This is a genomic window from Rhodovulum marinum (genome assembly GCF_004343075.1).
Lineage (GTDB): Bacteria > Pseudomonadota > Alphaproteobacteria > Rhodobacterales > Rhodobacteraceae > Rhodovulum > Rhodovulum marinum.
Genome location: NZ_SLXP01000001.1, coordinates 116,474 through 563,439, shown reverse-complemented (window position 1 = coordinate 563,439; position 446,966 = coordinate 116,474). Strand labels below are relative to the sequence as shown.

Annotated in this window: 426 protein-coding genes, 3 tRNA genes, 1 other RNA gene, 1 pseudogene and 3 riboswitches (1 of these 434 cut by a window edge); of the genes and pseudogenes, 222 read left to right on the top strand and 209 right to left on the bottom strand. The window is 68.0% G+C overall.

The window, feature by feature from the left end:
- A protein-coding gene (lysA, locus tag EV662_RS02765; protein WP_132460587.1) for a diaminopimelate decarboxylase crosses the window boundary here: on the top strand, positions 1–651 show its 3' portion. The gene continues 615 nt to the left of window position 1, outside the view; the window shows 651 of its 1,266 coding nt (coding positions 616–1,266); its start codon lies beyond the left edge, outside the window; it ends in the stop codon at positions 649–651.
- A gap of 35 nt (positions 652–686) precedes the next feature.
- The gene (locus tag EV662_RS02760) at positions 687–3,287 is read left to right on the top strand and encodes a TIGR02302 family protein (protein ID WP_132460586.1); all 2,601 of its coding nucleotides are present in this window, start codon (positions 687–689) and stop codon (positions 3,285–3,287) included.
- Positions 3,288–3,470: 183 nt separating this feature from the next.
- Here the strand turns inward: EV662_RS02760 and EV662_RS02755 are convergent, their stop codons facing one another.
- Entirely contained in the window at positions 3,471–4,286 is an 816-nt protein-coding gene (locus tag EV662_RS02755) for a zinc-ribbon domain-containing protein (protein ID WP_132460585.1), read from the bottom strand.
- Positions 4,287–4,449: 163 nt separating this feature from the next.
- On the opposite strand from EV662_RS02755, the gene EV662_RS02750 reads away from it, so the two are divergent.
- From EV662_RS02750 to EV662_RS02740, 3 genes are read left to right on the top strand one after another with little or no spacing between them, the layout of a single operon-like run.
- Positions 4,450–5,127: a cell division ATP-binding protein FtsE gene (locus tag EV662_RS02750; protein ID WP_132460584.1), complete on the top strand. Its 678-nt coding sequence runs from the start codon at positions 4,450–4,452 to the stop codon at positions 5,125–5,127.
- Positions 5,124–6,026, top strand: a complete 903-nt coding sequence (locus tag EV662_RS02745) for a cell division protein FtsX (RefSeq protein ID WP_243695745.1) — start codon at positions 5,124–5,126, stop codon at positions 6,024–6,026. The genes EV662_RS02750 and EV662_RS02745 overlap by 4 nt, the downstream gene beginning before the upstream one ends.
- A 1-nt stretch (position 6,027) precedes the next feature.
- Complete coding sequence (locus EV662_RS02740; protein WP_132460583.1) at positions 6,028–6,762, top strand: lysophospholipid acyltransferase family protein; 735 nt, start codon at positions 6,028–6,030, stop codon at positions 6,760–6,762.
- Between the two features lie 46 nt (positions 6,763–6,808).
- Here EV662_RS02740 and EV662_RS02735 read toward each other — a convergent pair whose 3' ends face one another.
- From EV662_RS02735 to EV662_RS02720, 4 genes are all read right to left on the bottom strand, one after another.
- Complete coding sequence (locus tag EV662_RS02735; RefSeq protein ID WP_132460582.1) at positions 6,809–7,240, bottom strand: hypothetical protein; 432 nt, start codon at positions 7,238–7,240, stop codon at positions 6,809–6,811.
- A gap of 135 nt (positions 7,241–7,375) precedes the next feature.
- Complete coding sequence (locus EV662_RS02730; protein ID WP_132460581.1) at positions 7,376–8,335, bottom strand: acetyl-CoA carboxylase carboxyltransferase subunit alpha; 960 nt, start codon at positions 8,333–8,335, stop codon at positions 7,376–7,378.
- A 140-nt stretch (positions 8,336–8,475) separates the two neighbouring features.
- Complete coding sequence (gene cysK, locus EV662_RS02725; RefSeq protein ID WP_132460580.1) at positions 8,476–9,558, bottom strand: cysteine synthase A; 1,083 nt, start codon at positions 9,556–9,558, stop codon at positions 8,476–8,478.
- A 226-nt stretch (positions 9,559–9,784) separates the two neighbouring features.
- Positions 9,785–10,744, bottom strand: a complete 960-nt coding sequence (locus EV662_RS02720) for an L-malyl-CoA/beta-methylmalyl-CoA lyase (protein ID WP_132460579.1) — start codon at positions 10,742–10,744, stop codon at positions 9,785–9,787.
- A 294-nt stretch (positions 10,745–11,038) separates the two neighbouring features.
- Here EV662_RS02720 and dgcN point away from each other — a divergent pair, with 294 nt between their 5' ends.
- The 3 genes from dgcN to EV662_RS02705 are packed head-to-tail and all read left to right on the top strand — an operon-like array spanning position 11,039 to position 13,902.
- Complete coding sequence (dgcN, locus tag EV662_RS02715) at positions 11,039–12,040, top strand: N-acetyltransferase DgcN (protein ID WP_132460578.1); 1,002 nt, start codon at positions 11,039–11,041, stop codon at positions 12,038–12,040.
- Positions 12,041–12,049: 9 nt separating this feature from the next.
- Entirely contained in the window at positions 12,050–13,015 is a 966-nt protein-coding gene (dgcA, locus tag EV662_RS02710) for an N-acetyl-D-Glu racemase DgcA (RefSeq protein ID WP_132460577.1), read from the top strand.
- A gap of 26 nt (positions 13,016–13,041) precedes the next feature.
- Positions 13,042–13,902 (top strand): D-amino-acid transaminase, encoded by an 861-nt coding sequence (locus EV662_RS02705; protein WP_132460576.1) that lies wholly within the window; start codon positions 13,042–13,044, stop codon positions 13,900–13,902.
- Between the two features lie 68 nt (positions 13,903–13,970).
- Here EV662_RS02705 and EV662_RS02700 read toward each other — a convergent pair whose 3' ends face one another.
- The 3 genes from EV662_RS02700 to EV662_RS02690 form a co-directional block, all read right to left on the bottom strand.
- The gene (locus EV662_RS02700) at positions 13,971–15,617 is read right to left on the bottom strand and encodes a SulP family inorganic anion transporter (protein WP_132460575.1); all 1,647 of its coding nucleotides are present in this window, start codon (positions 15,615–15,617) and stop codon (positions 13,971–13,973) included.
- Between the two features lie 138 nt (positions 15,618–15,755).
- Complete coding sequence (locus EV662_RS02695) at positions 15,756–16,073, bottom strand: DUF1244 domain-containing protein (protein WP_132460574.1); 318 nt, start codon at positions 16,071–16,073, stop codon at positions 15,756–15,758.
- Between the two features lie 15 nt (positions 16,074–16,088).
- A complete protein-coding gene (locus EV662_RS02690; protein ID WP_132460687.1) occupies positions 16,089–16,829 on the bottom strand; it encodes an N-formylglutamate amidohydrolase in 741 nt (246 codons plus the stop codon).
- Positions 16,830–16,968: 139 nt separating this feature from the next.
- Here EV662_RS02690 and pyk point away from each other — a divergent pair, with 139 nt between their 5' ends.
- Both pyk and EV662_RS02680 read left to right on the top strand, forming a co-directional pair.
- The gene (pyk, locus tag EV662_RS02685; RefSeq protein WP_132460573.1) at positions 16,969–18,414 is read left to right on the top strand and encodes a pyruvate kinase; all 1,446 of its coding nucleotides are present in this window, start codon (positions 16,969–16,971) and stop codon (positions 18,412–18,414) included.
- Positions 18,415–18,446: 32 nt separating this feature from the next.
- Complete coding sequence (locus EV662_RS02680; RefSeq protein ID WP_132460572.1) at positions 18,447–18,671, top strand: hypothetical protein; 225 nt, start codon at positions 18,447–18,449, stop codon at positions 18,669–18,671.
- A gap of 50 nt (positions 18,672–18,721) precedes the next feature.
- Here the strand turns inward: EV662_RS02680 and EV662_RS02675 are convergent, their stop codons facing one another.
- Both EV662_RS02675 and EV662_RS02670 read right to left on the bottom strand, forming a co-directional pair.
- Positions 18,722–19,099, bottom strand: coding sequence for a NifB/NifX family molybdenum-iron cluster-binding protein (locus EV662_RS02675; protein ID WP_132460571.1), 378 nt, complete (start codon positions 19,097–19,099; stop codon positions 18,722–18,724).
- Between the two features lie 16 nt (positions 19,100–19,115).
- Positions 19,116–19,454 carry a vWA domain-containing protein gene (locus EV662_RS02670; RefSeq protein ID WP_132460570.1) on the bottom strand — a complete coding sequence of 113 codons (339 nt, stop codon included), beginning with the start codon at positions 19,452–19,454 and terminating at the stop codon, positions 19,116–19,118.
- Between the two features lie 329 nt (positions 19,455–19,783).
- On the opposite strand from EV662_RS02670, the gene rpmI reads away from it, so the two are divergent.
- The 3 genes and pseudogenes from rpmI to EV662_RS20070 all read left to right on the top strand — a co-directional run.
- Positions 19,784–19,984, top strand: a complete 201-nt coding sequence (rpmI, locus tag EV662_RS02665; RefSeq protein ID WP_132460569.1) for a 50S ribosomal protein L35 — start codon at positions 19,784–19,786, stop codon at positions 19,982–19,984.
- A 13-nt stretch (positions 19,985–19,997) separates the two neighbouring features.
- Positions 19,998–20,360: a 50S ribosomal protein L20 gene (gene rplT, locus EV662_RS02660; RefSeq protein ID WP_132460568.1), complete on the top strand. Its 363-nt coding sequence runs from the start codon at positions 19,998–20,000 to the stop codon at positions 20,358–20,360.
- A 174-nt stretch (positions 20,361–20,534) separates the two neighbouring features.
- A pseudogene (locus tag EV662_RS20070) lies at positions 20,535–21,356 on the top strand (Hint domain-containing protein); the annotation flags it as partial.
- A gap of 167 nt (positions 21,357–21,523) precedes the next feature.
- Here the strand turns inward: EV662_RS20070 and EV662_RS02650 are convergent.
- Positions 21,524–22,144, bottom strand: coding sequence for a nitrogen fixation protein NifQ (locus EV662_RS02650; RefSeq protein WP_132460566.1), 621 nt, complete (start codon positions 22,142–22,144; stop codon positions 21,524–21,526).
- A 286-nt stretch (positions 22,145–22,430) separates the two neighbouring features.
- Here EV662_RS02650 and pheS point away from each other — a divergent pair, with 286 nt between their 5' ends.
- From pheS to EV662_RS02620, 6 genes are all read left to right on the top strand, one after another.
- Entirely contained in the window at positions 22,431–23,504 is a 1,074-nt protein-coding gene (gene pheS, locus EV662_RS02645) for a phenylalanine--tRNA ligase subunit alpha (protein ID WP_132460565.1), read from the top strand.
- A 285-nt stretch (positions 23,505–23,789) separates the two neighbouring features.
- On the top strand, positions 23,790–24,149 hold the full coding sequence (locus tag EV662_RS02640; RefSeq protein WP_207903577.1) for a hypothetical protein: 360 nt from the start codon (positions 23,790–23,792) through the stop codon (positions 24,147–24,149).
- A gap of 202 nt (positions 24,150–24,351) precedes the next feature.
- A complete protein-coding gene (locus tag EV662_RS02635) occupies positions 24,352–24,636 on the top strand; it encodes a YrhK family protein (RefSeq protein ID WP_132460563.1) in 285 nt (94 codons plus the stop codon).
- 68 nt (positions 24,637–24,704) lie between these two features.
- Positions 24,705–27,104, top strand: a complete 2,400-nt coding sequence (pheT, locus tag EV662_RS02630; protein WP_132460562.1) for a phenylalanine--tRNA ligase subunit beta — start codon at positions 24,705–24,707, stop codon at positions 27,102–27,104.
- 24 nt (positions 27,105–27,128) lie between these two features.
- A complete protein-coding gene (locus tag EV662_RS02625; protein ID WP_132460561.1) occupies positions 27,129–27,782 on the top strand; it encodes a phosphoribosyltransferase in 654 nt (217 codons plus the stop codon).
- A gap of 10 nt (positions 27,783–27,792) precedes the next feature.
- Positions 27,793–28,242, top strand: a complete 450-nt coding sequence (locus EV662_RS02620; protein WP_132460560.1) for a YtoQ family protein — start codon at positions 27,793–27,795, stop codon at positions 28,240–28,242.
- 70 nt (positions 28,243–28,312) lie between these two features.
- On the opposite strand, the gene EV662_RS02615 is transcribed toward EV662_RS02620, so the two are convergent.
- Positions 28,313–28,747, bottom strand: a complete 435-nt coding sequence (locus tag EV662_RS02615) for a BLUF domain-containing protein (protein ID WP_165915492.1) — start codon at positions 28,745–28,747, stop codon at positions 28,313–28,315.
- A gap of 140 nt (positions 28,748–28,887) precedes the next feature.
- Positions 28,888–29,589, bottom strand: a complete 702-nt coding sequence (locus tag EV662_RS02610; RefSeq protein ID WP_132460558.1) for a glutathione S-transferase N-terminal domain-containing protein — start codon at positions 29,587–29,589, stop codon at positions 28,888–28,890.
- A gap of 148 nt (positions 29,590–29,737) precedes the next feature.
- On the opposite strand from EV662_RS02610, the gene mscL reads away from it, so the two are divergent.
- Positions 29,738–30,136 (top strand): large-conductance mechanosensitive channel protein MscL, encoded by a 399-nt coding sequence (mscL, locus tag EV662_RS02605; protein WP_132460557.1) that lies wholly within the window; start codon positions 29,738–29,740, stop codon positions 30,134–30,136.
- A gap of 34 nt (positions 30,137–30,170) precedes the next feature.
- Here the strand turns inward: mscL and ald are convergent, their stop codons facing one another.
- Positions 30,171–31,289, bottom strand: coding sequence for an alanine dehydrogenase (gene ald / locus EV662_RS02600; RefSeq protein WP_132460556.1), 1,119 nt, complete (start codon positions 31,287–31,289; stop codon positions 30,171–30,173).
- A 137-nt stretch (positions 31,290–31,426) separates the two neighbouring features.
- Between ald and EV662_RS02595 the strand changes: the two genes are divergently transcribed.
- Both EV662_RS02595 and EV662_RS02590 read left to right on the top strand, forming a co-directional pair.
- Positions 31,427–31,885 (top strand): Lrp/AsnC family transcriptional regulator, encoded by a 459-nt coding sequence (locus EV662_RS02595; protein ID WP_132460555.1) that lies wholly within the window; start codon positions 31,427–31,429, stop codon positions 31,883–31,885.
- A 24-nt stretch (positions 31,886–31,909) separates the two neighbouring features.
- On the top strand, positions 31,910–32,560 hold the full coding sequence (locus tag EV662_RS02590; protein ID WP_132460554.1) for a class II aldolase/adducin family protein: 651 nt from the start codon (positions 31,910–31,912) through the stop codon (positions 32,558–32,560).
- A 60-nt stretch (positions 32,561–32,620) separates the two neighbouring features.
- On the opposite strand, the gene EV662_RS02585 is transcribed toward EV662_RS02590, so the two are convergent.
- Positions 32,621–32,926: a hypothetical protein gene (locus EV662_RS02585; RefSeq protein ID WP_132460553.1), complete on the bottom strand. Its 306-nt coding sequence runs from the start codon at positions 32,924–32,926 to the stop codon at positions 32,621–32,623.
- 208 nt (positions 32,927–33,134) lie between these two features.
- Positions 33,135–33,341 (bottom strand): 30S ribosomal protein S21, encoded by a 207-nt coding sequence (gene rpsU, locus EV662_RS02580; protein WP_005614280.1) that lies wholly within the window; start codon positions 33,339–33,341, stop codon positions 33,135–33,137.
- Between the two features lie 111 nt (positions 33,342–33,452).
- Here rpsU and EV662_RS02575 point away from each other — a divergent pair, with 111 nt between their 5' ends.
- The 3 genes from EV662_RS02575 (at position 33,453) to EV662_RS02565 (ending at position 35,920) form a co-directional block, all read left to right on the top strand.
- Complete coding sequence (locus EV662_RS02575; protein WP_207903576.1) at positions 33,453–34,160, top strand: COQ9 family protein; 708 nt, start codon at positions 33,453–33,455, stop codon at positions 34,158–34,160.
- Between the two features lie 2 nt (positions 34,161–34,162).
- Entirely contained in the window at positions 34,163–35,152 is a 990-nt protein-coding gene (locus tag EV662_RS02570) for an NAD(P)H-quinone oxidoreductase (RefSeq protein WP_132460552.1), read from the top strand.
- Positions 35,153–35,269: 117 nt separating this feature from the next.
- Positions 35,270–35,920 carry a VPLPA-CTERM sorting domain-containing protein gene (locus EV662_RS02565; protein WP_132460551.1) on the top strand — a complete coding sequence of 217 codons (651 nt, stop codon included), beginning with the start codon at positions 35,270–35,272 and terminating at the stop codon, positions 35,918–35,920.
- Positions 35,921–36,123: 203 nt separating this feature from the next.
- Here EV662_RS02565 and EV662_RS02560 read toward each other — a convergent pair whose 3' ends face one another.
- A complete protein-coding gene (locus EV662_RS02560) occupies positions 36,124–36,753 on the bottom strand; it encodes a ribonuclease T2 family protein (RefSeq protein WP_132460550.1) in 630 nt (209 codons plus the stop codon).
- 132 nt (positions 36,754–36,885) lie between these two features.
- Here EV662_RS02560 and EV662_RS02555 point away from each other — a divergent pair, with 132 nt between their 5' ends.
- A complete protein-coding gene (locus EV662_RS02555; RefSeq protein WP_132460549.1) occupies positions 36,886–37,644 on the top strand; it encodes a DUF1013 domain-containing protein in 759 nt (252 codons plus the stop codon).
- Between the two features lie 21 nt (positions 37,645–37,665).
- On the opposite strand, the gene EV662_RS02550 is transcribed toward EV662_RS02555, so the two are convergent.
- Positions 37,666–38,919: a glycosyltransferase family 87 protein gene (locus tag EV662_RS02550; RefSeq protein WP_165915491.1), complete on the bottom strand. Its 1,254-nt coding sequence runs from the start codon at positions 38,917–38,919 to the stop codon at positions 37,666–37,668.
- 73 nt (positions 38,920–38,992) lie between these two features.
- Positions 38,993–39,499 (bottom strand): c-type cytochrome, encoded by a 507-nt coding sequence (locus EV662_RS02545; protein ID WP_132460547.1) that lies wholly within the window; start codon positions 39,497–39,499, stop codon positions 38,993–38,995.
- A gap of 109 nt (positions 39,500–39,608) precedes the next feature.
- On the opposite strand from EV662_RS02545, the gene EV662_RS02540 reads away from it, so the two are divergent.
- Positions 39,609–40,442 (top strand): prephenate dehydratase, encoded by an 834-nt coding sequence (locus tag EV662_RS02540; protein ID WP_132460546.1) that lies wholly within the window; start codon positions 39,609–39,611, stop codon positions 40,440–40,442.
- Positions 40,443–40,463: 21 nt separating this feature from the next.
- On the opposite strand, the gene EV662_RS02535 is transcribed toward EV662_RS02540, so the two are convergent.
- Both EV662_RS02535 and nudC read right to left on the bottom strand, forming a co-directional pair.
- Positions 40,464–40,937, bottom strand: coding sequence for an SRPBCC family protein (locus EV662_RS02535; RefSeq protein WP_132460545.1), 474 nt, complete (start codon positions 40,935–40,937; stop codon positions 40,464–40,466).
- A 39-nt stretch (positions 40,938–40,976) separates the two neighbouring features.
- Complete coding sequence (gene nudC / locus EV662_RS02530) at positions 40,977–41,936, bottom strand: NAD(+) diphosphatase (RefSeq protein ID WP_132460544.1); 960 nt, start codon at positions 41,934–41,936, stop codon at positions 40,977–40,979.
- A 188-nt stretch (positions 41,937–42,124) separates the two neighbouring features.
- Between nudC and EV662_RS02525 the strand changes: the two genes are divergently transcribed.
- The 9 genes from EV662_RS02525 to EV662_RS02485 all read left to right on the top strand — a co-directional run bounded on the left by EV662_RS02525 (position 42,125) and on the right by EV662_RS02485 (position 53,042).
- A complete protein-coding gene (locus EV662_RS02525) occupies positions 42,125–44,104 on the top strand; it encodes a bifunctional 2',3'-cyclic-nucleotide 2'-phosphodiesterase/3'-nucleotidase (RefSeq protein WP_132460543.1) in 1,980 nt (659 codons plus the stop codon).
- A 66-nt stretch (positions 44,105–44,170) separates the two neighbouring features.
- An RNA gene (ffs, locus tag EV662_RS02520) (signal recognition particle sRNA small type) lies at positions 44,171–44,267 on the top strand.
- Between the two features lie 200 nt (positions 44,268–44,467).
- The gene (locus EV662_RS02515; protein WP_132460542.1) at positions 44,468–46,225 is read left to right on the top strand and encodes a DNA polymerase III subunit gamma/tau; all 1,758 of its coding nucleotides are present in this window, start codon (positions 44,468–44,470) and stop codon (positions 46,223–46,225) included.
- 17 nt (positions 46,226–46,242) lie between these two features.
- Entirely contained in the window at positions 46,243–46,587 is a 345-nt protein-coding gene (locus EV662_RS02510; RefSeq protein WP_132460541.1) for a YbaB/EbfC family nucleoid-associated protein, read from the top strand.
- A gap of 3 nt (positions 46,588–46,590) precedes the next feature.
- Complete coding sequence (recR, locus tag EV662_RS02505) at positions 46,591–47,190, top strand: recombination mediator RecR (RefSeq protein WP_132460540.1); 600 nt, start codon at positions 46,591–46,593, stop codon at positions 47,188–47,190.
- Positions 47,191–47,303: 113 nt separating this feature from the next.
- Entirely contained in the window at positions 47,304–49,208 is a 1,905-nt protein-coding gene (locus EV662_RS02500; protein ID WP_132460539.1) for an extracellular solute-binding protein, read from the top strand.
- Positions 49,209–49,224: 16 nt separating this feature from the next.
- Positions 49,225–50,307, top strand: a complete 1,083-nt coding sequence (locus EV662_RS02495) for a microcin C ABC transporter permease YejB (protein WP_132460538.1) — start codon at positions 49,225–49,227, stop codon at positions 50,305–50,307.
- Between the two features lie 3 nt (positions 50,308–50,310).
- Positions 50,311–51,420, top strand: coding sequence for an ABC transporter permease (locus EV662_RS02490; RefSeq protein ID WP_132460537.1), 1,110 nt, complete (start codon positions 50,311–50,313; stop codon positions 51,418–51,420).
- Complete coding sequence (locus tag EV662_RS02485; RefSeq protein WP_132460536.1) at positions 51,417–53,042, top strand: ABC transporter ATP-binding protein; 1,626 nt, start codon at positions 51,417–51,419, stop codon at positions 53,040–53,042. The genes EV662_RS02490 and EV662_RS02485 overlap by 4 nt, the downstream gene beginning before the upstream one ends.
- A gap of 118 nt (positions 53,043–53,160) precedes the next feature.
- Here the strand turns inward: EV662_RS02485 and hemN are convergent, their stop codons facing one another.
- On the bottom strand, positions 53,161–54,516 hold the full coding sequence (hemN, locus tag EV662_RS02480; protein WP_132460535.1) for an oxygen-independent coproporphyrinogen III oxidase: 1,356 nt from the start codon (positions 54,514–54,516) through the stop codon (positions 53,161–53,163).
- Between the two features lie 62 nt (positions 54,517–54,578).
- Here hemN and fnrL point away from each other — a divergent pair, with 62 nt between their 5' ends.
- Complete coding sequence (gene fnrL / locus EV662_RS02475) at positions 54,579–55,325, top strand: transcriptional regulator FnrL (RefSeq protein ID WP_132460534.1); 747 nt, start codon at positions 54,579–54,581, stop codon at positions 55,323–55,325.
- Between the two features lie 47 nt (positions 55,326–55,372).
- Here the strand turns inward: fnrL and EV662_RS02470 are convergent, their stop codons facing one another.
- Entirely contained in the window at positions 55,373–56,212 is an 840-nt protein-coding gene (locus EV662_RS02470) for a universal stress protein (RefSeq protein ID WP_132460533.1), read from the bottom strand.
- Between the two features lie 213 nt (positions 56,213–56,425).
- Here EV662_RS02470 and ccoN point away from each other — a divergent pair, with 213 nt between their 5' ends.
- From ccoN to ccoS, 8 genes are all read left to right on the top strand, one after another.
- Entirely contained in the window at positions 56,426–58,024 is a 1,599-nt protein-coding gene (gene ccoN, locus EV662_RS02465; protein WP_132460532.1) for a cytochrome-c oxidase, cbb3-type subunit I, read from the top strand.
- Between the two features lie 11 nt (positions 58,025–58,035).
- Entirely contained in the window at positions 58,036–58,764 is a 729-nt protein-coding gene (gene ccoO / locus EV662_RS02460) for a cytochrome-c oxidase, cbb3-type subunit II (protein ID WP_132460531.1), read from the top strand.
- Between the two features lie 13 nt (positions 58,765–58,777).
- Positions 58,778–58,987 (top strand): cbb3-type cytochrome c oxidase subunit 3, encoded by a 210-nt coding sequence (locus EV662_RS02455; protein ID WP_132460530.1) that lies wholly within the window; start codon positions 58,778–58,780, stop codon positions 58,985–58,987.
- On the top strand, positions 58,984–59,865 hold the full coding sequence (gene ccoP / locus EV662_RS02450; protein WP_132460529.1) for a cytochrome-c oxidase, cbb3-type subunit III: 882 nt from the start codon (positions 58,984–58,986) through the stop codon (positions 59,863–59,865). Before EV662_RS02455 ends, ccoP begins: the two co-directional genes overlap by 4 nt.
- Before the next feature lie 363 nt (positions 59,866–60,228).
- Entirely contained in the window at positions 60,229–61,662 is a 1,434-nt protein-coding gene (gene ccoG / locus EV662_RS02445; protein ID WP_132460528.1) for a cytochrome c oxidase accessory protein CcoG, read from the top strand.
- Positions 61,659–62,123 carry a FixH family protein gene (locus EV662_RS02440; protein ID WP_132460527.1) on the top strand — a complete coding sequence of 155 codons (465 nt, stop codon included), beginning with the start codon at positions 61,659–61,661 and terminating at the stop codon, positions 62,121–62,123. The genes ccoG and EV662_RS02440 overlap by 4 nt, the downstream gene beginning before the upstream one ends.
- A 5-nt stretch (positions 62,124–62,128) precedes the next feature.
- Positions 62,129–64,321, top strand: a complete 2,193-nt coding sequence (locus EV662_RS02435) for a heavy metal translocating P-type ATPase (protein WP_132460526.1) — start codon at positions 62,129–62,131, stop codon at positions 64,319–64,321.
- A 5-nt stretch (positions 64,322–64,326) separates the two neighbouring features.
- Positions 64,327–64,485 (top strand): cbb3-type cytochrome oxidase assembly protein CcoS, encoded by a 159-nt coding sequence (gene ccoS, locus EV662_RS02430; RefSeq protein ID WP_132460525.1) that lies wholly within the window; start codon positions 64,327–64,329, stop codon positions 64,483–64,485.
- Between the two features lie 75 nt (positions 64,486–64,560).
- Here ccoS and EV662_RS02425 read toward each other — a convergent pair whose 3' ends face one another.
- Together EV662_RS02425 and EV662_RS02420 are read right to left on the bottom strand one after the other, a co-directional pair.
- Positions 64,561–65,961, bottom strand: coding sequence for a D-alanyl-D-alanine carboxypeptidase family protein (locus EV662_RS02425; RefSeq protein ID WP_243695744.1), 1,401 nt, complete (start codon positions 65,959–65,961; stop codon positions 64,561–64,563).
- 247 nt (positions 65,962–66,208) lie between these two features.
- Positions 66,209–66,910 carry an HAD family hydrolase gene (locus EV662_RS02420; RefSeq protein WP_132460523.1) on the bottom strand — a complete coding sequence of 234 codons (702 nt, stop codon included), beginning with the start codon at positions 66,908–66,910 and terminating at the stop codon, positions 66,209–66,211.
- 124 nt (positions 66,911–67,034) lie between these two features.
- On the opposite strand from EV662_RS02420, the gene clpS reads away from it, so the two are divergent.
- The 3 genes from clpS to EV662_RS02405 are packed head-to-tail and all read left to right on the top strand — an operon-like array spanning position 67,035 to position 69,232.
- Positions 67,035–67,355 (top strand): ATP-dependent Clp protease adapter ClpS, encoded by a 321-nt coding sequence (gene clpS, locus EV662_RS02415; protein ID WP_132460685.1) that lies wholly within the window; start codon positions 67,035–67,037, stop codon positions 67,353–67,355.
- A 16-nt stretch (positions 67,356–67,371) separates the two neighbouring features.
- A complete protein-coding gene (locus EV662_RS02410) occupies positions 67,372–68,382 on the top strand; it encodes a class I SAM-dependent methyltransferase (protein ID WP_132460522.1) in 1,011 nt (336 codons plus the stop codon).
- Between the two features lie 40 nt (positions 68,383–68,422).
- Positions 68,423–69,232, top strand: a complete 810-nt coding sequence (locus EV662_RS02405; RefSeq protein WP_132460521.1) for an SDR family NAD(P)-dependent oxidoreductase — start codon at positions 68,423–68,425, stop codon at positions 69,230–69,232.
- Between the two features lie 69 nt (positions 69,233–69,301).
- On the opposite strand, the gene EV662_RS02400 is transcribed toward EV662_RS02405, so the two are convergent.
- A complete protein-coding gene (locus EV662_RS02400) occupies positions 69,302–69,694 on the bottom strand; it encodes a hypothetical protein (protein ID WP_132460520.1) in 393 nt (130 codons plus the stop codon).
- Between the two features lie 121 nt (positions 69,695–69,815).
- Between EV662_RS02400 and hemF the strand changes: the two genes are divergently transcribed.
- A complete protein-coding gene (gene hemF / locus EV662_RS02395; protein WP_132460519.1) occupies positions 69,816–70,709 on the top strand; it encodes an oxygen-dependent coproporphyrinogen oxidase in 894 nt (297 codons plus the stop codon).
- 25 nt (positions 70,710–70,734) lie between these two features.
- On the opposite strand, the gene EV662_RS02390 is transcribed toward hemF, so the two are convergent.
- The 3 genes from EV662_RS02390 to hemE all read right to left on the bottom strand — a co-directional run bounded on the left by EV662_RS02390 (position 70,735) and on the right by hemE (position 73,615).
- Positions 70,735–71,286 (bottom strand): transglutaminase-like cysteine peptidase, encoded by a 552-nt coding sequence (locus EV662_RS02390; protein ID WP_165915489.1) that lies wholly within the window; start codon positions 71,284–71,286, stop codon positions 70,735–70,737.
- A gap of 540 nt (positions 71,287–71,826) precedes the next feature.
- On the bottom strand, positions 71,827–72,357 hold the full coding sequence (locus tag EV662_RS19710) for a hypothetical protein (protein WP_207903575.1): 531 nt from the start codon (positions 72,355–72,357) through the stop codon (positions 71,827–71,829).
- Between the two features lie 226 nt (positions 72,358–72,583).
- Positions 72,584–73,615, bottom strand: coding sequence for a uroporphyrinogen decarboxylase (gene hemE, locus EV662_RS02380; protein WP_132460517.1), 1,032 nt, complete (start codon positions 73,613–73,615; stop codon positions 72,584–72,586).
- Positions 73,616–73,719: 104 nt separating this feature from the next.
- Here hemE and hemC point away from each other — a divergent pair, with 104 nt between their 5' ends.
- Positions 73,720–74,670: a hydroxymethylbilane synthase gene (hemC, locus tag EV662_RS02375; protein WP_132460516.1), complete on the top strand. Its 951-nt coding sequence runs from the start codon at positions 73,720–73,722 to the stop codon at positions 74,668–74,670.
- Between the two features lie 20 nt (positions 74,671–74,690).
- Here the strand turns inward: hemC and EV662_RS02370 are convergent, their stop codons facing one another.
- Positions 74,691–74,930: a hypothetical protein gene (locus EV662_RS02370; protein ID WP_132460515.1), complete on the bottom strand. Its 240-nt coding sequence runs from the start codon at positions 74,928–74,930 to the stop codon at positions 74,691–74,693.
- A gap of 111 nt (positions 74,931–75,041) precedes the next feature.
- Between EV662_RS02370 and EV662_RS02365 the strand changes: the two genes are divergently transcribed.
- Complete coding sequence (locus EV662_RS02365) at positions 75,042–77,078, top strand: NADH:flavin oxidoreductase (protein ID WP_132460514.1); 2,037 nt, start codon at positions 75,042–75,044, stop codon at positions 77,076–77,078.
- A 126-nt stretch (positions 77,079–77,204) separates the two neighbouring features.
- Here the strand turns inward: EV662_RS02365 and EV662_RS02360 are convergent, their stop codons facing one another.
- On the bottom strand, positions 77,205–77,825 hold the full coding sequence (locus EV662_RS02360) for an arylesterase (protein WP_425056984.1): 621 nt from the start codon (positions 77,823–77,825) through the stop codon (positions 77,205–77,207).
- An 82-nt stretch (positions 77,826–77,907) separates the two neighbouring features.
- Between EV662_RS02360 and EV662_RS02355 the strand changes: the two genes are divergently transcribed.
- Positions 77,908–78,603, top strand: a complete 696-nt coding sequence (locus EV662_RS02355; RefSeq protein ID WP_132460512.1) for an ABC transporter ATP-binding protein — start codon at positions 77,908–77,910, stop codon at positions 78,601–78,603.
- Entirely contained in the window at positions 78,600–81,122 is a 2,523-nt protein-coding gene (locus EV662_RS02350; protein ID WP_132460511.1) for an ABC transporter permease, read from the top strand. The genes EV662_RS02355 and EV662_RS02350 overlap by 4 nt, the downstream gene beginning before the upstream one ends.
- Before the next feature lie 88 nt (positions 81,123–81,210).
- Here EV662_RS02350 and EV662_RS02345 read toward each other — a convergent pair whose 3' ends face one another.
- Entirely contained in the window at positions 81,211–82,680 is a 1,470-nt protein-coding gene (locus tag EV662_RS02345) for an ABC transporter substrate-binding protein (protein ID WP_132460510.1), read from the bottom strand.
- A gap of 153 nt (positions 82,681–82,833) precedes the next feature.
- Here EV662_RS02345 and panB point away from each other — a divergent pair, with 153 nt between their 5' ends.
- Both panB and panC read left to right on the top strand, forming a co-directional pair.
- A complete protein-coding gene (gene panB, locus EV662_RS02340) occupies positions 82,834–83,652 on the top strand; it encodes a 3-methyl-2-oxobutanoate hydroxymethyltransferase (protein ID WP_132460509.1) in 819 nt (272 codons plus the stop codon).
- Positions 83,649–84,500, top strand: coding sequence for a pantoate--beta-alanine ligase (gene panC / locus EV662_RS02335; RefSeq protein WP_132460508.1), 852 nt, complete (start codon positions 83,649–83,651; stop codon positions 84,498–84,500). The genes panB and panC overlap by 4 nt, the downstream gene beginning before the upstream one ends.
- Before the next feature lie 310 nt (positions 84,501–84,810).
- Here panC and EV662_RS02330 read toward each other — a convergent pair whose 3' ends face one another.
- Positions 84,811–86,097, bottom strand: coding sequence for an acetylornithine deacetylase/succinyl-diaminopimelate desuccinylase family protein (locus EV662_RS02330; protein WP_132460507.1), 1,287 nt, complete (start codon positions 86,095–86,097; stop codon positions 84,811–84,813).
- Positions 86,098–86,254: 157 nt separating this feature from the next.
- On the opposite strand from EV662_RS02330, the gene EV662_RS02325 reads away from it, so the two are divergent.
- Positions 86,255–86,521, top strand: coding sequence for a hypothetical protein (locus tag EV662_RS02325; protein ID WP_132460506.1), 267 nt, complete (start codon positions 86,255–86,257; stop codon positions 86,519–86,521).
- Positions 86,522–86,528: 7 nt separating this feature from the next.
- Positions 86,529–87,161, top strand: coding sequence for a DUF1523 family protein (locus tag EV662_RS02320; protein WP_132460505.1), 633 nt, complete (start codon positions 86,529–86,531; stop codon positions 87,159–87,161).
- 2 nt (positions 87,162–87,163) lie between these two features.
- Here EV662_RS02320 and EV662_RS02315 read toward each other — a convergent pair whose 3' ends face one another.
- The 4 genes from EV662_RS02315 to EV662_RS02300 form a co-directional block, all read right to left on the bottom strand.
- Complete coding sequence (locus tag EV662_RS02315) at positions 87,164–89,527, bottom strand: aldehyde dehydrogenase family protein (RefSeq protein ID WP_132460504.1); 2,364 nt, start codon at positions 89,525–89,527, stop codon at positions 87,164–87,166.
- The gene (locus tag EV662_RS02310; RefSeq protein ID WP_132460503.1) at positions 89,524–89,754 is read right to left on the bottom strand and encodes a hypothetical protein; all 231 of its coding nucleotides are present in this window, start codon (positions 89,752–89,754) and stop codon (positions 89,524–89,526) included. Before EV662_RS02310 ends, EV662_RS02315 begins: the two co-directional genes overlap by 4 nt.
- A gap of 30 nt (positions 89,755–89,784) precedes the next feature.
- A complete protein-coding gene (deoC, locus tag EV662_RS02305; protein ID WP_425056983.1) occupies positions 89,785–90,708 on the bottom strand; it encodes a deoxyribose-phosphate aldolase in 924 nt (307 codons plus the stop codon).
- Positions 90,709–90,876: 168 nt separating this feature from the next.
- On the bottom strand, positions 90,877–91,260 hold the full coding sequence (locus EV662_RS02300; protein ID WP_132460501.1) for a hypothetical protein: 384 nt from the start codon (positions 91,258–91,260) through the stop codon (positions 90,877–90,879).
- Between the two features lie 554 nt (positions 91,261–91,814).
- On the opposite strand from EV662_RS02300, the gene EV662_RS02295 reads away from it, so the two are divergent.
- A complete protein-coding gene (locus EV662_RS02295; protein WP_132460500.1) occupies positions 91,815–92,792 on the top strand; it encodes an efflux RND transporter periplasmic adaptor subunit in 978 nt (325 codons plus the stop codon).
- Entirely contained in the window at positions 92,785–96,009 is a 3,225-nt protein-coding gene (locus EV662_RS02290) for an efflux RND transporter permease subunit (RefSeq protein ID WP_132460499.1), read from the top strand. Before EV662_RS02295 ends, EV662_RS02290 begins: the two co-directional genes overlap by 8 nt.
- Positions 96,010–96,173: 164 nt before the next feature.
- Here EV662_RS02290 and EV662_RS02285 read toward each other — a convergent pair whose 3' ends face one another.
- The 9 genes from EV662_RS02285 to urtA form a co-directional block, all read right to left on the bottom strand.
- Positions 96,174–97,313 carry an ABC transporter permease gene (locus EV662_RS02285; protein ID WP_132460498.1) on the bottom strand — a complete coding sequence of 380 codons (1,140 nt, stop codon included), beginning with the start codon at positions 97,311–97,313 and terminating at the stop codon, positions 96,174–96,176.
- Positions 97,310–98,227 carry an ABC transporter ATP-binding protein gene (locus tag EV662_RS02280; RefSeq protein ID WP_132460497.1) on the bottom strand — a complete coding sequence of 306 codons (918 nt, stop codon included), beginning with the start codon at positions 98,225–98,227 and terminating at the stop codon, positions 97,310–97,312. Before EV662_RS02280 ends, EV662_RS02285 begins: the two co-directional genes overlap by 4 nt.
- A complete protein-coding gene (locus EV662_RS02275; RefSeq protein WP_207903573.1) occupies positions 98,224–99,177 on the bottom strand; it encodes an HlyD family secretion protein in 954 nt (317 codons plus the stop codon). The genes EV662_RS02280 and EV662_RS02275 overlap by 4 nt, the downstream gene beginning before the upstream one ends.
- Positions 99,174–99,812 (bottom strand): CerR family C-terminal domain-containing protein, encoded by a 639-nt coding sequence (locus tag EV662_RS02270; protein ID WP_132460496.1) that lies wholly within the window; start codon positions 99,810–99,812, stop codon positions 99,174–99,176. The genes EV662_RS02275 and EV662_RS02270 overlap by 4 nt, the downstream gene beginning before the upstream one ends.
- Before the next feature lie 360 nt (positions 99,813–100,172).
- Positions 100,173–100,868: an urea ABC transporter ATP-binding subunit UrtE gene (gene urtE / locus EV662_RS02265; RefSeq protein ID WP_132460495.1), complete on the bottom strand. Its 696-nt coding sequence runs from the start codon at positions 100,866–100,868 to the stop codon at positions 100,173–100,175.
- 3 nt (positions 100,869–100,871) lie between these two features.
- Entirely contained in the window at positions 100,872–101,612 is a 741-nt protein-coding gene (gene urtD / locus EV662_RS02260) for an urea ABC transporter ATP-binding protein UrtD (protein WP_132460494.1), read from the bottom strand.
- On the bottom strand, positions 101,609–102,841 hold the full coding sequence (gene urtC, locus EV662_RS02255) for an urea ABC transporter permease subunit UrtC (RefSeq protein ID WP_132460493.1): 1,233 nt from the start codon (positions 102,839–102,841) through the stop codon (positions 101,609–101,611). Before urtC ends, urtD begins: the two co-directional genes overlap by 4 nt.
- Positions 102,842–102,844: 3 nt before the next feature.
- Positions 102,845–104,800: an urea ABC transporter permease subunit UrtB gene (urtB, locus tag EV662_RS02250; RefSeq protein WP_132460492.1), complete on the bottom strand. Its 1,956-nt coding sequence runs from the start codon at positions 104,798–104,800 to the stop codon at positions 102,845–102,847.
- A gap of 55 nt (positions 104,801–104,855) precedes the next feature.
- On the bottom strand, positions 104,856–106,136 hold the full coding sequence (gene urtA / locus EV662_RS02245; protein WP_132460491.1) for an urea ABC transporter substrate-binding protein: 1,281 nt from the start codon (positions 106,134–106,136) through the stop codon (positions 104,856–104,858).
- Between the two features lie 460 nt (positions 106,137–106,596).
- Between urtA and EV662_RS02240 the strand changes: the two genes are divergently transcribed.
- From EV662_RS02240 to EV662_RS02185, 12 genes are all read left to right on the top strand, one after another.
- The gene (locus EV662_RS02240) at positions 106,597–107,364 is read left to right on the top strand and encodes an urease accessory protein UreD (RefSeq protein ID WP_341799050.1); all 768 of its coding nucleotides are present in this window, start codon (positions 106,597–106,599) and stop codon (positions 107,362–107,364) included.
- Position 107,365: 1 nt separating this feature from the next.
- Complete coding sequence (locus EV662_RS02235; protein WP_132460490.1) at positions 107,366–107,668, top strand: urease subunit gamma; 303 nt, start codon at positions 107,366–107,368, stop codon at positions 107,666–107,668.
- 24 nt (positions 107,669–107,692) lie between these two features.
- The gene (locus EV662_RS02230; protein ID WP_132460489.1) at positions 107,693–108,268 is read left to right on the top strand and encodes a HupE/UreJ family protein; all 576 of its coding nucleotides are present in this window, start codon (positions 107,693–107,695) and stop codon (positions 108,266–108,268) included.
- A gap of 11 nt (positions 108,269–108,279) precedes the next feature.
- A complete protein-coding gene (locus EV662_RS02225) occupies positions 108,280–108,585 on the top strand; it encodes an urease subunit beta (RefSeq protein ID WP_132460488.1) in 306 nt (101 codons plus the stop codon).
- Between the two features lie 28 nt (positions 108,586–108,613).
- Positions 108,614–109,090, top strand: a complete 477-nt coding sequence (locus tag EV662_RS02220; protein WP_132460487.1) for a hypothetical protein — start codon at positions 108,614–108,616, stop codon at positions 109,088–109,090.
- Entirely contained in the window at positions 109,087–109,455 is a 369-nt protein-coding gene (locus tag EV662_RS02215) for a lysozyme inhibitor LprI family protein (protein ID WP_132460486.1), read from the top strand. Before EV662_RS02220 ends, EV662_RS02215 begins: the two co-directional genes overlap by 4 nt.
- Positions 109,456–109,468: 13 nt before the next feature.
- Positions 109,469–111,178, top strand: coding sequence for an urease subunit alpha (gene ureC / locus EV662_RS02210; RefSeq protein ID WP_132460485.1), 1,710 nt, complete (start codon positions 109,469–109,471; stop codon positions 111,176–111,178).
- A 146-nt stretch (positions 111,179–111,324) separates the two neighbouring features.
- A complete protein-coding gene (locus tag EV662_RS02205) occupies positions 111,325–111,549 on the top strand; it encodes a DUF1127 domain-containing protein (protein ID WP_243695742.1) in 225 nt (74 codons plus the stop codon).
- Positions 111,550–111,574: 25 nt separating this feature from the next.
- Positions 111,575–112,105 carry an urease accessory protein UreE gene (gene ureE / locus EV662_RS02200; protein WP_132460484.1) on the top strand — a complete coding sequence of 177 codons (531 nt, stop codon included), beginning with the start codon at positions 111,575–111,577 and terminating at the stop codon, positions 112,103–112,105.
- Positions 112,095–112,742 (top strand): urease accessory protein UreF, encoded by a 648-nt coding sequence (locus EV662_RS02195; RefSeq protein WP_132460483.1) that lies wholly within the window; start codon positions 112,095–112,097, stop codon positions 112,740–112,742. The genes ureE and EV662_RS02195 overlap by 11 nt, the downstream gene beginning before the upstream one ends.
- Complete coding sequence (gene ureG / locus EV662_RS02190; RefSeq protein WP_132460482.1) at positions 112,739–113,362, top strand: urease accessory protein UreG; 624 nt, start codon at positions 112,739–112,741, stop codon at positions 113,360–113,362. Before EV662_RS02195 ends, ureG begins: the two co-directional genes overlap by 4 nt.
- A 144-nt stretch (positions 113,363–113,506) precedes the next feature.
- Entirely contained in the window at positions 113,507–115,306 is a 1,800-nt protein-coding gene (locus EV662_RS02185; RefSeq protein WP_132460481.1) for an NAD(P)/FAD-dependent oxidoreductase, read from the top strand.
- Between the two features lie 125 nt (positions 115,307–115,431).
- On the opposite strand, the gene EV662_RS02180 is transcribed toward EV662_RS02185, so the two are convergent.
- The 5 genes from EV662_RS02180 to EV662_RS02160 form a co-directional block, all read right to left on the bottom strand.
- Positions 115,432–118,536, bottom strand: a complete 3,105-nt coding sequence (locus tag EV662_RS02180; RefSeq protein ID WP_132460480.1) for an efflux RND transporter permease subunit — start codon at positions 118,534–118,536, stop codon at positions 115,432–115,434.
- A 10-nt stretch (positions 118,537–118,546) separates the two neighbouring features.
- On the bottom strand, positions 118,547–119,695 hold the full coding sequence (locus EV662_RS02175) for an efflux RND transporter periplasmic adaptor subunit (protein ID WP_132460479.1): 1,149 nt from the start codon (positions 119,693–119,695) through the stop codon (positions 118,547–118,549).
- Positions 119,696–119,815: 120 nt separating this feature from the next.
- Positions 119,816–120,331, bottom strand: a complete 516-nt coding sequence (locus EV662_RS02170; protein WP_132460478.1) for a DUF2478 domain-containing protein — start codon at positions 120,329–120,331, stop codon at positions 119,816–119,818.
- A 107-nt stretch (positions 120,332–120,438) separates the two neighbouring features.
- Entirely contained in the window at positions 120,439–121,140 is a 702-nt protein-coding gene (locus tag EV662_RS02165) for a GntR family transcriptional regulator (protein WP_207903572.1), read from the bottom strand.
- A gap of 9 nt (positions 121,141–121,149) precedes the next feature.
- Positions 121,150–124,062 (bottom strand): FAD-binding and (Fe-S)-binding domain-containing protein, encoded by a 2,913-nt coding sequence (locus tag EV662_RS02160; RefSeq protein WP_243695741.1) that lies wholly within the window; start codon positions 124,060–124,062, stop codon positions 121,150–121,152.
- Between the two features lie 151 nt (positions 124,063–124,213).
- Between EV662_RS02160 and EV662_RS02155 the strand changes: the two genes are divergently transcribed.
- The 7 genes from EV662_RS02155 to EV662_RS02125 all read left to right on the top strand — a co-directional run bounded on the left by EV662_RS02155 (position 124,214) and on the right by EV662_RS02125 (position 131,280).
- On the top strand, positions 124,214–125,401 hold the full coding sequence (locus EV662_RS02155) for a pyridoxal-phosphate-dependent aminotransferase family protein (RefSeq protein ID WP_132460477.1): 1,188 nt from the start codon (positions 124,214–124,216) through the stop codon (positions 125,399–125,401).
- Positions 125,402–125,497: 96 nt separating this feature from the next.
- A complete protein-coding gene (locus tag EV662_RS02150; protein ID WP_132460476.1) occupies positions 125,498–126,478 on the top strand; it encodes a TRAP transporter substrate-binding protein in 981 nt (326 codons plus the stop codon).
- A 124-nt stretch (positions 126,479–126,602) separates the two neighbouring features.
- Positions 126,603–127,172, top strand: coding sequence for a TRAP transporter small permease (locus tag EV662_RS02145; RefSeq protein WP_132460475.1), 570 nt, complete (start codon positions 126,603–126,605; stop codon positions 127,170–127,172).
- Entirely contained in the window at positions 127,172–128,452 is a 1,281-nt protein-coding gene (locus EV662_RS02140; protein WP_132460474.1) for a TRAP transporter large permease, read from the top strand. Before EV662_RS02145 ends, EV662_RS02140 begins: the two co-directional genes overlap by 1 nt.
- Complete coding sequence (locus EV662_RS02135; protein WP_132460473.1) at positions 128,449–129,225, top strand: enoyl-CoA hydratase/isomerase family protein; 777 nt, start codon at positions 128,449–128,451, stop codon at positions 129,223–129,225. The genes EV662_RS02140 and EV662_RS02135 overlap by 4 nt, the downstream gene beginning before the upstream one ends.
- On the top strand, positions 129,222–130,481 hold the full coding sequence (locus EV662_RS02130; protein WP_132460472.1) for a CaiB/BaiF CoA transferase family protein: 1,260 nt from the start codon (positions 129,222–129,224) through the stop codon (positions 130,479–130,481). Before EV662_RS02135 ends, EV662_RS02130 begins: the two co-directional genes overlap by 4 nt.
- A gap of 46 nt (positions 130,482–130,527) precedes the next feature.
- Entirely contained in the window at positions 130,528–131,280 is a 753-nt protein-coding gene (locus tag EV662_RS02125) for a fumarylacetoacetate hydrolase family protein (protein ID WP_132460471.1), read from the top strand.
- A gap of 57 nt (positions 131,281–131,337) precedes the next feature.
- Here the strand turns inward: EV662_RS02125 and thiC are convergent, their stop codons facing one another.
- Together thiC and EV662_RS02115 are read right to left on the bottom strand one after the other, a co-directional pair.
- Entirely contained in the window at positions 131,338–133,134 is a 1,797-nt protein-coding gene (gene thiC / locus EV662_RS02120; protein ID WP_132460470.1) for a phosphomethylpyrimidine synthase ThiC, read from the bottom strand.
- An 87-nt stretch (positions 133,135–133,221) separates the two neighbouring features.
- Positions 133,222–133,344, bottom strand: a riboswitch (TPP riboswitch).
- A gap of 212 nt (positions 133,345–133,556) precedes the next feature.
- Positions 133,557–134,213, bottom strand: a complete 657-nt coding sequence (locus tag EV662_RS02115) for a GntR family transcriptional regulator (protein ID WP_132460469.1) — start codon at positions 134,211–134,213, stop codon at positions 133,557–133,559.
- A 134-nt stretch (positions 134,214–134,347) separates the two neighbouring features.
- Here EV662_RS02115 and dctP (EV662_RS02110) point away from each other — a divergent pair, with 134 nt between their 5' ends.
- The 5 genes from dctP (EV662_RS02110) to EV662_RS02090 all read left to right on the top strand — a co-directional run bounded on the left by dctP (EV662_RS02110) (position 134,348) and on the right by EV662_RS02090 (position 140,037).
- The gene (gene dctP, locus EV662_RS02110; RefSeq protein WP_132460468.1) at positions 134,348–135,334 is read left to right on the top strand and encodes a TRAP transporter substrate-binding protein DctP; all 987 of its coding nucleotides are present in this window, start codon (positions 134,348–134,350) and stop codon (positions 135,332–135,334) included.
- Positions 135,335–135,396: 62 nt separating this feature from the next.
- Complete coding sequence (locus EV662_RS02105) at positions 135,397–135,942, top strand: TRAP transporter small permease (protein WP_132460467.1); 546 nt, start codon at positions 135,397–135,399, stop codon at positions 135,940–135,942.
- Entirely contained in the window at positions 135,942–137,258 is a 1,317-nt protein-coding gene (locus EV662_RS02100) for a TRAP transporter large permease (protein WP_132460466.1), read from the top strand. The genes EV662_RS02105 and EV662_RS02100 overlap by 1 nt, the downstream gene beginning before the upstream one ends.
- Positions 137,255–138,502, top strand: coding sequence for a malonyl-CoA decarboxylase (locus EV662_RS02095; protein ID WP_132460465.1), 1,248 nt, complete (start codon positions 137,255–137,257; stop codon positions 138,500–138,502). Before EV662_RS02100 ends, EV662_RS02095 begins: the two co-directional genes overlap by 4 nt.
- An 11-nt stretch (positions 138,503–138,513) precedes the next feature.
- Positions 138,514–140,037: a malonate--CoA ligase gene (locus tag EV662_RS02090; RefSeq protein ID WP_132460464.1), complete on the top strand. Its 1,524-nt coding sequence runs from the start codon at positions 138,514–138,516 to the stop codon at positions 140,035–140,037.
- Positions 140,038–140,335: 298 nt separating this feature from the next.
- On the opposite strand, the gene EV662_RS02085 is transcribed toward EV662_RS02090, so the two are convergent.
- The 9 genes from EV662_RS02085 to EV662_RS02045 all read right to left on the bottom strand — a co-directional run bounded on the left by EV662_RS02085 (position 140,336) and on the right by EV662_RS02045 (position 149,855).
- The gene (locus EV662_RS02085) at positions 140,336–140,701 is read right to left on the bottom strand and encodes a hypothetical protein (protein WP_132460463.1); all 366 of its coding nucleotides are present in this window, start codon (positions 140,699–140,701) and stop codon (positions 140,336–140,338) included.
- A gap of 57 nt (positions 140,702–140,758) precedes the next feature.
- A complete protein-coding gene (locus EV662_RS02080) occupies positions 140,759–141,079 on the bottom strand; it encodes a hypothetical protein (RefSeq protein ID WP_132460462.1) in 321 nt (106 codons plus the stop codon).
- A 226-nt stretch (positions 141,080–141,305) separates the two neighbouring features.
- Positions 141,306–141,731, bottom strand: a complete 426-nt coding sequence (locus tag EV662_RS02075; protein ID WP_132460461.1) for a hypothetical protein — start codon at positions 141,729–141,731, stop codon at positions 141,306–141,308.
- A gap of 139 nt (positions 141,732–141,870) precedes the next feature.
- On the bottom strand, positions 141,871–143,076 hold the full coding sequence (locus EV662_RS02070; RefSeq protein WP_132460460.1) for an NAD(P)/FAD-dependent oxidoreductase: 1,206 nt from the start codon (positions 143,074–143,076) through the stop codon (positions 141,871–141,873).
- The gene (locus EV662_RS02065; RefSeq protein WP_132460459.1) at positions 143,073–143,891 is read right to left on the bottom strand and encodes an NAD-dependent epimerase/dehydratase family protein; all 819 of its coding nucleotides are present in this window, start codon (positions 143,889–143,891) and stop codon (positions 143,073–143,075) included. The genes EV662_RS02070 and EV662_RS02065 overlap by 4 nt, the downstream gene beginning before the upstream one ends.
- A complete protein-coding gene (locus tag EV662_RS02060; protein WP_132460458.1) occupies positions 143,888–145,507 on the bottom strand; it encodes a hydantoinase B/oxoprolinase family protein in 1,620 nt (539 codons plus the stop codon). Before EV662_RS02060 ends, EV662_RS02065 begins: the two co-directional genes overlap by 4 nt.
- Before the next feature lie 3 nt (positions 145,508–145,510).
- A complete protein-coding gene (locus EV662_RS02055) occupies positions 145,511–147,586 on the bottom strand; it encodes a hydantoinase/oxoprolinase family protein (protein WP_132460457.1) in 2,076 nt (691 codons plus the stop codon).
- A 95-nt stretch (positions 147,587–147,681) separates the two neighbouring features.
- Positions 147,682–148,923: a lytic murein transglycosylase gene (locus EV662_RS02050; RefSeq protein ID WP_132460456.1), complete on the bottom strand. Its 1,242-nt coding sequence runs from the start codon at positions 148,921–148,923 to the stop codon at positions 147,682–147,684.
- 68 nt (positions 148,924–148,991) lie between these two features.
- Entirely contained in the window at positions 148,992–149,855 is an 864-nt protein-coding gene (locus EV662_RS02045; protein WP_132460455.1) for a MurR/RpiR family transcriptional regulator, read from the bottom strand.
- Positions 149,856–150,019: 164 nt separating this feature from the next.
- Between EV662_RS02045 and EV662_RS02040 the strand changes: the two genes are divergently transcribed.
- The 5 genes from EV662_RS02040 to EV662_RS02020 all read left to right on the top strand — a co-directional run bounded on the left by EV662_RS02040 (position 150,020) and on the right by EV662_RS02020 (position 155,117).
- Positions 150,020–150,511 (top strand): TRAP transporter small permease, encoded by a 492-nt coding sequence (locus tag EV662_RS02040; RefSeq protein ID WP_243695740.1) that lies wholly within the window; start codon positions 150,020–150,022, stop codon positions 150,509–150,511.
- Entirely contained in the window at positions 150,511–151,794 is a 1,284-nt protein-coding gene (locus tag EV662_RS02035; RefSeq protein WP_132460453.1) for a TRAP transporter large permease, read from the top strand. The genes EV662_RS02040 and EV662_RS02035 overlap by 1 nt, the downstream gene beginning before the upstream one ends.
- Positions 151,795–151,828: 34 nt before the next feature.
- Positions 151,829–152,866 (top strand): TRAP transporter substrate-binding protein, encoded by a 1,038-nt coding sequence (locus tag EV662_RS02030; RefSeq protein ID WP_132460452.1) that lies wholly within the window; start codon positions 151,829–151,831, stop codon positions 152,864–152,866.
- Positions 152,867–152,943: 77 nt separating this feature from the next.
- The gene (locus EV662_RS02025) at positions 152,944–154,206 is read left to right on the top strand and encodes a diaminopropionate ammonia-lyase (protein WP_132460451.1); all 1,263 of its coding nucleotides are present in this window, start codon (positions 152,944–152,946) and stop codon (positions 154,204–154,206) included.
- Positions 154,203–155,117 carry an N-carbamoyl-D-amino-acid hydrolase gene (locus EV662_RS02020; protein WP_132460450.1) on the top strand — a complete coding sequence of 305 codons (915 nt, stop codon included), beginning with the start codon at positions 154,203–154,205 and terminating at the stop codon, positions 155,115–155,117. The genes EV662_RS02025 and EV662_RS02020 overlap by 4 nt, the downstream gene beginning before the upstream one ends.
- Positions 155,118–155,220: 103 nt before the next feature.
- On the opposite strand, the gene EV662_RS02015 is transcribed toward EV662_RS02020, so the two are convergent.
- Both EV662_RS02015 and amrS read right to left on the bottom strand, forming a co-directional pair.
- Complete coding sequence (locus tag EV662_RS02015) at positions 155,221–156,417, bottom strand: alpha-D-ribose 1-methylphosphonate 5-triphosphate diphosphatase (protein ID WP_132460449.1); 1,197 nt, start codon at positions 156,415–156,417, stop codon at positions 155,221–155,223.
- Positions 156,418–156,532: 115 nt separating this feature from the next.
- On the bottom strand, positions 156,533–157,600 hold the full coding sequence (gene amrS / locus EV662_RS02010) for an AmmeMemoRadiSam system radical SAM enzyme (RefSeq protein WP_132460448.1): 1,068 nt from the start codon (positions 157,598–157,600) through the stop codon (positions 156,533–156,535).
- Positions 157,601–157,693: 93 nt separating this feature from the next.
- Here amrS and amrA point away from each other — a divergent pair, with 93 nt between their 5' ends.
- Positions 157,694–159,055: an AmmeMemoRadiSam system protein A gene (amrA, locus tag EV662_RS02005; protein ID WP_132460447.1), complete on the top strand. Its 1,362-nt coding sequence runs from the start codon at positions 157,694–157,696 to the stop codon at positions 159,053–159,055.
- A 242-nt stretch (positions 159,056–159,297) separates the two neighbouring features.
- Here the strand turns inward: amrA and EV662_RS01995 are convergent, their stop codons facing one another.
- Entirely contained in the window at positions 159,298–160,284 is a 987-nt protein-coding gene (locus EV662_RS01995; protein ID WP_132460446.1) for an NAD(P)H-binding protein, read from the bottom strand.
- 153 nt (positions 160,285–160,437) lie between these two features.
- Here EV662_RS01995 and EV662_RS01990 point away from each other — a divergent pair, with 153 nt between their 5' ends.
- From EV662_RS01990 to hisD, 6 genes are all read left to right on the top strand, one after another.
- Entirely contained in the window at positions 160,438–161,208 is a 771-nt protein-coding gene (locus tag EV662_RS01990) for an SDR family NAD(P)-dependent oxidoreductase (RefSeq protein ID WP_243695739.1), read from the top strand.
- A gap of 154 nt (positions 161,209–161,362) precedes the next feature.
- Entirely contained in the window at positions 161,363–162,493 is a 1,131-nt protein-coding gene (locus EV662_RS01985; RefSeq protein ID WP_132460444.1) for an ABC transporter ATP-binding protein, read from the top strand.
- Positions 162,490–163,575 carry an ABC transporter substrate-binding protein gene (locus EV662_RS01980; protein WP_132460443.1) on the top strand — a complete coding sequence of 362 codons (1,086 nt, stop codon included), beginning with the start codon at positions 162,490–162,492 and terminating at the stop codon, positions 163,573–163,575. Before EV662_RS01985 ends, EV662_RS01980 begins: the two co-directional genes overlap by 4 nt.
- A gap of 58 nt (positions 163,576–163,633) precedes the next feature.
- Positions 163,634–164,560, top strand: a complete 927-nt coding sequence (locus EV662_RS01975; RefSeq protein ID WP_243695738.1) for an ABC transporter permease — start codon at positions 163,634–163,636, stop codon at positions 164,558–164,560.
- The gene (locus tag EV662_RS01970; protein WP_132460441.1) at positions 164,557–165,357 is read left to right on the top strand and encodes an ABC transporter permease; all 801 of its coding nucleotides are present in this window, start codon (positions 164,557–164,559) and stop codon (positions 165,355–165,357) included. Before EV662_RS01975 ends, EV662_RS01970 begins: the two co-directional genes overlap by 4 nt.
- 13 nt (positions 165,358–165,370) lie before the next feature.
- A complete protein-coding gene (hisD, locus tag EV662_RS01965) occupies positions 165,371–166,702 on the top strand; it encodes a histidinol dehydrogenase (RefSeq protein ID WP_132460440.1) in 1,332 nt (443 codons plus the stop codon).
- A gap of 6 nt (positions 166,703–166,708) precedes the next feature.
- Here the strand turns inward: hisD and EV662_RS01960 are convergent, their stop codons facing one another.
- From EV662_RS01960 to EV662_RS01940, 5 genes are all read right to left on the bottom strand, one after another.
- Positions 166,709–168,862, bottom strand: a complete 2,154-nt coding sequence (locus tag EV662_RS01960) for a malate synthase G (protein ID WP_132460439.1) — start codon at positions 168,860–168,862, stop codon at positions 166,709–166,711.
- A 71-nt stretch (positions 168,863–168,933) separates the two neighbouring features.
- Entirely contained in the window at positions 168,934–170,541 is a 1,608-nt protein-coding gene (locus tag EV662_RS01955; RefSeq protein WP_132460438.1) for an ABC transporter ATP-binding protein, read from the bottom strand.
- Between the two features lies 1 nt (position 170,542).
- A complete protein-coding gene (locus EV662_RS01950) occupies positions 170,543–171,649 on the bottom strand; it encodes an ABC transporter permease (protein WP_132460437.1) in 1,107 nt (368 codons plus the stop codon).
- Entirely contained in the window at positions 171,642–172,559 is a 918-nt protein-coding gene (gene oppB / locus EV662_RS01945) for an oligopeptide ABC transporter permease OppB (RefSeq protein ID WP_132460436.1), read from the bottom strand. The genes EV662_RS01950 and oppB overlap by 8 nt, the downstream gene beginning before the upstream one ends.
- A 63-nt stretch (positions 172,560–172,622) precedes the next feature.
- Positions 172,623–174,209 (bottom strand): peptide ABC transporter substrate-binding protein, encoded by a 1,587-nt coding sequence (locus tag EV662_RS01940; RefSeq protein WP_132460435.1) that lies wholly within the window; start codon positions 174,207–174,209, stop codon positions 172,623–172,625.
- A 246-nt stretch (positions 174,210–174,455) separates the two neighbouring features.
- Between EV662_RS01940 and EV662_RS01935 the strand changes: the two genes are divergently transcribed.
- From EV662_RS01935 to EV662_RS01925, 3 genes are all read left to right on the top strand, one after another.
- Positions 174,456–176,969: a cation:proton antiporter gene (locus EV662_RS01935; RefSeq protein ID WP_132460434.1), complete on the top strand. Its 2,514-nt coding sequence runs from the start codon at positions 174,456–174,458 to the stop codon at positions 176,967–176,969.
- 156 nt (positions 176,970–177,125) lie between these two features.
- Positions 177,126–179,030 (top strand): monovalent cation:proton antiporter-2 (CPA2) family protein, encoded by a 1,905-nt coding sequence (locus tag EV662_RS01930; RefSeq protein ID WP_132460433.1) that lies wholly within the window; start codon positions 177,126–177,128, stop codon positions 179,028–179,030.
- Positions 179,031–179,080: 50 nt separating this feature from the next.
- Entirely contained in the window at positions 179,081–180,286 is a 1,206-nt protein-coding gene (locus tag EV662_RS01925) for a glycosyltransferase (RefSeq protein ID WP_132460432.1), read from the top strand.
- 10 nt (positions 180,287–180,296) lie between these two features.
- Here EV662_RS01925 and EV662_RS19810 read toward each other — a convergent pair whose 3' ends face one another.
- Complete coding sequence (locus EV662_RS19810) at positions 180,297–185,162, bottom strand: Hint domain-containing protein (RefSeq protein ID WP_132460431.1); 4,866 nt, start codon at positions 185,160–185,162, stop codon at positions 180,297–180,299.
- 286 nt (positions 185,163–185,448) lie between these two features.
- Positions 185,449–186,411 (bottom strand): hydrogen peroxide-inducible genes activator, encoded by a 963-nt coding sequence (locus EV662_RS01915; protein WP_243695737.1) that lies wholly within the window; start codon positions 186,409–186,411, stop codon positions 185,449–185,451.
- A gap of 116 nt (positions 186,412–186,527) precedes the next feature.
- Between EV662_RS01915 and EV662_RS01910 the strand changes: the two genes are divergently transcribed.
- Together EV662_RS01910 and EV662_RS01905 are read left to right on the top strand one after the other, a co-directional pair.
- The gene (locus tag EV662_RS01910) at positions 186,528–186,767 is read left to right on the top strand and encodes a YdcH family protein (protein WP_132460430.1); all 240 of its coding nucleotides are present in this window, start codon (positions 186,528–186,530) and stop codon (positions 186,765–186,767) included.
- An 83-nt stretch (positions 186,768–186,850) separates the two neighbouring features.
- Positions 186,851–187,033 (top strand): hypothetical protein, encoded by a 183-nt coding sequence (locus tag EV662_RS01905; protein ID WP_132460429.1) that lies wholly within the window; start codon positions 186,851–186,853, stop codon positions 187,031–187,033.
- Here the strand turns inward: EV662_RS01905 and ggt are convergent.
- On the bottom strand, positions 187,030–188,820 hold the full coding sequence (ggt, locus tag EV662_RS01900) for a gamma-glutamyltransferase (RefSeq protein WP_132460428.1): 1,791 nt from the start codon (positions 188,818–188,820) through the stop codon (positions 187,030–187,032). The genes EV662_RS01905 and ggt overlap by 4 nt on opposite strands.
- A gap of 180 nt (positions 188,821–189,000) precedes the next feature.
- Between ggt and EV662_RS01895 the strand changes: the two genes are divergently transcribed.
- The 4 genes from EV662_RS01895 to EV662_RS01880 all read left to right on the top strand — a co-directional run bounded on the left by EV662_RS01895 (position 189,001) and on the right by EV662_RS01880 (position 191,954).
- Positions 189,001–189,291 (top strand): ribbon-helix-helix domain-containing protein, encoded by a 291-nt coding sequence (locus EV662_RS01895; RefSeq protein WP_132460427.1) that lies wholly within the window; start codon positions 189,001–189,003, stop codon positions 189,289–189,291.
- A gap of 95 nt (positions 189,292–189,386) precedes the next feature.
- Positions 189,387–189,782 carry a VOC family protein gene (locus EV662_RS01890; protein ID WP_132460426.1) on the top strand — a complete coding sequence of 132 codons (396 nt, stop codon included), beginning with the start codon at positions 189,387–189,389 and terminating at the stop codon, positions 189,780–189,782.
- A gap of 53 nt (positions 189,783–189,835) precedes the next feature.
- Positions 189,836–190,360: a Twin-arginine translocation pathway signal gene (locus tag EV662_RS01885; protein ID WP_132460425.1), complete on the top strand. Its 525-nt coding sequence runs from the start codon at positions 189,836–189,838 to the stop codon at positions 190,358–190,360.
- 22 nt (positions 190,361–190,382) lie between these two features.
- Positions 190,383–191,954, top strand: coding sequence for a GMC family oxidoreductase (locus tag EV662_RS01880; RefSeq protein ID WP_132460424.1), 1,572 nt, complete (start codon positions 190,383–190,385; stop codon positions 191,952–191,954).
- 122 nt (positions 191,955–192,076) lie between these two features.
- Here EV662_RS01880 and EV662_RS01875 read toward each other — a convergent pair whose 3' ends face one another.
- Positions 192,077–192,556 carry an Lrp/AsnC family transcriptional regulator gene (locus tag EV662_RS01875; protein ID WP_132460423.1) on the bottom strand — a complete coding sequence of 160 codons (480 nt, stop codon included), beginning with the start codon at positions 192,554–192,556 and terminating at the stop codon, positions 192,077–192,079.
- A gap of 163 nt (positions 192,557–192,719) precedes the next feature.
- Here EV662_RS01875 and EV662_RS01870 point away from each other — a divergent pair, with 163 nt between their 5' ends.
- Positions 192,720–196,316 (top strand): hydantoinase B/oxoprolinase family protein, encoded by a 3,597-nt coding sequence (locus EV662_RS01870; RefSeq protein WP_132460422.1) that lies wholly within the window; start codon positions 192,720–192,722, stop codon positions 196,314–196,316.
- On the opposite strand, the gene bhcR is transcribed toward EV662_RS01870, so the two are convergent.
- Positions 196,313–197,128, bottom strand: coding sequence for an HTH-type transcriptional regulator BhcR (gene bhcR, locus EV662_RS01865; RefSeq protein ID WP_132460421.1), 816 nt, complete (start codon positions 197,126–197,128; stop codon positions 196,313–196,315). The genes EV662_RS01870 and bhcR overlap by 4 nt on opposite strands.
- Before the next feature lie 186 nt (positions 197,129–197,314).
- On the opposite strand from bhcR, the gene bhcA reads away from it, so the two are divergent.
- The 4 genes from bhcA (at position 197,315) to bhcD (ending at position 201,802) form a co-directional block, all read left to right on the top strand.
- Positions 197,315–198,493, top strand: coding sequence for an L-aspartate--glyoxylate aminotransferase BhcA (gene bhcA, locus EV662_RS01860; RefSeq protein ID WP_132460420.1), 1,179 nt, complete (start codon positions 197,315–197,317; stop codon positions 198,491–198,493).
- A gap of 7 nt (positions 198,494–198,500) precedes the next feature.
- Positions 198,501–199,472: a beta-hydroxyaspartate dehydratase BhcB gene (gene bhcB, locus EV662_RS01855; protein WP_132460419.1), complete on the top strand. Its 972-nt coding sequence runs from the start codon at positions 198,501–198,503 to the stop codon at positions 199,470–199,472.
- A 15-nt stretch (positions 199,473–199,487) separates the two neighbouring features.
- Positions 199,488–200,651, top strand: coding sequence for a 3-hydroxy-D-aspartate aldolase BhcC (bhcC, locus tag EV662_RS01850; protein ID WP_132460418.1), 1,164 nt, complete (start codon positions 199,488–199,490; stop codon positions 200,649–200,651).
- 185 nt (positions 200,652–200,836) lie between these two features.
- Positions 200,837–201,802 (top strand): iminosuccinate reductase BhcD, encoded by a 966-nt coding sequence (bhcD, locus tag EV662_RS01845; RefSeq protein WP_132460417.1) that lies wholly within the window; start codon positions 200,837–200,839, stop codon positions 201,800–201,802.
- A 100-nt stretch (positions 201,803–201,902) separates the two neighbouring features.
- On the opposite strand, the gene EV662_RS01840 is transcribed toward bhcD, so the two are convergent.
- Complete coding sequence (locus EV662_RS01840) at positions 201,903–202,895, bottom strand: zinc ABC transporter substrate-binding protein (protein WP_132460416.1); 993 nt, start codon at positions 202,893–202,895, stop codon at positions 201,903–201,905.
- Between the two features lie 78 nt (positions 202,896–202,973).
- Here EV662_RS01840 and EV662_RS01835 point away from each other — a divergent pair, with 78 nt between their 5' ends.
- The 4 genes from EV662_RS01835 to EV662_RS01820 are packed head-to-tail and all read left to right on the top strand — an operon-like array spanning position 202,974 to position 205,607.
- Complete coding sequence (locus tag EV662_RS01835; RefSeq protein ID WP_132460415.1) at positions 202,974–203,462, top strand: Fur family transcriptional regulator; 489 nt, start codon at positions 202,974–202,976, stop codon at positions 203,460–203,462.
- A complete protein-coding gene (locus tag EV662_RS01830; protein ID WP_132460414.1) occupies positions 203,459–204,247 on the top strand; it encodes a metal ABC transporter ATP-binding protein in 789 nt (262 codons plus the stop codon). The genes EV662_RS01835 and EV662_RS01830 overlap by 4 nt, the downstream gene beginning before the upstream one ends.
- On the top strand, positions 204,237–205,022 hold the full coding sequence (locus EV662_RS01825) for a metal ABC transporter permease (protein ID WP_132460413.1): 786 nt from the start codon (positions 204,237–204,239) through the stop codon (positions 205,020–205,022). The genes EV662_RS01830 and EV662_RS01825 overlap by 11 nt, the downstream gene beginning before the upstream one ends.
- Before the next feature lie 48 nt (positions 205,023–205,070).
- Positions 205,071–205,607: a histidine phosphatase family protein gene (locus tag EV662_RS01820; protein WP_132460412.1), complete on the top strand. Its 537-nt coding sequence runs from the start codon at positions 205,071–205,073 to the stop codon at positions 205,605–205,607.
- Between the two features lie 64 nt (positions 205,608–205,671).
- On the opposite strand, the gene EV662_RS01815 is transcribed toward EV662_RS01820, so the two are convergent.
- The 7 genes from EV662_RS01815 to EV662_RS01785 all read right to left on the bottom strand — a co-directional run bounded on the left by EV662_RS01815 (position 205,672) and on the right by EV662_RS01785 (position 213,696).
- Positions 205,672–206,661, bottom strand: coding sequence for an SLAC1 anion channel family protein (locus tag EV662_RS01815; protein WP_132460411.1), 990 nt, complete (start codon positions 206,659–206,661; stop codon positions 205,672–205,674).
- Between the two features lie 19 nt (positions 206,662–206,680).
- A complete protein-coding gene (locus EV662_RS01810; RefSeq protein ID WP_132460410.1) occupies positions 206,681–207,040 on the bottom strand; it encodes a DUF5368 domain-containing protein in 360 nt (119 codons plus the stop codon).
- 13 nt (positions 207,041–207,053) lie between these two features.
- Positions 207,054–208,376 carry an NAD(P)/FAD-dependent oxidoreductase gene (locus EV662_RS01805; protein ID WP_132460409.1) on the bottom strand — a complete coding sequence of 441 codons (1,323 nt, stop codon included), beginning with the start codon at positions 208,374–208,376 and terminating at the stop codon, positions 207,054–207,056.
- A 161-nt stretch (positions 208,377–208,537) separates the two neighbouring features.
- The gene (locus tag EV662_RS01800; RefSeq protein ID WP_132460408.1) at positions 208,538–209,290 is read right to left on the bottom strand and encodes a phosphoadenylyl-sulfate reductase; all 753 of its coding nucleotides are present in this window, start codon (positions 209,288–209,290) and stop codon (positions 208,538–208,540) included.
- A gap of 105 nt (positions 209,291–209,395) precedes the next feature.
- A complete protein-coding gene (locus tag EV662_RS01795; protein ID WP_132460407.1) occupies positions 209,396–210,616 on the bottom strand; it encodes an efflux RND transporter periplasmic adaptor subunit in 1,221 nt (406 codons plus the stop codon).
- 4 nt (positions 210,617–210,620) lie between these two features.
- Positions 210,621–212,984 carry an ABC transporter permease gene (locus EV662_RS01790; protein WP_132460406.1) on the bottom strand — a complete coding sequence of 788 codons (2,364 nt, stop codon included), beginning with the start codon at positions 212,982–212,984 and terminating at the stop codon, positions 210,621–210,623.
- A gap of 4 nt (positions 212,985–212,988) precedes the next feature.
- On the bottom strand, positions 212,989–213,696 hold the full coding sequence (locus EV662_RS01785) for an ABC transporter ATP-binding protein (RefSeq protein WP_132460405.1): 708 nt from the start codon (positions 213,694–213,696) through the stop codon (positions 212,989–212,991).
- 123 nt (positions 213,697–213,819) lie between these two features.
- Between EV662_RS01785 and EV662_RS01780 the strand changes: the two genes are divergently transcribed.
- Together EV662_RS01780 and EV662_RS01775 are read left to right on the top strand one after the other, a co-directional pair.
- On the top strand, positions 213,820–214,599 hold the full coding sequence (locus EV662_RS01780) for an HAD-IIB family hydrolase (protein WP_132460404.1): 780 nt from the start codon (positions 213,820–213,822) through the stop codon (positions 214,597–214,599).
- Positions 214,600–214,617: 18 nt separating this feature from the next.
- A complete protein-coding gene (locus EV662_RS01775; protein WP_132460403.1) occupies positions 214,618–215,838 on the top strand; it encodes a glycosyltransferase family protein in 1,221 nt (406 codons plus the stop codon).
- A 110-nt stretch (positions 215,839–215,948) separates the two neighbouring features.
- Here EV662_RS01775 and EV662_RS01770 read toward each other — a convergent pair whose 3' ends face one another.
- Positions 215,949–217,754: a methyl-accepting chemotaxis protein gene (locus EV662_RS01770; protein ID WP_132460402.1), complete on the bottom strand. Its 1,806-nt coding sequence runs from the start codon at positions 217,752–217,754 to the stop codon at positions 215,949–215,951.
- A 134-nt stretch (positions 217,755–217,888) separates the two neighbouring features.
- On the bottom strand, positions 217,889–219,997 hold the full coding sequence (locus tag EV662_RS01765; protein WP_207903571.1) for a hypothetical protein: 2,109 nt from the start codon (positions 219,995–219,997) through the stop codon (positions 217,889–217,891).
- A gap of 209 nt (positions 219,998–220,206) precedes the next feature.
- Here EV662_RS01765 and EV662_RS01760 point away from each other — a divergent pair, with 209 nt between their 5' ends.
- On the top strand, positions 220,207–220,500 hold the full coding sequence (locus tag EV662_RS01760) for a c-type cytochrome (RefSeq protein WP_132460401.1): 294 nt from the start codon (positions 220,207–220,209) through the stop codon (positions 220,498–220,500).
- Positions 220,501–220,512: 12 nt separating this feature from the next.
- Here EV662_RS01760 and EV662_RS01755 read toward each other — a convergent pair whose 3' ends face one another.
- The 3 genes from EV662_RS01755 to EV662_RS01745 form a co-directional block, all read right to left on the bottom strand.
- A complete protein-coding gene (locus EV662_RS01755) occupies positions 220,513–222,258 on the bottom strand; it encodes a sugar phosphorylase (protein WP_132460400.1) in 1,746 nt (581 codons plus the stop codon).
- Positions 222,259–222,387: 129 nt separating this feature from the next.
- Positions 222,388–223,587: a glycerate kinase type-2 family protein gene (locus EV662_RS01750; RefSeq protein ID WP_132460677.1), complete on the bottom strand. Its 1,200-nt coding sequence runs from the start codon at positions 223,585–223,587 to the stop codon at positions 222,388–222,390.
- 145 nt (positions 223,588–223,732) lie between these two features.
- A complete protein-coding gene (locus tag EV662_RS01745) occupies positions 223,733–224,176 on the bottom strand; it encodes an RrF2 family transcriptional regulator (RefSeq protein WP_132460399.1) in 444 nt (147 codons plus the stop codon).
- Between the two features lie 140 nt (positions 224,177–224,316).
- On the opposite strand from EV662_RS01745, the gene cydD reads away from it, so the two are divergent.
- The 5 genes from cydD (at position 224,317) to cydX (ending at position 230,710) form a co-directional block, all read left to right on the top strand.
- Entirely contained in the window at positions 224,317–226,020 is a 1,704-nt protein-coding gene (cydD, locus tag EV662_RS01740; protein WP_243695736.1) for a thiol reductant ABC exporter subunit CydD, read from the top strand.
- A complete protein-coding gene (locus EV662_RS01735) occupies positions 226,017–227,678 on the top strand; it encodes an amino acid ABC transporter ATP-binding/permease protein (RefSeq protein ID WP_243695735.1) in 1,662 nt (553 codons plus the stop codon). The genes cydD and EV662_RS01735 overlap by 4 nt, the downstream gene beginning before the upstream one ends.
- A gap of 135 nt (positions 227,679–227,813) precedes the next feature.
- On the top strand, positions 227,814–229,415 hold the full coding sequence (locus tag EV662_RS01730; protein WP_132460398.1) for a cytochrome ubiquinol oxidase subunit I: 1,602 nt from the start codon (positions 227,814–227,816) through the stop codon (positions 229,413–229,415).
- A gap of 5 nt (positions 229,416–229,420) precedes the next feature.
- Positions 229,421–230,572 (top strand): cytochrome d ubiquinol oxidase subunit II, encoded by a 1,152-nt coding sequence (gene cydB / locus EV662_RS01725; protein ID WP_132460397.1) that lies wholly within the window; start codon positions 229,421–229,423, stop codon positions 230,570–230,572.
- 15 nt (positions 230,573–230,587) lie between these two features.
- Positions 230,588–230,710, top strand: a complete 123-nt coding sequence (gene cydX, locus EV662_RS01720) for a cytochrome bd-I oxidase subunit CydX (RefSeq protein WP_132460396.1) — start codon at positions 230,588–230,590, stop codon at positions 230,708–230,710.
- Between the two features lie 83 nt (positions 230,711–230,793).
- On the opposite strand, the gene EV662_RS01715 is transcribed toward cydX, so the two are convergent.
- From EV662_RS01715 to EV662_RS01615, 21 genes are all read right to left on the bottom strand, one after another.
- Positions 230,794–231,486, bottom strand: a complete 693-nt coding sequence (locus tag EV662_RS01715; protein WP_132460395.1) for an ABC transporter ATP-binding protein — start codon at positions 231,484–231,486, stop codon at positions 230,794–230,796.
- On the bottom strand, positions 231,483–232,238 hold the full coding sequence (locus EV662_RS01710) for an ABC transporter ATP-binding protein (protein ID WP_132460394.1): 756 nt from the start codon (positions 232,236–232,238) through the stop codon (positions 231,483–231,485). Before EV662_RS01710 ends, EV662_RS01715 begins: the two co-directional genes overlap by 4 nt.
- Positions 232,231–233,214 carry a branched-chain amino acid ABC transporter permease gene (locus EV662_RS01705; RefSeq protein WP_132460393.1) on the bottom strand — a complete coding sequence of 328 codons (984 nt, stop codon included), beginning with the start codon at positions 233,212–233,214 and terminating at the stop codon, positions 232,231–232,233. The genes EV662_RS01710 and EV662_RS01705 overlap by 8 nt, the downstream gene beginning before the upstream one ends.
- Before the next feature lies 1 nt (position 233,215).
- The gene (locus tag EV662_RS01700; RefSeq protein WP_425056988.1) at positions 233,216–234,124 is read right to left on the bottom strand and encodes a branched-chain amino acid ABC transporter permease; all 909 of its coding nucleotides are present in this window, start codon (positions 234,122–234,124) and stop codon (positions 233,216–233,218) included.
- Between the two features lie 58 nt (positions 234,125–234,182).
- Entirely contained in the window at positions 234,183–235,322 is a 1,140-nt protein-coding gene (locus EV662_RS01695; protein WP_132460391.1) for an ABC transporter substrate-binding protein, read from the bottom strand.
- A gap of 114 nt (positions 235,323–235,436) precedes the next feature.
- Complete coding sequence (locus EV662_RS01690; protein ID WP_132460390.1) at positions 235,437–236,813, bottom strand: hypothetical protein; 1,377 nt, start codon at positions 236,811–236,813, stop codon at positions 235,437–235,439.
- On the bottom strand, positions 236,810–237,505 hold the full coding sequence (locus tag EV662_RS01685; RefSeq protein WP_243695753.1) for an FkbM family methyltransferase: 696 nt from the start codon (positions 237,503–237,505) through the stop codon (positions 236,810–236,812). Before EV662_RS01685 ends, EV662_RS01690 begins: the two co-directional genes overlap by 4 nt.
- Positions 237,498–239,066: a class I SAM-dependent methyltransferase gene (locus tag EV662_RS01680; protein WP_132460388.1), complete on the bottom strand. Its 1,569-nt coding sequence runs from the start codon at positions 239,064–239,066 to the stop codon at positions 237,498–237,500. Before EV662_RS01680 ends, EV662_RS01685 begins: the two co-directional genes overlap by 8 nt.
- Positions 239,067–239,147: 81 nt before the next feature.
- Positions 239,148–241,397 carry a glycosyltransferase family 2 protein gene (locus EV662_RS01675; protein WP_132460387.1) on the bottom strand — a complete coding sequence of 750 codons (2,250 nt, stop codon included), beginning with the start codon at positions 241,395–241,397 and terminating at the stop codon, positions 239,148–239,150.
- 192 nt (positions 241,398–241,589) lie between these two features.
- On the bottom strand, positions 241,590–242,651 hold the full coding sequence (locus EV662_RS01670) for a glycosyltransferase family 2 protein (RefSeq protein WP_132460386.1): 1,062 nt from the start codon (positions 242,649–242,651) through the stop codon (positions 241,590–241,592).
- A 51-nt stretch (positions 242,652–242,702) separates the two neighbouring features.
- Positions 242,703–244,145, bottom strand: coding sequence for a cobyric acid synthase (locus EV662_RS01665; RefSeq protein WP_132460674.1), 1,443 nt, complete (start codon positions 244,143–244,145; stop codon positions 242,703–242,705).
- A 103-nt stretch (positions 244,146–244,248) separates the two neighbouring features.
- A complete protein-coding gene (locus EV662_RS01660; protein ID WP_132460385.1) occupies positions 244,249–245,082 on the bottom strand; it encodes an ABC transporter substrate-binding protein in 834 nt (277 codons plus the stop codon).
- Positions 245,069–246,871 (bottom strand): TonB-dependent receptor plug domain-containing protein, encoded by a 1,803-nt coding sequence (locus EV662_RS01655; RefSeq protein ID WP_132460384.1) that lies wholly within the window; start codon positions 246,869–246,871, stop codon positions 245,069–245,071. Before EV662_RS01655 ends, EV662_RS01660 begins: the two co-directional genes overlap by 14 nt.
- A gap of 144 nt (positions 246,872–247,015) precedes the next feature.
- Positions 247,016–247,227: riboswitch (cobalamin riboswitch) on the bottom strand.
- A 63-nt stretch (positions 247,228–247,290) separates the two neighbouring features.
- On the bottom strand, positions 247,291–248,049 hold the full coding sequence (locus tag EV662_RS01650; protein WP_132460383.1) for a hypothetical protein: 759 nt from the start codon (positions 248,047–248,049) through the stop codon (positions 247,291–247,293).
- Position 248,050: 1 nt separating this feature from the next.
- Positions 248,051–248,470, bottom strand: coding sequence for a hypothetical protein (locus EV662_RS01645; RefSeq protein ID WP_132460382.1), 420 nt, complete (start codon positions 248,468–248,470; stop codon positions 248,051–248,053).
- A 106-nt stretch (positions 248,471–248,576) separates the two neighbouring features.
- On the bottom strand, positions 248,577–249,533 hold the full coding sequence (locus EV662_RS01640; protein WP_132460381.1) for a dynamin family protein: 957 nt from the start codon (positions 249,531–249,533) through the stop codon (positions 248,577–248,579).
- 26 nt (positions 249,534–249,559) lie between these two features.
- Positions 249,560–251,632, bottom strand: a complete 2,073-nt coding sequence (locus EV662_RS01635; protein ID WP_132460380.1) for a dynamin family protein — start codon at positions 251,630–251,632, stop codon at positions 249,560–249,562.
- A 153-nt stretch (positions 251,633–251,785) separates the two neighbouring features.
- Positions 251,786–252,928, bottom strand: coding sequence for a hypothetical protein (locus EV662_RS01630; RefSeq protein ID WP_132460379.1), 1,143 nt, complete (start codon positions 252,926–252,928; stop codon positions 251,786–251,788).
- The gene (locus tag EV662_RS01625; protein ID WP_132460378.1) at positions 252,925–253,881 is read right to left on the bottom strand and encodes a PP2C family protein-serine/threonine phosphatase; all 957 of its coding nucleotides are present in this window, start codon (positions 253,879–253,881) and stop codon (positions 252,925–252,927) included. The genes EV662_RS01630 and EV662_RS01625 overlap by 4 nt, the downstream gene beginning before the upstream one ends.
- Complete coding sequence (locus EV662_RS19685) at positions 253,865–254,875, bottom strand: FHA domain-containing protein (RefSeq protein WP_243695734.1); 1,011 nt, start codon at positions 254,873–254,875, stop codon at positions 253,865–253,867. Before EV662_RS19685 ends, EV662_RS01625 begins: the two co-directional genes overlap by 17 nt.
- Before the next feature lie 49 nt (positions 254,876–254,924).
- Positions 254,925–256,232: a serine/threonine-protein kinase gene (locus EV662_RS01615; RefSeq protein WP_165915486.1), complete on the bottom strand. Its 1,308-nt coding sequence runs from the start codon at positions 256,230–256,232 to the stop codon at positions 254,925–254,927.
- A 393-nt stretch (positions 256,233–256,625) separates the two neighbouring features.
- Between EV662_RS01615 and EV662_RS01610 the strand changes: the two genes are divergently transcribed.
- The gene (locus EV662_RS01610; RefSeq protein ID WP_243695733.1) at positions 256,626–257,366 is read left to right on the top strand and encodes an endonuclease/exonuclease/phosphatase family protein; all 741 of its coding nucleotides are present in this window, start codon (positions 256,626–256,628) and stop codon (positions 257,364–257,366) included.
- Between the two features lie 43 nt (positions 257,367–257,409).
- Positions 257,410–258,831, top strand: a complete 1,422-nt coding sequence (gene cls, locus EV662_RS01605) for a cardiolipin synthase (protein ID WP_207903570.1) — start codon at positions 257,410–257,412, stop codon at positions 258,829–258,831.
- Positions 258,832–258,981: 150 nt separating this feature from the next.
- Here cls and EV662_RS01600 read toward each other — a convergent pair whose 3' ends face one another.
- From EV662_RS01600 to EV662_RS01575, 6 genes are all read right to left on the bottom strand, one after another.
- Positions 258,982–260,289: an amidohydrolase family protein gene (locus tag EV662_RS01600; protein ID WP_132460375.1), complete on the bottom strand. Its 1,308-nt coding sequence runs from the start codon at positions 260,287–260,289 to the stop codon at positions 258,982–258,984.
- A 1-nt stretch (position 260,290) separates the two neighbouring features.
- A complete protein-coding gene (locus tag EV662_RS01595) occupies positions 260,291–261,235 on the bottom strand; it encodes an ABC transporter permease (RefSeq protein WP_132460374.1) in 945 nt (314 codons plus the stop codon).
- Entirely contained in the window at positions 261,235–262,281 is a 1,047-nt protein-coding gene (locus EV662_RS01590; protein WP_132460373.1) for an ABC transporter permease, read from the bottom strand. The genes EV662_RS01595 and EV662_RS01590 overlap by 1 nt, the downstream gene beginning before the upstream one ends.
- Positions 262,271–263,797, bottom strand: coding sequence for an ABC transporter ATP-binding protein (locus EV662_RS01585; protein ID WP_132460372.1), 1,527 nt, complete (start codon positions 263,795–263,797; stop codon positions 262,271–262,273). Before EV662_RS01585 ends, EV662_RS01590 begins: the two co-directional genes overlap by 11 nt.
- Entirely contained in the window at positions 263,797–264,828 is a 1,032-nt protein-coding gene (locus EV662_RS01580) for a BMP family protein (RefSeq protein WP_132460371.1), read from the bottom strand. The genes EV662_RS01585 and EV662_RS01580 overlap by 1 nt, the downstream gene beginning before the upstream one ends.
- Before the next feature lie 141 nt (positions 264,829–264,969).
- Positions 264,970–265,671: an aspartate/glutamate racemase family protein gene (locus tag EV662_RS01575; protein ID WP_132460370.1), complete on the bottom strand. Its 702-nt coding sequence runs from the start codon at positions 265,669–265,671 to the stop codon at positions 264,970–264,972.
- An 85-nt stretch (positions 265,672–265,756) separates the two neighbouring features.
- On the opposite strand from EV662_RS01575, the gene EV662_RS01570 reads away from it, so the two are divergent.
- The 6 genes from EV662_RS01570 (at position 265,757) to EV662_RS01545 (ending at position 271,593) form a co-directional block, all read left to right on the top strand.
- Positions 265,757–266,992 (top strand): NAD(P)/FAD-dependent oxidoreductase, encoded by a 1,236-nt coding sequence (locus tag EV662_RS01570; protein WP_132460369.1) that lies wholly within the window; start codon positions 265,757–265,759, stop codon positions 266,990–266,992.
- Between the two features lie 41 nt (positions 266,993–267,033).
- Positions 267,034–268,008, top strand: a complete 975-nt coding sequence (locus tag EV662_RS01565) for a TRAP transporter substrate-binding protein (protein WP_132460368.1) — start codon at positions 267,034–267,036, stop codon at positions 268,006–268,008.
- Between the two features lie 63 nt (positions 268,009–268,071).
- On the top strand, positions 268,072–268,602 hold the full coding sequence (locus EV662_RS01560; RefSeq protein WP_132460367.1) for a TRAP transporter small permease: 531 nt from the start codon (positions 268,072–268,074) through the stop codon (positions 268,600–268,602).
- Positions 268,603–268,606: 4 nt separating this feature from the next.
- Positions 268,607–269,920 carry a TRAP transporter large permease gene (locus tag EV662_RS01555; protein ID WP_132460366.1) on the top strand — a complete coding sequence of 438 codons (1,314 nt, stop codon included), beginning with the start codon at positions 268,607–268,609 and terminating at the stop codon, positions 269,918–269,920.
- Between the two features lie 9 nt (positions 269,921–269,929).
- The gene (locus EV662_RS01550) at positions 269,930–270,673 is read left to right on the top strand and encodes a sulfite exporter TauE/SafE family protein (RefSeq protein ID WP_132460365.1); all 744 of its coding nucleotides are present in this window, start codon (positions 269,930–269,932) and stop codon (positions 270,671–270,673) included.
- The gene (locus EV662_RS01545; protein ID WP_132460364.1) at positions 270,670–271,593 is read left to right on the top strand and encodes a hypothetical protein; all 924 of its coding nucleotides are present in this window, start codon (positions 270,670–270,672) and stop codon (positions 271,591–271,593) included. The genes EV662_RS01550 and EV662_RS01545 overlap by 4 nt, the downstream gene beginning before the upstream one ends.
- 59 nt (positions 271,594–271,652) lie before the next feature.
- Here the strand turns inward: EV662_RS01545 and EV662_RS01540 are convergent, their stop codons facing one another.
- Positions 271,653–272,588, bottom strand: a complete 936-nt coding sequence (locus EV662_RS01540; protein WP_243695732.1) for a LysR substrate-binding domain-containing protein — start codon at positions 272,586–272,588, stop codon at positions 271,653–271,655.
- 103 nt (positions 272,589–272,691) lie between these two features.
- On the opposite strand from EV662_RS01540, the gene EV662_RS01535 reads away from it, so the two are divergent.
- From EV662_RS01535 to EV662_RS01500, 8 genes are all read left to right on the top strand, one after another.
- On the top strand, positions 272,692–273,165 hold the full coding sequence (locus EV662_RS01535; RefSeq protein WP_132460363.1) for a TRAP transporter small permease: 474 nt from the start codon (positions 272,692–272,694) through the stop codon (positions 273,163–273,165).
- Positions 273,162–274,460 carry a TRAP transporter large permease gene (locus EV662_RS01530; protein ID WP_132460362.1) on the top strand — a complete coding sequence of 433 codons (1,299 nt, stop codon included), beginning with the start codon at positions 273,162–273,164 and terminating at the stop codon, positions 274,458–274,460. The genes EV662_RS01535 and EV662_RS01530 overlap by 4 nt, the downstream gene beginning before the upstream one ends.
- A 31-nt stretch (positions 274,461–274,491) precedes the next feature.
- Positions 274,492–275,484, top strand: coding sequence for a TRAP transporter substrate-binding protein DctP (dctP, locus tag EV662_RS01525; protein ID WP_132460361.1), 993 nt, complete (start codon positions 274,492–274,494; stop codon positions 275,482–275,484).
- Positions 275,485–275,550: 66 nt separating this feature from the next.
- Positions 275,551–276,645, top strand: coding sequence for an NAD(P)/FAD-dependent oxidoreductase (locus EV662_RS01520; RefSeq protein ID WP_132460360.1), 1,095 nt, complete (start codon positions 275,551–275,553; stop codon positions 276,643–276,645).
- The gene (locus EV662_RS01515; RefSeq protein WP_132460359.1) at positions 276,620–276,925 is read left to right on the top strand and encodes a (2Fe-2S)-binding protein; all 306 of its coding nucleotides are present in this window, start codon (positions 276,620–276,622) and stop codon (positions 276,923–276,925) included. The genes EV662_RS01520 and EV662_RS01515 overlap by 26 nt, the downstream gene beginning before the upstream one ends.
- On the top strand, positions 276,918–278,312 hold the full coding sequence (locus EV662_RS01510; RefSeq protein ID WP_132460358.1) for an FAD/NAD(P)-dependent oxidoreductase: 1,395 nt from the start codon (positions 276,918–276,920) through the stop codon (positions 278,310–278,312). Before EV662_RS01515 ends, EV662_RS01510 begins: the two co-directional genes overlap by 8 nt.
- The gene (locus EV662_RS01505) at positions 278,309–278,653 is read left to right on the top strand and encodes a RidA family protein (protein ID WP_132460357.1); all 345 of its coding nucleotides are present in this window, start codon (positions 278,309–278,311) and stop codon (positions 278,651–278,653) included. The genes EV662_RS01510 and EV662_RS01505 overlap by 4 nt, the downstream gene beginning before the upstream one ends.
- A 148-nt stretch (positions 278,654–278,801) precedes the next feature.
- Complete coding sequence (locus EV662_RS01500) at positions 278,802–279,605, top strand: glycosyl hydrolase (RefSeq protein ID WP_243695731.1); 804 nt, start codon at positions 278,802–278,804, stop codon at positions 279,603–279,605.
- Between the two features lie 31 nt (positions 279,606–279,636).
- On the opposite strand, the gene EV662_RS01495 is transcribed toward EV662_RS01500, so the two are convergent.
- From EV662_RS01495 to EV662_RS20000, 5 genes are all read right to left on the bottom strand, one after another.
- Positions 279,637–280,761 carry a THUMP domain-containing class I SAM-dependent RNA methyltransferase gene (locus EV662_RS01495; protein WP_132460355.1) on the bottom strand — a complete coding sequence of 375 codons (1,125 nt, stop codon included), beginning with the start codon at positions 280,759–280,761 and terminating at the stop codon, positions 279,637–279,639.
- Between the two features lie 88 nt (positions 280,762–280,849).
- Positions 280,850–282,193 carry a nucleotide sugar dehydrogenase gene (locus EV662_RS01490; RefSeq protein WP_132460354.1) on the bottom strand — a complete coding sequence of 448 codons (1,344 nt, stop codon included), beginning with the start codon at positions 282,191–282,193 and terminating at the stop codon, positions 280,850–280,852.
- Between the two features lie 325 nt (positions 282,194–282,518).
- Entirely contained in the window at positions 282,519–284,108 is a 1,590-nt protein-coding gene (locus EV662_RS01485) for a glycosyltransferase (RefSeq protein ID WP_132460353.1), read from the bottom strand.
- Complete coding sequence (locus EV662_RS01480) at positions 284,098–285,219, bottom strand: hypothetical protein (RefSeq protein WP_132460352.1); 1,122 nt, start codon at positions 285,217–285,219, stop codon at positions 284,098–284,100. The genes EV662_RS01485 and EV662_RS01480 overlap by 11 nt, the downstream gene beginning before the upstream one ends.
- Positions 285,220–285,427: 208 nt before the next feature.
- On the bottom strand, positions 285,428–286,738 hold the full coding sequence (locus EV662_RS20000) for a calcium-binding protein (RefSeq protein ID WP_165915485.1): 1,311 nt from the start codon (positions 286,736–286,738) through the stop codon (positions 285,428–285,430).
- A 333-nt stretch (positions 286,739–287,071) separates the two neighbouring features.
- Here EV662_RS20000 and EV662_RS01470 point away from each other — a divergent pair, with 333 nt between their 5' ends.
- From EV662_RS01470 to EV662_RS01460, 3 genes are all read left to right on the top strand, one after another.
- The gene (locus EV662_RS01470) at positions 287,072–290,425 is read left to right on the top strand and encodes a CHAT domain-containing protein (protein ID WP_132460350.1); all 3,354 of its coding nucleotides are present in this window, start codon (positions 287,072–287,074) and stop codon (positions 290,423–290,425) included.
- Positions 290,422–290,892: a hypothetical protein gene (locus EV662_RS01465; RefSeq protein ID WP_132460349.1), complete on the top strand. Its 471-nt coding sequence runs from the start codon at positions 290,422–290,424 to the stop codon at positions 290,890–290,892. The genes EV662_RS01470 and EV662_RS01465 overlap by 4 nt, the downstream gene beginning before the upstream one ends.
- Before the next feature lie 74 nt (positions 290,893–290,966).
- Positions 290,967–291,437 (top strand): GNAT family N-acetyltransferase, encoded by a 471-nt coding sequence (locus EV662_RS01460; RefSeq protein ID WP_132460348.1) that lies wholly within the window; start codon positions 290,967–290,969, stop codon positions 291,435–291,437.
- A 210-nt stretch (positions 291,438–291,647) separates the two neighbouring features.
- Here the strand turns inward: EV662_RS01460 and EV662_RS01455 are convergent, their stop codons facing one another.
- Positions 291,648–292,094: an NUDIX domain-containing protein gene (locus tag EV662_RS01455; protein WP_132460347.1), complete on the bottom strand. Its 447-nt coding sequence runs from the start codon at positions 292,092–292,094 to the stop codon at positions 291,648–291,650.
- Between the two features lie 78 nt (positions 292,095–292,172).
- Between EV662_RS01455 and EV662_RS01450 the strand changes: the two genes are divergently transcribed.
- The gene (locus tag EV662_RS01450) at positions 292,173–292,895 is read left to right on the top strand and encodes an esterase/lipase family protein (RefSeq protein WP_132460346.1); all 723 of its coding nucleotides are present in this window, start codon (positions 292,173–292,175) and stop codon (positions 292,893–292,895) included.
- Here the strand turns inward: EV662_RS01450 and EV662_RS01445 are convergent.
- From EV662_RS01445 to EV662_RS01435, 3 genes are read right to left on the bottom strand one after another with little or no spacing between them, the layout of a single operon-like run.
- The gene (locus EV662_RS01445) at positions 292,887–293,966 is read right to left on the bottom strand and encodes a 5-(carboxyamino)imidazole ribonucleotide synthase (RefSeq protein WP_132460345.1); all 1,080 of its coding nucleotides are present in this window, start codon (positions 293,964–293,966) and stop codon (positions 292,887–292,889) included. The genes EV662_RS01450 and EV662_RS01445 overlap by 9 nt on opposite strands.
- Positions 293,959–294,447, bottom strand: coding sequence for a 5-(carboxyamino)imidazole ribonucleotide mutase (gene purE / locus EV662_RS01440; protein WP_132460344.1), 489 nt, complete (start codon positions 294,445–294,447; stop codon positions 293,959–293,961). The genes EV662_RS01445 and purE overlap by 8 nt, the downstream gene beginning before the upstream one ends.
- Before the next feature lie 46 nt (positions 294,448–294,493).
- Entirely contained in the window at positions 294,494–294,712 is a 219-nt protein-coding gene (locus tag EV662_RS01435) for a YdcH family protein (RefSeq protein ID WP_132460343.1), read from the bottom strand.
- Positions 294,713–294,883: 171 nt separating this feature from the next.
- Between EV662_RS01435 and EV662_RS01430 the strand changes: the two genes are divergently transcribed.
- Together EV662_RS01430 and EV662_RS01425 are read left to right on the top strand one after the other, a co-directional pair.
- Entirely contained in the window at positions 294,884–295,297 is a 414-nt protein-coding gene (locus tag EV662_RS01430) for an Hsp20 family protein (RefSeq protein WP_132460342.1), read from the top strand.
- Between the two features lie 20 nt (positions 295,298–295,317).
- Positions 295,318–295,545 (top strand): DUF1150 family protein, encoded by a 228-nt coding sequence (locus EV662_RS01425; protein ID WP_132460341.1) that lies wholly within the window; start codon positions 295,318–295,320, stop codon positions 295,543–295,545.
- Positions 295,546–295,701: 156 nt separating this feature from the next.
- Here the strand turns inward: EV662_RS01425 and EV662_RS01420 are convergent, their stop codons facing one another.
- Entirely contained in the window at positions 295,702–297,411 is a 1,710-nt protein-coding gene (locus tag EV662_RS01420) for a bifunctional sulfate adenylyltransferase/adenylylsulfate kinase (protein ID WP_132460340.1), read from the bottom strand.
- Between the two features lie 202 nt (positions 297,412–297,613).
- Positions 297,614–298,618 (bottom strand): thioredoxin-disulfide reductase, encoded by a 1,005-nt coding sequence (trxB, locus tag EV662_RS01415; RefSeq protein WP_132460339.1) that lies wholly within the window; start codon positions 298,616–298,618, stop codon positions 297,614–297,616.
- 202 nt (positions 298,619–298,820) lie between these two features.
- Between trxB and EV662_RS01410 the strand changes: the two genes are divergently transcribed.
- The gene (locus EV662_RS01410) at positions 298,821–299,321 is read left to right on the top strand and encodes an Lrp/AsnC family transcriptional regulator (RefSeq protein WP_132460338.1); all 501 of its coding nucleotides are present in this window, start codon (positions 298,821–298,823) and stop codon (positions 299,319–299,321) included.
- 19 nt (positions 299,322–299,340) lie between these two features.
- Here EV662_RS01410 and EV662_RS01405 read toward each other — a convergent pair whose 3' ends face one another.
- Both EV662_RS01405 and EV662_RS01400 read right to left on the bottom strand, forming a co-directional pair.
- Positions 299,341–300,117 (bottom strand): Hint domain-containing protein, encoded by a 777-nt coding sequence (locus EV662_RS01405; RefSeq protein ID WP_132460337.1) that lies wholly within the window; start codon positions 300,115–300,117, stop codon positions 299,341–299,343.
- Positions 300,118–300,333: 216 nt separating this feature from the next.
- Positions 300,334–301,062, bottom strand: coding sequence for a hypothetical protein (locus tag EV662_RS01400; RefSeq protein ID WP_132460336.1), 729 nt, complete (start codon positions 301,060–301,062; stop codon positions 300,334–300,336).
- A 237-nt stretch (positions 301,063–301,299) separates the two neighbouring features.
- Here EV662_RS01400 and parA point away from each other — a divergent pair, with 237 nt between their 5' ends.
- The 4 genes from parA (at position 301,300) to EV662_RS01380 (ending at position 303,183) form a co-directional block, all read left to right on the top strand.
- The gene (gene parA, locus EV662_RS01395) at positions 301,300–301,932 is read left to right on the top strand and encodes a ParA family partition ATPase (protein WP_132460335.1); all 633 of its coding nucleotides are present in this window, start codon (positions 301,300–301,302) and stop codon (positions 301,930–301,932) included.
- 64 nt (positions 301,933–301,996) lie between these two features.
- The gene (locus tag EV662_RS01390; RefSeq protein ID WP_132460334.1) at positions 301,997–302,404 is read left to right on the top strand and encodes a universal stress protein; all 408 of its coding nucleotides are present in this window, start codon (positions 301,997–301,999) and stop codon (positions 302,402–302,404) included.
- Positions 302,405–302,435: 31 nt separating this feature from the next.
- Complete coding sequence (locus tag EV662_RS01385; protein WP_132460333.1) at positions 302,436–302,756, top strand: antibiotic biosynthesis monooxygenase family protein; 321 nt, start codon at positions 302,436–302,438, stop codon at positions 302,754–302,756.
- Between the two features lie 34 nt (positions 302,757–302,790).
- Complete coding sequence (locus EV662_RS01380; RefSeq protein WP_165915484.1) at positions 302,791–303,183, top strand: hypothetical protein; 393 nt, start codon at positions 302,791–302,793, stop codon at positions 303,181–303,183.
- Here EV662_RS01380 and EV662_RS01375 read toward each other — a convergent pair.
- From EV662_RS01375 to EV662_RS01365, 3 genes are all read right to left on the bottom strand, one after another.
- On the bottom strand, positions 303,161–303,625 hold the full coding sequence (locus EV662_RS01375; RefSeq protein WP_132460332.1) for a YdcF family protein: 465 nt from the start codon (positions 303,623–303,625) through the stop codon (positions 303,161–303,163). The two genes, EV662_RS01380 and EV662_RS01375, sit on opposite strands and share 23 nt — an antisense overlap.
- Positions 303,626–303,742: 117 nt before the next feature.
- Positions 303,743–304,252: a hypothetical protein gene (locus EV662_RS01370; protein ID WP_132460331.1), complete on the bottom strand. Its 510-nt coding sequence runs from the start codon at positions 304,250–304,252 to the stop codon at positions 303,743–303,745.
- Between the two features lie 229 nt (positions 304,253–304,481).
- Positions 304,482–304,829 (bottom strand): hypothetical protein, encoded by a 348-nt coding sequence (locus EV662_RS01365; RefSeq protein WP_132460330.1) that lies wholly within the window; start codon positions 304,827–304,829, stop codon positions 304,482–304,484.
- A gap of 589 nt (positions 304,830–305,418) precedes the next feature.
- Between EV662_RS01365 and EV662_RS01360 the strand changes: the two genes are divergently transcribed.
- Positions 305,419–305,871: a hypothetical protein gene (locus tag EV662_RS01360; RefSeq protein ID WP_132460329.1), complete on the top strand. Its 453-nt coding sequence runs from the start codon at positions 305,419–305,421 to the stop codon at positions 305,869–305,871.
- Between the two features lie 335 nt (positions 305,872–306,206).
- On the opposite strand, the gene uvrB is transcribed toward EV662_RS01360, so the two are convergent.
- Positions 306,207–308,390 carry an excinuclease ABC subunit UvrB gene (gene uvrB, locus EV662_RS01355; protein ID WP_132460328.1) on the bottom strand — a complete coding sequence of 728 codons (2,184 nt, stop codon included), beginning with the start codon at positions 308,388–308,390 and terminating at the stop codon, positions 306,207–306,209.
- 166 nt (positions 308,391–308,556) lie between these two features.
- Here uvrB and EV662_RS01350 point away from each other — a divergent pair, with 166 nt between their 5' ends.
- The 5 genes from EV662_RS01350 to EV662_RS01330 all read left to right on the top strand — a co-directional run bounded on the left by EV662_RS01350 (position 308,557) and on the right by EV662_RS01330 (position 312,337).
- A complete protein-coding gene (locus tag EV662_RS01350) occupies positions 308,557–308,868 on the top strand; it encodes an ETC complex I subunit (protein ID WP_132460327.1) in 312 nt (103 codons plus the stop codon).
- A gap of 285 nt (positions 308,869–309,153) precedes the next feature.
- A tRNA-Arg gene (locus EV662_RS01345) sits at positions 309,154–309,230 on the top strand.
- 212 nt (positions 309,231–309,442) lie between these two features.
- Positions 309,443–310,447, top strand: a complete 1,005-nt coding sequence (locus EV662_RS01340) for a DctP family TRAP transporter solute-binding subunit (protein WP_132460326.1) — start codon at positions 309,443–309,445, stop codon at positions 310,445–310,447.
- 71 nt (positions 310,448–310,518) lie between these two features.
- Positions 310,519–311,010: a TRAP transporter small permease gene (locus tag EV662_RS01335; RefSeq protein WP_132460325.1), complete on the top strand. Its 492-nt coding sequence runs from the start codon at positions 310,519–310,521 to the stop codon at positions 311,008–311,010.
- Positions 311,003–312,337, top strand: a complete 1,335-nt coding sequence (locus EV662_RS01330; protein WP_132460324.1) for a TRAP transporter large permease — start codon at positions 311,003–311,005, stop codon at positions 312,335–312,337. Before EV662_RS01335 ends, EV662_RS01330 begins: the two co-directional genes overlap by 8 nt.
- Before the next feature lie 39 nt (positions 312,338–312,376).
- Here the strand turns inward: EV662_RS01330 and EV662_RS01325 are convergent, their stop codons facing one another.
- The 3 genes from EV662_RS01325 to EV662_RS01315 form a co-directional block, all read right to left on the bottom strand.
- Positions 312,377–314,704, bottom strand: a complete 2,328-nt coding sequence (locus EV662_RS01325) for a hypothetical protein (RefSeq protein ID WP_132460323.1) — start codon at positions 314,702–314,704, stop codon at positions 312,377–312,379.
- Positions 314,705–314,891: 187 nt separating this feature from the next.
- The gene (locus tag EV662_RS01320; protein ID WP_243695730.1) at positions 314,892–315,524 is read right to left on the bottom strand and encodes a cytochrome b/b6 domain-containing protein; all 633 of its coding nucleotides are present in this window, start codon (positions 315,522–315,524) and stop codon (positions 314,892–314,894) included.
- Positions 315,524–315,823, bottom strand: a complete 300-nt coding sequence (locus EV662_RS01315; protein ID WP_132460322.1) for a PepSY domain-containing protein — start codon at positions 315,821–315,823, stop codon at positions 315,524–315,526. Before EV662_RS01315 ends, EV662_RS01320 begins: the two co-directional genes overlap by 1 nt.
- 136 nt (positions 315,824–315,959) lie before the next feature.
- Between EV662_RS01315 and EV662_RS01310 the strand changes: the two genes are divergently transcribed.
- Genes EV662_RS01310 through EV662_RS01300 form a run of 3 tightly spaced genes read left to right on the top strand, consistent with a single transcriptional unit; the run spans position 315,960 to position 318,288 of the window.
- Positions 315,960–316,280, top strand: a complete 321-nt coding sequence (locus EV662_RS01310) for a PepSY domain-containing protein (RefSeq protein ID WP_132460321.1) — start codon at positions 315,960–315,962, stop codon at positions 316,278–316,280.
- Positions 316,280–316,951 carry a response regulator transcription factor gene (locus EV662_RS01305; RefSeq protein ID WP_132460320.1) on the top strand — a complete coding sequence of 224 codons (672 nt, stop codon included), beginning with the start codon at positions 316,280–316,282 and terminating at the stop codon, positions 316,949–316,951. The genes EV662_RS01310 and EV662_RS01305 overlap by 1 nt, the downstream gene beginning before the upstream one ends.
- Complete coding sequence (locus tag EV662_RS01300) at positions 316,948–318,288, top strand: sensor histidine kinase (protein WP_132460319.1); 1,341 nt, start codon at positions 316,948–316,950, stop codon at positions 318,286–318,288. The genes EV662_RS01305 and EV662_RS01300 overlap by 4 nt, the downstream gene beginning before the upstream one ends.
- On the opposite strand, the gene EV662_RS01295 is transcribed toward EV662_RS01300, so the two are convergent.
- Genes EV662_RS01295 through EV662_RS01230 form a run of 14 tightly spaced genes read right to left on the bottom strand, consistent with a single transcriptional unit; the run spans position 318,285 to position 330,821 of the window.
- The gene (locus tag EV662_RS01295; RefSeq protein ID WP_132460318.1) at positions 318,285–319,367 is read right to left on the bottom strand and encodes a Zn-dependent alcohol dehydrogenase; all 1,083 of its coding nucleotides are present in this window, start codon (positions 319,365–319,367) and stop codon (positions 318,285–318,287) included. The genes EV662_RS01300 and EV662_RS01295 overlap by 4 nt on opposite strands.
- Positions 319,368–319,385: 18 nt before the next feature.
- Positions 319,386–320,606, bottom strand: coding sequence for a TCR/Tet family MFS transporter (locus EV662_RS01290; protein ID WP_132460317.1), 1,221 nt, complete (start codon positions 320,604–320,606; stop codon positions 319,386–319,388).
- Positions 320,607–320,658: 52 nt separating this feature from the next.
- Positions 320,659–321,984: a class-II fumarase/aspartase family protein gene (locus tag EV662_RS01285; RefSeq protein ID WP_132460316.1), complete on the bottom strand. Its 1,326-nt coding sequence runs from the start codon at positions 321,982–321,984 to the stop codon at positions 320,659–320,661.
- On the bottom strand, positions 321,984–322,814 hold the full coding sequence (locus EV662_RS01280; protein WP_132460315.1) for a 3-oxoadipate:acetyl-CoA acetyltransferase: 831 nt from the start codon (positions 322,812–322,814) through the stop codon (positions 321,984–321,986). Before EV662_RS01280 ends, EV662_RS01285 begins: the two co-directional genes overlap by 1 nt.
- Entirely contained in the window at positions 322,811–323,518 is a 708-nt protein-coding gene (locus EV662_RS01275) for an alpha/beta fold hydrolase (RefSeq protein ID WP_132460314.1), read from the bottom strand. The genes EV662_RS01280 and EV662_RS01275 overlap by 4 nt, the downstream gene beginning before the upstream one ends.
- A complete protein-coding gene (pcaG, locus tag EV662_RS01270; RefSeq protein WP_132460313.1) occupies positions 323,518–324,126 on the bottom strand; it encodes a protocatechuate 3,4-dioxygenase subunit alpha in 609 nt (202 codons plus the stop codon). The genes EV662_RS01275 and pcaG overlap by 1 nt, the downstream gene beginning before the upstream one ends.
- Positions 324,126–324,842 (bottom strand): protocatechuate 3,4-dioxygenase subunit beta, encoded by a 717-nt coding sequence (gene pcaH / locus EV662_RS01265; RefSeq protein ID WP_132460312.1) that lies wholly within the window; start codon positions 324,840–324,842, stop codon positions 324,126–324,128. Before pcaH ends, pcaG begins: the two co-directional genes overlap by 1 nt.
- Complete coding sequence (gene pcaC / locus EV662_RS01260) at positions 324,835–325,218, bottom strand: 4-carboxymuconolactone decarboxylase (protein ID WP_132460311.1); 384 nt, start codon at positions 325,216–325,218, stop codon at positions 324,835–324,837. The genes pcaH and pcaC overlap by 8 nt, the downstream gene beginning before the upstream one ends.
- Entirely contained in the window at positions 325,211–325,999 is a 789-nt protein-coding gene (gene pcaD, locus EV662_RS01255; RefSeq protein ID WP_132460310.1) for a 3-oxoadipate enol-lactonase, read from the bottom strand. Before pcaD ends, pcaC begins: the two co-directional genes overlap by 8 nt.
- 10 nt (positions 326,000–326,009) lie before the next feature.
- The gene (pobA, locus tag EV662_RS01250; protein ID WP_132460309.1) at positions 326,010–327,179 is read right to left on the bottom strand and encodes a 4-hydroxybenzoate 3-monooxygenase; all 1,170 of its coding nucleotides are present in this window, start codon (positions 327,177–327,179) and stop codon (positions 326,010–326,012) included.
- 48 nt (positions 327,180–327,227) lie between these two features.
- On the bottom strand, positions 327,228–328,346 hold the full coding sequence (locus EV662_RS01245) for an endonuclease/exonuclease/phosphatase family protein (protein WP_132460308.1): 1,119 nt from the start codon (positions 328,344–328,346) through the stop codon (positions 327,228–327,230).
- Positions 328,343–329,314, bottom strand: coding sequence for a threonine ammonia-lyase (locus EV662_RS01240; protein ID WP_132460307.1), 972 nt, complete (start codon positions 329,312–329,314; stop codon positions 328,343–328,345). The genes EV662_RS01245 and EV662_RS01240 overlap by 4 nt, the downstream gene beginning before the upstream one ends.
- Positions 329,311–330,135, bottom strand: a complete 825-nt coding sequence (locus tag EV662_RS01235) for an alpha/beta fold hydrolase (protein ID WP_132460306.1) — start codon at positions 330,133–330,135, stop codon at positions 329,311–329,313. The genes EV662_RS01240 and EV662_RS01235 overlap by 4 nt, the downstream gene beginning before the upstream one ends.
- Positions 330,132–330,821 carry a haloacid dehalogenase type II gene (locus tag EV662_RS01230; RefSeq protein ID WP_132460305.1) on the bottom strand — a complete coding sequence of 230 codons (690 nt, stop codon included), beginning with the start codon at positions 330,819–330,821 and terminating at the stop codon, positions 330,132–330,134. Before EV662_RS01230 ends, EV662_RS01235 begins: the two co-directional genes overlap by 4 nt.
- A 112-nt stretch (positions 330,822–330,933) precedes the next feature.
- Between EV662_RS01230 and EV662_RS01225 the strand changes: the two genes are divergently transcribed.
- From EV662_RS01225 to EV662_RS01215, 3 genes are all read left to right on the top strand, one after another.
- On the top strand, positions 330,934–331,314 hold the full coding sequence (locus tag EV662_RS01225) for a VOC family protein (RefSeq protein WP_132460304.1): 381 nt from the start codon (positions 330,934–330,936) through the stop codon (positions 331,312–331,314).
- A gap of 115 nt (positions 331,315–331,429) precedes the next feature.
- Positions 331,430–331,858: an FKBP-type peptidyl-prolyl cis-trans isomerase gene (locus tag EV662_RS01220; RefSeq protein WP_132460303.1), complete on the top strand. Its 429-nt coding sequence runs from the start codon at positions 331,430–331,432 to the stop codon at positions 331,856–331,858.
- 67 nt (positions 331,859–331,925) lie between these two features.
- Positions 331,926–332,519 (top strand): hypothetical protein, encoded by a 594-nt coding sequence (locus EV662_RS01215; protein WP_132460302.1) that lies wholly within the window; start codon positions 331,926–331,928, stop codon positions 332,517–332,519.
- Between the two features lie 247 nt (positions 332,520–332,766).
- On the opposite strand, the gene EV662_RS01210 is transcribed toward EV662_RS01215, so the two are convergent.
- Entirely contained in the window at positions 332,767–333,960 is a 1,194-nt protein-coding gene (locus tag EV662_RS01210) for a DUF4238 domain-containing protein (protein WP_165915481.1), read from the bottom strand.
- A gap of 427 nt (positions 333,961–334,387) precedes the next feature.
- Positions 334,388–334,957: a gamma-glutamylcyclotransferase family protein gene (locus EV662_RS01205; RefSeq protein WP_132460300.1), complete on the bottom strand. Its 570-nt coding sequence runs from the start codon at positions 334,955–334,957 to the stop codon at positions 334,388–334,390.
- 73 nt (positions 334,958–335,030) lie between these two features.
- Positions 335,031–335,122: riboswitch (glycine riboswitch) on the top strand.
- A 153-nt stretch (positions 335,123–335,275) separates the two neighbouring features.
- Here EV662_RS01205 and gcvT point away from each other — a divergent pair.
- From gcvT to gcvP, 3 genes are read left to right on the top strand one after another with little or no spacing between them, the layout of a single operon-like run.
- Positions 335,276–336,406, top strand: coding sequence for a glycine cleavage system aminomethyltransferase GcvT (gene gcvT, locus EV662_RS01200; protein WP_132460299.1), 1,131 nt, complete (start codon positions 335,276–335,278; stop codon positions 336,404–336,406).
- Between the two features lie 11 nt (positions 336,407–336,417).
- On the top strand, positions 336,418–336,777 hold the full coding sequence (gcvH, locus tag EV662_RS01195) for a glycine cleavage system protein GcvH (protein WP_132460298.1): 360 nt from the start codon (positions 336,418–336,420) through the stop codon (positions 336,775–336,777).
- Between the two features lie 12 nt (positions 336,778–336,789).
- Positions 336,790–339,639: an aminomethyl-transferring glycine dehydrogenase gene (gene gcvP, locus EV662_RS01190; RefSeq protein ID WP_132460297.1), complete on the top strand. Its 2,850-nt coding sequence runs from the start codon at positions 336,790–336,792 to the stop codon at positions 339,637–339,639.
- 186 nt (positions 339,640–339,825) lie between these two features.
- Here gcvP and EV662_RS01185 read toward each other — a convergent pair whose 3' ends face one another.
- A complete protein-coding gene (locus EV662_RS01185; RefSeq protein WP_132460296.1) occupies positions 339,826–341,058 on the bottom strand; it encodes a DUF2254 domain-containing protein in 1,233 nt (410 codons plus the stop codon).
- A gap of 32 nt (positions 341,059–341,090) precedes the next feature.
- Complete coding sequence (locus tag EV662_RS01180; RefSeq protein ID WP_132460295.1) at positions 341,091–341,330, bottom strand: hypothetical protein; 240 nt, start codon at positions 341,328–341,330, stop codon at positions 341,091–341,093.
- 77 nt (positions 341,331–341,407) lie between these two features.
- Here EV662_RS01180 and trxC point away from each other — a divergent pair, with 77 nt between their 5' ends.
- Both trxC and EV662_RS01170 read left to right on the top strand, forming a co-directional pair.
- Positions 341,408–341,854 (top strand): thioredoxin TrxC, encoded by a 447-nt coding sequence (gene trxC, locus EV662_RS01175; protein WP_132460294.1) that lies wholly within the window; start codon positions 341,408–341,410, stop codon positions 341,852–341,854.
- 35 nt (positions 341,855–341,889) lie between these two features.
- Positions 341,890–341,965: transfer RNA gene (locus EV662_RS01170), tRNA-Ala, on the top strand.
- 605 nt (positions 341,966–342,570) lie between these two features.
- Here the strand turns inward: EV662_RS01170 and EV662_RS01165 are convergent.
- Positions 342,571–344,538, bottom strand: coding sequence for a TonB-dependent receptor plug domain-containing protein (locus tag EV662_RS01165; RefSeq protein WP_132460293.1), 1,968 nt, complete (start codon positions 344,536–344,538; stop codon positions 342,571–342,573).
- 229 nt (positions 344,539–344,767) lie between these two features.
- Between EV662_RS01165 and EV662_RS01160 the strand changes: the two genes are divergently transcribed.
- The 8 genes from EV662_RS01160 to tolA are packed head-to-tail and all read left to right on the top strand — an operon-like array spanning position 344,768 to position 350,802.
- Positions 344,768–345,823, top strand: coding sequence for a hemin-degrading factor (locus EV662_RS01160; protein ID WP_132460292.1), 1,056 nt, complete (start codon positions 344,768–344,770; stop codon positions 345,821–345,823).
- A complete protein-coding gene (locus EV662_RS01155; RefSeq protein ID WP_132460291.1) occupies positions 345,820–346,644 on the top strand; it encodes a heme/hemin ABC transporter substrate-binding protein in 825 nt (274 codons plus the stop codon). The genes EV662_RS01160 and EV662_RS01155 overlap by 4 nt, the downstream gene beginning before the upstream one ends.
- Positions 346,645–346,648: 4 nt before the next feature.
- A complete protein-coding gene (locus EV662_RS01150; RefSeq protein WP_132460290.1) occupies positions 346,649–347,710 on the top strand; it encodes a FecCD family ABC transporter permease in 1,062 nt (353 codons plus the stop codon).
- A 3-nt stretch (positions 347,711–347,713) separates the two neighbouring features.
- Entirely contained in the window at positions 347,714–348,502 is a 789-nt protein-coding gene (locus EV662_RS01145) for a heme ABC transporter ATP-binding protein (protein ID WP_132460289.1), read from the top strand.
- Between the two features lie 11 nt (positions 348,503–348,513).
- Positions 348,514–349,182, top strand: a complete 669-nt coding sequence (locus EV662_RS01140; protein WP_243695729.1) for a MotA/TolQ/ExbB proton channel family protein — start codon at positions 348,514–348,516, stop codon at positions 349,180–349,182.
- Positions 349,179–349,562 (top strand): ExbD/TolR family protein, encoded by a 384-nt coding sequence (locus EV662_RS01135; protein ID WP_132460287.1) that lies wholly within the window; start codon positions 349,179–349,181, stop codon positions 349,560–349,562. Before EV662_RS01140 ends, EV662_RS01135 begins: the two co-directional genes overlap by 4 nt.
- A gap of 3 nt (positions 349,563–349,565) precedes the next feature.
- Positions 349,566–349,946, top strand: a complete 381-nt coding sequence (locus EV662_RS01130) for a biopolymer transporter ExbD (protein WP_132460286.1) — start codon at positions 349,566–349,568, stop codon at positions 349,944–349,946.
- Positions 349,947–349,950: 4 nt separating this feature from the next.
- Entirely contained in the window at positions 349,951–350,802 is an 852-nt protein-coding gene (gene tolA, locus EV662_RS01125) for a cell envelope integrity protein TolA (RefSeq protein WP_132460285.1), read from the top strand.
- A 104-nt stretch (positions 350,803–350,906) separates the two neighbouring features.
- Here the strand turns inward: tolA and hemP are convergent, their stop codons facing one another.
- The 3 genes from hemP to EV662_RS19680 all read right to left on the bottom strand — a co-directional run bounded on the left by hemP (position 350,907) and on the right by EV662_RS19680 (position 351,892).
- The gene (hemP, locus tag EV662_RS01120; protein WP_132460284.1) at positions 350,907–351,053 is read right to left on the bottom strand and encodes a hemin uptake protein HemP; all 147 of its coding nucleotides are present in this window, start codon (positions 351,051–351,053) and stop codon (positions 350,907–350,909) included.
- Positions 351,050–351,211: a hypothetical protein gene (locus tag EV662_RS19370; protein ID WP_165915480.1), complete on the bottom strand. Its 162-nt coding sequence runs from the start codon at positions 351,209–351,211 to the stop codon at positions 351,050–351,052. The genes hemP and EV662_RS19370 overlap by 4 nt, the downstream gene beginning before the upstream one ends.
- A 180-nt stretch (positions 351,212–351,391) precedes the next feature.
- Positions 351,392–351,892, bottom strand: a complete 501-nt coding sequence (locus EV662_RS19680) for a hypothetical protein (protein ID WP_207903569.1) — start codon at positions 351,890–351,892, stop codon at positions 351,392–351,394.
- 462 nt (positions 351,893–352,354) lie between these two features.
- Here EV662_RS19680 and EV662_RS01110 point away from each other — a divergent pair, with 462 nt between their 5' ends.
- Complete coding sequence (locus EV662_RS01110; protein ID WP_132460283.1) at positions 352,355–354,769, top strand: ATP-binding protein; 2,415 nt, start codon at positions 352,355–352,357, stop codon at positions 354,767–354,769.
- Positions 354,770–354,853: 84 nt separating this feature from the next.
- On the opposite strand, the gene EV662_RS01105 is transcribed toward EV662_RS01110, so the two are convergent.
- From EV662_RS01105 to EV662_RS01060, 10 genes are read right to left on the bottom strand one after another with little or no spacing between them, the layout of a single operon-like run.
- Positions 354,854–355,441 (bottom strand): hypothetical protein, encoded by a 588-nt coding sequence (locus tag EV662_RS01105; protein WP_132460282.1) that lies wholly within the window; start codon positions 355,439–355,441, stop codon positions 354,854–354,856.
- Positions 355,442–355,465: 24 nt separating this feature from the next.
- Complete coding sequence (locus EV662_RS01100) at positions 355,466–355,834, bottom strand: response regulator (RefSeq protein ID WP_132460281.1); 369 nt, start codon at positions 355,832–355,834, stop codon at positions 355,466–355,468.
- Positions 355,835–355,860: 26 nt separating this feature from the next.
- Complete coding sequence (locus EV662_RS01095) at positions 355,861–356,124, bottom strand: hypothetical protein (RefSeq protein WP_132460280.1); 264 nt, start codon at positions 356,122–356,124, stop codon at positions 355,861–355,863.
- Positions 356,112–358,409, bottom strand: coding sequence for a chemotaxis protein CheA (locus EV662_RS01090; protein WP_165915479.1), 2,298 nt, complete (start codon positions 358,407–358,409; stop codon positions 356,112–356,114). The genes EV662_RS01095 and EV662_RS01090 overlap by 13 nt, the downstream gene beginning before the upstream one ends.
- On the bottom strand, positions 358,402–358,800 hold the full coding sequence (locus EV662_RS01085; RefSeq protein ID WP_132460278.1) for a response regulator: 399 nt from the start codon (positions 358,798–358,800) through the stop codon (positions 358,402–358,404). Before EV662_RS01085 ends, EV662_RS01090 begins: the two co-directional genes overlap by 8 nt.
- A gap of 1 nt (position 358,801) precedes the next feature.
- A complete protein-coding gene (locus tag EV662_RS01080) occupies positions 358,802–359,671 on the bottom strand; it encodes a CheR family methyltransferase (RefSeq protein ID WP_132460277.1) in 870 nt (289 codons plus the stop codon).
- The gene (locus tag EV662_RS01075; protein ID WP_132460276.1) at positions 359,661–360,293 is read right to left on the bottom strand and encodes a HEAT repeat domain-containing protein; all 633 of its coding nucleotides are present in this window, start codon (positions 360,291–360,293) and stop codon (positions 359,661–359,663) included. The genes EV662_RS01080 and EV662_RS01075 overlap by 11 nt, the downstream gene beginning before the upstream one ends.
- Before the next feature lie 14 nt (positions 360,294–360,307).
- Positions 360,308–361,393, bottom strand: coding sequence for a chemotaxis-specific protein-glutamate methyltransferase CheB (cheB, locus tag EV662_RS01070; protein WP_132460275.1), 1,086 nt, complete (start codon positions 361,391–361,393; stop codon positions 360,308–360,310).
- Positions 361,394–361,430: 37 nt separating this feature from the next.
- Positions 361,431–363,026, bottom strand: coding sequence for a chemotaxis protein CheW (locus EV662_RS01065; RefSeq protein ID WP_132460274.1), 1,596 nt, complete (start codon positions 363,024–363,026; stop codon positions 361,431–361,433).
- A gap of 21 nt (positions 363,027–363,047) precedes the next feature.
- Positions 363,048–365,024: a methyl-accepting chemotaxis protein gene (locus EV662_RS01060; protein ID WP_207903567.1), complete on the bottom strand. Its 1,977-nt coding sequence runs from the start codon at positions 365,022–365,024 to the stop codon at positions 363,048–363,050.
- 74 nt (positions 365,025–365,098) lie between these two features.
- On the opposite strand from EV662_RS01060, the gene EV662_RS01055 reads away from it, so the two are divergent.
- Positions 365,099–366,136, top strand: coding sequence for a methyl-accepting chemotaxis protein (locus tag EV662_RS01055; protein WP_207903566.1), 1,038 nt, complete (start codon positions 365,099–365,101; stop codon positions 366,134–366,136).
- A 172-nt stretch (positions 366,137–366,308) separates the two neighbouring features.
- Positions 366,309–366,602, top strand: a complete 294-nt coding sequence (locus EV662_RS01050) for a hypothetical protein (protein ID WP_132460272.1) — start codon at positions 366,309–366,311, stop codon at positions 366,600–366,602.
- A gap of 19 nt (positions 366,603–366,621) precedes the next feature.
- Here EV662_RS01050 and EV662_RS01045 read toward each other — a convergent pair whose 3' ends face one another.
- Positions 366,622–367,281, bottom strand: coding sequence for a L,D-transpeptidase (locus EV662_RS01045; RefSeq protein WP_132460271.1), 660 nt, complete (start codon positions 367,279–367,281; stop codon positions 366,622–366,624).
- Positions 367,282–367,410: 129 nt separating this feature from the next.
- Positions 367,411–368,049 carry a helix-turn-helix transcriptional regulator gene (locus tag EV662_RS01040; RefSeq protein ID WP_132460270.1) on the bottom strand — a complete coding sequence of 213 codons (639 nt, stop codon included), beginning with the start codon at positions 368,047–368,049 and terminating at the stop codon, positions 367,411–367,413.
- A 94-nt stretch (positions 368,050–368,143) separates the two neighbouring features.
- Between EV662_RS01040 and EV662_RS19365 the strand changes: the two genes are divergently transcribed.
- The 4 genes from EV662_RS19365 (at position 368,144) to EV662_RS01025 (ending at position 372,053) form a co-directional block, all read left to right on the top strand.
- Complete coding sequence (locus EV662_RS19365; protein WP_165915478.1) at positions 368,144–368,365, top strand: hypothetical protein; 222 nt, start codon at positions 368,144–368,146, stop codon at positions 368,363–368,365.
- Positions 368,365–368,994: an acyl-homoserine-lactone synthase gene (locus EV662_RS01035; protein ID WP_165915477.1), complete on the top strand. Its 630-nt coding sequence runs from the start codon at positions 368,365–368,367 to the stop codon at positions 368,992–368,994. Before EV662_RS19365 ends, EV662_RS01035 begins: the two co-directional genes overlap by 1 nt.
- A 116-nt stretch (positions 368,995–369,110) precedes the next feature.
- Entirely contained in the window at positions 369,111–369,488 is a 378-nt protein-coding gene (locus tag EV662_RS01030) for a helix-turn-helix domain-containing protein (protein ID WP_132460268.1), read from the top strand.
- A gap of 231 nt (positions 369,489–369,719) precedes the next feature.
- Complete coding sequence (locus EV662_RS01025) at positions 369,720–372,053, top strand: methyl-accepting chemotaxis protein (RefSeq protein ID WP_132460267.1); 2,334 nt, start codon at positions 369,720–369,722, stop codon at positions 372,051–372,053.
- A gap of 77 nt (positions 372,054–372,130) precedes the next feature.
- Here EV662_RS01025 and EV662_RS01020 read toward each other — a convergent pair whose 3' ends face one another.
- The 4 genes from EV662_RS01020 to EV662_RS01005 all read right to left on the bottom strand — a co-directional run bounded on the left by EV662_RS01020 (position 372,131) and on the right by EV662_RS01005 (position 375,452).
- Positions 372,131–373,489: a TRAP transporter large permease gene (locus tag EV662_RS01020; RefSeq protein ID WP_132460266.1), complete on the bottom strand. Its 1,359-nt coding sequence runs from the start codon at positions 373,487–373,489 to the stop codon at positions 372,131–372,133.
- Complete coding sequence (locus tag EV662_RS01015) at positions 373,482–374,003, bottom strand: TRAP transporter small permease (protein ID WP_132460265.1); 522 nt, start codon at positions 374,001–374,003, stop codon at positions 373,482–373,484. The genes EV662_RS01020 and EV662_RS01015 overlap by 8 nt, the downstream gene beginning before the upstream one ends.
- Positions 374,003–375,040 carry a TRAP transporter substrate-binding protein gene (locus tag EV662_RS01010; RefSeq protein WP_132460264.1) on the bottom strand — a complete coding sequence of 346 codons (1,038 nt, stop codon included), beginning with the start codon at positions 375,038–375,040 and terminating at the stop codon, positions 374,003–374,005. The genes EV662_RS01015 and EV662_RS01010 overlap by 1 nt, the downstream gene beginning before the upstream one ends.
- A gap of 205 nt (positions 375,041–375,245) precedes the next feature.
- The gene (locus EV662_RS01005; RefSeq protein ID WP_132460263.1) at positions 375,246–375,452 is read right to left on the bottom strand and encodes a cold-shock protein; all 207 of its coding nucleotides are present in this window, start codon (positions 375,450–375,452) and stop codon (positions 375,246–375,248) included.
- Between the two features lie 305 nt (positions 375,453–375,757).
- On the opposite strand from EV662_RS01005, the gene EV662_RS01000 reads away from it, so the two are divergent.
- Entirely contained in the window at positions 375,758–376,171 is a 414-nt protein-coding gene (locus tag EV662_RS01000) for a BrnA antitoxin family protein (RefSeq protein ID WP_132460262.1), read from the top strand.
- A gap of 19 nt (positions 376,172–376,190) precedes the next feature.
- Here the strand turns inward: EV662_RS01000 and EV662_RS00995 are convergent, their stop codons facing one another.
- The 5 genes from EV662_RS00995 to EV662_RS00975 all read right to left on the bottom strand — a co-directional run bounded on the left by EV662_RS00995 (position 376,191) and on the right by EV662_RS00975 (position 380,902).
- The gene (locus EV662_RS00995; RefSeq protein WP_132460261.1) at positions 376,191–376,679 is read right to left on the bottom strand and encodes a hypothetical protein; all 489 of its coding nucleotides are present in this window, start codon (positions 376,677–376,679) and stop codon (positions 376,191–376,193) included.
- A gap of 45 nt (positions 376,680–376,724) precedes the next feature.
- A protein-coding gene (locus EV662_RS00990; protein WP_132460235.1) for an IS5 family transposase occupies positions 376,725–377,482 on the bottom strand; the annotation gives its coding sequence in 2 pieces (ribosomal slippage) (positions 376,725–377,158 and positions 377,158–377,482; 759 coding nt in all).
- Between the two features lie 28 nt (positions 377,483–377,510).
- On the bottom strand, positions 377,511–378,086 hold the full coding sequence (locus tag EV662_RS00985; RefSeq protein ID WP_132460260.1) for a hypothetical protein: 576 nt from the start codon (positions 378,084–378,086) through the stop codon (positions 377,511–377,513).
- A 179-nt stretch (positions 378,087–378,265) separates the two neighbouring features.
- Entirely contained in the window at positions 378,266–379,921 is a 1,656-nt protein-coding gene (gene ettA, locus EV662_RS00980; RefSeq protein WP_132460259.1) for an energy-dependent translational throttle protein EttA, read from the bottom strand.
- Positions 379,922–380,110: 189 nt separating this feature from the next.
- Positions 380,111–380,902 carry a hypothetical protein gene (locus tag EV662_RS00975; protein ID WP_207903564.1) on the bottom strand — a complete coding sequence of 264 codons (792 nt, stop codon included), beginning with the start codon at positions 380,900–380,902 and terminating at the stop codon, positions 380,111–380,113.
- A 191-nt stretch (positions 380,903–381,093) separates the two neighbouring features.
- Between EV662_RS00975 and EV662_RS00970 the strand changes: the two genes are divergently transcribed.
- Both EV662_RS00970 and dacB read left to right on the top strand, forming a co-directional pair.
- Positions 381,094–381,702, top strand: coding sequence for a nicotinate-nucleotide adenylyltransferase (locus EV662_RS00970; protein ID WP_132460667.1), 609 nt, complete (start codon positions 381,094–381,096; stop codon positions 381,700–381,702).
- 55 nt (positions 381,703–381,757) lie between these two features.
- Entirely contained in the window at positions 381,758–383,248 is a 1,491-nt protein-coding gene (gene dacB / locus EV662_RS00965) for a D-alanyl-D-alanine carboxypeptidase/D-alanyl-D-alanine endopeptidase (protein WP_132460258.1), read from the top strand.
- Here dacB and EV662_RS19360 read toward each other — a convergent pair.
- Positions 383,239–383,676, bottom strand: coding sequence for a hypothetical protein (locus EV662_RS19360; RefSeq protein WP_165915476.1), 438 nt, complete (start codon positions 383,674–383,676; stop codon positions 383,239–383,241). The genes dacB and EV662_RS19360 overlap by 10 nt on opposite strands.
- A 1-nt stretch (position 383,677) precedes the next feature.
- Between EV662_RS19360 and EV662_RS19355 the strand changes: the two genes are divergently transcribed.
- A complete protein-coding gene (locus EV662_RS19355) occupies positions 383,678–384,133 on the top strand; it encodes a VPLPA-CTERM sorting domain-containing protein (RefSeq protein WP_165915475.1) in 456 nt (151 codons plus the stop codon).
- Between the two features lie 178 nt (positions 384,134–384,311).
- Here the strand turns inward: EV662_RS19355 and EV662_RS00955 are convergent, their stop codons facing one another.
- The gene (locus tag EV662_RS00955) at positions 384,312–384,680 is read right to left on the bottom strand and encodes an inorganic pyrophosphatase (RefSeq protein ID WP_132460256.1); all 369 of its coding nucleotides are present in this window, start codon (positions 384,678–384,680) and stop codon (positions 384,312–384,314) included.
- Entirely contained in the window at positions 384,680–385,099 is a 420-nt protein-coding gene (locus EV662_RS00950) for a tellurite resistance TerB family protein (protein ID WP_132460255.1), read from the bottom strand. The genes EV662_RS00955 and EV662_RS00950 overlap by 1 nt, the downstream gene beginning before the upstream one ends.
- A 115-nt stretch (positions 385,100–385,214) precedes the next feature.
- On the opposite strand from EV662_RS00950, the gene EV662_RS00945 reads away from it, so the two are divergent.
- Positions 385,215–386,786: a lysine--tRNA ligase gene (locus EV662_RS00945; protein WP_132460254.1), complete on the top strand. Its 1,572-nt coding sequence runs from the start codon at positions 385,215–385,217 to the stop codon at positions 386,784–386,786.
- A 170-nt stretch (positions 386,787–386,956) separates the two neighbouring features.
- The gene (locus tag EV662_RS00940) at positions 386,957–387,256 is read left to right on the top strand and encodes a hypothetical protein (protein WP_132460253.1); all 300 of its coding nucleotides are present in this window, start codon (positions 386,957–386,959) and stop codon (positions 387,254–387,256) included.
- A 12-nt stretch (positions 387,257–387,268) separates the two neighbouring features.
- On the opposite strand, the gene EV662_RS00935 is transcribed toward EV662_RS00940, so the two are convergent.
- Entirely contained in the window at positions 387,269–388,156 is an 888-nt protein-coding gene (locus tag EV662_RS00935; protein ID WP_132460252.1) for a CHAD domain-containing protein, read from the bottom strand.
- Between the two features lie 93 nt (positions 388,157–388,249).
- Between EV662_RS00935 and EV662_RS00930 the strand changes: the two genes are divergently transcribed.
- Positions 388,250–388,657 (top strand): DUF4864 domain-containing protein, encoded by a 408-nt coding sequence (locus EV662_RS00930; RefSeq protein WP_132460251.1) that lies wholly within the window; start codon positions 388,250–388,252, stop codon positions 388,655–388,657.
- Positions 388,658–388,739: 82 nt separating this feature from the next.
- Here EV662_RS00930 and EV662_RS00925 read toward each other — a convergent pair whose 3' ends face one another.
- Positions 388,740–389,225 carry a HugZ family pyridoxamine 5'-phosphate oxidase gene (locus EV662_RS00925; protein WP_132460250.1) on the bottom strand — a complete coding sequence of 162 codons (486 nt, stop codon included), beginning with the start codon at positions 389,223–389,225 and terminating at the stop codon, positions 388,740–388,742.
- A 106-nt stretch (positions 389,226–389,331) separates the two neighbouring features.
- Between EV662_RS00925 and EV662_RS00920 the strand changes: the two genes are divergently transcribed.
- Positions 389,332–389,928, top strand: a complete 597-nt coding sequence (locus EV662_RS00920; protein WP_132460249.1) for a rhodanese-like domain-containing protein — start codon at positions 389,332–389,334, stop codon at positions 389,926–389,928.
- A gap of 307 nt (positions 389,929–390,235) precedes the next feature.
- Here EV662_RS00920 and pgeF read toward each other — a convergent pair whose 3' ends face one another.
- Genes pgeF through lgt form a run of 3 tightly spaced genes read right to left on the bottom strand, consistent with a single transcriptional unit; the run spans position 390,236 to position 392,942 of the window.
- Positions 390,236–390,991, bottom strand: a complete 756-nt coding sequence (pgeF, locus tag EV662_RS00915) for a peptidoglycan editing factor PgeF (RefSeq protein ID WP_132460248.1) — start codon at positions 390,989–390,991, stop codon at positions 390,236–390,238.
- The gene (locus EV662_RS00910; RefSeq protein ID WP_132460247.1) at positions 390,988–392,058 is read right to left on the bottom strand and encodes a class I SAM-dependent methyltransferase; all 1,071 of its coding nucleotides are present in this window, start codon (positions 392,056–392,058) and stop codon (positions 390,988–390,990) included. The genes pgeF and EV662_RS00910 overlap by 4 nt, the downstream gene beginning before the upstream one ends.
- Positions 392,055–392,942 carry a prolipoprotein diacylglyceryl transferase gene (gene lgt, locus EV662_RS00905; protein ID WP_132460246.1) on the bottom strand — a complete coding sequence of 296 codons (888 nt, stop codon included), beginning with the start codon at positions 392,940–392,942 and terminating at the stop codon, positions 392,055–392,057. The genes EV662_RS00910 and lgt overlap by 4 nt, the downstream gene beginning before the upstream one ends.
- A gap of 98 nt (positions 392,943–393,040) precedes the next feature.
- Between lgt and EV662_RS00900 the strand changes: the two genes are divergently transcribed.
- The 7 genes from EV662_RS00900 (at position 393,041) to EV662_RS00870 (ending at position 398,886) form a co-directional block, all read left to right on the top strand.
- Complete coding sequence (locus EV662_RS00900; RefSeq protein WP_132460245.1) at positions 393,041–393,280, top strand: accessory factor UbiK family protein; 240 nt, start codon at positions 393,041–393,043, stop codon at positions 393,278–393,280.
- A 741-nt stretch (positions 393,281–394,021) separates the two neighbouring features.
- Positions 394,022–394,525 carry a type III secretion system chaperone family protein gene (locus EV662_RS00895; protein WP_132460244.1) on the top strand — a complete coding sequence of 168 codons (504 nt, stop codon included), beginning with the start codon at positions 394,022–394,024 and terminating at the stop codon, positions 394,523–394,525.
- 31 nt (positions 394,526–394,556) lie between these two features.
- Entirely contained in the window at positions 394,557–395,378 is an 822-nt protein-coding gene (gene proC / locus EV662_RS00890) for a pyrroline-5-carboxylate reductase (RefSeq protein WP_132460243.1), read from the top strand.
- Positions 395,375–395,713 carry a tRNA-binding protein gene (locus EV662_RS00885; protein ID WP_132460242.1) on the top strand — a complete coding sequence of 113 codons (339 nt, stop codon included), beginning with the start codon at positions 395,375–395,377 and terminating at the stop codon, positions 395,711–395,713. The genes proC and EV662_RS00885 overlap by 4 nt, the downstream gene beginning before the upstream one ends.
- Positions 395,713–396,666: a 2-hydroxyacid dehydrogenase gene (locus EV662_RS00880; protein ID WP_132460241.1), complete on the top strand. Its 954-nt coding sequence runs from the start codon at positions 395,713–395,715 to the stop codon at positions 396,664–396,666. Before EV662_RS00885 ends, EV662_RS00880 begins: the two co-directional genes overlap by 1 nt.
- A 302-nt stretch (positions 396,667–396,968) precedes the next feature.
- The gene (locus EV662_RS00875) at positions 396,969–398,216 is read left to right on the top strand and encodes a lipoprotein-releasing ABC transporter permease subunit (RefSeq protein WP_207903578.1); all 1,248 of its coding nucleotides are present in this window, start codon (positions 396,969–396,971) and stop codon (positions 398,214–398,216) included.
- Positions 398,209–398,886, top strand: coding sequence for an ABC transporter ATP-binding protein (locus EV662_RS00870; protein WP_132460239.1), 678 nt, complete (start codon positions 398,209–398,211; stop codon positions 398,884–398,886). The genes EV662_RS00875 and EV662_RS00870 overlap by 8 nt, the downstream gene beginning before the upstream one ends.
- Before the next feature lie 12 nt (positions 398,887–398,898).
- Here EV662_RS00870 and EV662_RS00865 read toward each other — a convergent pair whose 3' ends face one another.
- Positions 398,899–399,855, bottom strand: coding sequence for a hypothetical protein (locus EV662_RS00865; RefSeq protein WP_132460238.1), 957 nt, complete (start codon positions 399,853–399,855; stop codon positions 398,899–398,901).
- Positions 399,856–399,970: 115 nt separating this feature from the next.
- Here EV662_RS00865 and EV662_RS00860 point away from each other — a divergent pair, with 115 nt between their 5' ends.
- Positions 399,971–400,363 carry a c-type cytochrome gene (locus tag EV662_RS00860; protein ID WP_132460237.1) on the top strand — a complete coding sequence of 131 codons (393 nt, stop codon included), beginning with the start codon at positions 399,971–399,973 and terminating at the stop codon, positions 400,361–400,363.
- Here the strand turns inward: EV662_RS00860 and EV662_RS00855 are convergent.
- The 5 genes from EV662_RS00855 to parE form a co-directional block, all read right to left on the bottom strand.
- Positions 400,360–401,061 carry a DUF5765 domain-containing protein gene (locus EV662_RS00855; RefSeq protein ID WP_132460236.1) on the bottom strand — a complete coding sequence of 234 codons (702 nt, stop codon included), beginning with the start codon at positions 401,059–401,061 and terminating at the stop codon, positions 400,360–400,362. The two genes, EV662_RS00860 and EV662_RS00855, sit on opposite strands and share 4 nt — an antisense overlap.
- A 68-nt stretch (positions 401,062–401,129) precedes the next feature.
- Complete coding sequence (locus EV662_RS00850; RefSeq protein WP_132460666.1) at positions 401,130–401,834, bottom strand: DUF1194 domain-containing protein; 705 nt, start codon at positions 401,832–401,834, stop codon at positions 401,130–401,132.
- Positions 401,835–402,070: 236 nt separating this feature from the next.
- A protein-coding gene (locus EV662_RS00845) for an IS5 family transposase (RefSeq protein ID WP_132460235.1) occupies positions 402,071–402,828 on the bottom strand; the annotation gives its coding sequence in 2 pieces (ribosomal slippage) (positions 402,071–402,504 and positions 402,504–402,828; 759 coding nt in all).
- A gap of 28 nt (positions 402,829–402,856) precedes the next feature.
- The gene (locus EV662_RS20080) at positions 402,857–403,066 is read right to left on the bottom strand and encodes a DUF5343 domain-containing protein (RefSeq protein ID WP_165915474.1); all 210 of its coding nucleotides are present in this window, start codon (positions 403,064–403,066) and stop codon (positions 402,857–402,859) included.
- A 17-nt stretch (positions 403,067–403,083) separates the two neighbouring features.
- Complete coding sequence (gene parE / locus EV662_RS00840) at positions 403,084–405,048, bottom strand: DNA topoisomerase IV subunit B (RefSeq protein WP_132460234.1); 1,965 nt, start codon at positions 405,046–405,048, stop codon at positions 403,084–403,086.
- A 170-nt stretch (positions 405,049–405,218) separates the two neighbouring features.
- Between parE and ppk2 the strand changes: the two genes are divergently transcribed.
- Positions 405,219–406,187 (top strand): polyphosphate kinase 2, encoded by a 969-nt coding sequence (gene ppk2 / locus EV662_RS00835; RefSeq protein WP_132460233.1) that lies wholly within the window; start codon positions 405,219–405,221, stop codon positions 406,185–406,187.
- A gap of 406 nt (positions 406,188–406,593) precedes the next feature.
- Here ppk2 and EV662_RS00830 read toward each other — a convergent pair whose 3' ends face one another.
- A complete protein-coding gene (locus tag EV662_RS00830; protein ID WP_165915473.1) occupies positions 406,594–407,376 on the bottom strand; it encodes a redoxin domain-containing protein in 783 nt (260 codons plus the stop codon).
- A 237-nt stretch (positions 407,377–407,613) separates the two neighbouring features.
- Here EV662_RS00830 and EV662_RS00825 point away from each other — a divergent pair, with 237 nt between their 5' ends.
- Positions 407,614–408,975, top strand: coding sequence for an MATE family efflux transporter (locus EV662_RS00825; RefSeq protein ID WP_132460231.1), 1,362 nt, complete (start codon positions 407,614–407,616; stop codon positions 408,973–408,975).
- A gap of 51 nt (positions 408,976–409,026) precedes the next feature.
- Here EV662_RS00825 and EV662_RS00820 read toward each other — a convergent pair whose 3' ends face one another.
- A complete protein-coding gene (locus tag EV662_RS00820; protein ID WP_132460230.1) occupies positions 409,027–409,629 on the bottom strand; it encodes a GcrA family cell cycle regulator in 603 nt (200 codons plus the stop codon).
- A gap of 145 nt (positions 409,630–409,774) precedes the next feature.
- Here EV662_RS00820 and EV662_RS00815 point away from each other — a divergent pair, with 145 nt between their 5' ends.
- Together EV662_RS00815 and EV662_RS00810 are read left to right on the top strand one after the other, a co-directional pair.
- Positions 409,775–410,602 carry an ABC transporter permease gene (locus EV662_RS00815; RefSeq protein ID WP_243695728.1) on the top strand — a complete coding sequence of 276 codons (828 nt, stop codon included), beginning with the start codon at positions 409,775–409,777 and terminating at the stop codon, positions 410,600–410,602.
- A gap of 67 nt (positions 410,603–410,669) precedes the next feature.
- Complete coding sequence (locus EV662_RS00810) at positions 410,670–411,599, top strand: hypothetical protein (RefSeq protein ID WP_132460229.1); 930 nt, start codon at positions 410,670–410,672, stop codon at positions 411,597–411,599.
- On the opposite strand, the gene trpA is transcribed toward EV662_RS00810, so the two are convergent.
- Entirely contained in the window at positions 411,596–412,387 is a 792-nt protein-coding gene (gene trpA, locus EV662_RS00805; RefSeq protein ID WP_132460228.1) for a tryptophan synthase subunit alpha, read from the bottom strand. The genes EV662_RS00810 and trpA overlap by 4 nt on opposite strands.
- A gap of 175 nt (positions 412,388–412,562) precedes the next feature.
- On the opposite strand from trpA, the gene ychF reads away from it, so the two are divergent.
- Entirely contained in the window at positions 412,563–413,660 is a 1,098-nt protein-coding gene (gene ychF, locus EV662_RS00800) for a redox-regulated ATPase YchF (protein WP_132460227.1), read from the top strand.
- Between the two features lie 271 nt (positions 413,661–413,931).
- Here the strand turns inward: ychF and EV662_RS00795 are convergent, their stop codons facing one another.
- Positions 413,932–414,408: a hypothetical protein gene (locus tag EV662_RS00795; protein ID WP_132460226.1), complete on the bottom strand. Its 477-nt coding sequence runs from the start codon at positions 414,406–414,408 to the stop codon at positions 413,932–413,934.
- 265 nt (positions 414,409–414,673) lie between these two features.
- Positions 414,674–414,747 (bottom strand) — tRNA-Cys (locus EV662_RS00790).
- A gap of 156 nt (positions 414,748–414,903) precedes the next feature.
- Here EV662_RS00790 and EV662_RS00785 point away from each other — a divergent pair.
- The 3 genes from EV662_RS00785 (at position 414,904) to EV662_RS00775 (ending at position 417,742) form a co-directional block, all read left to right on the top strand.
- Positions 414,904–415,557 (top strand): protein-L-isoaspartate O-methyltransferase family protein, encoded by a 654-nt coding sequence (locus EV662_RS00785; protein ID WP_132460225.1) that lies wholly within the window; start codon positions 414,904–414,906, stop codon positions 415,555–415,557.
- 65 nt (positions 415,558–415,622) lie between these two features.
- Positions 415,623–417,002, top strand: a complete 1,380-nt coding sequence (locus EV662_RS00780; protein WP_132460224.1) for a TolC family outer membrane protein — start codon at positions 415,623–415,625, stop codon at positions 417,000–417,002.
- A 68-nt stretch (positions 417,003–417,070) separates the two neighbouring features.
- Complete coding sequence (locus tag EV662_RS00775) at positions 417,071–417,742, top strand: hypothetical protein (protein ID WP_132460223.1); 672 nt, start codon at positions 417,071–417,073, stop codon at positions 417,740–417,742.
- Between the two features lie 88 nt (positions 417,743–417,830).
- On the opposite strand, the gene EV662_RS00770 is transcribed toward EV662_RS00775, so the two are convergent.
- On the bottom strand, positions 417,831–418,157 hold the full coding sequence (locus EV662_RS00770) for a DUF6280 family protein (protein ID WP_132460222.1): 327 nt from the start codon (positions 418,155–418,157) through the stop codon (positions 417,831–417,833).
- Positions 418,158–418,373: 216 nt separating this feature from the next.
- Between EV662_RS00770 and efp the strand changes: the two genes are divergently transcribed.
- Positions 418,374–418,937 (top strand): elongation factor P, encoded by a 564-nt coding sequence (gene efp, locus EV662_RS00765; protein WP_132460221.1) that lies wholly within the window; start codon positions 418,374–418,376, stop codon positions 418,935–418,937.
- A 53-nt stretch (positions 418,938–418,990) separates the two neighbouring features.
- On the opposite strand, the gene EV662_RS00760 is transcribed toward efp, so the two are convergent.
- Genes EV662_RS00760 through EV662_RS00745 form a run of 4 tightly spaced genes read right to left on the bottom strand, consistent with a single transcriptional unit; the run spans position 418,991 to position 423,029 of the window.
- Positions 418,991–419,791, bottom strand: coding sequence for a fructosamine kinase family protein (locus EV662_RS00760; RefSeq protein WP_132460220.1), 801 nt, complete (start codon positions 419,789–419,791; stop codon positions 418,991–418,993).
- The gene (gene ygfZ, locus EV662_RS00755) at positions 419,784–420,542 is read right to left on the bottom strand and encodes a CAF17-like 4Fe-4S cluster assembly/insertion protein YgfZ (RefSeq protein ID WP_132460219.1); all 759 of its coding nucleotides are present in this window, start codon (positions 420,540–420,542) and stop codon (positions 419,784–419,786) included. The genes EV662_RS00760 and ygfZ overlap by 8 nt, the downstream gene beginning before the upstream one ends.
- Before the next feature lie 42 nt (positions 420,543–420,584).
- The gene (locus tag EV662_RS00750) at positions 420,585–422,336 is read right to left on the bottom strand and encodes an ABC transporter ATP-binding protein (RefSeq protein ID WP_132460218.1); all 1,752 of its coding nucleotides are present in this window, start codon (positions 422,334–422,336) and stop codon (positions 420,585–420,587) included.
- Positions 422,337–422,339: 3 nt separating this feature from the next.
- Positions 422,340–423,029, bottom strand: a complete 690-nt coding sequence (locus EV662_RS00745; RefSeq protein ID WP_132460217.1) for a phosphatase domain-containing protein — start codon at positions 423,027–423,029, stop codon at positions 422,340–422,342.
- A gap of 122 nt (positions 423,030–423,151) precedes the next feature.
- On the opposite strand from EV662_RS00745, the gene EV662_RS00740 reads away from it, so the two are divergent.
- Complete coding sequence (locus EV662_RS00740) at positions 423,152–424,351, top strand: pyridoxal-phosphate-dependent aminotransferase family protein (RefSeq protein ID WP_132460216.1); 1,200 nt, start codon at positions 423,152–423,154, stop codon at positions 424,349–424,351.
- 120 nt (positions 424,352–424,471) lie between these two features.
- Here EV662_RS00740 and EV662_RS00735 read toward each other — a convergent pair whose 3' ends face one another.
- Positions 424,472–426,253: an SLC13 family permease gene (locus tag EV662_RS00735; protein WP_132460215.1), complete on the bottom strand. Its 1,782-nt coding sequence runs from the start codon at positions 426,251–426,253 to the stop codon at positions 424,472–424,474.
- A gap of 137 nt (positions 426,254–426,390) precedes the next feature.
- Between EV662_RS00735 and EV662_RS00730 the strand changes: the two genes are divergently transcribed.
- Entirely contained in the window at positions 426,391–427,131 is a 741-nt protein-coding gene (locus EV662_RS00730) for a YebC/PmpR family DNA-binding transcriptional regulator (protein ID WP_132460214.1), read from the top strand.
- A gap of 15 nt (positions 427,132–427,146) precedes the next feature.
- Here the strand turns inward: EV662_RS00730 and EV662_RS00725 are convergent, their stop codons facing one another.
- Positions 427,147–428,574 carry a GGDEF domain-containing protein gene (locus EV662_RS00725; RefSeq protein WP_132460213.1) on the bottom strand — a complete coding sequence of 476 codons (1,428 nt, stop codon included), beginning with the start codon at positions 428,572–428,574 and terminating at the stop codon, positions 427,147–427,149.
- 173 nt (positions 428,575–428,747) lie between these two features.
- On the opposite strand from EV662_RS00725, the gene EV662_RS00720 reads away from it, so the two are divergent.
- The gene (locus EV662_RS00720; protein WP_243695727.1) at positions 428,748–429,665 is read left to right on the top strand and encodes a DMT family transporter; all 918 of its coding nucleotides are present in this window, start codon (positions 428,748–428,750) and stop codon (positions 429,663–429,665) included.
- A gap of 161 nt (positions 429,666–429,826) precedes the next feature.
- Positions 429,827–430,072: an HP1242/YdcH family protein gene (locus EV662_RS00715; RefSeq protein WP_132460211.1), complete on the top strand. Its 246-nt coding sequence runs from the start codon at positions 429,827–429,829 to the stop codon at positions 430,070–430,072.
- A 22-nt stretch (positions 430,073–430,094) separates the two neighbouring features.
- Here EV662_RS00715 and EV662_RS00710 read toward each other — a convergent pair whose 3' ends face one another.
- The 3 genes from EV662_RS00710 to EV662_RS00700 form a co-directional block, all read right to left on the bottom strand.
- On the bottom strand, positions 430,095–430,574 hold the full coding sequence (locus EV662_RS00710) for an SRPBCC family protein (RefSeq protein WP_132460210.1): 480 nt from the start codon (positions 430,572–430,574) through the stop codon (positions 430,095–430,097).
- A 59-nt stretch (positions 430,575–430,633) separates the two neighbouring features.
- The gene (locus tag EV662_RS00705) at positions 430,634–432,037 is read right to left on the bottom strand and encodes a helix-turn-helix domain-containing protein (protein WP_132460209.1); all 1,404 of its coding nucleotides are present in this window, start codon (positions 432,035–432,037) and stop codon (positions 430,634–430,636) included.
- 77 nt (positions 432,038–432,114) lie between these two features.
- Positions 432,115–433,362 (bottom strand): multidrug effflux MFS transporter, encoded by a 1,248-nt coding sequence (locus EV662_RS00700; protein ID WP_132460208.1) that lies wholly within the window; start codon positions 433,360–433,362, stop codon positions 432,115–432,117.
- Positions 433,363–433,728: 366 nt separating this feature from the next.
- Between EV662_RS00700 and EV662_RS00695 the strand changes: the two genes are divergently transcribed.
- The 8 genes from EV662_RS00695 (at position 433,729) to EV662_RS00665 (ending at position 441,120) form a co-directional block, all read left to right on the top strand.
- On the top strand, positions 433,729–435,261 hold the full coding sequence (locus tag EV662_RS00695; RefSeq protein ID WP_132460207.1) for an acyl-CoA carboxylase subunit beta: 1,533 nt from the start codon (positions 433,729–433,731) through the stop codon (positions 435,259–435,261).
- A 51-nt stretch (positions 435,262–435,312) separates the two neighbouring features.
- Positions 435,313–435,708, top strand: a complete 396-nt coding sequence (locus EV662_RS00690) for a RidA family protein (RefSeq protein ID WP_207903563.1) — start codon at positions 435,313–435,315, stop codon at positions 435,706–435,708.
- Positions 435,705–436,100: a DUF6497 family protein gene (locus tag EV662_RS00685; protein WP_243695726.1), complete on the top strand. Its 396-nt coding sequence runs from the start codon at positions 435,705–435,707 to the stop codon at positions 436,098–436,100. The genes EV662_RS00690 and EV662_RS00685 overlap by 4 nt, the downstream gene beginning before the upstream one ends.
- Before the next feature lie 199 nt (positions 436,101–436,299).
- Positions 436,300–436,431 (top strand): hypothetical protein, encoded by a 132-nt coding sequence (locus tag EV662_RS19995; protein ID WP_279533228.1) that lies wholly within the window; start codon positions 436,300–436,302, stop codon positions 436,429–436,431.
- 69 nt (positions 436,432–436,500) lie between these two features.
- Positions 436,501–436,863: a hypothetical protein gene (locus tag EV662_RS00680; protein WP_132460206.1), complete on the top strand. Its 363-nt coding sequence runs from the start codon at positions 436,501–436,503 to the stop codon at positions 436,861–436,863.
- Positions 436,864–437,188: 325 nt separating this feature from the next.
- Positions 437,189–437,392: a hypothetical protein gene (locus EV662_RS19345; RefSeq protein WP_165915472.1), complete on the top strand. Its 204-nt coding sequence runs from the start codon at positions 437,189–437,191 to the stop codon at positions 437,390–437,392.
- Between the two features lie 132 nt (positions 437,393–437,524).
- Positions 437,525–439,525 carry an acetyl-CoA carboxylase biotin carboxylase subunit gene (locus EV662_RS00670; protein ID WP_132460204.1) on the top strand — a complete coding sequence of 667 codons (2,001 nt, stop codon included), beginning with the start codon at positions 437,525–437,527 and terminating at the stop codon, positions 439,523–439,525.
- Positions 439,522–441,120 carry a hypothetical protein gene (locus EV662_RS00665; RefSeq protein ID WP_132460203.1) on the top strand — a complete coding sequence of 533 codons (1,599 nt, stop codon included), beginning with the start codon at positions 439,522–439,524 and terminating at the stop codon, positions 441,118–441,120. Before EV662_RS00670 ends, EV662_RS00665 begins: the two co-directional genes overlap by 4 nt.
- Positions 441,121–441,124: 4 nt before the next feature.
- Here EV662_RS00665 and EV662_RS00660 read toward each other — a convergent pair whose 3' ends face one another.
- Complete coding sequence (locus EV662_RS00660; RefSeq protein WP_132460202.1) at positions 441,125–441,598, bottom strand: DUF4174 domain-containing protein; 474 nt, start codon at positions 441,596–441,598, stop codon at positions 441,125–441,127.
- A gap of 99 nt (positions 441,599–441,697) precedes the next feature.
- On the opposite strand from EV662_RS00660, the gene scpA reads away from it, so the two are divergent.
- The 5 genes from scpA to EV662_RS00635 all read left to right on the top strand — a co-directional run bounded on the left by scpA (position 441,698) and on the right by EV662_RS00635 (position 446,843).
- Positions 441,698–443,830, top strand: coding sequence for a methylmalonyl-CoA mutase (scpA, locus tag EV662_RS00655; protein WP_132460201.1), 2,133 nt, complete (start codon positions 441,698–441,700; stop codon positions 443,828–443,830).
- Between the two features lie 144 nt (positions 443,831–443,974).
- Complete coding sequence (locus tag EV662_RS00650) at positions 443,975–444,592, top strand: VOC family protein (protein WP_132460200.1); 618 nt, start codon at positions 443,975–443,977, stop codon at positions 444,590–444,592.
- Positions 444,589–445,110: a GNAT family N-acetyltransferase gene (locus EV662_RS00645; protein ID WP_132460199.1), complete on the top strand. Its 522-nt coding sequence runs from the start codon at positions 444,589–444,591 to the stop codon at positions 445,108–445,110. The genes EV662_RS00650 and EV662_RS00645 overlap by 4 nt, the downstream gene beginning before the upstream one ends.
- Positions 445,111–445,120: 10 nt before the next feature.
- The gene (locus EV662_RS00640) at positions 445,121–445,804 is read left to right on the top strand and encodes a molecular chaperone DjiA (RefSeq protein ID WP_132460198.1); all 684 of its coding nucleotides are present in this window, start codon (positions 445,121–445,123) and stop codon (positions 445,802–445,804) included.
- 7 nt (positions 445,805–445,811) lie between these two features.
- Positions 445,812–446,843, top strand: coding sequence for an endonuclease/exonuclease/phosphatase family protein (locus tag EV662_RS00635; protein ID WP_132460197.1), 1,032 nt, complete (start codon positions 445,812–445,814; stop codon positions 446,841–446,843).
- Positions 446,844–446,966 lie beyond the last annotated feature (123 nt).

Genomic DNA, 446,966 nt, shown 5'->3' with positions numbered 1-446,966 from the left:
TCGCTGGAGCCGTTCGAGTTGGCCTATGCCAAGGTGGCCGAGTTGACGCGGGCGCTGCGCGCGGACGGCCATTCGATCACGCGGCTCGACCTTGGGGGGGGGCTGGGTATCCCCTACGAGAGATCCAACGCCGCACCGCCCCTGCCGCTGGAATACGGCGCGATGGTGCGCCGCGTGGTGGGCGACCTGGGCTGCGAGATCGAGATCGAGCCGGGCCGCCTGATCGCGGGCAACGCGGGCATCCTGGTGTCGCAGGTGATCTATGTGAAAGAGGGCGAGGGGCGGAACTTCCTGATCCTCGATGCCGCGATGAACGACCTCGTCCGGCCCGCTATGTATGCCGCCCATCACGACATCGTCCCCGTGATCGAGCCCGCGCCCGGCGTCGAGCAGGGCGCCTATGACGTGGTGGGCCCGGTCTGCGAAAGCGGCGATACCTTCGCCAAAAGCCGGATGTTGCCGCCGCTGGCCGAGGGCGACCTGGTCGCCTTCCGCTCGGCCGGGGCCTATGGCGCGGTGATGGCGTCGGAATACAACATGCGCCCTCTGGTCCCCGAGGTTCTGGTCAGCGGCGATCACGTCGCCGTCATTCGCGAACGGCCGTCCTTTGACGAGATGATAAACCGAGATACCATTCCCGAGTGGCTTTGACCGGCACTTCGGCCGGTCCGCCACGGGATGGGAGCATGACCGACCGGACCCCGAGTGTCGAAACAGCCCTGAAAGCGTTGCGCTGGCCGCTGCGTCTGACGCGGGCCGGGATGGTGGCAGAACGCCTGACCTTGGCCTTCTGGCCGCTGTTCAGCCTGCTGCTGAGCGTGGCCGCCTTGCTGGCCTTTGGCGTGCACGAGATGGTGCCGCACGGCTGGGTGCTGGGGGGGCTTGCGGTGTCGGGGCTGGCCACGGTTGTGGCGCTTGGTCTGGGGATCCGCGCCTTTCGCTGGCCATGCCGGGCCGAGGCGCTGGACCGGTTGGACCGCACCTTGCCGGGGCGTCCCATCGCGGCGCTGGGCGATATCCAGGCGGTCGGGGCGGGCGATTCGGCCTCGGAGGCGGTCTGGCGTGCCCATGTCATCCGCATGGCCGAGCGCGCCCGCGCCGCGAAAGCGGTCAAGCCTGACCTGCGGGTGGCCGCGCGCGACCCCTATGCGCTGCGCTATGTGGCGCTGACGGCATTTACCGTGGCGTTGGTCTTCGGGTCGCTCTGGCGGGCGGCCACGGTCACGGACCTGGCCGGGGCCGGGGGCGCCGCACTCGCGGCTGGGCCGTCCTGGGAAGGCTGGGTCGAGCCGCCGGCCTATACCGCCAAGCCCAGCCTTTACCTGAACGACATCGACGCGGGCCCTTTGACCGTTCCCCATGGCAGCCGCCTGACCTTGCGGCTTTATGGCGAAGTGGGCGCGCTGGACGTGCGCGAGACGGTCTCGGGGCGCCCGATTCCCGAGGCCGGCCCCGAGGGCGCCGATGCCATGGCGCAGAGCTTCGAGGTGGTCCGCCCCGGCGAGCTGGCCATCGAGGGACCCGGCGGGCGCATTTGGCAGATCGTTCTTACGCCGGACCGGGCGCCCGAGATCGCGTTGGACGGGCCGCTTTCCGTCGAGGCGAATGGCCAGATGAGCCAGCCGTTCGTTGCCGAGGACGATTACGGCGTGGTGGCGGGGCGGGCGACGATCACGCTGGACGCGGCAACCGTCGACCGGCGGTTTGGGCTCGTTGCCGAACCCGACCCGCGCGAGCCGCTGGTTCTGGACCTGCCGATGACGATCACGGGCGACCGCCGCGATTTCGGCGAGACGCTGATCGAGAACCTGTCGCAGCACCCTTGGGCGGGGCTGCCGGTTCAGATGGTTCTGAGTGCCGAGGACGCATTGGGCCAGCAGGGCGCAAGCGCACCCGAGACGATGGTGCTTCCCGGTCGGCGTTTCTTTGATCCCTTGGCGCGCGCGGTGATCGAACAGCGTCGCGACCTTCTTTGGACCCGCGACAACGGCGCCCGCGTGGCCCGCCTGTTGCGTGCCGTCAGCCACCGCCCCGACGAGGTTTTCCGCGACGAGGGCGCCTATCTGCAGCTTCGCGTCGCGATCCGCCGACTGGAGGCAGGCGTCGCGGCGGGTCTGACCCCCGAGACCCAGGACGAGATCGCCGCCGCATTGTGGGACATCGCCGTTCTGATCGAGGAGGGCGACCTGTCGGATGCCGCCGAACGCCTGCGCCGCGCGCAGGAGCGGTTGGCCGAGGCGATGAAGAACGGCGCCAGCGACGAGGAAATCGCCGAGCTGATGCAGGAATTGCGCGAGGCGATGCAGGACTACATGCGCCAGTTGGCGCAGCAGCAACAGCAGGACGGCCAGCAGCAGGCGCAGAACCAGCAGGACATGCAGGAGATCACCGGCGACCAGTTGGAACAGATGCTGGAGCAGCTGCAACAACTGATGGAAGAAGGCCGCATGGCCGAGGCGCAGCAGCTGTTGGAAATGCTGCGCCAGATGATGGAGAACATGCAGATCACCCAGGGCCAGGGCGGTCAGCAAACCCCGGGCCAGCAGGCGATGGAGGGCCTGGCCGAGACCCTGCGCGAACAGCAGGGCCTGAGCGACGAGGCGTTCCGCAACTTGCAGGACCAGTTCAACCCAGGTCAGCAGGGCCAGCAAGGGCAACAAGGCCAGCAAGGGCAACAGGGCCAGCAAGGTCAGGGGCAAGGTCAGGGCCAGCAAGGCCAGCAATTCGGCCAGGGTCAGGGCCAAGGACAGGGCCAGCAACCCGGCACGCAGGGCCGCGAGGGCGACCTGGGTCAGGAACTGGCAGACCGCCAGCGGGCGCTGCAGCGTGAACTGGAACGCCAGCAGCAGGGGCTTCCCGGCCTTGGCGGATCGCCAGAGGGCGAGGCGGCGCGCGATGCGCTGGACCGTGCGGGCCGGGCGATGGGCGAAGCCGAAGAGGCGTTGCGGGGCGATGATCTGGCCGGTGCGCTGGACAGTCAGGCCGAGGCCATGGAGGCCCTGCGCGAAGGCATGCGCAACCTGGGCGAGGCGCTGGCCCAGAACCAGCAGAACCCGGGTCAGCAGGGCGAGGGCATGGGCCAGGCCCAAGCCGGCGACCGCCGCGATCCGCTGGGCCGCGAGCAAGGCGCGATGGGCCGGGTCGGCACGGACGAAGAAATGCTTCAGGGCGAAGATGTTTATGGCCGCGCGCGCGAATTGCTGGATGAAATCCGCCGCCGTTCGGGCGAACAGGAACGGCCTGATATCGAGCTGGATTACCTGCGCCGGTTGCTTGACAGGTTCTGAACCGGGCCCGGAGAAGGCGGCCCTTGGGCGGATGCGCCGACTATGGCGTTTGCGCCGATGAGAGTTCCGCCGAAAAGAATGAACGGACCCGTCTCGCGATCACCCTTGAGCGTCGGTGTAGCGCGTCATGCCCGGGTTGCCGGGATGAATGGGGCAGTGGCGAAAAGTGCGGCCTTACGGCGATCAGTCGCCGTTGCCCTCCAGGGCCCGCGTCGCTCCCTCCAGCGCCTGCGGCACCGCCGTGTTCAGCCAGACCCTTACGCCGTCGATGAGGTCCGTATAGGTGGCCATCGGTGTTTCGAGCGCGGGATGAAGACTGGCAATGTTCGGCGCCATCAGGTAGGCCGCAAGTGCCGCCGTCGCGGCCAGCACGACGATGCCGAACCCCCGCCGGAACGCGCTGCGTTCCTGTGCGTCCTGTTCCTCGGCGGTGACGATGCTGTCGGCGCCGCGGTCGGAACTGGCATTCAGCGTCGAGTTGATCTCTTCGATATCGGGCAGCAGGTCGCGCCGGGGCATGGCGGTTGCGCTGGCGCCTTGGGCCGGCGCGGGCTCGGCCGCGTCGGGGGCGGGCGGTGGGGTCGTCGCGCTGTCGAGACCGAGATCGGGTTGGCTTGAAAAGGTCTCGGTGGTCGCTTCCTGTTCGCGGGCGCGCTGTTCGCGCTCGGCCTCTTCCTTGAGGATGTTCAGCACCGAGGCATCCAGCGCCCGCCTGGGGGTGGCTGCCGGGGGGGGAGATTCAACCGCCGCATCCCCCGGGTCGGCATCGCCGCCGTTATCCGGGTCGGGTTCAGAAACGCCCGGGGTTTCCTCGTGCCAACCGACATTTTCGGGCTCGGGTGTGTGGGGGGCGGAGGCGGATTCTTCGGTTGCGGTGCCGTCGGGGTGCTGGAACCACGTATGGCCGCAATTGGAACACTGGACATCGCGCCCGTCGTCCGGGATGACCGCGTCATCCACTTCGTACTGGGCGTCGCAATTCGGGCATGTCAGTCGCATTCCGCACCCTGCCTCGACCCGTTTCCGGGCACGGGCCCTGCCTGTTGTTTTGCCGATGTTGTATCAGGGCTGTGGAAAATTCAAAGCCTTTGAGGCCGCATCCGATTGAAACCGGGCCGGGCCTCGGGCAATACGGAAGCCGGTTGAGCGGCGGAGCGGCCTTGTGATCGAGCTGGAAGACGTGTCCCACAGCTATGGCGGCGGCGAGCTTCTCTCCGGTATCTCGCTGAAGCTGGAACCGGGGTCGTTCCACTTCCTGACCGGGCCTTCAGGGGCGGGCAAGTCCACCCTGCTGAAGCTGTGCTATGCCGAACTGACGCCCAGCCGGGGCCGTGTGCGCCTATTTGGCGCAGAGCTTGGCGGCATGGACCGCGACGCGGTTGCGCGCACCCGGCGCCGGATCGGAGTGGTGCACCAGGATTGCCAGTTCCTCGACCATCTGCCGCTGTCCGAAAACATCAGCCTGCCGCTGCTGGCGGCCGGTCGCGATGTCGCGGCTGAAGCGGGGAACCTGAAGGAACTGATGGCCTGGGTCGGGCTGGAGGCGCAGGCCGGGTCGTTGCCGCCGCAGCTGTCGGGGGGCGAACGTCAGCGCGCCGCGCTGGCCCGCGCGGTCATCATGGCCCCCGATGTGATCCTGGCCGACGAACCCACGGGCAATGTCGACTGGGAAATGTCGCTGCGGATCCTGCAATTGCTGATCGAGCTGAACCGAATGGGCAAGGCGATCCTGGTGGCAACACATGACCTGAACCTGATCCGCGCGGCCAAGGCCCATGTCGCCGCGCGCGTTCTGCGGATCAAGGGTCGGCAACTTCTGCTGGCGGGGGCGGACCTTTGAGGCGCCTGCCGGCCCTCGGGGACGCCTTCGCGGGCGATCCGGGCGCGGATCGTATCGTGCCGCCTTCGGGGTTCACGGCGCGGCTGACCCAGTTCACCGCGGCGGCCATGGCGTTCCTTGCGGTCTTCGCGCTGGCGTTGTCGCTGGCCGCCGGGCGGTTGGCCGACCACTGGGGCGAGGCGCTGGCGCGGACCGCGACGGTGCGCATCTCGGCGCCCGAGGGGCAGATGGCAACCCAGACCGATGCCGTGCTTGCGGTGCTGGCGACCACGCCCGGTATCGCCGGCGCCCGGTTGATCCCCGAGGACGAGCAGCGCGCCTTGCTTGCGCCCTGGTTCGGCCCGGACCTGCCGGTCGAGAGCCTGCCGTTGCCGCGCCTGGTCGAAATCACGGAAACCGCCGAGGGCATGGATGCCGAGGCGCTGCGGCTGCGGCTGTCCGGCGAGGCGCCGGGCGCGGTGCTGGACGATCACACCCGCTGGCGCCGGCCGCTGGTCGAGGCGGCGGGGCGGCTGCGCCTGCTGGGCTGGCTGTCGATCGGGCTGATCGGGGCGACGATGGCGGCGATGATCGCGCTGTCGGCCAACGCAGCACTCGCCGCCAATGCGCGGGTGATCGAGGTGCTGCGCCTGGTGGGCGCGCGCGATACATTCATCGCGCGCGCCTTCGTGCGCCGGTTCACCCGCCGGGCGTTGGAAGGCGCGGCGATCGGAACCGCCGCGGGAATGGTGGCGGTTGCGGTTCTGCCGGGGGATGGGGCCGGGCCGGGTGTCTTGACCGGGTTGGGCTTTCGCGGGCTGGACTGGCTGTTACCGCTTGCTTTGCCTCTGATTGCTGCGGGCGTGGCCTTTGGGGCCACGCGGCTGACGGCGATGCGCGTGCTGAAAGGGATCACGTGAGATGCGTTACATCGTCCAATACCTGCGATCGTTGATATTCGTCGGGCAGATGTACCTGGCGATGCCGGTCTTCGGCCTGATCTACACGATCCCGGCGCTGATCTCGAGGGCCTGGGCGTTTCATGCCGTCCACCACTACGCCCGCTGGGTCCGCTGGACCGCGCGCTGGATGGTGGGGCTGCGCTCCGAGGTGCGCGGAGAGCCGCCCTCGGGCGAGGTGCTGATCGCCTCCAAGCACCAGTCGTTCTTCGATATCATCATCCTTGTCAGCGTCGTGCCGCGGCCGCGGTTCATCATGAAGAAGTCGCTGAAATGGGCGCCGATCCTGGGGTGGTACGCGATGCGGATCGGCTGCGTGCCGGTGGACCGGGGCAAGCGCGGCCAAGCCATCGCGGCGATGGTCGACGGGGTGGCGAATGGCAGGCAGGAGCCGGGCCAACTGATCATCTATCCCCAGGGCACGCGTGTCGCGCCCGGCGCGACCCGTCCCTACAAGGTGGGTGCAGGGGTGCTTTACCAGCAGTTCGGCCATGATTGTGTGCCGGCGGCAACCAATGTGGGCGTGTTCTGGCCGCGCACCGGCATCTACCGAAAGCCGGGGCTAGCGGTGGTCGAATTCCTGCCGACAATCCCGGCGGGTAAACCCCTGGGCGCCTTCATGGGTGAGTTGGAACAGGTCGTCGAAGGCGCCTCGAACCGGTTGATGGCCGAGGCTGGGTTCCACAAGCGGGACTAAGCGCGCAGCCCGGCACCAGGCCGCGCCGCGCAATGCGCTCTGGCCGTTACTCGGCGGCGGTGGCGTGTGCCGCGGTCGGGATGTCCAAGCGCGGCCGCAGCTTGCGCACCGGGCGCGGCGTGTCGGATTTCGGCACGCGGCGCGGCCGCACCGTGACCTCGACCGGTTCGCTTTCAAGCCGTGCCAGTGACTGATGGTGCTGAAGCTGCAGCATCATCTGTTGCATCTGGCGCATCAGGTCGCGTTCGGGACCGCGGCTGCGCCGGAACACCAGCACCTCGCGGGCACGCGTCCGGGCGAACGGCCAGCGGCCCACCCGGCTGGACATGATTTCGGCGCCGACGAAATCCCAGCCGCCCGCGCCCATCTCGTTCATGATTTCGGTCAACGCGGCGGAAAAGGCCTCATCGCTTGTCAGCCCGCCGAAACGGCCAACGCGTGCCGGTGCCGGAATCGCAGTGAACTCGTAATTCTGCATCGCAAAAACAACCCCCAAAACCCGGCCCCATGAAACACGGATGCCGGCACCGCCTGCAAGGTGCCTTGGGGCGAAATGCCGGCAATACTGTGTCCACAATATGGCAACGGCCGGCCGTGGGCGGCCGGGGGGGCCTCAGGCGGCCAGGCCCTTGGACCCCATTTCGAGGAATTTCCGCCGCCGCTCGGCAATGAGTACGGCGCGGTCCTTGGCCGACAGTTCCTTCAGCATCACGCGAAGATTTCGGCCCACCGCCTCGATGGTTTCGTCGCGCCCCCGCTGGGCGCCGCCCAGGGGTTCGGCGATGATCCGGTCGATCACGCCCAGTTTCAGCAGGTCCTGCGCGGTCAGCCGCAATGCCTCGGCCGCCTCGCGCATCTTCTCGGCATCCTTCCACAGGATCGAGGCACAGCCCTCGGGCGAGATCACCGAGTAGACCGAGTGTTCCAGCATCGCGATGCGGTTCGCCGTGGCGAAGGCCACCGCGCCGCCCGATCCGCCCTCTCCGATGATGACACTGAGCAGGGGCACGCCGATCTGCAGGCATTTCTCGGTCGATCGGGCGATCGCCTCGCTTTGCCCGCGCTGTTCGGCCCCCTTGCCGGGATAGGCGCCGGGCGTGTCGACCAGGGTGATCACCGGCAGCCCGAAACGGTCGGCCATGTCCATCAGGCGCACCGCCTTGCGATAGCCCTCGGGGCGGGCCATGCCGAAATTCCGTTCCAGCCGGGTCTTGGTGTCGAAGCCCTTTTCGTGGCCGATCACCACCACCGGCTGGTCGTCGAACCGCGCCAGGCCGCCCATCACCGCTTCGTCCTCGGCAAAGTTCCGGTCGCCGGCCAACGGCGTGTATTCGGTGAACAGCGCCTCGATGTAGTCCTTGCAATGGGGCCGGTCGGGGTGGCGGGCGACCTGGCATTTCCGCCAGGGCGTCAGGGTCTTGTAAAGTTCCTGCAGCATCGCCGCCGCCTTGCGGTCCAGCGCGGCGGCCTCTTGTTCGACGTCCATCTCGGGGTTGGCCCGGGCCATCGCCCGGAGTTCTTCGGCCTTGCCCTCGATCTCGGCCAGCGGCTTTTCGAATTCGAGATAGTTCATTCCCGGGCTCCTTGCTGCTGGGCGCGTATATGACGCCCGCCTGCGCGATTTGCAACGGCGCCGGCGGGGGCGGGCCTGTCCTCGCCGCCGCAGGCCCCGGCACCTTGGCCGGGGCGGAATGGCGCAGGGTGGGCGCTGTCCTAGCCCAGCCGATACCCCGGGGTAGAGGCCGAGATCGCCCGTTCCTCGTCGTCCATCTCTTCGGGGACGCCGTCGAACAGCGGGGTCGAAAGATACCGTTCGCCGGTGTCGGGCAGCATGCACAGGATCACCGATCCCGGCTCGGCCCGTTCCGCGACCTGCACCGCCACGGCAAAGCTGGATCCGCCTGAAACACCGGTCAGGATGCCTTCCCTACGCGCCAATTCCCGTGCCCACCGGATGCCGTCCGGGCCAGCCACAGGGATAAGCTCGTCGTAATAGCCCTTGTCCAGCGTTTCCTGCAGCACCAGCGGGATGAAGTCCGGGGTCCAGCCCTGGATCGGGTGCGGCTCGAAGGCGGGATGGCTTTCGTCGGGCTCGCCTTGAGCGTTGCGTTTCTGGGCATGGCCCGAGGCAATGAGCTGGGCATTGACCGGTTCGCTCAGGACGATCTTCGTCTCGGGCCGTTCCTTGCGCAGCACCCGGCCGATGCCGGTCACCGTGCCGCCCGTGCCATAGCCCGTCACGACGTAGTCCAGCCGCTGCCCGTCGAAATCGGAAAGGATTTCCCGCGCGGTCGTTGCCTCGTGGATGTCGGCATTGGCCGTGGTCTCGAACTGGTGGGCCAGGAACCAGCCGTTCGCGGCGGCCAGTTCCTGCGCCTTCTTCACCATGCCCATCGCCTTGTCCGCCTTGGGTGTCAGGACGACCTTGGCGCCCAGCATCCGCATCAGCTTGCGCCGTTCGACCGAGAAGCTCTCGGCCATGGTGATCACCAGCGGATAGCCTTTCTGCGCGCAGACCATGGCCAGCCCGATGCCGGTGTTTCCGCTCGTCGCCTCGACCACGGTCTGGCCGGGTTTCAGCCGTCCCTCGCGTTCCGCCGCCTCGATGATGTTCACCGCCAGACGGTCCTTGACCGAGGCGCCGGGGTTGAACGCCTCGGCCTTGACGTAGATCGTCACATCCTTCGGCCCGAGGTTGTTGATCCGGATCGCGGGCGTGTCCCCGATCGTGTCCAGCACGCTGTCGAAAAGCCGCCCGCGCCCGGCGGTCGTTCGGATGCTGTTCTGCTCGGCCATGATCGTCTCTCTTTCCCTGTTGGGCCGCGGTCCGACCCGCTGTGAATCGCGCGGGACAATAGCAGATCGGGGCGTGAGCGCACGGGGCGCGACCAAGCGTGGCCCAGTTAGGAATGCTGTCGGCCCGACGGTCATCGCGGGGGAATGGACGTTCCGTGCGCGCCCGCCGAAATGAAAACGGGGCCCGCCGGGGCCCCGTTTCTTGGGTTCGCGTTCCGGTCGCGCATCACTGCGCGGCGATCATCTCGGCCTGTTTCACGATCACCTCGGCCTGCTTGATCGAGGCGATGTCCACAAGGCGCCCCTTGTAGACGGTCGCGCCCGCACCCTCGGACTTGGCCTTTTCCATCGCGGCCAGGATCTCGCGCGCCTCGGTCACGGCCTCTTCGGAGGGGGTGAACACCTCGTTGGCCAGCGCCACCTGTTTCGGGTGGATCGCCCATTTGCCCACCATGCCCAGCGTGGCCGAGCGGCGCGCCTGCGCATAGAAGCCCTCGTCATCCGAGAAATCGCCGAACGGCCCGTCCACGGGCAGCACGCCATGGGTGCGGCAGGCGGCGACGATGGCAGCCTGCGCCCAGTGCCACGGGTCCGACCAGTATTTCGCGCCCTCGCGGTGCATGTAGTAGTTTTCCTGCGTGCCGCCGATGCCGGTGGTCTGCATCCCCATCGAGGCCGCGAAATCGGCCGCGCCCAGCGACATTGCCTGAAGCCGGGGCGAGGCCGCGGCGATCTCTTCGACATGGCTGATGCCGGCCGCCGATTCGATGATGACCTCGAAGCCCAGCCGCTTCTTCCGCCCCATCGCCTGTTCGATGGAACTGACCAGCGCGTCCACGGCATAGATGTCGGCCGCACAGCCGACCTTGGGGATCATGATCTGGTCCAGCCGCTCGGACGCCTGTTCCAGCAGGTCGACCACGTCGCGATACCAGAAGCCCGAATCAAGCCCGTTGATCCGCACGCTGAGGGTCTTGTTGCCCCAGTCGATACCGCCGATCGCCTCGATCACGTTCTTGCGGGCCTGCGCCTTGTCGTCGGGGGCGACCGAATCCTCGAGGTCGAGGTTGATCACGTCCGCCGCGCTGGCGGCCATCTTTTCGAAGATCTGCGGGCGCGACCCCGGGCCGAACAGCTGGCAGCGGTTCGGTCGGGCGACGGGGGTGGGCTGGATGCGAAAGCTCATGGGCGGTCTCCTTGAAAGGATGTGTCCGATGGATCGGCCTTGGGGATAGAATCTTGCGCGTCCGGCGGCAAGTGATTTCGCCGCAGCGCAGCAACAGAAGCCGTGATTCGTCCGAGATACGCTGTGCCGCGCGATGCTTTCAACGTTACAGTCCGATTTGGTGCAATAAATTCACTTAATTATGAGACAAAGACGAAGATTATTCACGCTGCGCATGCGCTGTCCGCCAAGATCGGCAGGACATCCCCAGGCCCGACGCTAGGCTCTGGCTCAACAAATCGAGGATGCGCCGCGATGATCGAAACCCCCTATCTGCTGTTCCTGGGCGATGCGCCCGACCCGCTGGCCGCGAAGGTGGCCCAAGGCATCAAGGACTGGCGCCCCGAGAATGCGCTGGGCCAGTTCCGCATGGAGGGCTGCAAGGCGGATCTGCGTCTGCCCGACATGACATTGGAAGAGGCGAGGGCGGCGGGGGCGAAAACCCTGGTGATCGGGGTGGCCAACCGTGGCGGTGTCATCAGCCCGGCGTGGAAAAAGGTGCTGGTGAACGCGCTGGAAGAGGGGTTCGACCTGGCCAGCGGTTTGCACAACCTCTTGCGCGACGAACCCGACCTGGTGGCGGTGGCCGAAGCGACGGGCCGGGCCCTGCACGATGTGCGCGTCCCCGAGGTGAAGTATCCCATCGCCAACGGCAAGCGGCGGACCGGCAAGCGCTGTCTCGCCGTGGGGACCGATTGTTCGGTCGGCAAGATGTATACCGCGCTTGCGATGGATCGCGAGATGCAGGCGCGTGGCATGAAGGCCACGTTCCGCCCCACCGGGCAGACCGGGATCCTGATCACCGGCGACGGCGTGCCGCTGGACGCGGTGGTCGCCGATTTCATGGCCGGCGCGGTCGAATGGCTGACGCCCGACAACGACCCCGACCACTGGGACCTGATCGAGGGGCAGGGCAGCCTGTTCCACGTTTCCTATTCCGGCGTGACCCTGGCGCTGATTCATGGCGGGCAACCGGATGCGCTGATCCTGTCCCACGAACCGACGCGGCCGCACATGCGGGGTCTGCCCGACTACGCGCTGCCTTCGCTGGAGGCGCTGCGCGACCTGTCGCTGACGGTCGCCCGCGTGGCGAACCCGGATGTTCAGGTGGTCGGCGTTTCAGTGAACACCGCGGCGATGGACGAGGACGCGGCGATGGCCTGTCTTGCCGAGATCGAGGCACGGATGGGGCTGCCGACGGTCGACCCGTTCCGGCAGGGCGCGGGACGTCTGGTGGATGCGCTGGCGGCGGTCTAGTCTGGCGTCATGGAAATCACCGTCACCCCCGAAAGTTTTCGCCTGAAAGAGGCATTCACCATTTCCCGCGGCTCGCGCACCGAGGCGCGGGTGCTGACCGTGCGACTCATGGCCAACGGCGCGGCCTGCTGGGGCGAATGCGTGCCCTACGCCCGCTACGGCGAAACGGTCGAGAGCGTCACCGCCCAGATCGAGGGCTTGCCGGACAAGGTATCCCGCGCGGACCTGCAGGCGCTTTTGCCCGCGGGGGCAGCGCGCAACGCCGTCGATTGCGCGCTGTGGGATCTTGCGGCCAAGCGGGCGGACAGGCGGGTTTGGCAATTGGCCGGTTTGCCCAAGCCCAAGCCCGTGGTCACCGCATACACGCTGTCGCTGGACACGCCCGAGAACATGCGCGCGGCGGCGGCGAAACACGCCCATCGCCCGCTGCTCAAGATCAAGCTGGGGACGCCCGACGACATGCCGCGGCTGGAGGCAGTGCGCGAGGGGGCGCCGAAATCCCGGTTGATCGTCGATGCAAACGAGGGCTGGACCGCCGAGATTTATGCCGAGCTTGCCCCCCACCTGGTCCGTCTCGGGGTGGACCTGGTCGAACAGCCGCTGCCGGCCGATGCCGACGACATGCTGGCCGAGATCGAACGCCCCCTGCCGGTCTGCGCGGACGAATCCTGTCACGACCGCGCCTCGCTGCCCGCGCTCAAGGGCAAGTATGACATGGTCAACATAAAGCTGGACAAGACCGGCGGGCTGACCGAAGCGCTGGCGTTGAAAAAGGCGGCGAAAGCCCAGGGGTTCGGCATCATGGTGGGCTGCATGGTGGGATCGAGTCTGGCCATGGCGCCCGCGGTGCTGGTCGCGCAGGGCGCGGCGGTCACGGATCTTGACGCGCCGCTGCTTCTGGCCGAAGACCGCCCCAACCCGCTGCGCTATGACGCGGCTGGCGTGCACCCGCCCGCGGCCCTGCTCTGGGGCTAGCGCCCGAGAAGGAAAGGACCATCGCGATGAGCCGCACCGTCTATGTCAACGGCGCCTATGTCCCCGAGGAAGAGGCCCGGGTTTCGGTTTTCGACCGCGGCTTCCTGTTCGCCGACGGGGTCTATGAGGTGACCAGCGTTCTGGATGGCAAGCTGCTGGATTTCCACGGCCATGCCGCACGGCTGGAGCGGTCGCTCAGGGAGCTGGACATGGCGTCGCCGGTCACGATGGACGAGTTGCTGGCGATCCATCGCGAACTGGTGGAACGCAACGGCGTCACGGAAGGGATGGTCTATCTGCAGATCACCCGGGGTGCCGCGGCCGATCGCGACTTCGTCTTTCCCGACCCTGACAAGACGCCCTCGACGCTGGTGCTGTTCACCCAGTCCAAGGGCCTGATCGACAGCGCCGCGGCGCGGACGGGTATTCGCGTGATCTCGATCGACGACATCCGCTGGGGCCGGCGCGACATCAAGACGGTGCAGTTGCTTTACCCGTCCATGGGCAAGATGATGGCCAAGAAGGCCGGTGCCGATGACGCGTGGATGGTCGAGGATGGCGTGGTGACCGAGGGGACCTCGAACAACGCCTATATCGTGAAAGGCAACAAGATCATCACCCGCCACCTGGGCACCGAGATCCTGCACGGGATCACGCGGGCGGCGGTGCTTAAATTCGCGCGCGAGTCCCAGATGGAAATCGAGGAACGGCCCTTCACCATCGAAGAAGCCAAGGCCGCAGACGAGGCTTTTGTCACCTCGGCCTCGACTTTCGTGACGCCGGTGGTTGCCATCGACGGCGTTTCGCTGGGCGACGGCACGCCGGGCGCCGTGGCGCGGCGGTTGCGGGAAATCTATATCGACGAAAGCCGCAAGGCGGCGATCTAGCCCGGGTCCGGTCAAGGCGCGCGGCGATTGTTTTTCCGGCGCATCCGCTGCCTGACGAAATCGCGCGCTTAGACCGGTCCCATCTCTCGCGCCTGCGCCGTGTCCGGCGCCGTGGCCGTTTCGGACGGCAGGCCCGCGGCGCGCAGCATTTGCAGGTGCTGCGGGCGCGGCGCGGCCAGCGTGACCGCCATGCCCAGCCCCAGCGCCTTGCGGATGAACCCGGTCAGGCTGTGCGCGCCCGTCATGTCCAGCAACGGCACGTCTGCGAGATCGAGGATCAGGTGCCGGGGGCGTGCCACGATCCTGTCCAGCACGCTTTCGATCACCGGGGCCGAGCCGAAGAAATACGCCCCCGTCAGCCGCAGCACGACGGTCTGGCGCGTCTCGCCGCGGTCTTCGGGGCGGGGGGCGGTGTCGGCCTCGTCCAGCATCGCGTCGACCCCGCTCATCTGCGCCATGCGATGCAGGAAGACCAGGGCGCCCAGTGCCAGGCCCAGGATGATCGCCTCGGTCAGGTCGCGCAGAACGGTTGTAACCAGCGTCGCGATCAGAACCACTGCCTCGGCCCGCGCGGTGCGGGCCAGTGTCACGATGGCCTTGATGTCGATCATGTGCAGCGCGACCGAGACCAGCACGCCGGCCAGCGCTGCCAACGGGATCGCGCTGGCGAGGGGGGCCAGCAGCAGCACGATGGCCAGCAGCGCCAGCGCGTGGATCATCCCAGCAGCCGGGCCGTGCGCCCCGGCCCGCACGTTGGTCGCGGTCCGCGCGATTGTCCCGGTCACGCAGAACCCGCCAAAGCACGCCGCGCCCATGTTGGCGATGCCTTGCCCGATCAGTTCCGCGTTCGAGCGATGCCGCCGCCCGGTCATCGAGTCCGCCACCACCGCCGACAAGAGCGACTCGATGGCGCCCAAAAGCGTGAAGGCCAGCGCGTCCGGCAGCACGGCCTGTACCTTCTCCAGCGAGAAATCCGGAAGGGCAGGCGCGGGCAACCCCTGTGCGATGCCGCCATAGGCCGACCCGATGGTCGGCACGTCGAGGCCCAACAGCCACACGGTGAACCCCGCCAGCGCGATCGCGGCCAGCATGCCCGGGAAGCGTGGCGCATAGCGGCGCTGTGCGAGGATCAGGCCGAAGGTGCCGATCCCCAGGGCCAGGTTCAGCGGGCTTAGGGTGGGCAGCGCGGCCCACAGCACGGGCAGTTTTTCCAGGAACGGCCCCGGTTCCGCCCCGTCGAGTGTCAGCCCCAGGAAGGGGCGCATCTGGCTGGCCAGGATGATCGCGCCGATCCCGGCGGTAAAGCCCACGGTCACCGGGTAGGGGATATATTTCACGAACCCGCCCAGCCGCAGCGCCCCCAGGGCGAGCAGCATCACCCCCGACAGGAAGGTGGCCAGCATCAGCCCGTCCAGCCCGTGGCGTTGAACGGTGGCCATGACCAGCACGATGAAGGCGCCGGCCGGGCCGCCGATCTGGTAGCGGCTGCCGCCGAGAAGCGAAACGAGGAACCCGCCGATAATGGCTGTGATCAGCCCGCGGTCGGGCGGCACGCCCGAGGCGATGGCGATGGCCAGCGACAGCGGCAGGGCGACCACGGCCACGGTCAGCCCCGCCACGATGTCGGCACGGAAGGCGCGCAAGCCGTAGCCTTCGGCAAGAACGGTCAGGATCTTCGGCGTGAACTGGACCAAAGGCGTTTGGGCGGGCGTCATGGCGCTTTCACCGGGTAATGGGCGAACGGACTCGCCCTGCTGGCGGGCGGCCGCTGACGGGCCGCGTGGCGTGGTCGAGTCGCGCCGCACTCTACTCTCATTCCGCGCCGGAGCGAGAGGGCATTCCGGCGCGCCCCGTTACCCCTTGTGCTGGCCCACGTTCTCGGCGAAGGCCGTGTCGAAGGCGGCCTGCTTCTCGGGGCTGGCCTCGGTCTGGTGCGCGGCCTTCCAGTCGTCATAGGGCATTCCGTAGAACGCCTCGCGCGCGGCCTCTTTCGACATCTCGATGCCGTGCTCGGCGGCAGCTTCCTGCATCCAGCGCGACAGGCAGTTGCGGCAGAACCCGGCCAGGTTCATCAGGTCGATGTTCTGAACGTCCGGCCGGTCGTCCATCAGGTGCTGGCGCAGCCTGCGGAAGGCCGCTGCCTCGATCTCGGTGCGGGTCGCGTCATCCATGTTTTCCCCTCCCATCTACAGGCCGGTTTCGGCCAGCGCCTCCTCCAGGATCGGTGCCAGCCGGTCGGCCCAGGCGTCCTGGTCCTCTTTGGTCGCGATCACGTCGTTGCGTAGCTCGATCAGCACGTTGGGCACGCCATGCGCGATGGCGTGGCGGTCGACAGCGTCACCGGGCAGGTGGCCGCCATAGGGCTCGTTCTCGCCCACGCACAGGTCGGGTTCGCGCCGAAGCCGGTCGATCAGCGGCCGCGCCAGCCGGTCGTCGGCGGCATGCAGGATGCCGATCTGCCAGGGCCGGTCGCCGCGGCCGTTCAGCCGGGGCGTGAAGCTGTGGACCGACACGAACACGGTGTCCGGCCGCCGCGTCACAAGCCGCGCCAGTTCCGCGTCATAGGGCCGCCAGAAGGCATCCAATCGGCGTTCGATCTCGGCATCGTCAATGCCGCGATTGGCCGGGATCACCGTCCCGTCATACAGCCGCATCACCAGTGTCGGGTCGTCCGCGCCGCGGTTCGGGTCGATCACCAGCCGCGAGAAGCGCGTCATGGTCAACGGCGCGTTCAGCACCTGGGCCAGCCGCTGCGCGACGCCCGCCGCGCCGGGATCCCACGCGATGTGGCGGGCCATGTCCTCGGGGGCGATGCCGAGATCCCCGCCGTTCACCGAGACGGGCACGAGGTTGGTGGCGTGATCGCAGGTGACGAGCCAGCGGGACGTGCGCCCCGCCTCGATCGTCTCGAACGGCCGATAGGTCATCTGGGTGTCATCTTTCACGGTAACATCCCTATAGGACAGACGCGACCCAAGCGCCAGTTGTCACCTCGCCGGGTTTCGTCCTAAAGAGGAGCGGCCGGCGCCATTCGGGCAAGCCGCGCCAGACAACAGATGAGGCAGGATGAGACGCCTTCGCAACCTCAAGATAGTGGCCACCCTCGGCCCCGCGTCCGACGATTACGACATGATCCGCAAGCTGTTCGAGGCGGGGGCCGACGTCTTTCGCCTGAACATGAGCCATGGCAGCCACGACGAGATCGCCCGCCGGCATGCGATCATTCGCCAGATCGAGAACGATACCGGCCGGCCGATCGCGATCCTTGCCGACCTGCAGGGCCCCAAGCTGCGCTGCGGGGTTTTCGCCAATGGCGCGGCCGAACTTGAGGATGGCCAGGATTTCCGTCTCGACCTCGACCCGGCACCGGGCGAGGCGCATCGCGTGCAACTGCCCCACAAGGAAATCTTTGCCGCGCTGGAACCCGGCTCGACCCTTCTGGTCAACGACGGCAAGATCCGGTTGAAGGTCAAGGAATGCGGCCCCGATTTCGCGAACTGCGAAGTGGTCGTCGGAGGCACGATTTCGAACCGGAAGGGCGTGAACGTGCCCGACGTCGTGCTGCCGGTGGCGGCGCTGTCGGACAAGGACAGGCGCGATCTCGATTTCGTGCTGGATCTCGGCATCGACTGGGTGGCGCTGAGTTTCGTGCAGCGCCCCGAGGACGTGACCGAGGCGCGTGGCATCGTCGGCGACCGCGCCGCGATCCTGTCCAAGATCGAGAAACCCGCGGCGGTGAAATGCTTTGACGAGATCCTTGCCGTTTCGGACGGGATCATGGTCGCGCGCGGTGACCTGGGCGTGGAAATCCCGGTTCAGAATGTGCCGCCGATCCAAAAACGCCTGGTCCGCGCCTGCCGGGCGGCGGCCAAGCCGGTGATCGTGGCCACCCAAATGCTGGAGAGCATGATCGAAAGCCCCGTGCCGACCCGGGCCGAGGTGTCCGACGTCGCCACCGCAATCTACGAGGGCGCCGATGCGGTGATGCTGTCGGCGGAATCGGCGGCCGGACAATACCCGATCGAGGCCGTCACCACGATGGACAACGTCGCCATCGAGGTCGAGAGCGATCCGGTCTACCGCGACATCATCGAGGCCAGCCGCCAGGCGCATCGCTCCACGGTGGCAGACGGTATCGTCGCCGCCGCGCGCGAGATCGCCGAAACCGCCGAGATCAAGGCGATCTGCTGCTTCACCGAGTCGGGCACGACCGCGCTCAAGACCGCGCGCGAACGGCCGCGCGTGCCGATCCTGGCGTTGACGCCCTATGCCGCGACGGGGCGGCGGCTGTGCCTGTCCTGGGGCATCAACTGTTTCTTCAATGACAAGGTCGAGCGGTTCAAGATGGCCGTTGTCAGCGCGGCGCGGGCCGCGCGCGAGGGCGGCTATGGCGATGGCGAGGACCGGATCATCGTGATCGCGGGCCTGCCGTTCAACATCCCCGGTTCGACCAACATCCTGCGCGTGGCGCCCTGCGAGGAAAGATTGATTTTCAACGTCGAGCCCGAATAATGGCCTGAAACCAATCCAACCGGAGGCCGTCGATGCAGGCCGACCTGTTTCTCGTCATCGGCGTGGTCGTGGGAATACTTGCCGTACCGGCGCTATTGTCGGCCTTTACCCATGGCCATGCGCCACGGGCGGCGGCGATCATGGTGCTGATCTCGGGCGGGTTGATCGCCACCGCCGTGTCGCGAAATCCCGCGGGCTACACGGTCGAGGACGTCCCGAAGGTGTTTTCCAGGGTCATCAATCGCTACGTAAACTAGCGCCCCCGGGGGGGGCGGTGCCGGCCCCCCGGGGATGTCGGACACCGATCCTAATGGTCGCAGCACCCGGCGTCATCGTGGTCATGATCGTGATCGTGCGGCGCAGCGGGGGCCAGGCAGCCGTCGACGAAGGCGCGCGCGGCTAGGGCCGGATCGGTTTCCGCGGTCGCGACCGCCACGATCCCCCGGGCGGCCATGCGACGGGAAAATCCGGCACCGACACTCGCCGCGATGATCGCTTCCATGTGGTACAGCGGGTGATCCCCCTCGCCGTGGAAATCGTGCAGCGCCATGCCCTTGGGCAGGTCGATCCGGTCGATTTCGCGGGCGGGTTGGCCGGGTTGCGCCTCGTAGACAAGGAAGCGCCGGGTCTTGCCCACATGGGGGGTCACGGTGCGAAAATTCTGGCTGGCAACGGCAATGCGCATGGTTGGGGTCCCTGGGTCAATGGTAATCGTCGGCATCACGCCCGCGCAGGAGCGTCCGTCCGGAGGTTTGCTGTAACATGCCATCGGCCACGACGACGATGTGGCGGGGCTTGTCGCGCGACAGCATGGAATCGAAGGCGGCGCGTTCGCTGGTCCATCGTGGCGCGCCCTTGGCGATCATGTCCGTCTGTCCGGAATCCGGGCGCGTGGCCTGTTTCATCATGCGGTCCTGCCGTCGTTCGGTCTCGATGTTCGGGCAAGGCGTGGTGTGCAACGGGGGTGGCGTGTTGAACGCGGTCCGGCAATGACGCGCGGTTCCGCCGATGCAAAGGCCGAGGACGAATTTTCCGAACATGGGCCAGTCCTTTGGACAAGGGGGGCGCGCGGGGTAGGAACGGGCACCCGGCGATCTGGTCTCGCCGGACGTGTCGGTGGTGACGCCACAGAACACCGGCGCGGCAGGGCGGTCTGTGACTTCATCACCTAACCCGATTATTTTTATCAGAAAAGGGGTGCGCGAAATATGCGGCACCTTTTGGCGGTCGTCTAGACCATGGCGCGCGAGACGTGGGCCTTTCCCCTTGCCAGCCGCGCCCGAGGCCCCTATACGCACACCCTCTACCCGCGTGGCCGGCCCCAGAGGCATGCCGAGTCGCGCAGAAACCGCCCGAAAAGGAGACGGAAATGCCCAAGATGAAGACCAAGTCGAGCGCCAAGAAGCGCTTCAAGGTGACCGGGACGGGCAGGGTTCTGTCCGCCCAGGCCGGCAAGCGGCACGGCATGATCAAGCGGCACAAGAAATTCATCCGCAACGCGCGCGGGACCACGACGCTTTCGGCTCCGGACGAAAAGCTCGCCAAGTCCTACATGCCCTACGACCGCTAAGGAGGCCTGAACCATGTCCCGAGTCAAAGGTGGCACGACCACCCACGCCCGTCACAAGAAGGTCATCAAGGCCGCGAAGGGTTATTATGGCCGCCGCAAGAACGCGTTCCGCACCGCGACCCAGGCCGTCGACAAAGCCAACCAGTACGCGACGCGCGACCGCAAGCAGCGCAAGCGTAACTTCCGCGCGCTGTGGATCCAGCGGATCAACGCGGCCGTCCGGGCCCATGACGAGGCGCTGACCTATTCGCGCTTCATCAACGGTCTGTCCAACGCCGGGATCGAGGTGGACCGCAAGGTCCTGGCCGATCTGGCCGTGAACGAACCCGAGGCGTTCGGCGCGATCGTCGAAAAGGCCAAGGCTGCGCTGGCCTGAGCCAAGGCGATGTCGATTTGCGAACCCCCGCCGGCTTTGCCGAGCGGGGGTTTTCTGTGGCGACGTGCAAGTTCTGGCAACGCAGGTCGTTAAGCCTGTTTTAAAGGGCAATGCACGATTCTGGCCTGACACGCCGCGCCGGCCGGGGTGCGTGTGGGACTGGGGCCGTTCGCGATGCCGACGATCTACCTTTGGGAAAAGAGCGACATCACCTCGATCGGCCCCGACGTCTTCTCTGACACACAGGATGCGAATGGCGGTGCGGTCGGAAACTCGACCTTCTCGATCGGCGCCGGGTCCGTCCCGGTGGCAGCCGAGATCACCGACGACGACACGTTTTTCGCCGACGGCGACGCGTCGGGCCAGACCCTTGCCGCCCCGGTTGCCGTCAACGGCGCGACGTTTCCGGCCGGCACGGCGATCAAGGTCGATTACGCCTATATCGTGCGCCCGGCCGGATCGACCGACCCCGCCGACGAGATCACGGTTTATGGCGTCAAGATCGGCAATCACATCGAGGCCGCGGTTTCTGATGCCGAAATCATGCCGGGCGTTACCTACGAGGTCGTCTCGATCGACTCGAACCAGCCCGCAATCGCCTATTCCGATCTGTATGTGTGCTTTGCCGAAGGCACGCGCATCCTGACCGGGGGTGGTGAATCGCGGATCGAGGCTTTGCGGCCCGGCGACCCGGTCCTGACCGCCGATCACGGGATGCAACCGCTGCTGTGGGTCGGGTGCCGGCGGGTACGGGCCGAGGGAGCGGCTGCTCCGGTGGTCTTCGCACCCGGGGCGCTTGGGAACCGGCACAGGCTGTGCCTGTCGCCGCAACACCGGGTTCTGACGCTCTGCGGCGGGCGCGAGGTGCTGGTGGCGGCCAAGGCCTTTGTCGGGCTGCCCGGCGTTACGGTCCAAGCGGGTGGGGTGGTTACGTATTTTCACCTTCTGTTTGCGCGTCACGAGATCCTTTTCGCCGAGGGCGCCCTTGCGGAAAGCCTGAACCCGGGTTCAGAGGCGTGGAAACGCATGACCCCCGCAACGCGCGCTTGGCTCGAGGCATTGTGCCCGCAATTGGCAGCGGGGCCGCTGGACCCGGCGCGCCCGATCATGGGGCCGTCGGCCTGGCGGCGGGCGCAGGGACTGGGTCAGATGGTTCCCGTCGATCAAGCGGGGCCGGCGGCGGTAAGCCCGTTGCGCACCCGTGCCAGCCGGGCTTCGCCGGTTTCCTCGCCGAAACACATCTCGAAATCGCCGCAGGCGCTGCAGGAGGGCGCTGCGCAGAGAACGAAGCCTTCTTCCTCGCAAATCTTGCGGTAGAAGAACCGTTTCCACTTCATGTTGGCGGTGTTCTGCCGGGCCAGTGGCGCGAAATGGCGATCCAGCAGAGCCGACAACTCGTTCCGGTTCCGCAGGCCAAGGTCCTGCCACAGGTGGTCGGGTTCCATCGCGCGGCGCGCCACCATCGCGGCAAGCGGCCGGCCAAGCAGGCTTGGACCGCTGGCGTGATCTTCCAGCAGATTGCGCACCGAATCCTGTTCGATCTCGGCTGTGGGAAGGTCTTGGTCGGCCATCGCCGCCAGCCCTTCGCGACAGGCCGGGAACATCCCCTCGGCCAGCCGATCCAGTGCCCCGCGATCCAGCCCGGAATGGGCACAAACCCTTCCAGCGGTACCGCCCTCTCCTATGGCCAGCGCCAGGATCGAGGCCAGCACATGCGCATCGAACGGATCGGCCCCCGGCGCGGCGCCGGCGATCAGCCAGCGATAGGCCTCGTCTTCGGTCATGGCCAGCGCTCCTTTCGTGCAAGGGGCGGAGGCGGGGCCGGTCGTCCCCACGGGCCGAGGCCGCCCGCAATCCGCCACTTGCCCCCTCATCCTGCGGCCTTGCGCGCCCTGGTCAACGCCGTGCCCGCCAGCCCGCGCGATGCAACACGCCGCCGCCCGGTTTTTCGGCAGCCGCGCGGACCTCTGCCGCCTTGACCGGCAGGGGCCGCATCGCCTGCGCCCGCATTTGCAATCGCGGGCCCCTGTGCTATCGACGCCGCCGAATGCCAGCGAAGGGGCCCCCGGGATGGACGATCTGAGGCAGAAATATCTCGACGCGATCGCAGCTGCCGCCGACGAGGCAGCGTTGGAAGAATTGCGCGTCACCGCGGTCGGCAAGAAGGGCGAGATCAGCCTGAAAATGCGCGAGCTGGGCAAGATGACCCCCGAGGAACGGCAGGTCATGGGCCCCAGGCTGAACGCGCTGAAAGACGAGATCAATTCCGCGCTGTCCGCCCGCAAGGCCGCCCTTGCCGATGCCGCGCTGAACGAACGTCTGCGTGCCGAATGGCTCGACGTCACGCTGCCCGGACGCCCGCGCCCCCGCGGCACGATCCACCCCGTGTCCCAGGTCACCGAAGAGATCACCGCCATCTTCGCCGACATGGGCTTTGCCGTGGCCGAGGGGCCGCAGATCGAAAGCGACTGGTTCAATTTCGACGCGCTGAACATCCCGCCCGAACACCCCGCCCGGCAGGAACACGACACCTTCTTCATGGCGCGCGCGGACGGCGACGACCGCCCGCCGCATGTGCTGCGCACCCACACCTCGCCCGTGCAGATCCGCGCGATGCAGGCCCAGGGCGCGCCGATCCGGGTGATCGCGCCGGGCCGGGTCTATCGTTGCGACTACGACCAGACCCACACGCCGATGTTCCACCAGGTCGAGGGGCTGGCCATCGACCGCGACATTTCCATGGCCAACCTGAAATGGGTGCTCGAGGAATTCTGTCGCGCCTTCTTCGAGGTCGACGGCGTCGAACTCCGCTTCCGCGCCTCGCACTTCCCCTTCACCGAACCCTCCGCCGAGGTCGACATCCGCTGTTCCTGGACCGGCGGCACGCTCAAGATCGGCGAGGGCGACGACTGGATGGAGATCCTCGGCTCCGGCATGGTCCACCCCAAGGTGCTGGCCGCCGGCGGCATCGACCCCGAAGAATGGCAGGGCTTCGCCTTCGGCATGGGCATCGACCGCCTGGCCATGCTGAAATACGGCATCCCCGACCTGCGGGCATTCTTCGATTCAGACCTGCGCTGGCTGAGGCACTACGGCTTCAGCGCGCTGGACAGGCCGACCCTGCATGGGGGGTTGAGTGGGTGAATGTAGTTCTTGTATCGTCGGCGCTTTTTGGTCTCGTGATCTGCGGCTTCGGAATTGCGATATACACTCGCCTTTTCGTCAGATGCCAAGAGCGCGCAGAGTATTCCAGCCTCAGGCAGAGACTGGAGTTATATTCCCTGATGTTGGGGCTGGAAAATAAATATATAAGGCGCACAATGCTCTCTACTGGGCAGCATACAATTTTGCTTGGAATTTTAAAAAAAAACTGAGGCTAAAAATGCAGTACTTCTTGCCTTCGTAGTCTTCGTGCTTACTGCGCTTTTGATGCAGGTGCCGACACTCGGGGACGTTAACTCGCTATCGAACTTGTTAGCCTACTGCGCTATAGGGGCATTGTCTGGAGTTCTGCTGTCACGCGTGGATGGAGTAAGTCATATAGGTCAATCAAGCTTTAAAGCACTTCCTGACGGAAGCGCGCTTGAAGCGAAGCTGGATAGCGCCGAGGCCATGCAGAAAGACCTAATGAAGAATCTTATAAAGAAAGAGAGTGCATTTCACGCGGGGTTATCCGCCTTGGTTTTGATTGTTTTTCTAATGGCGTCAAGTTTTGCGCTTTCCGCCGATTATCCTGAAATAAAAAAGTGGAATGATATCTTTGTTGGGCATAGCGCGGCAAGCGGCTAGCAAGCGTAGGGTGGGTATAACCCACCACTTGGCCGAACGCGCTCACAGGCAGCACCCGTAGGGTGGGTGAAACCCACCACCCCGCAAGAACCCGCAATGGTGGGTTGGCACCCACCCTACGTTTTCACAACGCCCGGCCCATGGTGAACCGATCCCCGCCTGATACGTTGGCCCAGCACACCGGCCAGAGGGGATGCCCAGGATGCAGCTTTTCCAGCACCAGAACCGCGAACGCAACGCCGAGACCCGGCGCGTCTATGCCGCCTACGAGATCGCCCATACCGCCGTCGATTTCGCCGCCGCGCTGTGCTTTCTCGTCGGCTCGGTGCTGTTCTTCTGGCAATCCCTCGAAACCCCCGCGATCTGGCTGTTCGTCATCGGCTCGGGGTTCTTCTTCCTCAAGCCCTCGATCCGCCTCGCGCGCGAGATACGGCTGTGGCGGATGGGCCGGGTCGACACGCTGGCGGCGCGCGCGGAACAGGAGTAGGCCCCTTTCCCCGCGCCCCCCTTTGGGCTAGAGACAGGCCCGACCCGCGACCCAAAGGCGTGACGCAGATGAAATTCACCCTCTCCTGGCTGAAGGACCACCTCGACACCGAGGCGTCCCTCGACGACATCCTCTACGCGCTGACCGACCTGGGGCTGGAGGTCGAGGGCGTCGAGAACCCCGCGAAGAAGCTTGAGGAATTCACCATCGGCCGCGTCCTCAAGGCCGAGAAGCACCCCGATGCCGACCGCCTGCGCGTCTGCCAGGTGGCGACCGCGCTGGGCGAACAGCAGATCATCTGCGGCGCCCCCAATGCGCGCGAGGGGATCACCGTCGTGGTGGCGCATCCCGGCACCTATATCCCCGGCATCGACACGATCATCCAGGTCGGCAAGATCCGCGGGATCGAAAGCCATGGCATGATGTGTTCCGAACGCGAGATGGAACTTTCGGACGAGCACGACGGCATCATCGAGTTGCCGAGCGGCGAGGTCGGGCAGAAATTCACCGACTGGCTGGCCGAGAACGACCCGGCCAAGGTCGATCCCGTCATCGAGATCGCGATCACGCCCAACCGCCCCGACGCGCTGGGCGTGCGCGGCATCGCGCGCGACCTGGCCGCGCGCGGCGTCGGCAGGCTGAAACCGCAGGCGGTGGACCCCGTGCCCGGCGCCTTCCCGTGCCCCATCGGCGTGACCATCGACCCGGCGCTCAAGGACAAGGGCGCGCCCCATTTCACCGGCCGCCTGATCCGCGGGGTGAAGAACGGCCCCAGCCCGCAATGGCTTCAGGACCGGCTGAGGGCGATCGGCCTGCGCCCGATCTCGGCGCTGGTCGATATCACCAACTTCTTCACCTATGACCAGAACCGCCCGCTGCACGTCTTCGATGCGGATGTGGTCAAAGGGGGCCTGCGCATCCACCCGGCCGAGGGGAATGAAACCCTGCTGGCGCTGGATGAAAAGGAATACAACTTCGCCCAAGGCATGATGGTGATCTCCGACGAGTCCGGCCCCGAAAGCATCGCCGGCATCATGGGCGGCGAGCATACCGGCGTGACCGAGGGCACGGTGAACGTCTTCCTGGAAAGCGCCTTTTGGGACCCGATCACCATCGCCACCACGGGCCGCGCGCTGAAGATCAATTCCGACGCGCGCTACCGTTTCGAACGCGGCGTCGACCCGGCCTATACCCTGCCGGGGCTGGAAGCCGCGACGCGGATGATCCTGGACCTGTGCGGGGGCGAGCCGTCCGAGGTGGCGGCCGATGGCGCGCCGCTTGAAATGGACCGCGCCTTCCGCCTCGATACCGACCGCGTGGCGCGGCTGGTGGGCATGGATATTCCGGCGGAGGAGCAGCGCGCGACGCTGACCGCGCTGGGCTTCCGGCTGGAGGGCGACACGGCCCACGTGCCCTCCTGGCGCCCCGACGTTCAGGGCGAGGCGGACCTTGTCGAGGAGGTCGCCCGCGTCGCCTCGCTGACGAAACTGGAAGGCAAGCGCCTGCCCCGGTCGCATGTCGGCGTGCCTACCGGCATCCTGACGCCGATGCAGAAACGCGAGGCCGCGGCCCGGCGCACCTGCGCGGCCCTGGGTTACAACGAATGCGTCACCTATTCCTTCATTGACCAGGGTTCGGCGGCGCTGTTCGGGGGCGGCGATGACGCGACCGCGCTGGAGAATCCGATTTCCAGCGAGATGAGCCACATGCGGCCCGCGCTGCTTCCGGGTCTGTTGCAGGCCGCCGCGCGCAACCAGGCCCGCGGCTTTGCCGATCTGGCGCTGTTCGAGGTGGGGCCTGCCTTTCACGGGGCCGAGCCGGGCGAACAGCACCTGCTGGTCTCGGGCCTTCTGGTCGGGCACACCGCGCCGCGCGATCCCTTCGGATCGCGCCGTCCGGTCGATGTCTACGACGCCAAGGCCGATTGCGAGGCGGTGCTGGCGGCCATCGGGGCCCCGGCCAAGGCGCAGATCCTGCGCGGCGCGGCCGATCACTGGCACCCGGGCCGGCATGGCATGATCTGCCTCGGTCCGAAAAAGGTGTTGGCCGTGTTCGGAGAGCTGCACCCCAAGGTTCTGCGCGAGATGGATGTGAAGGGCCCTGCCATGGCCTTTACCGTCTGGCTGGAAGAGGCACCGATGCCGCGCAAGAAGGGGGCGACCCGCGATGCGCTGGGGGTGTCCGACTTGCAGGCGGTGGAACGCGATTTCGCCTTCGTACTGGATGCCGACACACCTGCGCTGAACGTGGTCAACGCCGCTGCCGGGGCCGACAAGGCGTTGATTGAAGAGGTGCGCGTTTTCGACGAATTCGTCGGCGGCAGCCTGGGCGAGGGCAAGAAATCGCTGGCCATCACGGTGCGCATGCAGCCGATGGACCGCACGCTGACCGACGAGGAAATCGAGGCGGTCGGCAAGAAGATCGTCGAGAAGGTCCAAAAGGCGACGGGCGGCACGCTCAGGGGCTAGTGCCCGTCCAGGGGGGAACGCGCGATGTTCGATAACCGCGAGGAGGCCGGACGCAGGCTGGCCGAGAAGGTCGCCGCCGCAGACCCCGAAAATCCGGTGGTCCTGGCGCTGCCGCGCGGCGGTGTGCCGGTGGCGATTCCCGTGGCACAGGCGCTGGGCGCGCCGCTGGACCTGGCCTTCGTGCGCAAGATCGGCATGCCCGGCAATCCCGAACTGGCGGCCGGGGCCGTGGTCGACGGCCAGGCGCGGGAAGTCGTGTTCAACGAAGATCTGTTGCGCCAGACCGGTCTGACCCATGCCGATTTTACGGCCCAGGTGGAGCAAAAGCTGACCGAGATCGAGGCGCGGCGCACGGCCTATCTGGGCGACCGCCAGCCCCAGAAGATCGCCGGCCGCACAGCCATCGTCGTCGATGACGGTATCGCCACGGGGGCTACCGTGCGCGCCGTGCTGCAGGCGCTGAGGAAACGCGGGCCGCTTGAGGTCTGGCTTGCCGTTCCGGTCGGCCCGCAGGAGGCGATCTGGCAGATGCGGGGCATGACCGACCGGCTGGTCTTTCTCGAGGCGCCGCGCGACTTCCGGGCTGTGGGCGCTCATTACAAGCAATTCGATCAGGTCGAGGATGACGAGGTGATGCGCCTGCTGCGCGCCGCCTGGGATTCCGAGGACAAGCGATAGGGAGGGAAGGATGACGCTGAAGGTTTACCTGTCTGGTGAGATCCACACCGATTGGCGCGAGCAGATCATCGAGGGAGCAAAGGGGCTGGATGTGGCCTTCGACAGCCCGGTTACGGATCATGCCGCCAGCGACGATTGCGGCGTGGCGATCCTGGGGGCCGAGGACAACAAGTTCTGGCACGATCACAAGGGGGCGATGGTCAACGCGATCCGCACCCGCAAGGGGATTGCGGACGCAGACATCGTGGTGGTGCGCTTTGGCGAGAAATACAAACAGTGGAACGCGGCCTTCGACGCGGGCTATGCCGCGGCGTTGGGCAAGTCGCTGATCGTCCTGCACGGCCCCGAGCATGCTCACGCGCTGAAAGAAGTCGACGCCGCCGCGTTGGCCGTGGCCGAGCGGCCCGAGCAGGTCGTCCAGATCCTGCGCTATGTGCTGACCGGGGCATTGCCGGGCTGAGGCCCGGCGCGCGGGCGACGCGGCGAAACCGGATCCGCGTTGCCGGTGGCGTGCGGCACACGCGGCCGCGTTACTCGACGCGTTGGATTTCTAAGTCGTGCTGTTGGCCGGCATGGGCAGCAAAGGCTTGGATCAGGGGCAGGGGATCGATATCGGGTTGGGGCTCCAACCACGACCTTTCGGCCAAAATACCGTCGGTCGGAAGGTTTTCCTCGGGAATTTGGCCCATGTCCCAGTCGGGAAAAAACCGTGTGTCCAGCGTGCCTTCTGCAAGGAGCAAGAAATCCTTGTGGCGGCGGTCCTTCTGAATCCGGGCGACTTTGCGTGTCAGCGGTCCGCGCGGGCCTTCGAGATATTGCAGAAAGCAGCCACGCTCCATGTGCAGAAAGCCGGTCAGCCCCTCCTTCGGGTTGTTTCGCACGCTTTCGGCGAGGATCCCGATGATGGTCTTGTCGTCGAAACCTCGCCGCGCGGTGCTTCGGTACAGGATGAAGGACAGTTCCAATGCCGTGCCTCTCGTCCGGTCTGCTGGCATGGTTCCTATCGCATGGCGTTTCTTAAAAAGCCGTTCATTCGCGACGGCAGCTCACGGCCTTCGCCCCCAGAAGCCTTGGCGAGGACGTAGGGAGTGCCGTCCGCCTTCCATCACTCTCGCGGCGGTTGCGCCAGGCCCCGCTGCACGGCATCGCGTGCCAGGAACCGGTCGAGATAGGCGGGCAGGTTGCGGAATTCGTCCCAGCCGACGATCTCGCGCGCCTCGTAGCCCACAAGAACGGTTCGCAGCCAGGGTGCGATGGCGATGTCGGCGATGGAGTACTCGCCACAGACCCAGTCGCGCCCGTCCAGCCGCTGGTCCAGCACCCGCATCAACCGCACGGACTCGCCGACATAACGTTCGCGCGGGCGCGGATCCTCGATCTCCGAGCCCTTGAATTTGACGAAGAACCCCATTTGCCCGAACATCGGCCCCACGCCGCCCATCTGGAACATCAGCCACTGCAGCACCTCGTAGCGGACGCGCGGCGCGGCTGGCAGGAGCTGGCCGGTCTTCTCGGCCAGGTAGATCAGGATTGCCCCGCTTTCGAAAAGCGGCATCGGTTCGCCGCCCGGCCCGTCGGGGTCGATGATCGCGGGAATCTTGTTGTTGGGGTTCAGCGCAAGGAAGCCTTCGTCGAACTGGTCATCTTCCAGGATCGAGACCCGGTGTGCGTCATAGGGCAGGCCGGTTTCTTCCAGCATGATCGACACCTTTACCCCGTTCGGCGTGGGGAAGGAATAAAGCTGGATCGCGCCCGGCGTGCGCGGCGGCCAGCGTTTTGTAACCGGGTGAACAATATCCATGGTCATGCCGTCCCTGTCCGCAGGAAATCGCCGTCCTTCTGGGGGCTGGGCCAAGAAAATGCAACACCGCTCGCCGGCGCCGCGCTAGGGTGGGGTTACCGTCGTTTTCCCGGCGGAACAGGGACCGGAAACACGAATTTCAATTGGAGAAAGCATGCTGAAAGAATTTCGCGACTTCATTGCCCGCGGCAATGTCATGGACATGGCCGTCGGCATCATCATCGGCGCCGCCTTCACGGCCATCGTCACCTCGCTGGTCGACGACCTGATCAACCCGATCATCGGGTTGTTCCTGGGTGGTGTGGATTTCTCGGGGATGGGCATTCGTATCGGCGAGGGCGAGAATGCCGGTGTCTTCGCCTATGGCAACTTCATCACCGCGCTGATCAATTTCCTGATCATCGCGTGGGTGGTCTTCCTGTTGGTCAAGATGGTCAACAAGGTCAAGGACATGGCCATGAGAGAGCAGGAAAAGCCCGCCGAGGCGCCCGCTGGCCCCTCGCAAGAGGAACTGCTGATGGAGATCCGCGACGCGCTCCAGGCGCGCGGCTGATCCGCAGGAAAGGGGGCGCCCGTTGCCGGGCGCCCTATTCCCTGAGCGCGAGATGCGGCGACAGAACGTCGATCCCCTGCGCGCGCCCCACGGCATAGTAGGTCAGGTGACCCGCATGGGTGTTCAGCCCCGCCAGAAGGTGCGGGTCGTCCTCGCAGGCCTGCCGCCAGCCCTTGTTCGCCAGCGCCAGCAGGAAGGGCATCGTCGCGTTGCCCAGCGCGATGGTCGAGGTCCGCGGCACCGCGCCGGGCATGTTCGCCACGCAGTAATGCACGATCCCGTCCACGTCGTAGGTCGGGGCGTCATGGGTGGTGGGCTTCGAAGTCTCGAAACAGCCGCCCTGGTCGATGGCGACGTCCACCAGCACCGCGCCGGGTTTCATGCCGGACAGGTCGTTCCGGCGCACCAGCTTGGGTGTTTCGGCGCCGGGGATCAACACCGCCCCCACCACCATGTCGGCATGGCCCAGCACCTCGGACAGCGCGCCCGCCGAGGAATAGCGCGTGCGGAACGTGGTGCCGAACACGTCGTCGAGATAACGCAGCCGCGGCAGCGACCGGTCCAGGACCGTCACCTCGGCCCCCATCCCCGCGGCGATCCGGGCCGCGTGCGTGCCGACCACGCCGCCGCCGATCACCACCACCTCGGCCGGGCCCACGCCCGGCACACCGCCCATCAGCGTGCCGCGCCCGCCATTGGCCTTTTGCAGCGCCCAGGCCCCCATCTGCGCGGCCAGGCGCCCGGCCACCTCGGACATCGGCGCCAGAAGCGGCAAGCCGCCAGCCGCATCGGTCACGGTTTCATAGGCAATCGCGGTCACGCCGCTGTCCAGAAGGTCGCGGGTCTGCTCGGGGTCGGGGGCAAGGTGCAGATAGGTGAACAGCACCTGCCCCTCGCGCAGGCGCTTGCGTTCGGCCGCTTGCGGTTCCTTGACCTTCACGATCATCTCGGCCCGCTCGAACACCTCTTCGGCACTGTCCACCAGAACCGCGCCTGCCGCCGTGTAATCGTCATCGGCGAAGCCCGCCCCCAGCCCGGCGCCCGCCTCCACCAGCACCTCGTGGCCATGGGCCACCGCCTCGCGGACGGCATTGGGCGTCAGCCCCACCCGGTATTCCTGCGGCTTGATCTCCTTGGGGCAGCCAATACGCATGTCTCTCTCCCTCCCTGAATGGCGACAGGATGCCGCGGATCGTGGGGGATTGCATTGAATTCCGCCCCCTCGTGCCCGTGTCTTTCCGACAGGAATGTGCAAGGATTGGGCCGGACTTCGAAGGAATCGGCGACTTGATGGACCTTGACGACACGGACCGGCGCCTGTTGCGCGTGCTGCAGAAACAGGGGCGCATTTCCAATGCCGAACTCAGCGAGCGGGTGAACCTCTCGCCCTCGGCCTGTCACCGCCGCGTGGCGCGATTGGAACGCGCGGGGGTCATCCGTGACTACGTGGCCCTGCTCGATCCGCGAAAGATGGCCCGGCCCACCACCGTCTTTGTCGAAATCACGCTATCGGGGCAGGCCGACGAGGTACTGGAGGCCTTTGAAAAGGCCGTGGCACGGGTGCCGGACGTTCTGGAATGCCACCTTATGGCGGGGACCGCCGATTACCTGCTCAAGGTCGTGGCCGAGGACAGCGAGGATTTCGCCCGCATCCACCGGCAATACCTGACCCGGCTGCCCGGCGTGACGCGGATGCAATCCTCGTTTGCGCTGAGAACGGTGTTCAAGACCACCGCCCTGCCGGTATAGCAGGCACAAAGAACGGAGGCCGGTATGGGCGAAGAGCAAGACAAGCGCGCGGCGATCGTGGCCGCCTGCCTGAAGATGAACGCCGTGGGGCTGAACCAGGGCAGTTCGGGCAATATCAGCGTGCGCCATGGCGACGGGCTTCTGATCACGCCCAGCTCAATCCCCTACGAGGAGATGACGCCCGAGGATATCGTGTTCCTCGCGATGGACGGTACGCCCCACGGAGGCCGCAAGCCTTCCTCCGAATGGCGCTTTCACCGGGACATTCTGCGGGCCCGGGCCGATCTGGGGGCGGTGGTGCATGCCCATGCGCCGTTCTGCACGACGCTTGCGATCATGCACATGGAGATTCCGGCGGTGCATTATATGGTCGCCGCGGCGGGCGGCGAGAACATCCGCTGCGCGCCCTATGAAACCTTCGGCACGCAGGCGCTGTCGGATCGCGTTCTGAAGGCGATGGAGGGACGCAAGGCCTGCCTGATGGCCCATCACGGGATGATCGCGGCCGAGGCAACCCTGGACAAGGCGATGTGGCTGGCCATCGAGGTCGAGGCGCTGGCCCGCCAGTACCACGGCGCGTTGCTTCTGGGCGATCCGCCCGTGCTGGACGAGGCGCAGCTGGCAGAGGCGGTGGCGCAATTCACCGCAGGATATGGGCAGGCCGAAAGGAGCTGAGCGTCCGTTCCCGCAGCGCCTTGGCCGGTTCACCATGCGGAGAGCCGTACGAGACGCGTGTCATGCCATGTTCTGGCGCGCCACGCGGGCCGAGACCTCTTGCAGCCCATGCACGAGGAATATGCCCATGATGCCGTGGTAGACGATCATGCCGCCCAGCACGTGCAGCATGTTCACCCAGCCCCAGGCGAAGGCGGTGGCCACCGTGACGCCCAGCGCAGCCACGGCCGAAACCGCCAGCGCCAGCAGCATCGCGCGCCCGTTCACTCCCAGCCTGCGGGCAACGATGTCGCGGCGTTCAAGGCCGGCCGCGCCAAGCAGCAGGGTCAGGGACAGGCCGAAATAGATGGTCAGCAGCAGGAACACCGCCCGACTCCTTTCTTGTCTTGTCTTGTCTTGACGTGTCGCGGTGCGGTCCACCGCTGAAACCAGATTAGCCCGCGGGACGGGGATCGGCAATCCGGCGATGGGCTGCGCCGGGCGGATTACGCCGCCCCACAAACAACAAACCCCCGGGCAAAGCCGCGGGGGTCGTCGCACCGGGGCCGAAGCCCCCGTTCGCATGTCGACGGGCTTACAGAAGCCCTTCGCGCTGTGCTTTCTTGCGCGCCAGCTTCCGGGCGCGGCGAATGGCCTCGGCCTTCTCGCGCGCCTTCTTCTCGGACGGTTTCTCGAAATGCTGCTTCAGCTTCATTTCGCGGAACACGCCCTCACGCTGAAGTTTCTTCTTCAGCGCTCGAAGCGCCTGGTCGACATTGTTGTCGCGAACGCTCACCTGCATGTGGTTGTCACCACCTTTCCTGTTAGAGTTGCCATTTTCAGCAGGAAGTGGCCGTATAGCAAAGCCTCGCTAACTTGTCTATAGACCGAGCCGACACCAGGAGGGCCCCATATGACCGACACGCCGACCGGGATGGACCAGATCACCGAACAGCTGCTGGATGCGGCCATGATGCATGTGCCCTTTGACGGGTGGAGCGAGGCCGCCTTCCGGGCAGCGATCGCCGATTCGGGCGTCGAACCGCAGATGGCCCGCGCTGCCTGTCCGCGCGGGGCGGTCGACCTGGCCGCCGCCTATCACAGACGTGGCGATGACGAGATGGTGCGGCGGTTGCATGCGGTCGATCTGTCCGAAATGCGGATTCGCGACAAGGTGGCCCTGGCGGTCCGTTACCGGATCGAGGCGGTGGACGACAAGGAAGTGGTCCGCCGCGGCGCGACGCTGTTTGCGCTGCCGCAATACGCCGCCGATGGTTCGCGGCTGGTCTGGGGCACGGCCGACCGGATCTGGACGGCGCTGGGCGATTCCTCGGATGATGTGAACTGGTACACCAAGCGGGCCTCGCTTGCGGCGGTCTATGGCGCAACCGTCCTGTATTGGCTGGGCGACGAGACGCCGGGCGACCAGGCTACCTGGGAATTCCTCGACCGCCGGATCGAGAACGTCATGCAGTTCGAGAAGGCAAAGGCGCAGGTCGGCAAAAGCTGGCTGCTGAAGCCGCTTCTCTTCGGGCCGAACCTGATCGCCAGCCAGATCAAGCCGCCGCATGCCCGCCCGCGGTTCCGCATGCCGGGTTCGCTGACCCCGCGGACGGAGTGACCATGACCCTTCCCGCCACGATGCGCGCCGTCGAAATCACCGAGGCCGGCGGGCCCGACGTCTTGCGCACCACCGAGCGCCCGGTGCCCCAGCCCGGCGCGGGCGAGATCCTGATCCGGCTGGCCTATGCGGGTGTGAATCGGCCAGATGCGCTCCAGCGTGCCGGGCTTTACGCGCCGCCGTCCTGGGCGTCGGACCTGCCCGGTCTGGAAGGTGCGGGCGAGGTGGTGGCGATCGGTCCAGACGTGTCGGGCATCGCGGTGGGGGATCAGGTCTGTGCGCTGCTGCCCGGGGGTGGCTATGCCGATTACGTGGTGACGCCCGCGGCGCACGCGCTGCCCGTCCCCGAAGGCCTGAGCCTGAAAGAGGCCGCCTGTCTGCCCGAGACGTTTTTCACCGTCTGGTCGAACGCGTTCATGCGCGGGGGGCTGGTTTCGGGCGAACGCTTCCTTGTCCACGGTGGGTCCTCCGGTATCGGTACCACCGCCATACAACTTGCCGCTGTGTTCGGGGCGCGGGTATTCGCAACCGCCGGGAGCCCCGAGAAATGCGCCGCCTGCGCGGCGTTGGGCGCCGAACGTGCGATCAACTATCGCGAAGAGGATTTCGTCGAGGTTTTGCGCGGCGAGGGCGGTGCGAACCTGATCCTGGACATGGTCGGGGGCGATTACCTGCCGAAGAACGTCAAGGCGCTGGCCGACGAGGGGCGGCTGGTGCAGATCGCGTTTTTGAAAGGCCCCAAGGTCGAGTTGAATTTCGCCCAGGTGATGATGCGGCGACTGACGATCACCGGATCCACCCTGCGCCCGCAATCGGACCTTGCAAAGGCCCGGATCGCCGAAGATTTGCGGCAGAAGGTCTGGCCGCTGATCGCCGCGGGCCGCGTCCGCCCGGTGATGGACAGCGAGTTCCCGCTGGAGGACGCCGCCGCTGCGCACGCGCGGATGGAATCGAGCGCCCACGTTGGAAAGATCGTGCTGAAAGTGGCCTGATCGGCCGGCCCTGCGAAACGCTTTGTTTCCCGCATCGGGCTGGCCATGTTTCCGCCACAGAATTACCTTGATCTGGACGGTTGCGCGTTGCGGCCGGGTTTTTGAACGGTATTTCGGGTGGCGAAGATGCGTATTTTGGGGTTGGCCGGCTTGGCCCTTGTCGGCTCGCTTTCGGCGGCTTCGGCCACGACCATGCAGCTTGACTATGTCGGGCAGGAAAAAGGCGCGGCAGGCACCTATTTCCGATTTGACGGAACGGATATGGCCGCAAGCGCGGGCGAATTCACCTTCGACGTCGCCGGCACGGGGCAGCAACTGCTGGCATGGTGCGTGGACATCGCGCACCGTCTGATCCAGACGCCCACGCCTTACGCGTCCGCGCCGGATCTGTTCGGCCCGCAGATTGTCGACAATCTTGACCGGCTGTTCACCCAGCATTACGCCGACGTGACCGACGCGGTCAGTTCGGCGGCGTTCCAGGTTGCGATCTGGGAACTGGTCTACGATAGCGCGGATATCAGCCTTTCGTCGGGCATGTTCTCGCTGCGCGACCGGACGCCCGACAGCGTCGAGACGATGGCCGCGGAATTTCTGAATCTCGATGCAAGTGCTGGTGGTTATCGGCTGAGTTTTCTGCGCTCAGAGGCAGGCCCGGTTCCGAGCCAGAACCTTGTGAGCGTCGCGCCAGTACCCTTGCCGGCCTCGGCTGTGCTGATGCTGGCCGGCCTTGCGATGCTGGGATCTGCGCGGCGCCGCGGCGGGGCCTGACGGCTGCGGCTGCGCAAAACGCCGCCACCCGGACAGGACCAAGGGCGTATTTTGGGGGAAATCGCCCGACGGTCCGCGGGGTAGGCGGAAGGCCCCGCCCATTTCGGGCGGGGCCGACGAATTCTTGGGATGGCGGGACTGACGCCTTGATCAACGATCCTGCCGGGGTTTTCCCGGTGGTTCGGTCACGGCGGATCGTTGGGTCAGCGCATGGCTTCCATCAGCGCATCCCGCTGTTCGCAGTCGTTCACGACGTCGGCGCCGCAGAGCCGCGGTTTCAGTTCGCGTGTCAGGCACAGCCGCACCTCCTGGATGCGCCCGGCCTTGCAGGTGACGGTCACCATGTCGGGCCGCCAGTCCGGGTTCGCCTGCAGGAACGCCTCTTCGACGACGGCCGCGGGCAGGCGGACATCGTCGGGCAACTGGCGAAACACCTCGGGCCGGTTCACCGCCTGGTAGGCGCGCCGTGACAGGGTGTAATACTCCTCGGCCGACAATCCCGAGCAGCGACCATGCTTGTTCCACTGGTGCCATGCGGCGCCGGAACTGCCCATGATATCGGCCATCTCGCCGGTTTCCGCGCGCGAGGGGTTGCGTTCCTCTGTGGCGCAATAGCTTGGCCAGCCGCGTTCGTATTGCGGCCAGAGCCCGTGCAAGACCCAGCCATGGCCGCTGTCGTCCGCGCATTGCGGGCTGCCGCGGCGGTCTCCTTCAAGGGCGCACCAGGTCGGTGACCAGCTGAGCGACAACACGTAATAGTCGAACACGCCGGCGGCCTCACCCTCGGCGCGGGTGAAGGTTGCGGTCAGAATCAGCAGGACAAGCCAGCGCATTTTCTCTTTTCTCCTGGCGCGTGGCCGACTATATACACGCTCAACCTCCCCGAAAACGAGGATCCGCGCCACCCCGGCGCAGCCGTTTTCCCGGCTGGGGAGCCTGTTGTTTGTTCGAGAGGAGTTGAACCCATGAACAAGCCGATCATGGCAAAGGCGACCGCTGTCTGGCTGGTAGACAACACCACGCTGACATTCAAGCAGATCGCCGATTTTTGCGGCATGCACGAACTCGAGGTGCAGGGCATCGCCGATGGCGACGTTGCCGCGGGGGTCAAGGGCTTCGATCCGGTCGCGAACAACCAGCTTGATCCGGTCGAGATCGAGAAGGGCGAGGCCGATCCGCTGTATCGTCTGAAGTTGAAGTTCAACCCCGCCGCCGTGGGCGAAGAAAAGCGCCGCGGCCCGCGCTATACGCCGTTGTCCAAACGGCAGGACCGCCCGGCCGCGATCCTGTGGCTGGTCAAGTTCCACCCGGAACTGTCGGATGGCCAGATCTCCAAGCTGGTCGGTACGACCAAGCCGACGATCCAGTCGATCCGCGAGCGGACGCATTGGAACATTTCGAACATCCAGCCGATCGACCCGGTGGCGCTTGGCCTGTGCAAGCAGACCGAACTGGATGCCGCCGTGCAGAAGGCCGCGAAGAAGAAGGCCGCCGAGGGCGTGCTGATGACGGATGACGAGCGGCGCAAGCTGGTGTCGACCGAGCAGTCGCTGGGGATGGACCCAGAGCCGCGCATGCCTACGGCGATCTCGGGGCTCGAGACATTCACCCTGTCGGGCAGTGACGACGACGACAAGGAAGACCCGGTGCCCGACGCGGACAGCTTCTTCAACCTGCCCGACAGTGATGACGAGGACGACGATGAGGACGAAACGGGCCGCTAACCCGTGTGGCGCGGCACCCCGTCAGGGGCGCCCGCCAAGTGCGCGCCGCGCCAGAACGGCCATGAGTGCCAGCAAGGGCAGGACGCCGGGGGCGATGACAAAATCCACTGGCAGAGCCCCCAGAGGCAGGGCGGCGATGAACACGGTCAGCATGGTGGCCCTTTCGAAGGGCAAGAGCCCGGTGCGTTCGATCTCGCGCCAGAGAATCAGCATCGGCAGGACCAGGATTGTCCAGTCGTAAAGAAAGTTGTGTGGCGCGGCTGGGATGGCGGCCGATACGGTGAATGCAAACACCATCGGTCTTGGCGCCCCTGCCCGAACCATGGCCACGATGGCAATGGCAACGCCTGCCATGAAGGCAAGCTGTACAAGGCGGGCCAGTTCGGGGCCGCTGCCAAACCCAAGCAATAAGGCGTTCGGCGAGGCGATGCGCGCCATCTGGAACGTGCCTGCGGTGCCGTGAAACTGGGCCAAACGTTGAAGGTTCTCGACGAAAAACGCCTCCCAGGGCGCAGGCCCATAGGCCAGCAAGGACAGGCCGACAAGCGCGGCGACCGTCAAGGTCGCCGCCGCAAAGGCCCGCCATTCGCCCAACGCCAGCAATAGCACCGGGAACAGGATCGCAAGGTGCGGCTTGTAGCACAGGCAACCGAGGGCAAGGCCAGCGATTGCCGGTCGGGCAAAAAGCGTGCGGTAGGCCCAGATCATCAGTGCCGCAGTCAGAAAACCGTTCTGCCCGTCGAACAGGTTGTAGAAAACCGGGGCGGAGGCTGCGATCGCCCAAGCCTCGTCCCGGTGATGGATCAGCGGCCGCACGGCAAGGGCGAACAGACCCGCCATTACAGCGATCCAGACCGTCAAGGCGCCGAAATAGGGCAGATGCGCCAAGGGTTCGAGCGGCAGAAAGAACACCGGCGGATAATACCAGCCAAGGACATCCTCCATGCCGGGCAGGATGGTCGAATAGACCTCTTGCAACTGCTGCGGATCATAGGCGTTGGCAGCTAGGCCATCGGCAGCCATCCTGCCTGCGGCGTGGAAAGCGATGAAATCGCCTCCGGGGTTGGCGACCCCTGACAGCGGTTGTGCGAACCAGTAGCCAATGGTCAGCACCGCGGAAATGACGTAGCCAAGGACGATGATGCGGGGATAGGTGCGCAGCCTGTCCTGGGTCAAAAACGCCAAATCGACACTCGCCTGAAAGACTGCCCGCTGACAAGAAATTGCGCGTAGCGGGCCATGCAAGTCAACCGCGGGCAACCCGGCGGGCAGCACGATCCGGTTTATGGCCGTCCAGCCGGCGCGTCTTCATTCGGCCGCACCGCACATGAAAGACACCACCCGGGGCTTACATCCCGATGGATTGAAGATAGGCGATGACGGCTGCGCGGTCCTCTGCATCATCAAGGCCCGCATAGGTCATCGCCGTGCCGGGCGCAAACTCCCTGGGATTGGTGATGAAAGCGTCGATCCGTTCGGGCGTCCATTCGCCATCCAGCCCGGCGAAGGCGTCGGAATAGCTGAACGAGTCGACCGAGCCGACCGGGCGGCCGACCACGTTGTAAAGCGATGGCCCGACCATGTTCACACCCTCTTCTACCCGGTGGCAGGCACGGCATTCCTTGAAAACACGTTCGCCCGCTGTCGGGTCGGCGGCGGCCAGCAACTCTGCGAAGCTCAATTCTTCGGCGGGTTCGGCGGATTGGTCATCCTCATTCTCCAGCACCACATAGGCAGGCTCGTCGAGACCGCGATTGGTAAACAGGCCGCCGCCGGCCAGGTTCATGACGAAGAAAATCGCCAGGGCGATGCAGATCGCCGCGACGAATTTGAAAAAGCCCAAGATGGCCGACATCCCGCGTTCCCATATGTTCCCGGCTCTTTCCTATGCGCTTCAACTTGTTCATTGCAAGGTTTATTACCCCCGGATGACCAGCTAGTCCGGACAAGGAGCGGCCGCCCTCATGACCCAACGCATCGCCTTCCAGGGAGAGCCGGGCGCCTATTCGCACCAGGCGTGCCGCGACGCCCGCCCCGAGATGGAGGCGCTGCCCTGCCGCACCTTCGAGGACGTGATCGAGGCGGTCAGAACCGGAGACGCGGCGTTGGCTATGCTGCCGGTCGAGAATTCGACCTATGGGCGTGTGGCCGACATTCACCAGCTTTTGCCGCATTCCGGGCTGCACATCGTCAACGAGGCCTTCGTGCGGGTGCATATCAACCTGCTGGGGGTGCCGGGCACGCGGCTTGACGAGGTCACGCATGCGATGAGCCACACGGTGCTTTTGGGTCAGTGCCGCGAGTTCCTGCGGATCCATGGCATCCACCGGGTGACAGGGGCCGATACCGCCGGATCGGCCCAGCATGTGGCCGAACTGGGCGATCGAAGCCTTGCGGCTCTGGCCGGTGATCTTGCCGCCGAGATTTACGGCCTGGACGTGCTGGCCCGCCATATCGAGGATCACGACAAGAATACGACCCGTTTCCTTTTGATGGCCAGCCAACCCGACTGGACGCGCCGGGGCGAGTTGGGGATGATGACGACCTTCGTGTTCCAGGTCCGCAACATCCCGGCGGCGCTGTACAAGGCGATGGGGGGATTTGCGACGAACGGGGTGAACATGACCAAGCTGGAAAGCTACATGGTCGACGGCTCGTTTACCGCGACGCAGTTCTATGCCGATATCGAAGGCCACCCCGACGATCCGCATGTCAAACGCGCGCTTGAGGAACTGGATTATTTCACCTCGCACATGGAGATCCTCGGCGTTTATCCGGCGGACCGCAAGCGGCACTAGAACGGCGTTTCGTCCGGTGATCTAGGTGTTCGGGGGGGTGTACGTCCCGGATTCGAGATCTCGGGCAAAGCGGGTCAGTCCCGACTTGAAACGCTGGGACATCCTTGTCTTGGCCAGGCGCAGGGTTTGCAGGAACATGCGCGCCGGGATCGTTTGCGGCCGCAGGTCAATCGCGACGGCCATGCGCGTCCGGCGCGGCGAAAGCCGTACCAGGTCGACTGTGCTGATTCCGGTCAGGCCGCTGACAGTCGATTCCACGACGATGTTCTCGGGCGGCAGAAATCCCGTCAGTTCGGTCCGAAGGGCGCGGCGTTTGCCGCGAAAGGTGAACTCGGCGGCCCAGATCATGCCGGGCCCCGGTGCGGCCAGCGTGTCGATGCGGGATATCTCGGCACCGCGGCGCAGCGCCGCGCGCTCCATCCGGTCGAAATCCGAAAGGACCTCGAAGACGTCTTCGATGGCAAGGTCGATATCTTCGCGTGCCGAGAATTTCATTGCACCGGGATCACTCTGCCTTCCTCGTCCGATCTTGCGTCAATCGAGCCGGTCCGCAAGCCACAATCTGAGAAGGAAATGCGCGATGGCCCCGCGACGCCCCGGCAAAAGGTCGGAACGCTCGCCGGCGAAGGCGGCCAGAAGGTCGTCGCGCGAGGTCCAGCGTGCGGCTTCCAGTTCGGTGGGGTCGAGCGTGATATCGCAACTGGTCGCCACACCGCGGCAACCGATCATCAGCGAAGCGGGAAAGGGCCAGGGCTGGCTGGCCAGGTATTCGACCGGGCCGACCGCGATCCCGGCTTCCTCGGCGACCTCGCGGCGGACTGCGGCTTCGATGGTTTCGCCGGGCTCCACGAACCCCGCGAGCAAGGAGAACATGCCCTCGGGCCAGCCGGGCGATCGGCCCAGAAGCACCGAGTTTCCATGCGTGATCAGCATGATGACCACCGGGTCGGTGCGCGGAAAGTGGTGGCGTCCGCAGGCGGGGCAGTTGCGCTGCCAGCCGGCCTGGGCGATGTCGCTTTCATTCCCGCACCGGGCGCAGAAGCGGTGGGTGGCGTGCCAGCCGAGGAGGGCCTTTGCGGTGGCCGCGAGTTCTGCCTCGAGCGGGGTAAGCCGTGTCATTTCGCGGCGCAGTTCGGCAAAGATGTGGGTGTTGGGCAGTGCGGGGTGGTGTTGTTCAGAGGGGTCGGCGAATGCGCCAAGCGTGTCGGGCAGCGCGTCTGGATCCCAGTCCGACAGATCGACCGCGAAATGCGCCGCTCCATCCGAAAATCCCAGGAACACCGCGTTTTCGTTGCGTCCGGCCAGAATGGCATGTCCCGGTGCGACCCATCCCAGGCCTTCGGGGCAGACCAGTGGTTTGCCGCGCCACACGGGCAGAATGCGCGTGCCGTCCCGGGCGGCCAGCCCCGCCAGCCGCGACGCGTCGCCGCGCAGATGCGCGGCCCGGTCAAGCCCGCCAGTACCGCCGAAAGTCACCCGTTCCGCCAGCCGCATGCACAATCTCCCCGTTCCGACCGTGCCTGCCATGCCACGGGCAAGCGAACAAGGAAAGGAAACTCGCCTTAAGCGCGAATTCGCTCTCGCGTTCTAACCTTTCAGCGGTTACCGTAGGATACCCGTAAAGGTGGTAGTCCGGTCACGGTTCCACGGTCCAGCTTCGGGCGAGACCCGGGAACGTGCGGATGATCCACCCGCCGAAATGCGACCTCAACCGCCGCGCCATCCTGGCCGGCACTTCTGCGGGGGCGACGTTGATCGCGCTGCATCACTTTTCTACCCGGGCGGCCGCGAACCAGGCGCATTTGCGCCTGATGGAAACGACCGATCTGCACGTTCACATCTATCCCTACGACTATTATTCCGACCGGCCGGTGGACACCGTTGGGCTTGCCCGCACGGCCGCGCATATAGGGGAAATCCGCGCCGAGGCGACGAATTCACTGTTGTTCGACAACGGCGATTTTCTTCAGGGCAATCCGATGGGCGACTATATCGCCTATGAGCGCGGTATGAATGTCGGGGACATGCACCCGATCATCCAGGCGATGAACGCGGTTGGGTTCGACGCCTCGACACTGGGAAATCACGAATTCAACTATGGGCTCGATTTCGTTCTGAATTCCATCGCGGGGGCCGATTTCCCCGTGATTTCGGCCAATATCGTCTGCCGCCTTGGGGCCGAGCCGACCGAGGACACGCCGCTTGTGACGCCCTACGTGATCCTCGAACGGATGCTGACCGACGGCGCGGGCTTGGCCCATCCGATCCGGGTGGGGGTGATCGGTTTCGTGCCGCCGCAGGTCATGACCTGGGACCGTCGCCACCTGGAGGGCAAGGTCGCGGCCCGCGACATCGTCGAGACGGCGCGCGCCTGGGTGCCGGTGATGAAGGACGAAGGCGCGGATATCATCGTGGCACTTAACCATTCCGGGATCGGCGAGATCGCCCATGTCGATGGCCAGGAAAACGCCAGCATCCCGCTTGCCGCTGTCGACGGGATCGACGTCGTGATGACCGGCCATCAGCATTTGTCCTTCCCGGGCCCCGCCTTTGCGGGGATTGCGGGCGTGGATGCCAAAAAGGGAACGATACACGGCAAGCCGGCGGTGATGGGCGGGTTCTGGGGGTCTCACCTGGGGGTGATCGACCTTTTGCTGGAATATGATGGCGCGCGCTGGCGGATCGCGCGCCACGAAAGCGAACTGCGCCCGATTTCGCGCCGGAACGAGGACCGCACGGTGACACCGTTGGTCGAAAGCGAGCGTTACGTGCTGGATTCGGTGGAGAAGGAACACAAGGAAACGTTGTCCTATATCCGCCGCGCGGTGGGCCGGACCTCGGCCCCGCTGTACAGCTATTTCGCGCTGGTGGCCGATGATCCTTCGGTTCAGATCGTTGCGAACGCGCAGCTTTGGTATGTCGCCGAGATGCTTAAGGGTACCCCCTACGAGGGTCTGCCGCTGCTTTCGGCGGCTGCCCCGTTCAAGGCGGGTGGCCGATCGGGGCCGGAATATTACACCGACGTGCCGGCCGGCGACATCGCGATCAAGCATGTGGCCGACCTGTACCTGTACCCGAACACGGTGCGCGCGGTACGCGTCACCGGCGCCGAGTTGAAAGGTTGGCTTGAACGTTCGGCGGGTATGTTCAACCGGATCGTGCCGGGTGGCCGTGATCAGGTTCTGCTGAATCCCGACTTCCCGAGCTACAATTTCGATGTGATCGACGGTGTGACCTACCGCATCGACCTGTCCCAGCCGTCGCGGTTCGACCCCAAGGGCAAGCTTCTCGATCCATCGGCGACCCGGATCGTGGAACTGGCCTGGAGGGGCAAGCCGGTGGCCGACGACATGGAATTCGTGATCGCGACGAACAATTACCGCGCGGGCGGTGGCGGAGAGTTTCCCGGCGCTACGGGTGACACGATCATCCTGCAGGCCCCCGACACCAACCGCGACGTGATCGTGCGATACATCGCCGAGCAGGGGACCATCGACCCCACCGCCGACAACAACTGGCGCTTTGCGCCGATGCCCGGAACGACCGTGCTGTTCGATAGCGGGCCGCGAGCCATCGAATATGTCGACCAGATGACCGCGCTGGATATCGAGCCCGCCGGTGACGGGCCGGACGGGTTCATCCGGTTCCGCATAAGGCTGTAGACTGCGGTCTGCCCGCCGCGGTTGCGATCCTTGCGAATCCATGCTGCGGGCCTTATGTATCACGTCGAGAGGTTGGCGCGGGCGAGCGCCTCGCCAACCCGGTCAGGTCCGGAAGGAAGCAGCCGTAACGAGTCCCGTTCGGGTCGCTGTCCAACCTCTCACCTTCCCCGCAGGCCGGATCGTTCGTTTCATATGCGCCGCTTTCGCGTAACCTGCGGGCGCCCGGGCCCGCGGTTTGGGGCGGCCGAACAGCCTGCGTGCATGGCGCGGATGGTTTGCCTCAGGCAAGGGGCGGCGGCATCGGCTAGACGCCGTGGCGGTCAACGCCTACCTTGAGGCGCGCCCGCGAATCCAAGAGGACAAATGGCCGAGACCCAAGGCACCGCCTACCAGGTGCTCGCCCGCAAGTACCGCCCCGCGACCTTTGCCGACCTGATCGGCCAGGACGCGATGGTGCGAACGTTGAAGAATGCCTTCGCGGCCGACCGGATCGCGCAGGCCTTCGTCATGACGGGCATTCGCGGTACCGGCAAGACGACCACCGCGCGGATCATCGCCAAGGGGATGAACTGCATCGGGCCGGACGGGCAGGGCGGCCCGACAACCGATCCCTGCGGTTTGTGCGAGCATTGCGTGGCCATCGCCGAGGGCCGGCACGTCGACGTGATGGAAATGGACGCCGCCAGCCGCACCGGCGTGAACGACATCCGCGAGATCATCGACAGCGTCGCTTATCGCGCGGCGTCCGCGCGTTACAAGATCTACATCATCGACGAGGTTCACATGCTGTCGACCAGCGCGTTCAACGCGTTGTTGAAGACGCTGGAAGAGCCCCCCGCGCATGTGAAGTTCATCTTCGCCACCACGGAAATCCGCAAGGTGCCGGTCACGGTCCTGTCGCGCTGCCAGCGGTTCGATCTGCGCCGGATCGAGCCCGAGGTGATGATCGCGCACCTGAAGAAGATCGCCGGGCTGGAAAACGCGCCGATCACCGACGAGGCGCTGGGCCTGATCACCCGCGCCGCCGAGGGGTCGGTACGCGACGCCATGAGCCTTCTGGATCAGGCGATTTCCCATGGCGCGGGCGAGACCACGGCCGACGCGGTTCGCGCCATGCTGGGGCTCGCCGACCGGGGACGGGTGCTGGACCTGTTCGACCTGATCGTGTCGGGCGACACCGCCGGGGCGCTGGGCGAACTGGCCGGGCAATATGCGGACGGGGCCGACCCGATGGCGGTCTTGCGAGACCTGGCCGAGATCACCCACTGGCTGAGCGTCATCAAGATCACCCCCGAGGCCGCCGACGACCCGACCGTGGGCCCCGACGAGCGCGCCCGCGGCCGCGACATGGCCGAGAGGCTGCACATGCGGGTGCTGACGCGAATGTGGCAGATGCTGCTCAAGGCGCTGGAAGAGGTGTCGATGGCACCGAACGCGATGATGGCGGCCGAGATGGCGGTGATCAGGCTGACCCACGTCTCGACCCTGCCAGCGCCCGAAGACCTGGTGAAACGGTTGCACGAGGCGCCGCCCACGGGCCCGAAGCCGACGGGCGGACCCGCGCCGGGCGGCACTGGGCCGGGGCGCGCGCCGGGTGCCGGGGCCAGCATTGCGCCTGCGCCGCGTGGCGCGCCCTCGGGTGGCGGCGCGGCCACGGCGCTTGCCCGGGCACCCGAGACGGCACTGGCGAGCTATGCCGAGTTCGCGCAGGTGGTGGACCTGATCCGGGCCCAGCGCGACATGAAGCTGCTGTTCGAGGTGGAAACCTGCTTGCGTCTTGTCAGCTATGCACCAGGCCGGATCGAGTTCGAACCCACCCCGGATGCGCCCCCCGACCTCGCCGCGCGGCTGGGCCAGCGGCTTCAGGCCTGGACAGGCGCGCGCTGGGGGGTATCGGTCGTGGGGTCGGGCGGGGGGCCGACGCTGGCCGAGACCCGCGCGGCCGAAGAGGACAGCCTGAAAGCCGCGGCGCGGGAACATCCGCTGGTCCGGGCCGTTTTTGCCGCCTTCCCAGGGGCGGAGATCATCGACATAAGGGCCCCGGAAACCCCGGCCGAGGATGCTGCGCTGGAGGCGCTTCCCGAGGTCGAGGACGAGTGGGATCCCTTCGAGGACGACTGAACAAAGGAGACACGCGAATGTTCAAGGGTTTGGGTGGTCTTGGCGACATGGCCAAGATGATGAAGGCGGCTCAGGAAATGCAGGGCAAGATGGCCGCCCTGCAGGAAACGCTGGCGACCACGCTGGTCACCGGCGAAAGCGGCGCGGGTCTGGTCAAGGCCACGGCGACCGCCAAGGGTACGCTGACCGCGCTGGACATCGACCCGTCGATCTTCAACGCCGAGGAAAAAGAGGTGGTCGAGGACCTGATCCTGGCCGCGATCAAGGACGCCCAGGAAAAGGCGATGGAGAAGACCAAGGAAGAAACCCGCAAGCTGACCGAGGAAATGGGTCTGCCCGCCGGGATGGACCTTCCGGTCTGACACATGGGCGACCGCCCGCGCGAGATCGAGACGCTGATCGAGATGATGGCGCGGCTGCCGGGGCTCGGGCCCCGGTCGGCCCGCCGTGCGGTTCTGCATCTTGTCAAGAAACGCGCGGTGCTGCTGATCCCGCTGGCCGAGGCGCTGCGCCGCGTGGGCGAAACGGTTCACGAATGCGCCCGCTGCGGGAACATCACGACCGCCGAAATCTGCGAGATCTGCGCCGACGGCAAGCGCGCCACTGGTGAACTGTGTGTTGTCGAGGACGTGGCCGACCTCTGGGCGATGGAGCGGGGCGGGGCGTTCAAGGGGCGCTATCACATTCTTGGCGGCACGCTGTCGGCGCTGGATTCTGTGGGGCCCGAGGAACTGCGTATCCCCGATCTGGTCGCGCGCGTCCGGGCCGAGGGGATTTCCGAGGTTATCCTGGCATTGAATGCGACCGTGGACGGTCAGACCACCGCCCATTACATCGCCGAAGAGCTGGAGGGCACCGGGGTCACGTTGACCTCGCTGGCGCAGGGTGTGCCGATCGGGGGCGAGCTTGACTATCTGGACGACGGGACCATCAGCGCCGCGCTGAAGGCGCGCAAGGGGTTCTGAGGCGCACCTCTCGTCGGCTTCACGTAATCTCAACTTGAACTTGCGCCAAGCCGGACCTTAGCTTTGCCGGGACGCCGCGCTAGATGGACGTGTCAAACAGGGAGTTCTCCGAGATGTCCCAGCCCCGCCCGGCCCGTGCCGTTGTCCTTGTACGTGTGCTGCCGCTGCGCCTCTGGCTGACCGCCTGGGCGGCGGCCCTGGTGATCGCGCTTGGGGCGCTTCAGGCGATGGCCGAGCAGAAGGTGACCGTCGCGCACGGAATCTCGACCTTCGGCGAATTGAAATACCCGGCCGATTTCTTGCATCTCGACTATGTGAACCCGGACGCACCAAAGGGCGGCGAAATCTCGATCTGGGCCTTCGGGTCATTCGACTCGATGCATCCCTACACGACCAAGGGGCGGTCGGGTGCGCTGTCGAACGGGTTCTTCGAGTCGCTTCTGACCGGTACCGCCGACGAGGCCGGATCGGCCTATGGGTTGCTGGCGGAAAGCGTCGAATATCCCGAGGACCGGTCCTGGGCGGTCTTCACGCTGCGGCCCGAGGCACGGTTCTCGGACGGCAGCCCGGTGACGGCCGAGGATGTGGTCTTTTCCTTCGAGCTTTTCCGCGACAAGGGCCTGCCAAGCTTTCGCGTCCAGCTTTCGCGCCAGGTCGAAAGCGCCGAGGTGCTGGAGGACGGAAGGGTGAAGTTCACCTTCAAGGCCGACGCGCCCAAGCGCGACCTGCCGCAACTTGTCGGCGGGTTGCCGGTGTTCTCGAAGGCACATTACGAGTCCACCGGCCGCGATTTCGAGGAATCGAGCCTCGAACCGCTGTTGGGCTCGGGACCCTACGTGCTCAAGGAACTCGATGTCGGCCAGACCATCGTCTACGAGCGCGACCCGTACTATTGGGGGGCGAGCCTGCCGATCAACGTGGGGCGGAACAATTTCGACCGTATCCGGATCGAATACTACGCCGACTACAACGCCGCCTTCGAGGGGTTCAAGGGCGGCACCTACACCTTCCGCAACGAGGCCTCGTCCAAGAGCTGGGCCACCGGCTACGACTTTCCGGCGGTGCAGAACGGCTGGATCAAGAAGGTGGAACTGCCCGACGGCAATCTCGCGACCGGGCAGAGCTTTGCCTTCAACCTGCGCCGCCCGCAGTTCCAGGATCCCAGGGTGCGCGAGGCGATCGGGCTGATGTTCAACTTCGAATGGTCGAACGAGACGCTGTTCTACGGGATTTACGCGCGGATCAACTCGTTCTGGGAAAACAGCTATCTGGCCGCGGAGGGGATGCCGGCCGAGGGCGAACGCGCGCTGCTGGAACCGCTGGTGGCGGACGGACTTTTGCCCGGAACGATCCTGACCGAACCCGCGGTTATGGCACCGACCTCAGGCAACCGCCAGCTCGACCGGGGCAACCTGCGCGCGGCCTCGGCGCTGCTGGACGAGGCGGGCTGGATCGTGGGCGAGGACGGGATGCGCCGGAAGGACGGCCAGACCCTGCGCGTCGAGTTCCTGAATGACAGCCAGACCTTCGACCGGGTGATCAACCCTTATGTCGAGAACCTGCGGCGGCTTGGGGTCGATGCGGTGCACACGCGCGTGGACAACGCCCAGGCCACCAACCGCGAGCGTTCTTACGATTTCGACGTGATCACCGCACAGTTCCCGATGGACTATATCCCCGGCTCGGGCCTGCGGCAGTATTTCGGGTCGGAAACCGCCGACAGTTCGGTGTTCAACAGCATGGGCTTGAAAAGCGAGGCTGTGGACCGGCTGATCGAGAACGTGCTTGCCGCCCAGTCCGATGCCGAACTGACCACCGCGGTCAAGGCGCTGGACCGGGTGCTGCGCGCCGAACGCTTCTGGGTGCCGCAATGGTACAAGAACACCCACACCGTCGCTTATTACGACATGTACGAGCATCCCGATCCCCTGCCGCCCTATGCCTTGGGCAATCTCGACTTCTGGTGGTATAACGCCGAGAAGGCCCAGAAGCTCCGCGCCGCCGGGGCCATCAGATAACGAGGCAGAGCAGCCCATGGGCGCCTATATCCTGAGGCGATTGTTGCTGATCGTCCCGACGCTGATCGGGATCATGGTCATCAACTTCACCCTGACGCAATTCGTGCCCGGCGGCCCGATCGAGCAGATCATCGCCCAGATGGAGGGCCAGGGCGATGTCTTTCAGGGCATAGCGGGCGGCGGCGACGTGGGCGGAGGGATGCAGGGCGGCGACGAGCGCTATGTCGGTGCGCGCGGTTTGCCGCCCGAATTCATCGCGGAACTGGAGCGGGAATTCGGCTTCGACAAGCCGCCGCTGGAACGGTTCCTGACGATGATGTGGAACTATCTGCGGTTCGATTTCGGCGACAGCTATTTCCGCTCGGTCTCGGTGATCGACCTGGTGCTGGAGAAGATGCCGGTCTCGATCACGCTGGGCCTGTGGTCGACGCTGATCGCCTATCTCGTGTCGATCCCTCTGGGGATTCGCAAGGCGGTGAAGGACGGCTCGCCGTTCGATACCTGGACCTCGGGGGCGATCATCATCGCCTATGCGATCCCGGGCTTCCTGTTCGCGGTGCTTCTGCTGGTGGTCTTCGCGGGAGGGTCCTATTTCCAGTGGTTCCCGCTGCGGGGACTGACGTCGGACAACTGGGACGAACTCAGCCTGATGGGCAAGGTGGGCGACTACTTCTGGCACATCACCCTGCCGGTGCTGGCCACCACGATCTCCAGCTTCGCCACGCTGACGCTGCTGACCAAGAATTCCTTCCTCGACGAGATCAAGAAGCAATACGTCATCACCGCCAAGGCCAAGGGGCTGAGCGAGTCCCGGGTGCTCTATGGCCATGTCTTCCGCAATGCGATGCTGATCGTGATCGCGGGGTTCCCGGGGATGTTTATCGGCGTCTTCTTCGGCGCATCGATCATCATCGAGACGATCTTCTCGCTGGACGGGTTGGGGCGGCTGGGCTTCGAGGCGGCGGTGGCGCGGGACTATCCGGTGATCTTCGCCACGCTTTACGTTTTCGGGCTGATCGGCCTGCTGGTGGGGCTGCTGTCGGACCTGACCTACGTGCTGGTCGACCCGCGGATCGACTTCGAGAGCCGGGAGACGTAAGCGATGTTGATGCTTTCTCCGCTGAATCAACGCCGCTGGCGCAACTTCAAGCGCAACCGCCGCGCATACTGGTCGTTGATCATCTTCTCGATCCTTTTCGGCCTGTCGCTGTTCGCCGAGGTCATCGCCAACGACAAGCCAATCTATGTTCGCTACCAGGGCGAAAGCTTTTTCCCGATCTACCGCTTCTACCCCGAGACCGCCTTTGGCGGCGATCTGCGGACCGAGGCCGTCTATCGCGATATCGAGGTGGAATGCCTGATCGTCACCGGCGGGCTGATCGACTGCTGGGATTATCCCGAAGAGCTGATCGAGGATGCCCAGGACAGCCTGATCGACGGACGCCAGATCGACAAGGGCACCGTGATCTGGCCGCTGATTCCCTACAGCTACAAGACGATATCGGACATCGCGGGCACCGCGCCCTCGGCGCCGGACGCGCATCATCTATTGGGGACCGACGACACCGCGCGCGACGTGCTGGCGCGCGTGATCTACGGGTTCCGCTTGTCGATCTTCTTTACCCTGATCGTAACGGGCATCGCATCGGTGATCGGCATCGTCGCGGGCGCGGTGCAGGGGTTCTTTGGCGGGATCACCGACCTGATCTTTCAGCGGGTGATCGAGATCTGGACCTCCACCCCGCAGCTTTACATCATCATCATCCTGTTCGCGGTGCTGGGGCGCAGTTTCTGGTTGCTGGTATTCCTCACCGCGCTGTTCGGCTGGCCCGCGCTGGTGGGTGTGGTGCGCGCGGAGTTCCTGCGTGCCCGCAATTTCGAGTATGTCCGCGCGGCCCGCGCGCTGGGCGTTTCCAATTGGACCATCATGTTCCGCCACATGCTGCCGAACGCCATGGTGGCCACGCTTACCATGCTGCCCTTTATCATCACCGGCACGATCGGAACGCTGGCCTCGCTCGACTTCCTAGGTTTCGGGCTGCCGTCCTCGGCGCCGTCGCTGGGCGAACTGACGCTGCAGGCGAAACAGAACCTTCAGGCGCCCTGGCTGGCCTTTACCGCGTTCTTCACCTTCGCGATCATGCTGTCGCTCTTGGTGTTCATCTTCGAGGGTGTGCGCGATGCCTTCGACCCGAGAAAGACCTTCCGATGAACGCGGTCCTTAAGGTCGAGAACCTGTCCATCAGCTTTGCCCAGGACGGGCGCGAGATTCCCGCGGTCCGTCGCGTCAGCTTCGAGATCGGGCGCGGCGAAACCGTGGCGCTGGTGGGCGAGTCGGGATCTGGCAAGTCGGTGACGGCCTTGTCGACCGTGGCGCTGCTGCCGCCGTCTGCCTCGGTTGCGGGTTCGATCACCTACAAGGGCGAGGAAATGGTCGGCGCCTCCGAGGCGCGCCTGCGCGGGGTGCGGGGGAACGATATCAGCTTCATCTTCCAGGAGCCGATGACGTCGCTCAACCCTCTGCACACGCTGGAAAAACAGCTTTCCGAAAGCCTCGCGCTGCACCAGGGGCTGACCGGGGAGCCGGCGCGCCGGCGCATCCTAGAGTTGCTGGACCGGGTCGGCATCCGCGACCCCGAAAGCCGCCTCAAGGACTATCCGCACCAGCTGTCCGGCGGGCAGCGTCAGCGCGTGATGATCGCGATGGCACTGGCCAATGGCCCCGACCTTTTGATCGCGGACGAACCCACCACGGCGCTGGATGTCACCATCGAGGCGCAGATCCTCGATCTGTTGGCCGAGCTCAAGCGCGACGAGGATATGAGCCTATTGTTCATCACCCACGACCTGGGCGTGGTGCGCCGCATCGCCGACCGGGTCTGCGTGATGAAGGATGGCGAGATCGTCGAGACGGGTCGGACGGAGGAGATATTCCGCGCCCCGCAGCACCCCTATACGCAGAAATTGCTGGCCGCGGCGGCGGTGGGCGGCCCCGATCCGGTGAAGTCCGACGCCCCCGAAATCGTCCGCACCGATGCGCTTAGGGTCTGGTTTCCGATCCAACGTGGTTTCATGCGGCGGACGGTCGGTCACATCAAGGCGGTGAATGCGGCCGATATTTCGGTTCGGGCTGGTGAAACGCTGGGCATCGTGGGCGAGTCGGGGTCGGGCAAGACGACGCTGGCGCTGGCGATCATGCGGCTGATCTCGTCCGAGGGAAGGATCGTTTTTCAGGGCCGCGACATCGACGGTTTGAAATCGCGCCAGATGCGGCCCCTGCGGCGCGACATGCAGATCGTGTTCCAGGACCCTTACGGCAGCCTCAGCCCACGGATGACGGTCGAGCAGATCGTGGCCGAGGGGCTGGGTGTGCACGGGGTGGAGCCCGGCCATTCCAAGCGCGAAGAAGTGGCGCGGATGCTGTCCGAGGTCGGTCTGGACCCGGCGATGATGCACCGCTATCCGCACGAGTTCTCGGGTGGACAGCGCCAGCGCATTGCCATCGCGCGGGCGATGATCCTGCGACCGCGCCTTCTGGTGCTGGATGAGCCGACTTCGGCGCTGGACATGACGGTGCAGGTGCAGATCGTGGACCTTTTGCGCGACCTGCAGCGGAAATACGACCTGGCCTATCTGTTCATAAGCCATGACCTGCGTGTGGTGCGGGCTCTTTCCCACAAGGTGGTGGTGATGAAGCAGGGCGATATCGTCGAGGCCGGCGAGGTTCAGGACATCTTCGACGCACCGCGAACCGACTATACGCGCACCTTGATGCGGGCGGCGTTCGGGACGCCGGGCACCCCGGTTGCGGCGGGTGGTGCAGCACGCCTTTAGGCCCGATCCGGTTCTTCGAAACGAGTCCGCCCGCCCCTGGGGAGGGGGCGGGCGGACTATGGGGCGGAAATGTCCCTGTCATCGCAGCCGAGCCGCCCGGGCGGCCCGGCCGAGGTGATCAGATTGCGGAACTGTGCCCGGCTTTCGACAAGTCGTAAGCGTCGAAGTCGCGCGCGATCATCCGCGTGAGTGGCTTGCCGTGCTCGGGGATGACGAGCCCGTCATTGGTCAGTTCTACGAAGCCGGCAAAATGGTCGGCCACGTCCTGGAACATCCGGTTCAGTTCGCCTTTCGAGATCCCGAAAGTCTCGGTGATCTCGGCCGTCGAAATCCGGAATTCGCACATAAGTTGCTCGATCATGCGCGAACGCATGTTGTCTTCGGGGGTAAAGACATGCCCGCGACCGGTCGCGAACCGCCCGTCGCGGATGCGCGCGGTATAGTCCGAGGTGCCGGACAGGTTCTGTGCGTAACCTTGCGGGAACTTCGAGATCGACGAGGCGCCAAGCCCGATCAGCGCCGGCGCGGTGTCGTCGGTATAGCCCTGGAAGTTCCGGCGCAGCGTGCCGGCATCCAGCGCGCGGGCCAGCCCATCGTCAGGCCGGGCGAAGTGGTCGATTCCGATTTCGCGGTAACCATCCCACAGGAACAGTTCCTTCGCGGTTTCGTAAAGCTTCAGCCGGGCCTCGGGCGTCGGCAGCGCCTCGGCCGGGATCATCGACTGGCGCCGGGCCATCCACGGGACGTGGGCATAACCGTAAAGCGCGACCCGGTCGGGCGAGAGCGACATCAGCTTTTGCACCGATTCGGCGATCCGCTCGTTCGATTGGTGCGGCAGGCCGTACAGGATATCGGCGTTCAGGCTGTTGATCCCGCGCGAGCGGATCATGTCGACCGCGTCGCGGGTCACGTCGTAACTTTGGATTCGGCCGATCACCGACTGGATCTGCGGGTCGAAATCCTGAATGCCGATCGAGGCGCGGTTCATGCCCGCCGCGGCGAGGACGTCAAGCCGGGCCTCGTCGATCTCGTTGGGGTCGATCTCGACCGAGAACTCGCCGGTTTCGTGAAGGGGAGCCGCCTCGAAGATCGTTTCGGTCAGTTCCTTCATCATGTCCGGCGCCAGAAGCGTCGGTGTGCCGCCGCCCCAGTGCAGCCGCGACAGCGTCACGCCCGAGGGCAGCCGCCGTCCCAGCATCGCGACCTCGGTCTTCAGCGTGTCGAGATAGGCCCGAACTGGCGAATCCGAGCGTGTGCCCTGCGTCCGGCAGGCGCAGAACCAGCACAGACGCCGGCAGAACGGGACGTGGATATACAGGGATATCTGCGAACCGGGCTCGATCTGGTCGATCCAGCCGGCGAAGTCTCCATCGTCCACCGACGCGTTGAAGTGCGGTGCCGTCGGGTAGCTTGTGTACCGCGGAACCTTGGCGTCGAACAGACCGAGACGGGTGAGTTGCGATTCGGTGCTCATTGCACTAGCGTTATTTTCACCCAAGGGTTTGCTCCTTGATCGAAGTCAAAATTGGAAACGGAATGGCCGTTACCGACCAGTCTCTCACACAGACGGATTGCGCGGATTGCCCGATACGGCATCGTGCGGTCTGTGCCCGCTGCGAATCCGACGAATTGTCGCGACTCGAGGCGATCAAGTACTACCGGACCTACGAGGCCGGGCAGACGGTGATCTGGTCCGGTGACCGGATGGATTTCGTGGCCTCGGTCGTCGAGGGAATCGCCACGCTCAGCCAGACGATGGAGGACGGTCGCACCCAAATGGTGGGGTTGTTGCTGCCGTCCGATTTCGTCGGCCGCCCGGGCCGTGAAACGGCGGCCTATGACGTGACGGCGACGACCTCGCTGACGATGTGCTGCTTTCGCAAGAAGCCGTTCGAAGAGATGATGATGCGCACGCCCCATATCGGGCAGCGCCTTCTGGAAATGACCCTCGACGAACTGGACGCGGCGCGGGAATGGATGTTGCTTCTGGGGCGCAAGACCGCGCGCGAGAAGATCGCAAGCCTTCTTGCGATCATCGCTCGCCGCGACGCGTCGCTTAAATTCGCGCCGATGCAGGGGCGGATCGTGTTCGACCTGCCGCTCACCCGCGAGGCGATGGCCGATTACCTGGGTCTGACGCTGGAAACCGTCAGCCGCCAGATGTCGGCGCTGAAGCGCGACGGGGTGATCGTTCTGGAAGGCAAGCGCCATGTAACGGTTCCCGATTTCGATCGGTTGCTGAGCGAGACAGGTGACGACAACGACGGCGGGATGCCGGCCTAGGGTTTGGGCATGGTGTGCGCGGGGCCTTTCGGCCCCGCCGCAGTGGGTCAGTGGGCCATCAGGATCGGCACCTCGGTCTTTTCAAGCATGTCGCGCGTCGCCCCGCCGAGGATCGCCTCGCGGAAGCGGGAATGCCCGTAGGCACCCATGATCATCATGTCGGCTTCGATGTCTTGGGCGTGGCGCTGAAGCACGTCCGAGATCCGAGGCATGGTCTTGGCCAGAACGGAGATTTCCGACTTAACCCCGTGGCGCGACAGCATCTGCGACAGCGCGCCGCCGGGGTCGGACCGGTCCGAGCCGTGCTTGGGCGGATCGACGATGGCGATGTTGACCAGTTCGGCGTGCTGCATCAGCGGCAAGGCCTGCTTGATCGCGGCCATGGCCTCGTGGCTCTGGTTCCAGGCGACGACGATCTTCTGGCCGATGACGGCGGTGTCGGCCCCCTCGGGCACGATCAACAGCGGCGCGTGACCGTCGAACAGCACGGCTTCGGTGGCCGCCTCGTCCTCGATCCCGCGCCGCTCGCCGTAGGGCCGCGGCATCACGACCAGGTCCGAAAAACGCGCGCGTTGCGCCACCAGGTGGCTAAGCCCCGCGATCTGCGCGACAGCTGCCTCGCTGGCCCAGGCGATGCCCTCGCGGTCCAGCCGTGCCTTGACCGCGGTCTCGATCGCGGTGGCGTCCTCTTGCGCCTTGTGCAGGGTCTCCTGCTGGATGAAGGCGTTGGTGCCGGCGTAGTAATATCCGGTCTGGGTGCGGTCGACGCCAAGGCAGAGAATGTCGAGATGGGCGTCCTCGCGCGTGGCCAGTGTGATGGCCGGTTCCAGCGCCGAGTCGGAAATATCGGTGTCCGTGATGATCGTGAGAATGGTCTTGTAGGCCACCTGTACTGCTCCTTCGCGTCGAACGTGACGTTACGCCCGAGTGTAGGACCGGGGCCGCCGGCCGGGCTTTGACTAGGATCAATGAGATTTTGGAACTCTTCAAAGATGCCTTGACATGGATCAATGCATATCTTTGCATACGACGGGATACGTCACGGTATCGTGAGGGAGTCGGTCGACGGGAATCGGCCGGAAGAGACGAAGGGACTTCCAATGTGGGACTACGTTAAGATCGCGCTTTACGGCGTGGTCGCGGTGTGCGCCGCGATCGCCGCCAGTTATGCGCGCGACTTCCCCTACCAGGTGCATGCAGTCATCGTGATGCTTGTCGCGGCGGCGATGTTCCTGATGACGGTCCGGCGCACCGGTGATCCGAAACCGGCGCCGGAGACCGGCTATATGGACGATGTCGTCCGCGCGGGCGTCATCGCGACCTGTTTCTGGGGGGTGGTCGGTTTTGCCGCCGGCACCTTCATCGCCAGCCAGCTGGCGTTTCCCTGGCTCAATTTCGACTGGGCGCAGGGTTATCTGAATTTCGGCCGGTTGCGGCCGCTGCATACCTCGGCGGTGATTTTCGCCTTCGGCGGCAACGCCTTGATCGCGACATCGTTCTACGTGGTCCAGCGCACCTCGGCGGCGCGTCTTTGGGGGGGCAATGCCGCCTGGTTCGTGTTCTGGGGCTATCAGCTGTTCATCGTGCTGGCGGCGACCGGCTATGTGCTGGGCGCGACGCAGTCCAAGGAATACGCCGAACCCGAGTGGTACGTTGACTGGTGGCTGACGATCATCTGGGTGGTCTACCTGATGATCTTCATGGGCACGATCTTCCGCCGGAAAGAGCCGCATATCTACGTGGCGAACTGGTTCTACCTGTCCTTCATCGTGACCGTCGCGATGCTCCATATCGTGAACAACCTGTCGATCCCGGTGTCGCTGTTCGGCTCGAAATCGGTGCAGGTCTTCGCCGGCGTGCAGGATGCCATGACCCAGTGGTGGTATGGGCATAACGCGGTGGGCTTCTTCCTGACCGCGGGTTTCCTCGGCATGATGTACTATTTCGTGCCCAAGCAGGCCGAACGCCCGGTCTACAGCTACAAGCTGTCGATCATCCACTTCTGGGCGCTGATCTTCCTGTATATCTGGGCCGGTCCGCACCACCTGCACTACACCGCGCTGCCTGACTGGGCCTCGACGCTGGGCATGGTGTTCTCGATCATGCTGTGGATGCCCTCCTGGGGCGGCATGATCAACGGCCTGATGACCCTGTCGGGCGCCTGGGACAAGCTGCGCACCGACCCGATCATCCGGATGATGGTTGTGGCCGTCGGCTTTTACGGGATGTCGACCTTCGAAGGCCCGATGATGTCGATCAAGGCCGTCAACTCGTTGTCGCACTATACCGACTGGACGATCGGCCACGTGCATTCCGGCGCGTTGGGCTGGAACGGCATGATCACCTTCGGCGCGCTCTACTTCCTGGCCCCGCGGCTGTGGAACAAGGAGCGGCTGTACAGCCTGGCGATGGTGTCCTGGCACTTCTGGCTGGCGACGATCGGCATCGTTCTCTACGCGGCCTCGATGTGGGTGTCGGGCATCATGGAAGGCCTGATGTGGCGCGAGGTCGACGCGCAGGGCTTCCTGGTGAACTCCTTCGCCGACACGGTCGACGCCAAGTTCCCGATGTACGTGGTTCGTGCCACCGGTGGTGCGCTCTATGTCCTCGGCGGGCTGATCATGTGCTACAACATCTGGAAGACCGCCACATCGGCACCGGCCAAGCAGGCCGCGCCGATCGCGGCTCCGGCTGAATAAGGGGCTGCGACATGGCTATTCTTGAAAAGCACAAGATCCTTGAGAAGAACGCCTCGCTGCTGTTGGTGTTCAGCTTTCTGGTGGTTACCGTCGGCGGCCTGGTCGAGATCGCACCACTGTTCTACCTCGAGAACACCATCGAAGAAGTGGATGGCGTGCGCCCCTACTCGCCGATGGAACTCGAGGGGCGCGACATCTACGTGCGCGAAGGGTGCTACGTCTGCCACAGCCAGATGGTGCGCCCGATGCGCGACGAGGTGGAGCGTTACGGGCATTACAGCCTGGCGGCGGAATCGATGTACGATCACCCGTTCCAGTGGGGCTCCAAGCGGACGGGGCCCGACCTCGCCCGCCTGGGCGGGCGCTATTCGGACGACTGGCACGTGCAGCACCTGCGCAACCCGCAATCTGTGGTTCCCGAGTCCGTGATGCCGAAATACGCCTTCCTCGAAAACCGCATGGTCGATCCCGAGCATGTCGCCGAGAAGATGCGTGTTCACCGCATGGTCGGCGTGCCCTACACCGACGAGATGATCGAGAACGCGATCTCTGACTTCAACGCGCAGATCGATCCTTATGCGGACGGCGTGGACGGTCTGATGGAGCGTTATCCCGGCGCGCAGGTGCGCAATTTCGACGGGAGCGAAGGCATCTCGGAGATGGACGCGTTGATCGCCTATCTGCAGATGCTGGGCACGCTGGTCGATTTCTCGACCTTCGAGCCGCACGCCAGCCGCTGAGGGACGGAGAAACATGGATACCTACTCCGTCATGCGCGAATTTGCCGACAGCTGGATGTTGCTGTTCCTGACGCTGTTCTTCGTCGGCGTGATTGTCTGGGCGCTGCGCCCGGGCAGCACGTCGGTGCATCGGGACAGTGCCAACATCCCGTTTCGGCATGACGACAAACCCGCAGGCGCCGAAGATGACGGTGCCACGTGCCGAAAGGAGGCGCGGACATGAGCACCAACGACAACAGGAAACCCGACGAGGTCGGCACGACCGGTCATAGCTGGGATGGCATCGAGGAGTTGAACAACCCGTTGCCGCGCTGGTGGCTCTGGACGTTCTACGGCTGCATCGCCGTTGCGCTGATATATGCCGTTCTCTACCCGTCGGTTCCGCTCAAGGACGGGGCCACGCCCGGCCTTCTGGGGTATTCGACCCGTGCCGCTGTGCAGGAGGACATCCAGCGTTTCGAGGCGGCCAACGCCGATATCGTGGCCAAGCTGGAAACCGTCGATCTGGATATGGAAACGATCCGCTCCGACGAGGATCTTTACAACTACGCCGTCCAGGGCGGTGCCGCGGTGTTCCGGACCTGGTGCGCCCAGTGCCACGGCTCGGGCGCGGCGGGGGTCCAGGCCTCGGGCTATCCGAACCTGACCGACGACGACTGGCTTTGGGGCGGTTCTCTGGAAGACATCCACTACACTGTCACCAACGGCATTCGGAACGAGGACAACATGGACGCCCGTTGGTCGCAGATGCCCGCCTTCGGCGCGGACGAGTTGCTGACCGACGAGGAGATTTCCCAGGTTGTCCAGTATGTTCGGAAAATCTCGGGGCAGGAACATGATGCCGCATTGGCAAGCCCGGGCGAAACGGTGTTTCTTGATAACTGTGCTGCCTGCCACATGGACGATGGCACCGGCGACCGCTACCAGGGCGCGCCCAACCTGACGGACGCGATCTGGCTGTATGGCGGAGACGTCGAGACGCTGACCGAAACGGTCTACAACGCGCGGTTCGGGGTGATGCCCACCCATATCGAGCGTTTGACCGAGGCCGAGCGTCGGGCCGTTGCGGTCTACGTCCATACGCGTGGCGGTGGCGAGTGATAAAACGGCTTCCGGGGGCCGCAAGGCCCCCGGTCGATGGCACCGGCCCCCATCCTGTTCGCGCGTTTCCACGGGGGCCGGTGTCTATCTTCGCCGAAGCCTCTTCACCCGTCCAGCGCGCCATCTGAGACAACCCTGTGCGCCGATGCACAAACTTGGAACTTTTCCAGTTCTATTTGGCGGCGCCAGGCGATTCGCAATTCGTCAGGACGACTGCCGTCCCTTGTGCGAATCGACATGTGATCGTCCCGGCGCTTCCAATCCAGTGCCGCAAGGCTTAGCTAGAAAGTGTGAAGGGCCCGCGTCGCGCCGCGACCGAAGCGGCAGGCCGCCCCGGCCCTCAGCCCGAACGGAGTGAGCCCCTTGAGCTCGACAGACCAGAATCCCGACCGTCTTTATTCCGCGCGCGAACCGATCTTCCCGCGGCGCGTTTCGGGCAAGTTCCGCAGCCTTAAGTGGTGGCTTCTCGCGATTTGCCTGGGCCTCTACTATCTCTTGCCATGGGTGCGCTGGGACCGTGGCCCGAACCTGCCGGACCAGGCGGTTCTGTTGGACCTGGCGAATCGGCGCTTTTTCTTCTTCTGGATCGAGATCTGGCCGCACGAATTCTATTTCGTCGCGGGGTTGTTGATCATGGCGGGGCTGGGGCTGTTCCTGTTTACCTCGGCGTTGGGGCGGGTCTGGTGCGGCTATTTCTGCCCGCAAACAGTCTGGACCGACCTGTTCATCCTGACCGAACGCTGGATCGAGGGCGACCGCAACAAGCGGGTCAAGCTGTGGAACGCCAAGTGGGATTTTCGCAAGGTGCGGCTGCGGATGACCAAATGGACGCTGTGGCTGGCGATCTCGATCGCGACGGGTGGCGCCTGGGTGTTCTACTTCGCCGATGCGCCGACCTTGTTTTGGAACCTGATCACGCTGCAGGCCCATCCGGTCGCCTATTCCACGATCCTCGTGCTGACGCTGACCACCCTGATCCTGGGCGGCTTCATGCGCGAACAGGTCTGCATCTACATGTGCCCCTGGCCGCGCATCCAGGCCGCGATGATGGACGAGGATACGATTACCATCGGCTATCGCGAGTGGCGGGGCGAACCCCGCGGCAAGCACCGCAAGGCCGAGGGGGCCGAGCTGCTGGGCGACTGCATCGACTGCAACGCCTGCGTGAACGTCTGCCCGATGGGGATCGACATCCGCGACGGCCAGCAACTGGCCTGCATCACCTGCGGCCTGTGCATCGACGCCTGCGACGAGGTGATGGACAAGATCGGCAAGCCGCGCGGGCTTGTCGATTACATGGCGTTGTCGGACGAGGCGCGTGAACGCGCCGGCGCCGCACCCAAGTCGATCTGGAAACATGTCTTCCGTATTCGCACCGTTCTTTACACCACGCTCTGGACGGCGGTGGGGGTGGGCCTGATCGTGGCGCTGTTCGTGCGTGCCGAGATCGACATGACAGTTTCGCCCGTGCGCAACCCGATCTTCGTTACATTGTCCGACGGGTCGATCCGTAACGCCTACGAGGTGCGCGTGCGCAACATGCATGCCAATGACCGCTGGTTCGAGATCTCGGTGACGCCCAACGACGTCTTCCAGCTGGAGGTCGAAGGGGGCCAGAACGGCATGGTGCAGGTGCCCGCCGACGCCACCAAGCTGGTACGCGTCTATGTCATCGCCCCGCCGAACAGTGCGCCGGCGCAAAGCCAAAGCAGCGAAATGCGGCTTTGGCTGCACGACATCGAGGGCGACGAGCGCAGTTACAACGATACGGTCTTCAACGGGAAGGCGGCGCGATGAGTGCGAAGGAACTGACCGGGCGCAAGGTGCTGATCATAACGGTGTCCGCGTTTGCCGTGGTGATCGGGGTCAACCTCTTGATGGCGTTCCAGGCGCTGCACACCTTCCCGGGGCTGGAGGTCGACAATTCCTATGTAGCCAGCCAGGAATTCGACGCGATGCGCGACGCGCAAGAGGCTTTGGGCTGGACGGTCGCGGCTGACTACGACACCGAGGCAGGCTTGTTCGTCCTGCGCTTTGTCGACGAGAATGGCCGACCCGTGAAGGTGTCCGAAATGGCGGTGACGATCGGCCGGGCGACCAGCCGGCGCGACGACCGCACGCCTGACTTGCTGTATTACAACGGCGAGTTCACGGCGCCGGTCGATCTGGGCCCCGGTTACTGGACCGTCCGTCTCGAGGCGCGCGCTGAGGATGGCACGCGCTTTCGTCAGCGGCTGGAACTTTTTGTAAGGGGGTAGGGGCCATGACCGCGGCGTTTCCCGCCCGACCGTCAGCCTGCCCGGCCTGTGCCGTTGCTCCCTCGGCCGAGGCTTTGGCCGAGACAAGCGCACCCAGGGAAGCGCGGTTGTTCCTGTCTTTGCCCACGATCCATTGCGCGGGCTGCATCTCGGCGGTGGAGCGCGCGCTGCATGCCACGCCGGGCGTGCGCGCGGCGCGGGTGAACCTGACCTTGAAACGTGTAGCCGTCGAGGCCGACCCGGAGGTGATGGCCGACGACCTTGTCCGCGTGCTCGAAGGCATCGGCTACGAAGCGCATGAACTGGATGCGGGCGTGATCGCGGCGACCGCAACCGACAAGGCTGGGCGCGACCTGTTGATGCGAATCGCGGTGTCGGGCTTCGCGATGATGAACGTGATGCTGCTGTCGGTCGCGGTATGGTCGGGGGCCACGGATTTCACCCGCGACATGTTCCACTGGATCTCGGCCATGATCGCGCTGCCGACCATCGCCTTTGCCGCGCAGCCCTTTTTCCGCAATGCCCTGTCTGTGCTGAAGCACGCACGGCTGAACATGGATGTGCCGATCTCGCTGGCGATCATCCTGGCGGCGGGGATGTCGCTGTATGAAACCGCCCAGCACGGGCCCCACGCCTATTTCGACGCCGCGCTTTCCTTGACCTTCTTCCTTCTTGCGGGCCGCTACCTCGACCATCGGACCCGTGCCGTGGCACGCTCGGCGGCCGAGGAACTGGCCGCGCTCGAGGTACCGCGTGCGCTGCGCCTGCGCGCAGACGGCACCGAGGAGACCGTGCCCATCGCAGAGATCGCGCCCGGCGACCGGGTGCGGGTCAAGCCCGGCGCGCGGGTACCTGTCGACGGGGTGGTTGCAGAGGGACAATCTGAAATCGACCGCTCGCTTCTGACCGGAGAAAGCCTGCCGGCCTTCGCCGGGCCGGGCATGGCGTTGTCGGCGGGCGAGGTGAACCTGACCGGGCCGCTTGTCGTCACCGTGACGGCCGCGGGCGAGGACAGCTCGCTTAACCGTATGGCCGACCTGGTGGCCGTCGCAGAAAGCTCGAAGAACCGTTACACCTCGTTGGCCGATCGGGCGGCACGCATCTACGCGCCGGGTGTTCATCTGCTGGCTCTGGCGGCGTTCCTTGGCTGGCTCTGGATCTCGGGCGGAGACATGCGGCTGGCGATCAACATTGCGGTTGCTGTGCTGATCATCACTTGCCCGTGCGCCCTGGGCCTTGCGGTGCCCGCGGTCACCACTGCCGCCTCGGGGCGCTTGTTCAAGCGGGGCATGTTGATCAAGGACGGCACGGCGCTGGAACGTCTTGCCGAGATCGACACAGTGGTGTTCGACAAGACCGGCACGCTGACGCTGGGCACGCCCGAGCCCACGAACTTGGGTGATCATGCCCGCCGCGATCTGGAAATCGCGCTTGCCCTCGCCGAGGGGTCCGCGCACCCGCTGGCGCGTGCGCTGGCCGATGCGGCACGCAAGGCCGGCGTTCATCCCGTTCCTCTCACGGACATTCGCGAAGTGCCCGGTCACGGCGTCGAGGGCGTGCTGGGCGGCAAGATCGTGCGGTTCGGCCGCCCGGCCTGGGTCGGGGCCGAAGCAGGAGATCAGACCGCAGCCTGGCTGCGCGTGGGCGACGCGCGGCCCGTGGCGTTCACCTTTGCCGATCGGCTGCGCCCCGGCGCCGAAGAGGCCGTTGCACGGCTGCGGGCGCAAGGGCTGGCCGTGCGGCTGGTGTCGGGCGACACACCGGCGCCGGTCGCCGACCTCGCGGCACGGCTTGGAATCGAGGACTGGACCGCCGAGGCGCTGCCCGGGGAAAAGGCCGCTCTGGTTCAGGCGCTGGGTGAGGCGGGGGCCAAGGTGCTCATGGTGGGCGACGGGCTGAACGACACCGCCGCACTTGCCGCGGCGCATGCCTCGGTCTCGCCCGCCACGGCGCTGGACGCGGCGCGTGTTGCCTCGGACATCGTTCTTCTGGGATCGGACCTTGCGCCCCTGGGCGAGGCGGTGACGACGGCCCGAAAGGCGACCCGCCGTATCCACGAGAATTTCGCGGTCTCGGCGCTTTACAACCTGATCGCCGTGCCAATCGCGCTTTTGGGGTTCGCGACGCCGCTGGCCGCCGCCCTGGCAATGTCGGCCTCGTCGATCACGGTTTCCCTGAACGCCCTTCGGCTTAGGTGACGGCGATGGAGGTGTTGGCCTTTCTCATCCCGATCGCGCTGTTTCTCGGCGGGCTAGGGCTTGGCGCCTTCTTCTGGGCGTTGAAGACGCGCCAATTCGACGACCCCGAAGGCGATTCCCGGCGTATACTGACGGACGACTGGGACGACCGGCCAAAACCCTGAGCCGTCAGGCTCGCCGTGCGTTGGCCCCGCCCCCGCGGATCGTTTCACCAACCCACGCGGGATGAGCGTGTGGGATCACGACCGGGGGCCGATCGTGATGCATTCGGTGCCATGGGATTGCAGCCGACGGCAGGCCAGCGCCGCTTCTTCCTCGGTCATGCCGACGAAATTCGCCTCGAATCCACGCCGGTTCTGCACAACCTTGCGCAAGGCCAAGTCGAGCGTGCCGAGTTCCTGCAAGGCGGTTTTCAGCAAGACCCGTTCGGCCTTGTAGCGTGACCCATAGCGCCCGACATTGATACCCCAGTGCCGTCCACCGGAAGATGACAGCCGAGTGACGACTTCCTGCCCGGTATCGGCGGGTGCGGTCGTCATTGTCGGTATGGACGGCGGGGTGGGATCGACGGCCGTACTTGCCGCAGCGACCATCAGGCCCTCAGGGCGGGGCCGTGGAGAAATGGTGGGCACATTTGCTTTCGGTGCGGCGTCTGCCATGGCGCCAGTCGCCAATTCCGCGTGTGCGGCCTCCAATGCGGTTTCGACGCTTTCGGCCACCGCGGCAAGCAGCGTCTCCGGCGGTTCGGGGATGGGCCGGCGCGGTGGCCGCGGCGATGCCGTAAGGGCCATCGAAGCACGGCTTGTCCGGCCGGCGGCATCGGGCCCATCTGCCCCGGCCACGTAGACGGGTTTCGCCGGCTTGCGCACGGCAACACGGCTGGGTGCGCGCTGAAAGCCAAGGTCCAGAAGTTCCGCCACCTGGGCGTTTCGGGCTGCCGAGGATCGGCCACCGAAGACTGTGGCGATAATCCGTTCGCCGCCGCGTTCGGCCGAGGCCACCAGGTTGAAACCGGCGGCGCGCGTGTAACCCGTCTTGATCCCGTCCGCCCCACGATAGCTGGACAGGAACCGGCGGTTGGTGTTCGACACGGTGCGGATGCCCGCATCCGTCGTCTGCCGTGAGAACAGGTTGTAATACTCCGGGTAGTCGTAGAACAGATGCCGGCCCAGGGTGGTCATGTCGCGCGCCGTGGACAGGTGACCCTCTTCGGTCAGACCATGGGCGTTTCTGAAGGTCGTGCGCGACATTCCAAGCGCCTTGGCGGTGCGGTTCATGCGCCGGGCAAAGGCGGCCTCGGACCCTTCGATTGCCTCGCCGATGGCGGTGGCGGCGTCATTGGCCGATTTCACCGCCGCGCCGCGGATCAGGTACCGAAGCTTGATCTTTTGCCCCGGGCGAAGCCCCAGTTTCGACGGCGGTTCCGAAGCAGCCTTTTTCGAGATCGTCACCAAGGAGTCGAGGCTGATCTCGCCATGCTCGATTGCCTCGAAGGCGATGTAGAGCGTCATCATCTTGGTCAGCGAGGCCGGGTGCAGACGCGTATCGGCATTCCGCGCATGCAGAACCTCGCCCGTACGGGCGTCGATCACCATGGCAGCCTGAGGTGCGGCCCGCGCACCATCGGTGAATACCGCCATGGCGATTGCGACCATGGATAGAAATAGTACGCGCCGGACGTACTGCCCCAAACGTTGCACGTCGCTTGCCTTTTCACTGCCTCTCGTCGCCCGGTTTTTTGTGGTGGGCGATCACTGCACGAAAAACCGTAGCACAGGCGTCAGGCCTGGAAAACTCCCGTATTTCGGGGAGACCCACGGGTAAAGGAAAGGTTGATCGAGATATGGCGTCGGCGTAGGCGAGCCCCACTATTCCTGCTATTTCAACCTAACCAAGCGTGTTGATCAGCGCGGGCAATTCTCCGAGGTGTTGCAGTTCGGCAAACCGTGCATGGCCCAGGGGGGGCTCGGCATGTTCCAGTTCCCAGGTCAGGTCATGGGGCACGAACACGCCCCAGGCACCGGCCTCGATGGCCGGGATCACGTCGGACCGCAACGAGTTGCCAACCATTACCGACCGGCCCGCGCCCTCTCCGTGGCGGGCAAAGATCGCCTCGTAGCGCGGCGCGGTCTTGTCCGAGACGATCTCGACCCCGTCGAACAGGTCGCCCAGCCCCGATTGCGCCAGTTTGCGTTCCTGGTCGAGCAGATCGCCCTTGGTGATCAGCAGGATGCGGAACTCGTCGGCCAGCGCCTGGACCGCGTCGCGGGCATGGGGCATCAACTCGATCGGGTGGCGCAGCATCTCTTGCCCGGCTTCCAGCAATTCGCGGATCACGCGTGCCGGGACACGGTCCTCGGTCACCTCGATGGCGGTTTCGATCATCGACAGGACGAAGCCCTTGATGCCGAATCCATAGTGACCGAGGTTGCGGATTTCGGCCGCAAGCAAGCGGTCCATAAGGTGGTCGGGTTCTGCAAAATCGGCCAGAAGCTGGGCGAATCGCTCTTGGGTCATGCGAAAGAAACGCTCGTTCTGCCAAAGCGTATCGTCCGCGTCGAAACCGATAGTGGTGATCGCCGTTGCCATGCGAGCCCATGCCTCCCATGCTCGGCCCTTTTCAGACGGGCCGCGCCGCATATATAAAGACGCTCAAGCCGAACACCACCCGAAACGCCGGAGACGGGCAGCCGTGACCACCGACCCTCGACTGATGGCCGACAAGGGTGACGACCCCGAGGGCGAAACCGGGGTCATCACCAAGACCAAGCCGAAGACCCAGCGCCCGCCGCTTTACAAGGTTCTTCTGCTGAACGACGACTACACGCCGATGGAGTTCGTCGTGCACGTGCTCGAGCGGTTCTTCGGGATGAGCCATGCCCAGGCCTTCGAACTGATGCTGGTCGTCCACAAGAAGGGGGTGGCCGTCGTGGGGGTGTTCAGCTTCGAGGTGGCCGAGACCAAGGTGGCGCAGGTGATGGATTTCGCCCGTCGTCACCAGCACCCGCTGCAATGCACCATGGAAAAGGAATAAGGGCCGCGGCCCGCCCATGTCGGACGCTCGCCTGACCCTTGCGCTGGAAAGCGGTGCCGTGGCCTTGCCCGAGGTTGGGCGGATCGCGGTTTTCGGACCGTCCGCCGAGGCAGACCTTTCGGCATTGCCGAAAGACCGCGTCCAGATCATTCAGGGCTTTGCCCCCGATCACGCAGCCTGGGCCGCGCGCGGTTGGGCGGTGGCCATTGCACCAGAAGGCGATTTCGCGGCGGCGGTGATCTGTGTGCCGCGGTCCAAGGCGCTGGCCCGGGCGTGGGTGGCCGAGGCGCTGGCCCGTACGGGGGGCGGCCCGGTGATTATAGATGGGGCCAAGACCGACGGCGTGGACAGTCTGCTGAAGGCTTGCCGGGCGATGGGTGGCGAGGTGACTGCCCCCTTCGCCAAGGCGCATGGCAAGAGCTTCGTCCTGGCCGGTGACACGGCGGCGTTTTCCGACTGGCGCCCGGGCGAAGGGCGGCTGATCGAAGGGCGCTACCGGACGGCGCCGGGCGTGTTCTCGGCGGACGGGGTGGATCGTGGCTCGGCCCTGTTGCTGGCGGCGTTGCCCGCGAAACTGAAAGGGCGGGTTGCCGATCTTGGGGCCGGCTGGGGCTATCTCGCGGGCGAGGCGCTGGCCGCCCATCCCGAAATCACCGAGATGCACCTGGTCGAAGCCGATCACGCCGCGTTGACCTGTGTGCAGGCCAACGTCCCCGATCCGCGGGCGCGGTTCCACTGGGTCGATGCCACCGCGTTCAAGGCCGGGGCCGCGTTCGACATCGTGCTGGCCAACCCGCCTTTTCACACCTCGCGCGCCGCCGACCCGGCATTGGGCCGGGCCTTTCTGGCCGCAGCGGCGCGCCTTTTGGCGCCCCATGGCCAGGCCTTCGTCGTTGCCAACCGTCATCTGCCCTATGAACGCGACCTTGCCGCGTTGTTCGCCGAGGTACACGAGATCGGCGGCGATGCGGGCTTCAAGGTGCTGCACGCGACGCGGCCGCGCCGGCCGGGTCGCGGGGGGCGTTGAAATCGCCTAGGTTTGGCGCTCGAATCGGGAGAGTTTCCGCATGTCGTTTTCCATTTCAGGCAAGACCGCCATCGTGACAGGGGCGGCCAACGGCGTTGGTCTGGCCATCGCGCGGCATTTCGTGGACCGTGGCGCCAAGGTGATGCTGGCCGATATCGACGAGGAACGGCTTGTCGACGAATGCGGCAAGGACACCGAGGCCGAGGGCACGATGCGCTATTTCGCGGGCGATCTGCGCGAGCGGCTGACCGTGGCGAACCTGTTGTCGGCGACGATCGACGCCTTCGACCGGATCGACATCCTGGTGAACGCCAGCCGGCAGATGGTCGCCTCGGACCCGCTTGACCCGGATCAGGACGCGGTCGAACAACTGCTGCAGCAGAACGTGATGACCGGCCTGCGCCTGTCGCAGATCGTCGCCCGGCGGATGATTCGCCAGGCAGAGGAGGACGGGCTGGAAGAGGGCTCGGCCGGGGCGATCGTGAACCTGTCGTCCATTGCCGCGCGGCGCACCCATCCCGAGTTGCTGGGATATTCGGTCAGTTGCGCCGCCCTAGACCAGTTGACCCGCTCGATGGCGGTGGCGCTGGCCCCGCACCGGATCCGGGTGAACGCGGTGGCGTTCGGTTCGGTGCTTTCGGCAAGCCTTCAGGGCGTGCTGAAGGACCATGCCGAATACCGCGACGATATTCGCGACCACACGCCGCTGGGCCGGATCGCCAAACCCTCGGAACTGGCAGAGGCGGTGCAGTTTCTCGCTTCGGACGGGGCGCAGTTCATCACCGGGCAGATCGTGACGGTGGATGGCGGGCGTACGCTTCTGGACCCTGTGAACGCACCGGCGCACTGACGCCGATCTGTTCTGGCTGGGCAGAGGCCGGTCATTTCGCCAAGAAGAAGAGACATCGCGCCGGGGCGGCTATGCGTCGGGATAGCGGGCGCGGCAGCCCGCTAGGGCGCGGGCTGCCTGTTGGGCGACGTCCCGCCGCTTTGTCTGTAGTTCGGCCAGTTTCTGGCGCTCCGCCCGTAGGTCCACCGCGACGGGGCGGTCGCGGAAGTCGATATCGGGACGGTTGCACCAGACCACGCCGATCCCCTCGTTGTCGCCCAGGCTGTTGGCGTAGCAAAGTTCCAGCCGGGTGCGCCCGTACGGTTCGCGTTCCAGCGCATAGCCGCGGGCGATAGTCTGTTCGGTTTCGCGGATCAGCAAGTCGATCATCTGCAGATCATACAGCGCGTTGCGCTCGCAGGCCTGGCGTGGCGTGGCGCAGGCGGTCAGCGTCACGAGGCAAAGCAGGGCGAGCGCGCGCATCGGGCGATTCCTTTCGTCTTTCCCGGATCATAAGCCCGGCCACACGCATTCCCAAGGCCGCCGGGCGGTAGCGCGGCGCGGGCAAAACTGCTAGGCAACCCGCAGCAGGGGAGACGCGACGATGACAGAACTTTTCGACGACCAGAAGATGCGCGCGGCGGCGTGGTTTCGGGCGCTGCGCGACGAGATCGTGGCCGCCTTCGAGGCGCTGGAGGAGGCCCAGGCGACGGGCCCCTTCAGGGACGCGCCGGCGGGCCGGTTCGAAGTAAGCGAGACGCGGCGCACATCCGAGGATGGGGCGGATGCCGGCGGCGGGCTGATGAGCGTGATGCGCGGCGGGCGTGTCTTCGAGAAGGTCGGCGTCAATGTTTCAACCGTGTTCGGTAAACTGAACCCGCGCGCCCAGTCGGCGATGATGGCCCGCAAGGACATGCCCGGCATGGCCGATGATCCGCGCTTTTGGGCCAGTGGTATCAGCCTTGTGGCCCATATGCAGAACCCGCATACGCCGGCGGTGCATCTGAACACGCGCATGTTCTGGACCCCGCATGGCTGGTGGTTCGGGGGGGGCACCGATTTGAACCCCTGCCGTCCCTACGATGCGGATACCGAGGCGTTCCACGGCGTGCTGAAAGTGCATTGCGACCGGCATGATCTAAGCCATTACCCCCGCTTCAAGGCCTGGGCGGACGAGTATTTCTTTGTCCCGCATCGGGGCCGGGCGCGGGGCGTCGGCGGCATCTTCTTCGACGATCACAATACCGGTGACTGGGAGGCCGATTTCGCCTTTACCCAAGATGTCGGACGGGCGTTCCTGCCCGCATTCGTGCCGTTGGTGGAACGGCGGCGCGACACGGCCTGGACCGACGAGGATCGCGCCGCGCAACTGGTCCATCGGGGATTGTATGCGGAATACAACCTGCTCTACGACCGGGGCACGAAATTCGGGCTTGAGACGGGGCACGACCCGGCTGCGGTGCTGATGAGCATGCCGCCCCTGGCCAGTTGGCCCTGAACCGGACCGGGGTCGCGCGCTGCGCTCAGCCCTTGAATATGCCGCCGGCCAGCACCGCGGTCCAGCGGTGCGGGGCACGCGGGTCCTGGACCTTGAGGAAGGAATAGCCCGTCCGGGACCAATGCAGCATTCGGTCTGTCAGGTTGTCGAGCACGAAGTCGCCCTTGTCCGTCCGCAGCACCAGAACCGCGTGGTTGTTACGCTTGCGATCCAGCACCGTGGCCAACAAAAGCCGGCTCGGGGGCAGGCCTTGGCGGATCAGTTCGGCTTTCTTCAAAAGCGCGATGTCCTCGCAATCTCCGCCACGCGCCGTGGGCAAGGTCCAGAATTCCTCGCGCTGGTATTGCTTGATGTCCTCGATCGGGCGGACGCTGGCATTGATTCGCCGATTGATCTGCTCGGCCAGCCGCACCTCGCCGGGGTTGAGTGCCGCCGAGTGGCCGCGCGCACAGGCCCAGGCGTAGCGGCTGCAGAGCCCTTGTGCGCCGTTTGGCGCCGGCGCAAAGGACTTGCTGCTGAGATGGGCGGTGCCCCCGCGCTCCGCCGCGTGCATGGTCGCGGGCAGGGCGGCAAGCATCAACGCCAGAACTGCGCCGGTGGCGTTCGTACGACGGCTTTGGCGCAGGCCCCGTGCCTCTTCGGCGGGGCCTCGGCGCCGCCTGCCTGCCAGATTTTCGTGTTGCATGATCGTGCCCTTTTCTCCTTGCGGTTGCCCGGGGCGGAGACGTCGCTGGCGTCCGGTGTGAAACCGGCAAAAGGGCATCCCGGCGGAATCCGAGACGGACTCCGCCCTGTCCCGCGCTGCCTCTCGGCGGCGCGGGTCTCGTCAACGCGTTGATCGAGATGCCCTTGGCCTTGCAATGTCAGACCCGTGCGGGGGTCGGATATCGCAATGCCGTAAATAGGTGGTTTTTTTGGGGAGGTATCGTGGCGGCTTTGGGCCTTGCAGGGACTGCAACCAGAGACGGCGCCGGTCCCCCGCGTGGCGGGCTGTGGATCGAAACGAAAAAGGGGCCGCGTGGGCGGCCCCTCTGTTCACGTCATCGTTTTGGCGAACACCTCTTAAACAGCAGACCGGCCGCTCATGGTCCGGCCGAAATTGCCAATCGCTTTAGTCCTAGCTGGGCTGAAGCTCGGGGTCGGTCGGTTCGGGCTCAGGCTCCGGCTCAGGCTCGGGTTCCGGTTCCGGTTCCGGCTGCGGCGGCCTTTCGTTCCGTGCGTTCGGCTGCGGGACGTCGGGTACTCCCCCCCCGCCCGGAACCGTTGCCGTGGCGCCCTCAGTCAGCAGCGCTGCCACTTCAGGGCAGGCCTGACCGAGAGAATTGACAAGGCGCGCAAAGTAGGGCTTCCCGCCCAACTCCTCCATGACGGCCTTCGCGCCGGGGTTCGCCCAGTTGATGCCGCAGAGGGCCGAGGGGCATTGCTCGGTGACATATCGCATGTTCCGGTTGAAGTCGTCCCGGGCTGCCAGCCGCGCCAAAAGACCGTCCGAGGCCGGACTGCTCCAGTTCCAGCTGCACAGGCCCGAGGGCACGGAAATGCTCTCCTGCGCTTTTGCCGTGGTCGCCGTCCCCACGGCGCCGCAAATAAAGGCAACGCCGATCAAGGCCACTGAAGGCATTTTATTCAGATGAGTGCTGATGCTCATGGCGGACCCCCTCTCTGTTGTTTCCGCACCGGATACGAGATGCGCTCTTTACGCGGCATCATGTCATCCGTGGGAACAGGTTCGGCGTCTGCGCCGCTTACGTCAAGGAAAACCGCAGTCAATCGGCTGGGGCGCTGGAGTGCAGGGTGCATGCGCGGGCTACATTCTGACCCCGCCGCGACCGCCGGGCACACCGGCAAAGGGTGCCGCGGCGGTGTCGGTGGCGTCAGCCCCGCAATGCTTCGAGCATGATGTTCACGTTGTCGGGATCGGCATCGGGCGTGATGCCATGGCCCAGGTTGAAGATATGCGGTCCCTTCGAGAAGGCCTGTTTGATCCGCTTGGTCTCGTCGATCAGGGCTTGACCGCCGGTGACCATCAATTTCGGATCCATGTTGCCCTGAACACAGCCGTCGACCTGCACGTTGGCCGCCGCCCAGTCCGCGTCGACCGAGTTGTCCAGCGCGACGCAATCGGCCCCGGTCGCCTTGGCGAAACCGATATAGTGCTCGCCGGCCTCACGCGGGAAGGCGATGCAGGGCAGGCCGGGATGGCGTGATTTCAGTTCCGCGATGATCCGCTTGGTCGGCTCCAGGGCGTAGCGGGCGAAATCGTCGCCCTTCAGCGACCCGGCCCAGCTGTCGAAGATCTTCACGACCTCGGCGCCGGCCTCGACCTGTTTGGACAGGTACTCGATGGTGGACTCCGTCAAGAGGTCGATCAGCGCCTCGAACGTCGCCCGATCCGCCGCCTTGAGCGCATGTGCCGGGCCCTGGTCGGGGGTGCCGCGCCCGGCAATCATGTAGGTGGCGACGGTCCAGGGCGCGCCGGCAAAGCCGATCAACGTGGTCTCGGAGGGAAGTTCGCGCGACAGGATCCGCACGGTTTCATAAACCGGCGCCATGTGGTCGTGGATGTCGTCCTTGCCCTTGAGCGGGGCAAGCCCCTCGGGGCCGGTGATGGTCGAAAGCCGCGGCCCCTCGCCGGTAACGAACCACAGTTCGGCCCCCAGCGCCTGCGGCAGCAGCAGGATATCGGCGAACAGGATCGCCGCGTCGAAACCGTAACGGCGGATCGGTTGAAGCGTCACCTCGGCGGCCAGGTCGGAATTGTAGCACAGCGACAGGAAATCCCCTGCCTCGGCCCGGGTGGCCCGATATTCGGGCAGGTAACGGCCCGCCTGGCGCATCAGCCAGACCGGCGGCACCGCCTGCGTTTCCCCCGCCAGCGACCTCAGAAGTTTTTTGGTTTCCGCCATCGTCTTCCCCGTTTATTGGTGCGGCCTGTCGTCCCCTGCTTGCGTCAGCATGTCAAGACGGGCCGAGTTGTCAGGACGACGTGACGCGATTAGAGGTTTGGCGCATGGCTATCACACTTCCCTCCCCCGCTTCACCCCTCAAGATCGGCACCCGCGGGTCTCCGCTGGCGCTGGCGCAGGCCCATGAAACCCGTGCCCGTCTGATGGCCGCGTTCGATCTGCCCGAAGAGGCGTTCGAGATCGTGGTGATCAACACGATCGCCGACCGGGTGCTGGACCGCGCCTTGAAGGAGATCGGCGGCAAGGGCCTGTTCACCAAGGAAATCGAGGATGCCATGCTGGAGGGGCGCATCGACATCGCGGTGCATTCCACCAAGGACATGGGCGTCGAACAGCCCGAGGGGCTGGTGCTGGACACCTTCCTGCCGCGGGAGGATTTCCGCGACGCCTTCATTTCGCCCAAGGCCAAGGGGATCAAGGACCTGGCGGAGGGGGCGGTCGTTGGCACCTCGTCCCTGCGCCGACGCGCGCAGCTGTTGAACTATCGCCCGGACCTGAAGGTGGTGGAATTCCGCGGTAACGTGCAGACCCGGCTGAAAAAGCTCGACGATGGCGTGGCCGAGGCCACCTTCCTGGCGATGGCCGGGTTGAACCGCCTGGGCATGCAGGAGGTCGCGCAATCGACCATCGAGCCCGAGGAAATGCTGCCGGCCGTCGCCCAGGGTGCCATCGGGATCGAGCATCGGGTGGACGACTCCCAGGCCATCCACATGCTGGAAGCCCTGCACGACAAGGCAACGGGTGAGCAAATGGCCTGTGAACGTGCCTTCCTTGCGGCACTGGACGGGTCGTGCGAAACCCCGATCGGCGGGCTGGCCCGGCACGAGGGCGGCCAGATCTGGCTGCGCGGCGAGATCCTGCGGCCCGACGGGTCCGAATCCATCAAGGGCGAGGACCGCGCCCCCATCGAGGACGCCGCCGAGATGGGCTGGGCCCTTGGAAAGAAGCTGCGCGAGCAAGCGGGCGAAGGCTTCTTCGACTGGCTCGACGACTGATCTTTTCGGGCCGCGGTGGGTTAGCCCTCCGCGGCCCTGACCCGGGCCAACGCCGCCTCGCGGGCGGTCTTGAAGTCGGTCCGCGTTCCCGCGGATTCCGCATTGCGTTCGGTTACGACCTCCATCAGGCGTCGTGCCGTCGCAAGGTTGTCCTCGAGGGCCGTGGCGGAGTCGGCGTCGACCCCGTGCATGACCTCTTCCATCTCTGCAATACGGTCAGACAACTGGTCCTGCAGGACCGCGCAAAGCGCCATCTGCATTCGTCGGCTTTCCAGGGCGACCGCCGTGTCGCCCCTGCCCCCCGTACGGGTCGCGCCTTGACCAGAGGTGCCGGCACGGCTCCCTTAGTTTGATCGGGAAGGAGCCCGCCCATGTCCACCGATCCGCTGCTGACACCCTATCGCCTGAAGCATCTGACATTGCGCAACCGGCTGATGTCCACCGCGCACGAACCCGCCTATTCCGAGGACGGGATGCCGAAGGAGCGGTATCGGCTTTACCATGTCGAGAAGGCCAAGGGGGGCATTGCGCTGACGATGACTGCGGGATCCGCCGTCGTATCGCCCGACAGTCCCGAGGCGTTCGGGAACCTCTTGGCCTATCGCGACGAGATCGTGCCCTGGATGGCCGAACTGGCGGATGCCTGCCACGAACACGGCACGGCGGTGATGATCCAACTGACCCACCTGGGTTGGCGCACGGGGTGGAACAAGGGCGACTGGCTGCCGGTCCTTGCGCCATCGGCCATGCGCGAACCCGCCCACCGTGCCTTTTCCAAGGAAATGGAGGACTGGGACATCGCGCGGATCGTGGCCGATTACGCGGCGGCGGCGCAACGGATGCAGGCGGCGGGGCTGGATGGCATCGAGATCGAGGCTTATGGCCACCTTATGGATGCCTTCTGGTCGCCATACCAGAACCGGCGCGAGGATGAGTGGGGCGGATCGCTCGACAACCGGCTGCGGTTTACCTGGGCGGTCCTGGACGCGGTGCGGGGCACCGTTGGCCCCGATTTCATCGTGGGACTGCGGCTGGTCGCCGACGAGCAGTTCGACAAGGGGATCACGCGGACCGATGGTGTCGAGATCTGTCGCCGCCTTGCGGGCAGCGGCAAGGTGGATTTCCTGAACCTTATCCGCGGCCGGATCACGACAGATGCCGAACTGACCGGCGTCATCCCGGTGCAGGGCATGCCCTCGGCCCCGCACCTGGATTTCGCAGGCGAGGTGCGTGCGGAAACCGGGATCGCGATGTTCCATGCCGCCAAGATTTCCGATGTGGCGACCGCGCGCCACGCGGTGGCGGCTGGCAAGCTCGACATGGTGGGCATGACCCGCGCCCACATGGCCGACCCGCATATCGGCCGCAAGCTCGCTGCCGGCCAGGAAACCCGCATCAGGCCTTGCGTCGGCGCCACCTATTGCCTCGACCGCATCTACGAAGGGGGCGAGGCGCTGTGCGTCCACAACGCCGCTACGGGCCGCGAGGGCTGGATGCCGCACGAGATCCCGCGTGCCGCAAACCCCCGCCGCGCGGTGATTGTGGGGGCGGGGCCCGCGGGGCTGGAGGCTGCGCGCGTGGCTGCCGAACGGGGGCACCGGGTGACCGTCTTGGAAGCTGCGAATCGTGCGGGCGGGCAGATCAACCTGTTGACCGCGAATCCACGGCGGCGCGAGATGGCGGGGATCGTTGACTGGCGCGTGGCGGAACTCGAGCGGCTGGGCGTCGAGATCCGCTATAACACCTGGGCCGAGCCCGAAGACGTGCTGGCGCTGAACCCCGAGGTGGTGGTGATCGCCACGGGTGGCTTGCCGCAGCCCCCCGAGATGGAGGGAGTGGAGTTGACCGTTTCGAGCTGGGATGTCCTTTCGGGCGCGGTGAAACCGGCGGCGCGGGTTTTGGTCTATGACGACAACGGCGGACACCCGGGGATGAGCGCGGCCGAGGTTCTGGGCCGCGCGGGCGCGGAAGTGGAACTGGTCAGCCCCGAACGGTTCTTCGCCCCCGAGATGGGTGGCATGAACCACGCGCCCTATGCCACGAGTTTTGCCGAAACGAACGTGCGGGTCACGATCAATACCCGCTTGGTCGCGATTCGCCGCGAAGGCAACGAACTGGTGGCGACGCTGGGCAGCGATCACGCGCGCGGCTGGTCCGATGAACGCAGGGTCGACCAGGTGGTGGTGGAACACGGTACCGCCGCGCTCGATGAACTGTATCATGCGCTCAGGGGCGTCAGCATCAATCTTGGCACGATCGATTACCCTGCGCTGATCGGTTCGGGCGACCCGTTCCCGACGAGGAACCCTGATGGCCGTTTCGTGCTTTACCGGATCGGTGACGCCATCGCGTCGCGCAATATCCATGCCGGCATATATGATGCGCTCCGCCATGGGCTGCGCTGGTAGCCCCGATCAGATTGCGCGCCTGCGGCGCAAGCCTTTCCTCTCGGGGCCGGCCCTTCGGCCGGTCCCTCGGACGGGTGCAAGGTGACTATCGGTGCAAGAGCGTTCGAACCGGGCAGGGTGGTGCGTCTATGAGCCTGACCCGTTCGCGCGTTCGACGAGGTCCAGAACCGCGGGTCCCATTGCCTCGACGATTCGCGCCACGCCGGCGGCCGAGGGGTGGATGCCGTCCTGCTGCATGTAGTCGCGCATCGCCGTTCCGCGGTCTGGCAGATCCGTCAGTCCCTTGAGGAAGCTTTCAAAATAGAGGGTGCCATAGGTCTGTGCGAGGTCGGGATACATCGCGTCGAAGGCGGCCTTGTACTCGGGGCCGTAATTGCCCGGTGCGCTGAGGCCAACGAGCAGCACCTCGACTCCGGCCTCGCGGGCGGCCTTCAGGATGCCTTCGAGATTGGCCCGCGACGCGGCCGGGTCGATCCCCCTGAGCAGGTCGTTGCCGCCAAGCGCCACGATCATCGCGTCGACATCGGGCGTCAGCGTCCAGGCCACGCGCGACAGCCCGCCCGCGGTGGTGTCGCCCGAGACACCGGCGTTCAGAACCGTCGCCTCGGCGCCGTGATCGCGCAACCAGTCCTGAAGTTGCGGGACGAACCCGTCGCCCTGCGCCAGCCCGTAGCCCTGGGTCAGGCTGTCGCCCAGCGCTGCGATCGTCACCTCGGCCGATGCCGTTGTCGTGAGGCCGGCCAACACCACCGCCTTCGCGGCGAAAAGCTTGAGCGCGTGGCCACATGCCCCATATGCACAACCACGCCCCGTTCGCAGAAGGCCCCCAATGGCAGACCCGATCCTATCTCTCGCCGATGTTACCCTGACCCTGGCCGGAAATGCCGGCCCGGTGGAAATCCTGCACGGGATCACGCTTGACGTGACGCCGGGCGAAACGCTGGGGCTGATCGGGCCGTCGGGGTCGGGCAAATCGTCTCTCCTCATGCTTATGGGCGGGCTCGAACGGGCCAGTTCGGGCCGGGTGACGGCGCTGGGCCACGACCTGACCGCGATGAACGAGGACCAGCTTGCCCGGTTCCGCAGGGATCATATGGGCGTCGTCTTCCAGTCTTTCCACCTGATCCCGACGATGACCGCGCTGGAAAACGTGGCGACGCCGCTGGAACTGGCCGGGCATCGCGATGCGTTCGACCGGGCGGCCGAGGAGTTGCGCACGGTGGGGCTGGGCGCGCGCATGGACCATTATCCCAACCAGATGTCGGGTGGCGAACAACAGCGCGTGGCGTTGGCCCGGGCCGCCGCGCCGCGCCCTCATATCCTGTTGGCCGACGAACCGACCGGGAATCTCGACGGGGCCAATGGCGCGGCGATCATGGACCTGTTGTTCGGGCTGCGCGACCGGCATGGCGCGACGCTGGTGCTGGTGACCCACGCCGCCGATCTTGCGGCGCGCTGTGATCGCGTGGTGCGCCTGGCCGATGGTCGAATCGCGGGCGAAGAGGCGCGGAGGGCGGCGGAATGAGCCTGCCCGTCGCTATTCGCATCGCCCGGCGGGAGTTGCGCGGGGGATTGCGCGGGTTCTATGTCTTTCTGGCCTGTCTTGCCCTTGGCGTTGCGGCCATCGCCGCGGTGGGCTCCGTGCGTGAAAGCATCGAGGGCGGGCTGAAGCGCGAGGGGGCGGTGCTGCTCGGCGGGGATGCCGAGATGTCGCTGACCTATCGCTATGCCGAACCCGAGGAACGGGCGTGGATGGACGCGACTGCAACGCGTGTGTCCGAGATCGTCGATTTCCGGTCCATGGTGGTGGTCGAGCGCGGCGCCGTCACCGAACGGGGGCTGACCCAGGTCAAGGGGGTCGACGGCGCCTATCCGCTGTATGGCCGGGTCGAACTTGATCCGCCGATCCCATTGGACGAGGCGCTTGCAGGCAATGGCGCTGTGATGGAACGGGTTCTGGCCGACCGGTTGGGCTTGACGCCCGGTGATGACTTTCGCCTGGGTACGGCCGAATACAGGTTGAGCGCGATCCTGACGCGCGAACCGGATGGGGCGGGGGACGGGTTTGGCCTTGGTCCGAGATTGTTGATCCGTACCGAGGCGTTGGAAGGGTCGGGATTGCTGGCGCCCGGCACGCTGTTCGAGACGAAATACCGCCTCGCATTGCCCGAGGGCGCCGATATGGCCGCGCTCGAGGCCCGCGCCGATGCCCGCTTTGCCGACAGGGGCATGCGCTGGCGCGATGCGCGAAACGGCGCGCCCGGGATGACGCGTTTTGTCGACCGGATGGGATCGTTCCTGGTGCTGGTGGGGTTGGCCGGGCTTGCGGTCGGCGGCGTGGGCGTGTCGGCGGCGGTGCGCGCCTATCTGGACGGCAAGACCGAGGTGATCGCCACGCTCAAGACGCTTGGGGCCGAAGGGCGGACGATCCTGCTGGCCTACCTGATCCAGATTGGCACGCTGGCGGGCCTGGGGATCGCTGTCGGCCTTGTGCTTGGGGCACTGGCGCCGATCTTGGCGGCACCCTTCATCCAGGCGCAGCTGCCCGTGCCGGTCGAGGTCCAGGTCCATCCCGGGCCGCTGGCCGAGGCGGCGCTTTACGGCATTCTCACTGCGCTGCTCTTCACGCTTTGGCCCCTCGCCCGGACGGAAGAGGTGCGCGCCGCGGCGCTGTTCCGCGACGTGTCGGGACGGGTGCGGGTCTGGCCGCGCCCGATCTATGTGGCCGCAACCGGGGCACTTGCTGCTCTGCTGATCGGGGTGGCGGCCTGGTTCTCGGGTGTGCCGAAACTGGCGCTGTGGTCGGCCTTTGGTATCGTCGCCGCGCTGGGCCTGCTGGCACTGGCCGCGGTGGGGCTCCGGCGTCTGGCGCGCCGGTTGGCCCGCGCGCGGTTTTTGCGCGGTCGGACGTCCGTCAGGTTGGCGCTGGGCGCAGTGGGGGGACCGGCGGGCGAGACCACGTCAGTTGTTTTGTCCTTGGGGTTGGGGTTGTCGATTCTTGCCGCAATCGGCCAGATCGACGCCAACCTGCGCAGCGCGATCCAGCAGGAATTGCCCGAGCGCGCGCCGTCCTATTTCGTGGTCGATATTCAGCCCGAGCAGCTGGATGGGGTGCTGACGCGGCTGACCGGTGACCCGGGCGTTAGCAAGGTCGAGACCGCGCCCATGCTGCGCGGGGTCATAACCCGGATCAACGGCCGCCCGGCCAAGGAGGTCGCGGGCGATCACTGGGTCATAAGGGGCGACCGCGGCGTGACCTATTCCGCCGCCCCGCCCGAGGGCACGATCGTCAACGCCGGTCAATGGTGGCCCGAAGGCTATGACGGACCGCCGCAGATGAGCTTTGCCGACGAGGAGGCAGAGGAAATCGGGCTGAAGCTCGGCGACGAGGTGACGGTGAACATCCTGGGGCGCGACATCACCGCAACGGTCACAAGCTTTCGTGCGGTGGATTTCTCGACGGCCGGGATCGGTTTCGTGATGGCGATGAACCCCGCGGCGCTGATGGGGGCGCCGCACACCCATATCGCCACGATCTATGCCGAACCCGAGGCAGAGGCGGCGATTCTGCGCGACCTCGCCTCGGCCTATCCGAACATCACCGCGATCCGGGTGCGGGATGCCATCGACCGGGTGGCCGAGGTGCTGGGCTCGCTGGCTGCGGCGATCGGCTACGGCGCATCTGCGACGCTGGTTACGGGGGTGATCGTGCTGATCGGCGCGGCGGCGGCGGGCGAACGGGCGCGCATCTTCGAGTCAGCCGTGCTGAAGACCGTGGGCGCTGTCCGGGGGCAGGTGCTGGCCTATTTCGCACTGCGCTCGGCCATGCTGGGGGCTGCGGCCGGCGCGGTGGCCATCGTTGCGGGCGGAGTGGCCGGCTGGGCCGTCATGGAATTCGTGATGATGGGGGGCTACGAGTTCGAACCGGGCTCTGCCGTGGCGATCGTGCTGGGCGGTGCCCTTGCCACCCTGCTTGCCGGGCTTGCCTTCGCCTGGCGGCCACTTGCGGCGCGACCCGCGCGGGTCCTGCGCGCACGGGAATAGGGGGAGCTCGTGTCCCTGGCCCGCACGGCGCGTTGGGTCGGCTTGGCCTTGGCGCGCGCCGCAGGCGCTCTTTTGGATCACGGCCGGTTCATTCGGTCCAGCGCACGGCGGTCAGGTCATTGGCCTGGGTCGGCGCATTTTCCCAAAGCCCTTCGATCCTCGCATTCGCGACGCCGGTCTTGGCCAACTGGAACAGGAACCCGTTGACATAATCCCCGGCGATCATTGCCTGCGCCTCCTGCAGAAGGGCCGACCGGGCTGCTGGATCGGTCGTGCCTGTCAGTCGGTCGATCAGCGCCACGAAGTTGGATTTGCCATAGCCGAAATAATAGTCCGGCCTCGCATAGATGTTGATGTCCGCCGGTTCCGTATGGCTGACGATGCTCAGGTCGAAATCATGGCCCTTGAACACTTGTTCCAGCCACTGCGCCCATTCCAGGTTGGTGATCTCGGTCTCGATCCCGACCGCGCGCAGTTGGGCGGCCACGATTTCCCCGCTGCGCCGGGCGTAAGCGGGGGGCGGCAACGCAAGACGCAGCCTGAGGTCCGTTTGCCCGGCCTCGGCCAGCAACGCCTTCGACCTCTCGGGATCGTAGGCTGACAGTTCGGTGAGATCGGCATAGTCGGGATTGTGCGGCGCGAAATGGGTGCCGATGGGCGTACCATAGCCGAACATCGCCCCGTCGATGATGTCCTGGCGGTTGATCGCATGGGCAATCGCCGCGCGCACCCGCACATCGTCCAGCGGCGGCTGGCGGTTGTTCATCGCAAGGATCGTCTCGCCTTCGGTCGATCCCACGATCACGCGGAACCGCGGATCGGCCTGGAACTGCGCCAGGGTTTCGGGCGCAGGGAAGTTCGGGAAAGCGTCGACATCGCCGGCCATCATCGCGGCGAAGGCCGCGTTGGGGTCCGATATGAACTTGAAGGTCGCGCGGGCCAGCGACGGCGCATCGCCCCAATAGGCGTCGTTCCGGATGATCTCGACCCGGTCGCCCTGCACCCAACGGTCGAACCGGAAGGGGCCGGTGCCCACGGGTGCCGTTGCCGCGCTCTCGACGCTTTCGGGCGCCAGGATCACAGCGTCTCCCCAGGCCAGCTTGAACGGGAAGTTGCCGTCGGGCGCCTTCAGCGTCACGCGCACGGTCAGCGCGTCCACCACCTCGACGCCTGCTATCCCGGCGAACAGCGCCTTTTGCGCATTGGTCGAATCCTCGGCCCGCGCGCGATCGAGACTGAACCTGACATCTTCGGCATCCATCGTCGTGCCGTCATGGAAGGTGACGCCATCGTGCAGGTGGAAAGTGTACTCGGTGGCCTCGGCATTCGCCTCCCAGCTTTCGGCAAGGGCGGGAATGACAGACCCGTCCGGGGCGAACCGGGTCAGCCCCTCGAAGATATTCGCGTAAACCACCTCGTCGATGGCGGCCGCGGCCCCGGCGGTGGGGTCCAGGTTGGGCGGTTCCAGCACCATGCCCAGCGTGATCGTGTCTTCGGCGGCGAGGGTCTGGCCCGCGCCGAGCGCGAGGCAGAGGGCGGCGGTCGGAACGAGGCGCATTCTGCGTTCTCCCTTGCAACTCATGACCCCATCTGACGGCGCAGGGCAGCCCAAGGCAAGGGCCGAGGCGTGGCAACATGGCCGCAACGGGCTGGAGTCTGCGTTGCAGCATTGTATAAGCGCGCAACCTGGTAATAGCCGAGTGAGGAGAGGATGAGCGCAACCGGACAGGTCCGCCGGATCACGCCCAGTGCGTTCAGGGCACGAAAGGGTGATACGCCCCTGGTCTGCCTGACCGCCTATACCACGCCCGTCGCGCGTCTCGTCGATGCGGAATGCGACCTTGTTCTGGTCGGCGACAGCGTCGGCATGGTGCTGCATGGACTGCCCTCGACACTTGGCGTGACGATGGAGATGATGATCCTGCACGGCCAGGCGGTCGCGCGCGGGTTGCAGCGGGCCCTGATGGTGGTCGACATGCCTTTTGGCAGCTACGAGGAAAGCCCCGAACAGGCGTTTCGCAATGCCGCGCGGATCATGGCCGAAACCGGGGCGGGGGCGGTCAAGCTGGAAGGCGGAACCGCGATGGCCGACACGATCCGGTTCCTGACCGCTCGCTCGATCCCCGTGATGGCCCATGTCGGGCTGACGCCACAGGCAATCAATACGCTGGGGGGCTACAAGGTGCAGGGACGCGGCGACGACGCCGCCCGCGTTCTGGCCGATGCCCATACCGTGGCCGAGGCGGGTGCGTTTTCCGTGGTCCTGGAAAAGGTCCCCGCAAGCCTTGCGGACCGGATCACCGCAGAGGTTCCGATCCCCACCATCGGCATCGGGGCCTCTTCTGGCTGCGACGGGCAGGTGCTGGTCGTCGATGACATGCTGGGCCTTTTCACCGAGTTCAAACCGAAATTCGCGAAGCGCTATGCCGAGCTTGGCGAGAGTGCGCGCGCCGCCATCGCGGCCTATGCCGAAGATGTCCGTTCCCGCCGTTTTCCCGCGCCTGAACATATCTTCGGAGATGCGAAATGACCGCGCCGATCATTCGGCGACTGGCCGATCTGCGCAATTTGACCGCGCGCTGGCGGGCCGAAGGCGCACGGATCGGTGTCGTGCCCACGATGGGCGCGCTTCACGTGGGGCATCTCAGTCTTGTCGAGGCCGCCAAGACGGGCGCCGACCGGGTGATCGTCACGATTTTCGTGAATCCCAAGCAATTCAATAATCCCGACGATCTGGCGAACTACCCCCGGACAGAGGAGAGCGATGCCGCCAAGCTTGCGCCCTTCGCGGTCGATGCGATCTATGTGCCCGATCCCGACCAGGTCTATCCGGATGGCTTCGCGACGACCGTTTCGGTCTCGGGCGTCAGCGAGGGGCTGTGCGGCGCGCACCGGCCGGGCCATTTCGACGGGGTGGCGACCGTCGTGACCAAGCTCTTGCTGCAAACGCAGGCTGACCGCGCCTATTTCGGCGAGAAGGATTTCCAGCAGTTGATGGTGGTGCGGCGCCTGGTCAGTGACCTCGATATCCCGGTGGAGATCGTCGGTTGCCCCACCGTGCGCGAGCCGGATGGCCTGGCGCTCTCTTCGCGAAACGTGCGGCTGTCGGATGTGGCGCGGTCCAAGGCCCCGGCGCTGTACGCGTCGCTGACAGAGGCGGCGGGGGCGATCGCGGACGGAACGCCTGTTGCACGGGCGCTTGCGGCGGCACGGGCCGCGGTGTTGGCGGGCGGCTATTCGGATGTCGAGTATCTCGAACTGCGGTCGTCGACGACGCTGGCCCCGCTGGATGCGCCGACCGAACCCGCGCGCCTTTTGGTGGCCGCGCATCTGGACGGCGTGCGGCTGATCGACAACGTGGCCCTGTGTACGATTTGAATTTCGCCTTGCTTGCGCAAGGCGACCGGCGCCGGGGGCTGCGCCCCCGGCGGTAGACGAGATGCCCTTGCCAGAAGCGGCCGCGTTCGAATGCGTTTGCGGCTTGCCGCATCGCTCGGCACTGGCGAACAGCCGGGTCCCCACTGGCCCGCAAACCGGGAAGGGCGCTCTGGCGATGTCCTGAACCGGATTGCCGTCTTCCGGGCGCGTCGAGTCGCAATGCGGCCCGCGCGTCAGCCGAGCAATTGCCAGGGCTTGGGCGCGGCCCTTATCTCATCGGCCGAAACGCGGGCCTTGCGGGCAAGCGCCTTCACCGCAACAGCAATTCCCCCAATGTCAGCGCCATCACCCGTGACGAGTCGACCATGTCATCGATTCCCACCCATTCGTCGGGCTGATGCGCCAAATCGAGAACCCCGGGGCCGTAGGCGATGCAGTTCTTCAGTCGGCCGATCCGGTCGATATGCTTCTGGTCGTATGTGCCCGGTGAGACCACGAAATCGGGAACGCGGCCCAGCACCCGCTCGATCGCCGCGGCGACGGCCGTGACCACCGGCGCATCGCGCTCGGCCATCGTGGGCAGTACTTCGAACAGCTCGTGGATTTCGTAGTCGAACCCGGGGCGCCGTGCCTTCACCCGCTCCAGCATCGTGTGGACCTCGGCCTTCACCTCGGCGATGTCCTCCTCGATCAGGAAACGGCGGTCGATGGTGATGCGGCAGCGGTCAGGCACGCAGGGCACGGGTAGGCCGGTGTAATCCGGGTCCTGTTCGGGTTCGCCGCCGTGGATCGCGTTGATGTTCAGGGTAGAGTTCCGTGCGCCCTCGGGGACCACCGGCATGTCGGTCCGCTTGCCCGCCAGCAGCGGGAACAGCGTTTCCTCCATCTCGGCCAGCACCGCCCCCATGTGCCGTACCGCGCAATCGCCGAGAAACGGCATCGACCCGTGCGCGATCCGCCCCTTGGTCTCGATCTCGGCCCACCAGACTCCGCGATGGCCGAGGCAGATGCGGTGCTTGTTCAAAGGTTCCGGGATGATCACATGCTGAACGCGTGCGGGATCGAACCAGCCGCGTTCCGCCAGATATGCCACGCCCCCATATCCGCCCGATTCCTCGTCCGCCGTCGCACTGATCTCGACCGCGCCGCAATAGTCGGGGCAGGTTTCGACAAACGCTTCGGCCGCGATCACGGCGGCCGCCAGCCCGCCCTTCATGTCGCAGGCCCCGCGCCCGTAAACCCGGCCGTCCTTCACCTCTCCGCCAAAGGGATCGACGCTCCAGCCGTGGCCCACCTCGACCACGTCGTGATGGCCGTTGAAATGGACACACTCGCCCGGGCCCGTGCCCTCGTGCCGGGCGACGAGGTTCCATCGGGGATAGGTGTCGCTGTCGGCGGGTGCTCCGTGGGCGCGGATCAGTTCCACCCCGAAGCCGTTTGCCGCCAGCCGCGCGGCGAGATAGTCGCAGATGTCCCGGTAATTGCGCCCCGGCGGGTTCAACGTGGGGATGCGGATCAGGTCCTGTGTCAGCGCCACCAACGCGCCGCGCCGCGCGGCGACCGCCGCCTCCAGCCTGTGCCATGTCCCTTCATCCATCGCGCGCAGACTAGCGCGCGCAAAGCGCCACAGCAATCGCGCCGCGGCGTCGGAGCAGGGTGCAATTCGCGCCCTATCTCCCTATATCTGACGAAAGGCGGCTGACCCGAGGCACCATGACCCGTATGCCCGTTTCTGCACCCCCGAGGGGATTCCGATGATCGCCTTGCTGCGATTTCTTCTGCTTGGCATCGTGGTACTGACAGTGGTCTATGTCTGCGTGTCATTCTATTCGCGTGCGGTCCGCCGGGAAAAGCTGGAACGGGAATGGGACGAGGACATCCGCGAGGGCGACCGCGACGCCTTCATCCGCGAGGGGCTTGAGGAATATGATGGCTCGCTCAGGCGCAAGCTGATCCTCGGGGTCTATGTCATTCCGATGATCGTCGTCGCGACGATCATCTACATCGTCAACTACACGTGAGGCTGCGATGGTTTACGTCAAATGGACCTTCCTTGCGGTGATCGCCGCCCTGGTCTTTTCCTTCTTCCACTACACGCTGCCCCAGCATGACATCGTGCGGATCACAAACACGGATATCCGCCGGATCGACTTCGGCGATAATTCGATCTTCTGGGCGAACCCGGCGCCGGGCACCGCCGAGGGCACCGTTGGTCGTGATGTACACTTCATCGAGGCGTTCCGGCCGAACGGCAAGCCCATCGTCTATCGCAACGAGGATACCGGCTGGGGCTGGCCGCCCTATTTCAAGGTCGATACCTCGAACCTGCAGGCCGAGGCGCGCGACTTGGTCTCGACCAAGGATGCGCCGCAATGGGTCGTGGTCACGCATTATGGCTGGCGCAACGAGTATCTTTCGATCTACCCGAACGCAGTCGGCGTACGCCCGGCCGAGGGGCCGGACGAGCGGATCATTCCTTGGTTCAACATCGTGCTGCTCTCGATCCTGGGCCTTGTCGTGCTGTGGATCTGGCGCGTGCTGGCCAGGTTCAAGGAAGACCGGATCGAACCCCTTATCGACGATGCAGGCGAGTTCATCGAAAGTGTGGACGACCGCGCCGAAAGTGTCTGGCGGCGGCTCTTCGGGCGCGGCGGGCACTAGGGTCATGCGCCCCAGGGAATCCAGACCGTCTTGACCTCGGTGGCCGCGCGAAGGAACGCGCGGCCTTCACCGTCTTCGCCGGTCCAGTCGCAGGCTCGGCCGTGGTTGACCCAGGTCCGCTTCAGGTTGCCCGCGGCGGCGCGTTCGATCTCTGCGGAGATGTCTGATGACGAGAACGACCAGACCGCGTCCACGTCCATATGCGCGGCCAGCGTCGCGGCCAGTGTCGTGTGCGACCCGGTGACGATGTTCACCACGCCCCCGGGCACGTCCGATGTGTCAAGCACCTGGTAGAAATCGGTCGCGATCAGCGGGAAGGGGTCCGAGGGAACCAAAACGACCGCGTTTCCCATCGCGATGGCGGGCGCCAGTACCGAGACAAGCCCCAGAAGCGGCACCTCGTCGGGGCAAAGCGCACCGATGACGCCCACCGGCGTGTTCATGGCGAGCGCCGTGCCCCGGATCGGCACGGCCTTGATTTCGCCCGCGGCCTTGTCGGCACGGGCGGCCCAGGTGAACAGCCGGTCGATGGTGGCTTCGACCTCGGCCGCGGCCTTGGCCTTTGGCCCGCCGGTCATCGCGTGCAGCCGATCGGCGAACTCTCCGGCCCGTGTCGACAGGTTCTCGGCGATATAATACAGGATTTGCGCGCGGTTATGGGCGCTGGCCGCGGCCCAGGCTCCTTGGGCCTTGCGCGCGGCCTCGACCGCGTTGCGGATGTCCTTGCGGTTGCCAAGGCCGACATGGCCGACGATGCGCCCGCGCGCGCCGTAAACGGTGCGGCAATAACCGCTATCGGGCCGGGCCTGCTTGCCCCCGATATAAAGCTTTGCGGTGCGGTCCAGCGGGTCGGCGGGCGCCGGTTTGTCCGCCCTTTCCGCCAGTGCGAGCGGTTTCAGCGGTTTCGCCGTACCCTTTGGGCGGAGGTATTCCATCAACCCTTCCCAGCCGCCCTCGCGACCAAAGCCGCTTTCGCGCAGGCCGCCGAAACCGGCCGCCGCGTCGAACATGTTGGACCCGTTCACCCAGATCACCCCGGCGGTCAGCTTGGGGGCGACGTCTAGTGCCACGCCGATGGTCTCGCTCCAGACGCTGGCAGCCAGACCATATCTTGTGTCGTTGGCCAGTTGCACAGCCTCGGCGGGGGTGCGAAATGTGGTCGATACGAGGACGGGGCCGAAAATTTCCTCTTGCATCAGGGTCGATGCGGGGGACAGGCCCGTGATCAGCGTCGGTGGGTAGAAACAGCCCCGACCGGGCATGTGGCAGTCGGGTTGGAAAAGCGCGCCCTCGCCGGCGCCTGCCGCGACCATCCCCTCGATCCGGGACAATTGCGTTTCGTCCACGATCGCGCCGATGTCGATGCACTTGTCCAGCGGATCGCCAAGGCGCAGCGCCGCCATCCGCGCCCGCAGCCGATCATGGAAGGCGTCCGCGATGCCCTCTTGCACAATCAGCCGTGACCCGGCGCAGCAGACCTGCCCCTGGTTGAACCAGATCGCGTCGACCAGCCCCTCGACCGCCGAGTCCAGGTCGGCGTCCTCGAACACGATGTAAGGCGACTTGCCGCCCAGCTCGAGCGACAGCGCCTTGCCGCTGCCGGCGGTCGCTGTGCGGATTTTCCGCCCCACCTCGGTCGAGCCGGTAAAGGCGATCTTGTCGATACCGGGATGCGTGACGATTCTTTCGCCCACCGCCCCGTCGCCGGTCACGATGTTCACCACGCCCGCGGGCAGCCCGGCCTCGCTCGTCAGTTCGGCGAACAAAAGCGCCGTCAACGACGTTTGTTCGGCGGGTTTCAACACCACCGTGTTGCCCGCGGCCAGCGCCGGGGCGATCTTCCAGGCGAGCATCAGGAACGGGAAATTCCACGGGATGATCTGGCCACAGACACCAAGGGGCACGTGCTCCGCCAGGTCCTTGTCCAGAAGCTGCGCCAGCCCCGCGTGGTAATAGAAATGCCGCGCGGCCAGCGGTACGTCGATGTCGCGGCTTTCCCGGATCGGCTTGCCGTTGTCCAGCGTTTCCAGCACCGCGATCAGGCGCGCATGCTTCTGGATCAGCCGGGCGAGGGCGTAAAGGGCACGCGCCCGGGCATGGCCCGACAGCCCGGTCCATTTCGGTTGCGCCTTGCGGGCGGCGTCGACGGCGGCGTCCACCTCGGCGGGGGTGGCTTGCGTCAGCGTCGCCAGCACCTCGCCGGTGGCGGGGTTCTTCGCTTCGAACCCGTCGCCGGGTTCTGTGAACTGCCCGGCGATGAAGTGGCCGAACCGGTCGCCCCGGTCCACCAGCCAGGCCAGCGCTTCGGCCGCGCTTTCCGTGGCGGGGCCGTATTCCATGCTGTCCATCAGATCGGAAACGGTCACTTGATTGCCCACTTCCGTCCAGCCAGAGTCAGCTTTTTTGCCTTTCTAAGTCGATCGGCTGCCCATCGCATGTCGTATTGCCACGTGAAAAACAGGTCGCCTGAGCGTTTCAGTTCAGGTTCGTATTTGTTCCAGACGTACTTGGCGACCTCTGCAACCGTTGCTTCCCCGCCGAGATCGTGGACTGCTTCGAAGACCCATTCTTGCAAATCACTTTTGTCAGCCATTGCTAAAATTCCTCCGCGTATCTTTAGCGGCTATCCCATCGGGTGACGCCACGCGGCGGAATAGGCGCCCGTGACGTGGTGTTCGATCTGGCGCTCTATGTCGCCCAAGAGCGACGAGGCGCCGAAGCGGAACAGGTCGGGGGCAAGCCAGCGGTCGCCCAGTTCTTCCTTGATCAATGCTAGCCAGACCAGCGCATCCTTGGCCGCCGAAATGCCGCCCGCCGGTTTGAAACCCACCCGGTGGCCGGTCGCGGCATGATAGGCGCGGATCGCGCGGACCATGGTCAGGCCCACGGGCAGGGTGGCATTCACCGGTTCCTTGCCGGTCGAGGTCTTGATGAAATCGGCGCCGGCCATCATGCAGACAAGGCTGGCGCGGGCGACATTGGTCAAGGTGCCCAGTTCGCCCGTGGCCAGGATCGTCTTAAGGTGCGCGGGGCCGCAGGCTGCGCGAAACGCCGCCACCTCGTCGTAAAGCGCCCCCCAGTCGCCGGTCAGCACGTGGCGGCGCGAAATCACGATGTCGATCTCCTGTGCGCCCGCCGCGACCGAGGCCTCGATCTCGGCCAGCCGCGTGGCAAAGGGCGACAGCCCGGCGGGGAAGCCGGTCGAGACTGCCGCCACGGGAATGCCCGTTCCTTGCAGGGCGGCGAGGGCGGGGGCGATCATCTCGTGATAGACGCAGACCGCGCCGGTGGTCAGACGCGCCACCCCCAGCGCGTCCAGCAGGTCGGCGCGGACCGGCTGGCGGGCCTTGGCGCAAAGGCGGTGCACCCGTCCCGGCGTGTCGTCGCCAGCCAGCGTGGTAAGGTCGATCATCGAAACCGCACGCAGCAGCCACGCGGCCTGGTGCGTGTTCTTGACGGACCGGCGGCCGGGCAGGGTGGAGGTGCGCCGCTCGGCGGCGGACCGGTTCACGCGCAGCGCGCGCACCCAACCCAGGTCGAGGGGCATGCCGGGATTGCGCGCATGGCTGAGCTGGGGCAGGGCGGCGGTACCCTGACGAGTTTCGGCTGGCGCTTGAGTCTGGGTTCGGGGCACGGGTTCGCTCTGGCCACCTTTCGCGGGGTGGGCCATTGGTCGCACGTCACGGCGTGGCTTGGCAAGCGCTGGCGCCTGTTGTCAGAGCGTCAGGAAATAGTCGTCATGCGCCCGCCAATAGGCGGTCAGATCGACCGCCCGGGCGCGCGGCAGGCCCAGCGTATCCATCGCGTAAAGATCGGCCGAAATCAGCCCGGCGATGCGAAACCCGTGCTGGGCGGCGTCGCGCGCGGGGCTGCCGGCGGAAAAGATCGCCTCGATCTGGGCCGAGGCATTCACCAGGGCGAAGACGATCGCAAGCGGCGGCGAAGCCGACCAACGCGCCGCTGCCTCACGCGCGAATCGACGCCATCCATCGGGGCTGGACAACAGCGTTTCAAGCGCGAATTCGGTCAGGCCGTCCGGGTCGTCCTCTGACCCGGCGGAACCGTTGCTTGTGAAAACTGCGGCTGTGGGATGGACCATGATGAAATCTGTAACTCCGCGCCGGGTCTCCGCGCCCCGACCAAAAGAAAATGCCACTCTGTAATACTCGGCCATCGGAACGGTTCGGGACCGCTAGCGCGGGGGCACCCCCGGTCCACCCAGAATAGGGTGCCGAGTGAGTCCGGACAAGAAGTTCGGACAGAAAGCTTGACGCGGTTTCGATGTAATCGACACGCAAAGTGATGGATGCGATGTCATGCCCGATGACCAGTAACGCCGCCGGCAACAGCCCCCGGCCCTGCGATCCCGCCCCTGCGCTTGCGACAGGCGCGGCCAATTTCCTGAAATCGCGCCCCAGGTGTTCAGTCCCGGCATCTGGTGACCCGGATTGACGCGGAATCTGTCACCTGCTGACTTCGAGACTTTGCAGATTCATGCGTTCGGCAATCAAGCTTTTCCTTGAAAATACTGTCCAACTGGCGCATACATTCAAAAATATGCATGTGTAGTTCCCGGGTTGTGCCGATTCCGGGTCCGCAACAGGTGGATGCGATGCGCCGCGATCCGGTCGCCGCCACGGGAGGACGAAACCGATGCCGAGACCTATCCTTGCGATCCTCGCGATGCTGGCGGCGCTGCCCGCGATGGCCGCCGAGATTACACTTCAGCCGACAGAAATCACCGAATGGAAGGCGGTTTATGGCCAGGTCGAAACGCGTGACCGTGTGCCCGCCCGCGCCCGTATCGGCGGCACGCTGGTCGAGTTGAAGGTGACCGAGGGCGACCGTGTCGAGGCGGGCCAGGAAATCGCGCGGGTCGAGGATGACAAGCTGACCTTCCAGCTGCGCGCCATCGATGCGCAACTGAGTTCGCTGGAAACCCAGCTCGACACCGCCACGACCGACCTGAACCGGGGCGAGGCGCTGCGCGAACGCGGCGTGATCACCCAGCAGCGGCTGGACCAGTTGCGCACGCAGGTCGACGTCCTCAAGGGAAACATCGACTCCACCCGTGCCGAACGCCGGGTCGTGGAACAGCAGGTGACCGAGGGCGCGGTGCTCTCGCCCGACAACGGCGTGGTGCTCTCGGTGCCGATCTCGCTCGGCTCCGTCATCACGCCCGGCGAAACCGTGGCCGAGATCGGCGGCGGCGGCGTGTTCCTGCGCCTCTCGATCCCCGAACGCCACGCCACCGCGCTGCGCGAAGGGGATGAAATCACCCTTGGCGCGGGGTCCGGCATGGATGGCGAAACCGGTCGGCTGGCCAAGGTCTATCCCCAGATCGAGGGCGGCCGCGTTCTGGCCGATGTCGAGGTCGACGGCCTGGACGGCCGCTTCGTCGGCCGCCGCATCCCCGTTCGCCTGCCCGTGGGCACGCGCCAGGCGATTCTCGTGCCCGTCGACGCGCTGATCCGCGAAAGCGGTCTTGATTTCGTGACCGTTCAGGGTCCCGATGGCCCTGTCCGCCGCGCCGTCGTGCCCGGTGAGCCGGTCCGTACGGAGGGCGGCGAAATGCTGGAAATCCTGTCCGGCCTCAAGGCTGGCGATGCCGTGGTGACCGGCAATGACTGACACGCCCGAAACGCCCGAAGGCGGCCACAAGACGCCACTCGGCATCGCAGGCAACCTGACCCGCGGCTTCATCGCCTCGCCGCTGACGCCGCTCCTGCTGCTGGCCGCGCTCGCCATGGGCCTGATCGCGCTCATCAGCCTGCCGCGCGAAGAGGAACCCCAGATCTCCGTGCCGCTGGTGGACATCCATGTCCAGGCCGATGGGCTGCGCGCCGTCGACGCGGTGAAACTGGTGACCGAACCGCTGGAAATCATCGTCAAGGGCATCGACCAGGTCGAGCACGTCTATTCCCAGACCAATGACGACCAGGTCATGGTCACCGCCAGGTTCGAGGTTGGCCTGTCCCAGGACACCGCGATCCTGCGCGTCCGCGACAAGATCCTCGCCAATCTCGACCGCATCCCCGTGGGCATTCCCGAACCGCTGGTCGTGGGCCGCGGCATCAACGACGTGGCCATCGTCGCGCTGACCTTCGCGCCCGCGCCCGGCCAGACCGAGATCACCGCCGCCGACCTGACCCGCATCGCGCGCGAGGTCGAAACCGAACTCGTCAAGATCGAGAACGTGGGTCTCACCTATCTGGTCGGCAAGACCGAAGAGGCGCTCCGTGTCGCCCCCGACCCCGAGAAACTGGCGCTTTACGGCATCACGCTGCAACAGCTCGCCGCCAAGATCGAGGGCGCCAATTCCGCCGCCCCCGCTGGCATGGTCCGCGACGGCGGCCAGCAGGTCGCGCTGGAACTCGGCAAGACGCTTGCCACGCCCGCCGAGATCGGCAACCTCGAACTGACCGCCCGCGACGGGCGCACCGTCTATGTCCGCGACGTGGCCCAGGTCGGCTTCGTCCACGACCTCGACGAACACCACGTCGCCAGCCTGACGCGCGACGCGGACGGCACCGTCACCCGCCGCCCCGCCGTTACGCTGGCGCTGGCCAAACGCGCGGGCGCGAACGCCGTGGTGGTGGCCGAGGAAGTGCTCCACCGCCTGCACGAGATGGAAGGCGACCTGATCCCCGACAGCGTCGCGGTCGAGATCACCCGCGACTACGGCGAAACCGCCAGCGAAAAGGCCAACGAACTGCTGTTCCACCTTGGCCTCGCCACCGTTTCCATCGTGGCGCTCGTGCTCTTCGCCATCGGCTGGCGCGAGGCCATCGTGGTCGCCATCGTGATCCCGGTCACGATCCTGCTCACTCTCTTTGCTGCCTATGTCATGGGCTATACGCTCAACCGCGTCTCGCTGTTCGCGCTGATCTTCTCCATCGGGATTCTCGTGGACGACGCCATCGTGGTGATCGAGAACATCGCCCGCCACTGGGCCATGCAGGAAAAGGGCAAAAGCCGCACGCAAGCGGCCATCGAGGCCGTGGCCGAGGTCGGCAACCCCACCATCGTCGCCACCCTGACCGTGGTCGTCGCGCTCCTGCCGATGCTCTTTGTCAGCGGCCTCATGGGCCCGTACATGAGCCCGATCCCCGCGAATGCCTCCGCCGCGATGATCTTCTCCTTCTTCGTGGCGGTGATGATCACGCCCTGGCTGATGCTGAAAATCGCAGGGCGCGCGCCCTTGCACGACCATGACGGCCACGGCCATCCCGGCGGCCGCCTGGGGCGGCTTTACGCCGGTGTCGTCCGCCCGATCCTGGCCCGCAAATGGATCAGCCTGACCTTCCTCTTGGCCGTGGTCGTCGTCTCCTTCGGCTCGATGGGCGCGCTTTATACCAAGGATGTGACGGTCAAGCTCCTGCCCTTCGACAACAAGCCCGAGCTTTCGGTCATCATCGACCTGCCCGAGGGCGCGTCGGTCGAGGCCACCGACGCCGTCGCGCAGGACGTGGCCCGGATCGCGTTCGACCTGCCCGAGGTGATCTCGATCCAGACCTACGCGGGCACCGCGCAGCCCTTCAACTTCAACGGGCTGGTGCGCCACTACTTCCTGCGCGAGGCGCCGAACCTCGGTGACGTGCAGCTGAACCTGACCGGCAAGGACGCCCGCGACCGCCCCAGCCACGCCATCGCGCTGGACCTGCGCGAGCGGCTGCACCAGCTCGACGTGCCGATGGGCACGGTGCTCAAGGTGGTCGAACCGCCCCCGGGTCCCCCGGTGATCTCGACGCTGCTGGCCGAGATCTACGGCCCCGACGGCGACACCCGCCGCGCGGTCGCGGCCAAGGTGCGCGAGGCGTTCGAGGATATCCCCTTCATCGTCGATGTCGATGACAGCTATGGCACCCAGCCCCGGCGCATCCGGGCCGAACTGAGCCCCTCGGACCTTGCCTTCTTCAACGTGCAGGAGGCCGACGCGCTGCACACCATGCGGCTGCTCAATGGCACCTCGACCGTGGGCTATTCGCACCGGGGCGAGGGCCGCGTGCCGATCCCCATCGTGGTCGCCCGCGACCGCTCCGATCGCGTGATGGACGAGACCACGCTCGCCACCCCGGTGCCCGCCAACGCGCTGCCGGGCGGGCGCGGCGTGGTGGAACTGGGCGACGTGGTGACCCTGTCCGAGGAAGCGGCGTCCTACACGATCTTCCGCCATAACGGCCGCTATGCCGAGATGGTCACGGCCGAATTGGCGGGCGAATTCGAGGCCCCGCTCTACGGGATGCTCGCCGTCCAGAACCGCATCGACGAGATGGACTGGGGCGACCTGCCCAAGCCCACGATCAGCCTGCACGGCCAGCCCCTGTCTGAGAAAGACCCGGTGCTGCTCTGGGATGGCGAGTGGGAGGTCACCTACGTCACCTTCCGCGACATGGGCGCGGCCTTCGGCGTGGCGCTGGTGGGGATCTATATCCTCGTGGTGGCGCAGTTCGGCTCGTTCAAGCTGCCGCTGGTGGTGCTGACCCCCGTGCCGCTGACATTCCTCGGCATCATGCTGGGGCATTGGCTGTTCTCGGCGCCCTTCACCGCGACATCGATGATCGGGTTCATCGCGCTGGCGGGCATCATCGTGCGGAACTCGATCCTGCTGGTCGATTTCATCCGCCATTCCGGCGGGCCGGTGACGGTGGAAACGCTTGTCGAGGCGGGCGCGACCCGGTTCAAGCCGATCCTGTTGACCGCGCTTGCGGCCATGATCGGGGCGGCGGTGATCCTGGCCGACCCGATCTTCCAGGGGCTGGCGCTGTCGCTTCTCTTCGGGCTCGCGTCCTCGACCGCGCTGACGGTGCTGGTGATCCCGGCGATCTACCGCATCTTCCGGACCTGAAGGGTTTCGAGTTTCGCGCCGGCTGTCGCCGGGGCGACCCGCCGGGGGCTCCGCCCCCGGACACCCGGGGTATTTGTACCAAGAAAAAGGACCGCGGGCCTTCTTCTGGCCGTAAATATCCCAGGGGGAGTCCGAAGCACGGGGGCTGGCCCCCCCGCCCGTCCTCAGTCCAGGGTGCGCCGGAACCTGAGCAGCGCGGCACCGGACAGCAGAAGTACGAAGAGGCCCAGTGCCGCCATCGGCCCCGCCACCGTGGCCGCATCCGCCCCCTTCAGCATCACCGCCCGGATCAGCCGCAGGAAATGGGTCAGCGGAAAAATCTCGCCCAGCGTCTGCGCCCAGCCCGGCATGCCCCGGAACGGGAACATGAACCCCGAGAGCATCAGCGACGGCAAAAAGAAGAAGAACGTCAGCTGCATCGCCTGCATCTGGGTCCGGGCCACCGTCGAGATCAGGTAGCCCAGGATCACCAGCGCCAGCACGAAGACCAGGACCCCGACCAGGAGCAGCGGCAGGCTGCCGACGAAGGGGATCGAGAAAAGCGTCCTGGCCGCGACCAGCACGACGACCACCTGCACCGCGCCCACCGCGAGATAGGGCACCACCTTGCCCAGCATGATCTCCAGTGGCGTCGCGGGCATCGACAACAGGTTCTCCATCGTGCCGCGTTCGGTTTCCCGCGTCAGCGCCATCGCTGTCATCATCACCATCGTCAGCTGCAGGATCACGCCCAGAAGGCCCGGCACGATGTTGTATTGCGTGATCCCCTCGGGGTTGTATCGGCGGTGCACGATGACCGAAAGGCGCCTTGCCGCCTCGTCCTCGGCCGCTGCTTCGCCCCCGGACTCGCGCAGCAACGCTTCGGCGGCGACCGTGCCCAGCGTCGACACCGCGCCCGAAGCGACCGAGGGGTCGGTCGCGTCCGCCTCGATCAGGATCGTGGGCGCCTCACCGCGTGCCACCCGGCGGCCGAAATCGGACGGCACCGTGACCACGAAGGCGACGTCGCCCCTGGTGATCATCGCCTCGGCCTCCGCCGCCGTCGCGTCCGGCGCCACGAAGCGGTAATAGCCGGTCAACTCAAGCGCCGACACCATCGCCCGGGTGAACCGGTCCTGCGTAGGCGCCACCAGCGCCGCGGGCAGTTCCTTGGGGTCGGTGTTGATCGCAAAGCCGAACAGCATCAACTGCAGCAGCGGGATGCCCAGCATCATCCCGAAGGTCAGCCGGTCGCGGCGCATCTGGATCGTTTCCTTGGTCAGAAGCGCCCAGAGCCGTGCAAGGGAAAGAAAGCGGCCGCTCATGCCGCGGTTCCGTCATTCATCAGCTTGATGAACACGTCTTCCAGGCTGGTGTCGGCGGGGGCGGCCCGGGTGCCGGTTTCCCGCGCCACGCGTTCCACTGAAGCCCGCAACGCCGCGGCGTCGCGGCCCACGACGTGCAGCGCATTGCCGAAGGGTGCGATCTGCTCGACCCCCGGTGCGCCGGCAAGTCGCCGGGCGGCCTGGGGCGTGTTCGTGCCGGTCAATACCAGCGTTGTCAGTCCGGCATCACGCACCACCTCTTCGACGGTGCCCTGCGCCACCAGATGCCCGAACGAGATATAGTTGATCCGGTGACACCGCTCGGCCTCGTCCATGTAATGGGTCGAGACCAGCACCGTCATCCCGTCCGCGGCCAGCCGGTGGATCTCGTCCCAGAACTCGCGCCGTGCCTTTGGGTCGACCCCGGCGGTGGGCTCGTCCAGCAACAAGAGATCCGGCCGGTGCATGATGCAGGCGGCCAGTGCCAGCCGCTGTTTCCATCCCCCTGAAAGGTCGCCGGCCAACTGGCCCCGCCGTGCCGTCAGACCAAGATCCGCCAGCGTGTCGCGCACGATGCGGCCCACCGGTACCATCCCGTAAAGCCCGGCGACGAAGCGCAGGTTTTCCTCGATCGTCAGATCCTCGTAGAATGAAAAACGCTGGGTCATGTAGCCGACCTTGCGATTAATCGCGCGGCGCTCGCTGCGGATGTCATGGCCCAGAACGCGCCCCTCGCCGCCATCGGGTTCCAAAAGCCCGCAAATCATCCGTATGGTCGTCGTTTTTCCTGATCCGTTCGGTCCCAGGAACCCGGCGATCTCGCCACGCTCGACCGACAGCGTCACCCGGTTAACCACCGTCTTGTCGCCGAACCGCTTGGTCAGGCCGGTGACCGAGATCGCCGGCAGGGTCATTCCTGGGCGCCCGAAAGGAAGACGTCGACGATCTGACCGGGTTTCAGGTCGCCTTGGTCGAGGGGGCGTGCCTCGACCAGGTAGACCAGCTTTTGCCGGTTCTCGAGCGAGTAGATGACCGGGGGCGTGAATTCCGCCTTGTCCGCGACATAGGTGACCCGGGCCTTCAGGCCATCGGTGCAACCGTCGCAGCGTAGCGCGAGCAGTGTGCCGATGCCGACGGCCGAGAATGCCGTCTCGGGTATGTAGAGGCGCAGTTTCACCGCCCCCTCGCCCAGCACCGACAGCACGGGGGCCGAGGGGCCTGCGATTTCTCCCGGTGTTCGGATCACGTCGAACACGGTCACTGGCGCGTCCAGCGTCAGTGTGCGTTGATCCAGGTTCCATTCCGCCCGATCACGTGCCGCGCGCGCCCCGTCTACGGCGGCCTCGGCTTCGGCGATGGCCTCGGGCCGGGCGGGCAGGCGGGCAACGGCAAGGTCGGCCTCGATCTCGGCAACCCGCGCCTCTGCGACCTCGGCGGCGGTGATCGCGTCATCGCGCTGGGCGTCGGTCACCACGCCGCGGGCGGCGAGGTTGGTCATCCGTTCGCGCTGGCGCCGGGCCTCGTTTGCCTGGGCGACAGCCGAGGTGAGCGCCGCCTCGATCACGCGGATTTCCTCGGGGCGCTTGCCTTCCCTCAAATCGGCCAGATGGCTGCGTGCCTGCGCCAGCACTGCCTCGGCCTCGGCCAGCGCGATTTCGGCATCGCGGCGTTCCATCTCGACCAGTACCGTTCCCGCTGGGACACGGTCGCCGCGGGCGACGCGGACCTCGCGGATCTGCGCGGTGGCGACGGGGGCGACCAGCGTGAATTCCCCTTCGACATAGCCCGTCGCGAAGGGCGGAGGTGCAGCGCAGGCGGAAAACATTGCGGCGGCAAGCGGCAGGGCGCAGAGAAACCCGATCATGTCCGGTGCCTTTCGATCATCGCATGAAGATTGGCCGACAGCAGGTCGGCGATCCGGCCGGCCTCGTCCGGGCCGATCCCCGCCCAGCCGATCCGGCGCAGGACATAGGGTTGCCCGATCCGGAAATACAGCACCTGGCCCAGCATCGCGAAGACGGCCAGCTTGACCTCTTCGCTTTCGGGCGAACGGCCGGTGGCTACGCCCCAAAGCTGGCACAGCATGCGGTGGCGCGGTTCCAGGAACTCGGCATAGATCAGGTCGGCGACCTCGCCCGGGTCGGTCAGTTCGCGCAGCATGAATGCGGCGATGTCGGGGGCCTCGGGCGCGGCAACGAGGAACGCCACGAACCGGCGGAGCATCGCTTCGAGTTGCGCCGCGGCTTCGGTGGGGTTGGTGGGCGATATGTTTTCCGGCGATCCGAGCACGGCCCCGATCCGGGCGGCAACTTCGCGGGCCGAGGCCGCGTGCAGCCCGGCCTTGCCGCCGAAATGGTACGCGATGGAGGCGATGTTGGTGCCTGCCCGTGCCGCCAGCTCGCGGGTCGACGTCTGGCCGAACCCGCGGTGCCCGAAAAGGTGAATCGCGGCCTCGACGAGGCTGTTGCGGGTCTGAAGCGGAGCGGACTCGGTACCCATGGGAACAGGTTAATCAATCGTTTGATTGAAATCAATCAGCATCGACTAACCTCTCCACTTCGCATGGTCCGAAGGGGCTGCCCGAAACCCATCACGCCTGACGGTGCGCGCTGGACGCCCGTCAGGGCCGGTGCGTCAAAGATCACGGGAAGGATGTTCAGGCGACCTGGGGGGTGGGCGGTTCACCCCGGCGGCGCGTCGCCACCCGATAAGCGCGGTGCCCCTGAATATACTCCTCCGCCAAGGTTCTCGCAGCCATCGTCTTGTTCTGGCATCGAAATTCAAGGATTCTGGACCCGAATGGAACGCGCTCCGCCAATCCCGGGCATATCCGGGTGAAGAGTTCGCGGCTGCGACCCGTCAGACCGACACCGCCGCCACCAGCCGATCGCGGGAAAGTTCGGCCTTGGTGCCCTGCACCGTCACCGCGCCGCGTTCCATGACGTAGAACCGGTCGGCAAGCCCGTAGGCGAAGTCGAAATACTGTTCGACCAGGATGATGGCCATGCGCCCCTGGTCGCGCAGGTATTCGATCACGCGGCCGATCTGCTGGATGATGTTGGGCTGGATGCCTTCGGTCGGTTCGTCCAGCAGCAAAAGCTTGGGCTTGGTGATCATCGCCCGGGCGATGGCCAGTTGCTGCTGCTGACCGCCCGACAGGTCGCCACCGCGGCGGCCGGCCATGTCCTTGAGCACCGGGAAAAGTTCGTAAATCTCGTCGGGTACGAAACGCTCTGATTTCGGCAGGCAGGCAAAGCCGGTTTCCAGGTTCTCGCGTACGGTCAGCAGAGGGAAGATCATGCGTCCCTGCGGCACATAGCCCACGCCGCGATGCGCCATCGCCTGGGCGGACACCCGCGGCACGTCCTCGCCGTCAAGCTCCAACCGGCCGGCCGACCGCGCATGCGTGCCCGAGATCGCCTTCAGCAGGCTCGTCTTGCCAACGCCATTGGTGCCCATCACGCAGGTCACCTCGCCCGCTCGCGCCTGCAGGTCGATCCCGTGGAGGATCTGCGAGCCGCCGTAATGCAGCGTCAAACCTTCGGTCTTCAGCATCTTTCAGCGCCCCAGATAGACATCGATCACCTGTTGATTCTTCGTGACATGGTCCAGGCTGCCCTCAGCCAGAACGGACCCTTCGTGCAGCACCGTCACCCGGCACTCCAATCGCCGGACGAATTCCATGTCATGCTCGACGACAACGACGGCGCGTGTCTTGGCGGCCTCTTTCAAGAGGTCGGTGGTGTGCTCGCGTTCGGCCAGCGTCATGCCCGCGGCGGGTTCGTCCACCAACAGCAGCCGCGGCTCCTGCGCCAGCAGCATGCCGATTTCCAGCCATTGCTTCTGGCCGTGGCTCAGCTCGCCCGACTTGCGTTGCAACTGGTCGGCCAGACCGATTTCCTCGGCCAGTTCCTCGACGCGCGCCTTGTCCGCCGTGGTTTCGCGGTAGAACAGAACCTTCCACGGTGCGCGGTCCTTTTTCAGGGCCATCAGCAGGTTGTCGAACACCGACTGGTCCTCGAACACGGTCGGGCGCTGGAACTTGCGGCCAATCCCGGCCCGCGCGATCTGGCTTTCGTTCATCTTCAGAAGCGACCGGCTCATCTCGCCCCAAAGCACCTCGCCGGAATCGGGCTTGGTCTTGCCGGTGACGATGTCCATGAAGGTGGTCTTGCCCGCACCATTCGGACCGATGATCGCCCGCAACTCTGCCGGGCCGATATCAAAGGACAGGTTGTTGATGGCCTTGAACCCGTCGAAGCTGACCGAGACGCCCGAAACTTCCAGAAGCGTTGTCATTGCTCGGCCTCCTTCTCGCGAAGCGAACCCTGGTCTGGCCCAAGGGCGGCGCCGTGGCGGTCGGGGCCGTGCCGGCCGGTCAACAGGTCGAACAACCCGCCGATGCCCTTGGGCGCGAAGAGCGTGACGAGGACGAAGCTGAATCCCAGAAGCACCAGCCACCAGTCGACCCATTTCACCGTGTAGATGCCCAGCGGCAGGTCGGGTACCTGCCCGCCGGTGAACCATGTGGACAGAAGCGAAACGAAAGCCGCCCCGATCACCGCGCCGTAAAGCCGCCCGCGCCCGCCGATCGCCACCCAGACGGCCAGGTAGATCGACGCGATGGGGGCGATCTCGGCGGGGTTGATTATGCCCGCCTGCGGGTAATAAAGCGCCCCCGCGATCCCCGCGATCACGGCGGTCAGGGTGAACACGAACAGCTTGTAGCCCTCGACGGAGTAGCCCAGGAACCGCACCCGTGCCTCGTCGTCGCGGATGCCGCGGATCACGCTACCGAACTTGCCCGAGACCACGAAGGCCGCGACGACGTAACCGATGGCAAGTGCCGCGGCAGAGGCCCAGAAGAACCAGATCGAGACCATGGATTGCGGCACGTCAGCGGCGCCGGGCAGGTTCTGAAGGCCGGACAGACCGTTGTTGCCCCTCAGCCCGCTGTCGTTCTGGAACAGGTACAGGGCAAGGGCCAGCGTCATCGCCTGCGTCAGGATCGAAAGATAGACGCCCGTCACGCGCGAACGGAAGGCAAGCCAGCCGAAGACAAGGGCCAACAGGCCGGGGACCAGCACCACCAGCGCCAGCTGGATCGGCAGCGAATGGGCAAATGTCCACACCGCCGGGAAGTCCGACCCGCCGACGACGCCGAAGATCTGCGTGCCGATGGCATCGCGTATTTCGTCCGGCGTGGGCGGGATTTCCGCCTGGGCCAGCGATTCCGCGACGATCAGTTCCGTGCGGGCATACATCAGCCACATGCCGATCATGTAGCCGCCCAAACCGAAAAACGCGAAATGGCCCAGTGACAGGATGCCGGTATAGCCCCAGACGAGGTCCATCGCGATGGCGACCAGGCACAGGCACAGCGTCTTGCCCAGCGTCTTGACGAAGCTGGTCGAGATCAGGCCGACCCCCAACCCCTCGCCTAACACCGTCACCGCCAGGGTGAAGACCCCCAGCAGGGCAAGGAAGATAAGCACCGAGGGGTTTCTGGCGACAAAGCTCTTGCGCATGGCTCAATCCCCCGCCGCGCGGCCCCTCAGGGCGATGATGCCCCGCGGCCGGAACTGGATGAAAAGAATGATGAACAGGATCATGTAGGTCTGGGCGGCCAGCGTGTTGGACGGGTTCAGCCATTCGATCCCCTTTTGCAGGAAGCCGATGAGAGTCGCGCCCAGAAGCGTGCCCCAGATGTTGCCGACGCCGCCCACGACCACGGTCATGAAGCTTTGCACGATGTAGTCCTGCCCCAGTTCCGAGGTGACCTTGGCATACAGGCCGATGGCGACCCCGGCGACGCCGGCGATGCCGGAGCCCAGCCCGAAGGCCAGCATGTTGATCCGTTCGGGGTTGATACCCATCGAGGCGGCCATGCGCGGGTTCTGCGTCACCGCCCGCACCTCCAGCCCCAGCCGCGTCTTGCGCATGATGAACAGGAACAGGCCAAGGAAGATCAGCGCCAGCACGAAGATCGCGATGCGGATATAGCTGATCGAGACCACGTCGTTGATCACCAGCGCGCCGTCCAGCCAGTCGGGCGATGTCAGCGGGCGCGCCTGCGTGCCGAAGATGTTCTTGGCCAGCTGCTGCAGGGCTATGGAAATGCCGAAGGTCGCCAGCAGCGTTTCCAGCGGCCGGTTGTAAAGCCAGCGGATCACCAGCCGCTCCATCGCGACGCCCGCGCCGAAGGTGATCGCGAAGGCGAGCGGCAGCGCGATCAGGATCGACAGCGTATAGTCGGGCACGAGTTGCTGGACGACATAGCCAGTATAGGCCCCCATCATGATGAACTCGCCATGGGCCATGTTGATGACCCCCATCACCCCGAAGGTAACGGCCAGCCCGATCGCCGCGAGGAAGTAGATCGAGGCCAGCGACAGCGCGTCCAGCGTCAGGTCGGCGGCCTGGTTCAGCCCCACCTTCAGCGCGATGTCGTCCAGGGCGGCGGCGGCCGCTGCGGTGATCTCGGGATCGGTTTCGGCGTAGCGCTCATAGAAGGTATGGGAGGCCAGCGCCTCGGCGACCTGGGCTTCGGTCGCGGTGGCTGGCACGATCCCGGCCTCGGCTAGCTCGGCATAGGCGCGTTCGCGCGCGGCGTCGGTGTCCAGCTGGGCCACCGGCACGCTGCCCACCCGGCCATTCTGGATATTTGCAGCCAGCGCGGCGCGGATGTCGTCACGGTTGATCCGGGGCGGGGCAAGATCGGCCGCGACCAGCAGCGCATAGGCCTCGTCCTTCGGCAAGGCCTCGCTGCCGGGTTCCAGCACGCGGGCCAAGTTCTCGGCCGCCGGCGGATTGCCCGAGACGACGGCCCGTGTGGTCGCGACCAGCGGGTTCAAAGCGGCGCGGGCATCCACGCCCAGATCGCCGGCAAAGCTCTGGATGGCGGCGATCCGGGCCGCCGGGTCTTCGTCGTAGGAAATCGTCAGCAGCCGTTCCAACCGCTCCTTTCGGGCCCTCAGGTCCGGATCGGTCTCTGCCCCGATGCTGGCGCGCAGCGCGGCCAGGTGCGCAGGCTCGGCGTCGCGCGAGATCGCGTTCAGCGCGTCGGCCCGCCGTGCGGGGTCGGGGTCGGTCAGCTGGAATTGCACCAGGGCGGCCCCGATCATGCCGCGGATGCCGCTGTTGGGCTTGAGTTGCTCGATTTCGTCCTTGGCCGCGGTTGCCGTCTCGTTGCCGGTCGCGATGTCGACAAGCCGGTAGGTCTGTGCGTCGATCCGCTCGGCAAAGAAGAAAAGCCCGTCCGCCTTGCGCTGCCACAACTCCTTGCCCTGCCATTTCTCAAGCACCACCTGGGCTGCGGGCAAACCGCTGTCGCGCAGCGCGTCGATCGCCGGGGCGATGGTCCGGCGCGAGCTTTGCTCGATCAGGTCGCGGTGTTGCTGGAGGAGCTTCTGGATCGGGCTGTCCTGCGCCGCGGCGGGCAGGGTGAACAGCACGAGAAAAGAGAGTGCGGCAAGAAGGATGCGCATCGTTTGGGGCCTGTCCTGGGAAAAGGGGGCGGGCACGCCCGCCCCCACATGTCGCTCAGTAGTTCGACTTGATCTGGACGCAGCTCGATGTTTCGGTGTTGTACATCCCGCACTCGAGGTCCTTCCAGTCCGAGGTCAGCACGGCCGACTCGGGCAGGAAATCGGTCCAGGCGTCGCCCGGCACCGGATCGGTTTCCGAGATGATGTCGAATTGGCCATCCTCGAGGATCTCGCCGATCAACACCGGCTTGGACAGGTGGTGGTTGGTGCCCATCACGGCCGTGCCGCCCGTCAGGTTCGGGAATTCCTGGCCCCACATCGCCTCGCGCACGGCGTCGACATCGGTCGTCCCGGCCTGCTCGACCGCGTTCACCCACATGTTGAAGCCGATGTAATGGGCCTCCATCGGGTCGTTGGTCACGCGGGCGTCATCGCCGATGAAGGCGTGCCAGGTCTCGATGAACGCGGCGTTTTCCGGCGTGTCGGCGGACATGAAATAGTTCCAGGCCGCCAGATGCCCGACAAGGTTGGTGGTGTCGAGGCCCGAAAGTTCTTCTTCGCCCACCGAGAAGGCGACGACGGGAATGTCATCGGCCGAAACGCCCTGCGCGGCCAGTTCCTTGTAAAAGCCGATATTGGCGTCGCCGTTGATGGTGGAAATCACGCCCACCTTCTTGCCGTCCGCCCCCAGCGCCACGACGTCCGACACGATCTTGGACCAGTCGGAATGGCCGAAGGGTGTATAGTTCACGAAGATGTCCTCTTCCGCGATGCCCTTCGATTTCAGATAGGATTCCAGGATGTTGTTCGTGGTGCGCGGATAGACATAGTCGGTGCCCAGCAGCGCGAACTTCTCGACGCCCAGTTCCTCGAGGAAGTAATCCGTCGCCGGGATGGCCTGCTGGTTCGGCGCGGCGCCGGTGTAGAACACGTTCCTTGAGCTTTCCTCGCCCTCGTATTGCACCGGGTAGAACAGCAGCCCGTTCAGTTCCTCGATCACCGGCAGGACCGATTTCCGGCTGACCGACGTCCAGCAGCCGAACATCACATCCACGTCCTGCACGGTCAGCAACTCACGTGCCTTTTCGGCAAACAGCGGCCAGTCCGAGGCCGGGTCTACGACAACCGCCTCAAGTTGCTTGCCCAGCACGCCGCCCTTCTTGTTCTGCTCTTCGATGAGCATCAGCATCGTGTCTTTCAGGGTCGTCTCGGAAATCGCCATCGTCCCCGAGAGCGAATGCAGCACGCCCACCTTGATCGTGTCCTGCGCCCAGGCCGGCAGGGCAAGCGCGCCAAAGGCGACTGCGCCCGCGAGAATGGTCTTGAGAGTCTTCATGAATTCCCTCCGCGCGGGACAGGAACGGGCAGGTTGCGCGCACACGGCGCGGTGCCTACCCTCAGCCCCGCAACTTTACGTTGCACCCGTGTGTCGGCCTCTCCGAAGTCCCAAGTCGTGGGCCGTCACACACCCCGTCGATCGACCGAAGCCGTCCCCGCGGGCAGCGTCAGGCTTTCTGCGCCGCGGCAAGGTGGCAATCGCCAGCGTCATGCTGGCGTGGCGATTCCGGATAGCTGTCTAATTTTTTGGCGTATGGCCGCAGTTCTGGTTAAAAAACATGCTGAAATCTTTCTGAATCATCCAAACCCCGCCGAAAAGCTGGGCAGATACCACTTGTCTGCGGGACAACAGGGCAGTGTGGTCGGGCTTCTTCGGGGGTGTTCAGATTACCTGCCAGGTCAAACATGGCGCGGTCATTGCGCGACCGGCCCAGCCGCGGGCGGTCGGTCAAATCGCGTTGGCGGTCAAGTCGCTGGGCGGGCGCACCGCGCTGTCCGGGCTGCGGCAAAGCGGTGCCTTCAAGGCGCTTTTCCCGCGCGCAAGGGGGGGCGCGGTCGAGGCGATTCTGATCAACACGGCCGGTGGCATTACCGGGGGCGACCGGTTCGACACCCGGATCGAGGCGCAGGCGGAAAGTCACCTTTCGGTAACGACGCAGGCGGCCGAGCGCGCCTATCGGGCGCAGCCGGGCGAACGCGGAAGGGTGACGAACCGTCTGTCCGTCGGGCCTGGTGCGCGGCTCGACTGGCTGCCGCAGGAAACCATTCTTTACGATGGGTCGGCGCTGGAGCGGACCTTGGTGGCCGATCTGGCCGCCGATGCCCGGCTCTTGCTGGTCGAGCCAGTGGTCTTCGGCCGCGCCGCGATGGGCGAGGTCCTGCATGACGCCCTGTTCCACGACCGGATCGAGATACGCCGCGCGGGTGTGCCGCTTTATCTGGATGCGCTGCGCCTGGTCGGAGACTTGGCCGCCCACCTGGCCCGGCCTGCCCTGGCGGGTGGGGCCGGCGCGATGGCCAGCCTGGTTTTCGTCGCGCCAGAAGCCGAGTCCCAGCTGAAGCCCCTGCGCGCCTTGATGCCCCCGACCGGCGGTGTCAGCCTTCTGCGCGAAGACGTGCTGGTGATGCGCCTGCTTGCGCCCGACAGTTTCGCGTTGCGCCGGGCGCTTGTCCCGGCCTTGATATGCCTGACCGACAACGCCCTGCCAAGATCATGGATGACGTGACATGCAACTGACCCCCCGCGAAAAGGACAAGCTTCTGGTCGCGATGGCCGCCGAGGTCGCCCGCAAGCGGCTGGCGCGCGGCGTCAAGCTGAACCACCCCGAGGCCATCGCGCTGATCACCGATGCGGTGGTCGAAGGCGCCCGCGATGGCCGCAGCGTGGCCGACATGATGGAGGCGGGCGCCCAGGTGATCACCCGCGACCAGTGCATGGAGGGCGTGCCCGAGATGATCCACGAGGTGCAGGTCGAGGCCACTTTCCCCGACGGCACCAAGCTTGTGACCGTGCATAACCCGATCCGCTGAATACCACCCGAGGAGACCCAAGCGATGAAACGCCTTGCCCTTGCCTTCGTCCCCGCGCTGATCGCTGCAAACCCTGCGCTGGCCCATCTCGATCCGGTCGCCCACGGCTCTTTCGCCGCGGGCTTCAGCCACCCGGTCTTCGGCGCCGATCACATCCTCGCCATGGTGGCCGTGGGCCTCTGGGCGGTCACGATGGGCGGGCGCGCACTCTCGGCGCTACCCGTAGCCTTCGTGGGGGCGATGACGCTTGGCTTCGGGCTGGCACTCGCGGGGCTGGCGTTGCCGCTTGTCGAGCCGATGATCGTCGCCTCGGTGCTGGTTCTCGGCCTTCTGGTGGCGCTTGCGATCCGCATGCCCCTGCCGGCGGGGGCTGCGGTGGTTGGCGTGCTGGCGCTGTTCCATGGTCACGCCCACGGCGCCGAGATGGGCGGCGCGGCGGCGCTGGGTTACATGGGCGGCTTTGCCTTGGCGACCGCGCTGCTGCACGGCGTGGGCGTTTTGGCTGGACTGGCCCTGGCGCGGGTTGGCGGCGGGCTGCTGGCCCGGGGCGCGGGTGTCGCCGTCGCCGCGGCCGGTTCGACGCTGATGCTGGCCGGGTGAGGGCGCGCGCCATGATTCCCGGAGCGCTTTTCCCCGCTGCAGGCAGCCTGGCCTTGAACGCGGACCGCGCGGCCATCACCTTGATGGTGGCGAATACCGGCGACCGGCCGGTGCAGGTCGGCAGCCACTACCATTTCGCCGAGACGAATCCGGCGCTCGATTTCGACCGGGCCGCGGCGCATGGCATGCGCCTGGACATCGCCGCGGGCACCGCCGTCCGCTTCGAACCCGGGCAGAAACGTGAGGTCGCGCTGATCCCCATCGCCGGCGCCCGCCGTGTCTTCGGCTTCAACGGTCACGTGATGGGCGATCTTTAGACCAATCGCAGACCAAGGAGGATGACCGATGACAAGCTCGCCCCCGCCGCTTTATTCCCCTGCCGCGCCGTTCTGGATGGCATCCTGGATGGTCGACCAGCAGATCCGCATGGTGCAGATCGTCACCGATGCCATGCTGCGCGCCAACCCTTGGCTTGGGTTGATGCTGCGTGCCGGTGGCATCGACCCGCTGACCGCCGATGCGGCGATCGGCAAGGGCGATGAGGCGGGCGAACTGGATCTGGAGGCCGGTGGCGCCGAGGCAGAGGTGCCGCGGGCGCGTCCGCAGGTCGTGGTGGCTGCAAAACCGGTGCCCGAGCCAGCCGAGATGCCCAGGGCCGAAGCCGACCCCGCGCCCAAGGCTGCCGGGGTGCGCAAACGGTCAACGCCCGCGCCTCGGCGCAAGCCATCGGCCAGCGCCCCGCGCAGCGGCAGCCGTGCCCGGCGCAAACCCTCGGCGCCGCCGCCGCTGCCGGGCAGCGGGTCCCAGGAGCCGAAGAAATGAGCCGTCTGCCCGGCCGGCGACTGGCGGCGATGCTTGCCGTTCTGGCCGGGGCACCCGTGTCGGCCGTTGCGGCCTGCCCGGGCCAGACCCAGCTTGAAATGAACGACTGTGCGGCGGCGGCCCATGGCATCGCCGATGCCGAGCTGAACGCCGTCTGGTCGGTCGTCAAGCCGCAGATGGACTCGGCCGGCGTGGGTGCCCGGCTGCTGGATGCGCAACGCAAATGGATCGACTTCCGCGACGCGGCCTGTGCCGCCGAGGTCGCGCTGTTCGAGGGGGGCTCCATCGCGCCCCTCGTCTATTCCAACTGCCTGACCCGATTGACCCAGCGCCGGACCGAAGACCTGCGCGCGCTCGTGAACTGACAGGGAACCGCCCATGCCCAGAGAAATCGCCCGTGCCGACTATGCCGCGATGTTCGGCCCGACCACCGGGGATCGGCTCCGCCTCGCCGATACGGACCTGATCATCGAGGTGGAACGCGACCTGACCACCTACGGCGAAGAGGTGAAATTCGGCGGCGGCAAGGTGATCCGCGACGGGATGGGGCAATCCCAGGCGACGCGGGCCGAGGGCGCGGTGGACACCGTTATCACCAACGCGCTGATCTTGGACCACAGCGGCATCTACAAGGCCGATGTGGGACTGAAGGACGGGCGCATCGCCAGGATCGGCAAGGCGGGCAACCCCGACACCCAGCCGGGTGTCGATATCATCGTCGGGCCGGGGACCGAGGCCATCGCGGGCGAGGGGAAAATACTGACCGCGGGGGGCTTCGACAGCCATATCCACTATATCTGCCCGCAGCAGATCGAGGATGCGTTGCATTCCGGGCTGACGACGATGCTGGGTGGCGGCACGGGGCCCGCGCACGGCACGCTGGCCACCACCTGCACGCCTGGGCCCTGGCACATCGGGCGGATGTTGCAGGCGGCCGACGCCTTCCCGATGAATCTGGCTTTCGCGGGCAAGGGCAACGCCTCGCTGCCCGGTGCCCTGCTCGAGCAGATCGAGGGTGGCGCCTGCGCGCTGAAACTGCACGAGGATTGGGGGACGACCCCCGCGGCCATCGACTGTTGCCTGAGCGTCGCCGACGACATGGACGTGCAGGTGATGATCCACACCGACACGCTGAACGAAAGCGGGTTCGTGGAACACACGATCGCCGCCATGAAGGGCCGGACGATACACGCTTTCCATACCGAAGGGGCAGGGGGCGGGCACGCGCCCGACATCATCAAGGTCTGCGGCGAAGACTATGTGTTGCCCTCGTCGACCAACCCGACGCGGCCCTTCACGGTGAACACGCTGGAAGAGCACCTGGACATGCTGATGGTGTGTCACCACCTCGACAAGTCGATCCCCGAGGACGTGGCCTTTGCCGAAAGCCGGATCCGGCGCGAGACGATCGCGGCCGAGGACATCCTGCACGACATGGGCGCGTTTTCCATCATCGCGTCCGACAGCCAGGCGATGGGCCGGGTCGGAGAGGTCATAATCCGCACCTGGCAGACCGCCGACAAGATGAAGAAACAGCGCGGGCGACTGGCCGAGGAAACCGGCGAGAACGACAATTTCCGGGTGCGCCGTTACGTTGCGAAATACACGATCAACCCTGCGATTGCGCACGGGATCTCCCACGAGATCGGGTCGATCGAGGTGGGCAAGCGCGCCGACCTCGTGCTGTGGAACCCCGCCTTCTTCGGGGTGAAACCGGAAATGGTGCTGATGGGCGGCACCATCGTCTGCGCACAGATGGGCGACCCGAACGCCTCGATCCCGACACCCCAGCCTGTTTATACTCGCCCGATGTGGGGCGCCTATGGCCGGTCGGTCGAGAATTCTGCCGTGATCTTCGTGTCCGAGGCCGCACAGGCGGGCGGCATCCGGGGCAAGCTGGGGCTGGCCAAGCAGACGCTGTCGGTCAGGAACACCCGCGGCATCGGCAAGAAAGACCTCGTACTGAACGACGCAACGCCGCGGATCGAGGTGAACCCGGAAACCTACGAGGTGCGCGCCGATGGCGAACTCTTGACCTGCGCGCCGGCTGACGTACTGCCGATGGCGCAACGATACTTCATGTTCTGAGGGGAAAATGGGACAGGCGCACAAATGTGCTGCACCGCAGCAACAAGGTAGGGGCGATACGAAGCTGTCATTGGGCCGTGTGCGGCATAAGCCCTATTTTAACGCCCATGGGAGGAGACTTCTTGTGAACCACGAGGAGATTTCCGATGGGAACGCCGTACATGACGCTCAAGACCGCGCCAGGTGGCATGTCCGAGCGACTGGACCTGTTCTTTGCGGGGCTTGGTCTGGGCGTCAACGCCTACACGCTGCGCCGATCGAGGATGCGCGAAATTCAGGCCCTGAATGCCTGTTCCGACGCGCAACTGGCGCGCATGGGCCTGACACGGGACGACATCCCGGGCTACGTCTTCCGCGACCTGTTCTGCTGAGGCCCGCAGGGGCCGGGGGGCGCGCATGAGCACGCTGCCCGTGGTCCGCGAACTGCGCCCAGCCATCGCGGGGCGCGCCGACGATTGCGTGACGCTGACCTATGACGAACGGTTCCTGCGGCGCAAACGTCTTGTCACCGACGGCGGTCTTGCCTTCCTTCTGGACCTTCCCAAGACAACCTCGCTGAACGAGGGGGACGTGCTGTGCCTCGAGGACGGTCTGACCATAAGGGTCAAGGCCGCCGACGAACCGCTGCTCGAGGTTTCCGGCCCCGACCTGCCGCGGATCGCCTGGCATATCGGCAACCGCCACACCCCCTGTCAGATCGACGCCCGGCGCCTGTTGATCCAGCGCGACCACGTCATGCGCGACATGCTGGAAAAGATCGGTGCGACGGTCGCCGAAGTGACCGAACCCTTCACGCCCGAGGGCGGGGCCTATGGGCACGGGCGCACGCATGGCCATTCGCACGGTCACGACCACGAGCATGGGCACGATCACGACCACGGGCACGGCCACCATCACCATGGCCATGACCACGACCATGCCCACTGATGCACAGGTTCTGAAGCTGGCCCAGTGGCTGTCGCCCGCCTACCCGGTTGGGGCGTTCAGCTACAGCCACGGGCTGGAATGGGCGGTTGCGGCGGGCGAGGTGGCGGATGCCGCCGCCTTGCGGGACTGGCTGGCCGATGTTCTGGCGCATGGGGCGGGCCGGGCAGACGCGATCTTCCTCGCGGCGGCGTTCAATGCGCCGGGGGCCGAGGCGCTGGCCGGTGTCGACGCGCTGGCCCGCGCCTTCCAGCCCTCGGCCGAACGGCTTCTGGAAACCACCGCCCAGGGTGCCGCCTTCGCCAAGGTCACCGCCGATGTCTGGCCCGCTGACCTGCCCGCGCTGACCTATCCGGTCGCGTTGGGCCGGGCCGCGCGGCTGCACGACCTGCCGTTGGTCCTGACGGCGCGGATGTACCTTCACGCCTTCACGTCGAACCTTGTTTCGGCGGCGATCCGGCTGATCCCCATCGGCCAGACCGACGGGCAACGGGTCCTGACCGCGCTGACACCGCTTTGCGAAACCGTGGCCGAGGCGGCGACGGCCGAAACGCCGGACGATCTGTCCAGCACCGCCTTTCTCGCCGACATCGCGTCGATGCATCACGAAACCCAGTATTCGAGGCTTTTCCGCACATGACTTCCCCCAACGGCCCCCTCCGCGTGGGCATCGGCGGCCCGGTGGGCGCCGGCAAGACCACGCTGACCGCGGCACTCGCCCGCGCGCTGTCCCCGCGCTTCTCGGTCGCCGTCGTCACCAACGACATCTACACGCAAGAGGATGCCGAGGCGCTGATGCGGATGCAGGTGCTGCCCGCCGAGCGGATCAAGGGTGTGGAAACCGGCGGCTGCCCGCATACGGCGATCCGCGAGGATGCCTCGATCAACCTCGCCGCCATCGCGGAGCTGACCGAAAGGTTTCCCGATCTCGACGTGGTGCTGATCGAGTCGGGCGGCGACAACCTGTCGGCCACGTTCAGCCCCGAACTGGCCGACGTGACGCTTTACGTGATCGACGTCGCCGCGGGCGAGGAAATTCCCCGCAAGGGCGGCCCCGCGATCACGAAATCCGATCTGCTGATCATCAACAAGACCGACCTCGCCCCCCATGTCGGCGCGGATCTGTCGGTGATGGAGCGTGATGCGAAACGGATGCGGGGCGAGGGCAAGTTCATCTTTGCCGCGTTACGTCACGGGCAAGGCGTGGACGAGATCGCCGCCGAACTTTGCCTGGTCGGAGGGCTGGCCGAGACCGCCTGAACCTGGCCCGGCACTGGCGCCTCTCGCCGGAACATCCCGGCGCGCGGGGTTCCGCCCAACCCCGGGTCCGACCATGGTCGCGCTTGGCAGGGTCACACCCTTGGTTGCACGCTTTCCAGCGGGAACCATCAAGGGAGGAGACCCATGCTCGACACGACCACTGTCGATACGGTGACGCATGTCCTGTCCGAGTTCGGCGACGCGCTGGAGAAAGGCGATATCGAGCGCGCCGTCGCGCAGTTCCAGGACGACTGCTACTGGCGCGACCTTGTCACCTTTACCTGGAACATCGCCACGCTAGAGGGCAAGGACCAGATCCGCGACATGCTGGGGGCGCAGCTCTCTGCCATCCGCCCGACCGGCTGGACCATCGCCGCCGGCGAAACGCCTGAAGAGGCCGACGGCCTGATCACCGCCTGGATCGAGTTCGAAACGGACGTGGCGCGCGGTTACGGTCTTGTCCGTCTCAAGGACGGCAAGATCTGGACGCTGCTCACCTCGATGACCGAACTCAAGGGGTTCGAGGAACCGCTGGGCTTCGAACGTCCCTTGGGCGCCAGGCATGGGGCGGCGAAGAACCGCAAGACCTGGGCGGAGGAGCGCGAGGAGGAGGCGCGCACCCTCGGCTACACGAAACAGCCCTACGTGGTGATCGTCGGCGGCGGGCAGGGCGGCATCGCGCTGGGCGCGCGGCTGCGCCAGCTGGGCGTGCCCACGATCATCGTGGAAAGGAACGACCGCCCCGGCGACAGCTGGCGGAACCGGTACAAGTCGCTCTGCCTGCACGACCCGGTCTGGTACGACCACTTGCCCTACCTGCCGTTCCCGCCGAACTGGCCGGTCTTCAGCCCCAAGGACAAGATCGGCGACTGGCTGGAGATGTATACCAAGGTGATGGAGCTGAACTACTGGACGCGCACCACCTGCAAGTCCGCGAGATACGACGAGACCAAGAAAGAATGGACCGTCGTCGTGGACCGCGACGGCGAAGAGGTCGTGCTGAAGCCCAAACAGTTGGTGCTGGCCACCGGCATGTCGGGCAAGGCCAACATGCCCCAAATCCCCGGAATGGAGAAATTCAGGGGCGACCAGCACCATTCCTCGAAGCATCCCGGCCCGGACGCCTATGCGGGCAAGAAGGCCGTGGTCGTGGGGTCCAACAACTCCGCCCACGACATCTCGGCCGCGCTTTGGGAGGCGGGGGCGGATGTCACAATGGTGCAGCGCTCGACGACGCATATCGTACGGTCCGACACGCTGATGGAGATCGGCCTGGGCGCGCTTTATTCCGAGGAAGCGGTGCAGAACGGCATGACGACCCAGAAGGCCGACATGATCTTCGCCTCGATCCCCTATGCCATCCTGCACGAGTTCCAGATCCCGCTCTACGAGCAGATGAAGGAGATCGACAAGGACTTCTACGATGGGCTGGAAAAGGCCGGGTTCCGGCTCGACTGGGGCGATGACGGCTCGGGGCTGTTCATGAAATATCTGCGCCGTGGCTCGGGCTATTACATCGACGTGGGCGCCAGCCAGCTGATCATCGACGGCGAGATAAAGCTGGCCCATGGCCAGGTCACCGAGGTGGTCGAGGACGGCGTCATCCTCGAGGATGGCACGAAACTGACGGCCGACGTGATCGTCTGGGCCACGGGCTATGGGTCGATGAACGGCTGGGCGGCCGACCTGATCGGACAGGACGTGGCCGACAAGGTGGGCAAGTGCTGGGGGCTCGGCTCGAACACCACGAAGGACCCCGGCCCATGGGAGGGCGAACAGCGCAACATGTGGAAGCCGACCTGCCAGGAGGCGCTGTGGTTCCACGGCGGTAACCTGCACCAGTCGCGCCATTACTCGCAGTACCTGTCGCTGCAGCTCAAGGCGCGGATGGAGGGGATCGACACGCCGGTCTACGGGCTCCATCCGCCCCATCACCTGAACTAGGCGGCAAGCGGCCCGCCCAGCGGGCGGGCCGTTCGCCCCAAGATGCGGACGGCCTCGCGCCCGGCGTCCCCCCCCCAGAACGCACCAAGAGGGCTTGCCGGCTTATGCGCCGTGCCGGCCGTGCCTCAGCCGGCCAGCGCCTCTTCCAGTTCGCGTGCAAGCCGGCGGGTTTCCTCTGCCCGCGGCTTGGAGAACCGGGCGAGCAGCAGGTAAGCCACCGGGGTCAGGTACAATGTCGACAGCGTGGCAAGCCCCAGCCCGCCGACGATGACCCAGCCCAAAGCCTCGCGCGCCTCGGCACCCGCGCCCGAGGACAGGATCAGCGGCACGCCGCCCAGCACAGTCGAGGTCATGGTCATCATCACCGGCCGCAGGCGGATCGTCGAGGCGTCGAAGATCGCGTCGCGAATCTCGGCCCCGCCGTCGCGCAGCTGGTTGGCGAATTCGACGATCAGGATGCCGTTCTTGGCCATGATCCCGATCAGCATCACCAGCCCGATCTGCGAATAGACGTTCAGGCTGAGCCCGGTGAACAACAGCGCGAAGACCGCGCAGGCCAGCCCCAGCGGCACGGTCGCCATTACTACGATGGCCGAGACGAAGCTCTCGAACTGCGCGGCCAGCACCAGGAACACCACCGCGATGGCAAAGCCGAAGATGATGGCCAGCCCGGAATTCGTCTGGTTCAGCGTCGCGGCTTCGCCCAGCGGCACGATGCGGTTCTGTTCCTCCAGGATGCCTCCGGCCAGTTGCTCGACCCGGGCCAGCGCGTCCCCCAGTGCCAGTTCGGGTGTCAGGCTGGCCGAGATCTCGACCGATCGGCTCTGGTCCTCGCGGTCCAGTTCGGGCGCGACGGCACGTTCCTCCAGCCGCACGAAGGTGGACATCGGCACCATCTGTCCCCGGGCTGTCTGGACGAAGATGTTCTGCAGGTCGCTCGGGTCGTTCACTGGGTTCGAACTCGACAGCATCTGGATGTCAAAGCTCTGGTCGCCGATGAAGACCGACCCCACCGTCCGCCCGTTCAGCACCGCCCTCAGCGCATCGCCCAGCCCTGTGATGTCGATGCCCAGGTCCGAGGCGCGCGTGCGGTCGATCTCGACGAAAAGCTGCGGCTGGGTCGTTTCGTATTCGAGGTCGACGTCGCCGAAGGCGGGGTCTTCTTCCATCCGGGCGACCAGGGCTTCGGACATCTCTGCAAGGCGTTCATAGCTGTCCCCGGTGATCGCAAAGCGCAACCCGCGGCCCGCACCGCGAATACCCAGCGAATTGGGCTGGATGGCGAAGGCGCGGACACCCACGATCTGCCTCAGTTTGCCGTTGATCTCGCCGACGATCTCGTCCTGGCTGCGGGCGCGGTCGCCCCAATCGGCCAGCCGGAACACCATGAAGCCGCTGTTATCCGCGCCGAACCCCGCGATCGCGAAGACCGACGTGATTTCGCCCGCCTCGCGCAGCGGCGCCACCGCATCCTCGATCGCGCGCATCTTGGCTTGCGTATAGTCGAGGGACACACCTTGCGGCGCGCTGACCCGAAGCAGTGCAACGGCCCGGTCCTCGCGGGGCGTCAGTTCCTGACGGATACCACCCGCAACCAACACCGCCGTCAGCGCGAAAAGCGCCGCGGCCAGAACCACAACGGCGGGCATCGCCAGCGCGCCGCGCAGCGTGCGCGCATAGGCCCCGGCCAGCGCCCGCCCGGCCCAGGCAATCGGGCCGCGGCCACCTGCGCCGGCATCGGCGCCAAGCATCCGGCTGGCCAGGACGGGGCAAAGCGTCAGTGCCACCACCGACGAGATCGCGACCGCCATTGCAAGCGTAAAGCCGAATTCACGGAACAGCCCGCCCGCCTGCCCCGGCAGGAAGGACAGCGGAACGAAGACGGCGGCGAGGGTCGCGGTGGTCGTCACGACGGCAAAGAAAACCTGTTTCGTGCCCAGAACGGCTGCCGCGCGCGGCCCCATGCCCTCGCCCCGGCGACGCACGATGTTTTCCAGCACCACGATGGCGTCATCCACCACAAGGCCCGTCGCCAGCACCAGCGCCAGCAGCGTCAGGATATTCACCGAAAAGCCCACGATGTAGATCGCGGCCAGCGTGCCGATCAGCGCCACGGGCATGGTCAGCCCCGGGATCAGCGTCGCCCGCAGGTCGCGCAGGAACACGAAGATCACCAGCACCACGATCGCGGTCGCCAGCCCCAGGGTTTTCAGCACCTCGACGATGGCCCCATTGACGAAAACCGCGTCGTCGGAAGTGACGAAGATGTTGATATCGTCCGGCAATGTGCGATCGAGTTCGGCCACCACCGCGCGCACATCGCGCGAGATGTCCAGCGTGTTGGACCCCGCCTGCCGGATCACGCCCAGCCCGATGCCGGTCTGGCCGTTGGCCCGCAGGACCGTCTCGTTCGGCGCGGGTCCCAGCGTCACGCGGGCAACGTCGCGCACCTCGACATTCGGGGCGATCCGCAGGTCCTCGAACGCTTCGGGCGAGGCGACCATGGCGGTGGTGCGCACGTTGATCGACTGCCGCGCGCCCTCCAGATCGCCCGCGGCCGCGTTGAACCCCGCGTCCGACAGCGCGCGCGCCATGTCCGCCAGGGTCAATCCGCGGCTCGCCAGCGCCGCTTGGTCGATATCGACGCGAAAGATCGGCTCGCGGTCGCCATAGACCCGCAGGTCGGCCACCCCCTCGACCGAGATCAGCCGGTCCTCGACCCGCTCCTCGACGATCCGCGTCAAATCCTGTGCGCTGCGGCTGCGCGAGGTGACCGCGACACGCAGGACCGGCTGCGCATCGGCATCGGCCTTGACGATCTCGGGGTCCTCGGCGCCGTCGGGCAGTTGCCCTTCGATCCGGGCCACCGCGTCGCGGGTATCGGTCGCGGCCACGTCGATATCGACGCTTTCACTGAATTCCAGCGTCACCCTGCTGCGCCCGAAGCGCGAGTTCGACGAGATCGAGCGCACACCCGCGACCCGGCCCACCGCGCCCTCGATGCGGCCGGTGATCTCCTGGTCGATGGTTTCGGGCGAGGCGCCGGGGAATTCCGTCGTGACGGTGACGACGGGCCGGTCCACGTTTGGCAATTCGCGGATCTCGACGCCGAACAGCGCCGCGAACCCCGCCAGAACGATCAGCGCGCTGACGACCAGCGCCAGGATCGGCCGGCGCACGAACAGGGCGGGGCCACCGCCTTCGGCCGCGCGGGTGGCTTCCTCCAGCATGGGCGGCCTCCTATAACTGGGCGGCCGCGCGGGCCGGGAACAGCGCGGCCTGCGGCGCGACGATCTTGACCTCGGCGCCGGGGCGCAGTGATTGCACGCCCTCGGTCACCACCTGGTCGCCGGGCGCAAGGTCGGCCTCGACCAGCACGCTGTCGGCGTTGCGCTGGCGGATCGTCACCGGAACGCGCTGCGCCTTGCCCTCGCGCACGATCCAGACAAAGGCCCCCTCGGCCGACCATTGCACCGCCAGCGGGTCGACCTCGGGCAGCGCCTCGCCCGGGAAGCGCAGCACCACCTCGAAGGCCATGCCCGCGCGCAGCAGGTCGGCCTCGTTGGCCAGGCGCCCCTGCACGCGCAAGGTGCGGCTGGCCGGGTCCACCACGTTGTCCAGCGCGTCAACAGTGCCCTGCAAAACGGTTTCGGGCATCGCCAGGGGCCGCGCCTCCAGCGGCATGCCGGGGCTGATCTGGGTCGCGACACGTTCGGGGACGCGGAAATCTATCAGGATCTGCGACCGGTCGGTGATCGTCACCACCATGTCCTGCGCCGAAACGCTGTCGCCCTTGGCCAGGTCGATCACCCCCGCCCAACCCGAGATCGGCGCATGCACGCTGCGTCGGTCCAGTTCGAACTCGGCCTCGCGCAGGGCCAGTTCCGCGCTGCGCAGCGCCAGGTCGGCCGCGCGCCGGCTGACCTCGGTCACCGCGCCGGTATTTTCCAGCCGGGCCAGCCGCTCGGCCTCGTCACGCGCATCCTCCAGCACCAGGCGGGCGCGTTCGACCGCGATCCGCTCGGCCTCATCCTCCAGCCGCAGGATCAGGCTGCCTTCCTCGACCGGCCGGCCGTCCTCCAGCCGCAACTCGATCACCTCGCCCGTGGCCTTGGCCCGCACATTCACCGTTCTCAGCGCCTGCCCGTCGCCGATCGCGGCGACCCGGTCGCTGATCCGGCCCTCGCTCACCTCTTGCACGACGACCGCCGCGGGGCCGCCGCGCCGAACCCCGCCGCCTTCCGCGGTTTCGGGTGCGGTCGCCTCGATCCCCAGCAACCCCAGTACGCCCAGCCGGTCGAGCACCGGCATCGCCGAGGGCACGAAGGCCACCCAAAGCGCGATCGTTCCTGCCAAAAGGACCGCGGAAAGAAGCAGTTGCCTTAGCATCGGGCGTCCCTTCGAAAGCACACCGCGCCGGGGCGGCGATGACGCAGGATATAGCGCGTGTCGGCCGAAGTCACTTACGCAGCGGCTCACGGAATGGCGAGGCGGTGCGAGCGGTGCGGCTCAGGGCGTGGTGACCTTCAGGGCAGCACGGCACCAGTCCCGCAGCACTACCCGGTCGCAGGGCAGCGTCTGGGCCAGCCCGCCGGCAAAAGCGTCGAACGCGTCATCGCTGAACCGCCCCACCCCCAAAAGCACCGGCAGCCCGCGATCCAAGGCATGGCCAATGGCGGCGCGGAACCCGTGCCCCTCGGCCTCTTGCCGGGCGAACTTGTTCAGCAGGAAAATGTCGGCCCGCCCGGGCAGGCGGCGCTCGACCTCGACCACGGCCTGTTCCAAAGCGCCCGCGTCCAGCCTGCAACCGGTCGACCCCAGTCCCAGCGGCTGGTCGATGGCGATGCGCGGGCCATCGGGCAGCACGCGCAGCCGCATCTCGCAAGGATGACGCCCAGTGCCCGGCGCGGCATCGCGCACGACGCCGACCGGCATGTGCCCTTCGGCGATCAGCCAGTCGGCAAGCTCTGTCATCGTCCGGTCGATATCCCCGCCCGCGGCGGCCCTTAGAACGGCGAACTGCATGGACCCCTCCCCACGGGCCGGCCCCGGCGCCCCCCGCTTGACGGGGAACGGAACCGGCCAGGGCGGCCGGTGTCAAGCCTGCGGGCCGCATGCGCGTCGGCAAGGGATCAGCGTGGCGAAACCTGTCCCGCCTTCAAGATGGCGGTCAGCTTCGCCATCATGTGTGCCTTGAGCAGCCGCCCCACCTGGTCGGTGTCGCGCGCGTTCAGCGCCGCGGCGATCTTCTCGTGTTCGCTTAGCGCCTGTTCCCAGCGGCTGCGGGTCAGGTTCGCCTGGTAGCGCGCCCGGTGGACCAGGCGGGCAATCGTGGCATGCGTCCGGATCAGCGTTTCGTTGCGGCTGGCCGCAAGGATCGCGTTGTGGATCGCCTGGTTGATCTCGAAATAGCCCGGCCGGTCGTTGGCTTCGAGCGAAGCGCGCAGCCGGTCCGTCAGTCGGCTGATTTCGGCCATCTCCACCTCGGTCGCGCGCTCTGCCGCCTGTTCGCCGGCCATCGCCTCCAACGCGGCCAGCACCGGAAAGGCGTCGGCCAGTTCGGCCGCCGACGGCTGGCTGATGATCGCGCCGCGATTGGGGATCAGCTCGACCAAGCCTTCGGCGGCGAGGATCTTCATCGCTTCGCGCAGGGGGGTGCGTGACACGCCGAAACGTTCGGTCAGTTCCTTTTCCCGGATCTTTTCTCCGCCCTGTATCGTGCCTTCGAGGATCAGTTCACGCAGCGCGTCGGCGACCTGCACCGCAAGGGCGGGGCGGGCCAGCATGCCTGCCTCGGGCGTTGTCAGCCGGCCGTTCGAAATGGACTCGGTCATCGCGCTCCCTCAGCCGTCCTCACAAAGCATCCGGTCGAACACCTCGGCGATGTGCAGCGCCCGGCGTCCCGTACCGTCGGCGATCTGGTGCCGGCAGGACGTGCCGTTGGCCACGATCAGCGCATCCGTTTCGGCCTGCCGCACCGCGGGCAAGAGAGACAGCTCGCCCATGGCAAGCGACACCTCTATCGTTTCGGCATCATAGCCGAAAGCGCCCGCCATGCCGCAGCACGAAGACTCGATCACCTCCGCGTCCAGCCCCGGGATCAGCTCTAGCGCCTTGCCCATGTCTCCCATCGCGCCGGCCGCCTTCTGGTGGCAATGGCCATGGACATGGGCGCGGGCCACGCCGGGCCGCAGCGGCAGGTTCAGTTGCCCGGCCTCGGCCTCGCGGGCGAGGAATTCCTCGAACAGCAGGGCATTGCCCGCCAGCGCCTCGGCCTCGTCGCCGGGCAGCAGCGCCTTGAACTCGTCCCGCAGTGTCAGCAGGCAGGACGGCTCCAGCCCGATCACGGGACGTCCTGCCCGCACATGGGGCATAAGCGCGGCGAGCGTGCGCCGCGCCTCGGCGCGGGCTTCGTCGACCATCCCCGCCGACAGGTAGGTGCGACCGCAGCAAAGGGGCCGCGTGTTTTCGGGCGTGGCGGCGTGAACGGTATAACCCGTCCGGGTCAGCACCCGCAGGGCCGCGCGGGGGATCGAAGGATCCAGCCAGCGGTTGAGCGTGTCGGTGAAGAGCACCACGTCGCGCCCCGTTTCGCCGCAGTTCGCCCGCCCGATCTCGGTCTCGCGGAAAGCATCGCGGCGAAACGCCGGCAGCGAGCGACGGGCGGATATCCCTGTGATCCGCTCAAATGCCCGTGCGATCAAAGGCACGCGGTTTCGCAGCGACACCAGCGGCCCCAGCACCGGGGCCAGCCGGGCATAGCGCGGCAGATGCGCCACCAGCCGGTCCTTCAGCGAAAATCCCATCCGTTTCCCGCGCTGGTACAGAACTTCGGTCTTCATCTTCGCCATGTCGACGCCGGTGGGGCATTCGCGCTGACAGGCCTTGCAGCCGACGCAAAGCTTCATCGTCTCGGCCATCGCGTCGCTGAAAAGCGCATCCCGCCCCAGCCGCCCCGACATCGCCAGGCGCAGCGTGTTGGCCCGCCCCCGCGTCACGTCCCGCTCGTTCCGCGTCACGCGGTAGCTGGGGCACATCACGCCGCCCGCCATCTTGCGGCAGGCACCGTTGTTGTTGCACATCTCGACCGCGCCCTGGAACCCGCCCGAGGCCCCCGACCAGGCCGACCAGTCGAACCCCGCCTGCACATCGTCGAACCGATACTCCGGCGGATAGCGCAACAGACTGCGGTCATCCATCCGCGGCGCCTCGACGATCTTGCCGGGGTTCAGGTGACGCCCGGGGTCGAACGCGTCCTTGACCTCGCCAAAGGCCCGCACGATCCGCTCCCCGAACATCTTTTCGTGGAACTCCGAGCGCACGATCCCGTCGCCATGTTCCCCGGAATGCGAGCCCTTGTAGGCGCGCACCATGTCGAACGCCTCTTCGGCGATGGCGCGCATGGCATTCACGTCCTGTTCCAGCCGCAGGTTCAGAACGGGCCGCACATGCAGGCACCCGACCGAGGCATGGGCATACCAGGTGCCCTCGGTGCCGTGCTTGCGGAACACCTCGGTCAGCCGGTCGGTATAATCGGCCAGATGCTCCAGCGGCACTGCCGCATCCTCGACGAAGGAGACGGGTTTTCCCGCTTCCTTCATCGACATCATGATGTTGAGGCCGGATTTCCTGAGTTCGCCGATATCCCCGATCAGCTTGCCGTCGCGCACCTCGACCACGCCGCCTTCGCGGTCGCCGCCCTTGCCGAAGCCATAGCCCAGCCCGGCCATGGTATCGTTGAGGCGGGTGAGGTTTTTCTCGTTCTCCTCCGGGCTGTCGGCGAATTCCACGAACAACAGCGCGGCGGGATCGCCCCGGACGAACGCCTTCAGCGTGGGCACGAAGATCGGGATGTCGCGCGCGAGGTTCAGCATGGTTCGGTCCACCAGCTCGACCTGCGTGGGGTTCAGCGCGACCAGGTGTTGCGTGGCCTCCATCGCGGCCCGGAAGGTCGGGAAATGACAGACCCCCTGCACCCGGTCCGCACGCGGCAGGGGCGACAGGCGGATCTCGATGGCGGTGGACACCGCCAGCGTCCCCTCGGACCCCACCAGCAGATGCGCCAGGTTCAGGGGCCGGTCGGACGGGATCAGCGCATCCAGGTTATATCCCCCCACGCGGCGCTGCACCTTGGGAAAGCGGCGCAGCACTTCGCCCGCCTCGCGCGCGCCCAGCCCCGTCAGCGTGGCGAGCAGCGCCTCGGGCACCCGGTTACCCGCATGGGGCCCGAACTCGAACGGGGTGCCATCGGCCAGGAGCCCCCGGATCGAGATCACGTTGTCCCGCGTCGTGCCATAGCGCAGCGACCGCGCCCCGCAGGAATTGTTGCCGACCATGCCGCCGACGGTGGCGCGCGAGGCGGTCGAGACATCGACGGGAAACCAGAGCCCGTGGGGTTTCAGTTGCCGGTTCAAATCGTCCAGAACGATCCCCGGCTCAACCACCGCGCGGCGCCCCTCGACGTCCAGCTCCAGGAGACCATTCAGGAACTTCGAGCAATCGAGAATCAGCCCCTTGTTGATCGTCTGCCCGCATTGCGAGGTGCCGCCGCCCCGCATCGTGACCGGCACGCCCTCTTCGCGCGCCGCCGACAGCGCCGCCGCGATATCCTCGGCCGATTTCGGCAGCGCCACGCCCGCCGGCATCATCTGGTAGTGGGACGCGTCGGTCGCGTAGCGCCCTCGGGAAAAGGCGTCGAACAGCACCTCCCCCCGAAACTCGCGGGCCAGCCGCGTCGCAAGTCCTTCGCGCAGCACGCGCCCCTCCCAGAACCGTTGCGGAATTTGTTTCTTGACATGAATAATGAATTCATAATTCAATTTCTGTCAACCGAGGGGCGCGCATCGTTGGGAGGCGGCGCGCGGGTAACCCCCCCGGTGGTCGAGGCCGTGCAAGGGAGGGGGCACGATGCCGTCAGGGCGCCATTTTCTTCAGATTCCGGGGCCGTCCAACGTGCCCGACCGCATCCTGCGGGCTATTGATTTTCCGACCATCGATCACCGCGGGCCGGGGTTCGCCGAGGTCGGGCGCGCCGCGCTCGACGGCATGACATGGGTGTTCGGCACCGAAGGCCCCGTAGTGATCTACCCGTCCTCGGGCACCGGCGCATGGGAGGCCGCCCTGGTCAACACGCTCTCGCCCGGCGACGCGGTTCTGATGTATGAAACCGGGCATTTCGCAACCCTGTGGAAGCAGTTGGCCGAGCGCCTTGGCCTGAACCCGCTGTTCATCGAGGGCGACTGGCGCAGCGGTGCCGACCCCGACGCCATCGAGGCGCGGCTGAAAGAGGACAAGGCCCACGCGATCAAGGCGGTCTGCGTCGTCCATAACGAGACCTCGACCGGATCGGTATCCCCCATCGCCGCGATCCGGCGGGCGATCGACGCGGCGGGGCATCCCGCGCTGTTGATGGTCGACACGATTTCCAGCCTCGGCTCGCTCGATTACCGCCACGATGAATGGGGCGTGGATGTCACGGTGTCGGGTTCGCAAAAGGGCCTGATGCTGCCGCCGGGCCTGTCCTTCAACGCGATCAGCGCCAAGGCACTGGCGGCGAGCGAACAGGCGCGGCTGCCGAAATCCTACTGGGCCTGGGATCACATGCTGGGCCCGAACGAAAAGGGTTATTTCCCCTACACGCCCGCGACCAATATGCTTTACGGCCTGAACGAGGCCATCGCCATGCTGCGCGAAGAGGGGCTTTCGAACGTGTTCGCGCGCCATGCCCGCCATGGCGCGGCGACGCGGGCGGCGGTGCGGGCCTGGGGGCTGGAGGTGCTGTGCCGGAACCCGAACCACTATTCCGGTGTGCTGACTGCGGTGGTGATGCCCGAGGGCCATTCCGCCGACGCGTTCCGGGCGGTCACGCTCAAGAATTACGACATGTCCTTGGGCAACGGTCTGTCCAAGGTGACCGACCGGGTGTTCCGCATCGGGCATCTGGGGGATTTCAACGACCTGATGCTGTGCGCGACGCTGGCCGGTGTGGAAATGGGCCTGCGCGACGCGGGCGTGCCGCACAAGGCAGGCGGGGTGCAGGTGGCGATGAACCAACTCGGCCGCGCGTCAGATACCGGCCGCGCGGCGGCGGAATGAAAGCGGAGTGAACGGAACCGGCGCCGGGAACGGGCGCCCCGGCGTGAACAAGGACGACACAAGAAACTGGCGCCAAATCCAATGGGAGGATGAAACATGACCAGGACGGGACTTCTTGCGACCCTCGCGGCGACGGCGTTGATGGCCGGGCAGGCCGTGGCCGCCGACATAACGCTGCGCTTCGGCCATGTGGGCAACCCGGGCTCGCTGTTCGAGGCGACGGTGAACCATTTCGCCGAATGCGCGAACGGCAAGCTGGGCGATGCGGCCGAGGTGCAGACCTTCGGCGCCTCGCAGCTGGGCAAGGACCAGGAGCTGTTGCAGAAGCTGAAGCTGGGCCAGGTGCAGTTCGCGCTGCCGTCTTCGGTGATGTCGTCGGTGGACGACATCTTCGGCATCTTCGAAATGCCCTATATCATCAAGGACCGCGACCACATGCGCCGCGTACAGGCCGAGATGATGGACACCTTCGAAGCGGCCGCGAACGCGAACGGCTATACCATCGTCGGGCTGGCCGAGAACGGGTTCCGCCACATCACCAACAATGTCCGTCCGATCACCGTGCCTGCCGACCTCGAGGGCGTAAAGCTGCGCACGCCGAACGGCGCGTGGCGGGTCAAGATGTTCCAGCAATACGGCGCGAACCCCACGCCGATGGCCTTTTCGGACGTGTTCACCGCGCTGCAGACGGGCGTGATCGACGGGCAGGAAAACCCCTATGCCCAGATCGCCTCGGCCAAGTTCCAGGAGGTGCAGAAATACCTCTCGATCACCGGGCACGTCTACACGCCGGCCTATATCCTCGCCTCCAAGAGCCATTTCGACAAGCTGCCGGATGATGTGCGTGCGGCCCTTGGCGAATGCGCCGCCGAGACGCAGGATTTCACCTATGAAAAGGCCGCAGAGCTTGAGGTGGAGCTGTTGCAGGTGATCAAGGATGCGGGCGTCGAGGTGAACGAGGCCGACAAGGATGCCTTCATCGAGGCCTCGAAGCCGATCTACGACGCCTTCGCAGCCGAGGTCGAGGGCGGAGGCGAGATGATCGAAAAGGTGCTGGGCCTCGGCTCGGCAAGCTGATCCCGTTCCATCGGGGCGCCCCTGCTGGGGCGCCCCTTCCCGCATCCGAACATCCCGAACGTCACGAGGTCGCAATGGCCGTTTCCGCGCCGTTTCCATTCTTGCCGAAAGGAAAGCCCCGCCCATGCGTGCGCTGAGGACCGCATCCGGCCTTCTGGCCGTGGTGCTGGAATGGTTCACGATCTTCCTGATGGTGCTGCTGACGGTCGTGGTGATCGTCGCGGTTCTGGCGCGCCTGATCGGCGAAAGCTTTTCCTGGTATGACGAGGTGGCCGCGATCATGCTGGCCTGGATCACCTATTACGGTTCGGGCCTTGCCGCGCTGAAGCGCCGCCATATCGGGTTCGACACGGTGCTGTTGATGCTGCCCGGGCGTGCCCGCATGGCGGCGGTGGTCGTGGCGGAACTGGTCGTTCTGACCTTCTTCGCGCTGATGGCCTGGGCGGGGTTCCGGGTGCTGGAGGTTTTGCAGGGTTCCTACCTCGTGTCGCTGACCTGGGTGCCGGTGCAGTTCACCCAGTCGGTGATCCCGATCGGGGCGTGCCTGTTCATTCTGTGCCAGTTGCTCAGCCTGCCCGATTACTGGCGCGCGACGCGGCGCGGCGTGTCGCTGGAACATGCCGAGATCGAGGTCGAGGTGGACCGCGAATTGCAAAAGGCCCAGGCGGCCCACCGATCCGGGGAGCCCCGCTGATGTTGATGCTGCTGATCTTCGTGGCGCTTCTCGCGATGATGTGCATCAACGTGCCCATCGCGGTGGCGCTGGCCATGGCGGGTGTGCTGGGCCTTGTGCTGACCGAGGGCATGTCCTCGCTCGTGACTATCGCGCTCGACATGTATAACGGCGCGACCAAGTTCTCGCTGATCGCGATCCCGATGTTCGTGCTGGCGGGCGCGATCATGAACGCGGGCGGGATCACCGATAGGCTGATCAACTTCGTGTCGGCGTTGATCGGGTTCGTGCGGGGCGGGCTTGCGATGATCAATATCGGCGTCTCGCTGTTCTTCGCCGAGATCTCGGGCTCGGCGGTGGCGGATGTGGCCGCCATGGGCTCGATCCTGATCCCGCAGATGAAAAAGCGTGGCTATTCCGCGCCCTTCGCGGCCGCCGTCACCTCGTCCTCGGCCTCGCTTGCCATCATCATTCCGCCGTCGATCCCGATGATCCTTTACGCCGCCTCGGCCAATACCTCGGTCGAACAGCTTTTCGTCGCCGGGATCGTGCCGGGCCTGATCGGGGCGGCGGGGTTGATGGCGGTCGCCTACGGGTTCGCGGTGCGCTACGACCTGCCCACAGAAGAGGCGTTCAACATCCCCCGCCTCAAGGAAACCTTCGTCGAGGCGCTGCCCGCCTTTGCCCTGCCGGTGATCATACTTGGGGGCATCTTCGGCGGCTTCGTCACCGCGACCGAGGCGGCGGGGCTTGCGGTGGTGGCCGCGCTGGCGGTCTCGGCCTGGTATCGCAATCTCGACCTGCGCCACCTGCGCACCGCGATGCTGGACGGCGGTATCCAGACCGCGGTGGTGATGCTGCTGGTGGCGGCCTCGGTTCTGATGGGCGGGTTCCTGACCCGCGCCCAGATCCCCCAGCAGATCGCCGAGGGCATCCTGTCGATCACCTCGGAACAATGGCTGATCCTGCTGATCCTGAATGTCTTTTTCCTGGTGATCGGGTTCTTCCTGCACTCGGCCGCCGCGATCATCCTGGTCGTGCCCATCGTGATCCCGCTGATCAATGCTGCGGGCATCGACCCGGTGCATTTCGGCCTTGTGGTCACGCTGAACCTGGCCATCGGGCAACAGACGCCGCCCGTCGCCTCGGTGCTGATCACCTCTTGCGCGGTGGCGCGCGCGAACATCTGGGAGGTATCCAAGGTCAATGTCTGGTTCGTGGCGGTGCTGCTGGCCGTGTTGATGCTGTGCACCTACGTGCCCTCGGTGCCGCTTTTCCTGGTGGAGTATTTCTATAGATGACCGATGAATTGCTGCACGAGGTTCGGGGCGAAACCCTCTGGATCACCTTCAACCGGCCCCAGGCGCGCAATGCGCTGACCTTCGGCATGTACGAGACGCTGGCCGAACTTTGCGCCAATGCGCCGACGGATGGCTCGCTCAAGGCGGTGGTGATCTCGGGCGCGGGCGGCAAGGCCTTCGCCGCCGGAACCGACATGACCCAGTTCCGCGGGTTCGAAACCGCGCAGGACGCGCTGGAATATGAGGCCGAGATCGCCCGCGTGCTGACCGCGGTCGAAACCTGCCCCCTGCCCACCGTCGCCGCGATCAACGGCGCCTGCACCGGGGGCGGGGCGTCTATCGCCGTGGCCTGCGACATCCGCATCGCCAGTGCCAGCCTGAAATTCGGCTTTCCCATCGCGCGGACGCTGGGCAATTGCCTCGCGGCCGAGAACCTGGCCCGCATGACCGAAATCCTCGGCGCGGGGCGGGTGCGCGAGATGATCTTCACCGCCCGGCTGATCGAGGCCGACGAGGCCCGCGCCGTGGGCCTTGTCAGCAAAATCCTGCCCGACGAACCCGCGCTGATGGCCCGCGCCGCCGAACTGGCCGGAACGCTGGCGCAGATGGCCCCCCTTACCTTGCGCGCAACCAAGGAGGCGATGCGCCGCAACCGCGCGGCGCTTTCGGTCGAGGATTCCGACCTGATAACCATGTGCTACATGAGCCAGGATTTCCGCCACGGGATGGAGGCGTTCCTGACCAAGGAAAAACCGCGCTGGAGCGGCCGATGACCGCCGGACCGCTTGCCGGGCTGAAGGTCGTGGAACTCGCCCATATCATGGCCGGTCCGGCCTGCGGGATGATGCTGGCCGACATGGGCGCCGACGTGATCAAGGTGGAAAAGCCCAATGGCGACGACAGCCGCAGATTTCTGCCCCCGGCCATCGAGGGCGAAAGTGCCGCCTACATGATGATGAACCGCAACAAGCGGGGCATCGCCCTGAACCTCAAGGACCCCGACGCCGTCGAGGTATTGCGCCGCCTGCTGGCCGGGGCCGACGTGGTGATCGAGAATTACCGCAAAGGCACGATGGAAAAGCTGGGCCTTGGCTATGACACCCTGCGCGAGATCAATCCAAGGCTGATCTATTGCGAGATCTCGGGGTTCGGGCGCACCGGGCCCTATGCCCATCGCGGGGGCTTCGACCTGATCGCGCAGGGCATGTCGGGGCTGATGTCGATCACCGGCGAGGGGCCGGGGCGTCCGCCGGTGAAACCGGGTGCCCCGATCACCGACATCACCGCGGGGATCCTGGCCGCCATGGGCTGCATCGCGGCCTATGCCCGGGCGCGGGAAACAGGGCAGGGGCAGAAGGTCGACACCTCGCTGTTCGAGGCGGGGATCACTTTGACCTATTGGCAAAGCGCGATTGCCTTCGCCACCGGAGAGGCGCCCGAACCGCTGGGCTCGGCCCACCCGCTGAACGCGCCCTACCAGGCGTTCCGCACCCGTGACGGCTGGATCAACGTGGGCGCGGCGAACCAGGCGAACTGGCTGCGGCTGCTCGACGTGATCGGCGCCCCCGAGTTGAACGACGATCCGCGCTTTGCCAACAACCACGACCGGATGGAGAACCTGCCCGCGTTGGTCGAGGTGCTGGGCGGATACCTCGAAACCCGGGACACCGACGACTGGCTTGCGCGGATGGAGGCGGTGGGCCTGCCCGCCGGTCCGGTGCTGACCATCCCCCAGATGCATGCCGATCCACAGGCCATCGCCCGCGAGATGATCGTCGAAACGGACCATCCCGTGGCCGGGCGGGTCAAGGCGATCGGCCTGCCGGTAAAGTTTTCCGAAACGCCGGGCGGCATCGACCGGCCCGCGCCGCTTCTGGGCCAGCACGGGCCGGAAATCCTGGCCGAACTGGGCTACCCGCCCGAAACGGTCGATCGGCTGCGCGCCAGCGGCGCGCTGATCGTTGGCGCCGATGCCCCGGATCGGGCCACGTCACCCGCGCCGCGTGCCGCGCGGCGCACTGCGCCATGACCGGCATCGCGCGCCCCGACGCCTGCGGCTGGCGGGGGACACACCGGTGAGGGCGGATCTCGCAGACCTCGCCAGTCGGCTGATAACGGCGCGCCGCACCGGTGTCCCTGTTCCGGCCGATGCCGTGCCGGGCGGTGACCTGACAGACAGCGATGCCTATGCGGTGCAGGCCCTCGTCGCGCAGACCCTTGGTCCGGTCGGCGGCTTCAAGGTCGCCTGCAAGCCCGGTCATCCGCGCATCATGGCCCCGATCCTAGCCCGCGATATCTTGGGCACGCCCGCGCACCTGGCCGTTCCGGCGTCGGAACGGATCGGGATCGAACTGGAACTGGGCTTCCGGGTTCTCGCCCCGCTGCCCCCGGCCGACGTGCCGGACCGCGACGCGCGGCTCGCCGATTGTCTTTCGCTGGTCCCGGTGATCGAGATCGTCCGCACGCGCCTCGCCGGTGAGGCCGCGCCCATGCTCAAGCTTGCCGACAACCAGATCAACGGGGCGCTCGTGGTGGGGCCGGACCTGCCGGATTGGCGGGGGCGCGACCTGTCGCGGGTCACGGCCCGGTTGACGGCGGGCAACCGAACGCTCTTGGACGGCCCCGCCGAGGTGCCCGGCTTCGGGGCGTTCGAGAATTTCAAGGTGCTCGAGGCGCTTGTCGGGGAACATTGCGGTGGGCTGCGGCCGGGTCACGTGGTGATCACCGGGTCGCTGAACGGGCTGCCATGGCTGAGCCCCGGCACCGTCATCAAGGGCCGGATCGAGGGCGTGGGCGCGGTCGCACTTGCCCTTGAATCCCGGGGTTAGGACCTGCACGCCATGGCCGGGGCGGGCCGCCGCGCGGCCCGCCCCGGTCGGCCCGCGCTAGTCTTCGCAGTCCCCGTCCACCGGCAAATAGATCTCTCCGGCCTCGCGGAACTTGCCGGCCATCTCGGCCATTCCCTGGTTCCGCGCGGCATCGCGGATATCCTGGCTGATCTTCATCGAACAGAATTTCGGCCCGCACATCGAACAGAAATGCGCCACCTTGTGCGCCTGTTTCGGCAGGGTCTCGTCGTGGAACCCGCGCGCGGTGTCGGGGTCGAGCGACAGGTTGAACTGGTCCTCCCAGCGGAACTCGAACCGGGCGCGCGACAGCGCGTCGTCGCGGGCGCGGGCGCCGGGATGCCCCTTGGCCAGGTCCGCGGCATGGGCGGCGATCTTGTAGGTGATGACCCCGGTTTTCACGTCGTCGCGGTCGGGCAGGCCCAGGTGTTCCTTGGGCGTGACATAGCACAGCATCGCCGTGCCGAACCATCCGATCATCGCCGCACCGATGGCGCTGGTGATGTGGTCATAGCCGGGCGCGATGTCGGTGGTCAGCGGGCCCAGCGTGTAGAACGGCGCCTCGCCGCACAGGGCCAGCTGCTTGTCCACGTTTTCCTTGATCTTGTGCATCGGCACGTGGCCCGGCCCCTCGATCATCACCTGCACGTCATGGGCCCAGGCGATCTTGGTCAACTCCCCCAGCGTTTCCAGTTCCGCGAATTGCGCCGCGTCGTTGGCATCGGCGATCGACCCGGGCCGCAGCCCGTCGCCCAGCGACAGGCTGATGTCATAGGCGGCGCAAATGGCGCAGATCTCGGCAAAATTCTCATACAGGAAACTTTCGCGGTGATGCGCCAGGCACCACTTGGCCATGATCGACCCGCCCCGGCTGACGATGCCGGTCACCCGATCCGCCGTCAGCGGGATGTGGTGCAGCCGCAGCCCGGCATGGATGGTGAAATAATCCACTCCCTGTTCGGCCTGCTCGATCAGGGTGTCGCGGAACAGCTCCCATGTCAGGTTCTCGGGCACGCCGCCCACCTTTTCCAATGCCTGGTAGAGTGGCACGGTGCCCACCGGCACCGGCGCATTGCGCAGGATCCAGTCGCGGGTGTTGTGGATGTTGCGCCCGGTGGACAGGTCCATCACCGTGTCCGCGCCCCAGCGGATCGCCCAGACCAGCTTGTCCACCTCTTCCTGCATCGACGAGGTCACCGCCGAGGTGCCCATGTTCGCGTTCACCTTGGTCAGGAAGTTGCGCCCGATCACCATCGGTTCCAGTTCCGGGTGGTTGATATTGGCCGGCAGGATGGCGCGGCCCGCCGCGATCTCGTTGCGGACGAATTCGGGCGTCACGCGGTCGGGGATCGAGGCGCCGAAATCCTCGCCGTCGCGCAGGCCAGCCGCCGCGCGCCCCTGGTTTTCCCGGATCGCTGCGAATTCCATCTCGGGCGTCACGATGCCCCGCCTTGCATAGGCCATCTGCGTGACCGCGGCCCCTGCGGCCCGGCGTGGCCGGTGGCGCACCGAGAATTCCGGCACCAGCGCCGCACCCTCGGCATGGCCGTTATCGGCGGGTGCGACCGGGCGCCCGTCATAGGCCACCGTATCGCCGCGCGCCGCGATCCATGCGCCGCGCAGGTCGGGCAAGCCGCGCGCGATGTCGATCGCGGCATCAGGGTCTGTATAGGGCCCCGAGGAGTCATAAAGCGTCAGAGGCGGTTCGCCCGCGGCGGGGTCCAGCGCGATTCGGCGCATCGGCACCCGGATGTCGGGGAAAAGCGTTCCGGGCAGGTAAATCTTGGACGACGCGGGCAGCGCGCCGCGGGTCAGGCCGTGGGGGTGGTCCGTCATTTGGGTTCTCCTCAAGCTTGCACTCAAAAAGACCCGTTGCGACATGAGGCAGGAAACAGGGCCGTTGGGCCCGGTGGGGCGTCGGCTGCGGCCGCGCCCCCGTCTTCCTACGCCAGTATCAACTGGGTCAGGTTCGAAGGGTCGCCTCACCGCATGTCGCCATGCCGTCAGCCTCTCAGTCCCCTTGGCGGGACTCCCCTGACATGACCTGACAAGATCAACCCGCGCGGCCCGGGTCAACCGCAAATCCGCGCTCGCCCTGGCCCTGCGCGGCCCGCGGATCGGACCTGATCACGCCTGATGCGCAAAGCCGACCGCCCCTAAATCGGGTCCAGTCGCAACGCAGGCGTATCCGGTCATCGCACCGGTGCTTGCTGTATCCGGGATCACCGTCGGAAAGGCCTCGTTCACCCGCCGCGCGGCTATTCCGCAGCCGGTTTCAGGCTCGACATCAGGTAGTGGAATTTCTCGCCCTGCACGGCGACGTGCTGGCGGATCGTGGCGGCCGCGGTGTCGCCATCGCCGGCTTCGAGGGCGGCGACCACGGCTTCGTGCTCGGCCATGGATTGTTTCAGCCGGCCGCGCAGGCGCAGTTGCAGCCGCCGGAAGGGCTGAAGCCGGCGATGCAGCCGCAGGCATTCCTGTTCGAGGAACCCGTTGCCGGACTGCCGGTAGAGGATCGCGTGGAACCGCTCGTTTTCACGGTAATAGCCGTCGGCGTCCTGCGCCGCGACGGCCTGCTGGCAGCGCTGGTTCGTCGCGCGCAGGTCATCCAGCGCATCGTCGGTGATCCGCACCGCCGCCAGGCGTGCGCATACCGCCTCGAGCTCGGCCATGACTTCGAACATTTCGACCAGTTCGACCAGGCCGGGCTGGCGCACGAACACGCCGCGCCGCGGGATCTGCTCGACCAGCCCGGACATCGCCAGGCGTTGCAACGCCTCGCGGATCGGGGTGCGCGACACCGAAAACCGCTTGGCCAGCTGCACCTCGTCCAGCCGCTCGCCATCGGAAAAGGTGCCATCGAAGATCAGGCTCTCCAGGCTGTCCGCGATCCGGTCTGAGCGTTTGCGTTCCATGTCCGGCCTCTAGCATGGCGGTTAATTGCGCGCAAGAATATCCATCTTGTATACAAAAATATTGACTCGATAAACAGCCGATGCGACAGAGACAGCGGCCCGGTGTCGAATCGGGCTGCCAAGGGAGGAAAAAAATGAACCTGAAACTCACTGCGACCGTCGCGTCGCTGGCGCTTTTTGCCGGCACGTTGTCCGCCGCGGCGACGGAACTGCGCCTGTCCCATCAATGGTCCGACAAGGACGTGCGCCACCAGGTGGCCAAGATCGTCGCCGACGAGGTGGCCGCGGCGGGTGTCGATCTGGAAATCAAGATCTTCCCCACCCAGTCGCTGTTCAAGGCGCGCGAGCAATACACGCCCCTGTCGCGCGGGCAGCTCGACATGACGGTTCTGCCGCTGTCCTATGCCGGCGGCCAGCAGCCGGCCTATAACCTGACCCTGATGCCGGGGCTGGTGAAGAACCACGATCACGCCGCGCGGATGAACGACAGCCCCTTCATGGAGGCGATCGAGGCCAAGATGGCCGAGGACGACGTGATGGTCCTGGTCCACGGCTATCTTGCGGGCGGTTTCGCCGGCAAGGACGACTGCATCACCGCGCCCGAGGATGTCGCGGGCAAGCAGATGCGTGCCGCCGGCAAGGCGTTCGAACAGATGCTGGCCGGCGCCGGGGCGTCCATCGCCTCGATGGCGTCGTCGGAAATCTACAACGCGATGCAGACGGGCGTTCTGGACGCGGCGAATACCTCGTCCTCGTCCTTCGTCAGCTACCGCATCTACGAACAGGTCGCCTGCTATACCCCCGCGGGCGAATATGCGCTGTGGTTCATGTACCAGCCGCTGATCATGAACAAGTCGACCTTCGAGGGGCTGAGCGAGGAGCAGCAGGCCGCGCTGATGGCCGCGGCCGAAAAGGCGCAGGCCTATTACCTGGAAGAGGCCAAGAAAGAAGACGCGGAATCGCGCCGCGTCTTCGAAGAGGCCGGCGTCGAGATCGCCGACATGACCGAGGCCGAGTTCAACGCCTGGCGCGACCTGGCCAAGGAAACCTCGTACAAGGCCTTCGTTGCGGAAACCCCTGACGGGCAGGCCCTTCTGGACCTCGCGCTCGCCGTCGACTGACGCGCCGGGGGCGGCGTCCCCGCGCCGCCCCGTTTCGCACGGACATCCTTGGAGAGCCCACGATGACGGTTCAAAGCGCCGCCGTTGCGCATGCCGGCAAGAACCTGTTCCTGCGTGCCGTCGCCGCCGTCTCGACGCTTGCGGGATGGTGTTCGGCCGCGATGATCGTGACGGCTGTCGCGATCACCTGCCAGATGATCTTCGTCCGCTTCGTTCTGAACGGGTCCACCGTCTGGCAGACCGAGGCGGTCGTCTACCTGATGATCGCGGCCACCCTGATCGGGCTGCCCTACGTGCAGCGGCTCAGGGGGCATGTGAATGTCGACCTCGTGCCGCTTTGGCTGGGGCGGCGCGCGCGCATGGGGCTTGCCGTCGTCACCCTGTCGGTCTCGATCCTGATCGTCGCCGTGATGTTCTGGTACGGGTTCGAGTTCTGGCACTTCGCCTGGGACCGCGGCTGGCGGTCCGATACCGTGTGGGGGCCGAAACTGTGGATACCCTACCTGGCGCTGCCGCTGGGCTTCGGGCTTTTGCTCTTGCAACTGGTGGCCGATCTGGTGGCGATCCTGATCGGCGCTGACCGCCCCTTCGGACTGGAGGACGCCTGATGGACCCGCTTCTCCTCGGCGGTCTCGTCGCGCTGGCCACGATCCTCGTGCTGTTTTCCGGCGTGTCGGTGGCGGTAGGCCTGCTGATCGTCTCGGCCGGCTTCCTGATCGTCTTCGACGGGATGCGGTCTCTGGAACTGATGCCCGAGATATTCTTCGGCAAGCTCGACAATTTCGCGCTTCTGTCGATCCCGATGTTCATCATCATGGGCGCCTCCATCGCCTCGACCCGCGCGGGTGCCGACCTCTACGAGGCGCTGGAACGATGGCTGACGCGGGTGCCGGGCGGGCTGGTCGTCTCGAACCTTGGCGCCTGCGCGCTGTTCGCGGCGATGTCCGGGTCCAGCCCCGCGACCTGCGCGGCCATCGGCAAGATGGGCATCCCCGAGATGCGCAAGCGCGGCTATCCCGACGGGGTGGCGGCCGGGTCCATCGCGGCGGGTGGCACGCTGGGCATCCTGATCCCGCCCTCGGTCACGATGATCGTCTACGGGATCGCCACCGAAACCTCGATCGGCCGGCTGTTCCTGGCGGGCGTGATCCCGGGGCTGTTGCTGGTGGCGCTGTTCATGGCCTGGTCGCTGTATTCGACCTGGCGGTCGGGCAATACCGCGTTGCTGAGCGCGGGCAGCTATTCCTGGCGCGAGAGGGTCGAGATCCTCCCGCGCGTCCTGCCCTTCCTCGCGATCATCCTCGGTGTGCTCTACGCGATGTATGGCGGTGTCGCCACGCCGTCGGAAACCGCCGCGGTCGGCGCGCTGCTGTGCCTGTTGATCGCGATGGTGATCTACCGGCTGTGGAACCCGCGCGACATCTGGGTGGTGCTGCGCGACAGCACCAAGGAATCGGTGATGATCCTGTTCATCATCGCCGCGGCGGGGGTGTTCAGCTACATGCTGTCCTCGCTGTTCATCACCCAGTCGATCGCGGAATGGATCGGCACGCTGGATGTGAACCGCTGGGTGCTGATGGGGGCGATCAACGTCTTCCTGCTGATCGCGGGGTTCTTCCTGCCGCCCGTTGCGGTGATCTTGATGGCCGCGCCGATCCTGCTGCCGATCATCACCACCGCCGGGTTCGACCCGATCTGGTTCGCCGTCGTGCTGACGATCAACATGGAAATCGGCCTGATCTCGCCGCCCGTGGGGCTGAACCTCTACGTCATCAACGGCATCGCCCCCGATATTTCGCTCAGGACGATCCTGACCGGGTCGCTGCCCTTCGTGGCCTGCATGGTGCTGGCCATCGTGTTGCTCTGCCTGTTCCCGGGGCTTGCGACATGGCTGCCGAATGCGGTGATGGGGCCGGGGCTATGACGCTGCTGGCCGACATGCTGTCCACGCTGATCGAACGGACCTACCGCGCGGGGGCCGGGGCGCGGGCCGACAACCGGCCCATGCCGGACCTCGCCGCCGATCTGATCGGCGCCACCGGCGAGATCACCGGCCTGACCGTCGCGCGTACGATCCTGGAACGCTACGCGGCCATGCAGGATGACGAAAAGCTCGAATTCTTCCGCCACCTTGCCGACGAAATGAACATCTCTCCGCGGGCGGTGCGCGCGGCCCTCGATGCCTACGAGGCCGCCCAGACCCGCACCACCTACGGGGCCTTCATGGCCGCCGCCGAGCCGCCCCGGCAGGAACTGTTCCGCCGCCTGAACCAGGTGCCCGGCGCGACCTCGGCGCTGGTGGCGATGCGGGCCGACCTTTTGCGTCTGGGGCGTACGGACGATGCGTTGCAGGCGGTGGACCTCGATTTCCGCCACCTCTTCGCCAGCTGGTTCAACCGCGGCTTCCTGGTGCTGCGCCCGATCAACTGGCAAAGCCCGGCGCATATCCTGGAAAAGATCATCGCCTACGAGGCGGTCCATGCCATCGACAGCTGGGACGACCTGCGCCGCCGCCTCGAACCGGAGGACCGGCGCTGTTTCGCCTTTTTTCACCCCGCCATGCCCGACGAGCCGCTGATCTTCGTCCAGGTCGCGCTGACCCGGGGTGTGCCCGGTTCGATTCAGACCCTGCTGGCCGAAGAACGCGACCAGATCGCCGGTGAACAGGCCGACACGGCGGTGTTTTACTCGATCACCAACTGCCAGGCCGGGCTTGCGGGCATTTCCTTCGGCAATTCGCTGATCAAGCAGGTCGCCGCAGACCTGTCGCTGGAATTCCCGGGTCTCAAGACCTTCGTCACGCTCTCGCCGATCCCGGGCCTGGTGCGCTGGCTGACCGCCGAGGGACGAAGCTGGGATGCCGACGACGACGAGGCGATGCGCGCGCTGGCCGCCCATTACCTGTTCGCGGCCAAGCGCGGCGACGGTCTCCCCTTCGACCCTGTGGCACGGTTCCACCTTGGCAACGGGGCGCTGATCCACCAGGTCCACGCCCGTGCCGACACGTCGGAGAAGGGGCAGGCGCAATCGGCCGGCGTGATGGTCAACTACCTCTATGACCTGAACAAGGTCTCGCAGAACCACGAACGTTTCGCCGCTTCGCATGACGTCGCCGCGTCGTCCGACATCCGGTCGCTCAGCGCGGCGGCCGAGAAAGCCCTCGCATAGGAGTCCGAACCATGGCGAACCCGCTCTTCGATCACCTGTTTGGTCGCCATGCCGGCAAGACGACGCCCTTTCTGCACCTGCCCGATGGCCGGACGGTCACCCACGACGCCTTCCTGAAACAGGCCGCGCGGCTGGCCCATGTCCTGAGCGACCGGGGCTTGCGCCCGGGCGACCGGCTGGCCGTGCAGGTCGAGAAATCGCCCGAGGCGCTCGCGCTTTATGCCGCCTGCATGCAGGCCGGCATCGTGTTCCTGCCGCTCAACACCGGCTATACGGTCGAGGAACTGGCCTATTTCATCGAGAACAGCGGCGCGGCGCTGGTGGTCTGCGACGGGGCCGGTGCGGCCGGGCTTGCGCCGCTGTGCGAGCGGCTGGGCGCGGGGCTGGAAACGCTGAACGCCGACGACACGGGAACGCTGATTGGGCGGCTGTCCGAAATGCCCGACAGCTTTGATACCGTGGAGCGGGCCGAGGAAGACTTGGCCGCGCTGCTCTACACCTCGGGGACGACGGGGCGGTCCAAGGGGGCCATGCTGACCCAGCGGAACCTGTTGTCGAACGCCGAGACCCTGGTGGAATACTGGCGCTTCACGGCCGACGACGTGCTGTTGCACGCGCTGCCGATCTTTCACACCCACGGGCTGTTCGTGGCCACGAACGTGACGCTGGCCGCGGGCGGCGCGATGATCTTCCTGCCGAAATTCGACCTCGACGCGATCCTGGACGGGATGCCCAAGGCGACCGCGATGATGGGCGTGCCGACCTTCTATACCCGGCTGCTGGGCGATCCACGCTTTACGCGCGACCTGGCCCGGCACATGCGCCTTTTCATCTCGGGCTCGGCCCCGCTGCTGGCCGATACCCACCGCGAATTCGAGGCGCGCACCGGGCACCGCATCCTCGAACGCTACGGCATGACGGAAACCAACATGAACACCTCCAACCCCTACGAGGGCGAGCGGCGGGCGGGCACCGTAGGATTCCCGCTGCCCGGGGTGGAGGTGAAGATCACCGATCCCGCGACGGGCAGAACCCTGCCGCCCGGCGAGGTCGGACAGATCGAGGTGCGCGGCCCCAACGTGTTCAAGGGCTATTGGAACATGCCCGAAAAGACCCGCGAGGAACTGCGCGAAAACGGGTTCTTCATCACCGGCGATCTGGGCCTGATCGACGACCGGGGTTATGTCCAGATCGTCGGCCGCAACAAGGATCTCATCATCTCGGGCGGCTACAACATTTATCCCAAGGAAATCGAGCTGGTGCTGGATGCCCAGCCCGGCGTGCTGGAAAGCGCGGTAATCGGCGTGCCGCATGCCGATTTCGGCGAGACGGTGCTGGGGCTGATCGTGCCCCGTCCCGGCGAAACGCCCGACCTCGACGCCATCGCCGAGGCGGCGCGGGCCTCGCTTGCGCGGTTCAAGCATCCCCGCAAGCTGATCGTGGTCGACGCCTTGCCCCGGAACACCATGGGCAAGGTGCAAAAGAACCTCCTGCGCGAGGCCTATGCCGACAGTTTCGCCGCGCTGGGCAGCTAGGCCTAGAACCGGCTGGCCTCCTTGCCAAGGGTTGGCCTGGACCTCGTCTTTATCGGGCCATGCGCGCCGCGATCGACCCTCGATCTGCTGGTCGGCGGTGCAATCATCCTTTGGGGCACCCATCGTTCCGGGGGCGTACTCGGTCGGCCCATTGCGACGCCCCTTGAGCGGTGCTTGGACCTGGCCCGATCGGGCGTTTCCCGCTGCAAAAGGCGCTAAGGGTTCAGATCGGGTTCGGCGACGGCGATCGACCGGGGGCGGCATGGGCACGGGGCAGGGGAGACCTGCCCCGGCCGGCTCACGGCGCCAAGAGGTAACCCGCGCCGTAGATCATCGTCAGCACCACGATCGTGAAAGCCCAGTGCAGCAGTGCGGTCCGGCCCGCATCGGGGCTGGCCGTTTGCTTGCGCGCGCAGATGCCGCAATGGCTGTCGGTGCCCGGGATCGGCGTGCCGCATCCGGCGCAGGTGCCATCGGGCCGGGCGACCGTGCGCCGCGGGGCACGGGAAGGCGGTGGTGCGGGCTCGCGGGGCATCGGCGGCGGTGTGGCGGGGCTGCGCGGTGCCCGGCGTGCCGCGCGCCAGCGCGTTGCGCCCTTCACCATAAGCGCCAGCGCCCCGGCAGTGGTCAGCAGGCTCGCAAGAGCCGGAAATGTCGTGGTCATGTTCGATCCTGGAAAGGCGGCGCCTGCGGGCGCGGCCGGGTTGATCCGTTCGACGGTTCAGCCCATCTGGCGCGGCGGCGCCCGCGCGCTGTGCGCCGTCTCCATGTTCGACCTGACCGGTGCTTGCGCAGGCATGTTCCGGTTCGCCGCCAGGCGGCCCGGCGGGGCCGGGGAGGTGGTCGTGCACGCTGAGTGGATCGTATCGGTCTCGGGCAGCGATGGATCGGCGGCCGTGACGCGGTTTTCAAGCCCGACGGCAAGCGGCGGCACCAAATGGTCCAGAACCACGGCCATTCTGGCCGTGACCGCCGCAAAGGATCCGCCCGCTACCGCAGCGCCCTGCAACAGCAGAGCCACGGCCAGAAGAATGGCCAGCACGGGGCGTGGAAACCGTGATGCCCGGCATGCGTCAGGGCAATCCAACGGCAAGGCGCCCGACGGCATGCTGGCGATGAGAAAGTGGCGCGACGGGTCCAAGGGTGCAACGCCTGTCCAGGGCCGGGGGCGGTCGGCCGCCACCCGGGAACCCGTCGGATATGGACATCGCCGTTTCGGGTTCAAGTGCCCGCGCGGCGCGGACCGCATGCCGCGCCGCGCGATCGCGTTATTTCTGTACTTCGCCGGTGATGATCTGCCGGATGAACTTGGAAAAGGCATTGTCCGGTGCGCCCGAACTGCCGCCCGAAACCTCGCCGCCAGCGACCGTTGCCCGATCGCTCAGCAGCGGCAGGTTCAGTGCGCGCGACAGCGGCGTGGGGTCGTTGGTTTTCAGCTCGACATTCGTGGCCCGCCCACTCAGCATCGGCCAGTTGAACCGGCGTGAAAACGGTGTCGGATCGTCGGTCCTCAGTTCCGTCGACGTCGTCCGCCCCTGCGACAGCAACGGCAGGTTCAGCATGCTGGAAAACGGCGTGGAACTGACGCGGTCGAGGTCGATATTCGGCTTTCGGGTGCTCAGCAGCGGCCAGCCGAACTTGCTTGAGAACGGAGTCGGGTCGTCGATCAGCTGTTCGGTCGTCTTGTCGGCCATGGGTGCCTCCTGTGCGTTAAACTATCGAGAAATGAACGTGTTTTTCAAAAGCGCAGGGACAAGGGGGCGGCCCGCACAAGATTGCCGACTCTTGCGATTCTCATCGGTTTGTGAACGCGTTTGGCCGCAGATGGCGGTCTCAGATCACCGCCCGTTCCAGGAAGGGCCGGTTGCCAAGGATGCGCGCGACACCCAGGTCGGACAGATCGAGCGTTCGGAACCCGCCATGGGCGATCAACTCGGATACCGCCCGCCCGGTGGCCGGCGCCTGTTGCAGCCCATGGCCGGAGAATCCGTTGGCGAAGATGAAATTCGGCAACTCGGGATGGGCCCCGACGATCATGTTATGGTCGAGCGTGTTATAGGCATACTGCCCGGCCCACATGTTCACCACCTTGATCGCCTCGAACGCCTCGGACCGCGCGGCGAGGGCGGGCCAGACGATTTCCTCGAATTCGGCGTGTCGGGGCTCGAAATCGTCCCGGTCGACGGCCGCGTCGTCAACGGGCACCCCGCCGGTCAGGAAATAGCGCCCCTCGGGGCGGCAATGCACGCCCGTGACATCGACCATCAGTGGCAGCCGCCCGCCATTCACCCGCGCCGTGCCCTCGGGCGAGCGGGCGCAATCGAACACGAACAGCGTGCGCTTTCGGGGTTCCACGGGGATGTCCAGCCCGGTCATCCGCGCCACCATCGCCGCGCGCGGACCGGCGGCATTGACCACCGTTCCAGCCCTCACCGTCACGCCCGATTTCAACGTGACCGAGGCAACCCGGCCACCCGTGCATCCGATTCCCACCACCTCGTCGGTGACGTACTCCGCGCCCAGTTCGCGCGCCTTGGCGCGGAATCCCTGCAGCAGCCCCATGTTGTCGAACCACCCCTCGCCCGACCGCCCGTAAGAGGCCAGCGCGATATCCTCGACCCGCAGATGCGGGAAGGCATCGGCCAACGTGTCGCGGTCCCACAGCACGACATCCGCCCCGCAGGCCCGCTGCACCGCGTGGTTCTCGCGAAGCGTCTGCGCCTGTTCCGGCGTGCGCGCGAGAAACAGGTAACCGCCGGGCTGAAAATTCAGGTCGGGCCGCGCATCGCCCACCCGCATGGTCTCGGCGAAATCGCGGATCACCTCGCCCGCGTATTGGCTGATCTTCACGTTGATCGCGTTCGAAAATTGCGTCCGGATCGACGAGGCCGACAGCGCGGTCGAGGCCCGCGCATAGGTCGGGTCGCGCTCGACCACCAGGATCGTGCCGTCGAAATCGGGGTTCGCGGCCAGGTGATAGGCCACCGACGACCCGATCACCGCGCCGCCGACGATCACCACGTCATGGCTGTCCCTCATTCGGCCCCCGCGTCGTCGGGGTGGCCGAGATCGACGAACCAGCCGCCCAGGAACCGGGTCGCGGGGGCGTCGGGGTCGGGCGGATCGGTGCGCGCCTCGACGCCCGCGCGATAGGGGTCCGCGCTGTCCTGCGGCACATACCCCAGGTGGCCCGCCTTGGTGTTGTCCACCGGTTTCACCCGGTTGTCGGACAGCCCGAAGCTGATCGTGTGCCCGACGAAGGGCGCCGTCAGGGCTGCCGTCACCAGACGGCAGCAATCGTCGTGGCTCAGCCAGGACCACAGCATCCGCCGGTCCGCGGGTTCGGGGAAGGACGAGAAGATGCGCAGGCACGCCGTCTCGATCCCGAACTTGTCCCAGTAAAGCCGGCTCAGCGCCTCGACGAAACATTTCGACACCCCGTACAGGCTGTCGGGCCTGACCGGCGCCTCGGTGTCGATCTGCGCGTCGAGCGGGTGATAGCCGATGGCATGGACCGACGAGGCATAGACCATCCGGCCGACACCATTCTTCCGCGCGCCCTCGTAGACGTTGTAGGACCCCCGGATCGTGGAATCGAGGATCTCGGCCCAGGGCTTTTCCAGCGGCGCGCCGCCGAAATGCACGATGGCATCGATGCCCTTTGTCACCTCCATCACGGCCTCCGCGTCGACCAGGTCCAGGATCGCGGCCTCTTCGTTGGGGCGCAGGTCGGCAATCTCGACCCGGTCGGTCAGGCGCAGCCTGTTCGCCAGCGGGGCCAGGCCCTGGCGCAGTTCGGTGCCCAGTCGCCCGGCGGCGCCGGTGATCAGGATGGTGTCATAGGGTCCGGTCATGGTTCCTCTCCGCTGACATAGCCCTTGCGGCGATCCTCGGCCCGGGCCTCGGGGGCGCGCCGTTCGGGCGGCCCGTAACCGCCGCCCCCGGGCAGTTCCAGCACCAGCCGGCGGCCCGCGGGCACGAATTGCCAGCCCTTCGGGCGCAGCGCCGTGCCATCGTCCAGCGCAACCCGGCCCGCCGCCCCCGCGGCCCCGCCCGCGCGGCCCCTTGGCGGGCTGCCGACGCGGTCGAACATCGCCGAGAACTCGAATTCGTGGCCGTCCAGCGGCGCGATCTCGATCACCTGGCCCAGCCCGCCGCGGAATTCCCCGTCGCCGCCCGACCCTTCGCGCAACTCCTTGCGCCAGACGACGATCGGCCCGGTCTGCTCGGTCGCCTCGATGGGCATGGTCATCACCCCCGAGGGGAACGCCGTCGCCGACAGCCCGTCAAGCCCCGGCCGCGCCCCCATCCCGCCCGAGTTGAACATCAGCACCTCGGCCCGCCGCCCGTCCTGCCCGGCCACCGGCCGCGCCGAGATGTGGATGTTCCAAAGCGCCCCCGCGCCTTCGGCCGGAATGCGCCCCGGCAGCGCCCCGGCCAGGGCGCCCAGCACCAGGTCGGGCACCAAATGGCCGATCACGTGGCGCAGCGAGACGGGGGCGGGGCGCGGCGCGTTCACCACGTTTGGGGGGGACGTCACCTCGACCGCGGCCAGCGAGGCGGCGTTGTTCGGGATGTCGGGGGCGACCACGCATTTCACCGCGTAGGCGGCATAGGCCTTGGTGTAGATCATCGGGGAATTGATCCCCCAGCGGCTGACCGGCGACGACCCGTCGAAATCCACCAGCACCCGCTCGCCCTCGACCGTCACCTTCGCCGCCAGCCGGATCGGGTCGTCATAGCCGTCGCTCGTCACCGCGTTGGTCCAGCTGCCCCGCGGCAGCGCGGCGATCCGTTCGCGCATCGCCCGGCCGGTCCGCGACAGGATGAAATCGCCCAGGGCGCCAAGGTCGGGCAGGCCGGTTTCGTCCAGCATGCCCCCCAGGCGGCGCAGCCCCACCTCGTTGCAGGCCGCCAGCGAGTAGAAATCGCCGACCACCTGGTTCGGCTCGCGCACGTTCGCGCGCAGCAGGCGGATCAGGTCGGCATTCACCTGCCCCCGCATGGCGAACCGCATGATCGGGATCTGCAACCCCTCTTCGTAGACCGACTTGCCATCCGCCCCGAATCCCCGCCCGCCGATGTCGACGATATGCGCCGTGCAGGCGAAGAACCCGATCAGCGCGCCCGCGCGGAACACCGGCGTGACCATCGTGATGTCGTGCAGGTGCCCGGTGCCCAGCCAAGGGTCGTTGGTGACGTAGGTATCGCCCTCGGCCATGTCCCCGGGCGGGATCGCGTCCAGAAAGTTCCCCACCGCCTCGGCCATCGTGTTGACGTGGCCGGGCGTGCCGGTCACCGCCTGGGCCAGCATGCGCCCCTCTGCGTCGTAGACCCCCGCCGACAGGTCGCCCGCCTCGCGCACGCTGGTGGAAAACGCGGTGCGGACCAGCGTGGTGGCCTGTTCCTCCACCACCGAGATCAGCCTGTTCCACATCACCTGCAGGCGGATTTCGTCGATCTGGTCCATGGCTCAGCCCTTCCGAAGCAAAAGGATGGCGCCGTCGGCCTGGATCACCGCGTCGAAGGCCGAACTGACGACGGTCGAGGTTTCGGTCTCGACGATGATCGCGGGGCCGATCACGCGCGTGCCGGGCGGCAGGGCGTCGCGATCGTGGATCGCGGTGGGCAAGTTTGCGCCGCGGCCCGGGTCGAAGACCGCGCGCGAGGCCTTCGCCGTGACCGGCGTGCCGCCGGTGTCCAACGGATGGGTTTCGGGCTGCGGGCGGATGTCCTGTGCCCGCACCGACCAGCTGACGATCTCGATCTCGGGGCCGTCCACCGCGCGGCCGAAGAACGCGGCATAGCGATCGCGGAACGCCGCGGCGATCTCCTGGCCATCCGCGGGCGCAAAGGCGCGGTCGGGCAGCGTGACCGGGATTTCCCAGCCTTGCCCCGCATAGCGCATGAAGGCGGTCACCTCGCGGGTGATCGCGCCCTCGGTCCCGGCGCGCACGAACCCTTCGGCCTGCGCCTTCAGCCCGTCCAGCAGGGCATTCACCGCATCGGCATCGAACCCCGACAGCCCCATCACCTGCGAGGCCACCGCCTCATAGCCGAAGGGCGCCCGCAGGAACCCGATGGCCGACCCCACGCCCGCCCCGCGCGGCACCAGGCAGCGGTCGATGCCTAGCTTTTCACACATCCGCGCGGCATGGAGCGGCGCCGCGCCGCCAAAGGCGATCATCACCTGGCCGGCGATGTCCTTGCCGCTTTCGACCGCGTGCACGCGCGCGGCGTTGGCCATGGTCTCGTCCACCACCTCGGTGATGCCGAAGGCCGCGGCGCGCGTGTCCAGCCCCAGGGCCGTGCCCACCTCACCCGCAACCGCCGCCTCGGCCCGCCCGACCGACAGCGCGATCTTGCCGCCCGCGAAATTCCCCGGATCCAGCTTGCCCAACAGCAAATCCGCATCGGTGATCGCAGGCCGCGCGCCGCCCCGCCCGTAACAGGCCGGCCCCGGTTCCGAACCCGCCGATTCCGGGCCCACCTGGATACGCGCCATCGCGTCGACCCAGGCCAGCGATCCGCCGCCCGCGCCGATCTCGATCATCTCGATCACGGGAATGGAAATCGGCATCCCCGAACCCTTGCGGAACCGATAGGTGCGCGCCACCTCGAAGCTGCGCGCGGTACGCGGCTGGAACGCGTCGATCAGGCAGATCTTGGCCGTCGTCCCGCCCATGTCATAAGAGACGACCCGCTCCAGCCCGAACCGCCGGGCGATATCCGCGGCGAAGATCGCGCCGCCCGCGGGCCCCGATTCCACCAGCCGCACCGGAAAGGCCGCCGCCGTCTCGACCGGGATCAGCCCGCCACCCGAGTGGATCATCACCACCGGGCAGCCCACGCCCATCGCGCCCAGCCGCGCCTGCAGCCGCGACAGATAGCTTTCCATCAGTGGCCGCACATAGGCATTGGCGCAGACCGTGTTGAACCGCTCGTATTCGCGCATCTGGGGCGCGACCTCGGACGAGATCGAAATGGGCAGGTCCAGTCGGGCGGCGAGGATTTCCCGCGCGCGCTCCTCGTGCGCGGGGTTGGCATAGGAATGGATGAACCCGACGGCGACCGCGCCAAAGCCGCCCTTCGCGATCCGCTCGGCCAGCGCCGCCAGCGCGGCCTCGTCCAGCGGCTGCAACTCCTGCCCCTCGGCGCCGATCCGGCCCGCCACGGGAAACCGGTCCTCGCGCGGGACCAGCGGCGTGGGCAACTGAAGGTTCAGGTCGTATTGCTCGAACCGGCTTTCGGTCCGCATCTCGATCACGTCGCGGAAACCTTCGGTGGTGACCAGCGCGGTGCGCGCGCCCCGCCGTTCGATCAGGGCGTTGGTGGCTAGGGTCGTGCCATGGATCACCAGGCCAATCTCGCCGGGGGCCACGCCCGCCTCGGCGGTGACCAGCGCGATGCCGTCCAGGATCGCCTGTTCCGGCGCGTCGGGCGTCGTCAGCACCTTGGCCGAATGCAGCCGCCCGCCATTGTCCAGCACGATATCGGTGAAGGTCCCGCCGATATCGACGCCAACGCGGATGCCCTGTTCGTTCGCCACGCCTTACCCCTTGCGCTGATGGCCAAATCGTCGACCGTCCTCGCGCCGATGGTGCCCCCGAACGCGGCCGGGCGAAACCGGAAAAGCGGTATGCCTCAACGCGCCAGCGCAGCCTTCATCCCTGCCTCGGGGAAACAGGTGGCAGGCCGCCCAAGCGATTCCTGCCAGCGCCCGATGGACCGACGCGTCTTGAACCCGGGCAGACCGTCCGCCCCGCCCACGTCATGGCCCATACCTTCCAGCGCGCGCTGCATCGCCGCGATGTCGGACCGGTAAAGCCCGCCCACGGGGCCCCACGCGCCCTCGAAATCGCCCATGCCATAGGCGATCCGGTCGCCCACATGGCCGACGAACAGCGCGTAGAGGTCGCTCATGTTATAGTCCTTCAGGACATAGAAATTCGGCGTCACGACAAAGGCCGGCCCGTTCCGCCCCGCGGGCATCATCAGGAACCCCTCGCCCCGGCGCTCGTGCACGGGGAAGGGTTTGCCTGAGACTCGGGCGACCCCCATCGCCTCCCACTCCTCGATCGGGCGGCCCTGGTCGGGGCCTTCCAGCGTGCAGGACACCGACGCGGGCACCCGCACCTCGAACCCCCAATCGCGCCCCGGCACCCAGCCGTGCCGTTGCAGGTAAGTCGCGATCGACGCGATGGTGTCGGCCTCGGACCGCCAGATATCGGCCCGCCCGTCGCCGTCGCCATCCACGGCGTATCGCAGATAGCTCGACGGCATGAATTGCGGCTGGCCCAGCGCGCCGGCCCAACTGCTTTTCATCGCGCCACCGGGCACCGCGCCGGTTTCCGCGATCTTCAGCGCGGCGATCAGCTCGTCGGTGAAATAGGCCGCGCGCGTGCTCATGAAGCCCTTGGTGCCCAGCACTTCGAACGCGTCATGCGGGATCGCGACGCGGCCATACCCGCTTTCGCGGCCCCAGATTGCCAGCACGATCCGCCCCGGCACGCCGGTTGCGCGTTCCACGGCGGCCAGCGTGCCCGCATGGCGCCGGGCCATCTCGCGGCCGATGCGCGTGGCGGTCGCCACCGTGTTCGGGGCGAAATACCGTGCGGGCGATCCGAACTCGGCCTGGCGCTGCCGTTTCGGCGTTTGCGCCGTCGCGCCCGGCGGCACCAGGTCGGGCAGGTCCCAGTTCAGCCGCACACCCGAAAAGGCCGTCTCGAAGGTGGTCCGCGACACGCCCTCGGCCCGGGCGCGTGGCCAGACCGCCTGTTCCAGCCAGGCGCTGAACTGTCGTTCGACGCCGGCCCGGTCCTGCCCGGCGGCGGGTGGGGCGAAAAGTGCGAGGACGAGGAACAGCAACGGGGCGGCAAGGCGCATCGGCGGGCTCCGGGCGTCGGGATCGCGGGCAGCATAGCGGCTGGGCGCCCGATGCAAAAGACACGGGCCTAGCCGTCCAGTTCGTCCAGCGCGTCGTGGATCGATTCGATCCGCTCCAGGTGATCGCGCGCGGCCGGTCCCAGCCGCCCCATGGTGGCCAGCGCAACCAGCCGCAAGACCGCGATCGCGCCGACATAGCTGTCCAGGGTCTGCTGGGTCTCGACCGGGCAGACAAGCGTCCAGCGCACCTCGGCGGGGGCCTCGCGGATGCCCGGATCTGCCAGCAGCACGATATCGGCCCCGGTCGCGGCAACCGCACGCACGAAGCGGCCGAACCCCGCGGGGCGGCGGCGCAGGCCGACGATGATCACCGCATCCTCTGCCGAAACGCCCGCGATCCCCTCGGCCAGGGTCTGGCCGGGGGCGTTCAGCATCTCGACATCGGGGCGCATCTGCGCCAGGGCGCGGCGCCCGAAATCGGCGGCGACGTGGCTGTTGCGGAACCCCGCGAACCGAACCCGCCGCGCCCGGGCCAGCCGCATCGCGATCCGGTCCAGCATGTCGCCGTCAAGCTGTGCCAGCGTGGCCTGCAACAACGCCGTTTCCGTGGCCAGCGTCTCGGTCAGGGCATCGCTTGGCCCATCCGCCCCGGCCCTTTCTGCGAGGTACAGCGGCGATCCCGCGGCGCGCATGGTGCGCGCCTCGCGGCGGGCCTCCTCGAAGGAGCGATACCCAAGCCGGCGCACGAATCGCGAGATCGTCGCGTTCGACACCGCGGCCCTGTCCGCCAGTTCCGAGGCCGACCAGACCGCCAGTTCCCCGGGCATCGCCAGCACGATATCGGCGGCCCGGCGTTCCCCGGCCGGAAGGGCGCGATAGGCTTCGTGAATCCGGCGCGTCAGCGATGGGCGATCTGCCTCGGATTTGGGCAAGTGACCTCCGGCGCGAAAAGATTTTTTCTGTTTTCGTTGACTCTATGAAAACGCAGTTTCAGCCTCGGGTGCAAGGGAACGATCCGAAACCAGACCGCATCAGGGACCGGGAACCGCCCAGAATGGGTGATATTGCATCCTCTGCCAAAATTCTGAGCAAGCGCGTGAACTGGCTTGTCGAACGGGTTTGCGTGGCGCTTCTGGTGCTGCTCGTCCTCGATGTCTGGCTGGGGGTGCTGGTCCGTTACGCGATCCCGCTGCCGCTGACCTTCACCGAGGAACTGGCACGCTACCTGATGATCTGGATGGCGTTGCTGGCGGTCTCGTCGGGCATCGCCTATCGCGAGCATATCGGCGTCGCCTTCCTGTTCGAGCGGCTGCCCGCCTCGGCGCGGCGCTGGCTGGCGGTGGCCTTCGACGTCGTCGGTTTCGCCTTCTTCTTCGCCTTGTTCTGGTACGGGCTGGGCTTTGCCGAAAGGGGCATGTCCCGGTTCAGCATGATCTACGGCATGCCCAAGGGCTATGCCTTCGCGGGCGTGCCGCTGGCTGCCGCCGTGGCCTGCGTGCAACTGGCGCTGATGGGCGTGCACGACTTCTTCGCGCGCGAAGAGCTCGACAGGATCGCCGCCGCCACCCCGGATCCAAGGGTGCGCTGATGGGTTTCTACCTCGTCCCTCTCGCGTTCTTCGGCCTGATGGCGCTGGGCATGCCGGTGGGCATTTCCATCGGCGTCGCAGGGATGGTCGGCATCCTCGACATGGGGCCGCGTTTCATGGCAATGGCGCCGGACCGGGTGTTCGCGGGGCTCGACATGTTCCCCTTCCTCGCGATGCCCTTCTTCATCCTCGCGGGCGAAATCATGAACCGGTCGGGCATCACCGCGGGGCTGGTGAAACTGGCCGATGCGCTGGTCGGCTGGATGCGCGGCGGCATGGCCCATTCCAACATGGTGGCCAGCGTCATGTTCGCGGGCATCACCGGGTCGGCCACCGCCGATGCCGCGGCTTTCGGCAACACGCTGGTGCCCGCGATGCAGAAGGCGGGCTATTCGCGCCCCTATGCCTGCGCGGTCACCGCCGCGGGGTCGATCATCGGGCCGACCATCCCGCCCTCGACGCTGGCGATCATCTACGGCTCGATCATGGGGGTGTCCATCGCCGGGCTGTTCGCCGCGGGCATCCTGCCGGGGCTGCTGATCTGCGCGGTCTGCATGGCCGTCATCGCGCTGACCGCACGGGCCAAGGGCCTGCCCAAGGGCGAGGGGCGGCCGAGTTTCCGCATCGTGGTGCAAGCCTTCCGCGAGGGGTTCCTCGCCGCGCTTTTGCCGGTGTTCATCCTCGGCTCGATCCTCTTCGGCATCGCCACGCCGACCGAGGCGGCGGCCATCGCCGTGGCCTATGCCCTGTTCGTGGGCGGCGTGATCTACCGCGCGCTGACCTGGCAGGACCTTTACCAGATCGCGGTGCGCACCACCCGGATCACCGGGGTGATCTTCCTGATCATCGCGTCCGCTACCATCCTGGGCTGGTGGATGACCTTCAACCGCGTGCCGCAGGCCATCGCCGCGGGGCTTTTGGCGATTTCCGACAACCCGCAGGTCATCATCGGGCTGATCGTGCTGCTGCTCTTGGTGATCGGGCTGGTGATGGACATCAACGCCACGCTCATCATCCTCGCCCCCGTGCTGGCGCCGCTGACGCTCAGCCTCGGGATGGACCCGGTCCATGCGGGCATCATGATCATTCTCGCGCTGAACATCTCGCTGATGACGCCACCCGTTGGCGCGTGCCTTTTCGTGCTGTCCTCGGTCACCGGCGAAAAGATCGAGGCGATCACCCGCGAGCTTTGGCCCTTCATCCTGGCCGAGGTGGCGATCCTGTTGCTGATCGCCTTCTGGCCCGACCTCACGCTTTTCGTGCCACGGCTGTTCGGACTGTGACCAGCCCAAAATCCAACCAACAGGGAGACCACCCATGACCATGTTCAAGACCTTCGGCGCCACGCTCGCCGCAGCCCTGGTGGCAGGCCAGGCCTTTGCCGCCGACGTTACCATCCGGCTCGCGCACCTGAACCCCGAGGACCCGTTCCAAAGCCATTCCGGCACCATGGCCGCGGTTTTCAAAAGCCTCGTGGAATCGAATTCGAACGGCGAGATCGAGGTGCAACTGTTTCCCAACGGCCAGCTCGGCAAGGATAACGAGGTGATCGAACAGGTCCGCACCGGGCTGGTGGAAAGCACGATCTCGTCCGCCGGTGGCATCGCGCAGCATTACAACCTGGTGGGCGTGTTCGACATTCCCTTTGCCTTTCCGAATATCGGGGTGGCCAGCCGCGTGATCAGCAAGGACTCGAGCTTCGGACAGAAGTTCATCGCCGATCTCGAGTCCAAGACCGACCTCAAGGTTCTGGGGATGATCGACTCGGGCGGGTTCTTCGCCTTCACCAACTCGAAAAAGCCGATCGAAAGCGTGGCCGACATGGAGGGGCTGCGCATCCGCACCATGACCCTGCCGACGCACGAGGCGATCGTTTCCTCGCTGGGCGGCCAGCCCACGCCGCTGCCCTGGGCCGAGGTCTATACCGCGCTGCAAACGGGCGTCGCCGACGGGCAGATGAACCCGGTGCCGATCATCGCCTTTGCCAAGTTCGATGAGGTGCAGAAATATCTCTCGATCACCAACCACGTCATCACGCCCTACATCTGGTCGATGAACGCAGATTTCTATAACGGCCTGTCGGACGAACATCGCACGCTGGTCAACTGGGCCGCCGAGGTCGCGACCGAGTCGGGCCGCGCCATGAGCCGGGTGATCGAGGCGTCCGACCGCGGCCTTCCGGCGCTGGCCGCCAAGATGGAAGTGAACGTGGTGCCTCCCGCCGAACAGGCCAAGTTCGCCGAGGCCGCCCAGCCCGCCGTCCGCGCCCTGATCGAGGACCAGTACGGCGCCGAGGGCATCGAGATGCTGGACGCGCTGCTTGCCTCGATCGAGGAAGAGAAGGGCGCGTTCTGATCCGCTTGCACCGGGTCTGACGCCACAGCAAAACCGGCCGGGGGCGCCCCGCCCCCGGTCGAGGATCGAGGACAGCCATGACAGCCGAGATTTCACGCCGCGGCCCGGACGTCGCGCGCCCCTTCACGCTGGTGAAGAACCCCACCGCCGCGCACCGCGCCCCCTGGACCGACGACCAGAACGCCATCCTCAACGACGCGGCCTTCAGTGCCGCGCGGGCGACGATTTCCTCCTGGCCGGGCTATGCGCCCACGCCACTGGTCGCGCTGCCGGGGCTGGCGCAGGCGGCGGGCGTCGCCTCGATCCACTACAAGGACGAATCCACCCGCTTCGGTCTTGGCAGTTTCAAGGCGCTGGGCGGGGCCTATGCCGTGGCCCGCCTGTTGCTGCGCGAGGTGGAAACCGCCAAGGGCCACCCGGTGCCCATGGCGGAAATCGTCTCTGGCGCCCATGCCGATATCGTCGCCGGAATCACCGTCTGCTGCGCCACCGACGGCAACCATGGCCGGTCGGTCGCCTGGGGCGCGCAGACCTTCGGCTGCCGGTGCGTGATCTTCATCCACGCCACCGTGTCCGAGGGCCGCAAGGCTGCCATCGAGGCCTATGGCGCCCAGGTCCGCCGCTGCGCCGGCAATTACGACGACAGCGTGCGCGAGGCGCAGGACACCGCCAGCCGCGAGGGCTGGTTCGTGGTCTCGGACACGTCCTACCCGGGTTACATGGATATCCCCAAGGACGTGATGCAGGGCTATGAACTGATGGCCGCCGAGGCGTTCGAGGCATTGCCGGAACCGCCCACCCACATCTTCCTGCAAACCGGCGTGGGCGGCATGGCGGCGGCCGTTGCCGCCCAGGCGAAACGCCGCTGGGGCGAGCGGCGCCCGGTGATCGTGCTGGCCGATCCGGACGACTCCGCCTGCTGGGTCGATAGCTACCGGGCGGGCACGCCCACGCCGGTTCATGGCGATCTGGATACGCTGATGGCGGGGCTGGCCTGTGGCGAGGTCTCGGCGCTGGCCTGGCAAATCCTCGCCACCCATGGCGACGCCGTGATGGCGGTGCCCGACGCGGCCGCGGTCGAGATGATGCGCCGGCTGGCCGACCCGGTCGCGGGCGACCCCCCGCTTGTCGCAGGCGAATCCGCCGTGGCGGGGCTCGCCGCGCTCTTCGCCGCGATGAACGACGCGGACGCGCGCGAGGCGCTCTGCCTGACCCCCGCTGCCCGCATCCTCGTCTTCGGCACCGAGGGCGACACCGATCCCGGCCTTTATGCCGACCTCGTCGGCGCCGATGCCGCCACAGTCCGCACCCGCCGCACCCGACCGGAGAGCCCCGCATGAGCCGCAAATTCATCGTCGCCGCCGCCCAGATGGGTCCCATCGCCGCCGACGAGCCCCGCACCTCGGCCGTCGCCCGCATGGTCGCGATGATGCGCGAGGCACACGCGCGCGGCGCCCGCCTCGTCGTCTTCCCCGAACTCGCGCTGACCTCGTTCTTTCCCCGCTGGTTCATCGAGGACCGGGACGAACTGGCCCGATGGTACGAAACCGAAATGCCGTCCCCCGAAACCCGCCCGCTCTTCGACGAGGCCGCGCGGCTGGGCATCGGGTTCCACCTGGGCTATGCCGAACTCACTCCCGAGGGCCGCTTCTTCAACACCGCCATCCTCGTCGACGAAACCGGCGTCATCGTCGGCAAGTATCGCAAGATCCACCTGCCCGGCCACCGCGAGAACGAACCCTGGCGCCCCTTCCAGCACCTTGAAAAACGCTATTTCGAAAAGGGCGACCTCGGCTTTCCGGTGTTCGATGCGCTGGGCGGGCGGCTGGCGATGTGCATCTGCAACGACCGCCGCTGGCCCGAAACCTGGCGGATGCTGGGGCTGGGCGGCGCGGAACTGGTGGTGCTGGGCTACAACACGCCGCTGCACTACCCCCCCGCGCCCGAACACGACCACCTGCAATATTTCCACAACGACCTGTCGGTGCAGGCCGGCGCGTACCAGAACGGGCTCTGGGCCGTTGCCACCGCCAAGGCCGGGCGCGAAGAAGGCTGCGACCTGATCGGCGGCAGCCTTATCGTCGCGCCTACCGGCGAGATCGTCGCCCGCACCGTGACGCTGGCCGACGAGGTGATCACCGCGACCGTCGATCTCGACCGCTGCGCGGAAATCCGGCGCAACATCTTCGATTTCAAGCAGCACCGCCAACCCGCCGACTACGCCGCCTTGACCCGGCCGGGCACCGGCTGACGCCCTTCTTCTTGGTCCAAGTACCCCGGGGGTCTGGGGGCAGCGCCCCCAGCCGGTCGCCTTGGCGAAAGCCAAGGCGAAATCCGGCGCAGAGCAGGTTCCGTCATGTTGAGGGCACGCGGTCCACCCGGGTCTCGGTCGGGCGCAACGCCAATGACCCGTCCGAGAAAATCTTCCGCCCCTCGCGGAAGGTCGCGCGCACATGTCCCACATCCGTGTCGTCGGCGATCACCAGGTCCGCCCGTCGTCCCGCTGCGATCTCGCCCCGGTCCGTCAGCCCCAGCACGCGGGCCGGGTTCGCGCTGGCCAGCCGGGCCGCCCCGGCCAGCCCCTCGGGATCGCCTTGCGCCAGCACCAGTATCGCGGGCAGGATCGCCGAGGGGTGGTAATCGGCCGCCAGGATGTCCAGCACCCCCGCGGCATGCGCCTCGCGCGCCGACAGGTTGCCCGAATAGCTTTCGCCGCGCAGCGCGTTCGGCGCGCCCATCGCGGTCACCATACCGCGCGCCCGCGCCGACCGTGCCGCCGCCAGCGTCACCGGGAACTCGCTGATCGTGGCGCCCAGGTCCGCCATCAGCGCGACCTTCTCGGCGGTGTCGTCATCATGGCTGGCCAGCACGATCCCGTTCTCGGCACACAGTGCCGAAACCGCGGCCAGCTGTGCGGCCACCTCGCCTGCGTGGCGCTGTTTCTCGGCGATCCGGGCCTGCACCGCGCGTGCGCCCTCTTCCAGGCTCAGCCCCTTCTCGGCCGCGGTCTTCCGCGCCAGCCGTTCCAGGTCGCGATACTGGCCCTGTCCCGGCGTGTGGTCGGTCAGCGACACAAGGTCGGCGGTGCCCTCGGCGATCAGCTCGCGCACCACCTCCAGCGCCTGGGGGTTGTTGATTTCCAGCCGCGCATGCACCCGGTGATCGACCTTCAGCATCGGGCGCATCTTCTTCAGCGCGCGCAGCATCGCCTTGGAATGCTCGAGGCTGCGCAGGTGCCCATAGGCCGATTTCGGGTTGAAGCTGACCGCGGCATAGGCCGTCGTCACGCCCGCCACCTTCAGGCGGCGGTCCAGATCGCGCAGGCCCAGTTCCATGGGCATGCGCACGTTGGGCCGGGGTTCCACCTCGCGCTCGATCATGTCGCCATGCATGTCGACGAATCCCGGCATCAGGATCAGCCCGTCGCCACTCAGCGCGGCGCCCGGTACGGGCCGGTCGGCGATCTCGGCGATCCGACCGCCCGCAAGCAGGACCGACCCGCGCGGCAGAACCCTGTCGGGCAGGACCACCCGGAAATCACTCAGCCACATCGGGGCGCCTCCTTCCTGTTCGGCCGGGGCACGGGCGCGGCGTGCCCTCTGTGCCGGGATGGTCGAAAACGGGGGCGATGGCAACGGTCTTGTGGTGCCGCCTCTCCGGGTCGGGTCAGGCCACGATCCGCACCGGGCGGCGCTTGCGTCCCCAGGTTCCGGGCGGCCCCTCGATCACGCCGGGAAAACCTGCCCCGCAGCCCAGGCATGCGCCGGTATCCGACAGGCGCCAGTCCGACAACTCGTGCCAGTCGCGCCCGATCACCCGCGCCCCGCAGCCCGCGCAATAGCTCGACTGCGCGGCCTTGTCGTGGACGTTGCCGACATAGACGTGGTTCAGGCCCATCGCCCTGGCGCGCGCCCGTGCCGCCAGCAGGGTCGCGGGCGGCGTGGCGGGCACGTCCCGCATCCGGTGATCGGGGTGAAAGGCCGTGAAATGCAGCGGCACGTCCGGCCCCAGCCGGTCGAGGATCCAGCCGCACATCGCCTCGATCTCGGCCGGCGTGTCGTTCTGGCCGGGGATCAGCAGCGTGGTCAGTTCGACCCAGCAGGCCGTTTCGTTCACCGCGTAGTCGATGGTTTCCAGCACCGGGGCCAGGTGCGCGGCCGTCAGCTTGAAATAGAACGTCTCGGAAAACGCCTTGAGGTCGATATTCGCGGCGTCCATGACCGCGAAGAACTCTTCCCGCGGCTTCGGCATGACATATCCGGCGGTCACCGCGACCGACCGCACGCCCCGTTCGCGCGCGGCCCGCGCCGTATCGATGGCGTATTCGTGGAAGATGACGGGATCGTTGTAGGTGAACGCGATCGAGGCCGCGCCCGCGTTGCGCGCGGCATTCGCGATCATTTCGGGGCTGGCCGCGTGGGCCAGCGCGTCGACCTCGCGGCTTTTCGATATCTCGTGGTTCTGGCAGAACTTGCAGGCCAGGTTGCAGCCCGCCGTGCCGAAGGACAGCACCGGTGTGCCCGGCAAAAAGTGGTTCAGCGGCTTCTTTTCGATCGGATCGATACAGAACCCCGACGACCGGCCATAGGTGTCCAGCACGATCCGGTCGCCCGCGCGCCGGCGGACGAAACACAGCCCACGCTGGCCCGGCCCCAGCTCGCACAGGCGCGGGCACAGTTCGCAGACCAGGCGGTCGGTGCCGGGTTTCGGGCTCCAGTGGCGGGCGGTCGTCATTCGCTCTCCTTCGCGGGGGACGCGCCGCGTGTGCGTTGCACCGGCAAAAGATGGTACTAGATAGGGCAAGGTTCAATCGGAGCGTGCAAGCCCATGGCCGAAGCCTTGCGCCCCCTGCGTTTCGCCGGCACCTTCTTCCCCGCCGGGGCAAAGGCGCTGCGGGGCGAGGTCGCGCGCCACCTGTCGGGGGCCGAGGGCGCGACGGCGGGCGCCATGCCCCGGGCCATCGTCGCCGCCCATGCCGGCTATCGCTACTCGGGGCGGTTCGCGGGGCTGTCGCACGGGGTTGCGCCCGCGCGGCCGGGCCGCATCGCGATCCTGTCGCCCTCGCGCCGCCTCGCCTTCCGTGGCATCGCCTTTCCCACGCAGGCGGGGTTCGCAACGCCACTGGGCGATCTGCCCATCGACCGGGCGGCCTGCGAAACTCTGGCACAGGCCGGGCTGGCCCGCGCCCTCGACGCCGCCCATGACGACGAACACGGCATCGAAACCCAGCTGCCCTTCCTCGCCCATCTCTGGCCGGGCGTGCCGGTTGTGCCGCTGGTGATCGGCGACGCCAGCGCGGCCGAGGTCGCCGCCGTCATCGACGCGCTGGACGATTGCGACACATTCTTCGTGCTGTCCTCGGACCTCAGCCATTTCCTGGACGACCGGGCCGCGCGCAAGCGCGATGCCGAAACCGCCGCGATGATCGAACGCGCCGAGACAGGCCGCCTGGACGGCGCGCATGCCTGCGGGGCGCGGGCCATCGCGGGCTGGCTGATCTCCCGCGCCGGGCGGGCCAGCAAGCCGCTCAGGCTCGCGATGGGCAACAGCGGCGCGGCCAGCGGCGACATGGCCCGCGTGGTGGGCTACGGTGCCTGGGCGTTCTTCCCCCTCAATGCGCCGATGTTGGGCGAGGGGGCGCGGGCGACGCTGTTGCGCACCGCGCGCCAGGCCATCGAGATTAGGCTGCGCACGGGCAAGGACCCGGCCATCGCCGCCGATACCTTCGCGCCCCAGCTGGCCACCGAGGCGGCCAGTTTCGTGACCCTGACGCAGGACGGGCGGCTTCGGGGCTGCGTGGGCTCGCTCGCCCCGCAACGGCCGCTGTTCTCGGACGTTGCCGCCAACGCGCAGAAGGCGGCGCTGTCCGACCCGCGTTTCCCGCCCCTGCCGCGCGAGGACCTTGCCGGGGCGCGGCTCAAGATCGCGGTTCTGTCGCGCCCGGCGCCGCTCGACTTCGCCGACGAGGCCGACGCGCTGGCCCGGATCACGCCGGGCCAGGACGGGCTGATCCTGACCTCGGGCCGGAACCGCGGCACCTTCCTGCCACAGGTCTGGGAGCAACTGCCCGATCCGGCCCAGTTCCTGCGCGCGCTCAAACGCAAGGCCGGGCTCCCCGAGGATCACTGGTCCCCCGGCCTGACGCTGGACCGTTTCCGCGCCGAAAGCTTTGCCGAAGACTGTGCCTGACGACGATCGGGCCGGGGCCAGCCGCTGACGCACCAGCGTCGTCCAGGAGGAACCGCCCCAGGCGATCACCCCTTCGTTGCAATCGTATCCGGGGTGATGCAGCCCCGCCGACGGTCCATTGCCCGGTTTGACCCTCGCCCCCGGCACCCCGTTCTACATGAACGGGCAATCCTTGCCCCCCGTGCCGCCGCACCAGGGCGCGGGCTGCATCGTCCAGTTCGTCCCGGCCTGAAGCGCCGGCGTCAGAACATCGCGTGTTCGCCCAGGTCCACGCGTTCGTCGCCGCGCACCAGCCGCGCATAGAAATCATACAGGGTTTCGGTCCCGGTTTCGGGCGTGGCATCGGCGTCATAGCGCCCGGTCGCCGGGTCCAGCACCAGCATCGACTCGGTCGCGTAATACCGCCCGATCCGGGCGAATTCCGCCTTGTCGCGCATTCTGGGCGATACCCGTCCCAGCGCGCCCAGAACCGCGATGATCGCGTCCATCATGCCCACCGGCACGGACCGGAATTTCGGTTCCCTCCCCATCAGGCGGAACAGTTCCTCGCCCTGTTCGCGGGGGGTGATGGCCGGGCCGGGGCCCCCGATCGGCAAGACCTTGTTCCGGCGGCTTTCGTCGTCCAGGCAATCGGCGATATAGGCGCCCAGATCATCGTCGCTGATCGGCTTGCAGGCGGTCAGGGCGCCATCTCCGAACAGCAGGAACGGCTTGCCCTGCCGCACCCGCTCCACCTGGCCCGACAGCGACTTGAAGAACGCCGTCGGCCGCACGATGGAATAGCTCAGGCCCGAGCCGATCAGTTCCTCTTCGAAGGCCAGCTTGGCCTTCTGGAACTCCAGCAACGGTTTCTGCACGCAGATCGCCGAAAGCAGGACCACATGGGTAACGCCCGCCTCGCGCGCCGCGGCCAGCGCGTCGGAATGGGCCTTGTGATCAATCGCCCAGGCGTCCCGGGGCGACCCGGTGCGCGAGGCAAGGCAGGAGACCAGCGCATCGAACCGCGCGCCCCTGATCCCGTCGCGGACCAGCGCGGCGGGGTCGGTCACGTCACAGGCGCGCAGGTCCACGCCGGGGGGCAGGTCGTTCGGGCGGTTGCGGCCGGGGCGGACGAGGCAGGTCACCTCGTGCCCGCGGGCGGCAAGGGCGCGGGTGGTGGCCTTGCCGATCGTGCCGGTGGCGCCCAGCATCAGAACGCGGCGAGGGTTGGGCGATCGGGGGGTGGTCATGCTGTCGGTCCTTGCCGCTGTGGCGGGGTCGGCGCCACTTTAGGCAAGCGGCGCGGGATGCTGAAGGGGGCATGCGCGCGACCCGCGCGGGGTTTGACAGATCGCGCGCGGGCGGGCTCTGATGCGGGCGGTTGAAGCATTGGGGGTGGCGTGGTGTCGAAGGCGAATTTCGATCTGACGGGGCGGGTGGCGCTGGTCACCGGGGCCAGCCGGGGCATCGGGCGGGCGCTGGCCGAGGGGCTGGCCGCGCATGGGGCCGATATCCTGGCCGTGGCCCGCGACGCGGCCGCCCTCGACCCGGTCTGCGAGGCGGTCGCGGCGCAGGGGCACACCGCGATCCCGCTGGCCGCCGACGTGTCGGACAGCGCCGCGATTGACGCGCTTTTCCAGCGAATCCAGCGGCTTGGAATGGCGCCCGACATCCTGGTGAACAATGCCGGGATCGAACAGGTCTGTCCCTCGGACGCGGTGACGCCTGAGTTGTGGGACAGGATCCTGGACACCAACCTGAAGGGCGCGTTTTTCGTGGCGCAGGGGTTTGCGCGGCCGCTTCTGGCCGCGGGAAAGCCGGGGAGCATCGTCAACCTGGGCTCGCTGACCTCGGCGGTGGGGGTGCCGACGGCGACGGCCTATACCGCGTCGAAAAGCGGCATGCTGGGGATGACGCGGGCGCTGGCGACCGAGTGGGCGGGGGCGGGAATCCGGGTCAACGCCTTGGGACCAGGGTATTTTCGCACCGACCTGACCGAGGTCTTCTATGAAAACGAGGACTGGCAAAAGGCCATGCTGGGCAAGATCCCGATGGGCCGGTTCGGGCGGATGGACGACCTGATCGGGGCCGCGGTGTTCCTGGCATCCGACGCCGCGGCCTATGTCACGGGGCAGATCCTGTATGTCGATGGCGGCTACATTTCGGCGATATGAATCGCATATGAATTCCATATGAATCGCATATGACTTTTATCGGACTTTTCGCCCGCCTGGCGGGGCGGGTCGGCTTGACACTCCGCCCCCGCCCGACCAGCATTCGGCGGCGCGCGGGACGGGTGGAAAGGTCGGTACGGTGTCCGGAAGCCGGATGGTTGAAATCGCGGGGGTCTCGCGGGTGTTCGGGACAGTGGCCGCGGTGTCGAACGCCACGCTGCACGTGGACCGGGGCGATTTCCTGACCGTGGTCGGCCCCTCGGGCTGTGGCAAGACGACCCTTTTGCGGATGATCGCCGGGTTCGACCGGCCCGACGCGGGCGAAATCCGCATCGGCGGCGTGCGGATGGACCGGGTGCCGGCCTGGCAGCGGTCGATCGGGATGGTGTTCCAGAAACTGGCCCTGTTCCCGCACATGACCGCGGCCGAGAACGTGGCCTATCCGCTGAAGATGCGCCGGTTCGATCCCGCCCGCATCCCGGGGCTGGTGGACGACTACCTGGCCCTTGTCCGGCTGGCCGAGTTCAAGGACCGCCGCCCGCATGAATTGTCGGGCGGCCAGCAGCAGCGGGTGGCCATCGCCCGCGCGCTGGTCTTCGGCCCCGACCTGTTGCTGCTGGACGAGCCCCTGTCGGCGCTCGACCGCAAGCTGCGCGAGGACATGCAACTGGAATTCCGCCGCATCCAGCAGGAACTGGGTGTGACCACGATCAACGTGACCCATGACCAGCGCGAGGCGCTGGTGATGTCGGACCGGATCGTGGTGATGGAGGGCGGCGTGATCCAGCAGGCGGACGACCCGGTGTCGCTGTACCGGCGGCCGGAAAATCCCTTTGTCGCGCGGTTCATCGGGGTGACCTCGATGTTCCCGGGCCGGGTGACCGCAGAGACCCCCGAGGCGGTGACCGTCACGGCGGGCGAGGCCACGCTGAAGGCCCGCGGCGGCGCGGCGCTGGGCGCCGGTGCGGCGGTCGAGTGCGCGATCCGCGCCGAGCAGATCGCCATCGGCCCGCGGGACGGCGCGCCCCGGTTCGAGAACGCGGTGGACGGCATCGTGCGCCAGCGCATCTTCGAGGGCGAGCGGATGGTCTATGCGGTCGAGGTGCCGGGGCTGGGGGGCGCGGTTCTGAACGTGTTCGACCACGATCCGGTCAGCCACTCGGTCTATGACGAGGCCCAGCCGGTGCGGCTGGAATGGGCGGCGCGCGACCTGATCGCCTTTCCGGCGGGACCCGCCCCCGCCGTGACCACGGAACACAAACCAACGGGGAGCCTTACGACATGACGACCACCGATTTCGCCGGGCGGCGGACATTCCTGAAACTGGGCGCGGCGGGGGCCGGCGCGCTGGCCATGCCGGGCATCCTGCGGGCGCAGGACAAGCCGTCCGAGATCATCGTGCGGGCCTGGGGGGGCGCCTGGGGCGACGCGCTGAAGGAAGGCGTGGCCGACCCGTTCACCGCGGCGACCGGCATCCCGGTGCGGCTGGATTTCACCGAGGATAACGAGATCAAGCCCAAGATCTGGGCCGCGGTCGACCAGGGGCGCATCCCGCCCATCCACGTCAACTGGGACACCACCACCAATGCCACGATTTCCGCGCTGCGCGGCGTGACGGTGGACCTGAGCGACCTTTCCAACCTGGAGGGGTTGTTGCCGCTGGCCAAGCCCACCGGGCTGGAGGGCTATCCGCTGGTGAATACCTATGCCTATGTCTATGTCTGCGCCTACCGGCCCGAGGCGTTTCCCGACGGGGCGCCCGACAGCTGGACGGTGATGCTGGACCCGAAATTCAAGGGGCGGGTGGCGCTGTATGATGACGGGATCGGGTTCAACCCGATCGCGGTGATCGCGGGCGGGGGCAGTTTCGAGGACATCCCCGGCAACATGGAGCCGGGCTATGAATTCTACCGCAAGCTCAAGGAAAACGCGCCGCTTCTGGGCGAGGATGCCGATTTCACCACCTGGTTCCAGAACGGCGAGATCGACCTGGCCTGCACGATTTCCGTGAACGCGCGGGCGGCGCGGCAAAGCGGGATCGACGTGGAATGGACCGTGCCGAAAGAGGGCTGCAAGGTCGATACCGACGGGTTGTGGGTGCCCAGGGGCCTGCCTGCGAACGAGGAGCACTGGGCCAAGGAATTCGTCAATTTCGCCCTGTCGCGCGAGGCGCAGGAGAAGTGGTGTTCGCTGTTGGGCCTGCCGCCCGTTTTCCCGGGGATCGCGCCGCCCGCGGACCTGGTGGGCGATCCGTCCTACCCGACGACGCCTGCGGATTTCGAGCGTCTCGTCTCGGTGCCCTCGCCGGTGCTGGTGGAAAACCAGCCGGTCTGGTTCGCCAAGTTCAGCGAGATCTTCCAGGGGTGATCGCCCTTCGCGGCGGGGCCGGTGTCGGCCCCGCCCGTTGTCCTGACCGATGTCCCACATGAAATACCCGATTTCCTGGCGCCTGCTGGATGCGCTCGAGGCCGCCGCGGCGGTTCTGTGGCCCGCGCGGATGCGGCGGCTGACGGCGTGGGCGTTGCTGGCGCCCGCGCTGTTCCTGGTCGGCGTGCTGGTGATCGGGCTGGGCTACATGGTGGAATACAGCCTGCACGAGCTGGACCTGTCCACCTACCGGCTGAAAGAGGCCTATAGCCTGACGAATTACCAGACGATCCTGGACCGCCCGGTTTACGCCCGGGTGCTGGGGCGGACGTTGCTGGGGGCGGTTCTGGTCACCGCGATCTCGGTCGCGCTGGCCTTTCCCTATGCCTATGCGATCGTGCGCACGCCGTCGGCCATGGTGCGCAAGGCGCTGTTGGTGGCGTTGTTTTTGCCGTTCTTCATCGGGCAGGTGGTACGGGCCTATGGCTGGCTGATCGTGCTGGGGCGCGAGGGGCTGGTGAACTCGGCGCTGGCGGGGATGGGGTTGCCGACGGTGGACCTGCTGTTCACCTACCCGGCGGTGATCTTCGGGCTGGTGCAATACATGCTGCCCTTTGCGATCCTTCTGCTGGTGCCCGCGCTGGCCGCGATCCCCGAGGACATGGAACTGGCCTCGGAGTCGCTGGGGGCGCGCTGGACCTCGACCTTTCGCCACGTGGTGATCCCGATGGCGAAACCGGGGCTGATCGGGGCGTCGGTGGTGGTGTTCACGCTGACGCTGACCGATTTCGCGATGCCGGAAATCCTGGGCGGCGGCACGTCGGATTTCATCGCGTCGGCGATCTATGACAGTTTCTTCCAGATCTCGAACCCCGGGCTTGGCGCGGCGCTGTCGATGGTGCTGGTGACGCTGGGCAGCCTGATCGTGGCGGGGGTGTTCCTGGTGGCCGGCACCGGCACGCTGGGCGTGAGGGGCGCGAAATGAGGGGCAGCCTGTCCAAGCGCATCGCGATCTGGGGGCTGGTGTGGGTGAGTCTCATCACCCTCAGCCTGCCCACGCTGATCGTGATCGGCGCGTCCTTCACGGCCGGAGAGATCATCCGTTTCCCGCCCGAGGGGTTTTCGCTGCGCTGGTATGGCGAGCTGTGGCAGCTGGACAGCTTCAAGGCGGCGCTGGCGCGCACCTTCTATGTCTCGGCGATCTGCACGGCGGTCAGCCTGCCGGTGGGCACGCTGGCGGCCATCGCCACGGTGCGCTACCGCATCCGGTTCCGCAATGCGGTGCAGGTCTACCTGCTGTTGCCGTTCACCATCCCGCTGGTGGTCTCGGGCATCTCGATGATGATCTTTTTCGGGGAAATCCGCATCCTTGGCCAGTTGTGGCCGGTGGGCGTGGCGTTGTGCATCATCAACCTGCCCTTCATGATCTGGTCGGTCAGTGCCAGCGTGAACGCCATCGACCCCGAGATCGAGAACGCGGCGATGAATTGCGGCGCGCCGCCCTTGCAGACCTTTCTGACCGTCACGCTGCCCGCGGTGATGCCGGGCGTCATCACCGGCGGGCTGTTGATGTTCATCCTCGCCTTCAACGAGTTTCTCGTCAGCCTGTTCCTGACCGACAGCCGCACCGTCACGCTGCCCGTGCAGATCTACAACTCGATCCGGTCGGTCATCACGCCCGACCTGGCCGCGGTGTCGGTCCTGTATATCGCCATCGCCCTGATCGCCGTGTTCCTGCTGGACCGGCTGGTGGGGCTGGACATCTTCCTGCGCTCGAAATGACCCGGAGTCGCCCATGTCGCCCAAGATCACCTTTCATGACCTTTCCACGCTGGACGCCGACGCCCGCGCGGGCCTGCTGAAACGGACCGAGGGCGACCTTGGCCCGGTGATGGAAAAGGCCCGCCCCATCATCGAGGCGGTGCGGGACGAGGGCGACGCGGCGCTGGCCCGTTTCGCGCAGGAGTTCGACCGCGCGCCGGTGACGGCGGATGCCATCGCGGCGACCCGCGCCGATTTCGACGCGGCCTTCGACGCGGTGGACCGCGACATGATCGAGGTGCTGGAATTCTGTTCGGACAACGTGCGGCGGTTCCATCAGGCGCAGATGCCCGAGGAGATGTGGTGGAAGGAAATGCACCCGGGCGTCTTCGCGGGCGAAAAGGTGGTGCCGATCGATTCCGTCGCCTGCTACGTGCCGCGCGGCAAGGGGTCGTTCCCGTCGGTGGTGATGATGACGACGATCCCGGCGGTGGTGGCGGGGGTGGGCCGGCCCTTCATCGTCACGCCGCCGGGCCCCGACGGCAAGGTGGATGCGGCCACCCTGGTCGCGGCGCGCATCGCGGGGGTGGAAGAGGTTTACAAATGCGGTGGCGCGCAGGGGGTGGCGGCGGTGGCCTATGGCACCGAAACCGTGCCGCGCGCGCCCAAGATCGTGGGGCCGGGCAGCCCCTGGGTGGTCGCGGCCAAGCGCCTGCTGGCCGACCGGCTGGACCCCGGCACGCCGGCGGGGCCGAGCGAGTCGATCATCCTGGCGGACGGCACCGCGAACGGGCGGGTTGCCGCGCTGGACCTGTTGATCGAGTCCGAGCACGGGCCGGACAGTTCGGCCTGGCTGGTGACCGACAGCCGCGCCGTGGCCGAAGAGGCCATCGCCGCGATCCCCGGCTACTGGGCCGAAATGGGCGAGGAACGCACGGGTTATTCGCAGGCGGTGCTGTGCGGGCCGCGGGGCGGCGTGGTGCTGGCCCCGGACATGGGCGCGGCCTGCGAGTTCGTGAACGATTACGCGCCGGAACACCTGCAGATTCACGCGGACGTGCCGCATGATTACCTGGGCGCGATCCGCAACGCGGGGGAAATCCTGCTGGGCGCGCATACGCCGATCTGCATCGGGAATTTCACCCTGGGGCCGAACGCGGTGCTGCCGACCAACATGGCGGCGCTGACGCGTTCGCCGCTGGGGGTGCACGATTACCTGAAGACCATCGGGTTGGGCTACGTGACGCGCAAGGGCTATGACCTGCTGGCGCCCAGGGCCAAGCGCTTCGCCGAATACGAGGGGTTCGACGCGCATGCGAACGCCGTGTCGGCGCTGCGCGACAGGGCGTTCGGCAACGCGGGCTGACCGGGGTCAGTGGCGGGCCAGTTCCGCCTTGCGTTCCAGCCGGCGGGCATGCAGCACCGGTTCGGTATAGCCCGAGGGCAGGTCGCGGCCCATGAACACCAGGTCGCAGGCCGCCTGGAAGGCGATGCCGTCATAGCCCGGCGCCATCGGCACATAGGCCGGGTCGGCGGCGTTCTGGCGGTCGACCACCTGGGCCATGCGGCGCATGACCTCCATCACGTCCTCGGGGCTGACCACGCCATGGTGCAGCCAGTTGGCGATGTGCTGGGCCGAGATGCGGCAGGTGGCGCGGTCTTCCATCAGGCCCACATCGTTGATGTCGGGCACCTTGGAACAACCCACGCCGGCGTCGATCCAGCGCACGACATAGCCAAGGATGCCTTGCGCGTTGTTCTCGACCTCGCGGAGGATCTGGACGGTGGACCATTTGCGGAAGGCGGCCAGCGGGATGTCGAGAAGGCCGTCGACATGGGCGCGGCGCCCGCCCTTTTTCAGCTGTTTCTGCACCGCCAGCACGTCGACCGCGTGGTAATGCAGCGCGTGCAGGGTGGCGGCGGTGGGCGAGGGCACCCAGGCGCAGGTGGCCCCGGCCTTGGGGTGGTCGATCTTGGCCGACAGCATCGCCGCCATCCGGTCGGGCATCGCCCACATGCCCTTGCCGATCTGCGCGCGGCCCGACAGCCCGCATTCCAGCCCGATATCGACATTCAGGTTTTCATAGGCGGTGATCCAGGATTTCCGCTTGATGAACTCCTTGCGGCTGAAGGGGCCGGCCTCCATCGAGGTGTGGATCTCGTCCCCCGTCCGGTCGAGGAACCCGGTATTGATGAAGGCGACGCGGTGTTTCGCCGCCCGGATGCATTCCTTGAGGTTGACCGAGGTGCGGCGTTCCTCGTCCATGATGCCCAGTTTCACGGTATGGCGCGGCAGGCCGAGGATCTCCTCCACCCGGGTGAAGGTGTCGTCGGCAAAGGCGACCTCGTCGGGGCCGTGCATCTTGGGTTTGACGACGTAGATGGACCCGGCGGGGGAATTGCGCGGGCCGTCGGTCTTTTTCAGGTCGTGCAGCGCGATCAGCGTGGTGATGGCGGCGTCCATCAGCCCCTCGAACACCTCGTGGCCGTCGGTGTCCAGGATCGCAGGGGTCGTCATCAGGTGGCCCACGTTGCGCACCAGCATCAGCGCGCGGCCCTTGACGGTGAAGGGGGTGCCGTCGGGGGCGATATAGTCGCGGTCGGGGTTCAGCGCGCGGGTCAGCCGTTCGCCGCCCTTCTGGAACTCGGCGGTCAGGTCGCCCTTCATCAGGCCCAGCCAGTTGGCATAGGCCGCGACCTTGTCGGGGGCGTCGACGCAGGCCACCGAATCCTCGCAATCCATGATCGCCGAGACCGCCGATTCCAGCCGGATGGCGGCCAGCCCCGCCTGGTCGCGCGCGCCGACCGGGTGGGTGCGGTCGAACACCAGTTCCACGTGCAGCCCGTTGTTGCGCAACAGAACCGCGTCGGGGGCGCGGGGATGGCCGCGGAAACCGGCGAATTTCGACGGATCCTCCAGCGGGTTGTCGTCGACCAGAAGCGCGCCGCCCTTGACGTGATAGCGCCGGGCGTCGGCGTGGCTGGTGCCCTGGACCGGGAACGCCTCGTCCAGGAAGACGCGCGCGCGGGCCACGACGCGGGCGCCGCGGCCGCGGTCATAGCCGCCCGCGGGCGGCGGGCCGCCCATCGCGTCGGTGCCGTAAAGCGCGTCATACAGGCTGCCCCAGCGGGCATTGGCGGCGTTCAGCGCGTAGCGCGCATTGGTGATCGGCACCACCAGTTGCGGGCCGGGGACGGTGGCGATTTCGGGGTCCACGTTCGCGGTGTCGATCTGGAAATCGCCGCCCTCGGGGCGGAGATAGCCGATCTCGGCGAGGAAGGCCTTGTAGGCCTCGTGGTCATGGGGGGCGTCGCGGTGGGTGAGGTGCCAGGCGTCGATCCTGGCCTGCAATTCCTCGCGGATTTCCAGAAGCTCGCGGTTGCGCGGGGTGAAATCGCGCACCAACCCGGCGAAACCGTTCCAGAAGGCGCCCGCGTCGATCCCGGTGCCGGGCAGCGCCCGGTCCTCGACAAACGCGGCCAGCACGTCGGCCACCTGCAATCCCGCCCTGTCCAGATAGGCCATCGCTGCCTCCGTCATTCCCGTTTCGCGCCCCCTCAGATCAACTCCGCACGCGGTTTGCAAGGGGGCGGGTGTCAGCCGGTCAGCAGGTCGCCAAGGTCGAAGGCCGCGCGCATCAGGGCGCGGGTATACTCGGCCCCGGGCGCCTCGAAGATCGCCCGGGTGGGCCCCTGTTCGACCACCGCGCCGTCCTTCATCACCATGACATAATCCGCCATCGCGCGCACCACCGCCAAGTCGTGGCTGATGAAGATGTAGGACAGCGCGTGTTCCGCCTGCAGCCGGCGCAAGAGGTCGATCACCTGTTTCTGCACGGACCGGTCCAGCGCCGAGGTGGGTTCGTCCAGAACGATCACCCGGGGCCGCAGGACCACGGCGCGGGCGATGGCGATGCGCTGGCGCTGGCCGCCCGAGAATTCGTGCGGGAAGCGGTTGCGCATCGACGCGTCCAGCCCGACATCGGTCAGCGCCTGCGCGGCCCGTTCGGCCCGGTCGCGGCGCGACAGGCCCGGTTCGTGCACCAGAAGGCCCTCGGTGATGATCTCGGTCACGGTCATGCGGGGGCTGAGGCTGCCATAGGGGTCCTGGAACACCATTTGCAGCCCCTTGCGGTGGGGGCGCATCGCGGCGCGGTCAAGCCCGGCGATCTCCTGGCCCAGGTAGACCACGCGCCCCTCGGCGGGCAGCAGTTGCAAGAGTGCCCGGCCCAGCGTGGATTTCCCCGACCCGGATTCGCCCACCACGCCGATGGTCTGGCCCTGGCGCAGCGTCAGGTCGATGCCTTTGACGGCGGTGAACCGGGTGTCGCGGCGCAGGAAGCCGGGCGGTTTGCCGAAGGTCACCCTTAGCCCCGCGCCCTGCAACAGCACCGGCGCATCGGCGGCGACGGGGGGTTTTTCGCCCTCGGGTTCGGCATCCAGCAGCATGCGGGTATAGGGTTTCTCGGGCGCCTCGAAGATGCGCCGCGTCGGCCCCTGTTCCTCGACCAGCCCGGCGCGCATCACGTAGACGCGGTCGGCAAAGGCCCGGACGATGCCCAGGTCATGGGTGATGAACAGGATCGACATGCCGAGGCGCGCCTGCAACTCGGCCAGCAGGCGCAGGATCTCGGCCTGGATCGTGACGTCGAGCGCGGTTGTGGGCTCGTCCGCGATCAACAGGTCGGGGTCGTTGGCCAGTGCCATGGCGATCATCACCCGCTGGCGCTGCCCGCCCGAAAGTTCGTGCGGATAGGCGCGCAGGCGGCGGGCGGGGTCGGGGATTTGCACCAGGTCCAGCAGCTCCAGCGCGCGGGCGCGCGCGGCGCGGGGCGACAGGCCGCCATGAACGCGCAAGGGTTCGGCAAGCTGATCCTCGATCGTGTAAAGCGGGTCGAGCGAGGTCATCGGTTCCTGGAAGATCATGGTGATCTTGCGCCCGCGGATGCGGTTCAGCCGGTCGGGGGGGAGGTTCAGGATCTCTTCGCCGCGATAGCGGACCGATCCGCTGGCCTTTCCGTTCGCGGCCAAGAGGCCCATCGCGGCCATCATCACCTGGCTTTTGCCCGAGCCGCTTTCGCCCACCACAGCCACGGTTTCGCCGGGTGCCACGGTCAGCGAGACGCCGCGCACCGCGTCCACCGTGCCGTCGGGGGTGTCGAAGCGGACGCGCAGGTTGTCGATTTCAAGGACGGGGTCGGTCATCTCAGCGGTCCTTGGGGTCGAGCGCGTCGCGCAGCCCGTCGCCCAGGAAGTTCAGCGCGAACAGCAGGACGGTCATGGTGGCGGCGGGGTAGATCAGCATGTAGGGGGCGTTGCGCATGTTCTTGGCGCCCTCGGCGATCAGCACGCCCAGCGAGGTCAGCGGTTCCTGCACGCCGAGCCCGAGGAAGGAGAGGAAGGATTCCAGCAGGATCACCTTGGGGATCAGCAACGTCATGTAGATGATGACGGTGCCCAGCGTGTTGGGGATGATGTGGCGGCGGATGATCGCGCCGCCGGAAACCCCCATCGCCTCGGCCGCCTGGACGAATTCGCGGCGCCTCAGCGACAGGGTCTGCCCGCGCACGATGCGGGCCATGTCCAGCCATTCGACGGCGCCCACCGCGATGAACATCAGCACCACGTTGCGCCCGAAGAACACCACCAGCAGGATCACGAAGAACACGAAGGGCAAAGAGTACAGGATATCGACCACCCGCATCATCAGGTTGTCGATGCGCCCGCCCAGGAACCCCGCCGTCGCGCCGTAGACGACGCCGATGGTCAGCGCCACCGCCGTCGCCAGAAGCCCGATGGTCAGCGAGATGCGCAAGGAAATCAGGATGCGCGAAAGCAGGTCGCGCCCGTTCGCGTCGGTGCCCATCAGGAAATACAGTTGCTGCACGCGGGCCTCGGCCACGGCGGATTTGCCGTCGGGGGACAGGTCCACGATGCGCGCCTCGGTGAACACGTCGGAGCGGTCGAGGTAACGGGCCAGGCGCGGGTCGATCTCGCGGGGCGAGGTCAGGGGGATGCGGACGGTGCCGTTGTCGATGGTGATCTCGCCCAGTTCGACGCGGGCGCGTTTCAGGGCGCGTTCGGCGGCGGGGATGACCTGGTCTTCCTGCGGGTAGGGGCGCAGGCTGGGGGCCACCTTGACGAATTCGGGATAGACCTCGGCATAGCCGTGGGGGGCGAGCCGGGGGCCGAAGATCGCGAGACACGCGATCAGCGCGAGGATCACCAGCGAGGCCATCGCCGCGCGGTTGCGCCGCAGCCGCAGCAGCGCGGTGGCCCAGAGCGAGCGGCCGGGGGCGGCGGTGTCAGTCATAGCGCACCCTCGGATCCAACAGGGCATAGGCAAGGTCGACGAGCAGGTTGAACACCACGACGAAGACCGCGACGATCACCACCGTGCCCATCACCAGCGTGTAGTCGCGGTTCAGCGCACCCTGCACGAAATAGCGCCCGATGCCGGGCAGGTTGAACACCTGTTCCACCACGATGGACCCGGTCAGAAGGGCGGCCGCCGCCGGGCCAAGGTAACTGATCGCGGGCAGGATCGCGGCGCGCAGCGCGTGTTTCGCGACCACCATGCGCGCGGGCAGGCCATAGGCGCGGGCGGTGCGCACGTGGTCGGAGCGCAGCGCCTCGATCATCGCGCCGCGGATCAGGCGGGCGATGACGGCGACCTGCGGCAGGGCCAGCGCGATCACCGGCAGGATCATCTGGCGCCAGTCGCCCCAGCCCTGCGCCGGCAGCCAGCCCAGCATCACCGCAAAGACCAGCGACAGCACCGGGGCGACCACGAAATTCGGCACGGTGATGCCGAAGGTCGCCACCGCGATCACCGCGTAGTCGACCCGGCTGTTCTGCCGGAGCGCGGCGACGGTGCCGAGCGCCGTGCCGAGGACGAAGGCCAGCAGGAGCGCCGAGGCGCCGAGCTGCACGGACACCGGCAGGCCCTCGGCCAGGATCTCGTGCACGCGCTTGTCGCGGTAGATGAAGCTGGGCCCCATGTCGCCCTGGAACAGGTTGCCGAGATAGATCGCGTATTGCTGCCAGAGCGGCTTGTCGAGGCCGAAGGTCGCGTTGAGATTGGCCATCACCGTGGCCTCCAGCGTGCGTTCCTGGTCGAACGGGCCGCCGGGGGCCAGCCGCATCATGAAGAAGGCGGCGGTAACGATGATGAAAAGCGTCGGGATCGCGCCCAGAAGGCGCCGAAGGGCATAGATCAGCATCGCGGGACGTGTTCTTTGCGGGCACGGCCCCGGCGCAGGTCCGGGGCCGCGCGGGCCTATAGCCTATTCCGACAGGCTGAGGAAGCGGGTCGGGTGAACGTTCTGGATGTTGTCCTCCCAGCCCGACAGGTTGGGCGAGACCAGCGAGCGCGAGGTGTAGTAAAGCAGCGGGATGAAGGGCAGGTCGCGCATGAAGATCGCCTCGGCCTGGTTCAGGAGCGCCGCGCGTTCGGCCAGGTCGGTGGTCACCGCGGCCCGATCCATCAGCGCGTCGTAGTCGGGGTTGTCGTAGCGGGCGTAGTTGAACCCGTCATTGTCCGACTCGACCATGAACAGGAAGTTCTGCGGATCGGAATAATCCCCGATCCAGCCCGCCCGGGCCACGTCGAAATCGCCCCGGTCGCGCAGATGCGCGTAATGGGCCGAGGCATCGCGGACGTTGAATTCGACGTTCACCCCAAGGTTCGACCACATGTCGGCGATGGCGGTGGCCGCGTTCTTGTGGTTTTCCGACGTGTTGTACATCAGTTCCAGCGTGTGCGGGGTTTCCGGCGTCACGCCCTTCGCGGCCAGGATCTCGGCCGCCATGTCCTCGCGGTCGAGCATGGACATCGAGAAATAATCCACCTCGGGCGAGCCGTCGTAATTGCCGATCCCCGGCGGCACGAAGCTGATGGCCGGCGCCATGGTGCCCTGGAAGATTTCCTCGGCCAGGAATTCGCGGTCGATCGCCATGGACAGCGCGCGGCGCACGTCGGGGTCGGACAGGAACTCGTCCTCGTGGTTCAGCGCGTAATAATAGGTGCCGAGATAGGGCACGACATGGACCGCGTCGCCGTGTTCGGCGCGCAGGCGCTCGATATCCTCGGCGGGCAGGTCGGAACAGGAATGCACCTCGCCCGCCTCCCAGCCGCGCACGCAGGTCGCGCGATCCTCGAAGGGCAGGAAATGCACCTCGTCGATGGCGACATTGGCGGCGTCGTGGAATTCGGGGTTCTTCGCCAGAACGATGCGGTCGTTCAGGGTGTTCGATTTCAGCGTGTAGGCGCCGTTCGAGACCATGTTTTCCGGCTGGACGAAATCGGACCCGTGCGCCTGAACCGAGGCGGGATGCACCGGCAGGCCGGTCTGGTGGGTCAGCAGTTCCAGGAAATAGGGGGTGGGCGCGGCCAGCGTGATTTCCAGGGTGCGGTCGTCCAGGGCCGCGACGCCCATTTCCTCGGGCGGCAGCTCGCCCTTGTTCACGGCCTCGGCGTTCTTGATGGGATACAGGATGTTGGCGTATTTCGCGCCGGTTTCGGGGGTCATGATGCGGCGCAGGGAATAGACGAAATCGCCGGCGGTGACCGGGTCGCCGTTCGACCATTTCGCGTCGTCGCGCAGGGTGAAGGTATAGACCGTGCCATCCTCGCTGATCGTCCATTCGGTGGCGACGCCGGGGATCACGTGGCCCGCGCGGTCATAGACCACCAGCCCCTCGTAAAGATCGCGCAGGATGTTGGCCTCGGCCACGGTCGAGGTCTTGTGCTGGTCCAGCGTTTCGGGGTTGCCGTCATTGCCGCGCATGTAGGTGGTGGCGCCCGCCGTTCCCGCCAGCCCGGCCAGGATCGTGGCGCCAAGCAGGATTCGCCGTGTCGATTCGGTGAACATTCTGTCTCTGCTCCTGAAACGATGTCGGAACGCAAAGGCTGCCGCAGCGGGACGCGCGAGGCAAGGCGCAAGGGGCGGCGCCGTTGCGTCATGCGGGCACGCCTGCAGGTTGCGCGAGGCAAAGGGGATGCAATTTCCGCCATTTCGCCCGCGGAACGGGCGCCGGCGGTTTGCCGCGCATCGGGGGGCGGCGGGGGCGTGCGCGGGCGGTGGCGCCCCCCCCGCGCGATCCGGTATGTCTGGGGCATGGATATCGTCGTCTTGACCACCATCGTGGCCTTCCTGTTCCTGCTGATCGGCGCGGCCGAGCCGCTGGCCGCGCGGCTGCGCCTGCCCTACAGCGTGATCCTGGCGGCGCTGGGCATCCTGATCGGGGCGGGGGCGCTGTTCTTCCTGCGCACGGAACTGACCGACGCGCTGAACCCGGTGGCCGAGGCGATCCTGGCGTTGCCGATCCGGTCGAACGTGTTCCTTTACGTGTTCCTGCCGACGCTGCTGTTCCAGGTGACGCTGGGGGTGAACCTGCGGCGGATGCTGGACGACTGGGTGCCGATCCTGGTGCTGGCGGTGGTGGCGGTGGTCGTGGCGACGCTGTCGGTGGGCTATGCGCTGAACTGGGCCAGCGCGCTGCCGCTGGCCGTCTGCCTGCTGATCGGGGCGATCGTGTCGACCACGGACCCCTCGGCGGTGGTGGGCATCTTCCGGTCGATCTCGGCGCCGCGGCGGCTGGCGCGGATCATCGAGGGCGAAAGCCTGTTGAACGACGCGGCGGCCATCGCGCTGTTCGGGCTGTTCATGGGGTTCGTGATGCTGGGCGTGCCCGACCCGGCGCTGGGCGATGCGCTGGCGCGGTTCCCGGTGCTGATCGCGGGGGGCGCGGTCACGGGCTGGCTGGCGGCGCGGCTGGCGGTCTGGCTGATGGCGCTGTTCGGCCGCTATGAGCTGGCGCAGATCTCGGTGTCGGTCGCCTTGCCCTATCTCGCCTATATCGGCGCGGAACAGAGCGTGGGCGCCTCGGGGGTGATCGCGGTGGTGGCGGCGGGGCTGACGCTGAACCTGACGGGGCCGGGGCGGCTGCCGCCGGCGGCCTGGGCCAACCTGCGAGAGGTCTGGGATTTGCTGGCGCATTGGGCCGGCGCCCTGATCTTCATCCTGGCCGCGCTGTTGATCCCGCGGCTGCTGGAGGAGGTGCGGATCGGGGATTTCGCGCTGATCGCGGTGGTGACACTGGCGGCCATCGCCGCCCGCGTGGTGATCCTGTTCGGGCTGTTGCCGATGCTGTCGCTGATCCGCCTGTCGCCGGTGGTCGAACGGCCCTACCGGGTGGCGATCCTGTGGGGCGGGCTGCGCGGCGCGGTCACGCTGGCGCTGGCGCTGGCGGTGACCGAAAGCGTGCGGGTGCCGGTCGAGGTCAAGCGGCTGGTGGGGATCCTGGCGACCGGGTTCACGTTGTTCACGCTGATCGTGCAGGGCACGACGCTGCGCTGGGTGATCGCGCGGCTGGGGCTGGACCGGCTGTCGCCCATCGACCAGGCGCTGTCGAACCAGGTGATCGCGGTGGCGTTGCAGACCGTGCGCGAGGACGTGGCCAAGACCACCGAGAATTACGAGCTGACCCATGACATCGTCCGGTCCGAGGCGAAACGGTTCGGCGAGCGGCTGGACGGCGCGGTGAAGGCGGCCGAGGAAAACGCCGAGATCCTGGACCGCGACCGCGTGGCGCTGGGTCTGATCGCGCTGGCCGGCGCCGAACGCGACGCGATCCTGGCCCGCATCAAGGATCGCACCATGTCGGCAAGCCTGGCCGAACCCATCCTGTCCGAGGTCGACCGGCTGATCGAGGGCGCGCGCACGGGCGGGCGGCTGGGGTACCAGCGCGCGGCCAAGGCCAGCCTGGGCTATGGCCGCACGTTCCGCGCGGCGGTGTTCCTGCACAACCGGGTGCGCCTGTCGCGGCCTTTGGCACGGATGACGGCGGACCGGTTCGAGATATTGCTGTCGCAGCGGCTGATCCTGCGCGACCTGGGCGGGTTCATCGACGGGCGCATCCGGCGCATCCATGGCCGCCGGGTGGCCGAGCTGTTGCAGGAGCTGCTGGCGCGGCGCTGCGAGGCGGTCGAGACCGCGCTGGAGGGGCTGCGGCTGCAATACCCCGGCTATGCCGAGGAACTGGAGCGGCGGTTCATCCGGCGCACCGCGCTGCGTCTTGAGGAACGCGAATACGACGCGATGCGCGAGGACGGGCTGATCGGGGCAGAGTTGCACACGGTGCTGATGCAGGACATCGCGCGCCGCCGGGCGGCCTGCGAGGAACGGCCCAAGCTGGACCTCGCGGTGGAAAAGGCCGAACTGGTGCGCTGTTTCCCGGTCTTCGCCGACCTGGACGAGGCCGCGCTGAAGCGGCTGACCCGGGCATTGGTGACCCGCTATGCCGATGCGGGCGAGCGGGTGGTGCGCAAGGACAGCCTGCCGCGCAGCGTCTGTTTCATCGCCTCGGGCGCGGTCGAACTGGAAAGCGCGGGGCAGACCTGGCGGCTGGGCCGGGGCGAGATGTTCGGGCAGATGGCGATCCTGATGCAGAAGCCGCGCCGCGCCGAGATCCGCGCCATCGTGCCCTCGACGCTTCTGGTGCTGGACGAGGCGCGGTTCCGCCGGCTGCTGGACCGCAGCCCCGCGTTGCAGGCGGCGGTGCGCGCCAGCGCCGAGAAACGCGGCATCGCCCCCGAGGCGCTGGCCCCCGCCGGGCTGAACGCGGCCTGAGCCCGCGGCGTTTCGATTTGTTGGCTTGTTCCGTCTTGCTGCGGGTGCGAAGATCGCTAGGGTGGCGCGCGATGCGGCCCCGGTGCGAGTCCGGGCCGTGACGGCGTATCAAACCCGCGCCCAGGACCCCCCGACCCCGGACCGGCGAAAGGACCGATGGAAAGCTTTCTGATCCAGGCGACGCTGTATCTTGGCGCCATCGTGCTGGCGGTTCCCATCGCCTCGCGGCTGGGGCTGGGATCCGTGCTGGGCTATCTGTTGATCGGGATCGTGCTGGGCCCGGTGCTGGGCGTGGTGGGCGCAGAGATGGACAGCCTGCGCCATGTCGCCGAGATCGGCGTGGTGATGATGCTGTTCCTGATCGGGCTGGAACTGGAACCCCGCGCCCTGTGGGCGATGCGCGACAAGCTGGTGGGGCTGGGCGGTCTGCAGGTGCTGATCACGCTGGCGCTGGTGACGGCGGCGGCGATGGCGTTCGGGCAGGACTGGCGCGCGGGGCTGGCGATGGGGATGATCTTCGCGCTGTCGTCCACCGCCATCGTGCTGCAGACCCTGACCGAGAAAAAGCTGATGACGACGCCGGGCGGGCGCAGCGCGTTCTCGGTGCTGTTGATGCAGGACATCGCGGTGATCCCGATGCTGGCGCTGATGCCGTTCCTGGCGCTGGGCGGCGGCGGGCACGGGCCCGAGGAGGGCCATCACGGCGCGGCGAACCTGATCGCGGGGCTGCCGGCCTGGGGGGTGACGCTGGTCACGCTGGGCGCGGTGGCGGGCACGGTTCTGGCCGGGCACTACCTGGTGCGGCCGCTGTTTCGCTATGTGCAGGCGGCGCGGCTGCGCGAGCTGAACACCGCGATGGCGCTGGTGATCGTGGCGGGCATCGCGTCGCTGATGCTGATGGTGGGGCTGTCGCCCGCGCTGGGCACCTTCCTGGCGGGCGTGGTCCTGGCCAATTCCGAGTTCCGGCACGAGCTGGAAAGTTCGATCGAGCCGTTCAAGGGCCTGCTGCTGGGGCTGTTCTTCATCACCGTGGGCGCGGGGATGGATTTCTCGATCGTGCGCGAGGCGCCGATCCTGGTGCCGGTCTACGTGGTGGGCCTGGTGATGATCAAGGTGGCGGTCCTGTATGGCCTGGCCCGCGCCTTCAAGCTGGACCGCGACAACCGCTGGCTGTTCACGCTGGGTCTGGCGCAGGCGGGCGAATTCGGTTTCGTGCTGTCGTCCTTTGCCGCCTCGCAGCGGATCCTGCCCGAGGGCGTGGCGAACATGTCGAACCTGGTGATCGCGCTGTCGATGCTGATCACGCCGGCCTTGTTCATCCTGCACCAGTTGCTGGTGCGCTGGTCGCGGGTGCATGGCGAGACGCCCGAACATGACCGGATCGAGGAACGTCACCCGGTCATCATCGCGGGGATGGGCCGGTTCGGGCTGACGGTGAACCGGATGGTGACGATGACCGGCGCCCGGACCACGGTGATGGACCACGACCTGGCCGCGGTGCAAAAGCTGCGCCGGCTGGGGTTCAAGGCGTCCTACGGCGATCCGACGCGGCCCGAATTGCTGGCCTCGGCCGGGATCGAGACGGCCGAGGTGTTGGTGGCCTGCCTGGGCGATCCCGAGGCGAACACGAAACTGGTGGCCTATGCCCGCCGCATCCGGCCCGACCTGCATATCATCGCGCGCGCCCGCGACCGGGTGCACGTGTTCGAGCTGTACCGCGCGGGCGCCAATGACGTGGTGCGCGAGCTGTTCGACAGCGCGCTGAGGGCGGGTCGCTTCGCCATCGAGAAGACCGGGCTGACGCCGTTCGAGGCGGAAAATGCCGAGAAGACCTTTTTCGAGTTCGACCGCGCCGCGCTGCGCGACCTGGCGACGGTGTGGAAACCGGGCGTGCCGATCGACCGCAACGAGGACTACGTTGCCCTCAGCAAGCTGCTGAACGCCGAGCTGGAGAACGCGCTGGCGCAGGGGCCGCTGCACGAGGCCACGCCGCGCAGCCATACCGACCCGATTTCCCCGACCGAGATCCTGGCCGCCGGGGACAAGCCCAGGACCGACTGAGGCAGGCCCGCGGCAAGGCTTTGTTCACCATGGCGGCGTAAGCCTCTGCCATGGAGATCCTGTTCTCGCACCTGAATTTCCCGGCGCAGTTCGGGGGCTTTGGCGCCTACCTGGCGCGGCAGGGCTGGCGCGTGTGGTTCATGACCGAACGCGACGGCGTGACGCCGCCGCCGGGCTGCCGGGTGGTGCGGATGACGCCGCACCGCGCCCCGACCGAGGGGGTGCACCGTTTCGCGCGGCCGCTGGAATCGGCGATGATCAACGGGCAGGCCTTTGCCAACGCGGCGCTGGCCGCCCGGGGTGCGGGGCTGGCCCCCGATATCGTGGTGGCGCATTCGGGCTGGGGCGCGGGAACCTTTGCCAAGGCGGTCTGGCCCGAGACGCGCTATGTCAGCTATGTCGAATGGTATTACCGCCACCCGCCGGTGGACGCGATCGGCCCGGTGCGGGGCGGCAACGATCCCGACCGCCGGGCGCTGGCGCTGGCGCGCAACGCGCCCACGCTGATGGACCTGGCCGAGGCCGACATGGTGCTGTGCCCGACGCGGTTCCAGGCCGACCAGTTCCCCGGCTGGATGCGCGACCGGATCACGGTGATGCATGACGGGGTCGATACCGGGTTCTTCGCGCCCGCCCCCGGCGCGCGCATGGCCTTGCCCGGCCTGGCGCTGCCCGAGGGCGCCGAGATCGTCACCTATGCCACCCGCGGCATGGAGCCCACGCGCGGCTTTCCCGAGTTCATGCGCGCGCTGGCGATCCTGCAGGCGCGCCGGCCCAACCTGCACGCGGTGATCGGCGGCGAGGACCGGGTCGCCTATGGCCCGCGGCCCGCGGACGGGAAGGGCTGGAAGGCGCGGATGCTGGAGGAGCTGGCGCTTGACGAAACCCGCCTGCACTGGCCGGGGCCGCTGGGGCGGGGCGACTGGCGCAGCCTGCTGCGCGGCACGGATGTGCATGTCTACCTGACGGTGCCCTTCGTGCTGTCCTGGTCGCTGGTCGAGGCGATGGCGGTGGGCGCGCCCCTGGCGGTGTCGGACTGCGCGCCCGTGCGCGAGGCGGTCGAGCCGGGCGTTTCGGCCGAGATGGTCGATCACCGCGACCCCGCGGCGCTGGCCGATGCGATCGGCCGGCTGCTGGACGACCGGGCGCGGGCGGCGCGGCTGGGCCAGGGGGCGCGGCGCGCGGCGGAAAGGCTGTTCGATGCGGCCTGGATCTATCCCGCCAAGGCGCGGATGCTGGCCGATTTGCTGCGCTAGGCGCGGCGCGTCACCACGCCGCCAGCGCGCGCAGGCTGGCGGGCAATTCGCGAAACCGGGCAAAGGGGCGCGCGGTCGGGCCATAGCCGGGCAGCGGGCGGGCCGCGGCGAGGGGGGCCGGGCCCGCGGCCGGCAGCACGCGCAACAGCGCGCGGCGCGCCGCCGGGGTCAGCGCGCGCACCGCCTGCGGCCCGGGATAGAAGCTTTCCGCCGGGGCGCCATTGGCAAAGACGATCTGGTGCCGTTCGAACATCAGGTGGAAATAGCTGACCTGCCGGGCGCCCCGGGCGATGCGGGCCTGCCCGCCGCGCAGCCGGGCAAGGTGGGTGGCGCGCACCAGAACCTCGTCGCCGCCCCGGCGTGCCAGCACCAGCCCGTGCTGGGCCGAGACGGTCAGGGGCGCCGCGCCGCCGGTCAGCGCGGGCGACAGGATCACCGGGCGCAGCCGGGGGTTCCGGGCCAGCTCGGCCGGGCCGATGCGCCGGGTGGCGATCCAGACCAGCGGCCGGGGCCCGTCGTCGCGGGTGACCACCCGGTCGCCGGGGCGCAGGGTTTCGACCGGCACCTCGCCGGTTTCGGTCAGGATCAGCGTCCCCGCCGCAAAGCAGACCACGGCGGTGTTTTCCTGGGTGTAAAAGCTGTTGTCGGCGGTGGCGCCGGTAAAGGTCAGGCTGCCGCCGGCGAACTGGTCGTTGTCGGAATAGTCGACCGCGCGGCCCTTGGCATCCAGCGTGTTCGACTGGTTCAGCACCCCGTCATCGGCCTGGTCGGCGTAAAGCTGTTGCAGGTTGTCGTAAAAGGCCGACAGGTCGATGAAATCGTTGTTCGTGCCGATGCCGTCGTCGAGGGTGCCGCTGGCGCCCGCGTTGAAATCGGCGATGGTGTCGGCGCCGTCGCCCGCCACATAGACGAAGCGGTCGTCGCCCTCGCCGCCGGTCAGCGCGTCGTCGCCCAGCCCGCCGGTCAGCGTGTCGTCATCGGCCCCGCCGAACAGCACGTCCTGCCCGTCATCGCCCGACAGCGAATCCGCGTCGTCATAGCCATAGATCGTGTCGTTGCCGGCGCCGCCCTGGATCGTGTCGCGGTCGTTGTTGGTGACGGCGTCGCCGGCATCGGGCATGTCGAAGAAATAGGCATCGGTGGGAAGGTAGCCGCCGACCAGGAAATCGTCGCCACCGCCACCCTCCACGAGGTCGCTGCCCTCGCCGCCGATGACCGTGTCGTTGCCTTCGTCGCCGAACAGCGTGTCGGCGTCGAACCCGCCCTCGATCGAGTCGTTGTCGTCGCCGCCATAGACCAGGTCGGCGTCGTCGCCGGTCAGGATCGTGTCGTTGCCGATGCCGCCATAGACCGTGTCGCGGTCGCCCAAGGGGTCGGTGTCGGCGCTGTATGACCCCGGATAGGCGATGTCGGGCAGGCCGGTGCCGACCGGCATGCGGGTGTTGATATAGTCCGCGCCGTCGCCGCCATCGACAAGGTCCGAACCCTCGCCGGCATAGACCGTGTCGTCGCCCGACCCGGCATAGACCGAGTCCTGCCCGGCATCGCCGACCAGCGAATCCGCCCCGCCATTGCCGTACAGGCGGTCGTCGCCCTCGCCGCCGATGAAGGTGTCGTCGTAGCTCGACCCCAGCAGCGTGTCGTTGCCCGCCTGCCCGTCGGCCCAGAGCGCCACGGTGCTGTTGGTGCCGAAGGACAGCTGGTCGTCGCCCTGCCCGAGGATGAAATCCTCGATCTCCCAGAACTTGAGCGTGTCGGTGCCGACGGTGACATTGCCCCATTCGGTGCCGCCGACGCGGAAATCCAGGTCGGTGGTGACGGCCGAAAGGTCCAGCGTGTCGGCATCGGTGCCGCCCTCGCCGCCCCAGATGCTGTCATTGCCGAAGCCGTCCTCGACGACGATCCGGTCGGCATCGTCGCCGCCCAGGATGGTGTCCGCGCCGGTCCCGCCCGCGAGGGTATCGGCCCCCGCCCCGCCGGACAGCGAGTCGTTTCCGGCCTCGCCGTCGATCCGGTCGGCGCCGCTGCCCCCGGTGACGGTGTCATTGCCCGCACCCGCAAGCACCTCGATGCCCGAACTGTCACCGCTGGCATTGAGCGTGTCGTTCTCGCTGGTCAGTTCGAAGACCTCGATCCCCGAGAAGGTGCCGCTGTCGCCGTCGATGTCGCCGTAGCTGCCCAGTTCGTCGCCCGATACGGTGACGTTCACCGCGTCGTCGGCCAGCGCGAAGGACAGCGTGTCGGAATCCGTGCCGCCCTCGCCGCCGCTCACGGTGGCCACGCCATAGCCGACATTGAACAGGTCGGCCCCGTCGCCGCCGTCGAGCGTGGCGTTCCAGTAGCTGTCGGTCAGCACGTCGTCGCCGGCCCCGCCCGACAGCGAGTCGCCCGCGCCGGTGTTGGTCCCGGCGATCAGCGTGTCGTTGCCATCCCCGCCGATCAGCGTGTCGTCGCCCGACCCGCCGCGCAGGCTGTCGTCGCCGGCGCCGGCGTCGATCTCGAACCCGACGCTGTCGCCCGCGCCCTCCACGACATCGTCGAGGCCGGTCAGGATCAGCCGCTCGATCTCGGAGAAGGTCAGCGTGTCGCTGCCGTCCATGATCGCGCCCAGCGCGTCGCCGGCATAGGTCACGGTGACGGCGCCGGTCAGAAGCGACAGGTCGATCACGTCGAGATCGACCCCCGTCGTCACGGTTTCGCCGCCGGCGATGATGTCGGCCCCGAACCCGTCCTCGATGACGAAGGTATCGCCGTCTTCGCCGCCCAGCAGGCTGTCGTCGCCCGCGCCGCCATGGATCGTGTCGCTGCCGGTGCCGCCCTGGATCGTGTCGTTGCCCTGCCGGCCGTCCAGCAGGTCGTCGCCGGCATCGCCGTAGAGCAGGTCATAGCCCGCCCCGTCGCCGCCATAGATCGTGTCGTCGCCGTCATCGCCGTGCAGCTGGTCGGCATTGCCGGTATAGCCGCCGCCATAGATCAGGTCGTTGTCGGCGCCGCCGTAGATCGTGTCGCTGCCGATCCCGCCATCCAGCGTGTCGGCCCCGTCCTCGCCGAAGATGCGGTCGTTGTTCGCGCCGCCGTCGATGCTGTCGGCGCCGGCGCCGCCCAGCAGGCTGTCATTCCCCGCCCCGCCCAGGAAGGTATCGTCGCCCGCCCCGCCGATCAGCGTGTCATAGCCGTCCAGCCCGTCGATCGAGATCGCCGCCGAGGACAGGCTGCCGTTCACGCTGTCGGCCTGGTCGGTCAGCGACAGGTGCTCGATCTCGTAAAAGGTGGCGGTGGCGATGCCGTCGGTGAAGGTGCCGGCCTCGTCCCCGGAATAGGTGACGGTGACGGCCTGGGGCACGTAGTCGAAGAAATAGAAATCCAGCGTGTCGAGGTCGGTGCCGCCCTCGCCGCCATAGATGGTGTCCTGCCCCATCTGGGAGACGACATTGATCAGGTCGGCGCCGTCATCGCCATAGATCAGGTCGAAATCGCTGCGGCCCGCCCACAGCGTGTCGTCGCCCGCGCCGCCATAAAGGGTGTCCGCGCCATAACCGTCGGACAGGTAGTCGTTGCCGTCGCCGCCGATCAGCAGGTCATCGCCGAAGCCCGCGGTCAGGCTGTCATTGCCCGCGCCGCCATCCAGCGTGTCGTCGTTGTCGTTGGTGGTGATCGTGTCGTTGCCGTCGCCGCCCAGCACGCTGTCGGCGCCGTCGTCCGAGGAAATCCGGTCGTTGCCCGCGCCCGCGTCGATCGCGATGCCGACGGTGTCGGCATTGCCCACGACGGTGTCGGCGAAATCGGTCAGGATCAGCCGTTCGACCTGGGTAAAGGTCAGGGTGTCGGTGCCGTCGGTGACGGTGCCGGCCTCGACCCCGGTGGCGGTGACGCTGACCGGGCCGGTCAGGGCCGACAGGTCGATCGCGTCGTCGTCGCTGCCGGTGGTGGCGGTCTCGCCGCCCAGGATCGTGTCGGTGCCGAACCCGTCCTCGACCTGGATGGTATCGGCATCCGCGCCGCCGGTGATGTAGTCGTTCCCGGTGCCCCCCGAAAGCAGGTCGGCGCCGATGTCACCCTCGACATAGTCGTCGCCCGCCCCGCCGCGCACGGTGTCGTCGCCCGCGTCGCCGCCCAGGTTGTCGTTGCCGGTGCCGCCCTCGATGCTGTCATTGCCGGCGTCGCCATAGATCTCGTCCGCGCCGTCCGCGCCATGGATCGTGTCGGCCCCGAGGCCCGTCCAGGCGGTATCGTCGCCCGCGCCGAGATCGGCCCAAATCCCCAGCGAATCCGCCCCGGCGGTCAGGAAATCCGCCTGGCCGGTCAGGGTGAAACCCTCGATCTCGTAGAAGGTGGCGGTGTCGAGGCCGTCGGTGACGATGCCCTGCTCGTTGCCGTAATAGTCGACCGTGACCGGGCCGGTGACCGAGGTCAGGTCGACCAGGTCGGAATCGGTGCCGCCCTCACCGCCATATATCGTGTCGCGGTCGAAGTTGTTTTCGAGCAGGATCGTGTCGGCGCCGTCGCCGCCCAGCAGCCGGTCGTTCCCGGTGCCCCCGCGCAGGATGTCGTCGCCCGCCCGGCCCGACAGCGTGTCGTTGCCGGCCGTTCCCCACAGCGTGTCGTTGCCCGCGCCGCCGGTCAGCCCGGTGAAATAGGACAGAAGCGTGGTGCCGCCCAGGGTGGCGTCGGCGGTGCCGCCATAGCCGGCCTCGCCGACCACGAAGGTCGTGGCGCCGTCCGACAGGGTGATCGTGCCGGTGACCGGGTCGACGAACACTGAATAGGACGCGGGCAGCGCCGAGAAGTCGAGCGTATGGCCCGCCGTGCCCTGGCTGATCGAGGACCAGAAGGCCGGGTCGTTCCAGTTGGCTGTGGTGACGCTGTAGGTGGCCATCGCGGGTCTGCCCGGTCACCTGCCGTGCGGCGGACGGCGCGCGCCGATGGGCGCGGCGCGGCGGGTGGTGCCCGGCCCGTCGCGGGCCGCGGGGGCGGTGCCCCACGGAATATGGCGTGCGTCGCGGTCGGCGCGCATTCTTGGTCCCCTTGGCCAGTCGGTTCCTGGCGGCAGGATGCGCGCGCGCCCCTCACCACGGCGTTAACGGGAACTGCCGACGGGGTGCCCCGCAGACTGAAAAGCGCCCTGTTGCCTAGAATTTTCAGTATTTTCCGGAGCGCGCGGCCTAGCGTTCGGGCACCACCAGGCCGCGGAAATCATCGGCCGCGACCTCGCGCACCAGCTCGGCCATGCGCCGATAGCTGGCCTCGTCGCCGGAGCCCGTGCGCCAGGCCAGCCCGATCGAGCGGGTGAACCGGTCCTGCCGGAACTGCAGCACCGCGACATCGTCGCCGCGCCCGGTGATTTCGGACCGGACGTAAAGCGCGGGCAGGAAGGCCAGCCCCATCCCCATCGCCGCCATCTGGCGCAGGGCGTCGAGGCTGGTGCCTTCGTAATCCTGCCGCAGGTTGGCGCCCAGCTCGTGGCACAGCGCCTCGATCTGGGCGTGCAGGGCAAAGGCGCTGGACAGCGTCAGAACGGTCTGCCCGGCAAGGTCGGCATCCGTGACGCGCCCGCGCCCGGCAAAGGGATGGCTGCGCGCCACCACCAGGTTCATCGGCTCGCGGAACAGCCGTTCGACCCGCAGCCGGTCCGAGGCGACGGGCAGTTGCGTCAGGATCAGGTCGTGGCGCCCGGCCAGAAGGTCGTCGAACAGGCGACGCGGCGCGGCTTCGTGGATGAACAGGCGAAGGTCGGGAAAGCGGTCGTGCAGGCGGCGGGCGACATTGGGCAGGATATAGGGCCCCAGCGTGGCGGTCGCGCCCAGCCGGATCGTGCCCGCCATGCCGGTGCGCAGCCGCGCCGCGATGTCGCCCAGCGCCGCCACCTGGTCGAGGATGCGCGCGGCACGTTCCAGCACCTCGCGGCCCGCGGGCGTCAACACCGCGCCGCCGCGGCCGCGTTCGACCAGCCGCAGCCCAAGCGTTTCTTCCAGCCCGGCGATCTGCAGGCTGAGCGAGGGCTGGGTGATGCCCAGCCTTTCGGCCGCGCGGCGGTAATGGCCGGTCTGGGCGAGCATGGCGAAATAGCGCAACTGGCGGATCGTGGGGTCGGGCGGCATCGGGGTGTGTTCGATAGGTTTTTCCAATCGGAAAACCTAGCGCGATTGGATGGGATATCGAGTGGCGCGCCCCCACCTGATCCTCATGGCGGCGGCAGGGGCCGCGCGCCGATGCGCAACCGAGGACCAGGAGGACACAGACCATGAGCGAAAAGGCCGAAATCGACGCCCCCGGCGCGCTGGGCGCGCGGATCGAGGCGCTGCGCGCGCGTCACCGGGCGCTGGATGCGCAGGTGACCGGCGAACAGCGCCGCCCGATGCCCGATCTGGCCCGGCTGAAGGCGCTCAAACGCGACCGGCTGCGCCTGAAGGACGCGATTTTCGCCTGCGAGGGGGCGCTGCGCACGATCGACCGTGCCCGACGGCCGGCGCGCCGCGCGTGACCGGCCCGCCGGGCGGTGGCATGTCCCCCAGACGCCGCCCGGCACCCCGACCATTCACCCCACCCAACACGGAGACCAAACCGATGCCGTTTCGTTCCCCCCTGGACCTGGTGATGCCCGGCCCGATGTTTCACAGCGCCGACCTTGACGAGTTGCAAGAGGCGCTGGAGGATCATTCCGGGTTCATCGGCCGCGACTTGACGGATGCACAGGCCGCGCCCTGGCCCGACCTGCGCGACACCGCCGCGCCGCGGGGCCGGCCCTAATCGCCCAGCGCGATGCCCTCGCGGCGCGGGTCGGCGCCGCCCGACAGCCCGTCGCCCAGCGCGATGGCATGCAGCCCCGAGGTCAGGTCGCGGGCATTGACCTCATAGCCCAGCGCGGCGAGCGGCTCGGCCAGCGCCTCGGCCCCGGTGCCGGCCTCGATGTCATAGGTGCCGAAGCGGTTCACCAAGTGGGGCAGGGCGACGGCCTGTTGCACGTTCAGGCCCCAATCCAGATGGGCGACGATGGTCTTGGCGACATAGCCGATGATGCGGCTGCCGCCGGGGCTGCCGACCACCAGTGCGGGCGCGCCGTCCTTGAGCACGATGGTCGGCGCCATGGACGAGCGGGGGCGTTTGCCCGGTTCGACCCGGTTGGCGATGGGGATGCCGTCCGCGTGGCTGCGGAAGGAAAAATCGGTCAGTTCGTTGTTCAGCAGGAAACCGCGCACGAACAGCCGCGAGCCGAAGCCATTCTCGATGGTGGTGGTCATCGACAGCGCGTTGCCGTCCGCATCGACGATGGAAATATGCGAGGTGGAGGGGAACTCGATGGATCGGTCATCGGCCCAAACCCGCGCGTGGTCCCATTTCGGGGTGCCCGGGGCGACCTCGGGCAGGGCGTCGTCGCCCGCCAGAAGTTCGGCGCGGGCGGCAAGGTAGGCCGGGTCCACCAGCCCCACGGTCGGCACCGGCACGAAATCGGAATCGGCCATGTAACGGCCCCGGTCGGCGAAGGCGAGGCGCGAGGCGTCGCCGATCAACCGCCAGCTTTCGGGGTTGTCCGGGCCAAGCGCGGCAAGGTCGTACTGGCCCAGCATCCCGAGGATCTGGCCCACGGTCAGCGCGCCCGAGGACGGCGGTCCCATGCCGCAGACGTCGTGCGCGCGGTAGTCCACGCAGACGGCGGGCCGTTCCTTGACCTGGTAAAGCGAAAGGTCGAGGGCGGACAGGACGCCGGGGTTGCCCGGCGCGCCCTGCACGCTGCGCACGATGTCGGCGGCGATCTCGCCGGTATAGAAGGCGTCGGCGCCCCGGGCCGCGATCTGGCGCAGGGTGTCGGCATAGGCGGGGTTCTTCAGGGTCTGTCCCGCCGCGAGGGGCGCGCCGCCGGGCAGGAAATAGGCCGCCGTTTCGGGGAAACGCGCCAGGCGGTCGGCGTCGGCGGCCACCAGCTCGGCCAGGCGGGGCGAGACGGTGAACCCGTCCTCGGCCAGCCGGGTGGCGTCGGCGAAGAGGGTCGGCCAGGGCGTGCGGCCCCAGCGGCGGTGCGCCTGTTCCAGCAGCATGGGCGTGCCCGGCGTGCCGACGGACCGGCCGCCCACCACGGCGTCGAAGAATTTCAGCGGCTCGCCGGTCTCGTCCTGGAAGAGGCGCGGCGTGGCGGCCAGCGGCGCGGTTTCGCGCCCGTCCAGCGTTGTGACCGCGCCGGTTTCCGCGTCATACCACACCAGGAACGCGCCACCCCCCAGGCCCGAGCTTTGCGGCTCTACCAGGCCGAGGACCGCCTGCACGGCGACCATGGCATCCGCCGCGCTGCCGCCCGCGCGCAGGATGCGGGCGCCGGCCTCGACCGCCAGCGGGTTGGCGGCGGCGATCATCCAGTCATTTGCGGTGACGGGTGTTCCGGCGGCCTTGGCGTCCAGCGCCGCGCGCGCCTCGGGCGACAGCCCGGCAAAGGCCGCGGCCTCGGTCGCGGGTTCGGGGGCGACGGTGTCGGCGGCCTCTTGCGCGGGGGCGGGCAGGGCGAGGCCGAGGACGAGGGGCAGGGCAAGCGGCCAGGGGCGCATGGGGGAACCTCTTGTTGCGTGGTTTGGCACAAGCCTAGGGCGAGGCGGGCCCGCGCAGAACCCCCCTTGGCGGATTTTCGCGGGGCCAAGGCGCTTGGTCCGGGCGCGCGTCTGGGGTTAAGTTGGGGACCTGCGACAAGAACGGGGCGGCGCAACCGCCCGGCAGGGAGGACAAGGACCATGTGCCAGATTTTCGCCGGCCAGGACCCGCAGCGGTACGACTCCACCACGCGGCGGCTGCGGCTGAACGGCCATTCCACAAGTATCCGGCTGGAAAACAGCTTTTGGGCGATCCTCGACGAGATCGCCGAAAGCGAGGGCGTGACGACGCCGGCCTTTATCTCGAAGCTGCATGCGGAAGTGCTGGAACTGCATGGCGAGCCGGGGAATTTCACCTCGCTTCTGCGCTGTGCGTGCCTGGTGTTCATCGAGACCGGGCGCCGGGGCGGGGTGGCGGTGGCCGCGGAATAGGCGGTTTCGGCGCGGTAGTAAGACGCTACTACCCGCGGCGTGCCCGGGCCGGTCTATGATTTCGTTCGACACAGGCAGAACGAACGGAGGACCGCTTGGCCAAGGCAATCCACAGCATGATCCGCGTGCTCGACGAGGCGCGCTCGGTGGCGTTCTACGAAAAGGCGTTCGGGTTGACGGTCGCGGACCGGCTGGACTTTCCCGAGTTCACGCTGGTCTACATGAGCAATCCCGAAAGCGAGTTCGAGGTCGAGCTGACCGTGAACAAGGGCCGGACGGAGCCTTACGACCTGGGCGACGGCTATGGGCACCTGGCCGTGTCGGTCGAGGACCTGGACGCGGAACACGCCCGCTTCGAGGCCGAGGGGCTGGCGCCGCGCAAGCTGGTGGAATTCGCCCCCGCGGGCGAGGTCGTGGCGCGGTTCTTCTTCGTCGCGGACCCGGACGGCTACCAGATCGAGGTGTTGGAGCGCGGAGGACGGTTCAAGTAACGCATTTCCGGGCGGTTGGGAGGCCGCCCCGTCATTGAAGGGAGGAGAGATCAATGACACCCACCGCAGACGTCCGGGGGATGACCCGGCGCCAGCTTTTGTCGCGGGCCACCGCGGCGGGGGCGTCCTTTGTCGTGGGGGCGGGCTTTGTCGCCGCGCCCGACGCGGCCTGGGCCTATGAAACCACGCATATCAAGCCCGAGGCGTTCGCCACGCTGGTGCAGATGGCGCGCGATATCTATCCGCACGACCGAATCCCGGACGAGAATTACGTGATCGCGGTCAAGGGCTATGACACGCCCGAGATGGCCCCCGCGATCGAGGCCGGCATCGCCGCGCTGGACGCCGCGGCGCAGGGCAAGGGGTTTGCCAGCTACCTCGGCACCGGGTGGGAGCGGGACCGCGTGGATATTCTGCGCGGGATGGAGGAAAGCGGTTTCTTCCAGATGATCCGCGGCGGGCTGGTGACCGGCCTTTACAACCAGAAAGCGGTCTGGCCGATCTTCGGCTACGAGGGCGAGAGCTATAGCCAGGGCGGCTATCTGGAACGCGGCTTCGACGATATCAGCTGGCTGTAAGGCCATAGGGAGGAGAGGAACTATGGCTGCACCATTTGAACTGACCGACGACAGCGTGGTCGTCATCATCGGCACCGGCGCGGGCGGGGGCGTTCTGGCCAACGAACTGGCGCAAAAGGGCGTGAGCGTCGTCAGCCTGGAGGCGGGCGGGCGGTATCTGCCCGAGGATTACGTCAACGACGAGTGGGAGAGCTTCGGCCAGCTGGCCTGGACCGACCCGCGCACGACCAGCGGCGACTGGCGCGTGGCCCGCGATTTTTCCGGTCTGCCCGCCTGGATCGTCAAGGCGGTGGGGGGCACCACCACGCACTGGGCGGGCGCGTCCCTGCGGTTCCAGGAGCATGAATGGAAGGCCGCGACGACCTATGGCCCGGTGCAGGGCGCGAACCTCTTGGACTGGCCGATCGACGCCGCCGAGATGGACCCCTGGTACGAGAAGGCCGAGGCCAAGCTGGGCGTGACCCGCACCGGCGGGCGCGAGGGGCTGCCGGGCAACAACAATTACAAGGTGTTCGAGGCCGGGGCCCGCGCGCTGGGCTACACCGAGGTGCATACCGGGCGGATGGCGATCAACTCGGCCGAGTATGACGGGCGCACCTTTTGTCACCAGACGGGGTTCTGTTTCCAGGGCTGCAAATGGGGGGCGAAGTGGTCCTCGGCCTATACCGACATCCCGCGGGGCGAGGCGACCGGGAACCTGGAGGTTCGCGAACGCTGTCATGCCGCGCGCATCCTGCACGACGACAGCGGCAAGGTGACGGGCGTCGAGTATTTCGACGCGGACGGGAACCTGCAGATGCAGGCGGCGCGGGTGGTCTGCGTGGCGGGCAACTCGTTCGAAAGCCCGCGTCTGCTTCTGAACTCGGCCTCGGCGATGTTCCCCGACGGGCTGGCGAATTCCTCGGGGCAGGTCGGGCGCAACTACATGCGGCACATGACGGGGTCGGTCTATGCCACCTTCGACAAACCGGTCAGGATGTGGCGCGGCACGACCATGGCCGGGATCATCAGCGACGAGGCGCGGCACGATCCAAGCCGCGGGTTCGTCGGCGGTTACGAGCTGGAGACGCTGGCCCTCGGCATCCCGTTCATGGCGGCCTTCCTCGACCCGGGCGCCTGGGGGCGCGAGTTCACCAGTGCGCTCGATGCCTATGAGAACATGGCGGGCATGTGGATCGTCGGAGAGGACATGCCGCAGGAAACCAACCGGGTGACGCTGAACCACGACGTCAAGGACCAGCACGGGCTGCCGGTCGCAAACGTCCATTTCAGCGACCACCCCAACGACATCGCCATGCGCAACCACGCCTATAAACAGGGCACGGCGGTCTACGAGGCGGTGGGCGCGACCCGCACCTTCCCGACGCCGCCCTATCCCAGCACGCATAACCTGGGCACCAACCGGATGAGCGAGAACCCGCGCGACGGGGTGGTGAACCGGTGGGGGCGGGCGCATGACGTGCCGAACCTGTTCGTCTCGGACGGGTCGCAATTCACCACGGGAGCGGCGGAAAACCCGACGCTGACCATCGTGGCGCTGGCGATCCGGCAGGCCGATCACATCGCGCGCGAGATGTCGGCGCAGAACCTCTAGGCCGCCGGCGGCAGGGGATCGGGCGCGGCGCCCCCGCCGGGGCGCCGCGCTTGCACCCGCGTCCATGGCCGGGCGCGGTTTCGCGCGGGGCCGGGGACGGGCGATTTCCCGGTGCCGCTGTCCTAGTCCACGGGCAGGACGGTGGTGGCCTTGATCTCCTCCATCGACAACAGGGCCGTGACGTTGAAGATGCGCACGTCCGAAATCAGCGCCTGGTAGAACGTGTCATAGGCCGCGGCATCGGCCACGCGGACCTTGAGGATATAGTCGATCTCGCCCGCGAGGCGGTGCGCCTCCAGCACTTCGGGGCGGCGGCGCAGCGCATCGAGGAACCGGCGCTGCCACTCGGCCTCGTGCTCGGACGTGCGGATCAGCACGAAGAAACACGTCCCCCGGTTCAGCGCGGCGGGGTCCACGATCACCGTCTGCTGGCGGATCACGCCCGCCTCGCGCATCTTGCGGATGCGGTTCCAGACGGGTGTCTTGGACGAGCCGACCTTTTTCGCGATCTCGTCCAGCGATTGGCCCGCATCGGCCTGCAATTCGCCCAGGATGCGCCGGTCGAGCGCGTCGAGTGCCGGTTTGTCGTCGCTGCGTGCCATGATTGGCTCCCTGTCATTCGGTCTGTGATGGGAATAATGTTCTGAAAGATTGGGTTCAAGGGTGGCGGTCGCGGGAAAATGTCCGCAAGCCATGGGGGCGCGGTCTTGACCTTGGCCGCGCGCAATGGACATGGTGCGCCGACCTGCAAGACGGAGGGGGCGGATGGCCGAGGGGGCTTGGGAATTCTGGATCGACCGCGGCGGCACCTTTACCGATATCGTCGCGCGGGCGCCTGACGGCACGCTGTCGACCCACAAGCTTTTGTCTGAGAACCCCGAACGTTATCGCGACGCCGCCGTGCAGGGCATCCGCGAGGTGCTGGGGCTGGGCGCGGGCGATCCGCTGCCCGCGGGTGCGATCCGGGCGGTCAAGATGGGCACCACGGTCGCCACCAACGCCCTGCTGGAGCGCAAGGGCGAGCGGGTTCTGCTGCTGATCACGCAAGGGTTCAAGGATCTGCTCAGGATCGGCTACCAGACCCGGCCGCGGCTGTTCGACCTGGAAATCAAGCGGCCCGAACTGCTGTACGAGGACGTGGCCGAGGTGGCCGAGCGGCTGGACGCCGAGGGTGCCGTGCTGGTGCCGCTGGACGAGGAGGCGGCGCGCGCGGCGTTGCAGGCGGCGTATGACCGCGGGCTTCGCGCGGTCGCCATCGCGCTGATGCATGCCTATCTGAACGGCACGCACGAGGAGCGGCTGGCCGAGATCGCGGCGGAGGTGGGGTTTACCCAGGTGTCGGTCAGTCACCGCGCCTCGCGCCTGATCAAGCTGGTGGGGCGGGGCGATACCACGGTGGTCGATGCCTATCTGTCGCCGATCCTGCGCCGCTATGTCGACCAGGTTGCGGGCGCGCTGGACGTGGGCGCGGGGGGCTGCGAGCGGTTGCTGTTCATGCAGTCGAATGGCGGGCTGACCGATGCCGCCCTGTTCCAGGGCAAGGACGCGATCCTGTCGGGGCCGGCGGGGGGCATCGTTGGCATGGTCAAGACCGCCGAGGCGGCGGGGTTCGACCGGCTGATCGGCTTCGACATGGGCGGCACGTCCACCGATGTCAGCCATTACGCGGGCGCCTATGAGCGCAGCTTCGAGACCGAGGTGGCGGGCGTGCGGATGCGCGCGCCGATGATGGATATCCACACGGTGGCGGCGGGCGGCGGGTCGATCTGCAAGTTCGCGTCGGGCCGGTTCCAGGTGGGGCCGGAAAGCGCGGGGGCCGATCCGGGGCCCGCGTGCTATCGCCGCGGCGGGCCGCTGACCGTGACGGACTGCAACGTGATGCTGGGCAAGCTGAACCCCGACCATTTCCCGGCGGTGTTCGGGCCGAACGGGGATCAGCCGCTGGACGTTGAAGCGGTGCGCGCGGGGTTCGCCGCGCTGGCCGCGGAGATCGCCGCCGAGACCGGCGAGGCGCCGCGCAGCCCCGAAGAGGTGGCCGAGGGCTTTCTCAAGATCGCCGTCGACAACATGGCCAACGCGATCAAGAAGATCAGCGTGCAGCGGGGCCATGACGTGACCGGCTATACCCTGCAGTGTTTCGGCGGCGCGGGCGGGCAGCATGCCTGCCTGGTGGCGGACGCGCTGGGGATGACGCGGGTGTTCTTGCACCCGTTCGCGGGCGTGTTGTCGGCCTATGGCATGGGGCTGGCCGAGATCCGGGCGATGGAGGAATGCCAGCTGGACGCGCCGTTGGCAGATATCGCGCAGGCCGAGGCGGCGCTGGACGGGTTGCGCCAAAAGGCGGTGGCCGAGGTGGCGGGGCAGGGCGTGCCCGCGGGGGCGATCCGCTGCGTGGCGCGGGCGCATCTGCGTTATGAGGGCTCGCACCAGACGCTTGAGGTGCCGTTCGGCACGCCCGAGCAGATGCAGGCGGCGTTCGAGGAGACGCACCTTGCGCGGTTCGGCTTCACCTCGCCGGAACGGGCGCTGTTCTTCGACATGCTGGATGTCGAGGCGATCGGCGAGACCGGCGAGGCGCCCGCCGCGATGGCGCCCGAGGCCCGCGCGCAGGTGAAGGCCCGCGTGCCGGTCTACCTGGAGGGCGAAACGGTCGAGGTGCCGCTGTATGACCGGGCGACCTTGGGGGCGGGCGCGCGGATCGACGGCCCCGCGATCATCACCGAACCCACGGGCACCAACATGGTCGAACCGGGCTGGGCGGCCGAGGTCGACGCGCGCGGGAACCTGATCCTCACCCGCATCGCCGCCAAGGCCCGGCCCCGCGCGCTGGGTACCGAGGCGGACCCGGTCCTGCTGGAAGTCATGTCGAACCTGTTCATGTCGGTGGCCGACCAGATGGGCGCGACGCTGGCCAACACCTCGTGGTCGGTCAACATCAAGGAACGGCTGGATTTTTCCTGCGCGATCTTCGATGCCAACGGGGATCTCGTGGCCAACGCGCCCCATGTGCCGGTGCATCTCGGGTCCATGTCGGACTCGATCAAGACCGTGATGCGCGAGAATGCGGGCGCGATCCGGCCGGGCGATGCGTTCATGCTGAATTCGCCCTACAATGGCGGCACGCACCTGCCCGACGTGACGGTGGTGACGCCGGTCTTCGTGGGCGACGATATCCTGTTCTGGCTGGGCTCGCGCGGGCACCATGCCGATATCGGCGGGCGCACGCCGGGGTCTTCGCCGCCCGACTCGACCCATATCGAGGAAGAGGGCGTGCTGATCGACAACGTGCGCCTGGTCGACCGCGGGCGGCTTTTGGAGGAGGAGGCCGAGGCGGTGCTGCGCTCGGGCCGCTATCCCTGCCGCAACGTCGCCCACAACATGGCCGACCTCAAGGCACAGGTGGCCGCGAACGAAACCGGGCGGCGCGAGCTGTTGAAGGTGGTCGAGCAATACGGCCGCGACGTGGTGGTGGCCTATACGGGCCACGTGCAGGACAACGCCGAGGAAAGCGTGCGCCGGGTGATCGGGCGGCTGTCCGATGGCCGCTTCACCTACCCGATGGACCATGGTGCGGTCATCGAGGTGGCGGTGCGGGTGGACCGCGACGCGCGCGAGGCGGTGATCGACTTCACCGGCACGAGCGCCCAGCATGCGGGCAATTACAACGCGCCCTTCGCGGTGTGCCGGGCGGTGGTGCTGTATGTCTTCCGCACCATGGTGGGCGCCGATATCCCGCTGAACGAGGGCTGCCTGAAGCCCCTGAAGATCATCGCGCCCGAAGGCTGCATGCTGAACCCGGCCTACCCGGCGGCCGTGATCGCGGGCAATACCGAGGTCAGCCAGGCGGCGTGCAACGCGTTGTACGGCGCGCTGGGGGTGATCGCGGGCAGCCAGGCGACGATGAACAATTTCGTCTGGGGCAACGACCGCTTCCAGAACTATGAAACGATCGCGGGCGGCACCGGGGCGGGGCCGGGGTTTCACGGCTGCGACGCGGTGCAAAGCCACATGACCAATACGCGGATGACCGACCCGGAAGTGCTGGAAAAACGCTTCCCCGTGCGGCTGGAGGAATTCTCGATCCGGGCGGGGTCCGGCGGCGCGGGGCGCTGGCATGGCGGCAACGGGGTGATCCGGCGGCTGCGGTTCCTGGACGACGTGACGGTGACGACGCTGTGTTCGCATCGGGAAATCCCGCCCTTCGGCGTCGATGGCGGGGCGCCGGGCGCGGTGGGCGAGAACTGGGCGGAATGGCCCGACGGCCGCCGGCAACGGCTGAAGGGCAATGACGAGATCGCGCTGCCCGCGGGCGCGCTGTTCGAGCTGCGCACGCCGGGCGGCGGGGGCTGGGGCGCGCGCTAGCCCGGCGTGCTGCCCCCGATGGCCGCGGTCACGCTGTCGGCGGCGCGGCGCACCTCTTGCCCCATGCGCGTCGCCTCGGACAGGGTCATGCGGAAGGCCGGCCCCGACACCGACAGCCCCGCGACCGGTTCGCCATGGGCGTTGAACACCGGCGCGGCGACACAGCGCATGCCCTCGGCGCGTTCCTGGTCGTCGATGGCGAAGCCGCGTTCGCGGGTGCGGGCCAGGTCGCGGGCAAGGCTGGCCTCGGACGTGATCGACAGCGAGGTGAAGCCCGGCAGCCCCCTTTCCGCGACGATCCGCGCCACGCGCGCCTCGGGGTAATAGGCCAGCAGCGCCTTGCCGATGCCCGAGACATGCATCGGGCTGCGGGTGCCGGGGGGAAAGAAGGCGCGGATCGCCTCGTGTGTTTCGACCTGGGTCAGGAACAGCACCTCGTCGCGGTTCTCGATGCCCAGGTTGGCGGTCTCGCCGGTGGCGCGCATCAGCGCCTGCATCGCGCCGCGCGAGCGTTCGGCGACATTCGCGCGGCGCAGGAACCCCGAGCCGATGCGGAACGCCCCCGCGCCGACGTGCCAGCGCTGGGCGCCCTCTTCGAATTCGACGATCTCGTGGCCCTGCAGCGTGACCAGCACGCGGTAGACGGTGGCCGCACTTTGCCCCGACCGGTCGGCCAGTTCGGTCAGCGTCAGCCCGTTGGTCTTGGCCAGCGCCCTGAGCAGCGCCATCGCCCGGTCGAGCGACTGTATCGTGTTCTGTTCGGTCTTGTCGTGAAAGGCGCGGGGGCGGCCACGGGGGCGGGGCTGGGTCATGCGAGTCGGCTCCGGCAGGGTATTTCCGGGAAAATGAAATGTTTTTTCATTTAATGAAAGCCGAAAAACGGCGCGATTTCAGGGTGGTTGCATGTTTTTTCATCCAGCGCAGGATTTTTTCAAAAAAATTGCGCCGCACCCTGCCGCCGCGGTATCCCCGTGGCGCGACACGAAAAGGATGAACCCATGTCCAGCCAGAACCCCGTCTTCATTCCCGGCCCGACCAATATCCCGGAATCGATCCGCCGGGCCTGCGACATCCCCACGATGGACCACCGCTCGGCCGCGTTCCCGCCGCTGTTCGAGCGCGCCAAGACCGGCGTGGCCGAGGTGCTGAAGATGGACGCGGGCGAGGTGATCCTGTTCCCGGCCTCGGGCACGGGCGGCTGGGAGGCCGCGGTCACCAACACGCTGAGCCCCGGCGACAAGGTGCTGGCCGCGCGCCACGGCATGTTCTCGCTGAAATGGATCGACCTGTGCCAGCGCCACGGGCTGGATGTCGAGGTCGTCGAATGCCCCTGGGGCGAAGGCGCCCCGGTGGACCGCTTTGCCGAGATCCTGGCCGCCGATACGGGCCACCAGATCAAGGCGGTGCTGGTCACCCATAACGAGACCGCGACGGGTGTCGTTTCGGACGTGGCGGCGGTGCGCGCGGCGCTGGACGCCGCGGGCCACCCGGCGCTGTTGATGGTCGACGGCGTCAGTTCCATCGCCTCGATGGACTTCCGCATGACGGAATGGGGCGTCGACCTGGCGGTGACCGGTTCGCAGAAGGGGTTCATGCTGCCGGTGGGCCTTGCCATCGTTGGGGTCAGCCCCAAGGCGCTGGCCGCGATGGAAACCGCGAAACTGTCGCGCTGTTTCTTCGATTTCCGCGACATGCTGAAGCTGGGCACGCCCTATACCCCCGCGGTCGGCCTGATCAACGGGCTGGGCGCGTCCTGCGACATGCTGCTGGCCGAGGGGCTGGACAACGTGTTCGCCCGCCACCACCGGATCGCCGAGGGCGTGCGCGCCGCCGTGGCCGCCTGGGGGCTGCGGCCTTGCGCGGTCTCGCCCGCGCTCTACTCTGATACGGTGACGGCGATCGTTCTGCCCGAGGGGGTGGATGGCAACGCCCTGGTCCGTCACGCCGCCGATGCCTATCACGTCGCCTTCGGCGCCGGGCTGGGCGAGGTCGCGGGCAAGGTGTTCCGCATCGGTCACCTGGGCATGTTGACCGACGTGATGGCGCTGTCGGGGATCGCGACGGCGGAAATGGCGATGGCCGACATGGGCGTGCCGGTCACGCTGGGCAGCGGGGTCGCCGCGGCACAGGACTATTACCGGACGAACAAGGCCGCCCCGGTGCAGGCGGCGGCGTGAGGGTGCGATGAAAGACGACAAGCAGATGTATATCCCGACCTATGACGACGTGGTGGCGGCGCATGAACGCATCGCCCCCCATATCCACCGCACGCCGGTGCTGACCTCGAGCTATTTCAACGAGCTGACCGGGGCGGAGCTGTACTTCAAGTGCGAGAACTTCCAGAAGGCGGGCGCGTTCAAGGTGCGGGGCGCGTGCAACGCGGTGTTCGGCCTGGACGACGAGACCGCGAAAAAGGGCGTGGCGACGCATTCGTCGGGCAACCACGCGCTGTCGCTGTCCTATGCCGCCGGGCGGCGGGGCATCCCCTGCCACGTGGTGATGCCGCGCACCGCGCCGCAGGCCAAGAAGGACGCCGTGCGCGGCTATGGCGGGATCATCACCGAGTGCGAGCCGTCCACGTCGAGCCGCGAGGCGGTCTTCGCCGAGGTGCAGGCCTCGACCGGCGCGGAATTCGTGCACCCCTATAACGACCCGCGCGTGATCGCGGGGCAGGGGACCTGTTCGCGCGAGCTGAATGAACAGGTGCCGGGGCTGGACGCCGTCATCGCGCCGATCGGCGGCGGCGGCATGGTGTCGGGCACCTGCCTGACGCTGTCGAACATCGCGCCGGGCGTGAAGATCTATGCCGCCGAGCCCGAGCAGGCGGACGACGCCTATCGCAGCTTCAAGGCCGGTCACATCATCGCCGACGACGCGCCCGACACCGTGGCCGACGGGTTGAAAGTGCCGCTGAAGGAACTCACTTGGCATTTCGTGTCCAACCACGTGACCGACATCCTGACCGCCAGCGAGCAGGAGATCATCGACGCGATGAAGCTGACCTGGCAGCGGATGAAGATCGTGATGGAGGCAAGCTGCGCGGTGCCGCTGGCCACCATCCTGAAGAACAAGGAGGTCTTCGCGGGCAAGCGCGTGGGCGTCATCATCACGGGCGGCAATGTCGATCTGGACAAGCTGCCCTGGATCAAGAGCTGAACAGGGAGAACAGCGATGAAGGACGTGACCGATTTCGAAGCGCTGGAAGTGGGCTATGACATCCCGGCCGTTCCGGGCATGGACGAGGCCGATATCCAGACCCCCTGCCTGGTGCTGGATCTCGACGCGCTGGAGCGCAACATCAAGAAGATGGGCGACTGGTGCAAGGAACACGGCATGCGCCACCGGGTGCATGGCAAGATGCACAAGTCGGTGGACGTGGCGTTGCTGCAGGAACGCCTGGGCGGGTCCTGCGGGGTGTGCTGTCAGAAGGTGAGCGAGGCCGAGGTCTTTGCCCGCGGCGGGATCAAGGACGTGCTGGTGTCGAACCAGGTGCGCGACCCGGCCAAGATCGACCGGCTGGCGCGCATCCCCAAGCTGGGGGCGCGGACGATCTGCTGCGTCGATGACGTGGCGAACGTGGCCGACCTGTCGGCAGCCGCCCAGAAACACGGCACCGAGATCGAGTGCCTGGTGGAAATCGACTGCGGCGCCGGGCGCTGCGGCGTGACCACGACCGAGGACGTGGTGAAGATCGCCAAGGCGATCGACGCCGCCCCGGGCCTGAAATTCGCCGGCATCCAGGCCTACCAGGGCGCGATGCAGCACATGGACCTGTACGAGGACCGCAAGGCCAAGATCGACATCGCGGTCGCCATGGTGCGCGACGCCGTCGAGGGGCTGAAGGCCGAGGGGCTGGACTGCGACATCGTCGGCGGCGGCGGCACCGGGTCGTATTACTTCGAGGGCAATTCGGGCGTCTATAACGAGCTGCAGTGCGGGTCCTATGCCTTCATGGATGCGGATTACGGGCGCATCCTGGACAAGGACGGCAAGCGGATCGACCAGGGCGAGTGGGAGAACGCGCTGTTCCTGCTGACCAGCGTGATGAGCCATGCCAAGGCGGACAAGGCGATCTGCGACGCGGGGCTGAAGGCGCAGTCGGTCGATAGCGGGCTGCCGGTGATCTATGGCCGTGACGACGTGGAATACGTCAAATGCTCGGACGAGCACGGGGTGATTTCCGATCCCAAGGGCGTCTTGAAGGTCGGCGACAAGCTGAAGCTGGTGCCGGGCCATTGCGACCCGACCTGCAACGTGCACGACTGGTATGTCGGCGTCAGGGCCGGCAAGGTCGAGGTGGTCTGGCCGGTCTCGGCCCGCGGCAAGGCGTATTAGGGGGCGCTCCCGCCCCCGGGCCCGCGCGGACCTGCGGTCCGCTTGTCCGGGGTTGGGGGTGGCGCGGCCCTGGCGGGCCGCGCGCCTCCGGCGGGGATATTTGCAGCCAGAAGAAGCGAGGGCGCGGGGGCGCTGTCCCGGCGCCCTTTCCATGAGTTTCGCAGAAGCGCGAAGGAGGGGCAGGGATGATCATCGTTCCCGAGAAGGAAATCGCCGGGCTGATCTCGGCCGAGGACAGTTTCGACGCGGTGGAGGCGGTGTTCGCCGCGATGGCGCGGGGGGATGCCTATAATTTCCCCGTCATCCGCGAGGCGATCGGGCATGCGGATGCCCTGTACGGGTTCAAGTCGGGGTTCGACCGGGCGGGGCTGGTGCTGGGGCTGAAATCGGGGGGCTACTGGCCGGGGAATGCCGAGAAGGGGCTGACCAACCACCAGTCGACCGTGGTGCTGTTCGATGCCGATACCGGGCGGGCGCATGCGCTGGTGGGCGGCAACCTGTTGACGGCGCTTCGCACCGCGGCGGCGTCGGCGGTGTCGATCAAGCACCTGGCGCGGGAGGATGCGAAGGTGCTGGGCATGGTGGGTGCCGGGCACCAGTCGGCGTTCCAGATGCGCGCGGCGGTGGCGCAGCGCGATTTCGAACGGGTGGTGGGCTGGAACTATCACCCCGAGATGTTGCCGCGGCTGGCCGAGACGGCGGAGGAGCTGGGCCTGCCCTTCGAGGCGGTGAGCCTCGAGGAGATGGGGGCGCAGGCGGACGTGATCGTGACCATCACGTCGAGTTTCGAGGCGCAGGTGATGGATGCCCATATCCGCCCCGGCACGCACCTGGCCTGTATGGGGACGGACACCAAGGGCAAGCAGGAGGTGGACCCCGCGATCCTGGCCCGCGCGCGGGTGTTCACCGACGAGGTGGCGCAGTCGGTGACCATCGGCGAGGCGCAGCACGCGGTGGCGCAGGGTCTGATTGCCGAGGGCGACATCACCCAGATCGGCGCGGTGATCGAGGGCACGGCGCCGGGGCGCCGGTCGGAGGACGAGATCACGCTGTTCGACGGGACGGGCGTGGGGCTTCAGGACCTGGCGGTGGCCGCGAAGGCGGTGGAGCTGGCGCAGGCCAAGGGTGTGGCGGTCGAGGTGGATTTCTGAGCCTGGCGCGGGTTCGAGCTGTTTCGCCTCGCGTGCCGCGAGGCGACCGGGGCCGGGGGCTGACGCCCCCGGCCCCTTGCGTTGCGCGGGGTGGGCGTGTTCAGCCCCCGGCCCCGGTCACGCAGTCGGCGATCGTATGCGCCAGCCCGGTCAGCAGCGCGGGGTAGAGCGCGGGGCCGTAGTCCAGCATGCTGCCCGAGGGATCGAGGGGGGCGCCGACCCGGCTGGGCGTGCCCTCGACGATGGCGGCGATATAGGCGGGGTCGTGCTGGGCCTCGGGGAAGATGCAGGCGATGCCGTCATGGCGCAGGTCGTCGCGCAGCGCGTCGAGCCGGCCCGCGCCCGGGTCGGCGGCGTCGCCCAGCGCGATGGCGCCGGCGACGTGCAGGCCGAAATGATCGGCGAAATAGCCATAGGCGTCGTGGAACACCATGATCGGGGCATCGCCCACCGGGGCGAGGGTGGCGCGCACCTGGGCCTCGGCCGCGTCGATGGCGGCAAGGGTCGCCTGGGCGTTCGTGGCATAGACCGCCGCGTTGTCGGGGTCGCGGTCGGCCAGTTTTGCGGCGATCAGGCGGGTCCAGACGCGGGCGTTTTCCGGGTCGAGCCAGGCATGGGGGTCGAGCCCGCTTTTGGCATGGGCGTGGCCGTGATCGTCGGCCGCGGCGTGGTCCTGTTCTTCGTCCGCGTGCTGTTCGTCCGCCTGTGCGTGGTCATGGTCATGGTCGTGCGCGTGCCCGTCCTCTTCGGGCGTCGCGCCGAAGTCGCGCCGGAAGGTGCCCGGCGCCTCGATCAGGATGAGGCTTTCGCCGGCCAGGCCGACGCCCGCGACGGCGCGTTCCAGCCAGGGCGTCATCCGCGGCCCGATCCACAGCAGCAGGTCCGCCTGGGACAGGGCCTTGGCCTGCGAGGGGCGCAGCTGGAAGTGATGCGCGTCGGCCCCCTGGTCGAGCAGGATGCCCGGCGTGCCGAGATCGCCCATCACGCCCGCGGCCAGCGCATGGACGGCGGGGATGTCGGTCATTACCTTGGGCGGTGCGGCCAGCGCCGGGGCGGCGGCCAGGACAAGGGCGAGGGCGGTGAGCGAACGCATGGCGGGCTCCGTCGGTTCAGGGTTGCGGTTCGGCACACAAGAGATATGTTATAAGATAACAAGTCAAGGGGAGATCGCATGGAACCCGACGGCCCGCTGGGATTTGCCGATCACGATCACGCCGCCTGCCGTGCGGGCGCGCTGGCGCGTGCCGAGGCGGTGGCCGAGGCGCAGGGGCTGCGGCTGACGCCGGTGCGCCGGCGCACGCTGGAGATCCTGCTGGAGGCGCACCAGGCGCTGGGCGCCTATGACGTGCTGGAGCGGCTGGCCGAGGACGGGTTCGGCCGCCAGCCCCCCGTGGCCTACCGGGCGCTGGATTTCCTGGTCGAGCACGGGCTGGCCCATCGCATCCGGCGGCTGAACGCGTTCGCCGCCTGCATGCACCCGGGCGAGGCGCATGTGCCCGCCTTCCTGATCTGCGCGTCCTGCCATGCGCTGGCCGAGGCGCCGGGGGCGGCGGTCGCGCGGGCGTTGCGGGCGGCGGCGGACGAGCTGGGATTCGAGATCGAGCGGATGAACATCGAGGCGGTGGGCCTGTGCCCGGCCTGCCGGGAGGCGGGGGCATGACGCTGATCGCGGCGCAGGGGCTGGGGGTCAGCTATGGCGCGATGGCGGCGCTGCGCGATGTCGACCTGGTGATCGAACCGGGCGAGATCGTCACTGTTGTCGGGCCGAACGGGTCGGGGAAATCGACGCTGGTGCGCGCGCTGCTGGGCGTGGTGCGGCCAAGCGCGGGGCAGGTCACGCGGCGGGCCGGGCTGCGCATCGGCTATGTGCCGCAGCGGCTGGCGGTGGACGACCGGATGCCGCTGAGCGTGCGGCGGTTCCTGTCGCTTCCCGACCGGCGCGACCGCGACGAGATGCGGGCGATGCTGGACAAGGTCGGCGTGCCGGGGCTGGAAGATCGGCAGATGACGGCGCTGTCGGGCGGGCAGTTCCAGCGGGTGCTGCTGGCGCGCGCGTTGCTGGCCGACCCGGAATTGCTGATCCTGGACGAGGCGACGCAGGGGCTGGACCAGCCGGGGACGGCGGCGTTCTACCAGTTGATCGAGGATGTGCGGCGCGAAACCGGGGTCGCGATCCTGATGGTCAGTCACGACCTGCACGTGGTGATGAGCGCGTCGGACCGGGTGATCTGCCTGAACGGGCATGTCTGTTGCCAGGGCCAGCCGCATGTGGTCACGGCGGCGCCGGAATACCGGGCGCTGTTCGGTCTGGGCACCCATGGCACCATGGCGCTGTACCAGCACAAGCATGACCACGCGCATGACGCCTGCGACCACGATCACGACCATGACCACACGCCTGCGCACGGCACGGCGACGCAGAAGGATCCGGCCCATGCTGGATGATTTCCTGGTGCGCGCGGCGCTGGCGGGGCTGGCGGTGGCGGTGGCGGCGGGGCCGCTGGGCGCCTTTGTCGTGTGGCGCAGGATGGCCTATTTCGGCGAGGCGACGGCCCATGCCGCGATCCTGGGGGTGGCGCTGGCGCTGGGGTTCCAGATTTCGCTGTTCGGCGGCACGCTGGCCGCGGCGCTGGCGATGGCGCTGACGGTGACGACGCTGACCGGGCGCGGGCTGGCGATGGATACGGCGCTGGGCGTGCTGGCGCATGGGGCGCTGGCCTTTGGCCTGGTGGCGGTGTCGTTCCTGCCGGCGGTGCGGGTCGACCTGTCGGCCTATCTGTTCGGCGATATCCTGGCGGTGGGCCGCGGCGAACTGGCGGTGATCTGGGCCGGCGCGCTGGCGGTGCTGGGCCTGCTGTTATGGCGCTGGAGCGCGCTGTTGACCGTGACGGTCAGCGAGGATTTGGCCAAGGCCTCGGGGCTGGAGCCGGGGCGCGAGCGGCTGGCGCTGACCGTGGCGCTGGCGCTGGTGGTGGCGGTGGCGTTGCAGGTGGTCGGCGCCCTGCTGATCGTGGCGATGCTGATCATCCCGGCGGCGGCGGCGCGGCCGTTGGCGCGCTCGCCCGAGGCGATGGCCCTGGGCGCGACCGCGATCGGGGCGCTGGCGGCGCTGGGCGGGCTGTGGGGCTCGCTGGTGTTCGACACGCCCGCCGGGCCCAGCATCGTGGTCGCGGCCACGGTGGTGTTCGCGGCCAGCCTGCTGGTGCCGCGCCGGGGCTGAGGCCCGCCCGGGACTGGACGGGGCGGGCTGCGCGGCTAGCTGTTGTTCATGCGATGGATCGGCTTGCTTTTGTGCCTTTGGCCCGGCCTTGCGCTGGCCAATGATTGGGCGGCGCTGGAAACCCCCGGCGCGCTGGCCATCATGCGCCACGCGCTGGCGCCGGGCACCGGCGACCCGGCGGCGTTCCGACTGGGCGATTGTGCCACCCAGCGCAACCTGGATGACCGCGGCCGGGCGCAGGCCCGCGCGATCGGCGACGCCTTCCGCGCCCGCGGCATCGCCTTTGACCGGGTGCTGACCAGCCAGTGGTGCCGCACCCGCGAAACCGCCGAACTGCTGGACCTGGGGCCGGTGATCGAGGCACCGGAGTTGAATTCTTTCTTCCGCGATTTCTCGACCCGCGCGGCCCAGACCCGCGCCGCGCGCGCCCTGATCGAGGGGGGCGAGGGGCGGCTGATGCTGGTCACCCACCAGGTCAACATCTCGGCGCTGACCGGGCGGGGCACGCGGTCGGGCGAGGTGCTGGTGATCCGGCCCGCGGGCGACGGGGTCGAGGTTCTGGGCAGTATCCTGATCGACCCGTAGCCTGCGCATGGAAAAAGGGCGGCGCGGGGCGCGCCGCCCTTTGCGGGATGCCGGACCGCGCCGGTTATTCCGGCTGGCAGATCTCGTGCCGGGCGATGGCGACCGTGGTGCGGGCCAGCAGCACGGCGATGATCAGCACCAGAAGGCCCAGAAGCCCGCCGCCCAGCGCCTTGTGAAAGGCCGACCCGGTTTCGCCCGCGTAAAGGAAGGTGGCGATGGTCAGCGCGGCCAGCGGGAAGGACAGCGCCCAGAACGACAGCGCGAAGGGCAGGCGCAGGATTTTCGGCAGCTGCGTCGCCACGATCAGCGCAAAGACATAGGCCGCGTTGATCATGAACATCGCGAAATGGTCCAGCTCGCCGTTCAGCCGCATCCACGAGATGAAGCCCACCGCCGGCGGCGCGATCAGGATCACCAGCGTCGGTTGCAGCCGCGCGGGCAGCGGGTCGTGGAACATCAGCCGGTTCATCACCAGCGTCAGCAGCACCACCCAGAACAGCAGCCCGCCCGAGAAGAACAGCCAGGAAATGTCGGGATAGCCCAGCGGCGCCCCCGCGATCGGCACCAGGATGTTGCCCACCGCCGGGATGAACCAGGCCGCGTTGATATGGCCCGGCTTGAAGTCGCGATGCCCGATCCAGTCGGAAATCACCAGAAGCGACAGCACGCCCTGCAGCGCGGTGCCCACGATCCACAGCGGGCCCGCGATGGCGGGGTATTCGGCCAGCGTGGCGATCGACATCAGGATCAGCGAGATCGAGATCGTCGGAAAGAACGCCAGCCGCACCGGGTGGTGCCATTCCCAGGCCGCCATCTTGAAATGGGTCAGCAGTTTCAGCCCATAGCCCACCGATACCGCGATCAGCAGTGCGGCCGAGGCCAGCAGCACGTAATGCGACGCGTGGAAGGTCAGGCCATAGGCCTTTTCGCCGGCATGCAGCGCAAGCGTCAGCCCCAGCATCCCCATGACGGTGGCGAAGAAGGTGATCGGGTAATGGGCCAGGCGGCTGTGATCGCCGCCTGCGCCGGAGTGATTTTCTGCGGTTGCGCTCATCTGAGCCAAGCTCCTTGGGTCAATATCCGTCCTTGTCGGGCTGCCGCATGAACGCCTGAACCACGTAGGCCAGGAAGATCAGGCCGCCCGCCCCTGCGACTCCGGTTCCAAGCAGAACTATGATGTCGATCGGCCCCCCGATATCGGAGAAGCCAGAATTCGTCATGTACTGCACGAAAAGGATCGCGGCGATTGCCCCGACCGGGGCCGACAGCTCGGCACGGGCGAGATAGCGCCCCTCGATGCTGCGGTCGCGAATCAGAACAAAGATGAATGCAAGAGTAATGATTATGGCCACCGCGACCATGGTCCAGAACAGCGCAGCGCCGAAAATCTCTTGAAAAACAGCGATCAAAGTTTCGAGAGTAAGTTCCTTCATGTCTTGATCCTCCTTACGCCTTGCCGCGCAGCATCGCGTTATAGGTGGCCTTCAGCGCCACCTCTTTCATCAGCCAGGAAATCCACAGCTCTTCCAGCGGCGCGATCACGCCGGGGAAGGACGGGGTCAGGTTGTTCTTGTAGTCGAACTCGACCAGCATGGCGCGGCCGACCCGGGTGATCATCGGGCAGGAGGTATAGCCGTTATAGGCCGCGGGGCTCAGCTTGCCCTCGATATCGGCGACAAGGTGATCCTCGGCCACCGGCACCTGCCATTTCACCGAGGCCGCGGTCTTGCCCTTGGGCACGCCCGCGCAGTCGCCCACGGCGAAGACGTTGGAATAGCGCGCGTGGCGCAGGGTTTCCTTGTCGACCTCGGCCCAGCCCTCGTTGACCCAGGGGCCGTCCTGCCAGGGCAGGGGCGAATTGCGCAGCACGTCGGGGGCCACCATCGGCGGGATCACGTTGGTGAAGTCGTAATCCATTTCCTGCTCGCCCTCGGGCGTGGCGAAGGTCAGGATCTTCTTCCCCGGGTCGATCGCCTTGAGCACATGGTCGAAGCAGGGTTTCACGCCCCGGTCGTCGAACAGCATGCGCACCTTTTCGTTGACGATGGGCACCGAGAAAAAGCTTTTGTTATGGGCGGCATAGTGGATTTCCACCCGGCCGCGGCTGCCCTTGCGCCGGGCGTAGTCGTCGGTGAGGAACGTGTATTTCAGCGGCGCGCCGGCGCATTTCATTTCCGTCGCCGGGCGGTAGAACACCGCCTTGCCGCCCTCGTCGGTAAAGCGGTCCATCGCGCCCCAGGTCGCATGCGCCTGTTCCGGGCCGGCATAGACCGCGCCGATGCCGTTGGTGCCCACCAGGTTCATGTCGAACCCTTCGATGGCGTCCCAGTCCAGTTTCAGGCCGGTGGCCAGGATCAGGAAATCATAGGCGACCGTCTTGCCACCGGTGGTGACGATCCGGTTGGCCTCGGGGTCGATCTCGGCGGCGGCCTCCTCGATCCACTCGACGCCGTTGGGCAGCCATTCGGCGGTGGACGAAACCGAGTAGTTCGCCGGTTTCAGCCCCGAGGCGATCAGCGTGAAGCCGGGCTGGTACAAATGCCGTTTGCGCCCGTCGACGATGGTGATCTTGGCCCCGTCCAGCCGTTCGACCAGCCGGTTCGCCATGGCGGTGCCGGCGGCGCCGGCCCCCAGGATCACGATTTTCGCCTGGGTCTTAATCCGCTGGGCGCGCGCCGGGCCGGCGGTCACGCCCGCCAGGGCCATGCCGCCCGCGGCCATCCCGAGAAAACCCCGCCGCGAGAGGGCGATTCGATCCGGCTCGGTCATGCGATTTCTCCCTTAAACATTCGAATTCCTGCATGTGTATGCGCCTGTATACGCAGAATCTCTGACCTATGTCAAAGAGTCATATTTGAATTGCGCCGCCGGGCGATTGCACGGGACGTTGCACGGGAAAGACGAAGGACAGGCGGTCGCGCGTGCCCGCGCTAATGCGGGCTGTCCGGCCGGGGGCGAGCACGGGCAAAGCGGCCGTCGGGGCCCAGGTGGATGCCGCATTCGGTCTTGTCGGGCGTGTCGGCCCAGCGGCCCGCGCGGGGGTCTTCGTCGGGGCGGACGGGGCGGGTGCAGGGCGCACAGCCGATCGAGGCATAGCCGCGGCCGACCAGCGGGTGCCGGGGCAGGGCGTGGCGGTCGAAACAGGCGGCGACATCGGCCTCGGACCAGAAGGCCAGCGGGTTCACCTTGAGATGCGCGCCGTCCCGTTCGATCGCGGGCAGCGCGGCGCGGGTTGTCGCCTGGTACCGCTTGCGCCCGGAAATCCAGGTGTCGAACCCCGCCAGCGCGTCGGCCAGCGGAAAGGTCTTGCGCAGGGTGCAGCACATGTTCGGATCGCGCGCGTGCAGCCGGCCATCGGCATCCTCGGCGCCGATCAGCGCGGGGTCGGGCCGCAGGATCACCAGGTTCAGCCCCAGCCGCGCGGCCAGCGCGTCGCGATAGGCCAGCGTTTCGGGGAAATGCCGCCCGGTATCGAGGAACAGCACCGGCACGCCGGGCAGGATGCGCGTGACGAAATGCAGAAGCGCCGCGCTTTCCGCCCCGAAGGAGGAGACCAGCGCCACCCGCCCCAGCCGCCGGTCGCGCAAAAGCCCGGCCATGTCGGCATGGCCCGTGTCGGGCAGGTGGTCGGATTGCAGCGCATCCAGCAGCGGGTCGGACCCGCCGGGGGGCCAGTCGGTCATGGTCGGTCCTCGTGTCGCCTGGGGCCGTGCCGCCCCGTGCATGCGCCTAGCGCGGGAATGTAACAGCCCGTCCCGCCCCCGGGGCGGCGTGGCGTCGCGGGCCGGTCATTCCAGCGTGGCGCGGTCCACCACGGGGGTGCCGTCGCCGACCTCGTCCGAGGGGTGGGTGATGACGCGCTGGCCCGGCGCGATACCGTCCAGTACCTGGGCGGTGGTCTCGCCGCGGCGGCCGACCCGGACCGGGGTCAGGGTGGCGGTGCCGTCGGCCACGGTGAACACCGCCCAGCCGCCGTCGCGGCGGAACAGCGCCGAAAGCGGCACCTGCAGCGCGTTCTCGTCCTGCCATTCGACGATGCGCAGGAACACGGCGAAACCTTCGCCCAGGCCCGGGCGGTCCGCGGGCGGGGTGAGGATGTCGAACAGCGCATCCACCCGCTGTTCCTCGATCCCGAGGGCCGAAACCTTGGTGCGGGCCACGGGCTCGATCTTGCGCAGGCGGGCCTCGATCACCGTGTCGCCGCCCCAGCGTTCCACCATCGCGCGGTCGCCTGGGGTCAGCCGCACCGCGTCCGACGATAGCAGGTCGGCGACGATTTCCAGGTCGTCGCGCCGCCCGATCGACAAGAGCCGCGTGCCGATGGTCACGGGCCGCTCCGAGATCACGTCGACCTCCAGCACGGTGCCGTCGATGGGCGCGTGAATGGCCACGCAGCATTCACCGTTGAACGATCCTGCCGCGTCCTCCTCGGGCGGGATCAGGGCGGCGCGGGCGCGCTCCAGCGCGCTTTGCGTCATTTGCAGCCCCGAGGCGGCGGCGTCGCGGGCGGCGCGCGCGATGGCCAGTTGCTGGGTGGCGTCCTCCAGCCGGGTGAACGAGGCCACGCCGCGATCGACCAGTGCCTGCGCGCGGTCGAACTGGCTTTGGGCATAGGCAAGGTCTTCCTCGGCCTTCCTCAGCCCGCTTTCGGCCTGGGCGCGGGCGGCCTGGGCCTCGCGCACGGCGGCCTCGGCCTGGATGCGCGACCGGGTGTCCAGCAGGCTGGGCGCGGTGGGTTCTACGATGGCGACGACGGTTTCGCCCCGGGTGACCGGGTCGCCCACCTCGACCGGCGAGCGGCGCGCGGTGCCGGTCAGTGGCGCGGCGACCTCGTAGATGTCGCGGATGCGGGTCTTGCCGTCGGCGTTGACGGTGACCTGCATCGGCCCGCGCGCGACGCTGTGCAGGTCGACGGGCACCGGGTCGGTGCGGAACGCGGTGTAGACCAGCCCGGCGACCAGCGCCGCGCCCAGCCCGGCCAGGACGATGTTGCGTGCCGACAGCGTCATGCGTTCACTCCCGTGTCTTCATCACGGCCACCAGGTCCAGGTTGTCCAGCCGCCGCCGCACCACCAGCACCGCCGCAACCGTGGCCGTCAGCACCACCAGGCTGGCCTGGGCGAAGGTGGCGGGTTTCAGCACCAGCGGGATGGAATACAGGTCCGAGGTGAACCCCGCCGTCATCGACCAGGCGATGGCCCAGCCCAGAAGCCAGCCCAAGGGTTGCGCGGCCAGCGCCAGCACCAGCGTTTCACCCATCAGGATGCCCGAGACCTCGGCGCGGGTGAAGCCCAGGATGCGCAGGCTGGCCAGTTCGCGTGCACGCTCCGACAGTTGCACCCGCGCGCCGTTATAGGCCACGCCCACCGTGATCAGCACCGCGATGGTGGCGTAGATCGCGTTCATGATCAGCACGTTCTCGGCGATGGTGTCCTGGAAGGACCGGCGGCTTTCGGTCAGCATCATCGTGCCGGCAAGGCCGGGCATGTCCTTCAGCCGCGCGTGCAGGGCGTCTTCTTGCGCGTCGTCCAGCAGGATGTTGGCGGTCGAAACCTGCGGGGCCTGCCGGAACAGCGCGTTGACGGTGTCGAAATCCATGTAGGCGCCCAGGCCGAAATACTGCGTCACCAGCCCGGCAACGGGCAGGTGGAACGTCTCGCGCCGGTTGCCCAGGAATTCCACCTCGATGCTGTCGCCGGGGCGCGCGCCCAGTTCGGCGGCCAGCCGGGCGGACAACAGGATCGTGCCGGGCGGGGGCGCGACGACGCGGCCCTGCGTGTCGATGGCGCGCGACAGGTCGGCGCCCGGCGGGCGCGCCTCGATGCCCACCCGCTTGGACAGGTGGCCATGGCGCAGCTCGGCCGACAGGTAAAGCTGGCCCTCGACGGCGAGGACACCGGGCAGGCGGCGGACCTCTTCGATGGCCGAGACCGGCCGGTCCTCGGAAAACAGCAACATCGTGTCCTGCCGGTTCGACTGGAAGAACGCCTGGTCCATGATGACGTCCAGCGAGTCGTCGGTGAAGGTGGCCGCGACCATCACCGCGACGGCCAGCGCAAGGCCCAGCGTGGTCAGCCCCGCGCGCACCGGCCAGCGCAGGATCGAGCGGAACACCATCATCGCGGGTTGCGACAGGCGGGCCGCGGCCAGCGCCCGGTCGAACAGGCTGCGCGAGAATTGCGGCGGCGCGGGGGGCTGCATCGCGACGGCGGGCGACAGCCGCGCGGCGGCCAGCGCCGAGCGCGCCGCCCCCAGACCGGCGGCGGCCAGCGCGATGACCGCCGCGATCACGTAGACGTCGTAGGAGACGCGGTAGATCAGGTAGGGAAAATCGAAGAAATCGGCATACAGCACCGCCAGCGCGTGCGACAGCCAGCTTCCGGCGGCAAAGCCGATCAGGATGCCCACCAGCGCCACCAGGCCGGCAAGCATCAGGTAATGCACGCAGACCTCGCGGTTGGAATAGCCCACGGCCTTCAACAGGCCGATCTCGGCGCGTTCCAGCGTGATGATCCGCGCCAGCACCATGTTCACCAGGAAGGCCGAGATGCCGAAAAAGACCGGCGGCAGCACCAGCGCGAGGTTCTTCAACTGCGCGATCTCGGCGTCGATGAAGCTGTTCGACAGCTGCGTCTCGCGCCCGTAGGCGCCGAACCCGCCATAGGGGGCAAGCAGGTCGTCCAGCCGGTCGATCACCTCGGCCGCGTTCGCCGCGCGGGTCAGGCTGAGGGCGACCGAGTTGAACGCGCCGGTCATGTCGAAGGCGGCCGCCGCCGCGCGTTCGGGCATCCACAGGATGCCGAAGCCCTCGTTGTCGGGCATCATCTGGCCCGGCCCGATGGTATAGATGAACTCGGGCGACAGGACCGTGCCGGTAATCGTCAGGCTGCGTTTCTGCCCGTTCAGGTTGGCCCGCAGCGTGTCGCCCGGCACGAAGCCGTTCGCCTCGGCGAAGGGCTGGTTCACCGCGACCTCGTCCGTGGCGTCGGGCGCGGGCAGGCGGCCTGCGCGCAGGATCGGGATGTTCAGCTGCGGCAGCCCGCCATTCGGCAGCGAGATGATGCGGCCCACCCCGGTGCGGACGCGGCCCGGAATGTCCAGGACCACGCTGCCCACGGTGCGCGTTTCGACATTGGCCACGCCGGGGATGGCCGCGATTTCCGGGGCAAGGGTCGCGGGCGCGCGGCGGGTTTCCGAGAACACGTCGGCAAAGCGGTTGCGTTCGTAATAGGCCGCGCGGGTGTCCTCCAGCGCGTTGTACATCCCGAAGGACGTCAGGAAGATCGCCACCCCGCAGCCCAGCACCAGCGCGATGGCCAGCGCCTGCGCCCAGAGCCGGCGGAAATCGCGCAACAGCTTGATATCCAGCGCCTGCATCGGATCACCACGCGATCTCGTGCGGGGCCAGGCGGGTGTCGTTCACCTCGACCCCGCTGATCCGCCCGTCATGGAATCGCACGACCCGGTGCGCCATCTTGCGGATCGCGGCGTTGTGGGTGATGACGACCGTGGTGGTGCCGAAACGGTCGTTGATGTCCTTCAGCGCCTCCAGCACCTGCACGCCGGTCTTGCTGTCCAGCGCGCCGGTGGGTTCGTCGCATAACAACACCTCGGGCCTCTTGGCGATGGCCCGCGCGATGGCCACGCGCTGCTGTTCGCCGCCCGACATTTCCGCCGGGAAATGGTCGATCCGGTGCGACAGCCCCACCAGCCCCAGCGCCTCGGCCGGGTCCATCGGGTCGCGCGCCACGTCGGTTACCAGTTGCACGTTCTCGCGCGCGCTCAGGCTGGGCACGAGGTTGTAGAACTGGAACACGAACCCCACGTGGTCGCGCCGGTATCGCGTCAGCCCCCGGTCGCGCAGCGCGGTCAGGTCGAGGTCGCGGAACCAGACCTTGCCCGAACTGACCCGGTCCAGCCCGCCCAGGATGTTCAGAAGCGTGGATTTCCCGCTGCCCGAGGGGCCCAGCAGCACGGCCAGTTCGCCGGCGAAAAGTTCCAGGTCGACGCCCGCCAGCGCATGCACCTTGGCGCCCCCGGTGTCGTAGACCTTGGTCACGCCCTCGGTTCGAAAGATCGGACGGTCCATGATCGCCCCCCTTCGCATCCAGTAAGCCAGCCCGCGCGCGGGCTTTCAAGGGGCGGATGGGCTGGCCTTCGGGGCCCTCTCGCGTCTAGGGTGTTCACAGTGCGAACGACCCGGATCCCCCCGATGCCGAGACCACCCCTTCTTGTCTTCACCGATCTCGACGGCACCCTTCTGGACCACGAGGATTACTCCCACGAGGCCGCGGCGCCCGCGCTGGCGCATCTGCGCGCGGCGGGGGTGCCCGTGGTGCTGGCCTCGTCCAAGACCGCGGCCGAGATCGCCCCGCTGCGCGCCGAACTGGGCCTGGCCGATTGCCCGGCCATCGTCGAGAACGGGGCGGGCGTGCTGAACCCCGGCGCCGGCGCGCCCGTGGATTCGGGCCGCTATTGCGAGTTGCGCGCGGTGCTGAAACGGCTGCCGGCCTCGCTTCGGGCGGCGTTCCAGGGGTTCGGCGACTGGGACCTGGCGATGATCGCCCGGCGCACCGGCCTGCCGCGCGCCGAGGCGGAGCTGGCCGCCCAGCGCCGGTTTTCCGAACCGGGCCTGTGGCGCGGCTCGCCCGCCCAGAAAGAGGCGTTCCTGGCCGCGCTGGCCGCGCAGGGGATCGGCGCGCGCGAGGGCGGGCGGTTCCTGACCCTGTCCTTCGGCGGCACCAAGGCCAGCCGCATGGCCGAGATCGCGGCGCGCTATGGCACCCCGTTCACGGTGGCGCTGGGCGATGCGCCCAACGATATCGAGATGCTGGAGGGCGCCGACCTGGGCTTTGTCATCGCAAACCCGCACCGCCCCGCCCTGCCGCCCCTGGCGGGCGAGGCCGAGGGCCGGATCGTGCGGATCGACGCACCCGGGCCGAAGGGTTGGAACGCGGCCGTTGAACGGGTTATCAAGGATCGCGGCATCTGAGGCGGGGGGATCGGGCGCGTGGCGGACTTTCACCAGAACGGAAATGTGGCGACGCTCCACAACCTGCGGTCGGCCTCGTCCGAACAGCTGGCGCACGAGCTGACGACCTTCGCCCAGACCCGCAAGATCAGCCTGATCCTGCCCTCGCTGTTCTCGGAACTGCAGGGCGAGGCGCTGCCCGCGATCCTGGATGAACTGGCCGAGGTGCCCTATCTGCACCGCATCGTGATCGGGCTGGACCAGGCCGATGCGGGGCAATACGCCCATGCGCTGGAATTCTTCGGCCGGCTGCCGCAGAACCACGTGGTGATCTGGCAGGACAGCCCGCGGATGCAGGCCATCCACGCCCGGCTGGACGCGCTGAACCTGGACCCCGGCGAACCGGGCAAGGGGCGCAACGTGTGGTTCTGCATGGGCTATATCATGGCCTGCAAGGACAGCGCGGTGCTGGCGCTGCACGATTGCGATATCCTCACCTACTCGCGCGACATGCTGGCCCGGCTGATCTATCCGGTGGCCAACCCCGCCTTTCCCTACCAGCTGGCCAAGGGGTTCTACCCCCGCATCGGCGCGGGCAAGCTGAACGGGCGGGTCAGCCGGCTGTTGGTCAGCCCGGTGCTGATCGCGCTGAAAAAGACCATCGGCGACCGTGATTACCTGGATTACCTGCGGTCGTTCCGCTACCCGCTGTCGGGCGAATTCGCGATGCGCACCGCGCCCTTGCCCGACCTGCGCATCCCATCCGACTGGGGGCTGGAAATCGGCGTGCTGTCCGAGGCGTGGCGCAACCTCGCGCCGCAATCGGTCTGCCAGGTGGAAATCGCGGATGCCTATGACCACAAGCATCAGCCGGTCTCCGAAGAGGATGCAAGCGCGGGGCTGTCGCGAATGTCGATCGACATCTGCAAGTCGATCTTCCGCAAGCTGGCCGCCGACGGCACGGTGTTTTCCGAGGAAATCTTCCGCACGCTCAAGGCCACCTATTACCGCTCGGCGCTGGACCTGCTGGAATGCTATCACAACGACGCGCGGATGAACGGGCTGAACCTGGACCGGCATGCCGAGGAGAACATCATCGAGCTGTTCGCCCGCAACATCACCGAGGCGGGCCAGGTGTTCCTGGACAACCCCGCCGAGACGCCGTTCATCCCGACCTGGAACCGGGTGCACGCGGCCGACCCGGCGCTGATGTCGGACATGCTGTCGGCGGTGGCGGCGGACGCGGCCGATCACGGCTAGCGCGCCGGGGCCCGTGGCGGCCGGCGGTGCGCGGGCCCGGTCCGCGATAACCCATCGTGCAACCGGTCCGGCCCGGCGGGCGGCCGGGGTCCCGGACCCCCGCGGCGGCTCTAGGCGGCCGTCGCGCCGCCGGCCGCGAAGGGCATGTTGCCGCTGTCCCGGGTTCTGAACCGTGCGACCAGCTGTTCCAGCGAGGCCGACTCCGCGTTCAGCGTGGCGGCCCCGGCGGCCATCTCTTCGACCATCGCGGCGTTCTGCTGCGTCACCTGGTCAAGCTGGGTGACGCCGATATTGATCTCGCCCAGCCCGACGGATTGTTCCTGGGCGCTGGTCGCGATGCCGCCGACCAGCCCGGTGATCTCGCTTACCCGGCCAAGGATATCGGTCAGCGCGTCGCCGGCCCGGTTGACCAGCGACACCCCCGAATCCACCCGTTCCGACGCGCCCGAGATCAGCGTCTTGATTTCATTCGCCGCTTCGGAAGAGCGCTGGGCCAGGCCCCGCACCTCGGAGGCGACGACGGCAAAGCCGCGCCCGGCCTCGCCCGCGCGCGCGGCCTCGACACCGGCGTTCAGCGCCAAGAGGTTGGTCTGGAAGGCGATATCGTCGATCACGCCGATGATCTGGCTGATCTCGTCCGACGATTTCTTGATGTCCGACATCGCGCCTATGGCATCATGGACCACGCGGCTGCTTTGCTCGGCATCCTTGTGGGCGCCCTGGACGACGCTCTCGACCTCGGCGGCGCTGGCGGCGGTGGATTTCACGCTGTTGGTCAGCTCGTCCATCGCGGCGGCGGTTTCCTCCAGCGTGGCGGCCTGGTTCTCGGTCCGGTGCGACAGCTCTTCGGACGAGGCGGTGATCGCGTCGGCGTTGCGGCGGATTTCAAGCGCGTTCTCGATGACAGAGCCGATCAGCATGTTCAGCGAATCGACCGTGGCGTTGAAATCCATGCGCAGCCCCTTGTAGGTTTCGGGCAGCCATTCATCGAGCTTTTGCGTGAGGTCGCCCTCGGCCAGGCGTTTCAGGCCGGCTGACAATGTCCTGACGACACGGGCATTGTCTTGTTCGCGTTGGCGCGTTGCGTCCTCGTCGCGGCGGCGCGCGTCGGCCAGTTCTTGCCGGAAGCTATCGGCCCGGCTGGCGATGGCGCCGATCTCGTCCGGCCGGCCGGCATGGGGCACGGGGGCGTCCAGATCGCCGCCGGCCATCCGTTCGAAGGATGCGCCCAGGTCGGAAAGCGGGCGCAGCATGGCGCGCAGCATCAGCACCAGCGCCCCCAGCGCGGTCGCGATCAGCAGGCCCGACAGCACCAGGCTGGTATAGCGGGCCGCGGCGATCGCGGCGTCGATCTGGCTGCGGTCGATACCGACATAGAAGATGCCGATCGCCTTGCCCGCCGGTCCGATGATGGGTTCGTAAATCGTCAGGTAGGGCTTGCCCAGGATCGTGGCCTCGCCGGTAAAGGTTTCGCCCCGGATCATCGCGGCGTGAACGGGATTGTCCCGCCCCAGCACCGTTCCCACGGCGCGGGAGCCATCGGGTTTGCGGATGTTGGTGGTCACGCGCACGAAATCGCCACGCGCGGCATCCCAGGCGAAGAGCGTCGCGGTTTCGCCCGAAAGCGCGGCGACCCGGTCGATGATCGCGTGATCGGTCAGTTCGGGCAGGGCCGCCCAGCTGGCCCGTTCCACGCGCCCCCCGGGCCCGGTTTTAAGGTCGATGCCGTCGAATTCCGAGGCGAACTGGTCGATGAGGATCCGCAAGGAGGTGGCCTGCCGCTGCTGTGCCGCGGCGCGCATCGCTTCGGCCGACTGGCGTTGCAGGACGGCGGCCTGGATGACCGCCAGCGCCAGGAACAGGAGGCCGGCGCCCAGGAAAAGACGCACCCTGATCGATTGAAGCCTCGGTTTCATGTCGACTCACCTCGTTGCGGATCGTGGCGGGACCAGAGCACGCGCGCCCTTAGCGCCCGGTTAATTCCGCCCCGCCCCGACGCAAAGGGGCGCGCAAGATGCGCGCCCCCGCGGGTTCGATCCCTGGCCCGGGATCACTTCATCGCGGTCTGGTAGGCCGCTTCCGGCAGGTCGAGGTTGAAGATGAACAGCTGGCCGCCCTGGTCGGCCTGCACCTCCTTGACCTGGCCGGCCGATTCGGCCTTGTTCTGGACGACGCCGATCAGCACCTGGCGATCCAGCGGCAGGCTGGCGTTCACCGCTTGCTGGCCGGTGCCGGCCAGGTCGGCGGCGCTGTAGAAGCTGCCGTCCTCCTTGCGGGCCAGCAGGGCGGTGATGTTCCACGTCCCCGAGAATTCGGCCGAGTTGGCCTTGGAGAAGGCGCCGCCCATCACCGAGGCGCCGGCCGCGGCGCGGGGGTTGGCCTTGCCGCCGGCCTGGGCCAGGAAATAGCCCTTGCCGTCCTCGACCGGTTGCATGGTTTCGGGGTCGATCACCAGGGCGAACTTGCGCTCGCCGAATTCGTTGCCCGAATCCTCGTCCACGATCAGCACGTCGGCATCGGACGCCTTGATCCACTGAAGCCCGTCGGGCGCGACGGTCTTGGCGCGGCCGTCTTCCCAGGTGGCGTGGGTGCCCTGCCCGCCATGCTTGAGGCCCTTGTCGGCCACTTCCAGCGTCAGCGAGCCGTCATGGGCGCCCAGCACCCGGTCGACCCTGGCCGAGACCATGGCGGGCAGGCCGCCCTCGGCGGCCTCGACCTGGGCCAGGAAATCGGTCAGCTCGAACGAGAGGATGCCGCCTTCCTGCGTCAGGTTCTGCACCCAGCGCTGGCGGGTGATGTCGGGGTCGACGGCGGGGTGTTCGGTCTTGGAATCGCCCACGAAATAGGTGTGGCCCTCGGGCTGTTCCTCGGCCATCTGCCAGCGGGTCATCTCGGTTTCACCGACGGCCACGGGCGCGTCCCAGCCGCCCCACTGGTACGAGGTCGGCACGAATTTCGCCGCAAAGCTGTCGGCCGCATCGGGGTTGGTGATATAGGCGTCCATCATCTTGGCGGTGGGGTCGATCGTGTCGATGCCAAGCGCGGCGTAATCGGTATTGGCGACCGCCAGCCCGTAGATCTTGCCGTGCAGCAGGCCGTTGCGCGCCAGGAACCGGTCACGCTCGGTCGCGTCGTCGCCCACCGGGTTGCCGGCGGCGTCCACGCCCTTCTTGCCGACATAGATCTTCAGCGGCGCGGGTTCGAGATCGTGGTTATAGCCGGCCAGCACGAGCACGACGTAATCGGGATGGGCGGGGTTGATCGGCATGATCTTTTCATAGCCGGTCTGGCCCAGCGCCGGCACGGTATAGGCGGTGCCGGTGGCGATGTCGGTCACGATCGAGGCCAGGCCCATGCCCTCGTCGGTGTTCCAGGTCTGGGTGACGTTGCCACTGGCGTCCTGGGTTTCGAACATCTCCTGGATGTTCCATTCCTCGGCGTTCAGCCACACGTCGTCGGCAAAGCCGATGCCCGCGCCGTACTTGTTCGCCGGTTCGTACCAGGCGCCGCAGAACGACTGGAAGAAGAAGTCGCCGTTCGACAGTTTGAAATCGTCGGTGAATTCGACCAGCGTGCCGTCGGGGCGGGCCTGGTTGCCCCAGACGCCACCTTCCGAGCGGGGCAGCACCTCGTTGCCGAACACGTTGAAGACGCGGTTGAACAGGTGGCCCGAGCCCTTGACGATGCTGGCGGCGGGCGCGTCGTTGCCCAGGAAATCGGCCAGTCCCGCGCGGTCATAATCGATGGTGTGGACATGCGACCCGGTGAAGGTCGCGCCCGAGGTCATTTCCCAGCCATAGGTCTCGTTCGACATGGTGGCGTAGGATTCCGACTGGTAGGCGATGCGCACCGTGTCCTCGTCGGCCAGCCAGGCGGCGTGGCCATCGGGATAGCCGGTCAGCGCCTTGCCGGTTTCGGCGTCGACCTCGCCCACGGTGGCAAGCGCCTTGAGATTGCCGAGGAAGGGATAGGCGGTGTCGCCGGACTTGCCATCGGCCAGTTCGGCGGGCTCGTCGGCGGTGCTGGCCTCGGCAACCACGGCGGTGGTCTGGCCGATCGTCACCAGGCCTTCGGCATGGGCGGTCAGCGCGGTCGAGCCCAAAAGGGCCGCGGCGAGGGGAAGGGCGAGGCGCAGGCGGGTTGCCATCAGTGCGGGCATGTCGTTCCTCCGGAGGATTCGTTGGAAAGGGGTGTTCCTATGGCGCACGTTCCTAGTCGGGGCGCGTGACAGTTTCTTGACGGTTGGTCGCGGCGCCGCCCGGCAGGCATGGACCCGCGGATCGGCGGCGGGCTGTTACAAAACTGTATGAAAGATGTGCCAAATCACCCGGGCCGATCTTCGCCCCCTCTGCCTGACCGGGACATGCCATGCCGCCTATCCTGCCCCGCCTTGCCGCCTGCCTGGCCGTTCTGACCGTGTCCGCCGCCCATGCCGAGACCCCGCCGCCGGTGATCGCCGGAAAGGCGCTGTTCGAGGAGAACTGCATCACCTGCCACGGCCCGACCGCCAGCCATGGCCGCAGCGGCGATATCCGGGGCAGCGATTATTACCGCGTGCGCAACGCCACCGGCGGCATCGAGCGGATGCCCGAGATCGACGTCACCGATGACGAGATCCGGGCCATCGTGGCCTATCTGGCGCATCTGAAAACGGCGCAGTGACGCCGCCCGCCGCTAGCCCCGGTTGGTGATCCAGCGGCACTGGTAGGGGGCGAAGGGGATATCGGTGCCGGTGGGCGAGATCGTCTCGCCGGTCAGCAGGTCGACCCAGTTCTCGCCGCCGATCAGGTTGATCGACATGGGCGAGACCGACAGGTCCTCGGCACTGACATTGTGCAGGGCAAAGATCGACTGGTCGCGGTCCAGGCTTTGCCGCCACAGGCCGAACAGCCGGTGGTCCAGATGCAGGGTGAACTGCGTGGCATTGGGGTGAAAGGCGGGCTGGCGGCAGCGGATCGCGATGCGCCGCTTCATCTGGCGCAGCACCTGCGCCTGCGGGCTGGCGGGATCGTCCAGCAGCGCCAGAAGGTGCGGGTAATCCCAGCGGTGGCGGTTGATCGCGCGCTTGACCCCGGTCTTTTCCACGCCCGCATGGTCGTTGGGCGTGGCGAGCAGCGCGTGGATATAGAAGGCCGGCACCCCTTCCAGCGCCATCACCATGGTCTGCGAACACAGGAACCGGTCGACCTGGTGGTCGTCCTCGCCCTCGAACGTGCCCTTCATCGCGTCGAACCAGGTGATGTTCAGTTCATAGGGCGCCTCGCCGCCGCCGTTCAGCGTGCGCATCGAGACCTCGCCGCCAAAGGCGCGGACGGTGGCGATGATCTCGCCGATCTCCTCCTCGGGCAAAAGCCCCTCGACCGGGCGCATCCCAATCCCGTCATGCGACGCGGTGAAGTTCAGGTAGGCACAGCCCAGTTGCGCGGGCGGCATCGTGGTCTGCCAGCGGTGCAGGTGTTGCGCCGTCCCCGACATCAGCGCGTGCAGGATCAAGGGCGGCAGCGAGAAGTTGTAGACCGCGTGCGCCTCGTTCCGGTTGCCGAAATAGGACAGGTTCTCGACATTGGGCACGTTGGTTTCGGTCAACAGGATGATCGGTTCGACCGCGAAATCGCACAGCACGCGCATCAGCTGCACGATGGCGTGGGTCTGGGGCATGTGGATCGACGGCGTGCCGGGTTCCTTCCACAGGAAGGCCACCGCATCCAGCCGCACGATGCGGATGCCGTTTTCGACATGCAGCCGCATGATGCGCAGGAATTCCAGCAGAACCTCGGGGTTGCGGAAATCCAGGTCCACCTGGTCGTGGCTGAAGGTGCACCAGACATGGCGGGTGCCATGCGCGGTCTCGACCTCGCGCAACAGCGGGCTGGTGCGCGGGCGGACCACGGGCGACAGGTCGTCATCGGGCGAGGCCTCGAAGAAGAACCGGTCATAGGGTTCGTGGCCCTGCAGGTAGGCGTTGAACCAGGGCGACTGGCTGGAGACGTGGTTCAGCACGAGATCGGACATCACCGTGAACTCGGCCGCGATGCGGCGGATATCGGCCCAGTCGCCCAGGTTGCCGTTGACCGCGCGGTAATCCGTGACCGCAAAGCCGTCATCCGAGGTGAACGGGAAGAACGGCAGGATATGCACCGAACTGACCGTGCCCTTGAGGTGGCGGTTCAGGAAATCGTTCAGCAGATCCAGCGGCTTGTGCTGGCCGTCCACGATGCTGTTGCCATAGGTGATGACCATGGCGTCATGCGGCGACCACAGCCGGTTCGATGGCGTGCGCGCGCGGCGGCGGGGGTGGGTGCCCTCGGGCCAGAACGCCTGGATGATCTGTCCGACCAGGTGATCGCGGTCGAGATCGGGATAGACGCGGCCGACCAGATCGGCCAGCTTCATGCGCAGGTTCTGCGAGGGTTCGCTCATTCGTTTCGGGCCCGGTGTTTCGGGCGAGAGTTGCGCGGCGCGCGCGCCGGTGCAAGGCGATGGCGCGCGGAAGGCCCCGCTGCGGGCGCGGTTGCACAGGATTTGGGCAGTGACGGTGCCGCGCCGGGGTCAATCCGCCGGCTGGACAAGGATTGCGCGGAAATCGTTGACGTTGGTCAGGGTGGGGCCGGGCACCACCTGGTCGCCCAGCGCGGCAAAGAACCCGTGTGCGTCGTTGATGGCCAGCGCCGCGGCCGCGTCGCGCCCGGCGGCGCGGGCGCGCGCCAGCGTGCCGGGGCCGATCACCGCGCCCGCGACCTCGGCCGCGCCGTCGACCCCGTCGGTGTCGCAGGCGATGGCGTGGATGCCGGGCGCGCCCTTCAGCGCCGCGGCCAGGGCAAGGGCGTATTCGGCGTTCGGCCCGCCCACGCCGTCGCCCCGCCGCGTGACCGTGCACTCGCCCCCCGACAGCAGCACCAGCGGCGCCGCGCCCGGGGCCATGGCGGCCTGCCGGGTCCGCGCCAGCGCGGCATGTTCGGCGGCCAGGTCGCGCGCCTCGCCCTCCAGTGCGTCGCCCAGCAGTTCCACCCGGCAGCCGGCGGCGCGGGCGATCTCGGCGGCGGCCTCAAGCGACTGGGACGGCGCGGCGATCACCCGGTTCTCGACGCGCGCCAGCCGCGGGTCTTCAGGGCGCAGAACGCCGGTGTCCCCCGCCAGAACCGCGGCGACCGAGGCGGGCGGGACGATCTGCCAGCGGTCCAGGATCGCGCGGGCCTCACTCGGCGTGCTGGCATCGCCCACCGTGGGCCCCGAGGCGATGGCGGCCGGGTCGTCGCCCGGCACATCGGAAATCATCAGCGCCAGCATCCGCGCGGGATAGGCCGCGGCGGCCAACTGGCCGCCCTTGACCCGGCTCAGATGCTTGCGCAGGCGGTTCATCTGCCCGATCGGCGCGCCCGAGGCCAAGAGATCGGCGTTGACCTTCTGTTTCTCGGCCAGCGTGATGTCGCCCGCGGGCCGGATCAACAGCGCCGATCCCCCGCCCGACATCAGCGCCAGCACGAAATCGTCCTCGCCCAGCCCGTCCAGCAGCGCCAGCATCCGGTCGGTCGCGGCCACGCCCGCGGCGTCGGGCACCGGGTGGGCGGCCTCGACGATCTCGATGCCCTGCGTGGGCCGGGCATAGCCATAGCGCGTGATGACCAGCCCTTCGCACGGGCCCCAGGCCGATTCCACCGCCTCGGCCATCCGCGCCGACGCCTTGCCCGCGCCGATCACCACAACGCGGCCGTCCGGTTTCGGCGGCAGCGCGGCGGGCACCGCGCGCATCGGGTCGGCGGCGGCGACGGCCACCGCGAACAGATGGCGCAGGAAGTCCTGCGGGGCCTGGCCGGGCGAAGGAACGGGGTCGGTCACGGGGCACGGGCTTTCGCTGGGGCGTTTTCCCGGTTCTAGCGGCGCGGCGCGGCGTTGCCTAGCCGGGCTCGGTCAGCAAGAGCGCCTTTTGCAGGTCCTGGTTGCCGGCGACCAGGTCGGCCAGGGTGATGCCGTCGAGCGTCTTGTAAAAGGCGTCGATGGCGCTGTGCAGCGCGCCTTTCAGGCGGCAGCAGCAGGTGATCGGGCAGGTGTTCGTCTGGGGATCGAAACATTCGGCAAAGGGCACGCCGGATTCGAGATGGCGGAACACCTCGCCCACGGTGATGTCCTCGGGCGCGCGTTTCAGTGTCAGCCCGCCATTGCGCCCGCGCGTGGTCTGCACCAGCCCGTGATGGGCCAGCGTGTTGATGACCTGCGCCATGTGGTTTTCCGAGGTGTTGCAGGCGCTGGCGATATCGGATTTCCGCACCGTGCGCCCGCCGTTGACGGCACAATACATCAACGCGCGCATCGCGATATTGGTGCGTGTCGTCAACCTCATCGGCGGTTCTCTTTGCCAACCGTCGCGGATAATGATTTATCTCACATACGGGTTCTCCCGAGCATAGAGCCTGTTAAAGATCAGGCAAGCCCTTTGCGTTTCGGCGCGGGGCAGGTGGGAAACGACGAGCGGGGCAGGGTTTGAGCCGGAAACGCGCGAAGAAGGACGATCCCGCGGGCAAGCGGCTTGCCCAGATGACCGCCCCGGTGATGAGCAGGCTGGAACGCGCGGGCGCGCTGGCCACGGGGGCGTCGCTGTTGTGGCTGGTCCAGGCGGGCGCGGTGTCGCTGGCGATCGGTCACATGCTGGAACCCGAACGCGTGGGCGGCCATGTCGCGATCTACGCGCTGATCTTCGTGATCGTCGGGCTGGGCCGCGCGCTGCTGGACGACCGGGCGGGCGCGATGGCGTTCCGCGCGGCCGACACGGTGCTGGCGCTGGAACGGGCCAGGCTGGTGACGCGCGAATCGCGCCGCGCCACCGATGACGCCGCGCGCCCGCCTGCCGCCCGCACCGCCACGCTCGCCGCCGAGAAGATGGCGGCGATGACGCCGTTCCTGACCCGCTATTATATCGCCCGGCGCCGCGCCTATATCGTGCCGCTGGTGATCCTGGCCGTGTCGTTCTGGTTCTCCTGGGCCGTGGGGCTGGTGCTGCTGGTGGCGGGGCCGTTGATCCCGGTCTTCATGGCGCTGGTCGGCATCGCCGCCAAGCAGGCCAGCGAACGCCAGATGGAAGAGCTGTCGAACATGAACGTGCTGCTGCTGGAGCGGCTGACGGCGCTGGTCGATATCCGGCTGCTCGACGCGTCCGAGCGCACGGTGGCGGGGTTCCGCGATGCCGCCGACCGGCTGCGCCGCCGCACGATGGAGGTTCTGCGCATCGCCTTCCTGTCCTCCACCGTGCTGGAGCTGTTCGCGGCGATCGGGGTGGCGATGGTCGCGGTCTTCGTGGGTTTTTCGTTGCTGGGCGAGATCACCTTCGGCGCCTGGGCCACGCCCTTGACGGTGGCCGAAGGGGTGTTCCTGCTGCTGCTGGCGCCGGATTATTTCCAGCCGCTGCGCGACCTGGCCTCGGCCTGGCACGACAAGGCGGACGCCAGCGCGGTAGCCCGCGAACTGGCCGAGATCGAGGCCAAGGGCGAAAGTTCGTTCCTGGGGGTGGGGGCCTCGGCGAAACCGATCGACACGGCCGATACCCTGATGGTGCGGGGGCTGGCCTATCAACCGCCGGGCGGGCGGCTGATCCGGTTTCCCGATTTCGACCTCGCCCCCGGCGAGACGCTGGCGATCACCGGGCCCAGCGGCATCGGCAAATCCTCGCTTCTGCGGCTGATCGCGGGGATGGCGGTGCCGACCGAGGGCGAGATACGGCTGGGCGAGACGGTGCTGGCCCCCGAGAACGCCGATGCCTGGCGGGCCCGCCTTGGCTGGCTGCCACAGCAGCCGCGGTTCGTGTCGGGCAGCCTGAAAAGGAACCTGACGCTGGCGGTGCGGCCGGGGCACTCGCTGCCGCTGGACGCGGCGCTGGAACTGGCGGCGGCCGACCGGGTGGTGGCGACCCTGCCGCGCGGGCTGAACACCCAGCTGGGCGAGTTCGGCATGGGCGTGTCGGGCGGCGAGGCGCGGCGCCTGATCGTGGCGCGCGCGGCGCACGCCCATCCCGACCTGCTGCTGGCCGACGAACCCACGGCCGACCTGGACGAGGAAACCGCGGGCCTGGTGACCGAGGGTCTTCTGGGGCTGGTGGCGGGCGGCGCGGCGCTGATCGTGGCGACCCATGACCCGGTGCTGGCGGCGCGGATGGACCGCCAGATCGCGATGCAGGCAGAGGCGGCGGCATGAACAACATCCTGCATATCCTGCGGCTGATCTGGCGGGCGCAGCGCGCCTCGCTGATCCGGGGCACGGCGCTGGCGGTGGCGGTGGTGGCCATGGGTGTCGCGCTTCTGGGCCTGTCGGGGTGGTTCATCACCGCGGCGGGCGCGGCGGGGCTTGCGGGGATCGGCATTGCCTTCAACGTGTTCCAGCCCTCGGCGGCGGTGCGGTTCCTGGCGCTGGGCCGGACCGCGGCGCGCTATGGCGAGCGGCTCCTGACCCATGACGCCACGCTGAAAAGCCTGACCGACATCCGCGTGGGCCTGCTGCGCGGGGTGCTGGACCTGCCGTTCCGGCGGCTGTCGCAACTGCGCGGCGCCGAGACGATGAACCGGCTGGTCGCCGATGTCGACGCGCTGGACGGCATCGCGCTGCGACTGTTCATCCCGGCGGTGTCGGCGGCGGTGGTCTACCTGGGCAGTTTCCTGATGCTGTGGTGGCTGACCGACCTGGTGCTGGCGGCCTGGATCGTGATGAGCTTCGCGCTGGGCACGGGGCTGGTGCTGATCTGGACGGGGCGGCATGCGCTGGCCCCCTCGCGCAGGTCGGAAAAGGCGTTGCAGGCCTTCCGTATCCGGCTGATCGATCTGCTGCGGGCGCGCGACGATCTGGTGGTCTATGGCCGCCTGCCCGACCAGACCGGGGCGGTGGGCGCCGCCGAGGCGCGCCTGCGTGAGAACCTGGACGCGGTCGACCGGCTGGAGCGGCGGGCGGGCCTGCTGCTGGCGCTGACCACCACGTTTTCGGCCGGCGTGGCGCTGTGGCTGGGCGGTGCGCTGGTCGAGCGGGGCGCCATCGGCCCCGCGCAGGCGGCGCTGGGCTTTTTCGCCGCGCTGGCGCTGGCCGAGACGGTGCAGCCGCTGCGCCGGGGGCTGGCCGACCTGGGCCGGATGCTGGACGCCGCGCGCCGGGTGCGCCGGCTGATGCCCGAGAACGGCGCCGCGCCGGTGCCGGCGGCGCCCGCCGCCCCCGCGCCGGACGAGGCCGCCGCGGCGCTGGAGATGACCGCGATCAGCTATCGTCACCCCGGGGCCGAACGCCCGGTGATCGCCGATTTCGGCCTGAGCGTGGCACCGGGCGAAAGCGTGGCGCTGGTCGGCGCGTCGGGCCGGGGCAAAAGCACCGTGCTGGCGCTGGCCGCGGGGCTGATCGCGCCCGACCGGGGCGAGATCCACATCGCCGGCCGCCCGGTGTCCGACCTGTCCGAAAGCCAGCTTCGGGCCGAGATGACCTATCTGCCCCAGCGCAGCATGCTGCTGGGCCAAAGCTTTTACGACATGCTGGCGCTGGCACGCCCGGGCCTGGACGAACGCGAGGCGCTGGAGGTGCTGGAGGCGGTGGCGCTGTCCAGCACGGTGGCGGGGCGCGGCGGGCTGCATGCGCCGTTGTCGGAAAACGGCGCGGGGCTGTCGGGCGGCGAACAGCGGCGGCTGGCGCTGGCCCGCGCGCTGTTGCGCAAACCGCGCCTTGTGCTGCTGGACGAACCGACCGAGGGGCTGGACCGGCCCACGGCGATCCGCGTTCTGGGCGGAATCCGCGAAATCCTGCCGCGCGCCACGATCCTGACCGCGTCGCACCGCAAGGCGGAACGCGACTGGGCGGACCGCCTGATTCGCATGACCTGAAGATGCATCTCCGGCATCGGATATTGATATAGGTCAAGGTCCGCACACAAAGGTATACCTAGAACGAATCTAAAGATGCGCAGGTCGTGCATTTTTGGGATTCGTACGGGTAACGGCCAAAGGAGGCCCGCCAAAATGGAACTCGACATTGTCGAGCTGTCCCGGCTCCAGTTCGCCATGACAGCGATGTATCACTTCCTCTTCGTGCCGCTGACGCTTGGTCTTTCGATCATCGTCGCGATCATGGAGACGGTCTATGTGATGACCAACCGCCCGGTGTGGCGGCAAATGACCAAATTCTGGGCCACGCTGTTCGGAATCAACTTCGTCCTTGGGGTGGCCACCGGCATCACCATGGAATTCCAGTTCGGCATGAACTGGAGCTATTACAGCCACTATGTCGGCGACATCTTCGGCGCGCCGCTGGCCATCGAGGGGCTTATGGCCTTCTTCCTCGAGGCGACATTCGTGGGGCTGATGTTCTTTGGCTGGGACAAGATGTCGAAGGTCGCCCACGCGGTCGTCACCTGGCTGGTGGCGATCGGGTCGAACTTCTCGGCCCTTTGGATCCTGATCGCGAACGGCTGGATGCAGAACCCGGTGGGCGCGGAATTCAACCCGCTGTCGATGCGGATGGAGATGACGTCGTTCTTCGACGTGATGTTCAACCACGTCGCCCAGGCCAAGTTCGTGCACACGGTGTCGGCGGGCTACGTGACCGCGTCGGTCTTCGTCCTCGGCGTGTCGGCCTGGTACCTGCTGAAGGGCCGGCACGAGGCGCTGGCGAAACGGTCCATCGCGGTGGCGGCAAGTTTCGGCCTGGCCGCGTCGCTGTCGGTGGTGATCCTGGGCGACGAGTCCGGCTATTCGGCCACGCATACCCAGAAGATGAAGCTGGCCGCGATCGAGGGCATGTGGGAAACCGAAGAGGCGCCCGCGCATTTCAACCTGGTCGGCGTGCCCGACATGGAAGCGCGCGAGACGAAATTCGCGGTCCAGGTGCCGGTCGTGATGGGCCTTCTGGGCACCCGGTCGCTGACCGAGGAGATGCCGGGGATCAATGACCTGGTCATCGAATCCGAGGAACGCATCCGCGACGGCCTGATCGCCTATGACGCGCTGATGGACATCCGCGCGGCCAAGGGCGAGGCCACCCCCGAGATGGTCGCCCGGTTCGAGGAGCACAGCGCCGACCTGGGCTTTGCCTTCCTGCTGAAACGCTATGTCGAGGATCCGCGCACCGCGACGGACGAACAGATCGCCATGGCCGCCGAGGACACCGTCCCGGGTGTGCCGCAACTGTTCTGGGCGTTCCGCATCATGGTGGGGCTGGGCTTTGCCTTCATCGCGGTGATGGTGTTCTTCTTCATCCGGGCCAACTTCTACGGGATGCGGTTCCCGCGCTGGTCGCTGTGGCTGGCGGTCGCCGCCATCCCGACGCCCTGGATCGCCGCCGAGATGGGCTGGTTCGTGGCCGAGTTCGGCCGCCAGCCCTGGACGGTGGACGGCGTGCTGCCCACCGCGCTGTCGGTCAGCAACCTGAGCGTGACGCAGGTCGCGCTGACGCTGGCGGGCTTCGTTGCCTTCTACTCGACGCTGTTCGTGATCGAGATGGGGCTGATGCTGAAATACATCCGCAAGGGGCCGTTCATGGACGTGCCCGAGACCGATGCCTGGAACCGGCGGCATGAAGACCGCCTGTCGGGCCGCGGCGTTGCGCAACAACCGGCGGAGTGAACGCTATGATCCTTCATGAACTCATGGATTTCGAAATCCTGCGGGTGATCTGGTGGCTGCTGCTGGGCGTGCTGCTGATCGGGTTCGCGCTGACCGACGGGTTCGACCTTGGGGTGGGGGCGCTCTTGCCCTTCGTCGCCAAGACCGACGTGGAACGGCGCGTGGCGATCAACACGGTGGGTCCCGTGTGGGAAGGCAACCAGGTGTGGTTCATCCTGGGCGGCGGCGCGATCTTCGCCGCCTGGCCGCCGCTTTACGCGGTCAGCTTCTCGGGGTTCTACCTTGCGATGTTCCTGATCCTCGCCGCGCTGATCCTGCGGCCGGTGGGGTTCAAGTACCGCTCCAAGCGGGACAGCGAAACCTGGCGCACGGCCTGGGACTGGGCGCTGTTCATCGGCGGGTTCGTCCCCGCGCTGGTCTTCGGCGTGGCGGTCGGCAACGTGCTGCAGGGCGTGCCGTTCTACCTGACCGAAGACCTGATGCCGATGTACGAGGGATCGTTCTTCGGGCTGCTGAACCCCTATGCGCTGCTGGCCGGGATCGTGTCGCTGTCGATGCTGGTGATGCACGGGGCGGCGTGGCTGGTGCTCAAGACCGAGGGGCTGGTCGCCGACCGCGCCCGCACCTTCGGCGGCTGGGCGGCGCTGGCCACGATGGCGACCTTCGCGCTGGCCGGTCTGTGGCTGGCCGCCGGGATCGACGGCTATGCCTTCGTGGGCGAGGTCGCGACCGATGGCCCCTCGAACCCGCTGATGAGCGAGGTCGAGAAGGGCGGGTCGTGGATGGCGGCTTATGCCGCACGGCCCTGGATCGTCATCGCGCCCGCGCTGGGCTTTGCCGGGGCCGCGCTGGCCTGGCTGGGCTTCACCGCGCGCAAGGAGGGCTGGACGATGATCGCGTCGAAACTGTCGATCACCGGCATCATCTCGACCGTGGGGTTGACGATGTTCCCGTTCATCCTGCCCTCCAGCATCGACCCGAACTCGTCGCTGACGGTCTGGGACAGCTCGTCCTCGCACCTGACGCTGTTCGTGATGCTGGTCTCGGCGGTGATCTTCGTGCCGCTGATCCTGGCCTACACCGCCTGGGTCTACAAGGTGCTGTGGGGCAAAGTGACCGCCGACGACGTGCTGGAAAACAGCGACTCGGTCTACTGAGAAAGGAGCCGAAAGATGTGGTATTTCGCCTGGATGCTGGGCCTTCCGCTCGCCGCGCTCTTTGCGGTGGTGAACGCGATGTGGCTTGAGCTGCACGAGGACGCGGCGCTGGAAGAGGGCGGCACGCCCAAGCGCTGAACCGGTTCGACCGGGCGGGGCATCCGTGGTCCCCGCCCGCGTTTCTGGCCCGTGCGCGGTGACGCGCGCGGGCCTTTTTCGCGTCAGACGCCCAGGTAACGGTCGGCCAGGTCTTGGGTCATGTCGGCCATCGGCCCCGCCCAGGCGGTGCGGCCCTTTTCCAGGATCACCGCCCGGTCGGCCACGCGGGCCAGTTCCTTCAGCGACTTGTCCACCACCAGGATCGACAGCCCGGTTTCGGATTTCAGCGCGCGGATCGCGTCCCAGATTTCGCCCCGGATCAAGGGCGCCAGCCCCTCGGTCGCCTCGTCCAGGATCAACAGCCGCGGGTTGGTCATCAGCGCCCGCCCGATCACCAGCATCTGCTGTTCCCCCCCCGAAAGCGAGCCTGCATCCTGCCCGGCGCGTTCGGCCAGCCGCGGGAACAGCGCATGCACGCGGGCCAGGTCCCACGCCCCGGGGCGGGCGGCGGCGATCAGGTTTTCCGTCACGGTCAGGCCGCGAAAGGCACGCCGTCCCTCGGGCACCAGGCCCAGGCCCAGCCGCGCGGCACGGTGGGCGGGCATTCCGTCCAGCGTTTGGCCGGCAAAGCGGATGGCGCCCGCGCGATGCGGGATCAGCCGGGTCAGCGCGCGAATGGTGGTGGTCTTGCCCATCCCGTTCCGGCCCATCAGCGCCACGACCTCGCCCTCGGCCATGTCCAGATCGACACCGAACAGCGCCTGCGAATGGCCGTAAAAGGCGGTGACGCCGCGCATTTCCAACAGCGGCGTCATTCCAGCATTTCCTCGCCCAGGTAGGCGCGCTGAACCTCGGCGTCGGCGCGGATCTCGGCCACCGTGCCGGACGCGATCACCCGGCCCGAGACCAGCACGCTGACCCGGTCGGCCAGCGCGAACACGGCGTCCATGTCATGTTCCACCAGCAGGATCGGCGCCTCGTGGCGCAGATCGTCCAGAAGGGCGGTCATCTCGCGCGCGCCGTCCGGGCCCATCCCCGCCATCGGTTCGTCCAGGACAAAGGCGCGGGGGCACAGCGCCAGCGCCATCGCCAGTTCCAGCCGCCGCCGCTCGCCATGGGCCAGGTCGCCCGCTTGCACCGCGCGCCGGTCCGACAGGCCGACGCGGGCGATATGCGCCTCGGCCGCCTCGCAAAGGTCGGCCTGGCCCAGCGCCGGGCGGAAAAAGCGAAAGCTTTGCCCCCGCGCGCCCTGCACCGCGAGGACCACGTTCTGCAGCACCGTCAGCTCGCCCGCGACCGCCGACACCTGAAAGCTGCGGGCCAGCCCGGCGCGGGCACGGGCGACTACATCCGTGCCCGTCACGTCGCGCCCCGACAGGAAGACCTGCCCCGCATCGGGCGTCAGCGTGCCCGCGATCAGCCCGATCAGCGTCGATTTCCCCGCCCCGTTCGGCCCGATCAGCGCGTGGATCTCGCCGGGGCGCAGGGTCAGCGAAACGCCATCCGTGGCCTTCAGCGCGCCGAAGGACAATTGCAGGTTTCGAACATCCAGCACCGGCTCAGTCATGGGCGACCTCGCGGCCCGCCAGCGTGCCGATCAGGCCCCCACGTGCGAAAAGGACAATTCCCAGAAGCGCAAGGCCAAGGAAAAGCTTCCAGTAGTCGCTGACGCCGCCCAACAGATGTTCGAGAAGGATAAAAAGCGCCGCCCCCGCGACCGGCCCGAACAGCCGCGCCACGCCGCCCAGGATCACGAAAACCATGATTTCGCCCGAGGTCTGCCAACTCAGCATCGCGGGGCTGACGAAACGGTTGAGATCGGCAAACAGCGCCCCTGCCAGCCCGGTGATCGCGCCCGAGATCACGAAGGCGGTCAGTTTCACCGAATAGGGCCGGATGCCCAGCGCCGCACTTCGGGCCGGGTTCTGCCGTGCCCCCGACAGGGCAAGGCCGAAGCACGAGCGGGCGAGCATGCGCGAAAACAGCAGAGCGGCCATCAGCACGCCATAGGCCAGCGCGCAGAACTGGATCGGGTCCAGCGTGTTCAGGCCGGGAAAGCCGTTGCGCACATAGATGGAAATGCCGTCCTCGCCGCCATAGGCGGGCCAGGAGATGGCGAAATAATACAGCATCTGCCCGAAGGCGAGCGTGATCATGATGAAATAGACGCCGCTGGTCCGCAAACTCAGCGCCCCGATGGCCAGCGCCGCCAGCCCCCCCGCCAGCGTCGCCGCCAGCCAGATCACCGGCATGGATTTCGTCCCCGGCAACTCGACGGGCCAGGTCATCAGCGGCTCATAGGCCTGCACCGGGGCGGCCAGCACCGCCATCGCATAGCCGCCGATCCCGAAAAACGCCGCGTGCCCCAGCGAGACCATGCCCCCCAGCCCCAGCGCGATGTTCAGCCCCACGCCCGCCAGCGCCAGGATCGCAACCTTGGTCGCCAGCGTCACGATGAACGGCTCGTCCAGCGCATGGGCCGCCAGCGGCACCGCCAGCAGCGCCAGCGCGACGACCCAGTTCAGAACCCCCTCGCGCCCCATCTCAGGCCCGCCCGTACAGGCCGCCGGGGCGCACCACCAGCACGCCGGCCATCAGGATGTAGATCAGCATCGAGGCCAGCGCCGCCCCGACCGAGGTCGCGGCCGAGGTTTCCATGAAGGTGGAAAACAGGATCGGCAGCAGGAACCGGCCCAGCGTGTCGGTCAGCCCGACCAGGATCGCGCCCACCAAGGCCCCCTTGATCGACCCGATGCCGCCGATCACGATCACCACGAAGGCCAGGATCAGCACGGGTTCGCCCATCCCCACCTGCACCGATTGCAGCGCGCCCACCAGCGCGCCCGCCAGCCCCGCCAACGCCGCGCCAAGGGCGAAAACGATGGTGTAAAGCTTTGATATATCGACGCCCAGCGCCGCGATCATCTCGCGGTCGGCCTCTCCGGCGCGGATGCGGATACCCAGCCGCGTGCGCCCGATCAGCCAGAACAGCGCCCCCGCGATGGCCAGCCCGATCCCGATCAGCACCAGCCGATACAGCGGATAGTCGATGCCGCCGGGCAGGGTGACGGGTCCCGCCAGCGCGTCGGGAATGTCCAGATACAGCGGGAACGACCCGAACAGCCAGCGCGTGCCTTCGGAAAACACCAGGATCAGCGCGAAGGTCGCCAGCACCTGGTCCAGGTGGTCGCGCGCGTAAAGCCGCCGGATCACGGTCAGTTCGACCAGCGCCCCCGCGGCGGCCGCCGCCGCCAGGCTGGCGGCCAGTCCCAGCCAGAAACTGCCCGTCGCCCCGGCGACCGCGGCGCAGGCAAAGGCGCCCACCATGAACAGCGATCCATGCGCGAGGTTGATCAGTCCCATCACCCCGAAGACCAGCGTCAGACCGGCGGCCATCAGGAACAGCATGACGCCGTATTGCAGGCCGTTCAGGGCCTGCTCGATCAAGAGCATCACGGACAAGGGACAGGTCCTCGCAGGGGCGGGCGCGCGAAACGCCCGCCCGCGCCGGTTACATCTTGCACGCGTCCTCGTAGGCGTGGCTGCGATCCTCGATCGCGGTGCCCACGATGCGGTTGGTCAGGATGTCGCCATCACGGACCACCTCGCGCACGTAAAGGTCTTGCACCGGGTGCTGCGAGGGGCTGAAGGCGAAATCGCCGCGGACGGAATCGAAATCGGCCGCGCGCAGCGCCGCGCGGAAGGCGTCGGCATCCTTGACGTCGGCCTTGGCCATCGCCGACAAGAGCAGGTTCGCCGTGTCATAGCCATAGGACGCATAGACCGAGGGCAGCCGGCCGTATTCCGCGGCGAAGCCCTCGACGAAGGCGGTGTTGGCGGCGTTGTCCAGATCGGGCGACCAGTTCGCGCCGTTCAGAACGCCCAGCGCGGCGTCGCCCATCGCCTGGATGATCGTCTGTTCAAAGCTGAACGCCGGGCCGATCAGCGGCAGGCCGACGCCGGAATCGGCGTATTGCTTGACGAAGGAAATCCCCATCCCGCCCGGCAGGAAGATGAACACCCCATCGGCGCCAGATGCGCGGATCTGTGCGATTTCACCGGCGTAATCGGTCTGGCCCAGCTGGGTATAGACCTCGCCCACGACCTCGCCCTCGTAGAACCGCTTGAAGCCCGCCAGCGAATCCTGCCCCGCGGGGTAGTTCGGCGCCATGATGAACGCCCTGGTGATGCCCGCCTTGGCGGCATAGGCGCCCGCGGCCTCGTGCAGGTTGTCGTTCTGGTAGCTGACCGAGAAATAGTTCGGGTTGCAGCCCTTGCCGGCCAGTTGCGACGGCGCGGCGTTCGTGGACAGGTAGAACTTGCCCTGCGCGGTGGCGGCGGGGACCACGGCCATGGCGAGGTTCGACCACACGATGCCGGTCAGAACGTCCACCTTGTCCGACTGGATCATCTTGTCGGCCAGTTGCACCGCCACGTCGGGCTTGCGCTGGTCGTCCTCGATCACGACTTCCAGGTCGGGATTGCCCGCCTGTTTCACCGCCAGCATGAACCCGTCGCGGGTGTCGATGCCCAGGCTTGCGCCGCCGCCCGACAGCGTGGTGATCATCCCGACCTTCAGCGGCTCGGCCCCGGCCACCCCGGCCATGGCCAGCGCGGCGACGGCGGCCAGCAGCTTGGATTTCGCGTTCATCTTCCTCTCCCCTGTGTTCTTGCCTCGCGCACCCCGGGCACGCTTGGGTCGGCGGCATGCTATGCCGTGGCGCCCAAGCGCTGCAAGCGGCGATTCCGGGGCCATCGCGCCTGGTCAACCCTTGGGCGAAAGGCGCCCTTCGATATGCGCCCTGAGGCGGTGAAACGCCGTGTCGTCGCCCTGGGCCAGTGCGATATCGCAGACCCGCAGCGCCAGGCCGGGATGGCCCCGTTCCAGCGCAAGGTTCGCCAGTTCGCGCAGGTAACGCGGGAAGGTCCGGCGCCGTCGCAGCAGGCGATACAGCATCGCGCCCTCCAGCCGCCCCTCGATCGCGGCGGTGGCGATGTCCTGCAGGATGCCCATCTGCTGCAGCGACGAGCCCAGCCGGTGCCCCATCAGCGGGCAGCGCCACTTGTGCACGTTGGGCCCCGTGAACCGCTCGGCATGGGCGGCGTCCAGCGCCACGTAAGGATCGTAAAGGATATGCACGGCGGCGGCGGTCCGGCTGGCAAGGGCCGCATCGCCATAGGGGCCGGAAAAGTCGCGCTCCCACGCCTTGCGATAGCGGGTTTCCCAGGGCGTCACGGCCCGGTCCAGCGTCGATTGCGGGCTGATGGCAAAGACCGTGGCGCCCGGCGCGGCGGCGGAAAAGGCCGCCGCGCCATAGCCGCCCATCGACGCGCCGTAAAAGATCACGCGGGAAAACCGGGCGAAGAACCCGCTTGCCGCCAGCCGGTCGAACTCGGCCGAAACGGCGCCGTCGCGGAACCAGGTCCAGCCGCCCGCCATCACCCCCAGCATCGACCAGCCGTTCTTCTCGATGAAGCCAAAGCCCCAGGGGCGGCGGGTTTCGCGCTTGGTCAGCGCGATGTCGAGATTGTCGAAGGTCACCACCAGCGTGTCGCCGCGCGGGATGAACAGAAAGGAATGCTGCCCGCAATCGGTGAAAAACCCGCCCGGCCCGGCAAGGCCCCTGGCGATGTCCGCCCATTCGGCGGCGGGGGTGGCGGCCGGTTCCACGGCCATCACGACGCGGCCCGGGGCGTCGCGGGTGGCGGGGCTCAGCGTGGTGCAGTTGCCGTAGCGGGCCAGGAACGGATAACTGCCCGACCCCTTCTTCACGTCGAGGACAAGCCGGCTATCGGCGTGCAGCGCCTGGTCGAGGAAGGGGCCGAGGGCGGCAATCCGGTGGCGCGCGCCGAACCCGTCAAGCGTGGCGATCACGTCATAGCGGCGGGGCGGCGGCGCGCTGTCGATATCGTCGGGCGGAACGCCCAGGGCTTGCAGGCGGGCGCGATAGGCCGCGAGGTCCGGGGCGGGCAGGGCCGCCCGCGCCCCCTGCCGGTCCAGCCCGACGACCGAGATCGTGCAGCCATAGCGGCGGTTCAACGCGGCGGCGAGATCGGGAGCCGAGGCGTTGATATCGGCGAAATGGCCCACCTCGTCCAGATGCAGCGCGGCGATCACCGTTTCGGTCTCGCTGCCGGTCACGTGAACCCGGCCTGCCGCAACTGCCCCGCGGGGATGCGGCGGAACAGGACCGAGCCGCCGCAACTGGCCTGCTGGTCATAGGCAAAGCCCGCCGCCGACAGCGCGTCGAAACACAGCTTGATCCCGATGCGGCGGATCTTGCGGGTGTGGATTTCCAGGAAGATCTTGTCGATGCCGGTCAGGTCAAGGTCGCGGAACAGGTCGCGCTCGCCCCCCTCGATATCGACGATGAGCGTGTTGGCGCGAAAGGCGCGGATCAGCCCCGAGAGCGGCAGCGCGGGCACCTCGACCACCCGCACGTAAGGCGTGTCGCCGTCCAGCGACGAGGACCAGAACGGGTCGCGCACGTAAAAGGGCAGGGTGCCCGGCTGGCCGGTGTCGTTCAGCGCGACGGCGTTCTTGACCTCGACGCCCTCGATCCCGTTTTCCGCATGCACCCGGGCGATAAAGGCGCAGAGCGTCGGGTCGGCCTCGACGCACAGGATATCGCGCACGCCAAGGGCCGTGGCGATATAGCTGGAGATGAAGCCCAGCCCCGCGCCCAGTTCGATCACCCGGTCGCCGGGTTCGATGAACTTGGGCGTGGCGCGGACCTCGTCCTTTTCATAGCGGCCCTTGCGGATCGCCTCGGCGATCTTCGGCGTCACGATGGCCGGGTCGTTCGGGATGCGCACGCCCGCGATTTCAAGCATGTCGGACAAGGCGGTCCTCCTGGCCGACCAGAACGGTGGCGTGTTTCGGCCCCTTGGCCAGAATCTCGGTCGCGCCCATCCGCTTCAGCGCGGGGATGCCGCCCGACCCCTTGCGGATGTCCAGGACCACCGCCCCGCCCGCCGCCAGCACGTCGCGGAACAGGCTTTCATAGGTCGAGACCGGGTAGTGATAGCCGCAGGACAGCAGGCTGATGACCGCGTCGGGCGTGGCGATCCCCGACAGGTCGTCGCGGCGCGGGTTCAGCGTGGTGATCCGGTCGGACGGCACGCCGTTCGTTTCCAGGAAGGCCCGCGCGCGGGACAGGCTGGTATAGCCCGCGCCCGTATCCGCCATGCCGAAATGGCGGCTGTCGCTGTCCTCGATATCGATCAGCACGATGTCACAGCCATAGCGGCGGTGCAGGATCAGGTCGGCGAAGGCGTAGCCGCAGCCGATATCGGCAAGACGCTGCGGCGGGGCGGCGTCCAGCGCGCCGACGACCCCCGCGCAGGCGGCGCGCGCGGCCTCGAACACGTCGGCCAGCACGCGGTCGCGATGGGCGCGGGCATGGGCCATCAGCGGCGCGTCGTCGCCCGCCATCCAGGCGCGGATTTCCGCGCCCACATCCGCGGTTTCGGACCGCTGCAACAGCATGTTGGCCACGTCCGCATCCTCAAAGACCGAGAAATCGGGCGCGGGGCCGGGATCGAGCGTCGCCTTTGGCGGCGGCGGCATCAGGTGGGCGGTGGGCGCCGGGTCGATCCGGTGGCGTTTCAACAGGTGATCCACCAGGCTGCCCTCGGGCGGGGTGCCGCCCATCCGCCCCGCGATATTGCGGAACCGCCGGCCCCAGAAATGGATCGACAGCGTGTCCGGGGTCAGCATCGCCTCGGCCTCGGCCCGGCGGTTGGGGCGCAGGGTGATGCCCGCGCGGGCGAAGGGCACGGGATACAGGACGCGCCCCGGAAAGGCATGGTCGATCTCGCCGGTTTCGCGCAGGAAATGGCTCAGCGCCTCTGGCCCGAACACGCCCCAGGGCATGAGCGAGACATGCAGCGGGTCACCGGCGGCCTTGCGGGCCTCCAGCTCCGCGCGCTTCTCGGCGCTCAGCCAGGGCGGCACCGGGTAGGGGTCGGCGGTGAACGCCAGCATCGCCGCCAGCGTCGCGCTGTCGCGCGGCAGGCCCAGCACGCCGTTGTTCACCAGGGGCCGCGCATCCGAGATCCAGCCATGGAAATGGCCGGTCTCGGGCTGGTCCCAGGGCCGCAGGCAATAGGCATCGGTATCGGCCCAGACCATCCCGGTGTCGCGGATCATCCGCAGCCGGAAGATATCGGCGTGATAGGCCGGGCTGCCGGTTTTCGCGTGGCGCAGGATCCGCTCGCCCGGCAGGATCGCCTCGGCCCGTTCGAACCGGACGCCCGCGGGCAGGTTCTCGATCGGGTCATAGCCAAAGACCGTCACCTCGTGCCCGTGCTCGACGAAAGAGGCCAGGCAAAGCTGTTCCATCCAGCTGAGCGCCGGACCGATCCAAAGCGTTCCAATGCGGGCCAGGGCCATCCGGGCTGTCTTTTGTCGTTCACCTGCTCGTTGCCGAAAACGCTAGCACGGGGGGCCGGACCGGTCCAGCGCGGCCACCGCTCAGTGCCGGGTCTCGCGCGGCGGATCGACGGTAAAGAAGAACCCTTCGTCAGGCTCGGCGCGCACCACCGCGTCGGGGATGCATTCGGGGCCTGCAAGGAACACGTTCGCCCCGAAATGGCCCAGCATCCGCGACAGCCGCTCCATCCGCCAGCCGGTCAATTCGCCGTAGAACGCGGCGTAATCGGGCCGCGCCTTCAGCTCGGCGATCTTGGCGCGATGCGCGGCGACGCAGGCGGCATGCGCCGCGGCGATGTCCGGGTCGGCCATCAGGCGCGCGCGCTCGGCCTCCATCGCCGGGATCATCCGCCGGATCGAACGGTCCTCCTCGGCGTTGTGGTTCATGCGGAACCAGTAGGCAAGGCCCTGGTCGCGGTCGACATGGTTCACCCGCCCCCGGTCGCGCTTCACAAGAAAGCTTTCGGCCGAGCGCACCGCGTAATGGTTCAGCTGCACCAGGTCATAGCCCACCGTCTCCGCGGTCGACCGCCACGCATTGCGGTAATCCGTGCGCGGCAGCGGCCGGCCCGACCCGTTGACCCAGGCGATATGGTCCCAAAGCTGCGGTTTCAGCCCCTTGGGCCGGTGCACGCCCAGCTTCTTGAACAGACCGACATTGCGGAACAGCGTCTTGAACCCCCAGGCCTGGTGCGGCTTGCGCGTCATCTCGGGGGCGCAGCGGTCGAACTGGGCGATCACGGGCGCATCCTCGAAACCGTGGATGTCGGCATTGCCGAACAGCCGCCAGGTCAGCGAGATCATGTTGGCCGCGCCCACCGCCTCGAACAGCGCCCTCAGCGTGCCGTCGCCCGCCTTGACGTTGATGTATTCGTCGACATCCATGCAGATCAGCCAGTCGGCGGCCTGGATCAGGGGTTCGTCCTCGGCGGCCTGCAACGCGGCATGCTGGGGCTTCAGCCCCGAGGCCCGGTAGGGGTTGTCGCGGTGCTGCACCAGCCCCCTGTCCTGCAACAGGTCCAGCAGGGCATCGGTGCCATCGCTGCAATCGTTGGTATAGACGAGGAAATCCGCGACCCCGATCGCCCGGTGATAGGCCAGCCAGTCGATGATGAACGGCCCCTCGTTCTTCATCGTGGTCACGATGGCGGTGCGGGTGGCGGCGGGGTCGACCCGGGGCGGCGCGATCTCGGGCATCCGCACCGGGGGCCTGCCGCCCAGCCGCTCGGCCAGCGCCAGCATCCGCGGTTCCTCGACCAGGCTGGTCTTGGGCACGATGCGCGACACCGGGTGGCCCCGGTGGCGCAGCCCCATGCAGCGGAAGAACAGCGCGACATCCTCGTGCCGGGGCGCGGCCCCCGCGATCCGCACCATCCGCCAGGTCGTCTCGGGGCCGGCCTTGGCCGGCGCCACGCACCAGCGGCGCGACACGCGGGGGCGGTCGAACTGCACGCACAGGTGATCTGCAAAGGCGGGCGCATCCGGGTCGCGCGGACGCCAGGGAAAGACATGCCGCCCCAACAGCAGCAGCGCGCCCGAGGGCGCGGCCGCGGCCCGGTCGAACATGTTCGCGCCCTCGGCCGGGGCCAGCAGGTCGCACAGGTCCAGATTGGCCACTGCCCGCGCCTCGTCCAGAAAGGCCCGGCGCAGCCATTCGTAAAGCTGCAATTCGCCCAGCGGCGCGGTCCAGGGATCGGGCGAGGGCAGGTCCATCCGGTCCTTGCCCGGCGATTCCGAGGCGTTGAACGGGTGGCTTTCGGGCGGCAGGTCCGCGCGGCCCAGCGGCGCGTCCAGGTCGACGACAACAAGGCGTTGCAGCCCGCCGATGTCGCGGCACAGCGCCTCCAGCGCGGTGGCGAAGGCCGCGTCGCCCCCCGGCGCCCGGTCGATGATCAGCGCACCCTCCGCCCCGTGCGCCCCGGCGTGATGGCGCAGCCATTCGGCAGCCTGTTCCGCGCTTTCGCCGTTGCGCAACGCGACCAGCGCGTTCAGCCCGGCGAACAGGCCGGTTTCGGCCCGGCGCGGCGCGATCTCGGCCTCGGACCCGTCCACCGTCAAGGTGACCACTTCCGGCGTGCTGACGGTAACGACCAGCCCGCCCCCGATGGACCGCACCTCGCGGATCGCCGTCCCCCCGGCCGGCCCCACCGCCTCGGGCGGCGTGCCCGCGGCGAAGACGATCCAGGCGTCGTCCTGCGCGGCGACCGCGTCCAGAACAAGCCGCGCCCCGATCCGTCTGGTGCAGGTTGTCCGGCGTAAGAACCGGCCGGGGTCGCGGGAACTTGCAGCCATCGTCTCAGGCCCCCCGCATGCCAAGCGGCGCCCGGTGGTCGCGCGTTCTTTTTCTTGGGACAAATACTCCGGGGGGGCTGCCATTGGCGCGCCATCGGTCCGAGCGGCAATGGCGGCGGGGCAGCGCCCCCCGGCCGGTCGCCCCGGCGTTAGCCGGGGCGAAACCGGACCGTGTCTGCGTGCCCCGCCCCGTCATTGCCCCGCCCCGATCCGGGCACGGTGATACAACGCGATCGCCTGCTGCCGCACGGCGGCGGGCAGGGCGCGGCTGCCCCCCGCCAGCAAAAGCCGCGTGTAAAGCGCGTGCTCTTCCGGGTCCGTCACGATCCGCAGGAACGCCGCCCGGTGCCAGTCGACCGCCGCCGCGTGCAACTCGGCCACGCCCGGAACCGCGCGCAGCCGCGCCAGCGCCCCGGCCGTCGTGGGCGCCATCGCGGCGATGCTCCGGTCCTCGACGCTGTTGAAATTGCGCTCCACCCAATAGGCCAGGTCGATCGCCTTGCCCGCCCGGTTCGGCAACCCGCGGGCGCGCTTGACCATGAAGCTTTCGGCCGATTTCACCGCGTAATGGTTGATCTCGGCCAGCGCCCGCGCGCCCTCGTGCCCGATCAGCGACAGCCGCGTGTCGGTCCCCGCGATGGCCGCGGGCAGGGCCGCGCCCGACCCGTCGACCCAGCGCGGCACGCCCGCCTTGGCGGGCGGCTTCTGCCGGGGCCGGTGGACGCCCAGCCGGTTGAACGGCCCCGCGGCGCGGAACAGCGTCTTGAAGAAACTCGCCGAGACCGGATAGCCGCACTCGGGCGGCATGGCGGCGGTGAACTGTTCGGTGACGGGGCGGTCCTCATGGGAAAACACGCCGTTATCCCCGAAGAACCGCCATTGCAGGGCGATGGCATCCGTCCCCTCGGGCAGCGCGGCGATCAGGTCGGCGAAGCCGTGGCCGGGCAGGTGGATGTTCACGAACTCGTCCAGGTCGATGCCCAGCACCCAGTCGGCGGCCTTCCTCAGCGGGTGTTTCCACGCGGCTTTCAGCGCTTGCCACTGGATGCTTTCGCCCTCGGGCGCGCTGTGCGCCACATGGGTCAGGATGCCTGCGGCCGCCAGCGCGTCCAGCATCGCGTCGGTGCCGTCCTCGCAGTCGTTGGAATAGACCAGGATGTCGGTCGCGCCCGCGCCGATGTGATGGGCCAGCCATTCCAGCAGGAACGGCCCCTCGTTACGGGCGGTCGTGACGATCAGGAGGCGCTGGTTCACCGCTCGGGCCCCTTCTTGGTTGTCCCATGCAGGGGCGTTCCGCGCCCGCTGTCAAGGGAGGGGCGCGGCGGCGGCGAAAAGCGCGTCCAGATCCATGTGGGTTTCCAGGTGCCCGGCCAGCCCGTCCAGCGCCGCCTCGACCGCCGCGCCATAGGATTGCGCGCCGGGGGCAAGCCCGAGGCCCGACAGAAACGCGCGGCGGAACGCGTCGCCGGTGAACAGCCCGTGCAGGTAGGTGCCCGCGATGCGGCCATCGGGCGAAACCGCACCCTCGGGGCGGCCCGCGACATGGGCAAACGGGCGGGCGCGGTCGGGGCCCTCGGTGCGGCCGATATGGATTTCATAGCCCCGCAGCGGCGCGCCGGTCGCGGCATGGGTCGCGCTGACGCGGGTCAGGGTCTTGTCGGCGGCCATACGGGTTTCCAGCTCCAGCAGGCCCAGCCCCTCGGTCTCGCCGGGCGGGCCTTCCAGCCCTTCCGGGTCGGCGATGCGCCGGCCCAGCATCTGGTAACCGCCGCACACCCCCAGCACCCGGCCCCCGCGCCGGACATGGGCGTAAAGGTCGACATCCCAGCCCTGCGCCCGCAGAAAGGCCAGGTCGCCCCGGGTCGACTTGGTGCCGGGCAGGATCACCAGGTCGGCATCGCCCGGCAGTGGCTGGCCGGGCGGGACCATGGTCAGGCGGATCGCGGGTTCCAGCTTCAGCGGGTCGAGATCGTCGAAATTGGCGATCCGCGACAGCATCGGGCAGGCGATGTGGAACGCCCCCCCGCCCGAGGGCGCGCCCAGGTCGACCGCGTCCTCGGCGGGCAGGCGGTGGGCGAGGTCGAACCACGGCACCACGCCGAAGCCGGGCCAGCCGGTGGCCCGTTCGATCGCGGCATAGCCGTCGTCGAAGAGCCGCGGGTCGCCGCGGAACTTGTTGATCGCGAATCCGCGGATCGTCGCGGCATCCTCCGCGTCCAGCACCGCCTGCGTGCCGACGATCTGGGCGATCACGCCGCCCCGGTCGATATCGCCGACCAGCACGACGGGCACGCCGGCGGCGCGCGCAAAGCCCATGTTGGCGATGTCGCCCCGGCGCAGGTTGATCTCGGCGGGGCTGCCCGCGCCCTCGACCAGCACCAGGTCGGCGCCGCGGGCCAGCCGCTGGAAACTTTCCAGCACCGGGGCCATCAACTGCGCCCGCTCGCCGGTGAAATCGGAGGCCCGCCAGGCCCCCCGCGCCCGGCCCTGCACGACGATCTGCGCGCCGGTGTCGCTTTCGGGCTTGATGAGAACGGGGTTCATGTCGGTGACCGGGTCAAGCCCCGCGGCCAGCGCCTGCAACGCCTGGGCGCGGCCGATCTCGCCCCCGTCGGCGGTGACGGCGGCGTTGTTCGACATGTTCTGCGGCTTGAAGGGCGCGACCGACAGCCCGCGCGCGCGCGCGGCACGGCAGAGCCCCGCGACCAGCATCGACTTGCCCACGTTGGACCCCGTGCCCTGGATCATCAGCGCGCGGGTCACGGGCGCGCGCCCCTTCTGGCCGTCGGCCGGGCGGCGGGGGCGGTGCCGTGAGTATTTGGACCAAGAAAAAGACAGGCTGTGCGCATCGTCAGTCGGTCCCGGCAAGGGGGCGGTGGCGCTGGGCCAGGCGTGCGACGGCATCGAGCACGAGCGGCGTGCCGCAGGTCCAGTCGGGGCCGGTGAAGGCGGGGGCGCGGGCCGCCCGGGTGGCGCGCAGCGCGGGATGGGTCAGGATTTCCTCGGCGCGCGAGGTGGCGGGGTAGGGGCGCGACACGACCAGAAGGTCGGGGTCGGCCATCACCAGGTCTTCGAGCGAGAGGCGCCCGCCGCCCCTGCGGCCCAGCCGGGCGGCGAGGTTGTCGAAGCCGGCCTGCGCCATGATATCGTCGGACAGCGTGCCCGCCCCCTGGGTAAAGCCGTTGGGGTGGAAGATCGCGGCCACCGGGCGATCGCCCGTGCTTTGCGCCAGTTCGGCGCGGCGGGCCTGGAAGGCCGCGACCAATGCCTCGGCCCGGGCCTCGCGATCGAGGGCCCGGCCGGCCTGGCGGATCTGCGCGGGGATTTCGTCGAGGCTGCGGGTCAGGTCGAACTGTTCGACCGGGATGCCCAGCCGGCGCAGCATCGACAGCGTGGCGGGGTCGGAAAACCGGCCGGCGAGGACGAGATCGGGGCGCAGGGCGAGGATTTCCTCGGCGCCGCCCCGGTTGGCAGGAAAGGCGCGCGCCGCCTCGGCCATGGCCGAGGAGCGTGGATCGGCGGCAAGGTCGCTGACCGAGACGAGCTGGCCCGGCGCCGCCACCAGCATGGCCAGCTGGTCGGTGCACAGGTTGATCGAGACCACGCGCCGCGGGGCCTCGGCCAGCGCCGCTGCCCCGGCGAATGCCAGGGCAGCGGCCAGGGGTATGAGCCTAGAAACGCGCACGCAGGCCCACGAAGACCGAGCGGCCCGCGCCGTTATAGCCGCGCACCGGTTCGTAGCTTTCGTCGAACAGGTTCTCGACGCGCAGGTAGGCCTCGGTGGTGTCGGTCATCTCGTAGGACATCCCGGCATTCACGAGGGTGTAGTCGGCGATGCCCGACGGCGGGTTGGGGAAGGTGTTGGTATCGCGCCGGTCGGCCACCGCCTGCAGGGTCAGGTCGGCCTTCAGCCGGTCGCTCAGCCCCGCCTCGAGCCCCAGGCTGAGATCGTGGCGCGGCACCCGCAACAGCCGGCCGTCCGGTCCGGTCGCGTCGGTATAGGTGTAGGCGCCGAACACGGCGACGCGGTCGGTCAGCGCATGGCGCCCGGACAGTTCGACCCCCTTGGTGGTCGTCGTGCCGGGCGCCTGGGCATAGGCGCTCAGCGCGAAATCATAGTCGATCAGGTCGTCGATCTCGGAATAGAACAGCGTTGCCTTGGCAAAGCTGTCGGGGCCGTAGCGTTTTTCCAGGCCGATCTCGGCGCTGCGGCTGGTTTCGGGTTCAAGCGTCGCGCTGCCATAGGGGCCGAAACGTTCGTAAAGCGAGGGCGCCCGGTAGCCGGTGCCCAGGACGGCACGCAGGATCAGGTCGTCCTCGATCCGCCAGGCCATCGCCGCACGCCCCGACAGCTGGTTCTCGAAATCGGAATAGCTGTCGTAGCGAAGCGACAGCGCCAGGTCGAGATCGGCGGTCGCGGCGTATTGCAATTCGCCGAAGGCCGCGGCGCTGTCGGCGTCGTAGGTCGTGCCGTCAAGCGTGGCCTTTTCCTCGGTCCAGTCGGCGCCGAAGGCCAGCCCCAGATCCGCGGTCAGGTCGGTTTCGCCGAGATACTCCAGCTTGGTGCGTTCGCCGAGGAACCGCTCGGTAAAGCCGCCCTCGTCGAACCGCTCGGTTTCGGAATAGGACAGCGCCAGTTCGTGGTCGACCGGGCCGGTCGTGAACTGGGCAAAGGTGCGCAGGGCGCGGCGGGTCTGGTCGATCTCGCCGCTGGGATCGACGGTCGAGCGGTCGAATTCCGAGGTGCCGTCGGAATACAGCGCCGAGACCCCCAGCCGGAGGGTTTCGGTCACGTCATAGGCCGCGAAGACCGAAAGCTGGGTCTGGTCGAACCCGTCATCCTCGGTGTCGGTGTTGCGCGCCGACTCGCCGTCGGTCGTGATCCGCGAAAAGGTCAGCGCGACCTCGCCGCGTTCGCCGCGCTGGCCCAGGCTGACCGTCGCCGACCCGCTGCCATGGCTGCCGGCCTCGACGCTGGCCTGCCCCGAGAAGCCCTGCGCATCGGGCCGCCAGGTGGTGATATCGACGACCCCCGCGATGGCGTTCGAGCCGTACAGCGCCGATTGCGCGCCCTTCAGCACCTCGATGCGGTCGGGCAGGCCGGTGGCCAGCGTGCCGAAGTTGAAAGAGGTCTGCGTGCTGGAGGGGTCGGCCATGTCGATCCCGTCGATGCGCACGCCGATATAGCTTCCGCCGAGACCGCGCAGGCGCAAGGTGGCCGAGCCGCCCAGCCCGCCATTCGCGCTGATCGAGACGCCGGGCAAAAGCGACAGCGTCTGCCCGACGCTGCGCCCGCCCGCGGCGATCTCGTCGGCGTTCAGCGTTTCGACCGTGGCGCCGGTGCGGTTGACCTCCAGCGGCACCAGGGTCGCCGAGGCCACGATCTCGTCCAGAAGGAAGCTGTCTTGTGCCTGTGCGGCCAGCGGGGCAAGCGCCACCCAGCCCAGCCCCAGCGCGATTGTTTTCCGACTCATGTCTGTCCCATATCCGTTTTCAGGCCGCCGCCTCGCACGGTCGGCCGGTCGTGGTTGCAAGTCTTTGGAAAGGCGTGCTTTCCGCAGACGGTGAGGCATCACCACTGCGGAGATGTCCGCCGCCCGCGCCACGCCCCGCGGCCGGACTGGGTGATCGTCCTGGCAGGTCTCCTGGCTCGCGGGTCATCGCTTGGCTGGCCTTCCCGGGCATGGGCCCAGTGGCGTGTGCAGCCGCGCTCTCCGCTGACAGTTGCGGGGGCAGCCACGGCATTGGCCCGGGGGCCGCACCGTGTTCCCTTTTCATCACCCGTGCCGCCCGGGGGCGGTGCGGATGAACCAAGACCCCGTTCGCCTAGTCCCCGGGTGGCGGGGTGTCAAGCGGCACCGGGGCCGCGGGGCGAACATCGTCGGGAAACCGGTCAGGCGGGCGCCGCCGCGGGGCTTGGCCGGCGGCACAGCGCCAACAGGGCCGGGCGCGCCGTGGCGGGGGCCAGCACCAGCGCGGCCTCGCCGCGGAACGCGACCCGTGCAAGCAGCAGGCCCCGGGGGTCGGGGGTGCCGATAATCGTGCCGACCGGGCTGGCCGCATCCTCGCCGGTGACGCGGGACAGCCCGGTGGCCGCCGCCGAGAACCCTTCCAGCCGGTCGAGGAGCGCCGCATCGCCGCTGCGCGCCACGATCTCGCCGCCGGCCAGGCGCAGGCCCGCCGCGGCCAGCGCCAGCGCCTCGGTGACCGGGTCGGCCGCGGGCGCGGCGGTCGGGCCGCCCGCCACCGCCTGGGCCAGCGTTTCGACCGAACAGCCGATCCGGGTCGGGTCGATCCGGTCATGCGGCCGGTGCGCATCGATGCCGAGTTCGCGCGCGCGATCGAGAAAGGCGCGGAACGGGCCGTTGAAGGCGGCGATGATCCGCTCGGACGGGTCGCCGTCGTCGTCTTCGTCGGGGCCGGGGGCGGCCGTTTCGCCCACGTGCAACAGCCGCCGCCCCGCGACCAGCAAGACGAAGCGTGCGCCATCCTCGTCGGTCAGCACCATTTCGCGCGGCAGGATCGTTTCCTCGATTTCGGACAGCAGCACGGCGATGATGCCGTCGGTGGCGCCGGTGACGATCTGTTCGGCGTCGTCATCCGCGCCCTTCAGCTTGGCCAGCTTGCTGTTGAGCCTGTCCAGACCGCTCACGTCACTGGCCCCGTTCGGTTGCGACAGCGGCCTCGGCCGTGTCGTCGGGCAGGATCGCACCGATCCCGGCGCGCAGCACGGCCAGGGCGGGTTCGGGATCGGCCGCCGCATCCAGCACGCAACACAGCGCCTCGTCCGGTGCGCCGGGGGCGCGCAGGAACAGTTCGATCCGGCCATTGTGCAGCGCGATCGCCTCGTCCGGCGGGTCGTCGAGGGCCAGCGCCTCGCCCGCGGCCGCGGCGATCGGCCCGGCCAGAAGCCGGGCGGCGCGCAGGCACAGCGCGTCCAGCGCTTCCTGCGGCGGGGCCGGAAGGTCGGAATCGCTGCACAGCACAAGCCGCGCCGACAGGTCCACATAGGCCAGGGACCGGCAGCCTGCCGTCGATTTGCGCAGGGATTGCATTCGCTGAAAAAGCGCCATCTTGCGCGCAGTCTAGTCGATATTTCGGCGCCTTCCACAGGCAAAACGTCCACCTGCGCGTTCTGGCCCCGCAAATCCCGCCCGGGGGCGGCGCCCGCGCGGGGCGTCAGATCCCGTCGAACCCGGCTGCACGATCCCCGCCCGGGCGGGCCGACCGGCCGCGGTTGGGGTTCACCGCGACGCGGCGCGGGCGGACGCCGTCCTCGGCCATGTCGCCGGTGCCGGGCGGGGCGGCGGCCGGCGCGGGCGAGATGTCAGAGGCGCGCGGCAGGACCGGTTCTTCGCCGCCGGGCGCGCCCCGCAGCCCGTTCAACAGCGCGATGAAGGTCTGGCTGAAGGCCTCGGCACCGCTGGCCGTCCACAGGTCCCAGTCGTCGCGGCCCGCGACCGCCTGGGTCAACGAAATCGGGAAGACGGCCGCGAACTGGTCCTCGGCCTCGCGCTTGACGCGCTTGAGAACCCGCGCGCGGTCCTCCTCGGTCACCAGCTTGTCGCAGCGGGTCAGCAGCAGGATGCTGGATTGCGCCAGCCGGTCCGACAGTTCTTCCCAGACCGCGGCCTCGCTCTGGCGCCAGGCCTGGGTGGCGTGGGTGCACCAGATCACCCCGTCGGCCTGCCCGATGACGCCTTCCCAGACGCTTGGATCCATGTTCGGGTCGGAAATGCCGGGCATGTCGATCAGGTCGCACATCGTCAGCAGGTCGGCCTCGACGAACAGCTGTACCAGCCGCGTTTCGGCGGGCGTGACCTCGCACAGCGCGTCGATGTCCAGCGGATGCACCGTGCCGTCCAGGTCCTCGCGCCAGGCTTGGCCGGTGCCGTGGGAAATGCGCACCGGCGGCAGTTGCGTGGCCGTCACCTTCACCGGCAGGGGGCTTTGCCCGATCAGCAGGTTCGACAACGTGGATTTGCCCGCGCTGAACTCGCCCATCAGCGCGATGCAGGGCTTTTTCGCGGCCGGGGCCGGGGTGGGCGCGGGGTCGGGCGCGGGGGCGGGCACCTCGTCCAGGGCCTCAAAACCCTCGTCGAACCGGGGAAAGTCGTCGTGATAGCCTTCGGTCATCGTCTTCAGCCTCCGGTAACCCTGGGTCAGGCCGCTTGTTGGCGCATCGTGGCGACCACGCCCTCGATCTGGCGCAGCCGTTCGGCGCGCGCCTGATAGCCCAGCGCGGCGCCCAGGTCGTCGGGTGTGGGCGCGGCCTTTTCGGCCAGCGCGGTCACGATCTCGCGCTGCTCCTCCAGGAAGGTGGCCAGCGTGCGCATCAGGTCGGTGCGGATCGCCTCGGCATGGTCGTGGGACAGCTCGTCCAGGATCGGCGCGGTCTCGGCGCTGATCATCTTGTAGAACTCGCTGGCGAAGCTGCGATAGCCCTTGCGGCGCAGCCACCAGCGCCGCCACCAGGTGCCCTTGACGTCCAGCGCGATGGTCTGGGCGATGGCGACCGGCGGGTTCAGCCGCGGCGGTTCGGGCGGCTCGATCGCCAGCGTCTGGTCCAGCCCGAAGGCGGCCCGATAGGTGGCCGACACCTCGGCCGCGGCGGTTTCCAGGATCGCCCTGGCATCGTCCTGGATGCGCTTGCCGAAGACCTGGCAGGCCGAGCGCAACAGCAGGCGCAGCCCGGTCGGTTCATAGGACCAGACCGTGCCCTCGCCGTATTTTTCCAGGTGCTCGATCAGCGCCGCGGTGGCGCGGTCCAGGAAATTGTGATGCGACCGGTCCAGGCGCACGCAGAACGCCTGGCGCTGGGCGTCATAGGCGGTTTCCAGCGCCAGCGTCGCGCGCGCCTCGATCGCGTCCAGCTCGCGGGCCAGGCGCGGGATATCCAGATGCACCGCCTGCCCGTCCGCGACCGCCAGCCCGATCGACCGCTGCGCCGCCGTCACGCCGCGGGCCAGGTTGCCGACGCTGCGCGCGATCCGGTCGATCGCCTCGCCGCCGATGCCCTCGGCGACGCGTTCGCCCAGCGCGCGGTAAAGCGCGGGAATACCCGAGGCCGTCCAGACATCTTCCGGCGTCGCCGCCGCGGCGCCACCGTCCAGCCCGTCATGCCGGGCCAGCGCGTCCAGCGCGGCGCGGCTGTCCTCGGACATCTGCGCCAGCGTGCCCTGCAACGCATGCTGGCCCCAGACCGCGCTGCCGAACAGGATCGGCGCCTCGGCCGGGCCCTCGTGTTTCCGAAGCGTGGCGCGGATCGACTCGCGGATCTCGGCGACCTGCGCCGCGGGGTCGGACAGCTCGTCGATGCGGTTGACGAAGATCACCACCTCGCGCGCCTTGACCGCCGAGATCAGCCGGATCAACGCCATGTCCACCGTCGACAGCGCCTGGTGCGCCGACAGCACCAGCACGCACAGCCGGCTGTCGCGGATCGCGCCGATGGTGATCTGTTCGCGCATCAGGAAGGTGTCGTTGACGCCCGGCGTGTCGCGCAGGCACAGCTTGAACGGCACGTTGGCATGATCGACCATCAGGTCGGCGGATTTCGTGATGTCTGCGAAACGCCCGCGCATGTCGAAGGGTTCGCCCTCGTCATCCTCGAAATCGTCGCCGAGGCAGACATAGCGTTCCACCATGGCCTCGTCGAAGGTGCCGTAGCGGTGTTCCTGGCCCAGCAGCAACTCGAACCGGCGGCCCAGCCGGCCCTTGGATTTCTCGCGCATCCGCTCGACCTGGCGGCGCACCTTTTCCAGCTCCTCCTCGGCGCCGGCGCGGCTGGCGAGTTCCCCCATGCGGCCGCCCTTTTCGACCAGCCGGTCCCATTCCTGCGGGTCGAAAAAGCGGAAATTGGCCCCCGCCGCCGCGGTCGCCCAGGACGGCGAAAGGTGGATCGAGGTGACCACCGAGGTCCAGGGGTTCACGTCCGCGGGCAACAGCCCCGGCCAGCCCGCCATCGCGTTGATCAGGGATGTCTTGCCCGCCTTGACCTGGCCGATGAAGGTGATCGAGGGTTCGACCTGGTCCAGTTGCGCGGACAGGCGCGCGGCCCCCTTGACCACGGTCGCGTCGCCCAGTTCCGTCAGGTCGGCAAGCGCCCGGCGCATCTGGTCCATCCGGTTCACGAATCCCGCGAACCCATCCATGCCCAGGCTCATCAGCCCGGGGTTCTCGGTCCGGGGACGGGCCGCCTCTACGGCGGTGGCTGCGCGATCGTCCAAGGTCACGGTGCGACATCCCTTTTGGTTCTGTGGAACCCGGCCGCTTCGGACCGGTGCCGGCCGCGTCCGCCAGATTTGTCGCGGCCTTCGAAACAATTATTCCCCTGACTATGTCCTGAGCGTGGCGGACTCATGGCGTTCCCTGGGCGGCGGGGTCGGTCAGGCGGCAAGCCGCGTCTCGAAACCGCGGCGCAGCTGCAACAACAGGGTGACGGCATCGGCGGCGGCGTTCTCGTCATCCTCCAGCGTCAGCAAGACCATGGTCTCGTTGGCTTCCATCACGTCCTCGGACAGGTCGTCCGAAACCCCGGGCGCCCCGGTCACCATCTCGTCCAGCGCCTCGGCCGTGCGTGCGCACAGCCCCAGCAGGGCCGAGATCTCGGCCGGGTCGTCGGGGCCGATCTCGTCGGGGAAATCGTCGCGCAGATCGTCCAGCAGGCGCAGCGCCCTGGCCGAGATCTCGGTGTCGCGGCAGGCCGGCCGGGGCGCGGGGGGCGCGGCGGCGGCCATCGGCGCGGGGGCGGCGGGCGGGACTGGCATGGCCGGGGCGCTGTCGGCGAAGACCGGCGCGGGCGGGGGCGACCCCGCCGCGGCAAGCGCGCCGCCATAGCGCCGCACGAACAGCTGCGCCGCGTCCAGGTCGGCGCTTCGGCCCTGTTCGATCATCCGGCCCAGCGCCTCGAACAGCGCGCCCGCCCCGCTGCGCCCGTGCAGCGCGGGGTCGGTGATGCGCGCGCCGTCGCGCGCGGCCATGGCCTGGCGCGTCGCGATGGGGAGAAGGCTGTGGAACTCGGTCTCGACCACCTCGCAAAGATCGTCCAGCCGGTCCTGCAGCACGCCCAGCCGCAGCAACTCGTCGGCCTTGGTCAGCACGAGGAACGCGTGGTCCTTCAGGTTGTCGGGCACCCGCGCCCAGACCTGCGCCTCGTCATGGGTAAAGCCCTGGGTGCACCACAGGATGATATCGGGCGAGGTCACCTCGAGGCCGACCGCGCCGCAGATTCCGCTGCCGGGTGCGGGCAGGGCGTATTCGATCACGACGAGGTTGCGGAACACCAGCGACGGGGTTTCGGGCGCATCGCCGGACGGCCCCGGGGCGGCAGGGCGCGGCGGGCAGCCGGCCAACAGGCCCGCCAGGTGCGTCTTGCCGCTGCCGGCGGGGCCGGCCACGACCAGACGCACCGGCGCCCGCAGCCGTTCGAGCAGGCGTTGGCCATCGGCGCGGGCCTTGTCGGGCAGGTGGGCGGCGCCCAGCACCCGGTGAAGCTGCGCAAGCGTGTCCCGTTCCAGGATTGCGTTCATTGTGCTCGTTTCCCAAGGTTGAACAGGGCCCGGATCGGCAGGGGGATCGCCCAGCGCCGCGCCCCGGCGCGCTGCCTCGCGGCGGCCAGGTCCGGGCGCGGGCGCGGGCGGTCCGCCGGGGCGGGCTGGGCCGGGCGGCGCGGCTGGACGCCGGGGGTCCAGCCGCGGGCCACCACGCGGATCACGGTGAAACAGACATTGTCCTGTTCGGGATCGCCCAGCGCCTCCAGTTCGGAAAACAGCGCGTTGGCGATCTCGGCGCTGGTGCGGCGGCGATATTCGGACAGGATCGCGCGGATCCGGTCGCGCGCGATGAAGGTCAGCCCGTCGCTGGCGGCGACGATGATGTCGCCCACCGCCAGGTCGACCGGCCGGTCGGGACAGTCGATCTGGCCGATCTCGGCCCCGGTCAGCGCCGAGGTCAGGCAGTTGCGGTCGGGATGGGTGCGCGCCTCTTCGGCCGATAACAGCCCCATCCGCACCATCCCGTCGATCTGCGGGGCAAGCGAATGATCCTCGTTGATCTGGTGCAGCTGGCCGTCGCGGAACAGGAACAGCGGCGAATCCCCGACCGAGACCCAGAACAGCCGGTCGCGCGCCACGGCCAGCGCCACCAGCGTGGTGCCCATCCCGCCGGTTTCGGCATGGCTGCGGACATGGTCGGCGATGCAGCCATTCGCCTCGCGCGCGGCGGCGCGCAGGATGCCGGGTGCATGGCGCGCGAACCGGTCGGGATCGTCGCTTTGCAGCTTCAGCTCGCTGAACACCTCGGTGACGACGATGCGGCTGGCCACGTCGCCGGCGGCATGCCCGCCCATGCCGTCGCCCAGCACCGCAAGGCCGATCTCGCCGCCGATGGTGAAATCGGCGATGATCGCGTCCTCCTGGTGCTCGCGCCGGCCCTGGCCGATGCCGGTCGCGGCGTCCAGGCGCAGATCAGCGCCCGTCGGCATCGGGCCGATCCGCCGACCAGGTGAAATCGGGGCCGCAGAAGGCGACGAAGTGCAGGGTCGTTTCGCCGATGCGGATCCTGTCGTCGTTCGAAAGCTCTTCGGTGCTCAGCAGGGGCTGGCCGTTCAGCCGCACGATGTTCACCTTGCCGCCCGAGCCGAGGAAGAACTTGCCCTGCTCGTCGTCAAAGGCCAGCAGCGCATGGCCCGAGCGCGAAATGGACGTGTCGCCGAAATCCAGCCGCACGGTCTGGTCCGCGCCGCGGCCGATCTGGGACACCCCGTTGAACAGGGTGAAATGCGCACCACGCCCGGGGCCCTCGACCACCACCAGCCAGCCGACCGGGAAATCGGGGCGGGACGGTTCGGCCGGCATCGCGGGCTCGTCGCGGGCAAAGGGATCGGCCGCCGCGTCGGCCGGCTGGCCGAACCCCAGAAGACGGGTCTTGGCGCGGCCCGCGCGGGCGCCAGACCGGCCGGCCGCGGGCGGCGGCGCCTCGAAGGCCGAAAGATCGGCGGGTTCGGGGTCGGGCGCGGCGGCCATGGCCGGCGCGGCAGAGGGCGCGGCAGGGGGCGCAGCGGGGTCCGCGTCGGGGCGATAGCCGTTGAGCAGCGCCGTGCGGCGGTCTGCGGCCTCGGCGGCGCCGAGGCGCTGCGGCCGCGCGGCGGGTGCCGCCTCGCCGGGGAACAGGACCGGGCGCGCGGCCGCCTCGGCGGTCTCCGCGTCGGACGGAAACGCGGTGCCCCGCGTTGCCCAGAAGGTCCGGTCGTGGCCGTGGTCCATGTCGTCCTCCATCTCCGGGGCGTCGTCGAAGCCGTCTTCGAAGGCCATGTCGAACTCTTCCACCCGGTCGCCCGGGTCCGCGGGCGCGTGGGCGGGGTCCGCGGCGGGCATGGGCGCGGCGGCGGCCCTGCGCGACGGCGGAAACGGTTCGACATAGTCGTTGAATGCGTCGCCGGCGGGCTTGTCACCGGTCTTGCGTCTCAGGAACTTCATGCCTCTGTCTTCCGTGCTGGACCCTGCTGCGGGGGGGCGGTGGATTTCGTTACGTGCGCGCGATGAAACGCCGGGCGAGCCCGGCGAACAGCCCGCCCCGGCCGGGCCGCGGCCGGCGCTGGCGCAGGCGCGGCCGGCGCGGGCAAATCGTTTCCTCGTCCGGGGGGGAGGGTTGCGGGGCGGCCTCGGCGGGTGGGGGGGGCTCCGCCGCCGAAAGGTCGTCCTCGTCGTCGTCATAAAGCGAGCGCCAGGCAAAGGCGGGCTTGCGCTCGGGCGGTTTCGGGGGCTCGGGCGGCCGGGCGCGGGCCTCCTGCTTGGAGCGCTGGCGCGCCTCCATCACGGCGCGGTTGGTCTCCTCGACCAGGCGCGCGATCGACATCCGCGTGTCGTCGTCGATCGGCAGCACCTCGCCCATCGCGGCCTCGCGCGGGCCGGTTTCGATCATCGCCAGCCAGTCATGGGCCGATTGCGGCCGTTCCCGCGGCACGACGTTCAGCGCCGTGTCGATTGCCGCCAGGAACGCGGGGTCATAGCCCGGGACCCGTCCCTGAAGCGGCTGACAGGGGTCTGGTTCGTTCGCGGCCAGCGCGGCCATGCGCTGCTGGCTGTTGGGCGGCGCCGCGCCGGTGATCAGGTGATGGAAGGTCGCCGCCAGCGCATACAGGTCGCTGGGCGGCCCCTGCTTGATTCCGGCGACATAGAATTCCTGGGGCGAATAGCCGTCCTTGACCACCTGCAGCCGCGACAGGACGCGGCTGTTGCGGGTGGCCCGTTCGCGCGCCGCGCCGAAATCGATCAGCACCGGGTTGCCGTCCAGCCCGATGATGATGTTGTCGGGCGAGATGTCGCGATGCAGCAGGCTTTGATCATGGATGAAGGCCACCGCGTCCAGCACCTTGACCAGCATGTCGCGGATCGCGGCGGGCGACGGTGTCTCGCGCGGGTCCTCGATGATCTCGAGCAGCGTCTTGCCCTGGATATAGTCCAGCGCCATGTAGGCGGTGGTGTTGTCGGAAAACACCTGGTGGACGCCCACGATGCCGGGATGGCTCAGCCGTGCCAGCCGGTGCGCCTCGTCGATGAAAAGCTGGACGATCGAGTGGAATTCCTGGCTGTAGCTGCGTGAACGGGCATGCACGTCCTGCCCGGTGCGCAGGCAAAGCGATTCGGGAAAGCATTCCTTGATGACCACGGTCCGGTCCAGGCTGTCCCGGGCCAGGTAGGTCAGGCCGAATCCGCCGGCATTCAGGAACCGTTCGATCCGGTACTGGCCATGCAAAAGCTCGGTGCCGGGCTGCAACTCCTCCACGGGGCCGTCGGCCGGCAGGTGATTCTTTATGTCGGGCGCTGCGTTCATCTTGGCGATCTGGTTGCGCGATTGAGCGGTGGCCCGGCGGGGAGGCCGGACGCACCTGACATCCACGGATACAGGTCCGACTGTTCCCGATAAGCTGGACCAAAAAATGGCCCCCACGGCGCCGATTGCGGCGAAAACGCGGCACGGCGCCGGGATTGCGGGGTTCGGCTGCGGTCAAAGACCCCGGAATCGCCCGAAGGGTGCGGTTTTGGCAACGCGGACCGGGCACTGGCGGGACGAGTTCTTCGAAAATCCGACGCATTTTCCCCGCGCCCTGCGGCCTGCCCGCAGATGCGCGGGGACCCTCTGGCGGTTGTTCCGCGCGCCTTGCGTTCCTATCTGCCCCGAAACCGCGCCGTGCGGCGCCCGTTTCCGACCGGAGGTCCGACGCCCGTGTCCACCCGCCCGCCCGCAAGTGCCGCCCCCCTTGTCCCGGGGCGCCCCGTCCGGCTGGCCAGCTACAACATCCGCAAGGCGGTCGGGCTGGACTGGAAACGCGACGCGGGCCGCACGCTGGACGTCATAAACGAGATCGGCGCCGACGCGGTCGTCCTGCAAGAGGCCGACAAGCGCCTGGGTGCGCGGCCTGCCGCGCTGCCGCGCGAGATGATCGCGCGCGAAACCGATTTCACCGTGGCCGACCTGGCGCCCAACGCGGTCAGCCTGGGCTGGCACGGCAACGCGGTGCTGGTGCGCCGGGGGCTGGCGGTCACCGCCGCCGAACGGCTGGCCCTGCCCGGTCTGGAACCCCGCGGCGCGGTGCTGGTGCGCCTGGGCGAGGGGCCGGGCGCGATCACCGTGGTGGGCGTTCACCTGGCCCTGATGCGGCGCTGGCGGTTGCGCCAGTTGCACACGATCCGCGCGCGGTTCTGCGAAACCGAAAGCGCGCGCACCGTGATCCTGGGCGACTTCAACGAATGGTCCGAAACCCGCGGCTTCGAGCCGCTGGCCGACCGCTTCCGCGTGGTGGCGCCGGGCAAGACCTTCCATGCCAGCCGCCCGCGCGCCGGGCTCGACCGCATCGCCCATGGCCACGGGCTGGCGCTGGGCGCGGCGGGGGTGCACGAGACGCCGCGCGCCCGCGCCGCCTCCGACCACCTGCCGATCTGGGCGGACATGGCCCCCGCCGCCTGATCCCGCGCTTGCCTTTCGGCCGGGCAGGGCACAGCATCGGGGCATGCTTCAGGTCGTGCTTCCCGCGCTGCTGCTGGCGTTTCAGGCCGCGACGGTCTGGGCGGTGTTCCGGGCGATCCGCAATGCGCGCACACCGCAGGGCGCGGTCGGCTGGGTGGTGTTCCTGGTCGCCGCCCCCTATGTCGCGCTGCCGATCTTCCTGTTCCTCGGCCACTCGCGCCTGCCGGGCTATGTCACCGCCCGGCGTTCGGCGCGCAGTTCGATCGCCACGCTGCCCGATTTCGACCCGGCCCGGCGCGCCGAGGGGGCGGGCCTGCCGCCGCGCCTGCGCCGCTCGCTTTCGGGGTTCGAGCGGATCGCGGGGATGCCGGCGGTCTCGGGCAACACCGCGCGCCTGCTGCTGGACGGCCCCCGGACCTTCGCCGCCATCTTCGAGGCGATCGAACGGGCCGAGTCCTACGTCCTGGTGCAGACCTACATCCTGCGCGACGACGACACCGGCCGTGCCCTGCAACGCCGCCTGATCGAACGCGCGCAGGCGGGCTGCACCGTGCGCCTGCTCTACGACGCCATCGGCAGCCACAAGCTGCCCGAGGCCTACCTGTCCGAGCTGCGCGCGGCGGGCGTGGTCGTCGCCGATTTCCACTCGCTGCGCAAGCCGCACAGCCGCTTCCAGGTGAATTTCCGCAACCACCGCAAGATCGTCATCGTCGACGGCACCGCGGGTTTCCTGGGGGGCCACAACGTGGGCGACGAATACATGGGGCGCGACGCGCGCATCGGGCGCTGGCGCGATACCCATCTGCGGCTCTTGGGGCCGGTGGTGGCGCAGTTGCAACTGATCTTCGTCGAGGACTGGTTCTGGGCCACCGCGGAACGGCTGAACCTCGCCTGGGACCCCGACCCCGCGCCGGGCAACCTGGACGCGCTGATCGTGGCGCCGGGGCCGGCGGACGTGCTGGAAACCGGCAGCCTCTATTTCTGCAACGCGATCCACGCCGCGCAGGACCGCATCTGGATCGCCTCGCCCTATTTCGTCCCCGATACCGACATCCTGACCGCGCTGTCGCTGGCCGCGCTGCGCGGCGTGGACGTGCGCATCCTGATGGCCGACAGGCGCGACCACCTCTGGGTCTGGCTCGCCGCCTTCGCCTATTTCGACGAGATGCTGAACGCGGGCGTGCAGATATTCCGCTATACCGACGGGTTCATGCACCAGAAGGCCCTGGTGGTGGACGAGGCCTTCGCCTCGATCGGCACGGTGAATCTCGACAACCGCTCCTGCCGGCTGAATTTCGAGGCCACCGCGCTGGTCTTCGACGCCGATTTCGCCCGCGCCGTGGCGGCGATGCTCGAGGCGGATTTCGCGCAAGGCTACGCCTACACGACGCGGCTGGCCGACACGCGCGGCCCGCTGCGCCGGAACGGGGCGCGCGTGGCCCGCCTGATGGCCCCGATCCTCTAGGCGGCGTGCCGCCCTTCGCACAGGCCGGGTCAACGGCCCGCCGCCCCTTCTTCCCGCCGCCCCTTCTTCTGGCCGAAAATATCCGGGGGGTCTGGGGGGCAACGCCCCCCAGCCGGTCGCCTTGGCGCAGCCAAGGCGAAACCCGCAAGGTCAACCGCGGCCCGTTCCTTCCGGGGCCCCCGCCCGGTGCCGCCGCCGCACCCGCGCGGGCCGCCCCTCCAGCGTCAGGCGGCTGTCGTTCCGCGCCGTCTCGGCCACCACCCGGCCCCTGGCGATCACCGCCAGCCGGTCGGGGCGCAGCCGGATCGCCTCCACCGGGTCGCCCGCGTCCAGCACCACCAGAGACGCCATCGCGCCCTCGTGCAGGCCGTAATCGTCCAGGTGCAGGATCTTGGCGTTCTCCACCGTCACCATGTCGAAACAGCGCCGCATCTCGTCGGGCGCGGTCATCTGCGCGACATGCAGCCCCATGAACGCCACGTCCAGCATGTCGGCGGTGCCAAGGCTGTACCACGGGTCGCGCACGCAATCCTGCCCCCAGCCGACGCGGATGCCATGGGCCTGCATCTCCTTCACGCGTGTCAGGCCGCGCCGCTTCGGATAGGTATCGTGCCTCCCCTGCAACACGATGTTGATCAGCGGGTTCGGGATCGCCGCCAGTTCCGCCTCGGCCATCAGCGGCAGCAGTTTCGAGACATAGTAATTGTCCATCGAATGCATCGAGGTCAGGTGGCTGCCCGCCACCCGCCCCTGAAGCCCCAGCCGCCGGGTTTCATGGGCCAGCGTCTCGACATGACGCGACAGCGGGTCGTCGGTCTCGTCGCAATGCATGTCGACCAGCAGGCCGCGCTCCGCCGCGATCTCGCACAGCGCCCGGACGGAGTCGCGCCCCGCCTCCATCGTGCGTTCGAAATGCGGGATGCCGCCCACCACGTCCACGCCCATGTCCAGCGCGCGCAGCGTGTTGTCCCGCGCCGTCGGGTCGCGAAAGAACCCGTCCTGCGGGAAGGCCACCAGTTGCAGGTCGAGATAGGGTTTGACCCGCTCGCGCACCTCCAGCAGCGCCTGAACCCCCTTCAGGCTGTCATCGCAGGTATCGACATGGCTGCGGATCGCCAGAAGGCCCATGCTCACCGCCCAGTCGCAATAGGCCAGCGCGCGGTCCACCATCTCGTCCACCGTGGCCTGCGCCTTCAACTCGCCCCACAGCGCGATGCCCTCCAAGAGCGTGCCCGAGGCGTTGATCCGCGGCGTGCCATAGGACAGCGTCGCGTCCAGGTGGAAATGCGGGTCGACGAAGGGCGGGCTGACCAGATCGCCCGTGGCGTCGATCAGGCGCCCCGCCGTCGACCCGGCCAGGTCGCCCACCGCGGCGATCCGGTCGCCCCGCGTCCCGATATCGGCCACCCGCCCGTCGGGCAATGTGCCGCCCGTCACGAGGATATCGAACTCGGCCATCTCAACGCTCTCCGCGGTTATAGGGCACCATCAGGGCCGCCGGCACCTCGGCCCGGCGCGACATCGCGACCAGCGCCAGGATCGACAGGACGTAAGGCACCATCAGGAATACCTGGTAGGGGATGTCCGCGCCCAGCGGCGTCTGCTGCATGCGGATCTGCAGCGCGTCGAACCCCGCGAACAACAGCGCCCCCAACAGCGCCTTGCCCGGCATCCACGCCCCGAACACCACCAGCGCGATGCAGATCCAGCCCCGCCCGTTGACCATCTCGAAGAAAAAGGACGAAAACGCCGACATGGTCAGGAAGGCGCCCCCCACCGCCATCATCCCCGAGCCGACCATCACCGCCCCCATGCGGATCGCCGTGACCGACAGCCCCTGCGCCTCGACCGCCGAGGGGTTTTCCCCCGCCGCCCGCAGCGCCAACCCCAGCGGCGTCCGGTACAGCACCAGCGCCACGATCAGGACCGTCGCAAAGGCCAGATAGGTCAGCGCGGTCTGCGAAAACAGCGCCTCGCCGAGAAAGGGGATATCCGACAGCACGGGGATATCCAGCGGCTGGAACGGCTCGATCCGCGGCGGGCTTGTCACCTCCGGCAGGGCGAGGCGATAGGCGTAATAGGCCGAAGACGTCGCCAGCAGCGTCACCCCCAGCCCCACCACATGCTGCGACAGCCCGAAGGGCACCGTCAGCGTGGCATGGGCCAGCCCGAACAGCGCCCCGCTCGCAAAGGCCACCAGCACCCCGGGCCACAGCCCCAGCCCCGCGTAAACCGCCATCCAGCCCGCGAAGGCGCCGAAGACCATGATCCCCTCGATGCCAAGGTTCAGCACGCCCGCGCGTTCGCAGATCAACTCCCCCATCGTGGCAAAGATCAGCGGCGAGGCGATGCGCAGCACCGCGGCCCAGAAACTGGCCGAGACGAGGATATCGAAAATCTCCATCAGCCCCTCACCACGCGGAACCGGGTCAGCAGGATCGCCAGCACCATGAACAACAGCGCCGTGGCGACCGAGATATCGGCGATATAGGTGGGCACCTCGGCCGCGCGGCTCATGGAATCGGCGCCCACGAAGATGCCCGCCACGAACAGCGCCGAGACGACGACGCCCAGGGGGTGCAACAGCGCCAGCATCGCCACCACGATGCCCGTGTAGCCAAAGCCGGGCGACAGATCGAGCGTCAGGTTGCCCTTCAGCCCGGCCACCTCGGAAAAGCCCGCAAGCGCGGCCAGCCCCCCCGACAGAAGCGCGGTCTTGACCATCACCCGCCCCACCGGGATGCCCGCGAACCGCGCGGCCTGCGGGTTCTGCCCGACCGCGCGGATTTCATAGCCCAGCGTGGTTTTCACCTGGATCACCCAGACCACCACCGCCGAGATCAGCGCCAGGCCAAAGCCCCAATGCAGGCGCAGACCGTCGACGATGCGGGGCAGGCGGGCGTCCCGCGGGATCGCCTCGGATTTCGGCCAGCCCATGCCCATCGGGTCCTTCAGCGGGCCTTCCAGCAGCATCGAGATGAACAGCAGCATGATGAAATTGAACAGAAGCGTGGTCACCACCTCGTCCACGCCGAGCCGGACCTTGAGCAGCACCGGCCCCAGCAGCACCAGCGCGCCCGCCAGCACCGCGGCAATCGCCATCGCGGGGATCGCGACCGGCCCGGGCAGGCCCATCTGCGTGCCGATCAGCACCGTCATCAGGGCGCCCGCGTAAAGCTGCGCCTCGGCGCCGATGTTCCACAGCTTGGCGCGAAAGGCGACGGCCACCGCCAGCCCGGTAAAGATCAGCGGCGTCGCGCGGTTCAGCGTCTCCAGCGCCGCGAATTTCGACCCCGCCGCGCCCTTGACGATCAGCCCCAGCGTGGCGAACGGGTTCGCCCCCGCCAGCATCGCCAGCGCCGAGGCCACGACCACCGTCGCCGCGATGGCCAGCGCCGGCAGGCCCAGCGTCCGGGCCAGCCCCGGGGCGGCAACGGGTTCAAGCCGCATCGGCGAACCCCTGTCCGGCCATCCATTGCCCCAGCTCCGCGGGCGTTTTCGACCCCCGCGGGAATTCCGGCGACAGGCGGCCCTCGCTCATCACGTGGATCACGTCCGACAGCGCGCGGATCTCGTCGAGATCCTCGGAAATCAGCAACACCGCCGCGCCCGCATCCCGCGCCGCGATCAGGCACTCCTGCACATAGGTCAGTGCGCCGATATCCAGGCCCCGCACGGGCTGGTTGGCCAGGATGATCTTTGGCCCCGCCTCCAGCGCGCGGCCCAGGATCAGTTTCTGCATGTTGCCCCCCGACAGCAGGCGAATGCGCGCCTCGGGCCCCGGGCAGCGCACGTCGTATTTTTCAATGATGTCCTCGGCATGGGCGCGGGCGCGGGTCCAGTCCATCCAGCCCGCGCGGCTGAACGGCGGGCGCGCATAGCCTTCCAGCACCGCGTTCTCGGTCAGGGTGAAATCGGCGATCGACCCGGTGGCGTGCCGGTCCTCGGGGATCCGGCCGACCCCCGCGGCCAGCGCCGCCCGCGGGGACCATCGGGCGACGGTTTGCCCCGCCACGCGCAATTCCCCGCTGTCCGGCGCGATCAGGCCGGAAACAAGGTCGGCCAGCGCCCCCTGCCCGTTGCCCGACACCCCCGCCAGCCCGGTGATCTGCCCGGCCTTCAGCGACAGGGTCACGCGGCGCAGCCCCGTCCGGTTGCCCTCGGGCGGGGTGGACACGTCACGCAGCTCCATCAGCGCCGTGCCCGCCCGGCCCAGCGGCGGGTGGGGCAGGGCGACCTCGGCGCCGACCATCATCTCGGCGATCCGGTGGCGGTCGGTCTGGTCCGTCGCGACCTCGCCCACCACGCGCCCGTGGCGCAGCACGATCACCCGGTCGCTGACCGCCGTCACCTCGTGCAGCTTGTGCGAGATGAAGATGATCGACAGCCCCTGCGCCACCGCCTTTTTCAGCGTCTCGAACAGCGCGTCGCTTTCCTGTGGCGTCAGCACCGCGGTCGGTTCGTCCAGGATCAGGATGCGCGCGTCGCGATACAGCGCCTTGAGGATCTCCACCCGCTGACGCTCGCCCACCGACAGCGTCTTGACCTTGGCATCGGGGTGGACCGCCAGCCCGAAATCGCGCGACAGCTGTTCCACCCGCGCCCGCGCCGCACCCCGCCCGAGGCCCATCCCGAATAGGGGCCGCGTGCCCAAAAGGATGTTCTCCAGCACCGTCATGTTGCCGGCCAGGGTGAAATGCTGGTGCACCATGCCCACCCCCGCGGCCAGCGCCGCGCCGGGTGCCCCAGGCGGCAGGGGCTGGCCGAACACCTCGACCGTGCCGGAATCGGCGGTGTAATGGCCGAACAGGATGTTCATCAGCGTCGTCTTGCCCGCGCCGTTTTCCCCAAGCAGGGCAAGGACTTCGCCCCTGTGCAGGGCGAAGCCGATATCGTCGTTCGCGGTAAGTTTCCCGAACCTCTTGGTGATCCCCTCAAGGCGCAGGACGACCTCGCGCGCCCCCATCAGGAGGATTTGGGTTCTTCGTCGTTGATCTCGACGGTGAAGCTGCCCGCCTTGATCGCGGCCTCTTTCTCGGCCACCAGGTCCAGCGCCGCTTGCGGTACCTTGCCCGCAAAGGTGCCCAGGGGCGCCAGCGAACAGCCGCCTTCCTTCATGAAGGAATAGACGCCGTAATTGTCGGCCTCGAAGCTGCCGTCCGCCACCCGGGCCAGCGCCGCCTGAAGCGTCGGTTCGAAATGCCAGATCGCCGAGGCGACCACCGTGTCGGGATAGTCGGCCTGCGTGTCGATCACGTTGCCGATCGCCAGCACACCCCGTTCCTGCGCCGCGTCCGACACGCCGAACCGTTCCGCGTACAACAGGTCGGCGCCGTTCTCGATCATGGCGAATGCGGTCTCCTTGGCCTTGGGCGGGTCGAACCACGACCCGATGAAGCTGACCTGGAAGGTCGCGTCGGGCCGCGTCTCGCGCACGCCGGCCATGAAGGCATGCATCAGCCGGTTGACCTCGGGGATCGGGAACCCGCCGACCATGCCGATATTGCCCGTCTGGGTCATCGCGCCCGCGATGATCCCCGAAAGATAGCTCGCGTCCTGGATATAGTTGTCGAACACGGCAAGGTTCGGATAGGCCGGGTCGGGCATGAAGGACGAGCCCAGCAGGAACGCGGTTTCGGGATAGTCCAGCACCACCTCGCGCGCTTCCTGTTCGACCCCGAAGATCTCGCCGATGATCAGCTTCACGCCGCTTTCGGCATATTCGCGCATCACGCGCGGGTAATCGGTGTTCGAGGTGTTCTCGCTGAAGGTATAGGTGATCTGCCCCGCCTCGCGCGCGGCCTCGGCGGCGATGTGGATGCGGCTGACCCATTGCTGTTCGACCGGCACGGTATAGATGCCCGCGACGGAAATCTGCTCCTGCGCGAACAGGCGCCCGGGCCCAAGGCCCAGCCCCGCCGCGGCGGCGGCCCCCGCCGAGCCCAGCAACAGCCTGCGGCGCGCGATGTCGAGCGTGTCGGTTTTCCTGGCAGCCATGTGGATTACCCCCTGATTTTCCCGGACTCTGCTGTGCCCGATCAAGGGCCATTCGCCGGTCGTTTGGAACGGCGGCAGAGTGGCACGGGGCCGCGCGGAAGGGAAGATTGCCTTTTCGTCAGGCAGGCTTGCCGCGGATGCTCAGGAAGCGGGCAGGTGGCGCGCGGGCGACAGGCCCGCCCGGAACCAACAGACGAAATCGTAGATCGAATAGACGGGCAGGCCGGTCGCTGCCCGAATGTCGGCGGCATGGGGCGTCATGTTGGTGCATTCCAGCACGATCGCGCCCAGCTCCGGGTGCGCGGCGGCCAGCGCGCGGGCGGCTTCCACGTTGTCGGCGCGCGCGGCGTCGATATCCATCTCGGGCAGGTCGTTCAGGATCACGCGGGTGAATTCCCGCCCGCCCTCGGTGGTGCCGATGGGGGTGCCCGCGGGCACCCGCGCCGCGGCCAGGTGCGCGGGGCCCAGGCTGCTGGCCGCGATGGTCAGGATGCCCGCGCGTTTCCCCTTTGGCAGCAGGCGGTTGACCATCTCCACCTGCATCAGCGACGAGGTCGCGACCGGCACGCCCACGGCCTCGGCCAGCGCGTCCTGATAGGGCGACAGGAACCCGCAGGTCGTGGTGATCCCGACCGCGCCTTCGGCCACCAATTCCCGTGCCGCCGCGATGAACGCGGCCAGCGTGTCGCCGCCCTCGCGCACCACGCGGGCGGGCGAGGCGCCGCGGACGACCCGGATCGCCACCGGAAACGGCCAGGTCGCGGGGTGGCCCATGTCGCCCGGAATGCGGGGAAAGCGCGAGTCCAGCATCAGGATGCCGATCGGTGCCTGGGTCTCGTCCATCGCCTTGCCCCGGTTGCGCGTCGCCGTCTCGTTGACACGCGCGGGCGCGCTTCGCAAGCTCGGCGCGCGGCAACGGGGGCAGGGCATGGACAAGGGCAAGACCGTCGCGGTGATCGGCGCGGGGATCGTGGGGGTGGCCACCGCGCTGTGGCTGCTGCGCGACGGGCACCGGGTGATCCTGGTGGACCGGACCGGCCCCGCCGCCGGGGCCAGCCACGGCAATGCGGGGCTCCTGGCGTCCAGTTCCGTGGTGCCGGTGACGGTGCCGGGCCTGTTCGCCCACGCCCCCGCCATGCTGTTCGACCCGATGAAGCCCCTGTTCCTGAAATGGGGCTACCTGCCGCGGCTGGCGCCGTGGCTCATGCGCTATCTCTCGCACGCCAACGCGCCCGCCGCCCGCGCCCGCGCCCGCGCGCTCTACCCGATCATCGGCGACAGCCTGGCCGATCACCAGGCGCTGGCGGCGGGCACCGGGGCGGAACGCTGGATCGTGCCGTCGGATTACGTGTTCCTCTATGACAGCCGGCGCGACTACCAGGCCGACGGCTTCGGCTGGGGCATCCGCAAGTCGCTGGGGATCGAGTGGCAGGTTTTGGAGGGCGCCGCCATCGACCCCTGTTTCGCGCCGGGCAAATGCGCGGTGCGCCTGCCGGGCCACGGCCACATCACCGATCCGGGCGCCTATGTCGCGGCGCTGGCCGCCCATGCCGAACGGCAGGGCGCGCGGATCGTGATCGGCGAGGCGACGGATATCGCGCGCGCGGGCGGGCGCGTGACCGGCCTGCGCGTGGCGGGCGAGACGATCCCCTGCGACGCGGTGGTGATCGCGACCGGCGCGTGGTCGGGGCCGCTCGCGCGCAAGCTGGGGCTGAAAATCCCGCTGGAAACCGAGCGCGGCTATCACCTGGAACTGTGGACCCCGTCCGTCATGCCCCGCGCCCCCACGATGATCGCCGCCGGCAAGTTCCTCGCCACCCCGATGGACGGGCGCCTGCGCCTTGCGGGCATCGTCGAATTCGGCGGGCTGGACGCGCCCCCCTCGCGCGCGCCCTTCCGCCTGCTGGAACGCCATGTGCGCAAGGTCATCCCCGGCCTGACATGGGACCGCACCGTGGAATGGATGGGCCACCGCCCCTGCATCGCCGATTCCACCCCGGTGATCGGCCCCGTGCCGGGGGTGGACGGCGCCTTTGTCGGCTTCGGCCACGACCATGTCGGGCTGACCGGCGGGCCGAAGACCGGGCGGCTCTTGGCGCAACTGGTCGGCGGCACGCGGCCCAACATTGACCTTGCGCCCTATGCCCCGACGCGGTTTCAATGACCGCAACCAAGAACGAAAACCCACCACACAGGGAGACAGACATGAAAACCCCCGCAACGCTTCTGGCCGCGACCGCGCTGGCCACGCTGGGCACCGCCGCCTCGGCCGAGAAATGGGACATGCCCATGGCCTATGCGGCGACCAACTTCCATTCCGAGGTCGGCGCGAATTTCGCCCAATGCGTGACCGAGGGAACGGGCGGCGCGCTGGAAATCGTCACCCACCCCTCGGGTTCGCTCTTCGGCGGCAACGAGATCAAGCGCGCGGTGCAGACCGGCCAGGCCAATATCGGCGAGCGCCTGCTCTCGGCGCACCAGAACGAGAACCCGCTTTACGGCGTCGACTCGATCCCGTTCCTTGTCTCGTCCTTCGACGAACACGAGAAACTGTGGTCCATCGCCCAACCCGCCGTCTCCGAGGCGCTGGCCGAGGACAACCTGCATTACCTTTATTCCGTGCCGTGGCCGCCGCAGGGCCTCTACATGAACAAGGAGGTGAACACGCTCGACGATCTCAAGGGCGTCAAGTTCCGCTCCTACTCCACCGCCACCGCGCGCATGGCGGAACTGACCGGCATGATCCCGGTGCAGGTCGAGGCCGCCGAACTCAGCCAGGCGCTGGCCACCGGCGTCGCCGAAAGCTTCATCTCGTCGGGCGCCACGGGCTATGACCGCAAGGTGTGGGAACATCTCAGCCATTTCTACGAGGTCGACGCCTGGCTGCCGCGCAACGCCGTTTTCGTGAACATGGATGCGTGGAACGGCCTCGATGACGCCACCAAGGCGGTGATGAACGACTGCGCCGCCAAGGCCGCGGCCGAGGGGCTGCAACGCTCCAAGGACTATACCCAGTTCACGATGGACGGGCTGAAAGAGGGCGGCATGACCGTCACCCGCGCCGGCGACGACCTGGTCGAGGGGCTGAAGGCGATCGGCGAGACGATGACCCAGGAATGGCTGGACCAGGCGGGCGAGACCGGCCAGGCCATCGTCGAGGAATACAAGAGCAGCATGTAACGCATGCGGGCGGGCCGGGGCGCATCCCGGCCCGCCCCCGCGCCTTGCGCAGGGGGACGGCCGATGGCGGCAGCGCATGCGCTCAGGCGCATCCTTGATTTCCTTTACAAACTGGGCGGCGTCATCGCGGCCCTGTTCCTGGTCGCGATCCTCGTCATCATCGTGCTTCAGATGCTGGCGCGCTGGACCAGCCAGACCTTTCCCGGCGCCACCGATTACGCGGGCTACTGCATGGCGGCGGCGTCGTTCTTCGCCTTTGCCTATGCGCTGAACCACGGGGCGCATATCCGGGTATCCCTGTTTCTCAGCGTCCTTGGCCGCCACCGAAGATGGGGCGAGCTGTGGTGCTTCGGCATCGGCGCGATCACTGCCACCTTTTTCGCCCGCTACGCGATCAAGGGCACCTACTGGTCGTGGAAGCTGAACGAGATCAGCCAGGGCCTGGACAAGACGCCGGTCTGGATACCCCAGCTGTCCATGGCCGCCGGAACCGTCCTGCTGGCGATCTGTTTCTGGGATCACCTGGTGCGGCTGATCTTCACCGGCGATCACGGCATCCGCCGCGACCTCGTCGACCAGAGCCACGCGGAGTAGGGCCATGGAACAACTCGCCCCGATCGCGATCTTCCTGTTCGTCCTGTTCCTGCTCCTGGGCTCGGGCGTCTGGGTCGGCCTTGCGCTGATGGGCGTGGCCTATGTGGGGATGGAGATCTTCACCTCGCGCCCCGCGGGCGACGCGATGATCACCAAGATATGGTCGTCGTCGTCTTCGTGGACGCTGACCGCCCTGCCGCTCTTCATCTGGATGGGCGAAATCCTTTACCGCACCCGGTTGTCCGAGGACATGTTCAAGGGCCTGTCCCCCTGGATGGCGCGGCTGCCCGGCGGGCTGGTGCATACCAATATCGTCGGCTGCACGGTCTTTGCCGCGGTGTCGGGGTCGTCCGCGGCCACCCTGACCACGGTCGGCAAGATGTCGATCCCGGAACTCAGGCGCCGCAACTACCCCGAGACGATGGTCATCGGCACGCTGGCCGGTGCGGCGACACTTGGGCTGATGATCCCGCCCTCGCTGACGCTGATCGTCTATGGCGTGACGATCAACGAGTCGATCACCAAGCTGTTCATGGCCGGCGTCCTTCCCGGGCTGGTGCTGGCGGCGATGTTCATGGCCTATGTGGCGGCCGTCTCGAAACTGTCCAAGGGGTTCGACCCCACGCCCGAACCGCCGATGACCCTGCTGGAGAGGGTCAAGAACTCGCGTTTCCTGATCCCCGTGATCTGCCTGATCCTCGTCGTGATCGGCTCGATGTACATGGGCTATGCCACCGCAACCGAGGCCGCGGCCTTCGGCGTGATCGGCGCGCTGGTGCTGGCCGCGACCCAAGGATCATTGACCTGGGGCACCTTCACCGAAAGCCTGATGGGCGCGGTGCGCACGAGCGCGATGATCGCGCTGATCCTTGCGGGGGCCGCCTTCCTGTCGCTGTCGATGGGGTTCACCGGGCTGCCGCGCGGCCTGGCCGACCTGATCGCCAGCTGGGAGCTGTCGCGGTTCGAACTGCTGATGGCGCTCCTCGTCTTCTACATCGTGCTGGGCTGCTTCCTCGACGGCATCTCGTCGGTGGTGCTGACCATGGCCGTCGTGGAACCGATGATCCGGCAGGCGGGCATCGACATCATCTGGTTCGGCATCTTCATCGTCGTCGTGGTGGAAATGGCGCAGATCACCCCGCCCATCGGGTTCAACCTGTTCGTCCTTCAGGGCATGACCGGGCACGAGATGAACTTCATCGCGCGCGCCGCGATCCCGATGTTCCTGATCATGGTGGTGATGGTCTTCGTGCTGATCGCCTTCCCCGAACTCGCCACCTGGCTGCCCGACAACATCCGCCAGCGGCCGGGGGGCTAGGGCCCGGCGATGGTGGACACCGGCCTGCACCTGGCCTCCGCGCCCTGGCTGGTGGTGCCGGTGCTGCTGATCGTCGTCGCGGCCGCCGTGGTGCAGACCGGGCTGGGGCTGGGCTTCGGGCTGGTGGCCGCACCGCTTCTGGCGCTGCTCGACCCCGATCTTGTCCCCGTGCCCTCGCTGATCGTGGGCTTTGCCACGGCGACGCTGGCCGCGTTCCGCGAACGCGACGCCATCGCCTGGTCCGAGGTCTGGACCGGCACCGGCGGACGGGTGGCCGGGGTCATGGTGGCGACCGTCATCCTGGCCACGCTGACCGACCCGGACGCCTTCGCACTGGTCTTCGGCGTGATGATCGGGCTGGCGGTCGCGCTGTCCGCGCTGGGACCGGGCCTGCGGTTCACCCGGCCGCGGCTGGTCGGCATGGCGGCGCTGTCGGGGGTGATGGGCACGATCACCTCGGTCGGGGCGCCGCCCATGGCCATCGTCTACCAGCATCGCCCGGGGGCCGAGGCGCGGCCCACCCTGTCGGCCTTCTTCGCGATCGGCTGCCTGGTCTCGCTTGTCGGGTTGTGGGCGGCGGGCTGGGTCGGCGCGCATGACCTGGCGCTGGCCGCGGTGATGGCGCCGGGCATGGTGGCGGGCGTTCTGGTCGCGGGGCGATTGCGGGGGCGGTTCGACGCGCGCTATCGCGCGGCGCTGCTGGCGGTCAGCGGGCTGGCCGCGGCGGTTCTGATCCTTCGGGGGCTGTGGTGATCGTCCGTGTTCTGGGCGCGGCGGCGCGGCACGGGCGGCTGTTGCTGGTGGCCGGGCTGTTGACGGGGTTCCTGTTTCCGGCCCTGGCCCAGGCGATGCGCCCGTGGCTGCCCGAACTGGTGGCGGGGCTGATGTTCGTGGCCGCCCTTCGGATCGGCCCGCGCCAGGCGCTGGGCGCGGTGCGTGAATTGCCCGCGGTGGTGGGGCTGGTGCTGATCTATCAACTGGCCCTGCCGCTGGCGGTGGCCGGCGGCCTCTGGGCGGTGGGGCTGGGCGGCACGGCGGCGGCGACCGCGCTGATCCTGCTGTTCGCGGCCTCGCCGATCTCGGGCGCGCCGAACCTGACGGTGCTGTCGGGCGGCGACCCGGCGCCGGTGCTGCGGGTCCTCATCGTCGCGACGGCACTCCTGCCGGTGACGGTGCTGCCGGTGTTCTTCGTGGCTCAGGGGTTGGGCGGGGCGGGCGCGGTGCTGGCGGCGGCGGCGCGGTTGATGGCGGTGATCCTGCTGGCCGCGGGCGCGGCCTTTACCCTGCGCCACCTGGTCCTGCGCGCGCCCCAGCCGCCCACCATCGCCGCGCTCGACGGGCTGTCGGCGCTGGCCATGGCCGTCGTGGTGGTCGGCCTGATGTCCCAGGCCGGGCCCACGCTGATCGCCCGGCCCGCCGAATTCGCGGGCTGGCTGGCGCTGGCCTGCGCGGCGAACCTGGGCGCGCAACTCGTCGCGGCGCGCCTGTTGAACCACACCCGGTTCCGCGATCAGCGCACCGGCCTGTCCATCGCCGCGGGCAACCGCAACATCGCACTGTTCCTCGTGGCGTTGCCGCCCGAGGTGACGACGCCGCTGCTGATCTTCATCGGCTGCTACCAGGTGCCGATGTACCTGACGCCGCTCATCATGGGGCGCCTCTACCGGCGCTAGGCCGTGCCTCGGTGCCACAGGCATCCGGCATCGTCCAAGTCCGCGTCGCCCGCGCCGCCTCAGGGGGCCAGCCGCGCGGCCAGCCCGTCGCGCATCGATGTAACCTCGGCGGCCAGGTGGTCGCGAAACGCGGCGGCCAGGCGCGATTGCGGGCGGTGCGCCGGTTCCAGGATCGCCAGCCGCGTGCCGACCCGCGGGCGAAAGGGGCGCATCACCAGCCCCGCCCCCGGGCCTGCCTGCGCCAGGTGCCCATGGGCGGTGACCGGGTCGCAGATCATCGCGCACAGCCCCGCCGCGACCAACCGCAGACCGGGCAGAAAGGTCTGCAATTCGAACCGATGCCGGAACCTGCAGCCCGCCGCCTCGAACACGGCGCGGGTGCGGGCGGTGATCGGGTGTTCCGAGAACAGCATCGCCAGGTCCGCCCCGTCCAGGTCGGCGGGCGCGATCGCGGCGCGATCCGCCAGCGGATGGCCCGCGGCCAGCACGCAGATGCAGTCCAGGTCGAAATCGGTCTGCCGGATCGAGGCGCGCGGCGCGGGCGCCTCGGCGAAGCCAAGGTCGAACTGCTGCGAGGCGATCAGGTCCTCCACCACCCGCGAGGTGCGCATCATCAGCGACACCCGCACATCGGGCCGGCCGGCCAGGAACCCGGTCAGCGCGCCCGGCAGGAACACCCCCGAGGCCGCCGGGTGACAGGCCACGCGCAGATGCCCGGATTCCAGCTTGGAAATCCCCGCCAGCGTCTGCCGGGCCTGGTCCAGCCGGCCAAGGATCTCCTCGGTTTCCTCCAGGAAGAACCGCGCCTCGGGGGTCGGCGTCAGCTTGCCCTGGGCCCGCAGGAACAGCGCAAAGCCCAGCTCGCGTTCAAGGGCCGCGATCATTGCGCTGACGGCGGGTTGCGTGCGCCCCAGCGCCCGCGCCGCCTGGCTGATCGAGCCCGCGCGCATCACCTCGCGAAAGGTGGTCAACTGGCGGATCGACAGGTTCATCATGGCCCATAAGCCCGGTTTATGACTTCACTGGTATTTCCAATTTGCTTTTATGTCCGGCCGCCCGTCAAGCTGTCCGCGACCGGGGAACCGCCGCGAGGGGGCATTGGACAGGTTTGCGAAATACCTGCTGACGGCACTGATCTGCATCGTGGCGCTGGGCCAGTTCGTGCAGGTCATCACCCGTTACGTGCTGGAAATCCCGGTGATGGGGCTCGAGGAGACGATGCTCTACCCCACGCTCTGGCTTTACATCCTGGGCGCGGTGAACGCCTCGCGCGAGAACAGCCATATCCGCGCGAACGTGCTGGAAATCTTCCTGTCCACGCGGCTGCAACACATCGTCCTCGCGATCCTGGGCGAGATCATCAGCCTGATCGTCGGCTTCTGGCTGCTCTACTGGGCGTGGGATTTCACCCGCTATTCCTGGCGCGTCTGGAAGGAAAGCCCGACGCTTTACATCCCCACCTTCTATTCCGACGTGGCTTTGGTCGTGGGCCTTGCCCTGATGATGGCCTACACGGCGATGCACCTCTGGCGTCACATCCGCAGCCTGGGCGGCGCGGAGGACGCGGCATGATCGAGGTCGCGCTGATCGCCATTGCCGTTCTGGTGCTGTTCCTGACCCTCGGCGTGCCCTTGCCCTACTGTTTCGGGGGCGCGCTGATGGTGATGTATTACCTCGGCGACACGATCATGAAGGGCAACATGCTCTGGGGGTTTCAGCAACTGGGCAACCCGGTGCTGCTGGCCATCCCCCTGTTCGTGCTCGCGGGCACCATCATGTCCGAAAGCGGGATCGCCGCGTCCCTGTTACGCTTCGTCAACGCCTTCATCGGGCATGTGCGGGGCGGGCTTGGCGTCGTCGCCGCCGTCAGCTGCGCCATCATCGGGGCGATTTCCGGGTCTGGCCTCACCGGCATCGCCGCCATCGGCCCGCTTTTGATCCCCGAGATGGAAAAACGCGGCTATCCCCGCGAATACGCCACCGCGCTGATCGCCAATTCCTCGATCCTGGGCCTGCTGATCCCGCCGTCCGTCACGATGATCGTCTATGGCTGGGTCACCGACACCTCGATCCTCGCCTGTTTCCTGGCCACGCTGGGGCCGGGCCTGCTGATCATGGTCAACTTCTCGCTGATGAACCTGTGGATGAGCCGCAAGTTCGACCTGGTCCTCGACGAGAAACCGGCCCTGGGCGACCTGGCGTCCGAGGTCGCGAAACGCGGCTTCAACGCCACGCCTGCGCTTCTCATGCCCGTCATCATCCTTGGCGGCATCTACGGCGGCATCATGACCCCGACCGAGGCCGCGGCGGTCGCCGTCATCTACGCGGTGCCCGTGGGCTTCCTGATCTACAAGGGGCTGAAGTGGGAAAACTTCCTCTCCGCCGGGAAAGAGGCCGCCACCGCCGTCGGCGCGATCATGCTGATGATCCTGTTCTCGATGATCCTCAGCCAGATGTTCGTGATGGAAAGCATCCCGCAAAAGCTGGTGGGGTCGATCTTCGAGATCACCGACAACAAGGTGATCCTGCTGATCCTGATCAACATCCTGCTGTTCCTCGTGGGCATGGTCGTCAACGACGTGACCGCCATCATCCTGATCGCGCCGCTCCTCTTGCCCCTGATGAACGCCATCGGCGTGTCGCCGGTGCAGTTCGCCGCGATCATGGGGGTCAACACCGCGATGGGGGGTGTCACGCCGCCCTATGCCTCGATCCTCTATCTCGGCGCGCGGATCGGCAAGGTGAAGGTCACAAAGGTCATCCCGCCCGCCATGGTGCTGATCGTGACGGGCTATGTCCCGGTCGTGTTCCTGACCTCGCTCTGGCCCGATCTCTCGCTCTATCTGCCGCGGCTCTTCGGCTACTGACCCGACCTGTCCCAACACGGAGGAAACAAGAATGAAACACACGCTGCTGACCACCGCGACCGCCGCCCTTCTGGCGCTGGCCCCCATGGCCGAGGCCGCCAACCTGAAAATGAGCCATGTCCGCCCGCAGGACGCCACCATCGACGTCGAACTGCGCGCCTTCGCCGACACCGTGGCCCAGGCCACCGGGGGCGACGTCACCATCGAGATCTTCCCCGCCTCGGCGCTGGGCGATTACACCACCGTGCAGGAACGCATTTCCGTGGGTGCCATCGACATGGCGACGCAACCGGCGGCCACCGGCGCCGACCGGCAGATGCAGATCAGTTCCTTCCCCTATCTCGCCGGCAACTGGGACCAGGCCCGCGCGGTCTACGGCCCCGGCGGCGTGGTGCGCGACACCATGGCCGAGCTTTACGCCAAGCAGGACATCACCATGCTGGCCGCCTACCCGGTCTATTTCGGGGGCATCTCGCTGAACGTGGACAACCCCAACCCCGGCAGCACCGATCCCAACGGCATCAAGGTGCGCGTCCCCGGCATCAAGAGCTTTCAGTTGACCGCGCAGGCGCTGGGCTACATCCCCTCGCCGATCCCCTTCTCCGAGGCGTTCACCGCCGTTCAGACCGGCGTCGTCGACGGCGTGATCGGGTCGGGTGCCGAAGGCTACTACGCCTCGTTCCGCGACGTGACCAAGACCTACATCCCCGCGAACACCCATTTCGAGGTCTGGTACATGATCGCCTCGAACGAGTCGCTCGCCGGTCTCGATGACGACGACAAGGCCGCGCTGATGGCCGCGGCCGAGGAATTCGAGGCCACCCGCTGGACCGTCGCCGAAGCGGACCAGGCCAAGAATGAACAGAAACTCGCCGATCTCGGCGCCACCATCGCCCCCCTGACCGACGAGCAACTCGCCGCGATGGCCGCGAAGGTCCGCGCCGAGGTCTGGCCCGAGGTCCTCAAGGACGTCGGCGAGGAATGGGGGCAGGCGATCCTCGACAAGGTCGCCTCGGCCGAATAGGCCCACTCACGGCGGGCCGGGGCGGTTTCCCCCGCCGTTCCGGCCCAATTCCCGGACAAGGAACCGATGGACGCGGATTATGCGATCATAGGCGGCGGTGTCGTCGGCCTGTCACTGGCCTGGGGCCTGCTCAAACGCGGGCACCGGGTGCTGGTGCTGGATGGCTCGGACGGCAGTTTCCGCGCAAGCCGCGGCAATTTCGGCCTGGTCTGGGTGCAGTCCAAGGGCCTGAACGAACCCGCCTATGCCCGCTGGTCGCAGCGATCCGCCGGGCTCTGGCGCGACTTCGCCGCCGAACTGGCCGACGCCACGGGCCGCGATCTGGGCTTGCAACAGCAGGGCGGCTACGACTTCCACCTCGACGAGGCGGAGCTCGAGGCCAAGGTCCGCCAATACGAGGCGCTGAAGGACCAACTCGGCGGCGATTACCCGTTCGAGGTTCTGGGCCACAACGCCCTGAAGCGCGAGGAACCCAATATCGGCCCCCGGGTCGCGGGCGCGATCCTGCACGCGCAGGACGGCCACGTGAACCCGCTGAAACTGTTGCAGGCCTTGGCCGATGACGTGCGGCGCATGGGCGGCCGCGTCCTGACCGGGCAGACCGTCACCGATATCGTCCCCGGTTTCGCCGTCACCTGCGCCGATGGCACGACCCACCGTGCGGCCAGGGTGGTGCTGTCGGCGGGTCTCGGCGCGATGGAGCTGGGGCCGAAACTCGGCTTTGCCGCGCCCATCAGGCCCCAGCGCGGCCAGGTTCTGATCACCGAGAAGCTGCCCAAGCTGATGAACCGCCCCTCGGGCATCATCCGGCAGGTGGACGAGGGCGGCGTGCAGATCGGCGACAGCAAGGAAGAGGTGGGCCTCGACGATTCCGTCACGCTCGACACCGCCGCCCAGATCGCCGCCCGCGCGGTCAAGGTCTATCCCGATCTCGCCCGCGCGCAACTCGTCCGCAGCTGGGGCGCGCTGCGCATCATGTCGCCCGACGGGCTGCCGATCTACCAGCAAAGCCCGACCATGCCGGGCGCCTATCTCGTGACCTGTCACAGCGGCATCACCCTTGCCGCGAACCACGCGCGCGAATTGCCCCTGTGGCTGGACGGCGCCGCCGACGCGCCCGACCTGGAGGTGTTCAGTGAACGACGCTTCGCCGTTTCTTGAGCTGGAACCCGACGCCCCCCGCGTCACCGTGCGCTTCGACGGCACCGATTACGCGCTGCCCGAAGGCGCGAACCTTGCCGCCGCGCTGCTGGCCGCGGGGGTGCGCATCTTCCGCGCCACGCCCGTCTCGGGTGCGCCCCGGGCGCCCTTCTGCATGATGGGGGCCTGCTACGACTGCCTCGTGCAGATCGACGGGGTGACCCGCCAGGCCTGCATGACGCGCGTCACCGACGGGCTGGTGGTCGAGCGCGCCCCGGGGAAGGACCAGAAGGATGGATGAGGTCGACCTGCTGATCCTGGGCGCCGGCCCCGCCGGCATGGCCGCCGCCGCCGAGGCCGCCTCCGCCGGCCTCTCGGTCGCGCTGCTCGACGAACAGGCCCGGCCGGGCGGCCAGATCTACCGCGACGTGACCGAGGTGCCCAAGGCGCGCGCCGCGATCCTCGGCCCCGAATACACGGCCGGGCGGCGGCTGGCCGACGCCATCACCACCCCGCGCATCCGTCCTATCCCCGGCGCCACCGTTTGGAAACTCGACCCCGACCGCACCGTCGCCTATTCCGTCGACGGACAGGCCGCGCAGATCCGCGGCCACCGCCTGCTGATCGCCACCGGCGCGCTGGAACGCCCCGTCCCGATCCCCGGCTGGACCCTGCCCGGCGTGATGACGGCGGGGGCCGCGCAGATCCTGCTGAAACAGTCGGGCGTCGTGCCGCGCCGCGCGGTGATCGCGGGCTGCGGCCCGCTGGTCTACCTGATCGGCGCGCAGATGGTGCGCGCGGGCACGCCGCCGCTGGCCCTTGTCGAAACCCAGACCCGCGGCGATTTCATGGCCGCCCTGCCGCATCTGGGCGGCGCGCTGAAGGGCTGGCGCGCGATGGCCAAGGGGCTGGGCTGGATCGCCGAACTGAAACGCGCGGGCGTGCCGCGGCACACCGGCGCCCGCGATCTGGCCGTCGAGGGCGAGGGCCGCGCCCAGGCCCTCAGCTTCACCACCCGCAGCCGCCAGCGCATCGACTGCGACACTGTCCTGCTGCACGAAGGCGTCGTGCCCAACACCCAGGCCACCCGGTCGCTGGGCCTGCCCCATCGCTGGGACGCGGGCCAGCACTGTTTCGTGCCCGACCATGACCGCTGGGGCGAAACCGCGCTGCCCGGCATCTACGTGGCCGGGGACGGGGCGGGGATCGGCGGCGCGCTGGCCGCGGAACTGGCCGGGCGGCTGGTGGGGCTTCACGCCGCCGCCGCGCTGGGCCGCTGGGAACAGGCCGAGCGCGACCGCCTTGCCGTGCCGCTTTTCGCCGCGCTCGCCCGCGAACGCGCCGCGCGCCCCTTTCTGGACGCCGCCTATCCCCCCAGCCCCCAAAGCCGCGCCCCCGCCGACGCCACCATCGTCTGCCGCTGCGAAGAGGTCACCGCGGGCGACATCCGCCGCTATGCCCGCCTGGGCTGCACCGGCCCGAACCAGGCCAAGGCCTTTGGCCGCGCGGGCATGGGCCCCTGCCAGGGGCGCTATTGCGGGCTGACGGTCACGTCGATCCTGGCCGAGTCCAACGGAAAAAGCCCACAGGAAACAGGCTATTACCGCATCCGCCCGCCGCTCAAACCCGTGACCCTGGGCGAGTTGGCGGCGATGGATGTCCCCGAACAACAGGAGAAAAGCGCATGATCGAGCGGATGGAAACCGGCCAGCGGATGAGCAAGATCGTCAAGCATAACGGCGTCGTCTACCTGTGCGGGCAGGTGGGCGCGGGCGATACCGTGGCCGAGCAGACCCGCGATTGCCTGTCGCGGGTCGAGGCGCTCTTGGAACAGGCGGGATCGTCGCCGGATCGCATCCTTCAGGCCATCGTCTGGCTGGCCGACATGGCCGATTTCGACGAGATGAACGCGGTCTGGGACGCCTGGGTGCCCGAGGGCCACGCCCCCGCCCGCGCCTGCGGCGAGGCGCGCCTGGCCCGGCCCGAACTGCGCGTCGAGATCATCGTCACCGCCGCCTGCGACGCCTGACGGCCCGCGGTTCACGTTTCATTTACGTTCCACATTGATTCACGAAACCTGACACATTCTTACCCCATGACCCCCCTAGCCTCGCAGGCGGTGTGCGAGGTCTATCATGGTCAGGAATCTTCTCCTTATCGTGGTGGGGGTATTTTTGTTGTCGACTCCTGTTCTGGCCCAAAAGGCCGGCGTGGGCGCGTGGGAAAACCCGCGCTACACGATGATCCGCTGGATCGAGGGAACGCCGGGGCTCGGCTGGTACTACAATTGGCGGGCGGACCAGATCTGGTCGCGCCAGAAACAGCGGCGCGATGTCGAGTTCGTGCCGATGATTCACGGGGCCAAGGACGTGAACAAGCCGATCCAGTCGGACCGGCGGGTGACCACGCTGCTCGGCTTCAACGAACCCGACGGGCATGGCGGCGATCACCAGGCGGGCCTGTCCGTCGAACAGGCGATCGCGCTGTGGCCCAAGCTGCAGGCCCGCGGCCTGCGCCTGGGCAGCCCGGCGACGACGCGGGACCAGACGCTGGGCCGCAACTCCTGGCAGGGCCGGTTCATGGCCGAGGTCGAACGCCGCGGCCTGCGCGTCGATTTCATGGCCGTCCATTATTACACGACGAATGGCGACGTGGAGGAATTCCGCCGCTGGCTGACGCAGGTCAATCGCGAATACCGCCGTCCGATCTGGGTGACCGAGTTCGCCTATATCGACTGGAACCGGCCGGGCGCCGCCAGCTACGAGCGCAACGCCGCCTTCGCCGAGGCCGCGATGAAGATGATGGAACGTCTGCCCTTCGTCGAACGCTATGCCTGGTTCGCGGCCAACCCCTATCCGTGGAAGGGGCGGACGCCCAAGATCAACCTGGTCGACAACAACCTTCGTCCGACCCTGGTCGGCCGGGCCTATGAACGCATGATGGCCGCCTTCGTCGGTATCACCGTGGCCAGCGCCGAGTGAGGCACCGGACCGTGCCCGCCCGCGGGCACGGTCACGCCAGCGGCCCGGTGCGGAACAGCCGCACCTTCAGCCCGCCATGGGGCACCGGCGGCCCGGGCGGGGCAAAGGGCAGGCCGGTGGCCCGCGCCAGCCCGGCCTCGGTGGTGATCAGCCCCACCCGCCAGCCGGAAAACCGCGCCTTCAGCACCTCTCCCAGCGTGCCGTATAGCGGGTAAAGCGCGTTGCGGTTGCCGATTCGCCCGCCATAGGGCGGGTTGACGATCACCAGGCCGGGCGGCCCCTCGGGCCGTTGCAACGCGGCGATGGGCTGGCAGGCAAAACCGGTGATTTCGGCCACGCCCGCCCGGTCGGCATTCGCCCGGCTGGCCGCGATGGCGCCCTGGTCACGGTCGAACCCGTGAAACCGCAGCGCGGGCAGGGGGCCTGCGGGCCGGTCGCGCAGCGCCGCCCAGGCCGCGGGATCGAACCCCGCGAACGCCTCGAAGGCGAATCGCCGGGCGCGGCCGGGGGCCAGCCCCGCGGCGATCCCGGCGGCCTCGATCACGAAGGTGCCCGAGCCGCACATCGGGTCGACCACCGGTTCCGCCCCGGTATAGCCACATTGGCGCAGGAACAGCGCGGCCAGCGTGTCGCGCATCGGCGCCTTGCCCACCGCCTGCTTGTGGCCGCGCCGGTGCAACGGTTCGCCGGAACTGTCCAGGCTGATCGTGCAAAGATCGTCCTCGATCCGCACCAGCACGCGGATCGCATCCGTGTCCGCCTCGGTGACGACGGGGGCGCCCAGTTCCTCGGCGATGGCGCGGCCGACGCGCTGGGCGGCGGCACCCGCGTGGTAGATGCGCGAGGCCCGGCAACTCGCCTCGACCCGCACCGCGCGGTCGGGGCGCAGCACCGCGCCCCAGGGAAACCTGCGCGCCCGCTTGTCCAGTTGCGCCAGGTGCAGCGCGCGGAACCCGCCGATGCGCACCAGCACGCGGCCGGCCCCCCGCAGCCACAGGTTCGCGCGCCAGACCTCGGGCCAATCGCCCCTGACCGTCACGCCGCCGGGGCAGGCCGAGGCCTCGCGAAACCCCAGGGCGCGCGCCTCCTCGGCAAGCGTGTCCTCCAGCCCCGGCGGGGCGGCAAGAAAGATCTCCAGGTCGGTGGCACTGTCCATACCGCCTGCTTAGCCCGCATTCGCGCCGGCCGCGACAGCGATTTCGGTGGCCCCCGCCCGGGCGTTCTGCCGCGGGCGGGGGCGCGGATCACGCGCCGGTGACGTCGATCACCCGGGGCGCGCAGCCCGCCAGCGCGGCGCGGTACTCGGGCGCGTTCTGCGTCAGCACCACCGCGTCGCAGCCATCCAGAACGCCCGAGACGCTCCCGCGCAGGTCCAGCCCGTCCAGCGCCGGATAGGCCGCCCGTTTCGCCGCGGCCTCGGCGGGCGTGGCGGGGCGGAACAGGCGCGGGCTGAGAACCGGGTCGTGGCAGACCACCTCGACCCCCGCCGCGCGCAGCCGCGCGATCAGCGCAAGTGCCGGGCTTTCGCGCAGGTCGTCCGTGCCGGGCTTGAAGGTCAGGCCCAGAACGCCGACCCGGCGCGCGCCGGTGGCGCGGACCCGCTCCACCACCGCGTCGATATGCGCCTCGTTCGAGGCGGCGACATGCCCGATCAGCGGCAGGTCCAGCCCGGCGGCGCGCGCCAGCCCGCAGACCGCGCGCACCTCCTTGGGCAGGCAGGACCCGCCATAGGCGAAACCGGGCCGCAGGTAGGCGGGCGAGATGTTCAGCTTGCGGTCCTCGCAGAAGATACCCATCACGTCGCCGCCATCCACGCCATGCGCCGCGGCCAGCCGGCCGACCTCGTTGCCGAAACAGACCTTGGTAGCGTGCCAGACGTTATCGACGTATTTCACCATCTCGGCGATCTCGATCGAACAATGCAGGGGCCTGCTGTCAACGGGGGCGAAGATCCCCGCGACGATGCCCGCGACGCGGTCGTCGGTGGCGCCGATCACGGTCTTGGGCGGCGTGCGGAAATCGGCGACGGCCTCGCCCTCGCGCATGAATTCGGGGCAGAAGGCGATGCCGAAATCGCGGCCCGCCCGCTTGCCCGACACCGCCTCCAGCCGCTGGGCGAAGGCCCCCATCGTGGTGCCCGGCGGGATCGAACAGCGCATCACCACCGCGTGGTAGCCCGCCTTGCGCGCAAGCGCCGCGCCGATGCTCTCGGCCACCGCGACGACGTTGGTCAGGTCGCAACGGCCGTCCGCGCGGCTGGGCGTGCCGACCGAGACGAAGGTCACATCGGTCGCCAGCACGGCGGCCTCGACCTCGGTCGATGTCGAAAGGATGCCCTTGTCCAGCGCCGTGCCCAGCAGATCGTCCAGCCCGGCCTCGTGCATCGGCGCCCGGCCCGCGGCGACCGAGGCGGCCTTGGCCGCGTCCAGGTCGACCCCGATCACCCGGTGGCCCAGATCGGTCAGGCAGCCGCAGGACACGGCGCCGACATAGCCAAGCCCGATCACGCTGATCGCGGGGCGGGCCTCGTGCAGGACGGGGACAAGGGCGGCGGAGGCCGGTTCGAACGCTCCTGGGAATTCGGTCATTCTGACGATCCGTTCGGCTTGTTAAGGTTAATGACCGTTTCCTTTTCGGCACCAAAGCGGGCCAAAATCGGCAAAAATTTAAGTCAAATTTGGGCCATTGCAGGACTGCGGGGCTGCGGGGCCGGGCGGGCGCGATTCCGGCCGCCGCGGGCGGGGCCCTTCGGGTTTCGCCTTGGCTTCGCCAAGGCGACCGGGGGCCGGGGGCTGACGCCCCCGGCCCCCTTGCGTGGCGCGCCGGCGCAAGCCGGGCGAAACGGTTGCCGGTCCGGCCGGGATCGGGGCGGCCCGTTTGCGCCGCGCGGGCGCGTGACCATGTGCCCCGGGCCTACAGGCGTCCCGCGATCGGCAGGCCGGTCATCCAGCCCACCGCCCAGAACAGCAGGCTGACCGAGATCGCGAGCTGCCCCCAGGCGACGGCGCCGCGCAGCCGGTCGCCCGGCCCGCGGCCCCGCCCGGCCCTCTGGTTGCCGCGATTGGCCCAGCTCTGGCGGTTCAGGAAATAGACCAGCCGCACCTTCACCGCGGCATTGATGACCTGGTTCAGGTACAGGATGAACGGCCAGCTCCAGTCGACCCGCCGCGCGAATCGGAACAGCCACAGCGACAGCACCACCCGCGAAAGCATCACCCACAACATCAGCGACAGCAGGTACAGCGGTTCGACGAAGGCCGCCGCGATCCCGATCGCGGGGCTGACCAGCATCGTCCACATCGCGATGCGCTGATCCACCAGGCACCACCAGATGAAGAGCGGCATCCGCCGCGGCCCCAGCGCGATGGCCCGCGCCCCGTTGCGCAGCATGTTGCCCGACCAGCGCAGCAGGTTCTGCACCATGCGCGCGGCCCCTGTGCCCTCGACCACCTCGACCGTGTAGACCCGCGCATCGGGCACATAGGTCATCCGCGCCCCCCGCGACAGCAGGTAATACCAGGTCGACTTGTCGTCGCCCGACAGGAACCGGAAGCGGCCCCACAGCCAGTGGTCCAGGTGATCGGCCTCGATGGTGCGCACGAAGCCCGCGTTCACGATGCCCCGCGCGCGGAACACCGACATCCGCCCGGTCAGCGTCAGCACCCGGTTCGACAACGCGTGGCTTTGCATCGCCAGCCGCCGCTGGGCAAAGCGCATCTCCAGCCACTTGCCCATCCAGCGCGGGCCGAAACAGACCACCTCCTCGTCCGTGGTCAGCGCGTCCAGCCCCGGATCGGCGCCGAACATCGCGATGGATTTCTCCAGGCTGCCCGCGCCCAGGACGGTGTCGCCATCCATGAACAGGATCACGTCCTCGGGGTCGGGCCGGCGGCGGATGATCGCCCGCATCACCAGGCCGATCGCCATCCGCTTGCCCGGCTGGTTCTGGCGGATGAACACCAGGTCGGCGTCCAGATCGCCGCCGATCTCCTCGGCGATGGCGGTGATCACGCGTTCGTCGAACGGCGTGCCGGTGCCGACATAGATCGTGGCCGGCACGCCCAGCCGCCGGATCTCGGACAACAGCGCCGCGATGACGTGGCGGGTGATCGCGGGCTTTTCCCGAAAGGTGGTCATCTGCACATGCAGGTGCGGCGGCCGCCAGCCCCCGGCCCAGGCCGCCTCGCGTTGCGCGCGCAGCCGCGGCCAGACCCGCACCCGGCGGATCTCGGCGCGCAGGGCGTGGGTGAACCACCAGCCAAAGCGCCAGGCCGCCAGCCCGCCGATCACCACGGTGACGCGGCGCAGCTCGGGGTCGAACAGCCGGTTCGGGACAAGCACGACCAGCCCCGCAAGGCCCAGGACCAGCAGGGCGCCCGTGGCCAGGGCCCGCGGCGTCCACTTGGTCCTGCCGCGCGGGGCGGGGCCTTCCAGCCGGGCCAGGCGCCGCGCGATCTCGTCGTGAAAGCCGTCGTCGGGCCGGGTGGCGGGATCAGTCGCCATCGGGCAAGGGGCCGATGGCCAGGTCCAAGGGGTCGTAGGCCACCAAAAGATCCGCCGCGGGGGCGGTGTCCGGGGCCACGGCCCGGGCCCGGCCCGGGTCGCGGGGATGGGGGCCGGGCGGTTCCGGCACGACCGGCAGGGCGGCGGGCACGCGGTCCAGGCCGCCAGCGGCCCCGCAGGTGCGGCCCAGGACCCGGCCACAAAGCCCGCCCGCCGCCTTGCGGAGATCGGGCAGGATCGGGGTGGAAACCGCGATCGCGGCCGCGCCGCCCGGCCGCAGCCGCAGGGCCAGCGCGGGGCCATCCGCGACCGCGGCGGCATCGGCCGCCACCCGGATCGTATAGCCGGGCCGCGCCGGGCCTTCGGCTGCGGCCTCGGCGCGGATGGCGGTGACACGGGCCGGCAGAACGACCAGCGCGCCGTCCACGTTCACCCGCAGCCGCGCCGCCATGCCCAGGTAGATATCGGTGGCATGCGCCCCGTCGATCCAGCCCGAGGCGACCAGGGCGGGCCCCGTGCGGGCGGCCCCTGCCGCGGCGGGGGCCGCGCGCGGCGGCTCCATCGCCTCGATCCGGCCGGCCTGAAGCGGGATGCTGTTCATCCGTTCCCACGCGGGCGACCAGAGCGCGCCCCAAAGGAACACGGCCGCCGCGCCGTAAAGGGCGGCCACCGCGCCCGCCCGCAGCGCCCGGGGGATCGCGCGGGCGGGCGGGCGCGCGGCATCGTGCTCGGTGCGGGTCATCGGCACCAGGTCGACGGGCTTGTCCAGCGCCTTGAGTATCCCGTCGACCGGGGCCATTTCGCCGCGCAGGATCGCGCCGTGGAACAGGTCCAGCACCTGCGTCTCGCGGCCCGACAGCCCCTGAAAACGGACGAACCCGCCGGGCCCGTCCTGTGCCAGCGCGACCTCGAACGAGACGAAAACCCCCTGGAACGGGATCGACAGCGTCGCGCAGGGGGGCGTTTCGGCGGGCCAGTCCTCGGGCGGTTCGAACCCCTCGGGGGACCAGCCGCGCACGGCGTGGCTCTGGTCCGCGCTGGTATGCAGCAGCAGCGGGGCCTGCACGAGGAAGGCCAGGGCCGGGTCCGGTCTTTCGTGTCGGATGTTCATGTCCGGTGTCGCCATTCTGTGCGTCACCGAGGACCGTGGCTTAAGAATTGGTTAACAATGCGGCGAAGGCGGGGCTTTTGTTCCACATTCGCCCCAGTGCCGCGCAAACGCCGCGTTTGTTTCCGCCCGCTGCCCGATCACGCCGAAACACGCGGAACGGGCGGCCCGCTCGGGGCCGCCCGGGTGGCGGGGCGGTTGGCGCCGCCGGTCAGGCGAACGCGGTCCAGTCGAACACCAGTTCGGCCATCGCCGGGGCCTCCAGCCCGCCCTTGTTTTCGATCAGGACGCACAGACCGTCGATGTCGATATAGCCATCCCCCTCGGCGGTGATGCCGAAACAATCCGCCAGCGCCAGCGCGGCATCCGCCCCGGGGCCGATCCCGAACCCGCTCAGCACCAACTGGTCGCCGGCCGCGAAATCGGTGATCCGGTTCAGCGCGCCATCGGCGTCCGCGAAATCGAAGACGAACACATCCGCCCCGCTGCCGCCCGACAACAGGTCGGTGCCGGTCCCGGCGATCAGCCGGTCGTCGCCCGCGGTCCCGGCCAGAACGTCGTCGCCCGCGCCGCCGATCAACACGTCATCCCCGCTGTTGCCCTCCAGCGTGTCATCGCCGTCGCCGCCGTTCAGCACATCGTCGCCCTTGCCGCCCGACAGAACGTCCCGTCCCGCCCCGCCGTCCAGACGGTCGTCGTCGTCCCCGCCCTTGAGCAGGTCGTCCCCGTCGCCGCCCTGCAGGATATCCATGCCGGTATCCCCGTTCAGCACGTCGTCGCCCGCCCCGCCATCCAGCCGGTCATCGCCCTTGCCGCCCGACAGCGTGTCATCGCCGTCGCCGCCCAGCAACCGGTCGTCATCCTCGCCGCCGTCCAGCCTGTCGTTGCCGGCCCCGCCGATCAGCAGGTCCGCCCCGCTGTCGCCCTGCAACAGGTCGTCGCCGCTGTCGCCCATCAGGCAGTCCTGCCCCTCGCCGCCGGTCAGGTGGTCGTCGTCGCGCCCGCCATACAGACGGTCGTCGCCGTCATCGCCGTTCAGAACGTCGTTGCCGCGCCCGCCCCGGATCACGTCGTCGCCCGTGCCGCCATGGGCGATGTCGTCCCCCCGGCCGCCATGGATCCGGTCGTCGCCCTCGTCGCCCCACAGGATGTCGTCGCCCTTGCCGCCCCGCAGCACGTCCGCGCCCTGTCCGCCGTCGATCGCGTCATTGCCCCGGCCGCCGCGGACCAGGTCGTTGCCCCGGTTGCCGTCCAGCCGGTCATCGCCCGCGCGGCCAAGGATCACGTCGTCGCCTGCGCTGCCCGCGATCCGGTCGTCGTCCCGGCTGCCCGGCACAAGCGGCGTCGGGTCGTGGTCCGGGCCGCGCTTGGCCGGGCCCGGCGCCTGTACCTGGCCGGGGGCGGGGCGCGGCCCGTGCATGTCTGTGCCGCCGGGCAGCATGTCGGGGCCGGGCTTCTGTCCGGGGGCGGTTTGCGGGCCGCGTGCGGCCGGGAACGCGGGGGTTTTGAACGGTCTGGGCATCTGGTCCGTCTCCGTCGCTGCGCCCGCCCGGGATGGGCCGGCGGCGCAGCGCATTAAGGTTAACGATCGGTTTCCCCGGCACAGAGCCATGGGAGTCGGGCGGAACCGGGGCGCAAAGCGTGTTTTTTCGTGCCGGAAAACGGCCTGTTCCGGGGCGGCCCGCCGATGCGGGCGCGAGGGGCCGCCCCGGCACGGTGGCCAAGCACGCTTTGCGCCTGCGTCGATCTGCGCTAGCCTGACCCCGTCGTGACCAGTCCGCCCACCGGGGCGCGTTCGCCAAGCCCGTCCCGGCGCCATGCCGGGGCAAGCCTTTCACCGTCCGGGGCGCGCCGCATGACGCATCCATTGCAGGACTGGCTTTCCGACGCCGCGACGCCCGACGACCGGTCGCAGGCGCTTGCCGCGCTGGGCTGCCTGGCCTGGCTGGGCGCGCTGGATGGCGGGCATGACCCGGCCGCCGCGCTGGACGACCTGGGCGGGCAATCCGATCTGCTGGGCACGAACTGGCAAATCCCGGCCGATGCCGCGCTTGCCGCCGGCCTTCCGCCGCCCGGCGAGCTCGCCGCGCTTTGGCGCCACGCGATGGCCGATCGCGGTGCCCCCGGCGCGCCCGGCCCGCGCTTCGGCCCGACCCGGCTGTTGCTGCTGCCCCGCGACGCGGCGTGGCAGGAGGACGAAATCGCGCTGCTGCCCTGGGTGCTGGACACGCTCCTGTCCCCGCTGCGCGACTTCGGCCAGCCACCGCCCTGGCGCACGCTGCCGCCCGAGCTGATCGGGGCGGCGACGGTCATGCGCCCCGACCAGCAATGGTGTTATCGTTCGCCGACCTGGCCGCCGGGCATCGCGGATGGCGAGGGCGCGGCCAGCGTGATCGACTGGGACAACTTTCCGCCGCTCGACCGCGGGCTTGCCACCCGGTTTCCGACTGGCACGTCGACGGATATCGCGGTGTATCGGGACAGCCCACCGGCAGAGGCCCATGCCAGTGTCGTCCTGGGGGCGGCGCCGCGGGACACGCCCTTTGCCGCGCTGTTCGAGACGCTTCCCGAATGCGCGACGCTCGCGGTGTGGTTCCGGGGCGCCGCGCCCGATGGCGCCGATCTCACGGAACTCGTCTACGAGCTTGCCCATGACGCGCCGCCCGACCTGGCGGTGACATGGGCCGCGCTCACCGTCGGGCGCGACCCGCTGCCCTGGCTCTTCGGGACCTCGGCCCATGCCTACGAGATGGCCGCCGCCCGCCTGTCGGCCCGCCTGCGCGACGTCGCGGGCCGGCTGGTCGATCTGGGCGTGGACGACCCCCGCCCGCTGCCCGACGACCTGCCGCTCTGGGCCTTCGGCATCGGCGACGACGCCCCCCGCGACCCGGCCGCGGTGGGCACCGCGATCGAGACCGCGCTGGCTGAGGGCCGGGTGCGGTACGACCGCGAGGCGATGGCCGGCGAGGGCTTGGCCGGGCTGCAACGCGAACTCCGCCGGCGCGAACCGCCGGGGATCGGCGGCGCCGGCGCCGCCCCGCCGCGGAAAACGTCCGCACCGCCGGTCGATCTCGACAATATCGATTTCATGATGCCCGTGCCCTTCGGGGCCGAGGACGACGTCCTCACCCCGCGCAAGAGCACGACCGAGGAAGAGGGCGGCGCCCGGGAGGACGGCGCGCCCGAGTCCATGCCCATGGAGGAAAGCGCCCCCGACGCGTCCGGCGGCGGCTGGGATGCGGGCGCAGACGGCGGCGGCGGCGAGGAAAGCCTGCCATGGGAGGAAAGCGAAGCCGCCGGGGAAAGCGGCCCCTGGGAGGAAAGCGAACCCGCCGCGGACGGCGCCCCCCGGGAAGAAAGCGCCGAACCCACGGACTCCGGCCCGTTCCCCGCCGCGGTCGCCCCCGCCCCCGAGGCGCCCGCCGCCCCCGAGGCGCCCGCCGACACCCCGCCCGCCGAGGCCCAGCGCGAAACCGACTTGTCGCTGCTGCGCGGCCATTACTACCCCGGCGACGCGGTCGATGCGGCCGACCGCCTGGCCGCGGCCGACCCGCTGGCGCCTGCGCGCGACCACACGCTGGAAATCGCGATCCGGGCGCATCGCATCGGCGTTCCGGGCGGCGGCACCCAGCCGATCCAGAACCCGCGCGTGGACCGCGAGGATGTCACCGTCTACGTGGCCGTGTCGGGCCCCGCGGCCGGGCTGCTGGCCTTCGAGGACAGCCTCTTGCCGCTGACCTGGCCCTTCGACAGGGACAGCACGCCCGCCTTCTTCCGCTTCCGCAGCCCGGCCATCCTGCCCGACACCCTGTCGCTGTCGATCCGGCTTTACACCGCCGACCTGCGCCTGCTCGACCTTGTCGAACTGCGCTTCCAGGCCGGGCGTTGGCAAGTGCACCGGGCCGAGGGCGTGCTGCCGCCCATCGAACCGGCCGCGGGCGCCGATCGCGACGCGCTGGCGCTGCATATCCGGCCCGAACCCCTGGGCTTCGGGGTCGAGGCCATCGTGCGGCGCGACGGCCAGACACGGCTGGCCGCGCCGCTGGGCCGCACGCTTCTGACCGCCGATCTCGAGGCATTGCTGGCCCGTGTCCGGCGCCACTGGACCGAACTGGTGATCGGCAAGATGAGCCGCCGCAAGGCGCTGTCGGGGCCCAGTTTCCGGCTGGAATGCCTGGAACTGCGCAAGCTGGGCGAGGACGCCTGGCGGGTGCTGTTCGGCGACCGCCGCGGCGCCGATGCCGGCGCGGCCGAGACGCTGGGCGACATGCTGCGCGCCGCGCCGCTGCCCGACGATGCCGCGCTGCGCGTCACCTTCGAACCCAATGCCGAAAGCTTCGCCTTTCCCTGGGCGATCCTGGCCGAGCCGACCCCGCGCCGGCAGGACCCCGACCCCGACGGGCTGTGGGGGCTGCGCTACCGGATCGAACTGGTGCGCCCGCAGGGCCGCCGCCCGCCGCCCGCCCCGGACGGCCCGGTGCGGATCATGGCGACGCTGGACAAGGGGTTCGCCGGGATCGTCGATCATGCCGCGACGCTGGAACAGGTGGCCGGAACGGGGGCGGGGGCCACGATCCTGCCCGCCGCGGGGCGCGATGACGTGCTCGACGGGCTGGAACGCGACGACCCGCCCGAGATCGTCTATTTCTTCTGCCACGGCATCGCCGCCTCGCGCCTGGCCCCGATCGGCGCCGACGTGGTGGCCGAGATCCGCGGCCTTGCCGAGGCGCTTGAGGCCGACCAGAAAAAGCCCTGGAGCCTGTTCCTGACCCGGCTGGACGCGGCGGGGGCGGGCGCGCGCCTCTTCACCGGCGATGCCGAGATCAGCGAGGACGACCTGCGCGGCGCCGATTTCTTCCGCCACGCGAAACGGCCGCTGGTCTTCCTGAACACCTGCCAGTCCGCCGACCTTTTGCCCGCGGTGTCCTCGGGGCTGACCGGGGTGTTCCTCGACCGCCAGGCAGTCGCGGTGATCGGCACCGAATGCCCGGTGACCGCGCTCTTCGCCGATGCCTTCGCGGGCGCGCTCTTGCGCCGCCTGCTGGCGGGCGAGGCGCTGGGCGCGGCGATGCTGGCCGTGCGACGCGAATTCCACGGCGCCAACAACCCGCTGGCGCTGCTCTACACGCTGTACGGGCGCGGCGACGCGCGTATCGCCGCGCCCCGCCCGGCCCAGGCGCACATACCCAAGGAGGAGGGGACCACATGACCACCGACACGGCACTCGAGGAAAAGACCATCGCGGCCGCCGAAACCTTCGCCGCCGAGAAGGACGACGAGGCGCTTTACGTGATGCTGGGCAAGCAGGAAAAGGCGCTCGCGCGCGACCCGTCGCTGGCGACCCAGCCCGCGCTGGACCCGGACTACGACAGCAGCCACATGGGCCTGGTGGACGACCTGAAAGACATCGGCAAACGTATCGTGGCGCGCTGGTCGCGCGCGCTCTACGACCTGGTCTGCGGCGGCCAGGGCGAGGATGCCGACCGCAAGAAGCTGATGGACGCGCTGAATGTCGGCGAGGCGGCGACCATCGGCGCGGTGACCGCGCTGCTCCTGGGCATGGCGGTGCCGCCGCCCATCGCCGCGGCGGCCTCGGTGGTGATCGTGCGCAAGTTCCTGATGCCCGCCGGCGAGGAGGTCTGCCTGTTCTGGGGCGAACAGCTCGACGAGGCGTAAGGCCGGGCCGGGCAGGGGCCGCCTGCGGCAATCCGGGTGCGGCGGGTCGCGGCGCGGGCTGCTAGGCTTGGCCCATGACGATCCGCCCCGCCACCGCCTCGGATTACGGCCCCATCGCCCGGCTGCTGGAACAGGCCTTCGGCCGCCCGGACGAGGCGCGCCTGGTCGAGGCGCTGCGCGCCGAGGGCGCGATGGCCCGCGAGATGGTCATCGCGACCGGGGCCGAGGAGATCCGCGCCTACCTGGCGCTGGTCCACATGATCGAACCCGCGGGCTGGCTGGCATTGGCCCCCGTGGCCGTCGCGCCCGCCTCGCAGGGGCTGGGGTTGGGCGGCCGGCTGATCCACGCTGCGCTCGAGGTGGCCGCGGCGCCGGTCGTGGTGCTGGGCGAGCCCGGCTATTACGGGCGCTTCGGCTTCTCGGTGGGCCGCGCGGGGCGGCTGATTTCGCCTTATCCGCCGGAATACACAGCACTTTACGAGTCCGACCCCACGGGCGCCCCGCCCGTGGCGCGGCTTCTCTATGCGGATGCGTTCGGGGCGTGATCGGTGCCGGTGCGGCGATCGGGTTTCGCCCCGGCTGACGCCGGGGCGACCGGCTGGGGGCTCTGCCCCCAGACCCCCGGAGTATTTCGACCAAGAAAAAGAGGCCTCTGGTCTTCTTCTGGCCGCAAATATCCCGGGGGGAGTCCGAAGGACGGGGGGCAGCGCCCCCCCCCTTGACCCGGCCTTCGAAACCGGGCCTTGCCCGTTGCGTCAGCGCACCAGCGGTTCCAGCGGGTCGTAGAGCAGGCCCATGCCCCAGGCGGCGTCGGGCAGGCTGTCGGGTTTGAACCGGATCGCCGCCATCTCGTCGCGGGCGAAGAACCGCCGCTCGGTGACGACGCCTTCGGGGTCGCGCCAGGCCGCGTCCAGACGGCCCTGCCGGATCGTGCAGCGGAAGTAGATGTCCACCTGGTGAAAGGGCCGGCCGGGGTCGTGGAACTCGTTCACCAGGCAGGGCGCGCCGACATCGACGGTCAGCCCGGTTTCCTCGTGCACTTCGCGGGCCAGGTTCTCGGGCAGCGAGGTGCCGGGGTCCACCCCGCCGCCCGGCGCGCACCACAGGTCGCTGATCCCGTCCGGCCAGGCGTTCACCAGCAGCAGGCGGTTCTCGTGCAGGATCAGGGCGCGGACGGCGAGGCGGGGCGGGGGCGTGGTCATGCGGCGAGACTGCCCTTGGCGCGCCGCGTGCGCAAGCGCCCCCTCGCCTCCGGGACCGCCAGCGCCTAGGCTCGCCCCATGCTGCGCCTTGGCCTTGTCCTGCTGGTCGTCCTTGCCGCGCCCGCCCGGGCCGATTGCGTCGTGCTGTTGCACGGGTTGGCGCGCGGTCCCGGTTCGCTGCTGCTGATGGAACAGGCGCTGGCCCATCACGGCTTTCGCGTGGTGAACGCGGGCTACCCGTCGACCGAGGCGCCGATCGAGGACCTGGCGGACGTGGTGCCGCGCGCCTTTGCCGGTTGCGGGCCGGTGGCGCGGGTGCATGTGGTGACCCATTCGATGGGCGGCATCCTGTTGCGGCTGTGGCTGGCCGGACACCGCCCCGCCAACCTGGGCCGCGTGGTGATGCTGGCCCCGCCCAATTCCGGGTCCGAACTGGTCGATGCGCTGGGCGATCTGCGCCCCTTCGAATGGATCAACGGCCCGGCGGGGCTGCAACTGGGCACCGGGCCGCGCAGCGTGCCCAATTCCCTGGGCCCGGTCGATTTCCCGCTGGGCGTGATCGCCGGCAGCCGCAGCCTGAATCCGGTCTATTCCGCGCTGATCCCGGGGCCGGACGACGGCAAGGTCTCGGTCGCCTCGACCCGGGTGGCGGGGATGGCGGCGCATCTGACGCTGCCGGTCACGCATACCTTCATGATGAACGATCCGCGCGTGATCGCGCAGACGCTGGCCTTCCTGCGCACGGGGGCGTTCCGGCCCGGCCTGGGGTGGACCGACGCGCTGGGCCGGCTGTTACGCTGAGGCGGGGCCGAGGCGGCGGTTCGCGTGCCCCATCTTGCGCCCGGCCCGCGTTTCGGCCTTGCCATAGAGGTGCAGCGCCACCGCCGGGTCGCGGGCCAGCGCGGGCACCTTGTCCATGTCCGCGCCGATCAGGTTCTGCATCTCGACATCGGAATGGCGCGTCCCGTCGCCCAGCGGCCAGCCCGCGACGGCGCGGATATGCTGTTCGAACTGGTCGATGACACAGCCGTTCTGGGTCCAGTGGCCGGAATTGTGCACGCGGGGCGCGATCTCGTTCACCAACAGGCCGCCGGGCGTGACGAACAGTTCCACCCCCATCACGCCCACGTAATCCAGCGCGTTCAGGATGCGCCCGGCCAGCAGAACGGCATCGGTGCGTTGCGCGGTCGACAACGGCGCGGGCACGGTGGTGGTGCGCAGGATGCCGTCGCGGTGGACATTCGCGCCGGGATCGTAGCAGGCGACCTCGCCCGACACCCCGCGCGCGGCGATCACCGAGATTTCCTGGCTGAACGCCACGAACCCCTCGTAGATCGCCGGGGCGCCCGCCATCGCCGCCAGCGCGGCGGGGGCGTCCTCGGGGCGGTCGATCCGCGCCTGGCCCTTGCCGTCATAGCCGAAGCGGCGGGTCTTGAGGATGGCGGGCAGGCCGATCTCCTCCATCGCTTCGGCCAGGTCGACCGCGTCATCGACGGCGGCGAAGGGGGCGGTCTTCAGGCCCAGCTCGGAGATGAAGGCCTTTTCGGTCAGGCGGTCCTGGCTGACGGCCAGCGTGCGGCGGTTGGGGCGGATCGGCACGACCGCCTCGATCGCGTCCAGCGCGGCGGTGGGGATGTTCTCGAATTCATAGGTGACCACATCGACCGCTGCCGCGAAACCGGCCAGCGCCTGCACGTCCTCGTAAGGTGCGGTCGTCACCCGGTGGGCGACCTGGCCCGCGGGCGGTTCGGCGCCCGGTTCGTAGATATGGGTGGTGAAGCCCAGGCGCGCGGCCGCGACCGACAGCATCCGGCCCAGCTGGCCGCCGCCCAGGATGCCGATGGTGGCGCCGGGGGCGAGCGGCTCAGTCATCGCGGGGCTCCTCGGGGATCGAGGCGGACAGATCGGCGCGCCAGCGGTCGAGACGTTCGGCAAGGCCCGGATCGTTCAGCGCGAGGATCTGCGCCGCCATCAGCCCGGCATTGGCCGCGCCCGCCGCCCCGATGGCCATGGTGGCGACCGGGAAACCGCGCGGCATCTGCACGATGGAATACAGGCTGTCGACGCCGGACAGCGCGCGGGTCTGGACCGGCACGCCGATCACCGGCACGCGCGTCTTCGACGCCATCATGCCGGGCAGATGCGCGGCCCCGCCCGCCCCCGCGATGATGACCTGCAGGCCGCGGCCGACGGCACTCTTGCCATACTCCCACAGCCGGTCAGGGGTGCGATGGGCGGACACGATGCGCGCCTCGTAGGGCACCTGCAGCGCGTCCAGGATATCGGCCGCTTCCTTCATGGTGGGCCAGTCCGACTGGCTGCCCATGATGATGCCCACTTTCACGTCCGCCATTGCGCCCTCTCGAATTGCGAGGGCGCACTATAGCCACGCGGCGGGCTTACGCAATGATGTCGGGGGTCAGCTGATCCTCGATCAGGGCGATCTGGTCCTTGAGCGCGAGTTTCTGCTTTTTCAGGCGCATCAGCGTAAGGGAATCGCCGGTGCCGCGGTCCTGCAGCGCCCGGATCGCATCGTCCAGATCGCGATGCTCGCGGCGCAGCACCTCGAGCTTCACGCGCAACACTTCTTCGGAGTTCATCTCGCTGGCGATGTTCATCGGCCTCCCCGGGGTGAGTCGCGGCATTTCCCTGAAAGGTTAAGATACTGCTTTTGCAGCAGGTCGGGAAGCCGGTCTTGCGGCGGGTCCGGGCCGGCCCCATATTTGCCCGGGGCCGCCGCGGAGGCGGGGCCCCTGTCTTCCAGGTCGCTTGTTCAAGGACTTGCCCATATGTCGAAACTGACCCTCGGCTCGCATCCCTTCCTGTTGGGGTTCGAGCAGCTCGAACGCCTCGTGGAGCGGACCGCCAAGTCCGGCAACGAGGGCTATCCGCCCTTCAACATCGAGCAGACCTCGGAAACCGGCTATCGCATCACGCTGGCGGTGGCGGGGTTTCGCGAGGAGGATCTCGCGATCACCGTCGAGGACCGGCAGCTGGTGATCCGCGGCCGCCAGGCCGAGGACGGCGCCGACCGGGTGTTCCTGCACCGCGGCATCGCCGCGCGCCAGTTCCAGCGCAGCTTCGTGCTGGCCGATGGCGTCGAGGTGTCGGGCGCCACGATGGAAAACGGCCTGTTGCACGTGGATTTGCAGCGCGCGGTGCCCGAAAGCGTGGTGCAGACGATCCGGATCGAGCGGGCGTAATCGCAAGGAAGGGAGCAGTCATGGACACGAAATACGAATTCCTGCCCGAGGGCGGCGAGCGCATCGTCTATGTGCGGCCGGTCAAGGTGGCCGACCTGCCCGAGGAGGTGCAGCGCGAGGCGCAGGGGCTGGACGAGCTGTATGCGGTGCACGACGCCAGCGGCGAACGGCTGGCGCTGGTGCGCGACCGCAAGCTGGCCTTCGTGCTGGCCCGCCAGAACGACCTGGCCCCGGTCAACGTGCACTGAGCCGGGCGGGGGCGCTCCCGCCCCCGGGCCGCGCGGGGCTTTGCCCCGCTTGCCCGGCGTTGGGCGTGGCGCGCCCGGCGGTGCCGGGCGCGGGCCTCCGGCGGGGATATTTCCGGCCAGAAGAAGGGTGCGGCTTTGCCCGGGACGGGGGGCGGGTCAGTTGCCCGCGATCAGCCCCATCTGTTCGAGCTTGAGGATCACCTGGTGGGCGCAGTTGTCCACGTCGATCCCGGTGGTGTCGACGCGGAGTTCGGGCGCGTCGGGGGCCTCGTAGGGGTCGGAGATCCCGGTGAATTCCTTGATCTTGCCCTCGCGTGCCAGCCTGTAGAGGCCCTTGCGGTCGCGCCGTTCGCATTCTTCCAGGGGCGTGGCGACATGCACCTCGCAGAAGGCGCCGTAGGATTCGATCATCTCGCGCACCGCGCGCCGGGTCGCGGTATAGGGCGCGATCGGGGCGCAGATCGCGATGCCGCCGTTCTTGGTGATCTCGCTGGCGACATAGCCGATGCGGCGGATGTTGATGTCGCGGTGTTCCTTGGAAAAGCCCAGTTCCGAGGACAGGTGTTTCCTGACCACGTCGCCATCCAGAAGCGTGACCGGGCGCCCGCCCATCTCCATCAGCTTGACCATCAGCGCGTTGGCGATGGTCGACTTGCCCGACCCCGACAGCCCGGTGAAGAACACCGTGAACCCCTGTTGCGAACGCGGCGGGCGGGTCTTCCGCAGCTCGTTCACCACCTCGGGGAAGGAGAACCAGTCGGGGATTTCCAGCCCCTCGGCCAGGCGGCGGCGCAGTTCGGTGCCCGAGATGTTCAGCACCGTCAGGCCCTCTTCGATCTCGTCGGCGGGTTCGTATTGCGCGCGTTCCTGGACGTAGACCATGTGCTTGAAGTCGACCATTTCCAGGCCGATCTCGGATTCGTATTCGCGGAACAGCTCTTGCGCGTCATAGGGGCCGTAGAAATCCTCGCCCGCCGAATTCTTGCCGGGGCCCGCATGGTCGCGCCCGACGATGAAATGGGTGCAGCCGTGGTTCTTGCGGATCAGGCCGTGCCAGACCGCCTCGCGCGGGCCGGCCATGCGCATGGCCAGGTTCAGCAGGCTCATCGTGGTGGTGGCCTGGGGGTACTTGTCCAGCACCGCCTCGTAGCAGCGCACGCGGGTGAAATGGTCGACATCGCCCGGTTTCGTCATGCCGACGACCGGGTGGATCAGCAGGTTGGCCTGCGCCTCGCGCGCGGCGCGGAAGGTCAGTTCCTGGTGCGCGCGGTGCAGCGGGTTGCGGGTCTGGAACGCGACGATCCGGCGCCAGCCCAGCTTGCGGAAATAGGCGCGCAGCTCGTTGGGCGTGTCGCGGCGGGCGCGGAAATCGTAATGCACCGGCTGCTGGATGCCGGTGACGGGACCGCCCAGGTAGACCTTGCCCGCGGTATGGTGCAGGTAGTTCACCGCCGGGTGCGCCAGGTCGTCGGCGCCGAACACCTTTTCCGCCTCGCGCGCCTTGTTCGGCGTCCAGCGGTCGGTGACCGACAGGATCGCCAGGATCACCCCTTCCTGGTCGCGCAGCGCGATGTCCTGGCCCAGCTCCAGCCCGGCGGCGAAGTCTTCGGACACGTCCAGCGTGATCGGCATCGGCCACAGCGTGCCGTCGGCCAGCCGCATGGTTTCGACGACGCTGTCGTAATCCTCTTCGGTCAGGAAGCCCTTGAGCGGGTTGAACCCGCCGTTCATCAACAGTTCCAGGTCGCAGATCTGGCGCGGCGTCAGGTCCCAGCTGGGCAGATCGCCGGCCTCGGCCTTCAGTTTCTGCGCGCTTTCGGGCGAGACGTAGAGTTCGGGAATCGGGGTGAGGTTGGAAAGGGACATGGGGCAGACCTGATGACTTTCGCGAAAAGCACGGGGGCTGGCCGGACCGCTCCGGCATCGCGCGCGCCATAACGTGCAACCGTGGCGAGATTCAAGCACAAGCCGGCCGGCCCCGCGAATAAGGGCCGGAATTGTCGCAAATGCACCAATGCGCGGCAGGTCGTCCCCGGCCCGGCCCGTCCCGCGGGCCGCTATTCCCCGCTTAGCCGGCCTGCGGCACCTCGGCGCCATGGCCCAGCGGCAGGGACATGTCCTTGCCCGCGTCGATCCCGGCCTCCGCAAGGAACCGCTCGGCCTCCAGCGCCGCCATGCAGCCCATGCCCGCCGAGGTCACCGCCTGGCGGTAGACATGGTCGGTCAGGTCGCCCGCGGCAAAGACACCCGGGATCGAGGTCGCCGTGGAATCCGGTTTCGTCACGACATAGCCGCCCATATGGGTTTCCAGCTGGTCCACCACCAGTTCCGAGGCGGGCGAATGGCCGATCGCCACGAACACGCCCTTGCACGGGATCTCGGTCACCGCGCCGGTATGGACATGGCGCACCCGAATGCCGGTGACGCCCATCGGGTCCTCGGTGCCGACCACCTCGTCCAGGCTGTGATCCCACAGGATTTCCACCTTGGGATTGTTGAACAACCGGTGCTGCAGCACCTTTTCCGCGCGCAGTTCGTCGCGGCGGTGGACCAGCGTCACCTTGGACGCGAAATTCGTCAGGAACAGCGCCTCTTCGACCGCCGCGTTGCCGCCGCCGATCACCGCCACCTCTTGCCCGCGGTAGAAGAACCCGTCGCAGGTGGCGCAGGCCGACACGCCAAAGCCCTTGAACTTCTCCTCCGACGGCAGGCCCAGCCATTTCGCCTGTGCCCCCGTCGCCAGGATCAGCGCGTCGCAGGTATAGGTCGTGCCGCTGTCGCCCACCGCCGTGAAGGGGCGGCGCGACAGGTCCAGCGAGGTGATGATGTCGCCCACGATCTCGGCCCCCATTGCCTTGGCATGGGCCTCCATCTTCTGCATCAGTTCGGGGCCCTGGATTTCCACCTCGCCGGGCCAGTTCTCGACCTCGGTGGTGATGGTCAGCTGCCCGCCGGGCTGGATGCCCTGGATCAGCAGCGGTTCCAGCATGGCGCGGCTGGCATAGACGGCGGCGGTATAGCCCGCCGGGCCCGAGCCGATGATCAGAACCTTGCTGTGCCGCGTCTCGCCCATGGGCCCGTCTCCTGCCTTCGGTTTGCGTCCATCGTCGGCGCCCGATATAGCCATCGTTCCACCGTCTTGGAACCCCCGGCGTGCCGGTCGGCCGCAGGCTTGCATCCGGCGCAAGGCCGTTAAGATCTTGCGCGGATGCGAAACATTATTGCGCAGGCTGCGCCCGGAACATATGATCCGCAAAAATCCGAGAGGGAGCAGCATGCCCGGGACCAAACTCGACGCGATCGACCGCAAGATTCTGGCCGAATTGCAGGCCGATGGGCGGATGACGAATGTCGAACTCGCCCGCCGCGTCGGGATCTCGGCCCCGCCCTGCCTGCGCCGCGTCCGCACCCTGGAGGAATCGGGTTTCATCCGCGGCTATCACGCCGACGTGGATATCCGCGAACTGGGGTTCGAGGTGCAGGTCTTCGCCATGGTCGGCCTGCAAAGCCAGGCCGAGGCCGACCTGACGAAATTCGAGAACCGCTGCCGCGCCTGGCCGCTGGTCCGCGAATGCCACATGCTGAACGGCGAGGTCGATTTCATCCTGAAATGCGTGGCGCCCGACCTGTCCACCTTCCAAAGCTTCCTGACCGAGGAACTGACCGCCGCCGAGAACGTGGCCTCGGTCAAGACCTCGCTGGTGATCCGCTGCGCCAAGGACGACCCCGGCGTGCCCTTCGACGTGCTGGAAGAGCGGCTGGGCCGCAAGGCGTAAGCCGCGGCCGCGCCGCCGATCAGGCGGCGCGCATCCGGTCCATCTCGAACGCCGTCAACCGGGGCAGGGCCATCGGCCCGAACCCGTCGAACCCGCCGAGATGCGGGAACAGCGCCAGGAATTTCACCCGCCCGGCATGGTCCATCAGGTCGGCGGCATTGTCCCCGGGGTGATAGCTTTCCACCTCGACCCCGTTGGCCAGCAGGACGTGCTGCGCCTCAAGCGCCAGGTGGAACACCCGCGTCGGGCGCGTCACCCGCAACCCGATCAGCGCCACGCCATCGACAAAGGCCGAGGCCGGCGCAAAGGCCTGCCCCGTGCCCAGGATCTCGTGGCAGCCGGGGTGACGGAACAGCATCCGCGCGCGCGGCCCCAGGATCAGGTCGGGCATCGGTCGGCCCAGCCCCAGGCTGTCGGCGGTCACCCGCGTAAGCACCGGCAGGTCGCTGCGCAGCGCGCCGGCCATCGGCATCAGCACGGTCGACCCCACCCACATCAGCCGCTGCGGCCCCGCATCCGCGGTCGCCAGCGTCATGCCCGGCGCCAGGTCCTCGACCGCGACCGGCCCGCCCGGCGTCGCGATCAGCGTGCCATGGGCAAAGGCGGCGAAGGCCTCGTCGATATGCGGCTCGGCGGGCAGGGCGCGGATGAAATGCTGCGGATAGCCGTCCGGGCACAGGCCGTTCACCTCGTAGCGGCGCATCACGGCGCCGGCGTCATGCCCGGCCAGGCGCGACGGGTGGGTGGGCTGCGGCGCCACGGGGGTGGGCTGCGGGTATCGGTCGTGGGTTCCCATGCGATCAGTCCTTCCGGTCTGGTCACATCTGCACAGGCCCCCACCGAAATGCAGATACGGCCCCCTGTCTGCCCCAGCCGGAGGGGTCTGTCAAAATTTAGCGATCCATTTTCCCGGCAGGGCCGGGCAATGCGGGGGGCGGGACCGCGATTGTCCGGGCCCCGGGGAAAATGCCACGAAAAGGCGCGATGTGGTTCCGAATCGGCGATGGCGCGGTCAGAATTCGACCCGGCTGCCCAGCACGACCCCCACCGATCCCGCGTCGCCCAGCCCCACGATGCCGCCCAGCGTGACCCAGCTCCTCTCGCCCAGCCGGCGCGCCACGCCCGGCACCAGCCGCAGCGAATTGTCGCCCTCGGCCGGGGCCTCGAACCGCATCTCGACGCTGACCTGGGTGCGCGGGTTCAGGTTCAGCCCCAGCGTCATGTCCAGCTTGTAACCATCGCGCAGCGCCATCGGCAGGCCCGCCACCGTCTGGATGCTGCCGGTTTCGGTCGCGGCGGCCAGCTGGATCACCGCCTTGGCGTCGACATTCACCCAGGCCCAGCCGCGTTCGGTTTCGAAACTGTGGCCCCAGCTGATCCCGGGCTGAACCACCGCCTCGACCCCGGTTTCGGACGACCCCGCCGCGCCCAGGCCGAATTCGGCCGCCACGCGCCCCGGCAGCCAGCCGAATTCGCGCCCCATCCGCACGAAGGCCACCGCCTTCCAGTCGTCCGCCGCCTCGCCCTTGCCCGCGTCCAGCCCGATCGTCAGTTTCTCGGTCAGCCCGTATTCGGCATAGACAGACGTATATCCCGCCGCGTCCCCGCCGCCGCCGGGCCGGGTCATCTCGTGCGAAAACGCCAGCATCAGGGCGCCATCCTCGCGCAGCCACGCGCCCGCCTGCGCCATCGGCGCGGCGATCAGCCAGATCGGCAGGGCCAGCAGGGCGGTGCGGCGCATCGCGAAAATCCCCCTTCGCCACCAGCTTCGCGCCAGAATGGTTAACCATTCGTTGACCGAAAGCCGCCGCTTGCAATTCCCGCGCCTGCGCGGTCCTCTGGCCACAGCCCGGCGGAAACGGCCGCTTGCGGCGGCTTTCGCCCTGAAATCGGTGCGCAGCGCGCCGAATAGGGGCTGGGCAAGGGCTGCATCGGCGCATATGCTGCGCCGCAGCAAAATGGGTGTTGGGGGGCGGACATGGCCGGCAAGATCATCACCATAGCCCAGCAAAAGGGCGGCAGCGGCAAGACCACGCTCGCGGTCAACCTGGCCGTGGCCTTCGCGCGCAGCGGGCTGAACGTGGGGCTGGTCGATACCGACCCGCAGGGCAGCCTGGGCCGCTGGTTCATGACCCGGATCGAAGGCGCCGACCCGGACATGGATTTCTCGACCGCCTCGGCCTGGGGCGTGGAATACGAGTGTTCCAAACTCGCCCGCGACAACGACGTGGTGCTGGTCGACACGCCCCCCAAGGCCGACAGCGACCTGCGCCCCGCGCTGCGCGCCGCCGACCTGGTGCTGGTGCCGGTCTCGGTCTCGCACGTGGATCTCTGGGCCACCGAGGGCGTGCTCGATCTCGCCCGGCGCGAGGACAAGGCGACCATGGTCGTGCTGAACCGGATCAAGGCGGGCACACGCCTCGCCGCCGAGATTTCCGAAACCGCCGCGGGCCTGACCGCGATGCTGGCCGCGGCCCGGCTTGCCAACCGCGTCGCCTATGCCGAAACGCTGGGCCAGGGCCGCGGCGTGCAGGAAGCCGCCCGCAAGGGCCCCGCCGCGGCCGAGATCGACGCGCTCGCCGCCGAGGTGCTGTCCGTCGTGCGCACATGATTTGCGTCAAGGTCGCGCCCGCCCGGCTTTGCCATTCTGGACCGGCCAAGGGAGGGTAAAACCGATGTACAGCAATATCCTGGTTCCCGTCGCCGTCGATCACGGCCCCCATCTCGACGATGTGCTGGCGCTTGCGCGGCGACTGCGGAACACCGACGGCAAGATCACCGTGCTGACCGTCGCCGAGGCGATCCCGCCCTACGTGTCGCAATACCTGCCCGCGGACCAGGAGGCCAGGACGCGGGCCGCGATCCATGACGACCTCAAGGGCGAACTGGAAGACGCCCCCGATATCGAGATCCGCGTGATCACCGGCCATGCCGGCATGACCATCGTCGATTACGCCGAACGCCACGACGTGGACTGCATCGTGATGCATTCCCACCGCCCGGGCCTGAAGGATTATTTCCTCGGCTCGACCGCCGCCCGGGTGGTGCGCCACGCGCCCTGCTCGGTCCACGTGATCCGCTGACGAGTTCCCCCCAGAAGAACGGAAACTTCCCATGCCCACGATTTCCCAGGACGCCGACCTGCAGACGGTCATCACCACCTTCGATGTCACCCCCGGCACCTGCCAGGACCTGCTGGACGAGCTGCACGACGCCTATACCAACTTCATCTCGAAACAGCCCGGCTTCATCGGCGCGGGGCTGCACGTGAACGACGCCCAGACCCGCATCGCCAACTATTCGCAATGGAAGCGGCGCGAGGATTTCCAGGCGATGCTGCGCTCGGACGAGATGCGCACCCGCAACCGCCGCATCGCCGAACTGTGCAAAAGCTTCGAACCCGTGATGTACGAGGTCTTCGGCAGCTTCAACTAGGCCCGGTCCCGCCCGCGCCTCAAAGGTGACGCCCATGCGATCCCGTTTCCGCCCCGCCCTGCTGACCGCCGCCCTGATCTGCGCGCCGGCCCTCGCCCCCGCCCAACAATTGCTGGAACAATACGTCGCCGTGATCGGTGCGCAGGACCTGTACAATTCCCGTGGTATCCGGCTGGTCGAACCCTGGCAGATCCTGCGCCAGGACCGGGCCAATTTCCACCGCTACGGGCTGCGCGACGTGGGCGACCAGGGCGACAGTTTCTTCGCCGACATGGGCAACCGCGCGGCGATGGAACAGATGCTGATGCGCGGGCGGATCGATCCGGTCGCGGCCCAGGCGATCGTCGCGGGCGGCGCCACGGTCGTGGTGCAGGTCTGGGGCCGGAACGGGCTGGGGGATCACGTCACGGTCGACGTCTTCCGCTAAGCGCCAGCAACAGCGCCGCCGCCTCGCGCAGCACCAGCCAGGCGTGCCGGTGCGGCCGCCCGATCCCGTGGCGGGGCGCGGCGGGCACCACCCGCAGCCCGGCCCGCCGCGCCAGCAGGCGCGCGCGGGGCAGGTGGTAGTAATCGGTCACCAGCGTGACCCGCCCGATCCCGCGCGCGGCCAGCAGGGGCGCCGAAAAGGCGATGTTCTCGGCGGTGTTGCGCGACCGGGTCTCCTGCACGATCCGCGCCTCGGGCACGCCGGCATCCACGCAGATCGCCGCGATCGCCGCCGCCTCGCCGCCCCCGCCCGAGGCCACGACCAGCGCGCCGGGCATGTCGGCCCACAGCGCCGCGCCGTGGCGCGCGCGGCGGATCAGCGCGGGACCCGGCCGGCCATCGGCCGCCATCGCCGCGCCCAGGATCAGGATCGCGTGGGTCATGCGGGCGCCAGCCTCGCGCCGGGCGCGGGCGGCGTCAACCGCCCGGCGCGGCCCGGGGGCAGGGCGGGTGAAACCCACCGCCCGGCCAATGGTGGGGTGGCGCCCGCCCTGCGCCCGTCAATAGGTGATGATCGACCAGCACTCGAAAACCGCGTCGATGGCGTTGCGCGACCCGCTCAGCGAGAACCGCGCGAAAGACCGCCCCGAGCCGCCTTCCTCGTAGACCGCCACCGCGTTGCCCGCCTGCAATTCCCGCAGAAAGCGCCGCGTCGCCTCGTATTCCCCGAAATAGAACGAGATCGCGTTGCGCCCCGCCGTCGCGTCCACCGTCCAGCGCGACCGGTCGATATCGACGTAAAGCGGGAAATACATGTGCCCGCCGAAATCCCAGTCGGCATCGATGATGAACATCGCCGCCGCCCCGTCGCCGAACAGCGTGATGTCGAAGGACGTGCCGTTGGCGTTGACCGTCGCCGCCTCGCACCAGTCCTGCCCGGTCACGGTGTTGCGCACGTAAGAGACATGCCACGCGCCCTGCTGGAACAGCACCCGTTCATCGAACTGCGCCCTGACCGGCGTGGCCAGCAGCAGGGTGGCAAGAATGGCGGACATGAACCGTGCAAGCATCGCAACCTCCCCGGGCAGCGCCCCGCGGCCCGCCCTTCCCCAGATCGCCAGGGGACGCCGCCCGCGCGGCCCGGCCCCGTGACTCCTATGTGCAGGATGGCCGATCCTGCGCGGCGGTCATTGATTGGCGTCAAGGGGGGCTGGGCGGCGCAGGGTGGGTGAACCCCACCGCCCCGCGCGGTGCGACGGGAGCGAGGCGGTGGGTTGGCACCCACCCTACGCTGCGTGCTCAGCGGTGCGGGGCGAGGTCGCGCTGTTTTGCTTTCAACGCGGTGTCCAGAACCGCCAGCAGGGCTTTCGCCGCCTTTTTCTGGCGCGCCACCGACAGGCGTTCGGCCCAGTCGGTCAGTTTCGGATCCTTGGCGATGATGCGCCGGAAAAGCGGGTCGTCATAGAAAAGCGGGTCATCGTAACCCTGCGGGATCGGCTCGGGCAGGTGCGGCCCGTCGGGCTGGACCAGGTCCAGGTATTCCAGTTTTTTCACAATGGTATCGCGCCACCCCTCGATCTCCTCGACACGCGCCTTTTCCATAAGGTCCTTGAGGTAGTCCTTTTCCAAATGCGTCGGACGTTTCATGGCTGTCTCCTTGTTTCCAATAGCTAATATGTATCACGAATGCATATTTTAGGTAAGCAAAAAAACAACCCTGGCGCGAATCTGCGCGCCTGGCGTTCACGCCCCCGCCTCCCCTGCACGCCCCACCTTGCCCCCACTTGCATGGCGGCCGACCCGGGGCGCGGGTCCGTGATTGGCGTCCCGAATGGGACGCGAAGCGGACAAGGCGGCGCAGGGTGGGTGAAACCTACCGATGCGGGGCAGTGGTGGCTAAGGTGGTTGGTACGATTTCAAGCTTGCCGATGGGACGAATTGCTACCTACCCTAGCCTCGTCGGGCATGGCATACTGGTTTTGCAGTTTGATGGAGTGAGTGTATATGGCACTTCCAATTCTCGCAGCTCTGGGGGGGCAGGCACTCGTCCAAGTGTTCACCAAACCATGGCCGTGGATAATAATTGGAACGTGGTTTGTGACCTCCAAAGTGGACATTGGCGGGATAGCAACCGAAGCGAAGAATACGATTTTCAATCTTTGGTGGCTCGTCCTGCTTACGCTTCTGCTCTTGATCGCTCGACAGTATTTGTTCTTGCTTGCGGAGAAAGAAAAGAGTGCAAGACGCGGAGAATAGGACAAGTGTCCTTGTCCGGATTGTCACTTTGTTCGTTGTCGCTTGTGTCATGGCGCTTGGCGCTATTTTTGTCCTAGACAGCAGCGAACTTGCCAAAGTCACGGGCGAAGCGAGCACTCGACAGGTCCTCGTCCTTGCCGCGCCGCTCGCAGGTTTGGCATTGACCAACTTTAGTATGTTTTCGCGTTCTTCTGGTCAGAAAGACTTTGTTCTAGAGATTCTTATTGTTAGCGTTGCTTACTGCCTATTTCTGGCGATTACATTGCCTTTTGCCTTTAGGCATGACTCAGAATGCAAGCTTTTTGGATACTTCTGCGAAGAAACGAGCTTGGTCATTCCTACCGTTTCGACAATTGCACTCGTCGCAGTTTTGGCTTCCGCAGGTACACTCCTCTGGCGTAGGTTGCAGAAGGTTTTCAAGCCTCACAATTAGTCTTATCGCTTCCCTCTCCCCCGCTTCCCCCCGCGCTGCCCCGCGCGGCCCGCCGTCAACCGCCCCTTTCACGCCGATCGACGCCTCCAAGGCCTCCCCGGCGTCCGGGTATTCCACCACCGTTCGGATCCAGCTCCGCGACCCGTCCCTACGCGCTTCTTTCCGGTCCCGACGGACGCCCAACCGCCTTCTTTGCCCGTTGCCGCCCGCGCGCCCCGTTAACGCCGCCACGCCCGGCCAAGGCTCATATGGAATTCATATGGGAGTCATATGGAATTCATATGCCCCAAACCGCGGACTCCGGCGGCGTTAACCCTGAGTCGCGCCGCCCAATCCTAGCGCCGCCGCCGCTTGCCCCCGCGCTGCCCCGCGCGCCCCGCCGTCGACCGCCCCTTGGCCCCGACCGAGGCCTCCACCGCCTCGTCGACCGCCGATTGCCGGGCCAGCGGGTCGTCGGAAATCGCCAGGTCCACCGCCTCCAACCTCTTGATTTCATCGCGCAATCTGGCGGCGTCCTCGAATTCCAGGTTCTCGGCGGCCTTGCGCATCTCGGCCCGCAACCCGTCCAGATGCGCCTCCAGGTTGGCGCCGTGCATCGGCTTGTCGATCTTGGCCGTCACGCGGTTCATGTCCACGTCGCCCTGGTAGAGGCCCGCCAGGATATCCTCGACGTTCTTCTTCACCGTCTCGGGCGTGATCCCGTGCAAGTCATTGTATGCAATCTGTTTTTCCCGCCGTCGCTCGGTCTCGCGCAGGGCGCGTTCCATCGACCCGGTCACCCGGTCGGCATACATGATCACCCGCCCATCCGCGTTCCGTGCCGCCCGCCCGATGGTCTGGATCAGCGAGGTTTCCGAGCGCAGGAACCCCTCTTTATCCGCGTCCAGGATCGCCACCAACCCGCATTCGGGAATGTCCAGACCTTCGCGCAAAAGGTTGATGCCGATCAGCACGTCGAACGCCCCCAGCCGCAAATCCCGAAGGATTTCAATGCGTTCGATGGTGTCGATGTCGGAATGCATGTAGCGGACCTTGATGCCCTGTTCGTGCAGGTACTCGGTCAGGTCCTCGGCCATGCGTTTCGTCAGCGTGGTGCACAACGTCCGATACCCCCGCGCCGTGACCTTGCGCACCTCGTCCAGCAGGTCGTCCACCTGCATTTCCACGGGGCGGATTTCGACGGGCGGGTCCAGGAGGCCCGTGGGCCGGATCACCTGTTCGGTGAACACCCCCCCCGTCTGCTCCAACTCCCAAGGGCCGGGGGTGGCGGAAACGAACACCGATTGCGGCCGCATCGCGTCCCATTCCTCGAACTTCAGCGGCCGGTTGTCGGTACAGGACGGCAGGCGGAAGCCATGTTCGGCCAGGGTGAATTTCCGACGATAGTCGCCCCGGTACATCCCCCCGATCTGCGGCACGGTGACGTGGGATTCATCCGCGAAAACAATGGCATTGTCGGGGATGAACTCGAACAGGGTGGGGGGCGGCTCGCCCGGCGCGCGCCCCGTCAGGTAACGCGAATAGTTCTCGATCCCGTTGCAGACGCCGGTGGCCTCCAGCATTTCCAGGTCGAAATTCGTGCGCTGTTCCAGCCGCTGCGCCTCCAGCAATTTCCCCTCTTGCACCAGCTGGTCCAGCCGCTGGCGCAGTTCCTTGCGGATGCCCTGAACCGCCTGTTGCATGGTGGGTTTCGGCGTCACGTAATGCGAATTGGCGTAGACGCGGATGCGCTCGAAGCTGTCGGTCTTCTGGCCCGTCAGCGGGTCGAATTCCGTAATGGATTCAAGTTCCTCGCCAAAGAACGACATCCGCCAGGCCCGGTCCTCCAGGTGCGCGGGCCACAGTTCCAGAACGTCGCCGCGCACCCGGAACGACCCGCGCTGGAACGCCTGGTCGTTGCGCCGGTATTGCTGGGCCACCAGGTCCGCGATCACCTTGCGCTGGTCGTATTCCTGCCCCACGGTCAGGTCCTGGGTCATCGCGCCATAGGTTTCCACCGACCCGATGCCATAGATGCACGACACCGACGCCACGATGATCACGTCGTCCCGTTCCAACAGCGCGCGGGTGGCCGAGTGGCGCATCCGGTCGATCTGTTCGTTGATCTGGGATTCCTTTTCTATGTAGGTGTCCGAGCGCGGCACATAGGCCTCGGGCTGGTAGTAGTCGTAATAGCTGACGAAGTATTCCACCGCGTTCTCGGGGAAGAACCCCTTGAATTCCCCGTATAATTGGGCGGCCAGCGTCTTGTTGGGCGCCAGGATGATGGCGGGGCGCTGGGTTTCCTCGATCACCTTGGCCATGGTAAAGGTCTTGCCCGTGCCGGTCGCGCCCAGCAGCACCTGTTCGCGCTCTCCGGCCGTGATGCCGGCGGCCAGTTCCGCGATGGCGGTGGGCTGGTCGCCCGCGGGCTGGAACTCGGAGTGCATGACGAACCGTTTGCCGCCCTCCAGCTTTTCGCGCGGGCGCACCGGGGCGGCGGGGGCGTTCAGCGCGGCAGGTTCTGTCGAATAGGGCATGGCGGCGATTCCTTCGGGGGTGCCCCAGACTTGTCCCCCGGGGCGCGGCGTTCAAGGGGCAGGCGGGGCGCGGCCGAATGTATCCTGCGGTATGCCGCCCCTTGCGAAGGGCCGCCCCAACCCCCATAACTGACCCGGATCCAACAGGGGGGAGGACCGAACGCCCATGCGTGCCCGCATCTACCAGCCGTCCAAGACCGCCACCCAGTCGGGGCAGGCCAAGACCCACCAGTGGGTTCTGGAATTCGCCCCCGCAAGCCCGCGCGAGATCGACCCGCTGATGGGCTGGACCAGTTCCGCCGACACCCAGGCGCAGGTCCGTCTGAAATTCGACAGCCGCGAGGCGGCCGAGGATTACGCCCGCCGCCACGGCATCGACGCGGTGGTGATCCGGCCCAAGACGCGCAAGCCGAACGTCCGGCCCATGGGCTATGCCGAGAATTTCGCCGTCAACCGCCGCGGCCAGTGGACCCACTGACCCTTTTTCCGACCGGGGTCCGTTGCCGCGCCCTGCCGCGTTCGTTCGCGGGCATGGCGCAGGTGGGGAAACGGGGGCGTGTCGGGACGGGGCCGGCCGGATCCGTTCCGCGATCCACCGAACGTCGGCCCCCGTCGACGGGCTTTCCCGGCGCCTCTTTGTTCCCGCGCGCGGGTGGTTCCATTCAAGTTATTGATTTATTGTCGTTTTGTGGTCGAACAAAGGCGGCTTTGGCCGGATTTGCACTTGCGCTGGCGCAGGGGCGCAGGCAAAAGAACGCCATGCGGCCCCGTAGCTCAACTGGATAGAGCAGGCGACTTCTAATCGCCAGGTTGAGGGTTCGAGTCCTTCCGGGGTCGCCAGTTCTTTCGCTTTGGGCACTGATGTGGATTGCGCCAAGGCGGGGTCTTCGGGCGGGTCTGCCGAAACCCCCATTTCGGCCTGCCGTCGTCGCCGCAGCCGTGGATCGCGTCTTGTGGGCGGGCCTTGGTTCTGGTCTTGATGGCGCGCGCGGGCCACCAAGCTTCGATACAAGGAGCGCCCGGACCGGGCGCGCGGAAAACGGAGGAAACGGATGAAAGCTGTAACACTGGGGCGGCACGCTCTTGCCGCGATGGTCGCCGCCGCGATGACGGTCGGCGCCGCGGCGGCCGAAACCCTGCGGCTGTCGCACAATGTCGGCGACACGACCACCTGGCACCAGGGCGCCGAGAAGTTCAACGAACTGATTTCCGCGGCCACCGGCGGCGAGATCGACGTGCGCGTGTTCCCCAACGCCCAGCTGGCCGGCGGCGACCAGATGAAACAGGCCGAGATGATCGGCCGCGGCGCGCTGGACCTGGTGCTGACCTCGGCGATCAACGTGACGCCGCTGGTGCCCGAGATGGCGGTGTTCTCGCTGCCCTATCTCTATGCGTCCTATGACCAGGTCGACGCGACCACCCAGGGCGAACCCGGCCAGATGATGGCCGACATCCTTCTGGACAAGGGCATCGTCGTCTTGGCCTGGGGCGAGAACGGGTTCCGCGAGGTCACCAACAACGTCCGCCCGATCACCTCGCCCGAGGACATGAAGGGCCTGAACATGCGCGTCGCGGGGCCGATGTATATCGACGTGATGAACGCGCTGGGCGCCAACCCGCAGCAGATGCAATGGTCGGAAACCCTGACCGCGCTGCAACAGGGCGTGGTCGACGGGCAGGAAAACCCGATCGGCGCGGTCATCATCCCGCAGCAGGTCTACGAGATGCAGAAATACATCACGACCTGGCACTATTCCTACGACCCGATCTTCCTCGGCATCTCCAAGGCCAAGTGGGACAGCTATGACGCGGAAACGCAGGAAAAACTGCGCACCGCCGCCCAAGAGGCCATGGCCTACCAGCGCCAGATCACGCGCGAGGGCACCGCGAACGGCATCGCCTTCCTGACCGAGAAGGGGATGGAGGTCTACGAACCCACCCCCGAGGAACTGCAGGCCTTCCGCGACGCGACCAAGCCCGCCTTCGACGAATGGGCGGCCAAGGTCGGCCCCGAGATCGTGTCGGCGTTCCAGTCCGCCATCGCCGCGGCGCAGTAACGCCCGGCATCGAACAGGCCCGCGCCCCCCGCGCGGGCCTGTTTCCTGCGCGCCACAGCGAGGCTCTCCCCATGCGTTTCCTTCTGGACGAGGCGGAAAAGATCGTCTGCGCCGTGCTGTTCCTGGGCATGACGGCGATCGGGTTCGCCAACGTGGTGGTGCGCTATGGCACCAACTATTCGCTGGCCGCCACCGAGGAACTCTTGACCAACGGGTTCCTGCTGCTGACCGTCTTCGGCGCGGCCATCGCCGCGCGGCGGGGCGAGCATCTGGCGGTGACGCTGGTCCACGACCTGTTGCCGCGCCCCCTGCGCACGCCGCTTTTCGTGCTGGCCACGGCGCTGTCGGTGCTGCTGCTGGCGCTGTCGGCGTGGTTTTCCTGGGTCACGCTCACCAACCAGCTGTCCAGCGGCATCCGGTCCTACGCGCTGGGGCTGCCGGCGTGGTATTACCAGGCGGCGGTGCCCTTCGGCTTTGCGCTGATCCTGGTCCGCTACCTGCAACACGCCTGGGTCACCTTGCGCACCCCGGGCGGCCCGTCCGGCGATTTGCCCCATGTCTGACCTGATCCCCGGCCTTGGCGCGGGCACCGAGATGGTGATCCTGTTCTTCCTGCTGCTGGCCTGCCGGGTGCCGGTGGCGTTCTCGCTGGGCCTGTCGGCGATCTATGCCATGTGGCAGATCGGCTTTGGCCTCGATCTGGCCGGCGACCTGATTTCCGCGGGCGTCACCAAGTTCTCGCTGCTGGCGATCCCGTTCTTCATCCTCGCCGGCACGCTGATGGGCACGCTGGGCATCGCGGAACGGATGATCCGGTTCTTCCGCGTGCTGATCGGATCGACCCCCGGCGGCATGGGCGTGGTGGGCACCGTCGTGTGCCTGTTCTGGGGCGCGGTCAGCGGGTCGGGCCCGGCCTCGGTCGCGGCCATCGGCCCGACGATCGTCAAGGGCATGGAGGAAGACGGCTATGACCGCGCCTATGCCGCGGGGCTGGTCTGCACCGGCGCGGCGCTGTCGATCGTCATCCCGCCCTCGATCGGGCTGGTGATCTATGGCGTGATCGCCGAAACCTCGATCTCGCAGCTGTTCATCGCGGCGATCCTGCCGGGGCTGTTCATGGGGCTGACCATGCTGGCCACGCTGCCCTTCGCCCGGCGCGGCGGGGCCGCGCATGGCAGTCCGACGCTCGACGCGCTCAGCCCGCCGCCCCATGCCGGCCTGCCCTATGGCCGGCGCCTTTGGCTGGCCTTTCGACAGGCGTTCTGGGGCCTGCTCACGCCGCTGGTGATCCTTGGCGGCATCTATTCGGGCATCTTCACGCCCACCGAGGCCGCGCTGGTCGCCACGGTCTATGCGCTGGGGGTGGGGGCCTTCGCCTATCGCACGCTGACGCTGCGCGGCCTCTACGAGGCGCTGGCCGATGCGGCGGCGTCGTCGGCGGTGGTGATGCTGGTGGTGGCCTATGCCGGGCTGTTCGGCTGGGTGGTCACGGTCGAGGACCTGGTCGGCACCTATTCGCAGGCGCTTCTGGGCCTCAGCGAGAACCAATGGGTGATCCTGCTGGTCATCATGCTGGTGCTGCTGGTCGCGGGCATGTTCATGGACGCGATCACGGTGATGTTCATTTCGCTGCCGATCTTCCTGCCGGTGATGCGCGAAATGGGCTGGGACCCGGTGTGGTTCGGCGTGGTGGTGATGGTCAACCTTGCCATCGGGCTGTTCACGCCGCCGGTGGGCATCAACCTTTACGTGGCGGCCAACGTGACCCGCCTGTCGATCGAGCGCATCGCGCGCGGCGCGTTCCCGTTCCTGCTGGCCAGCCTGCTGGGCCTGGGCGTCGTCGCCGCCCTGCCGTCCCTGTCGCTGCTGCTGGTTCAGGTGCTGCGCTAGCGCGCCCCGCCGGTCCCCGGCGGGGCGCGCCCATGTGCCTCAATCCTCGGGCAGTTCCTCGGCCAGGGCAAAGCCCATCAGCGCCGCGCGGTCGTATTCGCGCAGCCGGTCCAGCCCGTCATGCGCCTTGGCACGCACGTAAAGCCGCACCGCGAAGGCGCCGTTGTCGCAGGTTTCCAGGAACCGCTCGGCCGGGAAGGTGCCGGTGAAATGCCCGTCGCCATCGCCCGAATAGAACGCGTTGGTCCAGTCAGGCCCGCCATTGGTGTCGACCGGAACGCTCGTCGCATCGACCCGCGCGCCGTCCATCACCTCGACCTGCGCCACCCCGCTCAGCCCGCGCACCAGTTCCAGCAGGAACCAGCCATTGCCATGCTCCTGCCGCGCGGTGAAGGACAGCGTGACATCGGTCGACGGATCGCCATAGCGCAGGAACCCGCAGGGGTCGGCCACCGCCCCGCCCCCGGCCTGCGGCGCGAACAGCACCGCCTCGCAGGGGGCGTTGTCGATCCGCAGGTCGAACACGAACCCGTTGTCGATCACCTCGCCGGGATCGGCCGGGGTGCCGCTGCCGGGCAGCACGCCGCGGGTTTCATAAGTCTCGGCGCCGACGCGCGTGTCGGTGACCACGAATTCGAACGTCCCGGTCGAGGGCGCGACGATATTGCCGGCCTCGTCATGCACGGTCACCCGAACCTGGTAAAGCCCCGGATCCATCGCCGTGCTGTCCAGCTTGGCCGACCACTGATCCTCCCAGAACCCCGAAACCGGCCAGACGCCCGCGGGCGGCGTGGCCTCGCGGAAGGCGAACAGCTCGTCCGCATCCGGACCCAGGGCCACCACCGGGAATTTCGGGAAACCGCCCGGCCCGGGCACCTGGTAATGGCGCACCACGGGGTCGTCCATCCGCACCCAGGCATGGGCGTTCGCCGGGTGGCCGGCGGGCAGGCCGGGGTCGTAGAACTCGCCATGCACCCGCGGGTCGGGTTCGGGCTTGGGCCGCCAGGACCAGACATAGCGGGTCATCCCCGGTTTCGGCAGGTCCAGCGAATGCAGCATCTTGAACCGCAGGTAGCCGCCCATCGGCGCATCGGTGACCGGGTCGATATTGACCGGCCCGCCCGCATAGCTGGCCGTGCCGTCGGGTTTCAGCCAGCCCAGCTCGCCCGCGTGGCTGCCCTGGCCCGCGATTTCCAGGTGCCCCACCGCCATCGGCAGCACCCAGGTCTCGATGTTCTCGGGCACCACGACCTCGGGCGGCGGCGCGCAGGTGATCGCGTCGGGATGGGTGACGTGGATCGTGATCTCGGTCCCGCACGCGTAATTCCAATGCGTGTCACAGCGCGGCCCGCGGGCATGGATCGTCTTCCACGACCCGGCGATGAACTGTTCGACCCAAAGGTAGATGTCGGGCCGGTCGTCGCAGGGATAGATCACCGTTTTAGAGAACGCGCCGGTCTCGTCGGTCACGGCCTCCCACAGGCAGTCCACCTCCCAGCGCCAGAACGGGTCCAGCCAGGTGAACCAGCACCACCAGGGATAGATTTCCGCCAGCGAGATCAGCGCCTTGCGCATTTCCGCCGGGCTGCCCGCGCGCGCAAGCCCGGTCATCGCCATGGGCGCCGCCGCCTTCAGGTCGGCGGTCGGGGCCCGGGCCTCCGACACCCCGGCCGCCCGCGTTCCGTCGGCCCGCGGGCGCGGTCCCGGCACCGGAACCGGCAAGACCGCCCCCGGTGCACGACCGATCGGCTGGCGCGCAACCGGAACGCGCCGGATCGGGTCGGGCCCCGGTCCGGGCGGTTCGGCCAGCTCGGGGAGGCGCTTGCGGATCACCGGGCCGATGGGATCGGGCGGGAAGGGCGGTTCGACCAGCAATTCCTCGCGGATGCGTTCGATGATGTGATCGGGCAGGCGCAGGATGATCCTGGGGAACTTGTCGACCTCGCAGATATGCACCCGCGCGTTGCAGACCGGGTAATCGACCGACACGCCGGTGGGCTGGGCCACGGCCTTGACCACGCGGCCGCGGATCGTGCAGGCGCACAGCACCCAATCCGGGGCGATCAGGTCGGGAATGTCGACCACCACCTTGGTCTCGGGGTCGAAGGGCACGGTGCGTTCCACCGCCTTCGCCCGGCGCAACTCGCGCAGCTTCGGCGCCTGCTCGCCCGCCGGCGCGACCAGCAGGCGGATCGCCGTGCCGATCAGCGCCTTGGGCAGTTCGATCCGCACCTTGCCGTTTTCCGGCACCGCCGCCGAGGCCAGGAATTTCCCCGTCGCGTCGAACACGTGAAGCTGCGGCTTGACGCCTTCGGGCAGGGTCGCGGGCAGGGTGACCTGAACCGCGTATCTGATCGTGTCGGCCATGGGATATTCTCCTCGTCGAAAGGCTGCGGATGCGCGCCGCGCCCCCTTTGCCCCCGGGGTGACAATCCTGGGTGGCAGGGACGCCGCCAATTCTCGCATTCGGGGCGAGTCGCGGAATTGACGGCGGTCAACGGGTGGCGCGGCCCGCCCCGGTGGGGGCAGGCCGCCGGGGCCGGGGGCGGCGGGATCAGGCGCGCTTGTCGCCGGTGATCATGCTGCGGGCCAGGTTCTCGCGGTGCACGGTGCTGGCCAGAACCACGCCGCCCAGGTGCAGCACGACCAGGACCAGCGACAGGTTGGCGGCGGTCTCGTGGATTTCCTTCCACAGGCTGTCCTCGCCGTGCTCCTCTTCCTCGTCATGCTCGCGCGCCGCGTAGACGGCCGGGCGGTCGCCGTCCCCGCTCTGGGCGACGATCCCGGCCAGCGGGCCTTCGCCCTCTTCGGCGGCCAGCGTGGCCATGCCGCTGACCGCGGTCAGCGCCAGCATCGCCAACAGCGCGACGGTCATCGCGCCGCCCGCCGGGCTGTGGCCGACATGGCGTTCCGCCCGGCCCGCGATCAGGTCACGCAGATAGGCGAACACCCGCCCCGGCCCGGTGACGAAATCGGCGAACCGTGCCCGGCGCGGCCCCACCAGCCCCCAGACCACGCGCAGCGCCACCGTGGCGGCGATCGCATAACCCGCCCATGTGTGCAGCCATTCCGGCTCGCCCTCGGTCAGGTAGGCGGTGGCGAATCCCGCCACCAGAACCCAGTGCCCGATGCGCACGACCGGGTCCCAGACCCGGACCATGGCGCCCTCTTGCGCGGCCATGGCCATCAATCGTCCTCCCGGTCGCGCGTGGCGAGGGGCGCGCCGGTGGCCGGGTCCAGATAGGCCTCGACCACCATGCCGCTGGCGTCCTGCATGCGGACCTCCCAATAGCGGCCATCCTCGCGCTCGGCTTCCAGCACGGTATAGCCGCGCCCCTCCAGCGTCGCGATCAGGTCGGTCAGCGGCATCCACTGGGCGGCCGGGGCGCCCGCGCGCGGCCCGTCGGGCGAGGCCGCGACAGGCCCCGGCGCGGCAAGGGTCAGCACGGTGGCAAGGGCGGCGGTGACGGCAAGGGGATGTTTCATCTGTGTCTCTCCTGTTCAGGTCCTGCGGCGTGGCACGACGCCCGCCGCGATGGGGCCTGTCTAGACGCCCCCGCCTGACACCGGCCTGACCCCGCTTGTCAGCGTCCTGTCAGGCGGGGCAGGATAGGTCATCGCCATGACACCCCGCTTGCCGCTTGCCCCCGCCGTTCTGGCCCTCTTGCTGGGCCTCGCCGTCCCCGCCGGGGCCGACCGCGACGACGACCGCGACCATGACCGCGCGCGCGACGCGCTGGCGCGCGGCGAGATCCTGCCGCTGCACACGATCCTGCCGGGCCTGCAAGACCGGTTCGGCGGCCGCCTGCTCGAGGTCGAACTGGAACGCGAGGATGGCCGGATGGTCTACGAGGTCGAACTGATCACCGCCCGCGGCCGCATCCTGGAAATCGTCGTCGACGCCGCCACCGGCCGTGTTCTGGAAACCGAGGAGGACGATTGATGCGCGCGCTGGCCGTCGAGGATGACCCGCGCATCGCCGCCGACTTGGCCGCCGCGCTGGGGGCGGCGGGCTTCCGCGTGGAAACCTGCGCCGATGGCGAACAGGCGTGGTTCCTGGGCGATACCGAGGAGTACGACCTTGTCGTGCTGGACCTGGGCCTGCCGGGGCTGGACGGGCTAAGCGTGCTGAAACGCTGGCGCGCGAACGGGCGCGACATCCCCGTCCTGGTGCTGACCGCGCGCGGCACCTGGACCGAGCGGGTCGAGGGCATCGACGCGGGCGCCGACGACTACCTGCCCAAACCCTTCCGGATGGAGGAACTGGTGGCCCGCGCCCGTGCGCTGGTGCGCCGCGCGGCCGGGCGCGGCAGCGCGGTCCAGCGCGCGGGCGATCTCGCGCTCGACACCAACCGGATGAGCGTTTCCCTGCGCGGCGTGCCGGTGCCGGTGACCGCGCTGGAATACCGCCTGCTGGCCTATCTGGTGCTGAACCGCGACCGCACCGTGCCGCCCACCGAATTGCTGGAACATCTTTACGGTGACGACGATGCGCGCGAGGCCAACGCGCTCGAGGCGGTGATCGCCCGGCTGCGGCGCAAGCTGGGGGCCGGCGTCATCGGCACGCGGCGCGGCTTCGGCTATTTCCTGCAGGCCGGGGACCCCGGCGCATGAGGCGTCTGTCGCTGCGGCTGCGCCTTGCGCTGGCCGGGGCCGTCGCGGTGACGCTGGCGATCATGCTGTCCTCGTTGGGGCTGGCGGCGCTCTTCGGCGCCCACGTGGAACGGCGCGCGGTCGCGGAACTTTCGGTGCAGCTCGACCAGGTGCTGGCCGGGCTGGAACGCGACGCGGACGGCGCGCTGACCCTTGCCGCCGCCCCCGCCGACCCGCGCTTTGACCGGCCCTATGGCGGGCTTTACTGGCAGATCCGGGCCGGGGGCGGCGTGCTGCGCGCGCGTTCGCTGTGGGATTATGAAATTCCGCTGCCCCCCGACGCGCTGGACGACGGGGCCGAGCATGTCCACGACCTGCCCGGCCCCGCGGGCCAGCCGCTTCTGGCCGTCGAACGCCGCGTGACCCTGCCCGACCGGCTGGGCGGGGGCAGCCTGCGCGCCACCGTCGCGATGGACCGCACCGACCTGGCCGCCGCACGTGCCGATTTCCTGCGCGACCTCGCCCCCTATTCCGCGCTTCTGGCGCTGGCGCTGATCCTGGCGGGCTGGGCGCAGATCGCGGTCGGCCTGCGCCCGCTGGGCGCGATCCGGGCGCGGGTGGGCGATATCCGAACGGGCCGGGCGCTGCGCATCGGCAGCGATTTCCCCCGCGAGGTGCAGCCGCTTGCCGCCGAGGTCGACGACCTCCTGGCCGCGCGCGAGGCCGAAATCGCCCGCGCCCGCACCCGGGCGGGCGATCTGGCGCACGGGCTGAAAACCCCGCTCCAGGCGCTGATGGGCGAGGCCGGGCGGCTGCGCGCGGGCGGCAACGCACCTGCCGCCGCCGCAATCGAGGACATCGCGGGCGCCATGCGCGCCCATGTCGACCGGGAACTGGCCCGCACCCGGCTGGCGATGCGCGGCCGCGAGGCGCGCGCCGACGTGGCCCGGGTGATCGCCGGGCTGGTCCGCGTCATCCGCCGTACCGAGGCAGGCGCGCGCCTCGACTGGGTTTCCGACACGCCCGATGGCCTTGCCGCCGCCGCCGATCCCGACGACCTAGCCGAGGCGCTGGGCGCCCTGATCGAGAACGCTGCCCGCCACGCGACCGCGCGCGTCACGATCACCGCCCGCCGACAGGGCGACCGCATCGCCATTGCCATTTCCGATGACGGCCCCGGCATCCCGCCGGACCGGATCCAGGCGATGATGGCCCGCGGCGCGCGCGCCGATACCGCCGGGTCGGGTCTTGGCCTTGCCATCGCCCGCGACATCGCCGAGGCGCTGGATGGCGGGCTGACCCTGGTGAACGGCGCCCCCGGCCTGACCGCGACGCTGACCCTTCCGGCGGCGTCCTAGAACAGGATCACGTTGCGCCGCGCGGCCCCGGTGCGGGTGTCGGCGATGGCCTCGTTGATCTGCTCCAGCCGCCAACGCCCCGAGATCAGCTCGTCCAGCTTGATCCGGCCCTGGGAATACAGGTCCACGATCCACGGGATATCCCGCGCCAGCACCGTGTCGCCCATCATCGAGCCGCGCAGTTCCTGCCCCAGCAGCGCCACCGCCACGGGTTCATACCGCGCCGTCTGCCCCGAATGCGGCATCCCCACCATCACCAGCCGCCCGCCCGGCGCCAGGTAACGCGGCGCGCTGTCATAGGCCGCCGTCGCCCCCACCGCGACCAGCACCGCGTCGGCGGCCTTGCCCGCGATCCTTCGCGCCTCGCGCCACGGTTTTTCGCCGGTGGCCAGCACCCCGTCGGTCGCGCCGAATTCCCGCGCGGCCTCCAGCTTGTCGGCGCGCATGTCCACCGCGATCACGCGGGCCGCACCCGCCAGCCGCGCCCCCTGGATCGCGTTCAGCCCCACGCCGCCCGCGCCGATCACCACCACCGTTTCACCGGGCCGCACCCGCGCCGTGTTCACCGCCGCGCCCAGCCCGGTGATCACCCCGCAGGACATCAGGCAGGCCGCGTCCATCGCCATATCGGCCGGGATCTTCGCCACCTGGCTGTGATGGACCACCACCGCCTCGGCAAAGGCGCCGGTGTCCAGCCCCTGGTGCACCGGCTGGCCGTCGGCGGTGAAGATCGGCGTGTCGCCGTCATTCGGTTTCGTCCGGCAGATCGACGGATGCCCGCCCGCGCAGGTCGGGCAGGTGCCGCAGGCCCGGATCAGCGTGACCAGCACCGTGTCGCCCGGCGCCACCCCCGTCACCCCGTCGCCCACCGCCGCGACCCGGCCCGCGGCCTCGTGCCCGTAGACCGCCGGCAGCGACGGGTTCCATGCCCCGTCCGCCATCGAGATGTCGGAATGGCAGATCGCCACGGCCGATAGCGTGACCTCGACCTCGCCCGGCCCCGGCGGGCGCAGGCGCAGCTCTTCCACGCTCAGGGGCGCGCCGAAGTCGCGGCAAACGGCGGCACGGATCGGTCTCATGGGCTCCTCCCTCGGGGCTCAGGCGGGCGCGCCGGCAGGACGCCGCGCGACAAAGGCAAACCCGCAGACGATCATCATGGCGGCGGCCAGCGCAAAGGGCGCGCCCGGCATGTCCACCGCCGCCCCCGCCCCGCTGAACCACGCGAAGATCTGCGTCATCACCAAGGGCGACAGGATCATCGCGACCGACCGCGTCGAACTGATCGCCCCCTGCAACTCGCCCTGCTGGTCGTCGCCCGCGGCCTTGGACATGATCCCCAGAACGGCGGGGGTGACCACCGCGCCCAGCGCGATCATCGGCGTCAGCAGCAGGATCGCCATCGAATTGTCGATGAAGCCGATCGCGAGGAAGGCGAAGAAATTGTAGATCAGCCCGTACCAAACGGTGTTCCGCTCCCCCAGCACCCGCAGGATCACCCGGATCAGCCCGCCCTGCACCGCGGCCACCCCGATCCCGAACATCGCCAGCGAAATCCCGATGGTCCCCGCCGACCAGCCAAAGCGATACTGCGTGAAATAGGCCCAGATCGCGGGATAGATGAACATCGCGAATTCATACAGGAAGAACAGCAAAAACAGGGGCCTGACGCCCGGCAGCCGCCCCATCTCGCGGAACGCGCCCAGGGGGTTGGCGCGGCGCCACTGGAACGGGCGGCGGATGCGGTCGGTCACCGTTTCGGGCAGCACCAGCCAGCCGAAGACCAGGTTCGCCGTGGCCAGCGCCGCGGCCGCCCAGAACGGTGCGCGCGGCCCCAACTCCCCCAGGAACCCGCCGATCAGCGGCCCGATCACGAAGCCGATCCCGAAGGACGCGCCCACCATGCCGAACCGCGCGGCCTTCTTCTCGGGCGGCGAAATATCGGCCAAAAACGCGCTGGCCGTGGCCTGGGTCGAGGCGGTGACACCCCCCACGATCCGCGCCGCCAGCAACAGCCAGATCGACCCCGCCAGCGCCATCACCACGTAATCCAGCGCCATCGTAGCGAGCGAGATCAGCAGGACGGGCCGCCGCCCGAACCGGTCCGACAGGTTGCCGATCAGCGGCCCGCACAGGAACTGCATCACCGCGAAACTGGTCATCAGGATGCCGCCCCACACGGCGGCCTGCGACACGTCCACGCCCTCGATATCGCGGATGAGATCCGGCATCACCGGCAGGATCAGCCCGATCCCGATGGCGTCCAGCACCAGGGTGATCAGGACAAAGGTGATCGGCAGGCGATTGCTGGATTCGGTCATGGCGCGTCCGGCGGCAGGGGTGTCAAAGGCTTAGCCCCGCCGCGCGCCACGTTCAAACCCCATTCGCCGCGGCGGCAAAGCGGCGCGCGTGGGCGGGCGCCTCGCCCATCTGCGCGGCGGGGGTGAACAGCGACCGGTCAAGATCGGGCCAGTCCCGCGCCGCCAGTTCGGCCAGCGGCGTGCCCGTCTCCATCGCCTCGCGGCACAGCGCCTTGGCCGTTTCCTGCGCCTCGGGCCGGGGCAGGGGGCCCGTAAGCGCGAAACTCAGCGCCTCGGCATAGGCCAGCCCCAGCCCGCCGTCGATATTGCGCGCCATGGCGCCCGGCTGCGGCGCGATCCGCGGCACCAGCGCCCCGGCCACCGCCAGCGCGCGCCCCGCGCCCATCACGATTTCCGGCAGCGCCAGCCATTCCACCATCCAGGCCGCCGCGTCCCGCTGTTGGCGATGCACCGCCGCGCCCTGGATATTGGCGTCCAGCCCCACCAGGTGGCGGGCCAGCGCCGTCAGCAGCAGGGGGTCCACCGGGTTCTGCTTGTGCGGCAGGGTGGACGATCCGCCACCATCGCCCAGCCGCACCTCGCCCACCTCGGCTTGCGCCATCAGCACCAGGTCCTCGCCCATCTTGGCCAGCGACCCGGCCACGCCCGTCAGCCAGCCCGACAATTCGGCGATCCCGTCGCGCGCCGAATGCCAAGGGTCGTCCGCGTCCCCCAGGCCCAGCGCCTCGGCCAGCCCCTCGCGCACCTCGGGCCCCTGCGGCCCCATCGCCGCCAGCGTGCCCGCCGCACCGAAAAGGCTGACGCGCAGCAGCCGCGGCTTCAGCGCCGCCAGCCGGTCCAGGTGCCGGATCAGCGGTCCGCCCCAGCCCGCCACCACCGCCCCGAAACTGGTCGGCGTGGCCACCTGCGCCAGCGTGCGCGCCGCCATCGGCAGGTCCGCATGGGTTTCGGCCTGCGCCCCCAGCGCGCGGATCACGGCCCGCAGCCGCGCCTCGATGATCGTCAGCGCCTGGCGCAGCCGCAGCACCAGCGCGGTGTCGACGATGTCCTGGCTGGTCGCACCCCAATGGATGTATTGCGCGTGCTCGGGCGCCTCCAGCGCCTTGCGGAAGGCGGCCACCAGCGCGGGCACCGGCACCGCGTTCCGCCCGGTTTCCGCGGCCATCCCGCCCGGGTCCAGCTGCAATTCCATCGCCGCGCGGTGGATGAACGCGCCCGACATCTCGGGGATCAGGCCCAACTGCCCCTGCACCTTGGCAAGCGCCCCCTCGACCAGCAGCATCGCGCGGACCTCGGCGCTGTCGGTGAACAGCCGGCCCAACTCGTCGTCATGGAACAGCCCGCGATACAGCGCGCTGTCGAACGGGCTGACGGCCATCAGGCGGCCCCCAGCCCCAGAATGTCGCGCGCCTCGGCCCAGGTGGCGACGGGGCGGTTGTACTTTTCGCACATTTCCGCGGCCCGGCGCACCAGTGCGGCGTTCGACGGCGCCAGCCGCGCGCGGTCCCAGCGCACGTTGTCCTCCAGTCCCGTCCGGGTATGCCCACCGGCCGCGATGGACCATTCGTTCACCTCGATCTGGTGGCGCCCGATCCCCGCACCACACCATTCAGCGTCGGGCGCGATCCGTTTGATCGTCTCGACGTAGAAATCGAAACTGGGCTTGTCCGCCGGCATCGCGTTCTTCACGCCCATCACGAATTGAACATAAAGCGGCTTCTTCAGCCGCCCGTCCTCGCTCATCTTCACGGCCTGGAAGATGTGGGACAAATCGAACGCCTCGATCTCGGGCTTCACATCGTATTTCTGCATTTCCGAGGCCAGCCAGTCCACCAGGTCGGGCGGATTCTCGTAGACCCGGGTCGGAAAATTGTTCGACCCCACCGACAGCGAGGCCATGTCGGGCCGCAGCGCCAGCATGCCGCCGCGTTCCTTGCCGGCCCCCGACCTGCCGCCGGTCGACAGCTGCACGATCATGCCCGGGCAGTGTTTCCTGATGCCCTCCATCAGCCGGGCGAACCGCTCCGGGTCCGAGGTCGGCGTCTGGTCCTCGTTCCGCACGTGGCAATGCGCGATCGACGCCCCCGCCTCAAAGCTTTCATGCACGCTTTCCACCTGTTCCGCAATGGAAATGGGCACGGCGGGGTTGTCCTCCTTGCGGGGGACCGACCCGGTGATGGCGACGCAGATGATGCAGGGTTTGGTCATGTCGTCTCGGCGATCTGGATCAGGATTTCGGCCAGCTTACCGGGGTCGGCGAAGAAGGGCGAGTGCCCGCAGGCCATCGGGTGCACATGGTCGGGCGGCCAGTCGCGCGTCATGTCCGCCTGCGCGGCGGCCGGGATGATCCGGTCTTCGCTGCACAGCACGTAATGGCGCGGGATCTGGGCGGGCAGGGCGGCGGCGGGCGCGGCGCCCGGGGCCATGGGCTGCGGCGTCAGGTGGGCGCGGGCCAGGTCCACCGTTTCGGGCGGGCAGTCGTGGTAAAAGGCCGGGCCCAGCGCCTCGTCGGCAAAGCTGCTGGTCTTGCGGTCGTCGCTTCGCCGTATCGCCGCCATCAGCGTCCTGCAGCCGTAACGCGCGCGCAAATCGCGGGCCGCTTCGCCCGCGCGCGGCGCCCAGGCCGCGACGAAGACTAGGGCGGCAATCCTGTCGGGCGCGGCGGCCCCGGCCGCGGTGATCGTGATCCCGCCCAGCGAATGGCCCACCAGGATCGTCGGCTGATCCAGCCGCGCCAGCACCGCGTCGCGGTAATCGTCCAGCGTGACGGTTTCGGGCGGCGTCGGGTCGTCCCCCGCGCCGGGCAGGTCGATGGCCTCGGCCTGATGTCCCGCGGTGTGCAGGCGTGGCAGCACGTCGCGCCAGCACCAGGCGCCGTGGTTCGACCCGTGGATCAGCAGGAACCGCGCCATCACAGGTCGAAGAACACGGTTTCGCCCGCGCCCTGCAATACGATGTCGAAGCGGTAGTCGCCCGCCCCGACGCGCCGCGCCAGAAGCGTCTGGACCCGCTCCTTATGTTCGATTCGTGCAAGCACCGGGCAGGCGGCGTTGGCCTCTGACTCGTCCTCGAAATAGACCCGCGTCTGCAGGCCGGTGTTGATGCCGCGCGCCACGATCCACAGCGCGACATGGGGCGCCATCGGGCGGCCATCGGGGCAGGGCGCGCGCCCCGGCTTGATCGTCTCCAGCCGCCATTCGCCGGTCTCGAAATCCGCCGCAATCCGCGCCCAGCCGGTCACGTTCGGGTCCGCCGGCCCGCGCGGATCGCCCCCGGGATAGATGCCGTCCGCATCCGCCTGCCAGCTTTCCAGCAGCACGTCGCGCAGCACCATCCCCGCGCCATCCCGCACGGTGCCGGTGATCGTGATCCGCTCGCCCCGCGCCCCCTCGCGGATCGGCGAGGTGCCCAGGTCACCGGGATAAACCCGCGTTCCCAACAGGTTGGGCGTCAGCCCGATATGGACATACGGCCCCGCGGTCTGCGACGGCGTTTCACGAAGATAGTCGCGCCCCGACATCACAACCCCTCCGCCCGGTTCTCGAAAAACGTCTGGCGCCGCCCCCGCAGCACGATGTCGAACCGCCAGGCCAGCGCGTCCATCGGGATCGCCCGGTGCATGTCGAGCGGCGCCACCAGCGCCTCGCGCGCCTCCGGCGCCAAGGTGTTCGCGATGGGACAGCGCGCGATCAGCGGGTCGCCCTCGAAATACATCTGGGTGATCAGACGCTGCCCGAATCCCGACCCGAAGACCGAGAAATGGATATGCATCGGGCGCCAGTCGTTCACGCCGTTGGGCCAAGGGTAGGCGCCCGGCCGGATTGTTCGAAATTCATAAGTCCCGTCCGCCCCCGTCACGGTCCGCCCACAGCCCCCGAAATTCGGGTCGAGCGGCGCGAGGTAACCGTCATTGCGGTGCCGGTAGCGCCCGCCCGCGTTCGCCTGCCAGATCTCGATCAGCACGCCGGGCACCGCCCGCGCGTTCTCGTCCAGCACCCGCCCATGCACGATGATCCGCTCGCCCAGCGCGGGTTCCCCGGTAAAGTTCAGCACCAGGTCGTTGTCCCGCGGCCCCAGCATGTCGCGCCCGAAGACCGGGCCCGTCTCCTCGGACAGGGTCGAGCCCAGCGCCACCAGCGGCCGCGACGGCGCGCGCGTCATCGATGTCTTGTAGCCCGGCGTATAGGCCGGCGGGTGCCAGCCCCGGTCGCGCGGGTAAAACGGGCCGCTATCCATCGCCCGCCTCCAGCTCGGCAAAGACCTCGCGCGCGATGCGGATCGCGGAATTGGCCCGTGGCACGCCGGCATAGATCGCGACATGCAGCATCACCTCCAGGATATCCTCCTTGGTGGCCCCGGTATTGGCGCAGGCCCGCAGGTGCAGCCGCAATTCCTCGTGGTTGCCCAGCCCCGCCAACAGCGCCACGGTCAGCATCGACCGTTCCCGCGGCGGGATCGTGTCGCGCGACCAGACGCGGCCCCAGGCGGCCTCGGTGATCAGTTCCACGAAGGGCGCATCCAGCACCGGGTCGCCCGCGCGCGACCGGTTCACATGCGCGTCGCCCAGGGTGCGGCGGCGGGTGGCGTCGCCGGTGTCGAACAGCTCAGACATGGCCGATCTCCTTCAGGAAACTGCCCAGCACCTCGGCATATTCGCCGGGCTTCTCGACGCAGGGCAGGTGCCCCGCGCCGCGGATAAGGTGGAACCGCGACCCCTTGACCAAGGCCGCCGTCTCGCGCACCAGGTCAGGCGGGGTCGAGCCGTCCTCGCTCCCGGCAATCGCCAGCGTCGGCAGGGTCAGACCCGAGGTCGGCGTATAGAAATCCGTCCCCGAAATCGCCGCGCAACAGCCCAGGTAGCCCTCGACCGGCTGGCGGATCAGCATGTTGCGCCACAGCGCGCATTCGGGGCTTTCGCGGAACGGGCGCGAGAACCAGCGTTCCATCGTGGCGTCGGCCAGCGCCGCGATCCCGCCCGCGCGCACCGCCTCCATCCGCTGGTCCCACATCTCGGGCGTGCCGATCTTGGCGGCGGTGTTGGAAATCACCATCGCGCGCACCAGGTCCAGCCGCTTGACCGCCAGCCCCTGCGCGATCATCCCGCCGATGGAAAGCCCCACGAACACGCAATCGGTCACACCCAGAAAGTCGAGCAGGCGTTCGGCATCGCGCACCAGCGCCCCCATCGAATAAGGGCCGGCCGGGCAAGAGGACAGCCCATGCCCCCGCTTGTCATAGCGGATCGCGCGCATGCCCGGCGGCAGCAACGCCACCACCTCGTCCCACAGCCGCAGGTCGGTCCCCAGCGAGTTCGAGAACACCACCGGCGCCCCGTCCGGGTCGCCATCCTCGCGGTAATGCAGCGCCACGTCGCCCAGATCGGCGATCTTCATGCGTTCCTCCCTAGTAGGGCAGCCCCACGTAATTCTCGGCCAGCGCCGTCTGCGCCGCAACCGAGGTTTCCAGCCAGGCCAGTTCGCTTTCCTGCATCCGCTGGTCGAACGGCGACTGGTCGGGAAACCGGTGCAGCATCGTCGTCATCGACCACGAGAACCGTTCGCATTTCCACACCCGCGCCAGCGCCCGGTGGGAATAGCGGTCGATCCCGTCGTCGTCGCCATCCCTGTAATGCGCGGCCAGCCCCGCATGCAGGTAATGCACGTCGGAAAACGCCAGGTTCAGCCCCTTGGCCCCGGTGGGCGGCACGATATGCGCGGCGTCGCCCACCAGGAACAGCCGCCCCCAGCGCATCGGCTCGGCCACGTAGGAGCGCAAGGGCGCGATGGATTTCTCGATCGACGGCCCGGTGATCAGCCGGTCGGCCGCGTCCTCGGGGATGCGGCGTTTCAATTCGTCCCAGAAGGCGGCGTCGGTCCAGCCCTCGGCCCGGTCGCTCAGCTGCACCTGGACGTAATAGCGGCTGAGGTTGTCGTTCCGCATCGAACACAGCGCAAAGCCGCGCGGGTGGTTGGCATAGATCAGCTCGTGCGACACCGGCGGCGTTTCCGACAGCACGCCCAGCCAGCCGAACGGATAGACCCGCTCGAACTCGCGCAGCACGTCCTTGGGGATGCAGGTCCGGCTGACCCCGTGGAACCCGTCGCAGCCGATGACGAAATCGCACGCGACCCGGTGTTCGCGCCCGTCCCGGACATAGGTGACCGAGGGCGCGTTCGAGTCGAGCCCCCAGGGCGTCACCCGCTCGGCCCGGTCGATCACGATGCCGCCCGCCGCGTCCCGCGCCGCGTACAGGTCGCGGGTCACCTCGGTCTGGCCATAGACCATCACCGATTTGCCCACCCGCGCCTCGAAATCGATGCGGAACCCGCGGTTCGCGGCGGCCAGATAGGTGCCGCTGTGGTGGAACCCCTCGCGCTCCATCCGCTCGCCCAGGCTCGCCCGGCGCAGCAGGTCCACGCTGCCCTGTTCCAGCACGCCCGCCCGGATTCGGCCCAGCACATGCGCGCGTTCGCGCCGTTCCAGGATGACGCTGTCGATCCCGTCCCGGTGCAAAAGCTGCGCCAGCAGCAGCCCCGAGGGGCCGCCGCCGATGATGCAGACCTGCGTGCGCATGCTATCCTCCCCGGGCGCGACAATGGACCGGCCCGCACGGGGCGTCAATCAGACCAGCCGCAGATGCGCCACCAGCTGCCCGTGGTCCGAGGCGCGCACGTTGTCCGGCGCCTCGGGGTGCGTGCCGTCGGCGATATGGTCGTTATAGACGCCCAGGTGGGTCATCTCGCCGATCCGGGCGGGCCAGTCGGGGTGGAAATGCCGCGACAGCAGGATCGCGTCGAACGAGTCGAACACGCCGCCGAAGGCGTTGGTATAGACCATGTCGCGCAGCGCCTTGCGGATGAACAGCGCCTCGGCCGAATGCAGCCGCACCCGCTCGATGCTTTCGCGGATCGCGGCGTCCTCCGCCTGCGTATACATGTCCTCGGCGGCCTTGGCGTCGTGGCGGCGCAGCCAGGTGTAATCGGCAAAGGGCCGTTCGCCCGAAATGATCTGTTGCGTGGCCGATTGCGGCGTCGCGTTCAGATCGCCCAGCACCGCCACCGAGTTGCCGGCCTCCAGCTCGTCCGCGACCAGCTTGCGCAGCACCCAGGCCTCGGCCATCCGCCGGACCGAGGCGCGCAGCACCCCCATCGCGCGCCCGGCCGCGTCATAGGCCGACAGGTCGATCTCGGGCGAGAACCGCGCGCCCTTGGGCCGCACGAACTCGCCCATCCGCGATTTCAGGTGCACGTTGAACACCGTCAGGACGTGGCCGCCCACGGGGATGCGCACCTTCAGGATCGGCCGGGTCAGCCGGTTCAACTGATAGTGCCCCGCATCGCCGCCGCCCAGGTGATGAAACGGGATCTCCAGCGGCGGGTCCAGCAGTTGGATCGATTGCGGCGCCCCGTCGAATCCGAACCGCGACAGCACCGCCAGCCCCGGCCGCCGCGCGCCCGGCCCGGAATCGGCCATGTTGGGGGCAAAGGCCAGGTCCGCCTCGGCATAGGGCGGGCGGTCGGGGGCCTGTGCATCCGCCGCCGCGATCACCTCGCGCAGGGGTTCGGGGTCGATGATCTCCTGGAACGCGACGATGTCGGAATCCATGCGGGTCAGTTGCCCGGCCATCCAGTCGCGTTTCGCCGCGTAATCCTCTGGCGTATAGGATTCAAACCGCTGATAGGGCTGATCCGGCCCGATCAGGTTCTGGGCGTTGAATGTTGCGATTCTGAAAGTCGTCACGCGGTCTCTCCGGCCCGGTCCAGCGCCATGCAAAAGGTTTCGCGCGTCACGTTCCCGCCCGAGGCCACCGCGATCACGGCGTCCCCCGCCAGCGCGTCCGGGCGATACAGCGCCGCGGCCAGCGCCACCGCGCCGCCCGGTTCCAGCACGATCTTCAGATGCTGGAACGCCGCGTCCATGGCGCGCAACGCCTCTTCCTCGCTCACGACCAGCCCCGGCCCGCACAGACGCGCCATGATCGGAAAGGTCATCTCGCCCGGGCTGGGCGTCAGGATCGCATCGCAAAGCGACCCCGCCCGCGCCGCGTTCGCCTGGATCCGCCCCGAGGCCAGCGAGCGCGCGGTGTCGTCGAACCCCTCGGGTTCCACCGGTCGCACCCGCAGCCCCGGCGCCCGCGCCTCCAGCGCCAGCGCCACCCCCGCCGTCAGCCCGCCCCCGCCGCAGGGGATCAGGACGTCGGCCTCGGTCACGCCCGCCTGCGCCCCGATCTCCAGACCCACCGTGCCTTGTCCGGCGATCACCTCTGCATCGTCGAAGGGTTTGACCAGCGTCAGCCCCCGCGCTCCGGCGATCTCGGCCCCCAGGGCGTCGCGGTCGCCGCTCGCGCGGTCATACAGAACCACCTCGGCGCCCAGCGCGCGGGTGCCCGCGATCTTCGTCGCGGGGGCATCCGACGGCATGATGATGACCGCCGGGCAGCCATGCGCGGCCGCCGCCCGCGCCACCCCCTGCGCGTGGTTGCCCGACGAATAGGCGATCACGCCGCGCGCCCGCACGTCCGGGTCCAGCGCGGAAATCGCCGCCCAGCCGCCGCGCGCCTTGAAGCTGCCGGTATGTTGCAGGCATTCGGCCTTGACCAGCACCCGCCGCCCCGCGATCCGGTCCAGCGCGGGGGACGACAACAGGGGCGTTTCGCGCACATGGCCCGCCAGCCGCGCCGCCGCCGCCTCGATCCTTTCGATCGTCATGCCACCGCCCCCAGGAAGGCGCGGATCGCGGCCAGGCTTTCGGGTTCGTCCAGGAACGGGATATGCGCGCGCCCCGGCACCTCGGCAAAGATCAGGTCGGGGCGGCGGCGGCGCATCTCGTCGGCGGCGGTCCGCGACAACAGGTCAGAATTCGCCCCCCGGATCAGCGCCACGGGTTTGCCCGCCAGCGCGTCGAACAGCGGCCACAAATCCGGCGCCGCACCCTCGAAGGCGGCCAGGAACGCCTCGCGCAGCGCCGGGTCGTAATTGATCTTCAGCCCCTCGGGCGTCGCCACGAAATGGTGCCGCGCCTCCTCCAGCCAGCGCGCCTCCGGCACGCCCTCGAACCCCGCCATGCTGCGCGCCAGCGCCGCCGCCGCCTCGTCGTGCGTTTTCACCGCGGGGTTCCGCCCCACGTAATCGAAAATCCGCTCCAGCCCCGGCCGGGCGATTTCCGGGCCGACATCGTTCAGGCACAGCCCCGCCACGCGGTCGGGCACGGTGGCGGCCAGCACCATCCCGATCAGCCCCCCGCGCGAGGTGCCCAGGATCGGCACCGCCCCCAGCCCGAGGTGATCCAGCAGGCCCACCGCGTCCTGCGCCTCTTGCGGCAGGGTATAGGTGTCGGCGCCGGTCCACTCCGACGCCCCGCGCCCGCGATAATCCATGCAGATCATGCGGATGCCGGGCAGGTGCGGGCCTAGGTAGTCGAAATCGCTGGCGTTCCGCGTCAGCCCCGCCAGGCACAGCAGCGGCGGCCCCTCGCCCGTGACGCGATAGGCGATGCGCGCGCCGTCTTGCGCCCTGAAATGCTCCATCATGCCCCCTCCGCCAGCGCCGGGATGCCGGCCAGGTCGTTCAGCACATGCGCGGGCCGCCAGGGCATCCGGTCCACCGGCAGGCCCGCCCGGTTCACCCAGGCGGTGACGAAGCCGTAGCCCGCCGCCGCCGCCGCGTCCCAGCCGTTCGACGACACGAACAGAACCTCGTCCGGGCCACAGCCGAACCGCGCCCCCACCAGGTCGTAGACCTGCGGCGCGGGCTTGAAGATGCCGACGCTTTCCACCGACAGCACGTCATCCAGCAGCGCCCCGATCCCGGCCGAGCCCACCGCGTCGGCCAGCATCCCCGGCGCCCCGTTCGACAGGATCGCCGTGCCCTTTCCCGCCTGCTTCAGCGCCGACAGCACGCCCGGCACCTCCGGGTAGGCCGACAATTCCCGATACAGCGCCAGCAATCGCGCCCGCAGCCCTTCGTCGCCCGCCAGCCCGTGCGCCTCCATCGCCCAGTCCAGGCCATCGGCCGTCACCTGCCAGAAATCCGCATGCGCCCCGGTGATCGCCCTCAGCCAGCTGTATTCCAGCTGCTTGCGCCGCCAATCCTCGGCCAGTCGCGGCCACAGGTCGGCCAGCCGGTCGCAGCCCGGCTCGGCGGCCGCCTCGCGCGCGGCGGCACTCACGTCGAACAGCGTGCCATAGGCGTCGAAGATGCAGGTGGTGATCGCCATGCCGGGCCTCCTCGGGCCGACACTGGCACAGGGCGGCCGGGGGGGAAAGGTGCCCCGCGCATGGCGGCGGCCGCGAAATCGGCTATCTTCGCCCCAGCCGAAAGGAGCCCCCATGGCGCAGCATCACGGACAGGTCTGGTGGACCGAACTCAGAACCGGCGACGTGCCCAAGGCACTCGCCTATTACCGCGACCTCTGCGGCTGGAACTTCGAGGCGTTCGACATGCAGGGCGTCGCCTATCACGTCGGCCGCCGCGGCGACCGCCCGATCATCGGCATCGTCGCCCTTTCCGCGCTGCCCGACCTTGCCGGCCTGCCGCCGCACTGGTTCAGCTATTTCGCCGTCAACGACATCGACCGCGCGCTGGCCAAAAGCACCGCCCGCGGCGGCCAGACCCTGCGCGGCCCCCTCCCGATCGAGGGGCTGGGCCGCATCGCCATCGTCACCGACCCCACCGGCGCGGCGCTGGGCCTGATCCAGCCCGAAACCTGACGCCCCCGGGGGTTTACATCGCGGCCCCGGACTTTACGTTGGCCCCACGCCCAGAGCACCTGCGCCGCGCGCGGCCTCTGCAAACCCATTCCCACGACAATCGAAAGAGACACCCATGACCCAGGTCAAAGCGGGCGACAAGGTTCGCATCCATTACACCGGCACGCTGGCCGACGGCACCACCTTCGACAGTTCCCAAGGCCGCGACCCGCTGGAATTCACCGTCGGCTCGGGCGAGATCATCCCCGGCCTCGATTCCGCCCTGCCCGGCATGGCCGCCGGCGACAAGAAAACCGTCGAGATCCCCTGCGCCGAGGCCTATGGCGAGGCCAACCCCGAGGCGCGCCAGGCCATCCCCCGCGCCCAGGTCCCGGCCGAGATCCCGCTGGAAATTGGCACCCGGCTGCAACTGCAAACCCCCCAGGGCCAGGTCATGCCCGTCACCGTGGCCGAGGTCACGGACGACGAGGTGGTGCTCGATGCCAACCACCCGCTCGCGGGCCAGGACCTGACCTTCGCGATCGAGCTGGTCTCCATCGGCTGACGCTTGGGGCTTGGCGCAGGCGGGCGTCCCGTGGTCAACTGGACGCCCGCCCGACAGGAGCGCCGCCATGCCCCAACCCGTCGAAACCCTGCTCGCCCGCATCCGCGAGCTTCAGGACAGCCTCCAGGAGGAACTGGAGGAAAAGCGCGCCGAGTTCCGCTATCGCATCGTGTCGGGCCGCGCCCGGTTCGAGGACGAGGTGCTGGCCCGCCACCGCGCGCTCAAGGTCAGCCTCTTGGCCTTCCTCGCCAGCCCGCGGCCGCTGTTCATCCTGACGGCGCCCGCGATCTACGCGCTGATCCTGCCGCTTGCGCTGCTCGACCTGTTCATGGCGATCTACCAGGCGGTCTGCTTCCCGGTCTACGGCATCGAAAAGGTCCGCCGCGGCGACTACGTCTTCATCGACCGCCACCAGCTGGCCTACCTGAACGGCTTGCAGAAACTGAACTGCGTCTATTGCGGCTATGCCAACGGGGTGATCGCGTTGGCCCGAGAGGTGGCGGCCCGGACCGAGCAATACTGGTGCCCCATCAAACACTCCCGCCGCATCGCCGACCCCCACGCCTTCTACGGCAACTTCACCGATTTCGGCGACGCCGAGGGCTTCCACGCCCGGCAATCGGGGCTGCGTTCTGATTTGCGGCGGATCAGGGGGCGGTAGGGGGTGGCTGCCAGAGGCCGGAAAAGCTTTCTTGCCCTACCATGCAGGCGGAGTATCGAGCAGACGCAGTGAAAGGGTGTGGGAGAATAACGGCCCAGAGTCCCCGTCCGACCGCTGATGGCGATGCGGCAGTTGCAGCTCGCATCGCCGACGTTCGTATAGCTTCAAGCATTACAGACCAACTCGATGACTGGGTCGCGATAAAAATCGCCGATTGGTTTGATCTTTCAGAATTCTGCTTTGTCGTCTAGAACGAATTCCGATACGGCCTCAACCTCTTCCCGATATAGGGTCCTAGCGGATGCGACGCGACAAATACCGCAAAGTTACTGTGAGGTCGTTGGATGCCTGTGTCATTACGTATGAAATCCTCAACGATCTGAAGCCAATAAGGGTCCCGAAGCGGAGAGAGTACTGAGCCATCATTGTGGAATTGCGGGCGAGATTTCAATTCAAGCCCAGAAAATCGAATATCCTTTTCTGGTTTGGTGCCACCAATCACCGCCAATTCGGATTTCACTCCCTTTGTAGGGGTGGAATATTCATCCTTGTTCGTCACGACAAACCCACTGCCATCGGCGAGTTTGTCAGCTCTTGTGATCTCAAATCGGCGATCTTTACGTCCAGTTGTCATGGTTAAGGATTTGACTTGCGTCTCATCAAGGTCTTGCGGGATGTAAATGACTTTATCGGCGTTAAGCCATTGCAATGCATTTAGTCTGAGAACGTCTTTTCTTTTTGTTAAAATCAAGTAGCCGCTTCTATCTGCGACCCTGTAAGTGCCTGAATCCAAGAGCATTAGGGAAAAATTTGGTGAAATTGGCATGAGGATTTGCAACCCAGCGGTGGCAAGCCCCGTGCCATGGTTGCTTGGAAATCTGCGACGGCAAAACCAGTTTGTTACGATCACTGGATGGTCAGAAATTACAAATGGTGTGCTGGTTTTGTTTTCAATTATGATTTGCTTCAAGTCATACAATAGCGGACTTGCTTTAATCGCATTGACAGTTGCTATCGTGGGGCTGTTTTTGACCCGTATTCGCACGCTTCGCAAAGCGTCTTCATCAAGGGAGCCTGAGAGGTATAGTTTCGCCATGGCCTCAAATCTGTCGCTCTGATCTTCAGCCGAGCGTAGTGTTCTGCCATATTGCATAGCAAGGAAGAGAGGTATTTCATGTCTCTTGATCGCTGAAATCCTCTTGGATTGAGTGAGTTGCCTTAGAAGGCTGGCTTGCGCGCCCTCGATTAAAGATAGATTTTTTTCAACCTCAAGATTGTCGCCATAGAAATAGTCTTGACAACACTGCTCACGCAGGGAAGCGCCTCTGATCATTTTCTTTGACGGTATATGAAAAAGGTTGATCCGTTTGGCGGACGCATCTGCTGAAAAGTGTCGAAGGACATGCTTGGGAACGAAATGTTGTCGCTTGTTGTCGGCCAAGGCTGCCCCCAGAAACGGAATCTACTCTCAAACATCTTGTGTTTCTGATGACGAAACACAACCCAGACCGTAGCATTCATATGGGTTGAGGCGCTCAGGAGGTTAGTGGAGCGCAGTCTCAGGTAATTACCTTTTTCAAAACAGGAAACTTGAATATCTGCCCTGAAAAAATTTTGAGTTGCTGGCTACAACGCAGCAAAAGTCCGCTTGCCGCCCGTCTCTACGGGCCAGTCGCCGCGCCGGGCCTCCCGGTCATACCGCAAGCCAGCCAGAGCAGACCTATAACCAACCGTGGTCACGGTCTTACCGCCTCTGTCACCCACCCAAAACCCCTCAAGAGAGTCCGAAAAAAGTCATATGGGATTCATATGCGATTCATATGGAATTCATATGCCGGAATCCGGGCTCCGCGGCCCCGCATCTAGCCTCAGACCCGCTCGATCACGCGGGCGTTCCGCAGCCGCAATTCGTGGTCGACGAACCCCCGTTCGTCCCCCGTCAGCGCTTGGTGACGGCCATAGATCGGCCGCGCCCGGTCGTTCAGGATCGGCGCCTCCCAGCCGTCGGTCGTGGCAAAGAACCGCCGCGCCCCCTCCACCCCGAACTCGCGCAGATAGCCCTGCACCACCACGTCGACATAGCTGAGCAGAACGGGGTGCCGGATGCTGGGCGCGGCGGCTTTTTCCTTATGTATTGCATAGACTTGCACGTCGACCGGGTGGCCCGCCTCGTGGTCCACCGCGTGGCTGACCGGGTGCCGGTCATAGGCCCGTTCGCGTTCGTCCAACGCGGCCCAGTCATGCCCCGGCACCGCCGCGATCAGCCCCTCGATCACCGCGCCGGGGGCGGGCACCGCCGACAGGAACGCCACCTCGCGCAGCGTCGTATGCGTCCACGCCCGCCGCCACCCCGTCAGCCGCGCCCTTGTGGCGCGCGGGTAATCATGGGTCGCCCGGTTCACCAGCGACCCGTAGCCGAAGAAATACGGATCCTGCATTTCCCCAATTTGCAACCCCCCCAAGCGATTGCAAGCCCTTGCCGGGAAACGACCCATGATCTACGAAGGCCGACATCCGCCCACGGGAGAATCCGGCCGCCAAGGCCGGTGCCGAAGGAGCAACCGCCCCGGTAAACTCTCAGGCCACAGGACCGCGGGCGGTCAGGAACTCTGGAGAGAGGCGCGGGGGCCCGCGCCCGCCGAAGGGATAGCGATCTCAGGCGAAGGGACAGAGGGGGCATCGCGACGGGCATCCATCGGGGAGGCCCGGAAACGGTGCCGGGCCGCGCGGCTGCCCCGGCAGGAAAAGAGGGCCGGATGACGGAGTTGCGGCGCACCGCGCTATACGATCTGCACGTGGAGCTGGGCGCGAAGATGGTGCCCTTTGCGGGCTATGACATGCCCGTTCAATACGCCCTTGGCGTGATGAAGGAGCACCTGCATTGCCGCGCGCAGGCGGGGCTGTTCGATGTCAGCCACATGGGCCAGGTGGTGCTGCGCCCGCGCTCGGGCGAGGGGGCGGATGCCGCCCGCGCGCTGGAGGCGCTGGTGCCGGTCGACCTGCTGGGGCTGAAACCGGGCCGCCAGCGCTATGCCATGTTCACCGATGCGGCGGGGGGCATCCTGGACGACCTGATGGTGACGAACCGCTGCGACGACCTGTTCCTGGTGGTCAACGCCGCCTGCAAGGCCGCCGATCTCGCGCATCTGCGGGCGCATCTGTCGGACACCTGCGAGGTCGAGGAGATCACCGACCGCTGCCTTCTGGCGCTGCAGGGACCGGCCGCCGAGGCGGTGCTGGAGGCGCTGGCCCCCGGCGTGGCCGCCATGCGCTTCATGGATGCGGCCACCATCGACAGCGATTACGGCCCGCTTTGGGTGTCGCGCTCGGGCTATACCGGCGAGGACGGGTACGAGGTCTCGGTGCCCGAGGGGCAGGCCGTGGCCTTTGCCCGCGCGCTGCTCGCCCACGCGGCGGTCGAGCCCATCGGGCTGGGCGCGCGCGACAGCCTGCGGCTGGAAGCGGGGCTGTGCCTTTACGGCCACGACATCGACACGACCACGTCGCCCGTCGAGGCGAACCTGCGCTGGGCGATCCAGAAGGCGCGGCGTTCGGGCGGGGATCGCGCCGGCGGTTTCCCGGGGGCGGATCGCATCCTGGCCGAGCTGGACAACGGCCCCGACCGCCTGCGCGTGGGCCTGCGCCCCGGCACCCGCGCGCCGATGCGCGAGGGCACGGCCCTGTTCGCCACCGAGGATGCCGAGGCGCCCGTGGGCGCCGTCACCTCGGGCGCGTTCGGGCCCACGGTCGGGGCGCCGGTTTCGATGGGCTACGTGCCCGTTGATCTTGCCCGCGAAGGGCGCACACTTTGGGGCGAGGTGCGGGGCAAACGGCTGCCCGTCGAGGTGGCCGCCCTGCCTTTCGCACCGCACGGTTACAAGCGTTGAGGGACACCCACATGAAATACACCGAAGAACACGAATGGCTGCGCGTCGAGGATGACCTGGTGGTCGTCGGCATCACCCAGCACGCCGCCGAACAACTGGGCGATATCGTTTTTGTCGAGCTGCCCGACGAGGGGAAAACCGTCTCGAAGGATGACGAGGTGGTGGTGATCGAAAGCGTCAAGGCCGCGTCCGACATCCTTGCCCCGCTGGATGGCGAGATCGTCGAGGTCAACGAGGCGCTGCCCGACAACCCGGGCCTTGTGAACGACGACCCGCTGGGCGAGGCCTGGTTCTTCAAGATGAAGATCGAGGACATGAGCGCGCTGGACGAGTTCATGGACGAGGCCGCCTACAAGACATTCATCGGCTGACCGGACATCAAGATGCCCTACACCCCCAGCAACTACCTGCCCTACGACTTTGCCAACCGCCGCCATATCGGCCCCTCGCCCGAGGAAATGGTCGAGATGCTGGAGGTGTTGGGGCTGAAGACCCTGGAAGAGCTGATCGACGAGACGGTGCCCGCCAGCATCCGCCAGGCCGCGCCGCTGGATTTCGGCAAGCCGAAATCGGAACGCGAGATGCTGTGGTACATGCGCCAGATCGCCAAGAAGAACCGCCCCTTCACCACGATGATCGGGCAGGGCTTCTATGGCACGGTCACGCCCCCCGCGATCCAGCGCAACATCCTGGAAAACCCCGCCTGGTACACGGCCTACACCCCCTACCAGCCGGAAATCAGCCAGGGCCGGCTAGAGGCGTTGCTGAACTACCAGACCATGGTCAGCGACCTCACGGGGCTGGAAATCGCCAACGCGTCCCTGCTGGACGAGGCGACGGCCTGCGCCGAGGCGATGACCATGGCGCAGCGCGTCGCGAAATCGAAGGCGGGTGCGATCTTCGTCGATCACCACTGCCACCCGCAGAACATCGCGGTGATCCGTACCCGCGCCGAACCGCTGGGGATCGAGGTGATCGTGGGCGACCCCTTTGCCGACCTGGACCCGGGCCGCGTGTTCGCGGGCATCTTCCAGTATCCGGGCACCTACGGGCATATCCACGACTTCACCGACCCCATCGCGGCGCTGCATGACACCGGCGCGCTGGGCATCGTGGTGGCCGACCCGATGGCGCTTGTCGTGCTCAAGGAGCCGGGCGCGATGGGCGCCGATATCGCCGTGGGTTCGACCCAGCGGTTCGGCGTGCCGATGGGTTATGGTGGGCCGCACGCGGCCTACATGGCGTGTCGCGAGGCGTATAAACGCGCGATGCCCGGCCGCATCGTGGGCGTGTCGGTCGACGCCCATGGGCACAAGGCCTATCGGCTGGCCCTGCAAACCCGCGAACAGCATATTCGCCGGGAAAAGGCGACGTCGAACGTCTGCACCGCGCAGGCGCTGTTGGCGGTGATCGCCGGGTTCTATGCCGTGTTCCACGGCCCCAAGGGCCTGAAGGCCATCGCCCAGCGCATCCACCGCAAGGCCGTGCGCACCGCGCGGGGCCTCGAAGAGGCGGGGTTCACGGTCGAGCCGGCCGAGTTCTTCGACACCTTCACCGTCGAGGTCGGCCCGATGCAGGGCGTGATCTTCAAGGCCGCGCAGGCCGAGCGGATCAACATCCGCAAGGTGGGCAAGACCCGGCTGGGGATCTCGCTGGACGAAACCACCCGCCCCGCGAGCATCGAGGCGCTGTGGCGCGCCTTCGGCATCGCCCGCAAGGACACCGGCGGCGACGGGCAGTATCGCTTTCCCGACGGGATGGTGCGCAAGTCGGACTACCTGACCCACCCGGTCTTTCACATGAACCGGGCCGAGACCGAGATGATGCGCTACATGCGCCGTCTGGCCGACCGCGACCTTGCGCTGGACCGCGCGATGATCCCGCTGGGGTCCTGCACGATGAAGCTGAACGCCGCGGTCGAGATGATGCCGATCACCTGGCCCGAATTCGCGAACGTGCACCCGCTGGCCCCCGCCGACCAGGTCAAGGGCTATACCGAGATGCTGGCCGACCTGGCCGACAAGCTGTGCCGGATCACCGGCTATGACGCGATGTCGATGCAGCCCAATTCCGGCGCGCAGGGCGAATATGCGGGGCTTCTGACCATCGCCGCGTATCATCGGGCGAACGGCCAGGGGCACCGGAATGTCTGCCTGATCCCGACCTCGGCCCATGGCACCAACCCCGCCTCGGCGCAGATGGCGGGGATGAAGGTCGTGGCGGTCAAGGCGGCCCCGAACGGCGATATCGACCTGGCCGATTTCTGCGCCAGGGCCGAGGCCGCGGGCGACAATCTTGCCGCCTGCATGATCACCTATCCCTCGACCCACGGTGTCTTCGAGGAAACCGTGCGCGAGGTCTGCGAGATCACCCACCGCTTCGGCGGGCAGGTCTACCTGGACGGCGCGAACCTGAACGCGCTGGTGGGGCTGGTGAAACCCGGCGAGATCGGCGCCGATGTCAGCCACCTGAACCTGCACAAGACCTTCTGCATCCCGCATGGGGGCGGCGGTCCCGGCATGGGGCCGATCGGGGTCAAGGCGCATCTGGCCCCGCACCTGCCCGGCGACCCGCTGCGGGGCGGGCAGGGGGCCGTCAGCGGTGCGATGCACGGCTCGGCCTCGATCCTGCCGATCAGTTTCGCCTATATCCTGCTGATGGGGGGCGCGGGGCTGACCCAGGCCACCAAGGTCGCGATCCTGAACGCGAACTACATCGCGAAACGGCTGGAGGGCGCCTATGACGTGCTGTTCAAGGGCAAGGGCGGCCGGGTGGCGCATGAATGCATCATCGACACCCGCCCCTTCGCCGACAGCGCGGGCGTGAGTGTCGACGATATCGCCAAGCGGCTGGTCGATTGCGGGTTCCACGCGCCGACGATGAGCTGGCCGGTCGCGGGCACCCTGATGATCGAACCCACCGAGAGCGAGACCAAGGCCGAACTGGACCGGTTCATCACCGCGATGCTGGCGATCCGCGACGAGATCCGCGAAATCGAGGAGGGCCGCGCCGACCGCGAGAACAACCCGCTGAAGCGCGCGCCCCACACCGTGGAGGACCTGGTGAACGACTGGGACCGGCCCTATACCCGCGAGCAGGCCTGTTTCCCGCCGGGCGCCTTCCGGGTCGACAAGTACTGGCCGCCGGTCAACCGGGTGGACAACGTCTATGGCGACCGCCACCTGGTGTGCACCTGCCCGCCGGTCGAGGACCTGGCCGAGGCGGCGGAATAGTCCGCCCCGGCGCCGGGCGCGCCGGGTCTGGATCCGGGGCAGGGGGGCTCTGCCCCCCGTCCTTCGGACTCCCCCCGGGATATTTCGGGCCAGAAGAAGGCCGGGCCGGTTCTTTTCCGGGGAAGGGCGTTTCAAGCGCGCGATCGGGGCCGTCATCGGTCCGAGCGGCACTGGCGGCTGGGGGCGCTAGCCGTGGGCGAGGGCTTTCAGCGCGGCCTTGTCCTCGTCGAGCGCCAGCGCCAGTTCGGCATGGGCCAGCGCCCGCATCGTCATCCGGTCCGCGGCCTGGGCGAACCCGGCATCGGCGCCGGTGCGCAGCGTATTCAGCGCCTTGATGAGGCGGCGCATCACCTCGACCATGCCGGCCCCGTCGCGGGCGATGGCGCCGAAGGCGTCCTCCACCAGGTCGTCGGCGCGGATCGTCGGGGCGAAGAGGGCCGGATAGCGCACCTCGTCATCGGCCGGGCCGCATTCGGCCAGCAGGCGTTCCAGCCGCCCGATCACGTCGATGGCCGTGCCCGGGTCGTTCAGCCCCGGCGACAGCGCGCGCGAGGCGATTTCCGACAGCACCACGAGGGCGAAGCGCGCATCCTGGTCGAAGCTGCGGACCGGGCCGATCTCGAAGGCGGGGCGGATCGCGTCGGCGGGCGCGCGGCCGGCGGGGTAGACCCAGGCCAGCGGCGCGCCTTCGACCAGGAATTCCCCGGGCGCGGCGGTGACATGGATCTCGGCCTCCACATCCCTGGCCACCGCCGACAGGCCGGCCATGTCGACGAACTGGACATAGCCGCCGCGCGGGGCGGGGACCGGCTCGGCGCCGTCGGGAATGGCCGCCGGGCCGGGCAGGGGCCGCGCGCCCAGGCTGGGTGCGGCGCGGGTCCGTTTCAGCGTCGTGCGGGCACGTGCCGCGACCTGGCCGATGGTTTCGTCCATGCTGCCCAGCCGGGACAGGTGGTCGATCCAGCGCAGGATGGCCAGCACCACCAGCGCCACCACCAGCACCGTGAACAGGAACACCACCACCGGCGCCGAGCCCGCATGCAGCCCGGCCCGGAACAGGATGATCGACACCAGCGCGAAGACGAAGGCGCCGAGGAAGGTGGCCAGCACCGTCTGGGTCGTCGTGTCCTCCAGCAACAGCCGGTGCGAGCGCGGCGTCACCTGGGCCGAGGCCGCGCGGTGGGCCGAGACCATGACCGACAGCGAGAAGGTGGTGACCGCCAGCATCGAGGAGGCCAGCACGTTGAGGATCGGCATCACCGCGTCCTCGCCGATCCGGTCGGCCAGCGCGACGGGCATGATCGGGTCGAGCGCAGCGGCGGTCAGGGCGGCGACCACGCCGAGCAGCGCGATCAGCGTCGTCCTGACCCAAAGCCTGCGCGACAGGCGGATCAGTTGCCAGAGCCGTTTCGATAGCATGGCGCGGTCTCCCGGGGACGTCCGGGCCCAGCCTAGCAGGTCGGGTGCGCCGGTCCAGCCGCCGCGATCAGCCGGGTCGGGTGAAGGTCGTCGGCGGAAAAGGCCACGCCGCGATCGGCCAGCCAGGCGGTGAAGTGGCGGGTCTTGGCCTCGAGCGAACAGGTCCCCGCCAGGCAGGCCGGGTCCGCGGCATGGGTTTCGCGCAAGCGCAGCCGGCCGGCCGGTGACAGCCGGGCCCAGGGCGTCATGTCGTCGGGATTTGCATCATCCATGAGTCAAGTTTGCCCTTGAAAACGGCCGCGTTCAAGGTGATATATTCAATATGATGAATGTAAGCGGAGGGCGCGCCATGGCTGCCGGACTGAAACTGACCTGCACCGAGTGCGGCGCCGTGAACCGGGTGCCGGCGGACAAGCTGGATGCGGGTCCGAAATGCGGCACCTGCGGGGGGCGGCTGGCCGCAGGCAAGGTGGCCGAGATCGACTTCGCGACCCTGCAGAAATGCATCAAGGGCGACGACCTGCCGCTGCTGGTGGATTTCTGGGCCGCGTGGTGCGGGCCGTGCCGGATGATGGCGCCGCAATTCGCGCAGGCCGCACAGGCGATGGCACCCCGGGTGCGATTTGCCAAGGTCGATACCCAGTCCAACCCCGACGCCACGGTGCGGTATGACATCCGTGGCATCCCGCTGCTGATCCTGTTCCACAAGGGGCGCGAGGTTGCCCGCCTGACGGGCGCGCGGCCCGCGGCCGATATTCAGGCCTTCGTGCGCCAACATGTCGGCGAGACCGCTTGACAAGCCCCGCGCCATGGGCCACATGAGCGCCCATCGGGGCCGTAGCTCAGTTGGGAGAGCGCGTCGTTCGCAATGACGAGGTCAGGGGTTCGATTCCCCTCGGCTCCACCATACTCATATTCGGTTAGTCGGGCGTCGCCTCGGGATCTTCATTTTCCGTGGATCGAACCTGGTTCGATCCCGCTCCGGGCGGCTCCACCATCCCGCACTTTTGGGTTGAAGATTCCGCTTACACCCTGAAGGTAAAGGTGGTTTTGGCGGTTCGATAAATCCGCTCGGGCGTCCTGATTCCGGCGCGCTCCTGTCGATCTCTCCTTCAGCCTGATCTTCTCCCGCTCCTGCTCTGTGATGCGCTTTTCATAGGGCCCGATCACGGACGGGCTGTACGCAGTCATGATACGGTCGAGCAGATTGTCGATCTGTTGGCCTGTATCCTTGACGCGGTGTTTCGCTTTGCGGTCAGAGAAGCAAGCATCGCATCTGCAGGTGGTCGGTTCTTATGTCCGGGGCGGCCCGCAGAACAAAAAAGGGCGATGTCGTGATCCGGGTGGCACATGAAAGAGTGACCGTCGCGCAACCTGGCCGCCCGCGAACCGTGGGGTTTACTGGTATCGCCAAGCAGGGTGCATGGGGCAGAGACGTGCGAAACGCATTGGGCAAAGATCGCTCCATGCCCCAATGCTTCGGTGGACATACCGGTTGGGGCGAAAAACCTGTCAGAAGCTGCGCGCCAGTGTCAGCTTGACCGTGCGTCCCGGCGCGGGCCGGGTGGCAAGATGGGGCGTGTAGTCCAGGTCGAAGGCGTTCTCCAACCCGACCCGGATTTCCGTCCCCTCGAACATGCCCCTGTCCGGTCGCCATGTCGCGCGCAGGTTATGCACGGTGCTCGATGGTGTCGGGTTGGACGCGCGGTCCATCCGGGCGTCATGCACCACCTCCCAGCTCAGATCGAAGCGGTCATCCCATTTCCGCCCCATCGTCAACCGCAGTTGATCTGCTGGCGTGCCCTCCCAGTCGCCCTTGTTGCCCGGCGTGCGGTTTTTGCCCCGCGCCACATTCGCATTCACGTCGGCGTAATAGCCATCGGACAGGCTGTAGGCGGCCTCCAGTTCCAGGCCCTTCAGCCGGGCATCGGTGATCGGGATCATGGTCGATGTCGTGTACGAGGTGATGTCCCGGATCTCGGTGTGGTAGAGATTGGCCTTGACCGCGAAATCGTCACCGTCGCGGAACACCCCCGTCCGGTCGTAGGACAAGCCGATCTCGTAGCTGCGGGCCTTTTCGCTTTGGGTCATGTAGGCGGGGGTGCCGAGATCGTCGATGATCGGCAGGTTCTCGGTGTAGGCCGCGCTGCCGAATACCGCCCAGCCATTGCCGAAGGCGTAGCGCGCCGAAATCCCGCCCATCAGCGCGTCATTCTCGTAATCATCATAGGCCGCGCCGCCGATCCGCTGGGTTTCGTACCGCAGCGCGGGTGTCAGGGTCAGCCCGCCCACGGTCATGTCGTCTACAGCGAACAGCGCAAGCCGTTCGTCCGTGCCCCCGGGCGCCGAGGCCGCGTCGCGCCGTTCCTTGCGGATCAGCTCGACCCCGGTGCGCAGGTCGTGGCCGAACGCACCGGCATCGAATTGCGCCCGGTTCTTCACCGTCAGCTTGGTCGTTTCATAGCGGTGATCGGCGTTCACCAAGGCGGCCAGCCCCCCGGTCTGCCCGCTGACGCCCTCGCTGTCGATTTCCTGGTCCGCGTAGGACAGGGTCGCGGTCAGGTTCAGCAGCGGATTGTCCGCCGGGTCGAGGCGGTATTCCAGGATCGCGGTGCGTGACCGGGTCTTGCGATCGACATTGCCGAAGGCCCCCGCGGACGTGCCGAACGTGTCATAAGGCACGTCCTTTTCATCGGAACTGGTGTCCGAGAAACTCAGGCTGACGGACTGCGCATCCCCCGCGCCGAAGGTGTATTTGCCCTTCACCAGCCACGAGGGCAGGTCGAATCCGTCGGTCCCGATGTCGTCGCCCGACCCGTCCTGTTGCACGTCCTGGCTGCGATACGTGTAGTTGCCCAGGAATTCCAGCCGCTCGGTCGGTTGCCACGCCAGGATCGTCGAGGACACCCAGGCGTTGCCATTGCTGCCGTATTGCAGGGTCTGGCGCAGCTTCACCCCCGGTTCGCCGCCGGTGAAATCTGACGCGTCCTTGCTGTCCAGCCGCACCAGCCCGCCGACGATGCCCGAGCCGTATTCGAAGGTGCCCGCCATGCCGCGGATCACCGTCACTTCCTTGTAAAGTTCGGGGTCGGTGAACAACTGTGTGCCGATCCGGTAAAGCTCCTCGGACCCCACGTTCGCCCCGTCCACCTGGATCGCCACCTTCTGGTCGGATCCATAGGTTGAATTCGCGCCGAAGCCGCGGATGTTGATGCCCGACCCTTGCGGCGTGGTGCCGTTGATCAGCGTCACGCCGGGCACCGAATCGACCAGTTCCGCGATCGTGGCGGCCTGGCGGTCCTCGATTTCCTCTTCGTCGACGACGGTTTCGGCGGTGGCGGTGTCGGTCAGCACCTCGCGCTTGCTCTTGGCCAGGAAGACCGGATCGAGGGTGAAGCTGTCCTGTGCGGCGGCCGGCAGGGTCAGTGTCAGGGCCGTGCCGCAAAGCAGCACGCAGATGGTGGTGGATCGCGCGTTCATACCTATCCCCTTTTCAGAACACGATTGTCACGTGGCTGGCGAAGGGCTGGCGCGTGATTTTCTTCGATGAATCGCCGTTCGGGTGAACGGCGCTGTTGCATCGGCTAATTAATCTGATAGTTTCTGTCAACATTGATGGCCGCGCGAACGGCCCCGCGATCCAGCCAGCCCGGGGAACCCCGGACAGCCAGGCCGCACCTCACCACAACCGATGCGAAAGGAGCCTCTTATGGGAGAGGGCGTCACCTTGTTGCCGGAGCGGATCAGGGCCGTCCGGCGGGAAAAATCCACCATGCGCAGCCGCGACCTGGCCGACAGTCTGGGCATCGCCGAGGCCGAGGTGCTGGCCGCGGAAACGGGGCGCGGCGTTACGCGCATCGCGGCGCATCCGGACGCGCTGATGGCCGCGATGCCGGGGTTCGGCGCGGTCATGGCGCTGACGCGGAACGACAGCGCGGTGATCGAGAAGACCGGGGTCTACGGCGACTATACCCCCGGCGCCCATGCGGCGATGGTTCTTTCCCCCGCGATCGACCTGCGGATCTTCCCGAAACACTGGGTCCATGCCTTTGCCGTCGAAGAGGAAAAGGGCGGGGCGCTGCGGCGGTCGCTCCAGGTCTTCGACGCGGCGGGCGATGCGGTTCACAAGATCTTCCTCGGGGCCGAGGCGCCGGAAAATGCATGGGCCGAGCTGGTCGCCACGCTGCGCCTTGCGGACCAGTCCGAAACCCTGTCGCTTGCGGCCCGAACGCCCACCGAACCCGCGAAATCCGACCCGGCCCGGGCCGACCGCCTGCGCGCCGAGTGGGACGGGCTGACCGACACCCACCAGTTCCTGCAGATGGTGCGCAAGCTCAGGATGAACCGCCTTGGCGCCTACCGGATCGCTGGCGCGCCTTACGTCCGTCCGCTCGATCCCGGCTGCATCTCTGGCCTGCTCAATGCGCTGGCCACGGATGCGCTGCCCTTCATGCTGTTCGTCGGCAACCTGGGCTGCATCGAGATCCACGGCGGCCCGATCCGGACGGTCAAGCCGACCGGGCCGTGGCTGAACATCCTCGACCCCGCGTTCAACCTGCACCTTCGGGCCGATCACGTGGCCGAGGTCTGGGCAGTGACCAAGCCCACGAAACGCGGCCCCGCGATCTCGGTCGAGGCGTTCGACGCGAAGGGCGGGTTGATCCTGCAAGCCTTCGGCCACCGCGTGGGCGAGGTGGACCACACCCCCGCATGGAACGATCTGGTCGCGGCCCTGCCCGGCCTTGCCCAGGAGGTAAGCGCATGATCCGCCCGCTTTTCGCGGCGCTGGCCCTCGCAGCACTTCCCGCCCAGGCGGCCGACCGGGTGGTCTCGGTCGGTGGGTCGATCACCGAGATCGTCGTCGCACTTGGCCAGGGCGACCGGCTGGTCGCCCGCGACACCACCTCGACCTACCCCGAAACCGTCAGCGATTTGCCCGATGTGGGCTATGTCCGCCGCCTCTCGCCAGAGGGCGTTCTGTCCGTCGATCCCGACCTGATCCTCGCCGAGGAGGGCGCGGGGCCACCCGAAACCGTCGCCCTGTTGCAGGCGGCCGCCATCCCCTTCGTCCAGATCCCCGACGGCTATGACCGCGCCGCCGTTCTGGCCAAGATCGCCGCCGTGGCCCGGGCGTTGGACGTGCCCGAAAGGGGCGCGGCGCTGGCGGCGGATGTGGGTGCCGCGCTCGATGCCGCCGCCAAGGCCGCCGAGGGGCCGGCCCGCCGGGTGATGTTCGTCATGTCCGTGCAGGGCGGGCGCATTCTTGCCGCCGGTCGCGACACCGCCGCCGACGGGATCATCCGGCTGGCGGGCGGCGAGAATGCCGTGACCGAATTCGAGGGCTACAAGCCCCTGACCGACGAGGCCGTAACCCGCGCCGCGCCCGAAGTCATCCTGATGATGGCGCGCGAGGGCGCCGACGACATCTCGGCCCAGGTCCTGGCCCATCCCGCGATCCGCACCACTCCGGCCGCCGAGGCGCGGGCCTTGGTCCGGATGGACGGGCTTTACCTGCTGGGCTTTGGTCCGCGCACGGCCCAGGCGGTGCGCGACCTGTCCGACGCGCTGGCCAAGGCGGGGAGTTGAGGCCATGGTCGCGATCAGCCCCGGCATCCCCGCACCGGACTGGGACCGCCGCCCCCTTGCGCGCCGCACCACGCTGGCGCTTGCGATGGCCCTCGCCGCCGTCGCGGTCCTCAGCCTGGCGGTAGGCGCCGCGGGCACCTCGCCCTGGGGGGTCTTCGCCGATCTGCTGGCAGGCCGCGAGGTCGCCCTCGTCGACCGGGTGGTGCTGTTCGAAATCCGCCTGCCGCGTCTGGCGATGGGGGCGCTTGTGGGCGCCTCGCTGGCCGTCTCGGGCGCCGTGATGCAGGGGCTGTTCCGCAACCCGCTGGCCGATCCGGGGCTGGTGGGCGTCAGCGCGGGCGCGGGGCTGGGCGCGATCTCGGCCATCGTGCTGGGCGGGCTGCTGCCCGCGGGGCTGCTGGGGTTTCACGCCGTGCCCGTGGCCGCGTTCCTCGGCGGCTGGGCCTCGACGCTGGTGCTTTACGGCATCGCCACCCGGCGCGGACGCACCTCGGTCGCCACGATGCTTCTGGGCGGGATCGCGCTTGGCGCGCTTGCCGGCGCGCTGTCGGGCATTCTCGTCTACATGGCCGACGACGACCAGTTGCGCGACCTGACCTTCTGGGGGCTCGGCTCGCTGGCGGGCGCGACCTGGGCGAAACTCGCCGCCGCCGCACCCCTGATGCTGCTTGCGCTGATCGCCGCGCCGATGCTGGCGCGGGGGCTGAACGGGCTGGCGCTGGGGGAAACCGCCGCGTTTCACATCGGCATCCCCGTCCAGCGCCTGAAGACCGTGGCCATCCTGACCGTGGCGGGCGCCACCGGGGCCGCGGTCGCGGTGTCGGGCGGGATCGGCTTCGTGGGCATCGTGGTGCCGCACCTGTTGCGGCTGGCCACCGGGCCGGATCACCGGGCGCTGCTGGTCAACGCGGCCCTTCTGGGGGCTACGCTGCTGATCCTCGCCGATATCATCGCGCGGGTCGTCATCGCACCCGCGGAACTGCCCATCGGCATCGTGACGGCCGTCCTGGGCGGGCCGTTCTTCCTGTGGATCCTGCTGCGCAAGCGCGGCGTGCTGGACCTGTAGCCCATGCTGGACGCCACCCGGATCCACGTTCGCCTAGGACGGCGCACGATCCTGCAAGGGATCGATTTCCGGGCCCGTCCGGGCGAACTGACCGCCATCGTCGGCCCGAACGGATCGGGCAAGACGACGCTTCTGCGGGCGCTCACGGGCGATCTCTCCCATGGGGGGCGGGTCCGGCTGAACGGCCAGGACCTTGCCACCCTTCGCCCCTGGGTGCTCGCGGGCCTTCGGGCGGTGCTGCCGCAGGCCACGCCGCTGGCCTTCCCCTTCACCGCCGCCGAGGTGGTGCGGCTGGGCCTGATGGGCGGGATCGAGGCGGCCGAGGCCGACCTGGTCCCCAAGGCGCTGGCCCGCGTCGGGCTGGCGGGGTTCGAGGGGCGCTATTACCAGGAGTTGTCGGGCGGCGAGCAACAGCGCGTGCACCTCGCCCGCGCGCTGGCGCAGGTCTGGCACCCGGTCGCCCATGGCCAGCCGCGCTGGCTGTTCCTCGACGAACCCGTTTCCAGCCTGGATATCGGCCACCAGTTGCAGGTGATGCAGATCGCCCGTGCCTATGCGGACGGGGGCGGGGGCGTGGTCGCGGTGATGCACGACCTGAACCTGACCGCGATGTTCGCCGACCGGGTCACGCTTCTGGCCGAGGGCTGCGCGCTGGCCCGGGGCACCCCCGCCGAGGTGCTGTGCGACGCCGCCCTCAGCCGTGCCTATCGCTGCCCGATCCGGGTCAACACCCCGCCCCGGGGCGGCACCTACCTCTTGCCCCATGCGGCCGGTCGCATCGCCGCGGAATGAAGGAGACCGGAATGGATTTCGCAACCCGAACCGAAGAGATCGCCGGGTTCCTGGACAAGGGCGGCCCGGCGATCTGGGCCATCGCCGCGCTGTCGGTGGCGACGCTGGCGCTGATCCTGTGGAAAGGCTGGCGGCTGGCCGTCGCGGGCGCCTGGTCGCGCCGCCGCGCGGCCAGCGCGGTGGAGCTGTGGCTGGCGGGCGACGTGCCGGGGGCACGCCGGGCGCTGGAGGGTGCGCGCGGGTTGCGCGCCCGCGCCGTCGCCGCCGCGATCGACGCGCGGCTCGACCCCGAGCTTGACGCCGCGACCGCCCGCGAAGAGGTCGCCCGCGTGGCCACGGGTGAACTGGCCCGGGCGCGCTCGGGCCTGCGCGCGCTTGAACTCATCGCCACCATCGCGCCGCTTCTGGGCCTTCTGGGCACGGTTCTGGGCATGATCGCCGCGTTCCAGACGCTTCAGGCGACCGGGGCGCGGGCCGATCCGGCCGCGCTTGCGGGTGGTATATGGGAGGCGCTTTTGACCACCGCCGCGGGCATGGCCGTGGCGATCCCGGCCTCGGTGGCGCTGACCTGGTTCGAAAGCGTGACCGACATCGTGCGCCTGGATATTGAGGATGCGGCGACCCGCATCCTGACCCGCGGCGGGCCGTCCCGCGCGGCCCTCGGGGCGGCGGCGGAATGAGCCTTGGCCTTGCCCCCGCCGCGCCCCGGCGCAAACCCAGCCTCACGCCGATGATCGACGTGGTGTTCCTGCTGCTGGTGTTCTTCATGCTGGCCGCCCGTTTCGGGCAGGACGTCACGATCCCCCTCGGCGCAGGCGGTGGCGCCGGCGAAGCCTGGTCCGGCCCGCCCCGGCTGGTCGATATCCGCCTCGGAACGGTGGCGCTGAACGGGGTCGAGACGCCGCTCGGCGATCTTGCCGGCGCGGTGCGCCCCCTGACCGAAACGCTCGGCGACCCGGTCGTCCTGCGCGCCCGTGACGGGGCCGAGTTGCAGCGGGTGATCGACGTGATGGAAACCCTGACCGCGGCCGGGTTCGACCGCCTGATCCTTGTGGAGTGAGCCATGCGCCTGTCCGTTCCGCCCCCCGGCCCTCAACGCGAAAGCGTGGTCCCGATGATCAACGTGGTGTTCCTGCTTCTGGTGTTCTTCCTGATCAGCGCCCAGCTGACCCCGCCCGAACCGTTCGACATCGCCGCGCCCGCGGCGGGGTCGGACCGCCCGGCCGAGGGGCAGGATATCCTTTACGTCGGCGCCGATGGCGTGCTGGCCTATCGCCAGGTGCGGGGCGACGCGGCGCTGGACCTGCTCGCCGCCGAGCCGCGCGAAGGCGGCCTGCTGGTCCGGGCCGACAAGGCCGCGCCGGGGGCCGAGATCGCGCGCCTCGTCGCCCGGTTGGCGGCCGTTGGCGTGGCGCCGGTCGAGATCGTGGCGACGGGGCGCTGAGGCGATGCGCGGGCTTGTCGAGACGCTGGTGTTCGGTGGCGTGGCCCTGACCCTGCACCTTGTGGCCTGGCCCGCGGACCATGAAGCCGGGGCCAGTTCGGCGGGCGGGGGCGGCGCCGATCTGGCGACGCTGTCGGCGGCCTCTGCCGCCGTCGCGCGTGCTGTCGCAGAGTGGGACCGGCCGCCCGCTTCGGCGATCGAGACGCCGCAGACCCTTGCCGCCCCCGACATGCCGGATACCGCCCCGCCCGCCCCGATGCCGGACCTGATGGCCGCACCGCCACGGGCCCCGGCACTGGCCCCGGCACCCGCCCTTGCGGACAGGCCACCCCGGCCGGAACAACCCCCGCGCCCACCCCGGCCCGCGGTGAAACAGCCCGCGCCGGACACGCCCCGCCCCGCGCCGCGTCCCGACCGCAAACCGAATGTGCCAAGGGTCGAGCCGCCGCAACGCCAGGCGGACCCGGCGCCCATGTCCTCGCCCGCCTCGGCCGCGCAGGTCGCCCGCCGCGCCGCGGGCGAAGGCGGCAGCGCGCGGGGAAAGGCGGACAAGGCCCAAAGCGCCACGCTTTCCCCCGCCCGAACCCGCAGCCTGATGGCAGAATGGGGCGGGCAGATCCGCACCCGGATTGCCCGGGCCGTGCCGCGGGGCGCGGGGACAGGCACCGCCGTGGTGCGGTTGACCGTGTCGGCCGATGGCGGGCTGGTGTCGGTCGCGATGGCCAAATCCTCGGGCAACCCGCGGATCGACGCGCTTGCCCTCGAGGCCGTTCGTCGCGCAGGCCGCTTTCCCGCCGCGCCGGCCCAGCTTGGCGTCACCCGGCAAAGCTTCACGCTGCCCGTCCAGTCCCGCTGAGGGCGGGGCCGCCGCAGGCCTCGCCCGGGCTTTCCCGTCACACTGGGGGGCAAACCCGGGCGAGGCCCGCCACCCTGACCGGGCAGACCGGCGGGGCGGCGCACTCACTTGGTGAGGATCAGCTTGCCCGTGCGCGTGATCCGCAAGGTGTAGCTCACACCGTCCAGCACGATGCAGGCGGTGTTGTCGTTCCCCGTCAGCACACGGGCGTCGTGGACCGGCGCAGCGCCGTTTTCGCAGCGGTCGTTCATCCGGCGCGCTCCCGGCGCTCGATCCGGTCCAGCCAATGCTTCAGCACAAGGCCCGGCCCGCCGTCGGCCGCCCCGTCCGTCAGCACCTGTCGCCAGGGATCCTGGCGGCAGACCGCCGTTTGCCCCTTGTCGTCGCGTGGTGTCGAAGTCGTTCCCATGGTCTCCCTCCTGTTCGTGACGCTTGTGTCGGCGCGTCCGGCCCGGCGGGCCCGCCCGGTATTCCCTGTGTCGGTCGTGGTCACATCGCATCGGCCAGTTCCCTTTCCCTTGTCTTTTTGGCCCGCCCGCCGACTATCCCGCGCCGAAGACGAACAGATGCCGCCCCGCCTGTGCCCGGCTCATGCCAGCACCTCCGGGGCCAGGGTAATCTCGCCCCAGCGGGCGATCTCGGCCATCACTGCCTCGAATGCCGTGCCGGGCACGCAGACCGCTTCGCCCTCGGGCAGGCAGGCCAGCACGTGGGCGACGCTGCCCGCGCCGCGGGACGCGACATCTTCCAGCGCGGCGCCGGGATGGGCGTCGAATTTCGCGCGCGCCTTTTCCAGGCCGAAACTGACGATCCGGCCCTCCAGCGTGATCTCGCAATCGGGGGCAAGGGGCAGGTGGCGGCGCAGCCCTTCGATCAGGCGGACAAGATCGCGCGTTGCCAGCGCCGTGGGCGTACCCCCGACCAGGTAGACCGCCCTGAGCGGATGGCCCTGCTGAACCGCCCTATCGGCCCCCGCCGAAAGCTGGGCCAGCACGATCGCCTGTGCCTCGAACAGCTCGCGCGGAATCCGTGCACCTTGAAAACCAAGACCGACCGCCGCCGTGCCTCGTCTTGGGACTTGGAAAGACAACGTCCTGATCCAACCCGCGAGCTGCCTTGAGGGCCGGGCGCCGGTCGGTCCCACCCGGAGATGGCGGCCGTTCCCGTCTCCGTACTCCCTTGGCGCCCCGCGCTCTGCATCGTCAGTTTCGCCATGCTGTCCCGCCGTTTGTACCGCCATCGGTTGTGGGACAAAGCGGGGCCTGCCAGGACGGTTTCCGACATGGCGGACCATCCGCGCCTATGGCGCCTTGGCGCGGGCGGGTCGGATCGGGATGCGCACGGTTCGGCGGCGTTCGGGCGCTTGAGGGGCGAATTCGGGTCGACCGCTGCGATAGACGCCGCGCGGTCATGCTGTGGAACGCAAATGTTGCGGGGCACGGCCCGGCATCCGGCGGCGATCCCGCAAAAAAGTTTGCGGGATGGCGTTTGTCCGCCCAAGCTTGACCCCGAAGCGCCGGGCATCTGCACGTCTGTCGCAACGGGACACGTCATGCGGTTCCTTTCATCACTGATGGCCATTGCGGTCGTCATCGCGGCCCTGGTTCTGGTCGACCGCTATGCCGCCACCGAGATCGAACGCCACCGGCGCGATGCGGTGTTGGACGCGGTCAGCAAGGCCTACCTGGAATGGACCGAGGAAGCCCGGCGATTCATGTTTGTTGCGCAGGACTTGGCGGTGGCTATCGCCGAACGGGACGTATCGGACCAGGCGAGTTTTGAAGAGGTCGCGCGCACGGTGCAGGGCGGCCCGGTCCGCATCCAGCGTATCGAACTGGCACCGGGCATGCGGACGCGCTTCGTGTATCCGCTGGAGGGAAACCGCGACCGTCTGGGACGCAACCTGCTGGAGGTGCCGGACGAGGCCGACAGCGCCGGTCTGGGCGGCATGCGCCGCATTCTGCCCATTGTGCGACGGCATGTCACGGCCGGAAACGACGCGTCCGAACTGCATCTGCAGATTCCGATCCTGGATACGACGGGCGACCAGGTGGTGCTGACCGGGGCGCTTTACATGGTGGTGCAGATCGACCTGGGCTTGCCCGCCGTGGCCGAGGGCGGTCTGCACCTGGAATACCTTTTCGTGAAATCCTCGACGGACGTGGCCGCGGATGTCGTGCCGTTCGATTGGGGCCCCGAGTCCGAGGTGCCGGCTGTCGTCGCCAGTTCCGCGGCCGTGGGGGGCACCTTTTTCCTGATGGCGCGGCCCATCGAGGGCTGGGGGGCGCCGCCGCGGCAGATGCGCATGATCCGCTGGCAGCTTGCGGGCGTGGGGCTGTTGCTGGTCGTGCCGATCCTTGTGGCGCACTGGTTCGCCGCCCGCAGCGCATCGGCCCGGCAACGGCTGACCAGTACCCAGGCGCGACTGGCCGGGCTGGCGCGCAACCTGCCCGGCGTGGTGATCCAGGCGCGCTGGGCCGACGGCCGGATGCAGGGGCTGTTGTACATCAGCCCGAAATGCAAGGCGTTCTGGGGCCGAACCCAGGACGAGTTGCTGGCCAACCCGGACCTGATGCACGCCAACGAAAGCGACGAGGACATCGCGCGGTTCATGGCGGCCGTGGCGGCGGGGGTCGAAACCGGATCACCGATCTACGCGCGCGTGCCCCTGCACGGCAATGACGGCACGTTCAGCTGGCTGGACTTTCACGGCCAGTCGGAACCGATGCCAGGGGGTGGGCACCGGATCGACGGCATTTTCGTCGACGTCACCGCCGAGGTGGCCGCGCGCGCCGAGGCGCGCCATCAAAGCGAGCTGGCCCACCGGGCACAGAAGAACGAAAGCCTTGGCCAGCTGACCGGCGGGGTGGCCCATGATTTCAACAACATCCTCGCGGTGATCATGGGCAACCTGCAGCTGCTGCGCGAAGAGATCGACGACCCCGACCGCCGCGCGATGATCGACGCCAGCCTGGAGGCCAGCCGCAGCGGGGCGGAACTGACCCGCAGCATGCTGGCCTTTGCCCGCCGGGCCCGGCTTACGCCCGAGCCGCTGGACCTCAACAGCGTCGCCCGGCAGGCCAAGAACTGGATGCGCCGGGCGCTGCCAGACTCGATCGAGATCGAGACGTCGCTGTTGGCCGGGCTCTGGCCGGTCAAGGTCGATGCCGGATCGCTGGAAAGCGCGCTGTTGAACCTGGTGCTGAACGCGCGCGATGCGATGCAGGGGCACGGCAAGCTGACGATCGAAACGGCCAACGTGCGGATCGACGAGGCCTATGTCGATTCCCGCGACGCAGAGATCCTGCCCGGCCGGTACGTGATGCTGGCCGTGACCGATACCGGCACCGGCATTTCCGGCGAGACGCTGGAGCACATGTTCGAGCCGTTCTACACGACCAAGCCCCCGGGCGCGGGGTCGGGGGTGGGCTTGTCGATGGTGCAGGGCTTCGTCAAGCAGTCGGGCGGCACCGTTCAGGTCTATACCGAGCCCGGGCAGGGCACCACGTTCAAGCTCTACTTTCCGGCCAGTGACGAAGTGCCGTTCGAACGGTCCGCGCCTCGGCTGGACGAACCCGGCCGGGTGGCCGGCACGACACGTATCCTGCTGGCCGAGGACCGGGTCGCGGTCAAGGAAGTGCTGGTCGGGATCCTGGAAAAGGCCGGTTACCAGGTCGTGGCGGTCACGTCGGGCGATGCCGCGTTGGCGGTGTTTCAGCAGGATCCCGATTTCGATCTCGTGGTGACCGATATCGTGATGCCGGGCACGCTTCAGGGCACGGGCCTGGCCAAGGCGTTGCGCGCGATGCGCCCCGATCTGCCGGTGGTCTTCATGTCGGGTTACGCGGCCGAGGCGACGGTGCATGGCAACGGGCTGAGGCCCGAGGATATCCGGCTTATGAAACCTGTGCCCAAGGACGACCTTCTGGCGGCGGTGCGCCGGGCGCTGGCCCAAGCGGGCGGCTAAGCGTGGCAGGCGCGGCAGGCCGGTGACGCCGCCCCGGTCCGGACGTCCGGGCGTGGCGCCCCGGGACGCGGTCAATCGCGCCGCCTAGAACAGTTCTACCGGGTCCGGGGCGCCGCCTGTGTCCGCCGGATTGCCCCGCGCGGTGGCAAGCGCCCGGCGCTGTTCCGCCATCACGAAGCCCTGTTCGGCCTGTTCGATCAGCCGCACCGGCAGGGTGGCGCCGTGCTGCGATGCCGTGATCGCGGGCAGGTCCAGCTGCGCCAGGCCGCCGGCCATCTCGTCCAGCGCGTCCAGCATCTGGCTGGCCTTGTCATGGCGCTGGCCCTCGGCGATCAGTGCCAGAAGCCGCGCCAGCGCCTGTTCGGCGAACGCGTCGATCACGGTCAAAAGCGCGGCGTCGCGCGGGTCGGCCCCGGCGCCGTCCGGCGCATTCTCGGCCCCGGCGCCCGCCGCGACCGCCCGCGCCCGGTCGCGCAGCGCATCGACCGCGGCGACCAGCGCGCCCGCACCCTCGACCCAGGTGGTGGCCGCCTCGTGCGAGACCTCGGAGGCGGCGCGGATCTGGCCGCACAGCACGCGCGAATACTCCGCCATCGCCGCGGAAAAGGTCGCCGCGATCGGGTCGTCCGGGGCGATTGTCCCGGGCGGGGCCGGATCACGGCCGGCTGCCATCGTTTTCGCCATGGGTGCCCCCGCTTAGGCCGGAAGAACCCGGTTCAGAACGTCGAACAGCTGTTGCGGGGCCACCGGTTTCACCAGCCAGCCGGTCGCGCCCGCGCTTTTGGCGCGGTTGCGGTGGTCCTGCCCGCTTTCGGTGGTCAGGATCAGGATCGGCGTGAACCGGCAGCCGCCGGTCTTGCGGGCCTGGGTGATGAACTCGATCCCGTCCATGCCGTCCATGTTCAGATCGGTGATGATCAGGTCGGGGCGATAGCCCGAGCCCAGCTTCTTCATCGCGTCCTCGCCGCTGCGGCAATCCTCGACGGCATAGCCGCCGCGGGTGATGGTCTGGCGCATGCTGGTCAGCACGGTCGGGCTGTCATCGACCAGAAGTATGTTTTTCATCATCTTTTTCCTTTCGTTCGGGCCGTTCAGGCGGCATCGGTCATCGTCGGGTCGTCCCCGGCAAGAACCGGGGCGAGCAGGGCGTTCAGGTCGGGATCGCCGGGCAGGGCGGTGGCCGGGGGGCGATAGGCCATCAGCACTTGCAACACGGCGGTGTGCAGATGGCTGGCCGCGGCCAGGTCGACGCGGCGCCCCGCGGCCCCCTCGAGAAAGGCGACCAGCGTTTCGGCCTCTTCCACGCTGGCGGCGCCGTCGATGCGGGCGATGTCGCCCTCGGTCAGGATCGGCATTTCAGAACCTCCTCGATATCCAGCAGCAAGAGGATGCTGCCATCGCCCAGCAAAGCCGCCCCCGAGATCCAGCGGATCCCGGCCAGCGGCCCCTCCAGCGGGTGGGGGATGACCTCGGTGCCGGCGCGGAAATCGTCGACGATCAGGCCGGCCGGCCCCATCGCGGTGGTGACGACCAGCACCGACAATTCCCCCGCGGGCGGGTCCAGCGGCGAAAGGCGCAGCGCCTTGCGCATGTCGAACAGGGGTACCAGCCGGTCGCGCAGCACGATCTGCGGGCGGTCCAGGTGCAGGTGCACATCCCCGGCGGGCACCCGGATGGTTTCCAGCACGCTTTCCAGCGGCACGCCGTAACAGGCGTCGTCCAGGTCGACCATCATCACCCGGCGCACCGCCATCGACAGCGGCAGCCGGATCGACACCGTGGTGCCATCGCCCGTCCGGCTGGCCAGCGACACCGTGCCGCCCGCGCGTTCGACCATCGAGGCGACGACGTCCATGCCGACCCCCCGGCCCGACAGGTCGGACACCGCGGCGGCGGTGGAAAAGCCCGGTTGCAGGATCAGCCGCATCGCGTCGGCCTCGGGCAGGGCGGCGGCGGCCTCGGCGCTCAGCAGGCCGCGTTCGACGGCCTTGTCGCGCACGCGGTCCAGGTCGATCCCCTTGCCGTCATCGGCGACCTCGATCACCACCTGGTCCTCGGACAGCCGCGCCGACAGCCGTACCAGCCCCTCGGGCGGTTTCCCGGCGGCGGCGCGCGCCGCGGCGGGTTCGATGCCGTGATCCATCGCGTTGCGGATCAGGTGCACCAACGGGTCGGCGAGCGATTCCACCACGTTCTTGTCGGCCTCGGTCTCGCCGCCCTCGATCTCGAAGCGGATCGGCTTGTCCAGCTGGCGCGACAGGTCACGCACCAGTCGGCTGAAGCGTTCGAACACCGAGGACAGCGGCACCATGCGCACCTGCATCACCGCGCCCTGCACCTCGTCGACGATGCGGTTGAAGACCTCGTATTGCGCCTTGATCTCGCGCGCCATCTTGCGGCTGCCGTACAGTGTCTCGGCCCGCTCGGCGAGGTAGGGAAGCGCGTTCTTGGCCACGATCAACTCGCCCGCCAGCTTCATCAGCATGTCGATGCGCGCCTGGTCGACCTTGAAGACGCTTTTCGGCCGCGGCGGGGTCTGGGCCGGGCGCGTGGCGGCGGGGGCGGACGGCGCGGCCGGTGCGGTGGGGATGGCGGGCGCGGCGGGTTGACGGTCCAGCGCGGTCAGGGCCTCGGTCACGAGTGCGGACAGCGCGTCGGGCGTGCCGGTTCGGATGGCTTCGGCCCGGGCCGAGCCGACCCGGCCTGCCAGCGCGTCGAGCCCCGCCTTGGGCAGGACCGCGTCCAAGACACGGGCCGCCGACGCCGCGCGGCCGGCAAAGGTTCCGGCAGGCGCGGCCGCCTGCAAAAGCGTGCCCTGGGCGGCGATGACCGCGCGGATCATGTCGTCGCCCCCGGGCGTGGCCTGCCCCTGTGCGGGGATATCGTAAAGGCGCGTCTGGCTTGCGACATAGGCCAGCGTTTCGTCCAGTTCGGCCCGGGGCGCGCGGCTGAGGGCGCGGAACCGCAGGGTGCAGTGGAACGGATCGAAGGTGACGCCGGGTTCCAACGGCTCGGTCGCGCTGACCGAAAGCCACGCCCGGCCCGGCAGCGACAGCATCGTGCGCAACGGGTCGTCGCCGCGGAAAAAGCAATCCTCGTCGGGGGTATAGTCGACGGCCACCAGCGCCTCGCCCGCGGCCAGCAGGCGCGCCGCGGCGTCGCGTTCACCGGCGGGAAGGTCGGCCAGCCAGTCGCCGGGCAGGCCTTCGGCGGCGGGCGCCGCCGCCTCGGGCGCCGGGGCGCCCTGCGGCCGGAAGGCGGCCAGCCGATCGGCCAGCGCGGCGGCAGCGCGGCCCGCATCGGCCGGCAGGCCGTCGGTTTCCTCGAACAGGTCGAGCCAGGCCGACACCTGGTCCAGCGCATCCAGAAGCGCATCGGCCATCTCGGGGACCAGGGCGATCTCGCCGTTGCGCACCCGGTCCAGCAGGTCCTCGCCGGAATGCACAACGCGGGTCAGCGGCGCGATGTCGAACAGCCCCGAATTGCCCTTGAGCGTATGCACCGCGCGGAACAGCGCGGCCACCAGCGCGGGGTCGTCGGGCGCCCGCTCCAGCGCGATCAACGCCTCGCTGGCCCGTTCCACCAGGTCGCGCGCCTCGGCCAGAAAGCCGTCTTTCAGGTCGTCGTCGGTATCAGGCATCGCGCGCATCTCCCACAAGCAGGGTCAGGAAACGGGTCAACCATTCGGGTTCGACCGGTTTGACCTGGTAGAAATTCGCCCCCGCCTCGAACGCTTTCTGCCGGTCCTCGGGGCGGGCCTCGGTCGAGATCATCACCGCGGGAATGTCGGCGATCTCGGGGCGCTGGCGGACCTCGGCGAGGAACCGGTAGCCGTCCATCTTGCGCATGTTCACATCGACCAGGAACAATGCGAAGCGGTCCGAGAGGGCGCGTTCCAGCCCCTCCATCCCGTTCGCGGCCTCGGCCACGGCGAAGCCGGCCTTTTCGGCGATGTCGCGCAAATAACGGCGCACGGTGACCGCATCGTCGATCACCAGGATTTTCGGGGCGATGTCGGGCGTATCGGCCATGTCACCGGTCCTCATGGGGTTTCTGATAGACGATGCCCTCGGCAAAGCGGCGGACAGCGAAAAGGTCGGAAATCCGGCTCATGGATTCCGAGTGGCCCAGCAGCACATAGCCGCCCGGCCGCAGCGCCTCGGCGATGTTCTCGACCGCGCGGCGTTGCGCCTGCTGGTCGAAATAGATCAACAGGTTGCGGCAAAAGACGACGTCGATATCGCCCTGCCGAAAGCGCGCGGGCGGCGACAGCAGGTTCACCTTGGCGAACTCGACCACGTCGCGGATGTCGTAGTTGATCCGGTGCTTGCCGTTCTTCGCCGGCCGGAAATGGCGCACCCGCAGCGCCGCGGGCAGGTAGTGCAGCGACCGTTCCGAGAAATAGCCGTTGCGCGCCGCATTCAGCACCGAGGTATCGATATCCGAGGCCAGAAGCGTCACGTCATGGTCGGGCAGGCCCTTCCAGTGTTCCAGCAGGTAAAGCGCGATGGAATAGGGCTCTTCGCCGGTGGCGCAGGGCATCGACCAGATCGTCAGCGGCGCGTTGGGCCGGCGCGATGCGATCTCGGGCAGGATCGTGTCGACGAGACAGCGGAACTGGTGTTCCTCGCGGAAGAAATAGGTCTCGTTCACGGTCATTTCGTTGACGAGGGCCTGGAACTCGTCCTGCGACGGCTCCAGCCGCATGAACGAGAAATAGCTGCGGAACCGGTCATGGCCGGTCGCCTGCATCCGCCGCGCGATGCGCTTGCGCACGAAATACCGCTTGGACACGTCGAAGGAGATGCCGGTCTTGCGATAGAAGAATTCCTCGAAGGCGGCATAGTTCGCCTCGGTCAGGCCGATCTCGTCGGTGCCGCCCGCGTCGATTTCATCGCGCATGGCGGTCCCCTTCGGTTTCGGGGGCCGCACCGTCCAGCTGCGCACAGGCGAAATCGCAGGCGAACCGGATATAGCTGACCCCGGCAAAGCGGTCGGCGGCGGCGCGGATCGCGGGCACCATGTCGGGCCGGCCGCATTCGGCCAGCCGGTCGATCGCCGTGCCCACCACGTTGGCCTCGGTTTCGCGGGCCAACAGCCCGGCGATCCAGTCGGGGGCATCGGGATGGGGCAGGTCCTGCAGGATATCCAGCGCGAAAATGCGCAGGTCCGCGTTGTCCTCGGCCAGAAGGGAGTCCATGCGCGTCGCCATGGCCGCCGGCATGGTCTGGGCGGCCTCGATGGCGGCGTTGCGCAGGTCGGCATCCTCGCTTTGCAGGCAGGGCAGCAGGGCATCCAGCGCCTCGGGGGTGCCGATTTCGGTCAGCACCGTGAACAGCGCGCTGCGCACGCCGGGATCGGTTTCCGCCTGCAGGCGCGGGCCAAGCTCGGCCACCGCACCGGTATCCTGCGCCCGGTCCAGCACGGCGCGGCGGCGGTCGGCCGGATCGGGGGCGTCCAGCGAGAGGGGGCGCCGTTTGGAACGGGTACGCGCGGGGCGGTCGGATTTCGACAGAAGGGGCATGGGCAGGTCTCCGGTCAGCCGCCGACAAAGCGGATCAGGGTGGCGGCGATGCGGTCGATATCGACCACGCGATTGGCCCCGCCCGCCTCGATCAGCGCGCGCGGCATGCCGAAGACGGCACAGGTTTCCTCGGATTGCGCGATGGTACGCCCGCCGCCGGCGCGCACCTGCGACATGCTGGCCGCGCCGTCGTCGCCCATCCCGGTCAGCAGCACCGCCACCAGCCGGTCGGCGGGCACCACGTCCAGCGCGCTGGCCACCATGCGGTCGACCGAGGGTGTCCAGGCAAAGCGGCCATCGGCGGGCACGGGACCGGCGACCAGCTGCGCGCCGCGGCGCGAGATCTGCACATCGGCATCGCCCTGCGCCATGTAGGCGGTGCCGGGCATCAGTTCGGTCGTCCGCGACACCTCGATCACCGGCAGGCTGCCCTGCCGGCTGAGGCGTTCGGCGAAGACCTTGGTAAAGCGTTTCGGCATGTGCTGGGCCAGCACGATCGGCACCGGGAAGTCGGGGCCAAGGCGCAGCAGCACCTCTTCGACCGCGCTGGGCCCGCCGGTCGAGGCGCCGATCAACACCAGGTCGCAGCTTGCCGCATCGGCGCGGCGCACCGGGCGGGGGGCCGGGCGGGGGGCCGCGGCGCGGGGGCGGATCGGCGCGCGGTCGGCCCCCGCCCCGGCCAGTGCCAGGGCCGGCTTTCGGACCCGGCGGCGTGCGCCTGCGGCGGCACGCACCTTGGCCACCAGGTCGGGAAAGATGGTGCGCAGGTTCTGGGATACCGTGCCGCCCGGTTTCGCGATGAAATCCACCGCGCCCAGTTCCAGCGCCTCGAAGGTGGCCAGCGCCCCGGCCTCGGTCAGGGAGGACACCATGACCACCGGCCGGGGGGTGTCTTCCATGATCCGGGCCAGGCAGCTCAGCCCGTCCATCACCGGCATGTTGATGTCCAGCGTCACCACGTCGGGATCGAAACCGGCAATCTTGGCCAGCGCGTCCTGGCCGTCGCGCGCGACCGCGCAGTCCATGTCCGGCTCGGAGGACAGGCATTCCTTGAGCCAGCGCCGCATCAGGGCGGAATCGTCGACGATCAGAACGCGCATGGGCGCCCCCCTTGTTGCTGCGCCGGCCCGGGCCGGATCAGGCCGGAACGGCCAGGTCTTCGTCGTGGGCCGCCATGTCCACCGTGCCGGCCGACAAAAGCGCGGCGGCATCGAGGATCTGGATGATCCGCTCGCCACCGTTCAGGTTGGCCACCGTGCCGATCAGGTTGCGCTGTTCGTCGGACAGGTCGGGCGCGGGTTCGATCGCGTTGCGCGGCAGGCGCAGCACCTCGGTGACGGAATCGACGATGAAGCCGGTTGCGATCCCGTCCCGGCTCAGCACCATGATCCGCTGGCGATCCTCGCGCGCGGCCTCGGCCAGGCCGAACCGCGTGCGCATCGTCACCACCGGCAGGACCGCGCCGCGCAGGGTGATGATGCCCGCCACGTAATGCGGCGCCTGCGGCACCCGGCGCAGGTCGGCCGGAACGCGGATGATCTCGCGCACGGCGTCGATCTCGACCCCGAAATCCTGCCCGTCCAGCTGGTAGACCACCAGCTGGGTTTCCTCGCCGTCGTCGGTGTCGCGGGGTGTCGCCTCGGCCATCTCGGTCCGCTCCTGCTGGGTGTCGGTGACGTCCGCGGCCTCGTTCAGGGCGGCGCGGATCGCGGGGTCCTGGAACAGGGTGCGCCCGGACAGGACGCCCACCAGGCGCTTGCCGCCGTCCAGCCGGCACATGGTGCCGATCCGGGCCTGCCCGTCGCGCGAGATCAGTCCCGAGACGTTGACCTGTTCCTCGGCCGAGGCGGTGATCACCTCGCGCACCTGGTCCACGACCAGGCCCACCCGCGCGTCCGGTTCGTCCTCGCGTGCGACATGCAGCACCAGGATACGGCTGCTTTCCGAAATCTCGGTCGCGGGCAGTCCGAACAACCGGCGCAGGCAGACGATCGGCAACAGCCGCTCGCGCAGGTCGATCATGCCCAGCACGTGGCCGGCCGATTGCGGCACCTTGAAGATCGCCTCGGGCGGGCGCACGATCTCGTCCACCTCGGAGATCTCGAAGGCGTATTCCTGGTCGTCGACGGTCAGGTTGACGAACTGGACAAGGCTGTCATTCCCGGCTTCGTCCTCCGCGACTCCGGTCGGCGCGGAGGCGGTGGCCGGCGCATCGGGGTCCCGGTCGGTGGCCGCCACGCTGCTTTGCCGGATGGCATGGGTGGCATCCAGGATCTGGATCAGGCCCGCGCCCGCGCTGTCCTTGATGACGCCGTCCAGCAGCCCGTCCAGCCCCGAGGCCGACAGCGTCGCCGTCTCGTCGAGGGTTTCGATCCGGTCGGCGGCGAAGCTGACCACCTGCGAGACGCGGTCGACGATCAGGCCCACCGGGCCGCCGCACTCGACCACGATGGTCCGGCTGGCATCGTCGATCGCGCGGGCGGGCAGGCCGACCATGCGGCGCAGGTCCATCACCGGCAGGATCGCACCGCGCAGGTTGGCCAGCCCCTCGAACCCCTCGGGGGTCAGCGGCACGCGGATCGCGCGGGGCACGCGGATGATCTCGCGCACCGACTCCATGGGCAGGGCAAAGCATTCCTTGCCCATGTGAAAGGTCACGAACTGCCGGGGCTCGGTCGCCTGGGCCTCTGCCCCGGGGCGCGCGGCCCCGGGCTTGGCGTTTTTCTTGGCCATTGCTGTTCTCCGGGCTCGGTCTCAGACGGCCGATTGCAGTTCGTCGGCGGTCGAGGCGATGCTTTCGATGGCCGAGGCAAGCTCGGCGATGCCGACCTTCTGCTGCCCCGAGGCGGTCGCGGCCTGGCGGGCGGCGGTGCTGGCCTGTTCGGCGGCGGTGGCGATCTGTTCGGCGCCGACCTTGGCCTGGGTGACAGCGGCCATGATGCCCTGTGCGCCCGCGCGAATGCTTTCGGCGTCCGAGACGACCTCGGTGATCGCGGTTTCGACCTCGACCAGCGCCGAGGTGGTGGCCTGTGCCTGTTCGACATCGGCCGCCGAGGCGTCCGCGATTTCCAGCATGTCGGTGCGCACGATGCCGATCTGGTCCTGGATCGCCTTGACCAGATCCTTGATCGTCTCGGCATTCTCGGCGGCGTCGTCGGCCAGGTTCTGGATGTCCGAGGACACCACCGCGAACCCCTTGCCGTATTCGCCCGCGCGCGCCGCCTCGACCGCGCCGTTCACCGCCAGCATCGAGGTCTGGATCGCCACGTTGGCGATGGCGTCCACGATCTTGTCGATCTTGCGGCTGACGATATCGAGATTCTGGATTTCCTGGGCATTGGCCTTGCCCTGCCGGTTGGCAACCGAGATGCCGGCGATGATGTCTTCGACGGCGACCTTGTTGGTGTCCAGCAATTCCGAAATCGACCCGGCCTGTTCCAGGACGCCGGCCAGCCGATCCTCGGTGTCGCGCGCGCTGCGTTCGATCTGGGAAATCCCCGCCACGCTTTCCTCCGAGGCCGAGGCCTGGGACATGGCGACCTGTTCGATCTGGTTGATCGCGGTCATGATCTGTTCGGAACTCGCGGCCATTTCCTCGACGGTCGCGGACAGTTCCTCGGCCGCGGCGGCAAGCTCTTCGCTGCTTTTCGAGATATCGGCGCTGTTGCGCAGGTCGTCGGCCAGGTCGACAAGATCGCTCGACGCCTCGTCCGCGGCCTGAAGCGCGGCGCTCTGGGTTTCGACGGCGCTGATCGTCTCGTTCGCGGCAGCGCTCTGTTCCTCGGCGGCGGCGGCGATTTCCTCGCTGGCCTTCAGCGCCTGGGTGGTCGCGGCCGACATTTCCGACGCGGCGCGGTCGATGCTGCGGTTGGCCTCGACGATGGACTCGATCTGGCGGCCGATCTCGCCCAGGTTCTCGATCACCGTGCCGCTTTTCTCGACCTCGGCCTTGGCGTTCTCGGACGAGGTGCTGACGCTGTCCGAGATTTCCTTGATGCCGTCGCGGATCTGTCCGACCAGGTCCTTGATGCTGCTGGCGTTGGTTTCAGAGGCTTCGGCCAGCTTGCGCACGGTGTCGGCGACAACGGCGAATCCCTTGCCGTGGCGGCCGGCGCGGGCGGCCTCGATCGCGGCGTTCAGCGCCAGCAGGTTGGTCTGGTCGGCGATGCGGATCACCTGGTTGACCGAATCGATGATGTTGGTGGCCTGCTGGTCCAGCTCGGCCATCATGCGCACCGATTGCGCCTGGCGGTCGGCGGCGGTGCCGACATTGTCCAGAACGGTGCGGATTTCCTGGCCGGTCTGGCGCAAGAGGTCCTGCAATTGCAGCCCGCGGGTCTGGCTGCGGGCGGCGGCCGCGGCCTGGGCGGTCACGCTGTTGTCGATCGAGCGCATCGCCGCCATCGATTCCTCGGCCGCGGTCGCGGCCTGTTCGGCGCCCTCGCCGATCTGGCGCATCGCGGCGGCCAGTTCCTCGGCCGCGGCCGAGGATTCGGTGACGTTCGCGCTCATCTGCGAGGCGGCGGCGGCCAGCCGTTCGGCGGCCTGCTGCTGGCGCGCGACGGTGCGCGCGTGCTGGCGGTTGGCCTCGGTCTTGCGCCGGCTCGACCGGGCGCCGCCACCGCTCAGCGGTTTTTTCGCCTCGGGCGCGGCCGCGCCGCCCTTGACCGCGTGCAACGCGGCGGCGTCGGTGTCGTATCCGTTCGGGCGGGCGATCTTGTTCATGGGCATGAATGGTCCCTCTGTCTATGACTGCGATGCGTCGGGCCCTGATCGCCCGGTCGAGCCGTGGCGACCGATCCGGCATGGCCCGCGCCTCTGCGCCCGTGGGGGGCGGCGCGGCAGTGGCGCCCGAGGTGGCGGCGCTGCGCGCGCAACTTGCCCAGGCCGAGGCCCAGCGCGACCAGCTGCGCGAACTGCTCGACCGGCTGTGCCGCGCGCTTGACGAGGACGCGGTCGCGCCGCTGGGCGGCGCGACCGGCGCCGAGGGGCTTGCCGTAAACGGTGCGCTGGCGGGGTTGGCCCGGCGCATGGGCGCCATGTCCGGCGAGGTCGCGGCGACCCATGAAGGGGCGGAATATCTCAGCGATTCCCTGCAGGATCTCAAGCGCCGTTCCAACGCGCAGATCGACCAGGTGCAGGCGGTGACCTTCAGCCTGGCCACCGTTGCCGAACTGGCCGACAAAAGCGGCACGCTGGCCGGCGAATCGGCCGAACTGGCCGAGCGTACCGACAGCGTTAGCCGCGAGATCGCCAGCGACATGCAGAACCTGACCCAGGCGATGCACCGCATCGAGGCCGCGTCGGGGCGGATCACCGGTGTCGTCGGCGATATCGAATCGATCGCGATGCAGACCAACATCCTGGCGCTGAACGCGGGCATCCAGGCCGCGCGGGCGGGCGAGGCGGGGTTGGGCTTTTCCGTTGTCGCCGAAGAGGTGCGGCGCCTGGCCAACACCACCAAGGGGCTTGCCATGACGATCGGCGGCATGGCCAAGGACTCGCTGGATGCGGCCAAGGACGGCGCCGATGTCGTGGAGGAAACGCAAAAGCAGGTCGGTGCCATCTGCGGGATGTCGCATGACACGCTGGTGGCGCTGGGCGCGTTGCGCGATCTGGCCAACGACCAGGCCACCCGCGTGGCCGACCTGCTGGACTCGGTCGAGGGAACGGTCGGCGCCGCGACCGAGAATGCCCGTCTCGTCAGCACCCTGAGCGAGCTTGCCGCGGCCAACGCGTCGCGCCCGGCGCCCGGCGCGCTCGCCGTGGCGGGACCGCCCGGGCGGGTCGACGCACAGCCCGCCGGTGCCGCCATGGCCGGCACGGCCATCGAACTGTTCTGACCGGCGCTGCGCCCCGAAAGGGCGGTCTTGCCCTGTTAGGCCCGGCCGCGCGCGCGCCCCTTGGCGCGGGACGGGCCCGGGCCGGGCGTGGCCCGGACTTGCAAGCCCGGCCACAAGGTGCAAACACGGAAAGGAACGACTGTTGCTAGAAATCCTGCCTGGCGGAGCGATCATGCACCTTCGGATTACCCACTTCCTGCCGGCGGTCGCCCTGACCCTCGGTGCCTGCAACGCCTCGGTCGATGCGGGCCGGGCCAATGACGGTTTCATCGAGGAGCTGCCCGAGGCCGTCGCCGCGGCAGCGGCCCCCTATCAGGACCTGCGCCATGTGCGCCTGCTGCCCGAGGACGGGTGCTATTGGTACCGCCACGTGGGGCCCGTCGAAACCACCCTGCTGCCGCTTCGCACCACCGAGGGCCGGCCGATCTGCACCCGCGCACAGCCCCGGCCGCCGGTCAGCGGCTAAGGCCCCCGCGCCGCCGGCGTCAGCTGCGCGCGCTGAGGCTTTCCTCGGCCGGGTACAGATGCGCCGTCGCCCCGGTGTTCACCTCGTCGTACAGCCCGTTGATATGGGCCATCACCATGCGCACACAGCCCGAACTGGACCGCGTGCCGATCGAGCGCGGGAACGGCGTGCCGTGGATGCGCAGATAGGTGTCGCGGTCGCCGACATAGAGATACAGCGCGCGCGAGCCCAGCGCGTTCCTCGGACCCGGCGGCATGCCCCCGGCGAACTGGGCATAGGTTTCGGGTTCGCGTTCGATCATGTTGGCGGTCGGGGTCCAGCGGGGCCATTTCGCCTTGCGCCGGATGGTGAACCGTCCCGGGGCATACAGACCCCCGCGCCCGATCGCGACGCCATAGCGCATCGCCGTGCCGTCGGGCTGGATATGGTAGAGATAGCGCGCGATCGCATCGACATGGATGTCGCCCGGCGCCAGCCCGTCGCGCGCCTCGACCCGGACCGGCAGAAACCGCGGGTGCAGCCCCCAGGGGTTCGAGGTTGCCGGGTCGAAACCGGGCGGCGTTACCTCGGCGTCCCATTCCGCCCACTGGTCCCTGTCCGCGGCTTCGGCGGCGGGGGCCACAAGCGCGGGGGAAAACAGCGCGGCGGTGGTCAGGATGAAATGGCGTCTGGTCAGCATGGCAACTCTCTGTATCCGGTGAACCGCGGGTTTGGCACGGATCCTTTCAAGAAGACGTCACCGCGCGGGTCCAATCAAGATCGAGTGTAGGGCCTTGTCCGACGCCTGTCTGCCGCAACCGCGCGGCGTTTACAGCAACTTGCGTTGAACCGCCATCGCGACCGCCTGCGTGGCGGTCTTGGCGCCCAGCTTGCCGCGCACCTTTTCCAGCCGGGCCTTGATCGTCGGAACCGACACGTTCAGCATCGCGGCCGCCTCGGCATAGGTCATCCCGTCGCGCAGGCATCGCAACGTCTGCAGCTCGGCCACGGTCAGCTCGATTCGGTAGCTCTTGGAAAAGCCCGCGTTCAGTTCGTCGACCGTGGCCGCCAGGAACAGGATTTCCTCGTCGTTGAACTCGCGGTCGGCCCGCGCCAGCGTCAGGATCGTCTTCTTGCCCTTGGTGGTGCGCGAGAACGAGGCGCCGTAGACGAGACCGTAGGCGCGGGCACGTGTCAGCACGCCGCGCAGGTCGGGCAGGCGGACCTCGGACCAGCGCTTGTTGCCGGTGTTCAGGATGTTCCAGATCAGCACCGGGTCGACATAGGTGTAGCCGCGGGATTCGTATTCCATCTGCCAGGCCTTCGGATATTCCGAATGGTAATATTCCGGGCCGCGAAAGGTGATGTTGTAGGCGAAGATGAATCCCGACGGTCCCAGAAGCCGCAAGGTCGGCAGAACGACATCCAGCGCGGGCACGCCGCTCTTGTTTTCGGAAGAATGAGGCATCTATCCCATCAATTTATACTAAAGTATAAGTCGAAAGTATAGTTTCGCCTATCTTTGGATTGAAGGCGGCCAAGTGCCGCGACAGCGTGTGGCCATGTCTACGATCTTTTCGCCCCCCCAGCGATTCCGACTTTCGCGCGACATGGTGGAGACCATCGCGCAGAATCTGGACTGCTTCGCCAATGATGGCGTCGTCACCCTGGAAAAGGACGCGGCCGGGGTTTGGATCGTGTTGCCGCAGGGCACGAAATGGTTTCTGGGCGCTGCGGATGCCGACCATCCGCCGCGCCGGCGTATGAGGAGCAATGTGCACTGATGTCGGAAGACCAGCCCATCGAGCTTGCCGCGCTTCGGCTTCCCTTCGACCATAGGCGGTGGAACCTGGTGACGCGGTTCCTGGCGTTGCGAAAGTCGGTGTTCATCGACCGGCTGAAATGGGATCTTTACCACGTTCAGGACCTGGAGTTCGAACAGTATGATTACCTGGGCGCGGTCTATATCGTGGCCCATCGCGGCACCGAGGTCGTCGGCGGTGCCCGCCTGCTGCGCACGGACTGGCGATATGGCAGGGGAAAATACGTCTATTCCTACATGATCCGCGATGCCTGGCTGGGCCTTCTGCCGGGCCTCCCGCGCGAGGTCTGCGCGGATGAACCGCCGGTCTCGGCGAAGGTCTGGGAACTGACGCGGCTGGCCGCGATGACCCCGGGCATCGCCGCCGACGTTCTGACCGCGGCCAATGCCTACCTGGCCGGGCAGAACGCCGAGGAGTGCCTGTTCCTCGGGCCGACCTCGTTCATGCGCATGGCGCGGTCGATGGGGTATCAGCCCCGCGCGCTGGGCGCGATCACGGGCAACAAGGACGGTCGGTTCATCGCGTTCGGTTGCGGGGTGCGACACGACCTGTCATTGGAGAACCGTCCGCCGGCGGCGGTCGCCGCCTGACGAAGCGGCCGGTCGACCCGGGGAATTGCCGCCCGGGTCTGACAGGTCGACCCCCGGGCGGGGTCGCAAGACCCGCCCGGCATCTGTGTGTTAGCGAGTCTGCAAAAGGAAATTTCATGCCACATGCCGTTGATATCCACGTCGGAAAACGCATTCGACATCGCCGCTGGATGACCGGGATGACCCAGCAGCAACTGGCCGAGGCGGTCGGGATCAAGTTCCAGCAAATCCAGAAATACGAGGTCGGCGCGAACCGGGTCAGCGCGTCGCGGCTTTGGGATATCGCGCGGGCGCTGGACGTTCCGGTCAGCTTTTTCTTCGACGGGCTGTCCAAGGCCAATGGCCATGCGGCGCCGCGCAAGCCGGGGACCCCGGCGGTCGATCTTCTGGATGACAAGGAGGCGCTGGACCTGATCCGCTTTTTCCACGCCATCCCTGAAAGCCAACGCCGCCGCCTGTTCGACCTGGCCTGCGCGCTGAGCAAGGCGCCCTGAACCGGCGGGCTGACCGCCCCGGCAGGGGCGCCTGCGCGCCTGCCATCAAGATTCCCGGCCTATGCCCGAAATCGGACACATGATCCTTTATTTATAACAGTTCCAAGGTATTTTCCCGCAGCCGAGATCGCCTCGCTGCGACACCGAAGAAACCGCCAACTGGCCCGCGTGGACCGTGAAATCCGCGCCTGCCGGTGGCGGTTTTTTCGTGTGCCATGAGGATATGTAACGATGTTTAGAAAACTGACCACGATGCCGATCAGCCGCCGCCTTCCTCTGGTGATGGTGCTGATCGTGGCGGGCCTTTCCATCTCGATGGGCGCCTTCCTGTACCAGCGCGCCTATCAGATGCAGTACGACTCCACCCGGGCCACGCTGAACGGGTTGGCCAAAGACCAGGCCGCGCGCGTGGCTGACTGGTTCGAGACGACGGCGCACCACCTCGCGTCAAACGCGGCGACCCCGCTGGTCGTCGACGCGATCACCGCGTTCGGCGCCGCGATCCGCGCCGATGGCGGCACCCTTGCCGCGGCACAGGCGGCCTATGTCACCGGCAACCCCCACCCCTTGGGTCAGCGCCAGGACCTGGCGGATGCGGGCGACGGCTCGGCCTATTCGGCGGCGCATGCGGCGCTGCACCGGCAGTTTCTCCGCACGCTGGACGCGTTCGGCTATTACGACATCTTCCTGTTCAACACCCGCGGCGACCTGCTGTATACCGTGGTGAAAGAGGCTGATTTCGGAGAGAATTTCGTCACCGGGCCCTATGCGAAAACCGGGCTGGGCCAGGTGTTCCGCAAGGCCGTGGACGCCGCCCCGGGCAGCGTGGCCTCGGCCGATTTCGCGCCCTACGCGCCCAGCGCCGATGTGCCCGCGGGTTTCATGGCCAGCCCCGTCGACGATGCGTCGGGCCGGCGCGTGGGCGTGATCGCGATCCAGGTGCCGACTGCGGCGCTAGCGGGTCTGGTCACGCAGACGTCGGCGCTGGGTGCGCTGGGGGACATGTATATCGTCGCCGGCGATGGCACCGCGCGCACCGCCTCGCGGTTCGACGACCGGTTCGGCGCGCTCGACACGCTGCCCGATGTGCCCTTCATCACCGCGCTGAAGACCGGCGAGACCGGGTTCTTCTACGGGGTCGAGGGCGTGGGCGGCCAGGAAAGCCTGGCCGACACCCGCAAGATCGACCTCGACTGGGCCGACTGGGTTCTGGTCGCCGAACTGGACAAGACCGAGTATCTTGCCAACCTCGCGGCATTCCGAAATGCCACCATCGGCTTCGTGTCCGTGGGCCTGCTGACCGCGGTGGCGATCAGCCTGTTCAGCGCCCGCGGGATCACCCGTCCGCTGGCCGGTTTCGTTGCAGCGATGAAAGATGTCTCCGAAGGCCGCTATGACACCGAGATCGCGGTTGCCGCCCGCGCCGATGAAATCGGCCTGCTGGGCCGCACGCTGGTCGAATTCCGCGACCGGCTGGCGGCAAGTGACGCCCTGGCCGTCCAGCGCGAACAGGACCGCGTGCAGCAGGACCAGGTGGTCCGCGACCTGTCCGCCGCGATGCAGACGCTGGCCGATGGCGACCTGACCCGCACGCTGGAGACGCCGTTCCCGGGCGATTACGAACAGCTGCGCGCCGATTTCAACGCCACGGTCGCGAACCTCAAGGAATTGATGGGCGCCGTGGTCGACAATGCGGCCGAAATCGGCACCCGCGCCGACGAGATCGCCTCGGCCTCCGACGACCTGTCGCAACGCACCGAGAACCAGGCCGCGACGCTGGAGGAGACGGCGGCGGCGCTGGACGAGTTGACCGGTTCGGTGCGCGCCGCCGCCGAGGGCGCGGCCGAGGTCGAAACCATCGTGCGCAACGCCCAGGCCGATGCCGAAACCAGTGGCCGCGTTGTGGCCGAGGCGGTCGATGCCATGTCGCAGATCAAGCAGTCGTCCCAGGCGATCGCCCAGATCATCGGCGTGATCGACGACATCGCGTTCCAGACCAACCTGTTGGCGCTGAACGCGGGTGTCGAGGCCGCGCGCGCGGGCGATGCCGGGCGCGGCTTTGCGGTTGTGGCCTCCGAGGTCCGCTCGCTGGCGCAAAGTTCGTCCGATGCCGCCAAGGAGATCAAGCGGCTGATCCTTGAAAGTGCGGGCCACGTGGAATCCGGCGTCGAACTGGTGAACCGCGCGGGCACGGCACTGCACGACATCGTCAAGCGTGTCAGTACCATTTCCGAACATGTCAGCGACATCGCGTCTGGCGCGCGCGAACAGTCGGTGGGCCTGGGCGAGATCAACGTCGGCGTGACCCAGCTTGACCAGGTGACCCAGCAGAACGCGGCCATGGTCGAAGAGGCGACGGCGGCCAGCGTGACGCTGAAGCGCGAGGCCGAAAGCCTGCGCCGACAGGTCGGCCGGTTCCGCCTCGATCACGGCACGGCCCCGGCGCTTGCGCCGCGTCCGGCGCTGCAGGTGATCGGCGCGCCGGACCGGCCGTCGCGGCCCGACCATGCCCCGCGCGCTCGTGCGGCCGGTGCCGGGGGCGCCCACGGCTGGCAGGATTTCTGATCCGAAAGGTCCCTCGGGTCGGACCCGGTCCCGCGGCCTGCCGCGGGGCCGGTTTTCGGTCTGCCGCGCCCCCCGGCTCAGCCGCCCAACACGCGCGGCACCCACAGGGTGAGCGCCGGAAAGGCCAGCAACAGCCCCACCCGCACCAGTTCCGCCCCGAAGAACGGGGCCACGCCCTTGAACGTCTCGATCATCGGCGTGTCCCTCGCCAGCGACGAGATGACGAAGACATTCATCCCCACCGGCGGCGTGATCAGCCCCAGTTCAACCACGATCAGCGCGAGAATCCCGAACCAGATCTTCAGATCCTCGGTGCTCATCCCGAAACCGGCGCCCTCGGCCCCCTGGTAAATCCCGCCGTTCAGCTCGACCAGCACCGGCCAGAAGAACGGGATGACCAGCAGGATCATCGACAGGCTGTCCATCAAACAGCCCAACAGGATCAGCGCCAGCAACAGCAGCACCATCACCGCCATCGGTTCCATGCCAGAGGCGACGATCCACTCGGCCGTGGCCTGCGGCAGCCCGGCCCGCGACATGAAGATCTTCATCAGTTCCGCGCCCAGCAGGATCAGGTAGATCATGCCGGTGGTCGAGGCGGTTTCCAGCAGCGCCGCGCGCATCTCGGCCAGCCGCAGCCGCCCGCGCAGCGTGCCATACAGCCAGACCAGCGCCACCCCCACCGCCGCCCCCGGCGTGGGGTTGTAGAGCCCCACGTAGATGCCCCCCAGCACGATGGCGAAGATCACCAGCACCGGCAGCACGCCGATGGTCGCCGCGCGAAACTCGGCCCCGTCCAGCGCGCCGGCGGCTGGCCCGGCGTTGGGACGGATCGCGACATAGGCCGCGATGGTCAGCAGGAACAGCACCACGGCCAGCGTGCCGGGCAGCATCGCGGCCATGAACATGGTCACGATGTTCGCCTCGACGATGATCGCATAGATGATCAGCACCACCGAGGGCGGGATCAGGATGCCCAGCACGCCCCCCGCGGCCAGCGTGCCGGTGGCCAGCGCGCCCGAGTAGTTGTAGCGCTTGAGTTCCGGTAGCGCGACCTTGCCCATCGTCGACGCGGTCGCCAGAGACGATCCGCAGACCGCCCCGAACCCCGCACAGGCCGCGATCGCCGCCATCGCCGTGCCGCCCCGCATCCAGCCGAGCCAGGCGTTCCCCGCCCGGAACAGCGCCTGGCTTAGCCCCGCGCGGGACGCGAACGCGCCCATCAGCACGAACATCGGCACGACCGACAGGTCGTAGATCGAGAACTGCCCCCAGGCCAATGTCTTGAGCTGGTTCAGCATCAGCGCCGGCCCGTTCAGCGCCGCGATGCCCAGCCCGCCCACCAGGATCATCGCATAAGCGATGGGCATCCGCAGCGCGATCAGCACGATCAGCGCCGCCAACCCGCCCAGGCCCAGCGACAGCGCCTCAGCCATCGGCCCCGCCGCGGGCCGCGCCGCGCGCGTCCTCGATCAGCGTCACCAGGCTGGCCAGCGCCAGAAGCGCCAGCGAGACCAGAACCGGCAAGAACGCGATCCAGACCGGGAATTGCAGGATGGTGGTGGTATAGCCGTATTGCCGCTGGTCGGCCATGCCCGCCGACATCCGCCACAGCAGCAGCCCCGCGAAAACCAGCGCCACCACCGAGGCCGCCAGCCGCAAGCGCGCCACCCAGGCGGGCGAGGCGCCCATGGTGAAGATATCCGCGCTGACATTGGCGCGCGTGATCTGGCACCAGGGCAGAAAGGCGAAGGCCGCGACCGCCACGCCCACCTGCGTCATCTCGAAATCGCCCGGAAAGGATTTCCAGACCACGCCGCCGATCACCGAGGCCACGTTCATCGCGATCACCGCGATCAGCACCGCGCCCCCCAAAAGCGCCCAGCCGGTGGCAAGCGCCGCCACGAGGGCGGCGAACCCGCGCCGGCCGGCCAGGGCGCCTTCGGCCATCACATGGACCCGTGCTTGGCGATCAGCGCGCGGGCCTTCTCGACCAGGGCGGTGCCGTCGATCCCCTTGGAGTCCATCTCCGCGATCCAGCGGTCGATCACGGGTTGCGTGGCCGCGCGGAAGGCTTCGGTTTCTTCGGGGGACAGCGTGACATGGGCGTTGCCCGAGTCCACGGCCATCTTGATCCCGAATTCCTCGGTTCCGCGCCAGACCCGGCCCAGTTCGGCCAGCCAGTCCGGCCCCGAAGCATCGCGGAATGCCTTCTGGATCTCGGCGGGCAGGCTGTCCCATTTCGCCTTGTTCATCGACAGCTGAAAGGTCGTCGTGCCCAGCCGCGTCTTGTCGGCCAGCTCGATCTGGTAATCGGTCTGGTCCTGGATTTTCAGCGGCGGAATGATCTCGAACGGGATCAGCGCGCCGTCGACCACGCCCTTTTGCAAGGCCTGCGGCAGTTCGGGCACGGGCATCGCCACCGGCACCGCGCCCAGCGCCTCGAGCACCCAGGCGCCGGTGCGGGTGGGAATGCGGATCTTCTTGCCCCGGAAACCGGCCGGGCTGCGGATCTCGGCATCGCGCATCTGGATCGCCTGGCCGGAATGGACATGCAGGAACATCACCTCGACGCCCGGGTAATCGTCCCTCAGGTCGGTTTCGAACATCTCGTACAGCGCAAGGTTCGCCGCACCCGGATCGTTGACATAGACGAAGGGCAGTTCCATCACCTCGGTCCGCGGGAACAGGCCGGGGGTATAGCCGTTCACCGTCCAGATCAGGTCCACCACGCCGTCGCGCACCTGGTTGATCAGCTCGGGCGGGCGGCCGCCCAGGGTCATCGAGGGGAAGATCTCGATCCTGACCTTGCCGCCCGAGTTCTCCTCGACCGCGCGGGCCCAGGGGACCAGCGTTTCGGTGTGGGTGGGCGAATTGGCCGACAGGAAATGGTGGAGCTTGAACGTGTAGTCCTGCGCCCAGGCCGCGCCCGCGCCAAGCGCGGAGACGGCGATCGCGATCGCAGCGGTCAAACCCTTGATCTTCATGGACATCCTCCCTGATTTCGACATGGCGTCTGGCGGTCCCGGCCGTCGTTGCGCGGCCTTGTGGCGGACCCTTCGGTTCCCTCGGTTGCCTTGGGTCCGGGGTACACCGAAGCCGGGGACCGGTCAACGCCGGGGCGGGGCGGGGCAAACGCGAAAAGGGCGCCGCGATGGGCGCCCTTTGGCAGTGAATTCAAGGTGTTGGCGATTACGCCAGCGCGATGTTCGTCGCGCTTTCGCGGCCGTCGCGGCCGGCTTCGATGTCGAAGGTCACCTTCTGGTTGTCGGCCAGCGTGCGCAGGCCGGCGCGTTCCAGCGCGGTGATGTGAACGAACACGTCCTTCTTGCCGCCATCGGGGGCGATGAAGCCGTAGCCTTTGGTTTCGTTGAACCATTTCACGGTGCCAGTGGCCATCCGTCTGTCTCCTAAGTCTTTGGTCCCGCTCGCATTATGCAACGGGTCGGCGCAGTCATGGGTCGATCGAGGTACTGCAGCCGTGAAGGAAGACAGTGGTCGAAAGTCGTAACGTCGCGTGTCCCATATGGGGCATCGCCCGAGTCGTTGCAAGAAAAATGAACGCGGCCCGGGGCGGCGCGGGGCCGATATGAATTCCATATGAATCGCATATGAATTCCATATGACTCCCGTAAGACCCCGAACGGTGCGGCCCGAGGGCGTTAACCCGGCGGGCGCATGGTGGCCCGGCGAAAGGAACCCCCATGACAAAGCGCGACACCGATCCCGGCACCGACGCCATGTTCGACCATGACGATTTCATGGACCCCCACCCGATGCGCCCGCGCGCCGACCGCCACCTGGGCAAGCGCGAGCTGCGCGACCTGGCCAGCGCGCAAGAGGCGATCATGCGGCTGCACATGTTCGTCTATGGCCGCGAGATGGAGGCGCTGCACGTCCCCGAGGCCTGGCACATCCTGCCGGAAATCTATCCGAAGAACCCGAAAAAGGTGCGGGTGACCCTGCTGCTGGAGGAGCCGGTGGCCAAGTTCTACCGCGCCAACGGCAAGGGGTACCAGGCGCTGATCAACGACGTGCTGAAGGCCTATGCGCAGCTGCGGCTGGCCAAGGTGATCGAGGGGCTGGAGGACAAGGGGCCGAGCGGGGAGCCGGTGTGAGGGGGGCGCCGAGCGTTTGCTACCAGTTCCGAAAATCTAGTACGTTTGCAAGCTGCAATACTTCAAGTTGATAGTTTCCAAAAACAGAGCGCCAACGTCTCTCTGAGTCCTCAGGCGTTTCGCCAGTAATCCTTTCTACTACTCGAATTCTCAGGTTTTCGCGGTGGTTATAGATCAGTTGATTCAGGTGGGTGTCGACACCGCCGTAACCGACAATTGTAACCCCTTGCGACTCTTCCAGTGCTCTATCTAAGCATTCCCAATAGGTTCGCAAAACTGGTGACGATGCAATAACAGTTGGCTTGTGGTGAACAGCTGTTAATACAAGATGTACACTTTGATGTCCTTGAATGTCACCGATTTCAGCGAGTGCGCTTTTGCGAACTTCGCCCGCGTCACCAGTGACGTACAATGGCGACCCGTGCAGGTGGAGGTAGAATGACTGTCTTTCTGGGTGCCGCCGAGCCAGATTATCCGGGCAGAAAGGTCCGCTAAAGCCGTCGATCAAGCAAGTATAGCCATGAAAGGCAGGTGTTCCAATTAGGGTCAGGATTCATAACCAGTAGATGACGACCGCTGCGAGGGCGATGGCGGAGAGGAACACCTTGGGACAGCGATCATATCGTGTCGCTACGCGCCGCCAGTCCTTCAGACGACCGAACATGATCTCGATGCGGTTGCGCCGTTTGTAGCGACGCTTGTCGTATTTGACGGGGGTCTTGCGTTGCTTTCTGCCGGGGATGCAGGCGCGTATCCCTTTGTCTTTCAACGCGTCTCTGAACCAGTCGGCGTCATAGCCGCGATCCCCTAGCAACCAGTCGACCTTTGGCAGGGTGCCGAGCAGTGCCCGCGCGCCGATGTAGTCGCTCACCGGTCCTGCAGTGACAAACAGGTTCAGCGGCCGTCCTTTGCTGTCGCAGATGGCGTGCAACTTGGTGTTCATGCCGCCTTTGGTGCGACCGATCAGGCGGCCACGCCCCCCTTTTTCGCGGCCATGCTGGTCGCCGTGCGGTGCGCCTTCAGATAGGTCGCATCGATCATTACCGTCTTCTGCTCGCCGTGTTCGGCCGCTAACCCAGCCATCATCCTAGCGAAGATGCCTTTCTCGCTCCAACGCTTCCACCGGCTGTACAGCGTCTTGTGCGGTCCGTAGGCTTCAGGCGCGTCGCGCCAGCGCAAGCCATTGCGATTGATGAAGATAATCCCGCTCAAGACCCGTCTGTCGTCGACCCGAGGCTTGCCGTGGGACTTGGGGAAGAAAGGGGAAAGCTTGGCCATCTGCTCGTTGGTCAGCCAGTACAGGTCGCTCATGTCACCGCTCCGTTTTCCGAGCCGTGAATCACGCAGCGCACTGAAAATCAATGCATCCTGACCCTAGTGAGCGATATAAGAGGTCATCATAATTAAGAGTCGCAACATGAGATCTTGATTCAAGAATAAAATCTACGAGAGGATTGACAAAGTTTTGGGGAAGCGATCCATTAAATCTATGATAGTAGCAAGCGGCTCTGTGGATAAAGCTTCGGATCGCGTCAGGAAATGCCTGACCGCGAGCCGTTAGCCACCCTTCCTGATCTTCGCGCTCGAACTGACGAACCAAGTCACATGCGGCGAGAACCTTTTGTAGCGGATCTAGTTCGTTCTCCCCGCGAGGCCAGATCTCCTCCTCACCTTCAATAAGCTCTTCGTTGTTTAAGCATCTTCTAATTAAATCGCGATCAGCTTCTGAAAGCACTTCATCGTCGTCCCAAGCATCACGGAGTCCTCGCTCAAGTTCGAAATACTCATTATTAAGGGATCGACCTAAGCCATTTCCAAATAGAAGAACTTCTCGCATCTTTCCTCTTGAATTCTTTGCTGACCCAAATTCGACAACTCTTGCTTCACTTAGCTGACGGCTTGCTTCAGATAGCATTCTCCTTACAGCACTGTCTCCCCGGGGCGTCAGGCTTGGATCGCGCCGGACCGTTCGAGGGGCTTACGCCGCGCCACTGGCGCAACGGTCCCCTCTCACCCCAGGGTGGGCGCGATCCCCTGTGCATAGCTGTTCCGGGGACGCCTGCAAGCGTAGGCGATCCGGGGACGTCCTAGGAATTACCTCGCGAACTTCTTGTACTTCACCCGCTTCGGCTCCACCGAGTCCGGGCCGAGCCTCCGAATTTTGTCTTCCTCGTAGGCCTCGAAATTGCCCTCGAACCATTCGACATGGGCCTCGCCCTCGAAGGCCAGGATATGGGTGCAGAGGCGGTCGAGGAAGAAGCGGTCGTGGGAGATGATGACGGCGCAGCCGGCGAAATCCTCCAGCGCGGCTTCCATCGCCTGCAGGGTTTCGACGTCGAGATCGTTGGTGGGCTCGTCCAACAACAGCACGTTGCCGCCGGATTTCAACAGCTTGGCCATGTGGACGCGGTTGCGTTCGCCCCCGGACAAAAGCCCCACCTTTTTCTGCTGGTCGCCGCCCTTGAAGTTGAAGGCCGAGCAATAGGCGCGGGAGTTCACCTCGGCATCGCCGAGGACCACGATATCCAGCGCGTCGGTGATCTCCTCCCACACGGTCTTGTTGGGGTCGAGCGCGTCGCGGGACTGGTCGACATAGGACAGTTTCACCGTGTCGCCGAATTCGATGGTGCCCTCGTCGGGCTGTTCCTGGCCGGTGAGCATGCGGAACAGCGTGGACTTGCCCGCGCCGTTGGGGCCGATCACGCCGACGATGCCGCCCGGCGGCAGGGCGAAGGACAGGTCCTCGATCAGCAGGCGGTCGCCATAGCCCTTTTTCAGGCCGGTCACCTCGATCACGCGGCCGCCCAGGCGGGGGCCGTTGGGGATGATGATCTGGGCGCGCGAGAGTTTCTCGCGTTCCGACTGGCTGGCCAGTTCCTCATAGGCCTGGATACGGGCCTTGGATTTCGCCTGGCGGGCCTTTTGACCCGCGCGGATCCAGTCGAGTTCGCGTTCGAGTTGCTTCTGCTTGGCCTTGTCCTCGCGCGCCTCTTGGGCGAGGCGTTTCGATTTCTGCTCCAGCCAGGCGGAATAGTTGCCCTCGTAGGGGATGCCGCGGCCGCGGTCGAGTTCGAGGATCCAGCCGGTGATGTCATCCAGGAAATAGCGGTCGTGGGTGACGATCAGGATGGTGCCCTTGTAGTCGATCAGGTGCTGTTGCAGCCAGGCGACGGTTTCGGCGTCCAGGTGGTTGGTGGGTTCGTCCAGCAGCAGCATGTCGGGCGCTTCGAGCAGCAGCTTGCACAGCGCGACGCGGCGGCGTTCCCCGCCCGAAAGGGTCGCGACGGGGGCGTCGTCGGGGGGGCAGCGCAGGGCCTCCATCGCGACGTCGATCTGGGAATCCAGGTCCCAAAGGTTCTGGCTGTCGATCTCGTCCTGCAGGGCGGCCATCTCGTCCGCGGTCTCGTCGGAGTAGTTCATCGCCAGTTCGTTGAACCGGTCGAGCTTGGCCTTCTTCTCGGCCACGCCCAGCATGACGTTCTCGCGCACGGTGAGGGTTTCGTCGATCTGGGGTTCCTGCGGCAGGTAGCCGACGCGCGCGCCCTTGGCGGCCCAGGCCTCGCCGGTGAAATCCTTGTCCCAGCCGGCCATGATGCGCAGCAGCGTGGATTTCCCCGCGCCGTTGACGCCGACGACGCCGATCTTGACGCCGGGAAGGAAGTTCAACCGAATGTTTTCAAAGCATTTCTTGCCGCCCGGATAGGTCTTGGAGACGCCGTCCATGTGGTAGACATACTGGTAGGAAGCCATGCGCGAACCGCCCTTGTGCGTTGGGTGTCTGGGTTGGGGCGTGACATAGCGAGTCTGGGGGGGGAGGGCAATGCAGGGGGTGACACTACGAACAAAGGAGCGGCGACCAGTCACGCCGCTTGTAGTGGAGGTATCCTACAATTGAATCGTATTCTGAAAAGCCGGGCTTCTCAGATTTCAAAAAAATCATCAAGCTTCAATCTCTTCCTCTGTAGACGGAGGGAGCTCACGATTAAGTTCTGTATGCGTTTCTCCGAATCTTGGATTGAATTTCTTTGCATCTTCGAGTGTGACAGTTGGAATGAGATGTTTTGAATCATGCCTGCGGCCGAAGGCATCAATAATTCGAAGCCTAATCTTTGTGTGCGAGCCTTGGGGTTTGGGGAAGCAACCTCCCCAGCTTTCCGACTGTTCGAAATATACAACACCGTTTGTTGCTTCGCCGATCAGGAGATACGTTCTCGTGTCTGACATTGATAGGCTGCTGCGCTGTGTAAGGAATGGGAATATCTTGACGGATTCGCCAATACTACATTGAAAGTCTGCAAGTGCAGCGGTTTGATCTTTTAGCCAGAACCAGCCAATACGATATTTGAGCCAGAGCAATGAGATGGGGCGAAGGTTCCAATGGTAGCCAACCTCTATTGCAGAGATTCCTGTAGGCGCCGAGCCAATATTTGTAATGTTTAGGTATAGTGCCACCCCAGTACGATGCGTGTCGTGGTTGTTATGTTTTCGCCCGGTGGGAAAGGTGCAAGAGAAGGTGGGGCCGTCGATTGTTCTTATAGCCAGCCTCGGTTTTTGTCTCAGCGCTTTGAAGGCCCCGCTAAGCCAGCCGGCGATGATCGTCACGAAGAAAAGCGACAAAGTTAGAAGGTCTTGGTTCTCATTCAAAAAATCTACTGAAGTTGCCATTTTTGGAGCAAGATTTTCGGCGTATTCCTTAAGGCTTGCGGTGTAATCCTGAAGTTGAGTGATCAATCCGGGCCTCTCATCTCTCTCTCTCTTGCAGCACAAAAAGGCGCTGCGATCTGCAGTTCTATCGAATATAGTGACTGATTAAGTGGGCATCACGATGTGAATTGTGCCAGGTTAGTGTGCACCCTAATTGGGTGGCGTCAACATTGATCTTTCCCCTTCCCACCCGCTCGCCTACAGGCTACTCCACCCTCATGCGGGCGGGGTTTCCGAAAGCGAGCGTGGGCCAGAGGGTCGGCCTGTTGGGCGGGTCGTTCGACCCCGCCCACGAGGGGCATGCGCATATCACGCGGGCGGCGCTCAAACGGTTCGGGCTGGACCGCGTGTGGTGGCTGGTCTCTCCCGGCAACCCGCTGAAGGCCGAGGGCCCCGCGCCGATGGCCCGGCGGATCGAGGCGGCCAGGCGCGTCATGCATCACCCCCGCGTCACGATCACCGATATCGAGGCGCGGATCGGCACCCGCTATACCGCCGAGACCCTGGAGCGCCTGATCGGGCTGTATCCGGGCGTGCGCTTCGTCTGGCTGATGGGGGCGGACAACCTGACGACGTTCCACCGCTGGGACCGCTGGCGCTGGATCCTCGACACGGTGCCGGTGGGCGTTCTGGCCCGCCCCGGCCAGGGGATCGCGGCGCGCCAGTCGAAGGCCGCGGTCGCCTATGCCCGCTATCGCCTGCCGGCCGAGCGCGCCCGCTGTTTGGCCGGGCACCCGACGCCCGCCTGGTGCTATCTGCGGGTGCCGATGATCGACATCTCGTCGTCCGAGATCCGGGCCAGCGGCCAGTGGCACCGCACGCCCTGACCGCGCCCGATCTGCGGGCTTGCCCGGGGCGGGGCGATTTGCTTCACTCCGCGCCATGACGCGTTCCGCCGACAGATTTTCGCGCCGCTGGGTGCTTGCCGCGCTGATGGCCGGGGTGGGCGGCCCGGCGCTGTCCGCGCCGTTGGCGCGCAGCCTGCGGCCGGTGGCGCGCCCCGAAGCGTTGCGCCAGGCCGCCGAGGCCGAGGCGCTGGTCGCCCGCGCCAACCTGGGCGGGAAGCTGGCCTTCGCGGTGGCCGATGCCGCCACGGGCGAGGTGCTGGAGGTGATGAACCCCGTGCTGGGGCTGCCGCCGGCCTCGGTCGCGAAATCGGTCACGGCGCTTTACGCGCTGGACGTGCTGGGGGCCGATCACCGGTTCGCCACGCGGGTGCTGGCGACCGGGCCGGTGACGGATGGGCGGCTGGAGGGCGACCTGGTGCTGGCGGGCGGCGGCGACCCGACGCTGGACACCGACATGCTGGGCGACCTGGCGGCGCGCCTGCGCGCGGCCGGGCTGCGCGAGGTGCGGGGGCGGTTCCTGTACGATGCAGGTGCGCTGCCGCGGCTGCCGGCGATCGACCCGGGGCAGCCCGCGCATGTGGGGTACAACCCGGCGATCTCGGGGCTGAACCTGAATTTCAACCGCGTGCATTTCGAGTGGAAGCGGGCGGGCGGCGGGTACGACGTGACGATGGACGCCCGCGCGCGCCGTTACGCCCCCCCGGTCAGCGTGGCGCGGATGCAGGTCGTGGACCGCCCTGCGCCGGTTTACACCTATTCGTCCAAGGGCGGCGTGGACGAGTGGACGGTGGCCCAGGGCGCGCTGGGGCAGGGGGGCGCGCGCTGGCTGCCGGTGCGCCGGCCCGCGCTGTATTGCGCCGAGGTGTTTCACACGCTGGCCCGCGCCGAGGGCATCGCGCTGCCCCGCCCCGAAGAGGCGGCGGCGCCGGTCGCGGGCCGGGTGCTGGCCGAGCACCGGAGTGAACCGTTGAGCGACATCCTGCGCGACATGCTGAAATATTCCACCAACATGACCGCCGAGGCGGTGGGGCTGAGCGCGACGCTGGCGCGCGGCGACCAGCCCCTGTCGCTGACCGAGTCGGGACAGGCGATGGGCGACTGGCTGGCGTCCCGGATGGGCGCGCGCAAGGCGCGGTTCGTCGATCATTCGGGGCTGGGGGACGCCTCGCGGATGTCGGCGGTGGAAATGGTGCGGATGCTGGTCGAGGTGGCGCCGGGGGCGGGGCTGAAGGGGCTGATGAAACCGGTCCACCTGCGCGACGGGCGGGGGCGGCCGATCTATGACCACCCGGTGGAGATCCGCGCCAAGACCGGCACGCTGAACTTCGTTTCGGGGCTGGCGGGCTATGTCACCTTTCCCACGGGGCGCGAGCTGGCCTTCGCGATCTTCGCCGCCGATCCCGAGCGGCGCGCGGCCCTTGGTCCGCAGGAGCTGGAACGCCCCGAGGGCGGCAAAAGCTGGGTCACCAGGGCGCGGCGGTTGCAGATGGGCCTGCTGGAGCGCTGGGTGGCGCTTTACGCCTGAGGCGGCCCGCAGGACCGGGTCGCACGCCGGGGCAGCCGGTGCGGCGGCCGGGCCGACATGCCGTTTTCATTGACTTGAAATGTCATCCTCGCTACGATTTTGGCGGGTGTGAAAGGGAATGGATCAATGTATTTCTCGAAAGCTTTACCGGCGTTCGGGCTGGCGCTTGCTGCCAGTGCGACGTCATTGTCCGCCGGAACGATTTCCGCGACCGGCGTCGGACTTTTGTCCAACGCGGGGGTGTCCACGCCGAACGGATCGCCCACGACGGTGGGAACGTCGATCAATTTCGGAACGGGGCCGATCGAAAACCCCGTGCTGCTGCGGTGGGACTTGATATCGGCCGGAACGATCGGCGCGGCCGATCCGACGACCACCGTTTCGCTGTCGGCGAACGCGACGCGAAGCAGTTCGGATTTCGATTTCACGGTGGGCCTTTGGGACGGTGTCAACAATGTCTCGGTCTTTCCGTTGGTCGACGGATCCCGGATTTTCCGCAATGAAAACGCCCTGTCGAACGGTGTGACGCAAACGGAAAGCCCGATCACGCAGGACGGCGGTGTCGCGTCGGCGGTCGGCGTCGGCGAGGCATTCGCCTTTACAATCGACTGGACGCTGGGCGCGTCATCGACCAGCATCACCCTGAACATCCTGGGTGAAAACCGGACATACACGACGACCAACCCGTTCGACCGGACCAATGGCCTTTCGATCCTGTTCGCCAAGCAATCGACGGGCGAGGAATTCCAGCTGAACAGCGTATCGGTCTCGGGCGACTACATCGGCGGCGGCGCGGTGATCCCGCTTCCGGCCGGTCTTCCGCTGCTTCTGACCGGACTTGGGGGGATGGCGCTGCTTGGGCGCCGCAAGGCCGTCAAAGCCTGAGCGGGCGGTCGAGACAGGAACCGGCGCTTGGCGCAGGGCTTGGCTATGGCCAAGCCCGGCGACAAGGCTTTCGGGACCCAGCACGTGCGGTTGGTTTGGCAAGAGCGCCGCGACCGGTTTTCCGCATGATCCCTCTGTGTGATGGAGAGACGCCGACCCCGCCCGGCCGTGGGCGGGGCTAGACTCCCTCCGGCCGCAGCACCAGCGCGCCCGCCACCCAGTCGGCCTGGTTGTGAAAGGCGCGGATGGTCTCCATCTCGTCGGGGGTGCAGCCCAGCAACAGCTTCAGCTCGCCGTCGCGCTTGGTCAGGTCGAGCGAGGCGACCACGCCCGTCACCCGCGCCCGGTCGCCCGAGCCGCACCACACGTCCACCCCGTCGCCGTCGATCGCGCGCGTGCCGTCCAGATAGCCGTAATCCAGCGGATAGGCGATCTGGGGAAAGCGGGGATGGGCGCTGCCGCGCGGGCGGTCGATGACCAGCCGCGTGCCCGCCACGAAGGAGTCGGCGAAGGGCCAGAACCGGTCCGGCGGACCCACCGCCCGCATCAGACCACCATGTGCCGGGCCCGGGCCGCACGCTCGATCGCGGCGCCGGCCAGCCGGTCGATGTTCAGCTCGTAGCGGATTTCCTCGAGCAGGCGCAGTTCCTCCTCGCCCAGCCGGCCATCGGCCGCGGCCACGTCACAGGCCAGCACATAGGCGGTTTCGAACAGCTTTTCGGGCAGGGCATCGCGCACAAGGCCGAACAGGGCGTCCAGCCCCTCGTATTCCTCGAACAGTTCCAGCACGGTTTGCGCCACCACCGGGATGCGGTCGACGTCGTAATCGGCGAAGACCGGCAGGTGATTGACCATCCGTTCGATGGACACAAGCTCGGCGGTTCGGATGTTCTCGTCCGAGGCGGAGACCGCCACCATGATCGCGACAAGGGCGTCCTGGGCTGTCATCGGCATGTCTGGGCGCATCTTCGGGGATCCTCCGGGCAATGTTGCGGTGCAGAATATTGACGTGGGCAGATGCGGGCAATAGGACAAGGGGCTTGCCGGGCATGGGGTCCGGCCCGTCGAAAGAGTGTTCGAAATGACCGATCTGCGCGCTGCCGCGATGAGCTCCAAGGCCTGGCCCTTCGAAGAGGCCCGCCGCCTGCTCAAACGCTATGAGAAGGCGCCGCCGGAAAAGGGGTACGTGCTGTTCGAAACGGGCTATGGCCCGTCGGGCCTGCCCCATATCGGCACCTTCGGCGAGGTGCTGCGCACCACGATGATCCGCCATGCCTTCGAAACGATCAGCGATATCCCCACCCGGCTGATCTGTTTTTCCGACGACATGGACGGCATGCGCAAGGTGCCGGGCAACGTGCCCAACCAGGAGATGCTGGCCGAGCACCTGCAACGCCCGCTGACCAGCGTGCCGGACCCGTTCGGCGAATACGAAAGCTTCGGCCATCACAACAACGCGATGCTGCGCCGGTTCCTGGACACGTTCGGGTTCGAATACGAATTCTACTCGGCCACCGAGTTCTACAAGTCGGGCCAGTTCGACGCGGTGCTGTGCCGCGCCGCCGAACGCTATGACGACCTGATGGCGGTGATGCTGAAATCGCTGCGCGAGGAACGCCAGCAGACCTATTCGATCTTCCTGCCGATCCACCCCGAGACGGGCCGCGTCCTCTACGTGCCGATGAAGAACGTCGACGCGGTGAACCACACCGTCACCTTCGACGACGAAGAGGGCCGCGAATGGACCCTGCCGGTGACGGGCGGCAACGTCAAACTGCAGTGGAAACCCGATTTCGGCGCCCGCTGGGCCGCGCTGGACGTCGATTTCGAGATGTATGGCAAGGACCATTCCACCAACACCCCGATCTACGACCGCATCTGCGAGATCCTGGGTGGCCGGAAGCCCGAGCATTTCACCTATGAACTGTTCCTCGACGAGAACGGCGAGAAGATTTCCAAGTCGAAGGGCAACGGGCTGACCATCGACGAATGGCTGACCTATGCCGCCACCGAAAGCCTGTCCTACTTCATGTTCCAGAAACCCAAGACCGCCAAGCGGCTGTGGTGGGACGTGATCCCCAAGGCGGTGGACGAATACCACCAGCAACTGCGCGCCTTCCCCGACCAGACGCCGGAACAGCAACTGGCCAATCCCGTCTGGCACATCCACGGCGGCAACCCGCCGCAATCGGACATGGTGGTGCCCTTCGCCATGCTCTTGAACCTGGCGTCCGTGGCGGGGGCCGAGGACAAGACCGGGCTCTGGGGCTTCATCCAGCGTTACGCCCCCGAGGCATCGCCCGAAACCCATCCGCATCTCGATGAGGCCGCCGAGTTCGCCGTGCGGTATTTCCGCGATTTCGTGGCGCCGACGCGGGAATTCCGCGCCCCCGACGCCAAGGAACGCGCCGCGATCGAGGACCTGGTGGCCCGCCTCAAGGCATGGCAGGGCGGCCAGGACGCCGAGGAATTGCAAAGCCTGGTCTTCGCGGTCGGCAAGGATCACGGGTTCGAGCCGCTGCGCGACTGGTTCAAGGCGCTGTACGAGGTGCTGCTGGGCGCTAGCCAGGGCCCGCGTTTCGGCGGCTTCATCGCGCTTTACGGCGTGGATGAAACGGTCAAGCTGATCGAGGGCGCGCTGGCGCGGGGCTGAGCGGGACGGCGAATCACCGCCGCCCCGGAAACGCCCCGCACGCGCCACATTCGCGCCACATTCGGCCCGCGCCGCGCGCACCGTCGCGCGGGCCGCGACAATCACCGCGAAAATTGGACCTTTCCGCCGCGCCCGGGCACGTTGATCGCCGGGTAGTGTGGGGGGGGGCGATGACGCCGATCGAAAAGGTGCGGGCGCGGGCCGAGGCGCTGGCGGATCTGGGGCTGGGCTATTACGCGACCGACCGGGAAATAGAACAGGCCTGGCACCATATCGCGCGGACCTGCCATCCCGACCGTGACGCGGCCGAGATCGACCGCTTTACCCGGGCGAAACTGGCGCGCGATTTCCTGATCGGCGAGGCCAGGGCCAGTGCCGCGCCGGGGCCGGCGCACGGCGGGATCGTGCCGCGCCGGGTCCGCCGCCGCGGCCCCGCGACGGCGGTGCGCCCGGCCATGCCCGCCACCTGAGGCACGCGGGGCTCACCCCGCACGCCACGCTTTCCACCGACGCTTCCAGCGGCGCGACAGGTCCTTGGGCGGGCTGGCGAACAGCCGGGCCGCCAGGGCCTGCGCCTCGGCCTCAAGCGTGGCCTGCCGCGCGGCGATCCGCTCGCGCAGCTCGGCCCGCAGCCCGGCCGGCCCGGGCAGATCCGGGACCGCCGCGGCCCAGGCCTCCAACACCGCCAGGTCGTGATGGTCGCCCAGCATCTCGGACAGGTCGCGCAACTGGCGGGCCCGCCTGTCCAGCGGCGCGGGGTCCAGGGGCTGCAACAGCCGGGTGTGATACCAGTGGTATTTCACCACCTTGCGCCAGTCATGGATCACCGCCGTGCCGGGCTTGCGCGCGGCCCGGCCGCGGTCGCGCCGGGCGCGGGCGACCACCGCCTCGATCCCCGGGCGCAGCGCCCCGAACCCGCCTGCCGTCAGCCGCCAGCCCCGCGCCCGCACCGCCAGTGCCGCCATGTCGGCGCGAAACGGGGCCAGGTCCGCCACGACATCGGCCTCGGCCGCGGCGGCATCGCGCGCGGCGACCAGCCGGTCGCGGACCGGTCCCAGGCCCGGCGCCCCGGTCGCGGCCACCAGCTTGTCCAGGGTCTCGACCATGCCCTCGCTGTCGCGCAGCGCCGACAGCCGCCGCTGGGCATCGCGCAGGGCCGCGTTCTCGGCGGCGTAGGCGGGAAAGACCGGGCGCACCATCCGGATCAGCCCGCGCAACCGCTTGGTGCGCTTGCGCAGCTGGTGCACCTTGTCATGCAGGCCCATCGCGGCGTCGTCGATCTCGGCCAGCGCGGCCGCAACCTCTTCGACGGCGATGCGCCGCAGCGCCGCCTGGACCGACCTGTCCGAAGGTTTCACCCGATAGGCCATGGCCCCGCCCCCGCGCGAATTTCAAACCGTATCGGTATCCCGTTCGTATGACATTTGGTTAACACTCCCGTCCGATCCAAGGAGGCAGACCCCATGCGCGACATCCTGGCCGGCCTGACCCTGGCACTGGCCCTCGCCGCGCCGCTGCGCGCCGACCCGGTGGCCGAGGCGGTCCAGGGCGTGATCTCGGACCAGGTCGAGGCGTTCCTGGCCGGCGATCTCGCCACCGCCTTCGGCTTCGCCTCGCCCGGCATCCAGGGCCTGTTCCAGACGCCCGAACGGTTCGGCCAGATGGTGCGCAACGGCTATCCGATGGTCTGGCGCCCGGGCGCGTTGCGCTATCTCGGCCTCGAGGGGGCGGGCGACACCCGCCGCCAACGGGTCGAAATCACCGACCGCGCGGGCCGGGTCCACCGGCTCGAATACCGCATGATCCGCACGCCCGAGGGCTGGCGCATCGACGGCGTGCGTCCGCTGCCCGCCCCGCCGCCGATGGCCTGACACCGGCCTTGCCCTTCTTCTGGCCCGAAATATCCCGGGGGGAGTCCGCAGGACGGGGGGCAGCGCCCCCCCTTGCGCCGGGTCAACCCGCGCCCAGGTCCGCGGGCTTCAGAACATACGCCTTGCCGAACCCCCCGTTCAGATGGCCCGCGCGCGGCACCAGCCGGACGAAATGGAAATCGCCGAAATCCACGTAAAGCTGTGCCTTGGGCTGCGCCATCAGGTACTGCGCGCGCAGCGCCGCGCGGTCCGGGGCGTCGTGCGCCACGAACGCGGCCTCGGCCTGGATCGTCAGGCGGGGATGGGTCAGCGGGTCGCCCCTGGGCCCCGGTTCGCCCACCAGCAGCGAACACAGGGGCGCGGCCCGCAGCGCCGCGGTATGCGGCGCCAGGTCCGAGATCAGCGTCACCGGCACCCCGTCCGCCCCCGGGGCCAGTGCCACCCGGGTGACGAAGGGCGCGCCCTCGCGGAGGACGGCCAGCGCGCCGAAACGGGCCGTGTCGATCAGGCGGCGGGCCAGGGCGCGGGCCGCGTCATCGGCGGGGCGGAAGGGGTCTTTGGCGGGCATGGCGGCTCCTTTCGCGGGCAGCATGGCGTGGCGGGACGGATTCGCCCAGACTTGCGCCGCGCCGCGCGCCGGGCTTTGCTGGGACGGCACAGGGAGGACAGACAGAATGAAACCAGCCCTCGCGATCATCCTCGCGGCCCTCGCCCTGCCGGCGCTGGCCGAGGACACCCCGCCCGTCGGCATCCGCCCCGACGTGACCACCGTCACCGTGCCCACCCGCAGCGGCACGGCGGACATCTCGCGCATCCAGGACCCGGCCCATGAGCTGACCGGCGAATGGGCGCGCACCTCGCGGCCCTGCCCCGAGTTCTGCATCCAGCCGATGACCGCAGCCCCCGGGGTCGCCACCATCGGTGAACTGGAACTGCTGGACATGCTGGCCGATCCCGAGGTGGTCGTGGTCGACAGCCGCACCGTGCCCTGGTTCGAACAGGGCTCGATCCCCGGGGCGGTGAACATGCCCTACACGGAGATGACCGACCGGCTGGGGGAACTCGGCTGCGAGATCGATTTCGACGGCTGGGATTGCGCGGCCGCGCGGCCGGTCGCGCTGTTCTGCAACGGGCCGTGGTGCGGCCAGTCGCCCACGGCGATCCGGCGCATGATCTCGGCGGGCTACCCGGCCGAACGCATCCACTATTACCGCGGGGGCATGCAGGTCTGGCGGCTGCTGGGGCTAAGCGTGACCGACGGCGCGGGCTGACGCCGGGCCGGCGGCGGTCAGCCGGTGGCGACCCGCCGGGCCGGGCGGGTGCGGGCCCCGCGCGCCCAGGGCAGCGGCGCTTGTGGCCGGGCGCTTTCGGCGATGATCCAGGTCATCCAGCGGCTTTTCCGTGTCATTCCGGCATTCCTTTGCGCATCGCCCGCCTGTCGGGGACACCCCCGGTCCGCGGGGCGGACCGCTGCCCGGCCGGGGTGTTCGGTTGTTCATGCTGCGTGGACAATCGGGCAGGGGTTGGGCCTGCGCGGGCCATGATTGGGGCAATTGCGCCTGGGGGTGGGGCGCGCCGCTACAGCCGGATCGCCGAGATCAGCCGCCCGTAATCGGCCTCGCCCACGTGGACGGACCGGCGGTAGGAAAAGAACCGCTCGGGGTCGGAATAGGTGCAATGGCGCGTCCAGATCGCCTGGCCGATGCCGGCCGCGCGCAGCCGTGCCAGCCCGAAGGCGGGCAGGTCGAACATCACCCGGTCGCCCGACCCGCTGGCGAAGAACCGGGCGTTGCCGGGATCCGCGGCGATGAAGGTGTCCAGGAATTCCGGGCCCACCTCGTAGGCGCGCTGGCTGATCGTGGGGCCGATCACCGCGACGGTGTCGGCGCGGGATGCCCCCAGCGCCTCCATCGCGTCGAGCGTCGCCTCGAGCACGCCGTCCAGCGCACCGCGCCAGCCCGCATGCGCCGCGCCGACCACGCCCGCCCGGGCATCGGCGAACAGCACCGGCTGGCAATCGGCAGTCAGCACCGCCAGCGCCAGCCCCGGTGTCGCGGTCACCAGCGCGTCGGCGCGCGGGCGGTCGGCGGGCGGCGCGTCCAGCGTCACCGCGTCGGCGGAATGGACCTGGTTCACCGTCACCAGGTGGTCGGCCGATACGCCGAGGGCGCCCGCGACGCGGCCACGGTTGATCGACACGACCTCGGACAGGTCGGTGGACCCGCCGCCGCAGTTCAGCCCGTGGAATACCCCCGAGGATGCCCCGCCGCGCCGGGTGAAGAACCCGTGGCGCAGGGGGGACAGGGCGTCGGAGGTCAGTATCTCCAGCGTCATGGATCGAATCCCGGGGGCGGCGGCCCGCCCCGTTCTGTCAGCGCGAGTGTCTGGAAGAGGGTTCCCATTTCCTGCGGGTGGGTCAAGCGGCGATGTGCGGCGACATGGGCCTTCAGCGCCGCGCCGGACAGATTTTTCGCCAGGGCCTGCGCCCGGGCGGTGATGCCCAGCCGTTCCAGGACCACGCCTTGCGGGGTGAGTCGGCTGGCGGCGGCCCCGGCCTGCGTGGCGGTGCGGGCCAGCGCCTCGAAATCGACATGGGCGGTCAGGTCGGCCTGGCCGGGATGGGCCAGCACCGGTTCGGGCCGGTGCGCGCGCACCGCCTGCAACGTGTCGCCGCGCGACCGCCAGCCGCCGTAATCCACGATCAGCGCCGCCCCGCCATGGGCGGCGATGCGCGCGGCGATGGCGGCGACGATGGGGGCGGCGGGGGCGCAGGTTTCGACGATGTCGCCGGGGCGGGTGTCGTCCAGCCGGTGTGCGAGGTCGGCCAGCGGCGCGGGGGCCGACAGCCCAAGCGCCAGCGCGCCCTGGGCCAGCCCCACCTGGCGTTCGCGCCAGCCGGCCGGGTCGCGCTGGAACTGGCGGACCGGCAGGGCGTCGAAGAATTCGTTGGCCACCAGGAACAGCGGCGCGTCGGGCAGGGCGTCGGCGTGGTCGATCCAGGTCACGTCATGGCCGGCGAGGCTGTCGCGCTGGCGCGCGCGCAGGCTGGGCGAGGTTTCCACCAGGTGCACCCGCGCGGCCGCGTGAAACCCCGGTACGGCGCGGGTGGCGCGCAGCGCGTCTGCCATCAGCGTGCCCCGCCCGGGGCCCAGTTCGGCCAGCGTGAACGGCGCGGGGGCGCCGCGGTCCAACCAGGTTTGCGCCAGCCACAGCCCGATCAGTTCGCCGAACATCTGGCTGATCTCGGGGGCGGTGGTGAAATCGCCCGCCGCGCCGAACGGGTCGCGCGTGCTGTAATAGCCGTGCTTGGGGTGCATCAGGCAGTCGGCCATGAACTCGGCCAGGCTGATCGGGCCGGTGGCCGCGATCCGCCGGGCCAGGAGGGCGGCCAGCGGGGTCATGCCCGCCGCCGTGCCAGCCACAGGAACCCAAGCCCCAGCGCCATCATCGGCAGCGACAGAAGCTGCCCCATGCTGAGGCCGACCCCGCCCGCTTGCAGGACGTGGCCCATCGGGTTGTCGGGCGTGATGAACTGCGGATCGGCCTGGCGGAAGAATTCCACCGTGAACCGCGCAAGCCCGTAGCCGATGAAGAACACCCCCGCCACCCGGCCCGGCCGTTTCAGCGCGCCGCGCGCAAGCGCGAGCCACAGCAGCACCGCCCCGAGGATCAGCCCTTCCAGCCCCGCCTCGTACAGCTGCGAGGGGTGGCGCGCGCAGGGCAGCATTTCCCAGCCCGGGCAGTCCTGTGCCCGTGCGCCGGGAAAGACCACCGCCCAGGGCAGGTCCGAGGGGCGGCCCCACAGCTCGGCATTGATGAAATTCGCCACCCGCCCGAAGAACAGCCCCGGCGGCGTGGCGATGGCCAGCGCGTCGGCCGCCGAGAGGAGCGGCACGCCATGCTTGCGCGCGAACAGCGTGATCGCGGCCACGACGCCCAGCAGCCCGCCATGGAACGCCATCCCCCCCTGCCACAGCATCGGGATTTCCAGCGGATGCGCCAGGTAATAGCCCGGCTGATACAGCAACACGAATCCCAGCCGCCCGCCCAGGATTATCCCGAGGATGATCCAGGTCAGCAGCTCGTCCACCTGCTCGGCGGTCATCGGGGCGCCGCGCGCGGGCCAGAGCGCGGGGCGGCGGATCAGCGCGACCACCAGCCGCCAGCCGATCAGGATGCCCGCGATATAGGCCAGCGCATACCAGCGCAGCGCGAACTCCACGCCGAAAAGCGAGATCGAGACGATCTCGGGGCCGATATCGGGGAAGGGCAGAACGGCGTGCATGGGGTGACTCTGTTGGACGGCGGGCGGGCGAAGTCAACCTTGAGGTTGCCCGCCCGCCACGTCATATAAGGGGCGAATGCAAATGCCAGGGGGCGCCGATGCAGACCCGGAACAAACTTCTGGACGACATGTCCAAGCTGATGACCAATGCCATGGGCGTGGCCCAGGGGGCCAAGGACGAGGCCGAGACGGCGATGAAGAGCATGATCGACCGCTGGCTGGCCGATCGCGATTTCGTCACGCGCGAGGAATTCGACGCGGTGCGCGCGATGGCCCAGAAGGCGCGCGAAGAGAACGAGGCGCTGAAGGCGCGGCTGGACGCGCTGGAAGGCAAGTAGGCGCCGCTTAGGCGGGATTCCGAGGGGCGTGCCGCGGCGCGCCCCTTTTTCGTTGGGCGCTGTGGCGGGTGCTGGTTTCGCCTCGCTTGCGCGAGGCGACCGGCGCTGGGGCTGCGCCCCGGCGGTTTGCTGGGGGACGGTGGGCGGCGGGTGCACCCGGTTTGCGGCGGCGGGTTGGGATGTGCGCGTCGCTGGGACAGGGTTTGCCCGGGTTTCGGACGCGCCGGGTGGTAAGCTGGCGCCGGGTCATGGGGGGTATGAGGGGGCGTGCCGTGGCGCGCCCCTTTTTCGTCGGGCGCTGTGGCGGGTGCTGGTTTCGCCTCGCTTGCGCGAGGCGACCGGCGCCGGGGCTGCGCCCCGGCGGTTTGGCGGGCGGCGGTGGGCGGGTTGGGGTGCATCCGGTTTGCGGCGGCGATTTGGGAGGTGCGGCGGGGAAAGGCGTGCGATGTTTGTGGCGGGCCGTGTTCTGGGGCGGGGGGACTGGCCGCTGTCGCAGCCTTTCGGGGGCGGGGACGGAAAAGGCGCCTCTCTTCCGTTCTGTCGGGTTTGCCCAAGAGATGGGCTTTTCCACAAGATATTGCGGGTTGTCCACGGATCGTCACAAAAATACTTCTTTACAGGCCCCGCCTTTGCGCCCACCATATTTGGTAGGGACAGGCGAAAATCCGCCCACGCCCTAGAGCAGGCACCTAAGCCTTGTGGGCTGCCACCCACGCAAGGCTACAACCGAAGAGGCCGGGCATGTCGCTTTCCGAAGATTTCCTGACGGGCGAAGACCTTCACCCCATCGACGTCGTCGAGACGCTTGCCGAACACCGCGACTGGGAGTTCGACCGCGTCACCGACGACCAGATCGCGATGGCGGTGACCGGGCAGTGGCGGACCTATTCGATCACGCTGGCCTGGTCGGGCCATGACGAGATGCTGCGGCTGATCTGCACCTTCGAGATGGAGCCGCCCGAGGACAAGCTGCCCACGCTTTACGAGACGCTGAATGCGACCAACGACATGTGCTGGGCCGGGGCCTTTACCTATTGGCACGACCAGCGGCTGATGGTCTGGCGGCACGGGCTGATGCTGTCGGGCGGCCAGCCGGTCGCGGCCGAACAGATCGAGCGGCTGATCCGCACCGCGGTCGCGGCCTCGGAACGGTTCTACCCGGCCTTCCAGCTGGTCTGCTGGGGCGACCGCAGCCCGCAGGACGCGCTGCAAGTCGCCATTGCAGAGGCCTACGGCCGCGCCTAACCTCGGCCCCCGAGGAAAACGGGGGCACTTGATGGACATGAATGACCTTGCGGCACGGGGGCTGGTGCTTCTGGGCTGCGGCAAGATGGGCTCGGCGCTGCTGGAGGGTTGGCTGAAGGGCGGGCTGCCGGCGGGGTCTGTCTGGGCGATCGACCCGGGCGCGTCGGACTGGCTGCGCGCGCGGGCGGGCGAGGGGCTGCACCTCAACGAGCCGCTGCCCGAAAGCCCCGCCATCGTTCTGCTGGCGGTCAAGCCGCAGATCATGGACGACGCCCTGCCGCAGGTGGCGGGGCTGGCCGACGGACGCACGTTGTTCCTGTCGGTCGCGGCGGGCAAGACGCTGGCCTATTTCGCACGCCACCTGGGCGAGGCGGCCCCGGTGATCCGGTCGATCCCGAACACGCCCGCGGCGGTGGGGCGGGGCATCACGGCGCTGATCGGCAATGACAAGGTGGGCGAGGACGGGCTGCGGCTGGCCGAGACGCTGTTGTCGGCGGTGGGCCAGACCGTGCGGCTGGAGACCGAGGACCAGATGGACGCGGTGACCGCCGTCTCGGGGTCGGGCCCGGCCTATGTGTTCCACCTGATCGAGGCGCTGGCGGCGGCGGGCGTGGCGCAGGGGCTGCCGGCGGACATGGCGATGAAACTGGCCAAGGCGACGGTGGGCGGCGCCGGGCAACTGGCCGAGGAGTCGGCCGACGATCCGGGCCAGTTGCGCGTCAACGTCACCTCGCCGGGCGGCACCACGGCGGCCGCGCTGGAGGTTCTCATGGACCCGGAAACCGGTTTTCCGCCGCTTGTGAACCGCGCGGTCGCGGCCGCCACGCAGCGCAGCAAGGAATTGGGATCGTGAGCGAAATCAGCTTCGACGACTTTCTCAAGGTGGATATCCGGGTGGGCGAGATCATGCGCGCCGAACCCTACCCCGAGGCGCGCAAGCCGGCGATCAAGCTGTGGGTCGATTTCGGCCCCGAGATCGGCGAGAAGAAAAGCTCGGCCCAGATCACCGCGCATTACGCGCCCGAGGACCTGCCCGGCAAGCGCGTGCTGGCCGTGGTCAACTTTCCGCCCCGCCAGATCGGCAAGTTCCTGTCCGAAGTGCTGGTGCTGGGCTTGCCCGATGCCGATGGCGAAGTAGTTCTCATCACGCCGGACAAGGATGTGCCGATCGGGGGGAGGATGTATTGATGGCGAAGATCCTGGTGACACGCCCGATGCCGGGCAAGGTCGACCCTGCGGTGCGCGCGCTGGGCGAGGTGGAAATGCGCGAGAGCAACATTCCGCTGTCGGGCGACGAGCTGCGCCGCGCGCTGGCCGAGTTCGACATCGTGCTGCCCACGCTGGGCGACCGGTTCTCGGCCGAGGTCTTCGCCGATGTGGGCCAGCCGCGGGCGAAGCTCTTGGCGAATTTCGGGATGGGTTACAACCATATCGACGTCGACGCCGCCCGCGCCCTGGGCGTGGCGGTGACGAACACGCCGGGCGCGGTGACGGATGCCACCGCCGATATCGGCATGCTGCTGATCCTGATGACCTGCCGGCGCGGCGGAGAGGGCGAGCGGATGGTCCGCGCTGGCCAGTGGACCGGCTGGCACCCGACGCAGATGCTCGGCCTTCTTGTCACCGGCAAGACCGTGGGCATCGTGGGCATGGGCAATATCGGCCAGGCGCTGGCGCGGCGCTGTCATTTCGGCTTCGGCATGGACGTGGTCTATTTCACGCGCTCGCCCAAGGATCTGGGCTTCCCGGCCCGTGCCGTCGACAGCCTCGCCGCGCTCGGCGCGGCCTGCGACGTGGTGGTGTCCTGCGTGCCGGGCGGCGCTGCGACCCGCCACATGATGGGGGCCGAGCTTTTCGACGCGATGAAGCCCTCGGCGCATTTCGTGAACATCTCGCGCGGCGACGTGGTGGACGAGACGGCGCTGATCGCGGCGCTGCAGGCGGGCCGGATCGCCGGTGCGGGGCTCGACGTCTACGAGTTCGAACCCGAGGTGCCCGAGGCGCTGCTGGCGATGGAGAACGTGGCGCTTTTGCCGCATCTGGGCACGGCGACGCTGGAGGTGCGGGAATCGATGGGCATGATGGCGGTGGACAACATCCGCGCCCACCTTGCCGGCAAGGCGTTGCCCAACCCGGTCTGACGGGCCGACCCGGCGGGCCAAGGGGGGCGCTGCCCCCCGTCCTTCGGACTCCCCCCGGGATACTTGCGGCCAGAAGAAGGCACAGGCCTCTTTTTCTTGGTTCAAATACTCTGGGGGGTCTGGGGGGCAAAGCCCCCCAGCCGGTCGGCCCGGCGAAGCCGGGGCGAAACCCGAAGCTTCGCGCCGCCCACGGCCTTGTCGCTTGACGCGGCCCGCAGGGGCCCCCAAGGTCCGCCGCGCAACGGAAACGACAGGACCCGCCCTTGGCCAACGGCACTGCCCCCTTCGCGCCCTTCGAATGGATGATCGCCTGGCGTTACCTGCGCGCGCGGCGCGCCGAGGGCGGCGTCAGCGTGATGACCTGGATCAGCCTGGTCGGCATCACGCTGGCGGTGTTCGCGCTGATCGCGACGCTGTCGGTCCGAGCGGGGTTCCGGGCGGAATTCGTCGACACGATTCTGGGCGCGAACGCCCATGTCACGGTCTATTCCTCGACCTACGTGGACGAACAGGGCGTCACCACGCGCGAGATCCGCGATTACGAGGCGATGGCGGAGCGCCTGCGCCAGGTGCCCGGCGTGACCCGCGTGGCGCCGCTGGTCAAGGGGCAGGTGATGGCCGCCTCGCGCGCGGGCAATGCGGGGGTCGAGGTGTTCGGCATCGCGCCCGGGGACCTGGCCACGATCCCGCGCGTCGCCGACCCCGAGACGGCGCTGGGCGATATCGCGCGGTTTCCCGAGGGGATCGCGATCGGGTCGGGCGTGGCGCGGGAATTGCGGGTGGGTGTGGGCGACCGGATCCGGCTGATCTCGCCCGAGGGGGTCAAGACGCCCTTTGGCACCAGCCCCCGCGTGAATGCCTATGAGGTGGTCTATGTCTTCACCGCCGGGCGCTATGACATCGACCGCACCCGCGTCTACATGCCCTTTGCCGAGGCGCAGGCCTATTTCAACCGCGAGGGCGCGGCCGACGAGATGGAGGTGATGGTCGCCGATCCCGAGCGGGTGGACGAGATGACCCTGGAACTGATCCGCGCGGCGGGCGAGCGGGCGCTGGTGTGGTCGTGGCGCGATGCTTCGGGTGCGTTCCTGCGCGCGCTCGATATCGAGGACAACGTGATGTTCATCATCCTGTCGATCCTCGTCCTGATCGCGGCGATGAACATCGTTTCGGGCCTGATCATGCTGGTCAAGAACAAGGGCCGCGATATCGGCATCCTGCGCACCATGGGGCTGACCGAGGGGGCGGTCTTGCGCGTGTTCTTCATCTGCGGGGCGTTCACGGGCCTGATCGGGACCTTCTTTGGGGCGATCCTTGGCTGTCTGTTCGCGATTTATATCGACCCGATCTTCTCGGCGGTGAATTACCTGTCGGGGGGCGGGGTGTGGGACCCGTCGATCCGGGGCATCTACGAATTGCCGGCGAAGTTGCAGGCGCGCGACGTCGCCTCGGCGGTGGTGCTGTCGCTGGGGCTGTCCTTCGTGGTGACGATCTTCCCGGCGCGACGCGCGGCGCGGATGAACCCGGTGGAGGCGCTGCGCTATGAGTGAGCCGGTGCTGGCGCTGGACGCTGTCGAGAAAAGCTATAACCGGGGCAAGCCGGGCGAGGTGCGGGTGCTGCGCGGCGCCTCGTTGGCCGTGGCGGCGGGCGAGGTGGTGGCGCTGGTCGCGCCGTCGGGGGCTGGTAAATCGACGCTGTTGCATATCGCGGGTCTGCTCGACACGCCGGATGCGGGCCAGGTGCGGATCGCGGGGGCCGAGATGGGCGCGGCGTCCGACCGCAAGCGCACCGCCGCGCGGCGGGCCGATATCGGCTTTGTCTACCAGTTTCACCACCTGCTGCCCGAGTTCACCGCGACCGAGAACATCGTGCTGCCGCAGCTGGCGGCGGGCGCGGGGCGGGCCAAGGCCGAGGCGCGCGCGCTGGACCTGCTGGACCGGATGGGCATCGGCGCGCGGGCCGATCACCGGCCCGCGGCCCTGTCGGGGGGCGAGCAGCAGCGGGTTGCGGTTTGCCGGGCGCTGGCCAATGCGCCGCGCCTGTTGCTGGCCGACGAGCCCACGGGGAACCTGGACCCGGCGACGTCCGACCGGGTGTTCGATGCGCTGATGGAGCTGGTGCGCGGCACCGGGCTGGCCGCGCTGATCGCCACCCATAACCTGGAGCTGGCCGCGCGGATGGACCGCGTCTTGCACCTGGAGGCGGGGCGGCTGGTCTGAGGTCCCCCGCGGCTAAAGCAGGGGGGTGCCGTCCCCGTCCAGGAAATGGCCCACCGCGGCGCCCAGCGCGTCGGCCTCTTGCGGGGTCAGGTCGCCGCGGGCCAGCGTGTCGGCCAGTTCCACCCCGATGAAGAACGGCAGCAGCAATGCGCGTTCGCGCCGGTCGAGGATCGTCAGCCGGGTCAGCAGCGCCTCGATATGCGCGGCATCCACGCCAAAGCGCAGCTGCCCGCCGGGCCGCGGGCAGGCGAGGTGCAGCGCCACCAGGAACCGGGCGACATCGCGGACCACCGGCTGCCAGCGCGCGGTACGACAGCCCAGCCCGAACAGCGCCCCGTCGGCGTGGACCAGCATCTCGGGGCGGAAATCGCCGTGGCAATGGGCCTGGGTCACGGGTTTGCCCGCGACGGTGGGCAGCAGTGCCTCGAGCCGGGTGGCCAGTCGCCGCGCCAGCGGCCGGTCGGCGCGCCCCTCCACATCGGCCAGCGCCTGAGTTGCCCGCCGCACCCAGTGGCGCCCGCCGAAGGCCACCTGGCGGTGGGCCTGGGCCACCACATGGGCCAGCCACGCCCCCGCCTCGGCCAGCAGGGCATCGCGCGCCCCGGGCGGGGCGGCGGCCAGCGCGCCGTCCAGGCGTTCGCCGGCCACATCGGCGGTGACGGTGATGCCTTCGCCCGGCCAGGCGGCGACCAGCGGCGCCACCCTGTAGGGCGCGTCGGCCAGGGCCGCCACCAGCCGTTCGAGATCGCGTTTCTGCACCCGCGCCCGGTCCGCATGGCCGTCGCCGTAAAACAGCGTCAGCACCGCGGGCGCCCCGTCATAGCGGCCGCGGAACACCGCCTCGCGGTCCGAGGCGGACAGCAGCGTATCGCTTTGGAACAGGGCAACGGCGGGGCGCCGCGCCTGGATGTCGCGCAGCACCTCGGCGGCATCGAGAAGGTGCACCAGATCGCTGAGGTCTCGCGTCATGGGCGAAGTGTCTGCCCCGGCTTCGCGCGCGTCAAGCGGCTTTGCGATTGATCGGGGTCAAGGTGCGGGCGGGCCACGGGGCGCTAGGCTGGACCCGTTCGACCCGGAGGCCCCGATGCGTATCCCCACCGCCGCCCTTGCCCTGTGCCTGGCCGCCGCGCCCGCCCTTGGCCAGCCGCCTTCGGGCGTGGCCCTGTTCCGGCAGACCTGTGCGACCTGCCACGGGCTTGAGGCGCGCGGCGACGGGCCGATGGCCTCGATCCTGACGCTGGCGATGCCCGACCTGACGTTGATGGCGGCGCGCAATGGTGGGGTCTTCCCGCTGGCCCGTGTCGTCGCCGCGATCGACGGGCGCACGGAACTGGCGGGCCATGGCGGGCCGATGCCGGTCTACGGGTTCTCGTTGCGCGGCGAGGGGGTGGCGCTGACCGCCCCGGACGGTGCCGAAATCCGCACCTCGGCCGAGATCGCCGCCATCGCCGACTGGCTGGACAGCGTCCAGCGCTAGGCGGGCGCGACGCGCTGGCGGATGACCGGCGTCATCGCCACCAGTACCAGCCCGATGGACAAAAGGCACCAGACCGCCGGCATCTCGTTGGGGTTGTCGGTCAGCAGCGTGGCCAGGAACGGCCCGAAAATCGCGTGGAACACCACGAAGCGCCACGCGCCATAGGCCAGCGGCACCACGAAGGCCGCGAACAGGTAGGTGGGGAAATTCGCCGAGAATCCCAGCCAGCCGGACAGCGGCGAGAACAGCCCGTTCAGCGGCACCTCCCAGCCGATATGCCATTCGCCGGAGATCGTGCACAGCGCGGTGCCGCACAGCACCTCGCCGGGGATACACCGGCCCAGCGCCTGCAGCGGCACCAGCTGGAACACCATCACCGCCGCCGAGGCCGTGCAGATCGCGAACACCGCGCGGCGGGTGCGGTGCGGGATCGCCCGGGCCACCAGCGCCATGGCAAAGGCGTTTATGAACAGCGGCTGGAACGCGATATGCAGGTAGGACAGCAGCGTCACCGTCCGGTTCGCCGGGTTGGTGCAATCGTCCACCACGGCGTATCCCGCGGCCTGCAGCGCCTCCATCAAGGTGAAATAGCCCAGCGTCGCCCAGATCGCGGTGGGCTCGCCCCGGCGGGCGGCGATCACGGTGGCCGCGGCGCCCAGCCCGACCATGGTCACGGATACCCCGGCACTCCAGCACATCGCCCTGTCCTCCCGCGCCCAGTCTTTCGCGGGCGGGGGGCGCTGGCAAGGGGCGGGGTGCCGCAGACCTAGTCGGCGCGGGCGATCTCGGTCTCGGGCGTCAGGCCGGAAATCTCCAGGATCAGCTTGCGCTTGACGGCCTCGGCGAACTGCGCGTCGCTTTCGGCGGTGACGACAAAGGCGCCCAGGCCGCCGATGATCCGCTCGCGGTAAAGCTGGTCCAGGTTCGACTGCGCCGGCCCGTTGCAGACCCGGCACAGGATCGGCAGCCCGTTGATCGTGATGCCCGCGGCCAGAACCTGCGCGCGCGCGTCCGCGATGGAGGGGCCGTTCCAGTTGTTCGCGCTGTCGCCAGAAAAGTCGATCACCTTGCGCCAGCCCTCGATGTCGTTGGTCTCGATCAGCTCCTTGCCCTTCAGGAGCGCCGAGCCGATGGCGTTGCGGCCAAAGGCCATGCGGGGCGGGGGGATCAGGGCGGCGGCGAAACCGGCGGCGTCCTCTGGCCCGGCGATGATCGTCCAGGGGACGACGACATCCTCTTCGCCCGCGCTGGCCCATTCGACATAGGTGACCGCGATCTTGCCATAGGCGGTGTTCGCGATGGCGGCCAGCACGGCGGGGTCGGTGATGGCCTCGGCATAGCCCTGCCGCTGGAACCTGATTTCCGCCATGTCGATGGAGCCCGAGGCGTCGGCCAGGAGCACGAGTTCCAGCTCCACGTCCTCGGCCAAGGCCGGGGTGGCGAGGGTCAGCGCAAGGGCAAGCGGGCGCAGCATGGGGGCTCCGTCGGGTCGGTGTCCCTCAGGAGGTAGGGCGGGGATGGGGGGAGGGTAGGGGGAGCATTAAAGTCCGATTACTCGGTTCCAGTCCGCGACATACATGTAGAGCCGCTGAAATTCGCTGGGAAGCAGCATTCTGTTATGAGCAATAAAATTCCTTGACTTTTCAATTTCGTCCATCCTCTGCTTGATCCAATGTTGAGAGGGAAGAACATCCTTAGGGTCAGGATTCATAACCAGTAGATGACGACCGCTGCGAGGGCGATGGCGGAGAGGAACACCTTGGGACAGCGATCATATCGTGTCGCTACGCGCCGCCAGTCCTTCAGACGACCGAACATGATCTCGATGCGGTTGCGCCGTTTGTAGCGACGCTTGTCGTATTTGACGGGGGTCTTGCGTTGCTTTCTGCCGGGGATGCAGGCGCGTATCCCTTTGTCTTTCAACGCGTCTCTGAACCAGTCGGCGTCATAGCCGCGATCCCCTAGCAACCAGTCGACCTTTGGCAGGGTGCCGAGCAGTGCCCGCGCGCCGATGTAGTCGCTCACCGGTCCTGCAGTGACAAACAGGTTCAGCGGCCGTCCTTTGCTGTCGCAGATGGCGTGCAACTTGGTGTTCATGCCGCCTTTGGTGCGACCGATCAGGCGGCCACGCCCCCCTTTTTCGCGGCCATGCTGGTCGCCGTGCGGTGCGCCTTCAGATAGGTCGCATCGATCATTACCGTCTTCTGCTCGCCGTGTTCGGCCGCTAACCCAGCCATCATCCTAGCGAAGATGCCTTTCTCGCTCCAACGCTTCCACCGGCTGTACAGCGTCTTGTGCGGTCCGTAGGCTTCAGGCGCGTCGCGCCAGCGCAAGCCATTGCGATTGATGAAGATAATCCCGCTCAAGACCCGTCTGTCGTCGACCCGAGGCTTGCCGTGGGACTTGGGGAAGAAAGGGGAAAGCTTGGCCATCTGCTCGTTGGTCAGCCAGTACAGGTCGCTCATGTCACCGCTCCGTTTTCCGAGCCGTGAATCACGCAGCGCACTGAAAATCAATGCATCCTGACCCTAGGAAACCCAACGCTTCGAGAAGTGGAATGAATGCTCGGTCGTTCGTTGAGCTAAAGCCCCAGTCTCGTAGAAGCTGTTGGGTGAACAGTTCTGGTGCTTGGGCATCTTGAACCTGACGCAAAAAGCTTGAAATTTTTCCGATATTCTGGACATAAGCATTTGTTAGTGACACCTAGGCCTCCAAACTTTTTAAACATCCACCTCTTCGACAAACCTAGCATTCTCCTGGATATACTGGAACCGCAATTCCGGTTTCTTGCCCATCAGGCGCTCCACCAGGTCGGCGGTTTCGCCGGGTTCGTCCTCGTCGATCGACACGCGGATCAGCTTGCGGCTGGCCGGGTCCATGGTGGTTTCCTTCAGGTCCTTGGCGTCCATCTCGCCCAGGCCCTTGAACCGCGAGACGTCGATCTTGCCCTTGCCGCCCAGCCCTTTCTCCAGCCACATCGCCTTTTCCGCCTCGTCCAGCGCATAGACCCGCTTCGCCCCCTGCGTCAGCCGGAACAGCGGCGGGCAGGCCAGGTACAGGTGCCCGTGGTCGATGAGCGGGCGCATCTGGGTGAAGAAGAAGGTCATCAGCAGGCTGGCGATATGCGCCCCGTCCACGTCGGCGTCGGTCATGATGATGACCTTGTCATAGCGCAGATCGTCGATGTTGAACCGCGTGCCGATCCCGGTGCCCAGCGCCTGCGTCAAATCGCTGATCTCGGCATTGCTGCCCAGTTTCGAGGAGGCCGCCCCCAGCACGTTGAGGATCTTGCCGCGCAGCGGCAGGAGCGCCTGGGTCTTGCGGTCGCGGGCCATCTTGGCCGAGCCGCCCGCCGAGTCGCCCTCGACGATGAAAAGTTCGGTCCCCGCGCGGTTGGTGGCGGAGCAATCCACGAGTTTGCCCGGCAGGCGCAACTTTTTCGTGGCCGATTTCCGGGCGGTTTCCTTCTCGGCGCGGCGGCGGAGGCGTTCCTCGGACCGCAGCACGAGGAAATCGAGGATCGCGCCCGCGGATTTCGTGTCCGACGCCAGCCAGTTGTCGAAATGGTCGCGCACCGCGCCCTCGACCATGCGGGCGGCCTCGGTCGTGGCGAGGCGGTCCTTGGTCTGGCCGACGAATTCGGGTTCGCGGATGAAGGTGGACACCATCGCGCAGCCGCCCGTCAGCAGGTCGTCGCGGGTGATGTTCTGCGCCTTGCGGTTGTTGGCGAGTTCCCCATAGGCGCGGATGCCCTTGAGGATCGCGGCCCAGAACCCGGCCTCGTGCGTGCCGCCCTCGGGGGTGGGGACGGTGTTGCAATAGGAATGGATGAACCCGTCGCGCGACGGCGTCCAGTTGATCGCCCATTCGACCGATCCGGGCTGGCCGAACTTCTGCTGGAACTCGACCCGGCCGGCGAAGGGGCGGTCGGCATAGGTGGCCGCCGTACCCAGCGTTTCGGTCAGGTAGTCCGAGAGGCCGCCGGGGAAGTGGAACGTGGCCTCTTGCGGGGTGTCGCCGTCGGGCAGGACGGATTTCCAGCGGATTTCCACGCCCGAGAAAAGATAGGCCTTGGAGCGGGCCATCTTGAACAGGCGGGCGGGCTTGAACCGGTGGCTGCCGAATATGGTTTCGTCGGCGTGGAAGGTAACGGTGGTGCCGCGGCGGTTGGGCGTGGGGCCCAGGGATTGCAGCGGCCCCTGCGGGATGCCGCGCGAGAAGTCCTGTGCGAAAAGCTCGCGGCCCCGCGCCACCTCGACCCGCAGGCGGTCCGACAGCGCGTTGACGACCGAGACGCCCACGCCATGGAGGCCCCCCGAGGTCTGGTAGGCCTTGCCCGAGAACTTGCCACCCGCGTGCAGCGTGCACAGGATCACCTCCAGCGCGGACTTGTCGGGGAACTTGGGGTGGGGATCGACCGGGATGCCGCGGCCGTTGTCGCGGATCGTGACCGAGTAATCGTCGTGCAGTTCGACCTCGATGCGGGTGGCGTGGCCCGCCACCGCCTCGTCCATCGAGTTGTCCAGAACCTCGGCCACCAGGTGGTGCAGCGCGCGGTCGTCGGTGCCGCCGATATACATGCCGGGGCGCTTGCGCACGGGTTCCAGCCCCTCCAGCACCTCGATCGAGGAGGCGTCGTAGGCATCGGGTCCGGCGGCGCCGGAAAGCAGATCGTCGGCGGGCATGGCTGCTCGTGTCCTGGTTGTCGGCCTTTGGGGCAGTATCGCAGGTTTAGGGGGGCGGGGGCAATGGCCCGCAAGGTGTTGATAAGGTTTGTGACAGGTTCTTGACCTTGCTCAAGGCGCGTGCCGCGACGTCAGTTTAGACTCCTTCCAGGAGAGACAAGGAGTCCCGCATGGACGATGCCGCGCCCATCGCCGATACAGTTGCATCCGAAGCCCCCGCCCCCAAGTCGGCCCCGCGCGGCCGGCGCAAGCCCAGCGGGGCGACGCATGTGCCGCATGCCTCGCCCGACATCATCGCCCATGCCTTCGAATCCGGCGAATACCCCTACAAGGAAAAGATGTCGCGCCGCAGCTACGAGGCGCAGAAGGCCAGGCTTCAGGCCGAACTGCTCAAGGTGCAGCTTTGGGCGCAGGAGACCGAGCAGAAATTCGTGATCCTGTTCGAGGGGCGCGATGCCGCCGGCAAGGGCGGTACGATCAAGCGGTTCACCGAACACCTCAACCCGCGCTCGGCCCGTGTCGTCGCGCTGAACAAGCCGACCTGGGAAGAAAAGGGCCAGTGGTTCTTTCAGCGCTATGTCCGGGAATTGCCGACCGCCGGCGAAATGGTGTTCTACGACCGGTCCTGGTACAACCGCGCGGGCGTGGAGAGGGTGATGGGGTTCTGCACGCCCAACGATTACCTGGAATTCATGCGCCAGACGCCGGAACTGGAACGGATGCTGGTCCGCTCGGGCATCCGGCTGTACAAGTACTGGTTCTCGGTCACCCGGGACGAACAGCGCCGCCGGTTCAAGGCGCGTGAAACCGACCCGCTGAAACGCTGGAAACTGTCGCCCATCGACAAGGCCAGCCTGAATAAGTGGGACGACTACACCGAGGCCAAGGAGGCGATGTTCTTCTACACCGACACCGCCGACGCGCCCTGGACGATCATCAAGTCGAACGACAAGAAACGCGCGCGGCTGAACTGCATGCGGCATTTCCTGAACTCGATCGACTATCCCGGAAAGGATGCCAAGATCGCCCGCCCGCCCGATCCGCTGATCGTGGGCCGGGCCGAACACGTGATCCACAAGGCCGACCACATTCTCGGCACATCGCTGCATCCCGACCTGCGCAAGCCGCGCGAGGATTGAGCCTCCGCTCGCGTGACTTGCCTCCCTCCTGCCCCGGGGCCATGCCCTGCGGGCAGGAGGGGTCTGAATGATCCGGAACGACCGCTTGCCCGCAACGGAACCGCGCCCGAGGCCTTTGTCGCGCAGGGCCCCGGCCCGTGCCGGGGGGCCGGGCGTCGTCATCCGGGCGCGCCGCGCCCGGTCCGGGATGAAACGCCGCAGCGCACCCGCGTCGCCGATTCCCAGCCCCCGGCCCATGGCGGCGACCCGGCCGCCCGGTGACACCCACCCGCACGGGCCACGGGCCAGCAAAGGCGCGGCTGTCTTCTTCTGGCGCGAAATATCCCGGGGGGAGTCCGAAGGACGGGGGGCAGAGCCCCCCTTGGGCGGGGGCCGCGGCGCGACGGGCAGGGGATCGCCGCGGGCGTCAGTCCCCGTCCCCGTCCCCCGGCGCGGGCGGACGCAGGGCGCAGGGCGGGCGCCGGGCCGGGTCCAGGACCGTGGCGTTGACCACCCGCAGATAGGGCCGCAGCTCGATCCAGTCGTCGCCGAAAAGGGCGGTCGCCTCGTCCCGATCCATACCCGAGGGCACCAGGTAATCGCCGCCGGGCGTCCAGTCGCAGGGGGTCGCCACGTCCAGGCTGTCCTGGGCGCGGAACGCGTCCAGCAGGCGCAGCATCTCGACGGTGCTGCGGCCCACCCGCGCGGGGTAATCCAGGATCATCCGGATGCGCAGCGCGGGGTCGATCAGGACGGTCTTGCGGATCGGCGTGGCCCCGCTGTCGCCGGGGCACAGCATCGCGAAGCTGCGGGCCAGCGTGCCGTCGGCATCGGCGATCATCGGGAACCGGACCTCGTCCCCCAGCACCTGGGAAATGTCGGCGATCCAGCCGGTCACGTCGTCCATCTCGTCGGGCACCAGCCCGATCAGCTTGGCGCCCAGGGCGGTGAAATCGGCCTCGGCGCGGGCAAACCCGGCCAGTTCGGTGGTGCAGACCGGCGTAAAGGCGCCGGGCTGGCCGAACAGCACCGTCCAGCTGCCTTCGGCCCAGGCATGAAAATCCAGCGGGCCCTGCGTGGTGGGGGCGGCGAAATCGGGGAAGATGTCGCCGATGCGGGGCACCCAGCCGGACCGGCGCAGGTAGTCGCGCGGCAACCGGACGTTCGGGCGCCCCGGCCCGTGCAGATGGAAGAAGTCGAAGGACGTCATCAAGGCACCTCGCGGTCGGGCTTGGGGGAATGCCCGGGGCGGACCAGTCGTGCCCCTTCCCGTGGCGTGTCGACCGTAGTTCCGCGGCCTTAACGGTTTCTTGCCAGCCGGTGTTTCAAAGCGCATTCCCGGCATGCAGTCGCGACATGCGTTCGGGCCATGCGGGCGGCCTGGCGTTCCGGCGCGTGGTCCGTGCGGCGGGCTTGCCCGCGGCCGCGCGCTGGCCTATCGGGGGCCATGACCCGGCCACCCGGATATGCCGATCACGCCCGTGCCACCTTGGTGCTGGGGCTGCCGCTGGTCGGCAGCCACCTGGCGCAATTCGCCATCGGGTTGACCGATGCGGTGATGCTGGGCCGCTATGGCGTGGCGGACCTGGCCGCCGAGGTTCTGGGCGGGTCGCTGTTCTTCGTGCTGTTCCTGCTGGGGGCGGGGTTCGCCTGGGGGGTGATGCCGCTGGTGGCCGCGGCCGCCGGCGCGGGCGACGAGACACAGGTGCGCCGGGTCACGCGAATGGGCCTTTGGGTGTCGGCGGCGTTCGGGCTGGCGACGCTGCCGCTGTTCCTGTTTGCCGAACCGCTGTTCCTGGCGCTGGGGCAGGCGCCCGCAATCGCGGCGCTGGCGCAGGACTACCTGGCGATTCTCGGGCTGGGGATGGTGCCGGCGCTGGTGGTGATGGTGCTGAAAAGCTATCTCGCGGCGCTGGAACGGACCCGGGCGGTGCTGTGGGTGACGCTGGGGGCGGTGGGGCTGAACGCTCTGGGCAACTACCTGCTGATCTTCGGCGCCTGGGGCCTGCCCGAGCTGGGCATTCGCGGCGCGGCGTTGTCCTCGCTGGTGGTGCAGCTGGCCTCGATGGCGGCGCTGGTCGCGGTGGCGCGGCGTGCCTTTCCGGCGCATGCGCTGTTCGCCCGGTTCTGGCGCCCCGATGCCGAGGCGCTGGCACAGGTGGTGCGGCTGGGCTGGCCGATCGGGGTGACCAACCTGTCCGAGGTGGGGCTGTTCGCGGCCTCGTCGGTGATGATGGGATGGCTGGGCACCGTGCCGCTGGCCGCGCACGGGATCGCGCTGCAGATCGCTTCGGCGGTGTCCATGGTCTATCTGGGCCTGTCGAACGCGGCCACGATCCGCGCGGGCCGGGCGCTGGGCCAGGGCGACGGGCTGGGGCTCCGGCGCGGGGCGGTGACGGTGCTGGGTCTGACCGCCGGTCTGGCGGCGGCGGTCGCGGCGGTGTTCGTGGCGGTGCCGGGGCCGCTGATCGGGCTGTTCCTGGGCGCGGGCGATCCGGCGCGCGGCGCGGTGATCGCGGCGGGGGCCGCGTTGCTGGCGGCGGCGGCGCTGTTCCAGCTGGTCGACGCGGTGCAGGTGGTGGCGCTGGGCCTTTTGCGCGGGGTACAGGACACCCGCGTGCCGATGGTGCTGGCCGCGGCCAGCTATTGGCTGGTCGGGTTGCCGGTGGCCTATGGGCTGGGCTTCGTCCTGGGTTGGGGTGGCACAGGGGTCTGGCTGGGCCTGGCGGCGGGGCTGGCGGTGGCGGCGGTGCTGATGTCGGCGCGGTTCTGGCTGCGCGCGGTGCGCGCGGTGCCCGGCGCGGCCTGAGCGGGCCGCGCCATACCGCGCGCGGCCCGTGCCGGCGCGCGGGCGCTAGCGCTAGCGTTTGCGGTCGCGGCGCGCGCTCATCGGCTGGAAGGCGACCGAGACATGCGCCTCGCAATAGGGTTTGCCCTGTTGCACCGGCAGCCCGCAGAACCAGAAATCGTCCGTCGCGGGATCGCCGATCGGCCATTTGCAGGTCCGCTCGGTCAGTTCCATCAGGGTCAGCTTCTTGGCGGTCTTCTCGACCTCGCGCACCGAGGCCAGGGTCTCGGGGCTGATCTCGTTGGCCGAGGGCTGCGGCGGCAGCGGCTGGCCGGCGGGCACGATCGGTTTGCGCGCGGCGGGCACCGGGGCGGGGGCGCTGGGCTGCGCGGCGGTGTTGGCCGGGGTGGGGCGCGGCTCGGCCGGTTTGCGGTCGGGGGCGGGGGCCTCGGGCTTGGCGGCCACGGCGGGTTCCGGCTTGGCCGGTTTTTCCTTGGCCGGCGCGGGCTTGGCCGTCGCCCCGCCACCGGCGCGGTTGGACAGGCCCAGCCGGTGCACCTTGCCGATCACCGCGTTGCGGGTGACGCCGCCCAGTTCCTTGGCGATCTGGCTGGCCGACTGGCCTTCGCCCCACATGCGTTTCAGCGTCTCGACGCGTTCTTCGGTCCAGGACATGGCGGTTCCTTGGGTATGTCGCGGCGGTGGGTCAGGGGCACAAGGCCCCGCCGGCCGGCCGGATTGGAGAATTCGCTCAAGGCCCTATTCTAATCCGGGGCGGTTCGGGGATACAAGCGCAAGCCGAAGACAGGAGGCAGCCGAAATGGACGCGACGGGCATGTACGGGTCGAAGAACACCACGGGCATGGGGGTGCGCCGGTTCGGCCGGGTCAACTGGCTGGGGCTTTACACGCTGAGCGCGCGCGAGATCCAGCGCTTCATGGCGGTCTGGACCCAGACGCTGGCCGCCCCCCTCGTCACCGCGGCGCTGTTCCTGGGGGTCTTTTCGCTGGCCATCGGCCCGGCGCGCGGCGAGGTGATGGGCGTGCCCTTCATCGAGTTCCTGGCGCCGGGCATCCTGATGATGACGGTGATCCAGAACGCGTTCGCCAATACCTCGTCGTCGATCGTGATTTCCAAGGTGCAGGGCAATATCGTCGACACGCTGATGCCGCCGCTGTCGGCGGCCGAGCTGCTGATCGGCTATACTGCGGGGGGCGTGGCGCGCGGCCTGCTGGTGGCGCTGACCATCGGGGCGCTGATGATCCTGGTGCTTGGCACGGGGGTGGCGCACCCGGCCTGGGCGCTGGTCTTCGTGCTGCTGGGGTCTGCGTTCCTGTCGGGGCTGGGGATCGTCGCGGCGGTTTTCGCCAACAAGTTCGACCAGATGGCGGCGATCACCAATTTCATCGTCACGCCGCTGAGTTTCCTGTCGGGGACGTTCTATTCCATCGAGCGGCTGCCCCAGGCGATGCAGACAATCACCCATTTCAACCCGGTCTTCTACCTGATCGACGGGGTGCGCTACGGCATCATCGGCCAGTCCGACAGCTCGCCCTGGCTGGGGCTGGCGGTGTGTTCGGCCAGCACGGGCGCGGTGATGGCGCTGTGCTGGTACTGGCTGAAGACCGGCTACCGGATGAAGGCCTGAGCCGCGGTTGATTCTGCTCAATGCGCGGAGGCCCGAACCGGCGAAAGTCACGGTCGGGGGGGGGCGCATGCGTCGGTTCGGAAAAGCGGTTACGGGTGGCGTTGGCCTGACGGTCTGGGCCGTTGCTGCCCAGGCGGACATGCCGATGGCGCCGTTCATCGGGTGGACCCGGATCGAATACTGGTGGGTGATCGTGGCGGCCGTCGGCATCGAGGCCGCGGCGATCCATTGGCTGTTTGCCGTCGACTGGGGGCGGGCGGCGAGGCTGTCGCTGGTGGTGAACCTCGTGACCGCCGGGATCGGCGCGGTGGCCTACCCGTTCCTCGGGATGTTCCTCTACCCGGTCCTTGCCCCCGCGGTCCTCGGGTTGTCGAGCGGCGGGCTGTTGGTGGAGGCGGGCGTGGCGCTGGTGTTCGTCGCGCTGTTCGATTGGCTCGTGGAACTTGCCCTGCTGGCGTTGATCTTCGGCCTTGCGTTGCGGTGGTATCGGGCGCTGGGCTTTCTGGTGACGAACGTGGCGACGGCGGCACTCCTTTATGGCGCGCTGTGGTACGCGCAATACATCCCGCCCCTGAAAGAAGATGAGCTTGCGCGGATCGAAAGCGTCTATGCCGAGGAAATCGCCCTGGTGCGGGAGGCGGCCGAGGACATGCCGGGGCACGGCTATTACGGCTATCCGTGGATCGATCACGCGTGGCGGGCGGCGTGGGTGAGCCGCGCGGAGGCGTTGGAGTTCTATGACCTCGGCTTCGGCATCCGGGTCAGCCCGAGCCGGTTCCACGTCATGTATGTCAACGACCTGCATGGCGGGGGCTGGTCCGTCACGGCCCGAACGCAAGGGGATGCGGTCATGATCGAGCGGCTGACGCGCGACACGTTCCCTGACGCGGTCTACCGCTATCAGGTCGTCCGGGACGTGCCCGGCGCACGGGATGAACCACGCCCCGGCGAGGATCCGGCCTCGGTTGCCGTGGTCGGGGTGTTCAAGGCGCCCTAGGCGCGGTGGGCGCCCGCGGCGAGCCCGGCGACGTAATCCAGGATCTCGGGCACCGGGCGGCCCTCCTCGACCAGCTTGACGATGGCCGAGCCCACGACCGCGCCATCGGCCACGCCGGCGATGGCCTCGGCGGTTTCGGGGGTGCGGATGCCGAAGCCCACGATCACCGGCAGGTCGGTCTTGGCCTTGATCCGGGCGACCTCGGGGCCGACGTCCGACGCCTCGGCCGCGGCCGCGCCGGTGATCCCGGTGATCGAGACGTAATAGACGAAGCCACTGGTATTCTGCAGCACCTTGGGCAGGCGCTTGTCGTCGGTGGTGGGCGTGGCGAGCCGGATGAAGTTCAGCCCCACCTTTTGTGCCGGGATGCACAATTCGTCGTCTTCCTCGGGGGGCAGGTCGACGACGATCAGCCCGTCTATCCCGGCCTCGCGCGCATCCGCAAGGAACCGGTCGACGCCCCGATTGTAGATCGGGTTGTAATAGCCCATCATCACGATCGGCGTGGTATCGTCGCCCTCGCGGAAGGCGCGCGCCATGTCCAGCGTCTTTTGCAGGGTCTGGCCGGCCTCCAGCGCGCGCTGGCCGGCCAGCTGGATCGTGGGGCCGTCGGCCATCGGGTCGGTGAAGGGCATGCCCAGTTCGATGATGTCCACCCCGGCGCCCGGCAGCCCCTTCACCAGGTCCAGCGAGGTGTCATAGTCGGGATCGCCCGCCATGACATAGGCCACGAAGGCCTTGCGGTTTTCCGCCCTCAGCGCGGCGAACTTGGCGTCGATGCGGGTCATGGACGGCTCCCCCTTGCTCCTCGTCCACAGGGGTTTGCGGCAGGCGGGCGGGAAAATCAATGGGCGGTTTCGACCGGCCGGCCGGGACGGGGTGCGGGAAATTTGCGCGGCGGCGCGCTTGACGGCGCCGGGCCCGCCCCCCTACATGCGCGCGGACCTCAGGAGAGTGACGAAAATGGGCTTCAAGACCGGGATCGTGGGCCTGCCCAACGTGGGCAAATCCACCCTGTTCAACGCGCTGACCCGCACCGCGGCGGCGCAGGCGGCGAATTTCCCCTTCTGCACGATCGAGCCCAACGTGGGCGAGGTGGCGGTGCCCGATGCGCGGCTGGACAAGCTGGCCGAGATCGCCGGATCGAAGGCGATCATTCCCACCCGGATGACCTTTGTCGATATCGCGGGACTGGTGAAGGGCGCGTCCAAGGGCGAGGGGCTGGGCAACCAGTTCCTGGCCAACATCCGCGAATGCGACGCCATCGCGCATGTGCTGCGCTGTTTCGAGGATGGCGACGTGACCCATGTCGAGGGGCGCGTCGACCCGGTGGCGGATGCCGAGGTGATCGAGACCGAACTGATGCTGGCCGACATGGACTCGATCGAGCGGCGGCTGCAGAACATCGTCCGCAAGGTGCGCGGCGGCGACAAGGAGGCGGTCCAGCAGGAGCGTCTGCTGAAGGAGGTGCTCGCCGCGCTGGAGGCCGGCCGGCCCGCCCGCAGCGTCGAGGTGACCGAGGATGACGCCAAGGCCTGGGAGATGCTGCAACTGCTGACCGCAAAGCCCGTGCTTTACGTCTGCAACGTGGCCGAGGACGAGGCGGCCGAGGGCAACGCCCATTCCGCGGCGGTGGCGAAGATGGCCGAGGAACAGGGCGCGGCGAGCGTGGTCATCTCGGCCAGGATCGAGGAAGAGATCAGCCAGCTGGACGCGGACGAGGCCGAGATGTTCCTGTCGGAACTGGGGCTGGAGGAGGCGGGCCTGGATCGGTTGATCAAGGCGGGCTACAAGCTTTTGGGATTGCAGACCTATTTCACGGTCGGCCCGAAGGAGGCGCGGGCCTGGACAATCCCGCAGGGCACGCCCGCGCCCAAGGCCGCGGGCGTGATCCACGGCGATTTCGAACGCGGGTTCATCCGCGCCGAGACCATCGCCTATGACGATTACGTGGGCCTGGGCGGCGAGCAGGCGGCCAAGGATGCCGGCAAGATGCGCGCCGAGGGCAAGGGGTACATCGTGCGCGACGGCGACGTGATGCATTTCCTGTTCAACGCCTGATCCGCCGTTACTTGCGGGGTGGAAGGGGGGGGCTCCCGCCCCCGGCCGGCGCGGGGCTGTGCGCCCCGCTTGTCCGGCGTTGGGCGTGGCGCGCCTGCGGCGCGCGGGCGCCGTGGGGCGCTGTCATGGCGACGGGTATCGGCGGGCATGCACGTGCCGCGGGCGGGGCGGCATCGCGTCCGATACCCGTGCCGCAAAAGGCCATAAGCGACAGCCGCGCGGCATTTCCCCCGTCTGCCATGGGGCGTGCAGGGGCCGGGTGACCGGCCGTTCAGGCCTGGCCGGGGGGTGCGACCGTTTCCGGGCCGAACAGCACCGGCCCGGCGAAAAAGCAGATCGGGGGCAGGGTTTCGGGGGCCGGACCCAGAACGATACGCGGGGTGAAGGCGTCCGGTCCCCAGTCGGGATCGGATGCGCGCAATTCGCGCCAGCGCGCCGTCAGGTCCGGCGCCTCGAATTCAAGCGCAAGCGCTTTCCCGTCGCTCAGCCGGACAAGGCGCGGCCTGGACGGGGAAACCGCAAGGCGGTGGGGGGAAAGCCGAAGCGCGCGCGCCTGGTGATCGCGCGCGTCGGGCATCGAGGCGAGCGTGACATGCGGATCGGCGGGCATGGCTGTCAGCCCGGCCTGGCGCAGCACCGGTTTGAGGATCTCGGTATTCAGCACCGGCCGCCGCAGATGGATCGGCCCCGGCCCGAGCACGCCGCCGTTCGGTTTGGAAAAGGGGCAGGTCTTGACCTGGGGCTGCATGGCGTTCTCCTTCGATGTCCTTCCAATTGGAGACGCGCGCGCCGCATTTCGATGTGCCAAAATGCCCCGGATCGCCCCGGCGCGTCGGGCGATCCGGCGCGACCCTCGCGCGGGTGCGAATGCGGTGATGAACCGGCGGGCGATCGGGGCGAAGCGCATGCCACCGCGCCACGCGCGAAACGCGCCCGGAACGCGGTTGCGACACGCCCCGTGGCGGCCATCGCCCGGCGAAGAACGCCGCGTCCCCCAACACATCGAGAGGATTTGGAGGCGAGTACCGGAATCGAACCGGTGTACACGGATTTGCAATCCGCTGCGTAACCACTCCGCCAACTCGCCTGGCCGAGCCGCGTCATAGCGCAAGGCAACGGTCCCCGCAAGAGATGTTCCCCACCTGCCATACTCGGCCGGGCACCGCGCGCCGGACCATTGCCGCAGGCAGGGTTATGTGGCATCACCGTTTCAGGTTAATTTCGAACCGGAGAGTTCAGCCGCATGCCCGATTACGACGCCCTTCGCGAGGCCATGGTCGATACCCAGGTCCGGCCCTCGGACGTCACGAAACTGCCCATCATCGAGGCGCTTCTGGCCGTCCCGCGCGAGGAATTCGTGCCCGCCGCGCTGCGCAGCGCCGCCTATGTCGGCGAGAACCTGACGCTGGCGCCGGCGCGTACGGTGCTGGAGCCGCGGACCTTTGCCAAGATGCTCGAGGCGATCGACCTGGGCCCCGGCGACCTGGTGCTGGATCTCGGCTGCGGGCTTGGCTACTCGGCCGCGGTGATGGCGCGGATGGCCGATGCGGTGGTCGCCGTCGAGGAAGATGCCGCCATGGCCCGCGAGGCGCAGACACTTCTGGGCGAGCAGGGGGCGGACAACGTGGCCGTCGAACAGGCCCCGCTTGCCGAGGGGGCGGCGCAGCACGGGCCCTATGACGCCATCGTCGTCGAGGGCGCGGTGGAACAGATCCCGCAGGCGATCGCGGACCAGCTCAAGGAAGGCGGGCGGATCGTGGCGCTGTTCATGGAGGGCACGCTGGGTGTCGTTCGGATCGGCTGGAAGGTCGAGGGCACGCTGAGCTGGCGCTTCCTGTTCAATGCCGGGGCGCCGGTGTTGCCGGGCTTTGCCCGGGCGCCGGAATTCCAGTTCTAGGGGCGCGGGGACCATACAAAAGAGCCGCGCGCCCGCCGCGGCCAAGAAAGAGGCAAGGCAGAACAATGAGCAGTTTCCTGAAATTCCTCGCCGGTGCCGCGGCCTCCGCGGCGCTGATCGCCGGCACCGCGTCGGCCCGGGCCGAGACGCTGACCGACGCGCTGATCGCCGCCTACAAGAATTCGCACCTGCTGGAGCAGAACCGCGCGGTCCTGCGTGCCGCCGACGAGGACGTGGCCCAGGCCGTGGCCGCGCTGCGCCCGGTCATCCAGTTCGCGATCGACGCCAGCTATTCCGACGGCAACAGCCGCAGCGCCTTTGCGGGTGGCTATTCCAGTTCTGCGTCGGCCGAACTGACCGCGTCGCTGACGCTGTATGACGGGGGCAACAACCGGCTGGCGATCGATGCAGCCAAGGAAACGGTGCTGGCCACCCGGGCGGCGCTGCTGGGCGTGGAACAGAACGTGCTGCTGGGCGCGGTGCAGGCCTATATGGATGTCTTCGCTGCGATCCAGAGCGTGTCTCTGGCCGAGAACAACGTGCGCCTCATCACCCAGCAATTGCGCGCCGCCGAGGACCGGTTCGAGGTCGGCGAGGTGACGCGCACCGACGTGTCGCTGGCGCAGTCGCGGCTGGCCGCCTCGCGGTCGAACCTGGTGGCCGCGCAGGGCAACCTTGCCGTCGCACGCGAGGCCTACAAGCGCGCCATCGGCCGCTATCCGGGCGCGCTGAGCGGTATTCCGCGCCTGCCCGCCCTGCCGCAAAGCACCGACGCGGCGCGTGCGATTGCGGTCAAGGGCCATCCCGACATCATCGAGGCCCAGCACAACGTCACCGTGGCCGACCTGAACCTGGCGCGCGCCAAGGCGCGGATGCGGCCCAGCATCACGGCGCGGGCCGGCGTGGTGGCCGAGGATGACGGCGGCGAATACGGCACGGTCGGGCTGTCGCTGAACCAGACCATCTACCAGGGCGGGGCGCTGTATGCCGTCGAACGCCAGGCCCGCGCCGGGGTCCAGCAATCCCGCGCCGGGCTGTTGCAGACCGTCCGCCTGGTCGAGGAAGAGGTGGGCAACGCCTGGTCCAGCCTGGCCGTCGCCCGCGCCCAGCTGGCGGCCACCGACCAGCAGATCCGCGCCGCGCAACTGGCCTTCGAGGGCACCCGCGAAGAGGCCCGCCTGGGGGCGCGCACGACGCTGGACGTGCTGGACGCCGAACAGGAATTGCTGGATGCGCGCACCGCCCGTGTCGATGCCGAGACCAACCAGTATGTCGCGATCTACCGGCTGCTTGCCTCGATGGGGTTGCTGACGGTCGATCACCTGGGGCTGGGCATTCCGACCTATGATCCGCGCGGCTATTACAACGCGGTGTCGAACGCACCGGCCAAAAGCCTGCAGGGCAAGAAGCTGGACAAGGTTCTGGAAAGCATCGGCCGCAACTGAGCCTGCCGGAATTGTTGTCTCGCGGCCCGCATGCGGCTAGGCTTTGCCCAGGTTAGGAACGCACGGCCATGTCGGATAGCGCATCTCCCCGGGAGGTCGACCAGGTGTTGTCCTCGATCCGGCGCCTTGTCAGCGACGAGGCCGCCGAAACCCGGCCTGCGCCCGGACCCACCCGACCCGACCGCTTGCTTCTGACCCCTGCGTTGCGGGTTCCCGCGCCCGCCGCCCGGCCCGCACCCGGCGATGCGGCGGGGCACGGTACTGTGCGGGCCCGCGACATGGCGCCGGACGGGGCAGGGGGCACGCCGCCCGCATCCGCCACCGCGCCCGACGAGGCGGGAACACTGGAACAGCGCATCGCCGAGCTGGAAGCGGCCGTGGCCGGTTGCGACGATGACTGGGAACCCGATGGCGCCGAGTCGCTGGCCGCGGTGACCGGCTGGGCCGCGCCGCCGCCCGCATCCTCCCCCGCGCCCCCGTCCGAAGGGGCTGCAAAGCCCGACGACGCGGCGCCGTCGCCCATGCCGCCGGTCGCCGAGGCCGGGCCGCAGGCCAAGGCGGACGCGCCCGACCACGAGGCCGACCAGCTTGTGTTCGACGAGGAAATGCTGCGCGAGTTGGTGGCCGAGATCGTCCGCGAGGAATTGCAGGGCCGGCTGGGCGAGCGGATCACCCTGAACGTGCGCAAGCTGGTCCGCCGCGAGATCAACCGCGCCCTGGCGATGCGCGACCTGGAGTAGGCGCACGCCCCCCCCCCCCCGACAGCCCCGCCCGGAAACGAAAAACGCGCCCCTCGGGGCGCGCTTCGTCATGCCGGACAGGTTCGGCTCAGGCCGCTTCGGCGTCCGCCTGGGCCTGGACCTGGCGGCGTTCGCTTTCCTCGCGGGACAGCGCGACCGAGGTGCGCACGCCGCGCGAGACGAATTCCATCAGCCCCTGCACCACGCGTTCGTTCGGGTCGATCCCGGCACAAGACAGCACCTCGCGCCCGTCGCGCGACCGCGCCCAGCGTGCGATCTGCTCGGGCCCGTTGCCGTATTTCTTGTCATCCGCGATCGCGTCGTCGAGCGCAGCCAGCACCACCGCCGCGAACAGTTTGCGGGCACGGTTGCCCTGTTCGTGGTTGAATGCCGTGCCATCAACGAAATCGGCCATCTCGTCGTCCTTTTATTCTTGCTCTTGCGTTTCGGGAGTGGCGCCGAATATGACGGTTTTGTTCCGATTCGGTATTGCAGTTTTCGAATGCCAGCCATGCACCAAGCGCATAGGGCAAACGGTAACCTTACCCGATCTAGTCGTCTTGCCAGCCCCACATCGACAAGATATAGGTGCGCGCAAATCGCGTTCAACCACCCATTAACGGTTACGACCATGCCCAAGATCAACGGAAACGAGATCCGTCCCGGCAACGTGCTGGAACATAACGGCGGGCTGTGGTCCGCAATCAAGGTGGATCACGTCAAGCCCGGCAAAGGCGGCGCCTTCGCCCAGGTCGAACTGCGGAACCTGCGCAACGGGTCCAAGCTGAACGAACGCTTCCGCAGCGCCGACAAGGTCGAGCGGGTGCGGCTGGAACAGAAGGACCAGCAGTTCCTGTATGAAACCGACGGCAAGCTGGTCTTCATGGACATGGAGACCTACGAACAGATCGAACTGGATGCCGACATCCTGGGCGACCGCCGCCCCTTCCTGCAGGACGGGATGACGGTGGTGATCGAGTATTACGAATCCGAGGCGCTGAACGCGACCCTGCCGCAAAAGGTGACCTGCCGGATCGTCGAGACCGAACCGGTGGTCAAGGGCCAGACCGCGGCCAACAGCTTCAAGCCCGCGGTGCTGGACAACGGGGTGCGGGTGATGGTGCCGCCGTTTGTCGGCCCGGATGAGGATATCGTGGTGAACACGGAAACCATGGAATACGCCGAACGCGCCTGAGCGCGGGGCAGCGACGGGTGGCGGGGCGGTCCGGGTGGGCCGCCCTTTCGCGTTCAGGCCCCCTGCGCACTCAGGCAGCGTTCGACCATGCCGCGATAGCCGCCTCCGAACAGCCGCAGGTGCACCAGCGCGGGCCAAAGCTGATAGGCGTCGCGCCGGGCCGGCCAGCCCGGATCGGCGGGGCCGTAGGTCTCGTCGAACTCCGGCCCCGGCTGGCCGAACAGGTGCAGCATCGCAAGGTCCACCTCGGCATGGCCGTGATAGCAGGCCGGGTCGATCAGCGCCGCGCCGCCCGCGGTGAACAGCACGTTGCCGCCCCACAGGTCGCCATGCAGCAGCGCCGGAACCGGGTGGCGGGGCAGCAGGCCGGGCAGGCGCGCGGCCAGCGCCTCCACCCTTCGGGCGATGTCGGCGGGCAACGCCTCGGGCCAGGCCATCAGCCGCCGTTCGGCCCAGAAGGCGGGCCAATCCTCGCACGCCGCATTCGGCAGCGTGGCCGGCCCGAAGGCATAATCCTCGTCCCAGCCATAGGATGCGCCGCGCGCGCCGTGCAGCCGGGCCAGCGCCCTGCCCAGCGCGGCCCAGCCCGCGGGGCCGGCGCGGGTTTCGTCCAGGTGTTCGATGACCATCAGGCCGGGGGCAACCGCGATCACCCGCGGACAGGGCGCGCCCGCCGCGGCCATGGCCTCCAGCATGCGCGCCTCGCGGTCGACCAGCGGGCCGGTCTTGACGACGACCGTCCGCCCGTCGGCCAGCGTTGCCCGCGCCACCTCGGACAGCGAGCCGCCATGCAGCGGGTCGAGCGCGGCGATGGGCACGCCCAGCGCGGCCTCGACCGCCGCGCGGTCAGCCATGGTCCAGGGTAAGGGTCGCGCCGCCCGCCGTCATCGGCCCGTCCGCCCGGTCAAACCGCAGAAAGGCGATGGCCTGCCCGCCCGATTGCGTGAACAGCGTGCCCGCGGGCTTGTCCCCGGCCATGACCGGCGTGCCGACCGGTGCCGCGCCGTCGATCCGCACCGTCACCAGGCCCTTCTTCAGCTCGGTCTTGTGTTTCATCCGGGCGGTGACCTCTTGCCCGACATAACAGCCCTTGTGGAAATCGACGCCGCTCAGCCGCTCGAACCCGGCTTCCAGGATATAGGTGTCGTCGGGGATCAGCTCGATGCCGGTTTCGGGGATGCAGTGGGCCACCCGGATCGCGTCCCAGTCGGTCGCGCCCTCGGGGCCGGGCGCCGCGACAAGGGCCCGCCAGCCCAGCGCCGGGTCGCGCGGGTCGGGCAGGGCGCCCGCGGGCGGATCGCCCAACCCCCGCAGCACGTGCAGCCCCGCCGGTTCGATCGCCACCCTGGCGCGCAGCCGGTACATCGACAGCCGCCGGATCAGCGCCTCGGCAAGGTCGGTCTTGACGTCGATCAGGATGGCGTCCGGCGCGCCGGCCAGGAAGAAATCGGCCAGGTACTTGCCCTGCGGCGTCAGCAGCGCGGCATAGACCAGCCGCCCGTCCAGCCGCCTCACGTCATTGGTGACCAGCCCTTGCAGGAAATGGACCCGGTCCTCGCCGGTGATCTTCAGAACGGTCCTGTCGCTGGCGGCCTCGCCCTGCATCGCGCGTCTCCTTTCATGGTCCGTCCTCCCCGATATGGGGTATCAGACCTCGGTGGCGAATTGCAGCCGGTAAAGCCCGGCATAAAGCCCGTTCTTCGCCAGAAGCGCGTCATGGGTGCCCTCTTCGACGACGCGGCCCTTGTCCATCACCACGATCCGGTCGGCGTTCCGCACGGTGGCCAGCCGGTGCGCGATGACCAGCGTGGTCCGGTTCTCGGCCAGCCGGGTCAACGCCTCTTGCACGGCCTTTTCCGACTGCGCGTCCAGCGCCGAGGTGGCCTCGTCCATCAACAGGATGGGCGCGTCCCGCAACAGCGCCCGCGCGATCGCCACCCGCTGGCGCTGGCCGCCGGACAGGTTCGACCCGCGCGGGCCCGCGGGGCTGTCCAGGCCGGCGGGCAGGGCGGGCAGGAAATCGGCGATATGGGCGGCCCGGATCACCTCGGCCAGGCGCGCCTCGGACACCTCGCGGCCCAGGCAGATATTGTCGCGCAAGGGTTCGTCGAACAGCGGTGCCTCTTGCGTCACGACCGAAAACAGGTCGCGTAACTCGGTCAGGGGCAGTTCGTTCACCGGCACGCCGCCCACCAGCACGCGCCCCGATTGCGGTTCGACAAGCCGCGTCAACAGGTTGAACACGGTGGACTTGCCTGCCCCCGACGGCCCGACCAGCGCCGTCATCTGCCCCGCCTTCGCCGTCAGCGTCAGCCCGTTCAGCGCGGGTGCGTCGCCATAGGCCAGGTGCACGTCCTCAAGCGCGATGTCGCAGTCTCCGCCCGGCGCGGGCAGCGACCGGGGCCGGGCGGGCGACAGGATCGTCGGGCGCGAGTCGAACACCGCGTGCAGCCGTTCCAGGCTGGCCAGCGCCGCCTGCCAGGCGCCGGTGACCTTGCCCAGCCGGCGCAGCGGTTCGAACACCAGGGCGATGGCGGTGAAGAACGCCATGAACTCGCCCACCGTCTTGTCGCCCTCGATGATCTGCAACCCCCCGAAGACCAGCACGCCGGCAAAGCCCAGCCCGCCCACGATGTCGATCATCGCTGGCATCCCCGCCTGTCCCGCCTCGGACCGGATCTGGGCGTGGACATAGCCGTCCATCGTCTCGCCGAAGCGGGCATCCTCGCGCGCCTCCAGCCGGTTCAGCTTGATCGTGGTGACGCCGTGGAACGTCTCGTCCAGCCGGTTCGAGATCGCCGCCGCCGATTCCCTAGCTGCGCGCGAGGTGCGCCGGATCAGCCGTTGCAGCCCCGCCAGCGGCCCCAGCAGCAACGGCACGCCCGCCAGCGCGATCAGCGTCCAGCGCCAGTCGATCGAGATCGCCACCGCGAACAGCGAGATCAGCGAGATCAAATCGCGCCCCGCCGCGGTGAAGACCGAGTTCCAGATATTCGCCGCCGCCGAGGTATCGCCGCGCACCCGTTCGATCAGGTTGCCGGGCGGCGTCGTCTGGAACCACACGCTGTCCAGGGTCAGCATGTGCCCGACAAGGTCGCGTTGCAGCGCCGCCGAAACGCGCAGCCCGACCCGGGCCATCAACAGCCGCTGGCCGAACCCCGCCAGCGCCCGCGCGATGAACAGCACCAGAACCCCGCCCGCCACCAGCGGGATCGCCTCGCGGTTGCCGGCGATGAAGATGTCGTCGAACAGCGGCTTGAACATGTAGGACAGCGCCCCCAGCGCGCCCCCCTCGACGCTCATCAGGGCGATGGCCACGCCGATCGCCGCGATGTGATGGCGCAGGTATCCGCGCCACAGCCAGCGCACCACCGGTCGGCTCTCGGTCGGTGTCCGCATCCTTCAGCCGTCCCCGCCGCGCCGGGCGCGGAACCGGGCCTCGATCGCGGCCGGGTCATAGCGCGTCGCGATCCAGTCGCGGATCGGGATCGGCGCACGGGCCGCATCCTCCGCATAGGCGTCCAGCATCTCGTCCAGCACGCCGGCGCGGGAATTTCGGAAATGGATGAATCTCCAGTGCAGCATGCGCCGTGCCTCCTCGACCGGGCGGTTCTCGACATGCAGCAGATACAGCGCCGCGGCCAGCCCCGACCGGTCCGAGCCCGACTTGCAATGCATCACGAAGGGTTTCTCGATCGTCTCGAACAGGTCCAGCAGCTCCAGCAGGGTGTCGCGCGATGCCAGCTTGCGCGCATGCAGCCGCCGCGTCACCAGCGTCAGGCCCAGATCGAGGCAGGCCTCCTTCTCGAACAGGTGGTGGCTGGACGGCCCGGCGCCGCGCAGCGACAGGACGCTGCGGATGCCCATGTCGCGGAACCGGCGCAGGCGGCGCGGGTCGGGCTGGTTCGACCGCCAGGCGCCCGGCGCGATCCGGTGCAGGTTGGTCCAGACCCGGCGCAGCATGGCGTGATCCATGATCTGGAAATGCCAGAACGCCGCGCGCCGCCCGTCGGGCGTGGCAAGCCCGCCGACGAAGGCGGTGCGCATCCGGCGGTCAAAGGCCTCGAGGCGGGTCTTGAGCTGATCGAACATCGTCTCCCCGGCGCCTGGCGGCACGGAGTGGCGGGATAGCCCGAAACCCCGCCCCTGACAAGCGATTGACGCCCCGGCCGGGCGGTCCTAACAGGGGGCCATCGCCAAGCGGAGACCCCGACATGCCCCTCAGCCACGGCCGCCCCTACCTCGCGATCCCCGGACCGTCGGTCATCCCCGACCGGGTGCTGCAGGCGATGCACCGCCCCGCCCCGGAAATCCACGGCGGCGCCATGGTCGACCTGCTGGCCGGCCTGTTGCCCGATCTCCGGGCGGTGGCGCGCACCCGGCACAAGGTGGCGATGTACATCTCGAACGGCCACGGCGCCTGGGAGGCGGCGATCGCCAACACGCTGTCGCGCGGCGACAAGGTGCTGGCGCTGGCGACGGGCCGGTTCGGCCATGGCTGGGCCGAAACCGCGCAGGCGATGGGCGTCGAGGTCGAGGTCATCGATTTCGGCAAGCGTGCGCCGGTCGATCCGAACCGCGTCGCCGACCGCCTGGCCGAGGACCGCGCCCATGAAATCCGGGCGGTGACCCTGGTCCACGTCGACACCGCGACCAGCGTCAAGAACGACGTCGCGGCGGTGCGCGCCGCGCTGGACGCATCGGGCCATCCGGCGCTCCTGCTGGTCGACTGCATCGCCTCGCTGGCCTGCGACCGCTTCGAGATGGACGCCTGGGGCGCCGACGTGATGATCTCGGCCTGCCAGAAGGGCCTGATGGTGCCCCCCGGTCTGGGCTTCGTCTTCTTCAACGACCGCGCCGAGGCCGCCCGCGCCCGCGCCGACCTGGCCACCGCCTACTGGGACTGGCGGATGCGCGCCGACCCCGAGGAATTCTACCAGTATTTCTGGGGCACGGCGCCCACCCACCACCTTTACGGGCTGCGCGCGGCGCTCGACATGCTGGTCCACGAGGAAGGCATCGAGGCCGCCTGGGCGCGCCATGAGCGGCTGGCCCGCGCGGTCTGGGCGGCGTTCGACGCCTGGGGGCAGGGCGGCTCGCTGGAACTGAACGTGGCCGAGGCCGCGCATCGCAGCCACGCGGTCACCTCGGTCAGGATCGATGCCCCCCACGGCACCGCGCTGCGCGAATGGCTGGCCGAAACCGCCGGTGTGACGCTGGGCATCGGCCTCGGCATGGCGCCCCCGGGCGACCCGGCCTGGCACGGCTATTTCCGCATCGCGCACATGGGGCACGTCAACGCCCACATGGTGCTGGGGGCGCTCGGCGCGATCGAGGCGGGGCTGGCCGCGCTGGACCTGCCCCACGGCAAGGGCGCGCTCGAGGCCGCGGCGGCGGTGATCGCGGGGCGCTGATCCGGCCACCCGCCCGCGCCCTGTCTTTTTCTTGGGTCAAATACTCTGGGGGTCTGGGGGCAAAGCCCCCAGCTGGTCGCCTTGGCGATAGCCAAGGCGAAACCGGACAAGGCGACCCGCTCAGAACGGCCAGACCACCAGGATCGCCGGCACCGACACCGCCACCACCAGGATCTCCAGGGGCAGCCCCATCCGCCAGTAATCGCCGAACCGATACCCCCCGGGCCCCAGGATCAGCGTGTTGTTCTTGTGCCCGATCGGCGTCAGGAACGCACAGGACGCCGCGACCGCCACCGCCATCAGGAACGGGTCGGGGCTGACGCCCAGGCTCTGGGCCATCTGGATGCCCACGGGCGCGGCGACCACCGTGGTCGCGGTGTTGTTCAGCACGTCCGACAGCGTCATCGTCACCACCATCAGCACCGTCAGGATCGCCCAGGCCGGCAGATCGCCGGTCAGCCCCACCAGCGCCTCTGCGATCAGCCGCGTGCCCCCCGCCTCTTCCAGCGCGAGCCCCAGCGGGATCATCGACCCCAGCAGAACGACCACGGGCCATTCCACGAAGTTGTAGACCTCGGACAGCGGCAGGATGCGCGCGAAAAGGTATCCCGCCACCACCAGTCCCAGCGCGACCGGCAGGTAGACCAATCCGAAACTCGCCGCCGCCACCGCCGCCGCGAACATCCCGATCGCCGCCCAGGTCTTGCGCGTGTCCGTCACCGCAAGTCCCCGGTCGGCCAGCGTCAGGCAGCCCAGCCAGTCGACCACGTCGGCCACCGCGTCCTGCGGCACCAGCAGCAACAGGATGTCGCCCGGCCGCACCTGCGTCTTGCGGATCTGTTCGCGGATCGGCCGGCCCTGGCGCGAGATGCCCAACAGCACCGTGCGCTGGCGCCAACCCAGCCCCACCGCCTGCGCCGAGCGGTTCGCGATGCGCGCCTGGTCGGGCACCACCACCTCGACCAGCGACAGCCCCTCGCCGGCGGCGCGCAGCTTTTCCTCGCGCGCGGCATCCGCGAAATCCAGCGAGAGTGCCGCGCGGAACTCGTCCAGCGCCTCGGGCGCGGCCTCCAGCACGATGGCGTCGCCCGGCTCCAGCGTCGTGGTCCGCTGGGTGCCGTAGCGCCGCGCGCCGCCCCGCACCAGCCCCAGGATCGCGACGTCGTTCTTCTCGGCCTCGGGCTCCAGCTCGCGCAGCCGGCGGCCAATCAGCTTCGACCCCGCGGGCACCGTCAGTTCGGCGATATAGGGCGCGAAGGCGGCCATCGGGTCGGTCGCCGCCGACAGCGCCTCGCTTTGCGGGATCAGCCGCCAGCCCACCAGGGCGACGAAGACCAGCCCGGCGATGGCCGCCACGCCGCCCACGGGGGCGAAGTCGAACATCGCGAAGGGCGCCCCCAGCGCGTCTTCGCGGATCGCGGCGATGATGATGTTCGGCGGCGTGCCGATCAGCGTGACCATCCCGCCCAGGATCGTGGCAAAGGACAGCGGCATCAGGCTGAGGCCCGGCGGCCGGCCCGCCTTGCGCGCGGTCTGGATGTCGACCGGCATCAACAGCGCGAGCGCCGCCACGTTGTTCATGAAGGCCGACAGGACACCCCCCACGCCGCCCATCACCGCGATATGGGCGCCCAGCCCCCGCGTGCTGTCGACCAGGGTGCGCGTGATCAGGTAGACCGCGCCCGAACGCACCAACCCGGCCGAGACCACCAGCACCAGCGCCACGATGATCGTCGCCGGGTGGCCGAAGCCCGCGAAGGCCTGCTCGACCGGCACCACCCCCAGCACGACGCCGATCAGAAGCGCCGAGAACGCCACCAGGTCATAGCGCCAGCGCCCCCACAGCAGGGCGGCGAAGACCGCGCCGAACAGCGCGAACAGGATGATCTGGTCTTGCGTCACGGGTCTCGGGCCTCCGGGTCGGGGTCCAGCGAACCCCATCGCGCCCCGCATTGCAACGGCGCGTCCCGCTCTTGCAGGCGCGGGCCGCGCTGGCCTATAGAGCGGGGCGTCGAATTCAGCCGTCTCAGAGGGGTTCCATGGCAGGCCATTCCAAATGGGCGAACATCCAGCACCGCAAGAACCGCCAGGACTCGGTGCGCGCCAAGCTGTTCTCCAAGTTCAGCAAGGAAATCACCGTCGCCGCAAAGATGGGCGATCCCGACCCCGACAAGAACCCGCGCCTGCGCCTCGCCATCAAGGAGGCCAAGTCGAACTCGATGCCCAAGGACAATATCGAGCGCGCGATCAAGAAGGCGTCGGGCGGCGAGGGCGACAATTACGAGGAAATCCGCTACGAGGGCTACGGGCCGAACGGCGTGGCGGTGATCGTCGAGGCGATGACCGACAACCGCAACCGCACCGCGTCCAACGTGCGCTCGACCTTCACCAAGAACGGCGGCAACCTGGGCGAAACCGGCTCGGTCGCCTTCATGTTCGAGCGGAAGGGCGAAATCCGTTATGGCGCCGATGTGGGCGATGCCGACACGGTGATGATGGCCGCGATCGAGGCCGGCGCCGAGGACGTGGAAAGCTCGGAAGAGGGGCATGTGATCCTGTGCGCCGATACCGATCTGAACGAGGTCGCGAACGCGCTGGAAGCCGCGCTTGGCGAAAGCGAGTCGACCAAGCTGATCTGGCAGCCCGCCACCACGACCGAGCTTGACCTCGAAGGCATGCAAAAGCTGATGAAACTGGTCGATGCGCTGGAGGATGACGACGACGTGCAGCGCGTCACCACCAATTTCGAGGCCAGCGACGAGGTGCTTGCGCAGCTCTAACCGCTGCCGTCCCCGTCAGCCCAGCGCCGACAGCGACATCGACAGCGGCAGGGGCGCGGCCGTGGGGGCGCTGGCCACCCGGTTGCGCCCGTTCCGCTTGGCCGCGTACAGCGCCCGGTCGGCCGCCTCCAGCGCGCGTTCGAACCCGTCCTCGCGCGACACGTCCAGCGGCGCGCAGCCGAACGAGGCGGTCAGCGGCTTGCCGCCCGGCCCCCGTCCGATTCCGCCCGCGGGGCTGATGCGCAGGTTCTGCCACAGCGTGTGGCGCAGGATCTCGGCCAGCGCCTCGGCGCCCGCAAGCGGCGTGTCGGGCAGCACGAACAGGAATTCCTCGCCGCCCCAGCGCCCCGAGATGTCCGACATCCGCAGCCGCCCCGACAACAGCGTGGCGGCCGCCTGCAGCACCCGGTCGCCCGCGCCATGGCCCAGCCGGTCGTTGACCGTCTTGAAATGGTCGAGATCGCAGATCACCACCGAAACCGGGTTGCCGCCACGCCGCGCGGCATTGACCACATGGTTGGCCATCATCATCGTGCCGCGGCGGTTGGCCAGCCCGGTCAGCGGGTCGATATAGGACGCGCGCTCCAACTCGCGCGACAGGATCCGGCGTTCGCGGTCCAGCCGGTCGCGCGTGCGCCCCGTCACCAGCACGCCCACGCAGCAGAACACCAGGATCAGCTGGATATAGATCGCGTCGGCCGCGGTGGGCCCGCCCGGCGCCAGTCGGAACAGCACGATCCCCAGGGTGGTGGGCACGACGACGGCCAGCGCCATCTCGAGGCGCAGCATCCGGCTGAGGCGGTCGTCGCGGAACAGCGCGCGCAGGGGTGCCCGGCGCGCCTGGCCGATCTGGCTGGCCACGACCAGGGGCGTCATCATCACCAGGGTGACCGGCGACAGCGCGCCGTGCAGCTGTCCCAGCCCCATCGCATAGCCCAGGAAAGCCGAGAAACAGATCATCCACGCGGCCCCGCCCAGCAGCAGTGCGGGCCAGGCCTGGCTGCGCCGCCGGATCAAGAGCGCGCTGACCAGCGCAAGCACCGAGATTGCGGTGTTCTGCCCCATGGTCACATGTTCGACATGCTCGGGCCAGATCACGTGCTCTCCCAGCGATTCCAGGGCCAGCGCGCCGGTCACGAGCAGCAGGAATTTCTCGATCCACCTTGCGCGCGCGATCGGCCGCTGGATCAGGATGACCGTGGCGATCAGGATCATGCAGATCAGGGTCAGCTTCGAGGTGCCCGCCCCCCCCGGGATCGACTGGTAGAGGACGGGGATATCGAACAGGTAACCGACCGTCGGGATCAGCCCGAAAATCAGGGTGAACAGCGCCAGCCCCTGGCGGATCGCAGGGGCCTGCCGCACCCAGACGAACCGGGTCGTGCCGTGTAGCAGTTCCTCGTCCTCGCCCGGGTCGGACAGCGGAAGCCTGTGTAATTTCATGGCGGGTCTCGTGGTGACAGGCCGCGCAGGGCCGTTTCCCGCATTATGGCAAACAGATCGTTAACAGCCCGTTGATACAGCCCGCGCCGCGCTAACCGGGATGGGTGCGGCACCCGCCCGGCCCGGGCAGCGTGCCCCTTGCACCCGCGCCGGGCATGGGGTCAAGTTCGCCCATGGTGGACAAGGCGGATGCATCCCGGGGTCAACGGCCCCTCGCGGGGATCCTCTGGATGCTCGTGACCGGCGCGAATTTCGTGGCGGTGACGGCGCTTGTGAAACTTGTCGGCACCGGCGTGCCCGCGCCCCAGGCCGCGTTCCTGCGCTATGTGTTGGGGCTGGTGTTCCTGTTGCCGATGCTGGGCCTGTTGCGGCGGGTGCGGATCGACCGGGCCACGCTGGCGCTGTATGGCTGGCGGGGGCTGGCGCATGCGCTGGGCGTGATCTGCTGGTTCTACGCGATGACCCGCATCCCGATCGCCGAGGTGACGGCGATGAACTATCTCAACCCGATCTACGTGACGATCGGCGCGGCGCTGGTCTTTGGCGAGAAACTGGCCGCGCGGCGCATCCTGGCCATCGCGGTGGCCTTCATCGGCGTGCTGGTGATCCTGCGTCCGGGCTTCCGCGAGGTGTCGGACGGCCATGTCGCCATGCTGTTCACCGCGCTGTTCTTCGGCGGCTCCTACCTGATGGCCAAGCGGCTGAGCGAGCGCGACTCGGCCGCGGTGGTGGTGGCCATGCTGTCGATTTCGGTCACCATCGCGTTGGCGCCCTTCGCGCTGGCGGTCTGGGTGACGCCGACATTGACGCAACTGGCCTGGCTGTTCGGCGTCGCGTTCTTCGCGACCGCGGGGCATTACTCGATGACCATGGCGTTCCGCGCCGCCCCCCTGACGGTGACCCAGCCCGTCACCTTCTTGCAACTGGTCTGGGCGACGCTTCTGGGCTGGCTCGTCTTCGGCGAGGCGGTGGATGGCTGGGTGATCCTGGGCGGGGCGATGATCGTGGGCGCGGTGGTGTTCATCACCTGGCGCGAGGCCATGCTGAAACGCCGTGCCATGACGCCCCCGCCCGAGGCGACCAAGCTGTAGACGGGCGTGCCGCGGGGGCGGCCCGATGCGCCGCGCATGGTGCCGCCCGCGCCCCCGCACGGTTTCCTTTGTCCGACCTGCACGGCTTTGATCGGGGTCAAGGACACCCGTTCCACGCGGCCCCTAGGCTCGGCCGAACCCATGGGAGAAAGGAGGGCGGAATGACCAACACGCCGCACGAGCTGGCCGAGGACTTTCCGGGACAGGCAAAGCTGATTCACGACCTCAAGGAAAAGGACGCCCATTTCGCGCGCCTGTTCGACGAGTATCACGAAATCAACGGCGCCGTGCACCGGGCCGAAACCGATATCGAGCCGACCGACGACCTGCACCTGACCGAGATGCGCAAGAAGCGGGTCCATCTCAAGGACGAGATCGCCCGCATCCTGCACGACGCCGTGGCCTGATCCGGGCCGGCGTCCGGCGCCCTTAGCCTTCGGCGGCCTCGCCTTCCTTTTCTTCGGCGGGGCCCTCGACCGCGGTGGCGAAATTGTCGAAGAACTGGTCGGCCAGCCGGCGTGCCGTGCCGTGGATCAGCCGTGATCCAAGCTGCGCCAGCTTGCCGCCCACCTCGGCATGCACATCGTAAATCAGTTCCGTGCCGCCCTCCTCGGTGTCTTCCAGGCGCACATCCGCGCGCCCCTTGGCGAACCCGGCGACGCCGCCCTTGCCCTCGCCCGAGATGGTATAGCTTTGCTCCGGCACCAGGTCCGACACGGTGACCGCGCCGCGAAAGGTCGCCTTCACCGGGCCGACCTTCTGTTTTACCGTGGCCTCGAACCCGTCCGCGATGCTGCCCTCCAGTTCCTCGCAGCCCGGGATGCAGGCCTTCAGCGTGTCCGGGTCGGTCAGGCGCTCCCACACCGCCGCCCGGTCGGCCGCGATGACGCGGCTGCCCGTGAGTTCCATCGAATTCCTCCCTGTTCGTTCCCATTTCATTTACGGGCCGGGCAGGGGACTCGTCAAAACTATTCCGCGACCTCGTAGGGCAGCACGCCGCGCCGGTTCGGGTCCACGCTCAGCCGGCGTTCCAATGGCGGCACCGCGCGCTGGTGGCAATGGCGGCGCTCGCAGATGCGGCAGGAAATGCCGATCGGCTCAAACGCGGCGGAATTCGTCAGGTCCAGGTCGTCGGCATAAACCAGCCGGTCGGCATGCCGGATCTCGCAGCCCAGCCCGATCGCAAAGCGGCGCACCGGCGCGCCCCAGGCGCCCCCCGGCTTGGTCACGTCGCAGGCCAGCGAGAAATAGCGCACCCCGTCGGGCGTTTCGGCCAACTGGCGCAGGAACCGGCCCGGCGTCTCGAAGGCGCGGTGCACGTTCCACAGCGGGCAGGCCCCGCCGAAGCGGGCGAATTGCAGGCGCGTTGCCGAATGGCGTTTCGTGATCGTGCCCGCCTGGTCGACCCGCACGAAATAGAACGGCAGCCCCTTGGCCCCGGGGCGTTGCAGGGTGGACAGCCGGTGCGCGACCTGTTCGATCGAGGCGCCGAACCGGTCGGCCAGCAATTCCAGGTCGTGCCGCGTCTCCTGTGCGGCATCGAGGAAGCGGGTATAGGGCAGAAGGGCCGCCCCGGCGAAATAGTTCGCCATCCCGATCCGCGCTATGTCGCGGGCCTCCTGGGTCTGGAACCGGGCCAGGTCCAGCGTCGCCTCCAGTAGGGGCGATTGTGCCAGAAGTGCAAGCTGATGCAGCAGCTGAAACCGCCGTGTCGCGCCATTCAGCCGCGCCGAAAGGGTCAGCGCGCGGCGCGGCTCGTCATACAGGCGGACGCCGGGAATATCCCCGGTTTTCAGCGTTATGCCGGCGGCTTCCAGGGCCTCGGCGGCGCGGCGTTCGGACTCCTCGGGGCCGGTGCACGCGCGGGCGAACCGTTCGGCGGCGCGGTCGACCGCATCGATGTAATTGTCGCAATAGTGAAAGAAATCCCGCACCTCTTCCCAGGGTGACGGCTGCAAACCCGCATCCTCGCGCCCCAACGCCTCGTCCAGCGAGGCAAGGCGCTCATGGCTTTGGCGATAGGCGCGGTGCAGTTCCAGGAACGCGCGCGCCAGCGCCGGCGCGTTCGAGGCGGCCAGCCGCAGGTCGGCCAGCGGCGGGGCCAGTTCCCCGAACACCGGGTCGGCCAGCGCCTCGCGCATGTCGCTGACCAGCCGCTCCGCGTCGCCCGAGGACAGTTCCGTGACGTCGAACCCGAATTCCGAGGCCAGCGCCAGCAGCACCGTCGAGGAGACGGGGCGGTTGTTGTTCTCCATCTGGTTCAGATAGGGCAGCGATATACCCAGCCGCGCGGCGAATTCCTTTTGCGTCAGCCCCAGGCGCGTGCGCGTCTCGCGCAGTTTCACCCCGGCATACAGCTTGCGGTTGGCCATCGGCGGCAGGTCCCCTGGTTTGCGGATTTGCGCATGAATGGAGTAGTCTTTGCAAAGCTGGCGCGCAAGCGGGCGCGTCAGCCGTGCGGGGGGCGCGGCGGGCGGGTGGCCAGCGGCCCCTCCAGCCGGTCGATGCGCTGGACATATTGGACCGACAGCACCGCCAGCACCGAGGTCGCCAGCATGATCGCCAACAGCGGCCAGGGGCCGGTGCCGGGCACCAGCAGGGCACCGGCCAGCGCCGACAGCCCCGCACCGCCCCCGATCATGATCGCCCCGCCCAGACCGCTGGCCGTGCCCGCCAGGTGCGGGCGCACCGACAACATCCCCGCGGTCGCGTTCGGCAGGGTCATCCCGTTGCCCAGCCCCACCAGGACCATCGCTCCGAAGAAGGCCAGCGGATGCCCGATGCCCAGCCCGAACAGCAGCATCGACAACGCCGGACCCAGGCAGGCCACCAGCGTGCCGCGCAGGATCATGCCGTTGATGCCCACCCGCACCGAGAACCGCCCCGACAGGTAGTTGCCGCCCATGTAGCCCAGCGCCACCAGCCCGAAATACAGCCCCAGCGCGGCGGGCGGCAGGCCCAGCACCTCGGACCCGACGAAGGGTGCGCCGCCCAGGTAGGCGAAGAACGCCCCCGAGGCGAAGCTGGCCGCCAGCGCATAGCCCCAGAACCGGCGCGAGCGGAACAGTTCGGGATATTCGCGGAACTGCCCGACCAGGCTGACCTCGCGGGGCGCGGCGGTTTCGCCCAAGTCGGCCCAGGTCAGCGCCAGCACCAGCGCGCCGCACAGGAACAGCATCGCGAAACTGGCCTGCCAGCCGAACACCTGGTCCAGCACCCCGCCCACCGCCGGGCCGAGCATCGGCACCAGCGCCATGCCCATGGTGACATAACCGATCATCGAGGCCGCCTGCGCGTCCGGCACCATGTCGCGCACCACCGCCCGGCTCAGCACCATGCCGGTCACGATCACCGCCTGCGCCATGCGAAAGGCCAGGAACACCCCCGCGCTGGGCGCGAAGATGCAGCCCAGCGTCGCCAGCATGAACAGCGCGATCGACACCAGCAGCACCGGCCGCCGCCCGTACCGGTCGGAAATCGGCCCGATCGCCAGTTGCAGCACCGCGTTCACCGCCAGGTACAGCGCCACCGAAAGCTGCATCAGCCGGTATTCGGTGTCGAAATGCGCCGTCATGTTGGGCAGCGACGGCAGGAAGATGTTCATCGACAGCGCCGAGATTCCGGCCAGAAGCACGAGGGTCACGATATGCGGCGGCGTGCTGCGGTCGAGGAACCGGACAATCGGTGGCTGAGTCATGGTTCCCGGTTACGCCCCATCGCCGCTTTTGTCCATCCGGTCAAATTTTTCCGGGCAGGCTGGCCAGGTGTCGGCCATGCGATAGCCGCGCGGCAACGGATTGGCCGGATCGCGCTTCGGAACGCGTGTGCCGATCGCGAAGTTGCCTCCTCGATCGGCCTCGCCGCCGGTGATGACATGGCCACCTCGCTCTCGGCATGGACCATGACCGTCTGGATCGCGAGGTCGCTGCGCATGCGCCTCCTTTGCGGATTTGCATTTTGCAGCACGAATTCTGCCAATAGTTTGCAAATTTACCGAATTGCGCTTTGAACCGCGTGCCGCCCCCGATAGGTTGCCGCAAATTTCCGCAAGGGGCCAGCGCCGATGAAAGACATCCTGAACGAGCTTGAACGCCGCCGCGACATCGCCCGCCAGGGCGGCGGGGAAAAACGGGTCGCCAGCCAGCACAGCAAGGGCAAGCTGACCGCCCGCGAACGCATCGACCTGCTGCTGGACGAGGGCTCGTTCGAAGAGTTCGACATGTTCATGGCCCATCGCTGCACCGATTTCGGGATGGAAGAGAACCGCCCCTACGGCGATGGCGTGATCACCGGCTGGGGCACGATCAACGGCCGACAGGTCTACGTGTTCTCCCAGGACTTCACCGTGCTGGGCGGGTCGGTCTCGGCGACGCATGCCCAGAAGATCTGCAAGATCATGGATATGGCGATGCAGAACGGCGCACCCGTGATCGGCATCAACGATTCGGGCGGCGCGCGCATCCAGGAGGGCGTCGACAGCCTCGCGGGGTATGGCGAGGTGTTCCAGCGCAACATCGAGGCCTCGGGCGTGGTGCCGCAGATCAGCGTCATCATGGGGCCGTGCGCGGGCGGGGCAGTCTACAGCCCGGCGATGACCGATTTCATCTTCATGGTGCGCGACTCGTCCTACATGTTCGTGACCGGGCCCGACGTGGTGAAGACCGTGACCAACGAACACGTCACCGCCGAGGAACTGGGCGGCGCGTCGACCCACACCAAGAAAAGCTCGGTCGCCGATGGCGCCTTCGAAAACGATGTCGAGGCGCTGTACGAGGTGCGCCGGCTGGTCGATTTCCTGCCGCTGAACAACCGCCAGACGCCGCCCGTGCGCCCGTTCTTCGACGACCCCGAGCGGGTGGAGACCAGCCTGGACACGCTGATCCCCGACAACCCGAACCAGCCCTACGACATGAAGGAACTGATCCTCAAGGTCGCGGACGAGGGCGATTTCTACGAGATCCAGGAAGAATTCGCCAAGAACATCATCACCGGTTTCATCCGCCTTGAGGGGCGCACCGTGGGCGTGGTGGCGAACCAGCCGATGGTGCTGGCGGGCGTCCTGGACATCGACTCGGCGCGCAAGGCCGCCCGCTTCGTGCGGTTCTGCGACTGCTTCGACATCCCGATCCTGACCTTCGTGGACGTGCCCGGCTTCCTGCCCGGGACCAAGCAGGAATATGACGGCGTCATCAAGCACGGGGCGAAACTGCTGTTCGCCTATGGCGAGGCGACGGTGCCCAAGGTCACGGTCATCACCCGCAAGGCCTATGGCGGCGCCTATGTGGTGATGAGCTCCAAGCACCTGCGCGGTGATATCAACTATGCCTGGCCGACCTCGGAAATCGCGGTGATGGGGGCCAAGGGGGCGACGGAAATCCTCTATCGTTCGGAACTGGGCGACGCCGACAAGATCGCGCAGCGCACCGCCGATTACGAGGACCGCTTCGCCAACCCCTTCGTGGCGGCCGAACGCGGCTTCATCGACGAGGTGATCCAGCCGCGCAGCACCCGCCGCCGGGTCAGCCGCGCCTTCGCCGCGCTGCGCAACAAGAAACGCCAGATGCCCTGGAAGAAACACGACAACATCCCGCTCTGAACCCGGCCGGGCCGGCGTGCCTCCCGCGCCGGCCCCCTGACGGAAGAACCGATGCCCGAGTTCCACATGATCCCAGGCGGCCCGCGCCCTGTCGCGCCGTTCTCCCACGCGGTGGAGGCGGACGGCTGGGTCATGCTGACCGGCCAGATGCCCACCGACCCAAACGCGCCCGACGCGCCCCTGCCCCAGGGGATCGAGGCGCAGACGGCCCGGGTCATGGACAACCTGGAACTCGTGCTCAAGGGCGTGGGGCTCGACCTGTCGCACGTGGTCCAGTGCCGCTGTTACCTGACCGCGTTCGAGCGTGACTATGCAGCGTTCAACGAAACCTACGCCAGCTACTTCCCCGCGGACCGGCGCCCGGCGCGCACCACCATCGGGGTGACCGCGCTGGCCGTGGGGGCGCTGGTGGAAATCGACTGCCTCGCCCGGAGGCCCGGTGCGTGAGCCGCCACCTGGCATACGCCCTGGCGCTTTGCGCCGCCCCGGCCGCCGCGCAGGTGCCGCTTGACGTGCCCTCGGGTCAGCCGGTGACCCATCACGACACCATCACCGGCGAACCGGGGCCCGCGGGGCTGACCGTGCGGTTCCGCTTCATCGCGCCGCAGATCGCCCGTGATGCCGGCACCATGCCCTTCGAGATCGCCGCGGGCGACATGGAATACCTGTGCGAAACCTTCGCCCTGCCGCGCCTGCCCGGGATCGGCCCGCAGGTCTCGCAGATTGTCGTCACGCTGATGGACCGGCCCGTCACCTTCGGCGATCCAGACCCGCAGGCGACACAGTTCTTCGAGGCCTACCGCCCCGAGGATGGCCGCTGTATCTGGGAGGGATTCTGACCATGCGCGCCCCTGTCATGCGCCGCGTTTCAGCGTGGCGGAACGCTGCGTTTTTTGAGTCACATCCCGCCGTATCCCGGCGCGTGCCATGTGCATTGCCCCGCGATTGGTCTATGATCGCGGAAGGTCGCGGAAACGTGACCTGTTTCGTGATCGGGGCGTGGGATTTCCCGGCCCCAGTAAGACAAGGGAGTTTCGGATGTCCAAAAGCATCAAGGCCGTCATGGCGCTGTCCCTCGTGGCCTTCGTCGCGGCCTGCGCGCAGCAAGAAGAAGTCGTCTATGTCGAGCCCGCGCCCGTCGCGGCCGAGCCGACCTACAACAAGTACTGATCCGGGCGCGGGGCGGGCCCGGCCCGCCCCGACACCCGCCGCGCAGGCCCTGTCCCGGGGGGATGCGCGATGCTGAAGCACAGGGGCTTTCCCGGCCGCCTTCCGGGCACCGATTTCCAGTTCACGATCCGCCGTGCGAACGACAAGAAGGGCGCCACCCGCTTGGTCGCGCGCGAACGCTATGCCGACCGCCGCCCGGCCGACCGCCGGGCCGACGCCGCCTTCATGGCCGCGCTCTGGGCGCATTTCGGTGACGCCCCGTTCGAGAGGGGCAATCTCGACGCGGGCCGCCTGTCCTGGCTGTTCGGGCGCGAGGTCGTGCCCGCCGAGGACCCGTTCGACCCCGAAAGCTATGAGGCGTTGCTGCGGATCGACGTGGCCCGCGCCCGCGCCGCCTTCCCCCAGGCCTTCGAGGGCGAGGGGTCGGCATGAATCTGCGCAGGGAATTCCGCGATCGGCGGGAATCGGCCCAAATCCACTCGCCTTTCCGTTGTGGGCTTTTCTTTTGCGGGCAAGTGGGGAATCCTGACTTTCGACGCGGCAAGGCGACACCCCTACGCCTTCGCGTCGTGTACTACCGTTACCCTTCCCCAACCCCCAGGCCTGACCCCATTAGGGTCAGGCCTACCCCCTTGGGGCGGGCCCTGCGCCGCGCGGCGTGCGCGGGAACCCGCGCGGCCCGCGTTTTCCGTTTCCCGCGGCCCGGCTTCGCAGTAAACTCGCCCCGCAAGGATAATCTCCAAGGAGGCGGAGTAGGATGCGCAATCTCAAGGTGCTCGCGGCGCTGGCCGCGATCGGCGCGCTGTCGGCGTGCAACATGTCCAGCGACCGGGACCGGGCGCTGGCCGGTGCGGTCGGCGGCGCCGTCGTGGCCGACGTTCTGGACACCAACGTGGTGGCCGGCGCGGCCGTCGGTGCGGCGGCCGGCGCGCTGTGCGACGACGCGGGCGTTTGCAACTGATCTGAACCGGCGGGCCGCGCGGCCTGCCGTGACACCGTGTGACAGGGTCATCGGGGCATCTCGCCCCGGTGGCCCTTCGTTTTTTCGTGCGCCGGGGCGGCAAACCCCGGCCGAAGGCTGGAAGGGACGTAGATGTTCGACAAGATCCTGATCGCGAACCGGGGGGAGATCGCCTGCCGGGTCATCAAGACCGCCCGCAAGATGGGCATCAAGACGGTGGCGGTCTATTCCGACGCCGACCGCCATGCGCTGCACGTCCAGATGGCCGACGAGGCGATCCATATCGGCCCGCCCCCGGCGAACCAGTCCTATATCGTGATCGACAAGGTGATGGCCGCGATCCGCGAAAGCGGCGCGCAGGCGGTGCACCCGGGCTACGGCTTCCTGTCCGAGAACAAGCTGTTCGCCGAGGCCCTTGAAAAGGCCGAGGTCGCCTTCATCGGCCCGCCCGCCACCGCGATCGAGGCGATGGGCGACAAGATCACCTCGAAAAAGCTGGCGCAAGAGGCCGGGGTTTCGACCGTGCCGGGCTATATGGGCCTGATCGAGGATGCCGACGAGGCGGTGAAGATTTCCGGGGAGATCGGCTACCCGGTGATGATCAAGGCGTCCGCGGGCGGCGGCGGCAAGGGCATGCGCATCGCCTGGAATGACGAAGAGGCGCGCGAGGGCTTCCAGTCGTCCAAGAACGAGGCCGCGAACAGCTTCGGCGACGACCGCATCTTCATCGAGAAATTCGTCACCCAACCCCGCCATATCGAGATCCAGGTGCTGGCCGACAGCCACGGCAACTGCATCTACCTGGGCGAACGCGAATGCTCGATCCAGCGCCGCAACCAGAAGGTCATCGAAGAGGCGCCCAGCCCCTTCCTCGACGAGGCGACGCGCAAGGCGATGGGCGAACAGGCCTGCGCGCTGGCGCGTGCCGTGGGCTATGCGTCCGCCGGGACGGTGGAATTCATCGTCGACGGGCAAAAGAATTTCTACTTCCTGGAAATGAACACCCGCCTTCAGGTGGAACACCCGGTGACGGAACTGATCACCGGCATCGACCTTGTCGAACAGATGATCCGCGTGGCCGCCGGCGAAAAACTGTCGATCACCCAGGACGACGTGAAACTGAACGGCTGGGCGATGGAAAGCCGGCTTTACGCCGAAGACCCGTACCGCAACTTCCTGCCCTCCATCGGGCGGCTGACCCGCTATCGCCCGCCCGCCGAATCGGCGCATGAGGCGGCTGTCGTGCGCAACGATACCGGCGTCTACGAGGGCGGCGAGATCAGCATGTATTACGACCCGATGATCGCCAAGCTGTGCACCTGGGCGCCCACCCGCGCGGGCGCGATCGAGGAAATGCGCACCGCGCTGGATGCGTTCGAGGTCGAGGGGATCGGCCACAACCTGCCCTTCCTGTCGGCGGTGATGGATCACCCGCGGTTCTGCTCGGGCGAGATCACCACCGCCTTCATCGCCGAGGAATACCCCGAGGGCTTCGAGGGCGTGACCCTGCCGCGCGACGAGTTGCGCCGGGTGGCCGCCGCGGCCGCTGCGATGTTCCGGGTGGCGGAAATCCGGCGCGCGCGGATCTCGGGGACGATGGACAACCACGAACGCACCGTGGGCACCGACTGGGTGGTGGTCGCCCAGGGCGAGCGGTTCGAACTGACCATCGACGCCGACCGCCAGGGCTCGACCATCCGCTTCGCCGAGGGTGACACCCACCGTGTGACCTCCGACTGGACCCCGGGCCAAAGCCTTGCGCGGATCGAGATCGACGGCGACCCCCTGGTGCTCAAGGTCGGCAAATCGCCCAACGGCTTCCGCATCCGCACGCGTGGGGCCGACATGCGCGTGGCGGTCTACACGCCCCGCCAGGCGGAACTGGCCGCGCTGATGCCCGAGAAACTGCCGCCCGATACCTCGAAACTGCTGCTCTGCCCGATGCCCGGCCTGATCGTGAAGATCGACGTCGAGGAAGGCCAGGAGGTGCAGGAGGGCCAGGCGCTGTGCACCGTCGAGGCGATGAAGATGGAAAACATCCTGCGCGCCGAACGCAAGGGCATCGTCACCAAGATCAACGCCGGCCCGGGTGACAGCCTGGCCGTCGACGACGTGATCATGGAATTCGAATGACCGGTGACGCCGCCCTTGCCGGTGCCGCGGCCGCCCGTTCTGCCGTCCCGTTCGGGGCGGCGGCGGGGGCGGGCGCGGTGCTGTGGTTCGCGATCCTGAACGGGATCGCGATCTTCCGCGCGGGCGGCGTCTTCGAATACCCGCTGGACGACGTCTATATCCACCTCGCCATGGCCGACAGCATCGCGGCGGGCGGCTACGGGGTAAACCCGGGCGAATACGCCTCGGCCTCGTCCTCGCCGCTTTACCCGTTCCTGCTGGCCCCCTTCACGGGCACCGGCGCGATCCGGCTAGTGCCGCTGGTGCTGAACCTTGCCGCGCTGGCGGCGGCGGCCTGGGCCTGGGGCGTGCTGCTGGCCCGTGCCGGGTTCGGGGCCATGCCGCGGCTGGGCCTTGCGCTGGCCGCGCTTGGCCCGGTGGCGCTGAACATGGCGGGCGTGGCCTTCCTGGGGATGGAGCATGCGCTCCATGCCGCGCTGTCGCTCGCGGTTCTGCTGGGACTGGTCCGCTTTGCCGAGGATGGCCGGATCGGCCCGCTGCTGGCCCTGGGCATCGTGCTGGGGCCGCTGGTCCGGCTGGAGGGGCTGGCGGTGTCCCTGGCCGCCTGCCTGCCGCTCTTGCTGGCCGGGCGGGTGCGCGCGGCGCTGGCGCTGGGGCTGGGCGCGGGATTGCCGGTTCTGGCCTTCTCGGGCTTTCTGTCGGCGCATGGCATCGGCCCGCTGCCGAATTCGGTCATGGCCAAGCTGGCCAGCACCGTCGTGCCCGGCAGTGGCGGGCTGGACTGGGTGCTGGCCCGCCTGATCGTCAAGCTGGCCTACCCGGCGGGCGCGTTGATCGCAGGCGCCGCGCTGGTGCTCTTGGCGGTGTCGGCCATGGCGCCGCCGCCGCTCCGGCGTGCCCTCGGGCCGGTGGTGCTGGCGGGCGCGCTGGTGGCCTTTGCGCATCTGCTGTTCGGCCGGATGGGCTGGGGCCACCGCTATGAACATTACGCGGTGGTCTTCACCGTGGCCGCGGCGGTTTATGCGCTGGGCCGGGCGACGGTTGCGGGGCACGCCCGCCCCATGCGCCTGGCCCCGGTCCTGCCGCTGGCGCTTCTGGCCGTGCCGCTGGCCTTTTACGGCCCCGCGCTTGCGACGGACGGCACCGCCTCGCCCCGCGCGATCCACCTGCAACAGGCGCAGATGGCCCGGTTCGCGCGCGACCACGTCGCGGCGCCGGTCGCGGTCAACGATATCGGCCGGGTCGCTTGGCGCAACCCGAACCACGTGCTCGACCTGTGGGGGCTGGCCTCGCGCGCGGCGCTCGAGGCGCGCCGCGCGGGCGGGCCGCCGGCCTGGGCCGATACGCTGGCCGCCCGCCACGGGGCCGACCTGGCGATGATCTACGACCATTGGCTGGCCCCCGCCGTGGGCCCCGACTGGGTGCGCCTGGGCGAATTGTGGATGGAGGGCAAGCGGGGCTTTGCGGCGGGCCCGATGGTGGCCTTCTACGCCACCCGGCCCGGCGCGGCCGAACCCCTGCGCGCGCAACTGGCCGCCTTTGCCCCCAGCCTGCCCCAGGGCGCGCGCTTCGTATTCGACGGGGCGCCGCGATGACCCGCTATTGCGTCAACGCCCGCCGGTCACGGATTTCCTGCTGCCGCAGCGGCAGCTTGTCGATCGACCGGCCGATCTCGCGCACGTCCCAGGGCAGGGGCTTGCGGAACAGCACGTTGCCGTCCTTGGCCATCAGCGCCAGCATGAAACCGCGCGGGCGCAACGTGATCCTCGGTTCGCTCTTCGCGTCGGGGTCGGTGTCGACGATCACCACCACGTCGCGCTCGGCCAGCTCGTTCAGCCGCGCGGTCAGCAAATCCATCTGCTGCTGGAACCGCGGGTCGGCCGGGCTGTCGGCGAAAACCACCAGCGGGCGCGCGATCCAGTGGAAATCCGACAGCGTGACTTCGGCGCCGTTCAGGATCACCGAATGGTCCGCCTCCCAGCGCGCCACCGGTGAGGCTTCTTCGGCCGACCGGGCCGGGCCCGACAGCGCGGCCACCGCCGCAAACACGAGAAACGCAAGACGTTTAGCCATGAACCCTCCTGACGCATCTCATATAGGCGCGCTCGGGCGGAAAGCGAAGCTTGAACCCGCGCGAAACGCCGCGCGGGCGACACGAGAAGGGACGATCCGATGACGGACAAGACCGCACGCTGGGCCGCGATGGCCGAAAAGGAACTGAGGGGGCGCAGCCTCGATGACCTGACCTGGCAGACGCCCGAGGGCATCGCCGTCAAGCCGCTTTACACCGAGGCTGACGTGGACGGCCTGCCGCATATGGGCTCGGTCCCCGGCGAGGCGCCGTTCACCCGCGGCCCCAAGGCCACGATGTATGCCGGCCGCCCCTGGACCATCCGGCAATATGCGGGCTTTTCCACCGCCGAGGAATCGAACGCCTTCTACCGCAAGGCGCTGGCGGCGGGCCAACAGGGCGTGTCCGTCGCCTTCGACCTGGCCACGCACCGCGGCTATGACAGCGATCACCCCCGTGTCGTGGGCGACGTGGGCAAGGCGGGCGTGGCCATCGACAGCGTCGAGGACATGAAGATCCTGTTCGACGGCATCCCGCTGGACCAGGTGTCGGTCTCGATGACGATGAACGGCGCGGTGATCCCGGTCTTGGCGAATTTCATCGTCACCGGCGAGGAACAGGGCGTCGACCGCAAGCTGTTGTCGGGTACCATCCAGAACGACATCCTGAAAGAGTTCATGGTGCGGAACACCTATATCTACCCGCCCGAACCCTCGATGCGGATCGTGGCCGACATCATCGAATACACCTCGACCGACATGCCGCGGTTCAACTCGATCTCGATTTCCGGCTACCACATGCAAGAGGCCGGCGCGAACCTGGTGCAGGAACTGGCCTTCACGCTGGCCGACGGCAAGGAATACGTGAAGACCGCGCTGGCCCGGGGCCTTGACGTCGACGCCTTTGCCGGGCGGCTGTCGTTCTTTTTTGCGATCGGCACCAATTTCTTCATGGAAATCGCCAAGCTGCGCGCCGCGCGGTTCCTCTGGCACCGCATCATGTCGGAATTCAATCCGAAGAACCCCAAATCCCTGATGCTGCGCACCCATTGCCAGACCTCGGGCGTGTCGCTTGCCGAACAGGACCCCTACAACAACATCGTGCGCACGGCGTATGAGGCGATGAGCGCGGTTCTCGGCGGCACGCAATCGCTGCACACCAACAGTTTCGACGAGGCGATCGCGCTGCCCACCGAATTCTCGGCCCGGATCGCGCGCAACACCCAGCTGATCCTGCAGAACGAAACCAAGGTGACCAAGGTCGTCGACCCGCTGGCGGGCTCCTACTACGTCGAAAAGCTGACCGCAGACCTGGCGGACGCGGCGTGGAAACTGATCGAGGAAGTCGACGAGATGGGCGGCATGACCAAGGCGGTGGCCTCTGGCATGCCCAAGCTGCGCATCGAAGAGGCCGCCGCCAAGTGGCAGGCCGCCGTCGACCGCGGCGACGAGGTGATCGTCGGCGTCAACAAGTTCCGGCTCGAGAAAGAGGACGAGATCGACATTCTCGACGTCGACAACGTCAAGGTGCGCGAGGCGCAGATCGCCCGGCTGGACCGCATCCGCGCCACCCGCGACCAGGCCGCCTGCGACGCGGCGCTGGCCGCGTTGGAACAGGCCGCTGCCAGCGGCCAGGGCAACCTTCTGCGCCTCGCGGTCGAGGCCGCCCGCGCGCGGGCAACCGTGGGAGAAATCAGCATGGCGATGGAAAAGGTGTTCGGCCGGCACCGCGCCGAGGTCAGGACGCTGTCGGGCGTCTATGGCGCGGCCTACGAGGGCGACGAGGGCTTCGCCGCGATCCAGAAGGCGGTCGAGGATTTCGCCGAGGACGAGGGGCGCCGGCCCCGCATGCTGGTGGTCAAGATGGGCCAGGACGGGCATGACCGCGGCGCCAAGGTGATCGCCACGGCTTTCGCCGATATCGGCTTCGACGTCGATGTGGGCCCGCTGTTCCAGACCCCCGAAGAGGCCGCGCAGGACGCCATCGACAACGACGTGCACGTGATCGGCGTGTCGTCCCAGGCGGCGGGCCACAAGACGCTGGCGCCCAAGCTGATCGAGGCGCTGAAAGAGCAGGGCGCCGAGGACATCATCGTGATCTGCGGCGGCGTCATCCCGCAGCAGGACTACGCGTTCCTCAAGGATGCGGGCGTCAAGGCGATCTTCGGGCCGGGCACCAACATCCCCGAGGCGGCCAGCGACATCCTGCGCCTGATCCGCGAAGCGCGCGGCTGAACCGGCCCGCCCGTGACGCAGCGTCACGGGCGGGAATGCCCGCCCGGGCGCCGATGCCGCGTTGAAAATACCGCTCGGCTGCGGTCTGTCATGTCCCCGGGCCGGGCACCCCGTTCGCGCCCCGACGAAAAAAAGGTCGCGCCGATGTTGACCCTCGATCACCTGGCCATCGCCGCCGAAAGCCTCGAGGCGGGCGTTGCCGCCGTCGAGGACCGGCTGGAAGTGCGGCTTTCGGCCGGTGGCCGGCATCCCGCGATGGGCACCCATAACCGGCTCTTGCGCCTTGGCCCGGGGCTCTATCTCGAGGTGATCGCCATCGACCCCGCCGCGCCGCCGCCCGGCCGCCCGCGCTGGTTCGACCTCGACCGCTTTGCCGGGCCGCCGCGGCTGACCAACTGGATCGCGCGCTGCGACGACCTGGACGCGGCGCTGGCCCGCGCGCCGGACGGCACGGGCGTGCCGATGGACCTGGCCCGGGGCGATCTGCGCTGGCGCATGGCGGTGCCCGAGGACGGGCGGTTGCCCTTCGACGGGCTGTTCCCCGCGCTGATCGCGTGGCAGGGCACCGCCCATCCCGCGGCGCTGTTGCCCGAAACCGGCTGCCGGCTGGCCGGGCTGGAACTGGTCCACCCCCAGGCCGAGGCGCTGCGCCTGGCGTTGCGCGGGTTGATCGACGACCCGCTGATCGCCGTGCACTCTGGCCCCGCGCCGGCCATGCGCGCGCTGATCGACACGCCGTCCGGGCGGCGGGTGCTGGAATGACGCTGCGCCCCGCCACGCCGGACGATGCCGCCGCCATCGCCGCGGTCTGGAACCCGTTCATCCGCGAGGGGTTCGTCACCTTCAATTCCGCCCTGAAACCGCCCGCCGAAATCGCCGCCCTGATCCAGGCCCGGACCGCCGCCGGGCATGGTTTCCTGGTGGCCGACGAAAACGGCGCGGTGGCCGGTTTCGCCACCTATGGCCAGTTCCGCGCGGGCGTGGGCTATGCGCACACGATGGAACACACGATCCTTCTGGCGCCGGGTGCGGGCGGCCGCGGGCTGGGCCGGGCGCTGATGGCCGCGCTCGAGGACCACGCCGCCGCCGCCGGGGCGCAGTCCATGATCGCGGGGGTCAGTGCCGCCAACCCGCCCGGCATCGCCTTTCACGCCGCCATCGGCTATGCCGAACGCGCGCGCCTGCCGCAGGTCGGGTTCAAGGCCGGGCGCTGGCTTGACCTGGTGCTGATGCAAAAGATGCTTTCCGCCGCACCTGACACCGCGCCCGCGGCGCGTTAATCTCGCGCCCATGTCGCTCTGGTCCCGCATCGCTGACGCCGTGTCGGCCCTCGCCAAGGGGGAAAGCCTGGCCGAGGTCTTCGACCGGCTGCGCACGCCGCCCGAACGCAGCGTGGCCTTTACCATCGCGGTGATCGCGCTGGGTGCCAAGATGGCCAAGGCCGACGGCCGCGTCACCCGCGACGAGGTCGCCGCCTTCCGCGAGGTGTTCACCATCCCCCGCACCGAAGAGGCCAACGCCGCGCGCGTCTTCGATCTCGCCCGCCAGGACGTCGCCGGGTTCGAGGAATACGCCCGGCGCATCGCGCGCATGTTCCGCGGCGACGAGACCCCGCTGTGCGACCTGATGGAGGGGCTGTTCTTCATCGCGCTGGCCGATGGCGACTATCACCCCGACGAGGACGCCTTCCTGGCCCGGGTGGCCGCGATCTTCGGGCTGACCGAACGGCAGTTCCGCACGCTGCGCGCCCGGTTCGTGCCCGATGCCACGCCCGATCCCTATGCCGTTCTCGGCGTCGAACCCGGCGACGATCTGGACAGCATCCGCAAGGTCTGGCGCGCCGAGGTGCGCGAAACCCATCCCGACCGCATGCAGGCCCGCGGCGTCCCCGAAGAGGCGATCCGGCTGGCCGAGAAACGCCTGATCGCGGTCAACGCCGCCTGGGAACAGATCGTCGCGGACCGCGCCGCGTGACCCCGCCATGAGGATCGCCACCTATAACGTCGAGTGGTTCAACAGCCTTTTCGACGACGCGGGCACCCTGCTGGACGACGACCGATGGTCCGGCCGGCAGGACGTGACTCGCCACCAGCAGATCGAGGCGCTGGGCATCGTCTTCACCGCGCTCGACGCCGACGCGATCATGGTCATCGAGGCGCCCGACCACAACGGGCGCCGCGCGACCGTGCCCGCGCTGGAAGGCTTCGCCCGCGTGATGGACCTGCGCGCCCGCCGCGCGATCACCGGTTTCGCCAACGACACCCAGCAGGAAATCGCGCTGCTCTACGATCCCGACCGGCTGTCCGCGCGCCACGACCCCCGGGGCGATCCCACCGGCAAGAAGGGGTCGGCCGACGCGCCGCGCTTTGACGGGGTGTTCCGGCTGGATGTCGACGTGGACACCGCCCCCGAATTGATCCGCTTTTCCAAGCCGCCCCTGGAACTGGCGATGGAAACCGCGTCCGGCTTTTCCTTTCGCCTGATCGGCGTGCATGCGAAATCCAAGGCCCCCCACGGCGCCGAGACCCCCGACGAGGTCATGCGCGTGTCGATCGAGAACCGGCGCAAGCAACTGGCGCAATGCATCTGGCTGCGCCAGCGGGTGGAATCGCACCTTGCGGCGGGCGAACCGCTGATCGTGCTGGGCGATTTCAACGACGGCCCCGGACTTGACGAATACGAAAAGCTGTTCGGCCGGTCGGGGGTGGAAATCGTGCTGGGCCAGGACGGCCCGCCGGGGCTGCGGCTGCACGACCCGCACGCGCGCCAGGCGTTGCAGGGCCGGCTGGCCGCCCAGCCGGCCTCGGCGCGGTTCTACCTGGCCGAAGAGGGGCGCTTTCTCTCGGCGCTGCTCGATTACGTGATGGTCTCGCCCGATCTCTGCGCCCGGAACCCGCACTGGCGGATCTGGCACCCGTTCGACGACCCGGGTCTCTACCGCGTGCCCGAACTGCGCGAGGCGCTGCTCGCGGCCTCGGACCATTTCCCGGTCAGCCTCGATATCGACCTCTGACCGGGGGGGGGGGGGGGGGGGGGGGGGGGGGGGGGGGGGGCGCCGCGCCGCCCGGGGGGGGGGGGGGGGGGGGGGGCGGGGGGGGGGGGGGGGCCCGCCCACGCCGCGCCCACGACGCCGAAC

Bases quoted from the DNA above. Each gene is read 5' to 3' on its own strand.
- EV662_RS02760 (WP_132460586.1), top strand. From the start codon at position 687: ATGACCGACCGGACCCCGAGTGTCGAAACAGCCCTGAAAGCGTTGCGC.
- EV662_RS02755 (WP_132460585.1), bottom strand. From the start codon at position 4,286: ATGCGACTGACATGCCCGAATTGCGACGCCCAGTACGAAGTGGATGAC.
- EV662_RS02740 (WP_132460583.1), top strand. From the start codon at position 6,028: ATGCGTTACATCGTCCAATACCTGCGATCGTTGATATTCGTCGGGCAG.
- EV662_RS02735 (WP_132460582.1), bottom strand. From the start codon at position 7,240: ATGCAGAATTACGAGTTCACTGCGATTCCGGCACCGGCACGCGTTGGC.
- EV662_RS02730 (WP_132460581.1), bottom strand. From the start codon at position 8,335: ATGAACTATCTCGAATTCGAAAAGCCGCTGGCCGAGATCGAGGGCAAG.
- cysK (WP_132460580.1), bottom strand. From the start codon at position 9,558: ATGGCCGAGCAGAACAGCATCCGAACGACCGCCGGGCGCGGGCGGCTT.
- EV662_RS02720 (WP_132460579.1), bottom strand. From the start codon at position 10,744: ATGAGCTTTCGCATCCAGCCCACCCCCGTCGCCCGACCGAACCGCTGC.
- dgcN (WP_132460578.1), top strand. From the start codon at position 11,039: ATGATCGAAACCCCCTATCTGCTGTTCCTGGGCGATGCGCCCGACCCG.
- dgcA (WP_132460577.1), top strand. From the start codon at position 12,050: ATGGAAATCACCGTCACCCCCGAAAGTTTTCGCCTGAAAGAGGCATTC.
- EV662_RS02705 (WP_132460576.1), top strand. From the start codon at position 13,042: ATGAGCCGCACCGTCTATGTCAACGGCGCCTATGTCCCCGAGGAAGAG.
- EV662_RS02700 (WP_132460575.1), bottom strand. From the start codon at position 15,617: ATGACGCCCGCCCAAACGCCTTTGGTCCAGTTCACGCCGAAGATCCTG.
- EV662_RS02695 (WP_132460574.1), bottom strand. From the start codon at position 16,073: ATGGATGACGCGACCCGCACCGAGATCGAGGCAGCGGCCTTCCGCAGG.
- EV662_RS02690 (WP_132460687.1), bottom strand. From the start codon at position 16,829: ATGACCTATCGGCCGTTCGAGACGATCGAGGCGGGGCGCACGTCCCGC.
- pyk (WP_132460573.1), top strand. From the start codon at position 16,969: ATGAGACGCCTTCGCAACCTCAAGATAGTGGCCACCCTCGGCCCCGCG.
- EV662_RS02680 (WP_132460572.1), top strand. From the start codon at position 18,447: ATGCAGGCCGACCTGTTTCTCGTCATCGGCGTGGTCGTGGGAATACTT.
- EV662_RS02675 (WP_132460571.1), bottom strand. From the start codon at position 19,099: ATGCGCATTGCCGTTGCCAGCCAGAATTTTCGCACCGTGACCCCCCAT.
- EV662_RS02670 (WP_132460570.1), bottom strand. From the start codon at position 19,454: ATGTTCGGAAAATTCGTCCTCGGCCTTTGCATCGGCGGAACCGCGCGT.
- rpmI (WP_132460569.1), top strand. From the start codon at position 19,784: ATGCCCAAGATGAAGACCAAGTCGAGCGCCAAGAAGCGCTTCAAGGTG.
- rplT (WP_132460568.1), top strand. From the start codon at position 19,998: ATGTCCCGAGTCAAAGGTGGCACGACCACCCACGCCCGTCACAAGAAG.
- EV662_RS02650 (WP_132460566.1), bottom strand. From the start codon at position 22,144: ATGACCGAAGACGAGGCCTATCGCTGGCTGATCGCCGGCGCCGCGCCG.
- pheS (WP_132460565.1), top strand. From the start codon at position 22,431: ATGGACGATCTGAGGCAGAAATATCTCGACGCGATCGCAGCTGCCGCC.
- EV662_RS02640 (WP_207903577.1), top strand. From the start codon at position 23,790: ATGCAGGTGCCGACACTCGGGGACGTTAACTCGCTATCGAACTTGTTA.
- EV662_RS02635 (WP_132460563.1), top strand. From the start codon at position 24,352: ATGCAGCTTTTCCAGCACCAGAACCGCGAACGCAACGCCGAGACCCGG.
- pheT (WP_132460562.1), top strand. From the start codon at position 24,705: ATGAAATTCACCCTCTCCTGGCTGAAGGACCACCTCGACACCGAGGCG.
- EV662_RS02625 (WP_132460561.1), top strand. From the start codon at position 27,129: ATGTTCGATAACCGCGAGGAGGCCGGACGCAGGCTGGCCGAGAAGGTC.
- EV662_RS02620 (WP_132460560.1), top strand. From the start codon at position 27,793: ATGACGCTGAAGGTTTACCTGTCTGGTGAGATCCACACCGATTGGCGC.
- EV662_RS02610 (WP_132460558.1), bottom strand. From the start codon at position 29,589: ATGACCATGGATATTGTTCACCCGGTTACAAAACGCTGGCCGCCGCGC.
- mscL (WP_132460557.1), top strand. From the start codon at position 29,738: ATGCTGAAAGAATTTCGCGACTTCATTGCCCGCGGCAATGTCATGGAC.
- ald (WP_132460556.1), bottom strand. From the start codon at position 31,289: ATGCGTATTGGCTGCCCCAAGGAGATCAAGCCGCAGGAATACCGGGTG.
- EV662_RS02595 (WP_132460555.1), top strand. From the start codon at position 31,427: ATGGACCTTGACGACACGGACCGGCGCCTGTTGCGCGTGCTGCAGAAA.
- EV662_RS02590 (WP_132460554.1), top strand. From the start codon at position 31,910: ATGGGCGAAGAGCAAGACAAGCGCGCGGCGATCGTGGCCGCCTGCCTG.
- rpsU (WP_005614280.1), bottom strand. From the start codon at position 33,341: ATGCAGGTGAGCGTTCGCGACAACAATGTCGACCAGGCGCTTCGAGCG.
- EV662_RS02575 (WP_207903576.1), top strand. From the start codon at position 33,453: ATGACCGACACGCCGACCGGGATGGACCAGATCACCGAACAGCTGCTG.
- EV662_RS02570 (WP_132460552.1), top strand. From the start codon at position 34,163: ATGACCCTTCCCGCCACGATGCGCGCCGTCGAAATCACCGAGGCCGGC.
- EV662_RS02560 (WP_132460550.1), bottom strand. From the start codon at position 36,753: ATGCGCTGGCTTGTCCTGCTGATTCTGACCGCAACCTTCACCCGCGCC.
- EV662_RS02555 (WP_132460549.1), top strand. From the start codon at position 36,886: ATGAACAAGCCGATCATGGCAAAGGCGACCGCTGTCTGGCTGGTAGAC.
- EV662_RS02545 (WP_132460547.1), bottom strand. From the start codon at position 39,499: ATGTCGGCCATCTTGGGCTTTTTCAAATTCGTCGCGGCGATCTGCATC.
- EV662_RS02540 (WP_132460546.1), top strand. From the start codon at position 39,609: ATGACCCAACGCATCGCCTTCCAGGGAGAGCCGGGCGCCTATTCGCAC.
- EV662_RS02535 (WP_132460545.1), bottom strand. From the start codon at position 40,937: ATGAAATTCTCGGCACGCGAAGATATCGACCTTGCCATCGAAGACGTC.
- nudC (WP_132460544.1), bottom strand. From the start codon at position 41,936: ATGCGGCTGGCGGAACGGGTGACTTTCGGCGGTACTGGCGGGCTTGAC.
- EV662_RS02525 (WP_132460543.1), top strand. From the start codon at position 42,125: ATGATCCACCCGCCGAAATGCGACCTCAACCGCCGCGCCATCCTGGCC.
- EV662_RS02515 (WP_132460542.1), top strand. From the start codon at position 44,468: ATGGCCGAGACCCAAGGCACCGCCTACCAGGTGCTCGCCCGCAAGTAC.
- EV662_RS02510 (WP_132460541.1), top strand. From the start codon at position 46,243: ATGTTCAAGGGTTTGGGTGGTCTTGGCGACATGGCCAAGATGATGAAG.
- recR (WP_132460540.1), top strand. From the start codon at position 46,591: ATGGGCGACCGCCCGCGCGAGATCGAGACGCTGATCGAGATGATGGCG.
- EV662_RS02500 (WP_132460539.1), top strand. From the start codon at position 47,304: ATGTCCCAGCCCCGCCCGGCCCGTGCCGTTGTCCTTGTACGTGTGCTG.
- EV662_RS02495 (WP_132460538.1), top strand. From the start codon at position 49,225: ATGGGCGCCTATATCCTGAGGCGATTGTTGCTGATCGTCCCGACGCTG.
- EV662_RS02490 (WP_132460537.1), top strand. From the start codon at position 50,311: ATGTTGATGCTTTCTCCGCTGAATCAACGCCGCTGGCGCAACTTCAAG.
- EV662_RS02485 (WP_132460536.1), top strand. From the start codon at position 51,417: ATGAACGCGGTCCTTAAGGTCGAGAACCTGTCCATCAGCTTTGCCCAG.
- hemN (WP_132460535.1), bottom strand. From the start codon at position 54,516: ATGAGCACCGAATCGCAACTCACCCGTCTCGGTCTGTTCGACGCCAAG.
- fnrL (WP_132460534.1), top strand. From the start codon at position 54,579: ATGGCCGTTACCGACCAGTCTCTCACACAGACGGATTGCGCGGATTGC.
- ccoN (WP_132460532.1), top strand. From the start codon at position 56,426: ATGTGGGACTACGTTAAGATCGCGCTTTACGGCGTGGTCGCGGTGTGC.
- ccoO (WP_132460531.1), top strand. From the start codon at position 58,036: ATGGCTATTCTTGAAAAGCACAAGATCCTTGAGAAGAACGCCTCGCTG.
- EV662_RS02455 (WP_132460530.1), top strand. From the start codon at position 58,778: ATGGATACCTACTCCGTCATGCGCGAATTTGCCGACAGCTGGATGTTG.
- ccoP (WP_132460529.1), top strand. From the start codon at position 58,984: ATGAGCACCAACGACAACAGGAAACCCGACGAGGTCGGCACGACCGGT.
- EV662_RS02440 (WP_132460527.1), top strand. From the start codon at position 61,659: ATGAGTGCGAAGGAACTGACCGGGCGCAAGGTGCTGATCATAACGGTG.
- EV662_RS02435 (WP_132460526.1), top strand. From the start codon at position 62,129: ATGACCGCGGCGTTTCCCGCCCGACCGTCAGCCTGCCCGGCCTGTGCC.
- ccoS (WP_132460525.1), top strand. From the start codon at position 64,327: ATGGAGGTGTTGGCCTTTCTCATCCCGATCGCGCTGTTTCTCGGCGGG.
- EV662_RS02425 (WP_243695744.1), bottom strand. From the start codon at position 65,961: ATGGCGGTATTCACCGATGGTGCGCGGGCCGCACCTCAGGCTGCCATG.
- EV662_RS02420 (WP_132460523.1), bottom strand. From the start codon at position 66,910: ATGGCAACGGCGATCACCACTATCGGTTTCGACGCGGACGATACGCTT.
- clpS (WP_132460685.1), top strand. From the start codon at position 67,035: ATGGCCGACAAGGGTGACGACCCCGAGGGCGAAACCGGGGTCATCACC.
- EV662_RS02410 (WP_132460522.1), top strand. From the start codon at position 67,372: ATGTCGGACGCTCGCCTGACCCTTGCGCTGGAAAGCGGTGCCGTGGCC.
- EV662_RS02405 (WP_132460521.1), top strand. From the start codon at position 68,423: ATGTCGTTTTCCATTTCAGGCAAGACCGCCATCGTGACAGGGGCGGCC.
- EV662_RS02400 (WP_132460520.1), bottom strand. From the start codon at position 69,694: ATGCGCGCGCTCGCCCTGCTTTGCCTCGTGACGCTGACCGCCTGCGCC.
- hemF (WP_132460519.1), top strand. From the start codon at position 69,816: ATGACAGAACTTTTCGACGACCAGAAGATGCGCGCGGCGGCGTGGTTT.
- EV662_RS02390 (WP_165915489.1), bottom strand. From the start codon at position 71,286: ATGCTTGCCGCCCTGCCCGCGACCATGCACGCGGCGGAGCGCGGGGGC.
- EV662_RS19710 (WP_207903575.1), bottom strand. From the start codon at position 72,357: ATGAGCATCAGCACTCATCTGAATAAAATGCCTTCAGTGGCCTTGATC.
- hemE (WP_132460517.1), bottom strand. From the start codon at position 73,615: ATGGCGGAAACCAAAAAACTTCTGAGGTCGCTGGCGGGGGAAACGCAG.
- hemC (WP_132460516.1), top strand. From the start codon at position 73,720: ATGGCTATCACACTTCCCTCCCCCGCTTCACCCCTCAAGATCGGCACC.
- EV662_RS02370 (WP_132460515.1), bottom strand. From the start codon at position 74,930: ATGCAGATGGCGCTTTGCGCGGTCCTGCAGGACCAGTTGTCTGACCGT.
- EV662_RS02365 (WP_132460514.1), top strand. From the start codon at position 75,042: ATGTCCACCGATCCGCTGCTGACACCCTATCGCCTGAAGCATCTGACA.
- EV662_RS02355 (WP_132460512.1), top strand. From the start codon at position 77,908: ATGGCAGACCCGATCCTATCTCTCGCCGATGTTACCCTGACCCTGGCC.
- EV662_RS02350 (WP_132460511.1), top strand. From the start codon at position 78,600: ATGAGCCTGCCCGTCGCTATTCGCATCGCCCGGCGGGAGTTGCGCGGG.
- EV662_RS02345 (WP_132460510.1), bottom strand. From the start codon at position 82,680: ATGCGCCTCGTTCCGACCGCCGCCCTCTGCCTCGCGCTCGGCGCGGGC.
- panB (WP_132460509.1), top strand. From the start codon at position 82,834: ATGAGCGCAACCGGACAGGTCCGCCGGATCACGCCCAGTGCGTTCAGG.
- panC (WP_132460508.1), top strand. From the start codon at position 83,649: ATGACCGCGCCGATCATTCGGCGACTGGCCGATCTGCGCAATTTGACC.
- EV662_RS02330 (WP_132460507.1), bottom strand. From the start codon at position 86,097: ATGGATGAAGGGACATGGCACAGGCTGGAGGCGGCGGTCGCCGCGCGG.
- EV662_RS02325 (WP_132460506.1), top strand. From the start codon at position 86,255: ATGATCGCCTTGCTGCGATTTCTTCTGCTTGGCATCGTGGTACTGACA.
- EV662_RS02320 (WP_132460505.1), top strand. From the start codon at position 86,529: ATGGTTTACGTCAAATGGACCTTCCTTGCGGTGATCGCCGCCCTGGTC.
- EV662_RS02310 (WP_132460503.1), bottom strand. From the start codon at position 89,754: ATGGCTGACAAAAGTGATTTGCAAGAATGGGTCTTCGAAGCAGTCCAC.
- deoC (WP_425056983.1), bottom strand. From the start codon at position 90,708: ATGCCCCTCGACCTGGGTTGGGTGCGCGCGCTGCGCGTGAACCGGTCC.
- EV662_RS02300 (WP_132460501.1), bottom strand. From the start codon at position 91,260: ATGGTCCATCCCACAGCCGCAGTTTTCACAAGCAACGGTTCCGCCGGG.
- EV662_RS02295 (WP_132460500.1), top strand. From the start codon at position 91,815: ATGCCGAGACCTATCCTTGCGATCCTCGCGATGCTGGCGGCGCTGCCC.
- EV662_RS02290 (WP_132460499.1), top strand. From the start codon at position 92,785: ATGACTGACACGCCCGAAACGCCCGAAGGCGGCCACAAGACGCCACTC.
- EV662_RS02285 (WP_132460498.1), bottom strand. From the start codon at position 97,313: ATGAGCGGCCGCTTTCTTTCCCTTGCACGGCTCTGGGCGCTTCTGACC.
- EV662_RS02280 (WP_132460497.1), bottom strand. From the start codon at position 98,227: ATGACCCTGCCGGCGATCTCGGTCACCGGCCTGACCAAGCGGTTCGGC.
- EV662_RS02275 (WP_207903573.1), bottom strand. From the start codon at position 99,177: ATGATCGGGTTTCTCTGCGCCCTGCCGCTTGCCGCCGCAATGTTTTCC.
- EV662_RS02270 (WP_132460496.1), bottom strand. From the start codon at position 99,812: ATGGGTACCGAGTCCGCTCCGCTTCAGACCCGCAACAGCCTCGTCGAG.
- urtE (WP_132460495.1), bottom strand. From the start codon at position 100,868: ATGCTGAAGACCGAAGGTTTGACGCTGCATTACGGCGGCTCGCAGATC.
- urtD (WP_132460494.1), bottom strand. From the start codon at position 101,612: ATGACAACGCTTCTGGAAGTTTCGGGCGTCTCGGTCAGCTTCGACGGG.
- urtC (WP_132460493.1), bottom strand. From the start codon at position 102,841: ATGCGCAAGAGCTTTGTCGCCAGAAACCCCTCGGTGCTTATCTTCCTT.
- urtB (WP_132460492.1), bottom strand. From the start codon at position 104,800: ATGCGCATCCTTCTTGCCGCACTCTCTTTTCTCGTGCTGTTCACCCTG.
- urtA (WP_132460491.1), bottom strand. From the start codon at position 106,136: ATGAAGACTCTCAAGACCATTCTCGCGGGCGCAGTCGCCTTTGGCGCG.
- EV662_RS02235 (WP_132460490.1), top strand. From the start codon at position 107,366: ATGCAACTGACCCCCCGCGAAAAGGACAAGCTTCTGGTCGCGATGGCC.
- EV662_RS02230 (WP_132460489.1), top strand. From the start codon at position 107,693: ATGAAACGCCTTGCCCTTGCCTTCGTCCCCGCGCTGATCGCTGCAAAC.
- EV662_RS02225 (WP_132460488.1), top strand. From the start codon at position 108,280: ATGATTCCCGGAGCGCTTTTCCCCGCTGCAGGCAGCCTGGCCTTGAAC.
- EV662_RS02220 (WP_132460487.1), top strand. From the start codon at position 108,614: ATGACAAGCTCGCCCCCGCCGCTTTATTCCCCTGCCGCGCCGTTCTGG.
- EV662_RS02215 (WP_132460486.1), top strand. From the start codon at position 109,087: ATGAGCCGTCTGCCCGGCCGGCGACTGGCGGCGATGCTTGCCGTTCTG.
- ureC (WP_132460485.1), top strand. From the start codon at position 109,469: ATGCCCAGAGAAATCGCCCGTGCCGACTATGCCGCGATGTTCGGCCCG.
- EV662_RS02205 (WP_243695742.1), top strand. From the start codon at position 111,325: ATGGGAACGCCGTACATGACGCTCAAGACCGCGCCAGGTGGCATGTCC.
- ureE (WP_132460484.1), top strand. From the start codon at position 111,575: ATGAGCACGCTGCCCGTGGTCCGCGAACTGCGCCCAGCCATCGCGGGG.
- EV662_RS02195 (WP_132460483.1), top strand. From the start codon at position 112,095: ATGCCCACTGATGCACAGGTTCTGAAGCTGGCCCAGTGGCTGTCGCCC.
- ureG (WP_132460482.1), top strand. From the start codon at position 112,739: ATGACTTCCCCCAACGGCCCCCTCCGCGTGGGCATCGGCGGCCCGGTG.
- EV662_RS02185 (WP_132460481.1), top strand. From the start codon at position 113,507: ATGCTCGACACGACCACTGTCGATACGGTGACGCATGTCCTGTCCGAG.
- EV662_RS02180 (WP_132460480.1), bottom strand. From the start codon at position 118,536: ATGCTGGAGGAAGCCACCCGCGCGGCCGAAGGCGGTGGCCCCGCCCTG.
- EV662_RS02175 (WP_132460479.1), bottom strand. From the start codon at position 119,695: ATGCTAAGGCAACTGCTTCTTTCCGCGGTCCTTTTGGCAGGAACGATC.
- EV662_RS02170 (WP_132460478.1), bottom strand. From the start codon at position 120,331: ATGCAGTTCGCCGTTCTAAGGGCCGCCGCGGGCGGGGATATCGACCGG.
- EV662_RS02165 (WP_207903572.1), bottom strand. From the start codon at position 121,140: ATGACCGAGTCCATTTCGAACGGCCGGCTGACAACGCCCGAGGCAGGC.
- EV662_RS02155 (WP_132460477.1), top strand. From the start codon at position 124,214: ATGCCGTCAGGGCGCCATTTTCTTCAGATTCCGGGGCCGTCCAACGTG.
- EV662_RS02150 (WP_132460476.1), top strand. From the start codon at position 125,498: ATGACCAGGACGGGACTTCTTGCGACCCTCGCGGCGACGGCGTTGATG.
- EV662_RS02145 (WP_132460475.1), top strand. From the start codon at position 126,603: ATGCGTGCGCTGAGGACCGCATCCGGCCTTCTGGCCGTGGTGCTGGAA.
- EV662_RS02140 (WP_132460474.1), top strand. From the start codon at position 127,172: ATGTTGATGCTGCTGATCTTCGTGGCGCTTCTCGCGATGATGTGCATC.
- EV662_RS02135 (WP_132460473.1), top strand. From the start codon at position 128,449: ATGACCGATGAATTGCTGCACGAGGTTCGGGGCGAAACCCTCTGGATC.
- EV662_RS02130 (WP_132460472.1), top strand. From the start codon at position 129,222: ATGACCGCCGGACCGCTTGCCGGGCTGAAGGTCGTGGAACTCGCCCAT.
- thiC (WP_132460470.1), bottom strand. From the start codon at position 133,134: ATGACGGACCACCCCCACGGCCTGACCCGCGGCGCGCTGCCCGCGTCG.
- EV662_RS02115 (WP_132460469.1), bottom strand. From the start codon at position 134,213: ATGGAACGCAAACGCTCAGACCGGATCGCGGACAGCCTGGAGAGCCTG.
- dctP (WP_132460468.1), top strand. From the start codon at position 134,348: ATGAACCTGAAACTCACTGCGACCGTCGCGTCGCTGGCGCTTTTTGCC.
- EV662_RS02105 (WP_132460467.1), top strand. From the start codon at position 135,397: ATGACGGTTCAAAGCGCCGCCGTTGCGCATGCCGGCAAGAACCTGTTC.
- EV662_RS02100 (WP_132460466.1), top strand. From the start codon at position 135,942: ATGGACCCGCTTCTCCTCGGCGGTCTCGTCGCGCTGGCCACGATCCTC.
- EV662_RS02095 (WP_132460465.1), top strand. From the start codon at position 137,255: ATGACGCTGCTGGCCGACATGCTGTCCACGCTGATCGAACGGACCTAC.
- EV662_RS02090 (WP_132460464.1), top strand. From the start codon at position 138,514: ATGGCGAACCCGCTCTTCGATCACCTGTTTGGTCGCCATGCCGGCAAG.
- EV662_RS02085 (WP_132460463.1), bottom strand. From the start codon at position 140,701: ATGACCACGACATTTCCGGCTCTTGCGAGCCTGCTGACCACTGCCGGG.
- EV662_RS02075 (WP_132460461.1), bottom strand. From the start codon at position 141,731: ATGGCCGACAAGACGACCGAACAGCTGATCGACGACCCGACTCCGTTC.
- EV662_RS02070 (WP_132460460.1), bottom strand. From the start codon at position 143,076: ATGAGGGACAGCCATGACGTGGTGATCGTCGGCGGCGCGGTGATCGGG.
- EV662_RS02065 (WP_132460459.1), bottom strand. From the start codon at position 143,891: ATGACCGGACCCTATGACACCATCCTGATCACCGGCGCCGCCGGGCGA.
- EV662_RS02060 (WP_132460458.1), bottom strand. From the start codon at position 145,507: ATGGACCAGATCGACGAAATCCGCCTGCAGGTGATGTGGAACAGGCTG.
- EV662_RS02050 (WP_132460456.1), bottom strand. From the start codon at position 148,923: ATGCGCCTTGCCGCCCCGTTGCTGTTCCTCGTCCTCGCACTTTTCGCC.
- EV662_RS02035 (WP_132460453.1), top strand. From the start codon at position 150,511: ATGGGTTTCTACCTCGTCCCTCTCGCGTTCTTCGGCCTGATGGCGCTG.
- EV662_RS02030 (WP_132460452.1), top strand. From the start codon at position 151,829: ATGACCATGTTCAAGACCTTCGGCGCCACGCTCGCCGCAGCCCTGGTG.
- EV662_RS02025 (WP_132460451.1), top strand. From the start codon at position 152,944: ATGACAGCCGAGATTTCACGCCGCGGCCCGGACGTCGCGCGCCCCTTC.
- EV662_RS02020 (WP_132460450.1), top strand. From the start codon at position 154,203: ATGAGCCGCAAATTCATCGTCGCCGCCGCCCAGATGGGTCCCATCGCC.
- EV662_RS02015 (WP_132460449.1), bottom strand. From the start codon at position 156,417: ATGTGGCTGAGTGATTTCCGGGTGGTCCTGCCCGACAGGGTTCTGCCG.
- amrS (WP_132460448.1), bottom strand. From the start codon at position 157,600: ATGACGACCGCCCGCCACTGGAGCCCGAAACCCGGCACCGACCGCCTG.
- amrA (WP_132460447.1), top strand. From the start codon at position 157,694: ATGGCCGAAGCCTTGCGCCCCCTGCGTTTCGCCGGCACCTTCTTCCCC.
- EV662_RS01995 (WP_132460446.1), bottom strand. From the start codon at position 160,284: ATGACCACCCCCCGATCGCCCAACCCTCGCCGCGTTCTGATGCTGGGC.
- EV662_RS01985 (WP_132460444.1), top strand. From the start codon at position 161,363: ATGGTTGAAATCGCGGGGGTCTCGCGGGTGTTCGGGACAGTGGCCGCG.
- EV662_RS01980 (WP_132460443.1), top strand. From the start codon at position 162,490: ATGACGACCACCGATTTCGCCGGGCGGCGGACATTCCTGAAACTGGGC.
- EV662_RS01975 (WP_243695738.1), top strand. From the start codon at position 163,634: ATGAAATACCCGATTTCCTGGCGCCTGCTGGATGCGCTCGAGGCCGCC.
- EV662_RS01970 (WP_132460441.1), top strand. From the start codon at position 164,557: ATGAGGGGCAGCCTGTCCAAGCGCATCGCGATCTGGGGGCTGGTGTGG.
- hisD (WP_132460440.1), top strand. From the start codon at position 165,371: ATGTCGCCCAAGATCACCTTTCATGACCTTTCCACGCTGGACGCCGAC.
- EV662_RS01960 (WP_132460439.1), bottom strand. From the start codon at position 168,862: ATGGCCTATCTGGACAGGGCGGGATTGCAGGTGGCCGACGTGCTGGCC.
- EV662_RS01955 (WP_132460438.1), bottom strand. From the start codon at position 170,541: ATGACCGACCCCGTCCTTGAAATCGACAACCTGCGCGTCCGCTTCGAC.
- EV662_RS01950 (WP_132460437.1), bottom strand. From the start codon at position 171,649: ATGACTGACACCGCCGCCCCCGGCCGCTCGCTCTGGGCCACCGCGCTG.
- oppB (WP_132460436.1), bottom strand. From the start codon at position 172,559: ATGCTGATCTATGCCCTTCGGCGCCTTCTGGGCGCGATCCCGACGCTT.
- EV662_RS01940 (WP_132460435.1), bottom strand. From the start codon at position 174,209: ATGTTCACCGAATCGACACGGCGAATCCTGCTTGGCGCCACGATCCTG.
- EV662_RS01935 (WP_132460434.1), top strand. From the start codon at position 174,456: ATGGATATCGTCGTCTTGACCACCATCGTGGCCTTCCTGTTCCTGCTG.
- EV662_RS01930 (WP_132460433.1), top strand. From the start codon at position 177,126: ATGGAAAGCTTTCTGATCCAGGCGACGCTGTATCTTGGCGCCATCGTG.
- EV662_RS01925 (WP_132460432.1), top strand. From the start codon at position 179,081: ATGGAGATCCTGTTCTCGCACCTGAATTTCCCGGCGCAGTTCGGGGGC.
- EV662_RS19810 (WP_132460431.1), bottom strand. From the start codon at position 185,162: ATGGCCACCTACAGCGTCACCACAGCCAACTGGAACGACCCGGCCTTC.
- EV662_RS01910 (WP_132460430.1), top strand. From the start codon at position 186,528: ATGAGCGAAAAGGCCGAAATCGACGCCCCCGGCGCGCTGGGCGCGCGG.
- EV662_RS01905 (WP_132460429.1), top strand. From the start codon at position 186,851: ATGCCGTTTCGTTCCCCCCTGGACCTGGTGATGCCCGGCCCGATGTTT.
- ggt (WP_132460428.1), bottom strand. From the start codon at position 188,820: ATGCGCCCCTGGCCGCTTGCCCTGCCCCTCGTCCTCGGCCTCGCCCTG.
- EV662_RS01895 (WP_132460427.1), top strand. From the start codon at position 189,001: ATGTGCCAGATTTTCGCCGGCCAGGACCCGCAGCGGTACGACTCCACC.
- EV662_RS01885 (WP_132460425.1), top strand. From the start codon at position 189,836: ATGACACCCACCGCAGACGTCCGGGGGATGACCCGGCGCCAGCTTTTG.
- EV662_RS01880 (WP_132460424.1), top strand. From the start codon at position 190,383: ATGGCTGCACCATTTGAACTGACCGACGACAGCGTGGTCGTCATCATC.
- EV662_RS01875 (WP_132460423.1), bottom strand. From the start codon at position 192,556: ATGGCACGCAGCGACGACAAACCGGCACTCGACGCGCTCGACCGGCGC.
- EV662_RS01870 (WP_132460422.1), top strand. From the start codon at position 192,720: ATGGCCGAGGGGGCTTGGGAATTCTGGATCGACCGCGGCGGCACCTTT.
- bhcR (WP_132460421.1), bottom strand. From the start codon at position 197,128: ATGACCCAGCCCCGCCCCCGTGGCCGCCCCCGCGCCTTTCACGACAAG.
- bhcA (WP_132460420.1), top strand. From the start codon at position 197,315: ATGTCCAGCCAGAACCCCGTCTTCATTCCCGGCCCGACCAATATCCCG.
- bhcB (WP_132460419.1), top strand. From the start codon at position 198,501: ATGAAAGACGACAAGCAGATGTATATCCCGACCTATGACGACGTGGTG.
- bhcC (WP_132460418.1), top strand. From the start codon at position 199,488: ATGAAGGACGTGACCGATTTCGAAGCGCTGGAAGTGGGCTATGACATC.
- bhcD (WP_132460417.1), top strand. From the start codon at position 200,837: ATGATCATCGTTCCCGAGAAGGAAATCGCCGGGCTGATCTCGGCCGAG.
- EV662_RS01840 (WP_132460416.1), bottom strand. From the start codon at position 202,895: ATGCGTTCGCTCACCGCCCTCGCCCTTGTCCTGGCCGCCGCCCCGGCG.
- EV662_RS01835 (WP_132460415.1), top strand. From the start codon at position 202,974: ATGGAACCCGACGGCCCGCTGGGATTTGCCGATCACGATCACGCCGCC.
- EV662_RS01830 (WP_132460414.1), top strand. From the start codon at position 203,459: ATGACGCTGATCGCGGCGCAGGGGCTGGGGGTCAGCTATGGCGCGATG.
- EV662_RS01825 (WP_132460413.1), top strand. From the start codon at position 204,237: ATGCTGGATGATTTCCTGGTGCGCGCGGCGCTGGCGGGGCTGGCGGTG.
- EV662_RS01820 (WP_132460412.1), top strand. From the start codon at position 205,071: ATGCGATGGATCGGCTTGCTTTTGTGCCTTTGGCCCGGCCTTGCGCTG.
- EV662_RS01815 (WP_132460411.1), bottom strand. From the start codon at position 206,661: ATGAGCGCAACCGCAGAAAATCACTCCGGCGCAGGCGGCGATCACAGC.
- EV662_RS01810 (WP_132460410.1), bottom strand. From the start codon at position 207,040: ATGAAGGAACTTACTCTCGAAACTTTGATCGCTGTTTTTCAAGAGATT.
- EV662_RS01805 (WP_132460409.1), bottom strand. From the start codon at position 208,376: ATGACCGAGCCGGATCGAATCGCCCTCTCGCGGCGGGGTTTTCTCGGG.
- EV662_RS01800 (WP_132460408.1), bottom strand. From the start codon at position 209,290: ATGACCGACTGGCCCCCCGGCGGGTCCGACCCGCTGCTGGATGCGCTG.
- EV662_RS01795 (WP_132460407.1), bottom strand. From the start codon at position 210,616: ATGACGCTGTCGGCACGCAACATCGTCCTGGCCGGGCTGGGCGCGGCG.
- EV662_RS01790 (WP_132460406.1), bottom strand. From the start codon at position 212,984: ATGCAGGCGCTGGATATCAAGCTGTTGCGCGATTTCCGCCGGCTCTGG.
- EV662_RS01785 (WP_132460405.1), bottom strand. From the start codon at position 213,696: ATGGACCGTCCGATCTTTCGAACCGAGGGCGTGACCAAGGTCTACGAC.
- EV662_RS01780 (WP_132460404.1), top strand. From the start codon at position 213,820: ATGCCGAGACCACCCCTTCTTGTCTTCACCGATCTCGACGGCACCCTT.
- EV662_RS01770 (WP_132460402.1), bottom strand. From the start codon at position 217,754: ATGAAACCGAGGCTTCAATCGATCAGGGTGCGTCTTTTCCTGGGCGCC.
- EV662_RS01765 (WP_207903571.1), bottom strand. From the start codon at position 219,997: ATGCCCGCACTGATGGCAACCCGCCTGCGCCTCGCCCTTCCCCTCGCC.
- EV662_RS01760 (WP_132460401.1), top strand. From the start codon at position 220,207: ATGCCGCCTATCCTGCCCCGCCTTGCCGCCTGCCTGGCCGTTCTGACC.
- EV662_RS01755 (WP_132460400.1), bottom strand. From the start codon at position 222,258: ATGAGCGAACCCTCGCAGAACCTGCGCATGAAGCTGGCCGATCTGGTC.
- EV662_RS01750 (WP_132460677.1), bottom strand. From the start codon at position 223,587: ATGCGCGCGGTGCCCGCCGCGCTGCCGCCGAAACCGGACGGCCGCGTT.
- EV662_RS01745 (WP_132460399.1), bottom strand. From the start codon at position 224,176: ATGAGGTTGACGACACGCACCAATATCGCGATGCGCGCGTTGATGTAT.
- EV662_RS01735 (WP_243695735.1), top strand. From the start codon at position 226,017: ATGAACAACATCCTGCATATCCTGCGGCTGATCTGGCGGGCGCAGCGC.
- EV662_RS01730 (WP_132460398.1), top strand. From the start codon at position 227,814: ATGGAACTCGACATTGTCGAGCTGTCCCGGCTCCAGTTCGCCATGACA.
- cydB (WP_132460397.1), top strand. From the start codon at position 229,421: ATGATCCTTCATGAACTCATGGATTTCGAAATCCTGCGGGTGATCTGG.
- cydX (WP_132460396.1), top strand. From the start codon at position 230,588: ATGTGGTATTTCGCCTGGATGCTGGGCCTTCCGCTCGCCGCGCTCTTT.
- EV662_RS01715 (WP_132460395.1), bottom strand. From the start codon at position 231,486: ATGACGCCGCTGTTGGAAATGCGCGGCGTCACCGCCTTTTACGGCCAT.
- EV662_RS01710 (WP_132460394.1), bottom strand. From the start codon at position 232,238: ATGACTGAGCCGGTGCTGGATGTTCGAAACCTGCAATTGTCCTTCGGC.
- EV662_RS01705 (WP_132460393.1), bottom strand. From the start codon at position 233,214: ATGGGGCGCGAGGGGGTTCTGAACTGGGTCGTCGCGCTGGCGCTGCTG.
- EV662_RS01700 (WP_425056988.1), bottom strand. From the start codon at position 234,124: ATGCTCTTGATCGAGCAGGCCCTGAACGGCCTGCAATACGGCGTCATG.
- EV662_RS01695 (WP_132460391.1), bottom strand. From the start codon at position 235,322: ATGAACGCGAAATCCAAGCTGCTGGCCGCCGTCGCCGCGCTGGCCATG.
- EV662_RS01685 (WP_243695753.1), bottom strand. From the start codon at position 237,505: ATGCTTGAAATCGCGGGCGTGCGCATCCCGAACGACCCGGCCATCGTG.
- EV662_RS01680 (WP_132460388.1), bottom strand. From the start codon at position 239,066: ATGGCCCTGGCCCGCATTGGAACGCTTTGGATCGGTCCGGCGCTCAGC.
- EV662_RS01675 (WP_132460387.1), bottom strand. From the start codon at position 241,397: ATGGCTGCAAGTTCCCGCGACCCCGGCCGGTTCTTACGCCGGACAACC.
- EV662_RS01665 (WP_132460674.1), bottom strand. From the start codon at position 244,145: ATGATCCAGGGCACGGGGTCCAACGTGGGCAAGTCGATGCTGGTCGCG.
- EV662_RS01655 (WP_132460384.1), bottom strand. From the start codon at position 246,871: ATGAGTCGGAAAACAATCGCGCTGGGGCTGGGCTGGGTGGCGCTTGCC.
- EV662_RS01645 (WP_132460382.1), bottom strand. From the start codon at position 248,470: ATGGCGCTTTTTCAGCGAATGCAATCCCTGCGCAAATCGACGGCAGGC.
- EV662_RS01640 (WP_132460381.1), bottom strand. From the start codon at position 249,533: ATGACCGAAGGCTATCACGACGACTTTCCCCGGTTCGACGAGGGTTTT.
- EV662_RS01630 (WP_132460379.1), bottom strand. From the start codon at position 252,928: ATGAACGCAATCCTGGAACGGGACACGCTTGCGCAGCTTCACCGGGTG.
- EV662_RS01625 (WP_132460378.1), bottom strand. From the start codon at position 253,881: ATGCCGACGGGCGCTGATCTGCGCCTGGACGCCGCGACCGGCATCGGC.
- EV662_RS19685 (WP_243695734.1), bottom strand. From the start codon at position 254,875: ATGAAGTTCCTGAGACGCAAGACCGGTGACAAGCCCGCCGGCGACGCA.
- EV662_RS01615 (WP_165915486.1), bottom strand. From the start codon at position 256,232: ATGAACGCAGCGCCCGACATAAAGAATCACCTGCCGGCCGACGGCCCC.
- cls (WP_207903570.1), top strand. From the start codon at position 257,410: ATGCTTCAGGTCGTGCTTCCCGCGCTGCTGCTGGCGTTTCAGGCCGCG.
- EV662_RS01600 (WP_132460375.1), bottom strand. From the start codon at position 260,289: ATGGCCGAGTTCGATATCCTCGTGACGGGCGGCACATTGCCCGACGGG.
- EV662_RS01595 (WP_132460374.1), bottom strand. From the start codon at position 261,235: ATGGAGATTTTCGATATCCTCGTCTCGGCCAGTTTCTGGGCCGCGGTG.
- EV662_RS01590 (WP_132460373.1), bottom strand. From the start codon at position 262,281: ATGCGGCTTGAACCCGTTGCCGCCCCGGGGCTGGCCCGGACGCTGGGC.
- EV662_RS01585 (WP_132460372.1), bottom strand. From the start codon at position 263,797: ATGGGGGCGCGCGAGGTCGTCCTGCGCCTTGAGGGGATCACCAAGAGG.
- EV662_RS01580 (WP_132460371.1), bottom strand. From the start codon at position 264,828: ATGGCTGCCAGGAAAACCGACACGCTCGACATCGCGCGCCGCAGGCTG.
- EV662_RS01575 (WP_132460370.1), bottom strand. From the start codon at position 265,671: ATGGACGAGACCCAGGCACCGATCGGCATCCTGATGCTGGACTCGCGC.
- EV662_RS01570 (WP_132460369.1), top strand. From the start codon at position 265,757: ATGGACAAGGGCAAGACCGTCGCGGTGATCGGCGCGGGGATCGTGGGG.
- EV662_RS01565 (WP_132460368.1), top strand. From the start codon at position 267,034: ATGAAAACCCCCGCAACGCTTCTGGCCGCGACCGCGCTGGCCACGCTG.
- EV662_RS01560 (WP_132460367.1), top strand. From the start codon at position 268,072: ATGGCGGCAGCGCATGCGCTCAGGCGCATCCTTGATTTCCTTTACAAA.
- EV662_RS01555 (WP_132460366.1), top strand. From the start codon at position 268,607: ATGGAACAACTCGCCCCGATCGCGATCTTCCTGTTCGTCCTGTTCCTG.
- EV662_RS01550 (WP_132460365.1), top strand. From the start codon at position 269,930: ATGGTGGACACCGGCCTGCACCTGGCCTCCGCGCCCTGGCTGGTGGTG.
- EV662_RS01540 (WP_243695732.1), bottom strand. From the start codon at position 272,588: ATGATGAACCTGTCGATCCGCCAGTTGACCACCTTTCGCGAGGTGATG.
- EV662_RS01530 (WP_132460362.1), top strand. From the start codon at position 273,162: ATGATCGAGGTCGCGCTGATCGCCATTGCCGTTCTGGTGCTGTTCCTG.
- dctP (WP_132460361.1), top strand. From the start codon at position 274,492: ATGAAACACACGCTGCTGACCACCGCGACCGCCGCCCTTCTGGCGCTG.
- EV662_RS01520 (WP_132460360.1), top strand. From the start codon at position 275,551: ATGGACGCGGATTATGCGATCATAGGCGGCGGTGTCGTCGGCCTGTCA.
- EV662_RS01510 (WP_132460358.1), top strand. From the start codon at position 276,918: ATGGATGAGGTCGACCTGCTGATCCTGGGCGCCGGCCCCGCCGGCATG.
- EV662_RS01505 (WP_132460357.1), top strand. From the start codon at position 278,309: ATGATCGAGCGGATGGAAACCGGCCAGCGGATGAGCAAGATCGTCAAG.
- EV662_RS01495 (WP_132460355.1), bottom strand. From the start codon at position 280,761: ATGGACAGTGCCACCGACCTGGAGATCTTTCTTGCCGCCCCGCCGGGG.
- EV662_RS01490 (WP_132460354.1), bottom strand. From the start codon at position 282,193: ATGACCGAATTCCCAGGAGCGTTCGAACCGGCCTCCGCCGCCCTTGTC.
- EV662_RS01485 (WP_132460353.1), bottom strand. From the start codon at position 284,108: ATGGCGACTGATCCCGCCACCCGGCCCGACGACGGCTTTCACGACGAG.
- EV662_RS01480 (WP_132460352.1), bottom strand. From the start codon at position 285,219: ATGAACATCCGACACGAAAGACCGGACCCGGCCCTGGCCTTCCTCGTG.
- EV662_RS20000 (WP_165915485.1), bottom strand. From the start codon at position 286,738: ATGCCCAGACCGTTCAAAACCCCCGCGTTCCCGGCCGCACGCGGCCCG.
- EV662_RS01470 (WP_132460350.1), top strand. From the start codon at position 287,072: ATGACGCATCCATTGCAGGACTGGCTTTCCGACGCCGCGACGCCCGAC.
- EV662_RS01465 (WP_132460349.1), top strand. From the start codon at position 290,422: ATGACCACCGACACGGCACTCGAGGAAAAGACCATCGCGGCCGCCGAA.
- EV662_RS01460 (WP_132460348.1), top strand. From the start codon at position 290,967: ATGACGATCCGCCCCGCCACCGCCTCGGATTACGGCCCCATCGCCCGG.
- EV662_RS01455 (WP_132460347.1), bottom strand. From the start codon at position 292,094: ATGACCACGCCCCCGCCCCGCCTCGCCGTCCGCGCCCTGATCCTGCAC.
- EV662_RS01450 (WP_132460346.1), top strand. From the start codon at position 292,173: ATGCTGCGCCTTGGCCTTGTCCTGCTGGTCGTCCTTGCCGCGCCCGCC.
- EV662_RS01445 (WP_132460345.1), bottom strand. From the start codon at position 293,966: ATGACTGAGCCGCTCGCCCCCGGCGCCACCATCGGCATCCTGGGCGGC.
- purE (WP_132460344.1), bottom strand. From the start codon at position 294,447: ATGGCGGACGTGAAAGTGGGCATCATCATGGGCAGCCAGTCGGACTGG.
- EV662_RS01435 (WP_132460343.1), bottom strand. From the start codon at position 294,712: ATGAACATCGCCAGCGAGATGAACTCCGAAGAAGTGTTGCGCGTGAAG.
- EV662_RS01430 (WP_132460342.1), top strand. From the start codon at position 294,884: ATGTCGAAACTGACCCTCGGCTCGCATCCCTTCCTGTTGGGGTTCGAG.
- EV662_RS01425 (WP_132460341.1), top strand. From the start codon at position 295,318: ATGGACACGAAATACGAATTCCTGCCCGAGGGCGGCGAGCGCATCGTC.
- EV662_RS01420 (WP_132460340.1), bottom strand. From the start codon at position 297,411: ATGTCCCTTTCCAACCTCACCCCGATTCCCGAACTCTACGTCTCGCCC.
- trxB (WP_132460339.1), bottom strand. From the start codon at position 298,618: ATGGGCGAGACGCGGCACAGCAAGGTTCTGATCATCGGCTCGGGCCCG.
- EV662_RS01410 (WP_132460338.1), top strand. From the start codon at position 298,821: ATGCCCGGGACCAAACTCGACGCGATCGACCGCAAGATTCTGGCCGAA.
- EV662_RS01405 (WP_132460337.1), bottom strand. From the start codon at position 300,117: ATGGGAACCCACGACCGATACCCGCAGCCCACCCCCGTGGCGCCGCAG.
- EV662_RS01400 (WP_132460336.1), bottom strand. From the start codon at position 301,062: ATGCGCCGCACCGCCCTGCTGGCCCTGCCGATCTGGCTGATCGCCGCG.
- parA (WP_132460335.1), top strand. From the start codon at position 301,300: ATGGCCGGCAAGATCATCACCATAGCCCAGCAAAAGGGCGGCAGCGGC.
- EV662_RS01390 (WP_132460334.1), top strand. From the start codon at position 301,997: ATGTACAGCAATATCCTGGTTCCCGTCGCCGTCGATCACGGCCCCCAT.
- EV662_RS01385 (WP_132460333.1), top strand. From the start codon at position 302,436: ATGCCCACGATTTCCCAGGACGCCGACCTGCAGACGGTCATCACCACC.
- EV662_RS01380 (WP_165915484.1), top strand. From the start codon at position 302,791: ATGCGATCCCGTTTCCGCCCCGCCCTGCTGACCGCCGCCCTGATCTGC.
- EV662_RS01375 (WP_132460332.1), bottom strand. From the start codon at position 303,625: ATGACCCACGCGATCCTGATCCTGGGCGCGGCGATGGCGGCCGATGGC.
- EV662_RS01370 (WP_132460331.1), bottom strand. From the start codon at position 304,252: ATGCTTGCACGGTTCATGTCCGCCATTCTTGCCACCCTGCTGCTGGCC.
- EV662_RS01365 (WP_132460330.1), bottom strand. From the start codon at position 304,829: ATGAAACGTCCGACGCATTTGGAAAAGGACTACCTCAAGGACCTTATG.
- uvrB (WP_132460328.1), bottom strand. From the start codon at position 308,390: ATGCCCTATTCGACAGAACCTGCCGCGCTGAACGCCCCCGCCGCCCCG.
- EV662_RS01350 (WP_132460327.1), top strand. From the start codon at position 308,557: ATGCGTGCCCGCATCTACCAGCCGTCCAAGACCGCCACCCAGTCGGGG.
- EV662_RS01340 (WP_132460326.1), top strand. From the start codon at position 309,443: ATGAAAGCTGTAACACTGGGGCGGCACGCTCTTGCCGCGATGGTCGCC.
- EV662_RS01335 (WP_132460325.1), top strand. From the start codon at position 310,519: ATGCGTTTCCTTCTGGACGAGGCGGAAAAGATCGTCTGCGCCGTGCTG.
- EV662_RS01330 (WP_132460324.1), top strand. From the start codon at position 311,003: ATGTCTGACCTGATCCCCGGCCTTGGCGCGGGCACCGAGATGGTGATC.
- EV662_RS01325 (WP_132460323.1), bottom strand. From the start codon at position 314,704: ATGGCCGACACGATCAGATACGCGGTTCAGGTCACCCTGCCCGCGACC.
- EV662_RS01320 (WP_243695730.1), bottom strand. From the start codon at position 315,524: ATGGCCATGGCCGCGCAAGAGGGCGCCATGGTCCGGGTCTGGGACCCG.
- EV662_RS01315 (WP_132460322.1), bottom strand. From the start codon at position 315,823: ATGAAACATCCCCTTGCCGTCACCGCCGCCCTTGCCACCGTGCTGACC.
- EV662_RS01310 (WP_132460321.1), top strand. From the start codon at position 315,960: ATGACACCCCGCTTGCCGCTTGCCCCCGCCGTTCTGGCCCTCTTGCTG.
- EV662_RS01305 (WP_132460320.1), top strand. From the start codon at position 316,280: ATGCGCGCGCTGGCCGTCGAGGATGACCCGCGCATCGCCGCCGACTTG.
- EV662_RS01300 (WP_132460319.1), top strand. From the start codon at position 316,948: ATGAGGCGTCTGTCGCTGCGGCTGCGCCTTGCGCTGGCCGGGGCCGTC.
- EV662_RS01295 (WP_132460318.1), bottom strand. From the start codon at position 319,367: ATGAGACCGATCCGTGCCGCCGTTTGCCGCGACTTCGGCGCGCCCCTG.
- EV662_RS01290 (WP_132460317.1), bottom strand. From the start codon at position 320,606: ATGACCGAATCCAGCAATCGCCTGCCGATCACCTTTGTCCTGATCACC.
- EV662_RS01285 (WP_132460316.1), bottom strand. From the start codon at position 321,984: ATGGCCGTCAGCCCGTTCGACAGCGCGCTGTATCGCGGGCTGTTCCAT.
- EV662_RS01280 (WP_132460315.1), bottom strand. From the start codon at position 322,814: ATGACCAAACCCTGCATCATCTGCGTCGCCATCACCGGGTCGGTCCCC.
- EV662_RS01275 (WP_132460314.1), bottom strand. From the start codon at position 323,518: ATGGCGCGGTTCCTGCTGATCCACGGGTCGAACCACGGCGCCTGGTGC.
- pcaG (WP_132460313.1), bottom strand. From the start codon at position 324,126: ATGTCGGGGCGCGACTATCTTCGTGAAACGCCGTCGCAGACCGCGGGG.
- pcaH (WP_132460312.1), bottom strand. From the start codon at position 324,842: ATGGATAGCGGCCCGTTTTACCCGCGCGACCGGGGCTGGCACCCGCCG.
- pcaC (WP_132460311.1), bottom strand. From the start codon at position 325,218: ATGTCTGAGCTGTTCGACACCGGCGACGCCACCCGCCGCCGCACCCTG.
- pcaD (WP_132460310.1), bottom strand. From the start codon at position 325,999: ATGAAGATCGCCGATCTGGGCGACGTGGCGCTGCATTACCGCGAGGAT.
- pobA (WP_132460309.1), bottom strand. From the start codon at position 327,179: ATGCGCACGCAGGTCTGCATCATCGGCGGCGGCCCCTCGGGGCTGCTG.
- EV662_RS01240 (WP_132460307.1), bottom strand. From the start codon at position 329,314: ATGACGATCGAAAGGATCGAGGCGGCGGCGGCGCGGCTGGCGGGCCAT.
- EV662_RS01235 (WP_132460306.1), bottom strand. From the start codon at position 330,135: ATGATGGAGCATTTCAGGGCGCAAGACGGCGCGCGCATCGCCTATCGC.
- EV662_RS01230 (WP_132460305.1), bottom strand. From the start codon at position 330,821: ATGGCGATCACCACCTGCATCTTCGACGCCTATGGCACGCTGTTCGAC.
- EV662_RS01225 (WP_132460304.1), top strand. From the start codon at position 330,934: ATGGCGCAGCATCACGGACAGGTCTGGTGGACCGAACTCAGAACCGGC.
- EV662_RS01220 (WP_132460303.1), top strand. From the start codon at position 331,430: ATGACCCAGGTCAAAGCGGGCGACAAGGTTCGCATCCATTACACCGGC.
- EV662_RS01215 (WP_132460302.1), top strand. From the start codon at position 331,926: ATGCCCCAACCCGTCGAAACCCTGCTCGCCCGCATCCGCGAGCTTCAG.
- EV662_RS01205 (WP_132460300.1), bottom strand. From the start codon at position 334,957: ATGCAGGATCCGTATTTCTTCGGCTACGGGTCGCTGGTGAACCGGGCG.
- gcvT (WP_132460299.1), top strand. From the start codon at position 335,276: ATGACGGAGTTGCGGCGCACCGCGCTATACGATCTGCACGTGGAGCTG.
- gcvH (WP_132460298.1), top strand. From the start codon at position 336,418: ATGAAATACACCGAAGAACACGAATGGCTGCGCGTCGAGGATGACCTG.
- gcvP (WP_132460297.1), top strand. From the start codon at position 336,790: ATGCCCTACACCCCCAGCAACTACCTGCCCTACGACTTTGCCAACCGC.
- EV662_RS01185 (WP_132460296.1), bottom strand. From the start codon at position 341,058: ATGCTATCGAAACGGCTCTGGCAACTGATCCGCCTGTCGCGCAGGCTT.
- EV662_RS01180 (WP_132460295.1), bottom strand. From the start codon at position 341,330: ATGGATGATGCAAATCCCGACGACATGACGCCCTGGGCCCGGCTGTCA.
- trxC (WP_132460294.1), top strand. From the start codon at position 341,408: ATGGCTGCCGGACTGAAACTGACCTGCACCGAGTGCGGCGCCGTGAAC.
- EV662_RS01165 (WP_132460293.1), bottom strand. From the start codon at position 344,538: ATGAACGCGCGATCCACCACCATCTGCGTGCTGCTTTGCGGCACGGCC.
- EV662_RS01160 (WP_132460292.1), top strand. From the start codon at position 344,768: ATGGGAGAGGGCGTCACCTTGTTGCCGGAGCGGATCAGGGCCGTCCGG.
- EV662_RS01155 (WP_132460291.1), top strand. From the start codon at position 345,820: ATGATCCGCCCGCTTTTCGCGGCGCTGGCCCTCGCAGCACTTCCCGCC.
- EV662_RS01150 (WP_132460290.1), top strand. From the start codon at position 346,649: ATGGTCGCGATCAGCCCCGGCATCCCCGCACCGGACTGGGACCGCCGC.
- EV662_RS01145 (WP_132460289.1), top strand. From the start codon at position 347,714: ATGCTGGACGCCACCCGGATCCACGTTCGCCTAGGACGGCGCACGATC.
- EV662_RS01140 (WP_243695729.1), top strand. From the start codon at position 348,514: ATGGATTTCGCAACCCGAACCGAAGAGATCGCCGGGTTCCTGGACAAG.
- EV662_RS01135 (WP_132460287.1), top strand. From the start codon at position 349,179: ATGAGCCTTGGCCTTGCCCCCGCCGCGCCCCGGCGCAAACCCAGCCTC.
- EV662_RS01130 (WP_132460286.1), top strand. From the start codon at position 349,566: ATGCGCCTGTCCGTTCCGCCCCCCGGCCCTCAACGCGAAAGCGTGGTC.
- tolA (WP_132460285.1), top strand. From the start codon at position 349,951: ATGCGCGGGCTTGTCGAGACGCTGGTGTTCGGTGGCGTGGCCCTGACC.
- hemP (WP_132460284.1), bottom strand. From the start codon at position 351,053: ATGAACGACCGCTGCGAAAACGGCGCTGCGCCGGTCCACGACGCCCGT.
- EV662_RS19370 (WP_165915480.1), bottom strand. From the start codon at position 351,211: ATGGGAACGACTTCGACACCACGCGACGACAAGGGGCAAACGGCGGTC.
- EV662_RS01110 (WP_132460283.1), top strand. From the start codon at position 352,355: ATGCGGTTCCTTTCATCACTGATGGCCATTGCGGTCGTCATCGCGGCC.
- EV662_RS01105 (WP_132460282.1), bottom strand. From the start codon at position 355,441: ATGGCAGCCGGCCGTGATCCGGCCCCGCCCGGGACAATCGCCCCGGAC.
- EV662_RS01100 (WP_132460281.1), bottom strand. From the start codon at position 355,834: ATGAAAAACATACTTCTGGTCGATGACAGCCCGACCGTGCTGACCAGC.
- EV662_RS01095 (WP_132460280.1), bottom strand. From the start codon at position 356,124: ATGCCGATCCTGACCGAGGGCGACATCGCCCGCATCGACGGCGCCGCC.
- EV662_RS01090 (WP_165915479.1), bottom strand. From the start codon at position 358,409: ATGCCTGATACCGACGACGACCTGAAAGACGGCTTTCTGGCCGAGGCG.
- EV662_RS01085 (WP_132460278.1), bottom strand. From the start codon at position 358,800: ATGGCCGATACGCCCGACATCGCCCCGAAAATCCTGGTGATCGACGAT.
- EV662_RS01080 (WP_132460277.1), bottom strand. From the start codon at position 359,671: ATGCGCGATGAAATCGACGCGGGCGGCACCGACGAGATCGGCCTGACC.
- EV662_RS01075 (WP_132460276.1), bottom strand. From the start codon at position 360,293: ATGCCCCTTCTGTCGAAATCCGACCGCCCCGCGCGTACCCGTTCCAAA.
- cheB (WP_132460275.1), bottom strand. From the start codon at position 361,393: ATGCGCGTTCTGATCGTCGACGATTCCGCCCTGATGCGGCGCTGGCTC.
- EV662_RS01065 (WP_132460274.1), bottom strand. From the start codon at position 363,026: ATGGCCAAGAAAAACGCCAAGCCCGGGGCCGCGCGCCCCGGGGCAGAG.
- EV662_RS01060 (WP_207903567.1), bottom strand. From the start codon at position 365,024: ATGCCCATGAACAAGATCGCCCGCCCGAACGGATACGACACCGACGCC.
- EV662_RS01055 (WP_207903566.1), top strand. From the start codon at position 365,099: ATGGCCCGCGCCTCTGCGCCCGTGGGGGGCGGCGCGGCAGTGGCGCCC.
- EV662_RS01050 (WP_132460272.1), top strand. From the start codon at position 366,309: ATGCACCTTCGGATTACCCACTTCCTGCCGGCGGTCGCCCTGACCCTC.
- EV662_RS01045 (WP_132460271.1), bottom strand. From the start codon at position 367,281: ATGCTGACCAGACGCCATTTCATCCTGACCACCGCCGCGCTGTTTTCC.
- EV662_RS01040 (WP_132460270.1), bottom strand. From the start codon at position 368,049: ATGCCTCATTCTTCCGAAAACAAGAGCGGCGTGCCCGCGCTGGATGTC.
- EV662_RS19365 (WP_165915478.1), top strand. From the start codon at position 368,144: ATGTCTACGATCTTTTCGCCCCCCCAGCGATTCCGACTTTCGCGCGAC.
- EV662_RS01035 (WP_165915477.1), top strand. From the start codon at position 368,365: ATGTCGGAAGACCAGCCCATCGAGCTTGCCGCGCTTCGGCTTCCCTTC.
- EV662_RS01030 (WP_132460268.1), top strand. From the start codon at position 369,111: ATGCCACATGCCGTTGATATCCACGTCGGAAAACGCATTCGACATCGC.
- EV662_RS01025 (WP_132460267.1), top strand. From the start codon at position 369,720: ATGTTTAGAAAACTGACCACGATGCCGATCAGCCGCCGCCTTCCTCTG.
- EV662_RS01020 (WP_132460266.1), bottom strand. From the start codon at position 373,489: ATGGCTGAGGCGCTGTCGCTGGGCCTGGGCGGGTTGGCGGCGCTGATC.
- EV662_RS01015 (WP_132460265.1), bottom strand. From the start codon at position 374,003: ATGGCCGAAGGCGCCCTGGCCGGCCGGCGCGGGTTCGCCGCCCTCGTG.
- EV662_RS01010 (WP_132460264.1), bottom strand. From the start codon at position 375,040: ATGAAGATCAAGGGTTTGACCGCTGCGATCGCGATCGCCGTCTCCGCG.
- EV662_RS01005 (WP_132460263.1), bottom strand. From the start codon at position 375,452: ATGGCCACTGGCACCGTGAAATGGTTCAACGAAACCAAAGGCTACGGC.
- EV662_RS01000 (WP_132460262.1), top strand. From the start codon at position 375,758: ATGACAAAGCGCGACACCGATCCCGGCACCGACGCCATGTTCGACCAT.
- EV662_RS00985 (WP_132460260.1), bottom strand. From the start codon at position 378,086: ATGCTATCTGAAGCAAGCCGTCAGCTAAGTGAAGCAAGAGTTGTCGAA.
- ettA (WP_132460259.1), bottom strand. From the start codon at position 379,921: ATGGCTTCCTACCAGTATGTCTACCACATGGACGGCGTCTCCAAGACC.
- EV662_RS00970 (WP_132460667.1), top strand. From the start codon at position 381,094: ATGCGGGCGGGGTTTCCGAAAGCGAGCGTGGGCCAGAGGGTCGGCCTG.
- dacB (WP_132460258.1), top strand. From the start codon at position 381,758: ATGACGCGTTCCGCCGACAGATTTTCGCGCCGCTGGGTGCTTGCCGCG.
- EV662_RS00955 (WP_132460256.1), bottom strand. From the start codon at position 384,680: ATGCGGGCGGTGGGTCCGCCGGACCGGTTCTGGCCCTTCGCCGACTCC.
- EV662_RS00950 (WP_132460255.1), bottom strand. From the start codon at position 385,099: ATGCGCCCAGACATGCCGATGACAGCCCAGGACGCCCTTGTCGCGATC.
- EV662_RS00945 (WP_132460254.1), top strand. From the start codon at position 385,215: ATGACCGATCTGCGCGCTGCCGCGATGAGCTCCAAGGCCTGGCCCTTC.
- EV662_RS00940 (WP_132460253.1), top strand. From the start codon at position 386,957: ATGACGCCGATCGAAAAGGTGCGGGCGCGGGCCGAGGCGCTGGCGGAT.
- EV662_RS00935 (WP_132460252.1), bottom strand. From the start codon at position 388,156: ATGGCCTATCGGGTGAAACCTTCGGACAGGTCGGTCCAGGCGGCGCTG.
- EV662_RS00930 (WP_132460251.1), top strand. From the start codon at position 388,250: ATGCGCGACATCCTGGCCGGCCTGACCCTGGCACTGGCCCTCGCCGCG.
- EV662_RS00925 (WP_132460250.1), bottom strand. From the start codon at position 389,225: ATGCCCGCCAAAGACCCCTTCCGCCCCGCCGATGACGCGGCCCGCGCC.
- EV662_RS00920 (WP_132460249.1), top strand. From the start codon at position 389,332: ATGAAACCAGCCCTCGCGATCATCCTCGCGGCCCTCGCCCTGCCGGCG.
- pgeF (WP_132460248.1), bottom strand. From the start codon at position 390,991: ATGACGCTGGAGATACTGACCTCCGACGCCCTGTCCCCCCTGCGCCAC.
- EV662_RS00910 (WP_132460247.1), bottom strand. From the start codon at position 392,058: ATGACCCCGCTGGCCGCCCTCCTGGCCCGGCGGATCGCGGCCACCGGC.
- lgt (WP_132460246.1), bottom strand. From the start codon at position 392,942: ATGCACGCCGTTCTGCCCTTCCCCGATATCGGCCCCGAGATCGTCTCG.
- EV662_RS00900 (WP_132460245.1), top strand. From the start codon at position 393,041: ATGCAGACCCGGAACAAACTTCTGGACGACATGTCCAAGCTGATGACC.
- EV662_RS00895 (WP_132460244.1), top strand. From the start codon at position 394,022: ATGTCGCTTTCCGAAGATTTCCTGACGGGCGAAGACCTTCACCCCATC.
- proC (WP_132460243.1), top strand. From the start codon at position 394,557: ATGGACATGAATGACCTTGCGGCACGGGGGCTGGTGCTTCTGGGCTGC.
- EV662_RS00880 (WP_132460241.1), top strand. From the start codon at position 395,713: ATGGCGAAGATCCTGGTGACACGCCCGATGCCGGGCAAGGTCGACCCT.
- EV662_RS00875 (WP_207903578.1), top strand. From the start codon at position 396,969: ATGATCGCCTGGCGTTACCTGCGCGCGCGGCGCGCCGAGGGCGGCGTC.
- EV662_RS00870 (WP_132460239.1), top strand. From the start codon at position 398,209: ATGAGTGAGCCGGTGCTGGCGCTGGACGCTGTCGAGAAAAGCTATAAC.
- EV662_RS00865 (WP_132460238.1), bottom strand. From the start codon at position 399,855: ATGACGCGAGACCTCAGCGATCTGGTGCACCTTCTCGATGCCGCCGAG.
- EV662_RS00860 (WP_132460237.1), top strand. From the start codon at position 399,971: ATGCGTATCCCCACCGCCGCCCTTGCCCTGTGCCTGGCCGCCGCGCCC.
- EV662_RS00855 (WP_132460236.1), bottom strand. From the start codon at position 401,061: ATGTGCTGGAGTGCCGGGGTATCCGTGACCATGGTCGGGCTGGGCGCC.
- parE (WP_132460234.1), bottom strand. From the start codon at position 405,048: ATGCCCGCCGACGATCTGCTTTCCGGCGCCGCCGGACCCGATGCCTAC.
- ppk2 (WP_132460233.1), top strand. From the start codon at position 405,219: ATGGACGATGCCGCGCCCATCGCCGATACAGTTGCATCCGAAGCCCCC.
- EV662_RS00830 (WP_165915473.1), bottom strand. From the start codon at position 407,376: ATGACGTCCTTCGACTTCTTCCATCTGCACGGGCCGGGGCGCCCGAAC.
- EV662_RS00825 (WP_132460231.1), top strand. From the start codon at position 407,614: ATGACCCGGCCACCCGGATATGCCGATCACGCCCGTGCCACCTTGGTG.
- EV662_RS00820 (WP_132460230.1), bottom strand. From the start codon at position 409,629: ATGTCCTGGACCGAAGAACGCGTCGAGACGCTGAAACGCATGTGGGGC.
- EV662_RS00815 (WP_243695728.1), top strand. From the start codon at position 409,775: ATGGACGCGACGGGCATGTACGGGTCGAAGAACACCACGGGCATGGGG.
- EV662_RS00810 (WP_132460229.1), top strand. From the start codon at position 410,670: ATGCGTCGGTTCGGAAAAGCGGTTACGGGTGGCGTTGGCCTGACGGTC.
- trpA (WP_132460228.1), bottom strand. From the start codon at position 412,387: ATGACCCGCATCGACGCCAAGTTCGCCGCGCTGAGGGCGGAAAACCGC.
- ychF (WP_132460227.1), top strand. From the start codon at position 412,563: ATGGGCTTCAAGACCGGGATCGTGGGCCTGCCCAACGTGGGCAAATCC.
- EV662_RS00795 (WP_132460226.1), bottom strand. From the start codon at position 414,408: ATGCAGCCCCAGGTCAAGACCTGCCCCTTTTCCAAACCGAACGGCGGC.
- EV662_RS00785 (WP_132460225.1), top strand. From the start codon at position 414,904: ATGCCCGATTACGACGCCCTTCGCGAGGCCATGGTCGATACCCAGGTC.
- EV662_RS00780 (WP_132460224.1), top strand. From the start codon at position 415,623: ATGAGCAGTTTCCTGAAATTCCTCGCCGGTGCCGCGGCCTCCGCGGCG.
- EV662_RS00775 (WP_132460223.1), top strand. From the start codon at position 417,071: ATGTCGGATAGCGCATCTCCCCGGGAGGTCGACCAGGTGTTGTCCTCG.
- EV662_RS00770 (WP_132460222.1), bottom strand. From the start codon at position 418,157: ATGGCCGATTTCGTTGATGGCACGGCATTCAACCACGAACAGGGCAAC.
- efp (WP_132460221.1), top strand. From the start codon at position 418,374: ATGCCCAAGATCAACGGAAACGAGATCCGTCCCGGCAACGTGCTGGAA.
- EV662_RS00760 (WP_132460220.1), bottom strand. From the start codon at position 419,791: ATGGCTGACCGCGCGGCGGTCGAGGCCGCGCTGGGCGTGCCCATCGCC.
- ygfZ (WP_132460219.1), bottom strand. From the start codon at position 420,542: ATGCAGGGCGAGGCCGCCAGCGACAGGACCGTTCTGAAGATCACCGGC.
- EV662_RS00750 (WP_132460218.1), bottom strand. From the start codon at position 422,336: ATGCGGACACCGACCGAGAGCCGACCGGTGGTGCGCTGGCTGTGGCGC.
- EV662_RS00745 (WP_132460217.1), bottom strand. From the start codon at position 423,029: ATGTTCGATCAGCTCAAGACCCGCCTCGAGGCCTTTGACCGCCGGATG.
- EV662_RS00740 (WP_132460216.1), top strand. From the start codon at position 423,152: ATGCCCCTCAGCCACGGCCGCCCCTACCTCGCGATCCCCGGACCGTCG.
- EV662_RS00730 (WP_132460214.1), top strand. From the start codon at position 426,391: ATGGCAGGCCATTCCAAATGGGCGAACATCCAGCACCGCAAGAACCGC.
- EV662_RS00725 (WP_132460213.1), bottom strand. From the start codon at position 428,574: ATGAAATTACACAGGCTTCCGCTGTCCGACCCGGGCGAGGACGAGGAA.
- EV662_RS00720 (WP_243695727.1), top strand. From the start codon at position 428,748: ATGGTGGACAAGGCGGATGCATCCCGGGGTCAACGGCCCCTCGCGGGG.
- EV662_RS00715 (WP_132460211.1), top strand. From the start codon at position 429,827: ATGACCAACACGCCGCACGAGCTGGCCGAGGACTTTCCGGGACAGGCA.
- EV662_RS00710 (WP_132460210.1), bottom strand. From the start codon at position 430,574: ATGGAACTCACGGGCAGCCGCGTCATCGCGGCCGACCGGGCGGCGGTG.
- EV662_RS00705 (WP_132460209.1), bottom strand. From the start codon at position 432,037: ATGGCCAACCGCAAGCTGTATGCCGGGGTGAAACTGCGCGAGACGCGC.
- EV662_RS00700 (WP_132460208.1), bottom strand. From the start codon at position 433,362: ATGACTCAGCCACCGATTGTCCGGTTCCTCGACCGCAGCACGCCGCCG.
- EV662_RS00695 (WP_132460207.1), top strand. From the start codon at position 433,729: ATGAAAGACATCCTGAACGAGCTTGAACGCCGCCGCGACATCGCCCGC.
- EV662_RS00690 (WP_207903563.1), top strand. From the start codon at position 435,313: ATGCCCGAGTTCCACATGATCCCAGGCGGCCCGCGCCCTGTCGCGCCG.
- EV662_RS19995 (WP_279533228.1), top strand. From the start codon at position 436,300: ATGTCCAAAAGCATCAAGGCCGTCATGGCGCTGTCCCTCGTGGCCTTC.
- EV662_RS00680 (WP_132460206.1), top strand. From the start codon at position 436,501: ATGCTGAAGCACAGGGGCTTTCCCGGCCGCCTTCCGGGCACCGATTTC.
- EV662_RS19345 (WP_165915472.1), top strand. From the start codon at position 437,189: ATGCGCAATCTCAAGGTGCTCGCGGCGCTGGCCGCGATCGGCGCGCTG.
- EV662_RS00670 (WP_132460204.1), top strand. From the start codon at position 437,525: ATGTTCGACAAGATCCTGATCGCGAACCGGGGGGAGATCGCCTGCCGG.
- EV662_RS00665 (WP_132460203.1), top strand. From the start codon at position 439,522: ATGACCGGTGACGCCGCCCTTGCCGGTGCCGCGGCCGCCCGTTCTGCC.
- EV662_RS00660 (WP_132460202.1), bottom strand. From the start codon at position 441,598: ATGGCTAAACGTCTTGCGTTTCTCGTGTTTGCGGCGGTGGCCGCGCTG.
- scpA (WP_132460201.1), top strand. From the start codon at position 441,698: ATGACGGACAAGACCGCACGCTGGGCCGCGATGGCCGAAAAGGAACTG.
- EV662_RS00650 (WP_132460200.1), top strand. From the start codon at position 443,975: ATGTTGACCCTCGATCACCTGGCCATCGCCGCCGAAAGCCTCGAGGCG.
- EV662_RS00645 (WP_132460199.1), top strand. From the start codon at position 444,589: ATGACGCTGCGCCCCGCCACGCCGGACGATGCCGCCGCCATCGCCGCG.
- EV662_RS00640 (WP_132460198.1), top strand. From the start codon at position 445,121: ATGTCGCTCTGGTCCCGCATCGCTGACGCCGTGTCGGCCCTCGCCAAG.
- EV662_RS00635 (WP_132460197.1), top strand. From the start codon at position 445,812: ATGAGGATCGCCACCTATAACGTCGAGTGGTTCAACAGCCTTTTCGAC.